This is a genomic window from Providencia manganoxydans (assembly GCF_016618195.1).
Lineage (GTDB): Bacteria > Pseudomonadota > Gammaproteobacteria > Enterobacterales > Enterobacteriaceae > Providencia > Providencia manganoxydans.
The window spans coordinates 3114257-3575629 of sequence record NZ_CP067099.1 but is presented as its reverse complement, the minus strand read 5'-3'; the positions used below and the strand labels follow the sequence as shown (position 1 = coordinate 3575629).

Here is a 461373-nt window from a genome sequence, read left to right as displayed (position 1 = left end):
GTTTTTTATCAAGGTGCTCGGTATATTGATGGTATCGCCCCTGTTCAATCACCAAAGACCGAGTATTACGTCAGTGCAGGGCTGAATTTAAAACATAAAAATACCACTTGGTCTTTAGGTTATAGCCAAAACTATGCACCACAAACGGCTGATTATAATTTTAGATTAACACCGTGGGCGAACTCCGATAAGCGTGACTACCAAGCCACGCTTTCACAATTGGAAGACTATAATGCATCAGGTACCCATGCGGTAAGACTCGGCGTTACCCATAATTTTGCAGATTATAACCTGCCTGAATTTACGATGGGCTTAGCAGGAACCTATGGTTGGCATGTGGTTTCTGATACCAGCAAAATAAATTCACAACGCGATTATGACGGCAAGATGCGCTCACTTGATTTATTAATGCGTTATAACGTCGAAAGCGGTGCCGCAAAAGGTTTGTCAGTCACCTTGTTACCTGCGTTATTAAGAACAACAGAGACAAATTATAAAACTTCACGTAATGACGTGAAATTTATCGTCGGCTATAGCGTCAATATTTTTTAAGAATAAGCGCTTAATAGCAAATTAAATTGGGGGAAATAATGAATATGGATTTATTCAGTTTAACCGGCAAAACCGCCATCGTCACTGGCTGTAATACAGGTTTAGGGCAGGCAATTGCCCTAGGACTCGCGAAGGCGGGATGCAATATTTTAGGGGTAAACCGTTCATTACCCGTTGAAACACAGCAACAAGTAGAAGCGGTCGGTCGAAAATTTGTCAATGTAGAAGCCGATCTGACAAAGACCGAATGTATTCCACATATTATTGAACGTGCTGTTAGTGAATTTAAGCATATTGATATTCTTGTAAATAATGCAGGCATTATTCGCCGTGAAGATGCAATTAATTTCACTGAAGAGGATTGGGATGATGTGATGAATGTGAATTTAAAGTCAGTATTCTTTTTATCACAAGCCGTCGCCAAACAATTTATTGCTCAAAACTCAGGCGGCAAAATTATTAATATTGCCTCTATGTTGTCATTTCAAGGTGGTATTCGTGTGCCATCTTATACGGCATCGAAAAGCGGTGTATTAGGGATCACTCGTTTATTAGCCAACGAATGGGCTAAATATAATATTAACGTTAATGCCATCGCTCCCGGTTATTTCGCAACGAATAATACAGCGGCTTTGCGTGCAGATGAAAAACGTAATCAAGAAATTGTTGATCGTATTCCAGCAGGGCGTTGGGGAACATCGGATGATTTAGCGGGGCCATGTGTATTTTTAGCTTCAGAAGCCGCCAATTACATTCACGGTTATACGATAGCGGTGGATGGTGGGTGGTTGGCTCGCTAATTCCCTCGTCATACTTCGAGTTATCTCGTTGTTGGCTGCATTCGGATATCCTCATTTGCCGCCTAGATATAACTCGAATTATTTAGAGGGAAGTGAGGTGAAGGATATTTAGTAAAACTATTGAGCGGTCGATTATTTTTAGATTTTTAATTTAACTAAAAATTGAATCAGTATGTAGCATTTGCCAGTAAATAAACTGGCACAATAAATGACGATAGGAGTCACAATGAAAATTGCATTAATGATGGAAAATAGCCAAGCGGCAAAAAACGCGGTTATTTTTAACGAGCTGAATACCGTTAGCTCCTCATTAGGCCACCAAGCATTCAACGTGGGCATGAAAGATGAACATGACCACCATTTGACTTATATCCATCTTGGGATCATGGCAAGTTTATTACTTAACTCGAAAGCGGTGGATTTTGTTGTTGCAGGTTGTGGAACAGGGCAGGGCGCTTTAATGTCGCTTAATTTACATCCAGGCGTGGTTTGTGGTTACTGTTTAGAGCCTTCAGATGCTTTTTTGTTTAATCAAATCAATAACGGTAATGCGATTTCAATGGCATTTGCGAAAGGCTATGGCTGGGGGGCAGAGCTTAATGTTCGCTATATTTTTGAGAAAGCATTCACGGGTGAACGTGGCCAAGGCTATCCTCTTGAGCGCGCAGAGCCACAACGCTGTAATGCCGCGATTTTAAATGAAGTGAAAGCGGCCATTGTCAAAGAAAACTATTTAGATACGCTGCGTGCTATGGATCAAAGTTTAGTGAAAACAGCAGTTATGGGCAGTCAGTTCCAAGAGTGCTTTTTTGCCCATTGCCAAAATGAAGAAATCGCAGCATATGTGCGTTCCCTTATCAACGCATAGTTATTTTTAGTATCAAATCACACAGTAAGGGAACCTATCAGGTTCCCTTTATTTATTCATACTATCGTTACTCAAGCACGATTATTATTTTATTAGCGAATGATATTCACTCTCATTTAATGTTGACCGTCGGTCGGTCGTAATTTATGATGCCTACATCATGGAACATGAAGGCAATAAAAATGAAACGTATTTTTTTGATTACCGCGGTCTGCCTAGGCACTTTTATGGCAACGTTGGATATCAGTATTGTTAATGTCGCATTACCTGCGATCCAAAAAGATCTCAATGCGGATATGGGGATGCTACAGTGGATTATTGACTCCTATGCATTGTGCTTATCCGCTCTGATCCTCTCTGTCGGACCTATTAGTGATCGCTATGGGCGTAAGAAAATTTGGTTATGTGGGATCGCTGTCTTTGTTGTTGGTTCAGCGATTTGTGCATTGGCAAATACCCCCCAAGTACTGATTTTAGGACGGATTATTCAAGGGATCGCTGCCGCGGCATTAATACCCGGAGCATTGTCGATCATCACACAAGCATTCAGTAATGATATTGAGCGAATAAAAATTATTGGTATATGGTCTGCGGTAAGTGCATTGTCGTTGATTATCGGTCCGATATTAGGTGGCTTTTTGGTTGATATATTGGATTGGCCAACTATTTTTCTGATCAATATTCCTTTAGGGATTGTGACATTAGTATTAGGTGGCTTGGGTATTTCTGAGAGTGCAGATCCTGATAAAGCGGCGTTTGACCCTTTAGGACAGATTTTGAGTATCATTATGCTAGGTAGCATCACCTTTGGCTTAATTGAGGCGGGCGAATTTGGCTGGACAAGCTTTATCACTCTTGGTGGGATGGGGCTTGGTTTATTGGCTCTTATTAGTTTTATTATTATAGAAACAAAGGTAGAGCGCCCATTATTTCCTATTTTTTTATTTAAAACTAATCGGTTTTTCTTTCAATACAACATGGCTTCTTTTGCGTTAGGTTTTGCGACCTATAGCAATGTGTTCTTTATTGCTTTATTTTTACAAAAGGGACAAGGGTGGGGCGCCTTTGAAGCTGGATTACGCATGGCGCCTGAGTTTGTGGCTATGGCTCTATTTTCATTTTCTTTTGGCCGTCTTTCAGGTTTTATCAGTGTTCGTCACTTAATGATGTTTGGTTTTGTGTTGATTGCAGCTGCTTCGATTGTTCTTGGTTATGTATCGACAGATACTGCTTATTTACCGATTGCAGTGACTTTATTTGTGCTTGGTACAGGAATGGGGATGGCCACCCCTGCAATAGGCGCTCTGATTATGGGGAGTGTTGATAAAGCGTACTCAGGGATTGCTTCCGCAGTAATGAATGCGCTCAGGCAAACAGGGATGACGTTAGGAATTGCGTTGCTAGGTACTTTAATGACACATCGTGCTGTGAGCCAATTAATTGACGATCAATCGCTTGTTTCAATATTACCAAATCAAGATTTTAGTCAATTAATTAACGATGCTTCGCTGATAACACAGCCTTATATAGAACACGCAGTACGCTGTGCATTTACATCTGGTTTTAATGTCGCGATGTTGGGAGGGGCAGTAGCGATTGGTTTAACGTTATTACTGATGGTAAAACGTGGGAAGGTGAGTCGAGCTTAAATACACAAACACCTGCCGAAGCAGGTGTTTTAGACTACTGACAAACGTATTTTGTTTGTCGACAGGCACTATGACTTACTCATCAAGGAAGCTGCGTAACACTTCTGAGCGGCTTGGGTGACGCAATTTACGTAATGCTTTAGCTTCGATCTGACGAATACGCTCACGCGTAACATCGAACTGTTTACCCACTTCCTCTAAGGTGTGGTCAGTGTTCATATCGATACCAAAACGCATACGCAGTACTTTTGCTTCACGCGCGGTTAGACCAGCTAAGACTTCATGAGTTGCTGAACGCAGGCTCTCTGAAGTGGCTGAGTCTAATGGTAGCTCTAAAGTGGTATCTTCAATGAAGTCGCCCAGATGTGAATCTTCATCATCACCGATTGGGGTTTCCATTGAGATTGGCTCTTTAGCGATTTTCAGTACCTTACGGATCTTATCTTCCGGCATTAGCATGCGTTCCGCTAACTCTTCAGGTGAAGGTTCACGGCCCATTTCTTGCAGCATTTGACGAGAGATACGGTTCAGTTTGTTGATAGTTTCAATCATGTGAACCGGTATACGGATAGTACGAGCCTGATCCGCAATCGAACGCGTAATTGCCTGACGGATCCACCAAGTTGCATAAGTTGAGAATTTGTAACCACGGCGATATTCAAACTTATCTACCGCTTTCATCAAACCAATGTTACCTTCTTGGATCAGGTCAAGGAACTGCAAGCCACGGTTGGTGTATTTCTTCGCAATCGAAATAACCAGACGTAAGTTTGCTTCAACCATCTCTTTCTTCGCACGGCGAGCTTTTGCTTCACCGATAGACATACGACGGTTGATATCTTTGACTTGCTCAATGGTTAAGCCAGTTTCTTCTTCGATTTGACGGAGCCTTTGTAGGCAACGCAGAATTTCTTCTTCAACATCTAACAGTTTTTCAGACCATGGCTTGTTCATCGCTTTAGCTGCGGTTAACCAAGTCTCGCTAGTTTCATTACCACTAAACAGGGTGATAAAGTTTTTCTTCGGCATTTTGCACTGTTCAACACACAGTTTCATGATGGTACGTTCTTGGAAACGAACTCTGTCCATCATTTCACGCATGTTATTGACCAGATAGTCAAACTGCTTAGGCACTAAACGGAACTGTTTGAAGACTTCTGAAAGTTCTTCAATAGCAACAGCTGTTTGGGCATTGCTGCGGCCAAACTGTTTAATGTGTTGACGAGTTTTTTCGTACTGCACACGCAGTTCGCTGAATTTTTCACGGGCTAATTCAGGATCGATGCTGTTATCGTCATCGCTATCGCTGTCATCGCCGTCTTCATCGTCTTCATCTTCATCATCGTCTTTATCTAACTCTTCTTGAGGAAGCTCTGAACCAACGTGAGTTGCAGTTGGTGCTAAATCTTCTTCAGCGTTAGGATCGACGAAACCAGTAATTAGGTCAGATAGGCGGCTTTCGCCAGCTTCTACGCGATCATACTGTTCAAGTAAGTAGGTAATGGCTTCAGGGTATTCTGCAACAGAACACTGGACTTGGTTGATGCCATCTTCGATACGTTTTGCAATGTCGATCTCACCTTCACGGGTTAAGAGTTCGACGGTGCCCATTTCACGCATATACATGCGCACAGGGTCAGTAGTACGACCAATTTCACTTTCAACACTGGATAGAACTTGTGCAGCGGCTTCTGCTGCGTCTTCGTCCGTATCGGAAGTAGTTTCAGCGAGTATCAAATCATCGGCGTCAGGTGCTTCTTCCATGACCTGGATGCCCATGTCATTAATCATTTGGATGATATCTTCAATCTGATCTGAATCGACGATATCTTCCGGCAGATGGTCGTTGACCTCAGCATAGGTTAAGTAACCTTGCTCTTTACCCTTGGTTACGAGTAGCTTAAGCTGCGACTGCGGGTTTTGCTCCATAAGACGGTATCCACACTTCTGAGTATTTAGATTGGTGTCGGTCGGCGAAACAATCGGCCAACAAGAACATTCAAAGGAGTTTTTTTATTTTGTTATGCTACGCTCCTTTAATTTCGTAGCAGTTTACAGGCATTTGCCTTTGGTAAATCGGCACTTAAGCCGTTTGGTATTCTTTATATTTTCACACGGGAAAGCGTGATCAAGCGGACTTCTGCGCGCTCTTCAGGGGTCAGCCCTTCCGTTCGTTCTTTCGCTATCAAATAGTCGAAACGCTCATCAAGCGCGCTATTAAACAGATGGTTTAACGCATCTTTAAATGTTTTTTCCGCGATCTCCTCTATCTCTATATCGTTCCAAGTTGCCAGTTTTTCAAGTTGATTAGCAAATTTATTGTCACGATACAGCTCAAGTAACTGCCCAGTTGTTAATCCAGGGTTGGAACGGCAAACATCTACCAGCTCCTGAAAAAGAGAAAGCCCCGGCATTTGGATATGGGCAATTCCCTCTAATGAGGGAACGAACTCAGAGAAGTTCGGATTTTGTACCAACAAAGCGATTAAAATACGCATTGTGGTTGGCTTTAATTTTGGCGCTTGGTAACTTACCGGTTCAGTACTCTCTCTATCAATCATAGCAAGAACCTGAGAAATATCCGGTATACCGATAAAATTTCCTAGTTCTTGAGCCATATAAAGGCGCAATGTTTCACCAGGTATTTGTTTTATCAAAGGGATCGCCAGCTTACTAAATTTTGCGCGTCCCTCCTGCGTTTTTAGATCAACCTGAGGCACGAGCGAGTCAAACAGAAATGAAGATAATGTTTGTGCATCATTCATTCTCAACTCAAATGCATCTTTGCCTTCTTTGCGGACTAAAGAATCAGGATCTTCGCCATCAGGTAAAAACATAAAACGCAATTGGCGACCATCAGTTAAATAAGGTAGGGCATGTTCAAGTGCCCGCCACGCAGCTTCTCTGCCTGCGCGGTCGCCATCATAACAACAAATAACGGTATCAGTTGAACGATAGAGCAACTGAATGTGTTCAGAAGTTGTTGAGGTACCCAGTGATGCCACCGCATAGCGAATGCCATATTGAGCCAATGCAACAACATCCATATAACCTTCAACAACCAACAATTTAGCAATTTCACTGCTATTTTGGGTTGCTTCATAAAGACCAAATAATTGGCGGCCTTTATGAAAAATATCCGTTTCTGGTGAGTTTAAGTATTTCGGTAACGCATCACCAAGAACACGGCCACCAAATGCGATAACACGACCACGGCGATCCCGAATAGGGAACATGACTCGCTCTCTAAAGCGGTCATAAGTACGGCCGTTATCATTAGTCACCAACATACCTGCATCATCAAGCTGTTTGCGACTCTCTGGGTTTACAGCAAATTTTTTGAGCAGATTATCCCACCCCGCAGGGGCAAAACCGATTGAAAAATGCTCAATAATTTCTGTGCTTAAACCACGTTGGCTTAAATAATCTTTGGCTTTATTCGCCGATGGATGACTTAAGGCAGCGTGGTAAAACAGGTTTATTTTCTCCATCAATTGGTACAAATTTTGCCGTTGATGAAGTTCGATTTGACTGGTACCAGTCCCTGTTTCATAAGGAACATCGAGACCATGTAAGGCGGACAGTTCTTCGATGGCTTCGACAAAATCTAATTTGTCGTAATTCATCAAAAAATCAATCGCATTGCCATGAGCACCACAGCCAAAGCAGTAATAAAACTGCCTTTCACTATTCACCGTGAAAGAAGGTGTTTTTTCGTTATGGAACGGACAGCACGCGTGATGGTTTTTACCCTGTTTTTTTAACGGGACTTTTGCATCAACTAAATCGATGATGTCGGTTCTCGCTAACAAATCATTGATAAATGAACGCGGGATTCGTCCAGCCATAAGCCTCTTTTTCGCCTGTTGATGAACGATAATAAGCCGCGCTTCCCTCAGGAAAGCACGGCCTTTAACTGCTTACTAGTACTGCCTGCTATGATTGCGGTAGGCACCGCGACCAATTAGTACAGACGAGTACGGCGTGCGTTTTCGCGAGCCAGTTTCTTAGCGTGACGCTTAACAGCAGATGCTTTAGCGCGTTTACGCTCAGTCGTTGGTTTTTCATAGAATTCACGACGACGAACTTCAGCTAAGACTCCTGCTTTTTCACAGGAACGTTTGAAACGACGCAGTGCAACGTCGAATGGCTCGTTTTCACGTACTTTAATTACCGGCATGTGCCTCTCACCTCAATAGAAATCGGGTTGTTGCTGGCTTTATTCAACCAGCCGTCATTTAAAATGGTGCGGAATTTTACTTCAATGAGTACGGGTTTGTAAAGTGCCGTATAAAATTGAAACACACAAGATTACCAATTGGTTGTTTTGTTTGAACAATCGTTTGTTCCCGCTTGCTCCAAAACACAACCAAATTTAAGTAATAATGAAATTAGCCACACGAAATTTATTACAGGGTGCTGATTATAGACTATACAACAGGAAAAGTCAGCCTTTTGGCATCATAAATTATACGATCAGCTGAATTTAATGGTAGACTTTGGCTTATGCAACAAACAAGGGTAGTGCAATGCGCGTTTTAGGTATCGAAACATCTTGCGATGAAACCGGGATCGCAATTTATGATGATAAGGCCGGTCTATTAGCCAATCAACTCTATAGCCAAATAAAAGTTCATGCAGATTACGGCGGTGTCGTACCTGAATTAGCTTCTCGCGACCATATTCGTAAAACAGTGCCCTTGATTCAAGCGGCGCTCAAAGAAGCGAATTTAACCAGTGCAGATATCGATGCGGTTGCGTATACCGCCGGACCGGGGCTGGTTGGCGCATTAATGGTTGGTGCGACTGTTGGGCGCTCATTAGCTTTTGCATGGGGAGTGCCAGCGGTTGCTGTCCATCACATGGAAGGGCATTTATTAGCACCGATGCTTGAGGAGAAAAGTCCTGAATTTCCGTTTGTTGCTTTATTAGTCTCAGGCGGCCATACCCAGCTGATCAGCGTCACAGGGATCGGTGAATATCAATTGCTTGGTGAGTCTATTGATGATGCAGCGGGTGAAGCTTTCGATAAAACTGCTAAATTATTAGGGCTAGACTACCCAGGGGGGCCTGTCTTATCTCGCATGGCGCAACAGGGTACCGCAGGGCGTTTTGTTTTTCCTCGCCCAATGACGGATCGTCCGGGGCTGGATTTCAGCTTTTCAGGTTTAAAAACCTTTGCTGCGAATACGATCCGTGAAAATGCCGATGATGATCAAACTCGTGCTGATATTGCACGTGCATTTGAAGATGCGGTTGTCGATACTTTGGCTATCAAATGCAAACGAGCCTTAGAGCAAACTGGTTTTAAACGTTTGGTAATGGCTGGCGGGGTGAGCGCTAATCGTACTCTGCGAGCTAAAATGGAAGACGTTTTAAAACAGCGTGGTGGTGAAGTGTTCTATGCACGCCCTGAGTTTTGTACCGATAATGGTGCAATGATCGCTTTGGCGGGGTTGATCCGTTTAAAAGGTGGCTCAACAACAGGGTTAGGCGTTACGGTACGCCCTCGTTGGCCGCTAGCTGAATTACCGCCATTAGTGGAAACTGTATAATTCGTTTTTTGTTAAATCAGTGGTTTTGTGACATGCCACGAAACCACTGATATTTTCTATTGCTTAGTGCAAGATAGTAATTGCATCATCAAGTTGCACAGAGTGCTTTTTTACGATTTCAGATGCGTTAGCACTTTGCTCTACTAATATTGTATTCTTTTGTGCGATGGACTCGAGTTCGAAAACGGCTTGGGTGATTTCAGCTAACCCCGCAGCTTGTTCAGATGTCGCATGGCTAATGTGATTAATCAATTGAGTCACATTCTGTACCTGTTCCACCACCTTTTGTAAGGTATCTCCTGTAGAATGTACGTGTAGCTTACCTGAATGAACTTTGCTCTCACAATCATCAATTAGATCTCTAATATCATTAACGGCGCTAGCACTGCGGCTGGCGAGACTACGTACCTCATCAGCGACGACCGCGAACCCTTTTCCTTGTTCGCCTGCTCGGGCGGCTTCAACGGCAGCATTAAGTGCTAATATATTGGTTTGAAAAGCAATATTTTTGATTACATCAGTAATTGCATTAATTTTGTTGGTGCTAAGAACGATTTCATCCATGGTGTGTACCACATTTTCCATTGCTTCAGCGGCATGTAGGGCTGTACCGCTGGTTTCACTGGACAGTTTATCTGCACGAAGGGTGTTTTCGGCGTTCATTTGCACCGAAACAGACATTTGGTTCATGGTGGCAACGGTTTGTTGGACATAACCAACCGTTTTTTGAGTATGTTGCTCTAATTCATCACAATCTTGCACTAGCAACTCGCTTTCTTTGTGGACATTACCGATTTGGCAAGACACATCGTTAGTGAGCCAACGACAAACTAATCCTAGCTGTCCGATAGAACGTAACATCAAGCCAACTTCATCGACACGGTTAAGATGTGAAATGCTATGGCACTGCCCTCTGGCAACATCCAGTGCTTGTTTAGCGACGCCTTCAAGCGGTTTAGCAATGATCCGTTCGAATAAGAAGTCACCGAAAGATAGGGTGATAAAGGCCGTTAGCGCTGAGCGCAGAAGTGTCATTCCTTGCAGGCCGGATAAAATTGCCATCCCTATCCAACCCATAAATAGCAGGATCACCAATAAGCGAATTCGCCAACGAATAGAGAGCGTGGGGTATTGGCCAAACCAATGTTTTGGTATGACTAAGCCCTTGTGTAACTTATAATGACTGCGATTTTCATTCAGTGATTGGTAAAGAGGCTCTGCGGCAGCAATTTCTTGGCGGGTGGCTTTAGTACGAATTGACATATAGCCTGTAATGACGCCTTGTCGCATCATCGGGCAAATGTTGGCTCTAACCCAGTAGTGATCGCCATTTTTACGCCGATTTTTGACGATCCCCGTCCATGGCTGGCCGTTTTTGAGGGTACTCCACATATCAGCAAAGGCGGCTTTTGGCATATCAGGGTGACGAATAATTTTATGTGGCTGATAAAGCAATTCTTCGAGTGAATAACCACTGACTTGGATAAAGGCGTCGTTAGCGTGAGTGATGTTGCCATCTAAATCACTGGTGGTCATTAAAGTTGTATCATTGTTTAATTGATATTCGTTTTGTGTGGTAAACGGAACTTGGTTCATGTGTACACCATTATTATCGTTGAGTTTCTCAATGGTATACTTCGACTTATTTTAAATTTTCATTAGCTATTATTTTGAATTATTTGATGATTATCTAATTTTTACGTAATAACGCGTAGTAATAGCGCAAAATTTAATTAAAAAAGAGAACAATTATGTAAGGGAAGTAAAAAGGCTGCTTTTGAAGTGACTTGAGAACGTTAGGAGCTTCAATCACAGCCTGTGAATTTTAATCGTTTTGTTCCTGATCTTTTGCTTCTTGTGCAATTTCTTTCGCGGTTTTCTTCTTCTTATTTTTCAGTTTTTGCCAAATACGGCTTTCTTGGCCGCGCCATAGACGTTGAATATTACCATGGTGGCGAACCAGTATCAGACAGGAGAGCATCGCGACAGGGAAGGTGAATTCAGGCTTAAACCACCAAACATAGAACGGCGCTAAGAGAGCACCCACAATTGCGCCTAACGATGAATAACCACTAAGTAGGACAGTGAGTAGCCATGTTCCTGCAATTAGCCCCGAAAGATCCCAACCAATGGCTGCAATTGAACCGAATGCGGTAGCAACGCCTTTTCCGCCTTTAAAGCGAAAGAAAATTGGGTAAATATGGCCAAGACAGGCTGCAATCGCAACAAAGCCAAGATAGAATGGCGGGACTTTTAAGTAATAGGCTAGCCAAACAGGGATCATCCCTTTTAGGACATCGCAAATCAGTACTGAGGCTGCGGCTAATTTACCGCCAACGCGCAATACATTTGTTGCTCCGGGGTTGCCTGAGCCGTGTTGACGGGGGTCGGGTAATCTTGCCAGCCGGCAGATCAGTATGGCACTTGAAACTGAGCCACAAAGGTAGGCAAAGATTATCATGCCAAGCGCGGTTGCACTCATAGCTAACTCCAAAACAGTTAGGGTATTTATTTCACTTCTTGGATAATACGCATATTTTCCAAAAAGTGGTATCAATTCAGCACACAAACGAGAAAATGACGTGATGGATATCGTATTTATTGAACAATTATCAGTCATCACCACCATAGGTGCATATGACTGGGAACAACAAATTGAGCAGAAATTGGTGTTCGATATCGAAATGGGTTGGGATAACAAACGAGCATCAAAGAGCGATAATGTCATCGATTGTCTCGATTACGCGCAAATTAGCCAAGCCATCGTTAGCCATGTTAGCAACAATAAGTTTGCTTTAGTAGAACGTGTCGCTGAGGAAGTGGCTCAAATTATATTAAATGATTTTAATTGCCCGTGGGTACGGATCAAATTGTCAAAGCCGGGGGCAGTAGCACAGGCGATAAGCGTTGGAGTGGTTATCGAAAGAGGTTGTAAAACAGAATAAGAACAATGGCGGTATCACGATAACACCGCCATTTATATTCACTCGTTATGTTCCACGTTGTGGCGTATTGCGTTGAACTATGGTCGCTAGTCTTGCGGTGAGCTAATACTTCTAACCATTCGTTAGCGGTACTTCGCATGAGTTAAAGTATCGATAATAGCGTTTGCAGCTGACGCCACTGTTCAATCTTTTCAATACGTTGGTATGTGAGTTGTTCACGGATTTGTGGTCCTTGAAAACCTTGCTCTATGATTGGTTTGACACTAACGGCTTGAGCCTCTTTGAATGCTTCACGTAAAAATTCACCTTGTGGATACGGTTGCTGTTCAAGTCCCGTTCGTCCACGTGCATCAGCCTCGCTGATGACGCTAAGTTGTTCAATGCGCTCAGGTTTACGCCAACTATCAAGTCCATCAAATAGCTGAATGATTTCTGTCGCACTTAAGCGGTTGATGACATGGATCTGGTCATGAAAACGTGCGGCTAGGCGTGCCAGTTCGCGTGTGCTATTGGGGATTCTGAATCGATCACACAGATTTTCAATTAAACCGATGCCCATTTCACCATGATTTGGATGACTCGGCCAAACTTCCTTGGGTGTTAGTGCTTTACCAACATCATGGCACAGTACGGCAAAACGAATATCAACATCTGTTGATAATTGCGCCGCCATTTGTAGTGCCATCATTGTATGAACCCCTGTATCTATTTCAGGGTGCCATTTTTCTGGGGCGGGTACACCAAATAAATTGTTTATTTCAGGAAATAGCAGTGCAAGTGCACCACATTGGCGTAAAACCTCGAAATAAACGTGTGGGCTGGTGGATTGTAAGGCTTTTTCCGTTTCGGCCCACACACGCTCCGCGGTAAGGTGATTTAACTCGCCTGATGCTGTCATTGATTGCATCAGCGATAGCGTCTCAGGCGCAATTTGGAACCCTTGTGCAGCAAAACGCGCAGCAAAGCGAGCTACTCGTAAAATCCGCAACGGATCTTCGGCAAATGCATCAGAAACATGGCGTAAAATGCGTGCGTTTAAATCATCCACACCATGATAGGGATCGGTGAGTTGCCCTTGTTGATCTTTCGCAATCGCATTAATGGTCAGATCACGACGTAATAGATCATCTTCTATGGTAACGTCAGGCGCAGCGTAGCAGCTAAACCCTGTATAACCCGAGCCAGTTTTACGTTCGGTTCTGGCTAATGCATATTCTTCATGGGTTTTTGGGTGTAGAAATACAGGGAAATCTTTCCCTACTTGCTGGTAGCCTTGTGCCAGCATCGCTTCAGGCGTAGAGCCGACAACGACATAATCGCGATCAGAAACAGGCAGGCCAAGCAGTTCGTCACGTACCGCTCCACCTACCAGATATATTTTCATCATTAATACTTAGCTCATCCAACGGTCATTACGTTTTTTGCGACGAGGAATGATATGCGGCAGGATCAAACCAAAGATCAAACCTGCACCAGCGACTCCACCACCATACATAAACCATTGTAGAATGAGCTCACGACGGCGATCGTCTAAGTTAACTTCCGCGATTTCCAGTTTTTTACCTGATTTAATTAATTCGTTTTTCAGCTTTTCATTTTCAGCTTTTAACTGTTTAACTACGTTGTCATTATCTGCGACACGTTGCTGCATATCTGCTGTACGCGTGTTCCACGTATTATCGATATTTTCCAGTTGCTGACGCAGCTTTTGGTTTTCGGCTTCTAGTTGAGGGATCCGCGTTTTCATACTCGGGATGTTGCTGAGTTGTTCGGTAGGTAGCCAAACGGTACGACCTCGCTCATCTTTTACTTGAGCAAAATTACCATCCGTTGAGAGTAGCTCTACACTTTCTCCTGCATTGAGTGTGCCAACAATGCGATATTTTGTTCCTGGACCACTATGCACATAAGTTGATAATTCATCAGAAACATAACGTTTCTCGGCGGCAGCAGTGCCAATTGACAGGCTGAGTCCTATGATGGAAATGAGGAATAATGGTATTTTTCGCATGGTATTATTTTCTATTCTTTATATGGTGAATGAATGCAGCATACATATGTAGACTTACTCTAAAGAGTTCAGTGTGCGTGTGCAAATGTAAAACGAAAATGGGAACTCTCCTAAGAGGGGCTGTTCCTTGCATTTCTTGACATATACTCGTACTCGTTATATTTCAAGTGGCAGTACAGTTGAACGGCTTCACTCACTGCTATCACATTTCGCGTTATTAACAGTATAAACGTCTGAAATTAATCGAGCGAATAGAATTTTTGCTTTCAGTATAGTTTGTTTTCTCAGTCTACCCTGATAGGGGAAAATTGGGGTAATATGAGTGCAGAGAAATTATTAAATAAAGGAAATGTATGAGCCACCTTGAAGTCGAGCTTAAATTATCTGCTCAAACGACTGCGATAGAGGCAGTGCGCCAATCATTATCGACTCTTTCCCATCAGCATACCGAAGCTAAAAAACTGACTAACATCTATTTTGATACCGAAGAGCGTCAATTACGTCAGTGGGATATGGGGTTACGTATTCGTGGCTGTGATGGCCATTATGAAATGACGATAAAAACAGCGGGGCAAGTGATTGGTGGGTTGCATCAACGCCCTGAATATAATGTGGAAATTGCAACGCCAGAGCTCGATTTGGCAGCATTTCCAGTTGATATTTGGCCTGAAGGTACGGATGTACAGCAATTACAGTCGCAATTGCAAATTCTGTTTAGCACTAATTTTATGCGCGAAACATGGTTAGCCACTTTTGAAGACAGCGAAATCGAGATAGTTTTCGATCAGGGCGAAATTTCCGCGGGATCGCGTGATTTACCGATTCAAGAATTTGAGTTGGAGCTGAAAAAAGGTTTTGTGGCGGATGTATTGAATTTAGCCAAAAAACTTGCCGATATTGATGGATTACGCCTTTCATCATTGAGTAAGGCGGCCCGTGGTTATTCATTGATGCAGTCGGATAAAACGTCAGTACAGCAGCCTGATGATATTTTTGATTATGAGCAACAACCTATCGATCAAGCCTTGGTGCATATGCAGAAATTGAGCCAGCAGCATGAAGCGTATTGGTTAGCGGATGGTGAAGGTGCACGCGAAGGGTTTGATGTCTTTTTGCGTTTTGTGCAGGCATTTTTAGTGCATTATCAAAACTCTGCACCACAATTTATTCAAGATATTCCATTAGAGCAGCTTCGTCATGATCTCGCAGATGAAACACGCACCGCGGAAACTTTTTGTTATAGCAGTTGTTGGTTGAAATGTAAGCTAGCTTTTACACAGTGGCTAATTGCTTTGAAATATACTGATATTCATTAAGGTGTCGATATGCATCCTTTCTCGGAACTGCTTGAAAACCAAAAACAACGTGTTATCGCGCGATTTTCTGATCAGCAAAGTGAATTACTACCTTTGTTTGATACAGAACTCGCTGTGCTCAGCTCAAGTGATTTTGTGCTTAAACAGGTTTTAGCTTACCCCCATTTTTTGCAGCGGATCCGTGAACAGCAGCCTCAACCGACTGAATATCAGCATTATAATCAATGGCTAGTAACAGAACTGGCTCAGATTATGGATGAAGACCATTTGATGCGTGTGTTGCGTATTTTTCGCCATCAGATGTTAGTCAGAATTGCTTGGATGCAAACCTTAACTATCAGTAATGAAAAAGAGACTCTTTTGCAATTAAGTGCTCTTGCGGAGGCACTCATTGTTGCGGCAAGAGATTGGTTATATCGCCAATATAGTCAATCATGGGGAACACCATGCGATAGCGAAGGTCGTCCTCAACCTCTGCTTGTGCTCGGTATGGGTAAGCTTGGCGGTAGAGAGCTGAATTTTTCTTCTGATATCGACCTCATTTTTGCCTATCCAGAAAATGGGTTGACTCGGGGTGGGCGAAAAGAGCTTGATAATGCACAGTTTTTTACGCGTTTGGGGCAAAAATTGATCCGAGTACTGGATCAACTCACCGTCGATGGTTTTGTCTACCGTGTTGACATGCGGTTGCGTCCCTTTGGGGATAGTGGTCCTTTGGTATTTAGTTTTTCTGCGTTAGAGGATTATTACCAAGAGCAAGGTAGAGATTGGGAACGTTATGCGATGGTTAAAGCACGTATTATGGGACCCGATAGCTTACACTATGCAGAAACATTACGGCAGTTATTGCGTCCTTTTGTATATCGTCGCTATATCGACTTCAGCGTAATTCAATCATTACGTAATATGAAAAACATGATTGAACGCGAAGTTAGGCGCCGTGGTTTGGTGAATAACATTAAACTTGGGGCTGGTGGTATTCGTGAAATTGAATTTATTACGCAAGTTTTCCAGTTGATCCGCGGGGGAAGAGAGCCTGCATTGCAATCACAGTCCTTACTACAGGCTATGCAAGGGATCATTGAGCTGGGGTTATTACCTGAATCGCAAGTTGAACAACTACAGAGCACTTACCTGTTTTTACGTCGTGTTGAAAATCTACTGCAAAGTATTGATGATCAACAAACGCAGACCCTTCCTGATGAGCCATTAGACCAAGCCCGATTAGCTTGGGGCATGGGGTTCACACATTGGCAGCCGTTTTATCAAGTTTTAAAACAAAACATGTCTGAGGTCCATCAAATTTTTACCGAGCAAATCGGTCAAGATGATGATGAAGAAACGAAAGATAGCTTTGATGAAATCTACATCACCTTATGGCAAGGTGAATTAGCAAAAGAAGAACTCGCATCCTATCTTCCCTCTCAGGATGAAGAGATCGCTCAGAAAATGATCCATGGCGTGTTAATGTTCCGCCATGATCTGAATAAGCGTACGATTGGGCCGCGTGGGCGTGATGTTCTTGATGACTTAATGCCAAAATTGTTGGCAAAAGTCGGCGAACGAGCCGATGCAGGGCAAGTGATTGAACGCTTAACGCCACTATTATTAAGTATTGTCAGCCGCACCACTTATTTAGAATTGATGCTTGAATTTGATGAAGTATTAACTCACGTCATTCGTTTGTGTGCGGCATCACCAATGATTGCAGAGCAGCTGGCTCGCCATCCACTGTTGCTGGATGAGTTATTAGATCCCAAATCGCTGTATCAACCTTTACCTTTAACCGCTTATCGAGATGAATTACGTCAATATTTAATGCGTGTGCCAGATGATGATGAAGAACAACAACTCGAAGCATTAAGACAGTTTAAGCAAGCTCAGTTGCTACGTATTGCGGCAGAAGATATCACAGGTGTGTTGCCTGTTATGAAAGTCAGCGATCACCTAACTTACCTTGCTGAAGCCATTATTGATGCGGTTGTTCATCAAGCATGGCAAAAAATGGTTAAGCGTTATGGAGAGCCCGCACATCTGGCTCAATCAGGTGAAAAGCAATACGGATTTGCGGTATTGGGTTATGGCAAACTCGGCGGTTGGGAACTTGGTTACAGCTCCGATTTAGATTTAGTATTTCTGTTTGATTGTCCGATTGGTGTGGTGACCAATGGTGAACGTTCGATCGATGCAAGGCAATTTTATTTACGCGTTGCTCAGCGCATTATTCACCTGTTTAGCACCCGTACGGCTTCTGGGGTTCTGTATGAAGTGGATGCACGCTTAAGGCCATCCGGTGAGTCAGGGATGCTAGTCAGCACCATTGAAGCGTTCGATGATTATCAAAAAAACGACGCTTGGACATGGGAACATCAGGCTCTGATCCGCGCACGTATGGTGTTTGGCGATGCAAAATTACAACACGAATTTAAACGTATACGTCATGAAACCTTATGTACACCACACGATGCAGAAACGCTTCGTCAGCAAGTTCGCGATATGCGTCTCAAAATGCATCAGCACTTAGGCAGTCATCAAGCAACGCAGTTCGACTTAAAAGCTGACCCCGGTGGCATTACCGATATTGAGTTTATCGCTCAATACCTCGTGCTACGCTATGCACCTGATAATCCCTCATTAACCCGTTGGTCAGATAATGTCCGTATTTTTGAGTTAATGGCTCAACATGATTTGATGTCTGAAGAGGAAGCGAATGCGTTAACTCAGGCTTATGTTTCTATGCGCGATGAGCTACATCACCTTGCCTTACAGTCATTGCCTAGTCGCGTTGATATCAGCCAGTTCACGGCTGAACGCGAACAAGTGCTAACAAGTTGGACAAAATGGTTAGGTGTAGCCTAAGAGGATCATTAACGTGTGTTATTTCTTTATGATAGTATCGCGTTAATTATTGACAGTTTCTTTTGGAAAATTGGAGTTTTGGGATGAAAGTAACACTCCCTGATTATAAGCAAGCAGGCGTACTGGTTGTGGGCGATGTCATGCTCGATCGTTATTGGCATGGTCCTGCAAGTCGTATTTCACCTGAAGCCCCTGTTCCGGTGGTCAAAGTCAGCATGGTTGAGGAGCGGCCAGGTGGCGCAGCAAACGTTGCTATGAATATTGCTTCGTTAGGCGCGAATTCACGTCTTGTTGGTTTAACAGGGATTGATGATGCTGCTAAAGCGCTCACAGAAAGCTTAAATGCGGTTAAGGTTCGGTGTGATTTTGTGGCTATCCCAACACATCCCACGATCACTAAATTGCGAGTCCTATCGCGTAACCAACAACTGATCCGCCTCGATTTTGAAGAAGGCTTCGAAAACGTTGATGTGCAACCGATGTTAGAGCGCATTGAGCAAGCATTGCCACATATTGGCGCATTAGTGCTTTCTGACTACGCCAAAGGGGCACTCTCGCAAGTACAAAAAATGATTGAATTGGCAAATAAAGCAGGCGTGCCTGTGCTGATCGATCCAAAAGGGAACGATTTCGAGCGTTACCGTGGTGCGACGTTGTTAACGCCAAATATGTCTGAGTTTGAGGCGATTGTTGGTCGTTGCCATAATAACCAAGATGTTGAAGAAAAAGGGATAAAATTATTAGAATCTCTTGATTTAACCGCGTTACTGATCACTCGTTCAGAACAAGGTATGAGCCTGATCCGCCGTAATGCACCGACACTGCATTTACCAACAGAAGCCCAAGAGGTTTATGATGTAACAGGGGCGGGGGATACCGTGATCGGTGTTTTAGCCGCATCGATTGCATCAGGTCGCCCACTACATGAAGCATGCGCACTTGCTAACGCTGCGGCAGGTGTAGTTGTTGGTAAATTGGGTACCTCTACCGTTTCGCCAATCGAATTAGAAAATGCGATCCGTGGGCGTGCTGATAACGGCTTTGGCGTGATGGATGAACAGCAGCTCAAACAAGCTGTAGCGAATGCAAGGCTGCGTGGTGAGCGAGTCGTAATGACTAATGGCTGCTTTGATATTCTGCATGCAGGCCATGTTTCTTACCTTGCCAATGCACGTAAGCTTGGTGATAGATTAATTGTTGCTGTTAATAGTGACGCATCAACTCGTCGATTGAAGGGGGAAACACGTCCAGTTAACCCGCTAGAGCAACGCATGATCGTACTCGGTGCATTAGAATCGGTTGATTGGGTGGTCCCCTTTGAAGAAGATACTCCTCAACGCTTGATCAGCGAAGTACTCCCTGATGTTTTAGTGAAAGGTGGCGACTACCGACCAGAAGAGATCGCGGGCAGTGAGGAAGTTTGGGCTGCGGGCGGTGAGGTCAAAGTGCTTAATTTTGAAGATGGCATCTCAACGACCAATATCATCAAAAATATTATCAAAACCAAAGAATAAATAATTTTAAAATTTTTATTTACGGCCTGTAATGATGCAATTGCAGGCCGTAATGAAACAAATATCACTGGTTTTGTTGTTGCTCTTCGACACCATTGTCGTCATTAAAACGTTCTTCTAATGCCTTCACACGCTGTTCCATCTGTACTAATTTTTCGCGAGTGCGTAGCAACACTTGAGTTTGGATATCAAACTCTTCTCGGCTGACTAGATCCAGTTTGCCAAGTTGTGATTGCAGTAATGAGCGTAATTTTTTATCGAAGTCCTCACCTAAATCACGAACGCCTTTTGGTAAAGCGCCTTGAATTTGGCGAGCGACTTGTTCAATTTTTTTCGGATCGAGCATTCGCGGGTCCTTAAGATTTTAAAGAGATATTGAGGGCTAGTGTAATACTTGAAGGGGGCTAACTCAACAAGACTCGCGCTGGATCGCTTAATTGACTAAGAAGATTGATAGATATTTGCCAATTTAAATCTAACTATGCGTTTTTTATTAACTTTTTTGACTATAAGTGTGAGTTGAGCATCAATTTTGGCTTTGCTGATTGCACGTTAAAATTATTAGCGCTATATTGAATACGTTTATCTCAGGGCGGGGTGAAAGTCCCCACCGGCGGTAACATGCTATGCATGAAGCCCGCGAGCGCTTTACTTGTCATGAGTAAAGGTCAGCAGATCCAGTGTGACTCTGGAGCCGACGGTTATAGTCCGGATGGGAGAGAATTAACTGTATCAGCATTTTGTGCTTTATAGCACAGTACTGCGTTGCATATCTGAGTCTGCAAAAGGCGCATTCGTGTTTTTTGTTTATTCAGTTCTCGTACTCCTAAGACTGCCCTGATTCTGGTAACTAATAAATTATTACTTAAGAGGTTTTTACCATGAATCAGACGCTACTTTCCGAATTCGGTAATCCAATCGAACGTGTTGAACGCGCCCTTGAAGCATTACGTCAAGGTAAAGGTGTACTCGTACTCGATGATGAAGACCGCGAAAACGAAGGCGACCTTATTTTTGCAGCAGAGACAATGACGCCAGAGCAAATGGCAATGACAATCCGCTATAGCAGCGGCATTGTTTGCTTATGCATCACTGAAGAACGTCGTAAGCAACTCGAATTACCTATGATGGTTGAAAAAAATACTAGCCAAAACCAAACTGCTTTTACGGTGACGATTGAAGCGGCTAAAGGTGTCACTACAGGGGTATCTGCGGCAGATCGTATTACCACTATCCGTGCAGCGATCGCGGATAACGCAGTACCCGCTGATATCCATCACCCTGGACACGTGTTCCCTTTGCGTGGTCGTGAAGGCGGAGTATTAGTACGTCGTGGTCACACAGAAGCAAGTATTGATTTAGCTACCCTTGCAGGTTTTAAACCCGCAGGTGTATTGTGTGAACTGACGAACGATGATGGCACCATGGCGCGTACGCCTGAAGTGGTTGAATTCGCAAGGCAGCATGGCATGACAGTGTTAACCATTGAAGATCTGGTTGCCTACCGTCTACAAACCGAAAAAAAAGCCAGCTAAGTTGAACTTAAACGTTTAGCACTGTATTTAAGAAGCCACAAATTTGCACACTTTGTGGCTTTTTCAATTTATTTGATAGACATGCTCAGAGTTACTCTACTGTGATCTAACACAAAATTGCGTATGCTGAAGGTAGAATTCGTAAGATGGAGCATGAAACATCATGTTAACCGACAAAATGCCCGCTCTGTTCATTGGCCATGGTAGCCCAATGAATGCGCTGTCTGACAATCGCTATACCAAGGCATGGGAAGCTCTCGGACAAACACTACCAAAGCCGCAAGCAATCTTAATGGTATCAGCACATTGGTATACACGAGGAACTGCTGTTACCGCAATGTCCCAACCTAAAACTATCCATGACTTTGGTGGTTTTCCCGATGCATTATATCAAGTGCAATACCCTGCACCAGGCTCACCTGAGTTAGCTCAACAAGTGGCTGAGTTATTAGCGCCATTAGATATTTATTTAGATAACCGTGAGTGGGGGCTTGATCATGGTACATGGGAAATACTGGTTCGTATGTATCCTCAAGCAGATATCCCAGTAGTTCAGTTAAGTATTGATGGCACAAAACCTGCGGCTTGGCACCTAGAAATGGGGCGTAGATTAGCTATCTTACGGCAGCAGGGCGTGATGATTATGGGCAGTGGTAATGTTGTTCATAACCTACGAGAAATGAACTGGCAAAATGCGGAAGCAGCAGCTTACCCATGGGCTCGTTCATTTGAACAGTTTGTGATAGAGCATTTACGGAGTGGTGAACAGCCGCACCCGTTGACACAAGCCCTTGAAAGAGAAGATGGACAACGTTCAAATCCATCGCCTGAACATTTTTTACCTTTATTGTATGTGCTGGGAAGTTGGGATGGCAGTGAAGTCATATCTACGCCAACAGAAGGGATTGTATCAGGTTCACTGAGTATGTTATCAGTACAAGTAGGTGAATAGATTATAAGAAAAACGGCATGTGAAAACATGCCGTGATATTAATTTAGTCAATAATGACGTGTGGATAGAAACGTGAGAGATCTTGAGTGATTAACTCTTTATCTTCACGAATACAGATCCCAGCAGGTTGATCATTCACTAACCAGCTTCCAACCAAGGTATAATTACCTTCGAATTGAGGTAGTGGATGGAATTGCTGAATGATCATTCCTTCTTCGCCGTACGGCCCATCAGCAGATGCAATCTCTTGACCATTTTCAATCACGCGAATGTTAGCCCCTTCACGAGAGAACAGTGGCTTGATCACATAGCTATCTAGCTCTGGTTTTGAGCCATCAGCAAAGTAAGCTGGCAATAAATTAGGGTGATCAGGAAACATTTCCCATAGCATAGGTAGCAATGCTTTATTGGAAATAATACTTTTCCACGCTGGTTCTAACCAACGCACACCTGCATCTTCTAATTTGGTAGAGAAAATCTCTCTGAGCATGAATTCCCATGGATACAACTTAAACAGGTTGCTAATAACCTGATCTTGGGTATCGGTGAATTCACCTCTTTCACCTAAGCCGATTTCGTCCATAAACAGAAATTCAGTCGCAACACCCGCTTCATTCGCGCAGTCTTGCAGATACTGAACGGTGCCGCGATCTTCATCGGTATCACGACAGCATGCCATATGCAGTAAACGGAAACCGTGTTGATCTTTAAGCTGCGTAAAGCGTTCAATTAACTGTTCTTGGATACTGTTAAATTGATCGGCATTTTCAGGTAACTTACCTGCTTCTACTTGATCTTCTAGCCAAATCCATTGGAAAAAAGCAGACTCATAAAGAGACGTTGGTGTATCCGCATTATTTTCCAGTAGCTTAGGAGGGTTAACGCCATCATAAGCGAGATCAAGGCGTGAATAGAGTGAAGGTTGGCTGGTTTTCCATGAGTGGCGTACAAAGCCCCAACAATGTTTAGGGATCTGAAAACGTGTCAGTAGCTCATCACTTTCAATAACGCGTTCTACAACTTTTAGACACATTTGATGCAACTGGGCAGTTGCATCTTCAATTTCTTCTATTTGTGCCATTGAGAACTGATAATAAGCATCTTCAGACCAGTACGGCTCGCCGTACATAGTGTGAAAACCGAAGCCAAACTCTGCTGCTTTTTCGCGCCAATCAGGGCGCTCAATAATAGGAACTCGTTTCATTACTTATCAACCACCCATTGAACGGGAAGAAGATTTAGATGAAGAAGACGATTTCTGTGCCATTGCTTGTTTATTCACTGTGTCACCAAAACCACCACGCGTTACTGTTGAGGTCGTTGCTGGCTTAGGCGCCATTGCTGTTTTAGGTACGCTGATTGAACGACCACCAGCAACTGCTGGGCCATAACTTTTACCTGCGGCATCCACAAATTTGCCATTTGCAGGACTGGCTGGGTTTTTAGAGCTAAATAATGGCTGTGATGGTGCGCCACCGCCCATCATACGACCCATCATATAACCCATCATCAGAGGCATCCACATGCTGCCTGAGCTGCTTTGTGCTTGTGCTGTTTGTTCGCCATTGCCTGTATTTGTACCCGCAAAGCTTGCTTGTGCAGGAGCCTGAGTACACATTGACTCACCGAACTCAGCAATACAGTCTGCTTGAGTGGCATACTTAGGCGCAGTTTTTGCAGCTTCTTGTAATGCGTTATTGTAAGCCAAAGTACATTGTTCAGCTTGCGATGGATTCGCTTGGCTACAGTCTTGAGCATTGGTGTAAAGAGAAACGGTTTCATCACTTTCTTCGCAAGCAGAAAGCATAAATACGGCACTAACAGCGATAGCTACAGGTGCTAAGCGGTATGAACGCCAAGACTTACGAAATGCGTCTTGATTGATATCTTTGGTGCGCTTCATGGTCATGGTAATTACCCTGAATTAAGAGTGAGATAAGATGTTAGTTGTTGACCCTAGGATAGGGCAATTACGATGAAAATTAAAGCAAAAACACCAGTGAAAAACGAATAAATAATAAATTTTGTGAATTTTCTACTAAAAGTGATGATGAGTAACTTATTTATTTGATAATAAATGATAATTTCTTTTTTATTTCAAATGGTTGTTGGTTGGTTGTTTTTTATGCATCAACCCGATATCTATAATCGGAATTAGCTGATTTTGCTAAGATAAACATCACTAAGACAAAGCTAATTAAATTTATAGAATAAAATAGTTATTTATAGGCGTCTTTTCTATTTAGTTATCAGTTTAAAGGGATTTAATGATATCAAAAACAGCGGTTTATTTAGATAAACTGACCTAGATATTTAGATATAAATAAGATGATTGGCAAAGAGAGTAAGTTTGCTACGCAAGAGAGCAATAAACATCTATTGCGTAGCAATTATGTATTATGGTCTTGGTGGTGTTTTTACTTTATGTTTTTTTGGCGCTTTCTTCTTTTTTGGTGGTGGAGTCGGTTTTTTATTTTTATGTACTTTAGCGGCGTGAGCCGATGGTTTTACCGCTTGATGATGTGCTGGTGGCGCAGCTTGCGCAGTTGCAGCAGGTAAAACAAGAGCAGTACATAATGCCAGCAGGATCATTTTTTTCATGAGAGTTCCATTTTTATACTCTAAATAATTTGAGGTGCAGCTAGGCGACAAGTGAATGAGTCGCTAAGAGCATAGAAAACTAGATGACTGGCGCAAGTGAGCGACGTCAACAGCGCTGCAATTTGAAGTATAACGAATATAGATCAATTACAGGCGCTAGCTTTATATCACCGGTAAATGAGTAAAGAAAAATGACTTTGCATTCACTGACGCAAACCTCATAATTTATTCTTAATCTTTGCATAACTATTTAATATTAAAGTGATTAATATATTTTGTTTATTAATTTGAATGTAGATAATAATGATATTATTGGTTTAAGATGATTTTACTGAGGAAAGGGTTTTAAATAAAAGAAAGGGGGCTTATTTATAAGCCCCTCCTTAAATTGCCAATTATTTAATTTTTGGCGCTTCGATATTACGGATGATGCTGCTAGAGGCTGTAGACACTTCTTTACCTAGGCTAGCATTTAAACGTGCGATATCTTCTTCGTTGAGGGTACCGCGAGCAAACTCAATATTGAGCTGATTAATCATATAATCATATCGAGCATTAGATAGGTTTTGTTTCGCCTGATATAACGCTGTTGTTGCCGTTAATACGTCAACGATAGTACGAGTTCCGACTTGATAGCCCGCTTCCATCGCATCTAATGAGCTTTGTGCAGAAACCACAACTTGTTTATAAGCATTGATACTGCTGATAGAAGAAGAGACGTTATTGTAAGAAGAACGTACTAATTGGATCACATTACGGTAGACGCTTTCAAGTTGCTCGCTTGCACCTTGAAAACCGTATTGCGCCTGTTCGACCTGTGAACTCACCGCACCGCCACTATACAGTGGTAAGCTTAATGTTAAGCCAACACTATTTTGACCAGTGTAACTATTACGATCAGTGGTTGGTGGAAGAGAGCTACCATGGTTGTGGCTATTAGTGACGCTCGTTGCAGCATCTAAGCTAACCGTCGGCATGTGGCCAGTTTCTGCTAAACGGATATTTTCGCGAGAAACATCTTGTGCTAAACGAGCACTCAGCAAGCTAAGATTACGCTCTTCAGCTTCTTTTAGGATCGCTTCAACCTGATCAGGATTGACAGTTTTAAAACGATCAATATTCAATGATGCTAATTGGTTATAGTAAACACCGCTGACTTGACGCAGCTTTTCAACCGCATTTTCTAAATCATTACGACCTGCAACTTCTTGCGCTAAAACACTATCATAGTTAGCACGGGCGTTTTGTACGTCAGTGATTGCCACTAAGCCAACATTAAAACGTTGAGTCGTTTGATCTAATTGACGATAAACAGCTTCTTTGTTTGCTTCGATATAAGACAGCGCATCAATCGCTTTCAATACATTGAAGTAAGCAGTAGCGGTATCCAAAATCAGTTGTTGCTGGCTAGTCTGATAAGTGACATCAGAGATACCTGCGGTTTTTTCTTGGACGTTCAATTGACGCCATTTTGACATGTCAAAGACCGTCTGAGTCAATTTCAACGAGGCATTTAGGCCATTACTTTCAGTATTACTTGCATCGCGGTAACCGCTACCATAAGTTACGCCAGCACCTAAACCTAATTGTGGTAACAATGGGCTACGGGCTTCGTTAATTTTTTCAAAAGCTTGGTTGCGCTCTGCCAGCGATTTTCTTAAATCAGGGTTGCTCTCTTTCGATTTTTGGTAAACCTGAAGGAGATCTTCTGCGTAGCTATTTGTACTGAGACCCACAAAACTCATCGCAATAAAAAGGGGAAGCAGTTTCTTCATTTGGATTCCTTGATTAAACAACAAATAGGTGGAGTCTGTTACCTATATGCTCATCATAATTCAAGTTACAGTGCTATTGCCTATGTTCACTTACGCGCGTCACATACTTTTGTACGCTCCTAGCGACTCGTTGACTTATTGCCTCGCTGTACCTTGAATTATTTAGAGCATAGCCCATCTGAGATTAAGACGGATAATAGGGCAATTACAGTAACCTATGTCAAAATAAATCATTAGCACTAAAAACAGTTATCAAAAATAGACTCTGTTGTTGCCCATCGATTTAAATAATGACGCGTATTGTAACAGAATATCGGTTGTGTTAACGGTAGCGTTTTGTGCCATTTCGTCTCAATTTGTTTAAACATTAACTCATCTCAGAGCAAAAAACCTTAAAAACTGTCTTATTCCACAATTTTTCCTTAATATGGAAATCATCAGTTTAGGAGACTGTTATGACAAATAACGCAAAACAACCATTTAAATACAATAAAAATGATGTTGAAATTATATCTAAGCGTAAATTATTTAACGGTTTTTTTCAAATGGTGGAATACCGTTTTCGCCATCGATTATTTGAAGGCGGTTGGAGCCAAGAAATTACTCGTGAAGTTTTTGAACGCGGGCACGCAGGGGTTATTTTGCCCTATGATCCCAGTAGCGATCAGGTCGTATTGATCGAGCAAATTAGATTACCGGCGATCGAAACCAGTGAAACACCATGGCTACTTGAAGCCATTGCCGGGATGATCGAGCCAAATGAAACGGTTGAAAATGTTATTCATCGTGAGGCTGATGAAGAGGCGGGTTTAAAAATAGGCCGTACAGAAAAAGCCTTGAGCTACCTCTCTAGCCCTGGGGGGACATCAGAACGTATGTATGTCTATGTCGGAGAAGTGGATAGCACTCAGGCATCAGGGATCCACGGTTTGAAATCAGAAAATGAGGATATCCGAGTTCATGTGGTCAGTCGTGATCAGGCTTATCAGTGGGTTGAGCAAGGGATCATTGATAATGCAGCTACCGTAATTGTGCTGCAATGGTTGCAACTAAATTATAAAAAACTGCAACAAAAATGGGTGAAACAGTCTTAAATAATCATTAATCTAATGAAGTGTGTGCTATTTAGCAGATATTGGCCAACGACTAACGTTAGAATAGCGGTGTTTTTTTCTTTAGTGCTATTCATCTTTAATTGGAACAAGGAAAACTTTTGGACAGCCAGCTCGAAGTGACTGCTCGGAACGCGAAGGTAGTCAGAATTTTACAAATTACTGATACGCATCTCTTTGCTGATACAGCGAATACCCTATTGGGGATTAACACGCACCAAAGCTATCACGCTGTCCTTGATGCTATCTTACAACAAAATTTGCCTATTGATTTAATTGTCGCTACAGGGGATTTAGTTCAAGATCAATCGCCACAAGCTTATCAACACTTTGCTCAGGGTATTGAATTAATACCAGCGCCTTGCGTTTGGCTGCCGGGCAACCACGATTACCAACCTGCGATGGTTAATTCTTTAAAACTTGCAGGCATTTCTTGCGCTAAAGAAATTCTTATTGGTAGCGAATGGCAAATTTTGATGCTAGATAGTCAGCTACAAGATGTCCCACATGGCGAACTGTCTGAGCAGCAACTTGAGTGGATGAAAAAATGCTTAGATAGTCAACCGCAGCGAACAACGCTGATCATGCTGCATCATCATCCCTTACCATCGGGTTGTACATGGCTCGATCAACATAGCTTACGTAACTCCCATATGCTGGCTGAATATTTAAAAGGCTATCCACAAGTTAAGGCTATGCTTTGTGGTCATATTCATCAAGAAATGGATGAATATTGGAATGGAATTCGGTTACTAGCCACGCCATCTACTTGTGTTCAGTTTAAACCGCACTGCACAAATTTTGAATTAGATACGGTTGCGCCGGGTTGGCGTTATCTTGAATTAACGGTTGATGAACACGGTGATCGGCAAGTGAGTACACAAGTTTATCGTTTGAATACTCAAAAGTTTAGCCCTGATCTGGATTCGGATGGTTATTAATGGCGACGCTGCTCTATATTCATGGTTTTAACAGTTCACCTTTATCTGCAAAAGCTAATGGATTAAAACAGTGGGTCAAAGAACACTATCCACATATTAATATGGTGGTGCCGCAGTTGCCTTGCTATCCACAGCAGGCCGCTGTAATGTTAGAAGACATTATTGTACAGCATCAAGACGAGCCGATAGGGTTGGTAGGATCATCACTTGGTGGCTATTTTTCTATTTGGTTTTCACAGCGTTTTCAGTTGCCTGCGGTGGTTGTTAACCCAGCCGTGCGCCCGTTTGATCTGTTGCAAGATTACTTGGGTGAAAACACCAATCCATATACTGATGAAAAATATTTTCTTGAACCAAAACATATGCATGAGCTGAAAGCTTTGCATCTACCACAAATAACATCCCCTGATTTGATTTGGCTGTTACAGCAGGAAGGTGATGAAGTTCTTGATTATCGTCAGGCCGTTTCTTATTTGGCAAAATGCAAACAAACGGTTGAACCGTATGGCAACCATGCATTCGTTGGTTTCGAAGCTTACTTTCCTCAGATAATCCATTTCCTGAGATTGGCAGAAGAAATGAAATAATGCCAAAACCCATGTACACTGTTATTATCAACAGTAAATCACGGATTGAACGATTCAATTTGTTCAATTAATCACCTATTACCGCAGAATGACAACATGACTCAATCTAGTTATAACGCAGAGGCCATTGAAGTCCTCAGTGGTTTGGAACCTGTTCGCCGCCGTCCTGGTATGTATACAGACACCAGTCGGCCGAACCATTTAGCACAAGAAGTTATTGATAACAGCGTCGATGAAGCACTCGCAGGCCATGCAGGGCATATTGAGGTTATTTTACACCCAGATCACTCCCTTGAGGTGGTTGATGATGGGCGAGGAATGCCTGTTGATATTCACCCTGAAATGAAAGTGTCTGCGGTGGAGCTGATATTAGGGCAATTGCACGCGGGTGGTAAGTTTTCCAATAAAAACTATCAATTCTCTGGTGGTTTACATGGTGTAGGTATTTCCGTTGTTAATGCTTTATCTAAACGTATTGAAGTTACTGTGCGCCGTGATGGGCAAATTTACCAAATAGCTTTTGAAAATGGCGATAAAGTCGAAGATCTCCATGTGATTGGTACCTGTGGTAAGCGCAATACGGGGACCAGTGTGCATTTTTGGCCCGATGAAAGCTATTTTGATAATCCACGCTTTTCGGTCTCTCGGTTGGCCCATAACTTAAAAGCGAAAGCGGTTTTATGTCCTGGCGTGAAAATCACGTTTAAGGATCAACTCAATAATACAGAGCAAAGCTGGTGTTACACTGATGGGTTAACCGATTATTTGATGGAAGCGGTTAACGGTTTAGAACTGTTACCAGAGCAACCTTTTACGGGGGAGTTTTCTGGCGATACCGAAGCAGCCGAGTGGGCGCTGTTATGGTTACCTGAAGGTGGAGAACTGCTCACTGAAAGCTATGTTAACTTGATCCCGACAGCACAGGGTGGTACCCATGTTAATGGTCTACGCCAAGGGTTACTTGATGCGATGCGTGAGTTCTGTGAATTCCGCAATATTTTGCCTCGAGGGGTAAAATTATCTGCTGATGATATCTGGGAGCGCTGTGCTTATGTGCTGTCAGTTAAAATGCAAGACCCACAATTTGCGGGTCAAACCAAAGAACGTCTATCTTCTCGGCAGTGTGCCGCTTTCGTTTCTGGTGTCATTAAAGATGCTTTCAGCCTATGGTTAAACCAAAACGTTCAAGTTGCTGAACAGCTTGCTGAGATGGCAATTGCCAGTGCCCAGCGTCGTATGCGTGCCGCTAAAAAAGTGGTGCGTAAAAAACTGACTAGCGGCCCAGCTTTACCCGGGAAATTAGCCGATTGTAGCTCGCAAGATCTGAGTATGACTGAGTTATTTTTGGTGGAAGGGGATTCTGCTGGTGGCTCTGCAAAGCAGGCTCGTGACCGTGAATATCAGGCAATCATGCCTCTGCGCGGTAAAATTCTTAATACTTGGGAGGTTTCTTCCGATGAGGTGCTAGCCTCACAGGAAGTACATGATATCTCTGTTGCAATTGGTATGGATCCGGATAGTGAAGATCTTAGCCAGCTGCGTTATGGGAAGATCTGTATCCTTGCCGATGCTGACTCTGATGGGTTGCATATTGCCACGTTATTATGTGCATTATTTGTGCGCCATTTCCCTGCATTAGTGAAGGCAGGACATGTTTATATGGCAATGCCACCACTCTATCGCATTGATTTAGGGAAAGAGACTTTCTATGCGTTGGATGAAGGCGAAAAGAATGCCGTACTTGAAAGGCTCAGCCGTAAAAGAGGCAAACCAAACGTGCAACGTTTTAAAGGGTTGGGTGAGATGAACCCAATTCAGTTACGTGAAACCACGTTGGATCCGAATACACGCCGTCTTGTGCAGTTAACTATTGATGATGAAAACTACCAAGAAACGTTAGCGGTTATGGATATGCTTTTAGCGAAGAAACGCTCAGAAGATCGCCGTAATTGGCTGCAAGAAAAAGGCGATATGGCTGAAATTGAAGTTTAGTCTTCATCACGCGATCAAAAAACAGTAAGGAATGTATTGAATGAGTGAAATTACTCATGACGGCGTAGAGCGCTTACCCCTCCACGCCTTTACTGAGAGTGCCTATCTTAACTATTCGATGTACGTCATCATGGATAGGGCGTTACCGTTTATTGGTGATGGGCTAAAGCCTGTCCAGCGTCGTATTGTTTATGCAATGTCCGAATTAGGCTTAAGCAATACCGCGAAGTATAAAAAATCGGCTAGAACTGTGGGTGATGTGCTAGGTAAATATCACCCACATGGTGATAGCGCATGTTATGAAGCTATGGTCTTGATGGCTCAGCCGTTTTCTTATCGTTATCCATTGGTTGACGGTCAAGGGAACTGGGGGGCACCTGATGATCCTAAATCCTTTGCTGCGATGCGTTATACCGAATCGCGGTTATCAAAGTATGCTGAAGTTTTATTGAGTGAGCTTGCTCATGGAACGGTGGATTGGATCCCTAACTTTGATGGCACATTAAATGAACCCAAAATGTTGCCAGCACGTTTGCCGAATATTTTGCTGAATGGAACAACAGGTATCGCTGTTGGGATGGCAACGGATATTCCTCCACACAATGCGCGTGAAGTGGCTCAAGCTCTCGTGGCTTTGTTGGAGAAACCGACGTTATCACTTGATGATATTATGGCATATGTACCGGGGCCTGATTACCCAACTGAAGCAGAAATTATTTCTTCGAAGGATGATATTCGTAAAATTTATCAAAATGGTCGCGGTTCTGTACGTATGCGTGCCGTTTGGGAAAAAGAAGACGGCAATGCGGTGATCACTGCACTGCCTCATCAAGTGTCTGGTGCAAAAGTGTTAGAGCAAATCGCCAGCCAGATGCGAGCGAAAAAATTGCCAATGGTTGATGATTTGCGCGATGAATCAGATCACGAAAATCCAACTCGTTTAGTGATTGTACCGCGTAGTAATCGTGTTGATCTCGAACAAGTGATGACGCATTTGTTTGCAACAACAGATCTTGAGAAAAGTTACCGTGTTAACTTAAACATGATTGGCCTTGATAACCGTCCGGCAGTGAAAGGGTTAGTTGAAATACTCAATGAATGGATCGTTTATCGTCGCCAAACTGTGCGTAATCGCCTTAATCACCGCTTAGAAAAAGTCTTAAGACGTTTGCATATTCTAGATGGTTTATTAATTGCTTATCTTAATATTGATGAAGTGATTGAAATCATCCGTACTGAAGATGAGCCTAAGCCTGTGTTGATGGAACGTTTTGCTATCACCGATACGCAAGCTGAAGCCATCTTAGAGCTAAAATTACGTCACTTAGCAAAACTCGAAGAAATGAAAATTCGTGGCGAGCAAGACGAATTAGCGAAAGAACGTGATGAGTTACAAGGTATTTTAGGCTCTGAGCGTAAACTGAATAACTTGATCAAAAAAGAAATTCAGGCAGATGCGAAAGCATATGGCGATGATCGTCGTTCACCACTGCATGAACGTGAAGAAGCTAAGGCATTGAGTGAACATGAAATTTTACCTTCAGAGCCTGTCACTGTTGTGTTGTCTGAAATGGGGTGGGTGCGCAGTGCTAAAGGTCATGATATCGAGCCATCGAATCTGAATTATAAGGCCGGTGATAATTTCAAAGGTGCTGCTCGTGGTAAGACAAACCAACCAGCGGTGTTCCTTGATACCACTGGGCGTAGCTACTCGGTTGATCCATTAGAATTACCTTCTGCACGTAGCCAAGGAGAGCCACTGACAGGTCGTCTGTCATTGCCACCGGGAGCGACTGTTGAGCATGTATTGATGGCTCAAGATGAGCAAAAATACTTGATGGCCTCAGATGCAGGTTATGGTTTTATTTGTACATTTAATGATTTAGTAACGAAAAATAAAACCGGTAAAGCTCTGATTAACTTGCCTGATAATGCCAAAATCTTAGCGCCGATAGAGCTTAATAATGAGCAGGAAGACATGTTACTAGCCATTACTAAGGCTGGGCGCATGTTAATGTTCCCTGTTGCTGATTTACCTCAGCTATCGAAAGGGAAAGGCAATAAAATTATCAATATCACCGGCGCACAAGCGGCTAGTGGTGAAGACTTATTGGTTTGGTTATTAGTGCTACCAGCTCAATCTTCAATCACGTTATATTTCGGTAAACGGAAGCTTAAATTTAAGGCTGAAGAGTTGCAGAAATACCGTGCAGAGCGCGGGCGTCGAGGTACCTCATTACCTCGAGGATTACATAATATTGAACGTATCGAAGTTGAACCTGCTGATACAGCACAGTAATTAATTGATAATAGCTAGAAACTACTTATTTTTAGACGGAACAGAGGTCACTATGTTAGCGCTTATTCGTACCATTATTGTGATTATTTATACGATATTGGTGTGTGTTGGTGGGGCGATTTATTGTTTATTTAGCCCACGTAATCCAAAACATGTGATGACATTTGGTCACATGTTTGGCCGCTTATCGGTCGTATTTGGTATTAAAATTGTTAATCGTGTTCCTGAGAAAGCGAAGAAATATGGACCGAGTATCTATATTGGGAACCATCAAAATAATTATGATATGGTAACAATGTCAAATGGTGTTGTACCAAGAACGGTAACTGTAGGTAAAAAGAGCCTAGTGTTAATCCCTTTTTTCGGTTTTCTGTATTGGATCACCGGAAATATTTTAATCGACAGGGCTAACCGTTCTAAAGCACATAACACGATTTCACAAGTTGCCGAACAAATTAAAAAACATCAAATTTCAGTGTGGATGTTCCCTGAAGGAACGCGTAGTCGTGGGCGTGGATTATTACCTTTCAAAACAGGGGCATTTCATGCAGCAATCGCCGCTGGTGTACCTATCGTACCTGTTTGTGTTTCGAGTACGCAAGGGCGAATTAAACTGAATCGTTGGAACAATGGTCACGTTATTATTGAGATGTTAGAGCCAATAGACACTAAAAATTATTCACGCGATCAAGTCAGGGAGCTCGCGCAACATTGCCATGATCTAATGGAAGCAAAGATCAAAGAACTTGATGCGGAAGTTGCTGAAATGGATAAGCAAAAGAATTAATATTTTTTACCTCTATTGATACTCTAAATAATTCGAGGTGCAGCGAGGCAACAAGCGAACGACGTCAACAACGCTGCAACTTGAAGTATGACGAGTGTATCCCCCATTTTTAGCGAAAGTGAATGAATGGGGGAGATCCTGCTATTTACCTGTCTAATATTGTTCAGCGCTGTCATTTTTGACTATTAAATTTTGTTTATCGGCATAGATATTTTTAGGGTTTACTCTGATTTCGCGATATTATTACACCTAAAATTTGCCATTTTGTACTCTAAATAATTCGAGGCGTTACGATTATCACTAGGTAACGTGCTGCGACTTAGAACATGACAAATATATTGGCTTTTATTAAGCAACTCTAATAATAACAAACGCTGCTGTTTTTAATGTAGTGGAGAATTTATGTCATTCAGTCGGTGCCGATCCCTGCTTATTGCTGGGTTGGCTTTATGTTTGGTAAATACACCGAACAGTGCTCTAGCAAGTGGTAACGGTAAAATACCACTCCCAGTTCCACCATTATTAGAATCCCGATCTGGCCAGCCGTTATTTTTGACGTTACAAAAAATACATTGGTCTTTTGATGGAAAATACTCTGCGGATGTTTGGGGGGTTAATGGCTCCTACCCAGGCCCGACAGTGAAAGTCAAGAATGGTGATGATATCAAGTTAATCTATAGTAATAGATTACCTGATCCTGTTTCTATGACGATTAGTGGCTTACAAGTACCGGGTACTCAGATGGGAGGAGCTGCAAGGCTTATTTCTTCAGGTGCGGACTGGTCACCGGTGATCCCCATTCGTCAGCCAGCAGCAACCCTTTGGTACCATGCCAATACTGAAGGAAAAATGGGCTCGCAAATCTACAATGGTTTATTAGGAATGTGGATCATTGAAGATGATTCGAACAAAAATCTCAGGTTGCCAAAACATTATGGTGTTGATGACTTCCCTGTCATTATCCAAGATAAACGTTTAGATAATTTTGGTGTGCCTGAATATCAAGCCAATGAAGACGGTTTTTTAGGGGATACGTTAATTGTAAATGGCGTTCAAGACCCATATGTTGAAGTCTCTCGTGGCTGGATCCGTCTGCGTTTATTGAATGCATCCAACTCCCGACGTTATGTGATGAAAATTAGTGATGGGCGACCATTTGCGATGATAGCGTCAGATCAAGGGTTATTAACTGCACCAGTGAGTATTCCTGAACTCTCATTGGCTCCGGGTGAACGTCGTGAAGTCTTGATTGATATGACGAAAACGGAAGAGGTCACCATTACGGCGGGCGAATCCGCTTCCTTCATAGATAGAATGAAGAGTTTATTCGAGCCATCATCAACTTTGATATCAACTAACGTGTTAACGATCAGAGCGACAGGACTTATGTCATTGGTGACCGATGACCTACCGACTCAGTTAGTGGAAGACAAAACGCAAATTACTTCCTCTATCCGTAATCGCGATATTCATTTGAATGAGCCGTATGGGATCAATAATGCGACGAAAGATACCCGTCGTATTGATTTATCTAGCCAGCAAGGAGCTTGGGAACGCTGGGCTGTAACCAGTAATGTGCCGCAATCTTTTCATATTGAAGGGGTACGTTTCAAGGTGATTAATCGTAATGGTCAGCAGACTCCAGCGGAGGATTTTGGTTGGAAAGATACTGTTTGGGTCGATGGAAAAACTGAATTGCTCGTGCAAATGATGCAGCCATCTTATGATCACTTCCCATTTTTGTTCTATAGCCACAATTTAGAGAAGGCGGATTTAGGATCGGTGGGGCAATTGGTTGTTGCGCCAGAAGATTAAGTTCATGGTATGACAGGTTCATTTATGAAGGTGGCTATCTATTAAGGATGATTAAAGATAGCCACCTAGAAGCATCGATTAGTTGAGAGAGCCAATCCGTATCTGAAAAAAATTTAGTTTGGAATGAAATCTATCAGACTACTCTCTTCAAACAAAGGGGCGTGTTCAAGGCTAGTAATAAAAATAGGAAATGAGTCATAATCTACAGGTAAGACACCCATTTTATAATTATATTCAGCCATAACTTTTTGTAATAAACTAAATTTATTAGCAAAATAGTCAGTTGAGCTATCAAATTGTTGGTTATCTAATTCACTGGTCTCAATGTATTTATTCATTCTAGCGTGTACTTCGTGAGTTTCAAATGAAGGACTCATTTTATTCAGACGTTGTGCTAAAAACGAACTTAGTTGATCATCATCCTCTTCTCCACGCCAGTCAATATCAATAACGACATTGTTTGCATAACAGAAAATATCAAAAAGTAATCGTAGTTTGTCTTCTTCTTCTTGATCCTCATCGAAAATATCTTCTAGTGCAGAATAGTTAGAGTATTTGTCATCTTCTAATAATTCATCTGGGTGGTTAATTGCTTTTTGTAACATGGATTGCCACTCAGCTTGTTCAGCTGTTGTTAACAAAATAGTAGAGAGCTTATTTATTTCATTTTCATCGCAAAAGGAAGTGTTTTCACTCATAATAAGTCCTATATTTGGATTTTAATCTTATTTTATTGTGATTATATAGTAATGGTAGTGTTTTATATAGTGTTAACAATGGTGCTAGTTTAAATGAAATCTTACATTTAATGAGCTGAACTATGGTGAATGATTAGGGTGAGGCAGTAACTTATAATAAGTGAAACACTGTATCTGTATAATGATCAAAATGTCCTTTTGGTTACTGGAGAAGAACGTAGAAGGTTACAATGTAGAGTGTGATGACGTTTATGACTTTAATCCGTATTGACTACCATGAGCGTTTAGGCAACACGGATTTCTGATTTATTGACTATGTATTCTCTCGTTGGGGAATAGAAATTAGCTTAATGCAACGCGGATCCCAAAAGCGACTAGGACGACCCCCAGTATTTTATCCACATATTTTTGCACTTTTGCTAAGCCTTTTCTAACGGGGGCACTTTGGATTAAGCAAACCAATAATGGCCAGTAAATAGCGGCTAATCCCCAAATAATAAAGGCAATCCACAGCTTTTCACCAAAAGTTGAATCAACACTCAATACTTGGGTAAATACGGCGAGAAAGAATAACGTCGCCTTTGGGTTAAGTACGTTGCATAAGAACCCTTGCATAAAGGCTTTTTTAAATGTGACGACTTCGTGCTGGGTGTGGTTTAAATCAATTTGTTGCCCTTTGTTTGGCATTAAGCTTTTTATACCTATCCAAATCAAATAGGCGGCACCTGCATATTTTAAAATATTAAATAGCCAAGGTGTTGTTGTGATAAGTACTGCTAATCCTGCAACACAGTAGGACATATGCAAGGCAACGGCACTAATTACTCCCATTGCTGTCATAAGAGCGGCGGAGCGCTGGTAACGAGCCGCATTTTTGATAATCAGAAAGAAATCAGGCCCTGGAGATAACATACCTAGTGTCGCAATGGTTGCGATAAGTATTGAGGTTTCGTACATTATTGTCCTTACTCGTTATACTTCAAGTTTGAAATAGGGTGGTTATATTTATGTGTTGTGCGCTCGTCAAAATTATTCACAACATAAAACTTTTTGTCTAGCGGGAAGAGCTAGTTAGTTAATGTATCTAAAGCTAATTGTTTTTAAATGTTATTTTTAGTCGGTTTGCTCACTACATGAGTATAAATTAATAATCGCTTTTTAAGGAAGATTAAATTTAGTCGACGAAGCTTTTCTCTTTACGTATAGTGAGCACAAAATTGTATATTAGCCTCTAAGGTGACTAGATGAATATTAGTTTAATCGCAGCGATGGCGATTGACCAAGTTATCGGTATGGAAAAATCGATGCCTTGGAATTTACCAGGTGATTTAGCATGGTTTAAACGTAATACGTTAAATAAACCAGTCATAATGGGACGAGTGACTTATGAGTCAATTGGACGTCCGCTTCCACAGCGAGTAAATATTGTTTTAAGTAGTAGACCTGGCACAGATAATGATGTTATCTGGGTTTCTTCTGTTGAAGAAGCTTTAGCAGCAGCGAAACAGGTACGGGATGACGCTGATGATCATGAAGTCATCGTGATTGGTGGCGGTAAGGTTTATCAACAGTTTTTACCTCTAGCAAGCAAGCTATATTTAACGCATGTTGATGCTGAAGTGATTGGTGATACTCATTTCCCAATCTATGAACCTGATGAATGGGATTCAGTATTTACAGAATATCACGAGGCAGATGAAAATAATTCCCATGGTTATTGTTTCGAAATATTAACCAAAAGAATTTAATCTTAATAAAAATTAAGAACGGAGCAACTTGCTCCGTTTTTTATTATCAGCCTAGGATGTTATCGCTTTAAATTGTAATTAAAAAAATGAACTTAATGGAGTTAATTATTTTTATTACTTTTAAATAAGACGTTTTAATATAAGTTTATCGACCTAAAAAACATAAATTAATCTTTATGGCGCTTTTGTCGTGATTTCTGATGATAATATTGCTTAGATTCCCAATGAAATAACGTTAGGTTTCCTCCCCAGCAGCAACCTGTATCTAATCCATAGACATTTTCAGGTGTATATTTTCCTTCTAGCGAAGCCCAGTGACCAAAAAAGATAGCATAGCCATCAGGTAATTGGTTAGGTAGGGCAAACCAAGGTTTTAACGGAGAAGGCGCTTTGGCTGGACTCTCTTTGCAAATCATATCGAGTTGACCATGAGGAAAGCAATAACGCATACGGGTTAATGCATTAGTGCTAAAGCGTAGTCTTGGCAGTCCCATTAAGCTCTCAGACCAATTATTGGGCATATCACCATACATGGCATCAATGAATAATGGGTAAGCATCACTAGAGAGAACTGATTCAACTTCTCGTGCACACATGCGAGCTGTATCCAGATCCCACTGTGGGGTCACTCCTGCATGGGCCATGATGATTTTCTTTTCTTCATCAACTTGCAGTAGTGGCTGGCGTCGCAGCCAATTAATTAATTCGTCTGCATCGGGAGCATTGAGTAACTCATCAAGATGATCTTTAGGTTTATTGCGACTGATTTTGCAGTAAATACCCAAAAGATGCAGATCGTGGTTACCGAGTACTAAACGTACAGATGAACCAAGGCTTTTAACATAACGAAGCACTTGTAATGATTCAGGGCCGCGGGCAACAAGATCACCCGTGAGCCATAATGTGTCTTTTTCAGGTTCAAAATTAACTTGTTCTAGCAACGCACGCAATTCGTAATAACAACCGTGCACATCACCAATAAGATATGTAGACATAATTAATTAATCAAAGTAGGTAAAGCAAGGCGGAATGCAGGGATATCAACATGAAAGTGTTCCCCTCGGCCGTTTAGCATGACGTAATAGCCTTCCATTGTTCCCATCGGGGTTTCTAAGATAGCGCCACTCGTATAACGATAGACGGATCCAGGCTGGATAATAGGCTGCTCGCCAACGACGCCTTCACCTTGCACTTCAGTTTTATGACCATCACTGTTAGTGATGAGCCAATAACGGCTCATTAACTGAATGGCTTCTCTACCTAAGTTTCGAATAGATATGGTATAAGCAAAAACATACCGATTTATCTCAGGTTGAGACTGGCTGACAATATAGACACTCTGTACTTGGATGCTCACATTCGGTTCGTTAAGCATAGTGCCTCCTTTTCAACTCTTATTTAGGCAAATTTGCTAAGAAGTTTGCCATTTTACAATAAGCTGCAACGGAAATATTTTCAGCGCGAGTGCCAGGATCGATACCAAGCTCTGTCAGCTGTTCAACACTAAGTAAATCACCAAGGCTATTGCGGATGGTTTTACGGCGTTGGTTAAATGCTTGCGTCGTAATACGGCTGAGCATTTTGATATCTTCTAGCTGATAAGGGTTCTCGCGGTGAGGGATAAGTCTAACAACGGCTGAATCAACTTTCGGTGGTGGAGCAAAAGCCGTTGGTGGGACTTCGAGAACAGGAACCACTTGGCAATAATATTGTGCCATAACACTTAAACGGCCATAAGCTTTACTGCCGGGCCCTGCGACTAAGCGATTGACGACTTCTTTTTGCAGCATGAAGTTCATATCTGCAATTGAATTAGTGAACGTAAACAGATGAAACATTAATGGCGTTGAAATGTTATAAGGCAAGTTGCCAAAAACACGCAAAGGTTGACCCGCCTGTTTAGCTAGTTCACCGAAATCCACCGTCATCGCATCTTGCTGGATAATAGTGAGCTTATCTTTCAACTGAGGATGAACATGCAGGCGTGCAGCGAGATCGCGGTCGAGCTCGACAACCGTCATTTTGTCCATTCTACTACCAACGGGTTCGGTTAATGCACCTAGGCCTGGGCCAATCTCTACGATGGCTTGGCCAGGCTGCGGATGCATTGCATCAACAATACTGTCGATAATAAATTGGTCAGTTAAAAAGTTCTGCCCGAAACGTTTGCGGGCAAGATGCCCTTGGTGGACTCGATTATTCATGAATTCTTATATGTCATTTGGATAGCTAACTTCAATGCGGTAATAAAGCTCCCCGCATCAGCACGACCCGTACCAGCTAACTCTAGCGCAGTGCCATGGTCAACAGAAGTACGGATGAAAGGCAGACCTAACGTAATGTTCACGGCTCTACCAAAACCTTGGTATTTTAACACAGGAAGACCCTGATCGTGATACATTGCAAGCACGGCATCTGCATCATCTAAATATTTGGGTTGAAATAGGGTATCGGCAGGCAATGGTCCAACCAAATTAATCCCTTCAGCACGCAGGTTTTCAAGAGCAGGGATGATAGTATCAATTTCTTCCATTCCCATATGACCACCTTCACCTGCATGTGGATTTAAGCCACATACATAGATATTGGGTGAATCAATGCCAAACTTAGTACGTAAATCATGATTTAAGATGGTAATGACTTCACGTAAGCTTTGTTGGGTGATCGCCGCAGAAACATCTTTCAATGGCAAATGGGTGGTTGCTAACGCAACGCGTAGTTCTTCAGTTGCCAACATCATGACGACGCGCTGGCAATGGCTTCTATCTGCAAAGAACTCAGTGTGTCCACTGAATGGAACACCTGCGTCATTAATGACACCTTTATGTACCGGTCCGGTCACAAGCGCAGAAAATTCACCGTTTAAACAGCCATCACATGCTCTTGCTAAGGTCTCAGTGACATAGCTGCCATTATCAACGTTTAAAACACCTGCCTTAACAGAAGCATTTAAGGTAACAGGGAGAATAGAGAGACTTCCAGGATCTTGAGCGTCGTGTCCGCTATCTGGCGCATAGGTTTTTAATGATAGAGGGAGGTTCAGCTGTTTAGCGCGTGTAAGGAGCAATTCAGGATCAGCACAAGCAACCAGCTCTACAGGCCAAAACTCTTGAGCGAGCTGGATTAGGAGGTCTGGACCTACCCCGGCAGGCTCGCCGGGGGTGATCACAATGGGTTTATTGAGATTTTTCGTCATTAGATTGGTTATCACGTCCATCGATGACATTTACGTATGCCGCAGCACGTTGTTCTTGGGTCCAACTTTGTGCTTCTTCGTTGAACTTACGGTTGAACAATAAACGATAAGCTTGATCTTTTTGTGCTGCATCAGTTTTATCGACATTACGCGTGTCTTCTAACTGAATTAAGTGCCAGCCGAAGTTGGAACGAACAGGCTGGCTGATTTCACCTTTATTCAATTTCATTAGTGCATCACGGAAAGCGGGATCATAAACATCAGGCATATTCCAACCTAGCTCTCCACCTTTGAGTGCGCTCCCCGGATCTTCAGAAAGCTCTTTCGCGGCATCTTCAAATGAGGTTTTGCCATTACGGATATCTTGTGAAACTTGAACCAATTTTTGTCTTGCTTGGTTATCATCCATAATGGGGGATGATTTCAACAGAATATGACGCGCTTTGACTTCAGTGACTGAAATGGTTTTATTGGCGCTATCGATGTCGTTAACACGTAGAATGTGGTAACCGACGCCAGAGCGGATTGGGCCAACAATGTCATCTTTTTTCGCATTTTTCAGTTGTTCAGCGAATACAACAGGAAGCTCTTGTAGACGAGACCAACCCATGTTGCCGCCTTTTAGCGCTTGTGGATCTGCTGAGTAGGCGATAGCCAGTTTGCCAAAGTTACCGCCTTTTTTCAGCTCATCCATAATTTTTGTAACAATAGCATCTGCTTGTTGTAGCTGCTCTTGCGTTGGATTTTCTGGCAATGGAATAAGTATATGGCTTAAGTTGACGTTTGCTTCGTAGTCAGCTTGACTGCTGATTTGTTTTGCCAGTGATTCAACTTCTTGCGGCAAAATCGTCACACGACGGCGAACTTCGTTATTACGTACTTCAGCGATCAGCATTTCTTTACGGATTTCGCTACGATATTTTGCCATATCGATGCCATCCGCTTTTAAACGCGCTTGCATTTGTTCATAGGTTAAACCATTTTGACGTGCAATATCCGCAATTGTTGAGTTAACAGCTTCTTCAGGGATATTGATTTGCATTTGGCTAGCCATCTGTAACATGATGTTATCAGTAATCAAACGCTCAAGGATCTGATGACGGAGTGTTTGGTCATCAGGCACTTGTTGCCCTGCATTGCGTGCATTCAATTTTACCGTGTTCAGCATATTCTGGACGTCACTTTCCAGCACAACTCCGTTATTGACAACAGCAGCAACTTTATCCATTTGCTGTGGTGCAGCCAATGCTGTGGAGCTTGCAAACATCAGTCCCAGAATAAGCGTTTTCCAATTCTTCATAATGGTCCTATTTATTGATTTAGGTTCCGCCCAAGGCAGGTTAATCGTCCTTTTGTACTGCTGCTCTTGCTGATGTGAGAGAGCTAGCAGTACAAATAATTATGTATACTCGTCATATTTCTAGATGCAGGGTTGTTGACTGCGCTATGCTTGCCGAGTCACATAGTTCATCTATGCTCCCCGTCTATCTTCGCTTGTCGCCTACCTGCATCTCGAATTATTTAGAGTAAATTTATCAGAAAGCACGCTGATAAGGCATGATACCTTGTTTCAGCATTTCCTGACTACCTAAACTATGATTGTTATTTAGGCCTCTAAGTTCCACATTGAATGACCATTTATTGTCATATTCGCTGTTGAATTTATCTTTTTCCCAGCCGACAATTTTGCGTTCGTAGCCAACATTAAACGCCCAACAGCAAGTATTGTATTGTAAACCAACCAGTTGGCTGGCGGATTGCTGCTGTTTCGTATCATAGTAGTAAGAGCCAACGAAGCCCCAACGTTCACTTAATGGCCAACTTAATACAGCGCCGACTTGTGATATACCTTGTTGGTATTCAGGTAGTGTATATGTGTAACCACCAGATTCATCACGGCGGAATGTGGCTTGAATATAGTCACGGTCAACAAAACGGTAGTTTAACTGTAACAAGCGATCGGCATCAATACGATACTCTGTAACCGCATTCCCCATGGTAACGTTACCTAAGCGACGATCGTATTGCAGACCTCCACGTATACCCCATTTATCATTGATGCGCCAGTAAGAATCTGTCGCCCACAGTAAGGAGCCAGTATTACTTTTATCATCAATTTGTAGGCTGGAGTTACCTGCGCGTGGACGCTCTAGATAATAAATTTGTCCTACGGAGAAGTTAAAGCGTTCAGTTAACGTTTCATCATAAACACGCGTTGTTACACCGGTGGTGAACTGGTTTGCTGAAGCAACACGGTCAAGACCACTGTAGATGCGGTCACGGAATAAACCGTTGTAGTCTGATTGCAGCAGTGCGGAGTCGTAGTTATTGATGTTGTCCTGATCTTTATAAGGAATATACAGATACTGAACACGCGGTTCTAATGTTTGAATAAAATCACTGCCTTCGAGTAGGTTACGTTCAAAGACAACTTTTGCGTCACTTTTGAACATAGGCAAAACTCGGGTGACATTTTTTTCTAAGCTAGTGTTTTTATTTGTTTTAGGGATATCCTGATCATAATGCGTTGCCAGCAACTTGAAACTGTTGTTCATATTCGCCCAGCCGTTTGAGAGCGGTAAGCTCAGTTCTGGCTCGATATGCAGACGGGTCGCATCAGGATTATTTTTGCCTACGCTAGTAAAGCGAGCAGCTTGAGCATAGGTATGTAAATCAAAGGCCCCTAAATTGTTTTTATAGTAGTTAAAATCTAACTGTGGCTCAGCTTTATAGGCACGGCGATTTGGATCATCGACAAAAATTTGGAATTGCTTATGCGTTAAAGTGGCATTCCAGTTTTCCGCAGAATAGCCAGTGCCAAATTTTTGCGTTGCATAGCCATCGGTGGTACTACCGTATTGGGAACTAAAGTCGGTAAAGTATTGGCGGTCACTGACCTTGGTGTAGTCAACATTAAAGTTCCAATGTTGGGCATAGGTGCCCGAATGACGCCAGTAGAATAACCAACGATCATCGCTCTCACGTGCATCACGTTTCTTACGATCTTTATCTTTAATATAGGCTCGGTCGTGGTTGATAAAGTCAAAGGCGAGTGTACCTGTGCCTGGTGCTATTAAGTAACGGAACTCGTTATTCAGTTTAACACCACGGTGAGTCATAAACTGTGGTGTGATCGTCGCATCGTAGTTTGGTGCGATATTCCAATAATAAGGTAGAGAGAACTCTAACCCATCGTTATTAGAATAGCTTCCTGTTGGAATTAAGAAACCTGAACGACGCTTACTGCCAATAGGCAGTTGCATATATGGGCTATAGAACACAGGGACATTGCCAAGACGGAATCGAGCATGCCAGATCTCAGCAACTTCTTCTTCTCGGTCAATGATAACTTCAGAGCCTGCAACACTCCAACTGTCGTTACCCGGTAAACAGGTGGTAAAGGTACCGTTTTCCATAATGGAATAGCGGTTTTCACCACGCATTTTCATTTTTTTCGCGTCACCACGTCCCTGACGACCTACCATCATGTAGTTACCATCATTAACATCAGTATTTTTATTATTCAAGTTAGACCAAGCTGAAGGGCCTTTGAGAATAATTTGTGGATCATCGTAATGTACGTTACCCGTCGCGGTGACCTCACGGATTGGATCAACACTATCAGGGTTGGTTTGCGTTAATTTTACATTGTCAGCAGTTAATGTTTGATTGCCTTGCTGAATGTCAACATCACCGCTGTATTCAACAAAGTTTGGATACTCGCCTTGAACATCCTCCGCAGTGATACGAATTGGCAAATCTTTGGGATCGCCCTTAACCAGCGGTTTATCATAAACCGGGACGCCCAGCATACATTGTGCTGCAAGATCAGCATGTGCTTGCTGACTATAAATTGCCGCCCATACCATGGTGGCAAGTAGTGTTGGATAGCTTTTTTTCATCATTAAATATGCGGTTCCGTCGTAATTGGCATAGCCGGCAACGCTCAAAGACTAACTTAGCCAACCACATTGCGCCAGTATAATGTAAGAAACTTTACGCGCTTGTAGTTATGCACCGAGCAGAATGGGTAGTATGATAATGCAAAATTGCATTCTGAGCATTGAAGAATTGAGGGATATATGCACTATTGGGGTAAAATTATCGGTGTTGTACTGGCAATTGTCTCTGGTTTGGGCTTTTGGGGCGCACTGATTGGTTTAATTTTAGGCCATGGATTTGATAAAGCATCGGCTCAACGCAAATTTGCCGGTGGGATGAATAAACGTGATCGTCAGGCGATATTTTTTGCTAGTACATTCCAAATTTTGGGGCATTTAACCAAGTCAAAAGGCCGTGTAACCGAGACAGATATTCAGTTAGCGTCGAATTTGATGGATAGAATGCAACTGCACGGAGAAACGCGTAAAGCTGCTCAACAAGCGTTTAGAGAGGGGAAGGCACCTGATTTCCCATTACGTGATGTCCTTAAACAATTACGTATGGCGTGTTATGGCCGTTTTGACCTGATTCAGATGTTTCTGGAAATTCAATTACAGGCAGCATTTGCAGATGGCAACTTACATCCAAATGAAAGAAAAGTCCTGTTTATCATTGCCGAAGAATTAGGAATATCAAAAAGCCAATTTGAGCAATTCTTGGATATGATCCAAGGTGGTCGCCAATTTGGACAAGGTTATTCTCAGCAACAATCGGGTGGCTATTACCAACAATCAAGTGGGCCAACCCTTGAAGATGCTTGCAAAGTACTTGGTGTTTCAATTAATGATGAACCCACTAAGATTAAACGGGCCTATCGCAAACTTATGAGTGAGCACCACCCGGATAAGTTGATCGCTAAAGGGCTACCGCCTGAAATGATGGAGATTGCGAAGCAAAAAGCCCAATCAATCCAAGCGGCTTATGACCTAGTTAAACGCGAGCGCGGCTTCAAATAATTTTTCCTCGTCATATTTCATGCCGTAGCGTTGTTGGCTTCACTTAGTTACCCGAATCACATACTTATGTATGCCCATCGAGATAACTTTCGTTTGCCGCCTAGCTACAGCATGAACTATTTAGAGGAAACTCGAGTGTGTATTTGAATAGAAAACAAAAAAATAACATAAGGTTATAGTTTGGCTGCGACATGCATTGTTTAGAGGAAACTCGAGTGATGCTTGGATAAAAAGCGAACAGCGAAAAGCAAAAAGCAAAAAGCGAAAAGCGAAAAGCAAAAAGCCTGACCATAGTATTGATGCTACTATGATCAGGCTTTTTTATTCAATTGAATGATTAAAAATCAGGCTGGCAAGTAAAATGCATTGGTGTGCCGTAGGCTGGGTGAGTGATGTATAGCTCTTGAGCATGTAGCTGTAAGCGAGGTGCGAGGGCTAGTGCTTGTTGGTGAGCGTAAAATCGATCTCCTAATATTGGATGGCCTATTGCTAACATATGCACGCGTAATTGATGTGAGCGGCCGGTGATTGGAGATAGCTTGACACGGGTAGCTTGCTCTTCATATTCCAAAACCAGATACTCTGTTTGTGCTGATTTACCCGTTTCGAAGCAGACCTTCTGTTTTGGGCGATTAGGCCAGTCGCAGATAAGTGGTAAGTCAACCAATCCTTCTGATTTTTCTAAATGACCCCAAACGCGGGCAATATAATGCTTCTTAGGCTCTCTATCACGAAATTGACGCTTTAATTCACGCTCTGCGGGTTTGTTAAGAGCGACGACCATTACGCCACTGGTGGCCATATCTAAGCGATGCACAGATTCAGCATTTGGATGATCGCGTTGTATGCGGCTCATAATGCTGTCATGGTGCTCAGGTGCTTTGCCGGGAACGGACAGTAACCCACTCGGTTTATTGACCGCGATGATGTGTTCATCTTGATATAGAATGTGTAACCATGGGTCAATTGGGGGATGGTAGGGTTCCATCATGAGAAATCGCGCTCCTGAAAAATAAATTCTCCCTCGATTGAGGGAGAAATAAACAACAATTTTAAGCCAATTAAAACAGTTTGACTATTGGTGAGTGACAACCACAAGGCGAATGGCATCAAGGCGCCATGTTGCTTGCTCAATATTAGTCAGTAATTGTTTGCGCTCTTCTTCGATCACATCCAGTTCTTCATCACGAATATTTGGGTTTACTGCTTTCAGTGCTTCTAATCGTGATAATTCAAGCGTGAGTGCCTTATCTGCCGCTTCTTTAGCGTTAGCAATCAAGATATCGGCTTCTTTCTGTACCATAGGTTCAGAAAGTTTTAGCACTGAGTGAACTTCGTTTTGTACTGCATTCACTAGCTTGCTCGCCATATGACGGTTGATCGCATTAAGCTGACGGTTAAAGCTTTCGAACTCAACTTGTGAAGAAAGATTATTACCTTTCAAATCGATTAATAAACGAATTGGGGTTGCAGGTAAGAAACGACTAATTTGTAAGTTCTTAGGTGCTTGAGCCTCAAGGACATAAACCAATTCAGTCAGTAAGGTACCAACGGGTAATGCTTTGTTTTTCAACAAGGAAACTGCACAGCTACCCGTATCACCTGATAACACTAAATCCAAACCATTACGTATGATAGGGTGTTCCCAACTAATGAATTGGGTGTCTTCACGGGATAACGCCTGCTCACGATCGAAAGTAATAGTGCAGCCATCTTGGGGGAGACCTGGAAAATCAGGAACTAACATGTGATCAGATGGTGTTAAAATAAGCAGGTTATCGCTCTTATCTTCCTGATTAATACCAACAATATCAAACAAGTTGAGTGCAAAATTGACCAGTTCTGTATCGTTGTCTTCAGCGCCAATCGTTTCAGCTAATTGAACGCCTGATTCACCACCATTAGAGTGCATTTCAAGCAGTCGGTCACGACCTTGTTCAAGCTGTGCTTTCAATGCTTCATGCTCTTCACGACAAGTTTTCAAAAACTCTTCAAAACCATCCGTTACCGTAGGCTCTGCCATATATTGCAGAAGCTGTTGGTAATATTTGTCATAAATGGTGCGTCCGGTTGGGCAAGTATGCTCAAAAGCATCTAGACCTTCATGATACCAACGCAATAGTACTGCTTGTGCGGTATGTTCTAAGTAAGGGACGCTCAGTACGATATCGCGTGTTTGACCAATACGGTCAAGTCGACCAATTCGTTGTTCTAGCAAGTCCGGATTGAACGGTAAATCAAACATAACTAGCTGGTTAGCAAACTGGAAGTTACGTCCTTCAGAACCAATTTCAGAGCAAAGTAGTACTTGTGCGCCATCTTCTTGAGATGCGAAGTAAGCTGCTGCACGGTCACGTTCTAAGAGTGATAAACCTTCATGGAATACTGCCGCACGGATCCCTTCACGTTCACGCAGTACTTGCTCTAGTTGTAGTGCAGTCGCAGCTTTTGCGCAGATCACCAGCACTTTTTCGTTACGATTGGCCATTAAGTAGCCCATAAGCCACTCAACACGAGGATCAAAGTTCCACCAAGTGGCGTTTTCACCTTCGAATTCTTGATAAATTTGCTCTGGATAAAGCAGTTCTTTCGCACGCGTTTCGAGATCTTTTTTCGTCCCCATAATACCCGCGACTTTAATTGCCGTTTGGTATTGGGTTGGCAAAGGCATTTTCAGTGAATGCAATTCACGATGTGGGAAGCCTTTAACGCCATTACGAGTATTCCTAAATAGTAGGCGGCTAGTACCGTGCCTATCCATTAGCATACTGATCAACTCTTGACGGGCAGCGATACCATCTTCACTTTCAACATTTGCAGCTTTCAGTAATGGTTCAATATCCTGCTCTTTAATCAAATCATTGAGTAAGTTTTGCTGGTCGTTAGTCAGTTTATTACCCGAGAGTAATAATGATACTGCATCGGCAATAGGGCGGTAGTTTGATTGCTCATCAAGAAATTCTTGATAATCGTGAAAACGATTAGGATCAAGTAGGCGTAAACGTGCAAAATGGCTTTCTTGTCCAAGTTGCTCAGGCGTTGCGGTTAACAATAGAACAGATGGTACACTTTCAGCCAAGGTTTCAATAACTTGATATTCACGGCTAGGGGCGGCTTCACTCCATTGTAAATGGTGAGCCTCATCGACAACCATCATGTCCCAACCCGCTTCGACGAGTTGGTCAAAACGTTGTTTGTTGCGGCGAACAAAATCTAAAGAGCACAGTACCAGTTGCTCAGTTTCAAATGGATTGTCGCTATCGTGTAGTGCTTCGCTGTAGCGACTATCGTCAAACAGTGAGAAACGCAAATTAAAGCGGCGTAGCATTTCAACGAGCCATTGATGCTGTAAGCTTTCAGGAACAATGATTAATACGCGCTCCGCACGACCCGCCATCAGTTGTTGATGGATAATCATACCTGCTTCGATAGTTTTTCCTAAACCGACCTCATCCGCCAGTAGCACCCGAGGGTGATGACGCTTGCCGACTTCGTTGGCAATGTGCAATTGGTGAGGAATTAAACTAGCACGAATGCCTCGTAAACCTGTTGCCTGATGCTTGACTTGTTCGCTTTGGAATTTACGTGCGCGATAACGTAGTGCAAAGCGATCCATGCGGTCAATTTGACCGGCAAATAAGCGATCTTGTGGCTTATTGAAGGTTAGTTTGCTATCGAGAAAGACCTCTCTCAGATTAACATCCTGCTCTTGTGTATCGAGGCGCGTACCACAATAAGTGAGTAATCCGTTATCTTCATTAACGCTCTCGACTTGTAGCTGCCAGCCTTCATGGCTTGTAATGGTATCACCTTCGTTAAACATCACACGGGTGATGGGGGCATCATTGCGTGAGTAAAGTCGGTTTTCACCACTGGCGGGAAAAAGTAAAGTCACCATTCGGGCATCAATAGCCACAACGGCGCCTAATCCGAGTTCGCTTTCTGTATCGCTGATCCAGCGCTGACCAAGAGTAAATGGCATAGGTTTAACTCAGTTCCATAATTTTGATAGTTTATTTTTAGACTGTTGCAGGCAAATCATTTCATTGCCTTCACCCTGTGTTGGAAAATAAGAGTGTTAATTTTTGTCGTTGCCGGAGTGACAACGATTACTCAGTATCCCGCAGATTTTGTGCAGTAAAGAAGTGCGAGATATCAAAGGGGCGATATATTAATTCAAGCGAGGCTTATCGTCACCTGTTAAAAAAACAACAACACATAAGGAATTCTATTATTTTTGTAGGATCATCGAATATGTTGTTTTCTTTGATATCAACAATAGATAAATCCAATCACTGTTTATTATAACACTTGACTCGTAACTCACTATTGTAGCAAAAAATCGCACAAAATTTAAGCCTAGTTGAGCATCATTATCAAAATAATAAAGTAATTTGCCCAGTTAACAGCGTATCAAAATCTTCTTGTAAAAAAGGTAAAATAGCATCAGCAATTGGCTTTATTTGTTTCAAAATATAATGTTCGTAATCCGGAGTTGCGGTAATAATCTCTAGTGGCTCTGGCCCTGCAAGTGTGATGATATAGCTTATCCAACCGCCATTTTGATACTGCTGAGGGCGCTGTTGCTTTAAATTGTACTCATCTGCTTGGCGAGCGGCTCTGACATGTGGGGGCACATTGCGTTGATAGTCCGATAGCTTACGGCGTAAGCGTTTACGATAAACAAGGCGGTCGTCATATTCACCATTACGAATGGATTGGACATATTCACGAATAAATTCACGGTATGGTTGACGATGAAAAATTCGTGTATACAGCTCTTTTTGAAAGTACTGTGCCAGTGGTGTCCAATCAGAGCGGATAGTTTCTAAGCCGCGAAATACCATTTTTTCACCGCTGAGCCCTGCATAGCGCTTTTTACTGCCAGATTCTGAACCACGGATTGTTGGCATTAAAAAACGCCGATAGTGGGTTTCAAATTCGAGTTCTAACACACCTTCTAGTTGCCATTCGTCTTGTAAATGCTGTTTCCACCAATTATTCACATAATCACGTAGTTCGAAGCCAATTTTTTGAGCTTGTTCCTCACTGTGAGCTTCTTTTAGCCACACAAATGTTGAATCGGTATCGCCATAAATCACTTGATAACCTTGGGACTCAATCAGCTCTTTAGTGATTTTCATGATTTCATGACCACGCATCGTAATTGATGTAGTAAGACGAGGATCAAAAAAGCGGCACCCTTCAGCCCCCAGTACACCAGCAAAAGCGTTCATAATAATTTTTAATGCCTGCGAGAGCGGGGCATTATTTTCTTTTTTGGCTTTATCACGGCCTTGCCAGATATGGCTGACAATATCTGGCAAGCAGTGCACTGTGCGCGAAAACCATGCATTGCGAAAACCTGAAACAGAATGCTGTTTTTCGGGGTGGGCTAGTCCTTCGATCATCCCTGCGGGATCAATTAAAAATGTGCGAATAATTGAGGGATACAAACTTTTATAGTCGAGCACCAGTACAGAGTCATATAAACCGGGTTGCGAATCCATTACAAAACCACCTGGGTTATGCTGTAATTTTTGCTCTGTAAGGTTTGGAGCGACAAAACCTAAACGATGTAACCGAGGTATATATAAGTGTGAAAACGCCGCGACTGAGCCTCCCATGCGATCGACAACTAGCCCCGTTACGGTAGCACGCTCTTGCAGGAAAGCCATCAAATCGGTTTTTTCAAAAATGCGATGGACTAAAATACAGTCCTGAATATTGTAATGAGCAAGTGCGGGTTTATCGTATTGAAAGCGGCGATTGATCTCATCCATGCGATCATAAGGGCTATCAATGGCTTTGCCTTCACCTAATAAAGTTTGGGCAACAGCTTCAAGGCTAAAAGAAGGGAAATTCCACGTGGCGGCTTTTAACGCATCAATGCCATCAATAATCAAACGACCTTCGGCAGATGCGAAAAATACCCCTTGTTTGAAGCCATGTTCACGCCATTCTAATTTTTTACCTTGGCGACCAAATAATAGCGGTATGCCATAACGCTCCGCATGTTTCTGTAGCACATTTAAGTCGAATTGGATCAAATTCCAACCAATAATTGCATCGGGATCATATTGCTGTATCCATTGATTAAGTTTATCCAGCAATTGTGGTCGACTACTGACATAAACTAAGCGATGCGCATCGGTGAGCGCTGGACCTTGCTCAGGCCCCAACATAAATACGACATCATCACCACAGCCAGATAAGCCTATTGAATATAATTCGCCATGTTGGCTGGTTTCGATATCTAAAGAGACCGCTTTAATCGTTGGACGATAATTTTCACATGGTTTGAGTAGATATTCCCCTTGTTGATTACGTGAAAACCAAACGGGCGCAGTAATAAAGCGCTCCATAAGATAACGTTCACATGGGCGAATATCGGTTTCAAGTAATGAGATACCCAACTCTAGGCAATTTTTATCTAAATTCTGGAGCTGTCGATATTGGGGGCTATAAATCGCATAAACTTTTTCACGTTGAAAATCTCTTAACTCAATAGGCCGATAAGCCATATTAGCTTGCCCATCAAGTAAATGTTTGACTTTTGGTAATAACGATTGAGGGATAAACGCAACGGCTTGTTGATAGGGAACAGTGACTTTACGTGGGCCATTATCTGTGATCAGCCAATAACTGACTTCAACGCCTTGGCGAGTATCTCTCCAATGGCGGCTAATAATGAAGCCTTTTTCAGCGGGGGACATAAATTGGGGCATAGCTGGCTCGCATAAAAATCAACGAACCTACTATACGACAGGGGTGGAAATTTATACAGTATTTTTTGTGATGCCAAGTAACTCAGCAGCGAGGCTATCTCCCCGTAATAATTCCTGAGTACTACCGTCGTAGGCTATAGTGCCATCAGCAATTACCAGTGTTCTCGGTGCTATTTGTAAGGCATCTTCAATGTTATGAGATACCATAACTAAGGTGATGTTTTTTGTTTGGCAAATGTCATCAAGCAGTAATAGCATTTCATTGCGTAAAGCCGGATCGAGAGCAGAAAAAGGCTCATCAAGTAGTAAAATAGGCTGCTGGCGGATCAAGCAGCGCGCTAAAGCTGCACGTTGTCGTTGTCCTCCTGAGAGCTGAGCTGGGAGCCTATCAAGAAATTCATAAAGGCTAACTTGAGCTGCGATCAATTCAACTTGCTGCATTTGTGAATTACTTAAGCGTAAGCCTGGATGCAAACCTAACCCAATATTTTGCCTAACGGTTAAATGAGTGAATAGGTTGTTTTCCTGAAATAGCATTGATACAGGGCGTTTCGCGGGAGGGGTAAAGGTATGATCAGTTTCATTTAAATAAATAGAGCCACTTCTGGCAAATTGGAAACCGCTGATCAAACTGAGCAAAGTACTTTTTCCTGCGCCGCTTGGTCCCATAACGGCAACGCGTTCACCTGCCTGGATAGCAAAATCAAATCGCATGTTTAGGTTGTCATACTGATAATCCAGTTTATTTAATTTAATCATGCTGTTTTCCTGATATGCGCTCAAGTAGGCTGAATAAGCCAAAACATAATAAAAGAAGCACCATCGCAGTGACGGCTCCATCATTGGTTCGATAGGCACCAATTTGCTGGTAAAGGTAATAAGGCAGCGTGCGGAAGTCGTCATTACCAAATAAAGCGACTACGCCAAAATCACCAATGGAAATCACACAAGCAAAAGCAAGAGCTTGGGCGAGTGGTTTCTTCAATGCTTTTAATTCAATGATCCGCAGCCGATTTAGCCCACTGATGGCGAGTGAGTGGCACAGTGGGTTATAGCGTTCTGCCAGATCTCTCATTGGGTTTTCGAGTACTTTTAATGCATAAGGAATCGCGAGTAATGCGTTGGTCATGATCACTAATGCATAAGGGGATTCTGGAATACCGATTGTTTCATTAAACAGAATAAAAAAGCCAGTCGCAAGCACGATACCGGGCATAGCTAAAATGAGCAATCCACTCAATTCCATCGCTTGCCCTAGTTTAATCGCTCTACGTAAGCGTAATTCACGGCTACTCCATAACAGCATCATCGTGAGGAATACACATAATGTACCTGCGCAAATAGCAATAAATAGCGAAGTGGAAGCGGCTTGCCACAATGCAGATTGACTGAGTACCTCAAATAAGCGTCCATTTAGGCCATCTAAAATAATAGCCAGTAAAGGTGGAATTAAGAGTAATACAGCTGCGCTGATAATGATGGCATCACGGATACGGCGAAAATAGTTATCAGCCGGATCGTACCAATGATTATGTTGGCTGTGACCAATTGAAAATAAGCTATTGATTTTTTGGCTGAAGAACATTAAACCGACACAGAAAAAGAGTTGGATCAAGGCTAAAATGGCGGCTCTACCGAGATCAAAATCATAGTTGAGAGCCTGATAAATGGCTAATTCTATCGTCGTAGCCGCTGGGCCACCGCCTAAAGCCAACACGGTTGCAAAGCTTGCAAAACACAACATAAAAATCAGTGATGCGGTTGGTAGCATTTGCCGACGTAAATAAGGCCACTCTAAAATGCGAAATTGCTGCCACTCATTAAATCCTAACTGAGCTGCAATTTGTCGTTGTTCAATAGAAATATTTTCTAGCGATTGTAAAAGCATACGTGTTGCTAATGGCATATTAAAAAATATGTGTGCAAGCAATATGCCTTTGAGACCATAGGGAGTGAACTGATATTCCAATCCAAGCAAATGATACAGCTGAGCCAGCCAACCCGTTTTACCATAAACAGATAAAATGCCAAATACCGCCACTAAAACGGGTAATACCAAGGTCATGGCGCAAAGACGTAATAATAATGTTCGTCCAACAAAACGCCGCCGAAATAGCGCCCGAGCCAGTAGAATAGCGGGTAAAACTGAGAATACAGCAGATAAAAAAGCCTGCCAAAAAGTAAAGCCAATGACATGCCATAAGTAGCTATCACTGATTACATCGCTAATGGATATTTCAGGTGAAAAAACATACAACGCACCAAAAGCAAGCAATGCAACTGTGATTAGCAAACCGGAGGCTAATGCCCCCGGGATCAGTGATTTATTCATTATCGACTGACAGCGGATTGCCATAGACGAACCCATGCCTGACGGTGTTCAGCAACTTCTTTCGCACTAAATTGTAACGATTTTTGAGGGATAGGTAGTGAGTTATACACCTCTGGAAGTGGTATATCGATCACAGGATACATCCAGTTAGTCGTTGGTAAGGTACTTTGGAAATCAGGGGTTAACATAAATTGTAAAAACTGTTTGGCGAGCTCAGGTTGATTGCTGTTTTTTAATCGTGCTGCAACTTCCACCTGCATATAATGTCCTTCCTCAAACAAAGCGGCTGCATAGTTATCTTTGTTATCGTTTAACATTTGATAGCCCGGAGAGGAGGTGTAGCTAAGAACAAAATCCCCTTCGCCTTTTAAAAATAAGCCATACGCTTCACTCCAACCTTTAGTCACAGTTAACGTTTTATTAGCCATTTTTTTCCAAGCATCCGCAGATTGGTCACCATAAAGTTTTTCAATCCACAATAGGAGGCCAAGCCCTGGAGTACTGGTTCTTGGGTCTTGATAAATGATTTTCCACGGTTGGTCGCTATTTAATAGCTCATTCATGCTTTTTGGGGGCGTTGTGATCTTACTTGTGTCGTAGATAAAAGCAAAATAGCCATAGTCATAAGGGATAAAAGTTGCATTATTCCATTCGATTGGCAGCTTCATGGCTTGCGTATTGATATCGGCAGGAGCGAATAGCCCCGTACTTTCAGCAGAATCAATGAGGTTATTATCGAGCCCTAGTACGACATCGGCCTTACTTTTTTTCCCTTCCATACGCAGACGGTTAAGTAAGGCAACACCATCACCCAGTGAAACCAATTTTAGTTCACAGTCACATTGCGCTTCGAAATTCTGTTTAATTTGTGGGCCTGGACCCCATTCAGCAGCAAAAGAATCATAAGTGTAAACAGTCAGTGTTGGCTTTTCTGCCCAAGCAAGATGAGTAAAGCTAACGGCCGTTAAGGTAATTAATGCGCTAAAGAATGATTTTTTAAACATTTTTATTCCTGCGTTAGAGTAAAAGCTACACAGGATTTGAGAGGGCACCATGGCGATAAACATGGATGATAGCTCAAATCCCTACGCCGGTATTGCCCGGATCAGGTTCTACGGGTGAGTTCTCAGCCTATACTCGTCATACTCTGAGCATAATAATTTCGGCACCCCGTTGAGACAGTCGCTATTGTAGTGTCTTTACGCATATCTGCAAACTCTATTGATATAGGTTTACCAGTTAGGGTATGTGTGAAACAATTAGCCATCTTTCAAATTTGGTTATTGAGGTAGTCTGGTGATCGATGATGATGGCTACCGCCCGAATGTAGGAATTGTAATTTGTAATCGGCAAGGGCAGGTTTTATGGGCTCGCCGCTATGGTCAACATTCATGGCAGTTTCCACAAGGGGGAATTAACCCCGGTGAATCGCCAGAACAGGCTATGTACCGAGAGTTGTACGAGGAAGTAGGCCTACAACGTAAAGATGTTAGGTTGTTAGCTTCAACGCGCAATTGGCTGCGTTACAAATTACCCAAGCGTTTGGTGCGTTGGGACACAAAACCTGTTTGTATCGGGCAGAAACAGCGTTGGTTTTTACTACAGCTGCAATGCAATGAAGCCGATATAAACGTTCAGCGCAGTAAATCGCCAGAGTTTGACGGCTGGCGATGGGTGAGTTATTGGTATCCCGTAAGGCAAGTGGTGTCTTTCAAACGAGAAGTATATCGCCGAGTAATGAAAGAGTTTGCACCTGTTGTGATGCCTCTACAGGAACAAAAAACGGCACAAAGACCTGCGTTTAATCACCGTAGGCGCGGGGCAAGGTAAGATCATGTTGACGCGTCTACGTGAGATTGTTGAAAAAGTCGCGATGGCGACAAGTTTAACTGAAGCGTTGGAAGTTTTAGTAAACGAAACATGTAATGCGATGCAAACTGATGTTTGTTCAATTTACTTAGCTGATCATTCACGTCAGTGTTACTACTTAATGGCAACCCGCGGGTTGAAAAAACCTAGCGGGATTGCTATTCGTCTTGGATTTGATGAAGGGGTTGTTGGTGCTGTTGGCCGTCAATCTGAAATGCTCAACCTCGCCGATATCCGCGAGCATCCTGAATTTAAATATCTCCCTCAACTCAAAGAAGACCGGTTAAAAGCCTTTCTCGGTGTGCCGATTGTTTACCGTCGTCAACTATTGGGTGTATTGGTGGTTCAACAACATGAACGTCGTTTCTTCAATGAAACCGAAGAATCGTTTATGGTGACATTGTCAATGCAACTGGCGGTTATATTGTCTCAAGCTCAAGCGAAGGGGATTTTTGGGCAGTATCGACAAAGTCGTCTGAAAGCACTTCCTGTTTCTCAAGGCATAGTGATGGCTTATGGCTGGCAGGATAGTTCACAGCCCTCCTTTGAAAGTATTTGTGAAGCGACGGCACTCGACCAAAACATAGAAAAACAGCGCCTTATCGCAGCGATTGAAAATGCTGCTTCAGAATGCCGACGTCTTAGTAAGCGTTTTATTGCTAACTCGCAGAAAGAAAGCGCAGCAATTTTCGACCTCTATAATCATTTGCTGCATGACCCACAATTAAAAAAACGATTATTTGATGCTATTGAACAAGGAGCTGTGGCTGAATGGGCCGTTAAAACGGTCATAGAGGATTATGTAGAACAATTTTCTCGTTTACATGATTTGTATTTGAGAGAGAGAGGTGCCGATCTCCGTGCTTTGGGACAACGTTTATTATTTCATTTAGATGATAGTTTGACATCGGTTGATCAGTGGCCTGAGCATTTTATTTTAGTTGCCGATGAGCTAAGTGCTAGCGTCTTGGCAGACATGCCTCTTGAGCAGCTTGTTGGCGTGATAGTACGTGATGGTGCAACACACTCACATTCAGCGATTTTAATTAGAGCGATGGGGATCCCCGCCATTATGGGGGCAGATATTGACCCTTCCTTGCTCCATAATCGTTTTTTGATCCTCGATGGTTATCGTGGTGAAGTATTCATTGAACCTGAAAACATAATCGCCCAAGAGTATAAGCAAATCATTGCTGAGGAAAATGTTCTCAGTCAGCTAGCTGAAGGAGCGTTAGAGCAAGACGTTACTTTGAAAAATGGTGAACCTGTTCACATTCATCTTAACGCAGGATTAAGTCCTCGCTATGAGCAACAAATTAATGTGGCTGTAGATGGTGTGGGACTATATCGCACAGAACTGCCTTTTATGTTACATAATGGCTTTCCATCGGAAGATGAACAAAAACAGTTATATCAAGAGATACTACAGCTATTTATTGATAAACCTGTCGTGCTGAGAACATTAGACATTGGTGCGGATAAGCAATTGCCTTATATGCCTATTAGTGAAGAAAATCCCTGCCTAGGTTGGCGCGGGATCCGTGTAATGTTAGACCAGCCTGAAATTTTCTTGATCCAACTTAGAGCCATGCTACATGCGAATATTGAGACGCAAAATCTACGCATCTTATTGCCGATGATCACCAGTATTAATGAGGTGGATGAAGCGCTCAGATTAATCAAGCGTGCAAATGAAGAGGTGAGTTTGGCTACAGGCAAAACGCTGATAATGCCGAAAATCGGGGTAATGTTTGAAGTTCCTTCTTTGCTGTTCCTCCTTCCTGAATTAAAAAAACGTATAGATTTTATTTCAATTGGTACCAATGATTTAACTCAGTACTTGTTAGCAGTTGATCGAAATAATACCCATGTTGCCGCTATTTACGATAATTTACACCCATCAATGCTGAGATTTTTGGCTAAAGTTAATGAAGAGTGTGATCGCCTCGGTTTACCTGTAAGCGTATGTGGTGAAATGGCAGGACAACCTCTAGGGGTAATGGCGCTAATAGCCCTTGGCTACCGGTCTTTAAGCATGAGTGGAAGAAGTGTTCCTCGAGTGAAATACCTGATCCGTGGCCTACATGCGGGTAAAGTTGAACAATTGGTTCCCGAAATCTTAGCGGCGGAAACGAGCAATAATATCCGGCAAATAATTAGCTTATTTTTGGAAAAAAATGGGCTTGGTGGCTTTGTTCGGGGTGGGATCTAATCAGTCTTACTTTCTCTTCGCATGAGCTATGTTATTATGCGCAATCTGACAGTTAATAAACTATCCTATTTGTTAACTGCGGTTAAGGTTTGTGTGATAAGCAAAGAAAATCCATTGCCTGATTTTCGGCTGATGATATGAAACGGGGAAACCACGCTTTTATCCCACTTCGTCAGTAACCTAAATGATTTTTGATTAACAAATAAAGTGGGGAACGATGAGTAACAGCTACTTAGCATTTCCGGAAATTGATCCCGTAATGTTCTCAATTGGGCCAGTATCACTGCACTGGTATGGCTTCATGTATCTTGTAGGGTTTGTTTTTGCTTTATGGCTAGCGGGCCGCCGCGCAAGCAAACCGAATAGTGGTTGGACAAAAAATGAAGTTGAGAATTTACTCTATATTGGCTTTGTAGGTGTTTTTGTAGGAGGACGATTGGGTTATGTTTTCTTCTATAACCTTCCAGTCTTTCTTGATGATCCACTTTATTTATTTAAGGTTTGGGATGGAGGAATGTCCTTCCATGGCGGCTTGATTGGCGTGATCTGTGCGATGGTATGGTTTGCTCATCGTACTCGCCGCCGCTTCTTACAAGTCTCTGATTTTGTTGCTCCGCTAATTCCTTTTGGCCTAGGTATGGGGCGCATTGGTAACTTTATTAATGGTGAGCTATGGGGGCGTGTAACATTAGATACACCTTGGGCATTTTTATTCCCTCATTCACGCAGTGAAGACATTCAACTTGCAGCACAAGATCCGTCGTTATTGCCTACGCTAGAGCAATATGGCGTACTTCCGCGTCATCCATCACAGCTCTATGAGATGTTTTTAGAAGGAATTGTACTGTTCCTGATCCTCAATTTATTTGTGCGTAAACCGCGCCCAATGGGCAGTGTTTCCGGCCTGTTCCTGATTGGTTATGGCGCATTCCGAATTATTGTTGAGTTCTTTAGACAACCTGATGCTCAACTAGGTTTATTTGGTGGTATTAGTATGGGGCAAATACTATCTATCCCTATGATTATTATTGGTATTTTAATGATTGTGTGGGCCTATAAGTATGGTAAAAATATCCCCGCTCATAAACCGGATAATAAAGCACAGCCAAGTAAGTAAATGAACATAATAAGGTGGCAGTGGTGAATATTTGATACCGCTGCCGCTTATAGCGCAAGAGAATGACTATGAAGCAGTATTTAGAATTATGCCAACGTATCATCAATAAAGGCCAATGGATTGAAAATAAGCGTACAGGCGTGCGCTGCTTAACCGTCATTAATGCAGATCTTGAATATGATGTGGCAAATAACCAATTTCCATTAATCACTACCCGAAAAAGTTTTTACAAAGCCGCAATAGCAGAGCTACTGGGTTACCTACGCGGTTATGATAATGCAGCTCAATTCCGTGAAATCGGCTGTAATACATGGAATGCAAATGCGAATGACAATCAAGCTTGGCTGAATAACCCACACCGTAAAGGTGAAGATGATATGGGGCGCGTTTATGGTGTCCAAGGGCGCTCATGGCAGCGGCCTGATGGTACGCATCTCGATCAGCTTAAAAAAGTGGTTAATAACTTAAAAAATGGTATTGATGACCGCGCTGAAATCATTACGTTTTATAATCCAGGTGAATTTGAAATGGGATGCTTACGGCCTTGTATGCATACTCATACTTTTTCACTGCTCGGTGATACTCTGCACTTAACCTCCTATCAACGTAGTTGCGATGTACCACTTGGATTGAATTTTAACCAAGTACAATGTTTCGTGTTACTCGCTTTGATGGCGCGGATTACGGGTCATCAACCAGGTAAGGCGTATCATAAAATTGTGAATGCACATATTTATGAGAACCAATTACCACTGATGCGCGATGTTCAGTTAAAACGCGAGCCTTTTGCTTTACCATCATTAACGATAAACCCTCAAATTAAAACGTTAGAAGATCTGGAAACATGGGTAACCACTGATGATTTTTCTCTTGAAGGTTATCAATGTCATGAAGCGATTAAATACCCATTTACGGTATAACGTTTAGTCTTCTCTTAGAAGGCCAAGGTCATACTGTACCTTGGCTTTTTTATCGTTTTTTTAACCACTACGTTATCTTTTTCCCCGCATATTTTAGCTTTTTGCGAGCCTACTCCGAAAACACGACTGATTATGTGTAAATCTTGCATCTGTTTGCAAAACGTTACGCAACACTCTTCTTATTTTCTATTTTTCTTCGATTTTGCTGACATTATCAGACGCATATTTTACGAACAGGCGGTGGTTATAGATGGGCAGACAAACTCAAGAACAGGAAAAAGGATTTACGCTGATCGAAATATTGGTTGTGATATTTATATGCTCATTGGTTTTATTACCTGCTTTATATGGTTGGCAGCAACAGCAACAACGCACCCGTTTAATTGACGCTGCAAGGCAAGTTGCCGTATTCATTTACAGTCATTTAATGGAAAGCATTTACTTAAATCAGCATCGTATCTTATTAATTAATAATGCACAGGGTAATTGGTCAATCACTATCAAAGACGCTGTGACTAATCAACAGATTGCAATGTTGTCATCGGCGCAATTTAACAATATCGAAATGAAATCAGCAACTCGTACATCCGTTAATCTTTATGGAAAACAAGGAACTAGTCATGCTTTTCGTATTGAACTGATCAACGATTTTGGGCAGATGACTGTATTTATGTCCGCAGCAGGCCGGATAAGAGGTTGCAGTAATAAAAAAATCATTGGCGTTCCCCGCTGCTAGGGGCTACAGATGAATTTAAGCCATCAAAAAGGGTTCTCGTTAATAGAAACGCTAGTCGCTATGTCGATCAGTAGTTTGGTATGTATTGCTGCAATCTCTGTTTTTCCAACACTAATTAAGCAAGTACATCAATCATATATTCAATATCAAATTGATAGAGATGCTCGTCAGGTGCTAATTAATATGGAGAAGGATCTCAGGCGTATAGGTTATTGTAGCCGTGTTTCTTGCCAAGGTGAGGCGATTAAAATTGATGCTAAATTTTTAAGTCGATACCCTAACTCATGCATTATTTTCGCTTATGACCAGAACTTGTCAGGAACATGGCGGTCGGTTCAAGGTAGAAATAAAGAATCTGATTTTTTTGGCTATCGCCTGAATGACAAAAAATTAGAGTCAAATCGAAATATTACGGATTGTGATGGTAACCGTTGGCAATCTTTATTTGATCCTCTAATGATTAAAGTCTCTTCATTAAAATTTGTATGGCATGAAGTTCAGTCGTTGCTGGAAATATATTTAGTCATTGAAACACCGTATTTGCCAAACAAAGCCTTTCATTATCGTAGCGCTGTTTTGCTAAGGAATTTACGATGAAGCATCGTATTTTTCAGCAGCAGGGAAACATTGCGTTAGTGATGGTCGTGGTATTGATGACAACAGCGCTACTGTTATTAAAAGCATTACATTTTTATCAAGAAAACGCTCGCAACGAATTTTTAAAGGAAAAAAAATATGTTGAAGCATTTAATCAAGCAGAGTCAGCGCTGTCATGGGGGCTTCAGCAATCTTGGGCTTTGCAGACGTTTAGCCGCCAAAAATGGCAATGTCAGAGAGCATCAGAGCACTCATGGGAAAGCTGCCTTAAACATTATAAAGGTTCTCAATTTATTCTCTCTGGTAAAGGAAACTATAGGGGGCAATATGATGTTACGCTCTATCGCTGGGTTTCTCCTATTTCAGGCACACAGAAAGTGCGAAGCCAAATAAAAGGTTGGCTTGATTACTGTCCAGTTGATAAAAAGGGATTTTGCCAATGAATGATGAGCTGGAAGATCAGCGTGGTTTTGCAATCATAGAGTCAATGCTTGCTGTAGTGATTTTTGCTATGCTGCTAGTCGCTCTGTTAAACTATACTCAACATATTACCTTGAATTTCAATTGGATATTTAGTAGCTCAGTTGCAGTAAGGGAGCTACAAAGTCGTTTAGAGCAGGAAGCGGCGAAGATGGCGTTAATACCAAATGACCCATCATTTATTTATCCTAATTGGCAGATAAACTTACAGTCACTTATGGTGTCTGATAGTTGCACAAGTACAACCGTCAGTTTATTAAGTACTCAGCAAGATTTTTCGCTAAACCGTTGGTTTTGCAGAACAGGAGATAGTCATGTTTCAGGTTTATCATTCTAATCAATTAGAGCTATTAAAGGAGTTAATTGCTCATTTAATGGAAAATGAACCACTTTCTCATCCGTTCGAGCAAGAAATCGTTTTAGTACAAAGTCCGGGTATGTCCCAATGGTTACAAATAGAGTTAGCAAAGCGCTTTGGGATAGCTGCGAATATTTATTATCCTCTACCAGCAACTTTTATTTGGGATATGTTTCGTCGTGTACTTCCCGATATACCGAAAGAGAGCGCTTATACCAAGCAAGCTATGGCTTGGAAACTGATGAAAATATTACCTGAAGTCATTGATGAAGAAGAATTTGAGCCGTTACGGCATTACTTACAGAATGATTCAGATAAGCGAAAGTTACACCAGCTAGCGGGACGAGTCGCAGATTTATTTGACCAATATTTAGTTTATCGACCTCAGTGGATAGAAAAATGGCAGCAGAATGAATTAGTCGAGGGGTTAAGCTCAAATCAATTATGGCAAAGACGATTATGGCTGAAGTTGGTTGATTATACTCAAACTCTTGAGCAGTCACCATGGCACCGAGCGAATCTTTATCAGCAGTTTATTGCCAAGCTACAAGGTGAGCAGGATTTAAAAAATGTATTACCAAAGCGTATTTTTATTTGCGGGATTTCATCTTTACCGCCTGTTTACCTGCAAGCCCTAAAAGCAATTGCAGAGCATACTGATATTCACCTGATGTTTACTAACCCATGTCGCTATTACTGGGGAGATATTTACAGCCACTCTTTTCTTGCCAAATTACAGAAAAGAAAATTGAAGCATTATATTGATAAGCATGAAATATCACGTTTTAGAATTGATGGGAATGTTGAAAGGTTATTCAACGATGAAGGTGAACAAGAACTCGCTAACCCATTGCTTGCGTCATGGGGAAAATTAGGGCGGGATAATCTGTATTTTATCTCACAGATTGATAATGCGAATGAAATATCAGCATTTGTTGATACAAATCGTCGCAACCTACTAGAGAATTTACAACAGGATATTTTAGATCTTGAAAATCATGCTCAATTCGGAACTACACTACAAGATTACCTCACGAGTAACAACAAACGTAGGTTAGCTTTATCCGATCAATCAGTGACTTTTCATTCGTGCCATAGTGCACAAAGGGAAGTCGAAGTTTTGCAAGATCAATTATTGTCATTGTTTGAGTATGACCCAACGCTTACACCTAGAGATGTTATTGTCATGGTGTCAGATATCGACAGTTATACACCATTCATTCAAGCCGTTTTTGGCAATACGGCATCTGGGCGCTATATCCCTTTTTCCATTTCAGATAGAAAGGCATTACAAGCCCATCCTATTTTACAAGCATTTATTTTATTACTTGACCTTCCGCAAAGCCGTTTTTCAACTGAACAAGTACTTACATTACTTGAGGTGTCTGCGTTTGCCGCTCATTTCAATATTGATGAAAGTGAATTAAGTTTATTACGTCGATGGGTTAATGAGTCAGGGATCCGTTGGGGGTTAGATGATGATAATGTGCGTGCTTTGGCACTGCCCGTAATTGGGCAAAATACATGGCAATTTGGGTTGAGCCGTATGCTATTAGGCTATGCAATGGATAGTCGATATGGCCCTTGGCATAATGTTTTACCTTATGATGAAAGTAGTGGGTTAGCTGCTCAGTTAGCAGGTAAGCTCGCATTATTAGTCAATACATTAAAAGAGTGGCGAACATTACTAGAAGTTGAGAGAAATCTTGAAGAGTGGAAAGCGATTTGCCAGCAGCTACTTCATAGCTTTTTTAAAATTGATGGCGATACAGAGTTAGTGCTTACTCTTGTTACAGAGCAATGGCATAGGATTATCGAAAATGCCTTAAGCTCTGGTTATGATGAAAAAGTCCCTTTACGTTTGATCCGTGATGAACTAGCTGTATGTTTTGACGATGAAAAGATAAGTCAGCGCTTTCTAGCTGGTGCTGTCAATTTTTGTACCTTAATGCCAATGCGTTCGGTACCTTTCAAAGTCGTCTGCTTATTAGGGATGAATGATGGTATATACCCCCGTAGTATTCCACCACTAGGCTTTGATTTAATGGCAGAGAAGCCTGCCAGAGGGGATCGAAAGCGCCGAGATGATGATCGTTACCTATTCTTAGAAGCATTGAATTCAGCAGCGAAGCAACTTTATGTTAGCTATATTGGTCTATCTATACAGGATAACCAAACCTGTAACCCATCTGTGCTAGTGACTGAGCTTTTGGATTATATTTGCCAAAGTTTTTGTTTACAGGGGGATGAGGAACTTAATATTGATGAGAGTGCGATGAGATTAAAAAAACATCTTGTCACACAGCACAACCGTGTGCCTTTTGCCAAAGAAAACTTCATTGCGGATTCTATAAATCAGAGTTTTGCAAGTGAGTGGTTACCAGCCGCGCAAACTGTATTTCAAGGGAACAAGCCTTTTGTATCTCAGCTTAATGAACGTGAAATCATCACTGAGCTTTCAGTTGAACAACTATTGCGTTTTTATCGTCATCCAATAAGAGCTTTTTTTCAACAACGTTTGAAAGTTCATTTCGCCATTGAAGAAACAGAACTGCCAGAGGATGAGCCCTTTATTTTAGATAGATTACAGCGCTATAAAATTAATGAGCGTGTATTAGCTTTATTAGTTAAAGATGAAGATCCAGCTCAGCTTTATCAATCACTGAGAGCCTCTGGGCAGTTACCTGCTAAGCAATTTGGGCAGCTGTTTTGGGAGCAACAAATGAATAATATTATGCCATTGGCTGAAAAGGTTAAGGAGCAAAATATTCAACCCTTTGACCATGTGATTGATACTGATATCAATGGCATCAAATTAACAGGAGTATTAAGAAATGTGCATGAAAACGGGGTATTACGTTATCGGCCTGCTTATTTGACAGCAAATGATGGTATTCAACTGTGGATAGAACATCTGTTGTTTAATTTTACGATCGGTGAAGGTGATAGTATTGCACTAGGTCGTGATAACAGTACGTGGCATTTTTCTAGTGTAAAGCAAGAAAATGCTAAGAATTATTTAGAACAGCTTATAACGGGTTACTGTAATGGCCTAAATAGCCCATTGTTATTGTTAAATCAAAGTGGTTGGAATTGGTTATCAGCTTGTTTTGATAAAAAAACGAAACAATATGATTTTGTTTCTGAAGATGTACAACAAAAAGCATTATCAGTACTAGTGCAAAGCCTCCAAGGTTCATCCATGAAAAGAGGGGAGATGGAGGATGATTATGTGTTACGAGTTTGTAGAAATATTGACCAAAACTTAATTCAGTCACTGTTGGAAAATTCTCAGCGTTATCTTCTGCCGATGGCAGAATATCTAAAATAAAAAAAGGGGTGCATTAAAGGATGCGACGTTTATCCAAAAGTATCGCTCAATTTTTCTTATTGGTAACCTTAATGGTTTGGGGGGCAGCAGCGATTGGCCAGCCCCTTTGGCAGGTGTTACCCGAAACTATCAATAAGAGCGAAAATGATCCACGAACCTATCAAGCCGTTAAGCTACATAACGGAATGATAGTGTTATTGGTTTCAGATCCAAAAGCGACTAAATCACTAGCCGCTGTTTCTATTCCTGTTGGTAGCTTAGAAAACCCAGATAGCCAATTAGGGCTTGCACACTATTTAGAACATATGGTGTTAATGGGCTCTAAAAAATATCCAGAACCCAGCAGTTTGTCTGAGTTTTTACAAAAGCATGGTGGGAGTCATAATGCCAGTACCGCGGCACATCGTACTGCTTACTATTTAGAAGTTGAAAATAGTGCCTTAAAGGATGCTACGGATAGATTAGCGGATGCTTTAGCTGAGCCGCTACTGGATCCGACTAATGCAGATAGAGAACGAAATGCCGTCAATGCGGAGCTGACTATGGCTCGTTCCCGTGATGGAATGCGTCTATGGCAAGTTCGCTCTGAAACATTAAATCCTAATCACCCCAACTCACGCTTTTCTGGTGGAAATTTAGAGACGTTGCAAGATAAACCCGGTAGTAAGTTACAAGATGAGCTAGTGGGTTTTTATAAGCAATATTATTCGGCGAATTTGATGAATGGTGTTCTGTATGGTGACCAATCTATTGAGTCGCTGGCAAAAATTGCAGCAGAAACCTTTGGGCGTATTCCAGACCATAATGTTAAAGCGCCAACAACGGATGTTCCCGCTGTCACAGACAATGAAAAAGGGATTGTGATCCACTATATCCCTGCTCAGCCACAAAAAGCCATTCAATTAGAGTTCAGTATTAAGAACAATATGGCTGATTTTCGCAGTAAAAGTGATGAATACATTGGTTATCTAATCGGGAATCGCAGTCCTGGCACATTAGCAGATTGGCTAGTTTCTGAAGGATTGGCTGAGGGGATTAGTGCCTCTGCAATGCCTAACGCAGATCGGAATTATGGGACTTTTTCTATCTACATTACTTTGACAGATAAAGGGCTGGCAGAACGTGATGAAATTATTGCGGCTGTATTTGCTTATATTGATCTGTTGAAAAAAGAAGGGGTAACCAAAAGTTACTTTGATGAAATCGCGAATGTACTGAATTTATCGTTCCGTTATGGCTCTATTGTCAGAGATATGAACTACATTGAATGGTTATCAGACCAAATGATTAATGTACCGGTCAACCATGTATTAGATTCTGATTATATTGCGGACAAATATGATCCTTCGGCAATAAAGGCAAGGCTCTCTGAGCTAACGGCTAAGGATGCACGGATTTGGTTTATTAGCCCAAATGAGCCACACAATAAGAAAGCCTACTTTGTTGATGCAGCTTATCAGGTCGATAAAATAACTCAGAAGCAGTTAACCCAATGGGAGCAGCTAGAATCTAAAATGAAATTTAGGTTACCTGAATTGAACCCATACATTCCGGATAACTTGTCATTAATTAAGACAGAAAAAACCTATAAACATCCTGAATTAGTTTATCAGGATGGCAATACACGTGTGCTGTATATGCCAAGCCAATATTTTGCAGATGAACCTAAAGCAACTATTAATTTATTACTGAAAACAAAAGTTGGTGATCAAGATGCTAAATCCCAAGTGACTGGAGCATTATTGCAATATATAGCATCATTAAAAATGGATGAGCTGCAATATCAAGCATCGGTAGCAGGTATGTCGGTGTCTGTTTCACAAGGCGTTGGATTGCAGTTTAATGCGAGTGGATATACTCAGCATTTACCTGAGCTATTTCTATCGATGACAAAGCTGTATTTAAGCTTTGAGCCAACAGAAAGAGAGCTTATTCAAGCTAAATCTTGGTATCAGGAACAAATAAAAGTAGCCAATAATGCTAAGGCTTATGAAATAGCTATGCAGCCACTACGACGTATCGATACTGTTCCTTATTTTGAACAAGAAGAGCGATTATCTACATTAGACAGTATTTCTCTAAAAGATATCACGAAATACCGTAGTAAAGTGATAGAGAGCGCGTCATTACAAGCTATGGTAATTGGTAATTTAACCGATAAACAAAGTATTAATGTTATTAAAGATGCTCGTGATTTACTGAAAAGCAAAGGAAAAGGCTGGTGGCGTGGTGACATTGTTGTGATTGATAAGCCTTATCTAGCCGATTTTCATAATCAAGCCAAAAGCACGGATAATGCGTTAGCAGAAATTTTTATTCCTGAAGGGTATAGCCGTATTGAGGGGGCTGTGCTATCTGGTTTACTGTCTAATATTATTCAACCATGGTTCTATGATCAGCTTAGAACTAACGAGCAACTTGGTTATGCTGTGTTTGCATTCAAAGTAGGTTTAGGTGATCAGTGGGGGGTTGGGTTCTTACTGCAAAGTAATGCAAAAACGCCTGATTACTTAAATACTCGTTATCAAGAGTTTTATAGTACGGCTCTTGAAAAGTTGAAAAAATTACCCGCTCAAGAGTTTGAACAGTATAAACAGTCGATCATTACAGAAATGAAGCAACCACCACAAACTTTCTATGAAGAGGTAGGACGCTATTCATCTGACTTTAGCCGCAATATCTTTACCTTTGATACTCGAGCTAAAGTTATTGAATTATTTGGTAAAACGACACAGCAGCAAGTTATTGATTATTACCAAAATGCAGTGATGCAACGTAAAGGTTTAGCGTTAACGTCTCAAGTTATTGGTCAGGATGTTGATGAAAAAACAGGATACGCACCACTGAAAGGCTGGGTGTTCTATCCAAATGCTTCAGAGTTCCAAAAGATGTTACCAATTAAGGAAGATGCAGAGTGAATAAAATGCAGATAAGTTCCCAATTGCTAGATGCTTTTTCATTGCCTTTACAAGGGCAGCGATTAATTGAGGCATCAGCGGGTACCGGTAAAACGTATACCATAGGGATCCTCTATCTGCGTTTACTGCTTGGGTTGGGGGAAGCAAATGCTTTCCCTCGGCCTCTTAGCGTTGAGGAAATTTTGGTTGTGACCTTTACTGAGGCAGCAACCAACGAATTGCGTGGTCGCATACGTGAGCGGATCCATAATATGCGACTCGCGTGTATTCGTGAGGGGGTAGGGTTTGAGGATCAGCCTGAATATTTGGAGCTACTTTCACAAATTGCAACTCCAGAACAACGAGAATTTGCAGCAAATTGGTTGTTAACGGCTGAACGGCAAATGGATGAAGCGGCTATTTATACTATTCATGGTTTTTGCCAAAGGATGTTAGTCAACAATGCTTTTGAATCGGGCGTTTTGTTTGAACAAAATATGATCCAAGATGAACAACCAATTCAAAAGCAAGCATGCGCTGATTTTTGGCGCCGCCACTTTTATCCTCTTGATTATTCGATGGCAAAAGTTATTTTGTCACAATGGAATAGCCCAGAAGCATTATTGGCTGAAATAAAACCGTTTTTACAAGGGGATATGCCATATATTGTTAATGGAGGAGAGGATACAGAGACCTTTGAAGAACGACATCAACGTTTTATTAGCTTAATTAATGATGTCAAAGCTGCATGGTTAGATGGGTGCAGTGAATTTGAAAAATTAATCACTAACTCAGATGTCGATAAACGCAGCTATAGCTCTCGTTATTTACCCAGTTGGTTAGAAAAAATAACCTGTTGGGCAGAGGAAGATACCCAAGATTATCAATTGCCTAAAGAGATTATTCGCTTCTCTCAAGCCACTTTACATGAAAAATCGAAAAGCGGTGTTGGTCCTGAACATCAAGCATTTATTCAAATCGACCAATTGCTTACACAATCATTGACGATTAAAGATTTAATTATCCCTCTCGCTATTACTGAAGTGAGGCAAAGTATTGCTCATGAAAAACATCGTCGTGGTGAAATGGGGTTTGATGACTTACTGACTCGCTTAGATAAAGCATTGAAAAATGAAGGTGGGCAGTTTCTGGCTGAGGCAATTAGCCAGCGTTTTCCTGTCGCAATGATTGATGAGTTTCAAGATACAGATCCACAACAATACCGTATATTTCAGCGTATATATCGTGGTGTCGAACACAGCGCTTTATTATTTATTGGTGATCCGAAACAAGCAATATATGCATTTCGCGGAGCAGATATTTTTACCTATATTGAGGCTAAGAAGCAGGTTAACGCCCATTATACGTTAGAAACGAACCATCGTTCATCTGAGCATATGGTAGAGGCAGTAAACCACATTTTTAGACATTGTGATAATCCGTTTATATTTGAACAAATTCCATTCAACCCTGTTAATTTCTCTGCAAAAAATGCAGGTAAAAAATTATTGGAAAATGGTCAGGCACTGACGGCATTGACATTTTGGCATCTAGATAGAGAAGCGGTATCCATTACTGATTATGAGCAAACCATGGCATCACAGTGTGCTGGGAAAATCAGTGAATGGTTACAGGGGGGATTAGCTGGTACTGCGGTTTTTCAAAATGGTGATGGGAAGCAATCACCAGTTTCTGCGGCAGATATTACGGTATTAGTTAGAAGCCGCCGAGAAGCTGTTTTGATCCGAGATGCTTTGAACCAATTAAATATCCCCTCGGTGTTCCAATCAAATCGTGAAAGTGTATTTGCCACCCAAGAAGCAAAGGATCTGTTATGGATCCTTCAAGCTGTATTGTCTCCAGAAAAAGAGCGAGTGTTGCGTTGTGCGCTAGCGACAGGTCTTATTGGGTTGGATGCTCAGCAAATAGATGCTTTGAATTATAATGAAAAAGCATGGGAAGCACTGGTCGATGAGTTTACCCGCTATGCCATAATTTGGCACAAGCGGGGAGTATTACCTATGTTACGGGTACTGATGGCAGAGCGGCATATTGCGGAAACATTACTTGCTGCGACAGATGGTGAGCGGCGCTTGATGGATATGATGCATATTGGTGAGCTACTTCAAGAAATGTCTTTACAACTTGAAGGGGAACATACGCTAGTTCGCTGGTTAACACAGCAAATAGCTCATCCAGACCATCAATCGAATGCCCAACAAATGCGTTTAGAAAGCGATAAACACTTAGTGCAAATCAGCACTATTCATAAATCGAAAGGGCTTGAATATAAAATTGTTTGGCTACCTTTTGTGAGCAATTTTTTACCACAATCAAAAGCCCTCTTTCATGATCGTGAAGATTACGGTACACGTTTAGATTTAGCGGATAGTGAAGAAAACGTAGCGCTTGCCGATCAAGAACGTTTAGCTGAGGATTTACGCTTACTCTATGTTGCACTCACTCGTGCTATTTATCATTGTAGTGTTGGTATTGCCCCTATCATTAAAGGTAACCGCAAGAAAAGCGGCGAAACAGATCTGCATTTATCTGCTCTAGGTTATTTAATACAAAAAGGTGAAGCAGGGGATTTTAATTTACTTAATGCAAGATTAGCTGAGCTAGTTAATAGCACGATTAGTGTCGAACAAATAGCACATATTAAATCCAATTCGTTATCTTTAAGTGAAGTCGATGATGAAGTGCTTTGTGCAAGGAATATTACCCGTTTTTTTGATGATCATTGGCGAGTTACGAGTTATTCAGGTTTAAGCTACAGTAGTGGGCATGTTGAAAGTGCACAAACAATTAGTGCTGAACAGTTGGCGAACTCACTCGCACCCACAATGGATATTGAAGTGAGTATTGATGCCTCTCTTCCTTCAAAAGATGAACAGACTTTAACGCCTCATCAATTCCCTAAAGGAGCAGCTCCAGGCACGTTCTTACATGAACTAATGGAAGAAATCGATTTTTCTCAAGAGGTTTCATTAGAGTGGCTGGTGGAGAAATTAGAGCTCTCGGGCTTTGAGAGTAAATGGGCCGATATGCTTCAGCTATGGCTGACTGCGATTGTTCAAGCGCCGCTTAACGATGATGGCTTATGTTTATCTGCATTAGCGGCCAGTGATATGCTAGATGAAATGCAGTTTTACCTACCTATTGATAGTTTATTAGAAGCTAAACAGCTTGATCAAATTACGCATCGTTATGACCCATTATCTAAAGTATGCCCGCCTCTTAACTTTGAAAAAGTTCAAGGTATTTTGAAGGGGTTTATTGATTTGACATTTTTATGGAAAGGTAAGTTTTATATTCTTGATTATAAATCAAATTACCTCGGTGAAAGTGCAGAGAGTTATACTCAAGCCGCCATGGCAGAAGCCATGGTAGATCATCGTTACGATTTACAATATCAGCTGTATTCATTGGCATTACATCGCTATCTAAAACAACGTTTACCAAATTATCAATATGATGTGCATTTTGGAGGAGTTTATTATCTCTTCTTACGAGGTATTGATCGGGCTGAGTCGAAAAATGGTATTTTCTATTATCGACCTGAATCTTCGTTTATCAATGAGCTTGATCAGCTATTTTGTAAGGCATTAGAGGAACAAGAAAAATGATGAAAGAGCTGTTTGATAAAGCGCTTGAAGAACATTTGTTCACGCCTCTTGATGTTCAGTTTGCTTACAATATCGCAGAAGGGCAGAGCCCATTATTACTCTTTACCGCAGCTTTATTAAGTTCGGAGACTATGGCTGGGCACGTGTGTTTAGCGTTGTCTGAAATTAGTGTTGAGACGTTATTTGCAGGTAGGCATCCTGAATTAGCTGAGGAATTTTGGCTAGCAATCGGGGAACCGAGTGCCGAAGCTATTTATCAAGATATCAAAGATGCGCCTTTTGTCTCTTTAGCTGATGAGAAAGAGCTATCACCGTTAATTTTATCTAATCATTTCTTGTATTTTCAGCGTTTGTGGCAATACGAACAAAGGGTATCTCGTTTTTTTTCGCATACTTCGTTGCCTCAGTATGATAACCAAGCGGTTAAACTCATATTAGATGGGCTATTTCCTTTAGCCAATGAAATCGATTGGCAAAAGATAGCTGCGGCAGTTGCAGTCACTAGTCAAGTATCTGTCATTTCAGGTGGTCCGGGAACAGGAAAAACAACCACAGTTGCACGGATCCTCGCCGCTTTAATTAAACTTGCAGTCAATAATAAGCAAATTATTAAAATTGAACTTGCAGCACCAACAGGAAAAGCGGCAGCAAGGCTAACAGAATCTTTAGGGACAGCATTAAATAGCTTGCCACTTAATGATGATGAGAGAGGCATGTTACCCAATCAGGCTAAAACACTGCATCGATTATTAGGTGCACAACCTGAAAGCCAGCAATTTCGCTACAATCAAGATAACCCATTGGTGCTAGATATATTGATTGTCGATGAAGCATCTATGGTTGATTTGCCGATGATGGGGAAGTTGATTGAGGCTTTACCCAAACAGGCAAAATTAATTTTTTTAGGTGATAAAGATCAGTTAGCATCGGTAGAAGCGGGAGCTGTACTTGGTGATATTTGTCAATTTGCTGATGTAGGCTACAGTCCTCAACGAGCCGCTGAGTTATCTCAATTGACCAATTATTCGCTTGAACATTTTACTTCTGAGCAAGGACCCCCAATTAGAAATAGCCTGTGCTTACTACGCAAAAGTTATCGTTTCTCTGCATCTTCAGGAATAGGGCAGTTAGCTTTAGCGGTCAATGAAGGTGATACAAAGCACGCTGAAAAATTATTAACTAAGGACTTAGCCGATGTGCATACATACTTACAACAAGATGAAGACGATTATGCACAAATGTTGATTGCAGCGGCAGGCTTTTATCAGGAATATCTGTTAGCAGTAAAAACTAGGCAGCTTGCTTCTGAGGTGTTACATAAGTTTAATCAATATCGGTTATTGACTGCTTTGAGAGATGGCCCTTATGGTGTTATGGGGATCAATGACAAGCTAGAAAAACTGCTTCATCGGCAAGGGTTGATCCACCGTCCATACAATCAGATGAACAAACATTATGCAGGAAGGCCTATTATGATCAGCCGTAATGATAGCCCACTAGGCTTATTTAATGGTGATATAGGTATCATACTTCCAGATGAAGATGGTGCATTAAGGGCATACTTTCAATACCCAGATGGAACAATTAAAGGTATTCAGCCTAATCGTTTACCATTGCATGAAACAGCTTATGCAATGACGGTTCATAAATCACAGGGTTCGGAGTTTACTCATACCGCTTTAGTTTTACCGAAGGTATATTCGCCTGTATTGACTCGTGAGCTCGTCTACACAGCAATTACTCGGGCAAAAAAAGAACTTTCATTGTATTGCGGTATGAAAATCATTCGTCGCGCTATTGAAACACCAACCAAACGGCGTAGTGGTTTGGCAATACAGCTTTTGAGTGCCAAAGAAAAGTAACACCCGTAGTTTTGGCAATATAATTGGATTTAAATGCAAAAAGGTAATGATATGGAAAACCAGCAAGAAATGACGGCGATGACGGTAACATTAAAAGCTAGGATTGAACCGGAAAGACGTGCTGATTTAGAGGATGCATTTACACAAGTCATGCAAGGAATGGGAAAAGAAATCCAAGTGACTGGTGGTGGAACTTTACTTTCTGATAATGGTGAAGCCGAAGAGTGCGATATTGAACTCGCGGTTGCAGATGCAAGCGATGAGAATATTAGCTTGATTATTCAATTGTTTTCATCAATGTTAGCTCCTAAAGGATCTCGCTTAGTCATTCATGGTGAAGACACCGTAATTGAGTTTGGTGATGAAGAAGGGCTGGCGCTATATTTCAATGGTACTGAATTACCTGATGAGGTTTATGAAAATAGCGATATTAATGAAATTTTCGATAAACTGGATGAGGCTGTTGAAGAGATAGGTGCAATCCATGGCGTTTGGGAAGGACCGACAGAAACTGCATTCTATTTCTATGGTACTTCATTTGCAGAGATGTCAGCACTCATCCAGCCTGTGATTGATAGCTTCCCACTCTGTGAAAAATCACGCATAGTGCAAATAGCGTAATAGCCTAAATCATAAGTGCATAACCAACGACTAACCTAAGAGTTAGGTTAGTCGTTTAGTGAGTTATTTATCTGCTTGCGTTTTTAAATCAAGCATCAAAATTTTAGAGCGTCGTTGGTAATTATAGAGAGCCTGTTTTTTTACAGGCAACATTTCAATTTCCGCAGGTACGAAGCCTCGCTCTTGGAACCAATGGATGCTACGTGTTGTAAGGACAAACAATTTATCTAGCCTTAATTGTTTTGCTTGTAATGCGACACGATGTAATAACTCTTCTCCTCGAGAGGAGCTGCGATAGTCAGGATGCACTGCAACACAGGCCATTTCACCTAATTTTTCATCGGGGTAGGGGTATAGCGCAGCACATGCGATAATTAAGCTATCGCGTTCAATGATGGTAAATTTATCAATTTCCATCTCAAGTTGTTCTCTCGATCGTCTAACTAGGATACCTTGTTGTTCAAGAGGGCGAATAAGCTCAAGGATCCCTCCGATATCATTAATATTGGCACGGCGGATTTGCTCTGCGCTTTCCATAACAATTTGCGTACCGATACCTTCACGGGAAAATAGTTCTTGGATCAATGCTCCATTTTCTTGATAGCTTAATAGGTGGCTACGACGCACTCCGCGGCGACAAGCCTTCGCAGCTCCGCGTAAGAAACGAACGGTTCCTGAGTAATAATCACCTTCAGATTCTAATTCTTGAATACGAATTTCTGCATCATTGGGGAACAGCTCAGATAAAATATTACCTTCTTTATCAGCAACACCTTGCGAAGAGCAAAAACCAATCAGCTTTTCCGCCTTCATTTTGACAGCGAGTTGAGTAGCAACTTCTTCGGAAGTGAGGTTGAAGCTTTCTCCTGTGACAGAAACAGCAACTGGGCCAATTAGCACGATAGAACCATTGTCGAGTTGCTTATTGATAGCATCTTCATCAATACGACGAATACGTCCGCTGTGACAATAATCAACACCATCATCAACACCAAGTGGTTGGGCAATAACAAAGTTTCCACTAACGACATTGATGTGGGCACCTTGTAATGGCGTATTGTTCAGGCTCATTGATAAACGTGCAGTAATATCAAGTAATAAAGCGCCTGAGGCTTGTTTAACATATTCAAGTGTATTCGAATCAGTAACCCGAGTATGTTTATGGTAAATAGCCTCATAATTATGTTCAGCTAAAATGCCTTCAATTTGTGGGCGAGCGCCATAAACAACAATAATACGGATCCCAAGGCTATGTAATAGCCCTATATCATTGACAATACTTGGAAAATTTTCGTGCGCAATTGCTTCGCCACCAAGCATAATAATAAACGTTTTGCCGCGGTGGGCATTGATATAAGGTACCGAATGGCGAAATTCATCAACCAATTCGGTGCTGCGCTCTTTCATAACCACCCTCTTAAGTGAATTTTTATTCGTTAATTATGTATTTTTATTCTTTTTAGCGATAAATATCAAGTAAAAGATAAGATAAGACTTGTAACATTTTTATTATTTGAGTTTACATATCTCTATATTTAAATGTGTATTCTTGATGACAGTATGCTAATGATTCGTTAGAGTTATCTTTCTGGCCTCTACTTGGCTTTTATTCTAAAATCACCTGATATTATGTTTTAGGTTCGGAATTATTGATGAGTCACCGAGATCACAGTTCATCGAAGCGCCGCTTTATCAAAGGGGCAGCGGCAGTTATGTTGCTCAGCGTTAGCCCATTCGGTTTTGCTGCGAGTAGTAACGTTATTGCCGTTCGTATTTGGCCGGCATCGTCTTATACACGAGTAACGTTAGAATCGACTGTCCCATTAAAATATCGTCAGTTGGTATTACACAATCCTGAGCGCATAGTTATTGATCTCGAAGGTGTGCAGCTGAATAATGTTCTGAAGCAAATGGGAACGCAAATTCAATCTCGAGATCCTCACTTAAAATTAGTTAGGGTCGGACAATTCGATCCAAAAACAGTACGTTTGGTTTTTGAAGTTAAAAATAAAGTTAGCCCACAGATTTTTACTATAGGCCCAGTTGCTGAATTTAAAAATCGTTTAGTGATGGATTTCTATCCGCAGGGTGTTAGTGCAAATGATGATCCATTATTGGCATTACTAGAAGATTACAATAAAGGTGATTTAGAAGAAAAAATGCCTGCTCAGGCCAAAAAACCAGGTCAAGCAGGTAGAGATCGCCCAATTATTATCATGATAGACCCAGGTCATGGCGGTGAAGATCCCGGGGCAATGGGTAAATATAAAACACGCGAAAAAGACGTGGTGCTGCAAATCGCACGGCGTTTAAAGGCGCTAATTGATAAAGATCCTGAAATGCGTGCTTATATGACACGTAATGAAGATGTGTTTATCCCATTAAAAGTTAGAGTTGCGAAGGCGCGGAAAATGCAAGCGGACTTGTTTGTCTCAATTCATGCTGATGCTTTCACTAATCGCTCTGCAAATGGTTCTTCTGTGTTCGCGTTATCAACTAAAGGGGCGACGAGTAACACAGCCCGCTACCTTGCTCAAACTCAAAACGAAGCTGACTTAATTGGTGGGGTGAGTAAAAGTGGAGACGCATACCTTGACCATACGATGCTTGATTTAGTGCAAACGGCGACCATCAATGATAGCTTGAAGTTTGGTGATGAAGTGTTAAAGCGTATGGGGAAAGTGAACCGCTTACATAAAAACAAAGTCGATCAAGCAGGCTTCGCGGTACTTAAAGCACCGGAGATCCCCTCTATTTTAGTTGAGACGGCGTTTATCAGTAACCTTGAGGAAGAGCGAAAACTAAAAACGGCTAAATTTCAGCAGCAAATGGCTGAATCAATCTTTCATGGAATTAAAGCTTATTTCCGCAATGGCGGTGAACTTGCCATAAGAAATTAATCAGATGATATTGCGTTTTTAAGAGGCGGCGAACAGAGATGTGAGTTGCCTTTTTTATTTGTGGATTCTATTGGAAATGACGAAAATTGGTTGCGGGGGCTGGATTTGAACCAACGACCTTCGGGTTATGAGCCCGACGAGCTACCAAGCTGCTCCACCCCGCGACAGAAGAGGGTATATTTCAGGGATATTGGTTGCGGGAGCCGGATTTGAACCGACGACCTTCGGGTTATGAGCCCGACGAGCTACCAGGCTGCTCCATCCCGCGCCTGAAATATATTTTGATACTAACTTATTATTGGTTGCGGGGGCTGGATTTGAACCAACGACCTTCGGGTTATGAGCCCGACGAGCTACCAAGCTGCTCCACCCCGCGTCCGATGCGGGCACTATACTCGGGATGAGATCTGATGCAAGTTTTTTCGTGTTTTTTTTCAAAATTTCGCATAAATAGAACAAAAATCACTCTCCATGCTCATTTATTAAACTCATGTATGAGTGAATGAATTAATTAACGTACTAAATAATTTTTGTCATTTCATTATTGATTTGGGTTTGCTATTGTGCGCTACATATTGGATTGGTGTGGGCATTATGATATGAAACTATGGCAAAAATGGTGTGTCGCAGGGGCATTTATTTCGTTGTTGGCGGGTTGTCAGTCTCATCCGACGGACAAAGGGCAGCAATATAAAGATGGACGTTTAAATCAAGATCTTAAACAAGTCAGCCAACTGAATGTTCAGGGGCGTCCTGTCAACTCGCAAGACTTCGAGCGCCAAATTACTGAAATCAAAAATGCATCACCAAGACTCTTTCAAAATAACAATGATACCTACCATGCAATTGAAAACTGGTTAGTTGCGGGTGGTGATCCTAAATTGTTGGCAAATTTCAATTTAACCGCTTTCCAGATGGAAGGGGTAGATAACTACGGTAACGTGCAATTTACGGGTTACTATACCCCAGTTATTGAAGCACGTCGTACTAAACAAGGCACTTTCCAACATCCACTTTATGCCATGCCGCCAAAAGGAAAGAAACGATTGCCTAGCCGTGCTGCCATCTATAATGGTGCTTTAAGCGATAATTTGATTTTGGCTTATAGCAACTCAGCTGTTGATAATTTTATGATGGAAGTACAAGGCAGTGGCTATGTTGATTTTGGTGATGGTAGCCCATTAAATTTCTTTGGTTACGCAGGCAAAAATGGTCATGGATATAAAAGCATCGGTAAGGTTCTTGTAGATCGTGGTGAAGTTCCTTTAGAAAAAATGTCTCTGCAAGCAATCCATGATTGGACAAATAGCCACAGTGAGCAAGAAGTTCGCCAGCTACTTGAAGAGAATGCTTCATTTGTTTTCTTTAAACCACAATCATTTGTACCAGTAAGAGGGGCAAGTGCAGTACCGCTGATTGCTAAAGCTTCTGTTGCTTCTGATAAAACATTGATACCACCTGGCACCGCATTATTGGCTGAAATCCCTGTTCTGGATAATACGGGTAAATTTACGGGGCGTTACGAAATGCGTATGATGGTTGCCCTTGATGTAGGTGGGGCTATCAAAGGCCATCATTTCGATATTTATCACGGGACAGGTCATGAAGCAGGTAAAATGGCCGGTTTTTATAATCATTATGGAAGAGTGTGGGTTTTGAAGAAAAGCCAACCACTTTTTGGAACTGTGCTCTAAATAATTCATGATGCAGCTAGGCGACAAGTGAATGAGTCGTCATACCTTAACGAAAAGTGCTGCGACTTGAAGTATGACGAGTATATGTAGTTATTAAGGTTGTTACTTATTATGCAAACTAAGCTTTCAGATGCTTGGATGCAGCGTTTTGCTGGAATCGGTCGTCTTTATGGGCAGCAGGCGCTGTCTCTTTTTGCTCGTTCTCACATTTGTGTGATTGGTATTGGTGGCGTAGGCGTTTGGGCTGCTGAAGCGTTGGCTCGTACTGGTATTGGTGCGATCACGTTGATCGATATGGATGATATTTGTATTACTAATACTAATCGTCAGCTGCATGCTCTCAAAACAACCGTTGGCCAGCCAAAAGTTGATGTTATGAAAGCCAGGATCCTTGAGATTAACCCTGAATGTACTGTTAATGTTGTGGATGATTTTATAACAGCTGATAACGTAGCAGAGTTGCTTGCTGTGGGATTTGATTATGTGATTGACGCCATTGATAGTGTTAGGCCGAAGGCTGCGCTTTTAGCTTATTGTCGACGTTATAAAATTCCTATTGTGACCACTGGTGGAGCAGGTGGCCAAATTGATCCAACCCAAATTCAAGTGGTTGATCTGGCAAAAACAGTTCAAGATCCTCTAGCGGCTAAGTTACGTGAGCGATTGAAGTCTGATTTTAATGTGGTGAAAAATAGCAAAGGGAAGTTAGGTATTGATTGTGTTTTTTCCACAGAGCAATTGGTTTATCCACAAAGTGATGGTTCTGTCTGTGCTGCTAAAAGCACGGCAGATGGCTCAAAACGGATGGATTGTGCGTCAGGCTTTGGTGCTGCAACTATGGTAACTGCCAGCTTTGGCTTTATTGCTGTATCACATGCACTTAAGAAGATGGTTGCTAAATACCAAAGAGAAAATGTGGCAAAAAATTAGAGGGGAAAACCCGTTGTTTTCCCTTCTAATAAACTATTCTGTTGGGGTCATTTCACTTGCAAAGTTCTGAATAGTGGTGATTAATGAGGCTATTCCATTTTGCCTTGACTCACTGAGCTGCCCTGTAAGACCAGTTTTATTCAAAATTTCTTTGAAATCAATAGCCAAAATTTCTTGGCTATTTTTTTGTTCAACAGCGGCGAGTAAAAGCGCAAATAAACCTTTTACAACGCGTCCTTCACTATCACCGTAGAAGTGAAAAGTTTGGTCGTCATTGAGCCTAGCACCAATCCATACTCGATTTTCGCATCCTTTAACTTCTTGGGTCTGCTGTTTTTGCTCTTCAGTCAAAACTGGAAGTTGGCGAGCGAGTTGGATGAGTAAACGATATTTATCTTCCCACGCTTTTTGTGTCGAAAACTGTTCTATCATTTCCTCGATTTTTAACTCCGTACCAAACGGGTGTGGAGCAAATGTCGGTGTTATTGAAGTCATTAGGCTTCCTTATTCATCTTCATCATTTAATATCGAGAGTGCAAATTTGACTGCATTAATAAATTTATCAATGTCTTGCTGATCATTATATGGCATAACCGAAATACGTAAACAACCACTAATTGCCATCGCATCCATTAACGGTTGTGCGCAGTGTTGACCATAGCGTAATGCAATTTTTTGTTCAGTCAACAATAGCCCTAAATCACTAAAGTGGATCCCTGCAAAATTGAAAGCAAGTAGAGGTGAGTTTGGCTGGCTGTAACAAATAAAACCGGGTAATTGCTTCAATTGCTGGTATGCATATTCAATTAAAGCGCAGCAGTATGTTTCAGATTGAGGCAAGTCAATTGTATCAAGCCATTCAAGAGCCGCAGAAAAAGCGATAACGCCCGCAATATTCGGTGTGCCTGCTTCAAAGCAGTATGGAACAGGAGCTGGAGTAAAATGTTCAAAATTAACCTCTGTGAGCATTTTCCCTCCTCCGTGCCATGGTGGCATTTTAGCGAGCAGCTCTGTTTTGCCATAGCACACACCTAATCCTGTTGGGCCATAGAGTTTGTGTGCAGAGAATGCATAGAAATCGATATCCATCTCACTGACATCAATAGGGCAGTGAACGACCCCTTGGGCACCATCAACGACAATTAGGGCGCCTACAGAATGGGCTAATAGCGTTATTTGTGCAATATCGGGTTGAAAGCCAGTTACATTTGACATTTGGGTAATCACAACGACTTTTGTTCGTGAGCTCAATCGAGGTTTAAGGCTCTCTATATCTAAAGTGTAATGTTTATTCACCGGCCATTTAATAATTTTAGCACCAGTTTGTTGAGCAAGAATAATCCAAGGTAATAAATTGGAGTGATGTTCTAATTCACTAACAATGATTTCATCATTAGGTGCTAAATTATTTCTAAAATAACTTTGGGTAATTAGGTTAATTGACTCAGTTGTTCCACGTGTCCAGATAATATTTTTATCGCTTTGCGCATTGATCAATTGTGCAGCCCGATTACGCCCTAGCTCATAATTTTTTGTTGTTGTTAATGCTTCAGGAGATTGACCACGATACACCGAGCTTCCTGAATAGCGATAATAATCATCAGAGGCTTGAGACATTAATGAAGGTTTTAGTGATGTGGCCGCGCTATCAAGGAAGATAGTTTGAGAATGAATAGCAGGAAACTGATCGCGAAATTGTTTTGCAGAAAAATAATGCATTTTATTTATTCTTTATCTGAGTGTGTTCTGTATCTGAAATTTGAGCGTTTTATTTGTAATCAATACTAATAATGATATTCTAGATCTACCATTGAAATATCTTGTTACATTTATTCGGTGTTAGGGTGATTAAGACTACACAGAAATGATTATGTGTTTTAGGTCATATTGCAATCACTTTTATTTATCACTCATCATACCTTAGTGTAGTGCTTTCTGTGGAGGAAGTGTGACTATTTTCATTTGTACTAGTCACTGAGTTGTACCTCGAATAGTTTAGAATATATTGAGTAGGCACTTAGATCTGTAACTGCATCAAATTCAAGATTTATCTTAAATATCTTACTAAGGATATTTTTTGTAAACTAATGAATGCTTGTCTTTTTTAGACTTTTTTGTGTTGTTAGAAAAAAAAGCACCGCATTTTAGCGGTGCATCACAAAAATCACTATGGACAGACAGGGTAAATGTACAGGAAGTGAAAAAAACAGTAGCTAACGCTACAAAGTCTGGTATATCCAGACAACTTGCAAACACAACATCACAACCACAAAGCCAAAAGTTCCAAAGTAACTAAACTCTGTAACTTTTCGTTCCGGCTTAGGAAGTGGGCATACTATAGGTATTTACTGGCGTATCCTCAATGGACAATTTATAATGCTTCGGATGAAAAAAACTAATGCATGTAACCATGTCGAGTAGAAGTGATTATGTCTAAAAGATTACCGCCACTTAATGCGTTAAGGGTATTTGATGCAGCCGCTCGTCATTTAAGTTTTACTAAAGCGGCAGAGGAATTATTCGTTACCCAAGCAGCTGTTAGCCATCAAATGAAAAGTTTGGAAGATTTTCTTGGCTTGAAACTATTTCGTCGTCGTAACCGTTCACTGCTATTAACGGAAGATGGGCAGAGTTACTACCTTGATATTAAAGAAATATTTTCCTCAATTAATGAGGCGACAAGAAAATTACAGGCGCGTAGCGCAAAAGGGGCGTTGACCGTTAGTTTATCCCCTAGTTTTGCTATTCAATGGCTTGTACCGCGTCTTTCAAGTTTTAATCAAGCCTACCCTGGTATTGATGTACGTATTCAAGCTGTTGATAGGGAAGAAGATAAATTAGCTGATGATGTTGATGTGGCTATTTTTTATGGGCGTGGCAATTGGTCGGGTCTTCGAACCGATAGGTTGTACGCCGAGTATTTAATGCCTGTTTGTTCTCCGGCATTACTAACTGGAGCACACCAGTTAAAGCAACCCGAAGATCTAGTGAATCATACTTTATTGCATGATTCTTCTCGTCGGGATTGGCAAGCTTACATTCGCCAATTAGAATTGCACAACGTTGTCAATGTACAACAAGGTCCAATTTTTAGTCATAGTGCTATGGTGATCCAAGCTGCGGTACACGGGCAAGGGGTGGCATTAACCAATAATGTAATGGCTAAAAATGAAATTGACGCAGGTCGTCTGGTTTGCCCATTTAGTGAGGTGCTTGTCAGTAAAAACGCGTTCTACCTTGTTTGTCAGGAAAACCAAGCGGATTTAGGAAAAATAGCCGCATTTCGTCAATGGATCCTGGCTCAGGCAGCGAGTGAACAAGAAAAATTGGGTTTTATTATGGGTGACCAGGATGTGGCGCTTATTCAGTAATCATACATGCCAATAATGCTTCAAATCATGATAAAAAGTAGTTATCTGTTAATAGATTCTGCAATCTATATGACTTGAAGTGTGACGCGTATAGTTAAAAGAAGGTGTTACTGTGAATAGTCGTTTGATGTTGATTTTTGCAGGGATTAGTGGCTTTTTTAGTGTCGCTTTTGGTGCGATTGGTTCCCATGCACTTTCATCAGTCATGAGTGCGCATCAGATGGAATGGATTGAAATTGGTTTACGTTATCAAATGTTACACACCGTTGCCTTAATGGTACTGGGAGCTATTTTATTGCGTAAAGTGATTTTGTGGTTCTACTGGTGTGGCGTTTTTTTTGCTGTAGGGATACTTCTTTTTAGTGGTAGCCTTTATTGTATGGCCTTGTTACAGGTAAAATACTTTTCCTATTTTACGCCAATAGGGGGAGTGTGTTTTCTTATTGGCTGGCTGTTGGTCGTTATCGGCGCTATGCGTCTAAGGAAACCGGCGTTACGCCATGAGTAATAAAATTGCATTATATTGTCGTCCAGGTTTTGAAAAAGAGTGTGCGGCAGAAATTACAGACAAAGCAGGGCAGAAAGAAGTTTATGGTTTTGCTCGCGTTAAAGAAAATAGCGGTTATGTTATTTTTGAATGTTATCAGGCTGAAGATGCCGATAAGCTTGCTCGTGAGTTACCTTTTCGTGAGCTAATTTTTGCACGTCAAATGATTGTGGTGGGTGAATTACTTAAGGATCTACCTCCAGAGGATCGCATTACACCAATAGTAAATGCACTTAAGGAGCAAGTCGAGCGTGCTGGTGATGTTCGGGTTGAAGTAGCAGATACTAATGAAAGCAAAGAGTTAATGAAATTTTGCCGTAAATTTACGGTGCCTCTACGTAATGCGTTAAGGCAGGAAAAAATCTTATTAGCGAAAGAAAACTTTAAACGTCCTGTTATCCATGTTTTCTTTATTGCATCAGGCTGCTGTTATACAGGTTATTCATATAGTACAAACAGCTCTCCATTTTATATGGGGATCCCTCGTCTGAAGTTTCCATCGGATGCACCAAGTCGTTCAACATTGAAACTTGAAGAGGCATTCCATGTGTTTATTCCTTATGATGAATGGGATGAGCGCTTAGGTAGCGGTATGAATGCCGTTGATTTAGGGGCATGCCCCGGAGGTTGGACTTACCAGTTAGTAAAACGCAGTATGATGGTACATGCGGTTGATAATGGTCCGATGGCTCAGAGTTTAATGGATACAGGGCAAGTTAAGCATCATCGAGTAGATGGTTTTAAATTCCAGCCTAGCACCAACAATATCACTTGGTTAGTGTGTGATATGGTTGAAAAGCCAGCTAAAGTTGCGGCACTTATGACGGAGTGGTTGCTACAGGGTTGGTGTCGTGAAGCCATTTTTAACTTAAAATTGCCAATGAAAAAACGCTATGAGGAAGTTGCTCACATCCTTGAAAAGATGCGTACTCAATTAACCGAACAGGGTATTAACGTGCGTATTCAAGCGAAGCAGCTCTATCACGATCGTGAAGAAATTACAGTACATGTTCAACGAATTTGGTCTGCATACGCACCAATTCGTGATTAGCGATTAGATAATCTTAATAACCTACCGAGCCATTTAAGGCTCGGTTTTTTATGGGGTATTCAATGTCCCCTGATAACGCAGTTGGTTTAAATTCCCTTGTAATTTAATATCCGTTTTTAGTGTCGCGATGTCGCGACAAATTTTGGCGATATCCAACTGCCCAGTGAGTTTTTTTCGCCATTTTTCATCAACTGTATCTAAATTGGCATACAAGTTTTCAATCGAATGATACTGCTGTAAAAGTTGAGTCGCGCTTTTGGCTCCGATCCCTGTTACCCCCGGAACTTTACTACTGCTGATCCCTGCAAGTCCCCAATAATCAGGCAATTGGTGAGGTTTTACGCCAAATTCTTTTTCAATAAAAGGGACATCTAGCCAGCGCTTTTGAAAATAATCACGGATGCGAATTGATGGTGATAACAGTTGGCAGTAGCCTTTATCCGTTGAAACAATAGTCACTGTTTGGCCTGCATCAGCGATTTTCTTTGCCAATGTTGCTGCTAGATCGTCAGCTTCATCACCACTTGATTGCCAGCAATGGATGCCTCTAGACTCAAATTGCTGTATCAGCTGAGGAAGCTCGGCTTGCAAATTTTCAGGCATGGGCTGCCTACCTGCTTTATAGTCAGGTAATTTTTCATGTCTCCAGCTATGGTGTCGACCTTCTTCATCAAAGACAGCAACAATATGTGTTGGTGAAGAGTGTGCGATTAGCTGTATAACGGCAGACATACAAGCATCGCCGCAAGGGCTACCTTGGACAGCATGTATGCGACGAATTAAGTTGAGTGCATCAATAATTAATAAGTGGATCATAAAATTTTTGCCATCCTTGGCCTGTTAGTGATTATTTTACTATTTCGTAGCAAGGCTCATAGGCGGTTCCACCCGGGAGCTTCATACGATGTTGGTTAACGAAGCCACGTAATAAGGTATCCATGCGTTGCATGATTTCTTTATCACCGTGGATCTTGAATGGTCCATGCTGCTCTATGGCTTTCATGCCAACTTCTTTCACGTTACCCGCCACAATACCGGAGAAAGCACGACGTAAGTCGGAAGCTAATTTCTCAGGGGATTGATTTGGATTTAAGTTAAGTGACGCCATGTTTTCATGGGTTGGTTCGAACGGATGCTGTAGCTCTGAATTGATCTTTATTGACCAGTTGAAGCTATAGGCATCACCTGTACTACGGCGATTGTCTTTGACCAGAGGCATATGCTTTTTCATGACACGAGCAACTTCTTGCGGGTCGTCGATAATGATTTGGTAATGTTTGCTAGCTTCATCACCCAGTGTATGGCGAATAAAATCATCCAATACCGCAAAATATTCAGCACTTTCTTTTGGACCGGTCAAAATCAGAGGCAATACTTGTTCACTATTTTCAGGATCCATCAAAATACCCAATAGATAGAGTAACTCTTCAGCTGTACCCACACCGCCCGGGAAGATAATAATACCATGAGCTAAGCGAACGAATGCTTCAAGGCGCTTTTCAATATCCGGCATGATGATCAGCTCATTAACCAGAGGGTTAGGTGGCTCAGCAGCAATAATAGAAGGCTCGGTCAGGCCAATAAAGCGGCTATTTTTATAGCGTTGCTGCGCATGACCTACTGCGGCACCTTTCATTGGTGCTTCCATTGCACCCGGTCCACATCCCGTACAAATGTTCAACTCACGTAAACCGAGCTCATTACCAACTTTACGTCCATAGAGGTACTCAACTTCATTGATTGAGTGCCCCCCCCAGCAAACGATCATGCTAGGATCTTCATCGAGGTGTAGCGTTCGTGCATTACGTAATATTGAGAAAATGATATTAGTAAGATGAGCGCTATTTTCTAAATCGAGATGCAGTTTTTGTTCTGCATAGATGATTTGGCCATGTACAAAGAGAATGTCACGCAATACAGCAAACAAGTTAGCTTGAATTGAACGAATAATTTTACCATCCACAAATGCTTCTTGCGGTGGATTAATTAGCTCAAGTTTAACACCTCGCTCACGGCGTAACACATTGATGTCAAAGTCAGTGTGTTTATCTAATAAATCTTTACTATTATCAGTTAAGCTGCCTGAATTTAACACTGCTAATGAGCAGTTCCTAAACAGCCGATAGAGATGGCTGCTGGCAGTGCGCTTTAACATATCAACTTCGAGTTGAGACAAGAGATCCATGGATCCTAATGGACTGATATGAGTAATCAAGTAACTCTCCTTTATCCCAAAGGGAAAAATTATTTCAATTAACTTAATTTGCTTATTGCCGTGCTAAACGTCCTATTTCAGGCGTAAATAGTGTATTGCTGCGCCATGGGTTGATATCAAGACCACCTCGGCGAGTATAACGTGCATAAACACTGAGTTTTCCAGGGTTGCACAGTTGTTTTATGTCATTAAAAATGCGTTCTACGCACTGTTCATGAAATTCATTATGATGACGAAAAGAAACCAAATAGCGTAGTAATGCTTCACGGTTAATTTTAGGGCCACGATAATGAATTTGTACTGAACCCCAATCAGGTTGATTAGTGATCAGGCAATTCGATTTCAATAAATGGCTGACTAGTGTTTCTTCAACTATGTCACTTTCGCTACTACCCGCTAGGAACTCACGATTGAATTCATAATCATTTATTTCAATATCCAAATCATCAATACAGATACCTTGGAACTGATTAATGGGCTGTTGTGAAAACTCATCAAGTTTATGGAGTGTAACGCTAACTTTTCCATTAGCACAGCCGCAGAGATCATTTTGCAAAACGCTTCGCACATTTTCCCAAGTTTCATAACGTGTTTGGTTGAAACTATTAAGGTAAAGCTTAAAACTTTTCGATTCGATTAGATTTTCGCTTTGGGCATCGACACTGACTAAGCCAATAGCGACTTGGGGAACCCCTTTGCTGTTTAGCCATGAAAGCTCATATAAAGTCCAAATATCGGCACCATGGAAAGGAAGATTGTCAGCGTGAATATCGAGTGGATCCCTATTTAGGCTACGAGGAACGGCTTGCAATAGGCTTGGATCATATTGGTCATAATATGCCGTTTTTTTGCCTAATGTAAGGTTATCCAAAGCAGGGTTATTCTGATAGTGTGACATGTTGATCCTTAAAACGTCATCGGTTGAGCTATGCTCTTTATGTTTCAAGGTGTGGCTCTTTTGTCGGGGAATGGTCACACTAGCCACTGTGCTTACAATGCCTTTAGCGACTCATTCACCTTTGCTTAGCTGCATCTCGAATTATTTAGAGCATAAATGCCGTTAACAATGAGGTGTGTTCATTCATTAGTTAATTTCTGCCATAATATCACTTATTAACGACATTGCCGCCATCTCTATTAATAACATTCTGAATAATTAAATAAACATGAATATGACTGTCTCTGAAGCACTAACTCATTTTACTCAACAATATGTCGCGATGTGGCTGGAGCATACGGGGTTACCTCCTGCCTCAACCGAACTTTATGGTATACCTTCCCCTTGTATTGTGCGCACAGGTGAAAACTGGGTGTATTGGGAACCGCAGGCATTTCCTGAGCAGAATAAAAACTTAGATAAAGTGGCGATTGCATTAGATATTGAGCTACAGCCCGCGATCCATGATTTTTATACCACACAGCTTGCGGGAGATATGAAAGCAAAATTCCAAGATCAAACGTTGAGTCTGGTTCAGGTGTGGAATGAAGATGATTTTATACGGTTACAAGAAAATTTAATTGGTCATTTAGTCACTCAGAAACGTTTGAAACTATCACCAACATTATTTATAGCTACATTAGAATCCGATTTAGAAATGATTTCTTTGTGTAACTTAACTGGGGAAATTATTTTAGAAAAATTTGGTAGTAAGGAACGAAAAGTATTAGCCCCTGATTTAGCCCAATTTATTGGCAAACTATCACCTATCTTAGAGCATGTCGAGTAAGCTATTGAGGATTTTACTTGTAGGAAATGACTTACAAATTAATGAAGAGATAAGCTCTAAATTTCTTAATTTATCTAAATGAGAATTATTTAAATTTTTAATTTCATGTGGTTACTATCAACCTACGTAAATCAAGTTTTATAGTTTTTTTTTAATTTGTTTTACTAGGTTGTTTCATTAATGTTTTTAATACATTCTTAAACGGCTGGGTGAGGGTGCACTTGCTCAGCAATTCTATCAGTAATACAGGGTCAAGGATGGCTAAGTGATGCATGTAGCTCACTAAACTGTTTACAGAGACAGGATGTCAACGGCAGGATGTCGTCATTGCAGGATGCAGTAACACCATTTAAAACATGAGATAAGCCAGTCAACCCCACTTGTTGGCTGGCTTTTTTTTATTAATTAAGCGTCTTGCTCTGCTTGTTTGGATCCACAGAATACTGCGATAGTGAGCTTAAAACACTTTGATACATCGCTTCTCTTAACGCTTCACGTTTACGAAATGCGGAACGGTGTTGGCTTTTAACCGATTCAATATCACGAACTGGCTCAGTTAATGGCAAGTAATACCAGCCATCACTGTTTGCTGTTGCATTGCATTCTTGCCAAAAATTATCATAACTCGATTTCAAATGTTGACGTTTGATATGGCTATTATTTGAAATACCTAAAATAGCGGTGCAATGGAAAAATGCAGCAACGGCATATATCGCTGACATTAAAAGGTTTTTAGGACGCATATTATGCATTTGCTTAGTAATAGATTTAACTTGCTCTGTACTTTGTTCTGTTGATGGCCCTTGCAGCGAGCATACATAGAGTTGGCCTTCTGTACCGAATGAAAAGCTCATTAAGTAGATATCATCACCAAATTCGTTGAACAAATGTAAGGTCAAGTCTCCCTCTCTTGGGAATGCAGAATACACAAGTTTTAATTGAGCAAAATCGCCTGATTTCAGTTCGATATTGGCTACATTTAAACCTTTACGTTCTGTAGAAAACATTGCTTGAATAGCGTCAGCAGTAAAGGTTTTTTCTATCAGCTCTAATGTATAACTTGCTGTTAGTAGTTTTTGCTTTCCATTCCATTTGCGGTGCAAATATTTATTTAGTGGGCGCTCAGCAAAATCAGGAGTATGGCTAAATTGCTTAGACATGCGAGCACTAGTGTAATTTTCACACATGATTTGGAATTGCTGATAAGGTTTTTTAGGAAGTTTGGCAATACGTGCTTGTCGTTTTAAATTATCATAACCCTTATTTATGGATTGCCAAATTTTATTCTGATTGCGCCACTGTTTTAATAATCCCATATATAACCATGCTTGATTGTTGAGTTATCTTTTATTTGGATGATATAAAAGCGAACAATAATGCGCCTCTGAACTACAACAAAAGTTAAATAAACCTTAAATAACTTTACAAAAATAACTTGCGGTAAAATGTTCTACGTGAAAGCACGAGTAATACTTGTGAGAGCTTAATTGTTTTTGATTGTTGCAAACCCCATATATACGACAGAGTTAATAAGGAATATGTCGTATAATTGAGTCAATTTTATCGAGTGAGTGAATTATGAATATTGAACTGCGGATCATCGAAAAGCTTCGTCATATTGAAGAAGAGATGAGAGCGAAATCGCTATGGAATGAATATCCGCCTAGCCCTGAAGCTTTTGAAAGCACGGAGCCTTTTTCGATTGATACTATGGAAGCCACCGAATGGTTGCAATGGGTGCTGATCCCGCGTTTATATGCACTTATTGAGCAAAATGCTGTTTTACCTGGCGCCTTTGCTATTACTCCTTATTTCGAAGAAGCGTATAAGCATGATGAAGAAGCGCAATATAGCTTATTACTTGAGCATTTGCGTGAGTTAGATAGCTTTTTTAGCACTGGATCATGCAGGTAATTTATTGATGTTAGAAATTATTTACCATGATGAATTCATGGTTGCAGTGAATAAACCTGCTGGCATGTTAGTTCATCGGAGCTGGCTCGATAGCAAAGAAACCGTATTTGTGATGCAAACATTACGTGACCAAATTGGTCAGTTTGTTTATCCAATTCATCGTCTCGATAGGCCAACTTCTGGGGTTCTGTTATTTGCGCTTTCAAGTGAAGTTGCACGGTTATTAGCAGCTCAATTTGAATCTCATCAAATTGAAAAAATTTATCATGCAGTGGTTAGAGGTTATGTTGAAGAAGCTCAAACCATTGATTATCCACTGCTGGAGCAGCTGGATAAAATAGCCGACAAATATGCAACTCGTGAGCCAGCACTGCAAGAGTGCGTGACTCATTGTTTGCCACTGGCTCAAGTCGAATGTCCCATTGCTATTGGTCGATATCCTACATCGCGTTTTAGCTTATTAGAATTAAAGCCGGAAACGGGTAGAAAACATCAATTAAGACGTCATATGTCGCACATTCGTCATCCTATTATTGGGGATAGTAAGCATGGCGATCTGCGGCAAAATCGTGGTATTAGCCAAAATTTCGCAGTTTCACGGCTCATGTTGCATGCAACTCAGTTAATATTAAGTCACCCTATTTCGGGGGAGCGGCTATCATTAGTGGCTAAATGGGATGGATCATGGCTATCGTTGATTAACCAGTTTGGTTGGCAACAGGTGGCTGATAGCTTAGGTATGATCAAATTGGATTGATATACTCGTCATACTTCAAGTTGCAGCGTTGTTGACTACGCTCAGCTAGCCGAGTCACATAGTTTATCTATGCTCCTCGCCTATCTTCGCTTGCTGCCTAGCTGCACTCTGAATTATTTAGAATATAAGCAGTAAATTTAATGGAGGTGTTCATGTCAAAGATTGGTATTTTTGTAGGAACAGTTTACGGTAACTCTTTAGCAGTGGCTGAATCTGCTAAGGAAATATTAGAGCAATTGGGTCATGAGATAACCATTTTTGATGAACCCATTCTTAATGACTGGCAACAATACAATGGTGGTGAAGGTATTGCGTTAATCATCACTTCATCAACGGGGCAAGGGGATTTGCCTGACACAATTGCTCCATTATTTTATGAAATCCAAGATGTGGTTGGATATCAACCTGAATTACGCTATGGCTTAATTGCGCTTGGTGACAGTAGTTATGAGAACTTCTGTGGTGCAGGGAAACGTTTTGATGAGTTACTTACTGAACAATCGGCAACAAGAATTGGCGATGTTCTGTTTATCGATGCGCTTGAAGAAGATATGCCTGAAGAGTATGCAAAATCGTGGTTACAATCTTGGGCTGAACTACTGTAAATATCAGCACCGCGAGTATATTTTACGGTGCTGTTAAGACAATAGCATTATTATTTGCGAGTTAGTTTTTCAAGATCAGCTTCAATTTCAGCGATTTTATTTGAAACAACGTGCTCAAGATGGCGTAAATCATCCAGAATCTTATGTTTCAAATCAATGTCTGTGCTGACGGTTTGACAAATTTGGTCTAGCTCTTCAATTGCATAGCGCAGGTTTGAGTTAATTTCATTAATTTCTTTGAAATTGTTGCTGCCATCTGCTGCGGCAACCGTTTTGCGCTGACGTGGATATTTAAATTTCACGCTTTTGGCGAAAAATTCACCTTTATCTTTGCGAAAATAGATTTTTAAAATATCGTTATTGGCTTCTTGGCGTAGTGTATAACGATCAATATCTTGCGGATTACTAATACCTAAACTTTTTAGATTATCGTACATAAAGTTCACCGAATTATAGAAAATCGAGAATGGTAGAAATACAGAGTCATTGTTTAAAACAATATTATGCGTGAAATATTTGATTTGACAAACCCCCCCTTGAAATAAAAGGGGGTTAATCATTTTTTGGATAGTGAAAGAGGTTGGCTCGATTTTTAGCCACTTAGGAGAGGGGCTTAATCAATACTTCTGAGTAATTCGTTAATCCCCACTTTACCGCGTGTTTTTTCGTCAACTTTTTTAACGATCACTGCGCAGTACAGGCTATAACTGCCATCTTTTGACGGTAAGTTACCCGATACAACGACTGAGCCGGCTGGTACGCGACCATAATGAATTTCGCCAGTTTCTCGGTCATAAATTTTGGTACTTTGGCCGATGTATACGCCCATTGAAATCACAGATCCTTCTTCAACAATTACACCTTCAACGATTTCAGAACGTGCCCCAATAAAGCAATTGTCTTCAATAATTGTTGGGTTTGCTTGTAAAGGTTCAAGTACACCACCAATACCAACACCACCAGATAAGTGAACGTTTTTACCAATTTGAGCACAAGAACCAACGGTAGCCCACGTATCAACCATCGTTCCTTCATCAACATAAGCACCGATATTGACATAAGAAGGCATCAGCACACTATTTTTAGCGATGTAAGCGCCTTGGCGAACTGCGGCTGGTGGCACAACGCGGAAACCTTCCCGTTCAAAACGAGCTTGGTCATAATCTGCAAATTTCATTGGCACTTTATCAAAGTAACGACTCTCTGCACCCTCTATTACCTGATTATCGTGAATACGGAATGAAAGCAATACGGCTTTTTTCAGCCATTGATGGGTAACCCAAACCCCATCAATTTTTTCTGCGACACGGAGTTTACCGCTATCGAGTAATGCAATTGTTTCTGTGACTGCTTGATGAATTGCTGGTGTCACTGTAGACGGCGTTATTGAGGCTCTGTCTTCAAATGCTTGTTCAATGATTGCTTGTAAATGCTGCATTGATTGTTTTTCCCCTTTAAGGACGAGTAATAATATTGCTTTAAGGTTATGTTTTATCCTTCGAATTGAGGGTTTCTGTCAACCTTTCTGATAACTCTTGTTGCATTTTTTTATTAAGTGCTTGGTGATTTTTATCTGCAAGCACGAAAAAGTCTTCGACTTTTTCACCAATAGTCGTGATCCGAGCGCCATACAAGGAGATTTCCATTTGTGCTAAAACATGACCCACTCTAGCAAGCAAGCCTGGCTGATCAAGTGCAAATAATTCCATAAAACTACGACGTTCGTTGGTCGAATGTAAAAAATTCACTCTAGTCGGTACAGTAAAGTGACGTAATTTAGAAGGTAATGTCCGTGGTTTAGGGAGTGGGATCGCAGGTTGTTGAACGGCATGCAATAATGTTTTACGGATTTGCTCATACCGGTCTTTTGATAATGGCATGCCATTAGGTTCGAGCACAACGAAGGTATCCATTGCCATATTATCTTTATTGGTGAAAATTTGGGCGCTGTGAATGCTTAGGTTACGCCTATCAAGTTCGCCCGCAACAGCGGCAAATAAGTGAGGTTTATCAGGACACCAAATAAAAATCTCTGTTCCGCCATGTTTGGGTTGTGTACTAATCAAAACTAAAGGTCGTTCGAGGTCGTGCTTGAGTAAATTACAAGCGTGCCAAGCGAGTTGTGATGGCGTATGTCTCAGGAAATAATCAGCATGGCAGCGAGACCATAATTTGTTGAGCTTTTCTTCATTAATAGGGGATTGTCGCAGTAGGACCAGCGCTTGATGGCGGTGATGGCGGATGCGCTCACGTAAGTCCGGTGTGTTCTGTATACCTTGATTGAGTTGATGCTCTGTTGAGAGGAATAGCTCACGGATCAAACTCTGCTTCCAACTATTCCACAGCGTGCTATTGGTGGCACAAATATCAGCAACAGTTAGGCACATTAAATAATTTAAGCGAGGAACGGTTTTCACTTCGAGGGCAAACTGTTTGATCACATCGGGATCTTGGATATCTCTGCGCTGTGCGGTGACTGACATGAGTAAATGACTTTTTACCAACCAAGAGGCCAGCTCAGCTTCTTTGATGGGATAATTATGTTGCATCGCAAATTCATAGACAAATTCAGAACCTAAATCAGAGTGATCTCCTGAGCGCCCTTTGGCAATATCGTGAAATAATGCAGCAAGCCTTAATGTTTCAGGATGCAGTAATTTGGGATAAACACTGACACATAATGGGTGATCGCGACGATTTTCTTCATGTGTAAAACTATCGATTTTTTGTAACACACGGATAGTATGCTCATCCACAGTATAGGCATGAAAAAGATCAAACTGCATTTGGCCAACAATATTGCTCCAATAGGGCGTATAAGCGCTTAATACACTATGTAAGTGCATTGGCACAAAGGCACCTTTAATTGCCCTTGGGTGACGTAATATTTTAAGGAATAGCTGTCTTGCTTCTGCTAATTCACATAATGGTGCTGACAAATTACGTCTTGCAAAACGTAGTTGGCGTAAAGTTGTTGAGTAGATCCCTGTAATATTCGGATAGCGGGCCATTAAATAGAACATTTTTAGAATGGCAGCCGGTTGTTTGATAAATAGCATGTCATCAATGACATCGATAAACGAACCGCGTAGTTGGAATTGTTCATCGAGTGGTCGTGGCTTTTCATCGGGATTGAGTGCAAGGATCGCGTCATCAAATAACTGCAATAGCATCTGATTGAGCTCACGCACGCGTCGAGTAACACGATAAAAATCTTTCATCATGCGTTCAACAGGCTGATTTTTCTCTCCTTCATAACCCAACAAACGGGCAACGCTAAACTGACGATCAAACAATAGGCGATTATCATAGCGTTTAACCACTAAATGTAATGCAAAACGAATTTTCCACAAAAAAGCCAAACATTCTTTAAGTTCTTGTCGCTCTTCTTCGGTTAAAAAGCCAAACCCGACCATTTCATCGACCGTGGTCGCGCCGAAATGACGTCTCCCAACCCACAGTAGCGTGTGTATATCACGTAAGCCACCTGGACTGCTTTTAATGTCCGGTTCTAAGTTATAGCTAGTGCTGTGGTAACGCTGATGACGCTCTTGCTGTTCAGTCAATTTTGCGGCAAAAAAGGCCTCTGAAGGCCAAAAGTTATCGCTAAATATGGTTTTTTGTAAGCGCAAAAATAAGGTGATGTCGCCGCAGATCAGTCTTGATTCAATTAGATTAGTGGCAACCGTTAAATCGGCGTTACCTGCATCAATACACTCCTGTAACGAGCGAACACTGTGGCCAATATCAAATTTTAAATCCCACAGTAAGGTAATAAATTGGCCTATTTTGGCGGCAATTTCGTCGCTCAAGGGCTGGGCGCTGAGCACTAAAATATCAATATCAGATAAAGGGTGCAGTTCGTGTCGGCCATAGCCTCCAACTGCGACTAATGACACTTGTGGTTGTTGATCAAACTGATACTCCTGCCATAGTCGAGTTAAAAGAGCATCAAGATAATCACTGCGTGCATGCACCAGATCGATGACCGACTGACCTTGCTTGAATGCTTCTTCTAGATAGTTGTTAAAAGATTCGACATGTTGTTTTAGAGAAAACAGTTCAATATCTGAAGATTGAAATAAAGAGGGCGATAAGAAGGTTACAGGAGATGGTGTCATCGTTATCTTTCCACATAGAGAGCTCAACTGGATAATTAACAGCTTACTGGGGATTATTGTGGATGAACAGCCAGAAGTTGAATTATTTTGAGTGAATGAGTGGACGGTAAAAATGAAAAATGTGACATGTCACGTTGGTATATAGAAACCTGAACGTGACATGACACAATGCATTAGCGTGTAAAGGTTAAGCGTTAACTAAAACCGCGGAGATAAACGGCTCTTCTTCTTTACGGAGTGTCATGATTTCACAACCATTGTCAGTAACGACTAACGTGTGTTCATATTGCGCTGACCAACTTCTATCTTTGGTTTTGACTGTCCAGCCGTCATTCATGGTACGGATACGATAATCGCCAACGTTGACCATCGGCTCGATGGTAAATGCCATGCCTTTTTGCAATACAACACCGCTGTCATCTGCATCATAGTGGAGAACTTGAGGCTCCTCATGGAATCCTTCGCCAATACCGTGGCCACAATATTCACGAACAACAGAGAAATCGTTTTTCTCTACGTATTCCTGAATAGCTTTACCCAGTGTGCGTAGGCGAATACCCGGTTTTACCATACGCAATGCTAAATAAAGGCTTTCTTGTGTAATGTGGCACAGACGTTCACCTTGGATCGTGGGTTTACCGACAATAAACATTTTAGAGGTATCACCATGGAAACCCTCTTTAATGACAGTCACATCAATGTTAACCACATCGCCATCTTTCAAAATTTTATCATCACTAGGAATGCCGTGACAGATAACATCATTGATGGAGATACATACAGATTTAGGAAAACCATGATAATTTAAGCATGCGGGGATCGCTTGTTGAACATCGACAATATGTTGATGGCAGAGGCGATCTAGCTCACCAGTGCTTACCCCAGGTTTGACGTGTGGTGCGATCATTTCTAACACTTCGGCAGCGAGCCTGCCAGCAACACGCATTTTCTGAATATCTTCTTCAGTTTTGATAATAATAGCCATGAATTCAGTCCATTTATGTCAGCAACGGCTGCGTGACACAATTTAAATGAAAAGGATTAATAAATAGGCAGCAGTGCCATCTATTCAAGATTAATGGGATTATGGTACCAGCCACCGCATTTTCTGCCAACTAGGCATCGATGTTTATTGGGTTGTAAAAATGGTTGTAGGATACGCTGAGCGGCTCGTGTGGCTTATCATTTTGAGCTTTGGGTAGCACAAATTGCCAAAAATAAGGTTCTAGTGAATAAACCAATAATCGAAAAAAATGTAAGAGCTCTGTAGGGCAGGTTGGATACATCTTATTATTCCATCGATATTATCCCCCTAAACCGGCTTTAATATGTATGTTGGCTGGTTTAATCGATATCAATTAATAATTATCTCGCTAAAATTATACTGATATTTGTCACTTAACGAAAGAAATGAGTATGTCAACTTTATGTTATATCTATAAAAAATACTTTATGAGTCGTTCTTGAGATATAGAATAGTATATATCAGTATTATTAAACATTCAGTTAAATGTATTTAATTTTATTTCCTTTCATTTAGAATGCGTATTTAACTTAAGGATGGGGGGTATATGCAGTGCGGTGATTTAGAATGGTTTTATTGTAAAAACGGTGAAATCATGGATGCTAATGAAGCCATGGAAAAAAGATTGGTTATTTATCGTCGAATTTTGAAAAACCTTAAAAGTGCACATAATCGATCCAATGAATGTTTACCCCCTAGCGGATTAGATGAGTCAATTTATTATAGGTGTGATGGTGATGAACCTTCGGTTAAAACGGCACTCAGTAATCCTTGGGTAAAAGGAACTGAGGATTTTGCTATCACCTCGGCAAAAGGTGTTAAACGTTCGATAAATACAGCTGCTGAACTTGGTGTGTTACCTCCTCCTTTGCAAGGTATGAATTTTCTTCTTAAATCTCGGGTGTCTCAAAATCCCCGTATCATGAAAGAGAATGTTGAAGCCATCTATTTATTGCGGTTTGTTTATGATCCCTATGAAAATTTTTCTGAGGTTATCAATATTATTATTGGCGCTATCGTTAGCCAAATGCCGCCACCAAGAAGGCGAAAGTTATCTGATTATATTCAAATGGCAAGTACCGTTTCTAATATAAATAAACCAATTAATTTTAATGATAGATTTGATATTGAACAGCGAGTGAATGTGTCGGTTAGACATTTTGCCGAAGGCGTGACGATTGATATTATGACGGAATCACAGATTCGGAAATTTATTGTGACTGCAATAATCACGCGTATTGTTGCGTTCATTGTCACAAAACATCCGTCTTTTTTTAAACCGTTAGGTGGCCCTCGTGCGGTGATCAGTCGCACGATCATTGCAGCTACTCTGATATACAGCTACGGTACCATTGAAAAAATGTCGGAAGCGGCAAGACGACTGAAGAATAAGAATCGCGTCGTTTATGACGCGATGAATAAAAGCCAAATCACCATGGCTTATTACTTTGTTGAAGAGGAATTAAGCCCATTAATTACGTTAGCTGCAAGTCCAAGTAATGCGGCGAGTGATGATGCTTTTGTTGCTGAAATTGTTAACTTAATCAGTAAATATAAAAATTAGAACACGCTATCATTGGATATACTGTAGCCTGATGTGCCAGCCATAATTTGAGCAGTAGTAATATCACGGTATTTAATGGTTAACCGTTCTTCCGGTTCGATATCATTACGTAAAATATTATTTGGACATTGATGGGTGTAATCAATAATGGATGCTTCGTTTAATTTCACTGTGAAATATTTTTCTATTCCGCCATTTTGAGCGGTACGATAATAATCGAAGACGAGATTGAGTGTTTCATTATTTGAAACGGCAATTAGCAATAATGGTGATGATTTATCAATCAGTTTGGTGAACTCGATAGGTTGGTGTGATAAGTTTTGGGCTCTGGATATGGAGAAGTTTAATTCTGTGACAAATATCGCGTCTTGCTTGCCCGATTGATAACGATTTCCGATGGAGTCCAATGTGCCGCAACCACGAGAAATCAGACCTTGCTGTTTCCCTTGTAACGTTAGATAGATTAAATTAGCCATTAATTGAGTCCGTTTTGAGTCCGTTTATAGGTAAATTTAAGTTATGTTAAACAATAAAATCGCCATCGTCACGTTATTGTTACTCTTAGGTAACCCAGTATCATCATATTCTGAATCAGTAAATAAATGCATTCCTGAAGAAAAAAATTTTGCTATCTGTGAAACTTTAGCTAAACAAGGGGATGATGAGGCTTTATTGGTGGTCGGGCGCTTTTATGAAACGGGTACTGGCGTCGAAAAAAATCTCGAAAAGGCAGAAGAAATTTATCAGAAACTGGCGGATAAAAATGATGCAAATGGGATGAATCGTTTAGCGATGCTAACAGAAGACCAAGGGAAAAAAGACGAAGCTATTTTACTTTATCAAAAAGCTGCTGAACTTGGGTCATCCTCCGCAGATTACAATTTAGGTATATTATACAAATATAATAATGACTACATCAAAGCGAGACAAATGTTTGAAATAGCAATCAAGAAACATCAATCAAGTAGCGCAATGATGAGTTTGGGAGATTTATATCGTGATGGCCGTGGAGGGGAGCAAAATACTGATTTAGCTGAAAAGTGGTATAAAGAATCAATACAATCTGGTAATTATTTTGCGATTACTCGATTAGGTGATTTGTACAGTGACTTAGAAAATTATGATGGCGCAATAAAATGCTATGAAATAGCCATTACAAAAGGGGATCCCGCTGCAATGAATTCAATGGGATTGCTTTTTCAGCATGGTTTTGGTGTTCAACGCGATATTAATAAAGCGGTAAAGCTCTATCAAGATGCTTCAAATAAAGAAGGGCTTGGTGGGTTGATTAACTTGGGATTGATGTATGAGGAAGGGCTAGGGGTACCTCAAAGCTACGAAAAAGCCATAGAATTATACGAAAGAGCCTATCAATTAGGTTATACGCAGATACAATCAAGGATCGATTTTTTAAATAAAAAATTAATAAAAAAATAATGAGGCTATAATTTAAATTACAGAGATTTTCGTTGAGGGTTGAGGCATGGTGACTAGGCTCATTCGCAACTCACTATCTATTTTATGTGGCAACCCAGCGACTCATTTACTTAGCTCCTAATTGCACCTTGAATTATTTGGAGTTTAATTTAACTCTAATACTGAGTGTAAAAACTAACTTCATCGATTGATTTTACGGCAATGTTAGGTTCGCTACTAACCACAGTACAATAGCGAATTTAGAACAGAATCTGGAATAGAGTTAAGCTCATTAAACCCTTTTTTCTCCCCGCAAAAAAACAACAAAAGTTGGCTTATTAATTCGATTTATGGTATAAAGCGCGCCGGCAATCCATATTCTCGATGAACAAATGTGACTTTAACCTTGGTTGATGGCACCACATAATTAGAATTATGGGTAAGCTTAAACTAAACTCAATTGTGTATAACACACACAGGTCGACACATGCACCGGGGTGCTCTTATGCGTCTAGACGCAGCTTTGGAGTCGGTGTTATGGGATCTGTGGAGGCATAACCCCAATTACTTAAATACAGAGGTATTAAATGGCAACTGTTTCCATGCGCGATATGCTACAAGCGGGCGTACACTTTGGTCACCAGACTCGTTACTGGAACCCTAAAATGAAACCTTTCATTTTCGGCGCTCGTAACAAAGTACATATCATCAACCTGGAAAAAACTGTTCCAATGTTCAACGAAGCTCTGGCTGAGTTGACTAAAATTGCTTCTCGTAAAGGCAAGATTCTGTTTGTTGGTACTAAGCGTGCAGCAAGCGAAGCCGTTCAAGAAGCTGCTAACAGCTGTGACCAGTATTTCGTTAACCATCGCTGGTTAGGCGGTATGCTGACTAACTGGAAAACAGTTCGTCAGTCAATCAAACGCCTGAAAGATCTGGAAGTTCAGTCTCAAGACGGTACTTTCGACAAACTGACCAAGAAAGAAGCGCTGATGCGTACTCGTGAACTTGGCAAGTTAGAAAACAGCTTAGGCGGTATCAAAGATATGGGCGGTTTACCTGACGCTCTGTTCGTTATCGATGCAGAACACGAACATATCGCTATCAAAGAAGCAAACAACCTGGGTATCCCAGTATTTGCTGTCGTTGATACTAACTCTGATCCAGACGGTATCGACTTTGTTATCCCTGGTAACGACGACGCAATCCGTGCAATCAAATTGTATCTGGGCGCTGTAGCAACTACTGTTCGTGAAGGTCGTTCTCAAGATCTGGCTGTACAAGCAGAAGAAAGCTTAGTAGAAGCTGAATAATAAGGCCTGCTCAGTAGAGCCCTTATTAACCAGGTATTGCTATATGGTTAGAAGGGGGCCTTTGTGGCCCCTTTTATCTATCTGAATCAGAATTATCCTTGGGGGGATCCTCCCGCAAGGTATATCGAGGAATAAATCACATGTCTGGAATTACCGCTGCATTGGTAAAAGAACTGCGCGAACGTACTGGCGCAGGTATGATGGAATGTAAAAAAGCACTCGTTGAAGCGAATGGTGATATCGAATTAGCCATCGACAACATGCGTAAATCAGGTCAGGCTAAAGCGGCTAAAAAAGCAGGCCGTGTTGCTGCTGAAGGTGTTATCCTTGCAGAAGTTTTTGCTGACGGCAAAACTGGCGCACTGATCGAACTGAACTGTGAAACTGACTTCGTTGCTAAAGATGCTGGATTCCTGGCATTCGGTAAAGAAGTGATGGCTTCCGTTGTTGCTGATAAAAATGCAGATATCGATGCACTGAAAGCAAAATTTGAAGACACTCGTACTGCTCTGGTTGCTAAAATCGGCGAAAACATCAACATCCGTCGCGTTGCAATCCTTGAAGGCGCACAAGTAGGTAGCTACCTGCACGGTGCACGTATCGGTGTTTTAGTTGCAGCTGAAGGCGCGGACGAAGAACTGCTGAAGCACATTGCTATGCACATCGCGGCAAGCAAGCCTGAATATGTTACTCCTGATGATGTACCTGCTGATGTTGTTGCTCACGAGCACCAAATCCAGCTAGACATCGCTATGCAATCTGGTAAACCACGCGAAATCGCAGAAAAAATGGTTATTGGTCGCATGAACAAATTCACTGGCGAAATCTCACTGACTGGCCAGCCTTTCGTTATGGATCCAAGCAAATCTGTTGGTGATCTGCTGAAAGAGAAAAATGCGAAAGTAACTAACTTTATCCGTTTTGAAGTGGGTGAAGGTATCGAGAAAGTTGAAACTGACTTCGCAGCAGAAGTTGCTGCAATGAGTAAGTAAGTAGTCAGCTTTACAAGGAGCCGCCGATTGGCGGCTCTGTTTTAATTAGCATATACCCGAAATCCTTCAAGTTACAGTTGTGTTGACTGTGTTCAGTTAGTCGAGTCATAGAGTTTATCTATGCTCCCCGTCTATCTTAACTCGTCGCTCACCTACAACTCGAATTATTTGGAGTATATCCCAAAAAATTAAGGTACGTAGAAATCGCCTTATGCATTCTGCGTGTGTTACCCCAATAAATTATCTGTGTAGGACAGAACACCATGGCAACCAATGCAAAACCCGTTTATCAGCGTATCCTGCTTAAGCTCAGTGGCGAAGCCTTACAAGGCGCAGAAGGTTTTGGAATCGATGCTAGCGTTTTAGATCGTATGGCTCAGGAAATCAAAGAACTCATAGAGCTGGGTATACAGGTCGGTGTGGTTATTGGCGGTGGTAACCTGTTTCGTGGTGCTGGTTTGGCACAAGCGGGTATGAACCGTGTGGTTGGTGACCATATGGGGATGCTGGCTACCGTGATGAACGGGCTAGCCATGCGTGATGCATTGCATCGTGCTTATGTGAATGCAAGACTAATGTCTGCAATTCCACTTAACGGCGTGTGTGATAACTATAGTTGGGCTGAGGCTATCAGTCTGTTACGTCATGGCCGCGTTGTGATTTTTTCTGCGGGAACAGGGAATCCATTCTTTACAACTGACTCTGCTGCGTGTTTACGTGGCATTGAGATCGAAGCAGATGTTGTATTGAAAGCAACAAAAGTTGATGGTGTGTATTCAGCGGATCCAGCAAAAGATCCAGATGCTGTACTTTATGAAACATTAACTTATCAAGACGTCCTTGAGCGCGAATTGAAAGTAATGGACTTGGCTGCATTTACGCTAGCGCGTGACCATAATTTGCCTATTCGTGTTTTCAATATGAATAAGCCAGGTGCTTTACGCCGTGTTGTTATGGGCGAAAATGAAGGAACTCTGATTTCTCACAATTAATACTCAGAGACATCGGCTGAGTTTAATTGTATTATCTAACGTAAATTCAGAAAGTTTAAGCGAGGCTGCATTGCGGCCTTTAATAACCAGTTTTTAAGGGTTGAAAACGTGATTAATGAAATCAAAAAAGATGCTCAAGACCGCATGGAAAAGAGCGTCGAAGCACTGAAAAATCAAATCAGTAAAGTTCGTACTGGTCGTGCATCTCCAAGCCTGCTTGATGGTATTATGGTAGATTACTACGGTTCAGCAACACCTTTACGTCAATTAGCGAACGTGACTGTTGAAGACGCACGCACATTAGCTATCTCTGTATTTGACCGTTCTATGTCACCTGCGATCGAAAAAGCAATCATGGCTTCAGATCTGGGCCTAAACCCATCATCAGCGGGTACAGTGATTCGTGTTCCACTTCCACCATTGACAGAAGAGCGTCGTAAAGACCTGATCAAAGTGGTTCGTGCTGAAGCTGAACAAGGTCGTATTGCTGTTCGTAACGTGCGTCGCGATGCTAACGATAAAGTAAAAGCATTGTTGAAAGACAAAGAAATCAGTGAAGATGATGAGCGTCGCTCACAAGATGACATTCAAAAATTGACTGATAACTTCATCAAAAAAGTTGATGATGCTTTAGCTCAAAAAGAAGCTGAGCTGATGGAGTTTTAATCCATCCAATAAAGCCATCAAAGGAGCAACTTTGGTGGTTTTATTCTCTCATATCAAATGATCTAATAATCATCCTTTCTTAGCGATCAAGCTGATATAATCTCAGTATTGAATAAATACAGAGTATCTGCATTATGAAACGTCTTACTATTCTAGGTTCTACAGGTTCAATTGGTACTAGCACACTTTCTGTCGTCAGAAACAACCCCGATAAATTTAAAATTGTTGCCTTAGTGGCTGGCAGAAATGTAGCTGAATTGGCAAAGCAATGTCTTGAATTCCAACCACAATATGCTTCGATGGCAGATGAGGTTTCAGCTCAAGAGCTACGTGTAATTTTGACAGATAATCACTGTAAAACGGAAGTTTTGTCTGGGCGTGAAGCGGCTATTCAACTTGCAGGCCTTGATGATGTCGACCAAGTCATGTCTGCAATTACAGGTGTTGCTGGCTTGCTCCCTACATTGGCAGCCATTCGCAAAGGAAAACGAATTTTATTAGCGAATAAAGAGTCACTGATCACCAGTGGTCGACTATTCTTTAATGCGATTCGTGAACATGGTGCTTCTGTTTTCCCAATTGATAGTGAACATAATGCCATTTTCCAAAGCTTGCCTGAAATTATTCAATTGAACCTCGGTTTTGCCGACCTATCTGCGTCTGGTATTTCGAGTATTATTTTGACTGGCTCAGGTGGTCCATTCAGAGAAACGCCATTATCTTATCTCGATAAGGTAACGCCTGATGAAGCCTGTAATCATCCAAATTGGTCGATGGGCCGTAAAATTTCTGTTGATTCAGCGACTATGATGAATAAAGGTCTTGAATATATTGAGGCTTGTTATTTCTTTAATGCCGATCAACAACAAATGGAAGTTATTGTTCATCCTCAATCGGTGATCCATTCAATGGTTCGCTACCGTGATGGTAGTGTGATTGCACAGCTCGGTACGCCTGATATGTGCACGCCTATCTCTTATAGCATGGCTTATCCACAACGTATTTCTTCAGGCGTTGAGCCACTGGATTTTGCAAAATTGTCGTCATTAACATTTGTTCAGCCTGATTATCAGCGCTACCCTTGTTTGAAACTTGCCATTGATGCTTGCCATCAAGGTCAAGCAGCAACCACGATTTTAAATGCTGCCAATGAAATATCCGTCGCAGCCTTCCTTGAAGGAAAGGTTCGTTTTACAGATATTGCGAAAATTAATCTTGCAACATTAGAAAAACTGCATTTATCTGAACCAGTTTCAATTGATGAGGTCTTAGACATCGATAATCAGGCTCGATGTGAAGCTGCACAATTAATCAAACAGACATTTTCGGTCTAGTATGTGATTTATTTAGTTGCTGATAAGCATGATAAGTCTTTAATATGTCACGCGCATATATACTCAAAAGAGTTCGAGTTGCGGGTAGGCGACAAGCGAAGATAGGCGGGGAGCATATATAGGTTATGTGGCTCGGCTAGTTGAGCGTAGTCAACCCCTCGGCAGCTTGAAGTATGACGAGTATAAAAACATAATATCGGTATTTAGCGCTGAATTAAGGATCTGTCTTATCAGCAAACTCAAAAATAACAGGTATGATTATGCTGAATTCTCAACGCTATGCATACAAGGATTAATATTTAATGAACTCTAGTGGTGAAAATCTCTCCAACTCAGGGCTACCAAAGCATGTTGCTATTATTATGGATGGCAATGGGCGCTGGGCAAAGCAGAGAGGGAAATTAAGAATAACTGGGCATAAGGCTGGCGTTGAGTCTGTGCGTAATGCGGTACGCTTCGCAGTTAAAAATAACATTAGTTCACTGACGTTATACGCCTTTAGCAGTGAAAACTGGAGAAGGCCTGAGAAAGAAGTCAGTTCCTTAATGGAGCTATTTGTATTTGCTCTCGATAATGAAGTAAAAAACCTACACAAGAATAATGTAAAACTACAAATTATCGGTGATATTGGTCGATTTAGCGAACGTCTTCAAAAACGTATTCAAAAAGCAGAAGAACTTACTGCAAACAATACAGGATTAAGGTTAAATATCGCAGCAAACTATGGTGGTCGTTGGGATATTGCTAATAGTGTGAAACAGGTTTTTGAGCGCGTACAAAACGGCGAATTGACTATTGATGATATCAATGAAGAGTCAATTAATGATTATGTTTGTATGCATGAGCAAGAAGACGTTGATTTGGTTATTAGAACGGGCGGTGAACACCGCATTAGTAACTTTTTATTATGGCAGGTTGCTTATGCCGAATTCTATTTCACCAATGTACTGTGGCCAGATTTTGATGAAATGGTGTTTCAGAATGCAATTGATGCTTTTAGTCAACGCGAGCGACGTTATGGTGGGGCTGAGTCAGATGATGAGCTCGTTAAGTAAAAGGGGTAAATTGTGCTGAAATATCGTTTAATTACAGCAATTATTTTAATTCCGCTGGTTATTGCCGCGCTTTTTTTGCTTTCACCTGCTGCATTTGGCTATGTTGTAATCGCAGTGTGTGCACTAGGGGCTTGGGAATGGGCACAATTTGCCGGATGGCAAACCCAAGCTAAACGCATCGTTCTTGCGGTCGTTTTTGCTGTTGCATTATTAGCAATGCAATTCTCTTTTGCTGATATGACCATGTTGGCGAATGAACCTTTGATTTTATATGGCTTGTGGGCAGGACTCATTTGGTGGGTCGTAGCGATAGTATTAGTTGTCACTTATCCTCAATCAGCCCAAGCTTGGGGACAATCAGCGATTGTTCGCGCTTTATTTGGTGTATTGACCATTATCCCTTTCTATTGTGGCATGATGGTATTGAGAACGATTGGCTATCATACTGATACTTTCTTTGGTGCATGGTGGTTGCTATATGTGATGTTGTTGGTATGGGGTGCAGATTCCGGAGCGTATGCTTTTGGCCGTACCATGGGACGTCATAAGATGGCACCAAAAGTTTCTCCTGGTAAAACATGGGAAGGGTTAGCTGGCGGCTTAATCACAGCAGGAATTATTTCTTGGCTATTTAGTTTATTTGCGCCAATCCCTGTTATGCCTGATTATTTGCTGGTTACATCAATTATTGTTGTTGTAGTATCTGTATTCGGTGATTTGACTGAAAGCATGTTTAAACGTCAATCAGGGATCAAGGACAGTAGTCATTTAATTCCAGGTCACGGTGGAATTCTTGATAGAATCGATAGTCTAACCGCTGCAATACCGGTATTTGCTGGCCTGAATTTATTAGTTTTTAATGGTTTCGGTCTTTAGGATAGGAAATGGGATTTTTTTGGAGTTTAGCGGCATTTATCATTGCTATTGGCGTGTTAATTACCGTACATGAATTTGGTCACTTTTGGGTCGCTCGTCGTTGTGGTGTTTATGTCGAACGTTTTTCTATCGGTTTTGGGAAAACGTTATGGCGTAAAGTTGACCGTCAGGGGACCGAATTTGTTATTGCCATGATCCCATTGGGCGGCTATGTCAAAATGTTGGATGAGCGTGTAGGGGATGTGACACCTGAACGTCGTCATCTAGCTTTTAATAATAAAACCATTGGGCAACGCGCCGCAATTATTAGTGCGGGACCAATTGCGAACTTTTTATTAGCAATTGTTGTCTACTGGTTGGTATTTATGATTGGAGTTCCATCCGTTCGCCCAATTATTGAAGATGTAAAAGTGGGTTCAGTAGCGGCTGAGGCAAATTTTTTGCCTGGAATGGAACTAAAATCAATTGATGGTATCGAAACGCCTGACTGGAATTCAATTCGTCTAGCGTTAGTGGGTAAAATTGGTGATCGTCAATTAACCGCAGAAGTGTTGCCTCAAGGTTTTAGTGAGCCTGTGACTAAAACAATTGATTTAACGACTTGGCAATTCGATCCTGAAAAGCAAGATCCTGTGCTTTCTCTTGGTATCATGCCTGTTTCGGCTAAAGTGTCATCTGTTATTTTAAAAGTTTCACCGGGGCTTGCTGGCGAACGCGCAGGTTTACAAGCAGGGGATAGAATTGTTAGCGTAGATGGGAATACCATTGATTTATGGAATCCTGTTACGCGGTTTATTCGTCAAAGTCCGAATCAACCAATGAAATTAGGCGTTGAAAGAGACAACCAGCTCATTTCGCTCATATTGACTCCAGATAGTCAGAAAGGGAAGGGTGGAGAGCAAATTGGAATTGCGGGAGTCGAACTTTCAGTGTTACCGTTAGCGGATGAATATAAAATGGTGCAGCAATATGGGCCATTTTCTGCAATTTACCAAGCTAGCGATAAAACATGGCAGTTGATGAAGCTGACCGTGAATATGATGGGTAAATTGGTTGTTGGGGATGTCAAACTTAACAACTTGAGTGGGCCGATCTCGATCGCTAAAGGCGCGGGGGTATCGGCAGAGTCAGGCTTGGTATATTATTTGATGTTCATCGCGCTGATAAGCGTGAACTTGGGCATTATCAATTTGTTTCCATTGCCTGTATTAGATGGGGGGCACTTGCTCTTCCTATTAATTGAGAAAATTAAAGGAAGTCCAGTGTCTGAGCGAGTACAAGACTTTAGTTATCGGATAGGTGCAATGGCATTGATTCTGTTAATGGGACTTGCACTTTTTAATGATTTCTCTCGCTTCTAACAAAGTAAGCCGGGGACCAGTAAGGAATACGCATAACAACGATGGCGATGAAAAAGTTGCTCATAGCGTCGCTGCTTTTCGGCAGCGCCACTGCATACGGTTCAGACGGATTCGTAGTTAAAGACATTCGTTTCGAAGGTCTACAACGCGTCGCCGTTGGTGCAGCATTATTGAACATGCCTGTAAGGGTAGGTGACTCGATTGATAACGATGATATTAGTCGTTCAATCCGTTCTCTATTCTCTACCGGTAACTTCGAAGATGTTAGGGTCCTGCGTGATGGAAACACGCTGATCGTTCAAGTTAAAGAGCGGCCAACCATCGCGAGTATCACTTTTACAGGTAACAAATCTGTTAAAGACGATATGCTCAAACAAAACTTGGAAGCATCAAATATTCGTGTTGGTGAAGCCCTTGACCGCACGACAATCGCGAACATAGAGAAAGGTCTAGAAGACTTTTACTATAGTGTTGGTAAATACAACGCGACAGTAAAAGCCGTTGCTACACCACTGCCTCGTAATCGTGTTGATTTAAAATTTGTATTCTCTGAAGGCGTTTCTGCAAAAATCCAGCAGATCAACGTGGTCGGAAATAAAAATTACACGACAGCGGAATTGGTCAATAAATTCCAATTACGCGATGATGTGCCATGGTGGAACTTAGCAGCAGACCAAAAATATCAGAAACAAAAACTGGCTGGTGATTTAGAAACCCTCCGCAGCTTCTATCTTGACCGAGGTTATGCTCGCTTCAATATTGATTCCACTCAGGTCAGTTTGACGCCAGATAAAAAAGATATCTACATTACGATTAATGTGACGGAAGGCGATCAATATAAGATCTCCGGCGTTGAGGTTAATGGTAATACGGCAGATCATCTCACAGAAATTCAAGAACTCATTACCATTACTCCGGGTGAACTGTATAACGGTACCCAAGTAACGGGTATGGAAAACAAAATTAAAGACCTTCTTGGTCGATATGGTTATGCCTACCCACGTGTAATGACTCAGCCTGAAATTAATGATGAAGATAAAACCGTAAAACTGCATGTCAATATTGACGCAGGTAACCGTTTCTATGTTCGTCAAATTCGTTTCCAAGGTAATGATACTAGTAAAGATACCGTCTTACGTCGCGAAATGCGCCAAATGGAAGGTGCTTGGCTGGGTAATGATTTGGTTGAGTTAGGTAAAGAACGTCTGAATCGTACTGGCTTCTTTGAAACTGTTGACGTCGAAACGCAACGTGTGCCAGGTAGTCCTGACCAAGTTGATGTAGTTTACAAGGTAAAAGAACGTAACACGGGTTCAATGAACTTTGGTGTTGGTTTTGGTACTGAAAGTGGCGTCAGTTTCCAAGTTGGTGTGACACAAGATAACTGGTTAGGTACAGGTAATGCGGTTGGTATTAACGCAAGTAAAAACGATTACTCAACCAACGTTGAGATGTCATTTACTGATCCATACTTTACCGTTAACGGTGTGAGCTTGGGTGGTCGTATTTTCTATAACGACTTCCGTGCAAAAGATGCTGATTTATCTGGCTATACTAACAAAACTTATGGTTTAGACAGCTTCTTAAGCTTCCCATTCAATGAAAATAACTCATTCCGCCTTGGTGCGGGTTATGTTCATAACTCACTTTCTGATATGCGCCCTCAAGCTGCGATGTGGGATTACCTCTATTCAATGGGGGATAAGCCACCAATTAATGACGACGGTCGCAATAAAGAGAAGTTTAATGCCGATGACTTCACGGTTAACGTAGGTTGGACCTATAATTCATTAAACCGTGGTTTCTTCCCAACATCAGGTAATAAAACTAACCTGTCTGGTAAAGTGACGGTTCCAGGTTCTGATAACGAATACTATAAATTGCGTTTTGATACGGCTCAGTACTACCCAATCAATGAAGATGAAACTTGGGTGATTTTAGGCCGAGCACAAGCTGGTTTTGGTGATGGTATTGGCGGTAAGCAAATGCCATTCTATGAAAACTTCTATGCAGGTGGTTCGAGTACCATTCGTGGTTTCCGCTCCAATAACATCGGTCCGAAAGCCGTTTATCTGAAAAATGTGAATGGGGTCGTTGGTCCAGAGCCAGGTAGTCCATCAAGTGATGCGGTTGGTGGTAATGCGATGTATGCAGCGTCATTTGAGCTGATTACCCCGACACCATTCATTGATGAGAAATACGCCAACGCAGTACGTACATCGTTGTTTGTTGATGCAGGTACTGTATGGGATACCAACTGGAACAGTATTGATCCAGCATGGCGTGCGGGCATGCCTGACTATGGTAAAGCAACCAATGTCCGTGCATCTGCGGGTGTTGCTTTACAATGGATGTCGCCACTTGGGCCTCTGGTCTTCTCCTATGCGCAGCCTATTAAGGACTACGAAGGCGATAAATCAGAACAGTTCCAATTCAATATTGGTAGAACATGGTAATCTAGATCGTGTCTATCTAAGGAAAACCCCCATATATAGCGTGGGGGTAACCAAAATTTCCAGCCATAAATATGGGTTAAGGAGTTTCGTGTGAAAAAATTGTTGTGTGCAGCGGGTGTGAGTCTGGCTTTAGCGATGTCTGCGGGAGCTTACGCAGATAAAATTGCTGTTGTGAACGTTGGTGAAATTTTCCAAAATATGCCAGCACGCGAAGCCGTTGCTAAACAGCTTGAGAACGAATTCAAGAGCCGTGCGACAGAGTTGCAGAACTTGGAAAAAGATCTCCAATCACGCGTAGAGAAACTGCGCCGTGATGGTGCAACAATGAAGCAAAGCGATCGTGAAAAGCAAGAAAAAGAGCTGATGACTAAACGTGATCAGTTTGCTGAAAAAGCGCAGAAATTTGAAGAAGACAATCGTCGTCGTCAAATGGAAGAGCGCAACAAAATTCTCAGCCGTATTCAAGATTCTATTAAATCTGTTGCAGCCAAAGAAGGCTATGATGTCGTTATCGACGCAAATGCAGTTGCTTATGCAAAAGATAGCATTGACATCACCAGTCAGGTTCAAAAACAGGTTAAATAATAGATGTCTTCAATTCGATTAGCTGATCTTGCTCAGCAGTTGAATGCACAGTTACACGGTGATGGCGATATTGTCATCACCGGTATTGCTCCGATGTATTCAGCAAACAATCAACAAATTACCTTCCTGTCTGATAGCCGTTACAGCGATAAATTAGCTGAATGTCAGGCGGCTGCTGTAGTCCTAACAGCGAAAGACCTAGAAGCTTGCAAAGTTGCAGCTTTGGTTGTTGATAATCCATATCTGGCTTATGCACGCATGGCTCAAATAATGGATACCACTCCAAGTCCCGCAGAAAATATTCATGCGTCAGCTGTGATTGCTGAGGATGCGATATTAGGTAGCAATGTTGCGGTTGGTGCAAATGCCGTCATTGAAAGCGGTGTGGTGCTTGGTGATAACGTTGTCATCGGTGCAGGTTGCTTTGTTGGTAAAAACACGCGTATTGGTGCGGGTAGCCGCTTATGGGCAAATGTTAGCATCTACCATCATATTGAAATTGGAGAGCAATGTTTGATCCAATCAGGTACTGTTATTGGTTCTGATGGTTTCGGCTACGCAAATGACCGTGGTAAATGGGTTAAAATCCCGCAACTTGGCACCGTCATTATTGGTGATCATGTCGAGATTGGTGCATGTACCACTATCGATCGCGGCGCATTAGATAATACGGTTATTGGTAGTAATGTTATTATTGATAATCAATGTCAGATAGCACATAACGTAACCATTGGTGAAGGTACTGCCGTCGCGGGTGGGGTCATCATGGCGGGAAGTTTGAAAATTGGCCGTTATTGTATGATTGGTGGTGCGAGTGTGATTAACGGTCATATGGAGATCTGCGATAAGGTGACCGTCACAGGTATGGGTATGGTCATGAGACCAATTACTGAGCCTGGCGTATACTCTTCGGGTATACCTTTACAGCCTAATAAAACATGGCGTAAAACAGCAGCTTTAGTGTTAAATATCAATGAAATGAATAAGCGCTTGAAAACAGTTGAGCGTGAATTAGATAGCCAAATTCAAAAAAATCAGTAATCATTTTGTAATTCAGGTTAAAATAACCGACTGAGTTACGTTTTTCCGGCCTGCCAGTTAACCTAACTTCATGGTTAAAGCAGGCCGATTCGTTAATTAAATTGAATTAATAGACAGGAAGAGTATTTCGATGAGTGATAATCATACTCTGAACATTGAAGAGATTTTAGAACTGCTTCCGCACCGTTACCCGTTCCTTTTGGTTGACCGTGTATTGGATTTCGAAAAAGGGAAATCCCTACGTGCAGTAAAAAATGTCTCATTCAACGAGCCATTTTTCCAAGGCCATTTTCCCGGCAAGCCAATTTTTCCAGGTGTTTTGATTCTGGAAGCAATGGCACAAGCAACGGGGATTCTTGCGTTTAAAAGCGTAGGGAAATTGGAACCTGGTGAGCTGTATTATTTTGCTGCGATCGATAACGCTCGCTTCAAGCGCCCTGTGTTACCGGGAGATCAGATGATCCTCGAAGTAGAGTTTATTAAAGAACGTCGAGGCGTTGCGCGTTTTAAAGGTGTTGCAAAAGTTGATGGAGAAGTGGCCTGCGAAGCAGAAATGATGTGCGCCCGTCGCCGTGAGGTCTGATATGATTGATAAAACAGCCTGTATTCATCCCTCATCCATTGTTGAAGATGGAGCTATTATCGGTGCCAATGTTCGTATTGGCCCTTTTTGTTATATTGGCGCTAACGTTGAAATAGGCGAAGGCACTGAGCTCAAATCTCACATTGTTATCAACGGCCATACAAAAATTGGTCGTGATAATGTGATTTATCAGTTTGCTTCAGTTGGCGAAGCAAACCAAGACTTGAAATATCAAGGTGAACCTACACGTGTCGAAGTCGGCGATAGAAACCGTATTCGAGAAAGTGTGACAATCCACCGCGGTACAACTCAAGGTGGTGGTTTGACCAAAGTGGGTGATGACAACTTATTAATGGTTAATGCACATATCGCTCATGACTGCATCATTGGTAATCGCTGCATTATTGCTAATAATGGCACCTTGGGCGGACACGTTACACTCGGTGATTTTGCCATTATTGGTGGAATGACGGCGGTTCACCAATTCTGTCAAATAGGTGCTCATGTTATGGTCGGCGGTTGCTCAGGTGTTGCACAAGATGTTCCACCTTATGTTATCGCTCAGGGTAACCATGCGACACCTTATGGCTTAAATATTGAAGGCCTGAAGCGTCGAGGTTTTGATAAAGAGTCACTCCATGCTATCCGTAATGCTTATAAAGTGCTTTATCGATCAGGTAAGTCACTGGAAGATGCACGTAGTGAAATTGCTCAGCTTGCACTAGCAAACCCGCATGTGAAGGTATTTAGTGATTTCTTAGAAGATTCAGCAGAATCTAACCGTGGTATTATTCGTTAAATAAAAATAGCGAAATCAGGGCCGATACTCTAAATAACACAAGGTGCAGTGAGGCGACAAACCAATGCGTCGCTAGAAGCATAGAAAATTATGTGACTGGCGCGAGTGAGTGTAGTCATCCTATCTTAATGCGAAACGCTGCAACTTAAAAAGTATGGCGAGTATATTAAGGAGAGAACTTTGGCGGATCATAATCGCCCACTGACTATTGGCCTTGTCGCTGGCGAAACATCCGGCGATATACTGGGTGCAGGGCTTATCAGAGCATTAAAAGAGCAGGTTCCTGATGCACGTTTTGTCGGTGTTGCGGGACCTTTAATGCAAGCTGAAGGCTGTGAAGCTTGGTATGAAATGGAAGAACTTGCAGTGATGGGGGTTGTTGAAGTTTTAGGGCGCCTCCCTCGGTTATTGTCTATACGTAAAGATTTAACTGAACGTTTTACACAACTGCAACCTGATATTTTTGTCGGTATTGATGCACCTGATTTTAATATCACGCTCGAAGGGCGATTAAAATCAAAAGGTATTAAAACTATTCATTACGTTAGCCCATCAGTATGGGCGTGGCGGCAAAAACGGGTATTTAAAATTGGTCGATCCACGAATTTGGTGCTAGCCTTTTTACCGTTTGAAAAAGCATTCTATGACCGTTTTAATGTGCCTTGTCGTTTTATTGGGCATACTATGGCGGACGCAATTCCACTTCAAGTGAACCAATTAGCAGCAAGGCAACGTCTTGGTATACCTGATAATGCAAAATGTTTAGCTATCTTACCCGGAAGCAGGCATTCAGAAGTGGAGATGTTGAGTGCGGATTTTTTAAAAACCGCGGCCATTCTCAATCAACATTTTACCGAATTACATATTGTTGTACCGTTGGTCAATCAAAAGCGGCGCGAACAATTTGAAACTATTCGTCAGCAGGTCGCTCCAGAGCTGAAAATTCATTTATTAGATGGTCAAGCTAGAGATGCGATGATAGCAGCGGATGCAGCATTATTAGCTTCTGGGACTGCGGCGTTAGAGTGTATGTTAGCAAAATGTCCGATGGTGGTTGGCTATCGAATGAAGCCCTTTACCTTTTGGTTAGCAAAACGTTTAGTGAAAACGCCTTATGTTTCACTGCCCAATTTGTTAGCAGGAAAAGAAATTATCAAAGAACTGCTGCAAGAAGAGTGTCAGCCTGAGAAATTAGCCCAGCAATTAATGCCGTTATTAGAAGGTGGCGAACAGGTTGAGCAGTTAAAAGCAACATTTTTACAGCTTCACCAGTTGATCCGCTGTGATGCGGATAGGCAAGCGGCTGATGCTGTTTTGGACTTGGTTAGAAATTAATGGATTTTATATACCCGGAAGCCAACTTAATTGCTGGCGTTGATGAAGTTGGGCGTGGCCCACTTGTAGGTGCGGTTGTTACTGCCGCGGTCATTTTGGATCCTAATAAACCCATTATCGGGTTAGCTGACTCAAAAAAACTCACAGAAAAAAAACGCGAGCAGTTATTTATTGAGATCCAAGAAAAGGCATTGTGCTGGTGTATAGGCCGAGCTGAGCCAGAAGAAATTGATGAGATCAATATCCTGCATGCCACTATGTTAGCGATGCAACGAGCCGTTGCAGGTTTAAGCATCACACCTGATTTTGTTTTAGTGGATGGAAATCGCTGCCCTAAATTATCAATGCCTTCACAGGCGGTGGTCAAAGGTGATAGCTTGGTCAAAGAAATCAGTGCTGCCTCGATTTTAGCTAAAGTCGTTAGGGACAGAGAAATGGTGGCGCTAGATAAAACTTATCCTGAATATGGCTTTGCGAAACATAAAGGCTATCCAACGGCTTATCATTTAGAAAAATTGGCTCAACATGGCGCAACAAAATTTCATCGTACGAGTTTTGCGCCAGTGCGCCGTGCATTAGCAGCGAAAGACTGAGTATAAATTAGATGGCTGAACCTCGTTTTATTCACTTACGCGTTCATAGCGACTATTCCATGATTGATGGATTAGCGAAAACTGGCCCATTAGTCAAAAAAGTGGCAGCAATGGGGATGCCTGCTTTCGCTATTACTGACTTTACTAACCTTTGCGGGTTAGTGAAGTTTTATGGTGCGACGCACAGTTCAGGGATCAAGCCTATTATTGGGGCTGATTTCTTTGTTGAAAGTGAACAATTGGGCGATGAGATAGCGCATCTAACCGTCTTAGCACGTAATAATGAAGGCTATCAAAACTTAACATTACTAATTTCAGAAGCTTACCAAAAAGGTTATGGTGCGATAGGCCCGACTATCCATCGCGATTGGTTAGTTAAACACAAAGCGGGTTTAATTCTACTGTCCGGTGGACGAAAAGGCGATGTTGGGCAATTTTTATTGCGAGGCAATCAGGCGCTTGTTGAGGAATGTTTAGCGTTCTATGAAACCCATTTCCCGAATAGTTATTATCTCGAACTAATACGAACGGGAAGGCCGGATGAAGAAAGCTATTTACATGCTGCGGTAGAGCTTGCGACTCAGCGTGGTTTGCCTGTCGTGGCGACTAACGATGTGCGTTTTATTGAGAGCAGTGATTTTGACGCTCATGAAATTCGCGTTGCCATTCATGATGGTTTTACTTTATCAGATCCTAAACGACCTAAAAATTATAGTCCTCAGCAATATTTACGCACTGAAGCAGAGATGTGTGAATTATTTGCTGATATTCCTGAAGCCTTAGAAAACAGTGTAGAGATTGCTAAGCGTTGTAATGTTACTATTCGCCTAGGTGAATACTTCTTACCTCAGTTCCCAACAGGGGATATGAAAACAGAAGACTTTTTAGTGATGCGCTCGAAAGAAGGGCTTGAAGAGCGCCTTGAATTTTTATTTCCTGATGAAAAAGTTCGAGCGGAAAGACGACCTGAATATGATGAACGTTTAGATGTCGAGCTAAACGTAATCAACCAAATGGGTTTTCCTGGTTACTTCCTGATCGTGATGGAATTTATCCAATGGTCAAAAGACAATGGTGTACCTGTAGGGCCAGGGCGAGGTTCGGGTGCAGGTTCTTTAGTTGCCTATGCACTGAAAATTACCGATCTGGATCCGTTAGAGTTTGATCTTCTCTTCGAACGCTTCTTAAACCCTGAACGTGTTTCGATGCCTGACTTTGACGTTGACTTCTGTATGGAGAAACGTGATCAGGTCATTGATCATGTCGCACAGATGTATGGTCGTGATGCGGTATCACAGATTATTACCTTCGGTACGATGGCAGCAAAAGCGGTTATCCGTGATGTTGGTCGAGTACTGGGTCATCCATATGGCTTTGTAGATCGGATTTCTAAATTAGTCCCACCTGATCCAGGGATGACGCTGGATAAAGCATTTGAAGCAGAACCTCAGCTTCCTGAAATCTATGAAGCAGATGAAGAAGTTAAAGCGCTCATTGATATGGCGCGTAAGCTTGAAGGGGTTACCCGTAATGCGGGGAAACACGCAGGTGGCGTAGTTATTGCGCCAACCAAGATCACGGATTTTGCTCCCCTATATTGCGATGCAGAAGGGAACAACCCTGTTACTCAATTTGACAAAAACGATGTCGAATATGCGGGTTTAGTTAAATTTGACTTTTTGGGATTGCGTACGCTGACGATCATTAACTGGGCGTTGGAAATGATCAACCCAAGGCGAGCAAAGAAAAATTTAGAGCCTATTGATATTGCTGCGATCCCTCTACATGATCAAAAAAGTTTTGACATGTTGCAACGTTCAGAAACGACAGCGGTATTCCAGTTGGAATCCCGTGGTATGAAAGATCTGATCAAGCGGTTACGCCCAGACTGTTTTGAAGACATGATCGCTTTGGTGGCACTATTTCGCCCAGGCCCATTACAATCAGGGATGGTAGATAACTTTATCGACCGTAAACATGGGCGTGAAGAGATTTCATACCCTGATGTACAATGGCAACATGAGTCATTAAAACCTGTTCTAGAGCCAACATACGGTATTATCTTATACCAAGAACAGGTTATGCAGATTGCTCAGGTTCTTGCAGGTTATACATTAGGCGGCGCCGATATGTTGCGTCGTGCAATGGGTAAAAAGAAACCTGAAGAGATGGCGAAGCAGCGTTCTGTATTTGAAGAAGGCGCCATCAAAAATGGTGTTGATGGCGAGCTGTCGATGAAAATCTTTGACTTGGTAGAGAAATTTGCCGGTTATGGATTTAACAAATCACACTCAGCAGCTTATGCACTGGTTTCATATCAAACATTATGGCTAAAAGCCCACTACCCAGCCGAATTTATGGCTGCGGTAATGACCGCCGATATGGATAACACTGAAAAAGTGGTTGGTCTTGTCGATGAATGTTGGCGGATGGGGTTAAAAGTGTTACCACCAGATATTAATTGTGGTCAGTATCATTTCCACGTTAATGATGAAGGTGAAATTGTTTACGGTATTGGTGCAATCAAAGGGGTTGGTGAAGGCCCAATCGAAGCTATTATAGAAGCCCGCCAAAAAGGAGGGATCTTTAAAGAGATTTTCGATCTTTGCGCTCGAGTTGATATCAAAAAAATTAACCGCCGTGTGATGGAAAAACTGATCATGGCAGGGGCGTTTGATAAATTGGGTCCACATCGCGCGGCGCTGATGTCTTCGCTTGAAGATGCATTAAAAGCCGCCGATCAACATGCGAAAGCAGAAGCTATTGGGCAAGCTGATATGTTCGGTGTGCTGGCTGAAGCACCTGAGCAAGTAGAAAGTTCGTATGCAAGTGTACCGAAATGGCCTGAACAAGTTGTACTTGATGGCGAACGTGAAACATTGGGGCTTTATTTAACTGGACATCCAATAACACGATACTTAAGTGAGATTGAGCGCTATACTAACGGTTTAAGATTAAAAGATGTGAACCCAACCCCTCGTGGTCAAGTGACAACTGTGGTAGGTTTAGTTCTTTCATCTAAAGTTATTACCACTAAGCGTGGCAATCGAATCGGTATTTGTACGCTTGATGATCGTTCCGGTCGTCTGGATATTATGCTATTTTCAGACGCACTAGATAAATACCAGCATTTGCTGGAAAAAGACAGTATCCTGATTGCCACTGGTCAGGTCAGCTTTGATGATTTCAACGGTGGTAATAAAATGACAGTGCGGGAGTTGATGGACATTAGTGAAGCAAGGGAAAAATATGCACGAGGGCTTGCTATTTCACTGTCAGACAAACAAATTAACGACCAGTTGCTGAACCGACTTCGCAGCACTCTTGAACCCCATCGTTCAGGAACGATTCCGGTTCATTTGTATTATCAGAAGGATGACGCCAGAGCCAAGCTTAAATTTGGTGTTGTTTGGCGTGTAACACCCGTTGATGCCCTTCTGAATTCTCTGCGAACTCTGCTGGGTAATGAGCAGGTAGAATTAGAATTTGACTAAAATAGGAATATTATGAGTCTGGATTTTCTTGATTTTGAACAGCCAATTGCTGAACTGGAAGCGAAAATTGATTCGCTGACCGCAGTTAGCCGTCAAGACAACAATTTAGAAGTCAACCTAGATGACGAGGTTGCTCGTTTACGTGAAAAAAGTCTTGAGCTGACACGTAAAATTTTCTCTGATCTGGGTGCTTGGCAAATTGCTAAACTCGCTCGTCACCCACGTCGCCCTTATACGTTAGATTATATATCTCGTATATTTACTGATTTTCAGGAATTAGCGGGCGATCGCGCTTATGCAGATGATAAAGCTATTGTCGGTGGTATTGCGCGTTTAAATGGTCTACCCGTTATGGTTATAGGCCATCAGAAAGGGCGTGAAACGAAAGAAAAAATTCGCCGCAATTTTGGTATGCCTGCACCTGAAGGCTATCGCAAAGCATTACGTTTAATGGAAATGGCTGAGCGCTTCAACTTGCCGATAATTACGTTTATCGACACCCCTGGCGCATACCCTGGTGTAGGTGCTGAAGAGCGTGGACAATCAGAGGCTATCGCTCGCAATTTACGTGAGATGTCTCGTTTATCTGTTCCTGTGATTTGTACCGTTATTGGTGAAGGCGGATCAGGTGGGGCATTAGCAATTGGTGTTGGTGATAAAGTAAACATGTTGCAATACAGCACTTACTCAGTGATTTCTCCAGAAGGTTGTGCTTCTATTCTCTGGAAAAGCGCTGATAAAGCACCATTAGCAGCAGAAGCTATGGGGATCACGGCTCCTCGCTTAAAAGAGCTGAAACTGATTGATAATGTTGTGACAGAGCCATTAGGTGGCGCACATCGTAACTATGATGAAATTGCGGCTTCTTTAAAAGCACGTATCGAGGAAGATCTAAATGAGCTGCTTGAATTAGATCAAGAAGCACTAAAGAATCGTCGTTACCAACGTTTGATGGAATATGGCTATTGCTAATCATTATTGATTAGTGCCGGAAAAACGGGAGTTAGGTAAAAGCCAGCTCCCGTTTTTATTGGTTGCAGAAAATATGAAGGGTGACCATGCGTCAGTATAACTATTTAATCTACGCATTTTTATGTGTGTTGATTTGGAGTTTTATTCCTATTGTTTCGCGCTTTGGGCAAAATGGGTTGGATAGTTTTCAATTTTTGTTTTGGTCTAACTTTATTTCTGCTATTTCAGTTATTTGTGTCGCTTTATGCGCTGGTTATCGGCCTGCTAACTTATTTATTCTACCTAAAAACATGTTGTGTAAAGTGTTTGTGCTTGGTTTTTTAGACTGTCTTTTTTATTTGTTACTGTATTACGGCTACTCGATTGAGAATGGCATTGCTGTTCTAGTCATTCAATATAGTTGGCCTTTAATTATTATTTTGCTATCTGTTATTTTACTGAAAGACAAGTTAGCGGGTAGACAAATTGTCGGTGTGATCATTGGTTTTATTGCTGTCATTATTACTTTTACAAAAGGCCATTTGACACAGCTACAAGTAGAAAATCCGATTGCGTTGTTACTTGTGTTTAGTGGTGCATTTTGCTTTGCACTAATGTCGGTATTCTCTAGACAGTACTCAATAGATCCTTATATTAGCACCGTCTGGTTATTTATATTTTCTACATTAACCTCATTAGTCTTGCTGCTTATGTTTAGCGAAATAAAATTACCCTCTAAAGCTGCATTCTGGCCAACTATCATTAATGGCGTATTGATTAATGGCGTCTCTTATATTTTGTGGTTTAAAGCTATGAATACTGGGCATTCCGCAAAAATTGCTTCAATTGTATTTTTATCACCGGTCTTGTCAGTACTGTGGTTAGTGATGATTTTAAGTGATCCATTTGAAATTGCGTATATCGTAGGAGTACTGCTAGTGATTATTTCTGGTGTGTTGTGTGTGGGTCGCGGTAAACAATAGAGAAGGTCTGAATAATGATGAAATCATCGCAAACCATCGTTGAACATGTATTCAACAAAATTGGTCATTTTAGAAAAATACTTGTTGGACTTAGTGGTGGTGTTGATTCAACGGTTCTACTTCACACGTTATATCAATTGAAACAGCAGCAACTTCCTGAACTAGAAATTAGAGCGATCCATATCCATCATGGCTTAAATAATAAAGCCGATGAGTGGGAAACGCATTGTTTGGAGTTATGTCATCAATGGGGAATTCCTTTTGTTTGTTATCGTGTTACGGTTGATCCCACTAAAAATGGTATTGAAGCTGCTGCTCGGGAAGCGCGTTACCAAGCCTATCGTGATGAACTTGCTGAAAATGAAATTATAGTGACAGCTCAACATTTAGATGATCAAGCTGAAACTTTCATATTAGCTTTGAAACGGGGGAGTGGACCCGCAGGGCTTTCCTCAATGCCCGAATCTTTAAATTTTAATGCAACAATTGGTCAAACGTGGCTATTGAGGCCTTTACTGGAAGTATCTCGCAATGATTTAGAAATATACGCGGCTAAAGAAAAACTTATTTGGGTTGAAGATGACAGTAATCAAGATGATCGCTATGACCGTAACTTTTTAAGATTGCGTGTTATGCCGACATTAGCACAGCGTTGGCCATATTTTGCAAAAGCAGTTTCACGTAGTGCGTCGTTATGTGCTGAGCAAGAAGCGTTACTTGATGAGCTATTACAAGATTCACTCGATGAAATGATGGACTATCGAGGCGGTTTATTTATTGATGGTCTACATGATTGCACGCAAGCAAAACGTAATGCGTTATTACGTCGCTGGATGGCACTGCATCAATTATCGATGCCACCTTTCAATCAATTACAGCGTATTTGGCTGGAAGTCGCATTGGCAAGGCAAGATGCGGAACCTATTTGTCAGCTCGGCAATGTCGATATTCGGCGGTATCAAGGAGCGTTGTGGATTGTACGTCGTATTAACAGCTTACTCGGGCAACAATTTACATGGCATTACCCGCAACCATTTATGTTACCTGAAGCGCTAGGCACTTTGAATGTTATGGTTGATGAAGGGCAAATTCGCCCGCCCATGCCAACGGAAAAGGTGACTGTACGCTTTGGTTTGCAGGGTACTTATAAAATTGTCGGTAGAATGCATTCCAGAAGCAGTAAGAAGATCTGGCAAGAATTAGGTATCTCTCCTTGGATGCGTGAGCGAACACCACTGATTTATTACAATGAACAATTGATTACTGCTGTTGGATGCTTTATTACCCCCGAAGGGTTGGTGGACAATGAGCAAGTGGGCGTTGCATTTCATTGGGACAAATTCGATGAATATCAACTTAAGTAGTCAATAAAATAAGAAGCCCCTTACGACAGGGATGTTCATAAGGGGCGCTGAAGGACTCAATAGTGTATGAGCTTTAGTGAGAGCTATCGACAACAATTGTGCCGATCTCAGGATGACTGAAGGTGTTGATGTGATCCAATCGAAGCTCTTTTGTGCCTTCTTGAGTCTCTAAAATGAGATACTCAACTTTTTTACGCAAGAGCAAATCGCTGGCTTTACCCTCGATGATTTCGCCGCCATGAAGTTTAATCTCAAGTTTTAACTGGCGCTGACAAGCGATTTCAAGATATTCGTAATCATCACAATTGATAGGTTGATATTCAGTATCTGTAGACATATTCCCTCACCACTGTGTTAGTGGCGGTTATTGCCGCCTTCGTCATACTTCGAGTTGTAGCATTATTGCTGGCGTTCACTCGCACTAGTCACCTATTGGTGTAGGCTCCTAGTGATTTGCTTACTTGCAGCCTAGCTATACCTCGAATTATTTAGAGTATATTTTCACTAAGCATCACATGCTTAATAGGATAATAGCACAGTAATTTTAAGAACAATAATCAGCGATGACTTAAATAAATAAATTCTTGTTCGCGAGTGACTCTATTTTGTTCAAGATGTCAGGAAAATCCGAAATATAGTCATGATAATATTTTTATTGGCGTAAAATGTTATCATTAATGTATAGACTAAAATTATAATAATGGAATGGTTAGGAGATAAAGGTAATGAAAAAATCACTATTATTAGCATTAATGGCGGCAGGTGTAGTAACACTCGCGGGTTGCCAAACAATAGCAAAACAACCTAACGTGACTTATATCGATAGAGCTTATACAGGAACATTGCCTTGTGCAGACTGCTCTGGAATTGAGGCAACATTACTCGTTAATCAAGATGGCACTTATGTAGAGCAATTGGTTTATTTAGATACCCGTGATGGTAACCAAACTTTTTATGAAACTGGCTCATGGGCAAAAGATGGTGAAAAATTGCGTATGACCAATGCGAATGGCGAACGCAGTTACTTCTTACCATCCGCAGATGATAAATCAATGATCCTTCTTGACCAAGAAGGTAACAAAATTGAATCGCAATTAAACTATACGTTAAACCAAGTAACCTCAACTAAAAAAGTGGGTGAATATCGTTATCTCGCAGATGCTGCGACTTTCACTGAATGTAAAACAGGTCGTACTTATAGCGCATCAGGTTTAGAGCTTGAAAAAGGTTATAGTGCGACAGGCGTAACAGGTGGAACACCTGTTTATGCTGAAATAGAAGGTTATTATACTATTCGTCCTTCGATGGAGGATGGTCAATTTGACCCAGCATTAGTGCAAACGGGGCAAATAATGTTTGATAAGTCGAGTTCTTGTAAATAAATTAATATTTTCTATATATTCTTATTTTAAAGCCGATTTCATATGAAATTGGCTTTTTTTGTTAAAAAACTACCAATTAATCCTTAAATAGAATATAAAATCAAATAATAACCATTAATGATACTCTCTAGTTGTTATTAATTGCTTGCTTATATTAATAAGTTATTTATAAGAAATGTGAAGAAGGTCATAGCTGTTGGTCAATGAGAAACAATTATAGATAGTGGTGAAATATTCATATTAAGGGGGATTACGTATACTCGATTCAACTAAAAGCAATCAAGGTTAAATTATAGAATATAAAAATATAATGATATATACGGCAGTTAATCGGTATTTAAAGCAGACGGATGAACGAGGGGTTTATTGTGGAAAAAAAGCTTATTTATTTGTTTTGCTCAGCTGGAATGTCAACATCTCTTCTTGTATCAAAAATGAGACAACAAGCTGAAAAATATGATGTTCCAGTTATTATAGAGGCATTTTCTGAAACACTTGTGACAGAAAAGGGAATTGATGCAGATCTTGTTTTACTTGGTCCTCAAATAGCATGGAAATGTTCTGAAATCCAGAAGCTCCTACCCACTAAGCCTGTAGAGGTTATTGATTCTGTACTCTATGGCAAAGTCGATGGATTGGGAGTACTAAAGTCAGCAGTAGCAGCAATAAAAAATAAATCTAGTCAATAAATATTAATTTTAAATAAATTAAATTCGTTATCTATTTGTTATGGTTGTCTTATTTCATACAAACAAGATATGTGATTAAAGTATCTAAGGATATTCTATGAATCATATGCTCACGTCACTTGAAAAGGTATTACTTCCAGTTGCTATAAAACTAGGAAATCAACCACATATAAATGCAATAAAAAATGGTTTTATTAAATTAATGCCTTTGGTATTAATTGGGGCATTATTCGTTTTGATAAATAACGTTTTTCTTAGCTTTGGTGAAGGTTCTTTTTTTTATTCTCTTGGCATTCATATTTCACCTGAAGCAATAGAATCTTTAAATAAATTTAAAGGGATTGGTGGTAATGTTTATAATGGTACATTAGGGATCATGTCTTTAATGACACCTTTCTTTATCAGTATGGCATTAGCAGAAGAACGCAAAGTTGATCCTATAGCCGCAGGGGTTATTGCTATTGCAGCATTTGTTACTGTTACTCCATTTGATGTGAATGGTAATTATGCAATAGGTGCAAATTGGTTAGGCGGTGCGAATATCATTTCGGGTATGATCATCGGCTTGGTTGTTGCTGAAGCATTTACGTTTATTGTTCGTCGTAACTGGGTTATTACATTACCTAGCACAGTACCTAGCGCAGTTAGTCGCTCATTCTCTGCATTAATTCCAGGTTTTATCATTTTATTGATTATGGGGGTTATTGCATGGAGCTTGGCAGGGATCACAACTAATTTCCATCAATTAATCATGGATGGTATATCAAAACCATTAGCTTCTCTTGGCGGCATTGTTGGATGGGCTTATACCATTTTTTGTACACTACTATGGTTCTTTGGTATTCATGGTGCTTTGGCGTTAACAGCGCTAGATTCAGGGATAATGACACCATGGGCGATAGAAAACGTGGCGTTATATCATGAATATGGCTCTGTTGAAGCTGCACTTGCAGCAGGGAAAACATTCCACTTATGGGCCAAACCCTTATTTGATTCTTATGTATTTCTTGGAGGATCAGGGGCTACTCTTGGATTAATTATTGCTATCTTCATTGCTTCACGCCGTGCTGATTATCGACAAGTTGCAAAACTAGGATTACCTGCATCAATATTTCAAATTAACGAGCCTATGGTATTTGGTATTCCTATCATAATGAATCCTATTATGTTTATCCCATTTGTTTTTGTTCAACCTATATTATTGGCGATCACTGTAATTGCCTATTATATGGGGATTATTCCGCCTATCACGAATATCGGACCATGGACAATGCCAACTGGATTAGGGGCTTTCTTTAATACAAATGGCAGTTTTGCAGCTTTACTTTTAGCTTTATTTAACCTTGGTATTGCAACGTTAGTTTATTTACCGTTTGTAATAATTGCTAATAAAGCCCAAGTGACGACGAATAAAGAAGAAAGCGAAGAAGAAACTAAAAAAGCATTACAGTTTTAATTGGCCGGTAATGTTTAATAATAAATGAGGAAGCTATGATTGATTTAGATAATAATGGAAATTTATCTTTTGATGATCTTGAAGAAATTGTTATGGGTCTCATTATTAATTCAGGTAAGGCAAGAAGTTTTGCTTATAAAGCGTTAGAGCAAGCGAAAAAAGGTCAATATCTTGAAGCTGCTGAGTTAATGGAACAATCAAAATTAGCATTGAGTGACGCACATAAAGTTCAAACTAAAATGATTGAAACTGATATGGGTGAAGGGAAAATTAAAGTGAGTTTGATTTTAGCTCACGCTCAAGATCACTTAATGAACACGATGCTAGCCAAAGAATTGGTAACGGAGTTCATTGAGCTCTATAAAAAAATAAACTCTTGATTAGGGGGTGTATGATGCAGCCAATAATAAGCACAAACAATTCTAATATGGATGTTAAAACTGTCTATGAAAATGATATTTTTAATGATAAGGATTTTCATGTGGTTATTTATAATAAAACAGAAAGTGCTACAGGGCTGCATCAACATGATTATTACGAGTATACGATTGTTCTTACAGGGCGTTATTACCAAAATGTTAACGGCAGAAAAGTGTTATTAGAAAGAGGGGAATTTGTTTTTTTACCTATTGGTTCAAATCACGAAAGTTTTTATGAGTTTGGCGCAACAAGAATTTTAAACGTTGGAATCAAAAAAACATTTTTTGAGGAGTATTTTTCACCTTTATTGCCTTCATTCTTTGTTGCTTCTCAATCTTATGCTTTGAAAAATGAATTTATGGCTTATATCGAATCAGTAATAGCTTCATTAAACTTTAGAGGAAATGAATTTAATGAATTTATTGAGATTGTTACTTTCAACGTTGTTAATCGTTTACGTCATTATAGAGAGAAAAAAGTGCAAGATGACACACCTCAATGGTTAAAAAATACAATTGAAGAAATGCATGAAATAGCGATGTTCAATGAAAATGCATTGGAAAACATGATTGCAATAACAGGGAAGTCTCAAGAGTATTTAACACGAGCAACAAAGCGTTATTACGGTAAAACGCCAATGCAAATTATCAATAGTATTCGAATAAATTTTGCAAAAAAACAACTAGAGATAACTAATTACTCTATAACTGATATTGCTTTTGAATCAGGTTATAGCAGTCCGAGTTTATTTGTGAAAAAATTTAAGGAAGCAACAACATTAACTCCGAGTGAGTATAGAAAGAGTTTACAAAGTGGCTAATATACTCGTCATATTTCAAGGTGCAGGGTTGTTGACTACGCTCAGCTAGCCGAGTCACATAGTTCATCTATGCTCCCCGTCTGTCACCTAGATGAATCTCGAATTATTTAGAGTATATAGATTAAATAAAGAAATTATATTATTTATTGTATTCCCTGTTTATATTTCAACTTAATTATAACTTACTATATCTAAATTTCATTAGTGAGGTCTGAACACACATGAGCAAAAAATTAAAAGTGGTGACTATTGGTGGTGGTAGTAGTTATACACCTGAATTAATTGAAGGCTTTATTAAACGTTATCATGATTTACCTATTAGTGAATTATGGTTAGTTGATATTGAAGAAGGACAGGAAAAGCTAGATATTATTTATGAATTAAGTTTACGGATGATAAAGAATGCGAATATACCACTTAAACTGTATAAAACATTAGATCGTCAGCAAGCATTAAAAGATGCAGACTTTGTGACGACACAATTTCGGGTTGGGTTATTAAAAGCACGAGAAAAAGATGAAGTGATCCCACTAAGTTATGGCTATTTAGGGCAAGAAACAAATGGTGCTGGTGGTTTATTTAAAGGACTACGCACAATCCCTGTCATTTTTGACATAATTAAGGATGTAGAAGAGCTATGTCCAGATGCGTGGATTATTAATTTTACCAATCCTGCTGGAATGTTGACAGAAGCTGTTTATCGGCACACTAATTTCAAACGTTTTATTGGTGTTTGTAATGTCCCGATTGGTATGAAAATGTTCATTACAGATGTATTAGGTTTAACAAAAGAAAACCAGCTATCGATAGATTTATTTGGTTTAAACCATATGGTATTCATTAAAAATATTACTGTTGATGGTGTTTCTCGATTTGATGAAGTATTGAATGGCATCATATCAAAGGCATATAGCACTAATTCAGTAAAAAATATTACAGGGTTACCTTTTGATAGTGGACTATTAAGTGCTTTGAAACTGATACCATGTTCATACTTACAGTATTATTTTAAACATAAAGAAATGTTAGTTATTGAAATGGCAGAGTTTTATAAAGAGGGCACACGAGCGCAAGTCGTACAAAAATTAGAAAAAGAACTTTTCGAGCTGTATAAAGATCCTGAATTAAAAGTAAAACCCAAGCAATTAGAGTCTCGTGGCGGTGCCTATTATTCAGATGCAGCCTGTGAAGTTATCAATGCTATTTATAATGATAAGCAAACGGAGCACTATGTTAATATTCCTCATTATGGCCATATAAATAATATTCCAGCCGATTGGGTGATTGAGGTAACCAGTAAATTAGGTCGTGATGGTGCAATACCGAGTGAAAGGATCACGTATTTTGACGAAAAAGTATTAGGATTGATTTATGCAATTAAAGAGTATGAAATAGCAACAACTCATGCAGCAATCAATGGGGATTTCAATGAAATTTTATTAGCCATGAATTTAAATCCTCTTATTAATTCCGATAATGATGCACGCCAGATGGCGAAAGATCTTCTCCTAGCGCATAAATATTATTTACCGAATTTTGCTGAAGCCATTAAATATATCGAACAGGAAAAAATTGTCTCTGGAGCTTAATAGGAATGGGATATGCCCTCTTTATTAATTATTAATGCTGATGATTTTGGATTATCTAAATCGGTTAATTATGGAATTGTTGATGCACACCGTTATGGTGTTGTGACATCAACGACAGCGATGATGAATATGCAAAATATTCAACACGCAGCGGAACTTGCCATCCAAGTACCCACCTTGGCGATAGGAATGCACTTTGTATTAACTACCGGTAAGCCTCTTACTGTAATGCCTACCTTAACCCGTGAAGGTAAATTAGGTAAATGGCTGTGGGAATTGGAAGCAGAGGGGCTATTACCTTTAGATGAAATAATGGCAGAGTTGAATGCTCAATATCAACGGTTTAATGATGTTTTTGGTCGCCCACCAAGTCATATAGATAGCCATCACCATATACATATGATTGCACAGCTTTTTCCATTAATTGCTGAATTTGCCAATCAAAAGGGAATACCCTTGCGGGTTTACCACGAACATAACAGTACTGAAAATATATTGAATATTCCTCGTAGTACTGATTATTTTTCACCTGATTTTTATGGTGAACCTAGTTCAGTTTCAGAGGCGCTGTTTTTGAGTATACTCGACAGATCAACAAAACAGGGATATCAATCTATAGAGATTATGTGCCATCCAGCATTTATTGATAACGATTTATTGATGAGTGGATATGCATATCAGAGATTGACAGAGTTAGAGGTTTTAACTGGAAAAGGGCTTAAGCAAGCAATTAGGGATAGAGGGTATCAGTTAGCAACTTATTTGGACTTATAATAAATAGCCCAACCTATTTGTCTTTAATATAAATAGGTTGGGCAAGTAAAAATAGCAGATTAAATTATTTGCCCAGTTTCTCTTTTAAGAAGCTGATAACATTATCTAAGCCAACAAGTGATTTTTCGTCACTACGGCGAGCTTTGTATTCCACTTGGTTATTGTCTAAATTACGATCGCCAATAACGATGGTATATGGCACCCCGATCAATTCCATATCAGCAAACATAACGCCTGGGCGTTCTTTACGATCGTCAAAAATGACATCAATACCCTGTGCTTTTAAGTCAGCGTATAATTTCTCTGCCACTTCTTTGACACGGTATGATTTGTGCATATTCATCGGCAAAATCGCAACGTGGAATGGCGCTATCGCATCAGGCCAAATAATACCGCGTTCATCATGGCTTTGCTCAATAGCGGCGGCAACAATACGGGTTACACCAATACCATAGCAGCCCATAGTCACGATTTGGTTATGGCCTTCTTCATTCTGAACAGAGGCTTTCATCGCTTCCGAATATTTAGTCCCTAATTGGAATATATGGCCAACTTCGATCCCGCGTTTAATGAGTAACGTGCCTTTACCATCAGGGCTTGGATCGCCTTCGACTACATTACGTAAATCGAATGTTTCTGGCTGCGCAAGATCACGTTCCCAGTTAATGCCAAAGTAGTGTTTGCCATCGATGTTAGCGCCAGCACCGAAATCACTCATCACAGCAACACTACGGTCAATGACCATTGGCAATGGCATATTCACAGGACCAAGAGAGCCTGGAGCAGCTTTAATTGCTGCTTTGATTTCTTCCTCTGAGGCAAATTCTAATGGGCTAGAAATCAGTGGGTGTTTTTCTGCTTTGACTTCGTTTAGCTCGTGATCACCACGGATCAGTAGAGCAACGAGTGTATGACCTGAATCCTTCTTAGCACGAACAATCAGTGTTTTAACTGTTTTTTCAATTGGTAAGTTAAACTGTTCAACTAATTCAGCAATAGTTTTCGCGTTGGGTGTATCAACTAAACGCATTTCTTCAGTTGGAGCCGCACGTGAAGTCAGTGGTGTAACGGCTTCTGCGAGTTCAATGTTGGCTGCAAAATCAGATTCAGTCGAGAAAACGATATCATCTTCACCACTTTGAGCTAACACTTGGAATTCATGGGAGGCACTACCGCCAATTGAACCTGTGTCAGCTTGAACAGGACGGAAATCAAAGCCAATACGGGTAAAGATTTTGCTATACGCTTCATACATTGCATCATACGTTTCTTGTAATGATTCTTGAGATGTATGGAAAGAGTAAGCGTCTTTCATGATAAATTCGCGTGAACGCATGATCCCAAAACGTGGGCGTACTTCGTCACGGAACTTAGTTTGAATTTGGAATAGATTCAATGGGAGTTGTTTGTATGAAGTGATTTCATTACGAATTAGATCAGTAATGACTTCTTCATGAGTTGGACCTAAAACAAATGGGCGCTCACCACGATCAGTAAAACGTAGTAATTCAGGGCCATATTGTTCCCAACGACCACTTTCTTGCCATAAATCTGCGGGTTGAACTACGGGTAAAGACACTTCAATTGAGCCCGCATTTTCCATTTCTTCACGGACGATATTCTCGACTTTACGTAGAACACGGACACCAGTCGGTAGCCAGTCATAAAGACCAGATGCAAGTTTACGGATCATTCCTGCACGAAGCATCAGCTGATGGCTGATAACTTCCGCATCAGCAGGAGTCTCTTTTAGTGTTGAGAGCAGATATTTGCTAGTACGCATTGTATAGGTTCCATTAGAACAACGGGTTATGGCGAATATATGTATTCGCCAAAATCAATCTAGGTTGCTAAGCAACATGATAAACGGTTAGTTTATCAGTGACCGAGCTTTGTCAAAAGGGGTTAAACGGTTTTTTCATAAGGTTCGATAGCGAATACTTCCGTCACACTATCAATAACTCGCCAACGAATATTAAAATCCAATAAGTGAACGGCGTAATCACGTTGTTCATTAGTACCATGCTTTTTATAGGCAGGTCGAGGATCTTGCATAAGAACTTGTTGAATAAATTCGCTAAGACCTGGATAGCTTTGCTGGTATTTGACTAAATCTTGCTGAACTTGAGGAAGAAAAATAACCTGCATATCATCTGATGGCGCATCTTGTGCAAAGCCGGCTTTTGCTGTTGCAATAGATTCAGCAAAAGGCAAATAAGGTTTGATATCAATAACAGGAGTACCATCTACCAAATCCAAGCTACCTAGCTCTAAAATAACTTGATTGTTTTTAACTATGACATTTTTTAATTCGATCAGCGACATACCAATAGGGTTAGGGCGAAAAGTAGAACGTGTCGCAAAAACCCCCATTTTTTCATTGCCACCAAGCCGAGGAGGGCGGACTAAAGGTTTCCAGCCTCCTTGCATTGTTTGATGAAAAATAAATAAAACCCAGATATGACTAAATTGAGTGAGTCCCCTCACTGAATTCGGATCATTATATGGTGAATGCAAATGTAGACGTCCCGAGCCACCTGGTACAAGCCCAGGTTGGCGTGGAATGGCAAACTTTTCTTTATAGGGTGATTCGATATGCCCTATAACATTACACTCGAATGATTGCATATAATTATTATTCAACAATTTGTATTGCGCTACCTTCACAAATTGTTGCTTGATAGCAACCGGGTGATGCTAAGGTCTGGCACTGATGTAGCAGTACAGCGTCAGCTGCAATATAAGCTGCTTGTGTTAACATGCTTTTTTTAGCCGTATTTAAGTTGGCGGGTGGGCTTTTGATACTTTCACGACACGATTCGCCAGAAACAACCCCTAAATCTTTAAATGGCATCCCTAATAACTCTTCAGGGCTATTCATTAATTTTACATTAGCGGTATTTGGTTCAGCGACTTTCTTTGGCACTGGTTTAGATAGCTTCATACTTGTGAAGCCTTTATTTTGGCCCTGATGAATGTATTGATTCATTCCACACCCAGCTAAAATAAAAGTAGCGAGGGTGAGCAATAACAATCTCATAAGTTTTTCCTTTCTTATAGTAGCTCTTGGGGAAATACAGTTGCTATGTGTTGTCTTTATACTGGTCGTATTTCAAGTCGTTGTCTGTGCTTAAAAACACGAATCGCCTAGACGCACCTTGAATTATTTATAGTATGTATAATGCAAAAAATACTAGGTGGCATTGCACCACCTAGTATATTAATCATTTTTTAACTAATAAAAAAGATTACCAACCTTTAACTGCACCACCATCAAAGACCTCATCAGCCTTCTTAGCTACTTCATCTGATTGATATGCTTGAACAAATTTCTTCACATTTTCATTATCTTTATTGTCATCACGAGCAACAATAATATTCACATATGGAGAATCTTTGTCTTCTACAAACAAACCATCTTTTGCAGGGGTTAATTTAGGCGTTGCACTACTTGCCCATGTCGTGTTGATGATAGCTAATGCAATTTTTTGATCATCAAGTGCACGTGGTAATTGAGGAGCTTCTAATTCAACAAATTTTAAGCCTTTTGGATTTTCAACAATATCCAAAATTGTTGGCATTAGGCCTGTACCATCTTTCAGTTTGATTAAGCCTTGTTTTTGTAACAGTAGCAGTGAACGGCCAAGGTTAGTTGGATCGTTAGGTAATGCCACTTGTGAGCCATCTGCCAGTTCATCGGCCGATTTAATTTGTTTAGAATAAGCTGCGATAGGGTAAATAAACGTATTACCTACAGGGGTCAGCTTATAGTTTCTGTCTTTAATTTGCTGATCAAGATAAGGCTTATGTTGGAATGCGTTTGCATCGATATCACCTTTACTTAATGCTTCATTTGGCAGTACAAAGTCATTGAAAGCAACTAATTCAACATTCAAGCCGTATTTTTCTTTTGCTACTTTCTGTGCAACTTCAGCAACTTCTAACTCTTTACCCATAATAACGCCAACTTTGATGCTATTTGGATCTTTTTCTTTTTGACCACAACCAGTAAGTGCTAATGTGCCTAATAGCGCGCCAACAACTGCGATAGATTTTAACTTAATAGACATAGATATACCCCTTAAACGCTTTCTTTATAGCACCTCAATGGCGCTGCTATTTTACGGACTATTTATGTGACACTTTTTTCATTAAATATTCACCGGTAAATTGTATGATGAATACTAAGATAATTAACAACACAAGTACGGTATTCATGACTAATGGGTTATAGGTGTAATAACCATATTGCATTGCTATCTGACCTAAACCACCTGAACCGACAGCACCACCCATCGCAGAATAACCAACTAACATAATGAGTGTGATAGTTGCTGCATTGATGATCCCCGGTAATGATTCAGGTAACAGAATTTTGCGAATAATTTGCAGTGGTGTTGCTCCCATCGCTCTTGAAGCTTCAATTAAACCGCTTGGAACTTCTAATAAGGTATTTTCAACCATACGAGCGATAAATGGGATCGCACCGACAGTTAGTGGAACAATCGCTCCTTCAATACCAATTGCAGAGCCAACTAAGAATTTAGTAAATGGGCTGATCCAAACTAAAAGAATAATAAATGGAATCGAACGGAAAATATTCACTATCGCTGAAATGACAGCATATAGCGCCTTATTTTCCATGACTTGCCCTTTACGAGTCACATACAGTAGAACGCCAGTTGGTACGCCCATGATAAAACCGAGGATTGCCGAAACGAAAGTCATAATAATAGTATCAATCGTTCCCGATATAAGCAGTGAAATCATTCCCTCAGACATAACCTAAAACCTCTACTTTGACATGATGCTCTTTCAAAAATTCAATTGTTGCTTCAACTCCACCATTAACACCATGCAATTCAGCTAACATAACACCAAATTTCACGCCGCCTGCATAGTCAATTTGAGAGCTCAATATGTTGATATCAATGTCAAATTTACGAACCGCCATAGAAATTAACGGGGCATCAACAGATTGACCTGTAAATTCTAATTTTAATAATGGCGATAAATCTGCACTAGGTTCGCTTTTTAATTGCGCTTTATAGTCGTCAGGAATATCAATAACCAACGTAGATTTGATAAATTCTTGAGCAACTGGTGTTTTAGGGTGAGAGAATACTTCACTCACTTTATCTTGTTCTATTAATTGACCACCGCTAATCACGGCGACCTGATCACAAATACGTTTCACTACATCCATTTCATGGGTGATCAATAAGATTGTTAATCCTAAACGACGGTTAATATCTTTCAATAATTCAAGAATAGAACGTGTTGTTGCTGGATCAAGTGCACTAGTTGCTTCATCACACAATAAAACTTTTGGTGAGTTTGCTAAAGCGCGTGCAATAGCGACACGTTGTTTTTGACCGCCGGATAAATTAGCAGGATAAGCATCCTTTTTATCGGTTAAGCCAACAAGCTCAAGTAATTCATCGACGCGAGTTTTAATTTTTTCTTTAGGTGTATTATCTAATTCAAGTGGAAGAGCCACGTTGTCAAATACATTTCGTGATGATAATAAGTTAAAGTGCTGGAAAATCATGCCAATACCACGGCGAGCTTTCGTCAACGCTTTTTCAGGTAAGGCACTTAAGTCTTGCCCATCAACAATGACTTGGCCTGATGTTGGGCGCTCAAGCATGTTTACACAACGAATCAGTGTACTTTTGCCTGCACCTGATGCGCCAATCACGCCATAAATTTGCCCAGCAGGAACGTGCAGGCTAATATTAGTGAGTGCCTGAATGTTACGGCTTCCTTGTTGGAAAACTTTATTAATATTTGAGAGCTTTATCATTTATTTCTTCTAAATATATAGGAATCAATTTTTAGATATCTAAATCTAATATGCTTGGATGTTAAGGCGTCTAGACGTCTAAGTCAATAAAGTTTGATTTATTTATTCTATTCTCATTTATTTTCTTTTCATGAGATACTAAAAGTACATTTAGTTTGAGGAGTGAATCGGTGAGCAAAGGTATACCTGCGATCTTTTTAGATAGAGATGGCACAATCAATATTGACCATGGCTATGTACATAAAATAGATGACTTTCAATTTATTGATGGTGCAATTGAAGCGATGGCTGAATTAAAAAACATGGGTTATGCATTAGTTGTTGTCACTAACCAGTCAGGTATCGGTAGAGGCATTTATTCTGAAGATAGCTTTATGCAGCTAACCGAGTGGATGGATTGGTCTCTGGCAGACCGTGGTGTTGATCTTGATGGTATCTATTTCTGCCCGCATCACCCAGATGCGAAAGAAGAGGAATATCGACAAGACTGTAATTGCCGTAAACCAAAACCAGGAATGTTATTAGACGCGCAAGCATTTCTGAATATTGATATGGCATCTTCTATTATGGTTGGCGATAAGCTCGCAGACATGCAAGCGGGTAAAGCGGCAAATGTTGGTACAACTATTCTCGTTAAAAGTGGTGAAACAGTAACTGATGAAGCTATCGCAGCTGCTGATTTAGTCATAGAAAGCATCGCAGAACTGCCTAAAGCGGTTAAAAATATCAAAAAATAGGCGTTTTGGGTGATATATCAGCAACTGAAAAATTTTTTTAAAAAAACACTTGCTAGAATTTTCTGACTCCCTATAATGCGCCTCCACTGACCGACGATGAGCTGACACGAAATGTGATGGCAAGCCCAAAGGGGATAACCCAAAAGGCATTACGAAGGCAGCGAGAGATTCTGAAAAGAATAAGCGAAAAAAAAGCTTGACTCTCGATGAGGAAAGCGTATTATACGCCACCTCGCGACAACGACCTAAACGGTTAATATCGAAAGATAAAGTCGCAACGCTCTTTAACAATTTATCAGACAATCTGTGTGGGCACTCACAAGACACTATCAAAAAATATTTGATTTTAAAGTCTTGAAGAGTGACTAACACGTTAATTCATATATATGAAATAAGGTAGTAACGCTTATTTTGGAAGGGTAACGCGAAAGCAAGCAGCGATGAGCCGAGACAGTACTTAGGTACGGCGAGGTGAAGCGATGTGCGGCTGACAAAGTTAGCCGAACAAAAGAACGTTACGGTCAGTAAGACATTCTTTGAGCATCAGACTACTTTTAATTGAAGAGTTTGATCATGGCTCAGATTGAACGCTGGCGGCAGGCCTAACACATGCAAGTCGAGCGGTAACAGGGGAAGCTTGCTTCTCGCTGACGAGCGGCGGACGGGTGAGTAATGTATGGGGATCTGCCCGATAGAGGGGGATAACTACTGGAAACGGTGGCTAATACCGCATAATCTCTTAGGAGCAAAGCAGGGGAACTTCGGTCCTTGCGCTATCGGATGAACCCATATGGGATTAGCTAGTAGGTGGGGTAATGGCTCACCTAGGCGACGATCCCTAGCTGGTCTGAGAGGATGATCAGCCACACTGGGACTGAGACACGGCCCAGACTCCTACGGGAGGCAGCAGTGGGGAATATTGCACAATGGGCGCAAGCCTGATGCAGCCATGCCGCGTGTATGAAGAAGGCCCTAGGGTTGTAAAGTACTTTCAGTCGGGAGGAAGGCGTTGATGCTAATATCATCAACGATTGACGTTACCGACAGAAGAAGCACCGGCTAACTCCGTGCCAGCAGCCGCGGTAATACGGAGGGTGCAAGCGTTAATCGGAATTACTGGGCGTAAAGCGCACGCAGGCGGTTGATTAAGTTAGATGTGAAATCCCCGGGCTTAACCTGGGAATGGCATCTAAGACTGGTCAGCTAGAGTCTTGTAGAGGGGGGTAGAATTCCATGTGTAGCGGTGAAATGCGTAGAGATGTGGAGGAATACCGGTGGCGAAGGCGGCCCCCTGGACAAAGACTGACGCTCAGGTGCGAAAGCGTGGGGAGCAAACAGGATTAGATACCCTGGTAGTCCACGCTGTAAACGATGTCGATTTGGAGGTTGTGCCCTTGAGGTGTGGCTTCCGGAGCTAACGCGTTAAATCGACCGCCTGGGGAGTACGGCCGCAAGGTTAAAACTCAAATGAATTGACGGGGGCCCGCACAAGCGGTGGAGCATGTGGTTTAATTCGATGCAACGCGAAGAACCTTACCTACTCTTGACATCCAGAGAATTTAGCAGAGATGCTTTAGTACCTTCGGGAACTCTGAGACAGGTGCTGCATGGCTGTCGTCAGCTCGTGTTGTGAAATGTTGGGTTAAGTCCCGCAACGAGCGCAACCCTTATCCTTTGTTGCCAGCGATTCGGTCGGGAACTCAAAGGAGACTGCCGGTGATAAACCGGAGGAAGGTGGGGATGACGTCAAGTCATCATGGCCCTTACGAGTAGGGCTACACACGTGCTACAATGGCGTATACAAAGAGAAGCGACCTCGCGAGAGCAAGCGGAACTCATAAAGTACGTCGTAGTCCGGATTGGAGTCTGCAACTCGACTCCATGAAGTCGGAATCGCTAGTAATCGTAGATCAGAATGCTACGGTGAATACGTTCCCGGGCCTTGTACACACCGCCCGTCACACCATGGGAGTGGGTTGCAAAAGAAGTAGGTAGCTTAACCTTCGGGAGGGCGCTTACCACTTTGTGATTCATGACTGGGGTGAAGTCGTAACAAGGTAACCGTAGGGGAACCTGCGGTTGGATCACCTCCTTACCATTGAAGTGTTTTTGTGAAGTGCTCACACAGATTGTCTGATGAAATAGAGTCAACGGTATCATATAGGCTTGTAGCTCAGGTGGTTAGAGCGCACCCCTGATAAGGGTGAGGTCGGTGGTTCAAGTCCACTCAGGCCTACCAAAATCGAATGAATGCTACGTTGTATCTCAGCTCGTTTACCTAGTGTAAACGTCGCTAAGCTACGCCTTGCCTTAATTCGATTTCGTTTTTAATCACACCGATTAAAGACGGCGATGATACTGTCAAACCTGTTATGGGGCTATAGCTCAGCTGGGAGAGCGCCTGCCTTGCACGCAGGAGGTCAGCGGTTCGATCCCGCTTAGCTCCACCATAATACTTTTGAATTATTCAGAATAGATTAGTTAATTAAATAGTCTATTGCGAATAATTATGCTCTTTAACAATCTGGAACAAGCTGAAAATTGAAAACAACGCACATTGTTTATCGCTTAAACAATGTGAGAGTCTCTCAAAAATCTCAACTTGAAGATGTCGTCAACAGACAGAAACCGTCGGGTTTCATGTCGACTGACAAAAAAGACACCTTCGGGTTGTGAGGTTAAGCGACTAAGCGTACACGGTGGATGCCTAGGCAATCAGAGGCGATGAAGGACGTGCTAATCTGCGATAAGCGTCGGTAAGGTGATATGAACCGTTATACCCGACGATTTCCGAATGGGGAAACCCAGTGCAATTCGTTGCACTATCGTTTGATGAATACATAGTCAAACGAAGCGAACCGGGGGAACTGAAACATCTCAGTACCCCGAGGAAAAGAAATCAACCGAGATTCCCCTAGTAGCGGCGAGCGAACGGGGAGCAGCCCAGAGTCTTAATCAGCATCAGCATCAGGAGAACGGTCTGGAAAGTCCGGCAGTAAAGGGTGATAGCCCCGTATCCGAAGGTGTTGGTGTTGTGAACTCGACGAGTAGGGCGGGACACGTGTTATCCTGTCTGAATATGGGGGGACCATCCTCCAAGGCTAAATACTCCTGATTGACCGATAGTGAACCAGTACCGTGAGGGAAAGGCGAAAAGAACCCCGGCGAGGGGAGTGAAATAGAACCTGAAACCGTGTACGTACAAGCAGTGGGAGCACCTTCGGGTGTGACTGCGTACCTTTTGTATAATGGGTCAGCGACTTATATTCTGTAGCAAGGTTAACCGTATAGGGGAGCCGTAGGGAAACCGAGTCTTAACTGGGCGAATGAGTTGCAGGGTATAGACCCGAAACCCGGTGATCTAGCCATGGGCAGGTTGAAGGTTGGGTAACACTAACTGGAGGACCGAACCGACTAATGTTGAAAAATTAGCGGATGACTTGTGGCTGGGGGTGAAAGGCCAATCAAACCGGGAGATAGCTGGTTCTCCCCGAAAGCTATTTAGGTAGCGCCTCGTGAACTCATCTTCGGGGGTAGAGCACTGTTTCGACTAGGGGGTCATCCCGACTTACCAACTCGATGCAAACTACGAATACCGAAGAATGTTATCACGGGAGACACACGGCGGGTGCTAACGTTCGTCGTGAAGAGGGAAACAACCCAGACCGCCAGCTAAGGTCCCAAAGTCATGGTTAAGTGGGAAACGAAGTGGGAAGGCTCAGACAGCCAGGATGTTGGCTTAGAAGCAGCCATCATTTAAAGAAAGCGTAATAGCTCACTGGTCGAGTCGGCCTGCGCGGAAGATGTAACGGGGCTAAACCATGCACCGAAGCTGCGGCAGCGACATTTAGATGTTGTTGGGTAGGGGAGCGTTCTGTAAGCCTGCGAAGGTGTGCTGTGAGGCATGCTGGAGGTATCAGAAGTGCGAATGCTGACATAAGTAACGATAATGCGGGTGAAAAACCCGCACGCCGGAAGACCAAGGGTTCCTGTCCAACGTTAATCGGGGCAGGGTGAGTCGACCCCTAAGGCGAGGCAGAAATGCGTAGTCGATGGGAAACAGGTTAATATTCCTGTACTGGTGATAATTGCGATGGGGGGACGGAGAAGGCTAGGCTATCCGGGCGACGGTTGTCCCGGTTTAAGGATGTAGGCAGGTGAATTAGGCAAATCCGGTTCACTACATGCTGAGGTCTGATGACGAGTCACTACGGTGATGAAGTAGCTCATGCCCCGCTTCCAGGAAAAGCCTCTAAGCTCTAGATTATCATTAATCGTACCCCAAACCGACACAGGTGGTCAGGTAGAGAATACTCAGGCGCTTGAGAGAACTCGGGTGAAGGAACTAGGCAAAATGGTGCCGTAACTTCGGGAGAAGGCACGCTGGCGCTAGGTGAAGTGGTTTACCCATGGAGCTGAAGCCAGTCGCAGATACCAGCTGGCTGCAACTGTTTATTAAAAACACAGCACTGTGCAAACACGAAAGTGGACGTATACGGTGTGACGCCTGCCCGGTGCTGGAAGGTTAATTGATGGGGTTATCCGTAAGGAGAAGCTCTTGATCGAAGCCCCAGTAAACGGCGGCCGTAACTATAACGGTCCTAAGGTAGCGAAATTCCTTGTCGGGTAAGTTCCGACCTGCACGAATGGCGTAATGATGGCCAGGCTGTCTCCACCCGAGACTCAGTGAAATTGAACTCGCTGTGAAGATGCAGTGTACCCGCGGCAAGACGGAAAGACCCCGTGAACCTTTACTATAGCTTGACACTGAACATTGAGCCTTGATGTGTAGGATAGGTGGGAGGCTTTGAAGTGTGGACGCCAGTCTGCATGGAGCCAACCTTGAAATACCACCCTTTAATGTTTGATGTTCTAACGTTGCCCCGTGATCCGGGGTGCGGACAGTGTCTGGTGGGTAGTTTGACTGGGGCGGTCTCCTCCCAAAGAGTAACGGAGGAGCACGAAGGTTGGCTAAGCATGGTCGGACATCATGCGGTTAGTGCAAAGGCATAAGCCAGCTTGACTGCGAGAGTGACGGCTCGAGCAGGTACGAAAGTAGGTCTTAGTGATCCGGTGGTTCTGAATGGAAGGGCCATCGCTCAACGGATAAAAGGTACTCCGGGGATAACAGGCTGATACCGCCCAAGAGTTCATATCGACGGCGGTGTTTGGCACCTCGATGTCGGCTCATCACATCCTGGGGCTGAAGTAGGTCCCAAGGGTATGGCTGTTCGCCATTTAAAGTGGTACGCGAGCTGGGTTTAGAACGTCGTGAGACAGTTCGGTCCCTATCTGCCGTGGGCGTTGGAAGATTGAAAGGGGCTGCTCCTAGTACGAGAGGACCGGAGTGGACGCACCACTGGTGTTCGGGTTGTCATGCCAATGGCATTGCCCGGTAGCTAAGTGCGGAAGAGATAACCGCTGAAAGCATCTAAGCGGGAAACTTGCCTTGAGATGAGTCTTCCCTGACTCTTTAAGGGTCCTAAAGGAACGTTTAAGACTAAGACGTTGATAGGCTGGGTGTGTAAGCGTAGCGATACGTTGAGCTAACCAGTACTAATGAACCGTGAGGCTTAACCTGACAACACCGAAGGTGTTTTAGAGAGATTGAGTTGTTTTTGGGCAGTGAGAAGCCGAAAGGTGAAGGACACGCAGCTTGTTTGAGATTGAGGTTCTGGTTTGCGTTGAGATAACTGCAAACGGGAACGAAACAGAATTTGTCTGGCGGCAATAGCGCGGTGGTCCCACCTGACCCCATGCCGAACTCAGCAGTGAAACGCCGTAGCGCCGATGGTAGTGTGGGGTCTCCCCATGTGAGAGTAGGGAACTGCCAGACATTAAATTAGTGAAGAAGCCACCCATTGGGTGGCTTTTTTGCGTTTGGGAAGAAATATTTTAGCGCTTTGTGAGAAGTGATTTGGTGAGATAAAGTGCGATAAAGCTATAAAGAGATAACTATTTCATTGTGTTATACAGACTATAACCCGCGACGGCACCGGCAACATCATAAGCAAAGTCATGCCAACTCCATCCAGTACCTTCTGGTCTACTATCATATAGCTCTTTGGCTGCACCTAAAGAAACTGACAATAAAATACCAAACTGCGCAGCTTCTCGGTGTTGCCAATTTTGTCTATCTGCATAGGCATTACCAGCCATAGCCATTGCAGCTGAAAATGCAAAATGTTGTGCTTTGTCTTGGCCTGTCCAATTATCGTTTGACCAATGGAAGCCTGTACAGCCAGTTGTTATGAGTGCTAATCCAATGAATGAATATGTGAATAGCTTTTTGGGTAGTTTCATATGTATTTTGTTGAATAAAGATAGATAAAAAAAACACCACATAAGTGGTGCTTTATAAATGCTCTATAAGATACGGCTGATTAACCGATCAACTCTGATTCGTCTTAGTCGGCGGATCAGTTTTTTCACTTTGACAGGATAGGTTTGAATGCTATCTAGCTCACGATAATGATTAACCACTTTAGTATGAGTACGAATACATTCGAGCTCATGTTGGCGTTGTTCCTGCATTTCCTGATTAGGATCGTGGATCAATACCGCATTTTCGAGGTCTAGCCCCCAAGCGCGTGGATTTAAATTATTACCAGTAATAAGCTGCCATTGGTTATCTACCCACATACCCTTTAGGTGATAGGTATTATCACCATCTTTCCACAAGCGAATGGTGAGCTGTTGACTATCAATAAATTTTTGTAGGCGACTAACAAATCTGCGTAAATTGATTTCATACAGATAAGGTAAGGCGCCAATAATTTTAAATGGCTCTTCAGGTGGAATATAGAAATCGTTGGCTGTTTTATCGCCAATAATAATTTCGATCTTTTTACCTTCACGCAGTAATCGACTAATCACCCTTACTAATACCGCAGGAAGGTTAAAATAAGGGGTGCAAATTGTGAGCTTACTTTGTGTCGATCCCATCAAATGGGTAATAGTTCGGTTTAAGTCATTCTTTTTACCTAAACCCACCAAAGGTGTGACTGCTAATTCATGATTTGATGCATTACCGACAAAGCGATATGAGCCGCCCCTAAGTGTGAGACGAAATTGTTTAATGATATTCTTGAATTCAGCCGTTTTAGGTCGATTAGCAATGTTGAGTAACTGTACTGCGTCTGCTTTTAATAACGTATCATCAATAAAAGCTTTCATTGACGCAGTTAGCTGCTCATTTTTAATCAGTTGATATCTATCGTAACGGTACTTTTCATGGCGCTGCAAGTACACATCATTAATACTTGCTCCACTGTATAATAAAGTATTATCAAAAAGAAAACCTTTGAGGTGCAATACCCCTAGCGCTTCTCGTGTATTGACTGGAATACCATAAACAGGGATATCGATTTCAGGGTACTGTTGTGCTACGTCGTAGTACCAATCTGCATTGGTAGAATTCGCAGCAGCACCGATTCTGCCACGTTGTGCACGGTGCCAATCAACCAGTATTTTTATCTCTAATGATGGATTTGCTTGCTTCGCCGCATAGAGGGCATGAAGTATGTCTTTACCTGCATCATCTTGCTCTAAATATAACGCAGTGATGTAGATGTAATGCTGAGCAACGGATATTTGCTTAAGCAAAGCATCACGAAAATCTTCTGTCTTATATAGCGTTTTAACATCAGCAATCGATTGTGTCAGCTTAGGCAAATTTGCCAAGTATTGTTGATGTTTTGCTTGTTTTAATTTTGACAACATCACAGTGTGAATTTCTCTTGTTAGGTCTAATCGCAACTCGCTTTAAGTATATATACTCATCATGCTTCAAGTTGCAGCGTTTGTTGAGCTTCGCTCATTCGCGCCAGTCACATCATTTTCTGTGTTCCTAGCGTCTCATTCATTTTTCGCCTAGCTGCACCTCGAATTATTTAGAGTATAAGTGAGCGAATGATCCGTCGATGATAGCATATTTAGCCAAACCATTTAGAATAAATTAAATTTCTGTTTAATTGTTGTACAAGGTTATTACACTGATTGCTCATAAGTGTAAGGTTAAGTTTACGACACCATCTTCAAACTGCACATCAATTTCGAATCCTAATTTTTTGGCTAGGCTGATCATATTACGGTTTTCTGGCATTGTAATCGCGCTCAGCTTTTTGATCCCGTGTGAGCGAGTATAGTTTAGTAGCTTGTTCATTAATTGGTAACCAAGTGTAAGTCCTTTCATATCTGAGCGAACAAGAACCGCAAATTCTGCCTCTTGATTATCAGGATCTGCCATTGCACGAGTGACACCGATAATTTCAGGCTCAGAGTCTTGATTCTTAACGGCGACAAAGGCCATTTCACGGTCATAGTCAATCTGCGTCATATTTGCGAGATCATCATGTGTAAACTCACTGATTTCACTAAAATAGCGATAATAAAGATCTTCTTTTGTGACCCGTTCGATAAATGATTTTAGGAGAGGTTCGTCTTCAGGCAAGATAGGGCGTAGTAGGCAAGTTAAGTCATCTTTTAAACTGATCGTTTCTTCTAATTCACTTGGATAGGGGCGGATCGCGAGTCTTGATTTTGGATCCTCTTGGTTTGGTGACAATGACATTGAGACATCAAGTAGAGTAAATTCGTCACCTGAAGCGAGTAGCGGATGGATATCAAGCCGAGAAATATTTGGGCAATCAATAATTAAATTGGAAACTCTCACTAATAAGCTTGCGAGTCCTGGGATATTTAAAAGCGCTAGCGCACTGCGTGATTTTATTTTATAGCCTTTAATAGCTTGAATAACTAAATAGCGAGCTAAGGCTAAATTTAATGGTGGTAAAGCAACAGCGGCTTGGCTTTCTTGTTGCCATTCGATACCGCCTTCACCAAGCATAATTAACGGTCCAAATATAGGATCCAGTTCAACGGCAATGCGCAGTTCTTGAGCACCAGCTCGGTTAGCCATACTTTGAACCAGTAAGCCCTCGACCCTTGCCTGAGGGAAATTCGTTGATACACGGTCAATAATCGCCTTAGCGGCTTCACCAACCTCTTTAGCATTACGTAAATAGAGCATAACCCCTTGTACTTCTGATTTATGCACGATATCAGGAGAACGTAACTTCAATGCGACGGGATAACCGATTTTTTCTGCTATCTCAATCGCTTCATCGCTAGAATAGGCGATCCAAGTTGGTAAACTGTTCAGCCCATAAGCTTGCAAAATTGGTTGAACTTCATGGGTATCTAAATGCAAATTGTTATTTTGCAATGCTTGTTGAATGTAATCATGTGCTTGTTGAGTATTCGCTGTAATACCGATAGGCAGAGCGGGGGTTTCTTTTAACTGTTTTTGGTTCCTACGATACTCAACCATATGCATATAAGCAGTTATAGCACCTTCTGGTGTACGGTAAGTTGGAATACCTGCTTCACTAAATAAACGGCGTGAGGTTTGTGATGAGTATTCGCCACACCAGTTAGTGAGTATTGTTAGCCATTTCCCTCTTGGGTGCTGTTTAATGGTTTTAATGATTTTTTCAGCCATGCCTTTACTTTCAGTGATGGCACTTGGCGTATAAATGAGTAATAGCGCATCATGATCATGGCTATCTAGCATTTTATTCAATACGCTAATGTAGCGATCAAGTGTTGCATCATCGCCTAAATCAATAGGATTTTGCGTTGATAGATCGAGGGGCAGAAGGGCGCTAAGTTCGGTTTGTGTTTCTTGGCCTAAAGTCGCTAGCTTACCATTGCGTTGTAATAATTCATCGAGTGCCATCGCAGCGGGTGCGGCACCATTACTGATGATTGATAAGCGTTCACCTCTTAAGGGGGTCATGTGGCTCAATGTTTCAACAGCTGAAAACATTTCATGAGTATCTTGAACTCGCAGAAGGCCGGCTCGCTGAATGGCAGCATCATAGGCAGCATCTAAGCTTGGTTTTTCGCCAAGTAACTGTTGTGCTTTACGGGTTCGACCACTTTTAACCACTAATATAGGTTTATTGCGCGATGCGCTGCGTGAAGCAGAAAGGAAGCGCCGTGCATCACTAATGCTTTCAAGATAGAGCAAAATAGCACTCGTTTTACTATCGCGCGCGAGGTAATCCAAAAGATCGTCGATATCAATATCGATACGATCACCAAGTGCAATAAAGTAGGAAAAACCGATTTCACGATGGCGAGCCCAATCTAAAACGGTATTAGACACTGCCGCTGATTGAGAAATAAAAGCCAATTTACCTTTTAAGATAGGGATTGGTGAGAAGCTCGCATTTAAGCCTTGCCATGGCGCTAAGATACCTAGGCTATTTGGGCCTAACAGCCTAATTTGATATTGATGAGCAATTTTTTTGAGTTCAGCAAATTGAATTGAGGGCGATGATAAAATAATCACCACTTTACAGCCATATTCGCCTAGTTGCCTTAAGCATTCTGGGTTTTTGGCATGGTGGGTACAAATTACAGCCAAGTCAGGTTTTAACGGTAATTTATCAATACTTGGATAAGCGAGTACCCCAAGAATAGAGCTACGGTTTGGGTTAACGGGGAGTATTGGTCCTTTGAAGCCACTGGTTAACAAATTTTTCATCATTACCGAGCCTGCTCGATTTGGATCTTCTGATGCACCAATGACCGCAATTGATTTTGGTCTAAATAAAGACTCTAACTGACTCACTAAACCCATGGTAGATCACCTTTTGCTTTGGTGAGCGAACATACCGCCCTATCAATATTGTGAGATATATCCTCTAATTTATTTCAGATGCAGGTGGATGAAGAGCATATATAGGTTATGTGACTCGGCTAGCTGAGCACAGTCAACACCGCTGCATCTTGAAGTATGACGAGTATACTATGCCGTATCTCTCTAGTTGTGCCAGTTTATCAGTGGAATTATCTAATGATGTTCACGTTTTCTATTGTTGATTATCTTAAAATTGCATATTTATCACGATAGTTATGGAAAATCGCATTGATACGCTACTCACAATGAGTTAACTGTTTTTCAGCTTGTCGCATTTGAGCCAACGGGTGGTGCGGTTTACCTTCTAGATACTTGTCTCTAAATAGATTGAAATGACTAAAGAGTTGTTGAGAGGCCAATGTATCGCCGGCAAGTTCTAAGAGGGTTGCGGCCACTTCGGCAGTACAGTGTTGTTCTTCCTTTGATGGAGTGCGCAGTAAGTAATCTGTTCTTGCTTTGGTGTTAATAGAAAGTACAGGGATATTATCGAGATAAGGGCTTTTACGAAACATTTTACGTGCCTCTGGCCATGTACCATCTAATAGAATAAATAATGGGGGTTTGTCAGAGATAGTCGGTTGATTAACCACTTTCCGTCCAGATTGGGCGTAACTTTCGGGAAAAATGAGATAAGGCTGTCGAGTTGGATCTTGTAAAACTGCAAGTAATCGCGAATCGGGTTCAGTTCTCGACCATTGAAAAGCTAAAGTGTCTGGCATGACATCTGCAATCAATTTACCAGTATTACTTGGTTTAAAGACTTCACCATCGAACATGATCAAGCAAAATTGGCTTTTCGCTTCGGTAGAGACTATATGCTGGCAAAGGCACTGTGGTGTAGGCAATAAACAGTACTGGCAGCGTTTAACTCGACAACCTCTTGCTTTAAAAGGTTTAGTTGATAGTAGTAGGCGTTGTTGGCGTAGAGCATAAACGGCGTTAGGGGTCATGATTGGCACAAGTTTTGGTGTTGATGAAAATAGAGCGCGTATTGTACGTAAATCCAATGAATGGTGATAGAGGTATATTCAGGATCTTTTCGGTGCAATAATGCGTGAATCAGTGGCGTAGCTCGGCAACATCATGTAATCTTCGCGCCATAGCTTTGTAGGGGATAACAATGAACGACTCAAATGATTTTAGTGGTAAGAACGGTAAAGTAAAAGTGATGTATGTCCGTAGTGAAGATCAAAATGACGGGCAACATAAAGGCAAACGTCAGCAAGATAATCGACGCGGTAACGATAAACGTGATGGTGGCCGCCGCAATGAGCGTTCAGGTCGCCCCGATGATAGAAGAAGCCAGCCACCACGTGAGCGTTCTGCTTGGCGTACGGTTTCAAAGCCAAATACTGATGAGTTGGTTAATGATCATGGCGGTATTTCAGGTAAAAGCCAAATTGACCCTGAGCAATTGCGTAAGCAACGTTTAGAAGAAACGCGTATTTATGGTGAAAATGCGTGTCTGGCCATGTTTAAAAATCGTCCTGATGCTATTGTGCGAGCGTGGTTTCTGCAATCAGTCACTCCACGTTTTCGTGATGCATTAAAATGGATGGCTGCAAATCGTAAAGCTTATCATGTTGTTGATGATGAAGAACTGACGAAGGCATCGGGAACCGAACATCATGGTGGTGTTTGTTTCTTGATTAAAAAACGCGGTGGCATGAGCGTTGAAACTTATTTGGAACAAGCTCCTGCAAAAGATTGTGTCTTGGCACTAGAAGATGTGGGTAACCCACATAATTTAGGTGGCATCATGCGTAGCTGCGCTCATTTTGGGATCCAAGGTGTGATTTTACAAGATGCAGGTATGCTGGAGTCTGGTGCAGCCATTCGTACAGCTGAAGGTGGTGCTGAGCATATCAAAGCTATTGATGCAGATGGGCTAAGCGCAACATTAAATCACTTCCGCCAAGCGGGCTATACTATTGTTACCACATCAAGTCATAAAGGCAGTCAAGACATTGCTAAAGCTCAATTACCTGAAAAAATGGTACTGGTGTTAGGTCAAGAGCGCGATGGGTTGAGTGATAGCGTGTGGGACGAGGGGGATATGAGCTTATATATTGGTGGGACAGGTAAGGTTGAGAGTCTCAATGTTTCTGTCGCTACAGGTATTATGTTAGCGCAATGGTGGCAACAGAATAAAGCCAAATAAATAAGGTATAATACTCCGTTCATCGTTTCAATATGATGTAGAGTAATGGATCGTAACGGCACATTAAAAGTAGAAAACCTACTGTTTAATGTGCCGTTTTTGTTATTAGGCGTTAGTGCGCGCCGCCGCCATCACTTTTGGCTCCCGCTCCAAATGGCGGTTTGGCAAACCAAATAATGACCATTAGTAAGATAAAGATCCCCGCCGACAACCAAAAAATTTCATTAGCTGAAATAATTAATCCTTGATCGGTAATGCTCTTAGCAAGGAAGGCTGCACTTTGAATATCATTCATCCCCATTTGTGCAAGGTCGCTGTACATGTGTTGTGAATTGACATTGTAAGGGTTGATGAATTCAGTCAACACTTCATGATGCATGGCTTCTCGTTGCGTCCACATGGTGGTGGTAATCGATGTACCAATAGCCCCAGCGAGCGTTCGCGTAAAATTAGATAAGCTGGAAGCAGAAGCCATTTTTTCTGGAGGAAGTCCCGACAAAGTAATGGTGGTTAACGGCATAAAGAAGCATGCGATCGCCAATCCTTGTACGAACTGAGGCCAAGCCGCTGCGGCAAAGCTCATACCTGGCTCAAAAGTATAGGCGCGCCAATAATAGCAGAGAGCATAAATAATAAAGCTGAATGTCACGAGGTAACGCATGTCGATACGGTTACCAAATCGACCGATTATTGGAGTAATCAGCAAAGGAAGCAAACCAACGGGGGCAGAGGCGAGTCCGGCCCATGTCGCGGTGTAACCATAGACAGATTGTAATAGCTGGGGGATCAGAACGATGGTGCCAAAATAGAGCATGTAAGCGAGGCTTAATGCAAGGCAGCCGATAGTAAAGTTACGTTCCTTAAAAAGTGATAGATCAATGACGGGATGATCATCGGTTAGCTCCCAGACCACTAAGAAGGCTATGGCGACAACCGCTATTACCGTAAGTACAATGATCTCGGTAGAATTAAACCAATCGAGTTCTTTGCCCTGATCTAACATAATCTGCAAAGCCCCAATACCGACCACGAGTAACACTAGGCCAACGGTATCAATAGGGTTAATCGAGATTTTGGTTTCACGGCCTTTGAGTGTCTGCATAATGGCAAAAATGATGGCAATACTAAAAGGTACGTTGATAAAGAATATCCAGCCCCAATGGTAGTTATCACTGATATAGCCGCCAAGAATTGGACCACAAATAGGTGCAACAACAATGGTCATTGACCACAGGGCTAACGCCATATTGCGTTTTTGTGGTGGATAGTTGTTTAGCAACAAACTTTGAGACAATGGGATCAGAGGCCCAGCCACCAAACCTTGCAGAACACGGAACAGGATCAGCATTTCTAAGCTGTTTGAAATACCACATAGCCATGAGGTTAGGGCAAACAGTCCTGTAGACCATAAAAATAGCCTAACTTCACCGATGCGGCGTGCAAGCCAACCCGTCACTGGAATTGAAATGGCATTTGCCACACCAAAGGAAGTGATCACCCAAGTTCCCTGAGTAATTGAAGAGCCTAGATTCCCTGCGATAGTTGGTATAGCAACGTTCGCAATGGTTGAATCTAAGACTTGCATAAATGTGGCGAGCGAAAGCGCGATAGTCATCCATGCAAGTTTAGAACCTGTTAAAGGTGCTTTAGTCACGTTCACCTCAGATTAATTGTTTCCAGAGTTACTATTAATAATCTCAGTAACTATTTTGTCCGCAGGAGACATATCAATAGCGAGTGCAGATGTGTGATAAGCGGGAGCTTCACGCATACCTTTTGCGAGTACTTTGCCATCTTTATTGAGGGTATCTACAGTGACTTCAGTGGATAAACCTAAGCGTAATGGATACTGTTCTAACTGAGTAGGCTCTAACGCGACACGAACCGGTAGACGTTGTACCACTTTGATCCAGTTACCTGTTGCATTTTGTGCTGGAAGTAAAGAGAACGCACTTCCCGTTCCCATATCCAAACCTACGACCGTGCCATTAAACACAATGTCTTTACCATAAAAATCGGTTGTTACTTTGGCTGGTTGGCCTATACGCATATCGGCAAGTTGAGTTTCTTTGAAATTTGCATCAATCCACATACCTTGCGAAGGAACGATAGCCATAAGGGGGGTTGCTGTGGTGATTTGTGAGCCGACTTGAACGCTACGCCGTGAAACATAACCATCGACAGGACTGACTATTTTTGTTCGTTGTAGTGCGAGCCATGCATTTCTAACTTCTGTTGCAGCTTGTTCAACGGCAGGTTGTTTAGATAATGGCGTATCCAGCACAATAGCATTGTTTGCATTTAATTGCTCAATAGCGACATCTAAAGCTGCTTTTGCACTGACAACGGCTTCGCGTGCGTGTTGTAGCTCTTCTTTACCAATTAAATTGCTGCTACCAAGGACTTCTCGGCGTTTTAAGTCATTTTGTAATCTCACCAGTTCAGAGCGTTTCATATTAATATTAGCTTGGTATTGACGGCTATTAACGATCTGCTGGTGGGATTGGCGTACGCTGTTAGCTAAAGTCGTTTTAGCTTTTTCTAAGGCGAGTTGAGCATCTCTAGGGTCTAATTCAACGAGAATGGTACCACTTTTTACAAAATCAGTATTATCTACATTGACGGTCATCACACTACCGGCGATTTGTGACTGTATTTGTACCTGATTACCTGCGACATAAGCATTATCTGTTGATTCGTAATGACGCAGAACAAAGAACCAATAAGCTGCCCAGCCAATGCCAATAGCGACAAATAATAGTGTGAGAAGTGCTAGGGCGCTTCTACGTTGTTTCTTTTTATTGCGCTGAGGCTGTTGTGTGGTTTGCATTTCCTCGTGGGCACTCATACTAGTGTTTCTCCGCTTATGGGCATTTTTAATCACGAATGTTCCCAGTAGTTAACGCTAACCACTGGAAACTGGGACGACAATTGATAGGTTTGCTTGTTGGAATATCGTAAGCACAAGGTAGAAAGGATAACGAAATCTTTTAGACAGAAAAGTCTTTTTTCGCCTTTCGGATTATAAATGACTCAAATACATTATCCACACTAATATAGAGGTTATTATGACTTAGTATAATCTCTTACTGTATCCAGCTTTATAAGTAACTTACGCATCAATTTATTTAGCTGTTGCTGTTCGTCAATATCAAGTACAGACCAGATATCTTTTAAAGCCGCATGTTGAGGTGGTAAGAGCCCACCTAAAAACTGCGAGCCTTTTTCTGTAAGGTGGAGATGTAAGCAACGGCGATCGTTATGGCTTTCTTTGCGTTCAATCCAACCATTTTTTTCAAGTTCATCGGCGATGCGAGTCGCATTTGTGCGTGAGGAACCCAAAGCAGCGCTCAGCTCAGAAGGTTGAATACTACGGCTATCTTTTGTATCAAGGATCATCAATGCCATAAAGAGGGTTTCGTTAATTCCTTGGGCCTTGAGCATATTGTTACGAGACTCAAGTAACTTGCCATGAACGTGCATACATAGGCGAGTCAGAAGGATCTCCTGATAGGGTATTGGGTTATTATGTGAATCTTGCTGTGCGACACGAGCATTTAGTAGCTCTTCTGTCGGAGTAAATGAACTTTCCATTATTTGGATACCTTATTAGTTTCAGTTGGTAAGATTACAACTGTCATCAACCATCTAAATGGTATATCAAAAGACAAAATTAGCAATTGTAGTTAATTGATACCATCAAATTTATTTTGATAATGATACATAATTCATAAATTTTATGAATGTAATTTACTTAGGTTAGTATAGCGTAATTAGGTGTTTTTGCTTTTTAATTTGTTTTATTTCAATAAAATCATAGCGTTGATTTATTTTGCTAATGGATAATTATGGAGTAAAACAAAATAAAATCATGTAATTAGAATGTATAACTACTTAAGTAGTTGCACTTTTTGGGTATTTGTAACGCTTTCATCTATTCAGTGAGTATAATCTCATCAGCGCTAAATCGCTGCTTACTATGTAACCTTATAATAGTAACTCATGTAAATGATATTGTAACTTTATGTTAAGGCATATCGTTTGTTTAACTGTGTCATTTGATGACTTTTGCCTATGCAACTATTACAAAATTAAACCATCTTGAAAAAATTGTGATTTGATGCTCAGAGGATGAGGGGGAATTAGACATTTTAGGGGGCGGCTAAGTTGAAATATATTACGTTATCTGATGATTTTTATATTAAATAATTGAAGGTGGCTAATAATAGCCACTCTCAATAATAGATTTGTTATTCATCTGATGAGTATATGGTGGGGTCAAAGCGGATGCCAATTGCCCAAATAATCAGACTAACTACAGACAAAATGGCACCAGAAGCAGCGACACCTTCCCATCCTGCTTTTTCGTAAGCATAGCCCGAAAGTAATGAGCCTAGTGCTCCGCCTATAAAATAGCTGGTCATATAACCTGCGGTTATGCGATTACGGGCTTCAGGTAAAATACGATATAAGGTGCTTTGGTTAGTAACGTGTACCGCTTGCACAGCAAGATCAAGTATTAATACACCAATAATGAAGGCAATCAGTGACTCTTTTGCAAAGCCGATTGGTGCCCATGAAAGTAATAATAAAATTAAACCAATGGTGGTGACTGGCTTACCTTTACCCTTATCAACCAAGTGACCTGCTTGAGATGCCATTAGAGCACCCGCCGCTCCCACTAATCCAAACAAGCCAATCGTGCCTTCAGAATAACTAAAAGGTGGGGTAGCAAGCAGGAATGCCATTGCAGTCCAAAGTAAGGCGAAGTTGGCAAAAACCAGCGCGCCAAGTAACGCTCGAACCGCAAGTGTTGGTGTCCCACAAAACAAACGTACAATTGAAAATAAAAGTTGGAAATAATTGAGGTTAGTTTTTTGATGATAACGTGGTAGCTTCAGGGCAAGCACGATAATCAATAAGAACAATAATCCAAAAGCAACCCAATAGATGGCTCGCCATCCGCCTACCATTGCAACAGCGCCCGAGACGGTTCTAGCGAGTAAAATCCCCAGTAATAGCCCGCTCATAATGATACCAACAGCTTTTCCTCTTTGATTAGGTTTGGCTAAAGTGGCTGCCATTGGGATCAGTACTTGTGCGACAACAGAGAATAATCCTGTCAGTGCTGTGCCTAATAAAATTTGCCATACATTGTTTGATAATGCGGTGATAAGTAAACCGATCGCAGACAGTGATGTCATGGTTAAAATAAGACGCTTACGTTCAAAAATATCGCCAAGGGGGACTAAAAAAAGTAATCCCGCTGCATAACCTAATTGTGCTGCGGTGACAATAAACCCTGCCATATTCGTGGTTAAATTAAATTGAGAGGCGATAGTTTCAAGGAGGGGTTGCGCATAGTAGTTACTGGCAACAACTAAACCTGTTGCGACAGCCATCAAAACGACTAGACCTGTCGTTAATTCTGCTTGTGGTGCCTTATTCATGTGTTATCTACTCATTATTGATTAGGCAGTCATTATAGGCTTTTTTTATCATTAAGATGGGGGATTTTATTGATAATGAATATCGAAATTAATGAATAAAGCCACCGGGTTAGGGTGGCTTTAGGTATAAAGAAAATAAATTTATTTTTCAGCAGCTTTGCGTGCTTCATCAACCCAGCCATCAAAAGTAGATTGATGCGCCTTGATCCATGCATCAGTATGACGGCGAATATCAGCTTGTGATGCTTCACCATTATGCATTCTCAAGTTCTGAGCATTGATATCTGCAATTGGCAATTTCATGATTTCAAACAATTTTGCTGCGGCAGGGTTATCCGCTGCCCATTTTTTGTTGGCTGCAATATGCATGGTATTCGGTGGGAAACCATAGTTTTTGCCATTAGGTAACGCTGTATCGGTTTTTTCACCATTAGGCATTGAAGAGAAAGGTACTTCTAGCCAAACAACATCACGACCTGGTTTTAGCACATCACTGATCCAATATGGTGTCCACGTATAATAAAGTATTGGTTTACCTTCTTTATAGCGTGTGATGGTATCTGCCATCATTGCCGCATAGTTTCCTTGATTATGCTCAACCGTTTTTTCTAAATCATAAGCTTTGAGATGATTGTTGATTGCGGCTTCGCATCCCCAACCAGGGTTACAACCAGTGAGGTCAGCCTTACCATTACCGTTGGTATCAAACAATTTGGCAATTTTGGGATCTTTTAATTGTTCAACATTGGTAATGTTATATTTGTCTGCGGTTTTTTTATCAATCAGATAACCTTGAGCCGCATTGACGACATAATTACCTTGGCGATAAAAAGCTTTGTCACCCCCAGCTGCGTTATATTGTGCATCATGCAGTGGTACCCAACTAACCGCTAAGTAAGTTGCATCGCCATTGGCAATTGATGCATAGGCGACGTTGTAATCAACTTCTTTGATGGGTTCGACTTCATAACCTAGTTTCTCAAGCGCTTTTGCGACGAGTAAGGTTTGAAAGGTTTCTTCGCTAATCGTACTTTGTACCGGAGTGACTTTGACTCCTTTGCCTGGCAGATCTTCGGCATTAGCGAGTGGAACGGCAAGTAAGGCTGTCAGGGCAGTTGCCAATAGTATTGGTTTTTTCATTATTGATACCTCTATTTGTCGCATTTGGCTTGCCTTGGCAAGCGAAGAGCCAATAAATGGCTCTATCGGATGAATTTATTTTTTAGAGAATGGGCGAGTGATCAGGCCAATCGGGCCTTGTTGATACCAACGCGTAGCGACTTTGCTGCGCGTATTTTTCCCAAGAGATTGAGTTAGTCGGTCAAGGACAATGGCGAGTACCACGATACCGACACCACCCACAGAGGCTAATCCCATATCAAGGCGACCTATACCTCGTAGTACCATTTGTCCTAGACCACCAACAGCGATCATGGATGCTATCACCACCATTGAAAGCGCTAGCATCAAGGTCTGGTTGACGCCGGCCATAATGGTTGGCATGGCTAATGGTAGCTGCACTTTGAACAGCAATTGACGCGGGCTAGCTCCGAATGACTCAGCCGCCTCAATCAAATCAGCAGGGACTTGTTTAATACCTAAAATGGTTAATCGAATAATAGGCGGTAAGGCAAAAATGATGGTGACGACAACCCCTGGCACGTTACCAATCCCAAATAGCATTACAATAGGTACTAAGTAAACAAACGCAGGCGTTGTTTGCATGGCATCGAGTAGTGGCCTAACGACGCTAGCAGCTTTGTCACTGCGTGCAAGCCATATTCCCAGTGGTAATCCTATTATCAAACAGAATAGTAGAGCTGTCAGTACTAATGCGAGTGTCACCATAGCCTCAGACCAAGCGCCAATTGCACCGATGATGATCATCGAAACAAAAGTTGCTACGCCCATCACTCGACCAGCGAGTTGCCACGCAATTAATGCAAATAAAATAATAGCAACAGGTGATGGAAGAGAGGTTAAAAACTGTTCAAATCCACTAAGGATAAAATCAATAGGTACGCGGATCCCCTGAAAAATAGGGCGAAAATGCAGTACGATCCAATCAATTGCATGGGTAACCCATGAATCAAGCGGGATCAACGTGTGCTGGAAGGGATCCATAATATTAAAATGTTCAGGCGTCACTGTTTCGGTTGGCGTGGCATTCAACCAATCACTACTTCCGGCATCACTCGGTGTTGTGGTATCCGTCGCACTACCCCAAGGATCGCTTGCGGTATCAGGGGTGTTTTGTTGTGGTGCATCATCGGTTTGAGTATCTGCCCACGGATCTTGTTGTTCAGTCTTATGTTCGCTTGTGTTATTGCTCATTTGGTGTCTCCTTATCCAGTGCCTGTAACAACATTCCTTTGGATATCACGCCAAGATAGCGATTTTTTTCATTGATGACAGGAACCGCGCAGGGGGCTTGTGCAATAGTCGAAATAACTTCGTTAAGTGGCGTATCCCCTTGAATTGGCTCTAAAGTAGATATAACGGCAGCTTCAATACCTTGTTTATCACGCAAGGCTTTTTCGAGGGATTCGACAGATACCACCCCCGCAAAAGTGTGTCCTCGAGAAATTAAGTAACCATGACTACGATCCTCATCATTCAGCACTTTCAGTGCCGAGCGAGGGCCAAAGCCTGGGGCTATATGCAGTAATGCATCTGGTCTTCTTCGTGCGATATCTTTAGCACTAAAGACTTGGCTAATATCGACACCGCGGAAAAAGGTTTTAACGTAATCATTGGCAGGGTTATTAAGTATTTCATCTGGTGTGCCAGTTTGTACCACAACTCCACCTTGCATGATGGCAATACGATCACCAATACGCATCGCTTCATCGAGATCATGTGAGATAAAGACAATCGTACGTTGCTTTTCACCTTGTAGCGATAATAGCTCATCTTGCATTTCAGTGCGGATCAGGGGGTCGAGAGCAGAAAATGCTTCATCCATTAACAAAATATCAGGATCATTAGCCAATGCGCGGGCGAGGCCGATGCGTTGTCTCATACCACCTGAAAGTTCATCGGGATAAGATGCAGCCCATTTTTCAAGATTGACTTGGCGAAGTGCATCCATGGCTTTTTCATGGCGTTGCTCTTTGGACATACCAGAAAGTTCCATGCCAAAGGCGGTATTATCGAGCACATTCATATGTGGCATTAACGCAAAGGATTGAAACACCATACTAATTTTAGTACGTCGGACTTGGCGTAGCGCCTTATCGGAGATATTCGAAATATCTTCCCCGTCAATGAGCACTTGGCCGCTGGTGGGCTCTATCAGGCGATTGAGAAGGCGTACCAACGTTGATTTTCCTGAGCCTGATAGCCCCATAACAACAAAGATTTCGCCTTCTTCAATGGCCAGATTGGCATCTTGAACACCGACAGTTAGGCCTGTTTTTTCAAAGATGTCATCTTTACTCATTCCTGATTCTAAAAGCTTAAAGGCTTGATCAGGGTGTTCCCCAAAAATTTTATATAAATTTTTAACTTCTAATTTTATTGGCATATAATAATTACCCGTTATTTCAATTAGCAAATCATTCAAGTATTTATCTATATCGCCTATTGATAGGCATGAATACTCACTTCGACTATTGGTTGAAAATGTTCAGGGTAGATATTCCTATTATGTTTACGGTGAATTTAATTAATTATGATTTAAATTAAATAACTCCATTTAAAATTATTAGAAAAACAAACAAGCAATATAACCTAGCATAATAAATGGAGCTGACAACCCTTGGTTAAGGACTATTAATCAAAAAAATGGAGTGAATAGCGATGAATTATTTTGAAGATAGGTGTTTTTAGCCACTTCAATATTGATGAGTAAATAATATTATTGAATGAACTAACGTTTTGTTGAAACTGAATTTATTCCAAAAATGAATATTGAATTATCACGACTAACAAAACTAGAAGAGTGCTGATTATAACGGTTAGCTAAATTTTAGGATAAAGTTGCTATAAAATTCAAAAAAAATCCATTCACATAAATAAGATTTATCTATTTTAATGGTAAAATAAAAAGTTTAGCGTTTGTTTGCCTGATGAATATGTTAAAAACAATCAATTTAACAGTAAAACTTGTAAGCAGATACGCTGATTAAGTCGCTTTTATTCATTAATAAACCCACTAAAAGGTTGGTTTTCATTTAGTGGGTTTATATCTAACCAGTTAATTAAATTGATTGATTAAAAATCCCAGTCATCATCTTCTGTACTGACTGCTTTCCCTATGACATAAGAAGAACCTGAGCCGGAAAAGAAATCATGGTTTTCATTTGCATCGGGTGAAAGTGCCGATAATATTGCAGGACTGACATCAGTCACCACATCTGGGAATAATGCCTCATAACCTAAATTCATTAATGCTTTATTAGCATTGTAATGAAGGAATTTTTTGACATCTTCGGTCCAACCTACGGAGTCATATAATTCTTGGGTATATTTCACTTCGTTTTCATATAAATCAAAAAGTAATGCGAAGGCAAAGTCTTTAATTTCTGCCTGAGTATTTTCATCATAATTTAATAATGATTTTTGAAATTTATAGCCAATATAGTAACCGTGGATCGCTTCATCGCGAATAATTAAGCGTATTAGATCGGCTGTGTTAGTTAATTTCCCTCTACTAGACCAATACATAGGTAAATAAAAACCTGAGTAGAAAAGAAAAGATTCTAAAAAGACACTCGCTATTTTTTTCTTTAATGGATGGGTGTCACAATAATAGGATAGAATGATTTTTGCTTTATTTTGTAACGCATGATTTTCTTCACTCCATCGATAAGCATCATCGACATCGCTAGTCGAGCAAAGCGTTGAAAAAATAGAGCTATAGGAGCGTGCATGCACAGCTTCCATAAAGCTGATATTTGATAATACTGCCTCTTCATGAGGGGTGAGGGCATCTTCCATTAAACAAGGCGCACCAACAGTATTTTGGATCGTATCAAGCAGTGTCAGCCCAGTAAAAACACGAATAGTTAGCTGTTGTTCTGCCTTGGTTAGTGTATTCCACGACGGTGTATCATTTGATAATGGGATCTTTTCAGGTAACCAAAAATTAGTGGTTAATCGGTTCCATACTTCAAGATCTTTATCATCTTCAATACGATTCCAATTGATCGCTTTAACGGGGGTTAATATTGTTTGGTTTGTCATACTCATTGTCCTTTTAAAGCGTACATGAAACACAGCCATCAACTTCAGTGCCTTCAAGTGCCGTTTGGCGAAGGCGAATGTAATACAGGGTTTTTATACCTTTACGCCATGCGTAAATTTGTGCTCGGTTGATATCACGAGTTGTTGCATCATCTTTAAAGAACAGTGTAAGAGATAGCCCCTGATCGACATGTTGCGTAGCAACAGCGTAGGTATCAATGATTTTTTCAGGTCCTATTTGATAAGCATCTTGATAATATTCAAGATTATCATTGGTCATAAAAGGTGCAGGATAGTAAACACGACCAATTTTCCCCTCTTTACGGATCTCAATACGAGAAACAATTGGATGAATGCTTGAGGTTGAATTATTAATATAGGAAATAGACCCTGTCGGCGGAATTGCCTGCAAGTTTTGATTATAAATACCATGCTCTATCACTGATTGTTTCAGTGATTGCCAATCCGCTTGAGTAGGTATTTCGATGCCCGAACGTCGGAATAATTCCTGAACGGTTTGGGTTTTTGGCAACCAATTTTCGTTGATATATTTATCAAAATAACGACCATTGGCATATTCTGAATGTTCAAAGCCTTTAAATGCAGCTTTACGCTCAATTGCTAATTGGTTGGACGTTCTTAGTGCGTGATAAGCCACGGTATAAAAGTAGATATTCGTAAAATCGAGCGCTTCTTCTGAACCATAGTAGATTTTTTCCCTCGCTAGATAGCCATGTAAGTTCATCTGCCCAAGGCCAATGGCATGGGATTGATGATTACCTTGTTCAATTGAAGGCACTGAACGTATATGACTCATATCAGAGACCGCGGTTAGTGCTCTGACGGCAATTGCTATAGATTGAGCAAAATCAGGCGAATCCATGGTTTTCGCTATATTCATGGAGCCTAAATTACAACTGATATCTTTCCCTATCTCTCGGTAGCTTAAGTCGTCTTCATACAGGCTAGGCTGGTTAACTTGTAAGATCTCTGAGCACAAGTTACTCATGTTAATACGTCCTGCAATCGGGTTAGCTCGATTGGCGGTATCTTCGAATAAAATGTAGGGATAGCCCGATTCAAATTGAATTTCAGCGAGAGTTTGGAAGAACTCCCTTGCGTTGATTTTGTATTTTTTGATCGCTTTGTTGTTGACCATCTCATGATATTTTTCAGTCACACTGATTTCTGACATGGGTACGCCATATTCACGTTCGATATCATAAGGGGAAAATAGGTACATCTCTTTGTTTTCTTTGGCGAGTTGGAACGTGATATCTGGGATCACAACGCCTAAAGAGAGTGTTTTGATACGGATTTTTTCATCTGCATTTTCTCGTTTTGTATCAAGAAAACGCATAATATCTGGATGATGGGCGTGTAAATACACGGCCCCCGCTCCCTGCCGCGCACCAAGCTGATTGGCATAGGAGAAGGCATCTTCTAGCATTTTCATGACGGGAACAACACCAGAAGATTGGTTCTCAATAAATTTTATGGGGGCGCCCTGTTCTCGCAGATTGGTCATCATGAAAGCAACACCGCCGCCGCGTTTAGATAGCTGTAATGCGGAGTTTACCGAGCGACCAATTGATTCCATATTATCTTCAATGCGCAGCAGGAAACAGGAAACTAATTCACCCCGTTGTTTTTTACCGCAATTTAAGAAGGTAGGGGTGGCAGGCTGAAAGCGGCCACTAATTATTTCTTCAACCAAATGGCTAGCAAGTGATTGATTACCTAGTGCAAGTGTTAACGCGACCATACATACGCGATCTTCATAACGCTCTAGATAGCGTTTACCATCAAATGTTTTTAGCGTATAACTTGTATAATATTTGAACGCCCCTAAAAAAGTTTGAAAACGAAATTTATGAGCATAGGCTTGTTTGAATAATTTTTTGATAAATGCAAAATCATATTGCTCAAGAACTTGTGCTTCGTAGTAGTTTTCATTAACTAAAAAATCGAGTTTTTCTTTTAAGTCGTGAAAGAAAACCGTGTTTTGATTCACATGTTGGCGAAAGTAGTGATGAGCGGCTTCTTTGTCTTTTTCGAATTGGATTTCGCCTGCACTATTGTATAAGTTCAGCATGGCATTTAGCGCATGGTAGTCAACATGCGGGGTATTTTTTGTCTTTTCCATTGAACTAGCTCTAATGATGTTTTTGTTGCCAAAAAGCGTTTAGCCCGTCACGGACACGTTGAACATCACGCTCCGTACCCAGTAATTCAAAACGATATAAATAGGGAACTTGGCATTTATGGGCGATGATATCGCCAGCAATGGCGAAAGCATCTCCAAAATTGGTGTTACCTGCGGCGATAACACCTCGTATGAGTTGTCGGTTCGACTCGATGTTAAGAAAACGGATCACTTCTTTTGGTACTGCGCCTTTGGAACCGCCACCACCATAAGTTGGCAGTAGTAGAACGAAAGGCTTAGTCGCAATAATGCTATTTTGTTGCTCACCTATCGGCAAACGTGTTGCTGGAAGCCCCACTTTTTCAATAAAGCGATGACAGTTACCAGAACGACTTGAAAAATAGACCAGTGACTCCGTTTGCATAGTAACCTCTTAAGCCAAAAGGCGGCTGATCATGTCAGGACGAAAGCCAGACCAATGCTCTTGATCAGCAACAACAACGGGGACTTGCTGGTAGCCGAGTTGGCGTACAAATTGTAATGCGTCATCGTCTTCGGTGAGATCAACGACTTGGTAGGGAATATTTTTGCGTTCTAGGGCTTGGTAGGTGGCATTGCATTGAACACAGTTGGGTTTACTGTAAATTGTGATAACGGCCATATTGAGTACCTATACCTGTACTGAATACTATCAGTAGTGTGATGATTAGTATTTAAAGACTATATATAGATTCTATTTTTTTCAACCACACAATATATAGTGGTTTTGAAATATTGAATGATAATTATTCTAATTATTGGCTAGGTCGTTATTTATGTTGGGAAATTAAATTTTGAGCATGTGAATGGTTCTGTTATCAAGACTAAGAAAAAATATCATTGCCAAGTAGAAATAATACAGTTTATAACTGTATATACGATCAGATAATTGCACGCTCTTAAGGGGATATTATGTATCATCAATATTTGGCTTCACCTGAGAAATTTCCAAAACCGTGGGTTGAGATCACGGCTGATGATGAGGGGGTGACGAGCATCTATTTTGTTGAACAAAAAAGTCATCCAGAACATAAGAATGAGCATTCTGAGTTATGTGCTAAAGAGCTAGAAGAATATTTTAATCATAAACGCGAAGAGTTCACCGTACCATTAAACCCTCATGGTACTGAGTTCCAAAAAAAAGTGTGGGCACACTTGTGCAGCATCCCTTTTGGTGAACGTTGGAGCTACAAAGATCTCGCTTTGAAATTAGGTTCAGTAAACTATTGTCGAGCTGTGGGAATGGCAAATTCACGTAACCCAATCTCTTTAATTGTGCCTTGTCATCGAGTTTTAGGTCATGATGGCAAACTTGTTGGCTACACTGGTGGATTAGACATAAAAGACTGGCTACTCGCACACGAAAAACAATCACCTAAATAATCATCTAATGTTAGTATTATTGTTCGGAATAATCGCTATTATTAAGAATAATTCATGTACGATAAGCAATTTATCCCAATAAATAATATTTTTTTATGCTTTTTGTCAATTTTCGTGATCTAGGTTGTAGACAAGTAACTTATATATCTGATGTACTGAGCTCGACACTGATGGTGTGTCTATTTTTATTTTAAAGGTAATAATTTGATGTCTAAAGTTAAAGGTAACGTTAAGTGGTTCAACGAGTCTAAAGGTTTCGGTTTTATCACTCCAGAAGATGGCAGCAAAGATGTGTTTGTTCACTTTTCTGCTATTGCGAGCGAAGGTTTCAAAACCCTAGCAGAAGGTCAGAAAGTTGAATTTGAAATCACTGAAGGTGCTAAAGGCCCATCTGCTGTAAACGTTGTCTCTCTGTAATTTAAACAAATAGAAACGAACAGCCTCTCAACTCGCTCCAGCCATCTGGAGCGAGTTTTATTTTATAGGGGGCTAAGAGAGTCACTTCTCTGTTAATGAGCCTTAATCGCGACTATATAGCAAAAAGCCCCTTTTAGGGGGCTTTGCCGAACTTAGTTGGAGCTTATTTAACTTCTTCGCCTTTTGCTTGAAGGTCAGCATGGTAAGAAGAACGAACAAATGGACCGCAAGCCGCATGTGTAAAGCCCATCGCCAGCGCTTCTTCTTTCATTTCGTCAAACTCGGCAGGACTGACATAACGTTTTACCGGTAGATGGTGGCGGCTAGGCTGTAGATATTGACCCAATGTGAGCATGGTGACCCCATGGCGGCGCAAATCACGCATCACTTCAATGATCTCTGCATTTGTCTCACCTAAACCCACCATTAAGCCCGATTTAGTTGGAATATCTGGATGTGCTTCTTTAAATCTTTCTAATAATTTTAGCGACCATTCGTAATTCGCTCCGGGGCGAACTTGGCGATAAATACGAGGTACGTTTTCTAGGTTATGGTTAAACACATCAGGTGGAGTTGCGGTTAAGATATCTAACGCGCGATCCATTCTTCCTCTAAAATCGGGAACCAACGTTTCAATTTTGATAGTCTGATTTTTTTCACGGATCGCACTAATACAATCTGCAAAATGTTGAGCACCACCATCACGTAGGTCATCACGGTCAACAGACGTGATAACGACATAGCGTAATGCCATATCCTTGATAGTTTGTGCTAATTTTACTGGCTCGTTAGCGTCAGGTGCATTTGGGCGACCATGAGCAACGTCACAGAAAGGGCAGCGGCGCGTACAGATCGCACCGAGGATCATAAAGGTCGCGGTACCATGGTTAAAGCATTCGGATAGGTTAGGGCAGGAGGCTTCTTCACAAACAGAATGCAGGCCATTTTTACGCATAGCCGCTTTGATCCCCTGAATACGGGTTGAATCTGCTGGTAACCTAATTTTCATCCAGTCAGGTTTACGTAGAATTTCTTCACGTTCGGTGACGACGTTTTTAACAGGGATCAGCGCCATTTTGTCGGCGTCACGATATTTTATTCCGCGTTCTATCTGAATTGGTTTACTCATAGCTATACCGGTTCCAGTTGTTGATCGGATTAGTTGGGTGTTGTATTTGGCGCAACGGAGCGGTTACTAATCCATTAAAATTTTTTTGAAAAATGTTAAAAAATTATAGCATCATTATTGAACAATATGAAATCCAAGTGTGTCACAGAACTGCTCAATTAGCACAGGCTGAACATCTTCAATCGTCACTTTAGGGATGAAATCACGAACCTGAGTCATTTTCAACTGTGCATAGCCGCAAGGGTTAATGCGATTAAACGGTTCGAGATCCATGTTAATATTTAATGCAAGGCCATGAAACGAACAGCCTTTACGGATCCGTAACCCGAGTGAACACACTTTATTGCCCTCTATATAGACGCCCGGTGCATCAGGGCGTGGGTATGCTTCAATCTGATAATGAGCAAGCGTCTTAACAACGGTGTCCTCTAGGGCGCTAACAAGCTCACGCACGCCAAGCTTATTGCGTTTAAGATCGAGCATCACATACATCACTTGTTGACCCGGCCCATGATAGGTTACTTGACCACCTCTATCACTTTGGATCACTGGGATATCACCCGGTGCAAGAACATGTTCTGCCTTACCCGCTTGCCCTTGTGTGAATACGCGTGGGTGCTCCACCAGCCATAATTCATCCGAGGTATCTTTATCACGGTTTTCGGTGAACTGATGCATTGCATCAGAAACAGTTTGATAGGGGGCTAGCCCTAATTGACGTACAATAATAGTTCGTGCTGACAATGTTTTAACATCCACATTCAAAATGTGTTGCTAGTATAACGCCGTAGCTGGGTTACTGCCAGTTCTGTTATGTTACTAAAATGTTAGGTGAGTGGTGTTTTTAATATTATCTGTGCGAAATTATTTAAGGTGCGGCTAGGCGACAAGTGAATGTATTGTTATCGCTAGGCGTATAGAAACTCTCTGATTAGTGTGAGCGATTAATGGTCGCGACACCTTAATGAAAGACAATTATAGGTAATAAAAAACCGCACTCGATAAGAGTACGGCCTTGTATATTAATGACTCAGTGGATTATAGAACCATTCTCACGCGCTCTAATGCACCAAGTTCTTCATATAAGGTTTCGACTTGTTCAATGTGTGTTGCATTGATGGTAATCGAAACTGAGTGGTAATTGCCTTTGCTGCTTGGCTTCACATCTGGAGAATAGTCGCCCGGCGCATGACGTTGAACCACTTCAACGACTTCATCAACCAGCTCTGGTTCCGCAATTCCCATCACTTTGTAAGTGAATGAGCATGGGAACTCAAGTAGTTCATTTAATTTCGTTTTCATGGGCGCTCCTAATAACAAAAATAGTGTTTAAATAGATATCGTCATCTTTTAAACATTCGGATATACACTATATGGGGACAGTGCATATCCGATTCAAGGGTTAACCAAACCAACGATGGAACAGTAATTTAATATAGTCGATTAAACGGCTAAAGAAACCACCTTCTTCGACATCTTTCAGTACCACCAATGGATGCTGCTCAATGGTTTTACCATCCAGTTGAAAGTTAATGGTACCAATTGCTTGGCCTTTTTTCAGTGGCGCTTCAAGCTCTTTATTGGTCACGTCATAGCTTGCTTTTAAATCTTTTAAGCGGCCACGGGGAATAGTTAAAAACAGATCTTCTGTAACCCCTAATTTAACATTATTTTCATCACCAAACCAAACGGGTTCAGATGCGAATTCAACCCCTGCTTGTAATGGCTTGACGGTTTCATAAAAGCGGAAGCCATAAGTGAGGAGTTTTTTGCTTTCTGCATCACGGCCTTTCATGCTTTTTCCACCCATAACCACTGAGATCAGACGCATATCGCCTTCAGTTGCAGAGGCAACTAGGTTATATCCTGCACCGCTTGTGTGACCTGTTTTAATTCCATCTACAGATAAACTTTTATCCCACAATAATCCGTTACGATTAGTTTGACGAATATTATTAAAGGTGAATTCTTTTTCTTTATAGATAGCATATTCTTCGGGAACATCACGGATCAGCGCTTGGCCAATTAATGCCATGTCACGGGCTGAACTGTATTGCCCATCAGCATCTAACCCATGAACAGTTTGGAAATGGGTATTTTGTAACCCAAGTTTGCTCACATAACCATTCATTAGCTGAACAAAATTGGTTTGATCACCTGCCACATAGTCGGCCATTGCAACGCAAGCATCGTTACCTGACTGTAAGTTAATACCGCGTGTTAACTGAGATACGCTGACTCGGTCGCCCGGTTTTAGGAACATCAGTGATGAACCTTTAAACACAGGATTACCTGTTGCCCATGCGTCTTCGTTCACCGTAACCATGTCATTTGCGCCGATTTTACCTGATTTGATGGCTTGACCGATAACATAGCTGGTCATCATTTTTGTTAAACTCGCAGGATCACGACGTTGATCCGCATTTTTCTCTGCCAAAACTTTACCTGAGTTATAGTCAATGAGAATATAAGCTTCAGCGTCAATATCAGGTACTGCGGGGATTGGACTGTTAGGGAATGGCTCATTTGCTTGTGCAAAATGACTGATAGTAAAAAGCAGTGCAGTACCCAGTAAGGTATTGCGAACAACACGTGATGGGGCAAAATTTTTCATGTTTTTATTGTTACATCCGGAATTCGGTTAACACAAGAAGGCGCAGTGTAGCAAAAGTCGATTCATTGATTAATGCATGCGCCAATTTTTTACAATATTTTATACTCGTGATACTTCAAGATGCAGGAGGACTGCATCTTAGGTTATTTAGAGCATAAATTTGCTGTTTTTATCACGGTGCAACAACCATCGAAGATTGATTTAATTCAGATTGAATGCGACCTTGTAAATCAACTGCTTGCTGCCTATCGGTAAATGGCCCTAATTGGACTCGATAAATATTATTGTATGGCTGTAAGCGGCCCGGAACGCCAAATTTATTTTTTAAATTATCCAGCATCGTTTTCGCATTACTTTGACTGCTAATTGCACCCACTTGAACTAAATAGCCCCTTTCAGGTACTGCTGCTGATGGCGCTGCTTGCGTTGGCTCAGGCTCAGGAGCCTTTAAACTACTTTCAGGTACAACAGGCTCCATTGGTGCGCTAGGCTGTTGAACGGGTAATGAATTTTCAGGGGCAGGGGCACTTTGCATAACTGGCGTACCCATTGGGCCTGCACCTAATTGAGGACGACCTGGAAGGGCATAGCTTTGTTTAACAAAATTCGAACCAATGGTCCCCGGACCTGACAGTGAGCCATCTTGAGCAACTTGAATGGCGTCAATTTTGATCTTGGTTGTTGGCATCAAATTCAAGCGGTCAGCAACGGCGCGTGAAACTGCAATGCTTTTACCTTGAGTATAGGGGCCACGATCATTCACACGAACTACCATCATGCGACCATTCATCATGTTAGTCACGCGTATATAGCTTGGGATCGGCAGTGTAGGGTGCGCAGCAGTTAACTCGATTGGGTTAACTCGCTCTCCAATCGCCGTCATATTGCCAGCGGATTCAGAACCAAAAATAGAGGCATAGCCAACTTGAGAGAATTGTGAAGGATCACGCACGATTTGATACTGCTGGCCATTACGTTGATAGTCACCGTTCGCTGTAGGATGTAATGGCTCATAATGAGGCTCTGCTCCAAGCACATCTTGCGCAGGTACAGCCGGTACATTAGTAGGCTGCTTGATATTCTCTTCAGTGACGCAGCCACTGAGCAACGCGGCAGTAATGCCAAGCATAATCCATTGAAAACGCATACTAAGCCTCTTTTATAAACTCTTGGAAAGAAATTTTCTGTGTGTATGGATAGACATGATAATACCGAATCCAGCCATTAACACAATGAGCGCAGAACCGCCATAACTGACGAGAGGGAGCGGTACGCCAACCACAGGCAATATACCACTCACCATCCCAATATTCACAAATACATAAACAAACAGGATCAGCATCAATCCCCCCGCCATGACACGGCCAAAGGTATTTTGTGCACTGGCGGCAATATACAGGCCTCGCATGATCAGTAGTAAGTACAGGCCAAGTAATACTAAGACGCCAATAAGCCCCAGCTCTTCAGATAAAACGGCAAAAATAAAGTCAGTATGGCGCTCAGGTAGGAATTCAAGTTGCGATTGTGTGCCATGCAGCCAGCCTTTACCCATTAAACCGCCAGAGCCAATAGCAATTTTAGATTGAATAATATGATAACCCGCGCCGAGTGGATCAGTTTCAGGATCGAGTAACATCATGACTCGCGTACGCTGATAATCATGCATTAAGAAAAACCACAATAAAGGTATAAAGGCGGCGAGGGCAGAGGCCGCAATAGTAATTAATCGCCAGCTCATACCGGCTAAAAACAGCACAAAAATACCCGATGTCGCCACTAAAATGGAGGTTCCTAAGTCAGGCTGAGCGGCAACTAACAATGTGGGGACAACAATTAAAACCAGTGCAATGGCGGTGTTCTTTAATGATGGAGGACATAGGTCACGGTTCATAAAACGAGCCACCATCAGAGGAACGGCGATTTTAGCGATTTCAGAGGGTTGAAAACGAATAATACCGAGATCAAGCCAGCGTTGTGCCCCTTTACTAATTTGACCAAAGACATCAACAAAAATCAGTAAGATAACGCAAAAAATATATAAATGAGGGGCAAGATTTTCATACAGGCGAGGGGGGATCTGCGCCATAATGATCATGACAATAAAACCTGTCGCGATCTGGCCTAACTTTCTTTCCATCATTTCAGGATCTTGACCGCTAGCACTCCACATAATGAACGCACTGTAAGCCAATAAAGCTAATATAATGAGCAGCATAGGCACATCAATGTGCAGACGCATTGAGAGTGATAATTTTTTCTTATCGTCTGTCATAATGTTATCGGTCTTCCTCTGAACTTGCCCCTACACTGTTAACTTGGGTTCTATTGTCACCTAACAGGACATGATCAAAAATTTGCCTAACAATATCACCTACAGCAGGCCCTACCCCACCATTTTCTAAAATAATGGCCACCGCAACGGTAGGTTTATCATAAGGGGCGTAGGCAATCATTAATTTATGATCGCGTAAATGCTCGGCAAGTTTACTTGCATTATAGGTTTCATAACTAAATACCTGAGCTGTTCCTGATTTCGCTGCGGCTTTATAAGGTGTACCAATAAAACTACGTCGCCCTGTACCGTTTGGTGCATTGGCGACACCATACATACCTTGTTTGGCAATTTCCCAGTATCCTGAATGGATATCACCAATTTGGCTGGTGCCTTTGTCTTCATAAGGCACCATAGCATTACCTAATTTTGTACCATACAGTAAATGTGGTGTTTTCACTTGGCCATCATTGATTAACGTCATTAAGGCTTTTGACATTTGAATTGGTGTGGCGGTCCAATAGCCTTGACCGATGCCGACTGGGATAGTATCCCCTTGGTACCAAGGTTTCTTATAGCGTTTTTGTTTCCATTCACGGGTTGGCATAATACCTGAACGTTCTTCAGCGAGATCAATACCGGTGTAGTCACCAAAACCGAATTTGCTCATCCAATCAGATAACCTATCAATACCCATATCATAGGCAACTTGATAGAAGAAGGTATCTGCGGATTCGATAATGGATTTAAGCACATTTAACTTGCCATGGCCCCAACGTTTCCAGTCACGGTAGCGTTTTTCAGAGCCGGGTAGTTGCCACCAACCGGGATCAAAGATTGTTGTTGCAGGCGTGATCACTTTTTCACTTAAAGCGGCCACTGAAATAAAAGGCTTTACGGTTGAAGCTGGCGGATAGAGACCTTGAGTGGTTCGATTAATTAATGGCCGGTCTGGGTTATTCAATAACGCTTGATAGTCTTTATTCGAGATACCGTTAACAAATAAATTCGAGTCATAACTTGGGTTTGAAACCAGAGCTAAAATTTCACCATTACGAGGATCGGTTACCACGACAGCAGCTCGGCTGGTGGTCAGTAATTTTTCAATATAGGTTTGTAGTTCAAGATCAATCGTCAGATAGATATCTCGACCTGCTTGCGGCGGCTGCTCATGTAGCTGACGGATCACTCGACCACGACTGTTGACTTCGACCTCTTCATAACCGGTCTTACCATGTAAGACATCTTCATAATAGCGTTCGATACCTAACTTACCTATATCATGACTGGCTGCGTAGTTAGGGAGTATTCCTTCTTTATCAAGGCGCTCAACATCTTTATCATTAATTTTAGCGACGTAACCAATAACATGGGTCAATGCAGAACCATAAGGGTATGAACGGCGCTGATAGCTTTTGACCTCAAGGCCTGGGAAGCGGTATTGGTTTACTGCAAAACGAGCAACCTGAACTTCATTTAGCTGGGTTTTTAAGGGAATAGAAGTAAAGCGGCGTGAGCGTTTACGCTCTTTTTCAAAATTAGCAATGTCTTCATCAGTTAATCCAATGACATCGCGTAATTTCTCAAGGGTGTCTTGCAGGTTTTCAACTTTTTCGGGAACGATTTCCAGCTGATAAAAGGTTTTGTTTAATGCCAGCTGAGTCCCATTACGATCATAAATAATTCCACGACTAGGAGGAATTGGCACCAGTTTAATGCGATTATCATTTGATCGGGTTTGATAATCTTCATGGCGAACAACTTGTAAGTGATAAAGGTTCGTTACAAGAAGCGCTGATAGCAATATGATAACGCCAAACGCAATAAGTGCTCGGCGTATAAATAACATTGATTCAGCTGTATGGTCGCGAAAAGGGGTGCGTTGATTTTTCATCCCACTGCCATGTTGTACATATTAAAAACTGACTATTCCCTATGATAAGGGTGGTTAGTCGTAATACTCCACGCTCGATAAAGACTTTCAGCAACCAGCACTCTTACTAGAGGGTGGGGCAGTGTCAATGGCGATAGAGACCAACTCTGCATGGCAGCCTCTTTACAAGCAGGGGCTAGCCCTTCAGGGCCACCTATCAGTAGGCTGACGTTGCGACCATCTTGTTTCCAGCTTTCAAGTTGGTTGGCAAGCTTGGGGGTATCCCACCGCTCACCGGGTATATCCAATGTGACGATACGATTGCCTTTGCCAACCGCAGCCAGCATTAACTCGCCTTCTTTTTCGAGAATGCGCTTTATATCTGCATTTTTTCCTCGCTTCCCTGCCGGAACTTCAATCAGTTCAAACGGCATATCTTTAGGGAAGCGGTGAAGGTAATCCATAAAGCCGGTCTGAACCCAGTCCGGCATTTTTGTTCCCACGGCGATGAGTTGTAATTTCAAACTCAGCTCCAGAGTTTTTCGAGTTCATACATGCGACGGCTTTCATCCTGCATGATATGGACAATGGCTTCACCAAGATCGACCACAATCCAATCTGAAACCCCTTGGCCTTCAACGCCGAGTGGATATAAGCCATTTTTACGGCAAGCTTCGATCAAGCGATCCGCAACTGACATTAAATGGCGGCTTGATGTCCCTGTACAGATGATCATTTGGTCAGTAATACTTGACTTACCATGAACATCTATCGAAATGATATCTTCAGCTTTTGCGTCATCAAGCTGATTGACAATAAATTGTTGGAGTTCAGTTCCTTGCAAAAGGTTCACCTTTATTCTAATTATACCCAGCCAATAAAAAACAAATATATTTTGAGGCGTAGCGGGTGTAACGTCGTTAAACACTAATTTGTAATATACCGATTAAGGTTAGGTCATTTTACCCTAGATTTTTAGAAAAATCGGCTAAATTATTTTATATACTCTAAATAATTCGAAGTGCAGCGAGTCGCTGCATGCCTACATAAGTAGGTGACTAGTGCAAATGAGCGAAGTTCACTATAGCTTAACCAAAAGCGCTGCAACTTGAAGTATGACGAGTATATTCCCCAAGGTGAGAGATTTATATGAATAACTGACGCTTAGGGCAAGAAATTTGTACAAACTTTACAAAGTGATAGAAAATTAATAACAGGTGTTAATCAGCGATAAATTAAGGTAAAAAATAATGGAACGTGCACAATTCAATATTGCTATCGTGGGGGATGTGAAATATCCCATGGATGATATTGTTCAAGTGACCTTACAGCATACAAATTTCATCTTACAGCCAGAAATAACGGGTTTAGCCTTTGAGTGTGATGGCGTGATTTGTGAAGACAGTTTGCGAGAGCAGTTAATAGAAAAATTTGATGTTAATACACCCTTTCTCACGACGAGTGAGTGGCAAGATATTGAGCATTTAGACCGTTTCTTTATTCAGTTGTATACCAAAAACCGATTTGATGTATTAGCTAACGATTTAACTTCCCATCGTATTATTACGTTCCATAGTAAGCTTAAATATTTATTAATGGCCTATTCACCTCAAGGCTATCAAGCAACGGGTAAGATGGTGGCTAGTATTAGTCAACATTATGATTTACGTGAGTTTTATGAACAATACCGAGAAAAAATACTCGCAATTTTAAGCCAAACACCAACACGTAAATTACACGTCAATGCGATCCAACATATTCAAGGTTACTTCAAACATAAAGCGACAAAAGATGAAAAGACCCGTTTGGGTTGGTTGATTAACGATTACTTGCTGGGGTATTTATCGATCAATAATCCACTTTCGATGATATTACAATTGCTCACTCAATATCCTGATAGCTATATTAGTGAGCAATATTATTTGTCGCCTTATCCTGAGTGCAGAAAAGTCAGAGCATTGTTTCAGCTGTGATAAAGCTGTTGTTGTTGAATATAGCTCATTACCGCTGGTGGTATAAGATTGGAATTTAATTGCCCTGAATTAAGGTTTTTACGGATCTCAGTCGCTGAAATATCGACTAGTGGTGTATCACCAAGAAATATATAACCGCTCGGGGTATAGCTAAGCTGGTTGGGATCGTCAGTTTTGTGTTCGGCTAGCCATGTTTGCATTTGTGGATCACTGAAATTAGTCGCATAACCCGGGCGTGAACAGACTAGCAAATGGCAGTTATTCAATAGTTGCTCCCACCCATGCCATGTATTAATCGAAAGTAGAGAGTCTTGACCAATAATAAAGGCTAAAGGCTGCTCTGAACCCATTTCTTTACGTAATGTCGTTAATGTTTCGATAGTGTAGGAAGGGCTGTTTCGTTCAAGTTCTCGGGTATCGATTGTGAATAAAGGGTTATCTTGAATAGCCAAACGTACCATCTCTAAGCGTTGTGCTGGGCTCGCCTCAGGCTGTGGCCTGTGAGGTGGAACATGGTTAGGTAATAGAATGACTTTTTCTAAGCCAACTTGTTTGGCTAGCGCTTCTACTGGGCGTAGATGGCCATAATGTATTGGGTCAAATGTCCCACCAAATAACGCTTGAAGTCCTTTGGGCTTAAAGGTCATGAATAAAACTCTCAGGTAAGGATTTGGTACATATTAACATAGATAGAGATTGCAAATCAGGCCATACCGAGTGGCTAAAATCTTGTTTAGCGTGTAATTCCGCTTGTGTTAGTAGGAGTAACGCTGACTGTAATTGATGTAGGCTGAGACGCTGTAATGCTTCGGTCAGAAGTGGTCGGCGGTTTTGCCAAACTTTGTGTTGATCAAACAGTGATTTTAATGATGTGGTTGCTGATTGGCGTTTTAAAGTTAGCAATAGCATTAATTCGCGTTGAATTGAACGCAGTAGAATAACTGTTTCAGTATCTTCATGTCGTAGCTGTTCTAAAATATGCCATGCACGACGAGATTTCCCCGCCAACATCGCATCAACCCAATGATAAGGGGTAAAATGCGCAGCATCATTTACCGCTGACTCAACCCTTGGATGGGTTAGTTTACCATCAGGGTAAAGTAGTGATAGTCGCTCAAGAGCCTGAGCTAGACCCAACAAGTTTCCTTCGTAACAGTAACACAGTAGCTGATTCGCTTCTGTTTCTAACGTCAAGTTCATGCTACGAGCGCGTTTAGCAACCCATTGTGGTAGACGTTGGTAATCAGGTGTTAGACAACTGATATATACACTGTCTGAACTGATTGCTTTAAACCAAGCACTGTTTTCTTGTGCTTTAGTCAGCTTGTGCCCACGCAGCAGTAACAAAATATCTGGGTGTAGCAAACCTGATAGCTGTGTGAGTTTTTCCGCCATTGCCGCATTTGGCCCGTTTTCTGGCAAAATCAAAGTGAGTGATTGGCGGTTAGCGAAAAGACTTAATGCCTGACAGAGACTAAAGATTTCATCCCAATCAGTATTTGCATCGATTGAAAAAGTATAGTGTTCTTCAAAGCCTTGGGTTTGCGCTATTTTTCGAATGGCGTCTTGGCTTTCTTGGATTAATAGGGGCTCATTGCCCCATATTAGGTAGCGACTTCTCAGAGACTCTTGTAACTGAGAAGTCAGCTGTTCGGGATAGATACGGGTCATTATTGCTCAACAGTAGGGACAACTGCCGCTGCATTTGCTTTTTCAAGCTCAGCAGTATGAACAATCAGTAATTTACGCACTAGTATACGTGCCGCTTGTTCACGCATTTCTTGTTTAACCAGTTCATTTTCGGCATCTTTTGCAAGTGCTTCCAATGGGTTATCAAAGAAGGTGCGTTCCACTTGGCTTTGTAGTGGGTAAATAGAACCATTAGGCATTAACACCTGTGCATTGAGCACAAAGGTCAATTGCTTCTCAGCCGCTTTACCATCTTGGTATATCGACACCGTTTCTGTCGTTTCTGACGAACCCGTAATTTTTAAGATTGGGATATCAGGTTTACCGTTTTCGAGTATAGTGACGTTATTCAGTCTGAGTTGCTCCCTAACGGCTCTAGTGAGAGCGCTATAAGGTGCATTAGAACTTAGCTGTAATGTTTTCAGTTCATCAGGAATTTGCGTCGTTCCTTGAAGGCGAAAACCACAGCCTGCGGTGACTAGCACCGACAGGCTCAGTAATAAAGTTATCAGATAGCGCACCTGGCCTCCTTATCAGCCAACAACTAAGTTCAGTAATTTACCCGGAACATAAATCACTTTACGGATCGTGACGTTTTCAAGGTATTTAGACACACTACCTTCTTTTGAAGCCATATCCAGAACATAATCTTGAACAGCATCAGCAGGTACTGTGATACGACCACGTACTTTACCATTGACTTGGATAACGACTAATTTGGTATCGTCAATCATCGCTTTTTCATCAGCGACCGGCCAGCTTGCAAAATCGATATCATCAGTGTGACCTAATGCTTTCCACATTTCAAAACAAGCATGTGGAATGATTGGTGATAGCATCAAGGTGATTGCTTCAAGTGATTCTTGCACTAATGCACGATCTTGTTCAGTTTCTTGTGGTGCACGAACTAACTTGTTCATGAACTCCATAATAGCTGCGATAGCTGTGTTAAAAGCATAACGGCGAGCAAAGTCATCAGTAACTTTAGCAATGGTTTTATGCAGATCACGACGTAAGTCTTTTTGCTCAGTTGTTAGTGCATTAATATCAAGCGGTTGTGTTGCACCTTTTTGGGTATGCTCATGCACAATACGCCATACACGACGAACAAAGCGGTTTGCACCTTCAACGCTTGATTCCTGCCATTCCAGTGTCAATTCAGGTGGTGCCGCAAACATCATGAACAGACGTACGGTATCAGCACCGTATTTTTCAACCATCAATTGCGGGTCGATACCGTTGTTTTTAGATTTAGACATTTTGCTCATACCGGTATAGACCAGTTCATGTCCTTCGTTATCAACGGCTTTGATTATACGGCTCTTCTCATCACGCTCAACGATAGCATCTGCCGGTGAAACCCAAACACGTTGGCCATCACTACCGGTGTAGTAGAAGGCATCAGCCAATACCATACCTTGGCACAGCAAGCGTTTAGCGGGTTCATCTGAATTCACTAAACCTGCATCACGCATCAGTTTATGGAAGAAACGGAAATACATTAAGTGCATGATGGCGTGTTCAATACCACCAATGTATTGGTCAACTGGCAGCCAGTAGTTTGCCGCAGCAGGATCTAACATGCCTTCATCATATTGTGGGCAAGTGTAGCGTGCATAATACCAAGAAGACTCCATAAAGGTGTCAAAGGTATCTGTTTCGCGCAGTGCTGGCTGGCCGTTAATTGTGGTTTTTGCCCACTCAGGATCGGCTTTAATTGGGCTAGTGATGCCATCCATTACAACGTCTTCAGGCAGAACCACTGGCAATTGATCTTCAGGAACAGGCACAACCGTACCATCTTCCAGTGTTGCCATAGGAATTGGTGCGCCCCAGTAACGTTGGCGAGATACACCCCAATCACGTAAGCGATAATTAACTTTGCGTTGACCTGCGCCAATAGCAACCAATTTATCAGCGATTGCGTTAAAGCCAGCAGCATTGTCTAATCCGCTAAATTCGCCTGAGTTAATCAGCGCAAATTTTTCTGTCATCGCTTCTTGAGAAATATCCGGTGTATTACCTTCAGCATCAGCAATAACCGCTTTTAGTGGCAAATTATATTTGTGGGCAAATTCCCAGTCACGTTGGTCGTGAGCAGGAACTGCCATAACAGCACCAGTACCGTATTCCATTAAGACAAAGTTAGCTACCCAAATTGGCAATTTTTCTTGTGTCAGTGGATGGATAACATAAAAGCCCGTTGCCATGCCTTTTTTATCCATCGTTGCCATATCAGCTTCTGCTGTTTTGGTACTACGGCATTCTTCAATAAAATCAGCTAAAGCCGCGTTTTTCTCTGCGGCCTCTTGGGCCAGAGGGTGACCGGCAGCAACTGCAACATAAGTTGCACCCATAAAGGTATCTGGGCGTGTAGTGTATACGGTTAATTTATCGTTACGATCAGCAACATCAAAGGTGATTTCAACCCCTTCAGAACGCCCAATCCAGTTACGTTGCATGGTTTTGACTTGTTCAGGCCAATCATCCAAAGTATCCAGATCGTTGAGCAATTCTTCTGCGTAAGCGGTGATTTTAATAAACCACTGAGGAATTTCTTTGCGCTCAACGGCTGTGTCACAGCGCCAGCAGCAACCATCAATGACTTGTTCGTTAGCCAGTACAGTTAAATCGTGTGGGCACCAGTTTACTGCGGAAGTTTTTTTGTAAACTAAACCTTTTTCATACAGTTTTGTGAAGAACCATTGCTCCCAACGATAGTATTCAGGAGTACAAGTTGTGACTTCACGATCCCAATCGTAACCAAAGCCCAACATTCTTAGTTGGCCTTTCATGTATTCAATATTGGCATAAGTCCATGGAGCCGGAGCCGTTTTGTTCTTAACCGCAGCCCCTTCAGCAGGTAGACCAAAAGCATCCCAACCTATTGGTTGCAGGACATTTTTACCTAACAAACGCTGATAACGGGAGATAACATCACCCATAGTGTAGTTACGTACGTGGCCCATGTGTAGTCGACCAGAAGGGTAAGGTAGCATGGACAGGCAGTAGTATTTCTCTTTGCTGTTGTCTTCAATCACTTTGAATGTGGACTTTTCATCCCAGTGACGCTGTACTTTAGGCTCTATATCTTCTGGACGATATTGTTCTTGCATGGCACCGATAATCCTATGGTGAATAAATGCTACTCAGTAGCGTTAATGACTTTCTCTAATTTAGATCCGCATAGCATAGCGGATCATGCCCTAAAACAACAATAGTTGATTAGCTGAACCGGAGGGGGAAGCTGGATATCGTTTCAGGGAACGGAGTCAGAATCTTTAGTCTGATAACCCCACAACTTAACCAAAAAACGCGAGGATTGATAGCATTTTACCGAAAAAAATGAAGATATTACTGGAATAGATGCATTGACAATCGGTGTTTAACAAAGAAGCCTCAGTTTTTGTTTAATTGAGGCTTCCTAATAGCACGATTTAATTATAATTTAGCCAGTATTAATGCAGGATCTTAGCAAGGAAATCTTTTGCTCTGTCTGATTGTGGGTTAGCGAAGAAATCTTCTTTTTTACTGTCCTCGACAATTCTCCCTTCATCCATAAAGATCACTCGATTGGCAACCTTTTTAGCAAAGCCCATTTCATGAGTCACGACCATCATCGTCATCCCTTCATTCGCTAGCTCTACCATAACATCAAGCACTTCATTGATCATCTCAGGGTCAAGTGCAGAGGTAGGTTCATCAAACAGCATCGCAACAGGATCCATACATAATGCACGCGCGATGGCAACACGCTGTTGTTGCCCACCTGAGAGTTGGGATGGAAACTTATTGGCATGGCTTGATAACCCAACGCGTTCAAGTAATTTTAACCCCTTTGCTTCAGCCTCTTTTTTGTTGCGATTTAACACCTTGATTTGTGCAAGGGTTAAATTTTCAATAATCGATAGGTGAGGGAACAACTCAAAGTGTTGGAACACCATACCTACTTTAGAGCGAAGTTTTGCCAAATCGGTTTTTTTATCATTGACTTGGATACCATTTACAAAAATTTCACCCTGTTGAACGGGCTCAAGACCATTCACTGTTTTTATTAGTGTGGATTTACCAGAGCCTGATGGCCCACAGACAACGACGACTTCGCCTTTTTTGACTTCAGTTGTGCAGTCAGTGAGTACCTGAAACTGGCCATACCATTTGGATATATTTTTCAGGGTAATCATGAAACAGTCCTTTTCTTAAGATAATTCACCAGCATGGAAGCGCCGAAACTGATAATAAAATACACGAAACCTGCAAACAATATCATTTCTACTTGTGTACCGTCACGTTCACCGATATTAGTCGCGGTGCGGAAGAAGTCGGTTAGACTCAGTACATAGACTAATGAGGAGTCCTGAAATAGCACGATACCTTGTGTCAATAACAGAGGAACCATGGCCTTAAAGGCTTGAGGTAGAATGACTAACCTCATTGTTTGCATTTGCGTCATACCGAGAGCTAGTGCAGCAGAGGCTTGACCCCTTGAGATACTTTGAATACCAGCTCGAATAATTTCAGAGTAATACGCCGCTTCAAAAAGTGAGAAGGCTACCATCGCTGAAATTAAACGGATATCACTTTTTGGTGATAAGCCTAGAACATTTTGGACTAAGTTAGGCACAATCAGATAGAACCACAACAACACCATGACTAATGGGATTGAGCGGAAGGTGTTGACGTATAGGGCGGCAAACCAGCTGATTGGCTTAAATGTTGATAAACGCATCACTGCGAGGACGGTCCCCCACAAGATCCCAACGACGATAGCGGTAATGGTAATTTTAGCGGTAACGACTAACCCATCAAGTAGAAATGGCCAACTTGGGGCAATCGAGCTCCAATCGAAATCATAGAACATATTATCGCCCTCCTAATGTGCCAGGTAAGCGAACTTTACGTTCAAGTAGGCTCATTAATAACATAATTACTAAGTTAATACCGACGTAGGCGATAGTGATGGCAGTGAATGATTCCCAAGCATGTGCTGAGTAATCGAGTAATTTACCGGCTTGTGCTGCCATATCAACCAACCCGATAGTTGATGCAATGGCGGAGTTCTTCACCAAGTTGAGCATTTCAGATGTCATGGGTGGCAAAATGACCCTGTAAGCATTAGGGAGCAGCACATAACGATAAGTTTGTGGCAGTGTTAACCCCATCGCTAAGCCTGCGTTCTTTTGCCCTCTAGGTAGTGATTGGATAGCTGCTCTAACTTGCTCTGTCATCCGAGCAGCGGTAAATAAACCAAGGCACAACATAGAAGAAATAAAGAATTGATAATTAGGATCCAAATCCATTTTAAACCAGTCGCCGATTGATTGAGGCAACAGCTCAGGGATCACTAAATACCATGTAAAGAATTGAACAATTAAAGGGACATTACGAAATAATTCCACATACACCGTGCCTATCATCGCCAGAAAGCGATTGGGAACCGTGCGTAGAATGCCAAAAAATGAGCCAACAAGAAAAGCAATGATCCAAGCGCAGATAGAGAGTGCGACAGTAACTTCTAAGCCAGATATTAGCCACCCTAAATAGGTGGTATTCCCAAACGGGGCTTCCTGTAGGAAAATCCCCCAATTCCAATCAATTGACATAATTCTACTTCCTGTGGGCAATTAGATTGACCCTACTACTGGTAAGAAAGTGCAAGGCGGGAACGATCGCCTTGCAATTCTCACTTCAGTAACACCCTGTTTGTCTTATTATTTGTTTAATTAATTAACTAGTTAAGCGCTTTGTCATTTGGTGATTTGAAGAGCGTTTTCATTTCATCTGACAAAGTAAATTTCAAGTTAAGATTTTTTGGTGGAATAGGTTGGTTGAACCAGCGATCAAAAGATTTCTCCGCAGCACCTGTTGTTTGTGTTTTTGCAATCGTTTCATCAACCAGTGCTTTGAATTCAGGGTCATCTTTACGTAGCATACAACCGTAAGCTTCTTCTGTTTGTGGCTTACCTACGATTTCCCAAATATCGGGTTTCTTCGCTTTTGCTCGTTCACCGGCTAACAGTGCATCATCCATCATAAAGGCAACAGCACGGCCTGATTCAAGGGTACGGAATGAATCACCATGATCTTTTGCACTGATGATGCGCATTTTCATATTTTTTTCATCGTTCAGTTTATTCAATAGAACTTCTGAAGTGGTACCAGAGGTAACGACGACGTTTTTACCTGCTAAATCAGGAAAGTCTTTAATACCTGAGTCGTTTTTAGTCAGAAGGCGTGTGCCCACAACGAAAATGGTATTGGAGAAAGCTGCTTGTTTTTGTCTTTCTAAGTTATTAGTGGTTGAGCCGCACTCAAAGTCATAAGTGCCGTTTTGCAGTAGAGGTATACGGTTTTGTGATGTAATAGGAATTAATTTAACTTCAAGGTTAGGTTTATTTAGTTTCTTTTTAACCGCATCGACGATTTCGTTGGAGTAATCTTGAGAGTAGCCAACAACCTTTTGGCTATTGTCGTAATAAGAAAATGGAACAGATGATTCTCGATGTCCAACAACGATCACGCCGTTGTCATTAATTTTTTTCAGTGTGCCTGTTAGCTCTTCAGCTTGAACAGCACAGGTTGCACCTAACACCATCATCGATAGTACAATCTTGCTCATACGCATAGTTACAACTCCTTTTTGAGATCGGGGATCTGTCTCGTTTTTGTTATGTTCGTGTGCTGGCGGATGTCTCAAAGATTCGGTTGAGCGCGCGATTATCCGCTATATGTTTTATTATTGTTAAAAATTAAAGAAAAATGTTAAACAATGAAAATGAATTGTTTCAAAATCGGGAGCTGTCTCGCATATTATTTGGGCAGATCCTAATTTGTTGCACTAATACGAGGAAAACACGTCTTTAAAAGGATATTCATGCACCTTAATAGTGAAAAACGATTCTATTTTCTGATATCTAGAAGGGATAAAGCATATTACGTGCCAAATTTTTCAGAAAAAGCTCAAAGAAATGCGATGAGGTTTTGTAAAGTTAGATGATGCTGCTTGTACCGTGTTATTTGCTGTGTAAGATGTAACCTTTAGCAAATTGGTTAATTTTTAGTGTTGTAGCTCTAAATAGTTCAAGATACAGTTAAGCGACTAATAAATTAAATGAATCGCTGGCAGCCTACGATAAGTCGGGGCTAGTGTGGGTAAGTGTAACCAACAAGCCGCCCACAACATGATGTAGCTTGGAGTATGATGAGTATAATAATCAATCATCACTTAGTCGTGTGTGTATTCAGGATGAATAAATAGAGACAAACATGAACAGGCAACTTAAATTAGGCAAAGGATTAGTGTTATTCGCCTGTCTGATGGTGTTACTTTGTATGAACCAAAGAGCCGTCGGAGAGCGCCTTGTCGCCCAGTTTTCGTCTCAAGCTACAGTGATACCCGTGCAAACGTATTCCCCATCTACTATTTTTCAGGCGGAACAGTCCGTTGAAAAAGGCTCTCATCTTTCTACTTGTGAGTTGAGCGCGAAGTCATTGCTGACCTTAAGCCCTGCGGTTATTGAGCCATTTTTCTTTCTATTTCTCTCAATTGCAGCATTGAGTGCCTTTTGCAGTCAGCTGTTCTCACGTCGAGCAAATCGTGAAGATAAACGCCCCCCGCCAAGAGTTAGGCTCCATTTACAATTTTGTAATCTTCGGGATTAGAACACCAGCGCGTTTAGCTTATTGGTGTATATTATTCTGGAGGAAACATGCGTTTTGTAATTAATTCTTTCATTATGTTAATTGCTTTGTTTGTGGGCAGTGTATTCGCTGCTGATACAGGCTGGTTAACTGATCAACATAATGATCACGCACAAGTGCGTTTATTAAGTGCTTCCCAAAAAGATGGGAAAGTTACTTTATTATTGGATGTTCAGCTGCAAGATGGGTGGAAAACCTATTGGCGTTCTCCAGGAGAAGGCGGAATAGCGCCTGAAATCGATTGGAAATCACCAATAAAGGACATGCAATGGCTTTGGCCAGCACCGGGTCGCTTTGATGTCGCAGGCATATCAACACAAGGATATATGGGGGATGTCGTTTTTCCTATCATTGTTGATGCAACGGAAAAATTGGATAAACTCACAGGTACCTTAACATTATCAACATGCAGCAATGTGTGTATTTTGACTGACTATCCTTTTGAACTTGATTTAACTGAACCTGCGCCAAGTAATTTTGAGTGGGCATTTAATCAAGCGATGGGGAGTGTTCCACCAACGACAGGGTTAACACAAAGTCAGAAGGTCGGTTTTACGGGAGATAGCTTAGTCGTCGAGCTGCAAAAGATAGCGGGCGAGCCTTGGGGCAAAGACGCCGCAGTTTTTACTGATACCCCTGAGGGTACAACACTTGGCGTTCCTGAGATCCAATCTTCAGGTGATATGCTAACGGCAACAGTCAAGGTTAGCGATGATTGGGGGGATAAAGCGCCTGATTTAACGGGCCAAAATTTCTCTTTTGTTGTGACAGATGGCGATTTATCACAACAAGTCACAGCTAAAATTGAACCGTTTACTGGAACCATTACTCAAAACGGAGCGAACGCGATCCCTCTATGGCAGATCCTCGCGTTTGCATTATTGGGTGGTTTAATTTTAAACCTAATGCCTTGTGTTCTTCCTGTGTTAGCCATGAAATTGGGTTCAATTTTGATGGTGCCACAAGGGGAACAAAAAACCATTCGTCGACAATTCCTCTTATCTTCTTCGGGGATCTTAGTTTCTTTCTGGCTACTTGCGTTATTAATGACGCTCTTACGTGCGGGGCAACAAGCTGTTGGTTGGGGGATCCAATTCCAAAATCCATGGTTTATTGGATTCATGGTTCTCATCACTGCTGCTTTTACGGCTAATCTATTTGGTTTGTTTGAAATTCATTTAGGTAGTAAAGCAAGCACTCGCTTAGCCACAACAGGTGGACAAGGGAATAGTGGGCATTTTTGGCAAGGCGTCTTTGCAACATTACTCGCGACACCATGCTCAGCACCTTTCTTGGGAACGGCAGTGGCATTTGCGCTCGCAGCACCTCTTGACGAATTATGGTTAGTCTTCACTGCTTTAGGGCTAGGAATGAGCTTGCCATGGCTACTTATTGCCGCTTTTCCTGCGATTTCACGTTTATTACCTAAGCCTGGTGCGTGGATGAATAAGCTGAGAATAGTATTAGGATTGATGATGCTATTATCATGTTTATGGTTGATGAGCCTGCTGATCCCACACTTTGGTGAAACCTATACACTAGCAATCTCAATTATCTTTTTATTATTGTTAGCTATATTTATTGGCAAAAAATATAGCTTACGCGCGGGAATATATTCGTTGTTGTTATTCATCTTGATTGGCGTAGGGTTTACTTGGGCGACGATGGATGAAACGACAGGAAGCCGTGCCATTGTTCAAGATACGGTGAACTGGCAACCACTGAGCGAAGAAGCAATCGAACAGGCTCTGTCAGAAAATAAGCGGGTATTTATTGATGTTACCGCAGATTGGTGTGTGACCTGTAAAGCAAATAAATATAATGTCTTATTGCGAGATGATATCCAACAGGCATTAAATGAACCTGATGTTGTGGCACTTAGAGGTGATTGGACTAAACCCTCACCCGAGATCACCGCATTTTTACAAAAACGCGGACAAGTCGCTGTTCCATTTAACCAAGTTTATGGCCCTAAGTTGGCGGAGGGTGAAATACTGTCAACAATACTTGATCGTGAAGTTTTATTATCAATTATGAATGAGGCCAAAGGAGCCGAAAAATGAAAAAAACAATTTTAGCCGTTCTATTTTCATCATTAATGTTAGGTGCAACTGCGCATGCGGCTCCGTTAACGGCAGACCAAGAAGCGCAAGTGCGTAAACTTGTACGTGATACCTTAGTTGAGAACCCTGAAATTTTAGAAGAAGCGATTGTTGCCTTACAGGCGAAGCAAGGTGAAAAACAGCAAGCTCAGGTAAAGTCCACGATTAAGGCTGAGCATGACAATCTATTTAATGATCCTGCAAGTCCACGCCTTGGCGCGAAAGATGCAAAACTAGTTTTAGTCAACTTTACGGATTATAACTGCCCATTCTGTAAGCGTTTTGATCCTCAACTTGAAGAGTTGATTAAAAAACACCCAGATGTTGCCGTAGTGATCAAGCCATTACCATTTAAAGGGCAAACATCTCTTGAGTCTTCACAATTGGCTCTAACTCTTTGGCAAAATGATCCAAAAGCATTCCAAGCATTGCACCAAAAATTCATGCAAAAGCAAGGTATGTTAACGGATGAAAATATCAAACAAGCTCTGAAGGCTACAGGCAATGAAAAGCTGGTAGCTAATGAGAAGAGTGCCGAGACTATTCGTACTAACATGATGTTAGCTGAAAAACTGGGGGTTAATGGAACGCCAGCCACATTAGTTGGTGACACTATTATTCCAGGTGCGATTGATTCGCAACAATTAGAAGCGATTGTGAAAGAGCAATTAGCGAAAGTGAAATAAGGGAATTATGGCTAGACTGAAAAAGTGGTCAAAAGAAATTATTGGTTTAGTGGTGATCATCTTCATCGTTTTTACTGTAATGGATTTTTGGCGCAAACCTGAAAGCCTAGCCCCTGTTTTACTTGAGCCTCAAGTGTTGGCGACAGGGGAAACCGTCTCGCTAGCTGAGTTAAGTAAAGAACAACCTGTTTTGGTCTATTTTTGGGCGACGTGGTGCGGAGTATGTAAAATGACCTCGCCCACGGTAGCTGATTTAGCGCAATCAGGGGTTCCTGTGATTTCTGTGGCTATCCGCTCTGGAGATAGCCAACGACTACTCACAGGAATGGCAAAGAAAGAGCTTAAATTCCCCGTTATCAATGATATTAATGGTGTGTTGGCAAATGCAGTCGGCATCAGTGCGACGCCATCATTTATGATTATTGATAATGGTGAAATGGTCAGTTTTACCAGTGGTTATACTAGCTATTGGGGACTTAAAGCACGTATGTGGATGGCTTCTTTTTAAGCTAACCGATAGCCCTCTTTGAGTTGGTGCTTAAAGAGGGCTTTGTTTTATTTGATTAAAATTCCAAATTACGAATAAAGCGATAATCAGCCGATTCTGGCTTTAGACGATATAAATTAGCAGGCCTACCTGTTTCTTGCCTTTTTTCACCCGTATCAATCAACAAATCCGCTTGCTCCAAACGGCGGCGGAATGATTTTTTCTGTAGTGTTTTACCAATCAAAACTTCATGGACATGCTGTAACTCAGTCAACGTGAAAACATCAGGCAAAGCGAAACCAGGAACAATGGAGTACAAGGATTTTTGTTTTAATCGTTCACGCGCTATCTGGTAAAGTTGGTGATGGTCAAAAGCGAGTTGCATACTTTCGATTTCTTGAATAGACACCCATCTTACTGAGCTAACGCTATTAATATAGTGTTGGCATGCTTGATAAGCGATGAGAGCGGTATAACAAACGGTGACAGACCAGCCTCGTTTATCACGATAATTATTGCCGATAGTATTCAATTGCTCAATATAGGGAGGGATCACGCCAGTTTTTTCTTTTAATTTACGTAGTATCGTTTGTTCAAGTGTATTGTCCTGCTGTTCATCAATAAATCCGCCCGGTAGCCCCCACATTCCTTTATCAGGATGGTTAGCTCTTTCTACTAATAACACTTTTAATGTTTCCTCATGATACGTAAACAGCACCGCATCTACGCTTATAAGAGGAGAAGGATAGGCTTTTCGATCATATTCAGACAAATACTGATGTTCATTCATGATGTTAGAACCACCACTTATTGATTAATTGATAAGTGAGATTATACGTTAAAAAATTATTTGTGTCATTAAGACACTTACTGCTTGACATGTTGGTGTCTATAAGACAATAATTTGTTATTGTCAAAAAGACACTAACGAGGTTGACTATGTTAAACATTAATTATTTTAAAGCAGATTCATCAACGTTTATTATCAAGTCCGTTAATGGAAAAGTGATTAAACAGGGGAAAGGGTTAAGCTTTTGGTACAATTCAGCGACCACATCTATTGCTGCATTACCATTGAATGCGTTAGAAGCCCCATTTATTTTTAATTTACAAACAGCAGACTTTCAAAGCCTACGTATTCAGGGGCAAATTTCGTTTCAGATTAGTGAGCCTGAGAAAACAGCTGAAGTGCTGAATTATAGCCTGACAAAAGATGGCAAATCTTATGCTTCTGAGGATCCATTAAAACTCAGTGATAGGGTCGTTCGCAGTGCTCAAACGCTGATCCAAGCTCAAATACAGTCAAGTTCAATGCGTAATGCACTATTAATGAGCCAAGCATTAGTGGCAAAAGTGACAGAGCAGTTAGCCATACATTCGGCATTACAAACATTAGGAATTGATATCCTTGATGTTTCAATCTCTGCGATTACACCTTCTCCAGAAACATTAAAAGCGCTTGAAGCCGAAGCCAGAGAATCAATATTAAAAGAAGCTGACGATGCCATCTATACGAGACGAAAATTCTCTGTGGAACAAGAGCGTATGATTAAAGAAGCTGAATTAGAAACCGATTTATCAGTACAAAATAAGCAACAACAAATAGAAGAAGCTCGTTTGGAAAATGAACGCACCCTATTGCGCGAACAGGCTGAAATAGAACAGGAAAGGCTTACGGCTCAAGTTAATGCGGAAGCAAAACGTCATGAACTAGTAACATTAAGCGTTGAAAACCAAAAAACGCAATCAGATGCTGATGCATATGCCATTGAAGCAAAAATGAAAGCTTACCGTGAGTTACCTGTTGAAAACTTAAAAGCGATGGCTTTAGCTAAAATGTCACCGGAGCAGTTAATGGCAATGGCGTTTGAATCACTGTCACAGAATGCAGGCAAAATAGGTGAATTGAATATTTCTCCTGATCTTTTTAGCCAAATGTTCAAAAAAGGGGCTAAAGCATGAAAGGGCTAGATGATATTCGCTTTGTATTAATTATGCGTAAAACTCGTTTACAAGAACTGATTGAACGCTTTAATACTTGGCCGCAAGCTAAATTTTATTTGGAACATAATAACGTAGAAGTGAATGATTATCTTCAGGAGCATGATCATTATCAAAAACAGTTAGTACAAGCGGAATCTATTCTTAAATCACTAGGAAGATTTCAATTATTAGAGCGTTCATTATTACCTAGTTATCAATTTTCACAGCGTGATATTGTGATCGTGATTGGACAAGATGGCTTGGTCGCAAATACGTTAAAGTATTTAAATGGGCAACCTGTGATTGCAATTAATCCAGATCCAGCTCGTTGGGACGGTAAGTTACTACCTTTTGAAATTGGGCAGTTACATGATGTCGTATTGAGCACACTTCAAGACAAAATGCCCAGTAAATCCGTGACTTTTGCTCAAGCAACAACGAATGATGGGCAATCATTGTTAGCGGTTAATGATTTATTTATTGGTCCTAAAAGTCATACATCAGCGCGTTATATTATGAAATGGAACGGTGAACAAGAGTTTCAATCTTCTTCAGGGATCATTGTTTCAACTGGACTAGGCTCTACAGGGTGGTTTCAATCGATTCTAGCAGGGGCTAAAGCAATTATGGGAACGAATGATCATCCATTAACAAAAGGATTTGCGTGGGGAGATAGACTATTACAATTTACCGTTCGTGAACCATTTCCGAGTAACACAACTGGCGTTAAATTAGTTTTTGGGACTATTGATGAACAATTGCCGTTACAACTTGAATCTTTAATGCCTGAAAATGGTGTGATTTTTTCTGATGGTATTGAAGATGATTTTATTCGCTTTAATGCGGGATGTATTGCATCAATAGGAATTGCAAAAACACAAGGACAGCTTATTGGCTAACTTACTTATCAGCTAAATAGCTCCCTAATTTTATAGGGAGCTTAGAATTAGCTAATTTTTTTACGGCGGCCAAAGAATAGCGCTAATAGCCCAAATAGCACAACGGTTCCCCACATTGGCCAATGACTCCAACGTGCATAGGGGGTTAAACCAGTCGTCGGAGTGATAGAGGCTGATAAAGTTGCCGCAGTGAATTGAGGTAATTCAGCTTGAACGGTTCCATCAGCACGAATAATAGCAGTAACGCCATTATTGGTAGCGCGGAGTAGCGGACGTCCGAGCTCTAGCGCCCTCATCCTAGCCATTTGGAAATGCTGCCATGGACCAATAGATTTACCAAACCATGCATCATTAGAAATGGTTAATAAATAATCACTATCAGGTTTGAAATTATCGCGAACCTGAGTGCCTAGAATAATTTCATAGCAAATTGCAGCGGTTAAATGAAGATTGCCAACAGCTAATTGAGCCTGTTGATAGTCACCACGGCTAAATCCTGACATTGGTAAATTAAAGAATGGCGCGATAGGACGTAAGATATCTTCTAGTGGAACGAATTCCCCAAAAGGAACTAAATGGTGCTTGTTATAACGATTTTTTGATGGATAGAGGTACGGTTTATCATCACCTAATACAATGATTGTATTGTAATACGTATAATTGCCATCAATAGGCTTAGCATCGACAATACCTGTAATTAGCTTAGTATTGGATTCTGCTAAGACTGTATCTAACGATTTCAGCCAAGCTTGGTTATCGAGTTCAACAGAAGGTACCGCTGACTCAGGCCAAACAATTAAAGACGCTTTACCAATGTAGGGACTCGATAATTTAATATAGGTATCTTTAATTTGCTGTAAATGGCGAGCTTCCCACTTCATTGATTGCGGGATGTTTCCTTGAACTAAGGCAACCTCTGTGGTTTTAGATCCTAGTGGGGTATACCATTGAAGACTTTTGAGTAATAAAGGTGCAAACAAAAGAATAGCGGCAGCAATAAAGGGTATAAAGCTGCGGCGTACAAGCGCTAAAACAATCAATCCACTAATACTGAATAAGATTAGTGTCATCATCTCGACGCCAAAAATTGGCGCTAGACCCTTTAATGGACCATCAATTTGGCTGTAGCCGAATTGCAGCCATGGGAATCCAGTGAGAATCCAACCACGTAAAAACTCAGTAATTTGCCATATCGCAGGTGCAGCAAATACTAAACGCCATACGGTGGCATTAGGGAAAAATTTGCTAAGTAAATAGCCAAATAAGCCTGTGTAAAGAGAGAGATAGGCTGCAAGTAATATGACTAATAACACATTAACGATTTCTGGCATGCCACCAAAATCAGCAATACTCACATAGACCCAATTGACACCACTACCAAACAGGCCAAAGCCCCATGCAAAAGCAATCGAGAAAGACTGCTTTGGTGGGCGCTGTAATGTGAGTAATTGTAGGAATAGAATGGAAAGAAGTGCGGCTGGCCAGAAGTCAAAAGGCGAAAAAGCCAGTGTACCACTGGCTCCAAAAATTAAAGCCAGTAGCAGCCTAAGCCACTGACTTTGATGAAATGACGTTAAGCTCATTAACTTTTTTCTTCGTCTAAGGTTGGTACCGGTGCGTCATCAGGGATTTTTACATGTAGTAAGATAATCCGACGACTATCAGCCATGGCAACTTTGAATTGATAGCCATCAATGGTGATAACCTCACCCCGTGAAGGTAAGTGACCGAAGGCTTGCATAACAAGGCCGCCAACGGTATCAACTTCTTCATCACTGAAACTGGTGCCAAATGCATCATTGAAGTCTTCAATTTGGGTTAACGCCCTCACTGAGTATGAATGTTGACTGAGTTGACGAATATCAACATCGTCCTCATCGTCGTATTCATCTTCAATTTCACCAACAATAAGCTCTAAAATATCTTCAATGGTAACTAAACCTGAAACACCACCAAATTCATCAATGACGATTGCCATATGATAACGCAGAGAACGGAACTCTTTTAAGAGCCGATCAACGCGCTTACTTTCAGGAACAACAACCGCTTGGCGCAACACCTTATCAATGCTGAATGGTTCTGCATCAGTACGCATAAATGGCAATAAATCTTTTGCCATCAGCAAACCTTCAATATGATCTTTGTCTTCACTGATAACAGGAAAACGAGAGTGTGCAGAATCAATAATAACATCAAGACACTCATCTAAGGTTTGGTTGCGTTTTAAGGTTACGATCTGAGAACGTGGGATCATGATGTCACGTACTCGCTGATCGGCAATATCCATAACACCTTCAAGCATATCGCGGGTGTCGGGATCGATCAGGTCGTTTTGTTGCGAATCACGGATCAGTTCGACCAAATCATCACGGTTTTTAGGTTCACCGTGAAAGAGGTGGTTTAAGAGTGCAAAGAACCCTTTCTTAGGACCAGGGTTGTCACTACTTGAAGAGTTATCGTCGCTCATGGCGTTTTATTAAAAATTCCTCAAATTATAGGTTAGTTAAGGTTGCGGCTATCGTATGGTGAATTACCAGTATTGGCTTTCATCACCATGCATATTCCAAAAATACACAACCCTTTTATTACTTAGATAATATTTAGCATAAAAATAGACTGTGGGTCATTATTTTTCTGCAAGGTAAGGATCAGCATAGCCCAATTCGGCTAAAATTTCTGTTTCTAATCCTTCCATTTCTTCGGCTTCATCATCTTCAATATGATCATAGCCAAGAAGATGTAGGCAACCATGTACAACCATGTGTGCCCAGTGCTCTTCTGCGGTTTTTTGCTGTTCCAGAGCTTCTTGCTCAACCACTTGACGACAGATTATTAAGTCACCCAGTAGTGGCAATTCAACTTCCGGAGGTGCTTCAAAGGGAAAAGATAACACATTTGTTGGTTTATCTTTTCCTCGATATGTCAGGTTTAAATGGTGGCTTTCTGCTTCATCAACCACACGGATAGTTACCTCGCTTTGTGGTTGAAATTTAGATAGCACCGCTTCTAACCAGCGCTGAAACAGCGCTTCGCTAGGCAAGCCTACAGTTTCTTCACTCGCAATTTGTAAATCGAGGATCACTTCACTCATTTAATTATGTTCCTGCTTTTCTAACTCTTTTTGTTGCTCGCGTTCTTCCCTAAGTTGCTGACGGCGTTTGTTGTCTTGTTCTTCCCATTTTTCATAGGCAATAACTACTTTAGCCACTACAGGGTGACGGACAACGTCTTCGCTGTGGAAGAAATTAAAGCTGAGGTCATCAACGTCGGAAAGGACTTCAATAGCATGACGTAATCCCGATTTATTACCGCGAGGTAAATCGACCTGTGTAATGTCCCCTGTAACAACGGCTTTTGAGTTAAAGCCTATACGGGTTAGGAACATTTTCATCTGTTCTATAGTGGTGTTTTGGCTTTCATCTAAGATGATAAAAGCATCATTGAGTGTACGACCACGCATATAAGCTAATGGCGCGACTTCAATAACATTACGTTCAATCAGTTTTTCGACTTTTTCAAAACCCAGCATTTCAAACAGTGCGTCATATAATGGACGCAGATAAGGGTCAACTTTCTGGCTGAGATCACCGGGTAAAAAACCGAGTTTTTCACCGGCTTCAACAGCTGGACGCGTTAACAGAATTCGGCGTACTTCTTGGCGTTCAAGTGCATCAACGGCAGCGGCAACCGCTAAGTAAGTTTTTCCTGTACCTGCTGGGCCGATACCAAACGTAATATCATGATCCAAGATATTCGCAATATATTGTGCCTGATTAGGTGTGCGAGGCTTGATGACACCGCGTTTGGTTTTAATATTAACGGCTTTGCCATAATCAGGAATACTGTCCGCTGCTTGTTCTAGCACACGACTTTCTGATATCGCTAAATGAATGTGTTCAGGGTCAACATCTGGGATAACGCCACGTATCGGTGCCGTTTCAACATACAGCTGACGTAAAATTTTACTGGCAGCTTGGATATTAAGAGGCTTACCTGAAAGCTTAAAGCGGTTATCACGGCGATTAATTTCAATCGCAAGGCGACGCTCAAGCTGCTTGATATTGTCATCGAATGGCCCGCAAAGGCTCATTAAGCGTTGGTTATCTGCGGGCTCTAGAAAGATCTCTTGTGTTGCGATTTGCAACGGTTTTTTATCGGTCACTGAGTATCCTATCGTTAAGGTTGGTAACGACCAACGCCAAGCTCATCTTCTTTACGTGTACGTGCAATGACGGAAGCTGGTGATTCGTTAACGCGTAAGCCCATTTGGTCTTCGGTGCGGATCACTTTACCGCGTAGAGAGTTGGCATAAACATCAACAATCTCAACGTCGACAAACTTACCAATCATATCTGGTGAACCTTCAAAGTTCACAACACGGTTATTTTCGGTACGTCCAGAAAGCTCCATAACGTTTTTACGTGAAGGGCCTTCAACTAAAATTCGTTGTACTGTACCTAACATAGCACGGCTAAAGCTCATTGCTTGTTGGTTAATGCGTTGCTGTAGCAGATAAAGGCGCTGTTTTTTCTCTTCTTCGCTAACATCATCAGGTAGATCAGCGGCTGGTGTACCTGGGCGAGCGGAATAGACAAAACTAAAGCTCATATCAAAATTAACATCGGCAATTAGCTTCATGGTATTTTCGAAATCTTCATTGGTTTCACCAGGGAAGCCAACGATGAAATCAGAGCTAATTAGAATTTCAGGGCGAGCCTTACGTAATTTACGAATAATCGCCTTGTATTCAAGTGCGGTATGAGCGCGTTTCATCAGTGTTAAAATACGGTCAGAGCCACTCTGTACAGGTAAATGTAAGTAGCTGACTAACTCAGGCGTATCTTCATACACTTCAATAATATCATCAGTAAACTCAATTGGATGACTTGTCGTGAAGCGCACTCTATCGATGCCATCGATAGCAGCGACGAGACGTATCAATTCTGCAAATGAGCAAATGTCGCCATCAAAGGTTGCACCACGGTAGGCATTTACGTTTTGCCCCAGTAGGTTAACTTCACGCACCCCTTGAGCTGCCAATTGGGCAATTTCAAAGAGGATGTCATCGCATGGACGGCTAACTTCTTCACCGCGAGTATAAGGAACAACGCAGAATGTACAGTATTTATTACAGCCTTCCATAATGGAAACGAAAGCGGTTGGGCCTTCAGCTCTTGGCTCTGGCAAGCGGTCAAACTTTTCAATTTCGGGAAAACTGATGTCAATGACTGGACTGCGTGTACCTTTTACCTGATTAATCATTTCAGGTAGACGATGCAAGGTTTGTGGGCCGAAGACAATATCGACACTTGGTGCACGTTGGCGAATAAAATCGCCTTCTTGAGACGCCACACAGCCACCAACACCGATAATAATATCGGGATTGTTATCTTTGAAAAATTTCCAACGGCCAAGTTGATGGAAAACTTTTTCCTGAGCCTTTTCACGGATTGAACAAGTATTCAGGAGGAGCACGTCAGCTTCTTCTGGAATTTCAGTGATCTGATAGCCATGGGTGCTTTCTAACAATGATGCCATTTTAGATGAGTCATACTCATTCATCTGGCAGCCCCAAGTTTTAATGTATAACTTTTTATTCGTCGACATGTCTATATCCGGTGTTTTCGAAGTGGCTTAGTATAATGGACTTCGAAACGCGTTGTATACTCGTCATACTTCAAATTGCAGCGTCGTTGACTACGTTCATTCGCACCAGTCACATACTGATGTATGCTCCTAGCGACTCATTCACTTGTCGCCTAGCTGCACTTCGAATTATTTAGAGTAGATACTCGTCATACTTCAAATTGCAGCGTCGTTGACTACGCTCATTCGCACCAGTCACATACTGATGTATGCTCCTAGCGACTCATTCACTTGTCGCCTAACTGTACATTGAATTATTTAAAGCATATACCCGCTATAATTCAAACTATTATATTGTGCGTAGCAGCTCGAAGTATGCTGTGCATAAATCCAAAGTCTTATCTTGTTTTGGGAAGGCGCACGCATTTTTGATCACAAACATCACTCTATGATATGAAAAATGTCAAAATAACCTAAATTAGAGATGAATAGGCTATGTGGTACGCGGCCTCAAAGACAGACTATCGCCCATTATTTTAAAGATTAACCTGTATTGTATTCAATTGAAGCATCAGTGACCAGAGTCTCAGGTTGAGATATTCCCTGCTAGCGTAACAATTTTTCGGTACACTACGTAAATCAAACAGTTAATAGTAGCTAATGTAATGAATAAACTAACAGAAAATTATGATGTTGTCGTGGTTGGGGCAGGAATGACTGGCGCAGCGGCAGCATTAGGGTTTGCTCAAGAAGGCATGCGAGTTGCATTGCTAGAAAAAGCAGAACCAACAGCATTTGATGCGAATAGTGCTCCTGATGTTCGTATTTCAGCCATTAGTCGTTCATCTGTAGACCTACTTAAACAATTAGGTGCTTGGCAGCATGTTGAAGCAATGCGCAGTGCGCCTTATCGGCAGCTTGAAACATGGGAAGAGCAGGGAAGTAACGTGCTGTTCGATGCAGATGATTTAGGTTTACCAGAACTCGGTTTTATGGTCGAAAACCGTGTCTTGCAGTTGGCATTATGGCAAGAGTGTCAAAAATACAAAAATCTAGAGCGTATTTGTCCTGCTCAGCTCACTCATCTTTATCAGTCAAATAGTCAAAAAGAGTGGATTGTTTCACTGGATGATGGTCGTGAACTACAAACTAAATTAGTGATAGGTGCCGATGGCGCAAATTCTCAAGTGCGTAAGTTAGCAGGCATTGGGAGCCGTGGTTGGCAATATCGGCAATCTTGTATGTTAATCACTATTCAAACAGATGAACCTCAACAAGATAAAACATGGCAGCAATTTTTTCCGTCAGGGCCTAGAGCATTTTTGCCTCTTTATGATAATTGGGCCTCATTGGTTTGGTATGACAGTCCAGCAAAAATTCGCCGTCTACAATCAATGTCAATGGAACAGTTGACTGAGGCGATTACAGAGGCTTTTCCTGAGCGTTTAGGGGCGGTCAACGCGGTCGCATGTGGTGCTTTCCCTCTAACTCGTCATCATGCTAATCGCTATGTGATTGACGGGCTAGCGCTAGTAGGGGATGCGGCGCACACCATTAATCCTTTAGCGGGGCAGGGAGTGAATTTAGGTTACAGAGATGTCGACAGCTTACTTAAAGTCGTTACCCATGCAAAGGAGTATCTGGGAGCTTGGCATTCACTAGAGGTACTTAAACGTTATCAGCGCCGACGTTTGCCTGATAATTTAGTCATGCAGGCGGGTATGGATGTATTTTATATGGCATTTAGTGAACAGTTACCGGGGTTGAAGATGTTAAGAAACTTAGGGTTAATGGCTGCTCAACGTGCTGGTGAAGCGAAGAAATTGGCTCTGAAATATGCTTTAGGGCTTTGATATTGGGTGATGCGATATCAATTAATGTTACGAGCGAACTCAAAATAACAAAAAACCTGATTCTGATTTAGTATCGAAATCAGGCCTTACTAGCCGCTTAACCAAAAGTGTTCAACTATTGGAGCTCACTTTAGATGGTCAGCGGCCTTTTATTAATTATAGCTATTTATCTTTTGCTACATCAGTAATTTCTGCATGATGAGCGGGCAGATCAAAATTTTCTTCAGTGATAATTGCATCTATGCTTTCACCTTTTTCGGCGAATGCTGCTGCGAGTTTTTCGGTATCTAATTCTTTTTCCCAACGAGCAACAACAATACAAGCACATGCGTTACCAACTAAGTTGGTTAAGGCGCGGCATTCAGACATAAAGCGGTCAATACCCAAGATCAGTGCCATACCAGCAACAGGGATACTTGGAACAACCATCAGTGTTGCAGCTAAAGTAATAAAGCCTGCACCAGTAACACCAGCAGCGCCTTTAGAACTGATCATGGCAACTAATAACAGCGATATTTGTTCCCAAATTGTTAGCTCGATATTGGTTGCTTGTGCAATAAACAGCGCAGCCATGGTCATATAAATATTGGTGCCATCGAGGTTAAATGAGTAACCCGTTGGGATAACTAGCCCTACGACAGATTTTTCACATCCAGCATGCTCCATTTTTCTCATTAAGCTAGGTAATGCAGCTTCTGATGACGATGTTCCGAGCACTAACCACAGTTCATCTTTAATGTATTTGATAAGTTGAATAATTGAGAAGCCATTATATTTAGCCACGGCGCCTAACACGAGTAAAACGAAAAGAAGGGCTGTGATATAGAATGTCAGTATCAGCATCATCAAGTTGCCGATTGATGAGATACCGTATTTACCAATAGTAAATGCCATTGCTCCGAATGCACCGATAGGGGCAAGTTTCATTAGCATGGCAACCATTTTAAATACAGGTTCAGAGAAATTTTGCAGTAGTTTGACGATAGGCTCGCCATGTTTGCCTGTCGCAGCTAATGCAAGGCCAAAAATAACCGCTATAAATAGCACCTGAAGGATATTACCGTTAACAAGAGGGCTAATTACTGTGTCAGGGATAATGTTCATTAGGAAGCCAACGATGGATGATTCGTGAGCTTTTGCGACATAACCTGCAACCTTACTGCTATCTAGAGTTGCAGGATCAATATTTAAACCATCTCCTGGACGAATCACATTGGCGACGATAAGACCAATAATCAGTGCAACCGTTGAGAACGTAATAAAGTAGAGCATTGCTTTTCCTGCAACACTGCCTACTGCCTTCATATTGCTCATACCTGAGATACCCGTTACAACAGTTAAGAAAATAACGGGGGCAATAATCATTTTGACGATTTTGATGAATGCATCACCTAGTGGTTTTAATGATTCACCTATATCAGGAAAAAAGTGGCCAAGTGCGATACCAAGCACGATAGCAACGATAACCTGTACGTATAGGATCTTATAAAGTGGTTGTTTAATTATGTTTTGCATAAGTTTTCTCTGTAAGAACATTGCATCACTGCAATTTATAATTATTAGGTTTGAGAACTTTTTTATTAGAGATGATGGGTTGGATAATGTTTGATTCATGGCGGAAGGCAGATGATCCCTGAAAGCCATGATCGGATATAACCAAAATCTAGGCGAAGATTACCACTATTGATCGTTATTAAAAAATGACTAAAGTCACATAATTGATACAGAAAATACTTAAAAGTAAAAATATTGTTCGACTTGTTTATTTTTAACACTTAAGTGTTTGTAAAATCCTGTTTAGTCAAGGTATTAGCTATCACAATGATAGGTAAAAATGATCCTAATCTAGGCATTATTTGATAGTTAGCTGATGAAAATTACAGAGGAACTTAATTATTAAAGTGAAATAAAGAAAAGTGCTGTTTTGGCTTGATTTTTCATTGAATCATAAACAAAAAAACCACCCTTTTTGAAGGATGGTTTTTTTGTTTATGGCTGTTATTGAAACAGGCATATAAGAATATGGCTGGGGTACCAGGATTCGAACCTGGGAATGCCAGGATCAAAACCTGGTGCCTTACCGCTTGGCGATACCCCAATTTACAAATTTTTCTACCCAGAAGGATAAATGGTGCGGGAGACAAGACTTGAACTTGCACACCTTGCGGCGCCAGAACCTAAATCTGGTGCGTCTACCAATTTCGCCACTCCCGCAAATACTATGGTGGCTATGACGGGATTCGAACCTGTGACCCCAACATTATGAGTGTTGTGCTCTAACCAGCTGAGCTACATAGCCTTATACAGTAAAACTGCTTTTTTGAAAATCACTGTATGGGATTTTTTTCGACAACCCTAGGAGAGGAAAGATGGCTGGGGTACCAGGATTCGAACCTGGGAATGCCAGGATCAAAACCTGGTGCCTTACCGCTTGGCGATACCCCATCCGAGGGTGTCTCTAAATTTGTTTAATTTAAGATGGCTGGGGTACCAGGATTCGAACCTGGGAATGCCAGGATCAAAACCTGGTGCCTTACCGCTTGGCGATACCCCAATCTTAAATTGTTAACCGAGAAGGAAAATGGTGCGGGAGACAAGACTTGAACTTGCACACCTTGCGGCGCCAGAACCTAAATCTGGTGCGTCTACCAATTTCGCCACTCCCGCAAATATGGTGGCTATGACGGGATTCGAACCTGTGACCCCAACATTATGAGTGTTGTGCTCTAACCAGCTGAGCTACATAGCCATCTTTTTGCATTACCTTCGTCGGCGTTGCGGGGCGCATTATGCTAATTACCGCTGAGACAGTCAACAGCTTTTTTCACTATTTTTGTGAAAATGCGTCCGTTTGTTTGATGAATAATCATTTTGTCGATAAAGTCAGCAAAAAACAAGTCGCTAATCCAAAAAACTGTGAGCTATTACCGCAGATTGATTGTTTTTATTGCTTGAAATGGTGATTTAGATTCGCGAAATAACAGCAAAAAACCGAGCTGAATAACTCGGTTTTTAAGCTCAAATTGGATTAATTATCGAACAATTTTTGTAATAACTCACCGTTAAGCATCGCTCGTTTTGTGAGCGCAAAAGCACCAATTGCTGAATTATGTACCAGCTGAGATGTCACTACGGGGAGATTTTCACGAAAGCCTTTCAATGCTTGGGTATCAATGCAGCTTTGAATGGCAGGGAGAAGTATTTGCGCTGCTTCTGTAATATCCCCTGCAATCACGACTTTTTCTGGATTAAATAAGTTGATGGAAATAGCGATTGCTTTACCAATTTGGCGACCCACATGCTGGATCACTTCAGTCGCGAGCGGGTCATTTTTATTGGCCGCTTGGCAAATATGTTGGATAGAACATTGTTCAAGGGTCAGTGAGCTACTAAAGCCTTGCTCTAAGCGTTGTTTAACGCGGTTTTCAATAGCTTGATTTGATGCAATGGTTTCTAGGCAACCGAAGTTACCACAATGGCATAAATCCCCAAGAGGATCGACTTGAATATGGCCAATTTCACCAAGATTACCCCGATGGTTTAATAGGATTTCATTATTGATAACTAATCCAGCCCCTGTCCCTCTGTGAATTCGCACTAGTAGTGAGTCTTCGCAATCCTTTGTCGCGCCAAAGTAGCTCTCTGCGAGTGCTAAACTGCGAATATCATGCCCTACATAGCAGGTAATTTTAAAATGGGCTTGTAGATTATCGATAAGGTGCCAATTATCCACTTTAATATGTGGCATATAGTGAACGATACCATTATGTGGATTGACTAGACCCGGTAAAATCACAGAAATGGCGATAAGTTCTTTTATGCGGCGCTGATTAAGGGCGATAAAATCTTCAATGGCTTCGATCAGCTTTTGTTCGACAGCTTGCTGGGATGGTTCTGAGATAGGATAGTGGGCATCAATGAGTTGTTTGCCACTGAGGTCATACAGTGCAACAGTGGCATCATAACGACCTAAACGAACACCTATGGTATGAAAGTTTTTATGTTCTGAAACTATCGATATTGCACGCCGGCCTCCAGTGGAGGCCTGCTGATCAACTTCTTTGATTAAGCCACGTTCGAGTAGCTGACGAGTTATTTTAGTCACACTTGCAGGCGCAAGTTGGCTCTGTTCTGCTATCTGAATACGAGATATTGGGCCTTGTTGGTCAATTAGGCTATATACCACCGCACTGTTGAGTTGTTTTACCAGATCAATATTACCAATTTGCTTTAATGAATGACTATGGTTCATCAGCTATATACTCATTTTTTGTAGACTTCCTCGCCGTTGACGTAAGTTGAGAGGATTTGGAAGTCGTGGTTAAACGCAGTCAAGTTTGCAACTTTACCCGGTGCGATCGAACCCAACTGAGATTCAACGCCGATTGCCCTTGCCGGATATAACGTCGCCATCCTTAATGTTTCATCTAGAGCGATACCGACATGCTCTACCGTATTTTTAACTGCTTCAATCATTGTTAGTGATGATCCGCTGAGCGTTCCGTTCTCATCAACACACAATCCATCACGGTAGTATATGGTTTTGCCTGCAAAGATAAAATGATCCATTTCACCAGTTTGAGGATCAATGCCAGCAGGCGCTGTAGCGTCCGTAACTAAAACTAATTTATCACCTTTCAAGTGTTTACTGTTACGAATATTTGCCCATTGAACATGAAGTCCGTCTGCGATGATACCGGCATACACTTCTGGAGTATCGTAAATAGCACCAACCAACCCAGGACCTCTGCCAGAGATATAAGGCATGGCATTAAATAAATGGGTAGAGAAGCGAATGCCTGCTTTAAAGCCAAGGCGTGCTTCTTCATAAGTGGAATTCGAGTGGCCAGCTGAAACCACAATACCTGCATTTGTTAACTGGCGGATATAGGATTCATCGACCATTTCTGGTGCTAATGTTACTTTAGTGATGGCATCCGCATGGGCAGCTAAATAATCGATCATTTCAGCTGAAGGTTTACGGATAAATTCAGGGTTATGAGTCCCTTTTTTAATGATGTTGATATAAGGGCCTTCTAAATGTAGGCCAAGCGCTTGGTTACGATGAGTTTTTAGGTATTCACTCATCACTTCAACACCATGCTTCATTAATTCATCTGAGCAGGTGATCAGTGTTGGTAGATAGCTAGTACAGCCAGTACGTTCGTTGGCTTTTTGCATTATCTCCAGATGTTCCAATGTCACGTTTTCTTTGTTGTCATTGAATTGGACGCCACCACAGCCATTGACTTGCAGATCAATAAAGCCGGGAGAAAGGATAGCCCCTTGTAAATCGTGCTGTTCGATATCAGCAGGAAGGTCTGCTAAAGGGCAGATATCTTTAATTAGTGTACCGTCAATAATGATTGCATGGTTATCTAATCTTTCATGGCCTGTATAAATAATACAATGAGTTAATGCATACATAGTCTTTGGCTCCTGACTTCTGGAGAGGTAAAACATTGGGTCACCGACTTGCTCTCACAAGTCGGGTGATCGAATGATTACTGGTTAAATTTTTCGATAATGTCAGATTCTAACTGAGTGAAATATTTAAGTGTTTTTACTTTTAATTCAAGTGTTGCAGGCTCATCACAGACAATCAGGGCTTTTTGGTGCATCTGCACACAGCTTATCGTCCATAAATGGTTAACAGAGCCTTCAACTGCTGCTTGAACTGCATTTGATTTATTTGCGCCAGTGGCTAATACCATTAACTCTTCAGCATCCATCAAGGTGGCAACGCCAACCGTCAGTGCAAACTTAGGCACTTGATTAACATCGTTATTGAAAAAGCGTGAGTTAGCGATACGAGTTTCTGGTGTTAGGGTTTTAATTCGAGTACGTGAACTTAATGATGAACCCGGTTCGTTAAACGCAATGTGTCCATCGTTGCCTACGCCACCCATGAACAGATTGATCTTGCCGTAAGACTTGATTTTGTCTTCATAGCGCTGGCATTCTGCATCAACATCTGGCGCGTTACCATTTAGTAGGTTGATGTTTTCTTTTTGAATATCCACATGATTGAAGAAATTATCATGCATAAAAGTGTGGTAGCTTTGCGGATGGTCTTCTGGGATGCCTACATATTCATCCATATTAAAAGTGACAACGTGTTTAAAGCTGACTTTACCTGCTTGATACAATGCAATCAGTGCCTTATAGGTTGCCAGCGGTGTGCCGCCTGTTGGTAAGCCTAAAACGAAAGGGCGTTCTGCTGTAGGGTTGAACGCATTGATTTTGTCTGCAATGTATTGAGCAGACCAGATCCCAACGTCTTGAGCATTTTTTAGCGGGAGGAGCCTCATGATACTTTACCTCTAGTGAAAGTCTGTTAATTCTGTGAAATATAAAATTTTTCTTCACTCAGCTAGCAAAGGTGACATGGCTTTATTACAAACAAGTGATCTTAGCCTGTGACTTTACTATTTCGAGAATGGCCCATGTTTCCTAATATTTTTCATTAACTATAGGTTATTTTAGGGCGTACCGATTCTCCATTAGTGGTACATCGAAATCCAGTAGATAAGTTATTTTTAATCATAAAATAAGTTTTCAATAATAGCCACTAATTTAGCCTCCTTACTAAAGTTATCATTGACATTTATCACAAATCACACCTATTTATTTTGTATCGCGAAAAAATTAATCTAGACTATGAAATTGCTATGCTCAATCACCTAAATTATTATTATGGTGTATGAACTATAAGATCCCGTAAATGGGGCAATAACTGGGCTATAAAGGGGGAGTTTGTGAATATTCTTAGCTACTTACAGCGGATCGGTAGGGCACTGATGGTGCCTGTGGCAGTACTGCCTGCCGCCGCAATCCTTATGGGGATTGGTTATTGGATAGATCCAGATGGTTGGGGCGCCAATAGTGCAATCGCGGCTTTACTGATCAAATCAGGTGCAGCAATTATTGATAATATGTCTGTGCTGTTTGCTATCGGTGTTGCCTATGGAATGTCAAAAGATAAAGATGGTGCTGCTGCGCTGACCGGTTTTGTCGGTTTTCTTGTTGTCACAACACTGTGTTCACCAGCGTCTTATTCGATGATCATGAATGTCCCGCTAGAAAGTGTTCCTGCGGCATTTAACAAAATTAATAACCAGTTTGTGGGTATCCTTGTTGGTGTACTCTCTGCTGAACTGTATAACCGTTATAGTGGTGTTGAACTACCTAAAGCACTGTCCTTCTTCAGTGGTCGTCGACTTGTGCCGATCCTAACCTCTTTCCTAATGATTTTCCTTGCATTCATCCTGATGTATGTATGGCCATTAGTTTATAATGGATTAGTTTCATTTGGTGAAAGTATTAAAGATTTAGGTTCAGTAGGGGCAGGTATTTATGCCTTCTTTAACCGTTTATTAATTCCTGTTGGCCTGCACCACGCTCTGAACTCTGTGTTCTGGTTTGACGTTGCAGGTATTAACGATATTCCTAACTTCCTTGGTGGTGCTAAATCAATTGAAGAAGGTTTGGCAATTCCTGGTATTACAGGTCGTTACCAAGCAGGCTTCTTCCCAATTATGATGTTTGGTTTACCGGGCGCGGCGTTAGCTATTTACCACTGTGCACGTCCTGAAAATAAAGCAAAAGTTGCAGGTATTATGCTTGCTGGTGCTTTCGCTGCATTCTTTACAGGTATTACTGAACCGCTTGAATTTTCATTCATGTTTGTGGCGCCTGTACTGTATGTTATGCATGCTCTGTTAACGGGTATTTCAGTATTTATTGCAGCGTCAATGGAATGGATTTCGGGCTTCGGCTTCAGTGCTGGTTTAGTCGATATGCTGTTGCAATCACGTAACCCACTGGCATTAAATTGGTGGATGCTGATTGTTCAAGGTTTAGTCTTCTTCTGTATTTACTATGTCATCTTCCGTTTCATGATCCGTAAATTCAACCTGTTAACCCCAGGCCGTGAAGTGAGTGCGGGCGATGAAACCATCGATGGCTATGATGAAAACTTGAGTCCTGTAGATAGCACAGACAGCGAAATTCAAAAAGAGGCTCGCCAATATGTTGCTGCGGTAGGTGGTAGCGATAATATTACTGGTATCGACGCATGTATCACTCGTTTACGCTTAGGTGTAAAAGATGCGGCGATTGTCAACGATGCGATGGCAAAACGCCTTGGTGCGTCAGGGGTTATTCGCCTGAACAAGCAAAGTGTCCAAGTTATTGTGGGTACACGTGCTGAACTAGTTGCAGCGGCAATGAAAGATGTTATTGCTAAAGGCCCTATTGCAGGCTCAGCACCAACAGCTGTACCTGAAACAGCGAAAGCGAGTGAATCTGCAAAAGCAAAAGGCGAAACTGTTCTATCGTTAGTTGCACCAGTTAGTGGTGAAGTTTTCTCGCTTGATGATGTGCCTGATGAAGCATTTTCCAGCCGTATTGTTGGTGATGGTATTGCTATCAAGCCAACCAGTGATGAGGTATTAGCACCTGCATCAGGAACGGTAGTGAAAATTTTCGAAACTAACCATGCATTTTGTTTAGAAACAGATAATGGCATTGAGCTAATCGTGCACATGGGTATTGACACTGTTGCATTGAAAGGTGAAGGCTGCGCACGTTTAGTGGAAGAAGGTAGCGAAGTGAAAGCGGGTACACCTATTCTGAAACTGGATCTGGCTTTCTTAGAAGCCAATGCAAAATCTATGATCAGCCCAGTCATTATCAGTAATATTGATGATTTTGCAGGAGTTGAAATTTTAGCTGAAGGTAATGTGACTGGCGGTGAAACGGTCATTTACAATGTGCTGAAATAGTCAATAGACTTATTATATTATTGACAGAGCGAAGGGAGGCGATTTATGCCTCCCTTTTTTTGATCTTCAGAAAAGTTGGCGAAATTTCAAAGTAACTTGTCAGGAATGCGTAAGTCAGCCGTTATTCTCCTCGGTAAGATAACATTACAATAACAAATGGAGATATACCTGTGACTGTATTACTGTGCCTTTTTGGTTTTCTATCTGGGATCACAACGGCTTTATTTGGTTTTGGTGGCGGTTTTATTACGGTTCCCTTGTTGTATGCCTTAATTAGCTTGGTGTGGGGGCCGCAAAGTGAGGCGAATGATGTTGCAATGCAAATCGCTGTTGCGACATCAACTTGTGTGATGATTTTTTCGGCATCGGTATCTAGCCAAGCTCACTACCGCAAAGGAAACTTAAATTGGTCAATCATTCGTCCTTTTATTATTCCAATTTCATTAGGTGGGATTGTTGGTGCGTTTGTTGCACTGTCAGTGGAAAGTGAATGGATCCGCTGGGTGTTTATTGTTTACTTGATTATCACTATCTTGGATTGTTTCATTCGCCCAGGTTTTATGAAAACCGATTCGAATGGCATTCAACCTTCTAAAGGTGGCATTTTTGCGGATACGCCTATTGGAGTCGTGATTGGCGCGGTTGCTGCGTTTCTTGGCGTGGGGGGGAGTGTGATGACAGTTCCTTTAATGCGTCGACGTGGTGCGAGTATGATCCAAGCGGCGGCGTTTGCGAATCCGTTAACATTACCGATGGCGATTACGGGGACGCTAACTTACCTCTACTTTGCATTGACGAAAGATATTGAATTGGGTAGTGGTTTTATTGGCATGATTTATATTAAAGGCGCATTAATTTTAATTGCGACCTCATGGTTAGGGATCCGTTTTGCTGGTTTATTGATGCCTTATTTAAGTGATAAACGTCATGCACAAAGCTATCCAATTTTATTGTTTGTCGTGTTATGTGTGATATTAGCTGCGTAATATAACGATTGTATACTCTAAATAATTCGTGTTACAGCTAGGCGGCCAGTGAAGATAGTCGAGGAGCATAGATAACTATGTGACTCGGCTAGCTAAACGCAGCCAACAACGCTGTGGCGCGAAGAATGAAGAGTATATGAGATCAAACGGTTGTTTCCTGACAGATTATGGTAGACTATAGCTTGCTATTACGCGCTTTTGGCATTGAGGAATGATGACAATGAATGAGGCAGAAACTCGCCCAACAAATTTTATCCGTCAGATCATTGATGAAGATCTGGCGAGTGGGAAACACACTTCGGTACAAACTCGTTTTCCACCTGAACCAAATGGCTATTTGCACATTGGCCATGCAAAATCAATTTGCTTGAATTTTGGGATCGCACAGGACTATCAAGGCAAGTGTAACTTACGTTTTGATGATACTAACCCTGTTAAAGAAGACGTTGAGTACGTTAATTCGATTCAAGAAGATGTGCAGTGGCTCGGGTTCCAATGGAGCGGTAAAGTTCATTACTCTTCTGATTATTTCGATACTTTGTATCAATATGCCATTGAGTTGATCAATAAAGGATTGGCTTATGTTGATGAGCTGAGCGCAGAACAGATCCGTGAATACCGCGGTACCTTGAAAGAGCCAGGTAAAAATAGCCCATATCGCGACCGTAGTATTGAAGAAAACTTAGCACTGTTTGAAAAAATGCGTGCTGGTGGCTTTGAAGAAGGTAAAGCTTGTTTGCGTGCAAAAATTGACATGGCGTCACCTTTTATTGTTATGCGTGACCCTGTTTTATATCGTATTAAATTTGCCGAGCACCATCAGTCTGGTAACAAATGGTGTATTTACCCAATGTATGATTTCACGCATTGCATTTCTGATGCGTTAGAAGGTATTACACATTCATTGTGTACATTGGAGTTCCAAGATAACCGTCGTTTATATGACTGGGTTCTTGATAATATCACGATTGATTGTCACCCTCGCCAGTACGAATTTTCACGCTTAAACCTTGAATATACCGTGATGTCTAAGCGTAAGCTGAACCAATTGGTCACTGATAAATTGGTTGAAGGTTGGGATGATCCGCGTATGCCTACTATTTCAGGTTTACGTCGTCGTGGTTATACCGCGGCATCTATCCGTGAATTCTGCCTACGTATTGGCGTGACTAAGCAAGATAACAACGTTGAAATGGCATCGTTAGAGTCTTGCATCCGTGACGACTTAAACGAAAATGCTCCTCGTGCAATGGCGGTTATTGATCCTGTTCGTTTAGTGATTGAAAACATGCCTGCTGGCGAAGAGATTTTAACTGCGCCAAATCACCCGAACAAGCCAGAGATGGGCACACGCAAAGTCCCATTCAGCAATGAATTATATATTGATCGTGCTGATTTCCGTGAAGAAGCTAACCGTCAATATAAGCGCTTGGTATTAGGTAAAGAAGTTCGCCTGCGTAATGCATACATTATTAAAGCAGAACGTGTGGAAAAAGATGCAGAAGGTAACATTACAACGATTTACTGCACCTATGACCCACAAACACTGAATAAAGACCCAGCAGACGGACGTAAAGTAAAAGGGGTTATTCATTGGGTTAGTGCTGCACATGCTCTACCTGCTGAAATTCGTCTTTACGATCGCTTGTTTACGGTAGCAAACCCTGCTGCGGAAGAGGATTTTGTCTCCGTTATCAACCCTGAGTCATTAGTTATTCGCCATGGTTTTGTTGAGCCAAGCTTACGTGAAGCTGCAACAGATAAACCCTATCAGTTTGAGCGTGAAGGCTATTTCTGTGCCGATAATCGTTTAAGCAGTGCTGATAAGTTGGTGTTTAACCGTACCGTAGGGTTGCGCGATACATGGGCTAAGATCGAAGCGCAATAATTTCCTCGTCATACTTCGCACCACATCGTTGTTGGCTGCGCTCAGCTAGTCGGGTCACATAGTTATCTATGCTCCCCGACTATCTTCACTGGCCGCCTAGATGTGGTACGAATTATTGAGAGGAAATGCTGTGATAGCTAATAGCTTCAAAGCGATAGATAAAATCTTAGTGTCTTAGTTGATGCTAAGATTTTTTTATGTCTGCTAATTTAATCGCGTTATCTATGCTCCCCGACTATCTTCACTGGCCGTCTAGATGTGGTACGAATTATTGAGAGGAAATGCTGTGATGGCTAATAGCTTCAAGGCGACAGATAAAATCTTAGGATCTTAGTTGATGCTAATATTTTTTTATGTCTGCTAATTTAATCGCGTTATCTATGCTTCTCGACTATCTTTGCTGGCCGCCTAAATGTGGTACGAGTTATTTAGAGGAAATACTGTGATGGCTAATGGCTTCAAGGCGACAGATAAAATCTTAGTGCCTTAGTTGATGCTAAGATTTTTTTATGTCTGCTAATTTAATCGCGTTATCTATGCTCCCCCGACTATCTTCACTGGCCGCCTAGATGTGGTACGAATTATTTAGAGGAAATGCTGTGATAGCTAATAGCTTCAAGGCGACAGATAAAATCTTAGGATCTTAGTGATGCTAAGATTTTTTTATGTCTGCTAATTTAATCGCGTTATCTATGCTCCCCGACTATCTTCACTGGCCGCCTAGATGTGGTACGAATTATTGAGAGGAAATGCTGTGATAGCTAATAGCTTCAAGGCGATAGATAAAATCTTAGTGTCTTAGTTGATGCTAAGATTTTTTTATGTCTGCTAATTTAATCGCGTTATCTATGCTCCCCGACTATCTTCACTGGCCGTCTAGATGTGGTACGAATTATTGAGAGGAAATGCTGTGATAGCTAATAGCTTCAAGGCGACAGATAAAATCTTAGTATCTTAGTGATGCTAAGATTTTTTTATGGCTATAAGATAATTGAGATGCTTATGAAATAGCTTTTAAGCATTGTGTAAATATTCACTAGGGCATAAAGCGATAGCCAATCCCAGTTTCGGTGAGTAAATGGATGGGGCGGGCAGGATCATTTTCCAGCTTTTGCCGTAAATGCCCCATATAAATACGTAGGTAATGATTATGCTCAACATAATTAGGCCCCCAAACTTGTAGTAGCAGGTGGCGTTGAGTGAGCACTTTGCCACTGTTGGCGACTAGCTCACTGAGTAAGCGAAACTCGATTGGTGTTAGGTGCAGTTCTTCATTTTGTTTGCTGACGATCCGATTAATAAAATCAATACTGATATCACCAAATTGAAATACTGAGCTTTCTTGAGTGACTTTACCAAAGCGCCGTAAGGCTACACGGACTCTAGCCAGTAATTCACTAATGCCAAAAGGTTTGGTCAGGTAGTCATCAGCTCCTGCATCTAATGCTGCAACTTTTTGTGATTCTTCTTCACGTGCGGATAATACGATAATTGGAATGCTGCTCCATTGGCGTAAATCACGGATCAGATCTAACCCATCACCGTCAGGTAAACCCAGATCCAGTATTAATAGATCAGGCTGGCGAGTTCCTGCTTCAATGAGGCCTCGATGACAAGTTTCAGCCTCAAAAACTTTCAAGCCTTCCCCCTCCAATGCTAATCGGACAAAACGACGAATTTCTTTTTCATCTTCAATGATCAGTATTTGATGGGGGTTCACAATAGTTAGTTATCTCTTCAATATCAGGTAATGATTTAAAAGGTAAAACAAAGTGGAAGCTGGCTCCACCTTTTTTATTATTTTCAGCCCAAATTTGCCCATCATGTAATTGAATAATAGCTCGACAGATGGCTAAGCCAAGGCCAACACCGGGGATGGCGGACTCTTTTTGTGCCCGTGAAAATTTATCAAAAATAATGTTTTCTTGTCCATCGGGGATCGCATTACTCGCATCCCAAACCTCAATATGTACTTGATTATCTTCTATTTTAGCACTAATTCCCATTGGAGTGTCAGTATCACTGTATTTGACCGCGTTCTCAAGTAGATTAATTAGTACTCTCTCAATTAAATTGCCATCACAGTAAAGTAATAGATCCGCAGGGATCTCAATAGACAAAGGGTGGCTATATAATGTGTAATCAAGTGTCCTTACTGCACTACCGGTAATTTCTTGTAATGATTGCCATTCAAAATTAGGTTGAATACTTCCTGATTGTAGGCGTGCCATATCCAATAAGTTATTCACTAAACGTGAAGTACTAAGTATTTGCTGACGCATTTGGTTAACTTGTTCAGTATAAGGCGAATTTTCAGCGCTAAGGTTTAAAGTTAAAATTTCAGCTTGGCCAAATAGTACAGTAAGTGGTGTTTTTAAATCATGGGATAGTGCAGCGAGTAATGAATTACGTAATTGCTCGCGTTCGATATCGAGTTTTGCCAATTCCGCCTGTTTTGCCAGTTTTAAACGTGCAAGTGCATTAGCGATTAATCCAGTGAAGGTTTGTAACATTCGTTGTTGCTCAGGGATCAGCAACTGACGTAAATTACTAGGCTCAATAGCCAGTACAGCAAGTGTCTGATCAGCTGTAGTAATTGGCTGTAATTGATAAGGAACACTTGGCAGTGTATCTGTACCTGCGCCAGCAGGTTGGCGTTTCTCGAAGCTCCATTTAGCAATGGCTTGGTCAATTTGCATGGGGCTGTAGCCTTCACAAGATAATGGTGCTAAATGGTTATCTTCATCTGGCAATAATAAGCAGGTTTTTGCTTGAAAGGCATTATTAATGAAATGATACCCTGTTTTGCCAATATCTTGTTCAGTAAGCGCTTGACCTAATTCTTTTGTCATTTCATATAAATGGCGTGTACGTTGTTCTCGATAGCGTGCTATCCGAGCCTGATAGCGCATGCCCGCAGTTAAGTTACCCACGACAACACCGACAATTAGCATCACAGTAAATGTCACTAAGTACTGCATATCCATGATGGCTAGAGAAAAGTGAGGTTGAACAAAAAATAAGTCAAAACTAATTACGTTAATTAGGGCTGCAAAAACAGAAGGGCGGCGGCCATAAAAGAGTGCGATTAAAACGACGCCAAGTAAATAAAGCGTGACTAGGTTGGCTTTATCGAAAGCGAGTAAAAAAGTTCGTGAGAAAAGGGTAATTGCGGCGCACATCGCAATCGCCATTAAAAAACCGTTAACATCTGTGCGCCATTTTTCCGTAAAAGGTTTGCGCTCAGGATCTTTTAGCCAATCATGTTTTTCTTCGAGTGCCACAATCACTAAATCAATATCAGGTCCTAATGCGCCTAACCGTTCGGCAAAACTTCTACGAGTCGTGAAATCAAACCACTTACGGCGCTTAATGCGCCGACCGATTAAAATTTTACCCAGATTATGCTCTCGGGCGTAACGTAACACGGCTTTTTCTTCGGATGGATCAGATAGGGTTGCTGTTTCAGCACCGAGATCTTGTGCTAAGCGCAATGCTTTAAGAATGGCTCTACGATGACCTTCAGGTAACTGATGTAAGGTGGGTGTTTCAACATAAACAGCATGCCAAACAGAGCCTAATTTGGCAGCCAGTCTTGCTGCTGCACGAACGAGTTTTTCATTACCACTGTTGTGACCGATGCAAAGCAGTAAGCCATCGCGAGTATGCCAAACAGGCGCTTGCCCTTTACCATCACGAAACTCACGCATTTGCCCATCAACGCGATCAGCGGTACGTCGTAAAGCAAGCTCGCGTAGTGCAATTAAATTACCTTTACGAAAAAAATGCTCAATAGCGCGTTCAGCTTGCCCTGGGATATAGACTTTGCCTTCTTTTAAGCGCTGACGCAGATCATCAGGCGGTAGATCCACTAAGACAATTTCATCAGCGGCATCGAAAATATGATCAGGGACGGTTTCACGAACGCGGATCCCCGTAATACTTCCCACTACATCATTCAAACTCTCAATATGTTGCACATTAATGGTGGTTAGAACATCAATACCCGCATCGAGTAACTCTTCGACATCTTGCCATCGCTTAGGGTGGCGGCTTCCCATTGGATTACTGAAGGCGAGTTCATCCATTAAAATAATCGCAGGGTGCCTTGCTATTGCAGCATCAATATCGAAGCTGTTCATACGGCGTCCGCGATGATTTAAACGACGAGGTGGCAGCAGAGATAGCCCTTCGAGTAGTGCGGCAGTTTCTTCTCTTTCATGTGTTTCCACGACCCCAACAAGTACATCTAACCCTTGTGCGCGCAATCGTTGCGCTTCTTGTAGCATGGCGTAGGTTTTTCCGACGCCTGCACAGGCGCCGAAAAATATTTTAAGTTTACCACGCCCACTTTCATTCGCTTTTATCAGTAGTTCGTCTGGGTTTGGGCGAATTGGGTCTTGATTATCCATAGCTAGCCTCAGTGAGCCGGTAGGTTAAGCTGTTGTTTTAGCTCATCCAGAGCCATATTGAGTTGCAATACATTGACGACAGGTTCGCCGATAAAACCAAATAATGGTTTTTGGGTTTGTATGGCAATCAATGATTCTACGTCTTTTAGTGACAGCTGTCTGTTTTTCGCAATACGTGGTGCTTGGTAGAGCGCTGCGGAGACTGAAATATCAGGATCTAAGCCACTCGCTGAGCTAGTTAATAGATCCACAGGTAATATCGATGTTGCATCTGGGTTTTGCGCTCTTAATTGTTGACTACGTTGAGAAAAAGCTTCATTTAGTTCAGGGTTACTGACCGCAAGGTTACTAGCACCGGATGCGAGAGCATTATAAGGGTGATCAGCAGTCGCGGAGGGGCGCCCTAAAAAGTAATTCTCAGATTGGTAGTTTTGACCAATTAAAACCGAGCCAACTACACGGTTATCTTGTTCGATTAAAGAGCCTTTAGCCTGCCAAGGGAATAGGACATTGGCGATCCCCGTGACAAATAAAGGATAGGCAACCCCAGTAATTATCGCCAGTAACGCTAATACTACGATAGATGAACGGAGCATATTCATAATTGATCCCTTATAAACCAAATAGACTGATGATCATGTCAATCAGTTTGATACCAACAAATGGCACGATCAGACCACCTAAACCGTAAATACCTAAGTTTCTTTGTAACAATGACTGTGAGCTCATTGGGCGATAGTTAACCCCTTTTAAGGCTAATGGGATCAAAAATACAATGATCAACGCATTAAAAATCACAGCAGATAACAAAGCGGACGCAGGTGAGTGTAGGTGCATAATGTTTAGCGCATTCAGTTGCGGCCAAGTGACAGCAAAAGCAGCTGGAATGATGGCAAAATATTTAGCGATATCATTAGCGATACTAAAAGTGGTCAGTGAACCACGTGTCATTAGCATCTGCTTACCGATATGAACGACTTCAATCAGTTTGGTTGGATTCGAATCTAAATCAACCATGTTACCTGCTTCTTTTGCTGCTTGGGTGCCTGAGTTCATCGCAACAGCAACATCTGCTTGAGCAAGGGCTGGGGCATCGTTTGTTCCATCACCGGTCATAGCAACGAGACGTCCTTCGGATTGATATTGGCGGATCAGCGCTAACTTGGCTTCTGGGGTTGCTTCAGCTAAAAAATCATCAACACCTGCCTCGGCAGCAATCGCCGCAGCTGTAAGATGGTTATCACCTGTGATCATTACGGTTTTGATCCCCATACTGCGCATTTGTGCAAAACGTTCTTTGATACCACCTTTCACAATATCTTTTAGCGCAACGACACCAAGTACGGTTTGGTTATCAACCACTACCAATGGTGTTCCACCTTGATGGGCAACTTGTTCCACTAATTTGTCAGCTTCGGGAGGGAATTTACTATGATTTGCTTCAACATACCGGCGAATCGCATCCGCTGAGCCTTTACGGATCATGCGTTCGCCGACGTTGACACCACTCATTCGTGTCATTGCTGAAAATGGTACAAAAGTGGCATTTAGAGCATGTATATCTCTTTCACGTAAATTAAATCTTTGCTTAGCCAGTACAACGATGCTACGACCTTCAGGAGTTTCATCGGCTAAAGAAGAAAGTTGTGCAGCATCCGCAAGTTGTTGCTCTGTTACCCCTGCAAGCGGTAAGAAGGCGGAGGCTTGGCGATTACCTAAGGTAATGGTGCCTGTTTTATCCAGCAATAACACATCAACGTCACCGGCAGCTTCGACTGCTCGACCGCTAGTCGCGATGACATTGGCGCCTAACATGCGGCTCATCCCAGCAACACCGATAGAGGAAAGTAGGCCGCCAATGGTGGTTGGAATTAAACAAATCAGTAAAGCAATTAGCACTAAAATCGAAACAGCGCTGCCTGCGCCCGCATATTCTGCGGAGAAGAAGGTGAATGGGTATAAGGTTGCACAAGCTAATAAAAAAATAATCGTCAGTGCAGTTAATAAAATAGTGAGTGCAATTTCATTTGGTGTTTTACGACGTTGTGCACCCTCGACCATCGAAATCATACGATCAAGGAATGTTTCACCTGGGTTTACAGTACATTCAACAATTAACCAGTCTGAAAGTACGCGTGTTCCGCCTGTAACGGATGAAAAGTCGCCCCCTGATTCACGTATGACTGGGGCAGATTCGCCAGTAATCGCACTTTCATCAACGGATGCGCCACCTTCAATGACTTCGCCATCACAAGGGATAGTTTCACCAGCGCGGATCAGCACAATATCCCCTTTGCGCAGTTGATCTGAATTGACGGTTTCCTGTGCAGCATCTAAAGAAGCAGCGGCAAGACGTATTGCACTGCTGAGCTTTTTAACGCCTTTAAGGCTAGCGGCTTGCGCTTTACTGCGTCCTTCAGCAAGGGCTTCAGCAAAATTGGCAAATAGCACAGTAAACCATAACCAGAGGGTGATCATGCCACTAAACCAAGCGTTACCTTCACTATGACCCGTTAACATTGTCAGCCAAAGTAGCGTCGTGATGATGCTGCCAATATACACGACAAACATCACTGGGTTACGCCATTGCGCTTGTGGGGTGCATTTTTTTATGGCATCGATTATAGATTGACGAACTAAAGCACTATCAAACAGTTGAGTTTTTTTCATTTTATTTCCCTCACTATGCTGCTAACCAAATTTGCACATGTTCTGCGATCGGACCTAGCGCAAGCGCAGGAACGAAAGTTAGAGCACCGATGAGTAAAACGGTTAAGATTAATAAACCAATAAACACAGGACCATGCGTTGGTAAGCTTGCCATCGTGGCGACTTGAGGTTTTTTCATTGCCAGTGAGCCTGCAATTGCCAGCACAGGAAGGATCACACCAAAGCGACCTAGCAACATAGCAATAGCCAGCGCGATATTATAGAAAGGTGTATTGGTACTTAATCCAGCAAAAGCACTACCATTATTGTTGGCAGCAGAAGAGAAGGCATAGAGGACTTCACTAAAACCATGTGCGCCTGGGTTAAAAATAGCAGCGCGTCCAGCTTCAGTCATCAATGCGAGAGTGGTACCACAAAGTACTAAGGTTGGGGTAACTAAAATGGCAATGGCGACCATTTTCATTTCACGAACTTCAATTTTTTTACCTAAATATTCAGGTGTACGGCCAATCATTAAACCTGCGATAAATACGGCTAGTAAAACAAATAACAACATGCCATATAAACCTGAGCCAACCCCACCAAAGACCACTTCACCAATTTGCATCAACCACATTGGTACCATGCCACCTAAAGCAGTAAAGGAATCATGCATCGCATTGACTGCACCACAAGAGGCAGCGGTTGTGACGACCGCATACAGTGCTGAACTGAGAATACCAAAGCGGCTCTCTTTTCCTTCCATGTTGGCTGTACTATTGGCAGAAAAATTATTTAAGAATGGATTACCAATATATTCAGCATAGATAACGGTTGCTGCGGCAATGACAAAAATGATTGCCATAGTCCACAGCAGCGCATTGCCTTGTTTGTTATCGCCAACAGTACGTCCAAAAGCAAAGCACAGTGCTGTTGGGATTAAGAAAATAGCTAACATCTGCACAAAATTGCTTAAGGCAGTTGGGTTTTCAAAAGGGTGAGACGAGTTAGCGCCAAAGAATCCACCGCCGTTGGTACCTAATAGCTTAATAGCTTCTTGGGAAGCAACTGGACCCATCGGGAGTAGTTGAGCTGAGCTATTTAAGTTATCACTTAAGATATAAGCGGAAAAATTTTGGATAACGCCTTGGCTAACGAAAAATAACGCAAATACGATCGCTAAGGGCAGTAATAGGTAAAGCGTAATGCGAGTTAAGTCTACCCATGCATTACCCAGTGTTTTGCTACTGTGGCGAGAAAAAGCACGAATTAAGGCAAAAACGACGGCAATACCTGTGGCAGCAGATAAAAAATTTTGTACCGTTAAACCGGTCATTTGGCTTAAATAGCTGAGGTTGCTTTCACCACTATAGGACTGCCAGTTGGTATTGGTAACAAAGCTGATGGCAGTATTAAACGCTAGATCCCAATTCATTCCTGAAAATTTTTGTGGGTTGAGCGGTAAGCTATCTTGAAAAACTAATAAGACAAATAACAGAATAAAACCTAAAAAATTGAATAATAAGATAGCTAATGCATAGCGTAACCAGTTCATTTCAGCCATTTCGCGGCCTGGCTGTTTTAAGCCACTACAACGCCAAATTACCGCTTCAGTTCTTAGCATAAAACGTGGCATATCACCTTCAATTAAGCTGGCAATGAATAGGCCTAATGGTTTAGCCAGTACCAGCAGAACTAATAGGAAGCTGGCAATAAGTAAAAATGCATTTATGGTCATCTTAAAAATCCTCCGCGTTTAGCAAGGCGTAGATCAGATAAACCAGCAGTAAAACAACAAACACTGCCCCAACAATGGAAAGTAGCGACACAGTAGTTTCTCCTTAATATTTCCATGGAGGTAGGATAGGGATTGCGTTGTAAAGAAGCTGATAAAAATAGAGATGGGCGCGTAAAAAAAGTATAAAAATGGTGATAAAACAATCAGCCACTGTCACTGTAGGGTTATAATCAAATGTTACTTTAATGTGCTAATTTTGTTTCTTTTATTCATTTGGATGTTAATTATTGTAGGAAAACTACAAATTGTGCGATTTTTTGGCTCTTTTTTAAGGGGTAAGTGGTCAGATCAGTAGTAAAGTTACCAATAAGGGCGTATCATTAAGTCAGTTAATTATCTTCATACTATCTGTGCGATTTTGGTCTCTCTTAAATGGGTGTTATGTGTGAGTTGAAGGGGCAAACTAAAATCGGCAAATAATGTGGCTACTGACAGGAGGATATCGATGTCCACATATCGCGAATATTCCCGTAATCAGGTTATTTTACGCCGCGCTGCTGCGATGTCTGCTGGCATACTTGCGTTTCCGGTTATGGTTTTTCATCCACAACGAGCAAAATTTTATAGTTACCTTTATAAGGTCTGGGCTAAAACAAGTGATAAACCTGTTTGGCTTGAGCGCTCAGAAATGACAATGGATACACATCATTAATCACGATTGTATTCATTAATAGATCCCCATAATAACCGTGTTATGGGGGTTGGTTCCCTTCTTAAATATTTATCATTTCTATTCGAACTCATTTCTTTGTCCAATTATTATTGGTAGCAGTAAATAAGCCAAAATTAGCCATTTCTTTTTATGCTCTGGGCTTATAAGCTAGAGAGATAATATCGATCATTATTACCTCTATGCGTCGATAAGTGATGCAGTAAAAAGGATAGATTATGCGTAATTTAGCGTTGGAAGAACTCATCAATAATGAGTTGAAAATCAATGAATACCAAGACTATGCGCCTAATGGCTTACAAGTTGAAGGCCGTTCTCATGTACAAAAAATTGTCACTGGTGTAACCGCTTGCCAAGCGCTTTTAGATAAAGCGGTAGAGATGGAAGCTGATGCTATTATTGTTCACCATGGCTATTTTTGGAAAAATGAGCCATCAGTGATTAAGGGAATGAAAAGAAAGCGTCTAAAAACCTTACTGGAAAATGACATCAACCTTTATGGTTATCATTTACCGTTAGATGCACATCATCAGCTGGGTAACAATACTCAGTTAGCTCATTTGATGGGGGTTAAAATTGATGGTCATATCGACCCATTGATGCCATTTGGGTATTTTGATCAGCCGATAACACCAGCTGAATTAAATGAGCGTTTAGAAAGCCGCCTTGGCCGCAAGCCATTACATTGTGGTGATACAGGTAAACAAGAGATACGCCAAATTGCATGGTGTACTGGGGGTGGGCAGGGCTTTATATTACAAGCTGCTGAATTTGGTGTGGATGCGTTTGTTACTGGTGAAGTGTCTGAGCAAACTATTCATATTGCAAGGGAAATGGGGATCCATTTTTATTCAGCAGGCCATCATGCAACAGAACGCTATGGCATTAAAGCTCTGACAAAATGGCTAGTGGATCATCATAATTTAGACGCAACATTCGTTGATATTGATAATCCAGCTTAATACCGTTAGTTAAAAAATAGAAAGGAGCAGCGTGTGCGACTACACTGCTCCTTATCATTATTGAGTGCGATAACGGAGGGCGAACAGAAATAATACAGCTCCTGACACCACTAAAACGCCACCTAAGTGCTGGCTCCAACCCGCAATCATTAGACCGACTGCCAATCCAATATAGTAAAGTAATCCTAAAATCGCGCCTGCGGTTCCTTTTCTATCTGCATAACGGTTTAGAGCGTGAGCAAGGACATTTGGAATGGCAATTCCGTAGCCGATCACAATCCCCATAACGGGCAAAATAAACCAAGCAGAGTGGATCAGTATATAAACCATACAGCCACTAACTAGAGAAATGACACTTGATAGTTTTACGAGTCTCTCTGGTGTCCATTTTTTAGCCAGTAAATAACGATTTAAGATTGAACCCACACCAACACCAATGGCTAATAAAACTCCAGTTAGGCCAAATTGTTGCTGAGAGAGCATTAATTGCTCAAAATGAAAGGGTGCCAGTTGGTAATAACTGAATAAATTAATGTTAAAAAATGCTATTAAGATCACATTTTTGAGAATTTCTTTATCCCTAATCATGGCCAATAAAGTGCTCAAAAATGGGTGATGTATCACATTTTCGGGTCGAGTTTCGGGTAACCGGTAACATGACCATAACAATAATACGATAGCTAAAATCGCTAAGCCCATGAACACGGCTTGATATCCACCATAACCAACTAATATTGCACCAGCTACCATCCCTAAAGCAGGGCTAATGGCGAGAGCGATCCCCATAATGGAGAAAACTTTTGCTAATTCATGGCCTTGGTAACTATCACGCATAGCAGTTTGAGTGCCAATAGAGCCTACTGCGGCACCAAAAGCAGATAGCATGCGTATTAATAACAGCAGATAAAAATGCGTAATAAACAATGCGCCAACAGAAGCAGCTGCATAGATCAGCAAGCCTGCAAGTATTGTTGGGCGTCGACCGATGATGTCACACATTCTTCCCCAAAATACGACGCCTAATGCAAATGCAAAGAAATAGAGCGAAAGCGTTTGAGAAGCTTGTTCTGCATTGACGCTGAATGCACTCGCAATATCGGTTAATGCTGGGCTGTATATGGTTTCAACAATTTGTGGAAACATCATTAGGGCTACAGCCAACCATAATGAAAGTGAATGTTTCATTGTGTATTTTCCTACTCTGGTAATGAATGGCGAGTAGTTTAGTTGCAATTTTGCTGTCTTATTACAATAATAAAGACAATAAATATCAAAAAACAGACATGATATGGCATGGCTTAATCAGCAAGATAAGTTTGAAACCCATTGGTATAGTGCCCCTATACTGGGTATTGCCGCTGAAATGGGTCAACACGATTCCGGTTTACATGCGCATGATATGGGGCAGTTATTGTTTACCCAGCAAGGTTGCATTCTCATTTCACTGGAAAATCGTTTGTCGCTATTGCCCCCAGGGCGTGTAGCATGGATCCCGCCGCATGTGATCCATAGAGCGCAAATGCGCTCTTCGGTTGGTTATCGGTCAGTGTATCTTAGCGCTCAATATGCCAATCAAATTGGCCATGAGGTGATGATTTTATCAGTGACGCCTTTACTCAGAGAGGTGCTGGAGCGTATTGCCATCGCACCTTTTGATAGTCAATGGCAACATGGACGATTGGCTAATTTATTACCTGTGTTTATTGATGAATTAAAATCAGCCAGTAAAGAGCCTACATTATTAGCCATTCCACAAGATCGTCGTATGAAAGGTCTCAATATGGAGCAATTACCTCCAACCTTGATAGAACTGGCAAAAACAATAGGTGCTAGTGAAAAAACGATCACACGTATTTTCTTACGTGAAACAGGAGTTAGTTATCAAACTTGGCGCCAACAATGGCGATTTATCAAGGCAATAGAGTTGTTAGCGCAAGGGAAACCCTACCATTTTATTACTCAAGAATTGGGGCTGACGAGTGATAGCGCATTGATTAGTTTCTTTCGAAAAATGAGTGGAGTTACACCAAGGGAATATCAACATTCTTATGAGACATAATGCAGAAAAGCCCCATTTTAGGGGCTTTGATAGTGTAGGGGATAGATTTAGTTAGAATATTATTTTTTTGATAAATTAGTATTAAATTCACGTTTGCCATAGCCAGTATAGAGCTGGCGAGGACGAGCAATTTTTAAACCATCATCATGCATTTCGTTCCAATGTGCGATCCAACCGATAGTACGGGCAATTGCAAAGATCACAGTGAACATAGATGAAGGAATACCCATAGCTTTCAGAATGATACCTGAGTAGAAGTCAACGTTCGGGTACAGTTTCTTCTCAATGAAGTACGGGTCGTTTAGGGCAATACGTTCTAGCTCCATTGCCACTTCTAATAGGCTGTCATTCAGGCCGAGTTCATTGAGAACTTCATGGCAGGTTTCACGCATTACAGTTGCACGTGGGTCATGGTTTTTATAAACGCGGTGACCGAAGCCCATCAGGCGGAAAGAGTCATTTTTGTCTTTCGCACGTTCGATAAAGGCTGGGATGTGTTCAACAGTTTGGATCTCTTCCAGCATACGTAGGCAAGCTTCGTTAGCACCACCATGAGCAGGTCCCCATAGCGATGCAATACCCGCTGCAATACAAGCAAATGGGTTAGCACCGGAAGAACCAGCAGTACGTACGGTTGAGGTTGATGCGTTTTGTTCGTGATCAGCATGGAGGATTAAGATGCGATCCATAGCGCGTTCAAGCACTGGGTTAACTTTGTACTCTTCACAAGGTGTTGAGAACATCATGTACAAGAAGTTGCCTGCATAGGACAGATCATTACGTGGGTAAACAAACGGTTGGCCGATTGAATATTTATAACACATTGCAGCGACTGTTGGCATTTTAGACAGCAGACGATAAGCGGTAATTTCGCGATGGCGTGGGTTATTAACATCCAGTGCATCGTGATAGAAAGCCGCTAGTGCACCTGTTACACCACATAGAACAGCCATTGGGTGTGAGTCACGGCGGAAACCATTAAGCATGCGAGTGATCTGCTCATGGATCATGGTATGGCGAGTTACTGTATTTTTGAATGTTTCATATTGTTCTTGAGTAGGTGCTTCGCCGTACAGCAGGATATAGCAGACTTCAAGGTAAGAGGCTTCGGTTGCCAACTGGTCAATTGGATAGCCGCGGTGTAGCAAAATGCCTTTATCGCCATCAATGTATGTGATTTTTGATTCACATGAGGCAGTAGAGGTAAATCCAGGATCGTATGTATAAAACCCTTTTGAACCTAAAGTTCGGACATCGATAACGTCTTGACCGAGTGTAGGGGATAGAATGTCTAGTTCAATTGTACTTGCACTCTCAGTCGTTAGCTTAGCTTTGTTATCAGCCATTTACGGTCTCCTTAGCGCTTGATAATCAACACCCAACAACCAGTGCACAGCGTTATACTCGTTATCCTTCAAGTTGCAGCGTTGTTGATTACGCTCGCTGGCGCGAGTCACATCATTTCCTATGTTTCTCGTACCTTATTCACTTTTCGCCTAACCGCAACTCGAGTGATTTAGAGTATATACTGTGTCTTTATGCATTGTTCTACCGGTGTGTTGTGGAAATCAGCTAGCAATCACATTAAATTCTGAAACCGGACGACCAATGACAATGTTTTTTAGGTTGTTTACAAGTGTGTAGATGTTATGTTCTTTTTGTCGTTTTCCCTACAATATCATTATTTTTAGTAAGGGAAACAACTTTCATAACTTTTGTTTTTTCTTTCACGCCGTTTGAGATATTGGCGACGTTCAGATAATTCTACCAGCCATATATGTAAGATAAATGTTGAATCATTGTCAAATAAGATAAGCACATTTATGCAAAATGTTTAAATCGTGATCCCTCTCACTGTTCGGGCTAAATGTCTCCAAACATTTTGTGTGGGAATTGTAATAGCTATGTGAAGACTTTATACTTGGCGGCAGGTCTCCGGATTACCCTGATGTAGGAGTTCCAGCGTAATCAGTATGCAACTCTATTTGAACATGATGGATTAACGTTTAGCTTAAGTTGCATTTTCTACCCCTGTCGCTGTCTGTTTCCGCCCCAGGTCCGGAGGAAGGAAAATAATAAAGAGCTGTGTGGGCAAAATTGTGAAAAAACAAAGACCTGTCAACCTTGATTTGCAGACGATCCACTTCCCGATCACTGCGATCTCTTCGATCTTGCACCGTGTCTCTGGCGTCATTACTTTCATCGCAGTCGGTATCCTGCTTTGGTTGTTAGGGACATCTCTCTCCTCTCCAGAAGGCTTTCAATACGCATCTGAAATAATGACTGGCTTTTTTGCTAAGTTCATTCTTTGGGGGATCCTCACTGCATTGGCATATCACATCTGTGGTGGTATTCGTCATATGTTAATGGATTTCGGCTGTATTGATGAAACGCTAGCAGCGGGTAATTCATCTGCAAAAATCACGTTTGTTATTACAATCGTTCTGGCGATCCTGGCGGGGGTATTAGTATGGTAAGTAATGCATCAGCTTTAGGCCGTACTGGTATTCAGGACTGGCTGTTAATCCGTGGCTCTGCGATCGTTATCGTACTCTACGTGTTGTACCTTGTTGGTTTTGTTGCCATCAATGATATTACCTATGAAACATGGCGTGGTTTCTTCGCATCCTCCGTGACCAAAGTCTTCACCATCCTGACGTTGTTCTCGATTTTAGTACATGCTTGGATTGGTTTATGGCAAGTACTAACAGACTATGTTAAGCCACTCGCACTACGTTTAGTGCTGCAACTGGTGATTGTTGTTGCTCTGCTGGCTTACTTAATTTACGGAACAATTGTGGTGTGGGGTGCATAAATGAATCTGCCAATAAGAGAATTTGACGCTATCGTTATCGGTGCGGGTGGCGCAGGTATGCGTGCTGCACTGCAAATTTCACAACTTGGTTTATCTTGTGCCTTGTTGTCAAAAGTTTTCCCAACGCGTTCTCATACAGTATCAGCGCAAGGTGGTATCACTGTTGCACTTGGTAACACACACCCAGATAACTGGGAGTGGCACATGTATGACACCGTAAAAGGATCTGACTATATCGGTGACCAAGACGCTATCGAGTACATGTGTAAAACGGGTCCAGAAGCTATCCTTGAATTAGAACACATGGGACTGCCATTCTCTCGTTTGGATAATGGCACGATCTATCAGCGTCCATTTGGTGGCCAATCGAAAAATTTTGGTGGTGAGCAAGCTGCACGTACAGCGGCGGCGGCTGACCGTACGGGTCATGCACTGTTACATACTTTGTATCAGCAAAACCTAAAAAACCATACTACCATTTTCTCTGAGTGGTATGCCCTTGATTTAGTGAAGAACCAAGATGGCGATATCGTAGGTTGTACTGCGATTTGTATGGAAACTGGCGAGCTCGTTTACTTCAAAGCTAAAGCAACTATTTTAGCGACAGGTGGTGCAGGCCGTATCTATCAATCGACCACAAACGCACACATCAACACCGGTGATGGTGTTGGTATGGCAGTACGTGCTGGTGTTCCATTGCAAGATATGGAAATGTGGCAATTCCACCCAACGGGTATTGCAGGTGCAGGTGTTCTGGTTACAGAAGGCTGTCGTGGTGAAGGTGGTTATTTATTGAACAAAGATGGCGAGCGTTTCATGGAACGTTATGCACCTAACGCGAAAGACCTTGCTGGTCGTGACGTGGTGGCTCGTTCAATTATGATCGAAATTCGTGAAGGTCGTGGTTGTGATGGTCCATGGGGCCCACATGCTAAGCTGAAACTGGATCACTTAGGTAAAGAAGTTCTTGAGTCTCGTTTACCGGGTATTCTTGAATTATCTCGTACCTTCGCACACGTTGACCCAGTTAAAGAGCCGATCCCAGTCATCCCAACTTGTCACTACATGATGGGCGGGATCCCGACTAAGGTAACAGGCCAAGCGATTCGCTATAACGAAAAAGGCGAAGACGAGGTGATCCCAGGTCTATTTGCTGTTGGTGAGATTGCTTGTGTATCTGTACATGGTGCTAACCGCCTTGGTGGTAACTCACTGCTTGACCTTGTGGTATTCGGCCGTTCTGCTGGTCTCCATCTGAAAGAATCTCTAATGGAACAAGGTTCAATGCGCGATGCTTCTGAATCTGACATCGATGCTGCTATGACTCGCTTTAATCGCTGGGAAAATGCACGCACTGGTGAAGATCCTGTTGAAATTCGTAAAGCGCTGCAAAGCTGTATGCAACACAACTTCTCTGTATTCCGTGAAGGTGATGCGATGGCGAAAGGCTTGGAAGAGTTGAAAGTGATCCGTGAGCGTTTGAAAAATGCTCGTCTTGATGACACTTCTACTGAGTTCAACACACAACGTATTGAATGTTTAGAACTGGATAACTTGATGGAAACCGCTTATGCGACAGCACAAGCAGCGAACTTCCGTACAGAAAGCCGCGGTGCGCATAGCCGTTTCGACTATCCAGATCGTGACGATGCTAACTGGCTGTGTCACTCATTATATTTACCGCAATCTGAAACGATGACTCGTCGTGAAGTTAACATGCAGCCTAAGTTGCGTGAGCCCTTCCCGCCGAAAGTACGTACTTATTAATGCGTGGTGTTAATCCAGTTGCGGAGAAATAAACTATGAAACTTGAATTTTCGATTTATCGCTATAATCCGGATGTTGATAACGCACCGCGTATGCAGGATTACACACTTGAAGTGCCTGAAGGGCGCGACATGATGCTGCTTGATGCGTTAATTCAATTGAAAGAGAAAGATCCTACGTTGTCATTCCGTCGTTCATGCCGTGAAGGTGTGTGTGGTTCTGATGGCGTTAATATGAATGGTAAAAACGGATTGGCGTGTATCACGCCACTGTCGGCTTTAACTCGTAGTGGGAAGAAAATTGTTATTCGTCCATTACCTGGTTTGCCGGTTGTGCGTGACCTGATCATTGACATGACTCAGTTCTACACCCAGTACGAAAAAATTCGTCCGTATCTTATTAATGATAATAAGAATCCACCTGCGCGTGAGAATTTACAGTCGCCGGCACAACGTGAAAAACTTGATGGTCTATATGAGTGTATTCTGTGTGCTTGTTGCTCAACGTCTTGCCCATCTTTCTGGTGGAATCCGGATAAATTTATTGGTCCGGCAGGTCTGTTAGCTGCATACCGATTCTTAATTGATAGTAGAGATACTGAAACAGACGCTCGATTAGATGATCTGAACGACGCTTTTAGTGTTTTCCGCTGTCATAGCATCATGAATTGTGTCAATGTATGCCCTAAAGGACTAAATCCAACGAAAGCTATCGGTCATATTAAATCTATGTTGCTAAAACATAGCGCGTAGAACCGGTTTTTACCTGCGGTACTTATGTGCCGCAGGCTGTTGAAAAGTAATAAATCCAAAAGTAAAAAAGTGAAAGTAAAAGCCAAACTGCAAAAAAAGATGAAGACGCGAGCTGACTCAAGGGACCTTTAAAAACCGCAGCCAGTTTTTAAAGGTTCCTTAGAAGGGGAGCCCGGAGTGATAAAGGGAAACCCAAAGTGAGAACATGCATAAAGCACGTCCAGAAGAACCTTTATCGAGGCCGCTTAAACGCGGCAATTAGTTAACCACGGCGAAAACTAAAGCTGTAAAAGCTTAAGGGATCACAATGCAGAACGGCGTAATGAAGGACTGGCTGGATTCGAGCTTTCTGGCAGGCGCGAACCAGACTTACATAGAACAGCTCTATGAAGATTATCTAACTGACCCCAATTCTGTTGATGCTGGCTGGAGAGAAATCTTTCAGCAACTGCCTGGTGCAGGCACCAACTCTGAGCAATTTCACTCGCAAGCACGCGATTATTTCCGTCGCTTAGCGAAAGACTCTACTCGTTATCATACCTCTGTTAGCGACCCTGCTATCGATGCAAAACAAGTGAAAGTTTTGCAATTGATTAACGCATTCCGCTTCCGCGGACATCAAAACGCAAATCTTGATCCATTAGGTTTATGGAAACGTGAATCTGTTCCAGATTTAGATCCAGTGTTCCATAACTTAACGAAAGAAGATTTCGACGAGACATTCAACGTGGGTTCTTTTGCCATCGGCAAAGAAACCATGAAACTTAGCGACCTATACGATGCCCTGAAGCGCATTTATTGCGGTTCAATTGGTGCTGAATATATGCATATCACGAATACAGAGGAAAAACGTTGGATCCAACAACGCCTTGAATCAGTGAATGTTGCTGAGCAATTTTCGAAAGAAGAAAAACGTCGCTTCTTAGCTGAATTAACCGCAGCAGAAGGGCTAGAGCGTTATTTAGGCGCAAAATTCCCGGGTGCAAAACGTTTCTCATTGGAAGGTGGTGACTCACTTATTCCAATGCTGAAAGATCTGATCCACCATGCGGGCAAACAAGATACACGTGAAGTCGTACTGGGTATGGCTCACCGTGGTCGTCTTAACGTTTTAATTAACATCTTAGGTAAAAAACCTGCTGAATTATTTGATGAGTTCGCAGGCAAACACAAAGACCACTCAAGTGCAGGTGACGTTAAATATCACCAAGGTTTCTCTTCGGATTTCGAAACCGCAGGTTCGCGTGTTCACTTAGCATTAGCATTTAACCCATCTCACCTTGAGATTGTCAGCCCAGTGGTTATTGGTTCAGTACGTGCTCGCCGCGATCGCCTTGATGAAGGTCGCAGCAACATGGTTCTACCAATCACTATTCACGGTGACTCAGCAGTAACGGGTCAAGGTGTTGTTCAAGAAACATTGAACATGTCTCAAGCTCGTGGTTATGAAGTTGGCGGCACCATGCGTATCGTCATTAACAACCAAATTGGTTTTACGACTTCAAACCCGAAAGATACACGTTCAACTGAGTACTGCACCGACATCGTGAAAATGGTTCAAGCACCTATTTTCCACGTTAATGCGGATGATCCAGAAGCCGTTGCTTTTGTAACTCGCTTAGCACTTGATTTCCGTAATACGTTTAAACGCGATGTGATGATTGACCTCGTGTGCTACCGTCGACATGGTCATAACGAAGCTGATGAGCCAAATGCAACTCAGCCAATTATGTATCAAAAAATCAAAAAACATCCGACACCACGTAAAATCTATGCGGATCGTTTAATTGAAGCAGGCGTTGTTACAGCGGATGAAGTGACTGAAATGGTTAACTTGTACCGTGACGCGTTAGACCGAGGTGATTGCGTCGTTGAAGAATGGCGTGAAATGGGTCTGCATTCCTATACATGGGAACCGTACCTAAATCATGATTGGAACGAAGAGTATAAATCCACCTTCGATCCAAAGCGTCTGCAAGAGCTAGCAGTTAAAACCAGTACTATCCCTGCTGAAGTCGTCACTCAGTCTCGTGTTGAGAAAATTTACTCAGACCGTGCTGAAATGGCGAAAGGTGAAAAACTACTGGATTGGGGCGCAGCAGAAACATTGGCGTACGCAACACTAGTTGATGAAGGTATTCCTGTTCGTCTATCTGGTGAAGATGCTGGCCGTGGTACTTTCTTCCATCGCCATGCGGTTGTACATAACCAAACCAATGGTTCCGTTTATGTTCCTCTGCAAAATATCCATAACGGTCAAGGCGTATTTAATGTTTGGGACTCTGTTCTGACTGAAAACGCGGTATTGGCATTTGAATATGGCTATGCAACCACAGAGCCACGTGCACTGACGATTTGGGAAGCTCAATTCGGTGACTTCGCAAACTGTGCACAAGTCGTTATCGACCAATTCATTAGCTCTGGTGAGCAAAAATGGGGTCGTATGTGTGGTCTAGTGATGCTGTTGCCACACGGTTATGAAGGACAAGGTCCAGAGCACTCCTCTGCACGTTTAGAGCGTTACCTACAACTGTGCGCAGATCAAAACATGCAAGTGTGTGTGCCATCCACGCCAGCACAGGTTTACCATATGCTGCGCCGTCAGGCTCTGCGTGGTATGCGTCGTCCTCTGATTGTAATGTCACCTAAATCATTACTGCGTCATCCATTAGCGGTCTCAAGTATGGATGAACTGGCAAATGGTAAGTTCCAGACAGTAATCAGTGAAATAGATGAAATCAATCCGAAAGATGTGAAACGCGTCATTATGTGTTCCGGTAAAGTTTATTACGATCTGTTAGAACAACGTCGTAAGAACGGACAAACTGATGTCGCTATCGTACGTATTGAGCAGCTATATCCGTTCCCACATGAAGATATTCAGCAAGCGTTCTTACCATATGCGCACGTTAAAGATTTCGTATGGTGTCAAGAAGAGCCATTGAATCAAGGCGCTTGGTATTGCAGCCAACACAATTTCCGTGAAGCGATCCCTACAGGAGCAACTTTACGTTATGCAGGTCGTGCTGCTTCTTCATCTCCAGCAGTTGGATACACGTCCGTTCACCAAGAGCAACAACAAGCTCTGGTAAATGACGCTTTGAACATTGAATAATTAAAGGATAGAAAATGAGTAGCGTAGAAATTCTTGTTCCCGATCTTCCTGAATCCGTTGCAGATGCTACGGTTGCCACATGGCATAAAAAACCAGGTGATAGCGTTGAACGTGACGAAGTGCTGGTTGAAATTGAAACAGATAAAGTCGTTTTAGAAGTGCCTGCAAGTGAAGCGGGTGTGTTAGAAGCTATCGTTGAAGATGAAGGTGCAACTGTGCTTTCTAAACAACTGCTTGGCCGCATTCGTTTAGGTGATAGCACGGGTATTCCTGTGGAAGTTAAAGCTTCACAAGAAGCAACTCCAGCGCAGCGCCAAACAGCCAGCTTGGAAGAAGAGAGCAATGATGCTCTGTCTCCAGCAATCCGCCGTTTAGTTGCTGAGCACGACTTGAACCCAGCTGACATCAAAGGAACGGGTGTTGGTGGTCGTTTGACTCGCGAAGATGTTGAAAAACATTTAGCTACTGGCAAAGCAGCTCCTGCTGCGAAAGCTGCAACACCTGCTGCTGAGCCACAAGCACCATTGGCACACCGCAGTGAAAAACGCGTACCAATGACGCGCTTACGTAAACGTATTGCTGAGCGTCTGCTGGAAGCGAAAAACAGCACTGCGATGTTAACCACATTTAATGAAGTTAACATGCAGCCAATTAAAGATCTGCGTAAGCAATACGGCGAAGTGTTTGAAAAACGCCATGGTGTACGTTTAGGCTTTATGTCTTTCTATGTAAAAGCTGCGGTTGAAGCGCTAAAACGTTACCCAGAAGTTAACGCATCAATTGATGGTACTGATGTTGTTTACCATAACTATTTCGACATCAGCATTGCAGTATCGACACCTCGTGGTCTGGTAACGCCAGTTCTGCGTGATGTTGATGCAATGAGCATGGCTGATATTGAGAAGAAAATTAAAGAACTGGCAGTCAAAGGTCGTGACGGTAAATTAACCGTTGAAGACTTAAGTGGCGGTAACTTCACTATCACTAACGGTGGTGTGTTCGGTTCTCTAATGTCTACCCCTATCATTAACCCACCACAAAGCGCAATCTTAGGTATGCATGCTATCAAAGATCGCCCAATGGCGGTTAACGGTAAGGTTGAAATTCTTCCAATGATGTACCTTGCATTATCTTATGACCACCGCCTGATCGATGGTAGTGAGTCAGTTGGCTTCTTAGTTGCCATTAAAGATATGCTGGAAGATCCAACTCGTTTACTGCTGGACGTATAGCTACATAACAGGGTAGGGGAACACCTACCCGGTCTGAAGTAACCGATGCAGTCGGTTTTGCCGGCTGCTAAATCAGTAACAATTGCAGGAGGCGAATAATCGCCTCTTCAGACTCAATTATGGATAGAACATCATGAATTTACACGAGTATCAGGCAAAACAGCTTTTTACACGCTATGGTTTGCCAGCACCAACGGGTTATGCCTGTACATCAGCAGCAGAAGCTGTAGAAGCAGCGAAAAAAATCGGTAACGGCCCATGGGTTGTTAAGTGCCAAGTTCACGCAGGTGGACGTGGTAAAGCTGGCGGCGTAAAAGTGACAAATGATATCAATGATATCAAAGCATTCGCAGAGAAATGGTTAGGCCACAACTTAGTGACTTACCAAACAGATGCGAATGGTCAGCCAGTCAACCAAATCTTAGTTGAAAATGCGACCGATATTGCTAAAGAACTGTATTTAGGCGCGGTTGTTGACCGTGGTACACGTCGTGTTGTATTTATGGCGTCAACAGAAGGTGGTGTTGAGATCGAGAAAGTTGCTGAGGAAACGCCAGAACTGATCCACAAAGCGGTTATCGATCCACTGACTGGTCCTATGCCTTATCAAGGCCGTGAGTTAGCGTTCAAATTAGGTCTATCAGGTAAACAAGTTAGCCAATTCGCGAAAATCTTTATGGGCTTAGCGACTATGTTCTTAGAGCGCGACCTTGCTCTGATCGAAGTTAACCCATTAGTGATCAATACTGAAGGCGACCTAGTGTGTTTAGATGGTAAATTAGGTGTTGATAGCAACGCTCTATACCGTCAAGCAGAAATGCGTGAAATGCATGATCCATCTCAAGAAGATGCGCGTGAAGCACAAGCTGCACAATGGGAACTGAACTATGTTGCACTTGATGGCAACATCGGTTGTATGGTTAACGGTGCAGGTCTGGCAATGGGAACCATGGACATTGTTAAACTGCATGGTGGTGCTCCAGCTAACTTCCTTGACGTAGGTGGCGGTGCAACTAAAGAGCGTGTAACTGAAGCATTTAAAATTATCCTGTCCGATAAGAGTGTTAAAGCCGTTTTTGTTAACATTTTTGGTGGTATCGTTCGCTGTGACCTGATTGCAGACGGCATCATTGGTGCAGTAGAAGAAGTAGGCGTAAATGTACCAGTAGTGGTTCGTTTAGAAGGTAACAATGCAGAGTTAGGTGCGAAAAAACTGGCAGATAGCGGCTTGAATATTATCGCGGCAAATAGCCTGACAGATGCAGCTAAGAAAGCAGTAGCAGCGGCGGAGGCTAAATAATGTCTATTTTAATCGATAAAAACACTAAAGTAATTTGCCAAGGTTTCACTGGTGGTCAAGGTACTTTCCACTCTGAACAAGCGATCGCTTATGGTACAAAAATGGTTGGTGGTGTGACACCGGGTAAAGGTGGTACAACTCACTTAGGTCTGCCAGTATTTAACACTGTTCGTGAAGCCGTAGAAGCGACTGGTGCAACAGCATCGGTTATCTATGTACCCGCGCCATTCTGTAAAGATTCGATTCTGGAAGCGATTGATGCAGGTATCAAGCTGATCATTACTATCACTGAAGGCATCCCAACACTGGATATGCTGACGGTTAAAGTTAAATTAGATGAAGCTGGCGTTCGCATGATCGGTCCAAACTGCCCGGGTGTTATCACTCCAGGCGAGTGCAAAATCGGTATCCAACCAGGCCATATCCATATGCCGGGTAAAGTTGGTATCGTTTCACGTTCAGGTACATTGACGTATGAAGCGGTTAAACAAACTACGGATGCAGGCCTTGGCCAATCAACCTGTGTTGGTATTGGTGGTGACCCAATCCCAGGATCAAACTTCATTGATATCCTGAAAATGTTCCAAGAAGATCCACAGACTGAAGCGATTGTTATGATCGGTGAAATCGGTGGTAATGCGGAAGAAGAAGCCGCAGCATATATCAAAGAACATGTGACTAAGCCTGTTGTTGGTTACATTGCGGGTGTTACTGCACCTAAAGGTAAGCGCATGGGGCACGCAGGTGCAATTATCGCGGGTGGTAAAGGTACCGCGGATGAGAAATTCGCTGCTTTAGAAGCTGCTGGTGTGAAAACAGTACGTAGCTTAGCAGACATCGGTGATGCGGTTAAATCACTGTTAGATAAATAATTTTAGTCATTTAAATTATTTTGTTATTGGGCTCGCAAACTAATTGGTTTGCGAGCCTTTTTAATGCTCATTTTTTATTAAGGGCTAGTGAGATAATCGTTCTTCAAGATAAATGACGAAGCCATTAGCGGGGGATTTTGATAGTTAGTCATCTGTATGTATTCAATTTCTCAGCTCGTTCGGCGGTAGGCAGTCACAGTGTTATTATCAATTACGGGGCGGTAAACCGCTTACTGATGTGTATCTATTAACAAATGCACTGGTGAAATGTTTTATTTTCAGGTTGATAAATAAAGCATTCAATATCAATAGCTAAAGGCATTAAGGCTGCGCATGCATTAGTGACATAAGCTCGTCTAGAGCCGCTGGTGACGGTGTTACGACTCTCCTTAAATCAAGGTCGATATTATCCATCGAAGAGAAGCAGCAATCTGTGTCTTTTATTGCTATCTATTTAGATTTAAATGGTGATTTTTTAACCATATAAATGACATTATGCTAGCCAATGTCTATTATCTAATAATAAGTTTGTTAGTTCTCATCAATTAATCATATATAACCACGTGTTGTAGCTTAATTGGAAAATTAATAAAATTCATAATAAAAATCAAATAGGCTAATATTAGAAATAAAATTATCTTTTTCTGAGTCTAAAAATCAAAAGTTAATTTTTTTAGGTAGTCGTTTAGAAAAATAAGAATATATGTACTATTATCAATAACAGCCATTTAACAATTAAATAACTATTAATTGATGATAAAGATAATCGCTTAACAATAGTCAAAAAATTGACTTAAATCAATTCATTAGTACTAGCATTATTTTTCTAAATTGCTTAAATTGGTGCCCGATCAAATACTCATTTTTCTATTATGAGGTATAATTATTGATATATATTCAGAATTCAAATCTGAATCACGCAAAAGAAGTTTATTGTATGTGAAGATAAGCGTACTATTATTATAGTGTCGTTAGAGTTTTTGATTTTGTTAATTATTTGTTGTTTTGAGGCATTTTTTGCTGGTAGTTAAGAGGCTTTCTTTAATTTTACTGGAAGCTGGGTTGCCGCAAGTCGGTGTCTTCCTGCTAGGAGCAAGGAGTCAAGATGTTTGATATTGTCGAACTGTCACGATTACAGTTTGCCTTAACTGCGATGTATCACTTCCTATTCGTACCATTAACGCTAGGTATGGCGTTTTTGCTTGCGATCATGGAAACGGTATATGTGCTGTCTGGTAAGCAAATTTATAAAGATATGACTAAGTTCTGGGGCAAGTTATTTGGTATTAACTTTGCTCTGGGTGTTGCTACAGGTTTGACCATGGAGTTCCAATTCGGTACTAACTGGTCTTACTATGCCCACTACGTTGGGGATATCTTCGGTGCGCCTCTTGCAATCGAAGGTCTGATGGCATTCTTCCTCGAATCTACCTTTGTTGGTTTATTCTTCTTTGGTTGGGATCGTTTAAGCAAAACTCAGCACCTTGCGGTGACTTGGTTAGTAGCTTTAGGTTCTAACTTCTCTGCATTGTGGATCCTCGTAGCAAACGGCTGGATGCAGAACCCAATTGCAGCAGATTTTAACTTTGAAACTATGCGTATGGAAATGGTTAGCTTCTCTGAGCTAGTCCTGAACCCAGTTGCACAAGTTAAATTCGTTCATACCGTTGCTGCGGGCTACTGTACTGGTGCAATGTTTGTATTGGGTATCAGTTCTTACTATATGCTTAAAGGTCGTGACCTTGCATTTGCTAAGCGCTCATTCGCGATCGCTGCAAGTTTTGGTATTGCCGCTGTACTGTCTGTTATCGTTCTTGGTGATGAATCAGGTTACGAAATGGGTGACGTGCAGAAAACTAAACTGGCTGCGGTAGAAGCTGAGTGGGAAACGCATGCACCACCTGCGGCGTTTAACTTGATTGCTTGGCCTGATACGGAAAAACAAGAAAATAAATTTGCGATTTCGATTCCGTGGGCAATGGGTATCATTGCAACACGTTCAGTCGATACACCTGTTCTTGGTTTGAAAGACCTGATGAAGCAACATGAAGTACGTATCCGTAATGGTATGATTGCTTACGGTGAGCTACAAGAGCTTCTGGCAGGTAATAAAGATCCTGAACTGCGTAAATCTTTTGAAATTAACAAAAAAGACTTGGGTTATGGCTTACTGCTGAAACAATATGCACCAAATGTTGTTGATGCAACAGAAGCACAAATCCAAAAAGCAGTTAAAGACAGTATCCCGAACGTGGGTCCATTGTTCTGGGCATTCCGTATCATGGTCGGTGTTGGTTTCTTACTGCTGCTGATTATTGGTCTATCCTTCCTGTCTGTTGTGCGTAATCGTATCGGTCAAAACAAATGGTTACTGCGTACTGCACTGTTTGGTATTCCATTACCATGGATTGCTATTGAATCAGGTTGGTTTGTTGCAGAATATGGTCGTCAGCCATGGGCAATCGGTGAGGTTCTCCCTGTCTCCGTTGCACACTCAAACTTGACAACCCATGATCTGATTTTCTCTTTAGTCTTGATCTGTGGTCTGTATACGCTGTTCTTAATTGCTGAATTGTTCTTGATGTTCAAATTTGCGCGCAAAGGGCCTAGTAGCCTGAAAACTGGCCGCTACCACTTTGAACAGAAAAACAGCTCTGCACAAGACGTTCAGTAAACAGGAGTCCACTTATGTTTGATTATGAAGTTCTTCGATTTGTGTGGTGGATCCTAATTGGCGTACTGCTGATTGGTTTTGCTGTCACAGATGGTTTTGACATGGGCGTCGGCTTCTTATTACCTATCTTAGGTAAAACAGATACTGATCGCCGTATCATGATTAACGCAGTTGCACCGCACTGGGATGGTAACCAAGTTTGGTTGATCACCGCAGGTGGTGCGATGTTTGCAGCATGGCCGCAAGTCTATGCCGCAGCTTTCTCAGGTTTCTATGTTGCAATGATTTTAGTGCTTGCAGCACTGTTCTTCCGCCCAGTCGGTTTTGACTACCGTTCTAAGCTGGAGAATCCAAAATGGCGTAACATGTGGGACTGGGGTTTGTTTATTGGTGGCTTCGTACCACCGCTAGTTATCGGTGTTGCGTTTGGTAACCTATTATTAGGCGTTCCATTCCAAATTGATAACCAACAATATCTGACTTATACAGGTAACCTGTTTGGTCTGCTAAACCCATACGGCTTATTAGCGGGTGTGGTTAGCTTGATGATGATTGTGACCCAAGGTGCAACTTACTTGCAAATGCGTACGACTGGTGAGCTACATCTGCGTGTCCGTAAAGCAACCTATGTTACGGCATTGCTGACGTTGATTGCATTCGCAGGGGCTGGTGCATGGTTAGTTATGGGCATTGATGGCTACGTTGTGACTTCAACTATCGATACATTAAGCGTATCAAATCCGTTGAACAAAACAGTCGAAATGGCTTCTGGTGCATGGTTAACTAACTTTAATAACTACCCTGCGTTGTGGGCTCTACCAGCTCTGGGTGTAGTTTTACCTCTGCTGACTATGCTATTTAGCAAGGCTGATAAAAATGCGCTGGCATTCGTTAGTTCATCGCTGACTATTGCTTGTATCATTTTAACTTGTGGTGTTGCAATGTTCCCATTCATCATGCCTTCAAGCATCATGCCAAACGCAAGTTTGACTATGTGGGATGCAACATCTAGCCTGTTTACTCTGCAAGTTATGACTGTTGTTGCTATCATTTTTGTTCCAATAGTACTGGCTTACACCGCGTGGTGTTACTACAAAATGTTCGGCCGTTTGGACAAAAACTTCATTGAAGGCAACAAGCATTCACTGTATTAAGGAGCATAACATATGTGGTATTTTGCCTGGATCCTCGGCACGCTGTTAGCTTGTAGTTTTGCAGTGATTGCAGCTCTTGCGTTAGAACATGCGGAAGATAAAGCCGCTGCGAAAGATGGCGAGTAATAAGTAATGCTGGTGGATAAATGCTATCAGCTATTGGATAAGGGACCGATTCGGTTCCTTATCCTTATATTAGCTTTGGTGATTGCAGGGAGCGTGATGTGGGATCCAACCCAATTCGCTGCAAAAACCAGTTCTTTCCTAATCTGGCAAGGGTTATTGCTGATTTGGGCGACGTGTAGTGCAATGATTTTTGGGGTCGGTTTTCGTCCTAATAAATTGATTTGGCGCACAGTTTTCCACCCATTACCCGCAGCCATCATTCTTATCTGGGGACTGGTAAAAGTCTTCAGTTAATCCAAAATGTCGATTATGGATCTACGGATCCATAATTTTTTTTTGATAACTTTACCCCCAAGTCATTCCAAAGCGGCATCGTCTTGAGTATAGTGGCACGGTTAATTAATTTAACCTAGGATTGGGGTGGTTGTTATGTTATTTCGTTGGCCTGTTCGCGTCTATTATGAAGATACTGATGCGGGCGGAGTGGTTTATCATGCACGTTATTTGGCATTTTTTGAACGAGCTAGGACCGAAATGCTACGGGATAAAGGTATCAATCAACAAAGCTTACTGGCTGAGAATATCGGATTTGTTGTACGAAGTATGACAACTGATTTTGTGAGAGCGGCTCGGCTGGATGATTTATTGGAAATTGAGACACAAATCGTTGATATGAAACGTGCCTCTTTAACCTTTCAACAAAGGTTGGTTGATTCACAAGGTAACCTGCTTTGTGGGGCTACGGCCCTGATAGCTTGTGTGGACACATCAAAAATGAAGCCAACAGCGCTTCCTAAGTCTATTGTCGCGGAGTTTAAACAGTGACTGACATGAATATCCTGGATTTATTCCTAAAAGCGAGCCTATTGGTTCAGATCATTATGTTCGTTTTGATCGGCTTTTCTATTGCTTCATGGGCCATCATTATTCAAAGAACCAAAATTCTCAATGCAGCCACTCGAGAAGCAGAAGCCTTTGAAGATAAGTTTTGGTCGGGTATTGAATTATCGCGTTTATATAAAGAGAGCCAAGCTCGCCGTGATTCATTAACGGGGGCTGAGCAAATTTTTCATTCAGGATTTAAAGAGTTTGTTCGTCTACATCAGGCTAATATTCATGCACCCGATGCAGTCGTAACTGGTGCTGCTCGTGCGATGCGTATTTCAATGAATCGTGAGTTAGAATCCGCTGAAGCACATATCCCATTTTTAGGTACAGTAGGGTCTATTAGCCCATATATTGGTTTGTTTGGTACTGTATGGGGGATTATGCATGCTTTTATCGCGTTAGGTGCGGTTAAGCAAGCAACATTGCAAATGGTGGCTCCTGGTATCGCTGAAGCATTGATTGCAACAGCGATTGGTTTGTTTGCAGCGATCCCTGCTGTTATGGCTTATAACCGCTTGAATTTGCGTGTTAACAAATTAGAGCAGAGCTATGACAACTTTATGGAAGAGTTTTTGGCTATTTTACATCGCCAAGCATTCTCAGCTGACAAGAAATAATACGGGGAGATAAGCGAATGGCGCGCAATAGTCGCAGACGTGAGCTGAAATCCGAAATCAATATCGTCCCATTGCTGGATGTGTTGCTGGTATTGTTGCTTATTTTTATGGCGACAGCACCGATTATCTCGCAAAGTGTGGAAGTTGATCTACCGGATGCCACCGATACACAAACAGTATCATCCAGCGATAATCCACCGATTATTTTAGAAGTTGCGGGTGTCGGCCAATACAATATGTTAATTGATGGCGAGCGTTTAGACTTGCTGCCACCAGAACAAATTGCTGCGGAGGCCAAATCCCAACTAGAGAAAAATCCTAAAGCAATTTTTCTCATCGGTGGTGCAAAAGAAGTTCCTTATGATGAAGTAATTAAGGCACTGAATATTTTGCATCAAGCAGGGATAAAATCTGTCGGCTTAATGACTCAACCCATGTAGTTTGAGTAAGTAACGATTCTTTTTTTGGAAACCAGTTGTGGGAAAGACAAAAGAGAAAAAAGATAATTTAAGGCGCTCTTTATTAACGTCAGTTGCACTGCACGTTTTATTGATTGGCCTAATTATAATTGGTTCCTTAGTATCCGTTGTCAAACTTGGCGGCGGAGGGGAAGAGGGGACTGTCATCGATGCGGTGATGGTCGACCCTGGTGCGGTTGTTGAGCAATATAACCAAATGCAACAACAAGAAACCAGCGCTAAACTAGCAGCTAAAGAACGTAAAGAGAAAGAACAAAAGCAGGAAGCTGAGTTAAGGGAAAAACAAGAGCAGGAGCAAAAACGGCTGCAACAACTTGAGCAAGAGCGTATCCAAAGCGAACGCGATGCTCAAGAGCAACAAAAGCAAGCTGAGCAGCAACAAAAACAAGCAGCAGAAGCCGCTAAGAAAGCCAAAGAAGAGCAAAAAATAGCGGAAGAAGCGGCTGCGAAAGCAAAAGCGGAAAAAGAAAAACTGATTAAAGAACAAGCAGCTGCAAAAGAAAAAGCAGAAGCAGAAGCGAAAAAACAAGCTGAGGCAGTAAAGGCTAAAGCAGCAGCTGAGGCAAAGGCGAAAGCTGAAGCAGATGCGAAAGCGAAAGCGGAAAAAGAAGCTAAAGAAAAAGCCGATAAAGCAGCCAAAGCGAAGGCTGAAAAAGAAGCTAAAGCAAAAGCGGAAAAAGAAGCAAAAGCCAAAGCAGCTAAAGAAAAAGCAGAAGCGGCGAAGAGTGCCTCCTCTGTTGATGATTTACTTGGCGATTTAACCGCATCAGGACCTAGCAAACAAGGTGGCGCCGCTGCCGCTGGTCAAGGTGGTGGTAAGAAGTCAGGTGCCTCGAATGCGGATGTGGATAACTATGCTGGAAAAGTGAAAGCGGCTGTCGAAAGTCGATTTTATGATTCAAGTACATACCGCGGAAGAACGTGCGAACTACAGTTCAAAATCGCATCAGATGGTTTCTTAATCAGTATTACACCTAATGGTAATCCGGCAAATGACCCTGCGCTCTGTGATGCAGCAATCCGCGCAGCTAAATTGTCTAAATTACCAAAGCCACCAGCTGATGTGTATGAAGCGTTTAAAAAACAAGGCAGTACGATTATATTTAACCCTAAATAGGATAAGTCAGAGCTGTCTGTATTGAAATTATGGCGGCTATAGCATAAATAGTTTCTGAGATATCTAGTTTTGTTAGTATACCTTTGTTAAAATTCAGCGAATTATTGTGGTGGTGAATACCACAGTAAGGGAGATCAGGATGAAGCAGGCTTTTAAAGTAGTTCTCGGGTTCCTAATGCTATGGGCAACTGTTGCTCAGGCTGAAATCCGTATTGAAATCACGGAAGGTGTGAATAGTGCTCAACCAATAGGCGTGGTGCCTTTTAAATGGTCTGGCTCTGGTACGCCTCCACAAGAAATCGGGCAGATTGTTGGTGCGGACTTACGCAATAGCGGTAAATTTAACCCTATTGAGCCAAGCCGTATGCCACAACAACCGGGTACCGCTTCTGAAGTCACTCCTGAAGCTTGGACTGCTCTCGGTATTAATGCCGTTGTTGTCGGTCAGGTTCAACCCGCAGCCGATGGTAGCTATATTGTTAGTTATCAATTGGTTGATGTTGCCGGTAGCCCAGGTACTGTTTTATCTCAAAACCAATTTAAAGTGACTAAAGAGTGGTTACGTTATGCAGCGCATACTGCCAGTGATGAAGTTTTTGAGAAGCTGACGGGTATTCGTGGCGCATTCCGTACACGTATCGCCTATGTTGTAACAAATAAAGGTGGTCAGTACCCTTATGAATTACGTGTCTCTGATTATGACGGTTATAACCAATTTACGGTTCACCGCTCACCAGAGCCTTTAATGTCGCCAACTTGGTCTCCTGATGGTGAGCGTTTGGCGTATGTTACGTTTGAAAGTGGCAGTTCAGCACTGGTGATCCAGACTCTATCAAGTGGAGCTGTTCGTCAGGTGGCATCATTCCCTCGTCACAATGGTGCCCCCGCGTTTTCTCCAGATGGCACTAAGCTTGCCTTTGCTCTGTCAAAAACAGGTAGTTTAAACCTCTATGTTATGGACTTAGCAAGTGGTCAAATCCGTCAAGTGACGGATGGCCGTAGCAATAATACAGAGCCTAGCTGGATGCCAGACAGTCAAACTTTGGTCTATACTTCGGACCAAGCGGGTCGCCCGCAAATTTATAAAATTAATATTAATGGTGGTAGCCCTGAACGTGTGACTTGGGAAGGTACACAAAATCAGGACGCTGATGTTAGCCCGGATGGATCTTTCATTGTAATGGTCAGCTCCGGTGGCGGTCAGCAGCATGTCGCCAAACAGGATCTGGCAACGGGTAACGTTGAATATTTAACGAAAACGTTTCTAGATGAAACGCCGAGTATCGCACCTAACGGCACTATGGTAATTTATAGCTCCTCTCAAGGCTTGGGGACTATATTGCAGCTAGTTTCGACCGACGGGCGTTTCAAAGCGCGTCTTCCGGCGACCGATGGACAGGTTAAATTTCCTGCATGGTCTCCGTATCTGTGATGCATAATAATAATGTGTGGCAAACTATTAAGGATCAAAACGATGCAACTGAATAAAGTGCTTAAAGGGCTGATGATCGCATTACCAATCATGGCTGTCGCAGCTTGTAGCTCTAACAAAAACAATGACCAAGATGGTACGGATTCTTCTATGAACCAAACTAACACAGGTCTGTCTGCGGAAGAGCTGGCACGTCAGCAAATGCAAGAACTGCAAAATAACAATATCGTATACTTCGGTTTCGATAAATACAGCGTTTCTCCAGAATACGCTGATATGTTAGATGCACACGCAGCGTTCCTGCGCAACAACCCATCTGTTAAAGTTGTTGTTGAAGGTCACGCGGATGAGCGCGGTACTCCAGAATATAACATCGCGCTGGGCGAGCGTCGTGCTAACGCAGTTAAAATGTATCTGCAAAGCAAAGGTGTAGCAGGTGATCAAGTTTCTCTGGTTTCTTACGGTAAAGAAAAACCAGCTGTGTTAGGTCACACAGAAGCTGATTACGCGAAAAACCGTCGTGCAGTCATTGCATACTAATAGATAAGCGAAATTATCTCTTATGAACAGTAACTTCAGACATCTACTTGTAGGTCTGTCGTTATTGGTTGGCGTAGCGGCTCCTTGGGCCGCTATTGCCCAAGCGCCAATCATTAATGTCGGATCCGGTTCATCCGGTGATCGCCTAAGTCAGCTTGAGACAGCGGTTAATTCTCAAGGCCAGATCTTATATCAAATCCAACAGCAGCTCGCAGATAACCAGCGTGATATTGATACATTACGTGGACAAATTCAGGAAAGTGAATACAAACTGAATCAAGTGGTTGAGCGTCAAAAAGATTTGTATATGCAGTTAGATCAGGTAAGTGGCGGTTCTACAGCATCACCAGACTCAGCAGCTGCGTCTAATTCATCCTCATCATCAGATACTCCAACAGCCCCAGCTGCTTCTGGCGGCGGTGAAAAGGAAGATTATAATGCAGCAGTTGCGCTTGCGATGAATAGTAAGTCGAAAGCGCAAATCGATGAGGCTATCGGTGCATTGCAAAGCTTTATTAAAAGCTATCCAAAATCCAGCTATCAATCCAATGCTAACTATTGGTTAGGGCAGCTTAACTACAACAAAGGTAGCAAAGACGATGCAGCATTCTACTTTGCGACAGTAGTTAAAGAGTATCCTAAATCCCAAAAAAGCAGTGAGGCTTTATATAAAGTTGGCCTTATCATGCAAGATAAAGGGCAAAAGGATAAAGCGAAAGCGGTCTACCAACAGGTATTGAAGCAATACCCTAATAGTTCAGGTGCAAAACTGGCTGAGAAAAAGCTAAGCTCACTTTAATTGTTAACCCCGAAGAAGTTATTGCCGGATATTTCGGGGTTAACCGTATGATTAGTGTGCATTCAGTCGTTTTTTTCAAAAAAATCATTGCACCATCGTCAGAAATCAGTATTATAAGCCGCCGTTGACGCGTGAATTGAATGTTTTATTTATCGTGTAAACAAATTAAGAAGTAAGTTTTAATTTTAAGACGTGTTGTTAGCTTTAAAATTTTAGGATGGGTCGTTAGCTCATTCGGTAGATTATTGAGTTTTACAAGATGGTTGCAGGTTCGACCCGTAAGGGTAAGTCCGAAGGACTTAAATCCTGCATGTACACCAAGCCGTTTTTAGCTTTAAAATTTTAAGATGGGTCGTTAGCTCAGTCGGTAGAGCAGTTGACTTTTAATCAATTGGTCGCAGGTTCGAATCCTGCACGACCCACCATCTAAAACACAAAATCAGTTATGCCAGATGGGGCATTAGCTCGGTTGGTAGATTATTGAGTTTTACAAGATGGTGCAGGTTCGACCTGTAAGGGTAAGTCCGAAGGGCTTAAATCCTGCATGTACACCAAGCCGTTTTTAGCTTTAAAATTTTAAGATGGGTCGTTAGCTCAGTCGGTAGAGCAGTTGACTTTTAATCAATTGGTCGCAGGTTCGAATCCTGCACGACCCACCATCTAAAACATAAAATCAGTTATATCAGATGGGTCGTTAGCTCAATCGGTAGATTATTGAGTTTTATAAGATGGTTGCAGGTTCGACCCGTAAGGGTAAGTCCGAAAGGCTTAAATCCTGCATGTACGCCAAGCTGTTTTTTAGTATTACAATTCTAAGATGGGTCGTTAGCTCAGTCGGTAGAGCAGTTGACTTTTAATCAATTGGTCGCAGGTTCGAATCCTGCACGACCCACCATCTAAAGTAATTCACTTCCCTTAACTCCAAAAAAGATCCTTGCATAGTGCACATAGAGTGCGGGTGAGAAGCTGCGTTCAGGTTCGAGCCGAGTGGAGCGAGACAGCGTTGCGCTTGCGCAACGACCCGTGTGCACGAATGATGTTTTTAATCCAACCCTAATCCTTCTTTTATACTAATTAATCACTATTCACCGCATCCCTTTAGCCACTCAAAAAAACCGTTCTATAAACGGATAATTCACGTATTTCCCCCTTGTTTTTGAGAGCTGACTCAAGGAATTGAATACTTATTTAGACTAGTCTAAATAAAGCATTAATAACCGATCACATTGTAAAATATAAGTTATTTTATTCTGCGGTAAAAATAACAAAGGATTAACGGATGAAAAAATTACTTGCGGTTTTATGTGCAGGGGCATTTATTTCGACTAGTACATTTGCAGCGATCCCCGCTGGAAACGATGTCACAACGAAACCTGACTTGTACTATTTAAAGAACTCACAAGCAATAGACAGCTTGGCGTTGCTACCACCACCGCCAGAAGTGGGTAGTATTTTATTTTTAAATGACCAAGCGATGTATGAAAAAGGTCGTATGCTCAGAAATACAGAAAGAGGTAAACAAGCTGCTGCGGATGCTGATCTTGCTGCTGGAGGGGTAGCTAATGCATTCTCTGAAGCATTTGGTTATCCAATTACTGAAAAAGACGCTCCCGAAATTCATAAACTGCTGACGAATATGATTGAGGATGCAGGTGACTTGGCGACTCGTTCCGCAAAAGAAAAATACATGCGTATCCGCCCATTCGCTTTTTATGGTGTGGCAACATGTAATACTAAAGATCAGGAAAAACTGTCTAAAAATGGTTCATACCCATCGGGCCATACTTCAATTGGTTGGGCGTCTGCATTAGTACTTGCAGAAATTAACCCTGAAAATCAAGATAATATATTAAAACGTGGTTATGAATTAGGTCAAAGTAGAGTAATTTGTGGTTACCATTGGCAAAGTGACGTTGATGCGGCGCGTATTGTCGCCTCTTCAGCGGTAGCTACCTTGCACTCGAACCCTGAATTCCAAAAGCAGTTACAAAAAGCTAAAGACGAATTTGCGAAACTGAAAAAATAGCCATTATAAAAAATCGCTCTGCTATTTAATTTTAACAGAGCGATTTTTATTGTTAATATTATGTTAATTCGCTACTATGGAAGGTCTATCAAATTCCTTCTGGCAATAGTTCCCTATCTTGCAACAAACCAATCACTAATTCTTGCATGCGAATATTCATTAAGGGATCGATAGGGTAATTAAGCTGTCGGGCTAGTTCTGAGGTTACTTTATCAAAACATGTCATGAGTGAATGTAAGGCTGTCGCTGCGGTTTGTGCATTACGATAATCAAATAAGGTTTCCATGGATTGTGTTATGGTTTCCGGCATCCATGTTTGATAGTTTTTTCCGTTATACCAGACATCTTGCTGCTTGCCTTGTTTAGTTGAAACTAAACATTCTGTCATGGTCAGCAGTGCTTTTTTCATATCTGCGTCTCTTGACCAAGCACTCCACATTTCATTACGTAATAACGCAATTGCAACTTGATGTGCTTCATACCAGAATTCTTTTGCAATAAAAGTGAATTGCTGTTCGCTGAGTTGTTTTAAAGAGGGCAGTATAAAACCGTTTGGTAGTTTTTCAGTAATACCTGTTTTATCAAGTAAAATGGTGTATCCCCGTGCATAGGTATCATCAAGCCCATATTGTTGCATTTTCTGTAGTCGACAAGGTTCCGCAAAGGTGAAATCGACTTTTCTTCCTTGCTCATAAATGACCAAACAGGTTGGCGATTCAGGCTCACCAATACCGCCATTAATAAGATGTAAGGCAACAAGGGGATGACCGAATTGATTGATCCATCGCTGATCGTGAAAAAGATCTGTTACACCTAAACCGATTAATTCAATATCAATATCAGAATAATGATCGATATGCCGTTCTCTTCCTCTTGAGCCGGTTAATATTACGGCCTCAATTCGAGGGTCGAGTAAAGAAATTGAAATTATTTTATTTATTAAAGCTGCGGGGGATTCCATAACTAACCTATCAGATATATGAGTATGGCTAAGATACCTGTAAAGTGAGAAAAATGCGAAGAAACACAATAATTATTATTCTTAGTATTTAAGTCGCAAAGTAGACAATTAAACAAAAATCGAGAAGACATCCTTAGAAATTTAGCGTATCTTGTTTAGTATATAAAACAAAAAACCGGTTATTGAGTCATTTTACACGTAATTTTTGCGGTAAAATTGCATTATGCTAAACAGAGGCTAATTATGAGTGAGTTTATTGATTTTAACCAGTCAGTTTATCCATTCCCCCCTAAACCTGCGTTATTAAGCTCTGATGAAAAAACGTTTTACCGTGAGCGCATCAAATCATTATTGGCCGAAAAAAATGCAGTGATCGTGGCACATTATTACACTGATCCTGAAATACAAGCATTGGCAGAAGAAACTGGGGGGTGTGTCGCAGATTCATTGGAAATGGCGCGTTTTGGCGCTCGACATCCCGCTTCGACGCTATTGGTTGCGGGAGTACGTTTTATGGGAGAAACAGCTAAAATTCTCAGTCCAGAAAAAAATGTATTAATGCCAACTTTAGCAGCAGAGTGTTCACTTGATTTAGGTTGTCCAGAAGAGGATTTTATTCGCTTTTGTGATCAACACCCCGACCGTACTGTTGTGGTGTATGCAAACACCTCTGCGGCAGTTAAAGCACGTGCAGATTGGGTAGTGACCTCAAGTATTGCTGTTGAGCTGATTGACCATTTAGACAGTTTAGGTGAGAAAATTATTTGGGCGCCAGATCGTCATCTAGGCCGTTATGTACAGCAAAAAACAGGTGCCGATATTTTATGTTGGCAGGGAGCCTGTATTGTTCATGATGAGTTTAAAACGCAATCTTTGATGAAAATGAAGGCATTATATCCGGAAGCGGCTATTCTTGTTCATCCTGAATCTCCTCAAGCTATTGTTGACCTTGCTGATGCAGTTGGTTCAACCAGTCAATTAATTAAAGCCGCGCAGACTTTACCTAACCCATCGATGATCGTTGCGACTGATAAAGGTATCTTTTATAAAATGCAGCAGGCATGTCCTGATAAATCATTATATATCGCACCTACTGCGGGTGAAGGTGCAACTTGCCGTACATGTGCTCATTGCCCTTGGATGGCAATGAATGGCCTACAAGCTATCGCACAGGCGCTAGAAAGCCATGGTGAACAGCACCAAATTCATGTGAGTGAAACGTTACGTGAAAAAGCAATGCAACCATTAAATAGAATGCTAGATTTTGCAGAGAGTCTAAAATAGAAGAAGGTTGGTTGTAGATCAGTATCAATATACGATGTATCACACATGATTAAATAAGGATCTTGGGATGGATTTCTTTAGCACAAGTAATATTTTAGTGAATATTCCTTTGTGGAATAGTATTTATGAGCTGTCATACATAGAAGCCGTTGGCACGGTAGCTGGTTTACTGTGTATTTTACTCGCGAGTTTTGAAAAAACGATTAACTATTTGTTTGGTTTAATCAACGTCACTTTATTTGGGGTGATTTTTTTCCAAATTCAGTTATATGCTAACTTACTTTTGCAAGTGTTCTTCTTTATTGCCAACATTTATGGTTGGTATGCATGGAGTCGCGTTGATAGCAGTCAACAGACTGAATTGAAGATCCGCTGGTTAAGTTTTCCAAAAGCGGCAATCACGTTAGTTATTTCTGTGTTAGTCATTACTTACTTAACTTTCAATATTGATATGGTATTTGGTGTGTTAGCGGCATGGGCAGTTGAAGTGTTAAATCTGTTTGGCGCCAATTTACAAATGCCAGTGTTGGAACCAGATGCATTTCCTTTCTGGGATTCCACTATGACGGTGTTGTCAGTTGTGGCGATGATTTTAATGACAAGAAAATACGTTGAAAATTGGCTGCTATGGGTCGTGATTAATGTCATTAGCATTGTGGTGTTCTATAAGCAGGGGGTCTATGCCATGTCGTTAGAATATTTAATTTTGCTGGGTATTGCATTAAATGGCTCAAGATTATGGATCAAATCAGCCAAACAAAACGGCTCTTCACCACTATCGAGTGCGTTGTGACAAAAATTAATCATAAAATGGTGAAAGTAACATTGTCGTAGTTTTGCCATTTTTGTTTATTTTTACTCTGAAATTTCTCTCTAATATGGGGCTATTGCGCAGCTTAATCGCCTTTAGCCTCATTTTATAATTCTAGCGCCTAAAAGTGATAATTTACTAGCTCGTTTAGCTGTTTACAGAAGAGAGCTGAACGGTTAGATTAAAATTTCGATACCTGCTGTCTTTCAAATCGCAGTATTGTCAGTGGTAAGAAGATCATTTCAACTCGCTCTTCACTTCAATGTAAGTGCTTACCATCGGCTGTTTATAAGGTATGTAAATCATCAATATAGAAAACAAAATAACCACTGGATTAAAAGAGTATGAACTATCAGAACGATGACGTCAGAATTAAACAAATAAAAGAATTATTGCCACCTATCGCATTATTAGAAAAATTTCCTGCGACAGACAAAGCGGCGTTTACCGTTCATGAAGCACGTCTTGCCATCCACAATATCTTGTCAGGTGAAGATGATCGCCTAGTGGTGGTAATTGGCCCCTGTTCTATCCATGATACTAAAGCGGCATTAGAATATGCTCAGCGCCTAAATAAACTGCGTGAAGAGCTAAAAGGTTCACTTGAAATTGTGATGCGTGTTTATTTTGAAAAACCACGTACCACAGTCGGTTGGAAAGGGTTAATTAACGATCCGCATATGGATAATAGTTTCAATATCAATGATGGTTTACGTATTGCTCGTGAGCTACTCGTGACCATCAATGATCAAGGTTTGCCAACAGCAGGTGAATTCCTTGATATGATCAGCCCTCAATATGTTGCCGATTTAATGAGTTGGGGAGCGATAGGGGCGCGTACCACAGAATCTCAGGTTCACCGTGAGCTAGCATCAGGTTTATCTTGCCCTGTTGGCTTCAAAAATGGTACGGATGGCACCATCAAGATTGCAATCGATGCAATTAATTCAGCTCGTTCGCCACACTGTTTTTTATCGGTGACTAAATGGGGGCATTCCGCAATAGTGAATACTGGCGGTAACCCTGATTGTCACATTATTTTACGTGGTGGTAAGGAACCAAACTACAGTGCCGAACATGTTAAAGCGGTGCGTGAAGGCTTAGTAAATGCAGGGCTGACTCCAAGTATTATGATCGATTTCAGCCACGCAAATAGCAGCAAAAAGTTTGAAAAGCAAATGATCGTTGCAGATGATGTGAGTGAGCAGTTACGCCAAGGTGATCGTTCTATCACAGGAGTGATGATTGAAAGTCATCTTGTTGAGGGCAATCAAAGTTTAGAATCTGGTGAGCCTTTGGTGTACGGAAAGAGTGTGACTGATGCATGCATTGGTTGGGACGACACCGAAAAAGTATTGCGTCAGTTATCTGATGCCGTGATTGCTCGTCGTCAAAAATAACGGGTATTTGAGTGAAGCCAGTATGATAGGCCATACTGGCTTTTTATCTTAATGAGGGACTCTTTCTAGTACAGCGGCTAGTTTAGTTTTATCCTCTTCAGCTAAATTCTGTAGTGATATTGAGAGGGGGATCAGCTGCTGATTTACTGGCGCGTTTTCAATTCTTGCTTGGAATAGCACATTATTTTTTTCATTTCTTAAATACGTCACATCTTTTAATGGGATGCGATAGCAAAAAGCAAACAGACTTGGCCTGATATAAACATGTTCTCCTTTGATGGCTAAATAAGGAGTACCATTAATGCGTTTTCCTAAAACAAATAAAATGATCGCCAACACTAATAAAAACATTCCCAAGCTTTGACTCAACACGATAAATATCACGCTGATTAAGCCAAGAGCAATCGCTCTGATACTGTTATGGCGATTATTAAAGGTTAATTTGGTTTCGAAATCGACATTGATAGTGGGATCAAAGGTTTCAAGTTGATGGAAACGCCAGCGAATTGCAGAAAAAATCATTCCGCATAAAAAGACGATCGTGATAGGCATTAATGCCAAGCTACTCATTAACGCGACAGCAATCGCGACCCTTGGTTTATAGCTCATGATCATCATGCTGATCAACTGAATAGGGAAACTCACGCAGGCGATAATCATTAGCACCTTCATCAGTTGCGCATTTTGTGCGCCATTAGAGCCATCAATAATTAATTCGCCCGTTTGTATCATATACAATAATGTTCCGAGTAGGGCGGTATTAAGTACTAAGCCCACCCAAACATAAAGATTGAATTTACTCATATATTTCTCGATTAGTCCGTTATTACAACGAATTGTGCCACAAAAATATAGGCTGTCGAGTGCTATCATGACAAATTAAAATGTTTCTAGTTAACAAAATATAAAAGTGGGGGAATGCTATTCGATTTGGGTTGTTTATTGAACATAAAATAAATTCAGATTTATCTTAGTTGTTTATATTCTGCATTTACTCGAATTTTTGGTTTGTTTGCCCTTTTTACCTAGAGTTTTAGTTCTACTTATTCAATAAAAATGAACGAATCATTCAAAAATAAGTACTTTCTTTAATTTGCTTTAAGTCAAATAATTGCGTTTCGTTACTATAACTAAATGGGATTATATGATGAAGAAATTACAACTTGCATCTCTGTCACTGGCCTTATTGGCTACATTAGGAACTGCTTCTGCATCAACGAGTAATGAAGGATATTATGGCTCTGCTCGCGTTGCTAAAGTTTGGCAAAAAGCAGATAGCATGGATACCAGTAGCCGCCCAGGTATTGGCCAATTTGTCTCAGGTGATGATAAGGATGATTTCTATAATGCATCCCTTGCGGCTGGTTATCAGTATGGTAACGGATGGCGAACTGAGGCTGAATATACTTTTAATAAGAAAGCAGAATATACTAGTGGTTCAACAGCTTTTCCAACCAGCTTTAATCATCACAAAACGGAAGCACAGCGCCTGATGTTAAATGCTTATCGCGATTATGAAATTTACCAAGGTATTTCCGTTTATGGTACTGTAGGTATTGGTATTGCAAAAGTGAAATCATCAGGATGGCAAGGAAATCGCTCTCGCCAATATGCAAGCAATACTGATACTAATTTGGCGTACTCTCTTGGTGCAGGTGTCAGTTATGAGCCTATTGATAAACTGAATTTTGATTTAGGTTACCGCTATGTCGATTTAGGTAAGATTGAGAGTGGTATGAATCGATTTGGTAATGCGAGAGGGTTGCAAGATGAGCAAATGAAAGCACATCTTAAATCACAAGAGCTAGTGCTCGGGGTGAGATATTTGTTTTAAGTTTTAGTCTGATTCATTGGTTATGTCGTAAAAAAGGGGAAGCCAAATGGTTTACCCCTTATATCTATTTGAAATAGATTAATCCGATCGCGATTTTTCCATTTAGTTACGAATAAAGTCAACAGGATAAGAGTTAAATAGATATCCATCAAAATTAGGATCGTCGACATCAGAAAGTTCTAACAATCTCTGTTTCACGTTTTCAAGGTGTTGCCACATTGCTGATTTTGCAGCAACGGGATCCTTTTTAATCATTGCCGCTAGAATGACTTCATGATCCGACATCCACTCTTTTCTGTAGTCTTTATCGATGATCCGCGAATGCAATTTAAGCCACATAGGGTTGTTTTCGCGCCATTCCCATGATTGCTTCAGAAGTTCGACTAACATACTGTTGTGTGTTGCTTGTGCTATAGCGAGGTGAAACTCACGATCACCCGTTTCATCTTCTCCCGTTTTTAGCTCATTTTTTTCTCTTTGCAGTGCTTTTCTCATATTCGCAATATCTACGGGTGTAACCTGTGTTGCTGCAAACTCTGCAATATTACTTTCTAATAGCTGTCTCGCTTGAAGTAATTCAAAAGGTCCTGCGGCGTTCAATGCCGAATCATCGGCTCTATCCTCCTCATCAGCTGTTCCCTTGCATTGAGGCAGTGCGATGACATAAACCCCTGAGCCTTTTCGTACCTCAATAAGATTTTCAATTTCCAACATAATTAATGCTTCGCGTACAACAGCTCGAGAAACATCTAGCATTTCAGCAATTTCTCGTTCTGGTGGAAGTTTGTCACCAATTGCGTAGCTCATATTGGCGATCATTTGGCGTAAAGCATGGCCGACTTGCTGATAGGGGCGTTTATATTCAGTAAACTGTGTCATTAGATTAATCATCAATTAATACTTAACTTTTATTGCTTTTAGTTTAACAGATATTGGTCGACCAAAAATAGCTCATATCAAATAATAGTAAAAAAAATAAATGAAAAGACGCGAGAAGCGAAATTTGGCGTCTTTTCAAATAATTTGAGCTAATTATGATGTTGCTAATAAACTATCTTCATCATGCTTAGTCTCTTCGGGGTCTTTGTTCTCTTTGATGAGGATCCACAAAACCGCTGCGCCAATCAAATCAAAGGCCGCTAAAGCGACAAAGAAGGGACCAAAACCGATAATGCCGACAAAAGCACCGATAAATAAATTAAAGATTAACTGACCCGTCCAAGCACATGCGCCTGCCATACCAACGGCTGTTGCAACTTCATTCTTTTTAAATAAATCAGCGCTTAATGTGGCTGCAACTGTTGATAATAACTGGTGGGAGAATCCACCAATACTAATCAGTAAAACGGCGATATAAGGGTTTTCAACAATACTGACTAAGCCAATTGTCGTCATTAAAATAGCGCCAATGGTGAAAGTAATACGACGTGAATTGATTAATGAAATACCACGATCATTTAAGAACTTGGCAACAAAGCCGCTTGCTAAGCAACCTAAATCTGCCATTAAGAACGGTAACCAAACAAACATAGCGATTTCTTTAAGGCTAAAATTTAGGGTTTCCACAAAGAAAATAGGGACCCAGAAGTTGATCGTTCCCCAAGCTGGATCAGCAAGAAAACGAGAGATACCAATTCCCCAGAAATTACGTTGTTTCAAAATATTTTTGATAGAAGTAGATTCTTTTTTAGATGATTGAAGGTGTTTTTCTTGTCCATCTTCGATATAGGCGCGTTCTTCATCTGATAATCTTTTGGCATCTTTTGGATCTTTATATAAGAAAAACCAAAAAAATGCGGCAATAATTGCTAATATGCCCGCGATGATGAATGCAAATTCCCAGCTATGAAATAAGATAGCCCAAGCAATTAATGGTGGTGCTAACATCGCACCAAACGACGTTCCCATATTAAAGACACCCGTAGCAATGCCTCGTTCTTTAGCTGGAAACCAAGTCGATGCTGTTTTAACACCAGCAGGAATGACGGACGCTTCACTGAATCCCATGATCCCGCGCATAAAAGCTAAACCTTGCCATGAACCTGTCAATGCGTGTCCCATGGTGGCTAAGCCCCAAATTAATGCACAAATAAAGAACCCTAATTTCAAACCGATAGTATCAATAAAGAAACCCATAATCGGTTGACCAATTGTGTAGGCGAACTGGAATGCACTCACAATCCATGAGTATTGTTCTTTTGTGATCCCTGTTGTTTCCATGATAGTAGGAGCGGCAACACCAAGTGCTGTTCTATCTAAGTAGTTAATTATGGTAATAAAGCAAACCAAAAGAATGATGTACCATCGATAATGTTTTAACTTTTTCATAATCAGCCTTTTACGTTTTATATTTTTCTAGTAATCCTGAATGAATAAATGGTTAATCCTGTTAAAATAAATATTGGTCAACCAATGAGGAAAATAGTTTAAAATCGGTAAATCTTCTATTTTGCTGTTCTGGATTCTGCATAAAATAAAGGCTTTATTTTGTGAGTTGTCTCTTACTTTTGTATTGGGCGACCAAAATTAGTATATATTTGTGATTTGGTTAACCAAAATAGCTAACCTTTATAGATCTTGAGCCAACATCGTGACACAATTTTTATTAAATAAGTTAAATGACGACCAGTTCTAAAATACGGCATAGCAAATCGGTAAAAAGAACTTATTAGTCGATTAGGCAGCATTAGTGACATATAAACGAGGTTAAGTATGAAACAAACTTGGCGTTGGTACGGACCAGATGATTCGGTTTCTCTATCTGATATTCGTCAGGCTGGTGCAACAGGGGTTGTCACGGCGCTTCATCATATTCCAAACGGAGAAGTCTGGAGTGTTGACGAAATACAAAAACGCAAAGATTTAATTGAAGCTAATCAATTAGAGTGGGCAGTTGTGGAAAGTATCCCTATTCATGAAGATATCAAAACACAAACAGGTGACTATGATAGATTGATAGCAAATTACCAACAATCGATGCGTAACCTTGCTAGCTGTGGGATCCGTACTGTCTGTTATAATTTTATGCCAATACTTGATTGGACTCGTACTGACTTAGAATATGAGCTTCCAGATGGCTCAAAAGCGTTGCGTTTTGATCAAATTGCTTTTGCTGTATTTGATATTTATTTATTACAGCGAGACAACGCACAACAAGATTATTCTGCTGAAGAACAAATTCAGGCAAAACAACGTTTTGAATTAATGAGCAATGAAGAGAAGCAAAAGCTTGTTAATAATATTATCGCTGGCTTACCCGGTGCAGAAGAAAAATATACCCTTGAACAATTTCGTCAGCACTTAAAACGTTACGCAAATATTGATAGAAATAAATTACGTGAACATTTTGCTTATTTCTTAAAGAAAATCATTCCAGTTGCAGAAGAGATAGGCATGAAAATGGCCGTTCACCCTGATGATCCACCTCGTCCAATTTTAGGTTTACCTCGTATCGTTTCAACGATTGAAGATATGCAGTGGATAGCAGACACTGTGGACAGTGATGCGAACGGCTACACAATGTGTACAGGTTCATATGGGGTAAGAGCTGATAACGATTTAGTGAATATGATCCGTGTATTTGGCTCGCGTATTTATTTTCTGCATTTGCGTTCAACATTACGAGAAGAAAATCCAAATACATTTCATGAAGCCGCGCATTTAGCCGGCGATGTTGATATGTATAAGGTCATTTGTGCAGTTGCAGAAGAAGAACATCGCCGCTTGCAAAACGATTCAGGCGAATTAATTCCGATGCGTCCAGATCATGGGCACCAAATTCTTGATGATTTAAAGAAAAAAACAAATCCGGGTTACTCTGCGATCGGTCGTCTAAAAGGACTTGCAGAACTAAGAGGATTAGAATTAGGGATTCATCGCGCATTCTATCCAAAAAAATAATCTCTTACAGTTGGCTTTGACAGGCGGTCAAAGACTATTAACTGCCTGTCAACAGGGGATCATCATGGACAAAAATATCGTTACTGCAACAATTAATGCACGCCGCCCAAACTGGACAACAGATCGTCTCACCACCCGCATCGTACATATTGGTTGTGGCGCTTTTCATCGTGCTCACCAAGCTCTCTATACTCATCACGTATTAGAAAAAACAGACAGTGATTGGGGCTACTGTGAAGTCAATTTAATGTCTAAACATGGTGCTGATTTGATAAAAAAGCTAAAACAACAATCCATGTTGTATACGGTAGCGGAAAAGGCTGAAACGCATACAGAATTAAAAATTATTGGCTCGATGAAAGAAGCCATGCACTCACTTATTGATGGTGTTGATGCCATTATTGAAAAAATGGCTTCGCCTTCTGTTAGCATTGTTTCTCTGACTATCACTGAAAAAGGTTATTGTGTCGATCCTGCAACAGGAAAATTAGATAAAAATAATCCACTTATTCAACAAGATTTAGCAACACCAAATCAGCCTACATCGGCAATTGGGTATATTACTGCGGCATTAAAACGAAGAGCGGAACGCAAGTTGCCGCCATTTACCGTTCTTTCTTGTGATAACGTTCGTGAAAACGGCCATGTAGCGCGGGAAGCGGTTTTAGGGTTAGCGAAATTACAACATGCTGAATTGGCTGAGTGGATAGAAGCTAATGTGACATTTCCCTGCGCAATGGTTGACCGCATCGCTCCTGCTGCAACAGCAGAAACTTTGGCTGAAATCGCGGAGCTTTTAGGCGTTAAGGATGATTGCGCTATTGCGTGCGAACCTTTTCGTCAATGGGTGATTGAAGATAACTTTGTGAATGGTCGGCCTGAATGGAATTGTGCAGGTGCGCAATTTGTTGAAGATGTTGTTCCATTCGAATTGATGAAATTAAGAATGCTAAATGGTAGTCACTCTTTCTTAGCCTACCTTGGTTACTTAGGTGGATATGCACATATTGCTGATACTATGGCTAACCCCGATTATCGCCGTGCTGCTCAGGCATTAATGTTGGATGAGCAAGCACCGACCCTCATTATGCCTGAAGAGGTTAACTTAAAAGCTTATGCTAATAGTTTAATTGATCGCTTTACGAATCCGTCGTTGAAACATCAAACATGGCAAATCGCGATGGACGGTAGTCAAAAACTTCCACAGCGTTTATTAGATCCCATAGCGTGGCATATCGAAAACCAATCGAGTTATCGCCATTTAGCATTGGGTATTGCAGGTTGGATGCGTTATGTCGCGGGTGTAGATGAGCAGGGGAAAAAAATTGATGTACGTGACCCTCTTGTTGATACTTTTGCCGCAATTTATGCAAAGCATGGTTTAGCAGTTTCTGTTGTCGATGATTTGCTTGCTATTGATGCCATTTTCGGTATTGAGCTCCCTCAAAATCCACATTTTGTGGCGACGATTAAATTAGCCTATCAACAAATACTCGATCTTGGCGTGCGCCAAGCCGTTGCGCAGCTTTAAATTGGATACTGATATGAAAACATTTCTTTGTGAAGATTTTTTGCTCAATAATGAAGTTGCCCGTCGTCTCTATCATGATTATGCCGCGGCAATGCCAATTTATGATTATCACTGCCACTTGAACCCTCGTGAGATTGCAGAAAACCGCCAGTTTGAGAATCTCGGGCAAATTTGGTTAGAAGGCGATCATTATAAATGGCGTGGCATGCGCTCAGCAGGGATCCCTGAGTCTCTCATTACTGGTCGTGAAACAAGCGATTACGAAAAATATCAAGCTTGGGCAAAAACGGTTCCTATGACGTTAGGCAATCCGTTATACCATTGGACGCATTTGGAGCTGCGCCGCCCGTTTGGCATTACTGGCACGCTTTTTTCCCCTGATACCTCGGAAGCTATTTGGCATATGGCGAACGAAAAATTGGCTCAACCCCAATGGTCAGCTCGTGGAATTATGCAGCAAATGAATGTTCATATGGTAGGTACAACCGATGATCCAATCGATTCATTAGAATATCATCAACAAATTGCGCAAGATGATACTTTCAATATTAAAGTTCGACCAAGTTGGCGCCCAGATAGAGCGTTTAAAATTGAGCTTGATGGTTTTGTGGATTATATCAATAAATTAGGACAAACAGCAGATATTGAAATTAGTCGTTTTAGTGATTTATTAGCAGCTTTAGGTGCACGCCTAAACCACTTTGATAAGCATGGTTGTATCGCCTCTGATCACGGTATAGAAGTGCTACGTTATGCACCAATTCCAGAGGAAAAGGTCTTAGACACAATTCTACAAAATAGGCTTAATGGAAAACCTCTTGATGAGTTATCTATTGCTCAATTTTCCACCGCTGTACTTGTTTGGTTAGGTAAACAATACGCAAAAAGAAATTGGGCAATGCAATTACATATTGGTGCACTACGAAATAATAATAGTCGCATGTTTGCATTATTAGGCGCAGACAGTGGCTTTGACTCAATTGGTGATAACCCTATTGCTTACCCGCTCTCTCGTTTACTCGATGAAATGGATAAAAGTAATGAGTTACCAAGAACGATCCTATATTGTTTAAATCCACGTGATAACGCGGTATTAGCCACGATGATCGGTAATTTCCAAGGTGGCGGTATCGCAGGCAAGATCCAGTTTGGTTCGGGCTGGTGGTTCAACGATCAAAAAGATGGCATGTTAGGTCAGCTTGAACAGCTTTCACAGCTGGGTTTATTAAGTCAATTTATTGGTATGTTGACTGACTCACGCAGCTTCCTGTCTTATACTCGTCATGAATATTTCCGTCGTATTTTATGCAATATGTTAGGTACATGGGCAGTAAATGGTGAAGTGCCTAATGATGAAGAGATGTTAGGTCAGCTTGTGCAAGATATCTGCTTTAATAATGCAGTTAATTATTTTTCAGATAAATGAATTTAAGAACACTTTGTTATTCAGCCTGATACGTATCTGTGTCAGGCTTTTTACTATCAGTCTGTAACCCTCTCTTTAAAAGAGGCTGATTGACTGTTTATTTCAAAAACCTTAACGACTGCCGCCAAACAGAATACGTTTGTCAGCAGTCTGGGCTAAAATTATTTAGCTTTACCTTGGTTCGCTACCGCCGCTTGTTTTGCAGCGATTTCGTCTTGGTTACCCAAATAGTAGTGTTTGATTGGTTTCATGTTTTCGTCGAACTCATAAACCAATGGCACTGCGGTTGGGATGTTCAGATTAAGAATTTCTTCTTCGCCCATGTTATCCAAATATTTAACCAAAGCACGCAGTGAGTTACCGTGAGCTGCGATAATGATTTTCTCGCCAGCTTCAACACGTGGCTTGATTTCTTGTTCCCAATAAGGAACAACACGCTCGATAGTGGTTGCTAAGCTTTCAGTCACTGGCAGTTCTGCGCTAGACAGTTTTGCATAGCGCGGATCATGGCCTGGGAAGCGTTCATCATCTTTAGTCAGCTCTGGTGGGGTGATAGCAAAACCACGACGCCACAGTTTAACTTGCTCATCACCATATTTTGCTGCTGTTTCTGATTTGTCTAGGCCCTGTAGTGCACCGTAGTGACGTTCATTCAGTTTCCAGCTTTTTTCAACAGGCAGCCATTGCTGATCGACCTGATCAAGGATGTTCCATAAGGTATGGATCGCACGCTTTAGCACTGAGGTATATGCGAAATCAAAGACAAAGCCTTCATCTTTCAGCAGCTGACCTGCAATTTTTGCTTCTTCGCGGCCTTTGTCTGACAGCTCAACATCAGTCCAGCCAGTGAAACGGTTCTCTTTGTTCCACTCACTTTCACCGTGTCTTACCAAAACCAGTTTAGTTACAGCCATAGCTTAAACTCCTATCAGTACATTCAAATTAAAATGAATCATTGCTGACTTACATTATAGGGATAGTGAATCCGAACGCTAGTCACAACTGATGTTTTACCCAAACCAAATCAAAAAAGTGATGATAAGTGAGCTAACTGGATAAAAATTTCGCTTATGAAGTGGAAAAACACCTTCTAATTTGCTTGTTTTTTATCCAGTAAACATTTTTACTGGGTAAGTGAAAAATAACAGATGTACTAGATTTAACCCGAAGTGAAACGATACAGCAAGCCATAATTTTCCACTCCACATCCATGCCAACCCATAAATGATACCTGCGAGGGTAGCAAACAGCATCAGTAAAGGACCTCCGGCAAAATGTGCGCCACCAAATAACAAGGCACTAATCATAAGTGCAAGGTAAGGGGAGTTGAGCCATTGGGTGAGTCTTTGCTGTAAATAACCACGGAAAAGCGCTTCTTCAGCAAGTGACACAAATAACAGGTTACAGATGATAAAAATGGGGAGCCAATTAGGAAAATGTTTTTCAAAACCTAGCCCACCAGCAAGGGTGGCAATAACGAGTAACACAGGCACTGCTACGATTAATAGCCACCATTGCCATGGTTGTGCTGTTTTGACGGCTTTTGTGGTGAAAAGACTTGGTAGGCAAAGTAACAGAATAAATGGCATCAATGCCTTATCAAAATTAAAATACATGGTAAAGGGTAAGCTTTGCTCACCTACGGTGACCCTATCAAGGTATTTTAAATTATTGAAACCAGAAAAAGCATGAATAAACAGGCCAATTGCGCAAGCGATAAGGATAATTTCACTGACAATTTTGATGGCTAAATGATGTTGAAAGCGCCAACGTATCACGCCAACTGCACTAATGGCGACTAATAGCCACATGGCTTGCCAACCTAAAACATGGGTATACAGTGCAATACCAGTAGCCAATAACAGTAAAAATATTGCTGTTAATCGATGAGTTGCGAGTGTAGCAAGCGAAGCTGCTAAAACAAACCAGCAGGTCATAGTGAACCTCAAAAAATTTTAAAATCTATTTGAATTATTGAAGGTGGCACATTCTAATGATTTAGTTACATTTTCCGAGATAAAAATAGAGAAAATAGTTATTATATGAAAATAAGATAATAATATTATACAGTTATATATTGTATCGATAGATAATCAATAGATTAACTATGGCCGAACTGTCTGCGGCCATAGCTGGTGGGGTCATCGGGTTTCTTCTATTTCGTAACGATATTGACCGTTATCAGGAACAAATTTTAAACGATGAGTAATGCAAGCTGGCGCATCTTCTTGGTGATGGGTGACGAATAATAGTTGCGTAGTGCCTTGACTGAGCATGATATCAATAAAGCGTAATACCAACAGGCGATTTAAACCATCAAGCCCTTGTAGTGGTTCATCTAAAATCAGCACAGCAGGGTGTTTAACCAGTGCACGCGCAATCAATACTAATCGCTGTTGTCCCCATGATAAGCTATGAAAAGGCAGTTGAGCCGTTTGTTTGCTAAAACCGAGCAGAGCAAGCCATTGATAAGCTAATTGTACTTGTCTATCTGACGGGGTTTGATATAAGCCAATAGAATCATGGAATCCTGAAATAATCACATTTAATACACTGGTTGCGACACGGTACTCTTGATGAATACTGTTGCTGACATAGCCAATGTGACGTTTGATATCCCAAATGGTTTCTCCGGTTCCTCGGCGACGGCCAAATAACGTCAAATCATTGCTGTAACCTTGAGGGTGGTCCCCTGTAATTAAACTGAGTAGCGTTGATTTTCCTGCACCATTTTCACCAATAATTTGCCAGTGCTCATGAGGGTTAACTTGCCAGTTCAAGCCGTGCAAGATGGGCTTATCATTATAACTGACTACACCATTATTTAAGATCACGCGGGGAATATCATCAGATAAAGTAACTTGCGCGGTGGGATCTTCCACTTCTGGAATAGTTAAATGTTTAAGGTTTTCACTATGCTGTAGCTGGCTAATTAGTGTGTTAGCAAGTACTGACTCACGGGTTCCAGATAATGTAAGTTTACAGTCAGCTACCACACCCATATTTTCAATAAAGTCAGGTAACTCATCGAATCGATTGAGTATAAGTACAATCGTGAGCCCTTTTTCAGACAAATTGGACAATAGCTCACTGAGGTTATTTCTGGAAAAAACATCAAGGCCATCAAAAGGCTCATCAAGGATCAATAAATCAGGTTGCCCCATTAGTGTCTGGCACAGTAAAACTTTACGCGTTTCTCCTGTGGATAGGTATTTAAAGCGTCGTGAAAGCAGGTCGCTGATGCCAAATTTACTGGCGAGCTCTAAACAATATTCATTGTCTTTATGGTTTAGTTGAATAATTTCAGCTGCGGTATATCCGGTATCTTCTTCGTTTTCACTGAGCAAATCGGTGTTATTACGTTGCCACTCATCATTAATAATTTTTTGCAGTTGCTCGAAAGATAGGCGTATAGGCGATAGAAAACTGTTTTCCACAATACCAGATAAGGGATTGAGTTCACCCGTTAATGCTTTCGCCAGTGAAGATTTTCCACTGCCATTGGCACCAATAAAAGCCCAGCTTTCATGTTGATTAATGAGCAAATCTGGAATGTCGAGAGTTTGTGAGTCACTTAGCCTAAAGCTACTATGATGCAGGGTGATTGATGCCATATTACTTCCTTTATTCTCTTTTTATCATTCGTTATTTACCTATCTGTCTTCTCCACAAATAATCAGGATTGCCGATAAAGTCAATAACTCAAGGGAGGAAAGGCACAAAAAAGAAGCAAGCACTTACCTATTTAAAGTAAATAAGTAAGTGTGAAAGGATTAACACAGCGTGGCGATGATCACTTGATCGGCATTAAATAGAGCTGTCACGCTATCATTAAGCTTAAGTTGTTGGTTATCGACTTCTTGGTTGTTGAGCGTTGAGCACAGTGTTTCTCCTCCTGAGAGCGTAATAAGTACCTCACTATTTTCTTTACCACGTTCAAGAGTCGTTATTTTACCGTTTAAGGCATTATCGAATTCATTAGCGAGAGTCGGCTGTTTGCTCAGTTTCACCCAAGGAGCTTTAATTAAAGCGAGTACTTCCTTACCTTCAGTCAACCCTAAACGGTTGGCACTTTGCTCGGTTAACGCGGCGTTGATTACGGTTTTATTATCCGCCAATAACACGCTGACATGCTGCTGGACTTGGTTATGATCACGCGCAATTAAACGACCAAAAAATTGGTTACGGGCACTCGTTTGTAATGAAAAACGTGAAATTGCAGCCAATAGGCTATCGAGAGGTAAACTGTCGTCTTTCAGCACATCAAACGCTTTTTGTTGAATTTGGGCAAGTAGGTCATAAAGTTGCAGTAGCCTTTCACCATAGTGGGTGAGTGTTGTACCACCACCACCTTTACCTCCGGTCGCTCTATCTACTAAAATATCGTCAGCAAGTTGATTCATTTCGTTGATAGCATCCCATGCACTTTTATAGCTGATCCCAGCAAGTTTTGCTCCTTGGCTAATCGAACCAGTCGCTTGGATTTGCTTTAGTAATGAAATTCGGCGAGGATCAGCAAATAAATTTCCTTGTAGTTTTAGTGTTAGTAAAATATCCATAAATAAACCTTTTAAATATCAACTTGTTATATGGAGCCTTTCCAAAATCACTCAATATTATTCCGAAATGTAATTCCAGTCATTTGAGCGCTCATCTTGGTAAACAGCGGTCATTTTCATGCTCTTGTGCCCTAGTAGCGCTTTCGCAAACTCACTGTTTTTTTCTTCAGAGTATATCCTAGCTGACAGACTTCTTATCTCATGAAAGGACGGAGGGGTCTTATCAGGCCATTTTAACCCTGAATTATCCCTTGCTGAGCTAAACCTCCTGAATAGTGTCATATAAGGGAGGTTGTTTTTCTTTTCGTTTATGAATAGATACTCAGTTTTATTGTCTAGCACTGGGGATATCAGTACATCATTGACAGATTTTCTTAATTTTAGCATGGATAAAGTAAGAGGAATTGCTATTTTTATCCCTGTTTTTTCTTGAGTAATAAACAATCTACCATCTTTTATATCACTTCGTTTAATTTTTAACACATCACCAGCTCTCTGACCAGTAAGAAGCGCCAAATCCATTAACAGCGGATAGAAATCACCAAAAGCAGATATTTCTTTTTTTATTGATTCATAGTCAGAAAATGACATCCTTGAGCGTGATACTTGCACTTTTGGAGGCTTTGTGTGCTCCGCTGGATTATCTTTTAAAATTCCTTTTATTATCGCTTCCCTAAATAGGTCAATCGAAGTTGTACGCACTTGAGCAGCCATGGATATTTTACCTGTTTTTGATATTTCATTTATCAATTGAGATATTAATTGAGGTGTAACTAGGGATATACTTATGTTCGGAATATATTCTTTTATTGAATTTAGCTTACTTATATATGATTTATATGTTTTAGGCTTCAAATCTCTATTTTTTAATATTTCTTGATACTCTGAAATCCACTGATACAACATAACTCCAGAGTCAGCCATTCTTTCTACTAAACTTGGCTTTATCTTTTCTGATAATATTTGATAATTAGCCGAGATAGCCTCATTAACTGCCTCGGCTTTATTTCTGCCTATGCCGTACTCAATTCCAGTTTCAGGATTCCTGTAACTATAATAACCTTTCCGGCAATATAAATTAGGTGGTAAGTGTGCGTTTTTGGGGCTTCTGTTTCTTGCCATCTGTCTCAATCCTTTTTAACAGTTTGCAGTTATTATTTAATAGAATGCTTGGGGTAAGCTTTTCGTAGTTTGTTATTTTTTCTGCGGATGGGTGTATTAAATATTGATACCCGTCAAATGTTGGTGCAGGGTATATTTTCCCTGAGTTTATCCATCGTCTAACTGTTTCATCACTTCTTCTGTGTTTTTTTGCGAATTCTCTGACTGTTTGCATTTATACACCTCCATTCTTTCTTTTATATTTTTCATAATCATCTCCACAATCTTTACTGCAATATGCGCTATTTGGTGCTGCTGGTATTTCTTCGCACCAGATGCACATTCCGTTATATGATTTGATTGCTACCTTGCGATTTGATAATGCGGCTTTAATATGTAATTGCTCTAGTTCGTTTGCTGAGTCGATAATATCCATTTTAAATTACCTTCTTCTTTAATCATTAAATAGCACTCTAGAACAGCTCTAGATATATCTGCACTTTCTGCTATTAACTTCTCATGAATAGCTAGCGGTGATAGATTTACTGAATCTCTCCATTGAATGTTAATTTTAAATTTTCTAATTATGTGAAATATTATTTTATCCTCAAAATAATCACGATCAATTTTAGTTATTGCTTCATTTCTTTTATATGTAATATCGTAATTATTATTTATCCATCTCACAGAGTGACGAGTGAACTCAAGATTAAACTCGCCATTGCAAACGTAATAGTTATGCACCAATTGATTAATCTGTCAATCATTTAGTTTGCTATATTCATTCATTTTCCATGTCCTATCCATGATTAATATTAAAAGGCATGCCTTCGGCTTTCATTGGTTGCAAATCTGCAAAGTCACATTTCACCAATCGACCTTCGAATTCGGTAGCCATCATCAATGCTTGCTTTGTTTGCAGTAAAACATATTGTTTTGGTAATGCTATTTGATAAGTAACACCATCAATTAATACTAGCGTTGTCATTGCTTGAACTTGTTTCATTGATTATTCTCCACATCCTTCATTAACAAGAATAAAATCATAGCAGCACGACAGTAATTTTTATCAGTACATTCAAGCTCACCATAATCTGTATTACTATCACGAGCAGCCCATTCGATATTATCACTAACAAAATACATGCTTATTCTGTAACCTATAATGATAGGCATTGCATCATTGTATTTATTGCACGGGTCGAACCTACAAGTTCCAAAGCACCCAACAGCATTTTCGGTTTTTTTATTAATAACATACCAATCCCCAGCAGGAAGTGTATATTCTGCAACTTTTTTATTAATCTCGAAGTCAGATAGTTCGGTGTATTTATTCATCTCTCAGCACCTCAACTAACTCATCTAAATCCATAGATATTCTCATGAATGTTTTATCGCATAGTGGATGTAGTTCATCTTCAAACCTTTGCAGGTCGAACGTTATCTTTCCTTTAATATGCTCGATGCTACTGTGGTGATAATAACAATAACGCACTCGAACGCTGATGCCAGCTACAATCATGCAGTCGTTCGGCTTTACATTCTCAGCCTTTACTGTGTATTTATTCATTGATTAACTCCAAATCTTCCTCATGCCACCATGATGTTTGACCGTCTTCCTCCTCGACCAAGTAGGGAATAGCGGAATCTTCGTCATCAACATAATAAATGGTTGCTATAATATGCCACGGTTTAATATAAACTTTATCGCCGACTTTAAATTTCATATCTCACCCATTTCTACTCTTGCCAATTTATTTAACACTCTATCTCTCCTATATTTAGGAACTTTAGGCTCATTCTTCTTATTTCCATGCCTACCGCTGAAATAGTAATTAACGATTATTCTGCAATGTTCGTTGTAACTAGCCTCTATTAGCTCATCCATCGTTGATAATTTTCTCACCGAATACCTCTCCACAAACTATCTCAACATCCCGCACCTGCATTATTTGCCACGCACGGCTCTCGCATTCTTGCTGTGTGTATATTTGCTCTGTAACAGGCACAGCAGAACCCTGTATTAGCATGAGTAATACATATCCGATTATTTGCATGGTTATTTAATCTAATTTATATAGAGGAATTACTTTATTATATTGCTGCTTGGAAGAGGTTATTGCATCGCTATTTTCTGATAATGAATTCAATCCATCTTCCGATATATAACCAACAGGCTCCAAACTATTAATTAAACTCTCGCGTGATGCTTGCCATGCCACCCATGCTTTTCTTGTTCCATCATAGAAATACCCTCCGCTTTCATCTTTGTGCAGCGGGTATTTCTGCTCATGACTATGATTATTGAAGTACCAATATTCAAATTTCTGCCTTGATTTATCCATGCTTACTCCTGAATTTTAGGTATAAAAAACCCTGCTAGTGCAGGGTTACTTATATATAATGTTAGTTGCTTTTCTTGAGGCTCTATCTATTACTCGACCATAGCAATACAATAGAAGAATAAGTAATAAAAATGACGCCATAGCTATATATTCATTAAAGTAAGATATCAGAAAAAGAACCCCTAGTGCTGGTGATAAAAATGAAATTAATTTCATGGCTGCAAAAAATCTATATTTAAAAACTATTAATAACTGTGTTTTATCATGCTCGCTATTTAATGCTAAGTACAAGTAAAATAATGAAAATGAATTTATTACGATAGATATCGAAAATGATAGCATCGATAAAAATAACTCTATAAAAGCTAGGTTATTAATTGATTTCAAATTTACGCTAAGCATTCCAATGAAAAATGTAACTGATATAAGCGTTAATGACGCTGAGGATATAAAGTGAAAGTTGTAATCTTTATTTCTATATTTATCATCTGACAGCGATGTAATATTTAATCCTTTATGAGTTGAACTTGAAGAGAATAACATTCGATAAAATTTTCTACATTTAATTTTCATAATCAAATAGATGCCAAGTTAAAATATGAGGCATTACTTTACTAACTTACAACTACAAACTCAATCACCCACGCCCATTCGTTATTAATCCAGCTATCAGTTCCGTATATTGCATTCCACATCAAAGCAAACTCAGATGAGTAAGCGCTTAGCTTCCCATCGAACCCTTCAGCTTTAGCATCGCTTTCACTGATATCATTTACTTGCTGCAACCAAACATCAGTAATCTCAATTTTCCCTTTGATATTACCGTTTTTATCCGCAACGTTGATGATGTCGCCAATCTCACCATACGGGCAATCAACATCAACAAACCCATGCCTCCACGCTGCACATACTTGCTCGGATAGTGAATAGCCTTCTTGCCATGCACCAAGAGTTCGTAACTCCTCTTATGTTACCCTTGGCTGTGGCTCAATTCGTCTGCGCGTCTGCGTTTTACTGCCATCCATGACAGCCGCTAACATTGCATCGTTAAACTTGATTCTGTCTTTCATATTCATTCCTCTTCATTGCATCCCTGCGATAAATTACTGTTAATAATAAACTCAGCATCCCTGATTGTTCTGAATAATCCCGCCTCGTAACCGCAATGAGGGCATTGAATAATGAAACCGTGATATCCCTCTGCTGATGTACCGGCTATTATTTTTGTTTCCTCTCCACAGTCATGGCATTTATACTCTTTATCTGTCATGCTTATTTCCTTATTGCATCCCTGCGAGTTAAATTATTACGTTGGGTTTACTAGCTCATACGCATCATTAACGTGGTCTTGCTCTATTGCATAATAAGTACCGCTTCCATCAAATTCACATTCTTCACAGTTGCGGTATATATCAGTGATGGCTTGTTTTAACTTTGTGTTTTCTTCTTGTAACTGTTCAATAGTCATATCTATCTCCTGTTTGCATCCTTGCAAATATTCCATGTAATTAAATTACATAATTAATAAGCCATTTCTTATGTGTATATCATCAGGGCTTACACCTAGCTCTTCTGAAATTTCATCTTTCAGGGTGCGAAATCTTAATTGGAAGTCGGGTTGAAGCATCTCATGAATAAAAAGCTCCTTCCCAATAAAACTAAATTCACCGCTTAAATATGATCCGTGCTGCGTATATTCATCATCTAGCAAATCATCTATTTCATCATCATCAATTGTTACGCTATCAATATCTGTTCCGATAATTATCTTTGGTACATAGTCAATACTCATGGTTATATCCTTTGGTTAAATAACATAGGGAAGGGTCAGAATGGTATATCTGAATCACTGAAGTCCATCGGTGGCTCATTCTGCGGCGCTTGTTGCTGCGGTTGTTGCGGCTGTCCCCATCCACTTTGTTGTTGTGTTGACTGTGGTTTCTTGTCTAGAAACTTCACGATTCCATCCATGCCTACAGTGACCTCAGTCGAATACTCGATTATTATCTGTTTGGCATGACATTCATTCAGTTGGCTAAAAAGCACAAATGTTCTGATGGACATATTGGGAAAAAGCTACAAAAAGCAGAGGGGCAAATCGACGGAATGTTGATGTGGCTAGATATAACTTTGGAGATGGATAAATACGTAGAAAAAATCCATTGAAATACTTTACGTACGTAAAATAGCTGATATTGTGATAAGAGTGACAACAACGTCAGCAGCTTATAGAGCCTCACTTCGGTGGGGTTTTTTGCTTTCTAGGCAATGAAAACTCTATTTGCTAGCTTCTATCTTGCACATAGCGGCATTAGAGTAAGTAGGGTTTTCATTGTGGAGAATGCCAAGGCTGATTGGCTAACTTGCATGGGTTATCTGTATTTATCAGAATAGAAGTACACACGCCATGGAGAACCTGAATGCATATACTCTCAGCGTATGCCTCCACAATACCATTTCGAACAACACAGTATTCCAAAAATTATTCCAAGGACTGGCCATTGAGTGTTTTTTGTCTAATTTATTATAATGTGTAGCGGTGATTTATAGGGCTAGTAATAAAGTTCAATGTTACTAATATGAGCTCAGTATTATTATATGTTAACTTAGTCGTATAAGTGATTTTATATAAAGGTGGCAATGATGGCTAATGTTTTTTCATCTAAAGATATGAGTAACGCTTCAGATAAAAAAATTGCTGTAGGTATTAGCTCATGTTTATTGGGTGATAGTGTCAGATTTGATGGTGGTCATAAACGTTTCCATTTTGCTGTAGACGAGTTATCCGATTATTTCGAATACAAACAAGCATGCCCTGAGATGGCGATTGGTTTACCGACACCTAGACCTGCATTAAGGTTAGTTAAATCTAAAGAAAATAACCTTAGACTCAAATTCAGTGATGGTCGCGATGGCGATTTAACTAACGAAATGGTACTATTTTCGACTGCTTACTTGAATGGTATTTTAAATTTAAGTGGTTATATTGTATGTAAGAACTCACCTAGCTGTGGCTTGGAAAGAGTTCGGGTATATGATCCTGTCGGTAATGGTAATAAAAAATCTGGAATGGGGCTTTTTACTGAACAATTAATAAAGAGAATGCCTTGGCTGCCTGTTGAGGAAGATGGCAGGTTAAGTGATCCTCATATTCGAGAAAATTTTATTATACGGGTATTTGCTCTTCATGAGCTAAATGAACTAAAGAAAAATTCATTTAATCGGCATTCTTTAATCGAGTTTCATGCTCGATATAAGCTCCTTTTACTAGCACATTCGCAACCTCTTTATCGTGAACTTGGTCGTTTTGTTGCTAGTAACAATAAATGGGAATCAATTGACTCTTATTTTGATGAGTACCGAAATAAGTTTATGAATTTATTAAAGCAACAAGCTACAAGGCGTAATCACACCAATGTGCTTATGCATATCCAAGGTTATTTTAAGCGCTATCTTACATCAAACCAAAGACAGGCATTGAGTAAGTTAATTCTTGAATATCGACAAGGAATACAGCCTTTATTAGCACCCTTAACATTAATAATGCACTATTTGTCTGAATATCCTGATGATTATTTAAATAATCAAAAGTATTTTCATCCTTATCCCCAGTCATTGAGATTGAGATATGGACTATGATACTAAAGTAATATTTCAGTATATCAAAGTTGTTCATATGATTAGTTCTTTCAGTCATATGAATGTTGGATCTAAAAGTTATGTTAGCGTATAACTGTTGACATGAAGTAAACCAACTCTATTTTAACAAGCCGCCTAAAGCGGCTTTTTTTCGTATACGCCGCCACAGAATTCTAATCACACACACTTAATTGACGCATAGAAATTGTGCGCGGCTATCTATTAACTTTAATCAGCCCCAAGCTAAGGGGGAGGTATGAAGAAAATGCCTTATAAAGACCCCTTCTGTTATAGCTGGGCGAGAGAGTTATTAATCGTAATCATGACGCTACTAGGCTCTATTGCCAGCTATGCATACAAAATCATCAATGGTGAAAAGTTTAGCCTCTGGATGTTCATTGCTCAGGCTTTGGTATCTGTATTTGCTGGCTCATTCGTTTTTCTTGCTGCGTCATATTTTCAATGGGCTCCTGAATATGCAGGCGGTATAGCTGGCATTGCTGGCTGGTCTGGTGCGGAGTTCGTAAAAACAATTGAGCGTAAATTTAAAAGGAAACTAGGCGATGAGTAATCAGCAGCGAAAAATAGCACGAGGCGAACGCAACAATAACCCCGGCAATATTGACTACAACCCCGCTAACAAATGGCAAGGGCAATTACCTCACGACCCAAGCATTGAATCTCGATTCTGTCGTTTTCAATCCGCTGAGTATGGCATTCGAGCTATCTATAAGTTACTGCAAACTTACCAGCGTAAATATGGGCTGAATTCTGTAGCGGCCATAATAAATAAGTACGCGCCGCCAGTTGAAAACAATACAACGGGTTATATCCGAAGGGCTGCTGATGATATCGGCGTAGCTGTTTTGGATAAAATCGATACCAGCGATAAAAAGACAGGGATTGCATTAGCAAAAGCCATTGTCAGCGTTGAGTTAGGTTATCAGCCATATGGTGAGGCTACATTCGAAAAAGCGTGGAGTTTACTGTGAGTTGGGCTGAAAAAGCGCTAATTGTTATCTTGGCTTCGATGGTAGGCGTTATTTACTTTTTAAGTGACTCGATAAATAGTAAAAACGAGAAAATTAAACAGCTTAATAATGACCTAATAGCACAAGTAGCTATCACGGAAGACTACGAAAAGCGCATCAACTCCCTTCACGAACTCGACACCAAACACACAACGGAACTCACAAATGCAAAAGCTGAAATTGACCAGTTGCGCAGTGATGTTAGTAATGGCACTAAGCGCGTGTACGTCAACGCCAAATGTCCAAAGCCCGAAGCGAATACCTCCGAAAGCGGAAGCAATGAAAGCTCCGCACGACTTAGTGAAGCAGCTGAACAAGATTATTGGCGTCTCAGAGAAATGATGGCTGAGAACGAAAAGCAAACATTGTATTTGCAGAATTACATAAACACGGAATGCCCTGCTAACTAACGGGGATTTTTAATGGCTTCTTCGCAATTAAGTGAGGTGGTATGAAGGCTCACTTACTACACAATAAGCAAGAAGCAGAAAACAAGTTGCAAATCGCACTGGATTACAAGTAGGTCGCTCAGCGGCCTTTTTTATGCGAAAGTATCTCATCAGTGAATTCTGAGTGAGGTTACAATGCAGATAAAGTCAACACTAATGTTTTTAAGTATGCTGCTACTTAACGGTTGCAGTGTTAAAGTGCCAAAAGATATATCACCCGTTAATGATTTTGATTTATCTCGTTATCTAGGGGAGTGGCATGAGGTAGCTAGAATCGATAATCGATTTGAGAAAGGGTTAAACAAGGTCTCCGCTAATTATTCTCTTCGTGATGATGGAGGCGTAAAAGTAGTGAACAGAGGATGGGATTCCAAAAATAAAAAATGGAAGGAAAGTATAGGAAAAGCTTACTTTGTTGAATCCTCGGATACTGGGGCTTTAAAGGTTTCATTCTTTGGGCCCTTTTACGGCGGCTATAATATTATTAAGCTAGATGATAACTATCAGTATTCATTAGTTGTTGGACCTAATAAAGATTATCTATGGATTCTCTCTCGCACGCCAACTATGCCGCCAGAGTTATTAAATGAATATATTAACTTTGCTAGCCATTATGGTTTTGATAGACAAAGAATATTGATATTTCAATAGAGTTAATTTCTTATTTAAAGCTTTAATTAATGAAAATCATATGACCCGCCTAGTGCGGGTTTTTTATTGGGTGGAATATGAGTAGCAAAAACAAGCCACATATCCGGCTAACCCGTCAAGGGTGGAGGGCTAAATTAAGAATGGATAATGCGATAGGTAGAACTCCGCAAGAAGCAGTCAGAAACTTAAATGAGTTTCTATCTCAGCAATAAGGAAGTAATCATGGCACTCACCGATAAACAAGAAATGTTCTGTCGTGAGTACCTCGTTGATTTGAACGCTACACAAGCGGCTATTCGTGCGGGGTACAGCGATAAAACTGCTAACGCACAAGCAAGCCGGCTGTTAGTAAATGTTAACATTCAAAACAAAATTAAAGAACTTAAATCAAATAGGAATGAGCGTGTTGAAATTGACGCTGATTATGTCCTTAAGCGGTTAGTTGAAATCGACCAAATGGATGTGCTGGATATTCTCACTGAGAATGGCGACTTAAAACCCGTCAAGGATTGGCCTAAATCTTGGCGAACCACACTAAGTGGTTTAGATATTATGTCCATTTCTTCGGGTGAAGAAGATACTGAAGCATTGCTTAAGAAATCAAATGGCCTGATAAAGTGAAAAACTTAGAACTATTAGGTAAGCATGTCAAAGTGCAAGCATTTAAAGAGCAAATCGAAGCTAAAGTTAAGAATGAGCATAACATCATGCTGGTTTCATCTTGTGACAATGTGGATGACTGGGAGAAATCGGCACAGCAGCAACAAGGCGAGGTACTCGGTGGATGAAATACAATGTAGTCTGGAAACCTTTGCCCGGCTCTCAATCGTTATCCCTGAGTTGCCCCTGTAATGAAATACTGTATGAAGGTACGCGAGGCCCCGGCAAAACAGCGGCACAACTTGCCCGTTTTAGGCGTAATGTTGGCGTGGGTTATGGCTCATTTTGGCGTGGTGTCATATTTGATACGGAATACAAAAACCTTGGTGACATCATCACGCAATCAAAACGTATGTATCGACTGTTTAAAGACGGCGCTCGCTTTTTAGCATCAGCCTCGGAATTACGTTGGGTATGGCCTACAGGTGAAGAGTTGCTATTTCGTTTTGGTAAAGAAGCGGATGATTATTGGGATTACCATGGGCTATAGCACGGAGAGAAAAACACTGTGACGAACTGTGCCGAAATTGTGATGCAAAAATGAGGGGGGTTCCCCCTCTTTTTCATTCGAAATGGAGGGGTAAGTTATTGATGTATTTAGAGTGAAATGTAGTATTTTGTTGTATAAATGTTAATCTATTTTATTTCTATCTTTTTGATATTTATTGATTTATGTGATTATTGAAATGTTAGTGTTAGTAAGATTTCTGCCTGCATAAATATAACCTTTCCTATTTCATGTTGAGAACGACGTTATCATCAACGAGATGTGATAAAAAAGCACGTTTAGTGTGTCGTTTGAAATGTAATTTGTCTATTATATACGTTATTATTTAACCATGACGTTATTTTCCCTAGCTGAGATAGTTCGGCTAGTAGGCTAGTAATAACTTAAGAGGCTATTAATGTTTGATATTTTAAAAAGCATGGGCTTCGCCCTGTTGATGGTTCCAGTCGTGATGTTTTTGATCATGGGGTTGATTTATGGCCTCGGCGCTTTCTTTAACCTGTTATCTAAAGCGCACGTTCCGCATCATCATACCGAGAACAATAAATAGTTCTTCCTCCATTTAAGCTCGCCTGTTTTTGTTAGAGAACAGGCTGCTCTTTTCTTTTATTGATGCTCTTTTATATTTGGTTGACTTGTGCTTTCCCGAATAAGTGTAAAAAGAGTTTGTAAACTCAACAATTCACTTCGAAACAAATCGCTATATTGAAGGTTGTAAGACCTAATGAAACGGTAGGGATTTATCGAGTATACCCGTCATCCTTCAAATTGCAGGGTTGTTGACTACACTCAGCTAGTCGCCTACCTGCATCTCGAATTATTTAGAGTATATACCTCAGTAAAATCTTATAAGTATCTTATTAGTTACAACAAACCACCTATTTAGAGCCAAAAAGAGAACTGGCGTTCCTCAAATATAAGTGGTTGTCCATCTTCGAGTAATTTACGTATACTCGGGCCAAGTAAGTCCTGCTCTCCATCCAGAGGAGTAAGCAAGGGGTCTGGAAAACGCAATTTATTGTGAGTAACCTTCTCTAGCATCAGGCGATCTTGGCGCAGGATCACGCGAAATAGCTTACTTAATATGTAACGTTTGATGATTGCTGGAAGCCAGCCACGCTTGGTGGCTATTCGAGCAAACAGTTGTAGCTGACCGTTTCCACATGGTACCAACCAAACACTGACTAGTAGATTAAGTGCATCATTGCCATCGCGGTACTCTATTTCTGCCAGACATGGCATACGGAAACGCCCCATACTGACGCCGCGCTCGCGTTCAAACAGCCGAGAAATAATCCCTGACTGTTTACCCTCTTCGCTGTACACGGCTTCGACGCCATCTGCGAGTGGGTGAACTTGAGCACTGATTTTTTGTCGTTGTTTATCATGACGGATCCAGCCTGAGTGAACGAAATGAGTATGAAATCCATCGAGAAAGTTCTCTGCCGCATCCTGCAATGAACATTGCACTCGATCAGTGATCCAGAACGTATCTAATATTTGATGCTGATGAGCAGGAGCAACAGGTGGGGTTAATAGGGTTTCCGTACTCAAGCTTACCCACACCAGCCCATAAGCTTCACAACAAGCCAAACTATCGAGCAGAGGCTTGCTTCCCGAGGCTTGATCACTACCGGGAATTCGAGTGCAACGTCCGTCGGCGGAAAACCGCCAACCATGATAAGGACATTCAATCTGCCCATCACAGACTTTGCCAGCGCTCAATGGTGCAAAACGGTGCGGACAACGATCTGGTAGCGCGGCGGCACGCCCCTCACGGGTACGAAATAGCACCAGCGGCGTGTCATGTAATTGGCTTGCCACAGGTTTGTTTCGCAATTGGGCGCTGAGAGCGACAGGCCACCATTGGTGAAAAATCGAATTCACAGTTTGAACCTCTTCATTATAGGTACGCCAATACGATGCAATAAATAGCTAAGCACCGTCCATACAAGGCGTCGCCCCCAAGACAGATGGGCGGTGTAGATCAGGCTATATTCGATTTGCGGCTGTCCTCCCCGCAAGCGTTTGAACTTGGCTGCGCCAGAGCTAAAGTTTAGCACTTGACGACGCTCAACGGCCTCTTGTAGGCACAGGCGGGTTAATTGTCGATATAATCCAATCTTTTGGGGTAACGTGGTGTCGTAACCGACGATTGGGGCGCTAAGTAGGGTAGAAGACGAGAACCAGCCCAACGCGCCGTCAATACGCCCTTCAGCGTTACGTAAGGCGCGAAATTCTAGCCATCCCTCGCGTTGTCCTTGCTGCATCCATCGTGCATTGTAGTGGGGGTTCAGAGTACTGTATTTATCTAAGTAAAGCTGATTATAAAGATGTTCGATTCTCTTGAAATCGGCATCATTTAAATCGTTACCAAGTACTACGGTATACGGGCTACGTCGTAATAAGGTGGCATCCAATTGGGTGTTATGATGCTTGAGAAACGGTGCGTGCTCCCCAGCCCGTCCGTCAAACAAATAGACTTGACGGCTAGGGACACTCAGATAACCGAGGGTTTTCAGTTTCTGGCGCAACTCACGATTGCTGAAATCATTAAGCGAACGAAAGCCGAGTGCATGCTCAGGAAATTCTCTTTGTAGCAGCGCCGTAACTGCTGGTAGCTCAGAGATATCCCAATCTGTGGGATAAAGATTTGTCGATAGCAACCAGTTATTCACTTGCACTAATTTGTTGATTTTTCCCGCACGTAGTAGACAAGCGACAGCTTGAATCAGCAGTTTCAAGGGCCAAGTTAGGTATGGTCTGTCGAGGCGTTTGAGCTCTTCAAGCGCATAACCGCTGTAGGCTGTTTGTGGGGATACCACATAGCAGTTGTCATCAGGTTCGTTACCTTCCGTGATACTGACAGGCAATTGCTGTGTTCCCGTATCGAGTAGCACCATTCTAGCGCTAACATTACTGATTAAACGGTCATTGGCACATGCGCGCACATAGCGTAAAGCAAGGCTATCATTAGGGCTGGTGTTCTCGCTGAGAAATTGTTCTTTAAACAATAATTTCATGGAGTGTGTTCCCTTAACGGCTGGCCGTTCCATTCGATATCAGCCGTAGACGCAGCTAATAGCCCACAGCGTCGAGATACAGCCCGAGTAATGATTTCTGTGAGACTACATGTTTGTGCTATTAGCGGCCACCAGTCACCTTTTTGAACAATGACATCGCGAGCTATGGTGTAATCACGCCAGTACTGAGGACTAAAAAGCCGTCGTGGTGCTGCAAATAGCAGCATAGCCAATGCGATCATTCGAGGCTCTAATGTCGGTTCAAGTATTTGTTCGCATGAATGACTCAAGCTATTTACTAATAATTGTCGCTGATTATCGAATAAGTGCACACCACTGGTTGCCCTTGGGTTACACTCCAGTACATGAAAACGACCGTTTCTATCCTTAATAAAATCGAACCCCACTTGCCCGTTGTAAGCGGTTTCTTGACCAAAATGTTCAAGGAACTGGCGTACTGGTTCCGGTGTGCTCGGCTGGAAATAGATCCCTGAGCCACGACCAACTCGATAGCGTGGGTGATAACAGCTATGGGCTCGTAGTTCACCATCAATCAAAATACTAAAACTGCAAAACTCCTGTCCTTCGATAAATCGCTGTGCTATCCATGGCTCAGCCTGAGTAGGTTGCACGTCGTTTAACTGTTGGGCTGACGGGCGGATCAAAGTTTGTGAGGCAAAGCGTGAGTACGCGGGTTTGAACACCCATCTCGCCGCTTCATCAGCGAATGTGAGTAACGATTGGCGGTCTGTCAGTAGATGTGTTTCGGGCGCAGTCACGGACCAACCATCCACCATGGCGGCAAAATGCCCTTTATGATGTAAACGGTGCAACAACGAAAAGTCACTGGTTAACACTCGACACAATGGTAATAGACGTTCGAGGCCATGAGCCAAATAAAACACCTCTTCACACGTTGGCAATAGCAGGTCAATACGTTGAGTTTTGATCGCCGCCGCCAGTGCTTCAATCCAAGCTACTGGATCCTTTCGTGGTTCAGGTAAACGGATATACTGCTGCACCGAGCGACTGAAACGGCTTAATGGCTGGCTCAACGAATCGCCGACGCTGACAGCCCATCCTGCCTCTTCAAAGGCTCGCGCCCATTCTAAGCAGGCAGGTGCACGTGCACCGAGAATCAGTACGTTCATAGCAATCTCTTAGGGAATTTCAGTAAATATGGAGATACACAAGCTTTTTATTGGAGAGCGAGATTTTGTCTGTCATAAGCTTGACCAGTATCGTTATTTTTGTTTTTTAGTAGATAGCTGTAAATTTTACCATCTTTTCACCTTGATCTTTAAGTAAATTAACTCAAATTATTTCAGGTGTATTTTGGTGTTTTACTCTCCATTTAACTGAGCTATCTTGCACCATAATTATAAGTAGGCTTTTAGTAACACACCTGACTCGCATCTTCCTGAACTTTAAAAAAGAATGATGGACAAATTTATTACTGGTGACAATCCTTAAAATATTGGTCAAATTGTTGCGCTAGCACACTTTTATGTAGCCTATGCCTTTAAGTTAACGTTATATCTTGGTATATATAGCGTAACTATTAATATTAGGATGGGGCATGAAATGAAAAAAAGTTTGATCAAGTTTTTAGCTGGCGCGACGATAACTTTATCTATGGCGAGTTATAGTAGTGCGGCAGAGAAAATAACTGTTTTTGCTGCGGCATCACTGACTAACGCAATGAATGAAATTTCTGAGCAGTATCAGAAAGAGCATAAAGTGGATGTTGTTTCTTCTTATGCATCTTCTTCAACGTTAGCGCGCCAAATCGAACAAGGTGCACCCGCGAATCTGTTTATTTCTGCTGACCAACAGTGGATGGATTATGCCATTGATAAGCATTTGATGGTGGATAACACACGTTATACCTTGTTAGGTAATGAATTAGTCTTGATCGCACCAAAAGATTCTAAAATTGAAAAAGTGGAAATCAACCAACAAACTGATTGGAAAAAGTTGCTTGATGGTGGTCGTTTAGCGGTTGGTGATCCGGATCATGTGCCGGTTGGTATTTATGCAAAAGAAGCGTTAGGCAATTTAGGTGCATGGGATACGGTGAACCCATTGTTAGCGCGTACGAATAACGTTCGTAGCGGCATGGCTTTGGTTGAGCGTGATGAAGCACCGTTAGGCATTGTGTATGGCTCTGATGCTGTTGCCAGCAAAAAAGTAAAAGTAGTGGGTATTTTCCCTGCTGATTCGCATAAACCTGTTGAATACCCAATGGCTATCGTCAAAGATCAAGATAATAAAGCCACTCGTGACTTTTATGAGTATCTGAAAACCCCAGCGGCTTCTGAGGTATTCAAACGTTACGGTTTCACCCCACGTTAAGGGATTATAGTATTGCCGATGTTAAGTGCTTATGAATGGGAAGCCATCTACCTAAGTTTAAAGGTATCGAGTGTGGCAGTAATGTTTAGCCTACCATTAGGGATATTAATGGCTTGGGTTCTGGTTCGCTGTAATTTCCCCGGTAAAACACTGCTTGATAGTATTATCCATTTACCACTGGTTTTGCCGCCAGTGGTAGTTGGCTATTTATTATTGATTAGTATGGGACGTCGCGGTTTTATTGGTGAATGGTTATATAATTGGTTTGGTTTCAGTTTCACTTTTAGTTGGCGAGGTGCGGCTTTAGCCTCTGCTGTGGTGGCTTTCCCTTTAATGGTACGGGCGATTCGATTAGCGCTCGAAGCGGTTGATCGTAAATTGGAACAAGCGGCTAGAACATTAGGTGCAACGCCATTACGGGTATTTTTTACGATCACCATCCCATTGTCACTTCCCGGTATTATCGTTGGCACTGTGCTGGCCTTTGCTCGCTCATTAGGTGAGTTTGGTGCCACAATTACCTTTGTCTCTAATATTCCCGGTGAAACACAAACGATCCCATTGGCAATGTATACGTTGATTGAAACGCCAGGGGCTGAAGTGGATGCCGCTCGTCTGTGTATTATCGCCATTGTATTGGCGCTCATTTCGTTGTTAATTTCAGAATGGCTGACCCGCTGGGGTAAAAAACGACTGGGGGTAGCCTAATATGTTAGAGCTGGATTTTTCACAACAGTTGGGTGACTTGCAACTTGAGGTCAAAACAGCGCTTCCTACTGAAAGTATTACCGCGGTATTTGGCCTTTCTGGCGCAGGGAAAACCTCATTGATCAATGTGATTGGCGGGTTAACCAAACCAAATCGAGGTCGTATTGTACTGAATGGGCGTACCTTGGTTGACGTCGAAAAACGTATTTGTTTACCGCCAGAAAAACGTCATATTGGGTATGTATTTCAAGATGCACGCCTTTTTCCACATTATCGAGTGAAAAGTAATTTACGCTACGGTATGGCGCCTGAAATGAAAGAGCGCTTTGGTGAAATCGTTGGGTTATTAGGAATTGAAAAATTACTGAATCGCTTTCCGATTACGCTCTCAGGGGGGGAAAAGCAACGTGTAGCAATTGGCCGTGCTTTACTGACGGCACCTGAAATATTGCTGATGGATGAGCCATTAGCTTCATTGGACTTACCGCGTAAACGTGAATTATTACCTTATCTCGAAAAGCTTTCTCAAGACGTTAAAATTCCTATTTTATATGTTAGCCATAGTCTTGATGAGATTTTACGTTTGGCTGATAAAGTGATCGTCATGGCGCAAGGGAAAGTAAAAGCGTTCGGTGCATTAGAAGAGGTATGGGCCAGTAGTGCGTTACGTCCTTGGTTACAGCAAGATACACTGAGTAGTGTATTAAATGTGACATGCCACAGTAATCACCCTGACTATAATATGACAGCAGTGACTGTCGGCAATCAAAAGCTATGGATCCCTCGTGTTGATACTGAAAAAGGGGCTGAATTACGTTTACGTATTGATGCATCCGATGTGTCATTAGTATTAGAGAAGCCACAGGTGAGCAGCATCCGCAATATTTTATCCGCTGAAGTCGTGGAGTGGATGGAAGATGGCGAGCAAGTGGATGTTAAATTGGATTTAGGCGAACAGCACTATTTATGGGCACGTATTACTCGCTGGGCGCGCGATGAGCTGTCGATCCGTAAAGGGCGTCGTGTGTATGCGCAAGTGAAGAGTGTATCCCTTAGCCGAAACTTTTCATCATAGTTATCTATGTAATTAGAGGGCTAATGGTTAGCCCTCTATGATCACCATGCTTCAAGTTGTCGCTCTCACACTTATCAGCGTGATCTTATACACTTAGCGATTTGTTCACTTGTGAGCCTAACGACAACTTAAATCATTGAGCGTATAAATACGCGGTTACAAAACGTATTTGCGGATCACTTCCGCAATTCCCGGCTGGGTATTATCTTTAGTGACCAGTTTTGCTTGTTGCTTGATTTCATCGACCGCTTGGCCCATAGCAACACCGAGTCCAGCGGTGGTTAGCATGCTTAAATCGTTAAAGTTATCACCAAAAGCAACCACATCATTCATGGTCATCCCCTGTGATTCAACCCATTGTTTTAGGCGCTGGCCTTTGCTGTTACCTTTACGACCCACGTCGACTTGATCGGCCCATGACCATTCACATTCCAAGCCGAAATCGTTTTCAATACCACGCACAACCTCTTTCAGCTGATCAACATCTTCGGAACTGACAGCAAATTTCCAAATAGATTGATAGTCGTGCATAACGTCGGCATAGTTTTCAACAAACTGAATATTTGGGCGCTGTGCTTCTGGCAGGGTTTGAGCCCAGCTCAAGGTACGTTTGATCCCTTCTGTTGGCGCGTTATACAGCATCGCATTATCAACATACATTAAATGCTGAATATCCGTTCCTTGTAATCTATCAATCATTTGGATGGCTGATTCGGTGGTCATTGGATCGGATGCAAGTACCTTTTTACCTAAATAATCATAAAGGTAAGTTCCGTTACAGCATATTGCTGGTGTATCAAGATCCAGTTCTTGATAGAAAGGGTGGATAGCAACATGGTGGCGGCCAGTTACGATGAGAACTTTAACACCTTGTCTGCGGGCTTCATTTAAGGCTGCTAGGGATTCGGGTAAAATTTTCTTTTGAGGATCAAGCAATGTTCCATCAAGATCGAGCGCAATAACGCGGTATGACATAAACGGCTCCACGTGATTTGAGGTTGCATATGCCTTAATGAGTGGCTATATGATAGTTTTTGTCGTTGTTGGCTAAACAGAAAGGGATCTGTTAGCCTGAAAATAATCCAATACTAAAATAATTTAGTCATCTTAGCGGATATTGCCGATTAACTAAAGTGGCGCAGAATGAATCGAGTCAAGTTATTGGTAATCTGCTGTTTTGATCATTTTGAGATAATTTAGTGGAAGATGTGTTGAAAAAGAGGGGATTGCTTGTTACTCGCTAGTGTATCCTGAAATTAACCGTCATATACTCGTTATACTTCAAATTGCAGGGTTGTTGACTACACTTAGCTAGCCGAGTCACATAGTTTATCTATGCTCCCCGTCTATCTTCGCTTGTCGCCTACCTGCATCTCGAATTATTTAGAGTATAATGAAAAAAGCTATTTTATCATGAATCATAAGGAGACAGGATGAATCAGGTTGTCTATATTGCTAGCCCCGAAAGCCATCAAATCCACGTTTGGTCTATGAACGAAGCCGGTGAGCTCACGTTACTACAAACGGTGACAACACCAGGCCAAGTACAGCCAATGGTATTAAGCCATGATAAAAAACACCTTTATATTGGTGTCCGGCCCAATTTTCGAGTGATCACTTATCAAATTGAAGATAAGGGAACACTTAGCTTAAAAGCTGAGACGGTCATTCCAAGTACGCCGGTACATTTATCATTAGATAACACCGGCAAGTATTTGTTTGTTCCTTCATACCATCAACATAATTTGGCGGTCTTACCGATTGACGAAGAAGGTGTGCCACAAAGCGCTATCCAAGTAATAGAAGGGTTGCGTAATCCACATTCATCCCATGTTGACGCCGATAATCAACAGCTATGGGTACCTTGCTTAGGTGAAGATCATATCCGCCTATTTGATTTGCATGATAATGGTTATTTAACTGAAGCATCTGCTGATCAAATTAGCTCAGCTCAAGGTGCTGGTCCACGTCATCTGGCATTCCATCCGCAGCATAAAGTTATTTACTGTGTAAATGAATTAGATTCCACTATTAATGTTTACCATAAATTCACCCGTTATCGCCAAATACAGCATGTTAATGTTTATCCAGAAGGCAGCGAGAGCCAACGTTGGGCGGCAGATATCCACATCACTCCTGATGGTCGTCACTTATATGCTAGTGAGCGCTCAGACAGCTATATTAGCCATTTCCTCGTTTCCGATGAGGGGCGTGAACTCACGTTTGCGGGCACTTATCCGACCGAGGAACAACCGCGTGGTTTCAATATTGATGCAACAGGGCGTTTCTTGATTTCAAGTGGGCAAAAATCAAATAGCATTTCAGTTTCAGAAATCGATCCAATTACCGGTAAATTATCGCAAATTGGTCGTTACCCAGTCGGCAAAGGGCCTATGTGGGTAACGGTGTTGGCGCGCTAATTACGTTGCGCTTGTCATGTTTGTTAAGATATGGCGATAGAACCCTGCTAGTCGAGTCACTGAGTTTACCTAGGTGACTCGACTGTATTTACGGCTATGTAGCTGCGCTTTAAATTATTTAGCTCCCTTTGTTATTTAAAGGGAATTTATTGCTCGATTACTTCTCTAATCGCATTCGTCACTTTACTGAGCTGCTCAGGTAAAATGATATAAGGCGGCATCACATAAATTAATCGTCCAAAAGGCCTGACCCATACACCTTTGGCGACAAATTTTTTCTGTAATTGCGCTGTGTTTACGGGCTCTTTCATCTCAACGACACCAATAGCACCCAGTACACGGACTTGCTGCACATTTGCATGATCCTCAAGAGGAGTGAGTTCTCGGATCAGTTGTTGCTCGATATGAGCGACGGTTTGCTGCCATGGGCTTTCGCGCAATAATTGCAGACTTGCATTGGCAACAGCACAAGCTAGTGGGTTACCCATAAAGGTTGGACCATGCATAAAACAGCCTGCTTCACCATTGCTAATGGTTTCTGCAACATGTCGGGTGGTTAACGTCGCCGAGAGCGTCATATATCCCCCAGTTAGGGCTTTTCCTAAGCACATAATATCAGGAGAAATATTGGCATGATCACAGGCAAACAATTTTCCTGTTCGCCCAAAACCTGTCGCTATCTCATCGGCAATCAATAATATGCCATAACGATCACAAAGCTCACGCACCCCTTTTAAGTATTGAGGGTGATAGATGCGCATTCCACCTGCTCCTTGAACGATAGGTTCAAGGATGATCGCAGCAATTTCTTGATGATTTACCTCAAGTTGTTGTGTGATCGACTGTAAATCTAGGGGATCCCACTCGTCATAAAAACCACATTGAGGAGCATCAACAAAAATATGTGGAGGGAGATAGCCTTTGTACAGCCCATGCATTGAATTATCAGGATCACACACAGCCATTGCACCGAAAGTATCACCATGATAACCATGGCGTAGCGTCAAAATACGTTGGCGTTTTTCGCCTTTTGCTTGCCAATATTGCAATGCCATTTTCAAAGACACTTCAACGGCAACCGAGCCTGAATCAGCGAGAAAAACACATTCAAGAGGCTTGGGGGTAATTTCAATAAGTTGACGGCATAAATTCACCGCAGAGGGATGAGTGATCCCACCAAACATCACATGCGACATTTTTTGTAGTTGCTCAATCGCTGCTTGGTTGAGCACTGGGTGATTATAGCCATGAATTGCAGCCCACCATGAAGACATACCGTCAATGAGTCGCTCACCATTCGCCATTATCAGCTCTGTGCCTTCTGCCGCGACGATGGGATACGCAGGTATCGGGTGGCTCATCGAAGTGTAGGGATGCCAAATATGTTTAGCATCGAAAGCAATATCTGAACTGTCCATTTGTTTTACCGTCAACTTATTTTATTAAATCTGGTTGACATGATAACCACAATATTTAAACTGGCAACGACTTTTTACGATGGAGACCTGCCGTGAGCGAATTAAAAAAGTGGACAACTAAACAGGCTAATGAATTGTTTTCAATGCCTTTCTTTGAACTGCTATTCCAAGCTCAGCAAATTCACCGACAGCATTTTGACCCACAGCAAGTACAAGTCAGTACTTTGTTATCGATCAAAACAGGGGCTTGCCCTGAAGACTGTAAATACTGTGCGCAGAGCGCTCGTTACAAAACAGGGTTAGAAACTGAACGACTCATGGAAGTTCAGCAAGTATTAGAATCTGCGAAAAAGGCAAAGCAGGCAGGCTCAACGCGTTTCTGCATGGGAGCTGCGTGGCGTAATCCACGTGAGCGGGATATGCCTTACCTTGAAATGATGGTGAAAGAAGTCAAATCCCTTGGCATGGAAACCTGTATGACACTGGGTATGATCGATGATAATCAGGCGCAGCGTCTTGCAGAGGCAGGGCTTGATTACTACAACCATAATCTTGATACCTCACCTGAGTACTACGGCAATATTATTACTACTCGAACTTATCAAGACCGTCTCGACACGTTAGATAATGTGCGTAACGCGGGGATCAAAGTGTGTTCAGGAGGCATTTTAGGTTTAGGCGAAAAAGTGAGTGATCGTGCTGCATTATTGGTCCAACTCGCTAATTTACCCAAGCCACCTGAAAGTGTGCCAATCAACATGTTGATGAAGGTTGAGGGAACGCCAATGGCAGATAATGAAGACGTTGATGCATTTGATTTTATTCGTACTATCGCGGTTGCACGGATCATGATGCCAACCTCTTATGTACGTTTATCGGCGGGGCGCGAATATATGAATGAGCAAACCCAAGCGCTGTGTTTTATGGCGGGTGCTAACTCTGTATTTTATGGTTGTAAACTGCTGACAACACCAAACCCAGATGAAAACAAAGATCTGGCATTATTCAAAAAACTCAATATCAATCCTGAACGTATTGAGGTGAGTGATGGTGATAACCAGCAAGCAGCCCATTTAGCTGAAAAAATACTGACTGCCGATAATCAACAGTTCTATAACGCGGCTATCTAATGAGCTGGCAATCTTTTATGCAGGCGCAACTAGCACAGCGGCGACAAAATTCTGTTTGGCGCCAGCGGATCTGTGTTGAACATAACTCAGGACGTAAATTACAGGTTGATGGGCAACATTATCTAAACTTTTCAGGCAATGATTATCTAGGGTTAAGTCGTCATCCAAAGGTGATTGAAGCTTGGCAGCAAGGTGCAGCGCAATATGGTACAGGTAGTGGGGGATCTGGGCATGTAACCGGTTTTTCGCTTGCCCATCAACAGCTAGAAAATACCCTGTCGGAGTGGTTAGGTTACCCTAGAGCGCTACTGTTTATTTCGGGTTTTGCGGCAAATCAAGCGGTGATCACTGCCTTGATGAGTCAAGGGGATCGTATTTTAGCCGACAAGCTCAGTCATGCTTCGATCCTTGAAGCATCAATGTTATCGAATGCTAACTTGCGACGCTTCACCCACAATAGCCCATCATCATTAGAAAAGTTGCTAGCTCATCCAACAGAAGGAAAAACGCTGATTATTACTGAAGGCGTTTTTAGTATGGATGGCGATTGCGCTCCACTGATTGAATTACAACAACTTGCTGGACAACATAATGTATGGTTAATGGTTGATGATGCTCATGGTATTGGTGTGCGAGGGCGAGAAGGGCGTGGTAGCTGTGATGTACATGGTATCAAACCTGAATTATTGATTGTGACCTTTGGTAAAGCATTTGGTTTGAGTGGCGCAGCTGTTTTGTGTGATGAAACAACCGCAGATTATTTTATTCAAACCGCTCGTCACCTGATTTATAGCACTTCAATGCCACCGGCTCAGGCAGTTGCGTTGTCTGCGGCATTGCAACAGATCCGTGCAGCGGATGAGTCGAGGGAACAGCTCAAGCAACATATTGAGTATTTTAGAAAAAATAGTCAATTTCGGGATATGCAATTAGCGGACTCACAGATGGCAATTCAGCCTGTCATCGTGGGAGATAATGAGATCAGTTTACAACTTTCTGATTATCTACGACAAAAAGGGCTATGGGTACAAGCGATACGGCCACCAACTGTCCCACCCGGAAGTGCACGACTACGCATTACTTTGAGTGCCGCTCATTACCAACAAGATATTGATCAACTGTTGGAGGCGTTAAATGGTTTTACCATTAAGTGATGAAAAACAAAAAATCGCTTCGGCCTTTGGTAAAGCAGCAAAACGCTATGATTCGATAGCGTATTATCAACAAAATAGCGGTCATCAACTGCTGGATTTATTAGCCTCAGCACAGGTGAATTTAGCGGCTAAAAAAGTGATTGATGTTGGCTGTGGTACTGGTTTTTTCAGCCAAATAATCAAAGCACAAGGGGCTGAAGTGACCGCATTAGATTTATCGTCCGGCATGTTGGATGTTGCACGTCAAAAAAATGCGGCGAAGCAGTATATCTGTGCGGATATGGAAGCACTGCCTTTTGCCGACCAAACTTTTAATGTGGTTTTTTCTAATTTAGCGATCCAATGGTGCTCTGACTTATCACTGGCGCTGACTGAATTGCATCGAGTGACTAAAAGTGGTGGTGTGATTGTGTTTACCACGCTTGCTGAAGGCTCTCTATCGGAGCTATCGCAAGCTTGGGCTAGGTTAGATGGCTATTCGCATGTAAATGCGTTTTTAAGTTTTGAACAGATCACCGCGAGTTGCCAACCATGGCAGCATCAATTGTTGCTTCAGACCGATAAACTGCATTTTCCGGATTTAGCTCGATTATTGAATTCATTGAAAGGTATTGGCGCGACCCATCTCACCGCAGGGCGGCGTGGTGGATTGATGACAAGGCAGCGATTACATCGACTTGAGAGCGCTTATCCCATGTCTGAAAAGGGTCTTGAGCTTACTTATCAAACTGTATTTGGAATAATTTATCGTGACTAAAACTTATTTTGTGACCGGCACTGATACTGAGGTCGGTAAAACCGTGGTTAGTTGTGCATTACTGCAAGCGGCTAAACAATTGGGTTATCGAACTGCGGGTTATAAACCTGTTGCATCAGGCAGTGAACAAACAGCGCAGGGGCTACGCAATAGTGACGCACTATTTTTACAAGCGAACAGCACATTGCCATTAACTTACCAAGAAGTGAACCCGATTGTATTTGAAGCTCCGACATCGCCACATATTATTAGCGAAAAAGTTGGCCAGCCGATTGATTTTTCGGTTATGACCGATGGATTAATACATTTGCAGTCAAAGGCTCAGTGGGTGTTGGTTGAGGGAGCTGGTGGTTGGTACACGCCATTATCTGCGCAAGAAAGTTATGCAGATTGGGTGGTTGAGCAACAATTACCAGTAATTATGGTGGTTGGCATCAAACTGGGTTGTATTAATCATGCATTATTAACCGCACAAGCAATTAAACAATCAGGGCTAAAATTGGTGGGGTGGGTGGCGAATGAAGTCGAGCCAGCAGGAGACTATCAGGCCGAATATTTAGCGACATTACACCGTTCACTCAATGCACCTTGTCTTGGTATTATTCCTCATAAAAATATCGAACTGTTAGCAAATGTTGGGTCGTATATTGATGTGAGGTGTTTGCTAACCGTCTAGTGATGAAATTAAAGTGAAGGCCAAATAAAAAATAGGATATAAGAATCGACTGCCAAAAGTTTGTGATGGTATTGATTTTTATTGATTTTTTTTTGCATCGGCCTCACTGTATTTTTACATCTCAGGGCGAACTTCATTTTTACTTTATCAGGTATTTTACAATCTAATGTAGTGTTGTGATAACTATTATCATTATTTTTAACAATAATATGGTTATTTTAGGGGACTAAATAGGTTTGATTAATATTATCACCTCTTTCATATTAGAATATGTATTTTATCAATGACAAATTATACTCACCAAGGAGTATTATGATGAGTCATTTCTATTTATCAAATATACATATTTTATAATGAAATAAATCTAGCGAAAGATACTGAAATTTTCAATTTACGACTTCTATTTAAATGATAAAACAGTATTAATGAAGCAATTGAATATCATTAATGAATAGTGCTCAGCTGCTTTCAGATATATAAAATATAGCTTATATTTCTTTTTCAGGAGGTTGTTATGAGTAAATTAATATTGCCGTTAATATTGTTTAGTTTATTAAGCACTGTACTTTGCTCCATATCATTCCAGTCAAGTGCTCATGGTTATGTTATTACTCCACCAAGTCGTTCATATATGTGCTTTGTTCGTGATTACAGTGGAAATCAGAAAACACCAGGCAATTTGAATTGTGGAGATGGGCCTACTTACTATCCACAAAGTTTGGAAGCGTTGAAAAACTTCCCTGCATCAGGTCCTGTTGATGGAAATATTGCCAGTGTAGGTGATATAGCATTCGCCCCTCTTGACGAGCAAACCCCTGATCGTTGGAAGAAAACTGAGTTAAAAACAGGATCAAATAAGTTTACATGGTTTTTAACCGCGGCACATAAAACGACTAACTGGAGATACTTTATAACTAAAACGGGATGGGATCAGTCAAGCCCTTTAACTAGAGCATCTTTTGATTTAACACCATTCTGTCAACGTGATGACAATGGAGCGGCGCCTCCATTGGCAACTCCGATTGATTTCCAATGTACTATACCTGCTGATCGTACAGGCTATCATGTTATTTTAGCTGTATGGGATGTATATGATACTACAAATGCTTTTTATCAGGTTATCGATGTAAATCTCACTAAGTAAGCTTTAGTGTGATATATATAAAATAAATATGTCAATGGATACATAATCGTTTAATGATTAAGTTGTATTTAAATGATAAACTGTATAATTAAAAAATAACTTATTATATATTATAGCCTTTTTTTATATTGTAATTTGAAGTAACCCCCAATAGTTAATTGACTAATTATCTGGGGGTTTTATGTTAAAAATAGCCTGAAAGTGAAAGTGAATTGTTTATAATCAATGTTTTTAGGTTAAATTCCTAGTGGTAATGGGCTAATTTCAAAGCTATATTAAAATAAAGCATTACCAGAAAAGTAGTAACTATATAATTTCTTGTTATTAATTAATGATTACTAAAAATAATATTATTTTATTTACTCTAAAATATAGAGAGTGCTAGTGTACTAAATACTAACCAGCACTCTCTTATATTAAATTAAAACTCTTTTGTTGTGCAACGGCTCAATGCTAATCGTAACCCTGCACCTATCTCTTCCGTTGAATGATCAAGCGATAAAATGACATGTTTTGATTCACCAAGTCCTTCCCACCCCTCCCATTTTGAATGGTTGGTAGGAGAGATGTTAAGTTGATTGTTTAACAGAAAAACAGAGCAACTTAGCATATTAGCGAGTAAATGACGTTTAGAACGATATTGATAATCCAGTTTTAGTTGATTTAGCCATCTATTCCATTTTTCTTTCATATTTTCTGGGTTAAAAAGAATATTATAATCTTCATCGTTTATTTGAGTATTACTTCGCTTAAGAGCACACAGCAATTTTTCACCAAGAACCTGCTCCGTACTGTCCAATGGCAATATAATAGAAGGAAAGTCAGGGTCAATAGTCACTAGTCCATATCCAGATTCGGTATTTATGCAAATAAATTTATCTGTCATAACGATACCAGCACAATATGCTTGATTTTGAATGAAATTCATTGTTTTACCTGTGTTGTTTTTACTTCAATGCCCATATTTTTCCCATAGGCTACAGCTCGATTGATTTCTATCCATTGAGTTCGAGTAGTAGATTTTGGAATAGCTAGCCATATCTCTCTTTTTGCTATCATGCCTGATTTTAGATTAAAGCCTGAAATTGAATATTGATCAAATTTTGCCGCACTATCAATATTTCTTTTAAGGGTACTATAAATTTGCTTTGGTTGAGACAGTTTACTTAATGTTTGTGTATCCATACTTTTGGCGCTTATCGCCAATTTCTCTTCGTGATAGAAAAAATCGAATGTTTTAAATTTTTTGGGTAATCTAGCTCGTTGAGGGAGGGTTGCCGCAATGGCATCTTCCCAAGCAATCCCCTGTTGATTTATTGAACCACCTTGTCCTACCCATTTCATACCAATTTCAGAGGCTGAAATGGTTTTTATGGCTGAATTTCGGCTAAAGTAGTTGATAGCAAAATTGCTCAGATCTCTCGCTAATAATCCACCACTGACCAGCAAGGCTTGATTGTCTGGCTCAGCAATAAAGGAAGCAAATTTCACCCAAGTTGGGGATTGTATATCGATCAGAGCTAAATCTTGAGCGTTCCAATATTGAAGATAGTGTTTTGCGAGATCATTGCGCATGACATCTGCGCCGAGATAGCTTGCCCAATAAGGGCGATCGGCTAAAGCAAAGGCATTTTCAATTTGTTGTCTTGTTACGCCTTGGGCGACTAATGGACGGTCAGCTATTTCACTCTCTAAGTTACTCGTGTTTTGATTACTGAATGCGGCATATTTATTGATGATAGTATTTTGGCAGGTTAGGTTATCACCACATCTTTGCATCTCACTGTCAAAGTCCATCGCTAATTCATGAAGCAAATGATTGAAGCGAAATGTATTTTCAGCCGCATTAGCGCCACTATAGGCACCACCTGCATCTCCAGTGAAAATAGCACCAGCAAATCCGCCTAAAACGCGAGATAATTGAGCATGTCTTTCAGTAGTTTGTTTCCACTCCTTTTCATTAATTAGATTATTATCTAAAGTTATGCCTGCTAATTGCGCTGCTAAGCTGCCAACTACCGCGCCTTTCACGTTTCCACCGGCAACTTCAGCACTAATACCAGAAACAACCGAGTGACTTAATACTTTCCCTGTATGGCCTAAAATTTCGCCATTATCGCCAATCAGTTTGGCTCCTTCGGCATGAATTTGATTGCCGATATTACTTAACAGTGCATTTTTAAAGTTATCGCTAAAATTTCCACCTTGGATAGCGGTATTGATTGTCGAGCTGATCGTTGATTGAGCGGCAACACGTTGTGCAACCTTACCCCAGTCACCATTACTTAATAACGGTAAACTGCTATTGCTAGCTGCGCCGTCGGTAAAACCCATTTTGACATCTAAGCCATTGAGGGCGCCGGAGACTACCATCTGGGCAATAATGGATTTAACGGTGTCGCTTTGTCCTAACGTTTTTAGTGTTTTTGATAAGTTGCCTTTATTTTCAGCGAGTGCAACAGCGGCTTGCGTGCTTAGTGCTGTCATTCCTGAATATGCGGCACCAGATATCATGGCTCCTGTTGTTCCCGTACTCCCTGATGCTGCCCAAGCAGAAAACTGTGTTGCTGTACCGGACGTCATTGCAGCTACCGAGATCATGATCAAAGCAGACGCAACAGGGTTTAAATGCTGGCTTTGATAATCCCAACTGTCATAGGCATCTTGAACTAAATTCCATTGCACATCTGTGCGATCTTTTAGTCCTACAAGCCATTTTGTTCCTTCAGTTTTTCCTAATGCATTTAACGCATTTTGCAGACTCAGTGCGTTTTGGGCTTTAATATCTGCGGTTATACCTTCTGTGGCTTCGACTGTTAGCTGACCACCAATATGTAATGCAGGTAGTACCCATTTATCTGCGGTATAGCCTTTATTACGCTGAGTAATATAAAAGCCATTCGACTTAGAAATTTCTTGTGCAAAGGTTGAGTTTTTGACGGTTTTAAAATTAACACTGCCTGTTTGACTGGTGATTTGAGCATTATTTTGCGTACTAATTTTTGACGCTTCTAAGGTGACATCATCTTTTGCTAATAGATTAATATTGCCACCGGCAGTAAATTCAGTGACTTTATTGGTGGTTTCATGATGAGTGTTTGTCACTTCTCGTCTAGTGATGCAAAGCGTCCAGCGGTTGCATTTTTTGTGTCGTTCTTCGTAATGGCTGGTTTCTTCCATGGCTTGTGCATAGAGATAGCCACCGTTTGCTGCGATATCGAGAAGCCCATTGGCCACTAAACGGGAAGCTTGAAATAAAATGCTGCCTTCAGAAACGATGGAAAGGTTTTTGCCACTGCTAATTGTGGTGCCTATTTGGCCATATAAATCTTCTAAACGCTTTCCTTCTTGTTTACGGTAATGAGTCTGTACTGACTCAAGGCGGGTATTTCCACCACTAGAAATAAGTATGTCATTTGATGATTGAATCGAGCTGCCTTGTGACGTAATTGCGCCATTAGAGGCAAGTGTGACACCGTTATTTCCAGTTATTGACGTGGTAAGGTGCTGAACATCTTGCCAATCTTCATTTGGTGTTGCGAGGGCGGAATAAGGTGTTGTCGTGAGTTTCATATCACGACCTGATAATGACGTGATACGAGCTGTAGATTGTAATAATGCCGATTTTAAATCGATATCACGCGCAGCATTGAGTGTGATATCACCATTAGCAATTAGTTTAGAACGAAGTTCTGGATAGCGATTGGTTTTGAATAAATGATGAACATTATCGATGGCTTTTGATGCCAATTGAATATCTTGACCTGCATTGAAGGTGAGAGAACGACCACTTGTGAAGGTTATTCCCTGTGCTTCAATATTTTTTCCAGCAGTAAACAGCATGCCATGATCGCTTTCCCATAGACCTATTTTAGGCATTAACTCCGTTGTCACTGTCGTGATATTTACTGGGTCTAAATTGATAAGATCCAATTCATTGCGATTAATAATGATATTTTCATTGGCGATTAGGTTAAATTTATTACTTTTATTTATTTGAGTATTATCAAAGGTAATATTTTTCCCTGCTTGAAACATAAGACTATTCGAGGCATTGATGGATGGGAGAACCAATTGATTATCGTTAAATGCGGATATTGGATTTAATGCATACTGAATATCACCATTTTTAGCGATAATAGTGCTATCTCTTGCGGCTAAATTGGTTTGGTTAAGATTAATATTATTATGAGCGATTAGGCTTTGTGAATTAGCTGAATTTAGGTTTGCATTATCAATATTGATATTTTGATTTGCAATGATAGAAAGGTCATTGGTTGATTGTAAATGGGTTGAAATATTGACATTATTAGCATTGAATACCATATTTTTGGCTGTAATCGCTGCTAGAGCCGTTCCTATTTGTGTTATTTTGGTTATTGGCTTTTCGGCGTTAGGTAGTTTGCTCTCAATGTTAATTGTATTTTTAAAATCAAGAACAATATTGTTTCCGGCAGATATGGATTGATAATTTAAGGCGTCAGGAGCCCAAGAATAGAATTTATCTATTAATTTGAAGTCTAAGGGTTCACTCACATAAAATATATCGTAAGTTCCATTATCATCATTTTCATCTGCAAACTTCCCTAAATCTTTATAAGAGGTATCATATTTATACCAAAGGTCTAATTTACCTGAGTTAAACGCGGAAATAGATGCATTTTGCCCCGTCAATATCACATTATTTTTTACGGTAATTTTTCCAAAATCATTCACTAAATCATTTGCATTAATATAGGCGTTTTTCCCTGATGCTATAACGCCAATACTCCCTTGGTTTATATATTGTTTTCGCTCAACATTAATGCTGTCACTGTTGATTAAATCGATTTTCCCGAACCATTTTTTATAAGGGAAACTCTCTAATCGAGGATAGAGTGAAATAATCGATACAACACCTTGCCTTTTTCCAAAGTGAGAAGAGACAAAATCTTCACTATCGTTAGTTGTTGCATTGATGTTGGAAATTTTTATGGTGGATGTATTCGCCGTATTTGCCAGTTTTTTTGTCCGAACTACCAAATCCCCCGCATTGGTCTTTATCGTCCCAGATTTATTTTCAATTAAGGTAGCTAAATCACCACTGGCATTTTTTTGCACCCACAAATTATTTTGCGCTTGAATAAGAGTATCTTTGCCTGTATTGCTCATCGTATCAGCAAAGACTCGCACATCTTTGCCTGAAATAATTTGGCCATGATTAGTTAAGGTATTTGTCGCTAGGGTTATATCTTTTTGTGCGTTGAGTTTTGTGTTTGTATTAATATGTAAGTTTTTAGCACTAACGTTTATTTCATTTTGAGATTGAAGATCACCTGCAATCGTAATTTTTCCATCAACCGTCATGGTTAGGTTATTTTGATTGGCTTGGATATGGCTAAGGTTTACACCAACTCCAGCTTCAGTACTCACTAGGCGCACTTGGTTTGCATACATACCACCAAGCGCTCTGGTATCTATAGATATATTAGGTTTAGCACCTTCACTTGTTAAAGGGGTAATCGAACCATTTTGAAAATCGATTCGGTTAGCACCTTGCATTAAAGTGAGATTTTTTGCTTTTATTTGGCCATTGAGTTCTGTCGCTCGGCTCATAATATCTGCGTAGTCTTGTGCCTCTGCATTCATGCCTTGGGGGCCAATAATCACGCTACCTTTTTTTACTTCAATAGCAAAGAGACCGCCATCGCTATTAATGATAGGGTTACCTGTGGTTAATGTAATGGCTGGGGTATTGGTAAAACTGCAACCATTACATGTAATTCCATTAGGATTGGCTATTAAAACATTGGCTTGTTTCCCAACCACTTCAAGCTTTCCTTGCAATTGGGAATGTGCATTTCCAGTGACTTCATTGATAATGAGATCAGCAGCTTTGCCATTTAAATTAGTATTTTTTGTTATCTGTCCAGCTAATTGAGAGTTAACATTATTGATAGTGTTATTAAGAACAGCACCTTGTTGATTGACGTTGAATGTTTGGAATTTATTATGAGAAATACCAATATTATTTGGTGTTGCAATATCAATAATCGGAATATTATTTTGTTGCCTAACTTGGGTATTATTATCTGCTAATGACAAAGCAGTACCCCAAGCAGGATGAAGAGGATATATAGCGGTGAGATAGATAATACTATAGCCTAACCATCGTTGTGACCGAGAGATATTTTTTTTAGGCATGAAGACTCCTATAAAATAAGATGTTAAATAGCAAACGAAATAGACCAATACATGGCCCAGTTATCAGGCTTAAGAAATGAGGGATACGACAGTGGTTTGCTGATTAAAAATCGTGAAGCAAAATGTGAATCGCCAATGAAAGAAACGCCAGTAGCCCCACCGATTAACGCGTTAGGTTCAATTTGATATGCATCAGAAGCAATCAAGCCATAATCTAGTGCGGCAAGAAGATGCCATTGACCTATAGAAGTATTTGCAATTTTGCTATTGAGTTCATTACGCCAATAAAATCCGCAATTACCACTGAGCGATTGCTCTTGATAGCCTCGAACAGAATATTGACCACCAATATTTATCCGCTCGGCACTATAGAGGTTATCTGTGGTGTATTGGCCATAAAATGAGGTCAAATAGAAGATATTTTGATTTAAATATATTTGATAACTTGAACTTAAACTGGCTTTTCGATAATGGCTACGAGGGGAATCCTTTGCGATAGTATCTGGTGAAGCACCCAAAATTGATATTCCCCACTCAAAAATAGGATTAAATGTAAAATAACCATTGCCAAGTATTGTGCTGTATTGAGGGCTTAAATTAATAGATGAAAGCGTAGGACTACTGATTTCTAATGTTTGTTGTGCTAATTGCGTATTGACGTTTTTATGTTTAAGTGAACCTTGAAGGGTGAGCCTTTGTTTGCTATCTCTATAGACTAAGCGGCTAATATCTAATTGTTGGTTAGTATTTTTTCCTTCATAAGGGTAAGACGTATTGGCGATGTAAAATGGTTGTCGTGTTTTATTTTGATATAGTTGGTAATGATAAGACCAATAGCCATAAGGGACATAAAGGCTTGCGGCATAGTAACGACTGTAATGAGAGTGGGTGATATCACGATCTGTATTAATTGAAAATGCCCATTGTTCGCCAAGCCCAAGCAATGAGTCTACAATTATGCTTCCTGTGATTAATTGTTTTCCTGTTGCTCTGATACCTGAATTATCGATGTTTAATTGCCCACTTAAAGGGACTTTTGCTGATTTCTTATAAACAAATATTCGTGAATATCCATTTTTATGGCTTGGTTGAATATCAATAGTATATTTTGCTGATGAAGAACGATTTAATTGTTCAAGTCCTTGCTCTATATCCCGTAAATTTAATATTGCACCCACATAATTTGGAAAAATCATTTTGGCTAAGCGGGGAGGCGAGTTTTCTATATCGATGGATCTTATCTTTCCTTCAATGACAGTTATGATGAGTTTTTGTTTAGTTAGATCTTGTTCTGGAATAAAGGCTTGAGAAGTGACATAACCCTGTTTAATATAATAATTAGTAATAGTGTTAGCTAAGCTTTTTATTTTACTTAAAGATAAGCAGCGGGACTGATAGGAAGAAGTTAGTTTTGATTTTATTGAGGGGGATAATAATGTGGCTCCTAATATATTTGTGTTTTCAATATAAAAACAAACATCATTAGTTTTTTCATTAACAATTTTATTATCAAGATTTAAGTTTTGCTGATTTTTAAGTTGATGACGCTGATTGAATTCGGATTCTAAACGTTGTTTTTGCTCAAACTGTACACTATCACGACTGATAGGTTTCGGTTCATTTATTGCGTGACTATGACTATATTGGCTAAATGATAATGTCAGCAATATTATTAAAAATATAACTTTTTGTTGGTGCATTTTTAGGCTCGTTAATTAATAAGAAATCAAATGAGGGTGTTATTCTTATATTGAAGGTTTGCTGTCTAACTGTTTTTTATTTTTATGTTATGTCTTTAACTATGGTTATATCAACATTAAAATGTCTGTAATTTATCTTATAATTACATGTAATTTTATTTATTGTGTTTTTATTTAATTGTTAGTTTGGATAAATCTCATAATTAGATTTTTTCTGTTATAGCTTGAGAACTTGTTAAGTAACAAAAAGTATCATTGAACATATACTCAAAATAATTCGAGTTACAGGTAGGGACAAGCGAAGATAGTCGGGGAGTACAGATAAACTATGTGGCTAGACACTTTAAAGGCTATGTTTAGCTAATCAGGTCGGGTTAGTATGTCTATCTAGTGGATCTTACTGACTAATTTGTTATGTTCCTGTTTATTCTGTGTAAAAGGCAATTTTGGATCGTTATCCCGTCATTCTTGTCAACTCGGATCGATTAAAACAGAGTAAATATTGTTTTTGGCATAAATGCTACGTAAAAATATTTTCATTAAAACATCATTTTTATGTCATATAGTCGCTAATTGTCACTTTTGTAATGGAGCGGGAACGCTCTAGGCTAAAGGGATTGCAGAGTTATCCACTATTTCTGTGGATAACCTTGTGAATTAGATCTAAAAAAGTAACCGTATCCAAGGTGACAAGCGGCTTCGCCTTTATTTGCTGTGATTTCAGGCTTATAAATAATAATCATAAAATACAATTAGTTATATAAAAGCAATACAGAAATCGAGATTTGAGATAGGATCAAAAATGGCCTCAGCATAAAATATATAAATCAATTCAGGTCAAGTAAAATTTTGGGGATAACCTTACTTTGTCGTGAGATAAATATATTAGGAGAGAATATTTAAAATAGGGGCTTGAAGCTGGTTTTTTATCCAGTATTATAGGAAGGGTAATCGGCTAAGAGGCATTATTGATGAGTAAAGAATTCAAGTTGTATTCTGATTTCCAACCCGGAGGGGATCAACCCGAAGCTATTCGTCGGCTTTCTGAAGGGTTGGAAGATGGCCTCGCACATCAAACCTTACTTGGTGTAACGGGTTCAGGTAAAACCTTTACTATTGCTAATGTAATTGCTAAAGAAAATCGACCAACGATGTTAATGGCACATAACAAAACGTTGGCTGCGCAGCTGTATAGTGAAATGAAGGCTTTTTTCCCTGATAATGCAGTGGAGTATTTTGTTTCCTACTATGATTATTATCAGCCTGAAGCATACGTGCCTAGTTCTGATACCTTTATCGAAAAAGATGCGTCTGTCAACGAACATATCGAGCAGATGCGTTTGTCAGCAACAAAAGCCTTACTGGAACGCCGTGACGTGATTGTGGTCGCTTCAGTTTCTGCTATTTATGGTCTTGGTGATCCTGACAGCTATTTAAAAATGATGCTGCACTTAACTGATGGGATGATTATCGATCAGCGCTCCATTTTACGCCGTTTAGCTGATTTACAATACACGCGTAATGACCAAGCGTTCACGCGTGGTACTTTTCGTGTCCGTGGTGAAGTGATTGATATTTTCCCCGCAGAGTCTGATGAATATGCACTTCGTGTCGAGTTATTTGATGAAGAAGTGGAGCGCCTGTCGCTGTTTGATCCGCTAACAGGGCAAATTCAGCATCGTGTACCACGCTTTACGGTTTACCCGAAAACACACTATGTGACACCAAGAGAGCGGATCCTTGAGGCGATGGAGCAGATCAAAATTGAGCTGGCTGATAGGCGCAAAGTGTTGCTAGAGAATCATAAGCTACTTGAAGAACAGCGGATAACGCAACGGACTCAGTTCGATCTGGAAATGATGAATGAGTTAGGTTATTGCTCTGGTATTGAAAACTATTCACGTTATCTATCTGGCCGTGCACCGGGCGAGCCGCCACCAACATTATTTGATTACCTACCTGCTGATGGTTTATTAGTTGTGGATGAATCTCACGTTACCATCCCACAAATTGGTGCTATGTATAAAGGCGACCGCTCACGTAAAGAAACTCTAGTTGAGTATGGGTTCCGCCTGCCTTCTGCTCTGGATAACCGCCCAATGCGTTTTGAAGAGTTTGAAGCCCTTGCGCCACAAACGATTTATGTATCAGCAACGCCGGGTAACTATGAAATTGAGAAATCAGGTTCTGAAGTTATAGAGCAAGTGGTAAGGCCGACAGGTCTATTAGATCCTGTTATTGAGGTTCGCCCTGTTACGACTCAAGTTGATGACTTGCTGTCAGAAATCCGTATTCGAGCGCAAAAAAATGAACGGGTATTGGTCACAACACTGACAAAACGCATGGCAGAAGATTTAACGGAATACCTTGAAGAGCATGGTGAGCGTGTGCGTTATCTCCATTCTGATATTGATACGGTTGAGAGGGTCGAAATCATTCGTGATTTGCGCTTGGGAGAGTTTGATGTGTTGGTGGGTATCAACCTACTCAGAGAAGGGCTTGATATGCCAGAAGTATCACTGGTAGCGATTTTGGACGCTGATAAAGAAGGTTTCTTGCGCTCAGAACGTTCACTCATCCAGACAATCGGTCGTGCTGCACGTAACTTGAATGGTAAAGCGATTTTGTATGGAGACAAAATCACGAATTCAATGGATAAAGCGATTAAAGAAACAGAGCGTCGCCGTGCAAAGCAAATGGCCTTTAATGAGGAACATGGCATTGTTCCACAAGGTTTGAATAAGAAAATTGGGGATATCTTACAGATTGGCCATAAAGTAGGTGGCAAATCCAAAGGCCGTGGTAAAGAAAGTGTCAAAACAGATAAACGTGATGATATTCAATTACTATCCACCAAAGAGCTGGAGCAACGCATTTCACAACTTGAAGCACAAATGTATCAACATGCACAAGATTTGGAGTTTGAGGCCGCAGCGAATGTTAGGGATCAGTTGCAGGAACTAAGAGAACGCTTTATTGCAAATTCATGATCAACCTGTTTTGCCGTAAAGTTATAACGATGTTAGAGGCTAATTGGGCGGCTTGTAGCAATTAGCCTTTTTACTGATGAGTTAAAACAAGCGTACAGTTTCTTCTATAGCCTGCAAAAGTAATTTACGATCATGGCGATAAGGAATATCATCGGCTTCAAGTACTCGTTGAGTTACTAAGCGATCATGGCGAATAGGTTCAATATTCGTTCTTGGACCCACGATCACCGCATTAATTTTTTTGCAGCCAATATGTTGTTCCATCATTACCAATTTTTCTTTTAAGGTTAGGCTGGCGGCTGATGTACTGAGTTCTTTACCAAGGTTGCCGATATAAATCATTGGGGCTTTACATTCACGTAATGCATTGGTGATCTCATCAAGTAACAGTAATGGCATCAGACTAGTAAAGAAGCTTCCAGGACCAATTAAAATTAAATCAGATTGATGGATTGCCTCAATCGCTTCTGCGGTGGCTTTGACTCTAGGGTATAAACGCAGTTCTTGAGGTAATTCAACGAGAGCATCGACATTCACTTCGCCATAGACTTCATTACCCATATCATCAATAGCCATTAAATCAACAGGAGATTCTGACATTGGGATCAGTTTTGCTTCCACTTTTAGCATATTGCGGATCAAATTAATGGCTTCAAGAGGTCGTACACTTAGGTGATCTAATGATTTTAACATTAGGTTACCTAAGTTGTGGCCTGAGAGCTCACCATTACCACTAAAACGGTATTCAAACATTGCTGAGGCGATAGACGGTTCTGTTATCAATTGATTTAGACAATTGCGCATATCTCCCCACGCAATTCCCCCCTCTGCACGGCGGATACGACCCGTTGAGCCGCCATTATCTGTAGTGGTTACAATACCTGTTAATCGAGAACCTAAAGAGGAGAGAGAAGACATTACACGACCAAGCCCATGTCCGCCCCCAAGAGCGACAACATGCCTAAAATCCGTCAGACTGCTATTTGGCATAGTGTTCCTATATTCGTTATTTTTCCAAAGCCACGGTCATTATACCGTGTTATTACATTATTCGGTCTAATCTAAGCGAAAATTCGTGCTATTAACCACGTTAACGATAAAGTCGCGCTAATCTATCATAAAATATTTCATTAAACGTATATACTCGTCATACTTCAAGCTGCCGAGGTGTTGACCACGCCATACCCCTTATCTATCTTCACGTGTTATCCACTTACAACTCACATTATTTGGAGTATTCATCGTCATAATTAGCGATAAAATTGAAAATTATTACTTAGAATAAATTAATTATCTGTGTTTTCTTTTTTTTGACTATTTAAAGGTGATCAAAAATTAATGTAAATATCCGCTAAGATTGTTCTTAATTAGTTACATCATTTTATTTGGCGAAACTTACTATACTATTTTCATTCTATTGATTCATCGCAAAGCTAATATATATGGCACATGTATAATATCGAATACATTGAATTTATGTTGGATTAACAAAGGGGTAACTTGTTGGTAAGTCGTTGTATAATATATTATATATCGATATTCAAATTCGCTTTTTCCTTTTTTTTACGCTAAAATCCCTACATAAAATAAGTATAACTCCTAGCCTTTGTGTCTAAGTTCGTTATGGCGAATATGATCCTCTGGCCGTGGCCTTTGAGCCACCAGGGTGCAAGATAGAAATGTCCGCATCTCCCGTATTTGGAAAGGTGTCATTATGCAGCAGCTTGTCGATCAATTTGCTCGGAAATTTTACTATCTCCGTCTATCTATCACTGACGTATGCAACTTTCGTTGCACATATTGTCTCCCTAATGGCTATAAACCGAGTGGCCGCCACGAATTTTTATCGCTGAGTGAAATTCAGCGTGTTAGCCGTGCTTTTGCCGAATTAGGTACCGAAAAAGTGCGCATTACCGGTGGTGAACCCACCATGCGTAAAGATTTTACCGATATCATTGCTGCAATAAACGAAAACCAATCAATCAATAAAATTGCCGTTACCACTAATGGTTACCGTATGGCACGTGATGTACAGCAATGGAAAGATGCGGGACTTGGTGCGATTAATGTGAGTGTTGATAGTTTAGATCCACGTCAATTCGCCGCAATCACAGGTCAAGACAAGTTCTATCAAGTCATGAAAGGGATCGATGCCGCCTTTGAAGCAGGATTTGATAAAGTTAAAGTCAATGCCGTGCTGATGAAAAATGTTAATGATATTGCGCTTAAATCTTTTTTAAATTGGATTAAACATCGTCCTATTCAATTACGTTTTATCGAGTTAATGGAAACAGGGGAAGGAAGCGAGCTCTTTAACCGCTACCATGTATCGGGTGAAACCATCCGTGAGCGCCTTGTTCAAGAAGGCTGGTACAGTATGCCTCGCGCTCGCAGTGATGGTCCCGCACAAGTGTTTAGTCACCCTGACTATCAAGGGGAAATTGGCTTGATCATGCCTTATGAGAAAGATTTTTGCCAAAGCTGCAACCGCCTACGCGTTTCCTCCCTTGGAAATCTTCATTTATGCCTATTTGGTGAAAATGGCATCCCATTACGCGATTTACTTGGTGACGATAACCAAAACGAAGCCTTAAAAGCGCGTATTCAAGGTGGATTGAAATTTAAACGTGAAACCCATTTCTTACACATGGGTGACAGCGGTATTACCCCGAATTTATCCGTTATCGGCGGCTAACTGATTTTGATTTTTCAGGAGAAACTATGTCACAGCTGACTCACATCAATGCGTCGGGTGAAGCGCATATGGTGGATGTGTCTGCAAAAGCAGAAACCGTCCGCGAAGCAAGAGCTGAAGCCTTTATCACCATGAACCAAGAAACCTTAGCGATGATCGTTGAAGGGAGCCATCATAAAGGTGATGTGTTTGCAACTGCCCGTATCGCGGGGATCCAAGCGGCGAAAAAAACATGGGAGCTGATCCCGCTTTGCCATCCATTATTGCTGACAAAGGTCGAAGTAACCTTACAAGCACTGCCAGAACAAAATCAGGTACGTATTGAATCTTGCTGCCGTTTAACCGGTAAAACAGGTGTGGAAATGGAAGCGTTGACTGCCGCATCCGTGGCCGCACTGACAATTTATGATATGTGTAAAGCGGTTCAAAAAGATATGGTGATTGGACCGGTTCGTTTACTTGAAAAGACGGGCGGTAAATCAGGTCATTTTAAGGTGGATGCATGATCACAGTTCTGTTTTTTGCGCAAGTGCGTGAGTTGGTGGGAACCGATCGTTTAGACGTCTCAGAGCACTATCCAACAGTGGAAACATTACGTCAAGCTCTGGCTGCTAAAGGGGAGCGTTGGGCACTGGCCTTAGAGGATGGCAAGTTATTAGCCGCAGTGAACCAATCTTTCGTCGCTACGGATCATCCATTATCTGATGGTGATGAAGTGGCTTTTTTCCCTCCTGTTACAGGAGGCTAGTGATGGAAAATACCCATATTGCGGTTCAAACAGAAAATTTTAGTGTAGGTGAGCAATACCATTGGTTAGCACAATGTGATAGTGACGGCGCGGTAGTGACATTTATAGGTAAAGTGAGAAATCACAATTTGGGGGATAATGTTGCCGCATTAACTCTTGAACATTATCCAGGAATGACTGAAAAAGCGTTATCTAATATTGTGACAGAAGCGCGTCAACGCTGGGCATTACAGCGAGTCAGTGTGATCCATAGAATCGGTACCTTGCAACCCGGCGAAGAAATTGTTTTTGTTGGGGTAACCAGTGCTCACCGCGGCGCTGCATTTCAAGCAGCTGAATTCATAATGGATTATTTAAAGACTAAAGCTCCTTTTTGGAAGAAAGAAACGCTACCTGATAATGAACGTTGGGTTGAAGCAAAAGACAGTGATGAGGCTTCCGCAGAGCGTTGGTAATCCTCTGAATTCTCCATTTAGTTTTGATTTTGTTGCATGTTAATGTCAATAAATTGTGATAAACTTTATAGGATATTGTCTGGCTACGGCACATTTACATTGCTGTGGTCGCTTCCTATTAATGTATGAAGGGTAACCATCATGGATCGATTCGATCAACGTAATGATTCTCTTGTTCAGCGCAGCAGTGCCGGCATTCAGACATTTATGTCTCAGGTTTATGGTTGGATGACCGTTGGTCTGTTGCTGACTGCTTTTGTTGCGTGGTATTCGCTGGAAAGTAGCTTATTTTATACCATAGCAACTAATAACATTTTATTCTTTGGCTTAATTATTGTTGAGCTTGGACTGGTTATGGGGTTGTCATTTTTGCTGCCAAAAATGAGTGGCATGATGGCAACAGGAATGTTTATGCTCTATTCAGTACTGACTGGGCTAACCATTTCTGTGGTTTTAGCAGCTTATACAATGGTGTCGGTAGCAAGTACATTTTTTATTACCGCGGCAATGTTTGGTGCTCTAAGTGTTTACGGTTACACCACAAAACGTAGCTTAAGTGGTATGGGTAACTTCTTGTTTATGGCACTTATTGGCTTAATTATCGCCTCTATTGTCAATATTTTCATGAAAAGCTCCGCACTATATTGGGTGATCACTTATGCAGGCGTTCTGATTTTTGCAGGTCTAACTGCATACGACACTCAGAAACTAAAAGAAATAGGTGCTAATGTTGATGAAAATGATAAAGAAACTATGCGTAAAACGTCTATTTTAGGTGCATTAACCTTATATCTGGACTTTATCAACCTGTTCCTGATGTTGCTGCGTATTTTTGGCGATCGTCGCTAATAAATAGCCAATATCAGTAAAACGAATACAGACCCTTGCTAGTAATTAGCAAGGGTTTTTTTATGCGGTTTTTTTGCGAAATAGATAATAAGCAAATGAACTCGTTATGATGGCGATGACTAACAGTGGCCATAAACTATGCCACACAACATCAAAATGAGCATCTTTCAAGTAAATCTGTTTAGTTATTTCAGTAAAGTGGCGGATAGGGTTTATCCATGTTATGTCTTGCAACCAAACCGGCATATTTTCAACGGGTGAAATATAACCAGATAATAAAACGGCTGGCATCATAAAGACAAATACACCAATAAAAGCTTGTTGCTGAGTAGAGCACAAGGCTGAAATTAATAAACCAAATCCAACCAGTGATAAGCCATAAAAAAGCATAGTGGCATAAAATAGTAACAAGGAGCCCGCAAAAGGAATTTGATAACAGAAGATACCTATCACAAGCACTAAGGTTGCTTGAGCTGTTGCAATGATCAAGGCAGGAACCGCTTTACCAATAAAAATTTGCCAAGTGGTTAATGGTGATACCAGTAGTTGGTCTAAAGTGCCTTGCTCAGCCTCACGAGCAATGGAAAGAGAGGTTACAATCAACACACCAATAGTAGTAATCAACGCGACCAGTGATGGCACGATAAACCATTTATAATCGAGGTTTGGGTTGTACCAATTGCGTACCACCAATTCACTATTATTTGCCAATGGTTTACCTGCGGTAAGCTCGCTTTGATATTGTAAAACGATCTGCTCAATATAATTAGCTGCAATTTGCGCACTATTAGAATTACGTCCATCCAATAGCAACATCATGTTAGCGGTGTGCTGACTATCAATATTGGCGCTAAAATTTTGTCCAAATCTTACCACCAGTAAGCTTTTTCGGTTATCCAGCGTCTCACGAATTTCATGTTCATTGTTAAGCAATAAGACGGTAGAGAAGGCTTCTGCTTTAGCAAGTCGTTGCGTTAATTCAATCGAGTGCTGCCCGCCATCTTGATCAAAAATCGCGATAGTGGTATTTGTCACTTCAAGTGTTGCTGCTAGAGGAAATAAGATCATTTGGAAAATAACAGGCATGATTAAAATGATCCGCGTTTGCTTCTCTTGCAGTAAGGACTGCAACTCTTTCATGATCAAGGTGTATAAGCGATAAAACATATCGAGTCCTTATCAATCGAGCCGACGACGGGTTTTCCATGCCGTTAAACCAATAAACAGTATGGCTGATGCAATGAGTAACAATAGGTCGGTCAGTAGAACAACATAGATATCACCAGCTAGAAAGAGCGTTTGCAAGCTGCTAACAAAATAGCGTGCTGGAATAAAATAAGTCACTATTTGAATAAAAATGGGCATGCTAGATATTTCAAAAATAAATCCTGAAAGCATGATAGCAGGTAAGAATGCCGCATTCAGTGCCACCATCGCCGCATTAAATTGGTTACGTGTAATAGTTGAAATTAATAATCCCATTCCAAGAGCGGTTGCTAAATAGAGGCTGGTGATCAAAAAAAGTACTAATAGTGAACCTCTGTAAGGCACACCTAGCACACCAGTGGTAACCGCCATACATAAGATCATCACAAAAGTCCCCAGTATTTGATAGGGCAGTAGTTTAGATAGTAATAATTCAGTTCTGGTAATTTGTGTAGAGAGTAGCGCTTCCATTGTGCCACGCTCCCATTCGCGGGCAACCACCAGCGATGTCAAAATGGCACCAACAACCGTCATAATGATACTTATTGCACCTGGAATAATAAAATGCTGACTAATTGCAGCCTCATTGAACCAATAGCGCATGTTCAATTCAATTAAAGGAGCGGTTGGATAACCTTTATTTTCCCCTTGTTGTATCAGCCAAGTATGCCAAACACCTTTGGTATAGGCCTGTACGAAATTAGCGGTATTTGGTTCGCTGCCATCAGTGATCACTTGTATAGCGGCATGACCTTCGGGGCGCAACAGTTGTTCTGAAAAATTAACAGGGATGACGACAATACCTCGCAGCTCACCAGCCTGCATTTTATCAATCAATTCTTGACGGTTATCACTAACGGTTGCATCAATAAATGGAGAGCCTGTAAAAGTATCGACTAGCTCTCTGGCCTCATGGCTTTGTTGATCCATAAGTATGCCAACGCGCAATTGACTGGAGTCTAGATTGATCCCGTAACCAAAAATAAATAACAGCATTAATGGGATCACTACTGCAATGAGGGCACTACTTGGATCACGTACAATTTGTTTACTCTCTTTAATACACAGGGCTTTCAACCTACGCCAAGAAAAGTGAGATGCGGTAGAGGTGCTCATTGTTCCTCCTGCTGCTTATCGTAGTTAAGGATCAACTCGATGAAAGCATCTTCCATTGATGGGTTAGGGTTATGTTCAGTCGCGATTTGCTGTTTGAGATCATCCGGTGTGCCAGCAGCAATGATCTTACCGTGATACACCAGCCCGATCCTATCGCAATACTCGGCTTCATCCATAAAATGGGTGGTGACCATAACGGTTACCCCTCTATCCACCATTCCATTTATATGCAACCAAAACTCACGACGAGTTAAGGGATCAACGCCGGATGTGGGTTCATCTAGAAATAAAATATCAGGTTCGTGCATCAATGAGCAGGCGAGAGCAAGACGCTGTTTGAAACCCAGTGGCAGCGATTCCGTTTCTTGATGAATGATTGGCGTAAAATTAAAGGCTTCCACCATTTCAGCAATTTTTTGGTTTTGATGTTTACCGTGAAGACCATAGACGCCGGAGAAGAACTTGAGATTTTGCCCAACTTTCAAATTACTATATAGCGAAAACTTTTGCGCCATATAACCAAGGTGTTGTCGAGCCTTGTCTGAGCTGGTTTTTAAATCCATTCCTAGTACTAAGGCTTGTCCTTCTGTAGGTTTCATTAAACCACACATCATTTTAAAGGTGGTGGATTTACCCGCGCCATTTGGCCCAAGTAAACCAAAAATTTCACCGCGTTTTACTTGGAAATTGACGGTATCGGTTGCTGCAAAATCCCCAAACTTTTTGGTTAGGTTACGTGCTTCAATAACTGTTTCGCTGGGATTGGCGGGGATCTGCGGCATAATGGCCGCGAGCTCAGAGCGATGCGAAGGCCCTCCACCGAGTAGGTCGATGAAAGCATCTTCAAAACGAGGCTCTGCCTCTATCAGTTTTCCATCTGGCATATTTAAGCCACGTAATAGTGAATCTTGGGATGCATTAGGCTTTAAAATAAGCCGTACATAGCGGCCCTGTATGACACCGTCTGTTGTTTCAGGTAGTACCAAGGCATTTTGTAGTGTAGTGCGTTTATGGGCAGCAGGAACTTCCAATAAAAATGAGCGTCCTACCATTTTTTTTGTGAGATCTTGTGGCTGTCCTGAGTAGAGAAGTTTTCCTTGATTGAGTAATAATACCTCTTTGCATTGCTGAGCTTCATCCAGATAAGAAGTACTCCAAAGGATCAGCATGCCTTCATCAGCCAAAGTATGCACCATTTGCCACAATTCACGACGCGCAATAGGGTCAACACCCACTCCGGGTTCATCTAAAAGTAAGACTTTGGGTTTTCCAAGCAGGGTACAGGCCAACCCTAATTTTTGTTTCATACCACCTGATAATTTACCCGCCAACCGTTGTGTGAAATGTGTTAGATCGGTAAATGTGAGCAGTTGTTGGTAGGTTTTTTTTCTGTCTTCACCCACAACGCCGCGCAAATCAGCATACAGGTCGAGGTTTTCTTGAACGGTCAAATCTTCATATAAACCAAATTTTTGCGGCATATAGCCTAAATTAGCATGCACCTGAACACTGTCTTTGATCGGGTCTAACCCCATTAAACTGATTGTGCCCGAATTTGGTTTTAATAGACCTGCCAACATACGCATTAACGTGGTTTTACCGGCGCCATCGGGTCCAACTAGGCCTGTCACAGAGCCACCGCAGATCTCTGTGGTTAAGCTTTCGACGGCAGGGATGTCTAAGCCGCTAAATGTTTTTTCAACACCTTGTAGGTGAATACGATAATCAAATGCATCCATGATGAACTCTATTACTCAGTATGAGTAAAGCGGACAGTGACTGGCATACCTTGACGCAATGCATCATCTGGGTCGTTAACGATAATGCGTAATCGATAAACTAAATCGGTACGGAGTTCAGGTGTTTGGACACTTTTAGGTGTAAATTCAGCGGTTGGTGAGACAAAACCAATTGTCCCGTGATAAGGCGTATTTGGGCGGCTATCGGTATACAGTAAAACCTCTTTACCGGGTACCGCTAAGCCTAAATTAGGTTCATTGACATAAGCCCGCACCCAGACTGGATTAGTTAATGTGACACTGAATACGGTATTCCCTGCGCCAATAATGGTACCTGGTTCGATTGCTCGTGTGAGGATTGTGCCATCAGAAGGGGCGATTAACTGTGTGTCAGCTAAATCTAATTCAGCTTGTGCAACAGCGGCTTCCGCTTGCAGCCATTCGCCTCGTGCTGCCGCTATTTCTTCTTGGCGAAACCCGCTTTGATACTGATTGAGTTTGTCTTGTGCTGCTTTTAAGGCAGCAAGTGCTTGGTTACGATTTGTTTTGGCATTATCTAATTCATTTGCTGAAATCACGCGTGAAGCCGCTAACCCTTGTTGACGTTTATAAAAGCTTTCTGCGTATTGCCATGCAGCTTGTTTTTGTGCAACTTCGGATTCTACTTGAGCAACTTCTTGAGTTCGATAGCCTTTTTCTTTCATCGTTAGTTGGGCTTTAGCGCTATCTCTAACTCCTTTGGCTTTATTTAAGGCATTAATATATGGTGCATCATCAAGTTGCCCTAATGATTGCCCTTGGCTAATTTTAGCACCTTCATCAACGGCTAAAGCCGTAAGTTTCCCTCCAACTCGAAAGCCAAGGTTTACTGTTCGAACATCAACATTGCCATATAAGGTTAATGTTTTATCTTGTTGTGATTGATACCAATAATAACCACCTATAATGAGACCGATGACTATGACAATAAAAATGATAAAAATAGAACGACGTTTATTGTTCATAATTAGCCTTATTCGAGTCAGTGATACCTACTTCAGTCGCAATATTGATAGTGACATCTGTCTGCTATCAATACTGCGACCATAATCTATAATCATTTTTTATAGATTAATCATATCACTTTTCAGCTTCTTTGCGATGACGCAATCCTTCTAATAAAATATTGGTGTGCTCGATAAGTACTTGATTAATGATTTTGTATTCATCCTCATTAATGTGTTTCCAACCAGTTTGTCGTAGAAGGGTTTCTCTCGCAATGCGAAAAGATAGGGTTTCCCCCAAAATAGCATGAGTTTGTATTAATGTGGTTAAGTTATTAGGATCAGACCCTATATAAATAGCGATAAGCCTATTGAGTTTTGTATAAATAGGGCCAAGGGCTTGTTCATGAATAATGGTATAAGCTTCAGTAGGATTGAGTTGTTCCCTTGAAAGGATCCGTGTGAAACTCAGGTTTTTTTTCTCCAGTTGAAAATAGTTATATCCGACTAGGGTTTTTTGTAGCAGCTTGATTGCTTCATCGGGATCAGGGGAGGTCAGTTCAAGATAGGCATCAATCTCCGTTAATGTTTGGCAAAAATTCTCTTTTACCGTGTCAGCAATTAATTGGGCTACCGCTAAATACAGCCCTTCTTTTGACCCAAAGTAATAGGAAATGGCAGCGATGTTTTGACCCGATACTTGAGCAATTTTTCTGGTGGTTGCTCCGTCTAAACCTAATTCACCATAGACATCAGCAGCTGCGTATAACAACTGCTCTCTGGCGTGTTCTCCTCGATTTGTTGATGGTGTGTTTATGATCATGCAGGTTCCTTAACAGTCAAAATTAAATGTCACCTTAACTAGCTCTACACGGCTTTTAACGTAAATCGGTGACAGAAAACGATAGCTTCTAGCGTCTAATAGTTATATATACTATATTGAGGTGATTTTATATTAATTTATTTTCTAAACTAAATTAATATACTTATTAGGCTTAAATAATGTTAGAATTTTTAGCAATAGCACGGCAGTTTGCACTTTTTCTTCTCTGATATGATCCTTCCCCTCGAACTGCCTCTGATTATTCAGAGGGGTGAAGTCTGGAGCAATTTAATTTGACTACTTTTTCTGACCTCGCGTTAAACGAGGAAATCCTGCTTGCAATAAACGAGCTAGGTTATGAAGCCCCTACGCCAATTCAGCAGCAGGCAATCCCTGCCGTGCTTGCAGGTAATGACCTTTTAGCGAGTGCACAAACAGGAACGGGTAAAACAGCGGGTTTTACTTTACCTATTTTACAAAAATTAATTTCTACTCCACGAGTAGGGAAAGACAGAAAACCTATTCGCGCATTAATTTTAACACCAACCCGTGAACTTGCTGCACAGGTTGCTGAAAATGTTAAAGAATATAGCCGCCACTTAAGAGTACGTTCATTTGTGGTATTTGGTGGTGTGAGTATTAACCCACAAATGATGAAACTGCGTGGTGGGGTAGATATCCTGATCGCAACACCGGGCCGTTTACTCGATTTAGAACATCAAAATGCGGTGGATTTATCGCAAGTTGAAGTGTTTGTCCTTGATGAAGCAGACCGTATGTTGGATATGGGTTTTATTCATGATATTCGTCGAGTGATTAATAAATTACCAAAAAAACGTCAAAATTTACTATTTTCTGCCACTTTTTCAGATGACATTAAACAGTTGGCTAACAAATTATTGAATAACCCAGTAACGATTGAAGTTGCTCCACGTAATTCAGCCTCTGAGCAAGTGACTCAATATGTACATCATGTTGATAAAAAACGTAAAGCTGAATTATTGTCGCATATGATTGGTCGTGAAAACTGGCAGCAAGTGCTCGTCTTTACCAGAACCAAACATGGCGCGAATCGCCTTGCTGAGCACTTAAATAAAGATGGCGTCAAAGCAGCAGCTATTCATGGTAATAAAAGCCAAGGTGCGCGAACTCGTGCATTAGCTGATTTCAAATCAGGTGATATTCGTGTGTTAGTTGCAACGGATATTGCCGCTCGCGGTCTGGATATTGAACAATTGCCTTATGTCGTCAATTTTGAGCTACCCAATGTGGCAGAAGATTATGTTCATCGTATCGGTCGTACCGGGCGAGCAGAGGCGACAGGTAAAGCGATTTCTCTGGTTTGTGTGGATGAACTTAAACTGTTAAAAGATATTGAAAAGTTATTGAAGAAATCAATTCCCGTTATGGCAATTGATGGTTATGAACCTGACCCATCAATTAAGCCTGAGCCAATTCAAAAAGGGCCTCAACGAAATAATGATCGACGTGGTAGTGGGGAGAAACGTAGTTCCCGCTCAAATCAAGAAAAAGGTACAGGAAAGCCACGCCGTGAACGAGCTAATGCAGCAAAAGGCAAACCAGCCGCGGCGTCTCCATGGAAAAGCGCACAAAAGAAAGTGCGTCAGAGTCACGGTGAAGGTTAATGCGTGTTTTGCTTGCCCCCATGGAAGGGGTTCTTGATTCATTAGTTCGAACTCTACTCAGTGAGGTCAATAACTATGACCTCTGTATTACGGAGTTTGTACGGGTTGTTGATACGTTACTACCAGCTAAAACGTTCTATCGACTTTGCCCTGAATTGCGCCATGGTAGCAGGACGCCATCGGGTACTTTAGTACGGGTACAGCTGCTAGGGCAGCATCCGCAATGGTTGGCTGAAAATGCCAATCGTGCGGTTGAGTTAGGCTCTTGGGGCGTTGATCTCAATTGTGGGTGCCCTTCTAAAACAGTGAATGGCCATGGTGGTGGTGCGACCCTCTTAAAGCAGCCCGACCTTATCTATCGAGCAGCAAAAGCTATGCGAGAAGCTGTCCCAAAAGAGTTACCGGTTTCGGTGAAAATTAGGTTAGGTTGGGATGATAGCCAATTTTGCCATGAAATTGCCGATGCCGTACAGCAAGCAGGCGCTAGCGAGTTGACGGTACATGGGCGAACTAAAGAAGATGGTTATCGAGCAGAAAGAATTAACTGGCAGGCGATTGGTGATATTCGTCGCCGCCTTTCAATCCCTGTGATCGCTAATGGTGAAATTTGGGATCACGAAAGTGCACAACGTTGTCTAGATATCACTGGCTGTGATGCAATTATGATCGGACGTGGCGCTCTCAATACACCAAACCTTAGCTATGTCGTAAAAGAAAATCAGCCTAAAATGGCTTGGGAGCAAGTTGGTCAGTTGCTTTTAAAATATACAGAGCTTGAAAAACTAGGTGATACAGGGCACTACCATGCTGCACGTATTAAGCAGTGGTTAGGTTATTTACGTAAAGAATATAGACAGGCTGATGAGCTATTTTCGCATATTCGCGCTTTAAAGCGTGCCAGTGAGATAGCTGAGATCATCGAAAAAGAAGTAAATAATTAAGTGAGATGATTGTTTTTTAGGCAAACAATGGATTTTTAGTTGCCAAAATAGCGTATTAGATCTTTACTTAAACTGTTAATTTACTTTTAAGTGATTAAAATTGGGTTTAAGTCGAATGTCATCGTATGGCAATTTAATTGAGTTAAGCTCTATTTTACCTGATTCAATTACGTATGGAGGTCTATGATGGGGGTTATTTCTTGGATTATATTTGGTCTTATTGCAGGTATATTGGCTAAATGGATCATGCCCGGAACCTACCAGATCGGTTTTGTGATGACAACTGTCCTTGGGATTGTCGGTGCTGTTGTAGGTGGTTACATCAGTACATTCTTTGGTAAAGGTAGGGTAGATGGCTTCAACTTTGGTAGTTTTGTTGTTGCAGTAATCGGTGCCATTGTGGTGTTATTTTTAGCTGGTATTTTTGCTAAATAATAGAGTTGTCATTGTCAGACAAAATAAATTCCCTTATAAACCACAGTTATGCTGTGGTTTATTTTTTAGGAGAATTTAATATGTTCTTATATACAAGGCTGTAATATTGTTCAAAGTGAATGATGTTGTATTAATGACGGTATCTTTTGTATGTCTATCAATTAAGTCGGTTTTAATAATATTAAAAAAAATATCGCCGCAGCGTTTATGCAAATTAAATAGCGATATCATTAGTTTTTATTTCGAATCGAAACTGAATCTGAAATAACTTGCTCTATTAATATCATCCCTTTTGTTGAACCTGTTATACACGTTATATTTGAAGATGCAGGGTTATTGACTACGCTTAGCGAATTACAGAGTTTATCTATGCTCCTCGTCTATCCTCGCTTGTCGCTTAGCTGCATCCTGAATATATAAAGGGATGATTAATTATTTTGCTTACGCTTCGATAGGCAACCCGTTATCTTGACCCCATTCAGCCCATGAACCGTCATATAACCTAACATGTGTATTACCAAGTAATGTTAATGCCATAAGAACGACCGCCGCTGTCATTCCAGAACCACATGTTGTGACTGAAGGGGCATGAATATCAATACCTTGTTCAGTAAATAGGGCTTTCAGTTGCTCAGGGGATTTAAATTCGCCATTTTCAACTAAGAGATCCCAAGGCATGTTTTTACTGTTTGGGATATGTCCCATTCGTAAGCCTGGACGTGGTTCAGGTGCTTGTGCCAAGAAACGTGCGGCAGCGCGTGCATCAATAATTTGCACTTGTCCTTGTTTAACTAACTCAAGTACTTGGGTTTGATTCAATACATTTGCATCGTGGCGGTTAGCTGTATAATTTTGTGCTGGTGGAGGTGTAACTTCCCCTGATTCAGTGGCAAAACCAGCAGCCTTCCATGCCTCAATACCACCTGCAAGAATTTTCACATTTTTATGACCCATCGTGGTAAATGTCCACCATGCTCGCGGTGCAGAAAATAAATTGTTTTGAGCGTAGATGATGACTTGGCTATTGTTGCCAATGCCCATATTGCTGACTGCATGGTTAAAGGTGTCTGCATCAGGCAGCATATGCGGTAAATCAATACTTGTGTCAGCGACTTCGTCTTGATTGAAGAACTGGGCTGTTGGAATGTGCTCTTCTCGCCAACGCTGCCGGCAATCATATGGTGCAGTGGGTGGAGGAGATGAAGCATCTAGTACGATAAGGTTAGGATCTGATAAATGGTCATGTAACCATTTAGGGGTAACGAAGTGAGCGTCATACATAAATAGTCTTCATCCTGATTTAATATTATTGGGCCTGCCCCACTGATGGCAAAATTGAGGGTTGCTGTGACTGGTTTTGCTCAATAGGTGTGGTTGAGCGTGTATAAATATTCATACCCGCTAAGACAATTCCGCCAACAGAACCGAATGCACAGAGCGCAAAAAGTGCGATAACAACCATTTTCATTTTTCTAGCCTATCTATAGCTTAAGTAAAAAACAGAGTTAAAGTATAACCTGATGTTTGTTGCAGACAAGTTAAATACTCTTTTTTGTGCACAACAGTTGCTAATTTGCCAACCTGTTCCCAATTTTGTGGCATAATGGTTTTTTAAACAGTAGTTTTTGCGAAACGCTTTGCAATGACATCATTGTAAATTGCTACCTATTGGCCTACTTGGCTTATGCTATATGTGAAAACCATTTGAAAAGTAAATCATTAAAACGCTGAATGACGCGTACACGTGAGTGGTATCAGTTGTTTTTCCACATCGAGTCGTAGCTTGATAGATAGCATGCCTGCATTTTTTATTTAAATAACAGCGAGTCCTATGTCCCTGTCAAACAAAATCAAAGAACACATAACTCAATGGTACAAAGGGTTATCATTACAAATTGACGGGTTCGTTTCCCGCGCTCCTCAGCGCCAGATGATAGCAGAAGTTGCAAAAAACTTAGCGGATGAAGAGGGGCGCCATCTAGTTATTGAAGCGCCTACTGGCGTAGGAAAAACGTTGTCTTATTTGATCCCAGGGATTGCCGTTGCCCGTGAAGAAGGCAAAACATTAGTTGTGAGTACGGCTAACGTTGCGTTACAAGATCAAATTTTTAGTAAGGATTTGCCACTACTCAGTAAAATTATTCCGGATCTTAAATTTACAGGGGCATTTGGCCGTGCACGCTATGTGTGCCCTAGAAATCTTGAAGCTATTTGTGCAGCTGAAGGTGAGCAAATAGACTTAATGCTATTGGTTGAAGATAAAGCTGAGATTGCGAATAGTGAGGAAAGGGCACAATGCCAACAGCTGCGTAATGATTTTCATAGCTTTGCGTGGGATGGTTTACGAGATCATCATAAACGTTCTTTCAGTGATAGTTTATGGCGCAAAGTAAGCACAGATAAAATGAATTGCTTAGGGCGCAATTGCCAATTTTATCAGCGTTGTCCATTTTTTATTGCCCGCCGTGAAATTGAAGATGCTGATGTGGTTGTCGCTAACCATGCTTTAGTGATGGCGGCAATGGAAAGTGAGTCGGTATTGCCTGAACCCAAAAAACTGCTTTTAGTGCTTGATGAAGGTCATCATGTCCCTGATGTTGCGAGGGATGCGTTAGAGGTGGAGGGGGAAATTACTTTAGTTCAACTCACTGCACAAGTGGATAACTTTATCCATCATGTTGGGCAATATGTTGCTCAGTTTAGGCCAGCTAAGCCGCCAAAATTGGCAAATCCAGAACGACTACAACAACATGCAGAAAAATTAAGAGCTGCATTTCGTGACTTCTCATTACTTACCCAAGCATTGTTGCCAGAAACATCGAAAGAAAGTGAGTACTTATTTCCGATGGGGCAATTACCTGAAGCCATGCAGCTATGTTGTCAGGATCTGTTTAAATTAACTGATGCACTCAAGGGACTCGCTGAGTCTATTTTAAATGATTTAACAGAACAGACAGCGAAACAGGATATTGTGCGTTTACATCGTTCTATTTTGTTGACCAGCAGGGCAATGGGGTATTTTGAAAATATGGCTAAGCTGTGGCGTTTAGCAGCTCTAGATCAAACATCAGGAGCGCCTGTTTCTAAATGGCTTAGCCGCCGTTATGAAAAAAATCAGTCGCGTTTATTTATGCATTGCGCAGGGATCCGAGTTAGTGAGCAGTTACAGCAGCTTTTATGGCGTAATGTACCGCATATCGTGATCACTTCGGCGACATTGCGTTCGCTCAATAGTTATTCACGTTTCCAAGAATTGAGTGGCTTGTCAGAGAAAAGTGATGACAGGTTTGTCACTTTATCATCCCCTTTTAATCACATTGAGCAAGGGAAGCTGATTATTCCACAAATGGTCAATGAGCCAACAATGGCCAATGAAGCGGAACATTTAGCTGAAATGGCAACTTATTTTCGCAATGAATTGGAAAAAGAGACTCATCGTGGAATGTTGGTGTTATTCAGCAGCCAGAGAGCGATGGAGGGCTTTTTAGAACATGTGAAAGATTTGCGTTTGCAACTATTAGTGCAAGGCGATCAACCACGGTATCGTTTGGTAGAAACCCATTGTGAGCGGATTAATAAAGGCTTAGTCAGCGCATTAATCGGTTTGCAGTCTTTTGCTGAAGGGCTTGATTTAAAAGGTGAATATCTAACTCAGGTACATATTCATAAAATTGCTTTTCCACCTGTGACCAATCCTGTGATTATTACGGAGGGAGAGTGGTTGAAGTCACTAAAACGTTATCCATTTGAGGTACAAAGCTTACCTAGTGCATCTTTTAATCTTATTCAGCAAGCAGGGCGTTTGATCCGCAGCCATGAGTGTTATGGCGAAATTATTATTTATGACAAACGCTTAATCACTAAAAATTATGGTAAGCGATTACTTAACTCATTACCTGTTTTTCCTATTGAAAGGCCTGTAATGCCAAATAGTAGCGATAAAAAATAAGGGCTCCTTTTTATGGAGCCCTCAGACTGCTGACAAACGTATTCTGTTTGGCGGCAGTCGTTAAGGTTTTTGAAATCAACGAGGAAAATCAATTTATTGATTTTCAGCTAATAACACGAAGCGGGGAAAAACCACGCTTTTGCCCCGCTTCGTCAACAACCTAGGGCTCCTTTTTATGGAGCCCTAAAGGGTCAATCGAGGTTGACTATTTTTAACGACATTACTCAATATTTGCTTCTAAGAACCATAAGAACTTATCGAGATCACGAGATGCGGCAGTAAACATATCTGCACTGTCTTCATCTTCCACTTCATCAATTGCCTTACGAATATCATTCGCAACAACGGCATAGCGATCAGCTAACGCTTTGAGGTGATCCTGAACATCATGTATATCAATTGGGTAAGCTTCCAGTGAAGTAAACTTATTGACTTGCTGAGTAGTACCAATTGCAACACCGCCTAGTTGAACTGCGCGTTCAGCAAATTCATCAAGATGCTCTACTAAGCTGCTACGAAAGCCATCAAGCATTTCATGAACAGCGATAAAGTTACGGCCACGCATGTTCCAGTGAGCTTGTTTGGTCATCAACGATAGGTCGGTAAAATGCACGACCATCACGTTTAACATATCAATAGTTTCTAATTTAACGCTATCTTCAACGTCATTACGTGTATATAAAAGGTTTGTTTGAGGTGCGGTAACTAGTTTAGCTGTACTCATAATTTATCCTCTTATAATTAAATTATTTAGTTAATCTCTGTTTCTGTTAACTAATATAACGAAATGAATTTAAATTGTCATAATGGAATATTCTATTACTTTAATAGGCATATTCGATATTAAGAAAAAATTAATTAAATGTTATTTAAATATAGGATAGTTTTAATGAGCTAATATTTCAACAATATGAAATAAACTTTACAAGAAATTAAGGTTAATGAAAATATTAACCTTAATTCTATATTTTTTTATTTTGCTGATTTAAGAAACTTTTTCTATTTTTGTTTTAGGTCGTGCTGTAGATGTTGAACCAATTGAAGCACAAACAATACATAATAATGCTAACCATTGAGTTGCAGTTAAATGTTCTTGAAGGAAAATAATTCCCATAAATGCTCCCATACAAGGTTCAAGGCTCATTAATGTACCGAATGTTTTTGCTGGAAGGCGTGTTAAGGCGATCATTTCCAGTGTATAGGGGAATGCAGTAGAAAGAATAGCAACTGCGAGCGCTAAAGGGAGTATGGCAGGGTCAAACATGGCTTCAACACCGGTTTGCATTAACCCTATAGGGAAAAATATCATGGCCGAAATAAAAGAGCCTATTGCCACGGTTGCGGCACCATAGCCGGCGCCAGCACGTTGGCCGAAAATAATATAAATTCCCCAACACACACCCGCGCCGAGAGCATAGAGTGCACCCACAAGATCTAATTCACCGATATCACCTCTAATAGGCAATAAAAATAATAATCCAACAATAACTAAAGCGATCCACAGAAAGTCAATTGGTCTGCGTGATGAAAACATCGCGACGGCTAAGGGGCCAGTAAATTCCAATGCTACGGCTATTCCTAGAGGGATCCGTTCAAGTGACAAATAGAACAGATAATTCATGGTGCCTAATGAGATACCATAAGTTAATAGAGGAACAAGGGAGCTACGTCTAAATTTTAAACGCCAAGGCTTAAAAATAATAAACAAAATAATGGTAGCAAGTAATAGGCGCAGTCCAGTTACACCGGGAGCTCCGATAACGGGAAAAAGTGTTTTTGCCAGAGAGGCACCACCCTGAATTGACGTCATTGCGAGTAACAGCAACCCTACAGGTAATAAGGGAAACGCGCTCTTTTTGGTGTCGGCAGACATGATATAATTAAACCCCAGAAATACGTAATATACTTGTCACATATCAAATGCAGTAGTCGAATTATTTAGAGTATAGACCAGTAAAAAGACTCGTCACTTTTGAATAAATAATCTACTAAGAAATAAAATGCATAATATTTGGTGAATACCGAAAGTTGGCACGGCATTACTATGATTATCGCATAAATTAGCTCTAGTTAATATGTGTTTACAAAATATAGAGCACAATAAAACATGATTTTTTCTAAGACTCATATTGAATGTCATTGACTAGAAAGGAGGCTATATGGAATGGCCTCAATTTCGAATGTTGAGCTTATCAGGATGTGACGTATAATTATTTTCCGTTAAAAAAACACTATAACAACGAGGAAAAAATGAGAAAAATTAATAGTATTGCAGTGTATTGTGGTTCAAGCATGGGAGCGAGTGAAATATATAAGCAGCAGGCCATCCAATTTGCTGAAGAAATGGTCAGACGTGATATCACATTAGTTTATGGTGGTGCGAGTGTTGGCATTATGGGGACAGTTGCAGACACAATTTTATCACTTGGAGGCAAAGCTATTGGGGTGATCCCATCGCTTTTGGAAGAACGTGAAATTTCCCATAAAAATTTAACTGAATTGTATAAAGTAGAAACAATGCATCAACGTAAAAGCAAAATGATTGAATTAGCTGATGGTTTTGTTGCTTTACCTGGTGGCTATGGCACGCTTGAAGAGTTCAGTGAGGTGTTTACATGGAGCCAAATTGGTCTACATACCAAACCTTGCGGACTATTTAATATTAATGATTATTGGCAGCCCCTGATCGATATGACGAATAAAATGGCTGATGAAGCTTTTTTACAGGAAAAATATCGTCATATGGCGATTGTTGAAACTTCACCAGCAGCATTGATAGAGCGTTTTGAATCTTATGTTGCACCATCAGTAAAAACTTATGATAAATGAGGTTTGCATGATCCGATGTGCAGTTAAACAAGATCTAGAAGCCGTGCTTTCTTTGTATGAATTGTTATTTTCAGAAATGGCAGCACTTGATCCGGAAAGATTACAGCCAGCTAAGCAAGCGACTGAATTCGTAGAAAATGCGATTACAGATGACAAGTTTAATTTGTTAGTTGCTGAATATAAGGGAGAAGTTAAAGGCTTTTGTTTTGCACAAAGACAATCGGCAGATCCATATAATTGTATGGTTGCTCGTGATTTTGCTTATATTTTTGATCTCGTCGTTTCACCTGAATTAAGAGGACAAAAAATAGGGCACCAATTTATTGAGCAAATGAAGATTTGGGCTAAAGATAATAATTTGAGCCATTTAGAACTTTCTGTGCTAGCGCAAAACCATCAAGCCATAAAATTTTATGAAAGAGAAGGTCTTACAGAAATTACGCGTACAATGGGTATTAAATTAGATTAACAAATCGGAGTGTGGCTTAATATCGATTAAGCCACCATTGTAAAAATATTCATCATTTCAATCTCCATACAATAGCCATTTACATGGCATCTATACTCTAAATAATGCATGGTGTAGGTAGACGACAAATGTAGATAGGTGGAGCAGCAGAGATAAACTGTATGGCCTGCCAACCTCCTACAATTTGAAGCATGACGAGTATATACCGCAAAGTGCCGAGGTTATTACTAGGGGCTGCATAAACAGCACAAGATCTCATCGTCTGATTGTGGCATAATGCGCCGCTATTTGGTGGGGTATCTCGACATCGTAAACTTAAAGGCATAGAAGTGTTACAGACAAACAATATCACTATGCAGTTTGGCAGTAAGCCACTGTTTGAAAATATTTCAGTTAAATTCGGGACAGGGAACCGTTACGGATTGATCGGTGCAAATGGCGCCGGTAAATCAACATTTATGAAGATTTTAGGCGGAGATCTCACGCCAACTTCGGGTAATGTCAATACTACTGATCCTAATGAACGCCTTGGTAAGTTGCGTCAGGATCAGTTTGCTTTCGAAGAATACACCGTATTGGATACTGTGATCATGGGGCATACCGAGCTATGGAATGTGAAGCAAGAGCGCGACCGCATATACGCACTTCCTGAAATGAGTGAAGAAGATGGTTACCGTGTCGCCGATCTTGAAGTCGCTTATGGTGAAATGGATGGCTACAGTGCCGAAGCTCGTGCCGGTGAATTACTATTAGGTGTTGGGATCCCTGTTGAGCAACATTATGGCCCGATGAGCGAAGTCGCTCCGGGTTGGAAATTGCGTGTTCTATTGGCGCAAGCACTGTTCTCTGATCCAGATATTTTGTTGCTTGATGAGCCAACGAACAACCTTGATATTGATACGATCCGTTGGTTAGAGCAAGTTCTCAATGAACGTAACTGCACCATGATCATTATTTCCCATGATAGGCACTTCCTCAATACCGTGTGTACGCACATGGCCGATTTAGATTACGGTGAATTGCGCCTGTTCCCGGGTAATTATGATGAGTATATGATTGCGGCGACGCAAGCAAGAGAGCGTCTGCTCGCAGATAACGCGAAGAAGAAAGCGCAAATTGCTGAATTACAGTCATTTGTTAGCCGTTTCAGTGCAAACGCATCAAAATCAAAACAAGCGACTTCTCGTGCGCGTCAAATTGATAAAATTCAGCTTGATGAAGTGAAAGCTTCAAGCCGTCAAAACCCATTTATTCGTTTTGAACAAGAGAAAAAACTGTTCCGTAATGCATTGGAACTAGAGGGAGTTACGAATGGTTATGATCAAGCGCCGCTGTTTAAAGATCTTAACCTACTGCTAGAAGTTGGCGAAAAAATGGCGGTGATCGGTGCTAACGGTATCGGTAAAACGACATTTTTGAAAACGCTGGTGGGTGAATTACCACTAAAAAGCGGCACAGTGAAATGGTCTGAAAACAGCACTATTGGGTATTATGCGCAAGATCATGCAGAAGATTTTGAAACCGATCTGAATGTCTTCGACTGGATGAGCCAGTGGAAAAATGAAGGTGATGATGAGCAAGCCGTTCGTAGTATTTTAGGGCGTTTGTTATTCTCTCAAGATGATATTAAGAAAAAAGTTTCCGTACTGTCTGGTGGTGAGCAAGGGCGCATGTTATTTGGTAAGCTGATGATGCAGCAACCAAATATTTTGATTATGGATGAACCTACTAACCACTTGGATATGGAATCAATTGAGTCTCTTAACTTAGCGCTTGAGCTATATAAAGGGACTTTGATTTTCGTTTCACATGACCGTGAATTCGTCAGCTCATTAGCAAGTCGTATCTTAGAAATCAAAGAAGATAAAGTGATTGATTTTAAAGGTACTTATGATGAGTACCTGAAGAGTCAAGGTGTTGTAGAATAATACGTTAGTCAACAATCTAAGACCTAGCCATCGGCTAGGTCTTTTTGTTTTAACGGGTTGTTAATTAGTTCTTTTTAACAAACTCAGATTTCAGTTTCATTTGACCGAAACCATCAATTTTACAATCGATATTGTGATCGCCTTCGACCAAGCGAATGCCTTTCACTCGAGTACCAATCTTCAACATTGATGAACTGCCTTTTACTTTGAGATCTTTGATGACAGTGACAGTATCGCCATCTACCAGCAAGTTGCCATTGGCATCTTTAACGATCAATTCATCACTTTCTACAACGGGTTCGGCATCATTCCATTCATGCGCACACTCAGGGCAAATATACATATCGTTATCAGTATAGGTGTATTCAGACTGACATTTTGGGCAAGGAGGGAATTGCATATTAAATACTCTCAGTTACTTATCTAAAAAGGGTGACTGAAGGTTGTTGAGCCACCACGAAAGGGGATAGTATAAGGTTAAAGCAAAAACAATCCAGTTTTTAGGATTATTCTTAACTTTGATCAGCGAGCACACACTTCGCAATCGACATCTTTCATCAGTTTGAATTGGCGAAATTCCATCGTCATGGCATCAAAGAATAGCACTTTACCTACATTCACTCTGCCATACTGAGTTAATAATTTTATGGTTTCCATCGCCTCTAAGGTACCAATGGTACCAACCAGTGGTGCCATTACCCCTGCTTCTACACAAGTTAAGCTATTTTCGCCGAACAAGCGGCTTAAACAGTGGTAGCAAGGCTCATCATCGCGATAGGTAAAAACGGATAATTGCCCTTCCATACGGATGGCCGCGCCTGAAACTAATGGAATTTTACGTCTAAAACACAAACGATTAAGTTGTTCACGTATTGCGACATTATCAGTACAATCTAAAATTACCTGATGATTTTTAATCAGTTCATCAAGCTGCTGATCATCGAGTTGGGCATAAATCGTGGTAATATTAATATGAGGATTGATCGCAGCAAGCTGTGTTTTAGCCGAATCGACTTTAGGTTGTCCAATCGTTGCATCTCGATGCAACGTTTGTCGCTGTAAATTAGATAAAGAGACCGTATCAAAGTCTACGAGGGTCAGCTGACCCACCCCCGCAGCGGCAAGATATTGAGTTGCTGCACAGCCTAAGCCACCCAAACCAATCACCAGCACTTTACTGTCTTTGAGTTTTTCTTGCCCGTCAAAATCAAATCCACGCAAAATAATTTGGCGGTTATAGCGCAGCATTTCTGTATCAGTTAACTCTTGCACAATAGCTATTCACTTTTCAGTAAGTAATTGAACATTTCTACATCAACGGTCTCACCGGCAGCGACTCGACCTCGCTCTCTTTCCAACACAATAAAGCAGTTGGCTTGACTAAATGAGCTAAAAACATGAGAGCCTTGGTGGCCAGTTGTTGCGACTTGTAGCTGGCCATGATTATCAACACTAAGCACGCCGCGTTGGAAATCAAGACGGCCAGGGCTTTTCTTTAAAGGTGTTGTGACAGGAACTTTAAATCGCGCAGGGGCTTTCCACTGACTATGTCCTGCTAGGCGAGCAATCAATGGTTGCACTAATTGGTAGAAAGTTAATGCGGCTGAGACAGGATTTCCCGGTAGCCCGCAGAACCACGCTGAACTCAGTTTACCAAATGCGAATGGTTTTCCCGGTTTAATCGCTAGCTTCCAGAAACCAATTTGGCCGAGTTCATCTAAGATTTGTTTTGTGTAATCGGCTTCACCAACAGAGACGCCACCACTGCTGATCACCAAATCGGCTTGCTTATCAGCTTCAATAAACGTTTGCTTCAGTTTTTCAGGAGAGTCAGGGATCACACCAAGATCGATAATTTCACAGTTCAGTTTTTCAAGCATCAAGCGAACCGTAAAACGGTTGGTATCATAAATTTGACCTTCAGCTAGTGGCAAACCAACAGCTTGCAGCTCATCGCCCGTTGAAAATACGGCAACTTTTAAGCGGCGATAAACATTCACAGTGGACACCCCTAATGAGGCAATCAGCGGTAATTGTGCGGTAGAAAGTAAGGTTCCTGCTGGGATCACACTGCTACCTTTAGCAATATCTTCGCCCGCACGGCGTATGTTGCTGCCTTTTTTTACGGTCCCTGTAAACAGGATCCCTTGTGCTGTTTCTTCGGCCTCTTCTTGCATGATCACGGTATCAACCCCATGAGGAATGGGGGCACCGGTCATGATACGAACACAGCTACCTTGAGGAAGTTCACCTTGCATAGGCTGCCCAGCGAAGGATTTACCTGCTATTGGCATCGGCGTTTTGCCATCCCATTCACTAAAACGCAGTCCATAGCCATCCATTGCAGAGTTATCAAATGGCGGAACATTGATCGGAGAGATAATATCGGTTGCAGCTATGCGCTGTGTCGCGTCAGTGAGTGGAATAGTTTCTGAGCAGGTGATGGTTTGTGTTTGTGAAAAAAGTTTTTCTAATGCCTGCTCCAGTGAAATTAGCCCTGCGGTATGACACATATCCATTATTATATTACCCCTATAATTTTACTTTGCCATTGAGGCTTAAATCGTGTTGTGCTGCTTATTATGTCAGAGATAACGCATTGGGTGAATGAGTAGATATTGACGAATAATAACGTTTAGTCGGATTGTGCGATTTTGAACTATTGCTGCACTGAATAAACGAGATGACTGCAATTATGTTATTAATTATAGTTAAATAATGATATATCCATAGTGATAGCAAAAATGGTCGTGAAGAAATGAACATTTTTGCATGCAAATATTTCATATGATCGACAGATGTAACGCTGGATTATCTAGACTTGCTGTTTTAGAGTACGCGCACACCTGCAATTTTATATTTATAAAAATCGTTATGCTTTAAATAATTCAAGTTACAGTTAGGCGACCAGTGAGTCGCTAGGAGCCCATAGCAGTGGGTGGCTAGTGCGAGTGAACGAAGTCAACAACACTGTAACTTGAAGTATGACGAGTATATACCGTTTGTGGAGAATCGAATGTCATCTCTGAGTAAAGAAGCCGAGCTGGTTCATGCTGCGTTGGAAGCTAGAGGGTTAGAAACCCCATTACGCATTCAGCCTAAATCAGGCGCAGAGCGTAAGCAACTGATTGAAGGGCACATGACAGAGATCATGAAGTTACTGAATTTAGATTTAACGGACGACAGTTTAGCGGATACACCAAAACGTATTGCTAAAATGTATGTTGATGAAATTTTTTCAGGTTTAGATTACGCCAACTTCCCTAAAATTACCGTCATTGAAAATAAAATGAAGGTTGATGAAATGGTTACGGTGCGTGATATTACCCTGACTAGCACTTGTGAGCATCATTTTGTCACTATTGACGGTAAAGCGACAGTTGCATATATTCCAAAAGATAAAGTGATCGGCCTGTCAAAGATTAATCGTATCGTGCAGTTTTTCTCACAGCGCCCACAGGTACAAGAGCGTCTGACGCAGCAAATTTTAGTCGCATTACAAACCTTATTGGATACCAATAATGTCGCGGTATGTATTGATGCAGTGCATTATTGTGTGAAAGCGCGTGGTATTCGTGATGCAACCAGTGCAACAACCACGACTTCCTTAGGTGGATTATTTAAATCGAGCCAAAATACCCGCCAAGAGTTTTTGCGTGCGGTACGTCATCAATAACTTATGATGGCAGCAACAGTATCGCCTGAGTCTCAAGGGCGTATTTATTGTCTTGATGCAGTTCGCGGCATAGCAATTCTTGGTATTCTATTAATGAATATTTTTGGATTTGCGTTGCCGCAAATGGCATATATGAATCCCGTTTACACCTCATCTGTAGAGACACCTGATATCACTATTTGGGTGATTTTCAACCTGTTGGTTCAAGGTAAATTCCTAGCCATTTTCTCAATTTTATTTGGTGCCACATTAGCGTTATTGCATCAGCGAGGGCAACGATGGAATGCCTGTCGTCTCGTGATATTAGCTATTTTCGGTATTATTCATGGTGTTGGATTTTGGGAAGGTGATATTTTGCTGGCCTATGCATTAACAGGGCTGGTTGCAGTATTATTGTTTTATCAAAAAAGTGAATACAGTTTACTTAAGATTGCCTGTGCTATTTATGTCATTGGCCTGATGATTTTGTTTGTATTGGGTAGCTTAATCGATGCCAATGATTTTTGGATTGTTTCTGATGAACAAGCCCTCTTCGAGTTATTACAAAAAACAACGGGGGGGATGGTAGGGCTAACCTATAGAGCGCAATCTGTTTGGAATATGATTGAAATGTTATTCATTCAGTATGGTTGGCAATTATTGGGGCTGATGATCGTAGGATTTCTACTATTGCGTAATGGTTGGCTACAAGGGCGATTTAGTACTCAGCATTATCGACGCATGGCATTAATATTCATTTTTCCCGCCTTATTGGTACAGCTAGTGTCTCTGTATTTGCAGAGTCGATTTGGATGGAGTTATTTTTCAACATCAATCGTGGGCTATATCATTAATGAATTGATGATACCGTTACAATCCCTCGGTTATATCGCCTTAGTTTATGGTTTTTGGCAGACGATTGAAGGTCGTTTAATGGCAAAAATCTTACAATCTATTGGTCGCATGGCTCTCACGAATTACTTATTGCAAACACTGATTTGTACTACCATTTTTTATCATTTAGGCTATTTTAATTCTTTTTCACGGAGTGAATTACTGGGATTTATTGTGCCGATTTGGTTAGTTAACATGCTATTTTCTTATTGCTGGTTACGGTTTTTTAACCAAGGGCCGATAGAATGGCTATGGCGTAAGTTAACCGATCGCTTATATGTTGTTTTGCGTTAAAGTTAATCAGGTAACCAAATGATATTGGTTACCTTGAAACAAATTAAAAGTTTTTGCTTATTTCATCTGGTGAGACCGCTGGGTAGCCTTTAATCCCCTCGGGCATTTTTATCGGGGCGGGGATCGACTCTTGTTCCCCTAAAAATTTAGGTTCTCGATTTAAAATATAGAGATCTGCTAACGCACCTAAACGAGCAAATACCTCGCGCACTCTCACTTTAAACATCGCTTTTGGTGTTGGAACCGCAAGACATTGAGCATCGATCCCTTTATGTTTTGCAATAAACAATGCCCGCTCACAATGGAAACGCTGAGTGATAATAGTAAAGTTATCAGTATCAAAGACTTTTTTGGTACGTACCACTGAATCCAGTGTTCTAAACCCAGCGAAATCAAGCACAATTTTTGATGCAGGAACACCTGCGTTAATTAGGTCTTTACGCATATTGATGGGTTCATTGTAGCTATGAGCGCCATTGTCACCACTGAGTAGCAAATATTTCACTTTGCCACTGTGGTAGGCATCAGCAGCGCCTTGGATCCGATAGCTGTAATATAAGTTTTTTGCGCCAGATGCATAATATTTAGAGGTACCTAATACCATCCCAACATCACGCGCGGGAAGCTCTTCGACATTTTCATAAATATACGGAGCGGTGTCCCAAGCTATCCAACGGTCAAGTAAAATAATCGTTGCTAACGCTATCCCTAAAATGATGATCAGACCATAAAGCAGACGTTTCCGCATTGTCCTAGCCTAAATTTTTAATAGTCGTAATAGTAAGGCTACTTGACTTAAATTGGTGACGCAAGTCGAGCAACGTAAAATCCTGTCAATGGATTAACAATATTCGAGATGACTGAGGGCTTGTGCTGATTTTTGCATCACGGGCACGAATTCTAGTAGTGATTCGAGCGGTGTGCGAATTGCCGGAGCATGGGTATAAATACAAGCAATTAATCGATTTTTTTCATCTTTAACGGGAACTGCACAAGCCACCATGCCATCAATAAACTCTTCATTATCTGTACTGATTTCCATGTGTGCAATCTTATCAATTTGCGCATTCAGTTCAAACATATCAACTAATGTATTGCGGGTCATTTGATGAATAGGAAGTGCTTTTAGTAAGCTTTGCCGTTTAGATTCGCTGAGACTAGCAAGATACAATTTGCCGCTGGCGGTGCACCATAAAGGTGTACGGCTACCTTCAGGTAGATTAATTTGTAAAGGCCAATTGGCTTGAATTCTTTCGTAATACAGCATTTCTAACCCATTGGGTACGGATATCCCACAGGTTTCATTGATTTCATTGGCAAGTGTTCTGAGAATGACTTGGCGTGCGGATTTAAAGCGAACACTATTCCAAACGCCTTGTGATATTTGAAAAAAGCGGTTACCAGGTTCCCAGAGCCCACGCAAATTCATTTGCAAATAGCCATCTTGTTTCAATTGAGCAAGTAGGCGGTGAACAGTTGGTTTGGGGATCGCCAAATCATGGGCAATGTCAGCAGGTGAAAGAGGATTATCTGATTTGGCAATATGTTCAAGGATCGCCAAAACTCGTGTTACGGCTGAACTTTTATCATGCTGCGTATTCAATATGCGGTTTCTCTTAACATAAATTTTTGGTTATGTTGGCATTATCGCAGGCGCGAATCAAGAAATCTATTGGGGAAATGAGCGCGCTTCCCTTGATCAGAGAGAAGCGCAGGTAAGTTACTTCATGGTTGGCATGGAGAATTCAGCGCCTTCACGCAGGTTAGCTGATGGCCAACGTTGTGTGATCGTTTTGCGGCGAGTATAGAAACGTACACCATCAGGGCCATAGGCATGTAAATCACCAAATAGCGAATTTTTCCATCCACCAAAGCTGTGGTAAGACACCGGAACGGGGAGTGGAATATTGATCCCGACCATTCCTACCTGAATGTAATCAGCAAAGTAGTTTGCCGCTTCACCATCGCGCGTATAAATACAAGTCCCGTTGCCGTATTCGTGTTCATCAATCATATCCATCGCTTCTTGCATGGATTTAGCACGGATCACTTGTAGCACAGGGCCAAAAATCTCAGCCTGATAGCTATCCATTTGTGTCGTCACATTATCGATGAGTGTTGCGCCAACAAAGAAGCCGTTTTCATAACCACTGACTTGTGTTTTACGGCCATCGACAACGATAGTCGCACCTTGTTGCTCTGCGCTAGTGATATGTCCGAATACTTTTTGTTGATGTTCACGGGTGATCACAGGGCCAAAATCGTTATTTTTATCACTGTAAACGCCCATTTTTAGTGATGACATTCTATCTTTCAGTTGGCTAACCAACTCATCAGCAATGTCATCACCGATAGCGACAGCCACCGATAGCGCCATACAACGTTCACCAGAAGAGCCAAAAGCGGCACCTAACAGTGAATTAACCACGTTTTCCATATCCGCATCTGGCATAACAATCGCGTGGTTTTTAGCTCCACCAAGCGCTTGGCAGCGTTTGCCATTAGCGGTTGCAGTTGCATAAATGTATTGAGCAACAGGTGTAGAGCCAACAAAACTCACCGCTTTAACACGTTTATCCGTTAATAAGGTATCTACGGCTTCTTTATCACCATTAACAATATTAAATACGCCGTCAGGTAGCCCTGCTTCTTTTAATAGCTGACCGATATATAGGGTTGCACTAGGGTCGCGCTCTGAGGGTTTAAGCACAAATGTGTTACCACAAACTAAGGCGAGTGGATACATCCAAAGCGGTACCATGGCAGGAAAGTTAAAAGGTGTGATCCCCGCAACTACGCCTAGAGGTTGGAAATCACTCCATGAATTAATGCCAGGGCCGACGTTTTTACTGAATTCGCCTTTTAAGATCTCTGGTGCACCACAGGCATATTCAACGTTTTCAATACCACGTTGCAATTCACCGGCTGCATCATGAACGATTTTGCCGTGCTCTTGGCCGATTAAACGGCAAATTTCATCGGCTCTTTCTTCCAGCAATTGCTTATAGCGAAACATAATGCGTGCACGTTTCATCGGAGGCGTATCACGCCATTGAGGAAATGCGGCATGGGCTGCACTGATAGCGTCTTCTACGGTTGTTTTGGGGGCAATGGCAACTTGGCGACTGACTTCACCCGTCGCTGGGTTATAAATATCTTGCAAGCGTGAATGGGTTTCATTGCTTGCGCCATTAATAAAGTGTCCAACGATACTCATAGTATTTCTCCTGCTTAATTCCAAAGTTGGGTATAGATAGCAACCATCTCTTCAATAGTCGGGATCCGGGGGTTATTGTTAGGAGAGCCAGACGCTTCTGCTTGTTTTGCCATGGTCTCGACTACCGAGAAAAATTGCTGTTTATCAATGCCGAACTCGGCTGGTGTTGGCACGGAGAGTTCGCGATTGAGTTCGACAAGGGTGTTGATCAGTTTTTCACAAGCCACATCATCACTGTCTGTTTCTTGTGCAAATGTTAAGGTACGTGCGCAGACGGCATAACGTTGCTTGGCTGACTCTAATGAAAAACGGGTTACAGCAGGGAGCAACATGGCATTCGATAAACCATGTGGAACATGGAAAAATGCACCAATAGGGCGGCTCATGCCATGAACTAATGCAACCGAAGCGTTAGAAAATGCAATGCCAGCGAGCGTAGAGCCTAGCATCATCGCCTCTCGTGCCACTTTGTCATTACCATCATGGTAGACTTTTCGTAGGTTTGGCCCGATCAGTTTCATGGCACATAGCGCTTGGCTATCTGAATAGAGATTGGCTTTACGACTGACATAGGCTTCGATAGCGTGTGTCATTGCATCAATACCAGTGTCTGCGGTGGTTCTTGCTGGTACGCTGAGGGTTAAGTTGTAATCAACGATTGCGGCAGTAGGCATAAAACCTGTGCCCATACACATTAATTTTTCATCCGTTTTTTCATCAGTAATAATAGTCACTCGAGTACATTCAGAGCCTGTTCCTGCTGTGGTTGGAATGGCAATAATCGGCAACCCCTGTTCTTCAACTTGACGTGGAAAACGGTATTCATTGATGACACCGCCGAGTTTGCCAATAACGGCAATTGCTTTGGCACTGTCAATTGGGCTACCACCCCCTAATGCGATGACTGAATCAAAATCAGCACTTCTGACTTTTTCTATACCTGCTTGGATAGACGCCGCAGTTGGTTCAGGAACCGTATCTGAATAAACGTCACTTTCAATACCTGCTTGAGACAAAATAGTTTGTAAGTTATTGAGATAACCTAGTTTTACCATCATATTGTCGGTGACAATTAGGGGTTTTTTACTCTTTAGACCTTGTAAAACATTTGGTAAACGTTTGATTGAATCATGACCAATTTCCAGTGTTCGGGGTAGCACAATCGTAGACATAATGATTTCCTTTTAGAATGAGCCAAATAGTGATCCGAGGCTGATGACGACAATGAGCCCCAGCACACTGCCAACAACGGTCACCATAAAAATATCGAAATAAGATCGTTTGTGGGTCAGGCCACAAATCGCCAATAATGAAATAACAGCACCATTGTGCGGTAGGGTATCTAAACCACCTGATGCCATTGCAGCGACGCGATGTAATAATTCAGGTGAGATACCCGCAGCATCAGCCATTTGTAAGAAATGTTCGCCCATCATGCTCAGTGCGATACTTAAACCGCCAGAAGCCGATCCTGTTGTACCCACTAGCATGCTGATCACAATGGATTCTGAAATCAGTACGTTACCTGCGGAAATGCTCAATAAGTAATTACTGATCACGGCAAAGGCAGCAAGAGAAGCGATAACGGCGCCATAACCCACTTCCGATGCGGTATTAAAGATAGGCAGTAAAGAACCCATAACCCCTTTGTTCATGGTTTCTTTGAGATTTTTCCAACGTGACCAATTTAAAATAATGATGGTGACGCAGGACAGAACTAATGCACCAATGATCGCCCATAATCCTAAAACGCTGTTGAGAGCCGTGTTACCGTATTTGTCTTCTGAAAGATATGCGGTATCCATTAAAGGGATCACCTTACTAAGCAAGTAGTTACAAGAAACGACTAATATGATGGGTAATAGAGCCTTCCAAAGTGCGGGTAGATGGCGATGTTCATCATCGGTAGGCTTTTCAGGAGCATGATAGGTATCACCGTATCCCTCTGCGGCATGTTTCGCCTTACGCACTCGATAGCTTAGCCAACCATAACCTGCGGCAAACATGACCGCTGAGCCAATCAACCCTAAACCTGGGGCGGCGAAGGCATCAGTTCCAAAGAAAGGCATTGGGATGGTATTTTGAATGGCTGGTGTGCCCGGTAATGCTGTCATGGTAAAACTGAGTGAGCCGAGAGCAATAGCGCCGGGGATCAAGCGTTTGGGTATAGCAGCAGCATGGAAAATAGCGGCGGCAATAGGGAAAATGGCAAAACCAACGACAAATAGTGAGACGCCACCGTAAGTTAAAATACTACAGGTGATCACAACCGCTAGCAGGGCGCGATGTCCCCCCAACTTTCTCACCAGCGAATAAGCGATGGATTGCGCTGAACCTGAGTCATCCATCAATTTTCCGAATACGGCACCCAGTAAAAATAATGGAAAATATTTTACGACGTAGCCGCCTAGCCCCGTCATAAAGACTTGTGTGTAGACACCAAATAGCTGAGAAACCTCACCGCTCATCATAACGGCAAACAGAGCCAGTATTGGCGCTAAAATCAATACACTCACGCCCCGATATGCAAAATACATCAACATCAGTAGGGAAAGAACAATGCCTAGGATACTCAACATAACTGTTTCTCCAGTGTTATTAATCTCAGCCTGATTGTCTAAATTTAATTTTTTAGGCTGCGAAATAATCTTGTTATTAATTTGTATCGTTAGTTGATATGAATTGTATTAATAGATGAGATCATTTGGTTAAGCAAATCCGTTGTGACAAAAAAGAAAAGAAAAAGCGCTTAGATCACAAAAAAATTAACAATTCATTAATAACTCGTGACTGAGATCTCAAACATTCTTAAATGAAAATTTCGGATAAGTAATAAAAGGAAGGGAGGGACAGCGTGCTTTTTCACAGCCTAATCGTTTTCCCGATATCAGGTAATGATGTGAAATTGATCACGTAAACCAATACAAATGATAACGTTGCTATGATTTTAATTGAAATAAAAATTCATTAGTAGTAATTTTTTGTGAAATTTAATTTCATTTGAGGTGATGTCATGTCAGTAACCGAAAATACACTCAGTGATTGCTTGCAAAATGAGCTCAATCAAGACACGTTGCAGTTTTCGCGTTTAGACACCTTATCCATGCTAACAGAGATTAATCAAGCTGATAGCACGGTCGCTGCCTCTCTACAGGCAGTGTTACCTGAAATCGCCAATGTGGTTGATATGATTGCAGAGCGCTTAAAGCAAGGAGGGAGGATATTTTATGTCGGAGCTGGAACTAGCGGACGACTTGCTGTCCTCGATAGCGCTGAATGCCCCCCAACATTTGGTACATCGCCTGAATTAGTGCAATCGATTATTGCGGGTGGACAGGCCGCGATGTTAAAAGCGGTTGAAAATATTGAGGATTCTGTTGAAGCCTCAGTTGAAGAGCTTAAACAGCGTGGTGCAAGCGAAAAAGATGTGATTATTGGTATTGCAGCGAGTGGACGAACGCCTTTTACCTTATCAGCGATTGAGTATGGCAATCAATTAGGTGCACTGACGGTGGCTATCACCACACGAGGTCATAGTGTGCTAAGTGAGCTTGCACAATATGCGATTGCTCCTGATGTGGGAGCTGAAGTGCTTTCTGGCTCGACACGAATGAAAAGTGGTACGGCACAAAAAATGATTTTAGGTATGCTCAGCACTTGTGTGATGGCGCGTTTAGGGCGAATTCACACTAATTTAATGATTGATGTGGTGGCAAATAATATCAAATTGCTGCGCCGTGCCGAAAGAATTGTTGGGGAAGTGTGCCAGATCGATACGCAAACAGCCGCAGAGTTGTTAAAGCAAGTGGATTATCATCCACGACGCGCAATTTTAATGTATGAACTTAATATTAATGCACAGCAAGCGACTGATATTGTTCAGAAAAATCCAAATAGTAGTTTGGATCTGATGCTGAATAGCTACCGCGAGTAACGTCAATACTGGGGAAATTATATGGCTAACAAGATAGAACATCTGGAAGTACTCGCCAAAGAAATAGAAAAACAGGCGGGTGGATTCGAAAACGTGGTGACGTTGACTCATTGTATGACACGTATTCGTTTAGTTTTAAAAGACAATAGCAAATTCAATGCAGAGGCTCTGAAACAAGTCGAAGGTGTGAAAGGCGTTGTCTTTAATGGTGAACAACAACAAGTCATTGTGGGGATGGGAACCGCGGCTAAAGTTTTTTCGGTAATGAATAAAAGAATGCAGGGTAGTGACCTGACGAATGAAAGTAGCATTGCTGCTAGTTCCGAGAAAAAACCGTTTTCAATTCGTCGCATGTTAAACACACTTGCTGCTATTTTTGTACCAACTATTCCTGCGTTGATTGGTTGTGGTCTCATTATGGGGCTGATTAATATTGTGCGTCTAGTCGCACCGGGTGTGGTGGAGCAGTTCCCTGAACTGTTTAAATTATTGAAATTGATCGGTAGCGCCGTTTTTACCTATCTCTCTATCATGATTGGTGTGAATACCGCGAAAGAATTAGGGGCATCAACCTCAATTGGTGCGGTTATGGCAGGGCTGCTAGCGATGCCTGGCTTGGCCGATATCACATTATTTGGTGAGAAATTACAGCCAAACAGTGGCGGGATCTTTGCTGTACTGATGGTGGTGGTATTCTCTTCTAAATTTGAAGTGTGGTTTAGAAGTATCATTAAAGAGAGCCTCGATCTTATCGTAACGCCATTTGTGACCATTTTAGTGTCAGCTATGGTGGCTTTGATTGTGTTCCAACCTGCGGGGCATTATCTCAACCAAATCTTGTCTCAAGGCGTTTCTGTTGCATTGCTAAACAGTGGAGGTGGCGCAGTGGTGACAGGGGGCATTTTAGGTGGCAGCTTCCTATTTTTATTACTTACAGGTTTGCATCAAGGCTTGATCCCCATTCATGCTGAAATTTTGCAAACTTTTGGCTTAAATTACCTATTCCCAATCTTAGCGATGGGAGGAATGGGGCAAGTCGGTTCTTGTTTCTGGGTATTCCTGAAAACTAAAAATCAACGCCTGAAAAAAACCTTAGTTGGTGCTTTACCTGTGGGGATCTTTGGGGTTGGCGAACCATTATTGTTCGGTGTGTCATTACCGCTAGGTAAACCTTTTATTGCTGGCTGTATTGGTGGTGCCGCTGGTGGGGCATTAATGGCCTTCTTCCATGTGGGGATTATTATTCCGTTTGGAACGGCTGGCTTATCATTAATACCGTTAGTTGGAGATGGGCAAATTCTTGATTTTCTGATTGCGGTAGCTGGCGCATGGATTGTCGGTTTCATTGCCAGTATGATAATAGGCTTCAACGATCCAGAAAAATAATAATAAGGAATAGCCATGTCAACACTGACGGTAAAATTGGAAAGTTTATTGACCAGAGGCAAAGGCACCGAGCAACGTATCGCCCATTTTTTGCTCGAAAGTCGTGATAGCATTGTTTCGATGAATGCAGCTGAACTTGCTCAAGCTGCTGGGGTAAGCAGCGCTTCAGTTATCCGTTTTGCGCGCCAAATGGGTTACCGTGGCTATCCTGAATTTAAAGTTGATTACTTATCCGATGAAAAGCAGCACAAAGCCGAGAGTTTGTATGGCAATCTGAGCCGTAATGATGATACGGCTCAGATTATCGCTAAATCAGGGCAAATGTTTATTACGGCAATTGAAAAATCAGTGGGATTACTAGAGCCGTTGACGGTGGATGCAATCGCACAAAAAATTGTTGAAGCAAAACGGGTTGTAGTATTTGGGATCGGATCTTCAGCGATTGTGGCTAATGATATTTTTCTTAAATTGATCCGTGTGAATAAACATGCGTTGTTTAGTCCTGACCTGCATGTTCAACTCGGTTATTCGGCAAACTTGAATGCAAGTGATTTAGCAATCGCTGTCACTGCAAGGGGCAATACCCCTGATATCAATTATATGCTGAAATCAGCTCATGAAAGTGGTTGTACGACTGTCGCATTAACCCGTTTTGGGCAAGATGAAGCAGCGCGCCTTGCTGATTATACTTTGCCTTATTTCTATGATGAACAGCACTCCCAGCTTGGTGTGATCACGCCACAAGTATTGCAAATGGTCATATTTGATACACTATTTTTTAAGTATTTAACCCTCGCCAATGAAGATGCAGATATTGCATTACACAAAGCACGGCAAGCCGTAACCCGGGCAGGATAAAACCTAATGATTTTAACTGAGTTAGCCATCGGAGCATTGATTGGCTTGATTATTAGCACCACAGGTGTCGGTGGTGGTGTGATTGTTTTACCGATACTGACCTATTTTTTTGGACTCAATGCATTAGCCGCGGTGGCCACAGCAAACTTCTTATCCATGTTGATGAAAGTCTCTTCGTCATATATGCATTTTCGATTAGGCAATATTCCATTAAAAGGCGCATTTATTGTATTGGCAATTATGTTGCCAAGTACATTTTTATCGAGTTTATTGGTGACTTGGTTGGGAAGCATTCCGCAATATGAAAAACAGGTTGAATGGGGGATTAATTTGTTGGTTGCGGTGGCAATTATTTTTTCTCTGTACTTATTTATTCATCGTATGTTTTTTGCCAATCCAATTAAAAAAATAGCCATTAAAGAGAGCCAATTACGTGCAATGGCAGTGCCTGCGGTTATTGCGGGTATTGTATTAGGTGCGACAGGTGTGGGGGGCGGTGTTGTGGTATTGCCGATGCTGTTACGTTATATGCAGTTAAATATTAAGCAAGCTATTGGTACGTCAATTGTTGTTACCACGGTTTTATCAGGATCTTCTGCGTTAGCTTATGCGCAGGACGGTCACACTGATTTAAAATTGGCACTCATTTTATGTGCAGGGGCATTACTCGTAATGCCATTGGCGAAACATTTGCTGGTGACATTATCTGAACGCACTTTCCAATATATTACACTGTTACTTATTGTATGCAGTGCCATCATGATGACGCTAAAAGTGTTTATGCTTTAAATATTCGAGCGAAAACGCTGCAATCTGAATGATAATGAAGAAATGCCATTAATGATCCCCTTGGTTATACCAAGGGGATATTCATTACTGATTTGCATCAGTCACTTCTTTTTGGATTTCTTGATAAATAAATTCACGTTCAAACAATAAATCTTCATCGGTTGAGAAAGAGATACTGTAGATAGCAAATATCAGCAAAGCAGCAGCTATTGCGGTAATCAACAGGTCAATAAGGTAGGATTTCTTTGCTGAAATTACATAGCCTAAGCTAACCAATGCACCAATCACGGCACCCCCCACATGCGCTGCATTATCCACTCCAGACTGCATACCATTAACTAAAGTTAACGCAATCATGGCAATAATATTGTATAGCTGGCGTTTTAGTTTGGCATTTTCGATATCAGGGACATCTGGTGAATTAATCGTTTTGAACAAATAGATCACTGATGCAGCCGCTAGCCCCATAATGGCGCCTGATGCACCTACACCGATAGTAATATACACCGTATTATTTATTGGCATATATAAACTAAATGAATCAACTGCCTTGAGTGATTCTTGGTATTGCCAGTAGGCACTAAATAAGGCTGCACCGACGCCAGAAATAATATAAATAGATAATAATTTAAATTTGCCATAAACCCGTTCGCATTCAATACCAATGACTAATAAGGCAAGACTATTAAAACCAATATGCATTGCATCTGAATGCAAAATCATACTGATGGGATAACGCCACCAATCACCTGTTAGTGAGAGTTGGTAGATATTTGCACCAAATAACAATAAGTTGCTTTCTCGCGATTCTAGCGGTGATGCAAAGGCGATTTGATAAAAATAAACAGCGATATTGAATAGCACAAGGATCAGCGTTAATGCCATGGCTTTCAATGAAATACGCGGTTTGGATGCAGGTGGTGTGTAGTTTGGTTGTTCAGACATATTAAGTCCTTATAATAATATTTATACTTGCCATACTTTAAGCTACAAGAGTTTTGACTCAATTCATTAGTTAGTGGTGCTGGATCTTTAGAGTATAAAATGTGCCAAAATTTTAGTTTATATCCAATATCTGAAAAATGAGGTCAAAAACTAAAAAGGGCGCTAAATAGCGCCCTGAGGTTGCTGACGAAGCGAGATAAAGCGTGGTTTTCCCGCTCAGTGCTATCAGCCGAAAATCAATAAATTGATTTTCCTCGTTTATTTCAGAACCCTAACGACTACCGCCAAACATGATAGGTTTGTCAACAGTCTAAGAGCGCTAAATAGCGCCTTTAACCTATTCGGAAATTAGAATGATGTCCGTTTATAAGTACGATATTCAGGTTTCCAGAAATTGCGTTCAATTGCCTCTTCCAATGCACTGTCTGAGGTCACGGTAGCGACACCCTGTACCTGCGCTTCTTTCGCAACTTGTTTCGCAATAAAACGCGAAACTTGTTGGATATCAGACAATGGTGGCAATAGTGAACCATCACCCGCTTTAGCGAGTGGAGAGCACTCAGCTAACGCGCGGCTGGCTGCCATTAGCATATTTTCAGTGACGCGTTTAGCGCCTGAAGCAATCACTCCTAAGCCGATACCTGGGAAGATATAAGAGTTATTACACTGAGCGATAGGGTAGACCTTATCTTTATAGGATACTGGTGCAAATGGGCTACCTGTTGCGACTAACGCTTTGCCATCAGTCCAGTTAATAATATCTTCTGGACGAGCCTCAACACGTGATGTTGGGTTAGACAGTGGCATGACGATTGGGCGCTCACAGTGTTTGTGCATCTCTTTGATGATTTCTTCGGTGAACAAACCTGCTTGACCTGAAACACCAATCAAGATAGTTGGCTTAGCATTGCGGACCACATCTAATAACGAAATTGAATCGCTGTTCACATCCCAGTCAGCTAAATTGCCACTGTTTTGAGTCAATTTACTTTGGAAATCTAGCAAGTTAGGGAGTTTATCGGTTAACAAGCCAAAACGGTCAACCATATAAATGCGTGAGCGTGCTTGCTCATCGCTCAAACCTTCAGATTTCATTTGCGCAACAATTTGTTCAGCAATACCACAACCTGCGGAACCTGCACCTAAGAAAGTCACTCGTTGGTCGCTCAGTTTACTGCCAGCAGCATGGCTAGCCGCGATCAAGCTACCTAAGGTTACCGATGCGGTACCTTGAATATCATCGTTAAAGCAGCAAAGCTCATCGCGATAACGGTTTAACAATGGCATTGCATTCTTTTGCGCAAAGTCTTCAAATTGCAACAGCACATTTGGCCAACGGCGTTTTACGGCTTGAATAAATTCGTCAATAAATTGGTCATATTCTTCGCCAGTAATACGTGGATGACGCCATCCCATATACAGCGGATCATTTAGACGCTGTGGGTTATTGGTTCCCACGTCAATCACGATCGGCAAAGTATAAGCTGGGCTGATGCCACCGCAAGCGGTATACAAAGAAAGCTTACCGATAGGAATCCCCATACCGCCGATACCTTGGTCACCGAGACCTAAGATACGCTCACCATCAGTGACTACAATCACTTTCACGTTTTGTTTAGTGGCATTTTGCAGCATATCATCGATGTATTCACGGTTTGGATAAGAAATGAATAAACCACGAGCACGACGATAGATATCAGAGAAGTGTTCACACGCTTCACCAACCGTCGGGGTATAAATAATTGGCATCACCTCAGTGAGGTGCGCATCAATTAGACGGTAGAATAGGGTTTCGTTGGTGTCTTGAATGTTTCTTAAATAAATGTGTTTATCGATATCTGTTTTGAAGTCGATTAACTGGCGATAAGCGCGTTCTACTTGTTCTTCGATAGTTTCAACTTGCTCAGGCAGTAAACCATACAGGTTAAAACTCGCACGTTCTTCTTCGCTAAAGGCACTGCCTTTATTCAATAAAGGAAATTCTAGCAGGATAGGGCCCGCATAAGGTATGTACAGAGGGCGTTTTGTTTCGTATTCATGTTCCATGAAATATCACTCTTTGGACGATTAAAAAACAACAGTCGGGATAGATCCTAAGGCAAACAAAAAATATGTACAGTGATTATTGATACAAAGAGTTAAAATAAATGTTAAATAATATTATTTGTATAATAAACAGCATAATAGCTAATTTAAATCAACAGAGAAACTGTACTACCTAAGAGATTGTTATCGTAAGTAAGACTATCTTCAGTATGCTGAGTCTAAGGGCGATGTGGTGGATACTTGCCATAATCCCGATTATCAGATTGATATAATTTAAAAAATAACCTAACGAATTTATTATTTAATTCCATACCTTATTATATATTGACCAGTGTTTTTATTTTTAATATTTTTATAGTATTGTTTTTTATATGTTGATAGTTTCTGATTTAATGTGTTTAATATTCCAATCGCAATTCGAAACTATTTGAAAGTTGATGAAGACAACTTTTCTTTGCTTTATCATTAATACGAATATTCTATCCTAATAATGCCTATGAGGGGGGAGAATGAGCTTTTTTCTTTATGATAAAAAAGTTATGAGGTTAATACTTATTTTTATAATAAATATATTGTTCAGTTTTATTTGTTTGGCAAAATCACGGGGTGAATTTAAAAAAACAATAAGTATTGTTGATGATTATCTCTATACACAAGAGCTAAAAAAAGAAAAGGAGGCACAATTAAATTATATGTCACCTTTTAGTATTATAATGATTGATTATTTTAAACAAGTAATGAAGGAACATAGTTTACCGGTTAGTGATAATTTAATTAATTCTATTATTTGTGCACATAAATTTGAATATATAGATTTGACTAATAAAAAAATAGATGATGATAAAGGCCTTGAGTATCATATTGATGATATCAACTATAAAAAAGCCAATGTAATATATAATAAAATAATAAATGATTATAATTTGCCTAACGATGTATGGATCTTAACTGTTCCTTTTGATTTATTAAATGATCACCAAAAAGAAGCTTATTGGAAAATCATGTTAAGTGCAAAAACAGAAAGTAAAAAATACATATTTATCGCGAATATTATTCGTATGGTTGAAGAAAAAGTAAAGTATGCATCTAAAGAAGAAAAATCCAGAATATGTAAATGGTTAAAAAGGATAAAAAGAACAACGGTATACTCAGAACATATCCTTCCTAAGAAATATTAAAATAGCAATATACTCGTCATACTTCAAGTTGCAGTGTTGTTGACTACGCTCACTCGCACTAGTCACCTACTTATGTAGGCTCCTAGCGACTCATTCACTTGTCGCCTAACTGCAGCTCGAATTATTTAGAGTATATTCTCCTTGCCTATCTTCACTTGTCGCACTTTTCGTTAGGGGATAGTGACTGCGCTACGTTTACTGAATTATAGCGTTTGTATATGCTCTCCATTTATCTTTGTTTATCGCTGACCTGCAATTCGAATTATTTAAAGTATAGGTTATGACATAGTTAGTATTTTTATCATATATTGCTACAAGATTTTATTTTATGTCATTCTATAAAAGATGTATGTTCATTTTCGATAAATAATCATTGTATGGTTATTTTCAATAAAAGGAATTTTAATGAGACGACTTACTGGAATAGCCGATTTTTTTCATTTTAAAAAACTATCATTATCCGCTGTTTTATTTCTTATATCGTTATCAGTATCTGCGAATACAATTAATAGCAATAACAATAATTACCTCAATAATCAAAATACATCAAAATATCATTTAATTAATCACCGTGAATTAGATAACCAACAGCTAACAGGATACACGGGACGTTATCCTATATTAGCCAAAAGTATGTTGGCAGAAGACAGTATCTTTTCAATGGTTGCAATGCAGTACTTTCGTGCGGTTCTTTTTGAGCATCAGATAATATTCACAGCAAAGCAACTTAAACAGATGCAGATGGACATGGCAGAAGGTTATCTTGAATTCCTTGAAGGAAAATTTAAACAAGGAAATAGTACTATTGATGGTGATATTAATTTTAAAGAAATTAGTCAGTTACATAAAAAGGTATATGCAAAATACATTAAATAATTGCCACCAAATAAATGGCGGCAATTAAATGTTTAACAAATTAATCTAAATAATTCACTTCTTTTTGCTGGCAGCCGAGTGCTTGCAAAGTGTTCTCCGTAATACACCATTGCTTAACAATTGCATCTTGCTTTTCAACTAATACCGCTTGCTCGATAGAATGCATATCTTTGCCCGCTAAATTAATCATAATTAATGCGGCTTGGAGTGGTGGCAAGCTTGGATTAAAGGCGGCGTTTTCAGCGTAGCGACCAGTAAATAATGAACCATCTTTTAACTGTAGTGCAATACCTGAATGCGATTGGCTATAAGGTGCATGTGACTGGTTTGCTGCCTCAATAGCCGCACATAACAAGCGATTACGGCTCGGTGTGCTGTAACCATGATCGACAGTATCCATTAGCAGAGTTGTGATCTCTAAATCGGATGGGCCAAATGAATCAGGTAAGTAATCATGTAATGTTGCTGGCTGACGCTCAGGGAGGTGTACTTCAATTTTACCACCACCACGTAATTCATTCATAAACTGTCGGCAGTGACCGCATGGCGTATAGTTGACCGTGATCGAAGCCAACTGTTTTTCACCTTTTAACCATGCATGGGTCACGGCACATTGCTCTGCGTGGATAGTTTGCGCGATAGCGACGCCACTGAATTCCATATTAGCGCCGAAGTAGATGTTACCACTTACACCACGGGCAATAGCCCCGACATTAAAGTGCGAAATTGGGGTAACAGCATAGGCCGCCGCGAAAGGTAATAATAAAAATGCCAGCTCGCTGTCACTATAACCGCAATCAGCCTTAATCTGATTAACTTGTTCGGCACTCAGCATCGCTTGAAAATCAGGTGTATCAATAATGGGTCTGAGCGCAACTTGTAACTTTTCTGGGAGTTGAGACCAAGCGGACTTAAATCTTGAATGCATGAGTAGTTCTCCTAGTGACTTACTTACATTTTTTATACTCAATTGCAGCGTTTTGCATTGGGGGATACTTTCTACGCTCTTCGTGAGTTATGGGGTTCCCGTTCAGCTGCATCTCAAGTGTTTAGAGTATATGTAATAAATTATCACTTAATATGTGATTAATATCTCTTTTTCTATGAAATTAATGAAACAAATTGTGTAATTGAGAGATGTATCTCAAGTTTTTGGCGGTAAGCCTCTGACTGACTGCTGACAAACGTATTTTGTTTGGCGGTAGTCGTTGAGGTTATTTGACCTAAATTAGGAAAATCAAATTATTGATTTTCGGCTGATAACACGAAGCGGAAAAAAACTGATTTCATTCCACTTCGTCAATAAGTTGAGAGAGGCGATAAGCCTCTCTCATATTGTATTGAGTTTAGCCGAAAAGATGGAGTATGACTGGGAAGATAAACGGAGCGAGTAAAGAGGTAATGATCCCACAAGTCATTAATGCTAATGAGCTATAAGCGCCTTCAATATAGTTGATTTCTGCACAACGGGCAGTACCTAATGCGTGAGACGCAGTCCCCATTGCTAACCCTCTTGAAGCATGTGTACGAATACGTAGGGCATCAAATAAGGAATGGCCAAACATCGCTCCCAACATACCCACAAAAATCACGCAAGCAGCACTAATTGCGGGAACTCCGCCGATTGAATCAGCGACAGCCATGGCGATTGGGGTCGTAACGGATTTTGGTAAGATAGAGGCGGCAATGTCGGGTGTTGCACCTAACCATAAGGCAATCGATGTACCAGTAAACATAGCCACTAAGCTGCCGGCTAAGCAGATACTAAACAGTGATTTCCATTGGGCACGAATTTGATGCATTTGCTCATAAAGAGGAAAGGCGAGTGCGACAACCGCCGGTTGTAGCAGGTCATTAAGGATTTTACTGCCTGCAAAGTAGTGTTCATAAGGGGTATTGGTAAAAATGAGTAACGGAACAATAATCGCGATCGCCACTAATAATGGGTTTAATAGTGGTAGTTTTAATTTAATCGACAAAATCCGTGCCAGATAAAAAACGGCAATAGTTAACGGTAGTGACCACCAAATATGTTCTAACATTTTCCATCCCCCTTATCTTGCTGATTATCCGGTGATATATGAGTTGGCTCTTCAGGGGGAAGAGGAACCTCGTCTGGTTTTACACCAACAATTTGACGTTCTTTATGGATATAGTTAGAGCTGAAAGCAACCACAACCATCACTACTAACGTACTAATAAAGCAGGCAACAAGGATTGGAACCAGTTGTTCGCTTAATTGGCTATAATAATTCATGATGCCGATACCAATAGGTACAAACAATAACGTCATATTCTTTAGCAATATTGAACAACCAGGTTGCGCCCAGTGCGCAGGCACAATTTGAAGAGCGAGTAGCACAAACAGTATTAGCATACCGATGATACTACCGGGAACAGAAAATGGCAGAAGTGTTGATAACAGGTTCCCAATGATCAGGCAGAGATAAAGAATCGCAAAAGCGCGTAAATACTGCCATCCGGTTATCAGCACATGTTTTAATGACATGAGACTCGTCCTATTACGCTAAGTGCATTCATCATACAATTAACTTTATTATTGTGCTAGAGATCACAGTTAAAAGATGAAAAAAAAGCAGAGGATCAAGGATCCTCTGCTTCTCATTTAATTATTCGCTCTTTCCTAGGTAGGATCCGCTATTTTATTTTACTTGCATACCTGGTTGAGCACCGCTGTCAGGACTCAGTAGGAAAATATCTTTTCCGCCGGGGCCAGCAGCCATTACCATACCTTCTGACAGCCCAAAACGCATTTTACGCGGAGCTAAGTTTGCGACCATGATAGTCAAACGGCCTTCAAGTGCTTTTGGATCAGGGTAAGCACTACGAATACCAGAGAAAACTTGGCGAGTTTCACCACCAATATCCAGTTGCAGTTTTAGTAACTTATCAGAGCCTTCAACAAAATCAGCTTGTTTGATCAACGCGATACGCAGATCAACCTTAGCAAAATCATCAAAGCTGATGGTTTCTTGAAGAGGATCATCTGCAAGTGGGCCAGTCAGAACTTTAGCGGGTTTGATGCTTTCTTTAGACGCTTCAACCATTGCTTCAACTTTTGCCATTTCAATACGTGAGAACAGCGCTTTAAATGGCGCGACTTCATGATGAGTTAATGGCGTAGCGATTGAGTCCCATGTTAGTTCGACATTCAAAAATGCTTCGGTACGTTTTGCAAGGCCTGGCAAAATAGGTTTCAAGTAAGTCATTAACACACGGAACAAATTGATACCCATTGAGCAGATATCTTGCAGTTCTTGGTCTTTGCCTTCTTGTTTTGCAACAACCCATGGCGCCTTTTCGTCCACATAACGGTTAGCAATATCGGCGAGTGCCATAATTTCACGCACAGCTTTACCGTATTCACGGCTAGTATAGGCTTCACCAATTGACTGTGCTGCATCAATAAATTGCTGATACAGCTCAGGATCAGCTAATGTTGCTGATAATTTACCGCCAAAACGTTTAGCGATAAAACCGGCGTTACGGGATGCTAAGTTAACCACTTTATTGACGATGTCACTGTTTACGCGTTGCACAAAGTCTTCTAAGTTCAGGTCGATATCATCGATACGAGATGAAAGCTTAGCGGCATAATAATAACGCAAGCAATCTGCATCAAGGTGATCTAAATAGGCGCGAGCAGTAATAAAAGTCCCGCGTGATTTAGACATTTTTGCACCATTAACGGTGACATAACCATGAACAAATAGATTGGTTGGTTTGCGGTATTCACTGCCTTCAAGCATTGCTGGCCAGAACAAGCTATGGAAATAAACGATGTCTTTACCGATAAAATGATACAGATCGGTTTTTGAATCTTTATTCCAAAACTCATCAAAATTGAGGTCGCCACGCTTATCACAGAGGTTTTTAAATGACCCCATGTAACCAATTGGTGCGTCTAGCCAAACATAGAAGTATTTACCCGGTGCATCAGGGATCTCGAAACCGAAATACGGCGCATCGCGGGTAATATCCCATTGTTGTAAACCTGATTCGAACCACTCTTGCATCTTATTGGCGACTTGTTCTTGTAGCGCACCTGAGCGAGTCCAAGCTTGTAGCATGTCGCTAAATGCAGGTAGGTCAAAGAAAAAGTGTTCTGTTTCACGCATTACTGGCGTAGCGCCAGACACCACAGAACGCGGGTTAATCAGTTCTGTTGGGCTGTAAGTTGCGCCACACACTTCACAGTTATCGCCATACTGATCTTCTGCTTTACAGGTAGGGCAAGTACCTTTTACGAAGCGATCTGGTAGGAACATGCCTTTTTCAGGATCGTACAGTTGTGAAATAGTACGGTTTTTAATAAAACCGTTATTTTTTAATTTGCTGTAGATAAGTTCTGATAGCTGCTTGTTTTCTTCACTGTGGGTCGAGTGATAGTTATCATAACTGATAGCAAAACCAGCAAAATCTTCCTGATGCTCTTGGTTCATTGCTGCAATCATTTCTTCCGGTGAAATTCCCAGCTGTTGGGCTTTCAACATGATTGGCGTGCCGTGTGCGTCATCTGCACAGATAAAATGAACCTCTTTGTCGCGCATTCGCTGATAACGGACCCAAATATCAGCCTGAATGTGCTCCAGAATATGACCGAGATGGATTGAACCGTTAGCATACGGTAACGCACAGGTTACCAATAGTTTATTTGCGACTTGAGACATAGTAATGATCTTACTTCCATTAATAAAAAGGGACTTTGATGTTACCCGATCACAACTTTCGCTGCTAGGGTAATAGGATATTAATTGCCAAATCAGACAAAAAAGGGTTTTTTTGCTGTTGAGTGTCTTTTAGTTGGTAAGGCGCTCACTATTTTGATGGTTTCTGGTATGATGAATAGTAGTCAAAGTATCATATACCCTAAATCCTTCAAGCCGCAGCGTTGTTGACTACGTTTAGCTAGCCGAGTCACATAGTTTATCTATGCTCCCCGACTATCTTCACTTGTCGCCTAACTGCAGCTCGAATTATTTGGAGTATAGTGTTAAAAATATAACATAAAGGAGCCGGGATGAACGATAAATCCCCCGAGCAGAACAATCCAGAACTGCTGACTGAAAAAGTCTCCACTGTTTTGGCTTCATTTACACACCCAACACTGAAACGTAATCTGATATCTATCAAAGCATTACATCATTGTGCACTGTTGGATAATGTGTTGCATGTCGAATTAGTGATGCCGTTTGTGTGGAAAGGGCCATTTCAGGCTCTGATCAGCGAAAAAACGGCAGAATTGAAAAAAGTAACCGGTGCTCATGCGGTTGAGTGGAAACTGCGTCATGATATCACGACACTAAAACGTGCTAATGATTTAGCGGGTATTAATGGTGTTCGTAATATTTTGGCGGTGAGCTCAGGTAAAGGTGGGGTGGGTAAATCCAGTACCTCTGTCAACTTAGCACTGGCTTTGGCACAAGAAGGAGCGAAAGTCGGTATTCTTGATGCTGATATTTATGGCCCATCGATTCCAAACATGTTAGGAACCACCATGGAGCGACCAACCTCTCCAGATGGTCAACACATGGCGCCTATTATGGCATATGGTCTGGCCACCAACTCTATCGGTTATTTAGTTACTGATGACAATGCGATGGTATGGCGTGGTCCTATGGCAAGTAAAGCACTGATGCAGATGTTGCAAGATACTTTATGGCCTGACTTAGATTATCTGGTTATCGATATGCCGCCGGGAACGGGGGATATTCAGTTAACACTTTCACAAAATATCCCAGTAACAGGTGCTGTTGTAGTAACAACGCCACAAGATATTGCATTGGTTGATGCAATGAAAGGGATCGTTATGTTTAAGAAAGTTAACGTTCCTGTACTTGGTGTGGTTGAAAATATGAGTGCGCACATTTGTAGCAACTGTGGTCATGTTGAACCTATTTTTGGTACCGGTGGTGCTGAAAAACTGGCTGAAAAATATAATACCCAGCTGTTAGGACAAATCCCTCTACATATTTCATTGCGTGAAGACTTAGACCGTGGCCAGCCTACAGTGATGCGTGATCCTGAAGGCGAGTTTGCTGATATTTATCGCGAAATTGCTTCTAATATCTCTTCATTGATGTATTGGGAAGGTGATAAAATCCCAACAGAGATTTCATTCCGCGCAGTATAAAATCCAGTAAGCTTAAAGGATCTACTCTTTAATTATGTAGATCCTTTAATATTTATTCCTTCCAAATTATTTTTCCCTCAACTTATTCTTATTTATCGTTTACTTGTTTCGCTATTTTATTGTGATAGCGTAGAATAGTTTAATTATACTTGTCATACTTCAAGTTGCAGCGCTTTTCGTTAAGCTGCCAGTGACTGTGTTTACTGACGACAGTCACATACTGATGTATGTTCCTAGCGACTTATTTAATTGTCGCCTAGCCGCATCTCGAATTATATAGAGTATATTTGTGTTGCGTATTCGATTTTATTTATGGCGGAAGCCTAAAAGGTGACTATGAAATTTTTAATTTTGATTGTCGTATTAGTACTGATTGTTATTTACTTTTATAACCGTATTGTCGCAATGCGTGAGGCTGTTATTTCAAGCGAAACGGAGATTTCAGTGCAATTAGACCGCCGCGGAAAAGTATTTGATAGTTTGTTGGCAACGGTCAAAAAGTATTTAAGCCATGAATCTGAAGTTTTTAGTAAGATAACTGAGCTAAGAACGCAGGCACAGAATGCGACAGGAGCACAAGCACGTGAAGCGGAAGATGCGTTGTCAAAAATGGTGAGCAGCGGGGCAATTAATGTTGCTGTAGAAGCATATCCTGAGTTGAAATCGGATGCGATTATGGCGAATTTGCAAGAAGAGATAGTTTCAACAGAAAACAAACTTTCATTTGCAAAACGTGGCTACAATCGTGCATTAGAAGCATATAAAGCCTATATTGCATCAATGCCTGCGGTATTTATTGTTGGTATTATTCCTAGCCTAAAAATCGATAAAGACTATTGGCGTCTTGATGAAGAAACAATTAAAAGCGAAGAGTCTCGCCGTATTAATTTTGATTAAAAATGGCTGTTATTGATCTGTTTGCTCAAAGTGCAATGCTTTGAGCAAATTAGTCATATAGGGAATGCTATGGATTTTAGAGACATCATACGTAAAAATAATATTCGTACCCGTTTAGTGGTGATTAGTTATATTTTTATCATGCTGATTGTGGGATTATTAGCGGACACTGCCACCCATCCTGATGAACGAATTGGTTTTTTTGAAAATTTACTGGCGTTTGTCACTTTTCAACAGTTACCAGTGGCAACTTTAATTATTTTAGGGCTCACTTTTTTAGGGCTGATTTATATTCATTATCGCGGTCATAAAATGATGTTGGCGGGGATGGATGCAAAAGAAATTACGGCTGAAAATGCCAGTACACCCGAAGAAAGGCAGTTGTGTAATATATTAGAAGAGTTAAGTTTAAGTGCGACTCTGCGTTATGTTCCCCGTTTATATATTTTAGAAAGTGATGAACCAAATGCTTTTGCTGCTGGTTGGACATCAAAAAATGCCCTAGTAGGGGTGACTCGAGGTTTATTAGAGACGCTAAATAGGCAAGAAGTACAAGCCGTGATGGCTCATGAGATCGGTCATATTATTCATGGTGACTCTAAATTAACCTTATATGTCGGTATTTTAGCGAATGTGATCCTCACTATTACCAATATCTTTAGTCAGTTATTTATTCGTACAGCGGGTCGTAGCCGTAATAGTGCTTCGAACAAAGCGCAAATTATTTTATTAGTACTCAATTTTGTCTTGCCTTGGATCACGCAAATTCTTTATTTTTATCTTTCACGAACCCGCGAATATATGGCTGATGCCGCAGCCGTTGATTTAACAACAGATAATCAAGCGATGATCAGCGCATTGAGAAAAATTTCAGGGAAACATGAAAAAACAGAGTATGATCATTCGAGTACTGGTGATGCCTACCGCAGTGCCGCTTATATCTTTAATAAAGGTGATTCGGTATTTTCAACGCATCCTTCGATTGAAAATCGTATAGCGGCGTTAGAAGGGCGTAAAAAATTTTAAATATATCCATATGCTTCAAGTTGTAGCGTTGTGACTTGGTGCCGCGCTACACTCTAAACGCTTTAAAATATACACTTCTTATGATGGTTTTTATTGATATTTGGCGTTTTTTTAGCTTGTTTGCTTTGCGGTGCTGGAACCTCACGTCATTAGCCTCTATAATTTCGCCAACCATAATTTTTACTTGTCATACTTCAAGTTGTAGCGCCTTGCGTTGAGGCATGGTGATTGCGCTCATTGGTCGCTTAGTTGCACTTCGAATTATTTCGGGTATATGAAGTTATGCATTTCATTTCAGATTTATTTAACCAGGTTACCATTTTATGACTGACATAGCGCATCACTGTACCATTGTAGGTATATCGGGAGCTTCTGCATCCGGAAAAAGCCTTATCGCGAGTACTCTCTATCGGGAACTCAGGGAAAAGGTCGGTGATCATAATATCGGTGTTATACCAGAAGATTGTTATTATAAAGACCAAGCTGATATCCCTATGGAAGAGCGGTTAAAAGTGAATTATGACCACCCAAATTCTATGGATCACAGTCTGCTCTACCAACATCTCAAAGCTCTAAAAAACGGCCAATCCGTTGAAATTCCTCAATATGACTATGTTGCTCATACCCGCAAAGACACCACTATCCATTTCAGACCTAAAAAAGTCATCATTCTTGAAGGGATCTTGTTGCTAACGGATAAACGTTTACGGGAAGAGATGGATTTTTCAATTTTTGTGGATACTCCTCTTGATATTTGCTTGATGCGTCGGATAAAACGTGATGTAAATGAGAGAGGTAGAACACTGGACTCGGTTATTGAACAATATAATAAAACTGTTCGTCCTATGTTCTTACAATTTATTGAGCCGTCGAAGCAGTACGCCGATATTATTGTTCCTCGTGGTGGTAAGAACCGCGTAGCCATTGATATCTTGAAAGCGAAAATCGGCGAATTTTGCCAAGACTAGCCCAAGGGGCTTTAAGGCGACAAAATGATGAAGGGGGATTCTGTCATGCGTCTTTGTGACCGCGATATTATTCAATGGTTGGATGAAGGAAAGTTAGTTATTAACCCTCGTCCACCAATTGAGAGGATCAATGGAGCTACTGCTGATGTCCGTTTAGGAAATCAGTTTCGTGTTTTCCGAGGCCATACCGCCGCTTTTATTGACCTAAGTGGCCCGAAAGATGAAGTTAACGCGGCACTCGATCGCGTGATGAGTGATGAAATCATTCTTAAAGATGATGAGCCTTTTTTCCTTCACCCAGGCGAATTGGCACTTGCAGTCACACTTGAGTCTGTTACCCTGCCTGATAACGTTGTTGGGTGGCTGGATGGACGTTCATCATTAGCACGATTAGGGCTAATGGTGCATGTGACAGCGCATCGAATTGATCCCGGTTGGTGTGGGCAAATTGTGTTAGAGTTTTATAATTCAGGCAAATTGCCACTAGCCCTGCGTCCGGGAATGGTAATTGGTGCATTAAGTTTTGAACCATTATCAGGTAGTGCTGATCGCCCTTATAATAGTCGGCAAGATGCGAAATATAAAAATCAGCAAGGGGCGGTAGGTAGTCGCATTAGCGAAGACTGAGAAGTATAACGGAATTACTATTATGTAACTTTAAGTCATTCAAGATGCAGATAGGCGGCAAGTGAAGCTAGCCGATGAACATGGGTAAATAAAGTGATTCGAGTCGCTGGTACCTTAGTGAAAAATCTGCAACTTGAAGTATGATGAGTATAGGGTAATTCCGTAAATTGCAGGGATAGGTGTAGTGTGAGCCTTTTGTGTGGCGTAGCAGACATAATTTAAGTGAGGGAAGAATGAAACGGTTTCTGACGACACTGGTCATTTTGTTGGTTGTGGTTGTTGTAGGGTTAACCGCATTAGTGATGCTCGTTAATCCAAATGACTTCAGGCAATATTTGGTCGAAAAAGTGGAGAAAAAGAGCGGCTATCAGCTCGATTTCAAAGGTGATATGCGTTGGCATGTTTGGCCGACATTAAGCATTATTACAGGTCCTGTCTCGGTAACCGCTCCAAATGCGAGCCAGCCCGTATTGAGCGCGGAAAATATGCGTCTCGATGTGGAATTATGGCCCTTGCTTTCTCACCGCCTATCTGTAGAGCAAATTGTTTTAGATGGCGCAGTTATTCGTCAAACGCCTGAAAGCGAACCACAAATTAGTACCAATTCACCTATCGCACCTGAAGGTCATCAGCGCACTCCAAGCTCTACAGAAAAAAGCCAATGGTTGCTCGATATTAATCAAGTTGAAGTATCGAATAGTTTGGTGATCTGGAAAACCAAAAACGATGAATACAATTTACGCAATATTGATCTTTCACTGAAAAAAAGTGATGAGCGTAAAATCAAAGCTAAATTTAGCGGTAATTTAAATAAAAATCAGCAAGAGCTCCGCTTTGATGCACAAGCTGAGTTAGATCTTTCTCAATTATCGCATCAAATTAGTGGGCAATTAAGCCAATTTGACTATACCTTTACTGGCGTTGACTTGCCTGAAGGGGGTGTCACGGGGCAATTTACTGCTGATTTTGCTTATCTTAAAGATGATATTGCAACAGCAAACTTAACTAATATTATTATTAAAGCCAATGATAGCGAACTAACGGGTAAGATTAATGCCAAGTTAGGGAATATCCCTGATGTGAATGTACAGCTTTCTTCAACTATGCTGAACCTTGATAAGCTATTAGGTACGCCGCATTCCAATGAAAATACCAGTAATAATAGCGCCAATGAAACAGAGAATTCAGTTAGGGTTGGTGTGAAACCAGTTATATCTGGTAAGCAAACGCAAAAATATGATTTGTCGAATTTAAAATCCTTTACTGCCAATATTAATTTGAATATTGATAATTTGGTATATCGTGGTATGGCAGTCAATGCCGTCAAATTTGTAGCGCAAAATCAAGCGCCTCAATTGGTGATTTCGCAGTTTGAAGGTAAGGCATTTAGCGGGCAGTTTTCACTGCCAGTCACTATTGATTATACCAATGTGCCAGCACAACTCACCGCAAAACCTAATATTCAAAATATCGATCTTACGCCATTATTAAAAGCCTTTAATATGCCTGAGAAGCTCAGCGGTATTGTTACCATTAACGCAGATTTGTCTGGACCCGGTTATGATGATTATGCCGTGAAAAATTTATGGCAAGGGCCGATTAATTTTAGTCTACGCAATGCGCGATTGGCTGGGCTTAATATTCCGTTACTGATCCAGCAGTCTATTTCACGAGTGACCAATAAAATTAATGCGCCAGTGAATACCGGTAATTATACAGAAGTTGAATTGTTCACGGTTAATGGCCGTTTAAATAAAGGCATTATTAATATTGCTTCGATGCAAGCCACCTCACCGTTGATTTCAATTACTGGGCAAGGTTGGGCTAATGTGCCGGCTGAAAGTCTAGATGTTAATTTAGGTGTACAGATTACTCAAGGGTGGGGCGGTGATTCTCGTTTTATCCAGCAATTACAAGCGATGACTATTCCGTTACGTATTTACGGCGGGTGGAATAATCTGCAATATCAACTCAATGTTGAAAAGCTATTGCGTAATGAGTTAAGAAGCCAAGCTAAAGAGGCGATTGGTAACTTTTTGAAGAAAGAAGAAAAGCAAGGGCTAAGTGATTTGTTGAATGCGCTTTGATGATTGTATCCACACTCTGATATGTGAACAGAGTGTGGATTAAGCTAATATTATTGAGTACGCCCTAATAATTTTTGGAGTTGTTTACTCTCATACTGTTCTGTCCGAGATTTTTGCTCATTATTCGAAATTTGTTGACCCAATTTTGCTTTACTGTCTATCTCGCCTATTGAGCTGAGTAACGTCTTTGTAGTACTTATGTCACTGCTAAGTTGTTTTGCTTTACGAGCTTGTGCTTTTGTTTCATTTCCTGCAATCCGAAGCGCATAATTATCTATATCTTTTAATATATTACTTATGTTTTTTTGTATTTTTTCTAAGCGGCCTTTTTTTTCAGTACCCCAGCCTAATGGCAATGACTTATCATTGCTTTGATATTCGCTCACTAAATTTTTTAATGTTTTGATATTATCATTTAATTGTTTAAGATCACCTGTATGAGCCTTTCCTTGTTTAGCTGCTTCTACTTGAGGTTTTTCTATTGGTGAATTACTAGCATTATTTATTGAATTTACAATTGATGCTTTAGTTTCTTCTGTATTTTTTTTTGATATTTGGCCTAACTGGCTGCTATAAATTGCTAATTTATTGTGATCTGAAATAGAAGTAGTCATTCTAACCTCGAGTAATATTATTAAGTTGCTCAAATTATTGAACATCTCAATAGTAAACTCTTGCAAAAAACGCCTTAAGATTATCAATGTTAGCTGGGTATTTTATCGACAAATATTGATTGACGAAAAAACAACAAAAAAATACCGGCCAATCGGCCGGTATTGTGTTTGGCATGAACATACTATCAACAATGATTACTCTTCATCATCGGCATGTCTTTTCGGTGGAATAATCAGTACTTTACTAATACGGTGACTATTAACTTCCAACGCTTGGAAAATGCAGCCATTGATTTCAATTTTTTCACCTTCTTCAGGGATACGCTGAAGGTGTTCCATCAATAGGCCCGCAATCGTTTCATATTCACGTTTATCTTCTAAGTGAATGGGCACAAACAAAATAAGGTCTTCTAACGGCATAAAGCCATTGGCAACCCAATTGCCATCTTCCAATTTTTGAATATCGTGGCGTGAGTCATTGTCTTCCGCCCCTTCAGGCAGGTTACCTGCGATGGTTTCCATTACGTCGGTTAGCGTTACTACGCCCTCAACTGTACCAAACTCATCAACCACAAATGCGAAGTGAGTTTGTGCCTTACGGAACTGTTCAAGCGCTTTTAACAGTGATAACCCTTCAGGGAAGATAAGCGGCTGAGAAATCAGCGCACGTAAATTCAATGGCTGTCCGCTTAACTGTTGTTTCACTAAATCAAGAACATGAACAACACCTACTGGCTCATCATTAATGGTTTCATCAATGACCACAAAGCGCGAATGCGGATTTTTTTCCATCAACTGTAATAAATCACTGGCAGATTTATTGATGTCTAAATACTCCACATCGTGACGAGAAGTCATGATGCTTTCCACGTTACGTTGTGCCATCCCCAAAACACGTGCAATCATTTGGCGTTCTTGTGGGTCAAATACAGATTGATTATCAGCAATTAAGTCTGATGTGCGCGCATCTAACTCAGCGGTTTCATGTTTACCACTTAAAATACGTAATACAGCTTCAGCAGTGCGTTCACGTAGCGGACGACTGCCTTTTAAGAATTTACGGCGATTGAACTGAGCAAATTGGTTCAAAACCTCAATCATGATAGAGAAACCAATCGCTGCGTACAGGTAGCCTTTCGGTATAGCGTAACCAAAGCCTTCTGCCACTAAACTAAAGCCTATCATCAGTAAGAAGCTAAGGCACAAAATAACGATAGTTGGGTGATTATTAACAAAGCTTGTTAATGGTTTACTTGCCCATATCATCAATGCCATTGCAATGGTGACGGCTGCTACCATGACGCCAATATGGTCAACCATACCGACGGCAGTAATCACTGAATCCAGTGAGAATACCGCATCTAGGACGATAATTTGTGCAACCACAGCCCAGAAATTCGATGTTTTTCGTTGGCTATTGGTGTGTTCATCAGCCCCCTCTAGCCGCTCATTTAGCTCCATTGTGGCTTTAAACAGCAAAAATAACCCCCCGATTAGCATGATGAGATCTCGGGCGCTAAATGGGTGATCAAAGAGTGTAATTAATGGCTTGGTGAGTGTAATGAGCCAAGACAAGCTAAAGAGTAAAACAACGCGCATAACCAGTGCGAGCATTAGACCCGTTACGCGGGCGCGGTCACGCAGCTTTTGCGGTAGCTTATCGGCCAAAATGGCGATAAAAACGAGGTTATCAATACCAAGAACGATTTCTAGAACGATTAGGGTGGCAAGCCCCGCCCAAATCGAAGGATCTGCGATCCATTCCATACAGTTTGTTTTACCTTCTAATATGACGGCTTATGCCGACTGATGAATAATGCGGTTTGTTGTCGCAAATATCAATAAGAATTCACGCTTATGAGACGATAATCTATAAATTATGTTCCGTTTGCGCCAACGATTGCATCAATAACTACCCAGCGGAACAAACCTGAGTTAACATGTGATCCTGTTAACAGAATTGTCAGCAATCAGATTGCTGGCGTAGGTCTTAATCAGACAGGAGTTTTTCATGTCAAAGCAACAGATTGGCGTTGTCGGTATGGCTGTCATGGGGCGTAACCTAGCGCTTAATATTGAAAGCCGTGGTTATTCAGTCTCTATTTTCAACCGTTCAAAAGATAAAACGGATGAAGTTATTGCCGAAAATCCAGGGAAAAAATTAGTTCCCAGCTACACGATTGAAGAGTTTGTCGACTCTCTGGAAAAACCACGCCGTATCCTGCTGATGGTGAAAGCGGGTGAAGCAACGGATAAGACGATTGCTGCATTAACTCCGCATCTCGATAAAGGTGATATCCTGATTGATGGCGGTAACACCCTGTATAAAGACACTATCCGTCGTAACCGTGAATTGTCTGAGCAAGGCTTCAACTTTATCGGTACAGGTGTTTCAGGTGGTGAAGAAGGCGCTCTAAAAGGCCCATCTATTATGCCAGGTGGTCAAAAAGAAGCTTACGAATTAGTTGCGCCAATTTTGAAAGAAATTGCCGCTAAAGCCGAAGGCGAACCTTGCGTAACGTATATCGGTCCAGATGGAGCTGGTCACTATGTGAAAATGGTTCACAATGGTATCGAATACGGTGACATGCAGTTGATCGCTGAAGCGTATTCATTACTGAAAGGCTCATTAAATCTAAGTAATGAAGAATTAGCAGAGATTTTTGCTGATTGGAACCAAGGTGAACTTAGCAGCTACCTGATCGAAATCACCGCTGATATCTTCAAGAAAAAAGATGAAGATGGAAAATATTTGGTTGATGTGATTTTAGATGAAGCAGCGAACAAAGGTACCGGTAAGTGGACCAGCCAAAGTTCATTGGATCTAGGTATTCCTGTTACGTTAATCACTGAATCTGTATTTGCACGTTATATCTCTTTCCTGAAAGACCAACGTGTTGCAGCATCTAAAGTTCTAACGGGGCCAGTCCTAAAACCAGTTGAAGGTGATAAAAAACAATTTATTGAGAAGGTTCGTCGTGCTCTGTATTTAGGTAAAATTGTTTCTTACGCACAAGGCTTCCAACAGTTGAAAGCGGCTTCAGATGAATACAATTGGGATCTGAACTATGGTGAGATTGCTAAAATCTTCCGTGCGGGTTGTATTATTCGTGCGCAGTTCCTGCAAAAAATCACTGATGCATACAACGATAACGCGCAAATTGCTAACCTATTGTTAGCGCCATACTTTAAGCAAATCGCTGATGAATATCAGCAAGCTCTGCGTGATGTTGTGTGTTATGGCGTACAAAACGGCATTCCTACACCAACCTTCTCTGCAGCGATTTCTTATTATGATAGCTATCGTGCGGCGGTATTGCCTGCCAACTTGATCCAAGCGCAGCGTGACTATTTTGGAGCTCACACTTATAAGCGTACCGATAAAGAAGGCGTATTCCACACTGAATGGATGGAATAATCGCGAGTATTGATGATTAATTAAATATTGATAAGAGCCTTAGTTTTCTAAGGCTCTTATTTATTTAAGGTATTCATTTTTTTATTAAACATTATTTACTCAAGTTAACATCAATCACTTGATAAAATGCATTTTGTGTATCTGCTATATCCCATGTGGCTAAGATGACATGGTAGCCCTCATGATCCTCAGGTATCTTACAACTAAACGGTATATCAGTTTTTAAAGGTGGTATGGCACCATAGTCATTCCGTTGACAAAATGGGGTTAGATCAAAGGTCGCGCGAGTTAATGGTGCAGATTGATCCCAACCATTTTTAGTAATAAAGAAGCGCCAATTAGTGGTTGAGTGCTGCATAGTCAGAAACCAAGTAAAAGTATTATTACCTGTTTTCATATCAATTTTGTTCCAACGTGTGGGGCTTTGTTCATCTAAGGGAAGAAAACGTTCTATCCCTCCACTGGCTATTTTTCCATCGGGAGGACCAAATTCAGGAAAACCGTTATGGACTTCAATACTTTGTGGTTCATATTCAGCACCGAGTCCACAGTTAAAATTGGTGGGGGTTTTTTGACCTTTATTAAAATCATCATTATAACTACATTGATATGAGCGGCTTTGCGGTACTCTGACATAGCCATGAGCGTTAACCTGAAATGAAGAGACGGCGAATAGTACTCCTAACACACTAGCGTATATTGATGATGCAATTAGATATCTCATAATAACCTCGAATGAAAAGATAAAAAGAAGATTACTTACTGGCGATTAACAAATGTGATGTCATAGCAATGATCTATAACGCCAGTAATCATATTTTTATCATTTTGGGTGACAAAGATATTGAATAGAACTATGCAATATTAATTAAATCTTTATTCAATAATACTTGTATATGAATTGTGCTCATTCAATAGAGGAAATATTTATCTTGTTGTGGCTTTGATTGATAATCTTGATAGAATCATCAGTCGGCTTTTTATTGCAGTAGGGCATCAGCTGCGCTGCTTCCTAACTTATTCTTTGATGCTTATTAATCTAATACTTTATTTTATGCGGAAATTTCTTGTTCTCTTACTGTTGTTGGTACTCCTTAGCCCATTAGCGATCGATTTGTACTTACCGACGATCCCTGCAATTGCCATTGCATTAGGGTCTCCTGAGTCACTGATCCAGTCAACCATTGCGCTGTTTATTCTCATTTTTGGGTTAGGGCAGCTAATCTCAGGACCATTGATTGATCGCTATGGTCGTAAGCCTATCGCCATTATTGGTATTTTTATTTATATCATAGGCTCCTCTGTGGCTGCGTTATCAACGACGGCAGAAATTTTTATTGCGGCAAGAGTGCTGCAAGGGATTGCTGTTTGCTGTACTGGCGTGGTGGCTTTTAGTGGCGTACGAGACCGATTAAATGGCACTGAAGCGGCTCGTGCATTTGGTTTTTTAAACGGCACGTTGAACATTGTCCCTGCACTAGCGCCGCTTTTGGGGGGCTTTCTGGCGGAATATTGGGGGTGGCGAGCACCTTTTTGGTTCTTAGCCCTGTATGCGTTAGTGATTTTAGTGCTAGTGATCGCGTTTTTACCCGAAACACGTCCTGAAAGTTTAAAGGGCGTTAAAAAGCTACAACTGAATCATTATCTGCATATTTTACGCCATAAAAACTTCATGATATTTGCATTGGTTAATGCAGGCAGTATGGGAATGGTATTGACGTATGTTTCTTTCTCTCCAGTTGTGTTAATGGGGGATTCAGGTCTCTCGCCGTTACAGTTTTCTTTAGCATTTGGGGCAAATGGCTTTTGGATCATGTTCGCAAGCTATGTTGCGAATTATTATATTCCGAAGATTGGTCGTCCGAACTGCTTAAAAGCAGGTAGTATTTTTATGGCTGTGGGGTGCTTAGGGCTATTATTCGGTTTAACCTTATTGCCTGCTTCATTGCAAAATCACTGGTTAGCTTATATGTTGCCTGTCGCCTGCGCCTGTACTGGCTTAGCATTTATGATGGGAACAGCGACGAGTTATGCTTTAGAGCCTTTTGAAAAGGAAGCGGGAACGGCTTCTGCGTTAGTTGGCTTTATTCAAATGGCGGTAGGTGCTGCATTGAGTTTGTTAGCAATTTACTCGATGTTGCCTGCGAAATGGGCATTGGCGGCTTTGATGCTATTAGGCTGTGTGATTGCACTCAAAGCAAGAAATACTAGCTTAAAACTAGCAACACAGACTGAGGTTAATAAATGATAAACCCGTTATTAAAGCAGCCTCGAGTGGCTAAAGGTGATGTGTTGTTGAGCGCGAATACATCACCATAGACAGCGTTCTATGGTAATAACTTATCTAATCAGGATTGTTACCATGAATCAAAAACATTGGTCAAAATACCAATTACTTCATGAAGTTGTACAGAACCCAAATATCCATATTAAAGGGCAGCATAGCTATTACAGCGACTGTTGGGATAATGGATTTGAGCAGTCGGTTGTGCGTTATTTGGTTGGAGATGAAGGCAGCCGCGATTGGCAGTTAGCTTGGGATGTCGATCAACTGTATATTGGCGATTATGTGTGCATTGCAGGTGAAACCGTGATTTTGATGGGGGGAAACCACACTCATCGAATAGATTGGTTTTGTTTATATCCTTTTCTTGAACATATTGAAGACGCTTATATCGGTAAAGGCGATACAGTGATTAGCGATGGCGTTTGGATTGGTATGCGAGCGATGATCATGCCAGGTATCCATATTGGTGAGGGAGCCGTGATCGCGGCCAATAGTGTGGTGGTTAAAGATGTAGAGCCATATACTATTGTAGGCGGTAATCCTGCAAAACCAATTGGTCAACGTTTCTCGACGGGTATTATTACTGATCTGCTTGAGATGAAAATCTATGATTGGCCAGAAGAGCAGTTCACTGCCTTAAAACCTTATTTGTGTGGTTCAGATATCGCAGCATTAAAAGCGGCACTCATTAAATATCAAACTCAATAATACGATGACTCATAGGGAATGATTATGCATCATTCCCTTTTGCGTATTTAAAATTATTTTTTACCGACTAAGTAGCCAAACACAAAACCTATACCTGCGGCAACGGTAGCAGCGGCGAGGGGGTTATTTTTTACTGTATCTACTGCACTATTTAATGTGTCACAGCCTTGAGCTGCACATTGGCGTATTGAACCTTTAATTTGATGTTCTGTGGAGCCTGTTGCTTCACCGTAGGTTTGTTCTGCTGCACCTGCGGCTTCTCTTGCTTTATTTTCTGCTTTATCGAATAAGCTCATTATATTCTCCTTAATAGTCAATAGTCGCTATTATTAAGTGTAGCAGCCTCATAATATCTTGTGTGCTTTTTACTTAAACTGAGTCAGCTTTACATTCATTCTTCAATACGGATAAATTCAACTAGCGTTGGATTTGCGACTTTTTGATAATCTTCAGTATTTAGAATAATTGAACGTTCAAGTGTTCCCGCATTAAAAGCGAGTTCATCGAAACGTACAAACAATAGAGGATCAGCAATCAATTTAAGTGATGGATGAAAGCTAAAAGGGGGGATGGCACCGAAAACGCATTGGGTCAGTTCATCGACTTCTTTTGGGCTAGCAAGTGATGCACGTGTCCCACCAATTGCATGGGCTATTTTACTTAAATCTGCTTGTTTATCAGCGGGTAAAATGGCGAGTACATGTTGGCGAATACCATTGCCTTTGACGTGGCACACGAGACCTTTCGCCCCTTGGCCCAATTGGGTTCCGCGAATTTTAGCGACTTCTTCTGATTTTCCTGCCGTTGAATGCTCCATAACACGGTATCTCGCATTATGTTGATCAAGCAATTGTGTTAATTGATTAAAAATAATGTTTTCTGACATGATGCCTCTTTTCTTTTAAATCAGACTGATAGAATGATAGCAAGTCAGAGGTTATATACAACTTGGTTTGATGAGCAGCCCGTAAAAACGAGCTGCCTTGGCGCTTATTGGTGGCGTTCTTTCAAACGGTTAATAATAGTGGATAAATCAAGCTCTTGATCTTGCAGTAGTACTAGCAAGTGATACATCAAATCTGCGGCTTCATTGGTCAGTTCGGCGCGATCGTTGACCGTTGCAGCCAGTGCTGTTTCAACGCCTTCTTCGCCGACTTTCTGAGCAATGCGTTTGGTTCCACTTGCATATAAACGGGCGGTGTACGAACTTTCAGGATCCGCTGTTTTACGTGATTTTAATAATGTTTCTAGCTCAAATAAGAAACCCCAATCTGTTTGTGCAGGTGCAAAACAGCTTTCGGTACCATTATGACAAGTAGGGCCAATTGGCTGCACTAAAGCTAATAGAGTATCACTGTCACAATCAGGGTAAATATCCACTAAATTGAGGAAGTTCCCCGAGGTTTCGCCTTTCGTCCATAAGCGTTGTTTGGTTCTTGAGTAAAAGGTGACTTTGCCACTGTTTAGGGTTGTTTGCAACGCTTCAGGGTTCATGTAGCCTAGCATCAGTACATCACCTGATGTTGCATGCTGTACCACGACAGGCATTAGCCCATCGACTTTTTGCCAAGCGAGTTGGTCACATTGTTGTTTAGTTAACATACTCTAATTTGAACTCCATTTTCTGCAAGGTACTGCTTTAATTCACCAATATTAATAATTTGCTTATGAAAAACTGATGCAGCGAGTGCGCCATCAACGCCAGCGTCGGCAAAGGCATCAAGGAAGTGCACCATTTCTCCAGCACCGCCGGAAGCAATTAATGGAACTTGGCAAACTTCACGAACTTTTTTCAGTTGTACCAAGTCGTAACCTTGGCGTACACCGTCTTGGTTCATCATGTTTAAAACGATTTCACCTGCACCGCGTTGTTGTACTTCAGTAACCCAATCTAACGTTTTCCAACGCGTTTGGGTGGTACGTTTTTCATCGCCAGTAAATTGATAGACCAAATAATCATTGGTTTCTTGATCGAACCAAGTGTCGATACCGACAACAATGCATTGTACTCCAAAGCGATCGGCTAGGCGGCTAATGAGTGTTGGATCGGACAGCGCAGGGGAGTTAATGGAGATTTTGTCGGCCCCAAAAGATAATATTTGAGCTGCATCTTCAACACTTTTTATGCCACCTGCAACACAAAATGGAATATCAATCACTTCAGCGACTTTTGATACCCAGCTTTTATCAACCACCCGACCATCAGATGACGCGGTGATATCGTAAAAAACCAGTTCATCTGCACCTTCTTGGGCGTAGCGCTGAGCTAGAGGGACGATATCTCCAATAATTTCATGGTTACGGAATTGTACACCTTTTACGACCTGCCCATCACGAACGTCCAAACAAGGAATTATGCGTTTTGCCAACATTCGATTGCCTCCGCAACGGTAAATTTGCCTTCAAGTAGTGCGCGACCGACGATCACCCCAGCAGCCCCTGATGAAGGGATCTTCGCGATATCTGCTAAACAGCCAATACCACCGGAGGCTTGTAAAGCAATATCAGGGTATTGTTGGCTGATTTCTTGATATAGGTTGACATTAGAGCCAGTCAAAGTGCCATCTTTAGAAATATCGGTACATAGCACATGTTTTAAGCCATAGGGCTGATACATTTCAATCGCTTGCTCTAGAGATAAATTGGAGTTTTCTTGCCAACCACTGATCGCAATCTCTTTTACACCTTGCTGATTGATACGGACATCCAGTGCCAATACAATCGCTTCACCGCCATAACGCTCGAACCATGTTTTCACAAGCTCAGGTTGTGTGACAGCGGTTGAGCCGATCACCACACGGGTTGCACCGGCTTCCAATAGGGCTTTGACGTCTTCTTCACTGCGAATACCCCCCCCCACTTGTACTGGGACAGAAACCCCTGCGAGTAATTTTTTTAATAGCGTTATTTGGCGCTTTTGTGGATCTTTAGCACCTGTTAGGTCAACAAGGTGTAATAACTTAGCGCCTTGCTGTTCATATTGTTGTAAACGTGGGAGCGGGTCGTTGCCATAATCGGTTTGCTTGGCATAATCACCTTGATGTAAGCGAACAACGTTGCCATCAATTAAGTCTAAAGCTGGAATGATCATCTCAATTACATCTCCAAAAAGTTTTGGATCAGGCGTGAGCCTGCGACTCCAGAGCGTTCTGGGTGAAATTGAACGCCATAAAAATTATCTTGATTTACCGCACTACTAAATGGGTTACCGTATTGGGTTTGCGCGATAGTTTGGTTAGAAATTGGCATTGAATAGCTGTGCACAAAGTAAAAATAAGCATTATCGTTGATGCCTTTAAAGAGTGGATGGCCAGCCTGCGGTTTCACTTGGTTCCAACCACTGTGTGGGACAGGTAAACCGTTTGCATCCATTTTTTGCACAGGGCTATCAATCAAGCCTAATAATGGGATCGGTTCTTTGCCTTCTTCACTGACACTACCCATTAATTGCATGCCTAAACAGATACCTAAAACAGGTTGAGTCAGTGCTTTAATTAAAGGGACCAGCTCGCGTTGATGGAGTTGGTCCATCGCTGCACTTGCTGTGCCAACTCCGGGAAGAAAGACTTTATCCGCCTGTAAGATAGTATTGGTATCACGGCTAATTTGTGGGTTGTAACCTAAACGTTTTACCGCATAAGCCACTGATGATAAGTTGGCACAACCGGTATCTAAAATCACCACGTTCATCACAGAACCCCTTTCGAACTCGGTAATGTATCGCCTTCGACGCGGATAGCTTGGCGCAATGTGCGTCCAAATACTTTAAATAAGCTTTCTGCTTTGTGGTGATCGTTTTTACCTTTGGTTTTCAAGTGGAGAGTACAGCCCATGGCGTAGGAAAGAGAGCTGAAAAAGTGCTCGATCATTTCTGTGCTTAAATCGCCGACACGTTGGTATTTGAATTCAGCTTTATATTCAAGGTGAGGGCGGCCTGAGATATCTAGCGCACAACGTGCTTGGCACTCATCCATTGGCAAAACGAATCCAAAGCGGGCGATACCACGTTTATCACCTAATGCGAGACGCAGTGCTTCTCCAAGTGCTAAACCGGTATCTTCTACAGTGTGGTGATCATCGATAAATAAGTCGCCTTTGACTTCGACATTGAGTCGGAAGCCACCATGGGTGGCGATTTGATCTAGCATATGGTCAAAGAAGCCAACGCCAGTGTTGATTTTGCTTTCACCTTCTCTGTCTAACCAAACTTCCACATTGATATTGGTTTCTTTGGTGACTCGCTCTACCTGTGCATGGCGGTCACGTTGGGTTAATTGTTTGGTAATAGCCTGCCAATTAAGTGATTCAGGGTGATAACGCAAACCTTTAATCCCCATATTTTCGGCCAGTTGGAGATCCGTTTCACGATCACCAATCACATAACTATTCGCAGGATCGAGTTGGCCTTCCGTCAGGTACTCTTTAACTAATCCAAGTTTGGGTTTACGGCATTCGCAGTTATCAGCAGGTTTATGAGGGCAAATTAACACTTCATCAAATGTGATACCTTGCGATTCGAAAACTTGCATCATTAAGTTGTGTGGTGGTTCAAAATCAGCGGTAGGGAAGCTATCCGTACCAAGTCCGTCTTGGTTGGTAACCATGACTAAGCGGTAATTGGCTTTTTGTAATGCCAGTAAACTTGGGATCACGGCTTTTTCAAATGCTAATTTGCTGAGGCTATCAACCTGAAAATCGCTAGGTGGCTCAGTGATCAATGTTCCATCACGGTCAATAAAAAGTATTTTTTGGCTCATGAGTATTTCCTATTTTCAGATTTAGCAAAGTGCTTCGATAGCTTCAATGACACGAACATTTTCAGTTTCTGTGCCGATCGTGATGCGTAAACAGTTAGTTAATCCCAATTGTTTGCTTTGGTCACGTAAAATAATGCCTTGCTCCCAGAGGGCTTTAAATACCTTATTAGCCTCAGTAAAACGCACTAAAATATAATTGGTTTCACTTGGATAAACCTTTTCGACGATAGGTAACTCACTGAGAGCCTCTGATAGCGCAATTCGATTATCCGTGATAGTGGCAACGCGATGTTTCATGGTTGCAATACCTTCGATGCTGAGTGCTTGTGCGGCGATCGTGGCAACTGGGGTTGATAATGGATAGGGCGCAATCACTTTTAGGAGGATTTCAATCACATCAGCAGATGCTAACGTGAAACCGCAACGTAGCCCTGCTAGCGCGAAAGCTTTTGATAATGTTCTGAGTACCACAAGATTCGGGTAATTAGCTATCCAGCTAGCCACACTGTATTGTGGACAAAATTCAATATAAGCTTCATCGACGACAACTAATGCACGCTCAGCCGCCATTTCGAGCACCTGAACAAGATCTTTATTATCGATAATGTTGCCGGTTGGGTTATTTGGACTGCAAATATAAATCAGTTTTGTATTTTGTAAATTGTCGCGAATAGCATCGATATTCAGTGACCAATCAGGCATCGAAGGAATTTTTTTCTGCTCGACACCAAATGTCTCTGCGCTCACGCTGTACATGCCGTAGGTTGGCGGGCAGAACATCACCGCATCTTTGCCTGGTTCGCAAAATGCGCGGATCAGCAGTTCGATTGATTCATCAGCACCACGGCAAACTAACACTTCTTCGGGTGAAACGCCTGCATAAGCGGCATAATTAAGAATAACATTGGCTGGCTGACATTCAGGATAACGATTTAGGTTACGTTCATTAAACTGAAAGTCTGGCGCAGTAGGGTACTCGTTAGCATTAAGCCAAACATCACCGTTACCACCTAAACGACGAGCAGACATATAGGGTGTCATTTCTTTAACATTGCTGCGCGCAAGACTGGCTGCTTTAAACAGTTCGCTCATGACTTACTCCTGATTTTGTTTTTTTAGTTCGGTGACGCGTAAGGTCACAGCATTTTTGTGGGCAGTTAAACTTTCTGCCTGCGCTAAAGTTTCAATGGTGGTTGCTAGCCCTAATAGTCCTTGTGGTGACAGCTTTTGGATGGTCATGCGTTTCATAAAATCTGCCAACCCAAGGCTTGAGTATGTCGATGTATAACCGTATGTTGGTAACACATGATTAGTACCTGAAGCATAGTCACCGGCTGATTCAGGTGACCAATCTCCCACAAATACTGAGCCGGCACTGCTTATGTTATCGACTAAATCATCTGCATTACGCGTTTGTAAAATCAAGTGTTCAGGACCATAGCGATTACTAATAGCAACACATTGTTCAATTGAATCAGCGATGATGACACGGCTGGCGTTTAATGCTGCTCTAGCGATATCTGCACGCGATAGTTCCGCGAGCTGTTTTTCAGTTTCATCAATAACGCGTTGTGCAAATTCTGCGCTATCGGTTAATAAAATAACTTGTGAATCAGGGCCATGTTCGGCTTGTGATAACAAGTCAGATGCGGTGAATGCAGGGTTTGCTTGGCTGTCTGCGATGACTAAGACTTCAGATGGACCCGCAGGCATATCAATCGCAGCACCTTCATGGCTCTGGCTGACTTGGCGTTTGGCTTCTGTGACATAGGCATTACCGGGGCCAAAAATTTTATCAACCGGAGGAATACTGTCAGTACCAAAAGCCATTGCGGCGATGGCTTGCGCACCACCGACTTGATAAATATCACTGATCCCACATAATTTTGCCGCATATAATATTTCATCAGCAATCGGCGGTGGAGAGCACAAAATAATTTGTCGACAGCCTGCAATATTTGCAGGGGTACCAAGCATCATCACGGTTGAAAGTAATGGTGCTGAACCACCAGGAATGTATAAACCAACCGCATCAATGGGTCGTGTGACTTGTTGGCAAACGACACCTGATTGTGTTTCAACACGGATCACTTCAGGTTTTTGCGCTTCATGAAAGCGACGGATATTACCAATTGCAGTTTTCATCGCGACTTTTATGTCATCGCTAAGACGCGCTTCGGCTTGTTCAACGGCATCGCTTGAAACACGGATAGTTGAAATTGTCGTTTTATCAAAACGTTGGCTTAACTCAATTAAAGCGTTATCACCATCAGCTTTGACTTGTTCAATAATTTGCCTGACCGCATTTTCAATATTATCTGATGCAGCAATTGCGGGGCGGGTGAGTAAGGCTTTTTGTTCATCAGCGTTACAGTCAGACCAGCGAATTGGTTGGTTAAATCCCATTTTCATGCCGATTACTCCATCATTTTTTCAATTGGCAGAACCAAAATGGAGCTTGCTCCTAATGCTTTGAGTTTTTCCATGGTTTCCCAGAACAAGGTTTCGCTACTGACCATGTGCATTGCAACACGATTTTGATCACCGGCTAATGGCAGTAGTGTTGGACGTTCCGCACCCGGTAGCAAGGCAATGATTTCGTCTAAACGTTCACTTGGCGCGTGCAACATAATATATTTTGATTCACGCGCTTGGATAACACCTTGAATACGCGTCATCATCCGGTTAATTAATTGCTGCTTATCAGCGGACATTTCGCCATCACGTTGGATTAAGCAGGCTTTTGAACGGTAGATCACTTCCACTTCTTTTAAGCCATTGGCTTCTAATGTTGCACCTGTTGAGACGAGATCGCAGATAGCGTCTGCAAGGCCGGCACGTGGGGCGACTTCAACAGAGCCATTGAGTAAGCAGGACTTAAATTGAATGCCTTTTTCATCGAAGTAACGTTTTAGTAAGTGCGGATAGGATGTTGCAATACGTGCTCCATTTAAACATTCAGCGCCTGTATAATTGAAATCGAGAGGCGCAGCTAACGAGAGGCGACATGCACCGAAATCAAGGCGACGCAGTGTTTTATAGGAAGGGGTATTGCCCTGTGCAAGGCGGCTTAATAGTTCTTCTTCTAATACGTTTTCACCGATGATCCCCAAGTCAACTACGCCATCCATTACCAGTCCTGGAATATCATCATCTCGCACTCGAAGTAAATCAATAGGCATATTTTCTGCATAAGCAATCAGTCGTTGTTGTTGTAAATTAATTTTAATACCACAACGTGCCAACAGTTCTCTTGAATCATCGCTCAAACGACCTGATTTTTGGATGGCAATTCTTAATCGTGATTTGTCTAACATAATTTTACCCTGCTTATCTTGTAATAATTTTTTGATTAATAATAAAAAAACCCTCGGAAGTTTATCTTCCGAGGGTTTTCTCTATTTCGCATTTCAGCCACCGGAAGAGTCGTTGATCGTCTTCCAGCACACATCGCCCGAAAGACTAATCAGGATGATGGTGATGATGATGGTTGCGAGAAATACGATTCATAATAGCTTCCGTTACCTAGATTGTTAGTTTTTGTCAGTTGCTTAAACATTCACTAGGTAACAACCTATCCGATTTAGTGATCACAATGCAACCCTTTTTTTCAAAATAATCAATAATTGTTGGTAGTGAGTAGTTTCGTAGTGAATAATTGCAAAAATAATAGGTTCGGAAGTTAAAAGATTTTTCGTTATGCTAATAGCAAATAAATGCCTATGAGTGGGGAGTGGTTATAGATGAAAAAGGTCACAATTATTGGATTAGGTTGGTTAGGGTTACCGCTTGCAAGAGCCTTAATAGAAGATGGAATTGAAGTATCTGCAACCAAGACCACTTCTGACGGGGTTGCTGCGGCACGTGCGATTGGCATTGATTGCTACCCTTTGCAGTTAACCGCTGAATTAGAGTGTGAGCCTGATGATTTACAGCAATTAATGGAGGATTCAAATGCGTTAGTGATCTTACTTCCTCCGTCAAAAGTCAATGTAGAACGTTACGTTGAAGCCATTAGTTTATTGGTTGATACCGCAATCACGTTTCACATTCCTCGCGTCATTTTTACGTCATCGACATCAGTTTATGGGCAAGCCGTTGGTGAAATAGATGAATCAAGTGAAAGGCAAGCGGAAACCGCATCTGCTCAAGCACTTATCGACGTGGAAGATTGGTTACATGGGTTGCCTAATATTGCTGTCGATATTTTACGTTTAGCGGGCTTAGTTGGGGAAAATCGCCATGCTGGACGTTTCCTTGCAGGTAAAAAATCCCTCAAAGGAGCAGCCCAACCCGTTAATATTGTTCATCAAGATGATGTAATCGCGGCGATCCAATTATTGCTTCAGCAGCCTCAAGGTGGCCATATTTATAATCTTTGCGCTCCAGAGCATCCACAACGCGATCAATTTTACCATCAAGCATCGCAATTATTGAATTTAGAGCTTCCTGAATTTATTGAAGAGACTGAGGTTGATAAAGGTAAGGTGGTAAACGGCAATCTTATCTGTGAGGAGCTTGGGTTTGAATATCAATATCCAAACCCAATGCAAATGCCTATGAGTCTTTAATTACTTCAAAGGGATCAAAACAATTTTTTGAAACGCCGGACGCGTTTTTAATTGGTTAAACCAGCGCTCTAAATGAGGAAACTCAGGGCGCTCGGTAACAATTTCATGCCATGGGTAGAAAAGGGGGGCAATTGCGATATCCGCAATACCAAAATTTTGTCCATTAAAGTAAGGTTGAGTGGCGAGTGCATCATCAGCAATCGTCAGTAGCTTTTCAATATTGTGATAGATGACCCGAGCTGTTTCTGGATCGCGCTCATCAACTGGAACACGGACAATTTTATTCATCATTTGTTTGATATTATCGAATAAACTACCACAACCCCAGTCCATCCACTTATCTGCCGCTGCTTTCGCTTGAATACCTTGTGCGACTAATAAGTGAGATTGATCAAACTTTTCCGTAAGATAACGTAAAATGGCATTGGATTCCCACAGGGTAAAGTCATCATCCTGTAGAGTTGGGATGGTGCTATTGGGATTCATTTTCTTATATTCAGGTGTGTCAAGTCCGCCAAATGGGCCACCGACATCTTTTTGGTTATAAGCAACATTGAGTTCTTCAAGGCACCAAAGGACTTTTTTGACATTTGAAGAGTTTTTACGACCCCATACAGTTAACATAATTTGCTCCATGATTTTATGTTTTGTTGTTTATACTCGTCATACTTCAAGTTGCAGCTTTGTTGACTACGTTCACTCACGCCGGTCACATAGTTATCTATGCTCCTAGCGACTCGTTCGCTTGTCGCCTAGCTGCCCCTCGAATTATTTAGAGTATATGTTCAAATCATTTGTACCTTAAATAAGATAGATGAGATCGTATCATAGCAACAATCTCTATTTACCCTCAGTGGCTAAATTGGGTAAAAAGTCCTACATTAATAATGAATTAACCGTTTTCGTATTTGTAAAGGAGTAACCGATGGACAGAAAAATATTCACGCTAAAGGCGCGTTATCTAGGAAGTGGATTGGGCCTTTTGCTTGCGATAAGTAGTTATACTTACGCAGCGGAAGCGCCGGTTGCTCCACAGATTGATGCAAAAGCTTATGTACTGATGGATTACGATAGCGGCAAAATATTGGCATCAGGGAACCCTGATGAACGTTTAGATCCTGCTAGTTTGACAAAAATGATGACTAGCTATGTTGTGGGACAAGCGATTAAAGCAGGAAAGATCACACCACAAGATATGGTCACGGTTGGCATTGATGCATGGGCTACAGGGAACCCTGTGTTGAAAGGCTCTTCTTTGATGTTTTTAAAGCCAAAAGATCGTGTTTCGGTATTAGATTTAAATAAAGGTATCGTGATCCAATCCGGTAATGATGCCAGCATTGCGCTTGCCGATTATGTAGCAGGTAGCCAAGACACATTTGTCAGTTTGATGAATCAATATGTTAAGCAATTAGGGCTGACAAATACCCACTTTAAAACGGTGCATGGCCTAGATTCTGAGGGGCAATATAGTACCGCGCGTGATATGGCCGTTCTTGCACAAGCGATGATCCGTGATGTGCCTGAAGAATACGCATTGCATAAAGAGAAAGAATTTACTTTTAATAAGATCCGTCAGCCCAATCGCAACCGTTTATTGTGGAGCCAAAACCTAAATGTTGATGGGGTAAAAACGGGGCATACCAGTGGAGCAGGGCATAATTTAGTGGCGTCTGCGACTGATGGGCCAATGCGTTTGATCTCAGTGGTACTTGGGGCGCCAAGTGATAGAGTGCGTTTTTCTGAAAGTGAGAAACTACTTACGTGGGGATTCCGATTCTTTGAAACGGTTACGCCAATTAAAGCAGATCAGACATTACAGACGCAACGTGTGTGGTTTGGTGATAAATCCGAGGTAGCACTTGGTGTTGAAAAAGATGCAGCGATCACCATTCCAAAAGGGCAGTTACAGAACCTGAAAGTCAGCTATACATTAACGGATCCATCGATTGAAGCACCATTAGCGAAAAACCAAGCGGTGGGCACGGTGAACTTTATCTTAAATGATCAAGTTGTTGAGCAACGTCCTTTAGTGGTTAAAGAGGCAGTTGAAGAAGCCGGGTTCTTTGGCCGAGTATGGGATTATATCGTTAAAACACTGAGCGGCTGGTGGAATGCAATATTTGGTTAATTTTAAATAATTAATAATTAATATTGACTAGTCCTGATATAGGTTGACAACTTTTCAGGTATAAAATGCTCGATGAACCTCATCGGGCGTTTTATAGTTTAATGATAAATGAGGTCGCCTTTCATTATAAATCTGTATTGATTCTTCAACCAACCTCCTAGCCTGTTCTAAATTTCTCGGCTTTATTAACAAATATTCCATTTTTAATATCCCATTGACTCGCTCTGCTAATGCATTTTGATAACAGTCATAGCCATCCGTCATAGAACATTGAATATTATGTTTTTTATGGATTTCCTGATATTCCGACGAACAGTATTGTAAGCCTCGATCTGAATGATGGATCAAGGTCGTGGTTGAACTTCGTTTTTTTAATGCTTGTACAAATGATTTCTTGACGGCTTTTGTTTTCATATTGTCATCAAGATGATAACCCACTATTTTTCGCGAATAAGCATCGGTGATCAGACTTAAATAAGTATCTCCTTCGTGTGTGGATAAATACGTAATATCAGCAACCCACAGTTGCTCCGGTTGTGAAGGGATAAACCCTGATTTAATTAAATTTGGATGTCGATGAAATCGATGATGACTCAATGTTGTTCGATGATATGACCGCTTATTAGGCACTAATAAGCGATGTTCTCTCAACAAAGAAAATAATCGGTCACGACCAATAATTAATTGTTTTTGTTTCAAAAGAAAGTGTAATTTTCTCACCCCAAGCCTAGGGTGAACTGTTCGCTCAGATTTCACAGCACAAACAATAATTGCATCTAATTTTTTCCGCTTATCAGACGTATCTTGACGTTTGTAATAGGCTTGCCGAGTGATTTTCATAAAACGACAAGCTTTGGTTACGGTGAGTTTTTCAACCGTTTTTTCCTTAATAACTCGGCTTTGCGCTTTTTTGAGAGGCGAACTCCAAAATCCCTATCCATCACTTTGACAACCGCCTCAAAAAAATCAGCTTTGAGCTGCATCTCCTCAAGCTCTTTTTCAAGGGCTTTAATGCGTTGTTCAGGTGTTTGTTGCTCCGAGGTTTGGTTCATAGCAGCACCTTTATAAAGAGTATTGGGCGTACCTTCCGACCAATCTAATCTACCATGCTTACGTAACCAAACCAAAACAGTTGAACGCCCCTGTATGCCATATCGATATTGAGCTTGTTTATAGGTGAGCTCGCCTTTTTCTACTTGGTCAACAACCGCCAGTTTAAAGGCAAGAGAATAATCACGTTGAGTTCGTTTACCTATTGGTTTCATTACACTCTCCAATTTTAGATTGGAAAAGTGTCAACTTTATTTAGGACCGGTCATATTTAATATATAAGGCGCCTACATGACGCCTTTTCTATATACTAGTCATACTTCAAGTTGCAGTGCTTTTCGTTAATATATGTTGACTACGCTCATTCGCACTAGTCACCTACTTATGTAGGTTCCCAGCGACTCATTCACTTGTCGCCTAACTGCATCTCGAATTATTTAGAGTATATATTAATTAAAAAACCAGTTGAAAAAGAGTTATATTTAACAGACAAACTTCAATTGAAATGTTTTTAAATTAACTCATAATCTAGTTATTCATTCGATAGTGAATTATTGTATTTTTCATATTCAATGATTTAAATAAATTATAGCGAATGGATTCACTTTAATTATATTAAAAAGGAATAATAATTATGGCTAAGCTAGATATAAACTCAGCTTTTGGTAGAAATAAAGTTCAAGGTGGAAATGCAGCTAATAGCGGTGCTAATTACAACCGTATTAAAGGGGGCAATGCATTTGACTCCGGTATTGGCGATGGAACAGTGAGTGGTGGGAATGCTAATAATAATAATATTAATCAAGGTAATATTTTTGGGGGGGGAGCTGATAATAAAGGAGATAATAGAGGGTATGTTCAAGGAGGCGGAGGGATTAACAATGGTTTGAATCAAGATGATGTTTTAGGAGGAAGTGCATCTAATGGCGAGGGTTATTTCAACCAATGTTATATCACTGGTGGTGTTGCGATTAGGGGGCTTCAAAAAGGCATGGCAGAATATGTAAAAAACGAAGCGATATTTGAGTTATCAATGTCAGAATTTGTTGAATTACAGTCTGAATATGAGAGCCTGAAACAAGAGAATGAACGCTTAATTCAAGAAGAAGAAAAAAACAGAGCAACAATAGAAAATAATAAAAAAACGATAGCAGAGCTTAGTGTTCAACTCGATAAGAAGCACAAAGAGATTACTGAGTTAAATGAAATAATCTTAAAGCAAAGGGATGTGATTGCTGAAAATAATGCTATTTCAGATTCAAATAAAAAAGCGATTAAAGAGCTAAAATCATTGGTAGGAACACAGAAAAAAGAAATTGATGGTTTAAAGGATAGTTTAACTAAATCAACAGAATCGTATAATTTAAAAAATAAAGAGCTTAAAGATGCTAAGGTTGAGTTGACATTCTATAAAAATAAATTAAGTAAAGCGGAAAAAGAAAGCTCAGAAAAAATTAATGAATTTAAAAAAATGATTGCTGATGCACAGAAGGTAGTCAAAACGCTTAGAAAAGAGTGTGATGAAGCCAAAGAATCAAATACTAATTTAACTGCTGATATTAATGCGAAACAAAAAGAATTGAATGAGAAAACATCAACTCTGAATGGTTTGAGAAAAATAAACAAAGAATTAAATGTAAAAATTGATACGCTAAATGTTAAGTATGATTCTCTCAGTGTTAAATTTGACAGTTATAAAGCTAAATATGATTCATTATTTATGAATATAACAAGAGTGGTTAATGAGGCCGATGATAGAAGTGATTCTACTCTATCTAACTTAGCTGAAAGTATGAGCAGCATGCTCAGCGTATCTCCTGGAATTTCATACATGGAAATTGTAAAAGAGGGCATTAACCATATTGCTAATTTCACTCTAATTGATAAAAATATTGTTTAATTTTACGCTAAGTAAAAAGCCAGAATTATTCTGGCTTTTTACTATGTTAGATTATTAGGTTTTTAATTACAAGGGTAATGAACCATTATGAGTAATAATATGGAATATAAAGATTATGGTCACAATCGTGTTTTAGGTGGTAATGCAGTTAATCAAGGATATAATTACGGTAATATTATTTCTGGAAATGCAATAGATTCAGGAACCGGCTATGGAACAGTTATTGCCGGTGATGCGATTAATCAAGGTATAAATTATCATATGATAAAAGGTACAGATATTCGTAATGAAGGGGATAATCTGAGAGAAATAATGTGTCTTGCTGTTATAAATAAAGATTATCAGAATAATTTACTAACAATGAAAAATGGATTAAATACAAAAGGTACATTGGATTTTAATAGGAAGTATTTAATGATAGAGAGAGGGTAAATTATGAAATAGAGGCATTATTCTATTACTTAACTGAAAATAAAAAACAAATCATTTAATTTAACTTTTTAATAAATAGAAATGAAAGTTAGCAAGGAAGTAAATGAAATATATTTAGGATTTATACATGACATTATCTCAATGACTAATGAATCTATTATAAATAATAAAAAAGAAATGGAAAAGATAAAAATGAAAGATTCTATACAAGGTGAGAATGCTATTGATATGGATAGTGGTTTTTCTGAAATTAAAATTAAATATAAAAGGCTTGATGAAGAGTATAAAAAACTATTAAGCGATGAAAAAAATAAAATAAAATTAGTTGAAAAAAACTTTCATGAAGATGGGATGGGAACAAACGAACTAAAAAAATATTCATTTGATTATCAAAAAATTGGTAATCATGAAAATAATATGCTAATTAATCTTGCGGGAATACACGCTGACTTTATTGAATCAAGCCCTATCTATAATAAAATAACCAGAATAGAAAGCCATGGTGGAAAAGCACAAAATAGTGGCATGAATTATGGTATAATACAAGGTGGAAATGCATATAAAATCATAAAGAATATTATTAATATAAATGTATTTATCAGTTGTTTTGATTTTTCTATTTCAATGTTTGATGGATTGGTATCGATGATCAGCGGTATGATTGGGCAACGTGAAACGGCTTTTGGTGATCAAACGGCTAACAGTGTTTACGAATTAAATAAGATGTTTATCATTGGGCAAAATCATTCGGAACATCTATTAAAGTAGCAGAAAGAGGCCAATAACAGTCATTGGCCTCTTTAGGTTTACTCGCAGTGTGCTAATTTAATCGCTAAGCCACCTTGTGAAGTTTCACGGTATTTTGCATTAATATCTTTACCGGTTTCATACATGGTTTCGATCACTTTATCTAAGCAAACACGTGGATCACTGACACGACGTAGCGCCATTCTTGCGGCATTAACCGCTTTAACCGAAGCGATTGCATTACGTTCAATACAAGGAACTTGTACTTGACCACCTACAGGGTCACACGTTAAACCGAGGTTATGTTCCATTGCGATTTCAGCTGCCACACAAACTTGCTCAGGGCTACCACCCATCAATTCAGCTAGGCCCGCAGCAGCCATTGAACAAGCGACACCGACTTCACCTTGGCAGCCAACTTCAGCCCCCGAAATCGATGCATTCATTTTATATAATGAACCAATCACACCAGAAACTAAGAAATAGCGAGTGTAAGAGTTTTCATTAACAGGGCGAATAAATTTGTCATAATAAGCGAGTACCGCTGGAATAATGCCACAGGCGCCATTAGTTGGGGCTGTGACGACACGACCTCCCGCAGCATTTTCTTCATTCACTGCTAATGCGAACATATTGATCCAATCAATTACTGCCATTGGGTCGGTATTGGTGTTATCGCTAGTAACGAGTTGACGACGTAGCGCAGCTGCACGACGTGGTACACGTAGTGGGCCGGGTAATAGCCCTTCTGTCGTGACGCCACGCTCAATACCTGCTTTCATTACATTCCATATATCGGAAAGGTATTGATGAATTTCTTCTTTACTGTGTAGCGCTAACTCATTTTGCATCACCAGAGCTGAAAGTGATAACCCTGTTTCCTTGCAATGCTTTTGTAAGTCGGCTGCGTATTTATATGGATAAGGGACTTGTACAGATTGCTCATCAGATTGGCCAAAATGCTCTTCATCGACAATGAAGCCACCACCAATAGAATAATAGGTTTTTTTATAAATGCTTTTGTCTGCATTATAAGCAGTAATGGTCATACCATTTTCATGTAAAGGCAAATTGGTGGAATGAAAATTCATACCGCCTTCAGCTGGGAAATCAACTTCATGTTGGCCTTGAGCGAGTAGTAATTTACCACTTAGTTCAACATGACGAATAAAGTTGGGAATAGCATCAATATCAACAGTATCCGGCAAGTTACCTGCAAGACCCATAATAATTGCGATATCCGTCGCATGTCCTTTACCAGTCAATGATAAAGAACCATACACATCGACAGTAACACGGGTGGTTGAGGTGAGTAGGTCTTGTTGGATCAAGTCTTCAACGAATTGCTTACCTGCTTTCATTGGTCCTACGGTGTGGGAACTTGATGGGCCGATACCGATTTTGAAGATATCAAATACGCTAATCATATTCAGCGCTTCCTATATAGTAACAGTGTCTTAATTTTTAAGGCATGCTATGCCGTGTGCTCCGGCATCGTTTTTGAGGAGGGGAGGTATGACCGCCGGAGTGGTCACACCTTCCTATAAGGCTGATTAGAAGAACAGCTTGTATATTGCAGCAGAGATAGCGACTAATCCCATGATAACAATAAACACATTGCTGATTTTACCTGAGTACTTACGCATTGCCGGGACTTTACTGATAGCATACATTGGCATCAAGAACAGTAAGATAGCAATGACTGGGCCACCGAGGCTTTCAATGATATCCAGTACACCAGGGTTCAATGTAGCAACTAACCAAGTAGTCACTAACATAAAGATAGCAGTACCACGATTTAATTTGCGAACATCAATAGTTTTACCTTTTGCGCGATAAGCACGTTCAACTAAGCCATTGAAACCTTCACGAGCACCTAAATAGTGGCCAAGGAATGATTTAATTATAGCAACGAAAGCAATAATTGCGGCTGCAAACTTAATAAATGGCTGGTCAAAGTAACCAGATAGATAGTCAAGGATACTGATATTTTGTGCTTTTGCTTGAGCAAGATCAGCTGAAGACAGTGTAAATACACAGCTGAACACAAAGAACATGACAGTGAACACCATGAGGATATGTGCAGATGCTAAGATACGAGAACATTTTTGCTCGGCTTGATCGCCATATTCTTCACGTTTAGCAACAGAAAAAGCTGAAATAATAGGTGAGTGGTTAAATGCAAAAACCATTACTGGAATTGTTAGCCAAATGGTGACCCAAATGCTTTGACCGCCGCTGTGCTTAGCTGCTTCAGCGATGCCTTCCATGGTTAAGGTATCGAGTACCGCGCCATTCCAATGAGGGATCATATACAGAGAGAAAGCGAGTAGTACTGCAATGAATGGGAACACCAACATACTCATCACTTTGACAATATATTTTTCACCAAAAGAAACAATTGTCATGATCCCGCCAACCAGCACCAATGCTAATAACCAGCGTGGTGGAGCAGTAAAGCCCATCAGTTCAGTTAGGAATTTATGCACGTTATTGGTGATAGATACACCATAAACTAACAGAATTGGATAGATAGCGAAGAAATAAAGTAGGGTGATCCAGTTACCTGCGGTACGGCCAAAATGTTCTTCTACGACTTCAGTGATATCACCTTCTGGTTTTGAGCCAGAAAGCACGAATCGAGTCAGCCCACGGTGGGCAAAAAAGGTCATCGGGAACGCTAAGACCAACATCAGTAGAACTGGCAGTAATCCACTCATACCTGCGTTGATAGGTAAAAACAGTACACCAGCGCCGATAGCTGTACCGTATAAGCCCAGCATCCATACTGTGTCAGTTTTACGCCAAGCGCGAGCATCCCTAGTTTGCGAGGCTGTTTTATCGATGGAACCAACTCGAGTTGTATCCATAATAGTCTCCGAAATAAAAGTCAAAAAATAGGCACCCCGTGAAGGTAAAAACCTCACTGGTGTTTTAATCTTTTGGTACGAACAAATAATCGCCAAATATAATGTGCAGTCTTTTGTATCTACGTAACAATCTGATTGGAAATAAATATAAAATTGAGAGTAGATTTATTTTCAATCAGTTTTGCTAATTTTATATGTAAATTTGATAAACCGATTTTGAGGGTGCAAATGTACATATTTTTAGTAGAAATCACCGTGATCATACTCTCAAAAGAGAAAAATGTCCTAAATATTGCTATTTATCGATTTTTATAAAAATGTTAAAAAATTTACCTTAAGGTAAATGGAAATAGTGTTATTTATCCTGATAGAAAATAGACAGTCATAAGGAGTTATATGTTTATCTATATTTAAAGAGGGCAATGTTACTATGTTAATGAAGTGATGCTATTAAAAATAAATATAGTTAAAATAAATTAATTTTAAAAAGAATTACTGAATAAAAATGCAGGGCATAGTTTTATTGTTTGTTTTATGTTGTTGATTTTTAATTATATTTTTTCGTTTTTGGCAGTGATTCATCGGGTGATTAGTTATCATTTTTTTAGTTTTTTTATTGGAAATACATTAATGAATAATAAAGTTCATTAAACTAAAAACTAATACTTATTTCGCGAAGAAAAAAATAATTAAAAAACGTTACAAAAAATTTGTTAATTTACTGTTATTTATTTTTCGGAAAAAGTTCTTTTTTGTTCATTTTACGAATAAAAAAATAAAACAAAATGTTGATTCAACGCAAAGTTCAGAGCTGGATTAAAAATCACCAGCTCTGAATTATTGAATAATTACGCTTGAAGCCAACCTTTACGTATAAGGGAGGAGAATATGAGGTGATATAAGCGAGTCAAAGGTGCTTGGATTTTATAACCTACAATTGCCCAAAGGATTTGGCTTAATCCGCAAGCAATCATACCTAAAATAAATGCACCAGCCATGTCGAGTGGCCAGTGAACACCCAGATAAATACGGGACCAAGCAATAGCAATTGCGGGAACTAACATTAGCAAACCAACCCAAGTTCTTAGCCAGAACAAGAATGCAAATACAAAGGTGAAGACGATGGTGCCATGATTGCTTGGGAAAGAAGAAGTTGCATTATGATCAAGGAAATTAGTGCCAATACCGACCACAAAAGGGCGATCATGAGGTGCAATTAAACCGACTAGCCATGAAATAGCAAGGCCGATCACTAACGCATAAGCCGTTTTACAGACAAATGCTCTTTGGCGCTCCATATCTGGTTTTGCGCCCCAAAACCAGCAGGCAACAGTAAATAGTGGAAAGAGTAAGATCAGGCGTTTAGCTATGATTGTGGCAAATGCAATGGTGCCACTTGCAGACTCAGGGGTTGCATTGATCAGGTTAAACAAATCCAGATTGAATTGTTCCAGCACGGTAATGTACCTCGGAAAATGGGTGAAAATTAAGACTTAAAGCGAGAGAGTAGAGTTTCTCACATAACAGGTAAAGTCCCTTTGTCCTAAATACTCGTTATACTTCAAGTTACAACGTTTTACAGTGAGTGATAGTGACCGCGTCTGTTCGCAGCAGCCCTGTACTCATGTATGTGCTTGCTGCCTGAACTTTAGGCTGTCTAGCTGCACCCTGAAGTATTTAGAGTATAAAGGGGCGAATTTACTTTTTGTTAATGATTTACTCAATAGATAATTAACAAAAATATTTAGGTTTTTTAAGGAGTGCTTATGTGGATCCAAAAAGAAATAAGGTTAACAGCAAAAGAAAGAGGCTTCCATTTGATTACTGATGAAATCTTACATCACTTACCTGAGCTCAAGCAGATCAAGATAGGGCTATTGAATCTATTTATTCAACACACATCAGCCTCACTTACCATCAATGAAAATGCGGACTATACGGTGAGGCAAGATTTTGAAAGTTTTTTTAATCATGCGATCCCTGAGAACGAACTTTATTACCAACACAATTATGAAGGGAGTGACGACATGCCTGCACATTTGAAAAGCAGTATTTTAGGCGCGAGTTTAGTACTTCCTATAACAAACGGTCGATTAAATTTGGGGACTTGGCAGGGAATTTACCTTTGTGAGCATCGTAATTATGGTGGTGAGCGTAGGTTAGTCATCACTTTGCAAGGTGAGTGATACTCAGTTGAGTTTGTATAGGCAACAAAAAACCCGATAGCGATAAAACATATAGTTGGCTATCGGGCTCCTCAATATGGGGACATCAAAGAAAAGCAGTGGCATAAATTAAGACCCCTCTTATATAAGAAAGTTCGCAAGTAGGAAAAAAAAGTTGCATTATTTTTTACTTTAGGTAGGAAGTAGCACGAATTGAACAAATTAAGCGGCTCAACATGAAAAGATGAGCCGCGATGTATTGCTTATTTATACAGATCGAGGTGCTCTTTCGCGTAAGCTTCGAAATCAGTACAGCCACCGATATGTTTTTCATCAATGAAAATTTGTGGAACGGTTTGGACTTCTTTGCCAACGGTCTTTGACAGATCTTCTTTGGTTAAGCCTTCAGCGTGGATATCTACATAACGATAGTCGAAATCATCACGTTCATTTTTGAGTTTTTCAGCGAGTTCTTTAGCGCGAACACAGTATGGGCAGCCAGGGCGACCAAAAATTACAGTGTACATAGTATCTCCTATATAACAAATTCTCGTATTTTATTCACAATGCCCACTACTATGCCTATAACGGCTCAGAAATAAAAGATGATTTTTCCTTTTGTTGGTATCGGTCTGGTTTATAATCTTAAAAAAGATTATCCGATCTAAATAATTCGAGGTGCATCTAGGCGACCTGCGGAGCAAACAGTAAGCACATACATGAGTACAGGGCTGCTGCGAACAGACGCGGTCGCTATCGCTCACTGTAAAAGGTTGCAATTTGAAGTATCGTGAGTAAATGTTGAATAAAAGGATATACCATGAGTAACAAGCCTCAGCGGCAAATGCGTTCACTATCAGACTTACCGAAGCCTATTTTGATTTTAGAAGGGATTGGTATTGCGCTGTTGATTGTGGTGCTTTTAGCCATGAATAGTTATCTAGAGCTACCAGAACCTTTGATGCAAAAAGGGGCTCTGATTGCGATTGTGATGGTTGGTATTGGCTGTTTGATCCCAGCCACAATTAATATTGTTTGGCGAGCGATCCATGGATTAAGTTTTTTAGGTATCGACAATGAAAAAACAGCTAGGCCGGGTAGAAAGCAAAAACCTAGTGATAATGATAAAAAGGATGAAAAGGGGGAGTGAACATGGTTTTACTGGTGTTTTCACAGTCAATGTGTGAAAATTGCCCACTTTTCTAACTCATCTTAAAAGTGTTAGTTAGAACAGGTTCATTTTTACTGGTTATCATTTTGAGTTGAAGAAGGTTATAACCCATGGATACTATTTGTTACCCTGACATTTCACAATTACGTGAATGGCTAGATCAACTCAAAACATCCTATTTCGAGTGTGATTCTTGTGCTGCACTGCATTTACCTCATATGCAAAATATTGATGGTATCTTTGATGCAAAACTAGACATCATCAATAATGTGTTAGTCCTTTCTGCATTAGCAGAGCTAAAACCGACAGCGATCATCACCTTAGTTGCTAACATTAGCCAAATTAACGCGAGTTCATTGACTGCAAAAGTTTTCCTTGAGATCAATAATGAAAATTTGCCTAAATTAATTGTTAGCCAATCATTTTCACTTGAAGCAGGGATGACCTATCGCCAATTTAGTCATTTTTTACAGCAAGCTGAAGAACAAATATCCTCAATAGTGTTTGAAATCTATAGTAATAATTTACTTTATTCAAACCAAGATGAGTTTGAGGAAGAAATGACCGATCCTGAAGTTGATGATAATCCTTCTATAATTATTCATTAGTTTTTAAATTATGTATTGTGAAAAATATCAGGTGGGAGAATGCCATTCTTGCCAGTGGCTTGAGTTTTCGGTAGAACAACAACTTCAACTAAAACAAGAAAATTTGTCTGCGTTATTGCCTTCGTTATCTGCTTCAGTGTTTCACCCTGCGGTTGCTAGCCCACAGCAAGGGTTTCGTAACAAAGCCAAAATGGTGGTAAGTGGTAGTGTTGAGAAGCCTATATTCGGGATCATAAATTCTTCTGGCCAACCAGTTAGTTTGACTGAATGTCCGTTATACACATCGGGCTTTTTAGCTGTATTTGATGTATTGAAACCGTTTATTGCTCGCGCAGGTTTAACACCCTATAACATTGAACGTCAGCGCGGCGAATTAAAATACTTGTTATTGACTCAAAGCCAGCACACAGGGCAATTTATGCTGCGCTTTGTATTGCGTTCAGAAAAGAAAGTTGAACAGTTGAAAAACGCGTTGCCTTGGCTACAACAGCAACTTCCACAGTTAGTTGTTGTCACCGCTAATATACAACCCGTTCATATGGCTATTTTAGAGGGTGAGCAAGAGATCTTTTTCACTGCACAGCAAACGTTGCGTGAAGAATTTAACCAAGTTCCGTTATTTATACGGCCTAAGAGCTTTTTCCAAACCAATCCGATAGTAGCTGCAAAGCTTTATCAAACGGCTCGAGAATGGGTAAGGGCTTTAAATATTACCAGTCTATGGGATTTATTCTGTGGCGTTGGGGGGTTTGGCCTACATTGTGCGGAGACACATACTAAACTGACAGGGATTGAAATTAGTGCTCCTGCGATTGCCAGTGCGACACAGTCGGCTAGCGAGCTGGGACTACAGAATGTGGAGTTCCAAGCTTTAGATTCTACAAAGTTTGCAACCAATAAAGGCGATATCCCTCAGTTAGTGTTAGTCAATCCACCACGACGTGGTATTGGTGAAAGTTTATGTGAATATCTTTCAACGATGCAGCCTGACTATATTTTATATTCGAGCTGTAATGCACAAACGATGGCGAAAGATATTGAGCGATTAGCGGGATATCAGGTTGTGAAGGTACAATTGTTTGATATGTTTCCGCATACTGCTCATTATGAAGTATTAACTCTACTAATGAGAGATGGTTAGTAAAAATAAAGTCACTAATTAAATCTAAGTGACTTTATTTAATAATGATCAAATCAGATAATTTTATTTTTGGGGTTTTTATCAATAATAAATTTTCTTGTTATTTCTATTTTTCTTACGCCGTCTTTATCTATTAAGAAATTACTGTTTTTCTTATTGATGATTTTCTTTAATAACTCAAAAAAATCAGATTTATTTTTTGTGATAAATACACCTTTATTGGGGTCGAAAAGTTCAAATGTCGTTTTATTACAGTTGGTTAATGGTTTTACTGTAATGGCCATAGCATGATTTTTATCACATAGGTCACATGCAAATACTTGATTTTTTAAAATGTATTTCTCTATCATTTTTTTTAATGTATCCAATGAAACTATATCATTATTAGGCATTGAAACATAAAGATTAATAGGACTATTATCATAGGATACACCTTCCAAATTATTATTGAATTCAGTTTTTCTGATTATTTCATGAGAAAAATATTGTCCTATAAAATAAAAGAAAAGTTCTATTTTGCTTACTAATAAATATTTCTTTTTAGAGCTAAAACAATGAGAACTTATTTTTTCGGATAGTATTGAAAAGTTATCGTGGTAATTTTTTGTTGTAGATATATTGCTAATATTAGATTTAATGTATCTGTTGACTTTTTTAATCAATATTTTTATTTCATGAAAGTAAGGTGTTAATATTTTTTTTGATTTAGAGAGGTTTTTGATATTTTCATCAATAATTCTATCGATATAGTTATTGATACCTTCATTTTTATTGATAGGAGGGTATTTGAATTGATGTATAGCATTCCTTATATCAATCGAAATATCTTGATTAAATTGTGCCCTAAATATTTTATGAAATAATTGGTTAAGATGTGCATTATGATAAGAGATGAATTTTTTCTGCTGATAACTAGCGGGGTAAGAGAATCTACAGGAGGGAGCAACAAGGTTTAATATACTTATAATCTCTTGAATAAAATGAATTTCTTTGTTCTTATAAACATTAACAAGGAATCGATCAGTTAGCCCATAACATAGCCCTCCATCGGTATAATTAATATTTTCTATACCAATAATTTTTTTTGTAAATTCATTGGAGGGGGTTTTATGAAAGTATTCTATTAATTGATATTGATTAAATTTTATTGAGTAGTTTATTTTTTTGTTTGGCATAATTAAACCTTATTTGTTAAAGATATATAGGCTTAACTATAAAGCAGAATCCTTCTTCATCTTGTAGATTTCACGTAACTTATGTACATGAATTATTTAATGATATATGTTTGGATCTATAATAAAAAGACTTGTTAATACAAGCCGCAGACTGTTGACAAACATATCATGTTTGTCAACAGTCGTTCGGGGTTTTGAAATAAACAAGGAAAATCAATTTATTGATTTTTGGCTGATAACACGGAGCGGGAAAAACCACGTTTTTATCCCGCTTCGTCAGCAACCTCAGGCTTGTTAATACAAGCCTTTTAAATGATGCAGGTTCAAATTTAATTTCTATGCTCAAAAGCCAGTGCTTTGCGTTCGATAAGTCGCATAATAATGGTTAAGATTGCGTTGACCACAAGGTAAATGATACCTGCGGCAACAAACGCCATTACATCCCAAGTTTGGCCAAAGACTTGGCTGCTGTAACCCATAATATCCATCATGGTTATCGTACTGGCGAGCGAAGTACTTTTGAAAATTAATACGACTTCATTTGAGTAAGATGACAAAGAGCGCTTAAATGCGTAAGGCAAAATAATTCGCATTGTTTGTGCTTTAGACATCCCTAGTGCTTGGCATGATTGCCATTGTCCTGAAGGGATCGCTTTTACTGCCCCATGGAAGAGTAACGTTGAGTAAGCAGCACTATTAAGCGCTAGAGCGATCATCGCGCACACCCAAGGCGTTGAGATAAAGTCCCACAGCATGGGGTAATTCTGCAAAGATTTAAACTGGCTTGGTCCATTATAAATTAAGAAGAATTGAACCAGTAGTGGGGTGCCTGTGAACAACGTGATATACACTTTGACCGCTTGTGAAATAACCGGTGTTTTGAGTGACAATATTAGTGTAAACAAGATGGCTAATATAAAAGCGACAAGCAATGCACTAAAGGTCAAAGACAGGCTAGTTGGTAAACCAGGTAGTACCTTTAAAATCAAATCAATCATTGCGATCCACCTCGCTCAAAACGGGTTGTACGCAATTCAATTCGTTTCAGAATAACTTGGCTTAATAAAGTAATGGCAAGATAGATTAGCCCAACGATGGCATACCATGTAAAAGGCTCATGAGTACGATTAACAATGGTTTTTGTTTGTAACATCAAATCATTTACGCTAATTAAAGAAACCAGTGCGGTATCTTTTAATAGTACCAGCCATTGGTTCCCTAAACCGGGTAGGGCATGGCGCCACATTTGCGGCATAATAAAACGAAAGAAAATCGTTCGTTTAGTTAGACCAAGTGCGAAACCGGCTTCCCATTGACCATAAGGAACGGCTTTCAATGCACCGCGTAATGTTTGTGAGGCATACGATGCATACAGCAGGGCTAATGCCACTACACCACAGGCAAATGGGGTAAAATCAAACTGTCCACTTTCTGCAAAGAAAATACTGGGATCAATTTGTAAGGTGGTTTGCCAAAAACCTAAATTAATATCGATGCCATCGCCTAATAGATTGATCAGCTGTAATGTCCCAAAGTAGACAAATAAGACAACCAGCAGTTCTGGCAACCCGCGAATTAATGTCACCCAACAAGTACCTAAGAAGGCGATGGGTTTAAAACGAACGGATTCCCATGCGGTAAATAGCATCGCGAGGAGCAGGCCCAATATTAGAGCAGAAACAGCAAGGCCGACGGTTAAACCGGCGGCACTTGTTAGAAAAAGAAAATTGTTCATTAACTATATCGATTATTGTTCAAACCATTTTTTGTAGATAACGTCGTAAGTGCCATCAGCTTTAACTTCAGCTAATGCTTTATTCATTTTATCTAACAACTCTTTATTGCCTTTACGAACAGCAATACCTAAACCGATGCCAAAGTATTGTGGGTCAGTCACTTTCTCACCAACAGGTGCTAGGTTTTCGTTGCCTTTCGCTTTTAACCACTCATCAGCAACTGCGGTATCACCAAAAACAGCGTCGATACGGCCATTTTGCAGATCTAAGATTGCTGATTGGTAGTTATCATAAGGTACGGTTGTCATACCTTTGTGCTGTTCCATGATGTATTTTTGGTGAGTAGTCCCATTTTGCACGCCAATTTTTTTATCTTTTAGCTGATCGACTGAAGAGATTTTTTCTTTAATGGCAATAAATTCAGCTGAATTAGGATAATAAGTATCAGTAAAATCCACTTGTTTTTGACGATCTGGCGTAATATCAATACCTGCCATCAACGCTTCAAAGCGGCGGAATTTTAGACTAGGGATCAAACTATCGAACGATTGATGAGTGAATGTGCAAGTTGCATCCATTTTTGCACAAATTGCATTTGCAAGATCGACATCAAAACCAACGATTTGGTTGTTTTTATCAAACATCTCAAATGGGGCATAAGTTGCTTCTGTTGCAAAACGAATGGTTTCTTTTTCCGCGGCAGATGCAGATAGGGTTACAGCGCCAAGTAGTGCAGCTAATATAATTTTTTTCATTGCTTAATCCTATATCTATTAGTGTGACAGATAGTTTGCAAATGCTTCAGTTTGAGGTGCTGTGAAATGGCTAGCATCCCCTTGTTCTACGATATGACCGTTTTCCATGTACACCACACGGCTAGCGGCTTTACGAGCTATCTCTACTTCGTGGGTTACAATCACTTGTGTAATACCCGTCGCGGATAGTTCACGAATAATATCAACAACTTGTGCAGTAATTTCAGGGTCTAATGCGGCTGTAGGCTCGTCAAACAGTAGCACTTGTGGCTCCATCATTAATGCACGAGCGATTGCGACACGCTGTTGCTGACCACCCGATAAATGCAAAGGGAAACGCGTGGCAAACTGAGTTAGCCGTAAACGCTCTAACAACTTTTCCGCCTTTGCTTTTGCTTCTTGACGTGACAATTTTAAGACGCGACATGGTGCTTCAATCAAATTATCGATGACCGTTAAATGTGGCCATAGATTGTATTGTTGAAAAACCATTCCTACGTTTTGACGTAATGCTCGGATTGCCTTGGCATCTGGGGTAGAGGCAAAATCAAATTGCTGACCCGCAATGTTAAGTAATCCTGAACGTGGCATTTCTAGCAGATTCAGTACACGAAGCAATGAACTTTTTCCTGCTCCGCTAGGCCCAAGTAATACCATGGTTTCACCAGCAGGACAGGTTAGATTAATATCAAAAAGTGCCTGATGGGAGCCATAGAAACAGTTTATATTTTTTAATTGAATGCTCATGCTTACCAATAATACCTTGTTAAACTGACTCCGATATTAATCCCGTAAGCATATTTATGCAATAATAGATGCATAAAAATTTGTTTTTTCGCCTACTGTATCTTGAATGATCCAGAGTATAAAACCTGACTATTCAGCAGGTAATTGTTCTGCCTTTGTCTGGCTAGCGAGTTGCTTATCTCGTTCAAAAGCCAGTTCGCTAATACGTCTCGCCATCCCTTTAAAAATAAATAAGTGCGCAGGCATCATAGCGAACCAATAAAGCAAACCACTGAAACCAGCAGGATGCCACCACGCTCGCACATCAATTGAACGTCGGCTACCACTATCATGGATGGTAAAAGTAAGGCGGCCTAATCCAGGTGCCTTCATACCAAATAATAAACTAAGTTGTTTATTTGGTTCGATATTAATGACCCGCCAACCATCAATCTCATCGCCGAGTTGTAATTCTTCGCGGTTGGGTCGGCCATATTTGACCTTATTTAGCATCATGTCATCCATGATAGCGCGTGTTTTCCAAAGTGCATTCGCATAAAAATAACCATCTTTACCGCCAATTTGCTGAACAGTGTGCCATAAAGATGCTGTGCTTGCTGATGTCCCTAACGTAAAACCAGCTTGCTTCGGATAGAAGCCATACCCTGGGCGCCAGCGCTTTCTTACTTCAGGATCATAGCCCCAATCGGCATTATCAATGGCATCGGCTTCTTGAGCTAATGTGGTTTTAACAGCATCATCGAATGAAATCAGGGTTTGAGGGATCAATTCGCGCAGCGCTTTATCATCAGCAGGGAGGTCATGCTGTAAGCCTTGGATCAGCTCTTTGGCGATTGACGGCGGAACGGAGGTGATCAAACTGATAAAATGCACTGAGATCATACTGATTGGAATAGGAATTGGTATCAGTAATCGACGCTTGCCACTGACTTTAATAAAACGTTTAAATAACTCTTGGTAGCTCATGTATTCAGGGCCACCCGCATCAAAAATGCGACTTTCAGTGACAGGGAGCTTGGCGAGCTCAGTCAGGTAAAACAGGATATTACTCAGAGCAATAGGGGATGATTTTGAACGAACCCAACGTGGCGGTGTTAAGATAGCCAAGTTGTATACCATGTCACGCATAATTTCAAAGGCAGCAGAACCTGAACCAACAATGATTGCTGAACGAATTTCCGTAACAGGGGCTTTGCTTTCACGCAAAATCTCACCTGTTAATCGACGTGAAATCAGATGTTGTGAATAACTGTGGCCATGCTGAAGTGAACTTAGATAAATAACATGTTTAACATTGGAATTGTCGATAGCTTGTTGAACATGACGAGCCGCTGTACGTTCACGCTCAATCAAGTTTGCTTGATCGGCCATGCTATGAACAAGGAAGTAGACAATATCAATGTCTTCCATGGTATCTTTTAGCGTTTCTGGATCTTGTAAGTCAACATAAATACACCGCGTATCTTGCCAACCTTGTGACAGCATCCAATCTACCCGTCTGGCTGCTGCGGTCACTTGATGACCCTGCTTGATTAATTCAGGGATTAAGTTTTGTCCAATATAGCCGCTAGCACCTAATACTAAGATACGCTGTTGTTCATTCATGTCTATTTCCTGTTTTTACGCTCACCTATCGCTATTGTGACTGAAATTCTACTTATGTAAAGCGCTGTTAAATATCATCATTTTAAGACTTATTATCGATTTATCGCGATTGTGAATAACTACGTAAAGAAGGCCATCAAAATTGGTGTGATTAAACTAAGCACGAAGCCATGAACAATTGCCGCGGGTACGATGGAAACGCCGCCACTGCGTTGTAATACAGGCAACGTGAAATCCATAGAGGTAGATCCGCAAATCCCTAATGCCGTAGAACGATAACGGTTAATAATTAAAGGGATCAACATAATGGCCGCTAATTCACGTGCGAGATCATTAAAAAATGCTGCACTGCCCATCACTGGCCCATAAGCATCGGTTAATACAATACCGGTTAAGGAGTACCAACCAAAACCCGAAGCAAGCGCTAACCCCATTTTTACGGGGATCCCTAACAGGAAAGCGGCGATTGCTCCCCCAACTAGTGCGCTAGCTCCCATCACTAATGCAATCGTAGTACCTCGTCGGTTAACTAAAATTTGCTTAAGGCTCATGCCGCTGTTGCGTAACTGAATGCCAACCAACAATAGCAACAACATCAAGGCTATTTGGCTACCTTTATCCGCATAATGAAGGAATTTAAACCCAGTCAAACCCACGAAGAAGCCAATAAGGAGCACCCCACAAAGTTGTAATGATTCGAGAACCATTTTAATGCGTGAAGGGGGTTTTTCTTGTTTATGTTTTGGAATTTTCCAAGGATCGAACTTATCCAAGAGCAACAATGAAATAAGATTAAGTGAAAATATGCATACAAAGAATGTTAATGCATAAATTAAAATTGAAAATAAATGTGCACTTAAGTTTTCAAGTAATGCGAGGGTGATCCCCATTAAAAATAGAATGATATACACCATTGAGTTTAAGGCGCGATGTACAACATCTAGGATCTTTTTATTTTTGATGGAGATAAGATAACCTAGCGTTAACGGTAGTAAAATAATGAGTAATCCTGAATACATTTTGCATCCTTTAACTTATCCCATTAACAAGGGGTTATTACACTCACTACATTTCAAGTTGTAGTACCGCTAATGTCGTGCGCTAGCTACAGCTCGAATGATTTGGAGTATAAATTATTAGAATAATTTCTTTCGTTACTATTTTGATATCAATTATTGTTTGACATCAATTATTGAATCGCATTAATTACGATGTCGTTTTTTTCGCTGTCTATCGATAAAAAATAGGATAAAAAAACTAAAAAATAAAGTTTAACTATTTTATAACACTAAGAATGGATGCTCAATATGGTTGGCTATGTTGAGGTAAATATATTTAATTTTTGTTCGCTCTTATAGTCATGTAAGCAGTTAATAAGGTAAGCTTTCAAAATAGATCATAGCAAGGAGAGGGTGTATGTATCTGGAACGTGTGGAAATATACGGTTTTAGAGGGATTAACCGGCTCTCATTAGCGCTAAATAAGAACACGGTTTTAGTGGGAGAAAATTCATGGGGAAAGTCGAGCCTTTTGGATGCACTGACTATTCTACTTTCGCCTGAGCAAGAAAATTATCAATTTAATCAACATGATTTTCATCATCCAATGGGGGATGATGCTTCTCGATTTCGCTCATTACAAATCGTGCTTAAATTTTGTGAGGATCGTCCCGGTCGCCATCGCTCGTATCGTTTTCGTAACCTCACTTCTGTTTGGGTCGACAATGATGACGATTTAAAGCATATTTTTTATCGTGTGAGTGCCGAAATGAAAGAAGATGGCACGATCAGCGTGGATCGCAACTTTTTGAATGCAGGTGGTAATAAGTTATCGCTAGATAATGTGGGGAAATATATTAAAGAAATTATCCGCCTTTACCCCGTTATTCGACTGCGCGATGCACGTTTTCTTAATACCTTAAACCCTGAAACCTTGGTTGCTGGCGACAAAGAGATCCGCGATGTATTTAATTCACGTATGGAAGATTTGACGCGTGCACTGATCAATAACCCACAGCGATTGAGTGATGATGAACTGGTTGAAGGGATTGATGCGATGCAACAATTGCTTAGCCATTATTTTGCGGGGCAAAGCACTCATATATTTCAAGAACATCGCTCTACAATTAAGCAGGAACCACGGCGAAGAGGCTGGCAGGCACTCGATAATATTAGTCGCATTGTCGCTAAACCGAATGAACGTAATATCCGTTTAATTATATTAGGTATGTTTTCTTCTTTGTTACAATCAAAAGGTAACATACAACTGGATAAATATGCTCGCCCATTAGTGATCGTTGAAGATCCTGAGACACGTTTGCACCCGATTATGTTGTCAATTGCATGGGGGCTATTGAATTTGTTTTCTTTACAACGCCTCACAACCACAAACTCAGGTGAATTGCTATCTCAGGTTCCTATTGAAAATCTATGCCGTTTAGTTCGAGACTCAGGAAAGGTATCAGCTTATCGATTAGGCAAAAATGATTTATCGCCAGAAGAAGTGCGCAAAATTTCTTTTCATATACGTTTTAATCGGCCCTCAGCGCTGTTTGCTCGTTGTTGGTTACTGGTTGAAGGTGAAACAGAGATTTGGTTGATGAATGAGTTAGCTCGTCAATGTAATTATTACTTTGAGACTGAAGGAATTAAAGTCATTGAGTTTGCTCAAAGTGGTCTTAAGCCTTTATTAAAGTTCGCTAACAAAATGGGGATAGAATGGCATACGCTGGTTGATGGCGACGAAGCGGGTAAAAAATATGCAGCAACGGCACTCAGTTATGCAGAAAAAATGCATGATACAGAAAGAGACCGCTTAACGCGTTTGCCCGCACCTGATATGGAGCACTTTTTGTATCGAGAAGGCTTTAGCCATCTTTATCATGAAATCGCAGGGATCCCTGACAATGCAAAGGTTTCGACGCGTAGAGTGATTATTAAAGCGATTTCTAAAACATCAAAACCTGATCTTGCTATTGCCACCGTCAATCGAGCGGCGGAATTAGGGCCTGATTCTATACCATCACAGTTAAAAAGTATGTTCTCACGAGTGGCGTGGTTAGCGAGAGGAAAAGCTTATTAAGAGGATATATCCAGTTGTTAGAATATCAATATTTTAGAGAGAGGGCAGCCTCTCTCTTTGATCATATAGGTACAAAATGAAAACACATTCACGAAAAAAGTGGCTAGTCTCTATACTGGTTATTTTTCTGGCGCTTGGTGCTGCGTTGTTTTTTTTCGGTGGTGAAAAAAAAGAGGTTTACCAAACAGTTGCTGTAACACGTGGTGACTTAGACAAGCAAGTACAAGCGACAGGTAAACTGGATGCAGTACGTAAGGTTGATGTAGGGGCACAAGTTAGCGGTCAATTGCAGACTCTATATGTGAAAGAAGGTGACAAAGTTAAAAGAGGTGATTTGTTGGCAGTGATTGATCCTCAGAAGGCACAAAACGACGTCACTGAAGCCCAAGAAACCATCCATGAATTAGAATCAAATTTGGCATTATCCAAATCAGAGTTACGTCTGGCTGAAGTGACCTACCAGCGCCAATTAAGCTTATCCAAATTACAAGCTGTTTCTAAACAGGAGTTGGATCAAGCGCAAACAGATGTGGAAGTTAAAAAAGCGCGGGTTGCAACGTACCAAGCGCAAATTAAACGTAATCAAGCGACATTAGATACGGCGAAAACCAATCTAAAGTATACACAGATTACAGCGCCGATGGACGGTATTGTCACCTTTATTAAAACATTACAGGGGCAAACTGTGATTGCAGCTCAGGAAGCGCCAACGATTTTAACCTTAGCTGATATGAATACTATGTTAGTTAAAGCGGAGGTTTCAGAGGCGGATGTGATCTATTTAGAACCAGGGCAAGCGGCATCATTCACGGTTTTAGGTGCGCCTGATAAACGGTTTACCGGCGTTCTTAAAGATATATTGCCTACTCCCGAAAAAATTAATGATGCCATTTTTTACTATGCTAGCTTTGAAGTACCGAACCCACAGCATTTGCTGAAATTACAAATGACAGCACAAATCAAGATTGATCTAGAATCGCATAAAAATGTCCTTCTTTTACCACTGTCTGCATTGGGGGATGAAGTCTCTCCACAAGTTTATGAGGTGGAGGTACTTAATGGTGAAAAAGTTGAAAAACGCCAAGTTAAGATAAATAGCCGTAATGACGTTCAAGTCGAAGTGGTTGAAGGGCTTAAAGAGGGTGAGCAGGTCGTCACCGGTCGTATTACGGAGAGCTAATATGTCCGCTTTACTAGAGCTTAAAGGTATTACTCGACGTTATCCTGCGGGTGAAAGCGAAATCACCGTTCTGAAAGAGGTATCGCTTACCATAAATGCAGGGGAAATGGTGGCGATTATCGGTGCATCCGGTTCAGGTAAATCCACGTTGATGAACATCATTGGGTGTTTAGATAAGCCGAGTGAGGGAGAGTATTTTGTTGCACAACAAAATATTTCACAGCTGGATGATGATCAACTTGCTGAATTACGTCGCGAACACTTTGGCTTTATTTTTCAACGTTATCATCTGTTGAGTCATTTAACCGCTGAGCAAAATGTGGAAGTACCTGCTGTTTACGCAGGTGCTGGTAAAGCACAACGTCGTCAAAGAGCAATTGAACTACTTAGTCAACTTGGCTTAGGTGAACGTGTTGAATATCGGCCAAGTCAACTATCAGGTGGTCAGCAACAGCGGGTGAGTATCGCACGTGCTTTGATGAATGGTGGGCAAGTGATCCTTGCCGATGAGCCGACGGGGGCACTGGATAGCCACTCGGGTGAAGAAGTGATGAAAATCCTTAAAGACCTGTGCGCTCAAGGTCATACCGTGATTATCGTGACACATGACCCTAAAGTTGCCCAACAGGCGGAGCGTATTATTGAAATCAAAGACGGCGAAATACTCAGTGATTCAGGTACGGTTGCAGCTATTAAACCAACGCCTATACAAAAAAATACCCCTCGACGGATTTCGCTAGGCCAAGTTTATGGGCGGTTTAGTGAAGCTTTATTAATGGCATGGCGGGCGATGGTTGTAAATAAAATGCGCACGTTACTCACCATGTTAGGCATTATTATTGGTATTGCTTCTGTTGTTTCGATCATGGTTATTGGTGATGCAGCGCAAGGAATGGTGCTCAACAATATTAAAGCTATCGGCACAAATACCATTTCTGTTTACCCCGGTGAAGATTTTGGCAGTGATGACGCACAAAATCGGCAATCATTAAAAAGTGAGGATGTGGAGGCGCTTGCCCAACAACCTTATGTTGAGGCAGTTTCAGGCCAACTCTCTAAATCCACACGATTACGTCGCGGGAATTTAGACGCTTCTGCGCAATTATTAGGTGTTGGACGCGACTATTTTAAGGTATATGCAGAAAATTTCTCCGAAGGAATGAGTTTCACACCAGATATGGTCGAACGTCGGGCTCAAGTCGTGGTAATTGATGCAAATACGAAGCGGCGTTTTTTCCCTCATCAAAAAAATGTGGTTGGTGAAACATTATTGATAGGCAATATGCCAGCAACCGTCATTGGGGTACTGGCTGAGCAGAAATCTATTTTTGGCTCAACGAATTCTTTATCTGTTTGGTTACCTGATACGACGGTGAACAGCAAAATTTTAAACCGCCCTTATCTTGATAACATTATTGTGAGAGTCAAAGAGGGAGTGGATGCCAAAATTGCGGAACAGCAAATTACCCGTTTATTAACATTACGTCATGGTAAGAAAGATATTTTTACCTATAACATCGATACATTAGTCAAAACAGCAGAAAAAACGACGAGCACTATGCAGCTTTTTTTGACGCTAGTGGCGGTGATTTCATTGGTTGTAGGGGGAATTGGTGTGATGAATATCATGTTAGTCTCTGTGACGGAAAGGACACGCGAAATTGGTATTCGTATGGCAGTTGGTGCCCGCACTAGCGATGTTATGCAGCAATTTTTAATCGAAGCGATATTAGTTTGTCTGATTGGTGGATTAATGGGAATTGCGCTGTCTTATGGTATCAGTGTGATAGCTCAAATGGCGCTGCCTGGTTGGACATTTGCTTTTCAGCCAATTGCATTGATTAGTGCATTTATTTGTTCAACAGCAATTGGCGTGATCTTTGGGTTTTTACCTGCTCGCAGCGCTGCGAGATTGAACCCCATTGATGCGCTAGCAAGAGAATAATAAATTGACATCACTCCTTAACAAATTTCTGTCGAGGAGTGATTTCATTACAGCTCCTCACCCCTAAATTCTGATCAAATTGATAACCTATATACTCATTTCATGTTGAATTAATTGGATTATTTCTATGGTAAAAATTGTGGTTTCAGAGTAAATGCAACAAAAATAGGCCTTGATTAACGCTATAATGAAGGGTTTATAGTTTGTCCTGTGTTAAATGTTAATATTATTAGTAATGCAATGATTGACATGGTAAATAATGGTAATAGTACCGTTAATTTAGACCTTCCCAATCGCTTCAGAACAGAATATTAATAAAAAAATTTCCATTTTGTGAAGTATCACTAATCATTAGCTGATTAATCCAACTCACTTATTTTTATATAAATTTCACTCTTCAACAGCTAATTTTCTCGTTCTAGTATAATTTAGACATAAAAAAATGTCTGAAAATATAAATTCTACTTGCGATTTGGTATCGATCATGGATATCATTTGCCTTGTAGAATAAATGAAACCGAGTTCCATAAAATGGAACTTTAAAAAATATTAAAGCCAATATAAACTCAACAGCAAAGATCCACACAGCAGGAATACTAAATGGCGAATAAAACGGGTGAAGATTATTCTCTGGCTCGAGTACCTTTCAGTGCTCGTCGGCCGTTCTATGAAGTACTAATAATCCGAATTGGCTCACTTGCCTGTGTTTCACAGGTGATGTTAGGTGCAGCTCTCGGTTATGGGCTGACTTTTTGGCAAGCGTTTTGGGCCACAATGCTAGGTTCAGTGATTTTACAAGTTGTTAGCTGGGCACTAGGTGCGGCCGCGTGTCGTGAAGGAATGTCAATCAGTCTACTGTCACGGTGGTCTGGGTTTGGTAAGTTGGGCTCTGCTTTAATTGGTGGCGCAATCGCGATTTCACTGATGGGCTGGTTTGGCGTACAAAACGGTTTCTTTGCGGATGGAATGTATAAAGCGACGAATGTGCTAACACCAGGGACTTGGTCGCTTATTACAGGCATTGCGGTGACTGTTATTACAGTATATGGATATCGATTTTTATCTATTACTGCGAATATCTCAACGCCGCTATTTTTACTTGCATTAGTTTGGGCCACCTATAATTTGCTTTCAGGGCAGGATATTGGTGCGCTTATTAGTAGTACTGAACCATCAGGGCCTCTTATGACCATGCCCGCAGCGATTACCATGGTTGCAGGTGGGTTTATTATTTCCGCTGTTACAACGCCCGATATTAGTCGTTTTATGAAAAGCCCAAAAGAGGTTTTCTGGATGACTCTTATCGGGACTTTTTTTGGTGAGTTGTTAGTCAATATGATTTCTGTATTGATGGCACTTGCGTTGCATACTTACCAAGTATTTGATTTGATGATGACTTTAACAGGTTTGATTGGCGCATCAATTGTTATCTTTTCAACCATCAAAATGAATGATATCAACCTTTATTCATCATCATTAGGGTTTTCCACATTACTTAACGCTGTATTTAATAAGAAGTTTGATCGTCGTTATCTGACTTGGATTATTGGTATCTTGGGTACTATTGCTTCAATGTTAGGTATTTTAGATAACTTTATCGGTTTCCTAATCTATTTAGGCATCGCTATTCCACCGGTTGCTGGCATTATGGTGGTTGATTACTACTTATTGAAACGTGACCGTAAAGAGTTAGATATCACTAGAGCTAAAGGTGAACTCCCCTCAATGTGCGAAGCGTTTAATCCAATAACATTAGTTGTTTGGGGAATTGCTGTTGTAGTGGGGTGGCTAAGCTCTGCGTTAGGTCCTTTTAATACCGATTTTGGTGTGCCTGCACTTAATTCACTGTTGGTCAGCGCTGTTCTTTATTGGATTGCGATGCGTTGGCAAGCTCGAATTAAAGGCGTCGATACGGTGCAATTCCGTAAAGTTAATCATTCAGATTAAGGGTGAGGGCAATGAACCAAAACAGTGTGAAAGTTGCGCTTGCGCAGTTTAATTCAATGCTTGGTGACAAGTCAGGAAACTTACAACGGATGGCAGATTTTTGCCATCAGGCGGCAGAGCAAGGCGCTAAGCTAATTTGTTTCCCTGAATTGGCGACGACCGGCTATCGTGGTGATCTGTTGTCCACAAAACTCTGGGATCTTAGCGACAGCGTAGGTAGCGAAACCTATCAATTATTGAGTTCTCTTGCGACAAAATTAGATCTCACCATAGTGAGTGGTTTTGCTGAGCGGGGAACATACCTCGGGGAAGTTTACAATTCAGTGGGCGTTTGGACTCCCGGTTGCCATGAAATTAGTGGAGTCTTCCGTAAAGTTCATGCATTTGGTATTGAAAAACAGTGGTTTAATAGCGGAAATAGCTACCCTGTATTTGATACTCCCATTGGCAAAATTGGTGTCATGATTTGCTATGACATGGGATTCCCTGAAGTTGCACGTATTTTGACCTTGCAGGGAGCAGAAATACTGATTGCTCCTTCAGCATGGTGTATTCAGGATAGAGACATGTGGGATATTAATACCGCTTGCCGTGCGTTAGAAAATGGTTGTCATCTTCTTGCGGTTAATCGCTGGGGGAACGAAGGCGACCTACACCTGTTTGGTGGGAGTAAAGTACTTGGCCCTCGGGGACAAGTGCTGCATGAGGCAGGCTACGATAGCGAACAGCTATTGATAGGCGAAGTAGACTTTCAGGTTCAAGCACATACTCGCTTGAACATACCTTATTTGAGAGACCGAAAACCACATAGCTATCAGCAATTAGTACAAGCTCCTCAGTCTATGGGTGAACCATGAGTATTCTCTCAAGCGTTGTAGATGTCTATCGTTTATTTCTTCGTTCAGGCGATGAACTGACGGTAACGACTTTAGTCAATGAGTTAGGTATGCCTAAAAGCTCGGCCTCACGTTTATTAAAGCAAATGGCAGAGTACGGCTTACTCGAAAAGAAAAGTGATGCGCCTGTATATCGCCCAGGTTTAATTATTATGGAATTGGCTCATCGTGCTAGAGGAATGAATCCACTCATAGATATGGCACTTGAATCACTTGATCAATTAACCAAAGAAACAGGATTTACCACCTATGTTTCTTTAAGGGATAAAGACAAAGTTAGAGTGGTCCATGCACGTATTGGCAATAGTTTACTTCAAGTGATCACTCAACCGGGTACTAAATTACCTATAGCGGGTACCTCAACAGGAAAAGCATTATTAGCGCGCAACTCATTGAGTGAGCGTGAAATGATTATTTGCCAAGAGCCTCAAGATAAACAAGATAAGTTACGTCAAGAGTTAAATCAAATTGAAGAACGAGGTTGGGCTTATTCAATTAATGAATCTGTGGCGGGGGTTGCTTCTGTTTCGAGCACCGTTTATGACCCTTCACAAGGCACATTGTATGCATTGTGTTTGAGTTTGCCAGCGTCACAAATTACACCTGAATTATTAGAGCAGTTAGCTTCTAAAATATGTCATAAAGCATCCTACCTTGGCAGTATGGTGGGGGATCCTTATTGGCTGAAACGCAGTACCGAATTATAAGCCGTATCGAGTCATAAAAAATTATCAAATATAAATATTTGTAGTATGCAAATAGACTTTAAATAATTCGAGATGCAGGTAGGCGACAAGCGAAATTGTCGTAGGTGCATAGATAAACTATGTAACTCGGTTAGTTAAGCATAGTCACCGTACCTTAATAAATAGCTTTGTATCTTGAAATATGGCAGGTCTAGGCGCCTTCACCAGGAAAATAGTCAGTTCAATATCTGTCATCACTCTTTTATTAGGGTGATGGCTGGTATTGTTCTGAAAGTAGTAAAACCAAGGGAAAAATATGAGTTTAAAACAGACCCTGTGCGCTTACGAATTGATCGACAGCGCCGCTGTTAGTGGGGATGATATCGTTGCCTTGTTTAAGAATTTCACCGCAATTGAAGTATCTTCAACCACTGTACAAGATGAGAAAGGCCAAAGTGATTTTGTTCGCATTGTCATTCCAGGTTCCCAAGGGAAACGACAAGGCAAAAATGCGCCGACATTGGGTATTATTGGCCGTTTAGGCGGCATTGGTGCAAGACCCTCTCGGATAGGTCTTGTGTCAGATGCAGATGGTGCGATTGCAGCAATTGCAACAGCATTGAAACTTGCGAATATGAGAGAAAAAGGGGATATCTTGCTAGGAGATGTGGTTATTACGACCCACATTTGCCCAACAGCACCGACACGTCCTCACTCGCCAGTTGATTTTATGGATTCGCCGCTTAACGACGAGACCATGAATAAGTATGAAGCAATCCCTGAAGCAGATGCTATTTTGTCGGTTGATACAACAAAAGGTAATCGACTAATTAATCATAAAGGCTACGCGTTATCACCAACGGTCAAAGAGGGCTACATTCTGCCTGTTTCAGAAGACTTAATTCGTTTAATGGAATGGAGCAGTGGACAATATGCGGTGACTTTTCCACTGGCGGTACAAGATATTACGCCTTATGGGAATGGATTACACCACATCAATAGCATCATGCAGCCGTCTGTATCAACTCAAGTGCCAGTTGTTGGTGTCGCAATTTGCGCTCAAACAGTGGTACCTGGCTGCTCAACAGGGGCAAGCCATGAAGTCGATATTGCTGCATCCGTGAAATTTATGATTGAAGTGGCAAAAGAGTTTGGGAATGGTGATTGTCAATTCTATGATGAGGAGCAATTCGCCTTGCTTAAATCACTTTATGGCGATGTCTCTTTCTTGCAAACTCATGGACTTTAACAATTTGACGGTAAGTTATTTGAAGTACAGTTAAGTGATAAACGAGTGAACGTAGTCACTGTACTTTAATAACAACTCCCAACGACAATTACCTTCATTTGAAGTGTCATCATTAAATTAAAAATAGTCACAGCTAGTCGCCCAAGTCATACAAATGTATGATTATTAAATTGAAAAGCAATTAGCTGTGCTCTATTAAACTGAGTTATTCTTGAGATGCTATCTCTGCACTTGTATTATTTACCGTACTGCTTTCAATCGGAATGATGAGATTGGCATGGTTCCCTTTAGGGCCAATATTAATACTAAAATTAACTCTCTGACCAGCCTTAAGCGTCCTGTAGCCATCCATTTGTATACAGGAGTAATGAGCAAAGATATCCTCTCCCCCATTTTCAGGGCAGATGAAACCAAAGCCTTTGGCATTGTTGAACCATTTAACTGTACCTGTCTCCATACATCGTCCTTCGTATTTACAAGTTGTGTTTGACATAAATGCGTAATTGCTACGCATCGACTAAGTATAATTACTCATGTTGACTGTCTGCAAATCATACTGTAGTGAATTGACTTAGTTCGTCAAGAGGTCAGTTTACGGATTTACAGTGAAGTGATAAAAATTTGATATGGCTAACGCTCTCTCTTTTGTAACTTTTGAAGTTGATCACAAAATATTGGGCATATGGGTTATTTTAAATTGCGTGTTACACTGTCAATATGGTGAATCAACAATTGATAGAATAAATGATTCTTACCGTGTTTTAGTGTTATCGTGATTAATAGAAATCATTGATAATAAAGACTATGCTTAATTGAACTTTAACTCTGAGCACGACAAGTAATGAGCGATTTTTTTGGTACATTTAAAACAGACATCATTTTTAAAGATGAAGTGGAGCAAGTTTTACAGCCTCCCTCAATGTATAAGGTTCTATTAAATAATGATGATTACACTCCAATGGATTTTGTTGTTGAAGTGTTACAAAAATACTTTTCTTTTGATGAAGAACGCGCTACACAGATAATGTTAGATGTCCATTTTCAGGGGAAAGGGGTTTGCGGTATTTTTACAGCAGAGGTTGCAGAAACAAAAGCAGCACAGGTGAATACCTACGCACGCGAACATGAATATCCTCTGCTTTGCACGATAGAAAAAGTGTAATTGGCTTAATATCAATTTTGGGAGGTGCTTATGCTCAATCAAGAACTGGAGCTTAGTCTAAACGTCGCATTTGCAAAAGCGAAAGACAATCGACATGAATTTATGACCGTGGAGCACCTATTGCTGGCGTTATTAAGTAATACGTCTGCTCGTGAAGCACTAGATGCTTGTAAAGTTGATCTTGTTGTCCTTCGACAAGAGCTTGAGCACTTTATTGCGCAAACCACGCCCTTATTACCAGAAAATGATAATCGTGATACTCAACCGACGTTGAGCTTTCAACGTGTTTTGCAGCGCGCGGTATTCCATGTGCAATCATCGGGTCGTAGCGAAGTGAACGGGGCGAACGTGCTGATTGCGATATTTAGTGAGCAAGAATCACAAGCTGCTTATTTATTGCGTAAACATGATGTCAGCCGCTTAGATGTGGTGAATTTTATCTCCCACGGCACGATTAAAGGTGAGGATAGCTCATCTCCAGAGCAAGATGCATCTAGCAATCAGGCTAATAATGAAGAGCAGCCTGTCTCTGATGATCATATGGATAATTTTACGACCAACCTTAATCAACTGGCTAAACAAGGGAAGATTGATCCATTAGTTGGGCGTCAAGCTGAGTTAGAAAGAACCATTCAAGTTTTATGCCGTCGCCGTAAAAATAATCCATTATTAGTGGGTGAGTCAGGGGTAGGTAAAACCGCTATTGCAGAAGGACTAGCATGGCGTATTGAGCAAGATGATGTCCCTGAAGTGATGAAAGGTTGTACGCTCTATTCATTAGATATTGGCTCATTACTGGCAGGAACAAAATATCGCGGTGATTTTGAAAAACGTTTTAAATCACTGCTAAAAATGCTGGAAAAAGACAGCAAAAGTATCCTGTTTATTGATGAAATTCATACTATTATCGGTGCTGGCGCGGCTTCCGGTGGGCAAGTTGATGCGGCGAATTTGATTAAACCATTATTATCTGGTGGGCGTATTCGAGTTATTGGTTCAACCACTTATCAAGAATTTAGTAATATTTTTGAAAAAGACAGAGCACTTGCTCGTCGCTTCCAAAAAATTGATATTGTGGAGCCTACCGCAGAAGAAACAGTTCGTATTATTAATGGTTTGAAACCGAAATATGAGTCTCATCATGATGTACGTTATACCGCTAAAGCCATTCAGGCTGCGGTAGATTTATCGGTTAAATATATTACAGATAGGCACTTACCTGATAAAGCGATCGATGTGATTGATGAAGCTGGTGCTAGAACGCGTCTAATTGCTCCTAGCAAACGTAAGAAAACGATCGGGGTTCCTGAAATTGAGTCAGTGGTTGCACGTATTGCAAGGATCCCAGAAAAAACGGTCTCTTCTAGCGACAAAGATCGTCTGAAAACGCTTGATTCTCGCCTGAAAATGTTGGTATTTGGGCAAGATAATGCCATTGCTGCATTAACTGAAGCGATTAAAATGAGTCGAGCAGGTTTAGGGCAAGAGCATAAGCCAGTAGGTTCGTTCTTGTTTGCAGGTCCAACAGGGGTTGGTAAAACAGAGGTTACCGTTCAGTTATCGAAAGCTCTTGATATTAAGTTATTGCGCTTTGATATGTCTGAATATATGGAGCGACATACGGTAAGTCGCTTAATTGGTGCACCTCCAGGCTATGTTGGCTTTGATCAAGGTGGTTTATTAACGGATGCGGTGATTAAGCATCCGCACTCTGTTGTACTGCTTGATGAAATCGAGAAAGCACATCCAGACGTATTTAATATCTTATTGCAAGTGATGGATCACGGCACACTGACAGATAATAATGGCCGTAAAGCGGATTTTCGTAATGTGATCTTGGTGATGACAACCAACGCAGGGGTGCAAGAAACACAGCGCCGCTCGATTGGTTTTGCCGAACAAGATAATAGCACTGATGCGATGTCTGAAATTAAGAAAACGTTCTCACCAGAGTTTCGTAACCGCCTGGATGGCATTATTTGGTTCAATTCGTTATCAATCGAGATCATCACGCAAGTCGTCGATAAGTTTATCGTTGAATTACAAGCTCAATTAGATGAAAAAGGTGTTTCAATTGAAGTGAGCCAAGCAGCACGCCGTTGGTTATGTGAAAAAGGTTATGATAAAGCGATGGGAGCCCGACCTATGGCTCGTGTGATCCAAGATAACTTGAAAAAACCACTCGCAAATGAATTGCTATTTGGTTCGTTAACGAATGGTGGTTCGGTCAGTATCGGGCTTGATGAAAAAAGTAATACACTGACGTATAACTTCAGTAGCGTACACAAGGCCTCTCCGGAGGATGCGGTATTCTAAACAATTCGAGGTGCAGCTAGGCGACAAGCGAGTGGAACGCTAGAAGCAAAGAAAACTAAGTGACTGGCGTGAGTCAACGTAGTCACTCTACCTTAACGAAAGCGCTGCCGCTGCAACTTGATATATGCCGAATATAGACCACAGGTGTGTTGTGCGTGCACACCACCTGTGGCTGTATCAGGCCCTGCCTGAAGTGATAGGATCAGCGGCTACGGAAAATGATACGGCCTTTGCTCAGGTCGTATGGGGTTAACTCTACAGTTACCTTGTCGCCTGTTAGGATGCGGATATAGTTTTTACGCATTTTGCCAGAAATATGAGCAGTCACCACGTGACCGTTTTCCAGTTCAACACGGAACATTGTGTTTGGCAGGGTATCCAATACAGTGCCCTGCATTTCAATATTATCTTCTTTGGCCATCTAATCCTCTAAGTCTAATAACCATGATTTTTAACGGGCAAGATAATGCCCAAAAACCCTCACTAAGTAAAGAAATGTCGCATTTTAAAGCGATTTTTCTTGAGTAGTAAGTGCATAAAATAACTAAAAACCAAAATTCATCACGTGAATAGTGGTGATATTTCAATCGATTGCGGTAACCAGCAGGCGGGATCAATCGCTTTGTTACGCCACCGATAAAGAATATGTAAAAAATCCCGACGGGATATTTCTTTTGCGCCTAATGAGGCGGTGTGGTGGTTAAGTACCTGACAATCAAAAAGCTGCCCATTATAGCGCAAAAAATGAAAATAGAATGTAATAAAAGCAACTTTAGATGCATCATCCATTCTACTGAACATAGATTCCCCACAAAATAGGAGCCCCATGTTCACGCCATATAGGCCGCCAACCAGCTCTTCACCATACCAAGCTTCTACAGAATGTGCGATACCTTGTTGGTGTAGACCCTGATATCCCGCGCGTACTTCAGGTAAAATCCATGTCCCTTCTTGGCGTATTGAGCAAGCTTCTATCACATCATTGAACGCGTGGTTAATGGTGACGCGATATTTTTGCTTTTTCAATATTTTTTTCATGGTACGGCTGATGTGTAATTCTCCGACCATTAAAACGGCTCGTGGATCAGGTGACCACCATAACGGCATTTCACCAGGGTTAAACCATGGGAAAATACCATCGTAATAGGCTGCCTTAAGACGTTCAGGCGATAAATCACCACCAATAGCTAATAAGCCATTAGGCTCCCGCATTGCCTCATGGACAGGCGGGAACAAGATAGAATCATCATCAAGTTGGTACATGATGAACCTCAAACAGCCTGTTGTTGCAAGTGACGTTGGCGAAATTGGAAATAGCGGCCTTTTGCCTCTAAAAGAGCTTGATGTGAGCCTTGCTCAACAATTTCACCGTTATCCATTACACAAATCATATCCATATTTTCTAGGCCTTGCATGCGATGAGTGATCACAACTAAGGTTTTATCCGCACATTTCTCTTTCAGTAATGTGAGGATCTGTTGTTCAGTTTGTGCATCAAGCCCTTCAGTTGGTTCATCCATTAAAATTAATGGCGCATCATGCAATAAGGCTCTGGCAATCCCTAAACGGCGCTGTTCTCCACCGGAGAGCTGTCTACCGCCTTCACCCATCCAAGCATTTAGCTTTTGTTCATTTTCCAGTAGATTACCAAGACCAACTTGTTCTAACACTTCATGAAGTTGTTTATCTGTCGCTTTATCATTTGCAAGCAACAGATTATTGCGCAATGTATCACTAAACACGTGCACCCGTTGAGGTACAACAGACATGATAGAACGCAGCGCTTGCTCGCTGTAGTCGCTGATATTGTGCCCATTAAGCTTTATTGAGCCACTGTTAACATCCCATGCACGGGTGAGTAACTGTAATAAGGTTGATTTACCGCAGCCCGTTTTTCCTAACAATGCAAGGTGTTGGCCTTGTTGTAGTGTAAGAGAAACATGATTTAACACAGCGAATGGCTGTTCAGGGTAGGTAAACGAAATATTGTCCACAACGAGGCTATCTAACTGAGTTAGCGAAAGCCCTTCGGCTGCAAAGGTCACTTCAGGTTTAGCGTCGATCAGCTGCGAAACACGCTCTGCGGAAGCAATCACTTGGCCCATATGTTGGAATGCTACGGCGACAGGCCCCAGTGTTTCGAAGGCTGCTAAGGCACAAAAAACAAATAAAGCAATAAGTGCGCCGGGGTTGGTATTACCACCGACGTGATCTGCCGCCATCCATAAAAGCAATGTTGCCGTGAAGCCTGAAGCAAACAAAATGATCGCTTGAGACAAGCCTGTAAGATCTGCTTGCTGTTGCTGGCGGACTTGCCATTGGCTCTCAATATTTGACAATGTTTGACGAAAGCGAGGTAGGGCGCCAAATAAAGTGAGTTCTGCTTGGCCCTGTAGTGCGGATGTCAGTACTGTTCGGTAGTGAGCACGTAATGCGGTTAATTCTTGACCAATAGGCTTACCTGCACGGTAAAACACAAAAGGTAGAGTAAACAAGAGAAACAGCATGACACAACCAAGTGTCCACGCTAAGCGAGGATCAAGAAAACTTAGCCCAAAAATAAGCACGAAAATAACCACAAATGCGGCAAAAATCGGCGATAAAACGCGTAAGTATAGGTGGTCTAACGTCTCAACATCGGCAACAAGGCGATTAAGAATTTCTCCTTGGCGGAACCGGCTAATCCCTCCGGGAGACAGAGGAAGAATTTTACTAAAGGCGAATACGCGTAAATGCGCCAGTACCCGAAATGTGGCATCGTGGCTGACTAGGCGTTCTGCATAGCGGCCAGCAGTACGGAAAATCGCAGCTCCACGTACGCCAGCGGCCGGTAGCATATAGTTAAAATAATACAGCCCCGGAAAGCCTGCGATTGCTGCACCCGCAAGGAACCAACCTGATAAGGTTAATAAACCAATACTTGCGAGCAAAGTTACAATGGCTAAGATCATACCTAATAAGATCAAAAACCAATGGCGGCGATAAAGTGCTAAAAAAGGTAATAGAACTCGCATTATCAAAGCTCCTCACTACGGTGAGCCAATAAACGGGCAAATGGCCCTTCACATTGACTCAATTCTGCATAATGACCACGCTGTATTATTTGCCCATTGGACATGACCCAAATTTGATCATAATTAACGGTTTCTTCAAGTAAATGGGTCACCATGATTGTGGTTTGTTGCTGGGCTAGCTGGTTGAGAGTATGCATAACACGTTGCTCACTATGAGCATCAAGACTGGCTGCGGGTTCATCTAAGAGCAGAATACGCGAAGGTTTTAATAGCGTTCGTGCAACGGCCACTCGTTGTGCCTGACCTACGGACAGCCTCGCTGCATAGTCACCTAAACGGGTGTTTAAGCCATCAGGTAACATAGGCAAAAATTCAGCAACATAGGCATCTCTTATTACTTGTGCTATTTCGGCCTCAGTTGCATCAGGTTTACCTAAACTGATATTTTCAATCAGTGTTTGCTCTGGTAAATGTGGGTTTTGACCAACCCAGCCAATTAGCTCACGCCATTTTTCGCTACAGAGCTGGTTAAGTTCATCACCGTTAATTTTAATCGAGCCTTGATAAGGTAAAAAACCTAACAATAAATTCAGTAAGGTGCTTTTGCCTGCACCACTTTGACCAACGAGTGCGATACGTTGTTGAGGTTCGATGGTGAAATCTAGAGGGCCAACCAACCGCTGCCCATCGTGAGAGAAAATCTCTAATCCCTCAGCTTGAATACGGATAGGAGCATTTTGCGGTGTTTTGTTGCCCATTTCCGTTTTTTGTTCGCTATCACTTTCCAGCAAAGTCACTAAGCTTTCAGCGGCACCAACAGCTTGTGCTTTGGCATGGTAATAGGTACCTAAATCGCGTAATGGCTGGAAAAATTCAGGGGATAAAATCAAGGCAAGGAAGCCAGCAAATAAGGTTACGGGTAAACCATAACTACCAAAGCTTAATTCACCGAGGTAGGAAAAACCAAAATAGACAGCAACAATTGCAATTGAAATCGATGCGAAAAATTCTAAAACCCCAGATGAAAGGAATGCCATACGCAGGACTTCCATAGTTCTTGAACGGAAGTCTTCAGTAGATTCACGAATTTGGGCAACTTCTGCTTTTTCCCGAAAGAATAGACGTAAGGTATCTAACCCACGTAGCCTATCTAAAAAGCTACCGCTGAGGCGACCTAAGGCGATAAAGTTGCGACGGTTAGCGTCAGCAGCGCCTAGCCCAACTAACGCCATAAAAATAGGGATAAGAGGGGCGGTAGCAAATAAGATCAATGCCGCAGCCCAGTTAAATGGGAAGATGGCAATTAAGATCATAATTGGAATGATACCAGCAAGGTACATTTGGGGCAGGTAGCGAGAGTAGTACTCCTGCATATCTTCTATTTGTTCTAGAACAATGGTTGCCCAGCTCCCCGCCGGTTTTCCTTTTACCCAGACAGGGCCTAAGTCTTGTAGCTTATTTAACACCTGTGTACGTACTTCTTGGCGTACCACTTGACCACAGCGAAAACCAACTCGCTCTCTTATCAAGGTCACCAGAGCGCGTAGCACAAACACCACTAACAGTAATATAAACGATGTTACTAACTGTTCTCGGGGAATATGTTCCATAATCAGTGCTTGTAGTATGACCGCTAAGAACCAAGCTTGCGCGATTATCAGTAAGCCACTCACAACGCCTAATAGCATAGAAATGCGTAACCAGCGTTTTGCTGACGTACTATGCTGCTTCAACCAACGTACCAATTCAGTCTGTCTTGTTTTATCCATAATGATTAGTGTGCAGGTGTAGTTTTATTGAGAATGTACCGCGCGCTAAACGTACGGCAACTTGAAGATCAACGAGCACGACGAGTATAGCAGCTTCTTTCTCATTTGTTACATAATAAAAGTCTGTTATTAAATTAGTACAGTGAGTTGTTAGTGAATTGTTTTTTAAAGGTAAAAATATGGTTGTGAGATAGGTGAAATGCATTTCTGCAAAAGGATAGATTATTTTTTAGTATGATTTCATCTTATTTAGAAATATCAAATTTCTTGAATATTATTTAAATAATAACCCATATAGATTATTTTATATTTTAGTAAAACAGGTGACCTTAATTAATAATAAGGTCACCTGAAAACGCATATTTATTGTGGAATAATTTGTCGCCACTCTTTAGGTTTTAAATTAAATTGCCCATCTAATAATTTTTGCCAAGCTTGATCGCGTTCTTCTACTGATTGATAGTGATTAGCTTGTCTATCGACAATGGACCACGTGTCATGCTTTTCTTGCCAGATAATGCAATCAAAGCTACCACTGTCCTCTGATGCGTAGCACATAACCACATCATCTTGCCCGTCTTGGTTAGCATCAGCCATAAAACCCAGACAGTTGTATGAGTGATAAAGAGAGATACAGTAATATTCATGCTCTTTGTCTTCCATATCCCACCAACTCTTCGGTAGCTCTGCACTATTTTTAGCTAGAACCAAAACGTCTTCGAGTGATTTTTTAGGCTCATCACCATAGGAACTGTGCTCAAGTAATTTTTTGTATTCAGGATTTGATTTGAGTTTTTTAAGTGCTTGCTGACCATTAGGACCTAGCTCATCTAAATCATAGGCTAGCATCGAATCAACTTTGATTTTGCCATTGTCGATACCGGATAAAATACTGTTTAAAGTGATGCGTTTAAAATCAGCGATAGGGCTATTGATCACAAGTATTGTGCCAATTAACCCCAGTAAACCAAATTTGTTTATGGTGCCGAGTGAAAATATCCAATGCGTTCTTTTACGTAGTACGGCAATACTGTAAGCAAAGATAATAATGGCTAAAAATAGTGCAATTGTGAATGCATAGAGTCGCTCTATACTCCAGCTGTATTGGTTAACGCGAATAAGAATGCCGTAAATCGACAGTAGAGAGAAAAAATTAAGTAGCAGAACGCTAAACAGCACAAATGGATTTAACCATGCAGAGAATTGGTATGGCTGTGTTCCATTACCATACACTAAGTTAATTAAAATGATATTCAGGATCAAAAACCATAGCATAGCCGCAGAACCAAGGCCGGTGGCATTCATTCCTGTGAAATAGGAAAATATAAATCCAATCACAAAGACAATCGCGATAATATGTAAAATGATCAGGAAAAAACGAGCGATATAACTAATAAATTTACCAAATTGAAGCTCAAAGGTAGAACGTAAAAAAATCAGACCAATGTTAAAGCCAAGCGTAAACCCAGCCCATAATGTTAAATCATTACTGAGTAGCTGACTCAGTGATGACAAATTAACAATTTTGAATAAAAAATTGGCCAGTAAAATTAAGGTAACGAGTAAGCCCCCAATGGCTGAAGCAAAGATACCGAGTAGGGTGTTTTTAATGTAAAAGCCCATTAAACATGCATAATCAATTTTCCATGTTTTTTCGAGCTGACGCATTTGCATCCAAGGTAATAAAAAAAACAATAGGACAATCAAAGTCGTAAAGGCAATAAAGGGGCTCGCATCAGTACTGGACTCACTGTGTCTTGCGTGCCAAAGACTAATCCAGATTGTCAGTAAAATAATAATTAAGATATTAAGATAGAAAATCGCTGATTTAGCATTGGTAATGAGATAACTAATAGCGGAAGGAACAAATACAGCGAGCAATAATGGCAGATAAATAAATTGACCACTAAGGCCGCTTTCTTGCCTAACAGTGTAATCGGTAGAGTACAAAATAATTACGGATTGTAAAATGGCAAATAGAGCAACAACAATATAGGCATAACGGCTGATAGGCTCTTGCTGTCCCATGTGGGGTCCTTTCAAAATTGAATTGTGATAATCCCAAAATTATAGCGGGTGCAATAATAAAGCCTATAAAGTTACTCTGAAAAAGTGGAATAATTAGGAAAAGAAAAAGGCACCGTGGATGACGGTGCCTTCAGACTGCGGATAAACGTATTATGTTTGATACCTGACTGAATTAAATAGCGATAGAGCTATTTAGTATCACTTAAGCCATCAAGGTAGCGTTCTGCGTCCAGTGCAGCCATACAGCCTGTACCCGCAGAGGTAATTGCTTGACGATAAATATGATCCATAACATCGCCTGCTGCGAATACGCCTGAAACCGAAGTTTGTGTCGCATTGCCATGAGTTCCTGACTGCACAGTAATGTAACCATTTTCCAGATTTAGCTGACCTTCAAAGATGCCTGTATTTGGGCTGTGGCCAATAGCAATAAACGCCCCCATCACTTGCAGCTCTTCAGTTTCATCTGTTTTGGTGCTACGCAAACGTACACCAGTAACGCCCATATCATCGCCTAGCACTTCATCAAGGGTACGATCAGTATGCAGGACAATATTACCGTTTTTCACTTTATCCATTAAACGATCAACGAGGATTTTTTCGGCGCGGAAACTATCACGGCGGTGAATTAAATGAACTTCTGATGCGATATTCGACAGATACAGTGCTTCTTCAACTGCGGTATTACCACCGCCAACCACTGCGACTTTTTGGTTACGATAGAAAAAGCCATCACAAGTTGCACAAGCAGAAACGCCACGTCCTTTAAACGCTTCTTCTGATGGTAAACCAATATAACGTGCAGATGCACCTGTTGCGATAATTAAAGCATCACAAGTATATTCAGTTTCATCGCCAAACAAACGGAAAGGGCGCTGTTTAAGATCCACTTTATTGATATGATCTGAAATGATTTCAGTTTGGAATTTAGTCGCATGCTCATACATACGATCCATCAAGCTCGGCCCTGTAAGACCTTCAGGATCCCCCGGCCAGTTTTCAACTTCAGTGGTTGTTGTTAACTGACCACCTTTTTCCACCCCAGTAATCAGCGCTGGACTCAAATTTGCACGTGCAGCATAAACCGCCGCTGTGTATCCTGCTGGCCCTGAACCCAAAATGATTAACTTGCGATGTGTGGCTGTGCTCATGAATACCTCGTTTTTAATCCAAAAAATAGCAATAATGGGATTGTAGGAGAATTGGCTAGTTAAAAAAAGGGATTTAACGGCTAACTCGATTGTGATTAGCCTATTTTTGCGATAGACGATAGTCATTAAAGTGAAAATTTACTGTGGCAAGCATGTCCACATCACATGGCATAATTTTTAGGAATATTCTTGAAACCTGCCGGCGAAACGTTTGAATAGAAAAAAAAGCGAAATCTTGTACTGATTTTTATTCATTTGCTTTGACAATCGGCTGTGCATTTGCGAAAACATCTATGTAAGAGTTAATTATCTAGCAGGCCAATGTAAACGGTGCATTTTTGTTCTTGCCGGAAAGTTAACTTTACAACACTTATAACTTAACAAACAGGTAATCATTGTGGACAGGTTTTCTGTTCACGCCGATTTCAGCATTGCGCATAAAATTTGCTCCTGAACACGAATACCTAAATAAATAAAGTATGAGCGAGGATGGTGCTGTTTTATAGGTGTGGAAAATAACAATTAGAGAAAGAGAGATAAAGAGATGATTGACAATAAAAAGCGTCCAGGAAAAGACCTTGACCGTATTGATAGGAATATACTTAACGAACTTCAGAAAGATGGACGTATTTCGAACGTAGAATTGTCTAAACGTGTTGGTCTATCACCAACGCCATGTTTGGAACGTGTTCGTCGTCTGGAGAGACAAGGGTTTATTTCTGGTTATACCGCATTACTGAACCCTCACTACTTAGATGCATCACTATTGGTTTTCGTTGAAATTACCTTAAACCGCGGTGCGCCAGACGTATTTGAACAGTTCAATACTGCGGTTCAAAAACTGGAAGAAATTCAAGAGTGTCACCTTGTTTCTGGTGATTTCGATTATCTGTTGAAAACGCGTGTGCCAGATATGTCCGCTTACCGTAAATTACTTGGAGAGACTCTACTGCGTCTGCCGGGTGTAAACGATACTCGTACATATGTAGTTATGGAAGAAGTTAAGCAAAGTAACCGTCTGGTTATTAAAACACGCTAACAGCCTTCGATAGTCTCATTCTGCACAACATTATTTTTTGTTGTCGCACTGCAGTTTCAACGCTGAGTTTACTCAGCGTTGTTCCGTTTTAGGGGCAAACCCGATATCGACAGTGATTTTCTCTAACTAAGTTTCTACAAGACAGTGGCAAATCGCGATGACTTTTTCTGAAAACATCTCAAATAAGCTGAACTTTTGATTTCAATATATTGATATTAAAGGTATAAATAATTAAGATTTTTAACGTTAAATAGAAATTGAATCCTCTACTGTAAGATGAAATACTGCATCTTACAGTGTCTACAGTCGTTTAGTTTGCCATAGAGGCAACAAGTCACGCATAACAAGGTGATTGGTGTTAGAATGACTTTGACTATTCCGCTAATCATCATTGCGAAATTGCGAGTTTTTGTTAATTCATCTCGATATTGGTGACACCATCGGTCAGAAAGTAAAGAAACAGTAATGAGCCAAGAATATACAGAAGACAAACACATTCGGTTTAAAAAACTCAGTAGCGGAAGACGGCTACTTGAGGTCATTTTGCTTGCTATTTGCTTAAGTGCCATTTTCTTAATGGTGGCATTGGTCAGCTTTAGCCCTTCTGATCCTAGCTGGTCACAAACCACATGGAATGCGCCAGTCAAAAATTTAGGGGGAAGTGTTGGTTCATGGAGTGCAGATATCCTCTTTTCTGCATTTGGAATATTAGCTTTTGCTATCCCTATTTTATTGCTATTAGGCTGTTGGACAATTTACCATTATGAGAGCCAACGTCGTTATATCGATTTCTTTTCGCTTTCATTACGGTTGATTGGTGGTTTAGCGCTGATTTTATCCTCATGTGGGCTTGCCGCACTGAACTTTGATGATTTACCAAACTTCTCTTCAGGAGGGGTGATAGGCAGTGTCTTCAGTAATGCAATCATGCCATGGTTTAATTCATTAGGGGCTACGCTGGCGTTGCTATTTTTATGGGCGATCAGTTTCACACTATTTACGGGATGGTCATGGCTCACCATTGCCGAAAAAATTGGGGCTGCGGTATTAATCCCATTAACATTAGTGACCAATCGCGCACGCGGCGACGATAATGACGATTATGAAGTCGAAGAGGCTGAAGATGCCTTACAGCGAGCTCAAGAAGCTGAACGTCAAGCGCTGGATGACATGCAGGCTGATGATGATGTGCTCTTTTCAGCACCCACAATTAGTGAGTTAGCATCGTCACAACAAATAGAGACTGAAGAACTTCCGACAGAAACTGCCCCCGTTGAAATTGTCACACCAACAGCATCTGCAACACCAGCAAGCACCGCAGAGCCAGAAGAGGAACTACCTTCGTTCTCTGCTATTGAGCAGCAAGAGGCTTATCATTTTGAAGTGCCTGATGACTATCAGCCTGTTTTATATGACAGAGATTATCAATTTAAAAATGTTGAGCCTGAGCAACCGGTAGCTCAAGCCCAAACTGAGACTTATACTCATCAGCCAACTGCAAATGAGAGGGTAAACGAAAATGTTCGTCACCCAGTCAATGATAGTCGAGACCAAACAACGCATTGGGAGACCCCGAGCCACCAGCCATCGGCATCAATAAATAGCCAAGGTAGTGAAACTGCAACGCCTTCAATGCCAACTTCATCTGTTAGCGATGCAGTGGTACAAGCAAGTGGTCAATCGGTAGCTGATAGGTTAGCGAATCCAGCAGCATTAGCTGCCGCAGGTATCTCAGTTGCTGCACTCGAACGCCATGCACAGGTGAAACAAAACCTTGAGCCTGAATTACCTCGGCCAAATCCTGTGCGTTTACCAACGCGTAGAGAGTTGTATGGGATCCGTATTCCATCTCAGCGCGATGCGGAACTACAGCGTCGTAAAGAAGAAGCAGAACAACGTGAACAAGTTTATCAGCAATGGTCTGCGACTGATGACAAAACTCACCAACAACAACAGGATGATGCTGAGCAAGAAAATATGCTTAGGGAGCAGTTCTTGCAACAACAGCGCGAACGTTATGGGGTAGAGGAAGATGGAGCAGAGGAAGATATACATAATGAGCTCGTTGAGCCTACATCTTCCTTTAGTGCGCAGGTTCAGCCACAATCTGAAACTATTGATCCTGTGATCCCTAGCTATACACAACCAGAAATTGAGCATCGTTGGCCTTCTGCTGCATCACCGACCGAGCAGGTAGAACCGCAAACTCATCAGTTTAAACATGTTGCACATGACTTTTCTGCACATGATGAGAACGAAGAAGCTGATTATCGCGTTGAGCCTAAGTTTGATTTTAGTGAACATATCTCTGTTTTAGATAGCTTTTCACCTGTTGATGATTTGGTTAATGATGAGCCCGCAGATCCTTTATTTATGCCATCATTTAGTGCAACGGCGGTATCTAATCCACCAAGCCATCCTCAAGGAGAAGATTTTAATAGAAATGTGACGTCTGCACTGGATACTTCAGCTAGCCAAGGTCACACTTTTACGCCGCAACAGCCGCAACAGCCGCAACAGCCGCAACAGCCGCAACAGCCGCAACAGGATAGCTTATTCCACCCATTCTTAGTGCGTAACGACCAACCGTTGCCTAAGCCAACGACCCCGATGCCATCGCTCGATCTATTGACTAGTCCTCCTGCACAAGAAGAACCTGTCGATATGTTCAAATTAGAGCAAACGGCTCGGTTAATTGAGGCTCGTTTAAATGATTATCGCGTTAAGGCTGAAGTGGTTGGTTTCTCTCCGGGGCCAGTTATCACGCGCTTTGAGCTTGATTTAGCCCCAGGGGTAAAAGCGGCTCGTATTTCAACGCTATCTCGCGATCTCGCGCGTTCACTTTCAACCACCGCAGTAAGGGTAGTTGAGGTGATCCCCGGCAAGCCTTATGTAGGGCTTGAATTACCTAATGAAAAACGTCAAACCGTTTATTTAAGAGAAGTATTAGATTGTGAGCAATTTAGGCACAATCCATCGCCATTGACGATGGTATTAGGTAAAGATATTGAAGGTGATCCGGTTATTGCTGATTTGGCTAAAATGCCTCACTTATTAGTCGCAGGGACAACGGGGTCAGGTAAATCCGTCGGGGTCAACGCGATGATCCTGAGTATATTGTATAAATCTAAACCTGAAGACGTACGTTTTATCATGATCGACCCGAAAATGTTGGAGCTTTCAATTTATGAAGGGATCCCGCATTTGCTCACTGAAGTTGTGACGGATATGAAAGACGCGGCTAATGCATTGCGTTGGTGTGTCAATGAAATGGAACGTCGTTATAAACTGATGTCAGCGTTGGGTGTACGTAACCTTGCGGGTTACAACGATAAAATTAAAGCAGCCGAAGAAATGGGACGTCCAATTCCGGATCCACACTGGAAACCAAGTGACAGTATGGAAATGGAACATCCAATGCTGAAAAAAGAGCCCTATATTGTGGTCATGGTGGATGAGTTTGCGGATCTGATGATGACTGCGGGTAAAAAAGTGGAAGAACTGATCGCTCGACTGGCACAAAAAGCACGTGCGGCGGGGATCCACTTAGTATTAGCCACTCAACGTCCATCGGTTGATATCATTACAGGTTTAATTAAAGCGAACATACCAACACGTATTGCATTTACTGTTTCAAGTAAAATTGACTCACGTACCATTCTTGACCAAGGTGGCGCTGAATCATTATTAGGTATGGGGGATATGTTATATCTGCCACCTAACTCATCGATTCCTGTGCGTGTGCACGGTGCCTTTGTGCGTGACCAAGAAGTTCACGCGGTGGTAAATGATTGGAAAGCACGTGGTCGCCCACAATATATCGACAGCATTACAAAATGCAGTGAAGAAAGTGAAGGTGGCGGGTATGATAGCGCTGATGAAGAACTGGATCCCTTATTCGACCAAGCGGTAGAATTTGTGGTTGATAAACAGCGCGTGTCAATTTCAGGCGTTCAGCGCCAGTTCCGTATTGGTTATAACCGTGCTGCACGTATTGTTGAGCAAATGGAAGCACAAGGTATTGTTAGTGAGCCGGGGCATAATGGTAACCGAGAGGTACTTTCTCCGCGGCAAGCTGATTACTAGTCAAGGGCGTAATATCTATTAGGTACCAACAGAAGGTCTTTGTTCGATGAAAAAAATGATGTTATTGGGCGCTTTAGCCTTGAGTTTACATATCGGCTCAGTACTCGCAGATGCAAGTCAAGATCTTCAGGAACGACTGAATAAGGTCAATAGTTTCCACGCGAGCTTTTCGCAAAAAGTGACCAGCCCTGAAGGTGATTTAATACAGGAAGGCGTTGGTGAGCTTTGGTTGCAGCGACCTAATTTATTCAATTGGAATATGACCTCACCTGATGAAAGTGTATTAGTTTCAGATGGTAAAAACTTATGGTTTTATAATCCTTTTGTCGATCAAGTCACGGTGACTAATTTAGCTGATGCGACACAAGACACGCCATTTTTATTAATTACTCGTAACAATCCATTAGATTGGAAACAGTATTCAATCATTCAACAGGGTAATACGTTTGATTTGAAGCCTAAGCTGACCAATGGCACATTAAAACGTTTCTCAATTACCGTTTCCCCTGAAGGGACCATTGAGAAATTTGCGGCTGTTGAGCAAGATGGACAAACCAGTGCCTATCAGTTGAAAGAACAGAAAAATGGTAGCGTCGATAAAAGTAAATTTACTTTTACAGTACCGAAAGGCGTGACATTGGATGATCAACGCTCAGGTGGTAAATAAGAGGAAATAGTGGGTAACCTGTCTCTCGATTTTTCACAAAATGAATTTCAACCTTTGGCCGCACGTATGCGTCCAGAGGTACTTGAACAGTATATAGGCCAAAAACATTTATTGGCTGAGGGTAAACCGTTGCCGCGTGCGATAAAAGCGGGCCATTTACACTCAATGATTTTGTGGGGGCCTCCGGGGACAGGTAAGACGACATTGGCTGAAATTATTGGCCATTACGCCCAAGCGGATATTGAACGTATCTCTGCGGTCACTTCCGGTATTAAAGAGATACGCGAATCCATCGAAAAAGCACGCCAAAACCGCAGTGCAGGTCGTCGAACTATTTTATTTGTCGATGAAGTTCATCGCTTTAACAAAAGCCAGCAAGATGCTTTTTTGCCTCATATTGAGGATGGTACGATCACTTTCATTGGTGCTACGACAGAAAACCCCTCTTTTGAACTCAATTCTGCACTATTGTCACGTGCGCGAGTGTATCTACTCAAATCTCTCGATGTTAGTGATATCGAAGAGGTGCTATTACAAGCAATGGGTGATGCACAGCGTGGCCTTGGTGGACAAAATATCATCCTACCTGACAGTACTCGTAAACTTATCGCTGAATTGGTTAATGGCGATGCTAGGCGCTCGCTTAATCTACTCGAAATGATGGCTGATATGGCGGAAAGTGATAGCCACGGTCAACGGGTGCTTACTGCTGAATTGTTAAAAGAGGTGAGTGGTGAACGAACAGCGCGTTTTGATAACAAAGGCGACCGTTATTACGATTTAATTTCGGCGCTACATAAATCAGTGCGTGGCTCAGCACCTGACGCTGCTTTGTATTGGTATGCACGTATTATTACCGCCGGTGGTGATCCTCTGTATGTTGCTCGTCGCTTGTTAGCGATTGCCTCTGAAGATGTGGGCAATGCAGATCCACGAGCGATGCAAGTGGCTATTTCAGCATGGGATTGTTTTACTCGAGTGGGTCCTGCTGAAGGTGAAAGAGCGATTGCTCAAGCAATTGTTTATTTAGCTTGCGCACCTAAAAGTAATGCAGTTTATACCGCCTATAAAGCTGCATTATCAGATGCACAGATGCAGCCTGATTATGATGTACCGGCTCATTTGCGTAATGCCCCAACTAAACTGATGAAAGAGTTGGGTGCAGGCAAAGGGTATCGCTATGCACATGATGAAGACAATGCCTACGCTGCGGGTGAAGTGTATTTCCCTCCTGAAATGCAGCAAACTCAGTATTACCACCCAACAAATCGTGGTTTAGAAGGCAAAATAGCCGAAAAATTAAACTGGTTAGCGCAGCAGGATCAAAATAGCTCAACAAAACGCTATCGCTAATGTGGGCAATGCGGTAAGGTTATAAAGCAATATTTTTTTATAAATTTTAAGCCGCTGAAATACTATACTCTAAATAATTCGAGGTACAGTTAGGTGACAGCTAAATGAGCCGCTAGGCGCATACATAAGTATGTAACTAGCGCGAATGAGCCTAGTCAACGACATGAAGTATGACGAGTATAAACGGTTTGAAATGGTGTGAAGAGAATAACGCCGGAGTGCGTTGTATCTCATTTGGATATTTACTAACAATAATCACAGGATAAGCATGCTCGATCCCAATTTACTGCGTACGGAGCTAGACGCGGTTGCTGAAAAACTGGCTCGCAGGGGTTTTACCCTTGATGTGGAAAAGCTGCGTGAATTAGAAGAACGCCGCAAAGTTTTACAAGTTGAAACTGAATCCCTGCAAGCAGACCGTAACTCGCGATCGAAAACCATTGGTGCCGCTAAGGCACGTGGTGAGGATATTGAGCCTCTGCGTCAGGAAGTTAACCTGTTAGGCGAAAAATTGGATGCTGCTAAGCTCGCATTAGATAAGCTGCAACAAGAAATCCGTGATATTGCACTAAGTATCCCGAATATGCCTGATGATGCTGTTCCTGATGGCAAAGATGATTCAGATAACGTCGAAGTTGCTCGTTGGGGTGAGCCTCGTCAATATGACTTCGAAGTTAAAGATCACGTCAGCCTTGGTGAGTTAGCGGGTGGGTTAGATTTCCCTGCTGCGGTAAAACTGACTGGTGCACGTTTTGTGGTGATGAAAGGGCAAATTGCTCGTTTACACCGTGCATTGGCACAATTCATGTTGGATTTACATACTGAGCAGCATGGTTACCAAGAGCTGTATGTTCCTTATTTGGTTAATCATGACACCCTGTATGGTACCGGCCAATTACCAAAATTTGGGGAAGATCTATTCCATACTAAGCCACTGGAAGAAGAAGCTGAAAGTACTTATGCATTGATTCCAACAGCAGAAGTACCAGTGACTAACTTAGTGCGTGACGAAATTTTAGATGAAGATGTTCTACCATTAAAAATGACGGCACATACGCCATGCTTCCGTTCAGAGGCTGGTTCTTATGGTCGTGATACGCGTGGTCTGATCCGTATGCACCAATTTGATAAAGTTGAATTGGTTCAAGTCGTTCATCCAGAAAAATCGATGGAAGCATTAGAAGAGTTGACTGGCCATGCGGAAAAAGTGCTGCAATTACTGAAGCTACCTTATCGTAAAGTCATTTTATGTACAGGTGATATAGGTTTTGGATCTCGTAAAACCTACGACTTAGAAGTCTGGTTACCGGCTCAAAATACTTATCGTGAGATTTCATCATGTTCTAACATGTGGGATTTCCAAGCTCGCCGTATGCAAGCTCGCTTCCGTAGCAAAGGTGATAAGAAAACTCAGCTGGTTCACACTTTGAATGGTTCAGGCCTTGCTGTAGGTCGTACTTTAGTTGCGGTACTGGAAAATTACCAGTTAGCAGATGGCCGTATTGAAGTGCCAGAAGTATTACGTCCGTATATGAAAGGGCTAGAGTATATTGGTTAATTAATTCATATTGGATTAATTACAAATAAAATCGCCACTAAAAAGTGGCGATTTTTTTATATATTAAAACTCAATTAGCTAATAATTGAATTTTGTTGTGATGCTTGGTTATTGCTATGTGTTTGAGCAAAGAACAGACTGCGATAGCTAGTGTAGTAACCGACATACATAATAGGGAATGTGATTAACAGACCTAGCCCTAATGGAATTGCGGAAATGAACATAATAATTGCCAAGACAACAAAGAATAGGATACCCGGCAGAATGTTTTTGCTAACCGCTTTTAGGCTCGCAGAGATAGCTGCACCTACTTTAAAATCATGATTCATGATTAATGCAGGAGCAAACCAAGTCATTGCAGCGCCAACTAAACCAGCAACTGCCATAATAACAAAAATATAGAAGAATGAACCACTTAGAGCCATAATTGTTTCAGGAGAAACTTGGCCACCTTGACTCATTTCTAACATGATGCTAAGTAATGCTGTGCCACCAATCATAATAGCAATAATGCCACCGATTAATGAAATACCGAAATTAATCGCACCTACAGCAAATAGAGCGCCGAATTTTTGTTGGAACCCAGCAAATAATAATCCGATTTCAACTTCACCTGTTTTGCGTTGTTTTTCACTAATCGCAATAATGCCACCAATTAAAATTGGGGTGATAAATGAAACGAAAAAGTTGATAAATGGGATCATCGATACAACCAGTATAACGGCAAAGAAAATAATGTTGATAAGAACCCACATACCTAATTTTTCTTTCACCATTGCCCAAGCTTGGCTGATCCAATTAATCCCTTCGCCAGCATCTACAGCACGCGGCTCAGTAAGAAAAATTGAAGTATCAACTTGATTCGGTTGGTTTTGAGAAGGAACCGGTGCATTTTGTGAATCGAAATTTTCACTATTCATGATCTAGTATTAACCCGTAATTTATAGAGAATTAGCAATATATTATTATTGAAACTAGTTTAGTTAAAAAAACAAAAAATCAAAATATAGATAACAATTTATTATGCAAATAAATTCATATCATTCAAAGCAGACTATTCTGGTAACTGCTTTATTGTATGTATCTTCTTGTCAGACAAAAATAAATTAGGTTATCTTTTGAGAATAGGATATTGAAAAGAAGGAAATAACTATTATTTTTGAATAGATAAAATATATTATCTGGATTGATTTGTACGATGAGAAGTAGGAAGGTCAGATAAAGGAATGACTTGTTATGGAAAATCACGGCTCTATACCTTAATAGAGCCGTAATACTTAACTAATAGAGGACTTTGTGACCATAGCTCTCAAGGATGTTTTTAACGCGTTCCATCACCTCTTTTGATGGTGGTTTAACACCATCTAACTTGTACTCTTCACCCATAGTTTCCCATTTGTGTTTGCCTAATTCATGGTATGGGAGTAGCTCAATTTTTTCGATATTTTTCATGTCTTTGGTAAATTCACCAAGTAAATGCACAGAGTGATCATCATCGCTCCAACCCGGAACGACAACATAACGAACCCATGTTTTTTGATTGCGTTTAGCAAGGTAGCGGGCGAACTCAAGTGTACGATGGTTAGACACACCGACTAATGTTTGGTGGATTTCATCATTGAGTTGTTTTAAGTCGAGCATGACTAAATCAGTGACTTCCATTAGCTCATCGATAACCGGATCATAGCGGCGAACAAAGCCATTCGTATCGAGGCAAGTATGGATATTTTGTGCTTTACAAGCTCGGAACCAGTCGCGAACAAATTCAGCTTGTAGAATAGCTTCTCCGCCAGATGCGGTGACGCCACCACCTGTTGCATTCATAAAGTGGCGATAGGTCACCGCTTCTTTCATTAATTCATCAACGGTAACGATTTGGCCTGTATGGGTATCCCATGTATCGCGGTTATGGCAATACATACAACGCATTAGACAGCCTTGAAAGAAGACGATAAAACGGATCCCCGGTCCATCGACGGTTCCACATGATTCAAACGAGTGGATACGACCAAGCGTCGCTGGTGGTGAGGTTGTTGAAATATCAAGAGTTGGGATGGTTGTTGTAGTTGTCGACATAGCAGGAACTCCAAAAATATCCGTCATACTTCAAACCGCAGAAGGCTGGTTATATTCAACTATCCGAATCAATACTCACGTAGACTCATGGGATAACTTTACTTGTTTTTAGTTTAGAAGAATGGCTTAAAGTATTCAGGTTTAATTCTAAAAAAGCCCCATGAGGTGGGGCTTTTTAGTTATTTTAATTGATTTACTAATCTAATTATTACATTGAACTGGTGAAAGTACGAGTAATAACGTCTTGCTGTTGCTCTTTAGTCAATGAGTTAAAGCGTACTGCATAGCCTGAAACACGGATAGTGAGCTGTGGATATTTCTCTGGGTTTTCCATTGCATCTAACAGCATTTCACGGTTCATGACGTTAACGTTCAGGTGTTGGCCACCTTCGATAGAGGCTTCATGGTGGAAATAACCATCCATTAGACCCGCTAAGTTCGCTTTACGTACATCATCATCTTTACCTAATGCATTTGGTACGATGGAGAAGGTATAAGAAATACCATCTTTCGCGTAAGCAAATGGCAGTTTAGCAACTGAAGTCAGTGAAGCAACCGCACCTTTTTGGTCACGACCGTGCATTGGGTTAGCACCTGGTCCGAATGGCGCGCCAGCACGACGACCATCTGGGGTGTTACCTGTTTTCTTACCATACACAACGTTAGAGGTGATGGTTAAGATAGACTGAGTTGGTACTGCGTTACGGTAAGTGTGCAGTTTCTGAATTTTCTTCATGAAACGTTCAACTAGGTCGCAAGCAATATCATCAACACGAGAGTCGTTGTTACCAAATTGTGGATATTCACCTTCGATTTCAAAGTCAACAGCAATGCCGTCTTCATCACGAATTGGTTTAACTTTTGCGTATTTGATAGCAGACAGTGAGTCAGCTGCAACTGACAGACCCGCGATACCACATGCCATTGTACGATACACATCACGGTCATGCAGAGCCATCAATGCAGCTTCATAGCTATATTTGTCATGCATATAGTGAATAATATTCAGTGCGGTGACATATTGAGTCGCTAACCAATCCATGAAGTGATCCATACGATCCATCACAGTATCGAAGTCAAGAACTTCATCCATGATTGGTGCATGTTTAGGACCAACTTGCATTTTCAGTTTTTCATCGATACCACCGTTGATGGTATACAGCATAGTTTTCGCTAAGTTAGCACGAGCACCGAAGAACTGCATTTGTTTACCAACAATCATTGGGCTCACGCAACATGCGATAGCGTAGTCATCGTTGTTAAAGTCAGGGCGCATCAAATCATCGTTTTCATACTGAACTGATGAAGTATCGATTGACACTTTAGCTGCAAATTTTTTGAAGCTTAGAGGCAGTTTTTCTGACCACAGGATAGTCATATTAGGCTCTGGTGAAGGGCCCATGGTATAGAGTGTGTTCAGGAAACGGAAGGTGTTTTTGGTCACCAATGTACGACCATCAAGACCCATACCTGCGAGTGATTCTGTCGCCCAAATTGGGTCACCAGAGAACAACTCATCATATTCAGGAGTACGTAGGAAACGTACCATACGCAGTTTCATCACCAAGTGGTCAATCAGCTCTTGCGCTTCTTGTTCAGTCAGTTTGCCTGCTTCAAGATCACGTTGGATATAAACGTCTAAGAAGGTTGAAACACGACCGAATGACATTGCTGCACCGTTTTGTGATTTAACGGCAGCTAAGTAACCGAAGTAAGTCCATTGAACGGCTTCTTGGGCATTGGTTGCAGGGCCAGAGATGTCATAGCCATATTTTGCAGCCATCTCTTTGATTTGACCAAGTGCGCGATGCTGTTCAGCAATTTCTTCGCGCAGTTGGATGGTCATTTGCAGATCGTCACCTTTCTCTAATTTTTCTTGCAGAGAGGTGAATTGATTAAATTTGTCTTTCATCAGGAAATCAATACCGTACAGAGCAACACGACGGTAGTCACCGATGATACGACCACGACCATAGGCATCAGGCAGACCGGTTAAGATACCTGATTTACGGCATTTTAGGATGTCTGGGGTATAGACATCGAAAACACCTTGGTTGTGAGTTTTACGGTATTCTGTAAAGATTTTTTTCAGGCTTGGATCTAAAGTACGATCGTAAGCTTTGCATGAGCCTTCAACCATTTTGATCCCACCGAATGGGATAAGACCACGTTTCAGAGGTGCATCAGTTTGCAGACCAACGATTTGCTCTAAATCTTTAGCGATATAGCCCGCATCATGGGAAATGATCGTTGATGCAACATCAGTGTCAAAATCAACGGGTGCATGAGTACGGTTTTCAATTTTGATACCTTCCATGACTTTTTCCCACAACTTATCAGTTGCTGGAGTAGAGCCTGCTAAGAAAGATTCATCACCTTCATATGGAGTATAGTTTTTCTGGATGAAGTCACGTACATCGACGTTATCCTGCCAGTTACCTTGGTTAAAACCTTGCCATGCTAAAGCGAATTTTTCATTTAATTCTGACATGATACTTTTACCTTTTAACAATGGATCTTTTAAGGATCTTAATAAATCTTTTCGTGTGTATTAGTGGCTATTAATGTTTTTGACCACTACGTAAATGCATGAACCAATAAATCAGACCAACTAACAGTGCTCCGCCAATGATATTACCGATAGTGACGGGGATCAGGTTGTCTGTAATAAAATTGCTAACGGTCAGTTGAGAAAATTGCTCTGGAGAGACGCCAATTTGAGCCCAATACTCGATAGGTGCAAATTCTTTGATCATAATACCTAACGGGATCATAAACATGTTAGCGATGCTATGCTCAAAACCGCTAGCAACGAACATGGCGACAGGGAGCACGAGTACCAATAGTTTATCGGCAAGGCTACGACCTGAATAACTCATCCAAACAGCTAAACAAACCATTAAGTTAGCTAAAATACCCAAGCAAACGCCTTCAATAAAGGTATGGTGTAATTTGTGGTCTGCGGTTTGCAGTACATTTAGACCCCATTGCCCATTTGCTGCGGTATATTGGCCGGCAAACCAAATCAGGGCAACAAAAAACAGTGCGCCAATCAAGTTACCAATATAAACATTGAACCAGTTTAGGAACATCTGTCCCCAAGTGATCCTGCCTGTTGCTTTTGAGACTATCGTCAGTACCGTGGAAGTAAATAAATCTGCACCACAAACGACGACAAGCATTAATCCAAGAGAGAAGCACACGCCACCAATTAATTTAGTAAAACCAAATGGGGCTGTTTGCGCACCGGTAGTCGCAGTAATATAAAAAACAAATGCAATGGATATAAAGATACCGGCAGTGAATGCTGACAAGTAAGTAATTGCGGGATGTTTGTTGGCTTTGTAGACACCAGAGTCATCCGCTACTTGAGCCATTACAGCAGGAGGCAAAAGATTAAAAGGGTTGTCAGCTTTCATACTAACACTCTCTTACAAAGTTGATTAATTATAGCACGCAATCATAGTAACAAACGGTATAACTGAGAAATTTGATATGGATCATGAACTCTTGCAAGTTACCGCTATTGTTTGTTAATAAAACGTAAAAAATAGGATTATCTTTTTGATTTTATTGGTTTAAATAAATTTTAAAATTTATAAAAAATTTTTATATTGTAGAGCTGAACTCAAAAAGAAAGTAAATAAATGGGATGAATTGTTATCCAAATATTAAAAAATATCGTTTACTTTTAATTAATTTAATTTATGAAAAGATAATGGCCCACAGGCCATTATCGAAAAAAGATTAAATATACGAAAAACTAAGCGTTTTCACGTTTTGCTTTTTGTAATTTTTCATAAGCAGCCAATAGGGCTTGGTGAGCTGGCAACGCTTTTAACTCATCATCAATTGACCACAAACCATAGAAACTGGCTTCTCCTACCAATGCAGCTGATGCGGCATCAACGGCCGCTTGGCCATACATACGCACAAATGCAGTGTAGTATTGTGATATGTCACGCTGTTCTTCTTGGCTTAATAACAGCAATGTTTGTAAGCAACGATAATAATTAGCACGTTCAGCCGTAAACACTGAACTATTAAAGTCTTGTGTCCATTCAACCCAAGCAAGTGCTTGGTCAAGATCACCACCAGCAAGTGCTAGCATTGATTTCAATTCACCAATACGTAGGTTGCTCCAACCGTTATCTTTACCGACTGCGAGGCCGAGTAACTCACGCACACGCGTGAAATCATCAAGACCTTCGTCATCGAGTTGCTCAATCAAAGCAAGGTAATCTTGTTTTTCCCATTGGCTGTCAGGAAGATTGATGATAGTTTCACGTAGATGTGCTCCCATCGCATTGTTTGCAATATGCAGATCCTCAACAGGGTAAATATCTGACATACCTGGTACTAATATACGGCATGCATACACACCGAGATGGTTGTAATCAGCAATATAAACTTCCGCATCTAATTGCTTGAAGATAGCCATTAATGTGGAAAACTCTTCTTGGGTAGTGCCTTTGAAGCTCCAATCAGCAAATTCATAATCGGCATCATCTTTAAATAGATCCCAACTGATAAGGCCACTTGAATCGATAAAGTGCGTTTCTAAGTTAGTATGTTCAGCCACTTCTTCGTCATCAAAAGTTGGGGCATTGAACACATCCAGATCTTTTAATCCACGGCCTTGCAGCAATTCAGTGACTGTACGCTCTAATGCAACACCAAAATCAGGGTGAGCACCAAAAGAAGCAAAGCAGGTACCATTCTGAGGATTAAATAAAACCACACAAATGACAGGGAATTGACCACCAAGTGATGCGTCATAGCAGAAAATTGGGAAACCTTCATTTTCTAATGTCTCGACCGCTTCAACAACTGATGGGTAACGTGCCATCACTTCAGCTGGGATCGCCGGTAAACTGATACTTTCTGCAATAATACGATTTTTAACAAATCGTTCGAAAACTTCAGATAGACCTTGAACTCGGGCTTCATTTGGCGTGTTACCTGCGGACATTCCGTTAGAAACATATAAATTGCCAATGATATTCATCGGAATATAGACAGTTTGATTATCAGACTGACGAGTAAAAGGTAGTGCACAAATGCCTCGTTCTTCATTACCTGATTGCAAATCAATTAATTGGCTACCTGCTAACGCATTGTCTGGATCATAAAATTTACGTAAACGTGAGTCCAAAATACCTTCAGGTAATGCGTCATCTTCAGTTAAAGGGAACCATTTTTCATTTGGATAGTGGACGAAATCACCTTCAGCGATCGATTTACCTAAATAGAAATCAGCAAAGAAGTAGTTAGTTGATAAACGCTCAAAATATTCACCAAGCGCTGAAGCCAAAGCCGCTTTTTTACTAGCTCCCTTACCGTTGGTAAAGCAAAGAGGACACTCTTTGTCACGGATATGCACTGACCAAACATTGGGTACAGGGTTCAGCCATGAGGCTTCTTCAATATCGAATCCTAGCTTTTTCAATTTAGTTTGAAATGCATCGATGGAGACTTCAAGGGCGGCATCTTTGCCAGGAATAAATGTTTGGCTCATAGGTCTATGACTTATTTAGTTTGAGGGAGGAATAAGCAACTATGATACGGATTTTTGTATTATATCTCACGCAAAATTATCTGATTGTCAGCAATTTCATCTAAAATAATAAGCGTCATCACGGAAATACTGTTCTAATTCCACATAATAACTGTAGTTTATATAAATGGGAGTTATATGATGAAACTTAACAACAAAGTATTACTGGCAACAGCTATCTCTCTTTCACTATGCACAGGAGCGGCATTTGCACTACCCAATATCACAGTGTTAGCCACAGGGGGAACCATTGCTGGTGGGGGGGATTCGTCAACATCATCGAGCTATCAAGCAGGAAAAGTGGGGATCGATGCGCTGATTAATGCAGTTCCAGAGATGAAAAAGCTAGCTAACCTTAGTGGTGAACAAGTAGTTAATATCGGTTCCCAAGATATGAATGACCAAGTTTGGTTAACGTTAGCAAAAAAAATTAACCAAGAGTGCGATAAAACAGATGGTTTTGTGATCACTCATGGTACTGACACACTTGAGGAAACGGCTTTTTTTCTTGATCTCACGATATCTTGCCAGAAACCTATTGTACTCGTTGGTGCGATGAGACCATCAACGGCACTTGGGGCTGATGGCCCGTTAAATCTTTACAACGCAGTTGTACTGGCCACAGATCAATCTGCGGGGGAGCGAGGCGTGCTGATGGTGATGAATGACAAAGTCGTTCAAGGGCGTGATGTGGTTAAAATGAGTACAACTGAAGTGCAAGCCTTTGACGCAGTTAACGCTGGGGCACAAGGTTTTATTCATGATGGCAAAGTGACATTTTATAAACCTGCAATACCAAGAACCAGCAAAGCCGCTTTTGATGTGAGCAAATTAGATAAACTGCCTAAAGTTGATATCATTTACAACTATTCTAATGCATCAGCTGCACCCATTAAAGCATTACGAGAAGAGGGGGTTGAAGGCATTGTCAGTGCAGGGGTTGGTAATGGCAACATGTATAAAACTGTTTTCGATGCTTTAGCTAATGCAGCGAAAGAGGGAATTGTCGTCGTTCGTTCAAGCCGCGTACCAACAGGGTATACCACGCGTAATGCTGAAGTTGATGATAATTTATACGGTTTTGTGGCATCAGAACGGCTAAATCCACAAAAAGCACGCGTTTTATTACAATTAGCGCTAACTGAAACTAAAAATCCTCAGCAAATCCAAGCACTATTTGAAAAATATTAATCTGTAATTATTTGAGCATAAATAAGGGATATCCCTTATTTATGCAGTTTAAATTTTTAAAGGTGAGGTTCCGTGATCCGATTCGCCACAATATTTGCCGTGATGAATGCAAATAATGGTACAAATGAAAATATTACAAATAACCATATTGCCGCAGACTGTGTGCCTTCAATGCCTCCCGGAGAAGAAAGGCCAGCAAGGTTTGCTATCATTCCTGCTAAAGAAGCGCCAAAAGCAGTTGAAAATAGTTGTAATGTGGTGATTGCTGAGGAGGCTTTTTGAGACTCAGAACCAGAAGAAACTTGTAGTACTCTAGCTAATAAATGCGGCCATGCGGCACCAATACTAGCCCCTGTTATAAATAACATTGAGCAAATTACCCAAATTTGAGCGGATGCGATATAAATTGTTTTTGTCATAAATAGAGTCAGGATGACTAGGCTGCCCAAGGTGATTAACGGTGTAAAACGAATAATTTTAGTTGTGACAGTCGGTTTAAGCGATGAAGAAATAATTGCAGCACTTGACCATCCTGCCCCCACTAAAGCGGCTAGGTAACCAGATATCAACGGAGCAATATCATGTAACATTTGCAGAAAATAAGGGACGAATACTTCGGTTTGTACACTTAAACCTAATAATGCCATGGTGAGATAAATGGGGGCTAATTGAGCCGATAAATGGAATGTTCCACTGGGAAATAACGTATTAATACCACGGCGTTCAATAACCGCTAGCCTTACACATAAGAGTATTGCTAGAAGCATGCCACCAATAGGAATAAGTTTGTCTTGGCTCAAACTACCGACGGAAATAGCCAGCACGGCGGTAGAAAGAAGCAATAATGCTTGTAAGGGGATGGGCTGCTGTGGGCCACTCTCATTCGGATTTTTGGCTGGTAATACTTTTAGTGTTAGCCACAAATAAGGGATCCCAACCAATACTAGGCACCAAAAAGCCCCTCGCCAAATATCATACTCAGCAAAAATCCCCCCTAAAGCAGGGCCTAATAATGTTGCCATTCCCCACATACTCGACATCATCCCTAATACGCGAGACCACAGGTGCTGAGCAAAAACAATGTGCACCATTGAATAAGAGAGTGTGAGTAAAATACCACCACCAGCACCTTGGATAATTCGCCCAAGTAGCATGATTGGCATAGATGGTGTCATAGCACAAATCACGGAGCCAATTAAAAAAATGAGAGTGGCAAGCCCATAGCTTTTTTTAGGTCCTAACCGATTAAGTATTCGAGAAGTGAGTGCTGATAAAATAATTGAAGATAGGATAAATAGAGTGGTATTCCATGCATAGAAATCAATGCCACCAATATCGCGAACAACGGATGGTAGTGTTGTAATTGTAATATAGACATTAATTGCATGAAGACAAATACCACCCGATAGAGCGAGTGTTAAGCTAAGATTTTTGCCAGTAAGTAAACTACGCCAACCTTCTTGCTGATGTTTATCCATATCTACTCAATATAAATAATCTTGATTTATTTCCTTCAAGCGGCCGCTGTTGTATTTTTTATGTCCGTCATGAGGCTGTGTTTTTACTAATGGTGATATCAAGCTGTGCTAAGAGATTTGTTAAGAGTCACTCACTAAGATTAAAGCTATTTTATTGAAAGACAAAATATTTACTTAGCTTATTTTAAAATAAATAACTATTTACCCACTAAAGCAGTTTTGTTGCAACTTATCAAGTTTGACTGAAACGATTACATCCAAAGAATGTTATTTTTTATATTGAAATAAGTCTGTGTGGGCTTATTTCATGGCGTGTTTTATCTAAATTTAACCATTAGTTTGGGATATTAATACTATTTATATAATGATTAATAACAATTAATGCTAGTAATGAACAAAAAAATTAATGTGTCTTAGCTCATGTTTTAGGAATAAATACACTTTTCACCTTGATAATTCGCGTCGCGAAAAATAGGCTAAGTAGGAATGCGTATTTTGTTTTGGCATTAATCATTACCTAATGAGCTACTACTAAGATAATAATTTAATAATAATATAAAAATTAGAGGAAATACCGAATGGTTAATAAAAATGTCAATTATGGCAGGGGGTTGCTCGTACTAAAAATAGCCATAGCCTTGGCGCCTATCAGTTATCCATCAATCAGTTTTGCTGAGCAATTCCTTGATGATTCAACACTTAAAGGAGGGCTTTATTATTGGCAACGTGATCGTTCAAGAAAAGAACTGTCCCCCGATAGTGATAAATATAAAAAGTATGTCGATAACCTTAAACATTCTACTGTAAACGCTAGCCTCGATTTTTCTTCTGGCTATTTTCAAGATGTGATTGGGTTAGATTTAGCTGCGTTTACTGCCATTGAGTTATCAAATAGTGGTCCCGCAGCTCCCAATGAGATCGGCTTTAGTGACGCGAAAACGCGATGGGATGAAAAATGGACTGGCGACCGCAGTGGCGTGAGTGTTTATAAAGCCGCAGCGAAAATGAAATATGGGCCCTTTTGGGGGCGAGGAGGGTATATCCAACCAACGGGGCAAACACTACTTGCATCTCATTGGAGCTATATGCCAGGTACTTACCGTGGCTTTGAGGTCGGTGCAGCATTTGATTTCGAACAAAATGGTGCGCTGAGCATGTCATATATGTGGACAGACCGCTATAAAGCACCTTGGTATCGCGACATGTATAATTTCCGTGAGGCTGATGGGCAAACAGGGATTAGCTACCTCCAGTCTATTGGTTTTAAATACGATTTCAAAAACTCATTCGTTCTTGAAGGTGCTTATGGCCAAGCAAAGGATTACATGGATCAATATTTTGCTAAGGCCTCTTATGCGCTTCCTATTGCATCCCGCGATCTTCGTATGTCATATCAATTCTATGGTGCCAAAGACAAAGTGTCCGATGGTGGTGTGAATGATGTTTACGATGGTTTAGCTTTTTTACAAGCAGTGACGTTAGGGTATACCTATGACCAATTTGATTTTCGTTTAGAAGGTACTTATTCCAAAGCAAAAGGAAATCAAGGTTATTTTTTACAGCGGATGACCCCCGGCTATGCAACGTCGAATGGGCGTTTAGATATTTGGTGGGATGGACGTTCAGATTATAACGCGAATAATGAAAAAGCGGTTTATGCGGGTGTTATGTATGATTTAGCTAATTGGGATCTTGCTGGCTGGAAAATCGGAACATCTTATATTTATGGATGGGATGCTAAACCAAGTACTAATTCTCAATATGCCCAAGATGTAAAATTAAGAGAAAGCGCTTGGAACTTTGATATTTTATATACCGTGCAAACGGGTAGAGCTAAAGACACTTTATTTAAATTACATTTTACTAAATATGATAACCATACAGATATTCCAAGTTATGGTGGCGGGTTTGGTAATATATTCCAAGATGAAAAAGATATTAAGTTTATGGTTATGATGCCATTTACTATTTTTTGATAGCAGGGTCACTGCTATCAAAAAATAATATGGCAGTGGCTGAATTTGAATTTAATATTGAGGTCACAATGAAAAAAAATTATTTAAGTCCTTTGGCATTATTAATTTCGGCAACTTTATTTTCAACGATTGTCAGTGCTGAACAATCAGCAACTCAAGTTGTCGATGCACTCGCGAATATGGATGTAAAAATTAATGTTATTGATAACCAAGCTGGAGAGCATGGTATTGATTGCGCTGCACTAGGTGCAGACTGGGCTGCTTGTAACCGTGTTGATATCACGCTGACGAATGGTTCTGATGCGATAGAGTCTGATGATTGGGCGCTCTACTTTCACAGTATTCGACAAATATTAAAGCAAGATAATCCACAATTTAAAATTACTCATGTTACAGGGGACTTACATAAAATAACGCCGACAAGTCAGTTCAAAGGAATTAAAGCCAATGAAAAAGTGGTATTACCAATAACAGGTGAATATTGGCAGGTCAATTATTCAGATTTTATGCCTCGCTGGTATGCAACTTCAGGTGATGCGTTACCACGCAACCTCAAGAGTACCGATACTCAGGATCCTACTCAGTTTGTAGCGCCATTTGAACTCAAGAATTGGAAAAGGGTAGGTGCAGATAACAATGTACTGATGACTGCTGAAAATCGTTACAAAAAAAATACCGCTTTAAATGCCCTATCTGAACAGCAAATGCGAGGGCAAATTTTACCTACGCCACTCGATATTACGTTACAGCAAGGAGACGTTGATTTATCTAAAGGTATAAATTTACATTTAGAAGGTTTAACAAAAGAGGAACTTGCAGTCATTGATGAGCATTTACAACAAGTTAAGCTTAAACAAAATAATCAAGGTTTCCTTGTTGAAGGTAAGATTATCCCTAATCAATTTGCTATTGATAATCAAATCAGCGGTGCTTATGAATTAGTGATCACTCCCCAAAAAGCACTGATTGTTGGTTATGATCGTGTAGGGCTATTCTATGGTATGGAGTCATTACTTTCAGCAGTCAGTGAATCCGAGAAGCCAACAATTGCAACGATGACAGTTAAAGATAAGCCTCGTATGGAATATCGAGGTGTTTTCTTGGATGTAGGACGTAATTTTCATAGTAAGCAAGTTGTCATGCGTTTAATTGACCAGATGTCACGTTATAAGCTCAATAAATTCCATTTTCATCTTACTGATGATGAAGGTTGGCGGATTGAGATCCCAGATTTGCCTGAACTCACAGAAGTTGGTAGTCAACGCTGTCACGATCTTGACGAGCAAACATGTTTATTACCTCAGTTAGGCTCAGGTGCTGAAAACAATAATATGGGGAGCGGTTATTTTACTCGTGATGACTATATTGATATTTTACGTTACGCCAAAGCACGTCATATTGAAGTGATCCCTGAAATTGATATGCCTGCACATGCCCGCGCTGCGGTGGTATCAATGGAAGCTCGCTATAATAAATTGAAAGCCGCTGGAGATGAAAAAGGGGCCGAGCAATACCGCTTAGTTGATCCATCAGATACATCAGTGACAACGTCGGTACAATTTTATGATAAGCGTAGTTACTTGAATCCGTGTTTAGAGTCATCTAAAAACTTTGTTAATAAAGTTGTTAGTGAAGTCATGCAAATGCATGAAGAGGCGGGTGTACCCCTGAAGACATGGCATTTTGGTGGTGATGAAGCGAAAAATATTCGCTTGGGGGCAGGATTCCAAGATAAAAATGGTGCTATTGAATTAGGTAAAGGGATAATTGATAAACAAATTGAAGATAAACCGTGGGCGAAATCGAAAGCCTGTCAGCTGCTGATTAAAAATGGTGATGTCAGTGATTTTGATCACCTATCGAGCCATTTTGCCAAACAAGTTAGTGAAGGTTTACAGCAAGAAGGGGTTACTACCATGCAAGCATGGCAAGATGGCCTAAAAGATGCTGTGAATGCTAAAGATTTTGCAACCAAAAATGTGAGAGTTAATTTTTGGGATACCCTCTATTGGGGAGGTTTTGATTCGGCAAATGACTGGGCAAACAAAGGCTATCAGGTCGTTATTTCAAATCCTGATTATGTTTATTTCGATATGCCATATGAAGTTAATCCAAGCGAAAGTGGCTATTATTGGGCGACTCGCGCGAGTGATGAACAAAAAGTTTTCTCATTTGCACCTGATAACTTGCCTCAGAATGCAGAAACATCGGTTGATAGAGATGGAAATCAGTTTACTGCAAAAAGTGATAAGCCTTGGCCGGGGATCTATGGCTTGTCTGGCCAATTATGGAGTGAAGCAGTTAGAACAGACGACCAAGTAGAATATATGCTGTTCCCAAGGATCCTACCACTTGCAGAGAGAGCTTGGCATAAGGCGGAATGGGAGAATGATTACCAAGCTGGCCGTGAATATGTTGGAGGTAAAACACAGCATGTTTCACAGCAAAATTTAGCTAATGACTGGGATCGTTTTGCAACAATCGTCGGAGTAAAGGAACTGCCGCGATTAGATAGAGCGGGTGTTGCTTACCGGATCCCTGTTCCTGGCGCTAAAATTGAAAATGGCGTGTTACTGGCAAATCTTAGCTATCCAGGTTTAGTGATTGAGTACTCATTAGGAGAGAGTGATCACTGGCAAACGTATTCAGCACAACATCCACCAAAAGTGAATGGCAGCGTGAAGGTGAGAGCGAAAAATGCACTGGGCACACGAACAAGCCGTGTCGAAATAGTGACGCAAAAATAAGGTATCAGTATTGGTGGTATTCGTTAGATACCACCAATTACAATTAGCAGTTGCACTATTGCAGAGAAATTAATTCTTCTCTAGTTAAGTTTGTGCATTCCATTAAATCTTTAAAAATTTTTTATAATAGTTGGCGGTTATTGCTCTGCATCTAATGCTTTTTTATATGTCTTTGCTGCGAAGCTGTACGCAAAATGATGACTATGACGATGTCATAGCTAAGTCTATTTGGGAGTCGTTATACATAATGTATGAAAATGACTTTCGTTGGCAGCTGATATCACAATCATAGCAACGGATCATAGGATGATGATTAATCAGAAAAGATATGATGCAAGGAGAATATCTGTGTGTAGATAAAAGAAAACCCCATGTAAAACATGAGGTTATTTGGTAATTAAGAGACTGTATGAGTGCCTTATTACAATAGCTATGAGTCGTTAAAAAACAACTCAATCACTCTTTTGCTTCGTGTGCATTTGCATTTTCACGGCAATCGCCATCAGCGCAGTGGCCATAAAGATATAAGCTGTGGTTAGATAGCTTAATACCATGACGAGCAGCAATATTCGTTTGGCGTTCTTCAATTGATTTATCAGAAAATTCGATTACTTTACCGCAATCTAAGCAAATCAAGTGGTCATGATGGTGCTGTTGAGTCAGTTCAAAAACGGATTTACCACCTTCGAAGTTGTGACGGGTCACAATGCCAGCATCGTCAAATTGGTTTAATACGCGGTATACTGTGGCCAGACCGATCTCTTCACCCATATCAATCAATTTTTTGTAGAGATCTTCCGCACTGACGTGATGGCACTCAGGCTCCTGAAGTACTTCCAATATTTTTAATCTTGGAAGAGTGACTTTGAGTCCAGCATTTTTCAATGCTTTATTGTTGTCTGTCATGCGGGTTTGTCCTGTATCTTAAATCAGAAATTTAACAATAATGAGACATTTTTAACATATATTCAGTTGTCTTCGAAACTGATTTACAATTATAGGCATGGAAACAAAAAATAGAAACCATGCATTGTCTCATTATTATAATAATATCAGCAATCCTACGCTGATTTGTTCGTTAGCCGAGGATCTCAGATAGAGACATCTCTGTTGAAATTTGTTGTACCCATGCATCAACACGCTCTTCGGTTAGCTCAGGCTGGCGATCTTCATCGATGGCTAATCCAATAAAATGGTTGTCATCATACATGCCTTTAGAGGCTTCGAAATGATAGCCTTCAGTAGGCCAAGCCCCGACAATTACTGCACCACGCGGTTCAATAATATCACGGATAGTTCCCATCGCATCACAGAAGTACTCTGCATAGTCTTCTTGATCACCACAACCAAATAAAGCAACAAGTTTGCCTTCAAAATCAATTTCTTCGAGAGTTGGGAAAAAATCATCCCAATCACACTGGGCCTCACCATAATACCAAGTTGGGATGCCAAGAAGTAAAATATCAAACGCTTCAATATCTTCTTTACTGCATTTAGCGATATCATGAACTTCAGCGTTATCGTTGCCTAATCTCTTTTGGATCATTTTGGCAATATTTTCTGTATTACCAGTGTCACTACCGAAGAAAATGCCTATGACTGCCATAAAGTGAATAACCTCTTGTTTTTCCAATCTGGTTTGAAAAGAGCCAGATAGGGCTAAATTTGAATAAATAAAACTTTGGCCTTATTTTGGCGAAAAACCCTGAATAAATCTGTCGAATTTGTGTGGTTTACTAAGACGAAACTATCTGTTTGAAGGCTCGTAAACCTGCGCGAGCTGTGACATTAGCATTTCTTCTATTAGCTCGCTACGGCTCATATTTTTTTCATCAGCCAGCTGATTCAATATGGCGACAGCATCTTCATTGAGCTTTAGTTCAACGCGGCGTAACCCGTTGACTTTATCTCTTTTAAGTTGATTACGTTTATTAATTCTTAATTGTTCATCCCGCGAAAGCGGACTTGTTTTAGGTCGCCCAGGCCTGCGTTCCTCAGCGAACAAATCAAGTGTGGTGCGATCAGTTTGTTCTTTTGCCATATTTCTTTAATACTAATGGGCGTGTACCAATAATCCAGCGCGCAATCATACCTTAGCTGTCGTCCTTGTGCCAGAGCGCATATTCAGTGAAAGTCTTTGATAGTAAAAAAAAGAACTGTTTGTTGGAAAAAGCACCAAATAATATTTAATTAGTGCTTTTTTCTGATTCACTAGCGAGTTTGCTGATGCCATAGACTGGCGTAAATTCCATTTTGTTGCAGTAAATCTTGATGAGTACCTACTTCAGCAACTGCACCTTCACGGATCACACAAATTTTGTCAGCATGCATAATGGTATTTAAACGGTGAGCGATACTAATAACGGTTCTTCCTTTAGTGATCAAATGCATATTAGCCATAATGGCTGCCTCAGATTCATAATCTAAAGTTGAAGTGATTTTGAATTCTGGATGTTTGAAATTAATCCTTATATGTCAGCCAGTTAAAAGTGTTAAGTGTGGCTTTTGACTGGCTTCATTCTTCGGCTGTGTCGAAATTGTGACATGCTCACTATATTTGGTTAAATGTTGACCGCTAAAGTGAGCGTATTTCTGAACCATTTCTAATGTTTCCCATCCTCCCATTTCTTTTAACACCATGAGTGGAGTTCCACTTTGTGCGTGCCAACTTGCCCACGTGTGTCTGAGGTCGTGAAAAGTGAAATCAGTTATACCGGAATCAATCAATGCCTGATCATAACACTCTCGATAATGACAACTCCTTCGTTTTCCATTATTGGAAAATACGTAATCACCATCTTTTTCAATTCCATTTAGAATTTCAATGGCCACATCATTAAGTGGCACTGGCCTAGCTCTCCCTGACTTTGCATTATCTGCTGTAACGTGTGCAACTCTTCGCAGCAAATCAACACTCTTCCATTTTAGTGACAATATCTCGCTTTTTCTCATGCCTGTTAAAATAGCAATGGAAACAAAATCCTTCATCCACTTAACTTTGATGTTAGATAGGAGCAGTTCAGCTTCCCACTTTTCCAGCCACCTAACCCTGACGGTTGGTTCTTTCATTCGTGGTATGTATGTTGGCCGAACAAGCCATCCCATCTTGTGAGCTAGTGAAAATGCACGCATAATGAATGAGCGATATCTATTCTGTGTTGCATTGGATAGCTTTCTCTTTGTTTTTGGATTGTAAACGGGCAAAGAGTTGGCTATTTCATCACTGGTTATTGTAGATATTTTCCTTCCTTTAAATACACGCTGGAAATATTCAGCGTAGGCAAGTTTTGTAGGAAATGACGCTTGTCCTTCGGCATCTTTTAAAGCCAGTAACATCATTTCCTCAAACGACCTATCCGGCATCCTGTCCAGTTTTTCCATTTGCCATAGGTCATGTTTTAACTTGTCATGATACTCTTGGGCTTTGACTTTATCCTCCGTGCCAGCAGGTTTTCTAATTCTTTCTCCGCTTGGTGCTGTAACGTCAACCCAGTATTTCTTACCTCTTTTGTAGATCGGCATGTTTTCCTCCCACTACCGACTACAGCCAGCCGATAGACATTATTATCGTTAAACTGTGCCTGTTCAAACTTTTTCAGGCTTTCCTTGTTTGCTCTCCATGAGCTACCGACCCTGAACATGTAATATCTGGCAGGGTTTCGGTATACCGTTGAAGATGACAGTCGGATCATCGATGCGTATTCTTTTATTGTATAAAGAGAGTCATCCACTATTAATCTCCTTATCGATAGAGTTGATATACCAAATCAACCACATAATCGGTGGGAATTTCTTGTGTTTTTCGCTGAGTGTTAATTGAAATTTAGGAAGGTATGATTTAAGTATTGCTGTGCTTTGTTTATCGCTGAGTTTTTTGAGTTGCTTTAATTTGTCTCTGCATTCGCGGGCTATCTTTCGTCGTCCGTTCTCAAGCATCACATCATCCATTTTTCCGCTTATATTGCTCATAATCATCTCCGCAATCTTTACTGCAATATGCGCTATTTGGTGCTGCTGGCATTTCTTCGCACCAGATGCACATTCCGTTTATTGATTTAATTACTGGCTGGCGATTTGATAATGCGGCTTGAATGTGTAATTGTTCTAGTTCATTTGCTGAGTCAATAATATCCATAATTCACCTATGCTATTTTCCATTCATTAATAAATAAACTTCCATGGCAATTCGATAATAATTATCACCGTTAATTTCTATGCAATGATTGTTAAATTGACGAGCTGACCAAGTATTATTAACTCTTACCATGCTAATACCATTCTCAATAATAATCGGCATTGCATCGGCAGGGTTGTTGCATGGGTCGTAGTCTCTATACAAACCTTTGCCACTACCACTTCTAAAGTACATGACCTCATGTCGGTATGAGTCAATCTCGTAATACCCTACATCTAAAAATAAATATGCAACTTTTTTATTAATCTCGAAGTCAGATAGTTCGGTGTATTTATTCATTTACTAACTCCCAATATTCACAAGTATTTTTCTTAATAATCCCACCCGCTTCCAAGTGACCAATCACACAACTAACCTGACTCCTTGAATAATCAGGACTGCATAAGTGATATAGTTCGTCTGTGGTAAGCTGATTACACTGAAGAAATTCTATTATTTTCTCTCTTAATTTATTCATTCTCTCATCACCTCCCTGCAAACTATCTCAACCTCTCGCACCTGCATTATTTGCCACGCACGACTCTCGCATTCTTGCTGTGTGTATATTTGCTCTGTAACAGGCACAGCAGAACCCTGTATTAGCATGAGTAATACATATCCGATTATTTGCATTAATTGTTACTCTGAATTCTGTGTATAAAAAAACCTGCACTAGCAGGCTTTAATAATTAATTATATCGCGACATCTTTCATTTGTTTCATTCTTGGCGTAATTACAGCACGCTATAGAACCATCGTAATAATCAGGGTTTTTATTTGATCCGTTTGTTATCCTTTTTTCTATAAAATCTTTATGTTCGTTAATGGCATCAAGTAAGTTAGATATCATATAAAACATATTAAAGTCAATGTCCTTTGAGTCTATCAAGCATCTTTCAAGATGTTTGTTGTTTATTTTATTTAATTGATTGATTGCTTCGGTGATATCTCCTGTTAATAAGCCTGACTCAACTTTATTTATGCAATAACAAAAATCAGATACGCATCTTTTTATTAAGTGCTTTATCGATTCCTTTTTTTTGTTATTTTCATCTTTATCTCTTCTTTTTTGGTCATTCCGTTGCCAAAGATAGACAATTATAGTAGCTATGATTCCAAATGAAGATACAAAACTAAATACGTTAGATAACTTTCCCGATACCTCTGGTGTAGCATTGTATATTTCAGAGCAAGTGTAATACAGAATAGAAAATATTATGGTCACAACAAAGCCGTACTTTAATATCTTAGCAATGGAATCTTCTTTCTTATCAGGCATAATTCCTCCTTATTTAATGCAGGAATCATACTCACATCCATGTGACTAATCCACTGTCAAAATGCCTCCTTAATTCACGGTTACTTGCTTTAATGCTTCACGAACGGCATTTAAGCGCGATTCCATTCTTAGATATTTAGGGTTTGGAGTAGAAGGCCATTCGTTATACCAAGCATCATCACCAAACAAATTAAGCAACTTACTTCCTATATAACAATTGCAACAATCACTCTTAACATCATCGGATGATTCGATTAAATCCCAATACTCCCTTGCTTCGTATTGGTCTATTTCATCATCTTTGCGCAGCTCGATAACTTGCTTTTTAGCATATTCAGCATTTGCATCGTTATCATCATCTATCTCAGAGTTTAAATTAGAATCTAGCTTACCTATCCAGTAGTGATTATTAATCCTATGAATAAACTCAACTAGTGAGCTGCCCATAGAACCCCAAAAACAAGACCATGAATCGCCACTTTCGCTAATAGTAACTCTGCCATTTTTGTTATCACCATAATCCTCAAGGTAAACATGAATGGGGTCGTGACGCTCTATGCCTGTTATCACCAGTTTGGTCACTTGAGATTGTTCAACCTTCATATTCATTCCTCTTATTGCATCCCTGCGAGTTAAAATAGCGCTCATGTCCGTTTTTGCGCAGCATTCTATCTATTAGCCGAATATGTTTACTCCATATTCTATCGGCTTCCTCACAACCGCCACCAATCATTCCCGCGCAATCATCAGTAAGAGACTTGATAGCTTCAAGTTGCGCTTTAGTTACCTCCAGCTTCATATATCTATCTCCTGTTTGCATCCTTGCAAATATATCCTGAGTTAATTGATGTTTTTCTTTATTAAGTAAGAAAGAAGTCGTAATGCTCGTTGATAGAATTCTGGTCTATCATCCCAAATGTTGTAGCCAGCATATCCAGTGTCGGATTCATACGGCTCAGATGGGTACTTCTTGAATATTCGCGCCTTGGCTTCGGCTTTTATTGCAGCTTCCTTGCTGAAATATCGCCTATTCCTAGTTGGCGAGTAATAGACTTGTGCAGTTATCTCTTGAATACACATATACACTCCTTATACTTAATATATATTTTAAATAAGAGGTCATGACGTGGAGTTTATTAAAGACGCTATTGAAGTGGCGGTCCCTCTAGCTGGAGTAGTAGTCTCTCTAGTTGGTACTTACGTTGCGCTTTCTGGATTAAAAACGTGGAAAAAACAACTAAAATGGAAAGAGGATCATCAGTTAGCTAAAGATATTTTGATTAATCTAACTAAATATCATAATGCTATAAATCAAGTTAGAAGCCCTGCCATTTTTTCATATGAAAAAACAGATCCGCCTGAAGATATCAAAGGTTCACTATCTGAGGAGCAAATTGAATACCTAAAATATAAGAGCGTGTACACAGAAAGATTGAAATTGTCTAGTCAATATCATAATGAACTGCTAGCACTCGGAATAGAAGCTGACGCGATTTGGCAAAATGATACGACTAAATTGTTAAAGAAATTATTCGAATTAGAGTACTCGCTAGTTATAGCTATCAGATCTCACTTATTAACTATGAACCCCAATATCGATAAGTCGATGAGGGATTATTATGTTGGTATTTCGCCAGAAACAGATAAGATAGTGTATTCAGGGGTTGATGCAGATGATACATTTCATGATGATTTCGAAACATATAAGAGTGAAATCATCAATATGATAAAGAATAAACTCTAGAACGGAATATTGTCATCCCAATCCATCGGTGGCTCATTCTGCGGTGCTTGCTGCTGTAGCTGTTGAGACTGTCGCGCTGGCTGCTGGCTTCCTGCCTGATTATTGCCACCGTTGCTACCTAACATCTGCATAGTTCCGTTAATTCCAACCACAATCTCAGTGATATATTTATCCTGTCCATCGTTGCCTTGGTATTTGCGCGTTTTAATTTTCCCCTCAATGTAAACTTGACTCCCTTTTCTCAGGTACTCGCCTGCGACTTCTGCCAACTTTCCTTGAATAACAATATTATGCCACTCAGTTTTCTCGCGCTTTTCGCCAGTATTCTTGTCATTCCATGACTCACTTGTTGCTAAAGAAAACTTGGTAAATGCTGTTCCTGATGGTGAATATCTAACTTCAGGATCCTTTCCTAGGTGACCAAGTATTGTTGCTTTGTTTACGCCTTTATCTGCCATTTATGCAGCCTCCAATTCTGATTTTCTAATGTCATAAACTTCTTTAGCCTTCGCTTGCTCTGGCGTGTTATCGAGTAACTTCCATGTTTTACCAAATTCAGCTTTTAATGTTTTTATATTACTGATATTCATTGCATTACCAGTAAACTCAGATAGGACAACATCAGGTTTAAAGTTTTTCTCTTGTTGCTTATGTTCATTGCTATCTGCATCTTTTGAATCATCAATAGCGAACAATCCATTTAAGCAATACTTACGAGCATATGAGCTTGTAGCTCCTGTCACCTGAGCGTCATCCATTCCTTTTTTTGACATAGGCTCTCTTGCTAAAGCTGATACGCTATGTGAATTCTCTCCATCCGTGAGAGTTGCAGTTGATTTGACGTAAATTCGGTCGCCTACAGCAATAACATCATCTGTGATACTTAACACCAAACCATCAAGTAATGGCTTAACTGATTCTAAAATCCCTTCGCAACTCCTGTATGCGTAGTTCCCGAATGAGTTGTTGAGGTTTTTTGGTGCCTTTAGGTTCTGTTGTATGGCTGCTATTTTTTGGAAGAATTCTTTACTCATATTTCTTCTCCATCCAATAATTAATACTAAACTTAACATCAGGGTCTAAATCAGGTTGGCCTAGCAGCCAAGTTAAATACCCTGCGTTCTCTTTCTTTACTTCGGTAAATGTCATCCCTTTGTATTTACCGAAACGTAACTTGCTTAATAGTGATGGCTGATTAGTTATTTCTAACATTTCCGTATCTGACCACCCCGAATCATCCTTGATCCGCTTAAATAATGATGCTGTAACAACGCAGTCATATAGCGCTCTGTGAGCGTGTAATCCTTCTGGCACATGAACATCCAGTTCCAGTGCGTAGCGTAGATATTGATTGCTGTGGCTTTCTAACTCTGGCCATAAACGCCTCGCTAGTTTTAAAGTGCAGATAAAAGGCGCGTTCATTTCTGGCATCATTCGTTTATCGAACTCGGCATTATGTGCAACCAGATAATCAGCACCTTTATAAGCATCAATTACATCTTCAATAAGCGGGGATAGTTCAACCATTTCATTGGTGATGTGGTGAATAGCCATTGCGTTTATTGAGATTGGTTTCTGAGGGTTTACAAAGTGGGATTGCTGCGAGTTATAATTAATTTCTGTGTCGTTTAAATCGATACTTGCTATTTCAACAATTCCGCTGTCAAAATCGCAAGTTTCAGTGTCGATAATTCTGTATTTCATTTAGTCTCCCATGTTTCTACCTTCGCCATACCCATACCCACTAGAGCTAATTCCTTTAGCTAAATGTTTCGCATATCGAAGTTGTTCTTCGGTGATCCGTTGCTGTTCTATGTGAGCGGGCAGGGGGGGGTAGTACTTGGACATAGTTAAATTTGAGTGCCATGTATTTATGGCTTCGCGTTGCTTCCCTGATGCATTGATATTCTGAGGCGTTCCTTGCCTAGATAGCCTTATCTGTTCTATTGCTGATTTTAGCGCTTGTTCTTTGGTTGAATGAGATGGGAAGCACTTAACCAGATACTCACCCATAATCACCCCTCATCCAGCGTGTAGGTGTTGATTGCTGCTGAATACCTAAGCCTTCCATGCGATAGTATTCAGCCTCTTCATCGCGCTCCTTGCGCTTCTTCTCGGCATCCTGCCGTTGCTGGAATTCATACTCTGAAATTCTCATGCTGCGTCCTTAATGAATAATATCCAGTGAGTTTTGTCGTTCTTGCCAACTCGCTGAACTATTGTTGGTTTATAGTCAGTAAGGGCTAATACTTGCTTTGTAGGAATTTGAGTTTCGTTCCATTTGAAAGCCAATGTTCCGTTTGGCCGCAGCACTCGAAATGCTTCACTAAATCCTTTCGCTAAATCCTCTTTCCAAGATTCTTTATTTAATCGACCGTACTTTTTAAACATCCAACCGTTGTGTCCAGCGCGAATTAAGTGAGGCGGGTCGAATAGAACTTGATGGAATGAGTTATCAGGGAAGGGTAGGTTTTTAAAATCAGCGATAATATCTGGTGTTATGTTTAGCTTCCTGCCATCACATAGAATGTGTTTTTCTACCCTTATATCACTGTAAATTGCTCTATTGTCTTGTCTGTCAAACCAAAACATGCGACTTCCGCAGCACATATCCAGAATAGGGCGCATGACTATCTCCTTACGTGAATGCGTACGCTCCACGAGCATTAACTTGATGTAAGATGCGATTTGTCTTTTCGCATTGCTGCTTAAATTTCCAATCAGCAAACAATAATTCGACTTGTTTCTCGGTCATTTCAGACTCGCGAAGTAGGGTGAATATCTGTTGCTTTACGTGTTTCTGCTTTGCGTTCATGTTGTACTCCGTATGCTGTTTTTAATGTTTCGTTTGCTTCGCTCCATTCGTTCTCATCCTTGAGATAACGTGCAATCCCAGCTTGCTGTTGAGCTATGCAAAGTTTGTGTTTATCAATATTCATGCTTACCTCTGGATGTGCGACCAATAAATAAAGCCATGCTATTGACGGCTTCATATTTATTGTGTAAGATTAATTTGTGGATTTTTTTATCCAAAATAATTCTTTGTGATGTTGGCTTTGCTGTATTCGAGCAAAAAACTTGTAAAAGTACTTGGAATAATCTCAGACCTGATTACTATCTACCCACTAGTAGAAGCATCGCTAAAAGGAGCATTAATCATGGGATTTGTTTTAGGTATATCTGTAGAAGTAGTTGTTGGTAGCTGGTGTGCGCTGCAGGTCGCGATTTAACCCTTCACTTACTTTGAGTTTTTAACATCACATATTAGAGTAGCCATACCTGCACCAATTCCTAGCCCATGCAATAGCGTGGGCTTTTTATTACCTATCCGTTATTAACTAAACGCGATGCTAGTTATAGTGAATGCCTAGCTTTTTCATTTCTTCGTTTAAATCTTTGATTTGATTTTCAGGTAAGCTCGCTATCATATAAAGAACACAAGCAACTGTATCGCCGTCCATCTCAACTACTTTGGTATCAGTCCAACATTTGACTTTCTCTTTCCATTCCTTTTTTGTTCTCGGCATCTCTATCTCCTATCTATTAATCAACTCACCACAGCCCACCGCAATGGACTCTGGTTAGTTGCCTAGATATCGCTCTAGGCTGCGGGTCTCACAGACCATGGCACCGCACTCTTTGATTTATTTAGATACGTTAAATTTAATCACTACATAAATCCTCCGATTCAAACGGTACTTACATCTATGACGCCACCGCTTTAACGCCAATCAAAATTTATCTATCTCTAATTAATGAATTTATTAATAAGCATCTAAACATCTACCATTGCTCAGCAACCACAGTCTTGCTGTGTTCTTTGTGTTACTGCCTATATAGGATTTATTTATCTACCTATAGTCTAAGGTGCTAGCAATGCGCCGTGGTGTTCAGCCATGACGGATATGTATTTCTCCTTGTGAAGTTACCTCACCACAGCCCACCTTGATGGACTGTAATTAGTTAACTGTGCCTGCTTTTAAGCTCTCAATTCTACTCTTAACTTTAGAGCCATAGAGATATACATCATGCGAACACTCATACTTTTCGCGGATTTAGCTCTTTTCTTGTATTCAGCATAGTCGCGTCGTAATTCTGCTTTTGTTTCCATATCTATCCCCGTGCCGTAACACTTCCATCACTCATAATCGGCTTGCGTAGCCGTGGTTGCTTGCGTTGTACATCGGGTATGTCTTTTATCCCGATAAGCAGGTTGGCAAGCACATCGGTTTCGTCTACTGGTTTAATGATTGAATCCCATATTTCCTCAGTAGTGCGCCCGCGATTTGCTACCTCTACTGCTTTACGTGCCATTAATTCACCTCTGGCTGCATAACGACGCATCTTTGAATTTGTCTTACCAGTGCGCGGTAAGTAAGTGATCTGTTGCATGGTTTACCCTCGTTTAGTAAGTATTGGTGATTAGTGGTAGGTGCTGATCTCCTACTTAGACTATTTCCAGTGTTAGCTGCCACTCCATCAGGAGGATACACGTCATGATTTTCACTGGATTTATTGGGTAACTGTGCTTTCCGGCTATTTACGCAGCTTGTCTTACAATGCACACTTCTGCTTTACCCATCTGAACCCGCTAAGTTCCGCTAATCAGCCTTAGCATTCACCAATCCCAATACTCACTTGGAGTTTTGAAACTTTCCCACAATGGCGGGAGTTAATTTGTAAAAGAGCGAACATCCTGTTTATCTATGGCTCCTTGCCTTCGATGGATAGTATATTCACAAATTGTGATTATAATGTCAACCACAAAATGTGTTTATTTTCTTGTGATTGAATTAACGTGATGATTTGAAATGGAAAAATTTTTATTTATAGACACGATTTGTGTCAGAGATCACACTGGCGGGGAATTGCAGGCACAAAAAAGCCCTCGCGGGGAGGGCTGGATGTGTATTAATGTTTTTTTGGTAGCTCGGGTTTTCTAACGGCTAATAATATTTGCTCTGCTTGTTTTTCAGGGAGAGCTTTAGCTCGAACCTTGTTGCTCAAATAAGTTGCTAAATGGTTGTTAACATAGGTTGTATCTAACCAAACTCTAAAATCTCCTAATGCAGAGCTCGGGTATATGTAAGCTTCTTTTTGAGTTCCTCGACTCTGAGGAAAATCCTCTGGGTAGTTGTGAGGGTGCAGCATCCTACTACCATGTAATTTTTCTAAATTAGCGTCTTTCCAATGCTTAGCCCAGCGTTGCCCAACACTGATATCTGGTATAGAGAATGGGTCTAACTTGAATTCACTATTTATTAGTTTTACTGTCAAATCTGCCATTTCTCTAAATATGGAAAAGTACCCTACAGGTATTTCATCATTGGCTATAATTCTTTGCTTGAATACATCCCACGATTTATTTATGACATCTTGATTTGGCTTGTAATTTGCCTTCTCATATATCATTCTTTTCAATGTGTATTCAGCTAGTATGTCATAATTCTCTCTAGCAATTGTATTGTCAAATCTTGCAGCATCAAATACATAATACCGCAATATAGCCATGCAAATATAATCAGGGTATGCATGAGTTTCGACACCATGTTTATTGATGACTTTTGTGTATAAATTAATTACGTTCCGGTGACCTTTTTTTTCTAGATCTTTTAATACAATACTGCCTCTTTTTTTGTATTTTTCGGTTTCCCAGTTTGAAGTAAACATGAGTAATGGAGCAGGGTCTATCCCGCATAATTTAGCTAGGCCATATAATGTTAGATATGGAGTTCCATCACTTAGCACCCCCATTTGAATTCCGTTATCTTCTACTTCAACTACAGGACGTAGGTCTAGTTTACCCTGTGATCCAAATACCGATAATTTATCCATATATATATGATTCCATTTGCTAAATTATGTTTATCGTAATTTATCTAGTGGTTCAATCAACCACACCCTAAAACGTGTCGTCACCCAAAGAAGCAGCCTTGTACATCATCTTCAACGAGCTTAATAGCGTCAGAGAAACTACCTAACATTTTTTCATCGTAGTTGTGCCAGTTATTATCTTTATCCATCCAAAATAGAGACCAAGAGCTGTTAGATTTGTTATGTGTAATTTTAGCAATTGGCTCTTGAGCTTGACCATCACTCCAAGTAAGGCGTCTTACTTCAAATATGACAACGGAGTCATCTTCAATGTTGTAGCTTAAATCTAGCTCATCTCTAAGGTGTTCAGCAGGCCTACGTTTCTCCATGAAAAATTCCATGCATCTCTTAATGTTCGCTACTTCAATATCGTTAAATGCCATACATCCCTCTAAAACGTATATTTACTCTACTCTGTGTTGAAAATTGAAATCCAAGTAAAAGGTTCTTCTGCAAACTGCAATACCGCTCCAACTGCTAGTGCTATTATCAACATAACAATCAGCAGCTTATTTTTACTGATTAACCTAATTACTTTCTTCATATTAAAACGTGTCGTCAGGCCACTGAGATTTAACCACTTTGCCTATAATCTGGCAGTTGCCATTAATCGGTATCATCTCGAACCGTGGATTTAATGGCTCAAGGTATTCTGTTTCACCTTCTCGAATTAGACGCTTAAATGTGAACTCATTGTTCATCATGCGAGCTATACAGAAGTCACCAAAGCTAACCTCTTGCTCAGGATCAACAAGTATCAGCATTCCTTCTGGGAAGCTCGGTCGCCCGCCTTGAGGTGCTGTCATTGAGTGACCTTCAACTTCCAACCAAAATGCACTATCGCTTGCCTTCTTGGCTGTTGGTATCCATGCGATGGCGTCACTTCTAGTGTATGCATTGCTATTTTCAGTAAACGCACCTGCTTGCACCTTGGAAAATAGAGGGTACTCATAGTTACTAACAACCTGATCGCTTCTATCACCAAACATCAATTCCGCAGGTGAAACACCTAAAGCCTCGCTGATAACTAAAGCATCATCAGCACTTATTTTTCTTTCCCCAAGTTCATAATTTCCAATTCTAGAAGCCGCGGAATATCCGCACAGCTTTGCAAGTTGCGCTTGGCTTAATCCTCTAGATTCACGAATAGACTTCAGTCTTTCGCCGATAATTTCATTTATTTTTTTCATGCTTATCTTTTAACACAAAACGTGATGTAAGTATTTAAACGATTCGTGATTGACAGTTAATCACATATTGTGTGTAATAGGGGTTGTAGACATGGAGGATACACACAATGAATAACATCGCAGAACAGCGAAAAAAATTAGGAATTTCTCAGGCTGTTTTGGCTTCATCAATCGGATGGGGTCAATCTCGTATTGCAAACTACGAGCTAAGTATTAGAACGCCTAGCCTTAATGATTGTCGAGTAATCGTTGAGGCATTACAGAAACTTGGTGCGAAATGCTCACTAGACGACGTTTTCCCACCTCAAGCTGCATAACTTTACCGCTCTTTCAAAACTTAGGCTCTGCCATTGTAGAGCACTGCAATACACACTCACAGGATCGTGAGTAACGGACTAACTGTATTTAAAAAAGGACTATATACAATGGAACCTGCAAAAAATATCAAAGTGGAATGTACATCTAACGAATTGATGACGTTCTATCTCAAAGAAATGTATTTAATCGGTAATAACGGTCTAGCTAAAGAGCTGGGCATACACCCCTCTAAATCCAGTCGAGATAAAGCACGAATATTCGATTTAGCTTGCCAGTTGGTGAGTAAATTCGGATTACCCCCTGACTCTGTAAACATCAGCGATAAGCCAACAAAGATTGTGCTTGAAGGTGATTACGCAGAAAGGGTGATACAGGCTCTTGAAGGGAAAGGGAAGATTAAAAGAAAAGTCCCAACGGTGGCACCCGATGAGACTCAATTAGATTTGAAACTTTAATTGTTGTTACTATCAAAACAACTGTATCAATAACCAGTGTTTATAACAAGGGAAATTTATGGTTTCCCTTTTTTGATACAGCAAATCAATAAAGGAATTATATCATGAAAAATAAGCGAAATCATGACTTTAATTATCATGCTGTGCATAAAAACATCATGCGGGAGCGGGAGTTAAGGAAAGTAACACCACTAGGTATAAAGCGACTTAGAGAAGCTTTTGAAGATGCAAAACTTAGGAATGCTCACAGGGAAGAGCTATTGGGAGGGAAACAGCATGAGTAATGTGTCATATGCGCTGCAAAAACGCTTTGAGCAGCCTGTTAAGTCAGGCAAGGGGTTTGCCTTCATGCACAGGAAAATTCAAGACTGTGACTTTTACAAGAAGGATTCTGAGGCTGTCCATCTCTGGCTACACTTCATTATAACTGCAAGCCATCAACCAGATGTTGTTGATACTGATGTTGGTCAAATTGCTATTGGTCGAGGTCAGATGATGAGAAGCCGACCACAGTTAACGGAAGAAACTGGAATATCAGATAATAAAATCAGGTCTCTTTTGAGAAGTTTTACCAACAGGGGAATGATTTCGGTAGAAGTTAAAAGCAAGAAAATTAGCATCATTACAGTGCTGAAATACGACGAATATCAAGGTAAAAATTGTCCGGAAATCGTCCGAGAGTTGTCCGATGCAAATCAAGTGATGCCAACGCCTAACAGCGGTACGTGTCCGGAAGATGTCCGAGAAATCACCTTATACAATAATATTAAAAACAATAATACATCTAAAGATGTATTTGGTGGACTTTCTGACGAAAGCCACGATGACCAACCAATCAAAATTAAATCTAAAAAATCTCAACCAGTACCCTATCAAGCGATGATTGATGCCTATCATGAAATACTCCCTGAGATGGCAAAAATTCAAGTTGTTCGTGGTACCCGAAAAAACAAGCTAAGACTGTTCTGGCAAAAATGTAATTCAGAATACATGCAACAGCATAACCGACCATTCACACTGGACAACTGGCGCGGCTATCTTAGCTACATTGCTAAAAATTGCCGATGGATGATGGAGCAGAGGCCAAACGGTAGTGGGGGTTTTTGGGCGGCTAAAAACCTAGATTATTTAATCACTGACAAATGTTACGTATCAGTCAAGGAGGATAGAGCTAATGATCGCAAGTAATTACCAAGTACCACACAGCCTAGAGACCGAACAGAGCGTTATCGGATCCCTACTAATTGACCCAAACAGCGACAATGCTCAACGAGTATTTTCCGTGTTGAAGCCAGAGGATTTCTACGGAACTCACCACAAGATTATCTTTGAAAAAATGCGGTCAATGGCTAGCAAGCATCAACCGATTGATATTTTAACCGTGTCTGACGGCTTGAAAGCAACTGGCAGCGAAGGCGCTACTGGCGGATTGGGTTATCTGGCTGAAATTGCAAAGAACACACCAAGTGCTGCAAACGTGATCCACTACTCGAAGAAAATCAAGGAGTATGCCAGTGAACGTTATGCGATTGAGAAAATCAACGAAGCAACGCGATTACTGATTGAGCCAAGCACTCTAAGCTTTGGTGAAAAAATGGAGTTCGTGCAGAAGCTGGTAACTGACGCAAGCGAAAACGGTGTCACTGGTCGAAAGTCAGGCTTGAAAAACATGGCTGAGCTATTGCCTGAATGGTTCGAAGGCGTAGAAAACATGTTTAACAATCCCGATCAATTTATAGGTCTCAAGACAGGAATTAAGCCACTTGATGACATGCTGGCACCTAAATTTGTCGTACGCGGATCCCTATTCGTTATCGGCGCTCGTCCAAAGATGGGTAAAACAACTGTTCTAACTGAAATGGCGAAGAATGTTTCTGATGATGGAATGACAGTGGCTCTGTTCAGCATGGAAATGTCCAATCAGCAATTGGTTGAGCGGATGGTAAGCCAGAAGTCAGGCTTAAACTCTGACATGTTCTACGGCGGTACTGAGGATGATTTCGAATGGGCGCTACTTGGCAAGGCCATTAGTGACTTGAGCGAGAAACCTAATATTTGGGTCGATGACACAGCAGGAATGACACTTGAACACATTCAGTCAGAATGCCGAAAGTTGAAACGCAAGGTTGGGAAAATAGGGTTTATCGGTGTGGATTATTTAACGCTGATGAAAGCTGGAAAAGCAGACCGTAACGATATCGCCTACGGTGAAATTACCAAAGGTCTCAAGCAGCTAGCAAAAGAGCTTGATACTACCGTGGTATTACTCACACAGCTAAACCGTAAATTGGAAGATAGAACCAACAAGCGACCTATGCCAAGTGATAGCCGTGACACTGGTCAAATCGAGCAGGATTGCGATTACTGGATGGGAATATACAAAGACTCAGTTTACAACGACAAAGCTGACAAGACGCTTACAGAGCTTATTGTAAGACTTAACCGTCACGGGAAAGCAGGAACAGCGTTTGTAGACCAGAAAGGGCTTTGCTTATTCGATACCGACAAAACTCACGCAATGGCTCGCGCGGATATGGCAACCGCCAACCGTAACACACCAAATCATAAGGACTTCTAAAATGAAAAAATGCGAATCAAATGGAACAAAATACGCAAGCTATCTGTGTGACTTTATGCGCAAAGCAGCAAAGATAAAATCACCACATGGCAAGACAAAGGGGATATTTAAATACTCAGCTGTCGATACATGGACAGGAGATAGCCTTGGCGAGGCAGTTTATTACGATGAGGGTAACGGTAATCGAACACATTTAAACTTCTGCCCGTTTTGTAGCGGTAAGTTACATAGTGTAGATATCGGCAATTAAGCGAGGTGTTGAGTGATGAAAGGAACAACGTTAACGGAGGGAGGCATCTAATGCAGGGAACTAATTGGGTTAAGGTGAGTGAGATATTGCCTGAGCTGGACACACCGGTATTTGCAGGATGGTTTTGGAATGGCAAGTTTGTATGGCATGTATTCATGCGCTCAGATTCAAGTTTTGAAGGCTGGGTATGGTCGCGCTCTTATAGCCATTTCATCAGTGATAATGATGAGTTTATTGAAGATGACGATTATCCAATAACTCACTGGATGCCTTTGCCACCAATACCAGAGGGTGAATGATGAAGATAAAACGCAAAGTTCACAATAAGCTATTTCCAACTCGTAAATTGTCATTCTATCAGCATTCAAAAGTTGACGAATGGAACTCGTTAGAGTGCTACATGGACAAGTGGTTATTAGTTATTTTATTTATCCCGATTGTTGTCATTGGAACGCTAGTAGCTGGATTTCCTACTGCATTCAAAGAGGCGACGATTTATTTCAATAAACCATATTCAGTCGATAGTCTGACGCTTGCAGAAATTGAAGTCATTAGGCTGGAACAGGAGAGCCAACAGTGAGTGATAAGAAAAGAAGCCCACTCGCAGAATTCATTGAGAGTTACAGGGGAAATCCTATAGCTACAGTCGTTGTATTTATCCTCTTGCCCGTACTGTTTCTGCTATCAATGATTAGAAAATTGCTGATATTGAACATGAAATTAGCAAACTTCATGTTTGATAGATATGACACAGGAATAAAATTAATCGGAGTTACATTGTTGAAAATGAGGAAGTTCGACAGGAAAAAAATAGGAGGCTAACTTGGAAATAGAAATGGTCAAATGCGCCAATGGCATATTTGCACCAGCATTCGAACACGACCTACCACGTTTAACAAAATTCAAAAATGGCGAGATGTACACCTTCAGCGCCAAGCTCACAAGAAACCCCGCATTTCATAAAAAGATGTTCGCATTCTTCAAGTTCTGTTTTGACCACTGGTGCGCAAATAAGGCAGAACTCGACTGCATGGACGAGCATAGCCAATTTGAGCGCTTCAGGAAGGACTTGACGATACTTGCAGGATTTTATGAGCAAACGGTAAGGCTAAACGGTGAAGTGCGTACAGAGGCTAAGAGCTTGTCATTTGCCAACATGGAACCAGATGAATTCGAACGCTGTTACAAAGCCATGATTAACGCAGCAATAAAACACATTTTCAGGGGATGCAATGAAATCACTGAGAATAGGTTACTGACATTCTTTTGAGGATAGAGAGATGAATATTCAACATATGATTGAGTGCGGAAAGATTTTTAAAGTAGGCGACATTATTTCATCGGTAAGGGTATCGAAAGAAGTTGGCAAGAGTGTGAATGTGTCAGGCCAAACGGTTAGGCAACTGGCAAAGATTGGAGCGGCTCAAAAGAAAGAAAAAGTTGGCATCGTTACTTATTACGAAGTTATAAGAAATATTCAGGATGCTATTAACGATGAGTTAGCCAGAAGAAGAAAAGGTGTCACAGCTAGAGAGTATCATCGCAACAACAAACAAGAGCCTTTTAATTATTCACTAGTGCAGAAATTCAATGAATCAATAGCGAGGGTTAGGTCATGAAGAAACAATTATTCTTCGGTATTGTTGTTGGCTTAATAGTTACCGCTGTTTGTATTTTCGTGGAGGCTGTTAAATATGGCTAACTTACGCAAAGAAGCAAAAGGCAGAGAGTGCCAAGTAAGAATACCAGGAGTGTGCAATGGCAATTCTGAAACTGTGGTAGGCGCTCATTATCGAATGGCTGGATTATGCGGCACAGGATGCAAGCCTAGCGATTTATTTATAGCTTGGGCTTGTAGTGCTTGCCATGAAGAAATAGACCGCAGGACGCGAATCACGGACGCTGAATACGCAAAGCAATGTCACCTAGAGGGAGTTATTCGAACTCAGGCCATATTGCAAAGCGAGGGGAAGATTAAGGCATGAATGAATATCACCTTAAATTACCGTGGCCACCGAGTAATAATACCTACTGGCGACACTGTAGAGGCAGGCACTACATATCACCTAAAGGCACAAATTACCGAAAGCAAGTAACAGATTACATAGAGCAGCAAAACCTAGATATTAAAACCACTTCCCGCATCAAAATAGTCATCACAGCAAATCCCCCAGACAAACGAAAAAGAGACCTCGATAACTTGCCTAAAGCTGTTTTCGATTCGCTTACTCACGCCAATTTTTGGGATGACGACGAGCAGATAGATGATTTCCGCATTAAGCGTGGCGAGGGGGTTAAAGGCGGCTCACTGGATATCACGATATGGGAGATAAGTGATGCAGACTGAAATAACAACTATTCCAGCGTTGCTTGTTAAGACGCACGGAAACATGAGTGAAGTAGCAAGGCGACTCAATTGCAATAGGGCAACAGTCAAGAAATATTCTGGTGATGTATTTAGTTTTGACCACGCGATTATAAATGGTCGACTGATGACTAAGTATAAACATGCGAAGGGGGCTAAATGAGCTACATCGGAGAGAAAGAGTTAACGAAAGATCAATTCGACTGGCTTAATGGATGGCTTGAATTGTGGGGCGCTTGGGTTCATTCGGGGAGAGCGAATGTACGGATGATAAATATGATTTATAAATTCATGCGAACAGTAGAGCCAAGCGGTACACCATCAAGACCTATGTGCAGTGACGATGAAGGAATGTTGATTTCTCAGGTCGTAGATTCAATCATCGCCACTGACGAACAGGCTTATAAAATATTGCTCAGCTATTACGCTCATGGAGCATCCAAACTTTCGATAGCATCTTACTACCATAAGGTTGCAAATCCCCGCAAAATGAACACGAGGTCAGGAGGGAAAATAAAGGTTCCATCATTGCGAACCTGTCGACGTGAAGTAGACGAAAAACTGAAAGCTTGCCAGTGGTTATTGTACGAACCTCTTCGAAATGCAATTAACAATCGTAAACGTGTAGCTAAAGTTAGGAAAATAACTGAACTTTGCTATTGACAGTAATGACCAACTGGACCATACTTATCAGGTAAGCTGCCTTAACTGTTCTTAGGTTGGCTTAACCAGATTCTGGAGCCTCACTTCGGTGGGGCTTTATTATACCTAAAATAAACATAAGACTTGCTGTTACGTTTGGTCAGAGTTACATGTGTAGTTATGCACAATAACTGAACAAGCAGAGACTTGAAAAAGCAAATACCATCCCTATATAGGAGATACACCGTATTTCACTCAATTGTGGCGTCCCATACTAGGTAAACTTGGATTGCGGTGTAGACCCGTCAGCAATGGCGGGTTTTTATTACTCTTGATATTGGTAATTGCAATCATTTATACTGTGCTCGCAGTGCGTTACTGAATGTCCTGTTTTGATGAAAAAAAGCCAACCTAAAGAGATTGGCGTGAAAGCAATACAAAATGTTTATGAGTTTTTATCTTAAATAATTCATTAGAAATTAAATTATTATAAAGTGCTACAACCTTGATTATTTAAGTTACATTGAGTTAGTTAATGTAACTGTTTGTTACTTTTAATCTAGCCTCGTTATTAGAGGTTTTTTTATAGGTAAAAAAATGCTACCACCTAGGGATGGCAGCAAAACACTATCAGCAATAAAACTCCAATAACTACTCTGGACTTACTTTGGAAATTTGAATATAACCCATTAATTTAAAAAATAAAATAGTCTATATCTAATGATTGCTATTCGATTAATTTCATTTGCACAATGAAAACTCTATTTACTAGCTTCTATCTTGCACATAGCGGCATTAAAGCGAGTAGGGTTTTCATTGTGGAGAATGCCAAGGCTGATTGGCTAACTCGCATGGGCTACTGTACTTATCAGGATAGAAGCACACACGCCATGGGGAACCTGAATGCATACATTCTCAGTGTATGCCTCCACAACACCATTTCGAACAACAAAATATTCCAAAAATTATTTCAGTTGAACAGTCTGGAAATTTCAATCTCAGAAGGTTCAGTTGCTCGGCGGTTACCTCGAACAACTGAGATTTATTTTTAATTATTCGGCTGCTGGGCT

General features: G+C 41.1%; 415 protein-coding genes, 15 tRNA genes, 3 rRNA genes, 1 other RNA gene, 5 pseudogenes, 3 riboswitches and 1 other annotated feature (2 of these 443 only partly in view). Of the genes and pseudogenes, 216 read left to right on the top strand and 223 right to left on the bottom strand.

Going from position 1 to position 461373, the window contains the following annotated elements; all coding sequences use genetic code 11:
- The 4 genes from JI723_RS16215 to JI723_RS16200 all read left to right on the top strand — a co-directional run.
- Positions 1-552, top strand: partial view of an OprD family outer membrane porin gene (locus JI723_RS16215; protein ID WP_319067402.1) — the final stretch only. 885 nt of this gene lie to the left of the window's left edge; only the last 552 of its 1437 coding nucleotides appear in the window; its start codon lies beyond the left edge, outside the window; the stop codon is at positions 550-552.
- Between the two features lie 38 nt (positions 553-590).
- Positions 591-1352, top strand: a complete 762-nt coding sequence (gene kduD / locus JI723_RS16210) for a 2-dehydro-3-deoxy-D-gluconate 5-dehydrogenase KduD (RefSeq protein WP_337979557.1) — start codon at positions 591-593, stop codon at positions 1350-1352.
- 226 nt (positions 1353-1578) lie between these two features.
- On the top strand, positions 1579-2220 hold the full coding sequence (locus JI723_RS16205; RefSeq protein WP_070928872.1) for an RpiB/LacA/LacB family sugar-phosphate isomerase: 642 nt from the start codon (positions 1579-1581) through the stop codon (positions 2218-2220).
- Positions 2221-2402: 182 nt separating this feature from the next.
- Positions 2403-3869 (top strand): MFS transporter, encoded by a 1467-nt coding sequence (locus JI723_RS16200; protein ID WP_319067400.1) that lies wholly within the window; start codon positions 2403-2405, stop codon positions 3867-3869.
- 75 nt (positions 3870-3944) lie between these two features.
- On the opposite strand, the gene rpoD is transcribed toward JI723_RS16200, so the two are convergent.
- The 3 genes from rpoD to rpsU all read right to left on the bottom strand — a co-directional run bounded on the left by rpoD (position 3945) and on the right by rpsU (position 8049).
- Positions 3945-5798 carry an RNA polymerase sigma factor RpoD gene (rpoD, locus tag JI723_RS16195; protein WP_070928870.1) on the bottom strand — a complete coding sequence of 618 codons (1854 nt, stop codon included), beginning with the start codon at positions 5796-5798 and terminating at the stop codon, positions 3945-3947.
- 173 nt (positions 5799-5971) lie between these two features.
- Entirely contained in the window at positions 5972-7717 is a 1746-nt protein-coding gene (gene dnaG / locus JI723_RS16190) for a DNA primase (RefSeq protein ID WP_272580686.1), read from the bottom strand.
- A gap of 116 nt (positions 7718-7833) precedes the next feature.
- Entirely contained in the window at positions 7834-8049 is a 216-nt protein-coding gene (rpsU, locus tag JI723_RS16185; protein WP_001144069.1) for a 30S ribosomal protein S21, read from the bottom strand.
- A gap of 349 nt (positions 8050-8398) precedes the next feature.
- On the opposite strand from rpsU, the gene tsaD reads away from it, so the two are divergent.
- Entirely contained in the window at positions 8399-9424 is a 1026-nt protein-coding gene (tsaD, locus tag JI723_RS16180; protein WP_070928868.1) for a tRNA (adenosine(37)-N6)-threonylcarbamoyltransferase complex transferase subunit TsaD, read from the top strand.
- A gap of 63 nt (positions 9425-9487) precedes the next feature.
- Here tsaD and JI723_RS16175 read toward each other — a convergent pair whose 3' ends face one another.
- Positions 9488-11020, bottom strand: coding sequence for a methyl-accepting chemotaxis protein (locus JI723_RS16175; RefSeq protein WP_272580685.1), 1533 nt, complete (start codon positions 11018-11020; stop codon positions 9488-9490).
- 229 nt (positions 11021-11249) lie between these two features.
- On the bottom strand, positions 11250-11906 hold the full coding sequence (gene plsY, locus JI723_RS16170) for a glycerol-3-phosphate 1-O-acyltransferase PlsY (protein ID WP_070928866.1): 657 nt from the start codon (positions 11904-11906) through the stop codon (positions 11250-11252).
- A 103-nt stretch (positions 11907-12009) separates the two neighbouring features.
- On the opposite strand from plsY, the gene folB reads away from it, so the two are divergent.
- Positions 12010-12369 carry a bifunctional dihydroneopterin aldolase/7,8-dihydroneopterin epimerase gene (gene folB / locus JI723_RS16165; RefSeq protein WP_070928865.1) on the top strand — a complete coding sequence of 120 codons (360 nt, stop codon included), beginning with the start codon at positions 12010-12012 and terminating at the stop codon, positions 12367-12369.
- 142 nt (positions 12370-12511) lie between these two features.
- Here folB and JI723_RS16160 read toward each other — a convergent pair whose 3' ends face one another.
- Complete coding sequence (locus tag JI723_RS16160; RefSeq protein ID WP_070929014.1) at positions 12512-13753, bottom strand: multifunctional CCA addition/repair protein; 1242 nt, start codon at positions 13751-13753, stop codon at positions 12512-12514.
- A gap of 9 nt (positions 13754-13762) precedes the next feature.
- Positions 13763-14380 (bottom strand): TIGR04211 family SH3 domain-containing protein, encoded by a 618-nt coding sequence (locus JI723_RS16155; protein ID WP_070928864.1) that lies wholly within the window; start codon positions 14378-14380, stop codon positions 13763-13765.
- A 353-nt stretch (positions 14381-14733) separates the two neighbouring features.
- Here JI723_RS16155 and JI723_RS16150 point away from each other — a divergent pair, with 353 nt between their 5' ends.
- The 3 genes from JI723_RS16150 to hldE all read left to right on the top strand — a co-directional run bounded on the left by JI723_RS16150 (position 14734) and on the right by hldE (position 20069).
- A complete protein-coding gene (locus tag JI723_RS16150) occupies positions 14734-15696 on the top strand; it encodes a CYTH domain-containing protein (RefSeq protein ID WP_272580684.1) in 963 nt (320 codons plus the stop codon).
- Positions 15697-15705: 9 nt separating this feature from the next.
- Positions 15706-18555, top strand: coding sequence for a bifunctional [glutamate--ammonia ligase]-adenylyl-L-tyrosine phosphorylase/[glutamate--ammonia-ligase] adenylyltransferase (gene glnE, locus JI723_RS16145; RefSeq protein ID WP_337979556.1), 2850 nt, complete (start codon positions 15706-15708; stop codon positions 18553-18555).
- Positions 18556-18638: 83 nt separating this feature from the next.
- Positions 18639-20069 (top strand): bifunctional D-glycero-beta-D-manno-heptose-7-phosphate kinase/D-glycero-beta-D-manno-heptose 1-phosphate adenylyltransferase HldE, encoded by a 1431-nt coding sequence (gene hldE / locus JI723_RS16140; RefSeq protein ID WP_272580682.1) that lies wholly within the window; start codon positions 18639-18641, stop codon positions 20067-20069.
- Positions 20070-20133: 64 nt separating this feature from the next.
- Here hldE and ubiK read toward each other — a convergent pair whose 3' ends face one another.
- Positions 20134-20415, bottom strand: coding sequence for a ubiquinone biosynthesis accessory factor UbiK (gene ubiK, locus JI723_RS16135; RefSeq protein ID WP_140180397.1), 282 nt, complete (start codon positions 20413-20415; stop codon positions 20134-20136).
- A 233-nt stretch (positions 20416-20648) separates the two neighbouring features.
- Positions 20649-20797, top strand: a riboswitch (FMN riboswitch).
- A 153-nt stretch (positions 20798-20950) separates the two neighbouring features.
- Between ubiK and ribB the strand changes: the two genes are divergently transcribed.
- Positions 20951-21604: a 3,4-dihydroxy-2-butanone-4-phosphate synthase gene (ribB, locus tag JI723_RS16130; RefSeq protein ID WP_140180399.1), complete on the top strand. Its 654-nt coding sequence runs from the start codon at positions 20951-20953 to the stop codon at positions 21602-21604.
- A 163-nt stretch (positions 21605-21767) separates the two neighbouring features.
- Positions 21768-22556, top strand: a complete 789-nt coding sequence (gene ygiD, locus JI723_RS16125; protein ID WP_337979555.1) for a 4,5-DOPA-extradiol-dioxygenase — start codon at positions 21768-21770, stop codon at positions 22554-22556.
- 43 nt (positions 22557-22599) lie between these two features.
- Here the strand turns inward: ygiD and JI723_RS16120 are convergent, their stop codons facing one another.
- From JI723_RS16120 to tolC, 4 genes are all read right to left on the bottom strand, one after another.
- A complete protein-coding gene (locus JI723_RS16120) occupies positions 22600-23760 on the bottom strand; it encodes a glutathionylspermidine synthase family protein (RefSeq protein ID WP_070928860.1) in 1161 nt (386 codons plus the stop codon).
- Positions 23761-23766: 6 nt separating this feature from the next.
- On the bottom strand, positions 23767-24465 hold the full coding sequence (locus JI723_RS16115) for a DUF1190 family protein (protein ID WP_070928859.1): 699 nt from the start codon (positions 24463-24465) through the stop codon (positions 23767-23769).
- A 488-nt stretch (positions 24466-24953) separates the two neighbouring features.
- Positions 24954-25157, bottom strand: a complete 204-nt coding sequence (locus JI723_RS16110; protein ID WP_337979554.1) for a hypothetical protein — start codon at positions 25155-25157, stop codon at positions 24954-24956.
- A 395-nt stretch (positions 25158-25552) separates the two neighbouring features.
- The gene (gene tolC / locus JI723_RS16105) at positions 25553-26932 is read right to left on the bottom strand and encodes an outer membrane channel protein TolC (RefSeq protein WP_070928857.1); all 1380 of its coding nucleotides are present in this window, start codon (positions 26930-26932) and stop codon (positions 25553-25555) included.
- Between the two features lie 455 nt (positions 26933-27387).
- Here tolC and nudF point away from each other — a divergent pair, with 455 nt between their 5' ends.
- The 7 genes from nudF to ftsP all read left to right on the top strand — a co-directional run bounded on the left by nudF (position 27388) and on the right by ftsP (position 36465).
- On the top strand, positions 27388-28026 hold the full coding sequence (gene nudF, locus JI723_RS16100) for an ADP-ribose diphosphatase (protein WP_272580679.1): 639 nt from the start codon (positions 27388-27390) through the stop codon (positions 28024-28026).
- A gap of 119 nt (positions 28027-28145) precedes the next feature.
- Positions 28146-28985, top strand: coding sequence for a 3',5'-cyclic-AMP phosphodiesterase (cpdA, locus tag JI723_RS16095; RefSeq protein WP_070928856.1), 840 nt, complete (start codon positions 28146-28148; stop codon positions 28983-28985).
- On the top strand, positions 28985-29572 hold the full coding sequence (yqiA, locus tag JI723_RS16090; protein ID WP_272580678.1) for an esterase YqiA: 588 nt from the start codon (positions 28985-28987) through the stop codon (positions 29570-29572). Before cpdA ends, yqiA begins: the two co-directional genes overlap by 1 nt.
- Positions 29573-29668: 96 nt before the next feature.
- Positions 29669-31564 (top strand): DNA topoisomerase IV subunit B, encoded by a 1896-nt coding sequence (parE, locus tag JI723_RS16085; RefSeq protein WP_070928855.1) that lies wholly within the window; start codon positions 29669-29671, stop codon positions 31562-31564.
- A 40-nt stretch (positions 31565-31604) separates the two neighbouring features.
- Positions 31605-33863, top strand: coding sequence for a DNA topoisomerase IV subunit A (gene parC / locus JI723_RS16080; protein ID WP_272580677.1), 2259 nt, complete (start codon positions 31605-31607; stop codon positions 33861-33863).
- 52 nt (positions 33864-33915) lie between these two features.
- Entirely contained in the window at positions 33916-34650 is a 735-nt protein-coding gene (locus JI723_RS16075; RefSeq protein WP_272580676.1) for a 1-acylglycerol-3-phosphate O-acyltransferase, read from the top strand.
- A 402-nt stretch (positions 34651-35052) separates the two neighbouring features.
- Positions 35053-36465 (top strand): cell division protein FtsP, encoded by a 1413-nt coding sequence (gene ftsP, locus JI723_RS16070; protein WP_272580675.1) that lies wholly within the window; start codon positions 35053-35055, stop codon positions 36463-36465.
- A 113-nt stretch (positions 36466-36578) separates the two neighbouring features.
- Here the strand turns inward: ftsP and JI723_RS16065 are convergent, their stop codons facing one another.
- Both JI723_RS16065 and JI723_RS16060 read right to left on the bottom strand, forming a co-directional pair.
- On the bottom strand, positions 36579-37163 hold the full coding sequence (locus tag JI723_RS16065; protein ID WP_272580674.1) for a DUF6630 family protein: 585 nt from the start codon (positions 37161-37163) through the stop codon (positions 36579-36581).
- A gap of 342 nt (positions 37164-37505) precedes the next feature.
- Positions 37506-38120, bottom strand: coding sequence for a LysE family translocator (locus JI723_RS16060; protein ID WP_272580673.1), 615 nt, complete (start codon positions 38118-38120; stop codon positions 37506-37508).
- Positions 38121-38407: 287 nt separating this feature from the next.
- On the opposite strand from JI723_RS16060, the gene folA reads away from it, so the two are divergent.
- Positions 38408-38911, top strand: coding sequence for a type 3 dihydrofolate reductase (gene folA, locus JI723_RS16055; protein WP_070928850.1), 504 nt, complete (start codon positions 38408-38410; stop codon positions 38909-38911).
- Between the two features lie 167 nt (positions 38912-39078).
- Here folA and apaH read toward each other — a convergent pair whose 3' ends face one another.
- From apaH to lptD, 6 genes are all read right to left on the bottom strand, one after another.
- The gene (apaH, locus tag JI723_RS16050; protein ID WP_272580672.1) at positions 39079-39906 is read right to left on the bottom strand and encodes a bis(5'-nucleosyl)-tetraphosphatase (symmetrical) ApaH; all 828 of its coding nucleotides are present in this window, start codon (positions 39904-39906) and stop codon (positions 39079-39081) included.
- Positions 39907-39908: 2 nt separating this feature from the next.
- Positions 39909-40286, bottom strand: coding sequence for a Co2+/Mg2+ efflux protein ApaG (gene apaG, locus JI723_RS16045; RefSeq protein ID WP_070928848.1), 378 nt, complete (start codon positions 40284-40286; stop codon positions 39909-39911).
- A 19-nt stretch (positions 40287-40305) separates the two neighbouring features.
- Complete coding sequence (gene rsmA / locus JI723_RS16040) at positions 40306-41115, bottom strand: 16S rRNA (adenine(1518)-N(6)/adenine(1519)-N(6))-dimethyltransferase RsmA (RefSeq protein ID WP_070928847.1); 810 nt, start codon at positions 41113-41115, stop codon at positions 40306-40308.
- Positions 41112-42107: a 4-hydroxythreonine-4-phosphate dehydrogenase PdxA gene (pdxA, locus tag JI723_RS16035; protein WP_272580671.1), complete on the bottom strand. Its 996-nt coding sequence runs from the start codon at positions 42105-42107 to the stop codon at positions 41112-41114. Before pdxA ends, rsmA begins: the two co-directional genes overlap by 4 nt.
- Positions 42088-43407, bottom strand: a complete 1320-nt coding sequence (gene surA / locus JI723_RS16030; protein ID WP_070928845.1) for a peptidylprolyl isomerase SurA — start codon at positions 43405-43407, stop codon at positions 42088-42090. The genes pdxA and surA overlap by 20 nt, the downstream gene beginning before the upstream one ends.
- 235 nt (positions 43408-43642) lie before the next feature.
- Positions 43643-46009, bottom strand: coding sequence for an LPS assembly protein LptD (gene lptD / locus JI723_RS16025; protein ID WP_272580741.1), 2367 nt, complete (start codon positions 46007-46009; stop codon positions 43643-43645).
- A 180-nt stretch (positions 46010-46189) separates the two neighbouring features.
- On the opposite strand from lptD, the gene djlA reads away from it, so the two are divergent.
- Positions 46190-47005, top strand: a complete 816-nt coding sequence (gene djlA, locus JI723_RS16020) for a co-chaperone DjlA (protein WP_070928844.1) — start codon at positions 46190-46192, stop codon at positions 47003-47005.
- A 337-nt stretch (positions 47006-47342) separates the two neighbouring features.
- Here djlA and rluA read toward each other — a convergent pair whose 3' ends face one another.
- The 6 genes from rluA to thiB all read right to left on the bottom strand — a co-directional run bounded on the left by rluA (position 47343) and on the right by thiB (position 57069).
- Entirely contained in the window at positions 47343-47996 is a 654-nt protein-coding gene (gene rluA, locus JI723_RS16015; RefSeq protein ID WP_070928843.1) for a bifunctional tRNA pseudouridine(32) synthase/23S rRNA pseudouridine(746) synthase RluA, read from the bottom strand.
- An 84-nt stretch (positions 47997-48080) separates the two neighbouring features.
- Positions 48081-50987 carry an RNA polymerase-associated protein RapA gene (gene rapA, locus JI723_RS16010; RefSeq protein ID WP_070928842.1) on the bottom strand — a complete coding sequence of 969 codons (2907 nt, stop codon included), beginning with the start codon at positions 50985-50987 and terminating at the stop codon, positions 48081-48083.
- A gap of 394 nt (positions 50988-51381) precedes the next feature.
- Positions 51382-53733, bottom strand: coding sequence for a DNA polymerase II (locus JI723_RS16005; RefSeq protein WP_337979553.1), 2352 nt, complete (start codon positions 53731-53733; stop codon positions 51382-51384).
- 51 nt (positions 53734-53784) lie between these two features.
- Positions 53785-54492 carry a thiamine ABC transporter ATP-binding protein ThiQ gene (thiQ, locus tag JI723_RS16000; protein WP_140180423.1) on the bottom strand — a complete coding sequence of 236 codons (708 nt, stop codon included), beginning with the start codon at positions 54490-54492 and terminating at the stop codon, positions 53785-53787.
- A complete protein-coding gene (gene thiP / locus JI723_RS15995; RefSeq protein WP_272580669.1) occupies positions 54485-56089 on the bottom strand; it encodes a thiamine/thiamine pyrophosphate ABC transporter permease ThiP in 1605 nt (534 codons plus the stop codon). Before thiP ends, thiQ begins: the two co-directional genes overlap by 8 nt.
- Positions 56065-57069, bottom strand: coding sequence for a thiamine ABC transporter substrate binding subunit (gene thiB, locus JI723_RS15990; protein WP_272580668.1), 1005 nt, complete (start codon positions 57067-57069; stop codon positions 56065-56067). Before thiB ends, thiP begins: the two co-directional genes overlap by 25 nt.
- 60 nt (positions 57070-57129) lie before the next feature.
- A riboswitch (TPP riboswitch) is annotated at positions 57130-57248 on the bottom strand.
- Positions 57249-57361: 113 nt separating this feature from the next.
- Here thiB and rppH point away from each other — a divergent pair.
- The 13 genes from rppH (at position 57362) to JI723_RS15925 (ending at position 76694) form a co-directional block, all read left to right on the top strand.
- On the top strand, positions 57362-57895 hold the full coding sequence (rppH, locus tag JI723_RS15985) for an RNA pyrophosphohydrolase (protein WP_140180429.1): 534 nt from the start codon (positions 57362-57364) through the stop codon (positions 57893-57895).
- A gap of 4 nt (positions 57896-57899) precedes the next feature.
- Positions 57900-60146 carry a phosphoenolpyruvate--protein phosphotransferase gene (gene ptsP, locus JI723_RS15980; RefSeq protein WP_140180431.1) on the top strand — a complete coding sequence of 749 codons (2247 nt, stop codon included), beginning with the start codon at positions 57900-57902 and terminating at the stop codon, positions 60144-60146.
- Between the two features lie 217 nt (positions 60147-60363).
- Positions 60364-61263: a prolipoprotein diacylglyceryl transferase gene (gene lgt / locus JI723_RS15975; protein WP_272580666.1), complete on the top strand. Its 900-nt coding sequence runs from the start codon at positions 60364-60366 to the stop codon at positions 61261-61263.
- 68 nt (positions 61264-61331) lie between these two features.
- Positions 61332-62183 (top strand): thymidylate synthase, encoded by an 852-nt coding sequence (locus JI723_RS15970; protein ID WP_272580665.1) that lies wholly within the window; start codon positions 61332-61334, stop codon positions 62181-62183.
- A gap of 250 nt (positions 62184-62433) precedes the next feature.
- Positions 62434-62919, top strand: coding sequence for a prepilin-type N-terminal cleavage/methylation domain-containing protein (locus JI723_RS15965; RefSeq protein WP_272580664.1), 486 nt, complete (start codon positions 62434-62436; stop codon positions 62917-62919).
- 9 nt (positions 62920-62928) lie between these two features.
- A complete protein-coding gene (locus JI723_RS15960) occupies positions 62929-63516 on the top strand; it encodes a prepilin peptidase-dependent protein (RefSeq protein WP_272580663.1) in 588 nt (195 codons plus the stop codon).
- On the top strand, positions 63513-63959 hold the full coding sequence (locus tag JI723_RS15955; protein ID WP_272580662.1) for a DUF2509 family protein: 447 nt from the start codon (positions 63513-63515) through the stop codon (positions 63957-63959). Before JI723_RS15960 ends, JI723_RS15955 begins: the two co-directional genes overlap by 4 nt.
- Positions 63956-64333, top strand: coding sequence for a prepilin-type N-terminal cleavage/methylation domain-containing protein (locus tag JI723_RS15950; protein ID WP_272580661.1), 378 nt, complete (start codon positions 63956-63958; stop codon positions 64331-64333). The genes JI723_RS15955 and JI723_RS15950 overlap by 4 nt, the downstream gene beginning before the upstream one ends.
- Positions 64311-67685 carry an exodeoxyribonuclease V subunit gamma gene (gene recC / locus JI723_RS15945; protein ID WP_319067394.1) on the top strand — a complete coding sequence of 1125 codons (3375 nt, stop codon included), beginning with the start codon at positions 64311-64313 and terminating at the stop codon, positions 67683-67685. Before JI723_RS15950 ends, recC begins: the two co-directional genes overlap by 23 nt.
- Positions 67686-67705: 20 nt before the next feature.
- The gene (ptrA, locus tag JI723_RS15940; protein ID WP_319067393.1) at positions 67706-70603 is read left to right on the top strand and encodes a pitrilysin; all 2898 of its coding nucleotides are present in this window, start codon (positions 67706-67708) and stop codon (positions 70601-70603) included.
- A 5-nt stretch (positions 70604-70608) separates the two neighbouring features.
- On the top strand, positions 70609-74211 hold the full coding sequence (recB, locus tag JI723_RS15935; RefSeq protein ID WP_319067392.1) for an exodeoxyribonuclease V subunit beta: 3603 nt from the start codon (positions 70609-70611) through the stop codon (positions 74209-74211).
- On the top strand, positions 74211-76073 hold the full coding sequence (recD, locus tag JI723_RS15930) for an exodeoxyribonuclease V subunit alpha (protein ID WP_272580740.1): 1863 nt from the start codon (positions 74211-74213) through the stop codon (positions 76071-76073). Before recB ends, recD begins: the two co-directional genes overlap by 1 nt.
- Before the next feature lie 51 nt (positions 76074-76124).
- Entirely contained in the window at positions 76125-76694 is a 570-nt protein-coding gene (locus tag JI723_RS15925; RefSeq protein ID WP_140180515.1) for a hypothetical protein, read from the top strand.
- Between the two features lie 63 nt (positions 76695-76757).
- Here the strand turns inward: JI723_RS15925 and argA are convergent, their stop codons facing one another.
- The gene (argA, locus tag JI723_RS15920) at positions 76758-78101 is read right to left on the bottom strand and encodes an amino-acid N-acetyltransferase (RefSeq protein ID WP_337979552.1); all 1344 of its coding nucleotides are present in this window, start codon (positions 78099-78101) and stop codon (positions 76758-76760) included.
- A 245-nt stretch (positions 78102-78346) separates the two neighbouring features.
- On the opposite strand from argA, the gene amiC reads away from it, so the two are divergent.
- Positions 78347-79594, top strand: a complete 1248-nt coding sequence (gene amiC / locus JI723_RS15915) for an N-acetylmuramoyl-L-alanine amidase AmiC (protein ID WP_272580657.1) — start codon at positions 78347-78349, stop codon at positions 79592-79594.
- A gap of 87 nt (positions 79595-79681) precedes the next feature.
- On the opposite strand, the gene JI723_RS15910 is transcribed toward amiC, so the two are convergent.
- The 3 genes from JI723_RS15910 to JI723_RS15900 form a co-directional block, all read right to left on the bottom strand.
- Positions 79682-79758 (bottom strand) — tRNA-Met (locus JI723_RS15910).
- Positions 79759-79785: 27 nt separating this feature from the next.
- Positions 79786-79862 (bottom strand) — tRNA-Met (locus JI723_RS15905).
- Between the two features lie 31 nt (positions 79863-79893).
- Positions 79894-79970: transfer RNA gene (locus JI723_RS15900), tRNA-Met, on the bottom strand.
- Between the two features lie 223 nt (positions 79971-80193).
- Between JI723_RS15900 and mltA the strand changes: the two genes are divergently transcribed.
- Together mltA and tcdA are read left to right on the top strand one after the other, a co-directional pair.
- Positions 80194-81288, top strand: a complete 1095-nt coding sequence (mltA, locus tag JI723_RS15895; protein WP_070927308.1) for a murein transglycosylase A — start codon at positions 80194-80196, stop codon at positions 81286-81288.
- 111 nt (positions 81289-81399) lie between these two features.
- Positions 81400-82218, top strand: a complete 819-nt coding sequence (gene tcdA, locus JI723_RS15890) for a tRNA cyclic N6-threonylcarbamoyladenosine(37) synthase TcdA (protein ID WP_272580656.1) — start codon at positions 81400-81402, stop codon at positions 82216-82218.
- A 33-nt stretch (positions 82219-82251) separates the two neighbouring features.
- Here tcdA and csdE read toward each other — a convergent pair whose 3' ends face one another.
- Both csdE and csdA read right to left on the bottom strand, forming a co-directional pair.
- Complete coding sequence (gene csdE, locus JI723_RS15885) at positions 82252-82713, bottom strand: cysteine desulfurase sulfur acceptor subunit CsdE (RefSeq protein ID WP_070927312.1); 462 nt, start codon at positions 82711-82713, stop codon at positions 82252-82254.
- Positions 82714-82722: 9 nt separating this feature from the next.
- Positions 82723-83937, bottom strand: a complete 1215-nt coding sequence (csdA, locus tag JI723_RS15880; RefSeq protein ID WP_272580655.1) for a cysteine desulfurase CsdA — start codon at positions 83935-83937, stop codon at positions 82723-82725.
- Between the two features lie 710 nt (positions 83938-84647).
- On the opposite strand from csdA, the gene JI723_RS15875 reads away from it, so the two are divergent.
- The 3 genes from JI723_RS15875 to rlmM all read left to right on the top strand — a co-directional run bounded on the left by JI723_RS15875 (position 84648) and on the right by rlmM (position 87187).
- Positions 84648-85589, top strand: coding sequence for a transcriptional regulator GcvA (locus JI723_RS15875; protein ID WP_140180458.1), 942 nt, complete (start codon positions 84648-84650; stop codon positions 85587-85589).
- Between the two features lie 112 nt (positions 85590-85701).
- Entirely contained in the window at positions 85702-86097 is a 396-nt protein-coding gene (locus tag JI723_RS15870; protein WP_070927317.1) for a DUF423 domain-containing protein, read from the top strand.
- Complete coding sequence (rlmM, locus tag JI723_RS15865; protein WP_070927319.1) at positions 86090-87187, top strand: 23S rRNA (cytidine(2498)-2'-O)-methyltransferase RlmM; 1098 nt, start codon at positions 86090-86092, stop codon at positions 87185-87187. Before JI723_RS15870 ends, rlmM begins: the two co-directional genes overlap by 8 nt.
- Before the next feature lie 48 nt (positions 87188-87235).
- Here rlmM and xni read toward each other — a convergent pair whose 3' ends face one another.
- The 3 genes from xni to queF are packed head-to-tail and all read right to left on the bottom strand — an operon-like array spanning position 87236 to position 90300.
- Positions 87236-88003 (bottom strand): flap endonuclease Xni, encoded by a 768-nt coding sequence (xni, locus tag JI723_RS15860; RefSeq protein WP_272580654.1) that lies wholly within the window; start codon positions 88001-88003, stop codon positions 87236-87238.
- Positions 88004-88034: 31 nt separating this feature from the next.
- Positions 88035-89402, bottom strand: a complete 1368-nt coding sequence (ppnN, locus tag JI723_RS15855; protein ID WP_140180462.1) for a nucleotide 5'-monophosphate nucleosidase PpnN — start codon at positions 89400-89402, stop codon at positions 88035-88037.
- A gap of 52 nt (positions 89403-89454) precedes the next feature.
- Positions 89455-90300: an NADPH-dependent 7-cyano-7-deazaguanine reductase QueF gene (queF, locus tag JI723_RS15850; RefSeq protein WP_272580653.1), complete on the bottom strand. Its 846-nt coding sequence runs from the start codon at positions 90298-90300 to the stop codon at positions 89455-89457.
- A gap of 268 nt (positions 90301-90568) precedes the next feature.
- On the opposite strand from queF, the gene syd reads away from it, so the two are divergent.
- On the top strand, positions 90569-91129 hold the full coding sequence (syd, locus tag JI723_RS15845; RefSeq protein WP_272580652.1) for a SecY-interacting protein: 561 nt from the start codon (positions 90569-90571) through the stop codon (positions 91127-91129).
- Positions 91130-91530: 401 nt separating this feature from the next.
- Here the strand turns inward: syd and JI723_RS15840 are convergent, their stop codons facing one another.
- Complete coding sequence (locus JI723_RS15840) at positions 91531-92445, bottom strand: VirK/YbjX family protein (RefSeq protein WP_070927327.1); 915 nt, start codon at positions 92443-92445, stop codon at positions 91531-91533.
- Positions 92446-92707: 262 nt separating this feature from the next.
- Here JI723_RS15840 and JI723_RS15835 point away from each other — a divergent pair, with 262 nt between their 5' ends.
- From JI723_RS15835 to JI723_RS15825, 3 genes are all read left to right on the top strand, one after another.
- Complete coding sequence (locus tag JI723_RS15835; RefSeq protein ID WP_140185886.1) at positions 92708-93043, top strand: YqcC family protein; 336 nt, start codon at positions 92708-92710, stop codon at positions 93041-93043.
- Positions 93044-93050: 7 nt separating this feature from the next.
- The gene (truC, locus tag JI723_RS15830; RefSeq protein WP_272580651.1) at positions 93051-93800 is read left to right on the top strand and encodes a tRNA pseudouridine(65) synthase TruC; all 750 of its coding nucleotides are present in this window, start codon (positions 93051-93053) and stop codon (positions 93798-93800) included.
- Between the two features lie 152 nt (positions 93801-93952).
- Positions 93953-94405, top strand: a complete 453-nt coding sequence (locus JI723_RS15825) for a flavodoxin (RefSeq protein ID WP_070927331.1) — start codon at positions 93953-93955, stop codon at positions 94403-94405.
- A 50-nt stretch (positions 94406-94455) separates the two neighbouring features.
- Here the strand turns inward: JI723_RS15825 and JI723_RS15820 are convergent, their stop codons facing one another.
- The 4 genes from JI723_RS15820 to map all read right to left on the bottom strand — a co-directional run bounded on the left by JI723_RS15820 (position 94456) and on the right by map (position 99511).
- A complete protein-coding gene (locus JI723_RS15820; protein WP_070927333.1) occupies positions 94456-94842 on the bottom strand; it encodes a DUF3461 family protein in 387 nt (128 codons plus the stop codon).
- 176 nt (positions 94843-95018) lie between these two features.
- Positions 95019-95843 carry a 2,3,4,5-tetrahydropyridine-2,6-dicarboxylate N-succinyltransferase gene (gene dapD / locus JI723_RS15815; protein WP_140180474.1) on the bottom strand — a complete coding sequence of 275 codons (825 nt, stop codon included), beginning with the start codon at positions 95841-95843 and terminating at the stop codon, positions 95019-95021.
- 46 nt (positions 95844-95889) lie between these two features.
- Positions 95890-98526, bottom strand: coding sequence for a bifunctional uridylyltransferase/uridylyl-removing protein GlnD (gene glnD / locus JI723_RS15810; protein ID WP_272580650.1), 2637 nt, complete (start codon positions 98524-98526; stop codon positions 95890-95892).
- 187 nt (positions 98527-98713) lie between these two features.
- Complete coding sequence (map, locus tag JI723_RS15805) at positions 98714-99511, bottom strand: type I methionyl aminopeptidase (RefSeq protein ID WP_070927339.1); 798 nt, start codon at positions 99509-99511, stop codon at positions 98714-98716.
- 586 nt (positions 99512-100097) lie between these two features.
- On the opposite strand from map, the gene JI723_RS15800 reads away from it, so the two are divergent.
- Positions 100098-101114 carry a hypothetical protein gene (locus JI723_RS15800; protein ID WP_272580649.1) on the top strand — a complete coding sequence of 339 codons (1017 nt, stop codon included), beginning with the start codon at positions 100098-100100 and terminating at the stop codon, positions 101112-101114.
- On the opposite strand, the gene JI723_RS15795 is transcribed toward JI723_RS15800, so the two are convergent.
- Positions 101111-101590: an Hcp family type VI secretion system effector gene (locus tag JI723_RS15795; RefSeq protein WP_140180482.1), complete on the bottom strand. Its 480-nt coding sequence runs from the start codon at positions 101588-101590 to the stop codon at positions 101111-101113. The two genes, JI723_RS15800 and JI723_RS15795, sit on opposite strands and share 4 nt — an antisense overlap.
- Before the next feature lie 43 nt (positions 101591-101633).
- Between JI723_RS15795 and JI723_RS15790 the strand changes: the two genes are divergently transcribed.
- The 20 genes from JI723_RS15790 to tilS all read left to right on the top strand — a co-directional run bounded on the left by JI723_RS15790 (position 101634) and on the right by tilS (position 125303).
- Complete coding sequence (locus JI723_RS15790; RefSeq protein WP_140180484.1) at positions 101634-102551, top strand: SEL1-like repeat protein; 918 nt, start codon at positions 101634-101636, stop codon at positions 102549-102551.
- 566 nt (positions 102552-103117) lie between these two features.
- On the top strand, positions 103118-103843 hold the full coding sequence (gene rpsB / locus JI723_RS15785; protein WP_070927341.1) for a 30S ribosomal protein S2: 726 nt from the start codon (positions 103118-103120) through the stop codon (positions 103841-103843).
- 140 nt (positions 103844-103983) lie between these two features.
- Positions 103984-104835 (top strand): translation elongation factor Ts, encoded by an 852-nt coding sequence (tsf, locus tag JI723_RS15780; RefSeq protein ID WP_070927343.1) that lies wholly within the window; start codon positions 103984-103986, stop codon positions 104833-104835.
- Positions 104836-105098: 263 nt separating this feature from the next.
- Positions 105099-105827 (top strand): UMP kinase, encoded by a 729-nt coding sequence (gene pyrH, locus JI723_RS15775; RefSeq protein ID WP_070927344.1) that lies wholly within the window; start codon positions 105099-105101, stop codon positions 105825-105827.
- A 108-nt stretch (positions 105828-105935) separates the two neighbouring features.
- Positions 105936-106493 carry a ribosome recycling factor gene (frr, locus tag JI723_RS15770; protein ID WP_070927346.1) on the top strand — a complete coding sequence of 186 codons (558 nt, stop codon included), beginning with the start codon at positions 105936-105938 and terminating at the stop codon, positions 106491-106493.
- Positions 106494-106627: 134 nt separating this feature from the next.
- Positions 106628-107827 (top strand): 1-deoxy-D-xylulose-5-phosphate reductoisomerase, encoded by a 1200-nt coding sequence (ispC, locus tag JI723_RS15765; protein ID WP_070927348.1) that lies wholly within the window; start codon positions 106628-106630, stop codon positions 107825-107827.
- Between the two features lie 302 nt (positions 107828-108129).
- Complete coding sequence (gene uppS / locus JI723_RS15760) at positions 108130-108882, top strand: polyprenyl diphosphate synthase (protein WP_070927350.1); 753 nt, start codon at positions 108130-108132, stop codon at positions 108880-108882.
- A 12-nt stretch (positions 108883-108894) separates the two neighbouring features.
- Positions 108895-109758, top strand: coding sequence for a phosphatidate cytidylyltransferase (cdsA, locus tag JI723_RS15755; protein ID WP_337979551.1), 864 nt, complete (start codon positions 108895-108897; stop codon positions 109756-109758).
- 8 nt (positions 109759-109766) lie between these two features.
- Entirely contained in the window at positions 109767-111119 is a 1353-nt protein-coding gene (gene rseP, locus JI723_RS15750) for a sigma E protease regulator RseP (protein ID WP_337979550.1), read from the top strand.
- Positions 111120-111160: 41 nt separating this feature from the next.
- Positions 111161-113575, top strand: a complete 2415-nt coding sequence (gene bamA / locus JI723_RS15745; RefSeq protein ID WP_140180486.1) for an outer membrane protein assembly factor BamA — start codon at positions 111161-111163, stop codon at positions 113573-113575.
- A 90-nt stretch (positions 113576-113665) separates the two neighbouring features.
- Positions 113666-114160 (top strand): molecular chaperone Skp, encoded by a 495-nt coding sequence (gene skp, locus JI723_RS15740; protein WP_140180488.1) that lies wholly within the window; start codon positions 113666-113668, stop codon positions 114158-114160.
- A gap of 3 nt (positions 114161-114163) precedes the next feature.
- A complete protein-coding gene (lpxD, locus tag JI723_RS15735; protein WP_070927358.1) occupies positions 114164-115201 on the top strand; it encodes a UDP-3-O-(3-hydroxymyristoyl)glucosamine N-acyltransferase in 1038 nt (345 codons plus the stop codon).
- A 130-nt stretch (positions 115202-115331) separates the two neighbouring features.
- Positions 115332-115784, top strand: a complete 453-nt coding sequence (fabZ, locus tag JI723_RS15730) for a 3-hydroxyacyl-ACP dehydratase FabZ (RefSeq protein WP_004916757.1) — start codon at positions 115332-115334, stop codon at positions 115782-115784.
- A 1-nt stretch (position 115785) separates the two neighbouring features.
- Complete coding sequence (gene lpxA / locus JI723_RS15725; RefSeq protein WP_070927360.1) at positions 115786-116583, top strand: acyl-ACP--UDP-N-acetylglucosamine O-acyltransferase; 798 nt, start codon at positions 115786-115788, stop codon at positions 116581-116583.
- A 180-nt stretch (positions 116584-116763) separates the two neighbouring features.
- A complete protein-coding gene (lpxB, locus tag JI723_RS15720; RefSeq protein ID WP_070927362.1) occupies positions 116764-117918 on the top strand; it encodes a lipid-A-disaccharide synthase in 1155 nt (384 codons plus the stop codon).
- The gene (gene rnhB / locus JI723_RS15715) at positions 117918-118511 is read left to right on the top strand and encodes a ribonuclease HII (protein ID WP_070927364.1); all 594 of its coding nucleotides are present in this window, start codon (positions 117918-117920) and stop codon (positions 118509-118511) included. The genes lpxB and rnhB overlap by 1 nt, the downstream gene beginning before the upstream one ends.
- Positions 118512-118522: 11 nt before the next feature.
- Positions 118523-122005, top strand: a complete 3483-nt coding sequence (gene dnaE, locus JI723_RS15710; RefSeq protein ID WP_140180490.1) for a DNA polymerase III subunit alpha — start codon at positions 118523-118525, stop codon at positions 122003-122005.
- Positions 122006-122017: 12 nt separating this feature from the next.
- Positions 122018-122977: an acetyl-CoA carboxylase carboxyl transferase subunit alpha gene (accA, locus tag JI723_RS15705; RefSeq protein ID WP_070927366.1), complete on the top strand. Its 960-nt coding sequence runs from the start codon at positions 122018-122020 to the stop codon at positions 122975-122977.
- Between the two features lie 86 nt (positions 122978-123063).
- Positions 123064-123939, top strand: a complete 876-nt coding sequence (locus tag JI723_RS15700; RefSeq protein WP_272580646.1) for a DMT family transporter — start codon at positions 123064-123066, stop codon at positions 123937-123939.
- A 14-nt stretch (positions 123940-123953) separates the two neighbouring features.
- On the top strand, positions 123954-125303 hold the full coding sequence (tilS, locus tag JI723_RS15695; protein ID WP_070927369.1) for a tRNA lysidine(34) synthetase TilS: 1350 nt from the start codon (positions 123954-123956) through the stop codon (positions 125301-125303).
- Positions 125304-125376: 73 nt separating this feature from the next.
- Here tilS and rof read toward each other — a convergent pair whose 3' ends face one another.
- Positions 125377-125640, bottom strand: a complete 264-nt coding sequence (gene rof, locus JI723_RS15690; RefSeq protein WP_070927372.1) for a Rho-binding antiterminator — start codon at positions 125638-125640, stop codon at positions 125377-125379.
- Positions 125641-126028: 388 nt separating this feature from the next.
- Between rof and nlpE the strand changes: the two genes are divergently transcribed.
- The 7 genes from nlpE (at position 126029) to chbG (ending at position 132433) form a co-directional block, all read left to right on the top strand.
- On the top strand, positions 126029-126685 hold the full coding sequence (gene nlpE, locus JI723_RS15685) for an envelope stress response activation lipoprotein NlpE (RefSeq protein WP_140180492.1): 657 nt from the start codon (positions 126029-126031) through the stop codon (positions 126683-126685).
- A 368-nt stretch (positions 126686-127053) separates the two neighbouring features.
- Positions 127054-127374 carry a PTS sugar transporter subunit IIB gene (locus JI723_RS15680; RefSeq protein ID WP_070927402.1) on the top strand — a complete coding sequence of 107 codons (321 nt, stop codon included), beginning with the start codon at positions 127054-127056 and terminating at the stop codon, positions 127372-127374.
- A gap of 97 nt (positions 127375-127471) precedes the next feature.
- Entirely contained in the window at positions 127472-128830 is a 1359-nt protein-coding gene (gene chbC, locus JI723_RS15675; RefSeq protein WP_140180494.1) for a PTS N,N'-diacetylchitobiose transporter subunit IIC, read from the top strand.
- Positions 128831-128865: 35 nt separating this feature from the next.
- On the top strand, positions 128866-129210 hold the full coding sequence (gene chbA / locus JI723_RS15670; RefSeq protein WP_070927378.1) for a PTS N,N'-diacetylchitobiose transporter subunit IIA: 345 nt from the start codon (positions 128866-128868) through the stop codon (positions 129208-129210).
- Positions 129211-129224: 14 nt separating this feature from the next.
- Positions 129225-130070, top strand: a complete 846-nt coding sequence (gene chbR, locus JI723_RS15665) for a transcriptional regulator ChbR (RefSeq protein ID WP_404826938.1) — start codon at positions 129225-129227, stop codon at positions 130068-130070.
- 221 nt (positions 130071-130291) lie between these two features.
- A complete protein-coding gene (locus JI723_RS15660) occupies positions 130292-131659 on the top strand; it encodes a 6-phospho-beta-glucosidase (protein ID WP_272580644.1) in 1368 nt (455 codons plus the stop codon).
- A gap of 12 nt (positions 131660-131671) precedes the next feature.
- Positions 131672-132433 (top strand): chitin disaccharide deacetylase, encoded by a 762-nt coding sequence (gene chbG / locus JI723_RS15655; RefSeq protein ID WP_272580643.1) that lies wholly within the window; start codon positions 131672-131674, stop codon positions 132431-132433.
- Between the two features lie 64 nt (positions 132434-132497).
- Here the strand turns inward: chbG and proS are convergent, their stop codons facing one another.
- The 6 genes from proS to metN form a co-directional block, all read right to left on the bottom strand.
- Positions 132498-134216, bottom strand: coding sequence for a proline--tRNA ligase (proS, locus tag JI723_RS15650; RefSeq protein ID WP_070927387.1), 1719 nt, complete (start codon positions 134214-134216; stop codon positions 132498-132500).
- 122 nt (positions 134217-134338) lie between these two features.
- Complete coding sequence (tsaA, locus tag JI723_RS15645) at positions 134339-135061, bottom strand: tRNA (N6-threonylcarbamoyladenosine(37)-N6)-methyltransferase TrmO (RefSeq protein WP_319067371.1); 723 nt, start codon at positions 135059-135061, stop codon at positions 134339-134341.
- 7 nt (positions 135062-135068) lie between these two features.
- Positions 135069-135473 carry an Rcs stress response system protein RcsF gene (rcsF, locus tag JI723_RS15640; RefSeq protein ID WP_070927390.1) on the bottom strand — a complete coding sequence of 135 codons (405 nt, stop codon included), beginning with the start codon at positions 135471-135473 and terminating at the stop codon, positions 135069-135071.
- 208 nt (positions 135474-135681) lie between these two features.
- Complete coding sequence (locus JI723_RS15635) at positions 135682-136503, bottom strand: MetQ/NlpA family lipoprotein (RefSeq protein ID WP_070927392.1); 822 nt, start codon at positions 136501-136503, stop codon at positions 135682-135684.
- A gap of 58 nt (positions 136504-136561) precedes the next feature.
- Positions 136562-137215, bottom strand: a complete 654-nt coding sequence (metI, locus tag JI723_RS15630) for a methionine ABC transporter permease MetI (RefSeq protein WP_070927394.1) — start codon at positions 137213-137215, stop codon at positions 136562-136564.
- A complete protein-coding gene (gene metN, locus JI723_RS15625; RefSeq protein ID WP_272580641.1) occupies positions 137208-138239 on the bottom strand; it encodes a methionine ABC transporter ATP-binding protein MetN in 1032 nt (343 codons plus the stop codon). Before metN ends, metI begins: the two co-directional genes overlap by 8 nt.
- A 170-nt stretch (positions 138240-138409) precedes the next feature.
- Between metN and gmhB the strand changes: the two genes are divergently transcribed.
- The 6 genes from gmhB (at position 138410) to rrf (ending at position 144812) form a co-directional block, all read left to right on the top strand.
- Positions 138410-138976, top strand: a complete 567-nt coding sequence (gene gmhB, locus JI723_RS15620) for a D-glycero-beta-D-manno-heptose 1,7-bisphosphate 7-phosphatase (RefSeq protein ID WP_070927399.1) — start codon at positions 138410-138412, stop codon at positions 138974-138976.
- A 555-nt stretch (positions 138977-139531) separates the two neighbouring features.
- Positions 139532-141071: ribosomal RNA gene (locus JI723_RS15615) — 16S ribosomal RNA — on the top strand.
- Positions 141072-141138: 67 nt separating this feature from the next.
- Positions 141139-141215 (top strand) — tRNA-Ile (locus tag JI723_RS15610).
- A gap of 135 nt (positions 141216-141350) precedes the next feature.
- A tRNA-Ala gene (locus tag JI723_RS15605) sits at positions 141351-141426 on the top strand.
- 226 nt (positions 141427-141652) lie between these two features.
- Positions 141653-144557 (top strand): 23S ribosomal RNA (locus tag JI723_RS15600).
- Positions 144558-144696: 139 nt separating this feature from the next.
- Positions 144697-144812, top strand: a 5S ribosomal RNA gene (rrf, locus tag JI723_RS15595).
- Together the 16S, 23S and 5S rRNA genes with 2 tRNA genes alongside form the textbook arrangement of a ribosomal RNA operon.
- A 119-nt stretch (positions 144813-144931) precedes the next feature.
- Here rrf and JI723_RS15590 read toward each other — a convergent pair.
- The 4 genes from JI723_RS15590 to JI723_RS15575 form a co-directional block, all read right to left on the bottom strand.
- On the bottom strand, positions 144932-145279 hold the full coding sequence (locus JI723_RS15590) for a YfiM family lipoprotein (protein WP_070925092.1): 348 nt from the start codon (positions 145277-145279) through the stop codon (positions 144932-144934).
- A 63-nt stretch (positions 145280-145342) separates the two neighbouring features.
- Positions 145343-146698 (bottom strand): CDP-diacylglycerol--serine O-phosphatidyltransferase, encoded by a 1356-nt coding sequence (gene pssA, locus JI723_RS15585; RefSeq protein ID WP_272581396.1) that lies wholly within the window; start codon positions 146696-146698, stop codon positions 145343-145345.
- Positions 146699-146978: 280 nt separating this feature from the next.
- Positions 146979-149624, bottom strand: coding sequence for a bifunctional acetate--CoA ligase family protein/GNAT family N-acetyltransferase (locus tag JI723_RS15580; RefSeq protein ID WP_337979549.1), 2646 nt, complete (start codon positions 149622-149624; stop codon positions 146979-146981).
- A 296-nt stretch (positions 149625-149920) separates the two neighbouring features.
- Positions 149921-150634: a tRNA-uridine aminocarboxypropyltransferase gene (locus tag JI723_RS15575; protein ID WP_272581394.1), complete on the bottom strand. Its 714-nt coding sequence runs from the start codon at positions 150632-150634 to the stop codon at positions 149921-149923.
- A gap of 170 nt (positions 150635-150804) precedes the next feature.
- Here JI723_RS15575 and JI723_RS15570 point away from each other — a divergent pair, with 170 nt between their 5' ends.
- Positions 150805-151845 carry a tRNA/rRNA methyltransferase gene (locus tag JI723_RS15570; RefSeq protein WP_272581393.1) on the top strand — a complete coding sequence of 347 codons (1041 nt, stop codon included), beginning with the start codon at positions 150805-150807 and terminating at the stop codon, positions 151843-151845.
- A gap of 112 nt (positions 151846-151957) precedes the next feature.
- On the opposite strand, the gene emrB is transcribed toward JI723_RS15570, so the two are convergent.
- From emrB to nrdH, 11 genes are all read right to left on the bottom strand, one after another.
- On the bottom strand, positions 151958-153460 hold the full coding sequence (emrB, locus tag JI723_RS15565) for a multidrug efflux MFS transporter permease subunit EmrB (RefSeq protein WP_420704858.1): 1503 nt from the start codon (positions 153458-153460) through the stop codon (positions 151958-151960).
- 51 nt (positions 153461-153511) lie between these two features.
- Positions 153512-154693 carry a multidrug efflux MFS transporter periplasmic adaptor subunit EmrA gene (gene emrA, locus JI723_RS15560; RefSeq protein ID WP_070925087.1) on the bottom strand — a complete coding sequence of 394 codons (1182 nt, stop codon included), beginning with the start codon at positions 154691-154693 and terminating at the stop codon, positions 153512-153514.
- Positions 154694-154911: 218 nt separating this feature from the next.
- Positions 154912-155439 (bottom strand): transcriptional repressor MprA, encoded by a 528-nt coding sequence (mprA, locus tag JI723_RS15555; protein WP_070925086.1) that lies wholly within the window; start codon positions 155437-155439, stop codon positions 154912-154914.
- Positions 155440-156095: 656 nt separating this feature from the next.
- A complete protein-coding gene (locus JI723_RS15550) occupies positions 156096-157295 on the bottom strand; it encodes an MFS transporter (RefSeq protein WP_337979548.1) in 1200 nt (399 codons plus the stop codon).
- A 141-nt stretch (positions 157296-157436) separates the two neighbouring features.
- Positions 157437-158435 (bottom strand): glycine betaine/L-proline ABC transporter substrate-binding protein ProX, encoded by a 999-nt coding sequence (proX, locus tag JI723_RS15545; protein ID WP_070925084.1) that lies wholly within the window; start codon positions 158433-158435, stop codon positions 157437-157439.
- A 75-nt stretch (positions 158436-158510) separates the two neighbouring features.
- The gene (gene proW / locus JI723_RS15540) at positions 158511-159629 is read right to left on the bottom strand and encodes a glycine betaine/L-proline ABC transporter permease ProW (RefSeq protein WP_070925083.1); all 1119 of its coding nucleotides are present in this window, start codon (positions 159627-159629) and stop codon (positions 158511-158513) included.
- Positions 159619-160821: a glycine betaine/L-proline ABC transporter ATP-binding protein ProV gene (proV, locus tag JI723_RS15535; RefSeq protein WP_070925082.1), complete on the bottom strand. Its 1203-nt coding sequence runs from the start codon at positions 160819-160821 to the stop codon at positions 159619-159621. Before proV ends, proW begins: the two co-directional genes overlap by 11 nt.
- Positions 160822-161510: 689 nt before the next feature.
- Entirely contained in the window at positions 161511-162482 is a 972-nt protein-coding gene (nrdF, locus tag JI723_RS15530; RefSeq protein WP_140182800.1) for a class 1b ribonucleoside-diphosphate reductase subunit beta, read from the bottom strand.
- 13 nt (positions 162483-162495) lie between these two features.
- On the bottom strand, positions 162496-164628 hold the full coding sequence (gene nrdE / locus JI723_RS15525; RefSeq protein ID WP_140186816.1) for a class 1b ribonucleoside-diphosphate reductase subunit alpha: 2133 nt from the start codon (positions 164626-164628) through the stop codon (positions 162496-162498).
- 10 nt (positions 164629-164638) lie between these two features.
- A complete protein-coding gene (nrdI, locus tag JI723_RS15520; RefSeq protein ID WP_140182798.1) occupies positions 164639-165052 on the bottom strand; it encodes a class Ib ribonucleoside-diphosphate reductase assembly flavoprotein NrdI in 414 nt (137 codons plus the stop codon).
- Positions 165053-165061: 9 nt separating this feature from the next.
- Positions 165062-165289 carry a glutaredoxin-like protein NrdH gene (gene nrdH, locus JI723_RS15515; protein ID WP_070925079.1) on the bottom strand — a complete coding sequence of 76 codons (228 nt, stop codon included), beginning with the start codon at positions 165287-165289 and terminating at the stop codon, positions 165062-165064.
- Positions 165290-165579: 290 nt separating this feature from the next.
- On the opposite strand from nrdH, the gene JI723_RS15510 reads away from it, so the two are divergent.
- Positions 165580-166050, top strand: a complete 471-nt coding sequence (locus JI723_RS15510) for a methylated-DNA--[protein]-cysteine S-methyltransferase (RefSeq protein WP_070925078.1) — start codon at positions 165580-165582, stop codon at positions 166048-166050.
- Between the two features lie 207 nt (positions 166051-166257).
- On the top strand, positions 166258-166467 hold the full coding sequence (gene cspE, locus JI723_RS15505; RefSeq protein WP_014657708.1) for a transcription antiterminator/RNA stability regulator CspE: 210 nt from the start codon (positions 166258-166260) through the stop codon (positions 166465-166467).
- A 163-nt stretch (positions 166468-166630) separates the two neighbouring features.
- Here cspE and lipA read toward each other — a convergent pair whose 3' ends face one another.
- The 9 genes from lipA to rsfS form a co-directional block, all read right to left on the bottom strand.
- On the bottom strand, positions 166631-167596 hold the full coding sequence (gene lipA / locus JI723_RS15500; RefSeq protein WP_140182797.1) for a lipoyl synthase: 966 nt from the start codon (positions 167594-167596) through the stop codon (positions 166631-166633).
- Between the two features lie 114 nt (positions 167597-167710).
- Positions 167711-168340 (bottom strand): lipoyl(octanoyl) transferase LipB, encoded by a 630-nt coding sequence (gene lipB / locus JI723_RS15495; protein ID WP_306803500.1) that lies wholly within the window; start codon positions 168338-168340, stop codon positions 167711-167713.
- Between the two features lie 294 nt (positions 168341-168634).
- Positions 168635-168898, bottom strand: coding sequence for a DUF493 family protein YbeD (gene ybeD, locus JI723_RS15490; RefSeq protein WP_070925076.1), 264 nt, complete (start codon positions 168896-168898; stop codon positions 168635-168637).
- A gap of 100 nt (positions 168899-168998) precedes the next feature.
- Positions 168999-170210 (bottom strand): D-alanyl-D-alanine carboxypeptidase DacA, encoded by a 1212-nt coding sequence (gene dacA / locus JI723_RS15485; RefSeq protein ID WP_070925075.1) that lies wholly within the window; start codon positions 170208-170210, stop codon positions 168999-169001.
- Positions 170211-170382: 172 nt separating this feature from the next.
- A complete protein-coding gene (gene rlpA / locus JI723_RS15480) occupies positions 170383-171357 on the bottom strand; it encodes an endolytic peptidoglycan transglycosylase RlpA (protein WP_070925074.1) in 975 nt (324 codons plus the stop codon).
- Between the two features lie 12 nt (positions 171358-171369).
- A complete protein-coding gene (gene mrdB / locus JI723_RS15475; RefSeq protein WP_070925073.1) occupies positions 171370-172482 on the bottom strand; it encodes a peptidoglycan glycosyltransferase MrdB in 1113 nt (370 codons plus the stop codon).
- 4 nt (positions 172483-172486) lie between these two features.
- A complete protein-coding gene (gene mrdA / locus JI723_RS15470; protein WP_140186730.1) occupies positions 172487-174376 on the bottom strand; it encodes a peptidoglycan DD-transpeptidase MrdA in 1890 nt (629 codons plus the stop codon).
- A 32-nt stretch (positions 174377-174408) separates the two neighbouring features.
- The gene (gene rlmH / locus JI723_RS15465; RefSeq protein WP_070925072.1) at positions 174409-174879 is read right to left on the bottom strand and encodes a 23S rRNA (pseudouridine(1915)-N(3))-methyltransferase RlmH; all 471 of its coding nucleotides are present in this window, start codon (positions 174877-174879) and stop codon (positions 174409-174411) included.
- Positions 174880-174881: 2 nt separating this feature from the next.
- On the bottom strand, positions 174882-175208 hold the full coding sequence (gene rsfS, locus JI723_RS15460) for a ribosome silencing factor (protein ID WP_081335828.1): 327 nt from the start codon (positions 175206-175208) through the stop codon (positions 174882-174884).
- Positions 175209-175605: 397 nt separating this feature from the next.
- Between rsfS and JI723_RS15455 the strand changes: the two genes are divergently transcribed.
- Positions 175606-176328, top strand: a complete 723-nt coding sequence (locus JI723_RS15455) for a YbgA family protein (protein WP_319068939.1) — start codon at positions 175606-175608, stop codon at positions 176326-176328.
- Here the strand turns inward: JI723_RS15455 and nadD are convergent.
- The 8 genes from nadD to JI723_RS15415 all read right to left on the bottom strand — a co-directional run bounded on the left by nadD (position 176319) and on the right by JI723_RS15415 (position 184642).
- Positions 176319-176975, bottom strand: a complete 657-nt coding sequence (nadD, locus tag JI723_RS15450) for a nicotinate-nucleotide adenylyltransferase (RefSeq protein ID WP_272581314.1) — start codon at positions 176973-176975, stop codon at positions 176319-176321. The genes JI723_RS15455 and nadD overlap by 10 nt on opposite strands.
- Positions 176965-177999, bottom strand: coding sequence for a DNA polymerase III subunit delta (holA, locus tag JI723_RS15445; protein ID WP_070925068.1), 1035 nt, complete (start codon positions 177997-177999; stop codon positions 176965-176967). The genes nadD and holA overlap by 11 nt, the downstream gene beginning before the upstream one ends.
- Positions 177999-178538, bottom strand: coding sequence for an LPS assembly lipoprotein LptE (lptE, locus tag JI723_RS15440; protein WP_070925067.1), 540 nt, complete (start codon positions 178536-178538; stop codon positions 177999-178001). Before lptE ends, holA begins: the two co-directional genes overlap by 1 nt.
- A gap of 12 nt (positions 178539-178550) precedes the next feature.
- Complete coding sequence (gene leuS / locus JI723_RS15435) at positions 178551-181133, bottom strand: leucine--tRNA ligase (protein WP_337979547.1); 2583 nt, start codon at positions 181131-181133, stop codon at positions 178551-178553.
- A 342-nt stretch (positions 181134-181475) separates the two neighbouring features.
- The gene (locus tag JI723_RS15430; protein WP_070925065.1) at positions 181476-182201 is read right to left on the bottom strand and encodes an amino acid ABC transporter ATP-binding protein; all 726 of its coding nucleotides are present in this window, start codon (positions 182199-182201) and stop codon (positions 181476-181478) included.
- A complete protein-coding gene (gltK, locus tag JI723_RS15425; protein WP_070925064.1) occupies positions 182198-182878 on the bottom strand; it encodes a glutamate/aspartate ABC transporter permease GltK in 681 nt (226 codons plus the stop codon). The genes JI723_RS15430 and gltK overlap by 4 nt, the downstream gene beginning before the upstream one ends.
- Before the next feature lies 1 nt (position 182879).
- A complete protein-coding gene (locus JI723_RS15420; RefSeq protein ID WP_140182792.1) occupies positions 182880-183620 on the bottom strand; it encodes an amino acid ABC transporter permease in 741 nt (246 codons plus the stop codon).
- Positions 183621-183748: 128 nt separating this feature from the next.
- Positions 183749-184642, bottom strand: coding sequence for an amino acid ABC transporter substrate-binding protein (locus tag JI723_RS15415; RefSeq protein WP_070925062.1), 894 nt, complete (start codon positions 184640-184642; stop codon positions 183749-183751).
- A gap of 641 nt (positions 184643-185283) precedes the next feature.
- Here JI723_RS15415 and JI723_RS15410 point away from each other — a divergent pair.
- The 4 genes from JI723_RS15410 to JI723_RS15395 are packed head-to-tail and all read left to right on the top strand — an operon-like array spanning position 185284 to position 189014.
- Positions 185284-185679 carry a metal resistance protein gene (locus JI723_RS15410; protein WP_070925061.1) on the top strand — a complete coding sequence of 132 codons (396 nt, stop codon included), beginning with the start codon at positions 185284-185286 and terminating at the stop codon, positions 185677-185679.
- 47 nt (positions 185680-185726) lie between these two features.
- Positions 185727-187781: a protein-disulfide reductase DsbD family protein gene (locus tag JI723_RS15405; RefSeq protein ID WP_272581312.1), complete on the top strand. Its 2055-nt coding sequence runs from the start codon at positions 185727-185729 to the stop codon at positions 187779-187781.
- Positions 187778-188506, top strand: a complete 729-nt coding sequence (locus JI723_RS15400) for a DsbA family protein (protein ID WP_337979546.1) — start codon at positions 187778-187780, stop codon at positions 188504-188506. The genes JI723_RS15405 and JI723_RS15400 overlap by 4 nt, the downstream gene beginning before the upstream one ends.
- A gap of 7 nt (positions 188507-188513) precedes the next feature.
- Positions 188514-189014: a protein disulfide oxidoreductase gene (locus JI723_RS15395; protein ID WP_070925058.1), complete on the top strand. Its 501-nt coding sequence runs from the start codon at positions 188514-188516 to the stop codon at positions 189012-189014.
- Between the two features lie 55 nt (positions 189015-189069).
- Here JI723_RS15395 and JI723_RS15390 read toward each other — a convergent pair whose 3' ends face one another.
- Complete coding sequence (locus tag JI723_RS15390) at positions 189070-189783, bottom strand: NUDIX hydrolase (RefSeq protein ID WP_272581311.1); 714 nt, start codon at positions 189781-189783, stop codon at positions 189070-189072.
- Between the two features lie 149 nt (positions 189784-189932).
- On the opposite strand from JI723_RS15390, the gene JI723_RS15385 reads away from it, so the two are divergent.
- Positions 189933-190955, top strand: a complete 1023-nt coding sequence (locus JI723_RS15385) for an SPFH domain-containing protein (protein ID WP_319068931.1) — start codon at positions 189933-189935, stop codon at positions 190953-190955.
- Complete coding sequence (locus JI723_RS15380) at positions 190952-191875, top strand: diacylglycerol kinase catalytic domain-containing protein (RefSeq protein ID WP_070925055.1); 924 nt, start codon at positions 190952-190954, stop codon at positions 191873-191875. The genes JI723_RS15385 and JI723_RS15380 overlap by 4 nt, the downstream gene beginning before the upstream one ends.
- A gap of 47 nt (positions 191876-191922) precedes the next feature.
- Here the strand turns inward: JI723_RS15380 and lnt are convergent, their stop codons facing one another.
- The 5 genes from lnt to miaB form a co-directional block, all read right to left on the bottom strand.
- The gene (gene lnt, locus JI723_RS15375; protein ID WP_272581310.1) at positions 191923-193458 is read right to left on the bottom strand and encodes an apolipoprotein N-acyltransferase; all 1536 of its coding nucleotides are present in this window, start codon (positions 193456-193458) and stop codon (positions 191923-191925) included.
- On the bottom strand, positions 193458-194342 hold the full coding sequence (gene corC, locus JI723_RS15370; protein WP_070925053.1) for a CNNM family magnesium/cobalt transport protein CorC: 885 nt from the start codon (positions 194340-194342) through the stop codon (positions 193458-193460). The genes lnt and corC overlap by 1 nt, the downstream gene beginning before the upstream one ends.
- Positions 194343-194501: 159 nt before the next feature.
- A complete protein-coding gene (ybeY, locus tag JI723_RS15365; protein WP_272581309.1) occupies positions 194502-194966 on the bottom strand; it encodes an rRNA maturation RNase YbeY in 465 nt (154 codons plus the stop codon).
- Positions 194967-195965 (bottom strand): PhoH family protein, encoded by a 999-nt coding sequence (locus JI723_RS15360; protein WP_272581317.1) that lies wholly within the window; start codon positions 195963-195965, stop codon positions 194967-194969.
- A gap of 86 nt (positions 195966-196051) precedes the next feature.
- Complete coding sequence (miaB, locus tag JI723_RS15355) at positions 196052-197482, bottom strand: tRNA (N6-isopentenyl adenosine(37)-C2)-methylthiotransferase MiaB (protein WP_140182786.1); 1431 nt, start codon at positions 197480-197482, stop codon at positions 196052-196054.
- A 644-nt stretch (positions 197483-198126) separates the two neighbouring features.
- Here miaB and ubiF point away from each other — a divergent pair.
- A complete protein-coding gene (gene ubiF, locus JI723_RS15350) occupies positions 198127-199314 on the top strand; it encodes a 3-demethoxyubiquinol 3-hydroxylase (protein WP_070925052.1) in 1188 nt (395 codons plus the stop codon).
- 162 nt (positions 199315-199476) lie between these two features.
- Here the strand turns inward: ubiF and JI723_RS15345 are convergent, their stop codons facing one another.
- From JI723_RS15345 to nagB, 11 genes are all read right to left on the bottom strand, one after another.
- A complete protein-coding gene (locus tag JI723_RS15345; RefSeq protein ID WP_233445796.1) occupies positions 199477-200817 on the bottom strand; it encodes a dicarboxylate/amino acid:cation symporter in 1341 nt (446 codons plus the stop codon).
- Between the two features lie 520 nt (positions 200818-201337).
- Positions 201338-201412: transfer RNA gene (locus JI723_RS15340), tRNA-Gln, on the bottom strand.
- 31 nt (positions 201413-201443) lie between these two features.
- Positions 201444-201528, bottom strand: a tRNA-Leu gene (locus JI723_RS15335).
- Positions 201529-201536: 8 nt separating this feature from the next.
- Positions 201537-201613 (bottom strand) — tRNA-Met (locus tag JI723_RS15330).
- A gap of 71 nt (positions 201614-201684) precedes the next feature.
- Positions 201685-201759: transfer RNA gene (locus JI723_RS15325), tRNA-Gln, on the bottom strand.
- Positions 201760-201793: 34 nt separating this feature from the next.
- Positions 201794-201868: transfer RNA gene (locus tag JI723_RS15320), tRNA-Gln, on the bottom strand.
- Positions 201869-201896: 28 nt separating this feature from the next.
- Positions 201897-201981: transfer RNA gene (locus JI723_RS15315), tRNA-Leu, on the bottom strand.
- Positions 201982-201986: 5 nt separating this feature from the next.
- Positions 201987-202063: transfer RNA gene (locus tag JI723_RS15310), tRNA-Met, on the bottom strand.
- Between the two features lie 279 nt (positions 202064-202342).
- A complete protein-coding gene (gene nagC, locus JI723_RS15305) occupies positions 202343-203566 on the bottom strand; it encodes a DNA-binding transcriptional regulator NagC (RefSeq protein ID WP_070925050.1) in 1224 nt (407 codons plus the stop codon).
- Between the two features lie 11 nt (positions 203567-203577).
- Positions 203578-204741, bottom strand: a complete 1164-nt coding sequence (gene nagA / locus JI723_RS15300; protein ID WP_070925049.1) for an N-acetylglucosamine-6-phosphate deacetylase — start codon at positions 204739-204741, stop codon at positions 203578-203580.
- 77 nt (positions 204742-204818) lie between these two features.
- Positions 204819-205625 (bottom strand): glucosamine-6-phosphate deaminase, encoded by an 807-nt coding sequence (gene nagB, locus JI723_RS15295; protein ID WP_070925048.1) that lies wholly within the window; start codon positions 205623-205625, stop codon positions 204819-204821.
- 447 nt (positions 205626-206072) lie between these two features.
- Between nagB and nagE the strand changes: the two genes are divergently transcribed.
- The 3 genes from nagE to glnS all read left to right on the top strand — a co-directional run bounded on the left by nagE (position 206073) and on the right by glnS (position 210974).
- A complete protein-coding gene (nagE, locus tag JI723_RS15290; protein ID WP_319068926.1) occupies positions 206073-208100 on the top strand; it encodes an N-acetylglucosamine-specific PTS transporter subunit IIBC in 2028 nt (675 codons plus the stop codon).
- A 170-nt stretch (positions 208101-208270) separates the two neighbouring features.
- A complete protein-coding gene (locus tag JI723_RS15285; protein WP_070925046.1) occupies positions 208271-209086 on the top strand; it encodes a sulfite exporter TauE/SafE family protein in 816 nt (271 codons plus the stop codon).
- 220 nt (positions 209087-209306) lie between these two features.
- Positions 209307-210974: a glutamine--tRNA ligase gene (gene glnS, locus JI723_RS15280; RefSeq protein WP_272581305.1), complete on the top strand. Its 1668-nt coding sequence runs from the start codon at positions 209307-209309 to the stop codon at positions 210972-210974.
- 1036 nt (positions 210975-212010) lie between these two features.
- On the opposite strand, the gene kdpE is transcribed toward glnS, so the two are convergent.
- The 6 genes from kdpE to kdpF are packed head-to-tail and all read right to left on the bottom strand — an operon-like array spanning position 212011 to position 219837.
- Positions 212011-212694: a two-component system response regulator KdpE gene (kdpE, locus tag JI723_RS15275; RefSeq protein WP_283126785.1), complete on the bottom strand. Its 684-nt coding sequence runs from the start codon at positions 212692-212694 to the stop codon at positions 212011-212013.
- Positions 212666-215386, bottom strand: coding sequence for a two-component system sensor histidine kinase KdpD (gene kdpD / locus JI723_RS15270; RefSeq protein WP_319068921.1), 2721 nt, complete (start codon positions 215384-215386; stop codon positions 212666-212668). Before kdpD ends, kdpE begins: the two co-directional genes overlap by 29 nt.
- A gap of 8 nt (positions 215387-215394) precedes the next feature.
- Positions 215395-215988 carry a potassium-transporting ATPase subunit KdpC gene (gene kdpC / locus JI723_RS15265; RefSeq protein WP_272581334.1) on the bottom strand — a complete coding sequence of 198 codons (594 nt, stop codon included), beginning with the start codon at positions 215986-215988 and terminating at the stop codon, positions 215395-215397.
- Positions 215989-215998: 10 nt separating this feature from the next.
- Positions 215999-218056, bottom strand: a complete 2058-nt coding sequence (kdpB, locus tag JI723_RS15260) for a potassium-transporting ATPase subunit KdpB (RefSeq protein ID WP_272581333.1) — start codon at positions 218054-218056, stop codon at positions 215999-216001.
- Between the two features lie 13 nt (positions 218057-218069).
- Positions 218070-219773 (bottom strand): potassium-transporting ATPase subunit KdpA, encoded by a 1704-nt coding sequence (gene kdpA, locus JI723_RS15255; protein WP_272581332.1) that lies wholly within the window; start codon positions 219771-219773, stop codon positions 218070-218072.
- 1 nt (position 219774) lies between these two features.
- Positions 219775-219837: a K(+)-transporting ATPase subunit F gene (gene kdpF, locus JI723_RS19955; RefSeq protein WP_369113979.1), complete on the bottom strand. Its 63-nt coding sequence runs from the start codon at positions 219835-219837 to the stop codon at positions 219775-219777.
- Positions 219838-220278: 441 nt separating this feature from the next.
- Here kdpF and JI723_RS15250 point away from each other — a divergent pair, with 441 nt between their 5' ends.
- Together JI723_RS15250 and JI723_RS15245 are read left to right on the top strand one after the other, a co-directional pair.
- Positions 220279-220485 (top strand): YbfA family protein, encoded by a 207-nt coding sequence (locus tag JI723_RS15250; protein ID WP_070925041.1) that lies wholly within the window; start codon positions 220279-220281, stop codon positions 220483-220485.
- Positions 220486-220721: 236 nt separating this feature from the next.
- Complete coding sequence (locus tag JI723_RS15245) at positions 220722-221465, top strand: type 2 GTP cyclohydrolase I (RefSeq protein WP_272581331.1); 744 nt, start codon at positions 220722-220724, stop codon at positions 221463-221465.
- Between the two features lie 57 nt (positions 221466-221522).
- Here the strand turns inward: JI723_RS15245 and JI723_RS15240 are convergent, their stop codons facing one another.
- Positions 221523-222650 carry a multidrug effflux MFS transporter gene (locus tag JI723_RS15240; RefSeq protein WP_140187562.1) on the bottom strand — a complete coding sequence of 376 codons (1128 nt, stop codon included), beginning with the start codon at positions 222648-222650 and terminating at the stop codon, positions 221523-221525.
- A 103-nt stretch (positions 222651-222753) separates the two neighbouring features.
- Here JI723_RS15240 and JI723_RS15235 point away from each other — a divergent pair, with 103 nt between their 5' ends.
- A complete protein-coding gene (locus tag JI723_RS15235; protein WP_140182900.1) occupies positions 222754-223524 on the top strand; it encodes an AraC family transcriptional regulator in 771 nt (256 codons plus the stop codon).
- A 59-nt stretch (positions 223525-223583) separates the two neighbouring features.
- Here JI723_RS15235 and JI723_RS15230 read toward each other — a convergent pair whose 3' ends face one another.
- Positions 223584-224870: a citrate synthase gene (locus JI723_RS15230; RefSeq protein ID WP_070925038.1), complete on the bottom strand. Its 1287-nt coding sequence runs from the start codon at positions 224868-224870 to the stop codon at positions 223584-223586.
- Between the two features lie 741 nt (positions 224871-225611).
- On the opposite strand from JI723_RS15230, the gene sdhC reads away from it, so the two are divergent.
- The 24 genes from sdhC (at position 225612) to phoC (ending at position 247229) form a co-directional block, all read left to right on the top strand.
- A complete protein-coding gene (sdhC, locus tag JI723_RS15225; protein ID WP_140182901.1) occupies positions 225612-226001 on the top strand; it encodes a succinate dehydrogenase cytochrome b556 subunit in 390 nt (129 codons plus the stop codon).
- Positions 225995-226339 (top strand): succinate dehydrogenase membrane anchor subunit, encoded by a 345-nt coding sequence (gene sdhD / locus JI723_RS15220; RefSeq protein ID WP_070925036.1) that lies wholly within the window; start codon positions 225995-225997, stop codon positions 226337-226339. The genes sdhC and sdhD overlap by 7 nt, the downstream gene beginning before the upstream one ends.
- Positions 226340-228106 (top strand): succinate dehydrogenase flavoprotein subunit, encoded by a 1767-nt coding sequence (sdhA, locus tag JI723_RS15215; RefSeq protein WP_140182902.1) that lies wholly within the window; start codon positions 226340-226342, stop codon positions 228104-228106.
- Between the two features lie 35 nt (positions 228107-228141).
- Positions 228142-228858 carry a succinate dehydrogenase iron-sulfur subunit gene (locus JI723_RS15210; RefSeq protein ID WP_070925035.1) on the top strand — a complete coding sequence of 239 codons (717 nt, stop codon included), beginning with the start codon at positions 228142-228144 and terminating at the stop codon, positions 228856-228858.
- 307 nt (positions 228859-229165) lie between these two features.
- The gene (gene sucA, locus JI723_RS15205) at positions 229166-231973 is read left to right on the top strand and encodes a 2-oxoglutarate dehydrogenase E1 component (RefSeq protein ID WP_337979545.1); all 2808 of its coding nucleotides are present in this window, start codon (positions 229166-229168) and stop codon (positions 231971-231973) included.
- A 14-nt stretch (positions 231974-231987) separates the two neighbouring features.
- On the top strand, positions 231988-233205 hold the full coding sequence (odhB, locus tag JI723_RS15200) for a 2-oxoglutarate dehydrogenase complex dihydrolipoyllysine-residue succinyltransferase (protein WP_272581330.1): 1218 nt from the start codon (positions 231988-231990) through the stop codon (positions 233203-233205).
- A gap of 133 nt (positions 233206-233338) precedes the next feature.
- Positions 233339-234505: an ADP-forming succinate--CoA ligase subunit beta gene (gene sucC / locus JI723_RS15195; protein ID WP_070925033.1), complete on the top strand. Its 1167-nt coding sequence runs from the start codon at positions 233339-233341 to the stop codon at positions 234503-234505.
- The gene (gene sucD / locus JI723_RS15190) at positions 234505-235377 is read left to right on the top strand and encodes a succinate--CoA ligase subunit alpha (protein ID WP_337979544.1); all 873 of its coding nucleotides are present in this window, start codon (positions 234505-234507) and stop codon (positions 235375-235377) included. The genes sucC and sucD overlap by 1 nt, the downstream gene beginning before the upstream one ends.
- A 1105-nt stretch (positions 235378-236482) precedes the next feature.
- Positions 236483-238051: a cytochrome ubiquinol oxidase subunit I gene (gene cydA, locus JI723_RS15185; protein ID WP_070925031.1), complete on the top strand. Its 1569-nt coding sequence runs from the start codon at positions 236483-236485 to the stop codon at positions 238049-238051.
- A 14-nt stretch (positions 238052-238065) separates the two neighbouring features.
- The gene (gene cydB / locus JI723_RS15180; protein ID WP_070925030.1) at positions 238066-239205 is read left to right on the top strand and encodes a cytochrome d ubiquinol oxidase subunit II; all 1140 of its coding nucleotides are present in this window, start codon (positions 238066-238068) and stop codon (positions 239203-239205) included.
- A gap of 12 nt (positions 239206-239217) precedes the next feature.
- On the top strand, positions 239218-239331 hold the full coding sequence (gene cydX / locus JI723_RS15175) for a cytochrome bd-I oxidase subunit CydX (protein ID WP_008912071.1): 114 nt from the start codon (positions 239218-239220) through the stop codon (positions 239329-239331).
- 6 nt (positions 239332-239337) lie between these two features.
- The gene (ybgE, locus tag JI723_RS15170; RefSeq protein ID WP_070925029.1) at positions 239338-239625 is read left to right on the top strand and encodes a cyd operon protein YbgE; all 288 of its coding nucleotides are present in this window, start codon (positions 239338-239340) and stop codon (positions 239623-239625) included.
- Positions 239626-239760: 135 nt separating this feature from the next.
- The gene (ybgC, locus tag JI723_RS15165) at positions 239761-240156 is read left to right on the top strand and encodes a tol-pal system-associated acyl-CoA thioesterase (protein WP_070925028.1); all 396 of its coding nucleotides are present in this window, start codon (positions 239761-239763) and stop codon (positions 240154-240156) included.
- The gene (gene tolQ / locus JI723_RS15160) at positions 240153-240836 is read left to right on the top strand and encodes a Tol-Pal system protein TolQ (protein ID WP_070925027.1); all 684 of its coding nucleotides are present in this window, start codon (positions 240153-240155) and stop codon (positions 240834-240836) included. Before ybgC ends, tolQ begins: the two co-directional genes overlap by 4 nt.
- 17 nt (positions 240837-240853) lie before the next feature.
- Positions 240854-241276 (top strand): colicin uptake protein TolR, encoded by a 423-nt coding sequence (gene tolR, locus JI723_RS15155; RefSeq protein WP_070925026.1) that lies wholly within the window; start codon positions 240854-240856, stop codon positions 241274-241276.
- Positions 241277-241313: 37 nt separating this feature from the next.
- On the top strand, positions 241314-242432 hold the full coding sequence (gene tolA / locus JI723_RS15150) for a cell envelope integrity protein TolA (protein ID WP_337979543.1): 1119 nt from the start codon (positions 241314-241316) through the stop codon (positions 242430-242432).
- Positions 242433-242571: 139 nt separating this feature from the next.
- Entirely contained in the window at positions 242572-243864 is a 1293-nt protein-coding gene (gene tolB / locus JI723_RS15145; RefSeq protein WP_070925024.1) for a Tol-Pal system beta propeller repeat protein TolB, read from the top strand.
- 42 nt (positions 243865-243906) lie between these two features.
- Complete coding sequence (gene pal, locus JI723_RS15140; protein WP_070925023.1) at positions 243907-244404, top strand: peptidoglycan-associated lipoprotein Pal; 498 nt, start codon at positions 243907-243909, stop codon at positions 244402-244404.
- A gap of 22 nt (positions 244405-244426) precedes the next feature.
- Entirely contained in the window at positions 244427-245203 is a 777-nt protein-coding gene (gene cpoB, locus JI723_RS15135; RefSeq protein WP_070925022.1) for a cell division protein CpoB, read from the top strand.
- A gap of 349 nt (positions 245204-245552) precedes the next feature.
- Positions 245553-245628: transfer RNA gene (locus JI723_RS15130), tRNA-Lys, on the top strand.
- A gap of 158 nt (positions 245629-245786) precedes the next feature.
- A tRNA-Lys gene (locus JI723_RS15125) sits at positions 245787-245862 on the top strand.
- 160 nt (positions 245863-246022) lie between these two features.
- Positions 246023-246098 (top strand) — tRNA-Lys (locus tag JI723_RS15120).
- A 43-nt stretch (positions 246099-246141) separates the two neighbouring features.
- Positions 246142-246266: non-coding RNA, RtT sRNA (locus tag JI723_RS15115), on the top strand.
- A gap of 216 nt (positions 246267-246482) precedes the next feature.
- Positions 246483-247229, top strand: coding sequence for an acid phosphatase PhoC (phoC, locus tag JI723_RS15110; protein WP_070925021.1), 747 nt, complete (start codon positions 246483-246485; stop codon positions 247227-247229).
- Positions 247230-247317: 88 nt separating this feature from the next.
- Here phoC and JI723_RS15105 read toward each other — a convergent pair whose 3' ends face one another.
- A complete protein-coding gene (locus JI723_RS15105; protein ID WP_337979542.1) occupies positions 247318-248190 on the bottom strand; it encodes an aminoglycoside 6-adenylyltransferase in 873 nt (290 codons plus the stop codon).
- 243 nt (positions 248191-248433) lie between these two features.
- Here JI723_RS15105 and nadA point away from each other — a divergent pair, with 243 nt between their 5' ends.
- The 3 genes from nadA to aroG all read left to right on the top strand — a co-directional run bounded on the left by nadA (position 248434) and on the right by aroG (position 251685).
- Positions 248434-249474 (top strand): quinolinate synthase NadA, encoded by a 1041-nt coding sequence (nadA, locus tag JI723_RS15100; RefSeq protein ID WP_070925019.1) that lies wholly within the window; start codon positions 248434-248436, stop codon positions 249472-249474.
- A 67-nt stretch (positions 249475-249541) separates the two neighbouring features.
- The gene (pnuC, locus tag JI723_RS15095) at positions 249542-250267 is read left to right on the top strand and encodes a nicotinamide riboside transporter PnuC (RefSeq protein WP_070925018.1); all 726 of its coding nucleotides are present in this window, start codon (positions 249542-249544) and stop codon (positions 250265-250267) included.
- A 362-nt stretch (positions 250268-250629) separates the two neighbouring features.
- Complete coding sequence (gene aroG / locus JI723_RS15090) at positions 250630-251685, top strand: 3-deoxy-7-phosphoheptulonate synthase AroG (protein ID WP_140180671.1); 1056 nt, start codon at positions 250630-250632, stop codon at positions 251683-251685.
- Between the two features lie 48 nt (positions 251686-251733).
- Here aroG and JI723_RS15085 read toward each other — a convergent pair whose 3' ends face one another.
- On the bottom strand, positions 251734-252489 hold the full coding sequence (locus JI723_RS15085) for a hypothetical protein (RefSeq protein WP_070925016.1): 756 nt from the start codon (positions 252487-252489) through the stop codon (positions 251734-251736).
- Between the two features lie 343 nt (positions 252490-252832).
- Here JI723_RS15085 and JI723_RS15080 point away from each other — a divergent pair, with 343 nt between their 5' ends.
- Positions 252833-253519, top strand: coding sequence for an outer membrane protein (locus tag JI723_RS15080; protein ID WP_070925105.1), 687 nt, complete (start codon positions 252833-252835; stop codon positions 253517-253519).
- Positions 253520-253621: 102 nt separating this feature from the next.
- On the opposite strand, the gene JI723_RS15075 is transcribed toward JI723_RS15080, so the two are convergent.
- Together JI723_RS15075 and JI723_RS15070 are read right to left on the bottom strand one after the other, a co-directional pair.
- Positions 253622-254398: an FCD domain-containing protein gene (locus tag JI723_RS15075; RefSeq protein WP_410003655.1), complete on the bottom strand. Its 777-nt coding sequence runs from the start codon at positions 254396-254398 to the stop codon at positions 253622-253624.
- 153 nt (positions 254399-254551) lie between these two features.
- The gene (locus tag JI723_RS15070) at positions 254552-255847 is read right to left on the bottom strand and encodes an MFS transporter (protein WP_272581352.1); all 1296 of its coding nucleotides are present in this window, start codon (positions 255845-255847) and stop codon (positions 254552-254554) included.
- A 384-nt stretch (positions 255848-256231) separates the two neighbouring features.
- Between JI723_RS15070 and uxuA the strand changes: the two genes are divergently transcribed.
- The 3 genes from uxuA to uxaC all read left to right on the top strand — a co-directional run bounded on the left by uxuA (position 256232) and on the right by uxaC (position 260376).
- A complete protein-coding gene (gene uxuA, locus JI723_RS15065) occupies positions 256232-257419 on the top strand; it encodes a mannonate dehydratase (protein WP_272581353.1) in 1188 nt (395 codons plus the stop codon).
- A 64-nt stretch (positions 257420-257483) separates the two neighbouring features.
- Positions 257484-258950 carry a fructuronate reductase gene (locus tag JI723_RS15060; protein ID WP_272581354.1) on the top strand — a complete coding sequence of 489 codons (1467 nt, stop codon included), beginning with the start codon at positions 257484-257486 and terminating at the stop codon, positions 258948-258950.
- A gap of 13 nt (positions 258951-258963) precedes the next feature.
- Positions 258964-260376: a glucuronate isomerase gene (uxaC, locus tag JI723_RS15055; RefSeq protein WP_337979541.1), complete on the top strand. Its 1413-nt coding sequence runs from the start codon at positions 258964-258966 to the stop codon at positions 260374-260376.
- A gap of 161 nt (positions 260377-260537) precedes the next feature.
- Here uxaC and gpmA read toward each other — a convergent pair whose 3' ends face one another.
- From gpmA to JI723_RS14970, 18 genes and pseudogenes are all read right to left on the bottom strand, one after another.
- Entirely contained in the window at positions 260538-261290 is a 753-nt protein-coding gene (gpmA, locus tag JI723_RS15050; RefSeq protein ID WP_272581356.1) for a 2,3-diphosphoglycerate-dependent phosphoglycerate mutase, read from the bottom strand.
- A gap of 192 nt (positions 261291-261482) precedes the next feature.
- Positions 261483-262313 (bottom strand): CPBP family intramembrane glutamic endopeptidase, encoded by an 831-nt coding sequence (locus tag JI723_RS15045; RefSeq protein ID WP_319068692.1) that lies wholly within the window; start codon positions 262311-262313, stop codon positions 261483-261485.
- A gap of 204 nt (positions 262314-262517) precedes the next feature.
- On the bottom strand, positions 262518-263990 hold the full coding sequence (gene modF, locus JI723_RS15040; RefSeq protein ID WP_319068693.1) for a molybdate ABC transporter ATP-binding protein ModF: 1473 nt from the start codon (positions 263988-263990) through the stop codon (positions 262518-262520).
- 159 nt (positions 263991-264149) lie between these two features.
- Positions 264150-264935 (bottom strand): molybdenum-dependent transcriptional regulator, encoded by a 786-nt coding sequence (modE, locus tag JI723_RS15035; protein ID WP_272581359.1) that lies wholly within the window; start codon positions 264933-264935, stop codon positions 264150-264152.
- Between the two features lie 57 nt (positions 264936-264992).
- The gene (locus tag JI723_RS15030) at positions 264993-266057 is read right to left on the bottom strand and encodes a tyrosine-type recombinase/integrase (RefSeq protein WP_272581360.1); all 1065 of its coding nucleotides are present in this window, start codon (positions 266055-266057) and stop codon (positions 264993-264995) included.
- Positions 266014-266271 carry an excisionase gene (locus tag JI723_RS15025; protein ID WP_337979540.1) on the bottom strand — a complete coding sequence of 86 codons (258 nt, stop codon included), beginning with the start codon at positions 266269-266271 and terminating at the stop codon, positions 266014-266016. The genes JI723_RS15030 and JI723_RS15025 overlap by 44 nt, the downstream gene beginning before the upstream one ends.
- Positions 266272-266472 carry a TraR/DksA C4-type zinc finger protein gene (locus JI723_RS15020; protein ID WP_272581362.1) on the bottom strand — a complete coding sequence of 67 codons (201 nt, stop codon included), beginning with the start codon at positions 266470-266472 and terminating at the stop codon, positions 266272-266274.
- A 363-nt stretch (positions 266473-266835) separates the two neighbouring features.
- Positions 266836-267042, bottom strand: coding sequence for a hypothetical protein (locus JI723_RS15015; protein WP_272581364.1), 207 nt, complete (start codon positions 267040-267042; stop codon positions 266836-266838).
- Positions 267039-267374, bottom strand: a complete 336-nt coding sequence (locus tag JI723_RS15010) for a phage protein NinX family protein (RefSeq protein WP_272581365.1) — start codon at positions 267372-267374, stop codon at positions 267039-267041. The genes JI723_RS15015 and JI723_RS15010 overlap by 4 nt, the downstream gene beginning before the upstream one ends.
- Complete coding sequence (locus JI723_RS15005; protein ID WP_272581366.1) at positions 267367-267606, bottom strand: hypothetical protein; 240 nt, start codon at positions 267604-267606, stop codon at positions 267367-267369. Before JI723_RS15005 ends, JI723_RS15010 begins: the two co-directional genes overlap by 8 nt.
- Complete coding sequence (locus JI723_RS15000) at positions 267599-267763, bottom strand: hypothetical protein (RefSeq protein ID WP_272581367.1); 165 nt, start codon at positions 267761-267763, stop codon at positions 267599-267601. Before JI723_RS15000 ends, JI723_RS15005 begins: the two co-directional genes overlap by 8 nt.
- Complete coding sequence (locus JI723_RS19950) at positions 267760-267924, bottom strand: DUF7301 family protein (protein ID WP_420704857.1); 165 nt, start codon at positions 267922-267924, stop codon at positions 267760-267762. Before JI723_RS19950 ends, JI723_RS15000 begins: the two co-directional genes overlap by 4 nt.
- A gap of 175 nt (positions 267925-268099) precedes the next feature.
- Positions 268100-268381, bottom strand: a complete 282-nt coding sequence (locus JI723_RS14995; protein WP_272581368.1) for a phiTE_015 family protein — start codon at positions 268379-268381, stop codon at positions 268100-268102.
- A gap of 614 nt (positions 268382-268995) precedes the next feature.
- A pseudogene (locus JI723_RS19945) lies at positions 268996-269451 on the bottom strand (ASCH domain-containing protein).
- A gap of 2 nt (positions 269452-269453) precedes the next feature.
- On the bottom strand, positions 269454-269651 hold the full coding sequence (locus JI723_RS14985) for a hypothetical protein (protein WP_272581369.1): 198 nt from the start codon (positions 269649-269651) through the stop codon (positions 269454-269456).
- 36 nt (positions 269652-269687) lie between these two features.
- Positions 269688-269849: a hook protein gene (locus tag JI723_RS14980; RefSeq protein WP_154622819.1), complete on the bottom strand. Its 162-nt coding sequence runs from the start codon at positions 269847-269849 to the stop codon at positions 269688-269690.
- A gap of 45 nt (positions 269850-269894) precedes the next feature.
- A complete protein-coding gene (locus tag JI723_RS14975) occupies positions 269895-270173 on the bottom strand; it encodes a hypothetical protein (RefSeq protein ID WP_337979539.1) in 279 nt (92 codons plus the stop codon).
- Between the two features lie 35 nt (positions 270174-270208).
- Entirely contained in the window at positions 270209-270340 is a 132-nt protein-coding gene (locus tag JI723_RS14970) for a hypothetical protein (RefSeq protein WP_404826961.1), read from the bottom strand.
- A gap of 33 nt (positions 270341-270373) precedes the next feature.
- Between JI723_RS14970 and JI723_RS14965 the strand changes: the two are divergent.
- The 10 genes and pseudogenes from JI723_RS14965 to JI723_RS14920 all read left to right on the top strand — a co-directional run.
- Positions 270374-270547: pseudogene (locus tag JI723_RS14965) on the top strand (antiterminator Q family protein); the annotation flags it as partial.
- A 477-nt stretch (positions 270548-271024) separates the two neighbouring features.
- On the top strand, positions 271025-272020 hold the full coding sequence (locus JI723_RS14960; protein WP_272581373.1) for a YbgA family protein: 996 nt from the start codon (positions 271025-271027) through the stop codon (positions 272018-272020).
- 256 nt (positions 272021-272276) lie between these two features.
- Positions 272277-272591, top strand: a complete 315-nt coding sequence (locus JI723_RS14955) for a phage holin family protein (RefSeq protein ID WP_272581371.1) — start codon at positions 272277-272279, stop codon at positions 272589-272591.
- Positions 272584-273012 carry a structural protein gene (locus tag JI723_RS14950; protein WP_070929129.1) on the top strand — a complete coding sequence of 143 codons (429 nt, stop codon included), beginning with the start codon at positions 272584-272586 and terminating at the stop codon, positions 273010-273012. Before JI723_RS14955 ends, JI723_RS14950 begins: the two co-directional genes overlap by 8 nt.
- Positions 273009-273461, top strand: coding sequence for a lysis protein (locus JI723_RS14945; protein WP_319068706.1), 453 nt, complete (start codon positions 273009-273011; stop codon positions 273459-273461). The genes JI723_RS14950 and JI723_RS14945 overlap by 4 nt, the downstream gene beginning before the upstream one ends.
- A gap of 174 nt (positions 273462-273635) precedes the next feature.
- Positions 273636-274151 carry a lipocalin family protein gene (locus tag JI723_RS14940; RefSeq protein ID WP_140180788.1) on the top strand — a complete coding sequence of 172 codons (516 nt, stop codon included), beginning with the start codon at positions 273636-273638 and terminating at the stop codon, positions 274149-274151.
- A gap of 77 nt (positions 274152-274228) precedes the next feature.
- Entirely contained in the window at positions 274229-274363 is a 135-nt protein-coding gene (locus JI723_RS14935; protein ID WP_319068709.1) for a hypothetical protein, read from the top strand.
- 10 nt (positions 274364-274373) lie between these two features.
- Positions 274374-274939, top strand: a pseudogene (locus tag JI723_RS14930) (terminase small subunit).
- A pseudogene (locus JI723_RS14925) lies at positions 274936-275295 on the top strand (terminase); the annotation flags it as partial. The pseudogenes JI723_RS14930 and JI723_RS14925, both read left to right, overlap by 4 nt.
- 421 nt (positions 275296-275716) lie before the next feature.
- On the top strand, positions 275717-275869 hold the full coding sequence (locus JI723_RS14920; RefSeq protein ID WP_081335825.1) for an AcrZ family multidrug efflux pump-associated protein: 153 nt from the start codon (positions 275717-275719) through the stop codon (positions 275867-275869).
- A gap of 332 nt (positions 275870-276201) precedes the next feature.
- Here the strand turns inward: JI723_RS14920 and JI723_RS14915 are convergent, their stop codons facing one another.
- The 3 genes from JI723_RS14915 to JI723_RS14905 all read right to left on the bottom strand — a co-directional run bounded on the left by JI723_RS14915 (position 276202) and on the right by JI723_RS14905 (position 279493).
- Entirely contained in the window at positions 276202-277206 is a 1005-nt protein-coding gene (locus JI723_RS14915) for an aromatic ring-hydroxylating oxygenase subunit alpha (protein WP_272581074.1), read from the bottom strand.
- Positions 277203-278270, bottom strand: coding sequence for a hypothetical protein (locus tag JI723_RS14910; RefSeq protein ID WP_337979538.1), 1068 nt, complete (start codon positions 278268-278270; stop codon positions 277203-277205). The genes JI723_RS14915 and JI723_RS14910 overlap by 4 nt, the downstream gene beginning before the upstream one ends.
- A gap of 68 nt (positions 278271-278338) precedes the next feature.
- On the bottom strand, positions 278339-279493 hold the full coding sequence (locus JI723_RS14905; RefSeq protein ID WP_272581072.1) for an ATP-grasp domain-containing protein: 1155 nt from the start codon (positions 279491-279493) through the stop codon (positions 278339-278341).
- A 433-nt stretch (positions 279494-279926) separates the two neighbouring features.
- Here JI723_RS14905 and modA point away from each other — a divergent pair, with 433 nt between their 5' ends.
- Genes modA through modC form a run of 3 tightly spaced genes read left to right on the top strand, consistent with a single transcriptional unit; the run spans position 279927 to position 282480 of the window.
- Complete coding sequence (gene modA / locus JI723_RS14900) at positions 279927-280697, top strand: molybdate ABC transporter substrate-binding protein (RefSeq protein WP_272581071.1); 771 nt, start codon at positions 279927-279929, stop codon at positions 280695-280697.
- 18 nt (positions 280698-280715) lie between these two features.
- Positions 280716-281405 carry a molybdate ABC transporter permease subunit gene (gene modB, locus JI723_RS14895; protein WP_070925004.1) on the top strand — a complete coding sequence of 230 codons (690 nt, stop codon included), beginning with the start codon at positions 280716-280718 and terminating at the stop codon, positions 281403-281405.
- A 1-nt stretch (position 281406) separates the two neighbouring features.
- Positions 281407-282480, top strand: a complete 1074-nt coding sequence (gene modC / locus JI723_RS14890) for a molybdenum ABC transporter ATP-binding protein ModC (protein ID WP_272581070.1) — start codon at positions 281407-281409, stop codon at positions 282478-282480.
- Positions 282481-282636: 156 nt separating this feature from the next.
- On the opposite strand, the gene JI723_RS14885 is transcribed toward modC, so the two are convergent.
- Positions 282637-283455, bottom strand: coding sequence for a pyridoxal phosphatase (locus tag JI723_RS14885; protein ID WP_070925003.1), 819 nt, complete (start codon positions 283453-283455; stop codon positions 282637-282639).
- A gap of 458 nt (positions 283456-283913) precedes the next feature.
- On the opposite strand from JI723_RS14885, the gene pgl reads away from it, so the two are divergent.
- The gene (gene pgl / locus JI723_RS14880; RefSeq protein ID WP_140186340.1) at positions 283914-284900 is read left to right on the top strand and encodes a 6-phosphogluconolactonase; all 987 of its coding nucleotides are present in this window, start codon (positions 283914-283916) and stop codon (positions 284898-284900) included.
- Between the two features lie 146 nt (positions 284901-285046).
- Here pgl and bioA read toward each other — a convergent pair whose 3' ends face one another.
- Entirely contained in the window at positions 285047-286318 is a 1272-nt protein-coding gene (gene bioA, locus JI723_RS14875; protein WP_272581068.1) for an adenosylmethionine--8-amino-7-oxononanoate transaminase, read from the bottom strand.
- A gap of 92 nt (positions 286319-286410) precedes the next feature.
- Here bioA and bioB point away from each other — a divergent pair, with 92 nt between their 5' ends.
- The 5 genes from bioB (at position 286411) to JI723_RS14850 (ending at position 291179) form a co-directional block, all read left to right on the top strand.
- The gene (gene bioB, locus JI723_RS14870) at positions 286411-287448 is read left to right on the top strand and encodes a biotin synthase BioB (protein WP_140180645.1); all 1038 of its coding nucleotides are present in this window, start codon (positions 286411-286413) and stop codon (positions 287446-287448) included.
- Complete coding sequence (gene bioF / locus JI723_RS14865; RefSeq protein ID WP_272581067.1) at positions 287448-288602, top strand: 8-amino-7-oxononanoate synthase; 1155 nt, start codon at positions 287448-287450, stop codon at positions 288600-288602. Before bioB ends, bioF begins: the two co-directional genes overlap by 1 nt.
- Entirely contained in the window at positions 288583-289359 is a 777-nt protein-coding gene (gene bioC / locus JI723_RS14860; RefSeq protein WP_140180642.1) for a malonyl-ACP O-methyltransferase BioC, read from the top strand. The genes bioF and bioC overlap by 20 nt, the downstream gene beginning before the upstream one ends.
- A complete protein-coding gene (bioD, locus tag JI723_RS14855; RefSeq protein WP_319068720.1) occupies positions 289352-290035 on the top strand; it encodes a dethiobiotin synthase in 684 nt (227 codons plus the stop codon). Before bioC ends, bioD begins: the two co-directional genes overlap by 8 nt.
- Positions 290036-290549: 514 nt before the next feature.
- A complete protein-coding gene (locus JI723_RS14850) occupies positions 290550-291179 on the top strand; it encodes a lytic polysaccharide monooxygenase (RefSeq protein ID WP_319068723.1) in 630 nt (209 codons plus the stop codon).
- A 421-nt stretch (positions 291180-291600) separates the two neighbouring features.
- Here the strand turns inward: JI723_RS14850 and JI723_RS14845 are convergent, their stop codons facing one another.
- The 3 genes from JI723_RS14845 to JI723_RS14835 are packed head-to-tail and all read right to left on the bottom strand — an operon-like array spanning position 291601 to position 299062.
- Positions 291601-292107: a contact-dependent growth inhibition system immunity protein gene (locus JI723_RS14845; protein WP_272581065.1), complete on the bottom strand. Its 507-nt coding sequence runs from the start codon at positions 292105-292107 to the stop codon at positions 291601-291603.
- Positions 292104-297362, bottom strand: a complete 5259-nt coding sequence (locus JI723_RS14840) for a DUF637 domain-containing protein (RefSeq protein WP_272581064.1) — start codon at positions 297360-297362, stop codon at positions 292104-292106. The genes JI723_RS14845 and JI723_RS14840 overlap by 4 nt, the downstream gene beginning before the upstream one ends.
- A gap of 23 nt (positions 297363-297385) precedes the next feature.
- Positions 297386-299062 carry a ShlB/FhaC/HecB family hemolysin secretion/activation protein gene (locus JI723_RS14835; protein WP_337979537.1) on the bottom strand — a complete coding sequence of 559 codons (1677 nt, stop codon included), beginning with the start codon at positions 299060-299062 and terminating at the stop codon, positions 297386-297388.
- Positions 299063-300033: 971 nt separating this feature from the next.
- Here JI723_RS14835 and uvrB point away from each other — a divergent pair.
- Positions 300034-302052, top strand: a complete 2019-nt coding sequence (uvrB, locus tag JI723_RS14830) for an excinuclease ABC subunit UvrB (protein ID WP_272581062.1) — start codon at positions 300034-300036, stop codon at positions 302050-302052.
- 81 nt (positions 302053-302133) lie between these two features.
- Here the strand turns inward: uvrB and yvcK are convergent, their stop codons facing one another.
- Positions 302134-303042, bottom strand: a complete 909-nt coding sequence (yvcK, locus tag JI723_RS14825) for a uridine diphosphate-N-acetylglucosamine-binding protein YvcK (protein ID WP_070924995.1) — start codon at positions 303040-303042, stop codon at positions 302134-302136.
- Positions 303043-303636: 594 nt separating this feature from the next.
- Positions 303637-303777, top strand: a riboswitch (molybdenum cofactor riboswitch).
- On the opposite strand from yvcK, the gene moaA reads away from it, so the two are divergent.
- The 5 genes from moaA (at position 303767) to JI723_RS14800 (ending at position 306799) form a co-directional block, all read left to right on the top strand.
- Positions 303767-304747: a GTP 3',8-cyclase MoaA gene (gene moaA, locus JI723_RS14820; RefSeq protein ID WP_272581061.1), complete on the top strand. Its 981-nt coding sequence runs from the start codon at positions 303767-303769 to the stop codon at positions 304745-304747. Its footprint overlaps the riboswitch before it by 11 nt.
- 26 nt (positions 304748-304773) lie before the next feature.
- Entirely contained in the window at positions 304774-305253 is a 480-nt protein-coding gene (gene moaC, locus JI723_RS14815; RefSeq protein WP_070924993.1) for a cyclic pyranopterin monophosphate synthase MoaC, read from the top strand.
- Complete coding sequence (gene moaD, locus JI723_RS14810; protein ID WP_070924992.1) at positions 305250-305495, top strand: molybdopterin synthase sulfur carrier subunit; 246 nt, start codon at positions 305250-305252, stop codon at positions 305493-305495. Before moaC ends, moaD begins: the two co-directional genes overlap by 4 nt.
- 2 nt (positions 305496-305497) lie before the next feature.
- Positions 305498-305950: a molybdopterin synthase catalytic subunit MoaE gene (gene moaE / locus JI723_RS14805; protein WP_319068735.1), complete on the top strand. Its 453-nt coding sequence runs from the start codon at positions 305498-305500 to the stop codon at positions 305948-305950.
- A 141-nt stretch (positions 305951-306091) separates the two neighbouring features.
- The gene (locus tag JI723_RS14800; RefSeq protein WP_070924990.1) at positions 306092-306799 is read left to right on the top strand and encodes a Bax inhibitor-1/YccA family protein; all 708 of its coding nucleotides are present in this window, start codon (positions 306092-306094) and stop codon (positions 306797-306799) included.
- 60 nt (positions 306800-306859) lie between these two features.
- Here the strand turns inward: JI723_RS14800 and JI723_RS14795 are convergent, their stop codons facing one another.
- The 5 genes from JI723_RS14795 to JI723_RS14775 all read right to left on the bottom strand — a co-directional run bounded on the left by JI723_RS14795 (position 306860) and on the right by JI723_RS14775 (position 312666).
- A complete protein-coding gene (locus JI723_RS14795) occupies positions 306860-307966 on the bottom strand; it encodes an ABC transporter permease (protein WP_070924989.1) in 1107 nt (368 codons plus the stop codon).
- A gap of 12 nt (positions 307967-307978) precedes the next feature.
- Positions 307979-309121 carry an ABC transporter permease gene (locus JI723_RS14790; protein ID WP_070924988.1) on the bottom strand — a complete coding sequence of 381 codons (1143 nt, stop codon included), beginning with the start codon at positions 309119-309121 and terminating at the stop codon, positions 307979-307981.
- Positions 309118-310860, bottom strand: a complete 1743-nt coding sequence (locus JI723_RS14785) for an ATP-binding cassette domain-containing protein (protein WP_272581060.1) — start codon at positions 310858-310860, stop codon at positions 309118-309120. The genes JI723_RS14790 and JI723_RS14785 overlap by 4 nt, the downstream gene beginning before the upstream one ends.
- An 11-nt stretch (positions 310861-310871) precedes the next feature.
- Positions 310872-311864: a secretion protein HlyD gene (gene hlyD, locus JI723_RS14780; RefSeq protein WP_319068739.1), complete on the bottom strand. Its 993-nt coding sequence runs from the start codon at positions 311862-311864 to the stop codon at positions 310872-310874.
- Positions 311865-311979: 115 nt separating this feature from the next.
- Complete coding sequence (locus JI723_RS14775; protein ID WP_140180628.1) at positions 311980-312666, bottom strand: CerR family C-terminal domain-containing protein; 687 nt, start codon at positions 312664-312666, stop codon at positions 311980-311982.
- A gap of 293 nt (positions 312667-312959) precedes the next feature.
- On the opposite strand from JI723_RS14775, the gene rhlE reads away from it, so the two are divergent.
- From rhlE to JI723_RS14760, 3 genes are all read left to right on the top strand, one after another.
- A complete protein-coding gene (gene rhlE, locus JI723_RS14770) occupies positions 312960-314312 on the top strand; it encodes an ATP-dependent RNA helicase RhlE (protein WP_140186352.1) in 1353 nt (450 codons plus the stop codon).
- Positions 314312-315253, top strand: a complete 942-nt coding sequence (gene dusC / locus JI723_RS14765; protein ID WP_070924985.1) for a tRNA dihydrouridine(16) synthase DusC — start codon at positions 314312-314314, stop codon at positions 315251-315253. The genes rhlE and dusC overlap by 1 nt, the downstream gene beginning before the upstream one ends.
- Positions 315254-315439: 186 nt before the next feature.
- The gene (locus JI723_RS14760; protein WP_070924984.1) at positions 315440-315688 is read left to right on the top strand and encodes a GlsB/YeaQ/YmgE family stress response membrane protein; all 249 of its coding nucleotides are present in this window, start codon (positions 315440-315442) and stop codon (positions 315686-315688) included.
- Positions 315689-316129: 441 nt separating this feature from the next.
- Here JI723_RS14760 and sseA read toward each other — a convergent pair whose 3' ends face one another.
- Positions 316130-316969 (bottom strand): 3-mercaptopyruvate sulfurtransferase, encoded by an 840-nt coding sequence (sseA, locus tag JI723_RS14755; protein WP_272581059.1) that lies wholly within the window; start codon positions 316967-316969, stop codon positions 316130-316132.
- Positions 316970-316994: 25 nt separating this feature from the next.
- Positions 316995-317156, bottom strand: coding sequence for a hypothetical protein (locus tag JI723_RS14750; RefSeq protein WP_175442435.1), 162 nt, complete (start codon positions 317154-317156; stop codon positions 316995-316997).
- 363 nt (positions 317157-317519) lie between these two features.
- On the opposite strand from JI723_RS14750, the gene dinG reads away from it, so the two are divergent.
- Positions 317520-319637 (top strand): ATP-dependent DNA helicase DinG, encoded by a 2118-nt coding sequence (gene dinG / locus JI723_RS14745; RefSeq protein ID WP_319068743.1) that lies wholly within the window; start codon positions 317520-317522, stop codon positions 319635-319637.
- Between the two features lie 220 nt (positions 319638-319857).
- On the opposite strand, the gene dps is transcribed toward dinG, so the two are convergent.
- Entirely contained in the window at positions 319858-320361 is a 504-nt protein-coding gene (gene dps, locus JI723_RS14740) for a DNA starvation/stationary phase protection protein Dps (RefSeq protein WP_070924982.1), read from the bottom strand.
- A gap of 261 nt (positions 320362-320622) precedes the next feature.
- The gene (rhtA, locus tag JI723_RS14735; RefSeq protein WP_070924981.1) at positions 320623-321510 is read right to left on the bottom strand and encodes a threonine/homoserine exporter RhtA; all 888 of its coding nucleotides are present in this window, start codon (positions 321508-321510) and stop codon (positions 320623-320625) included.
- Between the two features lie 377 nt (positions 321511-321887).
- On the opposite strand from rhtA, the gene JI723_RS14730 reads away from it, so the two are divergent.
- The 3 genes from JI723_RS14730 to JI723_RS14720 all read left to right on the top strand — a co-directional run bounded on the left by JI723_RS14730 (position 321888) and on the right by JI723_RS14720 (position 324863).
- On the top strand, positions 321888-322466 hold the full coding sequence (locus JI723_RS14730) for an LOG family protein (RefSeq protein ID WP_272581057.1): 579 nt from the start codon (positions 321888-321890) through the stop codon (positions 322464-322466).
- Between the two features lie 7 nt (positions 322467-322473).
- Positions 322474-322935, top strand: coding sequence for a GNAT family N-acetyltransferase (locus JI723_RS14725; protein WP_272581056.1), 462 nt, complete (start codon positions 322474-322476; stop codon positions 322933-322935).
- Between the two features lie 353 nt (positions 322936-323288).
- The gene (locus JI723_RS14720) at positions 323289-324863 is read left to right on the top strand and encodes an ABC-F family ATPase (RefSeq protein ID WP_420704856.1); all 1575 of its coding nucleotides are present in this window, start codon (positions 323289-323291) and stop codon (positions 324861-324863) included.
- A gap of 64 nt (positions 324864-324927) precedes the next feature.
- Here JI723_RS14720 and JI723_RS14715 read toward each other — a convergent pair whose 3' ends face one another.
- From JI723_RS14715 to moeA, 3 genes are all read right to left on the bottom strand, one after another.
- Complete coding sequence (locus JI723_RS14715; protein WP_070924978.1) at positions 324928-325263, bottom strand: zinc ribbon domain-containing protein YjdM; 336 nt, start codon at positions 325261-325263, stop codon at positions 324928-324930.
- Between the two features lie 122 nt (positions 325264-325385).
- Positions 325386-326111 (bottom strand): molybdopterin-synthase adenylyltransferase MoeB, encoded by a 726-nt coding sequence (gene moeB, locus JI723_RS14710; RefSeq protein ID WP_337979971.1) that lies wholly within the window; start codon positions 326109-326111, stop codon positions 325386-325388.
- A gap of 29 nt (positions 326112-326140) precedes the next feature.
- Complete coding sequence (moeA, locus tag JI723_RS14705) at positions 326141-327382, bottom strand: molybdopterin molybdotransferase MoeA (RefSeq protein ID WP_272581054.1); 1242 nt, start codon at positions 327380-327382, stop codon at positions 326141-326143.
- Between the two features lie 497 nt (positions 327383-327879).
- On the opposite strand from moeA, the gene folE reads away from it, so the two are divergent.
- Together folE and yeiB are read left to right on the top strand one after the other, a co-directional pair.
- Positions 327880-328539, top strand: a complete 660-nt coding sequence (gene folE, locus JI723_RS14700) for a GTP cyclohydrolase I FolE (protein WP_070924976.1) — start codon at positions 327880-327882, stop codon at positions 328537-328539.
- 6 nt (positions 328540-328545) lie between these two features.
- Complete coding sequence (gene yeiB / locus JI723_RS14695) at positions 328546-329706, top strand: DUF418 domain-containing protein YeiB (protein ID WP_319068798.1); 1161 nt, start codon at positions 328546-328548, stop codon at positions 329704-329706.
- A 43-nt stretch (positions 329707-329749) separates the two neighbouring features.
- Here yeiB and sanA read toward each other — a convergent pair whose 3' ends face one another.
- The 5 genes from sanA to JI723_RS14670 form a co-directional block, all read right to left on the bottom strand.
- Complete coding sequence (sanA, locus tag JI723_RS14690) at positions 329750-330454, bottom strand: outer membrane permeability protein SanA (protein ID WP_070924975.1); 705 nt, start codon at positions 330452-330454, stop codon at positions 329750-329752.
- 93 nt (positions 330455-330547) lie between these two features.
- Positions 330548-331309: an IclR family transcriptional regulator gene (locus JI723_RS14685; RefSeq protein WP_081335822.1), complete on the bottom strand. Its 762-nt coding sequence runs from the start codon at positions 331307-331309 to the stop codon at positions 330548-330550.
- Positions 331310-331426: 117 nt separating this feature from the next.
- The gene (locus JI723_RS14680; protein WP_272581053.1) at positions 331427-332923 is read right to left on the bottom strand and encodes a CoA-acylating methylmalonate-semialdehyde dehydrogenase; all 1497 of its coding nucleotides are present in this window, start codon (positions 332921-332923) and stop codon (positions 331427-331429) included.
- 14 nt (positions 332924-332937) lie between these two features.
- On the bottom strand, positions 332938-334095 hold the full coding sequence (locus tag JI723_RS14675; protein WP_180355045.1) for an iron-containing alcohol dehydrogenase: 1158 nt from the start codon (positions 334093-334095) through the stop codon (positions 332938-332940).
- 12 nt (positions 334096-334107) lie between these two features.
- Positions 334108-335502: a GntP family permease gene (locus tag JI723_RS14670; protein ID WP_140180608.1), complete on the bottom strand. Its 1395-nt coding sequence runs from the start codon at positions 335500-335502 to the stop codon at positions 334108-334110.
- Positions 335503-335936: 434 nt separating this feature from the next.
- Between JI723_RS14670 and murQ the strand changes: the two genes are divergently transcribed.
- From murQ to JI723_RS14650, 4 genes are read left to right on the top strand one after another with little or no spacing between them, the layout of a single operon-like run.
- Entirely contained in the window at positions 335937-336857 is a 921-nt protein-coding gene (gene murQ / locus JI723_RS14665) for an N-acetylmuramic acid 6-phosphate etherase (RefSeq protein ID WP_319068756.1), read from the top strand.
- Between the two features lie 21 nt (positions 336858-336878).
- Positions 336879-338243 (top strand): PTS transporter subunit EIIC, encoded by a 1365-nt coding sequence (locus JI723_RS14660; protein WP_319068758.1) that lies wholly within the window; start codon positions 336879-336881, stop codon positions 338241-338243.
- Positions 338244-338258: 15 nt separating this feature from the next.
- On the top strand, positions 338259-339101 hold the full coding sequence (locus JI723_RS14655; RefSeq protein ID WP_140180604.1) for a MurR/RpiR family transcriptional regulator: 843 nt from the start codon (positions 338259-338261) through the stop codon (positions 339099-339101).
- Between the two features lie 6 nt (positions 339102-339107).
- Positions 339108-339890: a sulfite exporter TauE/SafE family protein gene (locus tag JI723_RS14650; protein WP_272581050.1), complete on the top strand. Its 783-nt coding sequence runs from the start codon at positions 339108-339110 to the stop codon at positions 339888-339890.
- Positions 339891-339974: 84 nt separating this feature from the next.
- Here the strand turns inward: JI723_RS14650 and JI723_RS14645 are convergent, their stop codons facing one another.
- On the bottom strand, positions 339975-340835 hold the full coding sequence (locus tag JI723_RS14645; RefSeq protein ID WP_272581049.1) for a rhomboid family intramembrane serine protease: 861 nt from the start codon (positions 340833-340835) through the stop codon (positions 339975-339977).
- 348 nt (positions 340836-341183) lie between these two features.
- Positions 341184-342881 (bottom strand): NAD-dependent malic enzyme, encoded by a 1698-nt coding sequence (locus tag JI723_RS14640; RefSeq protein ID WP_070924968.1) that lies wholly within the window; start codon positions 342879-342881, stop codon positions 341184-341186.
- A 509-nt stretch (positions 342882-343390) separates the two neighbouring features.
- Here JI723_RS14640 and JI723_RS14635 point away from each other — a divergent pair.
- A complete protein-coding gene (locus tag JI723_RS14635) occupies positions 343391-344059 on the top strand; it encodes a hypothetical protein (protein ID WP_272581048.1) in 669 nt (222 codons plus the stop codon).
- A 405-nt stretch (positions 344060-344464) separates the two neighbouring features.
- Complete coding sequence (locus JI723_RS14630; RefSeq protein ID WP_319068766.1) at positions 344465-344935, top strand: hypothetical protein; 471 nt, start codon at positions 344465-344467, stop codon at positions 344933-344935.
- A 40-nt stretch (positions 344936-344975) separates the two neighbouring features.
- Here the strand turns inward: JI723_RS14630 and cdd are convergent, their stop codons facing one another.
- The 4 genes from cdd to metG form a co-directional block, all read right to left on the bottom strand.
- Positions 344976-345863, bottom strand: coding sequence for a cytidine deaminase (gene cdd, locus JI723_RS14625; protein WP_272581042.1), 888 nt, complete (start codon positions 345861-345863; stop codon positions 344976-344978).
- 418 nt (positions 345864-346281) lie between these two features.
- A complete protein-coding gene (locus tag JI723_RS14620; protein ID WP_070924963.1) occupies positions 346282-346977 on the bottom strand; it encodes a CidB/LrgB family autolysis modulator in 696 nt (231 codons plus the stop codon).
- Positions 346971-347444, bottom strand: a complete 474-nt coding sequence (locus JI723_RS14615; protein WP_070924962.1) for a CidA/LrgA family protein — start codon at positions 347442-347444, stop codon at positions 346971-346973. Before JI723_RS14615 ends, JI723_RS14620 begins: the two co-directional genes overlap by 7 nt.
- Before the next feature lie 154 nt (positions 347445-347598).
- Positions 347599-349626: a methionine--tRNA ligase gene (gene metG, locus JI723_RS14610; protein ID WP_070924961.1), complete on the bottom strand. Its 2028-nt coding sequence runs from the start codon at positions 349624-349626 to the stop codon at positions 347599-347601.
- Positions 349627-349976: 350 nt separating this feature from the next.
- On the opposite strand from metG, the gene apbC reads away from it, so the two are divergent.
- The 6 genes from apbC to asmA all read left to right on the top strand — a co-directional run bounded on the left by apbC (position 349977) and on the right by asmA (position 356694).
- Positions 349977-351089 (top strand): iron-sulfur cluster carrier protein ApbC, encoded by a 1113-nt coding sequence (gene apbC / locus JI723_RS14605; RefSeq protein WP_070924960.1) that lies wholly within the window; start codon positions 349977-349979, stop codon positions 351087-351089.
- A gap of 336 nt (positions 351090-351425) precedes the next feature.
- On the top strand, positions 351426-351986 hold the full coding sequence (locus tag JI723_RS14600) for a LemA family protein (RefSeq protein ID WP_070924959.1): 561 nt from the start codon (positions 351426-351428) through the stop codon (positions 351984-351986).
- A gap of 69 nt (positions 351987-352055) precedes the next feature.
- Positions 352056-353012 (top strand): zinc metalloprotease HtpX, encoded by a 957-nt coding sequence (htpX, locus tag JI723_RS14595; protein ID WP_272581041.1) that lies wholly within the window; start codon positions 352056-352058, stop codon positions 353010-353012.
- 323 nt (positions 353013-353335) lie between these two features.
- Positions 353336-353980 (top strand): uridine kinase, encoded by a 645-nt coding sequence (gene udk / locus JI723_RS14590; protein WP_272581040.1) that lies wholly within the window; start codon positions 353336-353338, stop codon positions 353978-353980.
- Between the two features lie 45 nt (positions 353981-354025).
- Positions 354026-354607, top strand: coding sequence for a dCTP deaminase (dcd, locus tag JI723_RS14585; RefSeq protein ID WP_070924956.1), 582 nt, complete (start codon positions 354026-354028; stop codon positions 354605-354607).
- A gap of 233 nt (positions 354608-354840) precedes the next feature.
- Entirely contained in the window at positions 354841-356694 is a 1854-nt protein-coding gene (asmA, locus tag JI723_RS14580) for an outer membrane assembly protein AsmA (RefSeq protein WP_272581039.1), read from the top strand.
- A gap of 50 nt (positions 356695-356744) precedes the next feature.
- On the opposite strand, the gene JI723_RS14575 is transcribed toward asmA, so the two are convergent.
- Both JI723_RS14575 and JI723_RS14570 read right to left on the bottom strand, forming a co-directional pair.
- A complete protein-coding gene (locus JI723_RS14575) occupies positions 356745-357308 on the bottom strand; it encodes a hypothetical protein (RefSeq protein ID WP_337979535.1) in 564 nt (187 codons plus the stop codon).
- 195 nt (positions 357309-357503) lie between these two features.
- Entirely contained in the window at positions 357504-359075 is a 1572-nt protein-coding gene (locus tag JI723_RS14570; protein ID WP_070924954.1) for a TerC family protein, read from the bottom strand.
- 244 nt (positions 359076-359319) lie between these two features.
- On the opposite strand from JI723_RS14570, the gene gndA reads away from it, so the two are divergent.
- A complete protein-coding gene (gndA, locus tag JI723_RS14565) occupies positions 359320-360726 on the top strand; it encodes an NADP-dependent phosphogluconate dehydrogenase (RefSeq protein ID WP_070924953.1) in 1407 nt (468 codons plus the stop codon).
- Between the two features lie 91 nt (positions 360727-360817).
- Here the strand turns inward: gndA and JI723_RS14560 are convergent, their stop codons facing one another.
- On the bottom strand, positions 360818-361450 hold the full coding sequence (locus tag JI723_RS14560; protein ID WP_140180580.1) for a lytic polysaccharide monooxygenase: 633 nt from the start codon (positions 361448-361450) through the stop codon (positions 360818-360820).
- A 330-nt stretch (positions 361451-361780) separates the two neighbouring features.
- Between JI723_RS14560 and JI723_RS14555 the strand changes: the two genes are divergently transcribed.
- Together JI723_RS14555 and JI723_RS14550 are read left to right on the top strand one after the other, a co-directional pair.
- Positions 361781-362974, top strand: coding sequence for a multidrug effflux MFS transporter (locus JI723_RS14555; protein WP_319068781.1), 1194 nt, complete (start codon positions 361781-361783; stop codon positions 362972-362974).
- 114 nt (positions 362975-363088) lie between these two features.
- The gene (locus JI723_RS14550) at positions 363089-363721 is read left to right on the top strand and encodes a CatB-related O-acetyltransferase (RefSeq protein ID WP_272581036.1); all 633 of its coding nucleotides are present in this window, start codon (positions 363089-363091) and stop codon (positions 363719-363721) included.
- Positions 363722-363774: 53 nt separating this feature from the next.
- Here the strand turns inward: JI723_RS14550 and JI723_RS14545 are convergent, their stop codons facing one another.
- The 10 genes from JI723_RS14545 to hisG form a co-directional block, all read right to left on the bottom strand.
- A complete protein-coding gene (locus JI723_RS14545; protein WP_070924949.1) occupies positions 363775-364017 on the bottom strand; it encodes a glycine zipper domain-containing protein in 243 nt (80 codons plus the stop codon).
- A gap of 95 nt (positions 364018-364112) precedes the next feature.
- Positions 364113-364607 (bottom strand): YbaK/prolyl-tRNA synthetase associated domain-containing protein, encoded by a 495-nt coding sequence (locus tag JI723_RS14540; RefSeq protein WP_070924948.1) that lies wholly within the window; start codon positions 364605-364607, stop codon positions 364113-364115.
- Positions 364608-364711: 104 nt separating this feature from the next.
- On the bottom strand, positions 364712-365323 hold the full coding sequence (hisIE, locus tag JI723_RS14535; RefSeq protein ID WP_272581035.1) for a bifunctional phosphoribosyl-AMP cyclohydrolase/phosphoribosyl-ATP diphosphatase HisIE: 612 nt from the start codon (positions 365321-365323) through the stop codon (positions 364712-364714).
- Positions 365317-366093, bottom strand: coding sequence for an imidazole glycerol phosphate synthase subunit HisF (gene hisF / locus JI723_RS14530; protein WP_070924946.1), 777 nt, complete (start codon positions 366091-366093; stop codon positions 365317-365319). Before hisF ends, hisIE begins: the two co-directional genes overlap by 7 nt.
- Positions 366075-366812, bottom strand: coding sequence for a 1-(5-phosphoribosyl)-5-[(5-phosphoribosylamino)methylideneamino]imidazole-4-carboxamide isomerase (gene hisA, locus JI723_RS14525; RefSeq protein ID WP_140180559.1), 738 nt, complete (start codon positions 366810-366812; stop codon positions 366075-366077). Before hisA ends, hisF begins: the two co-directional genes overlap by 19 nt.
- Positions 366813-366817: 5 nt before the next feature.
- Positions 366818-367411: an imidazole glycerol phosphate synthase subunit HisH gene (gene hisH / locus JI723_RS14520; RefSeq protein ID WP_337979534.1), complete on the bottom strand. Its 594-nt coding sequence runs from the start codon at positions 367409-367411 to the stop codon at positions 366818-366820.
- Positions 367411-368478: a bifunctional histidinol-phosphatase/imidazoleglycerol-phosphate dehydratase HisB gene (gene hisB / locus JI723_RS14515; protein ID WP_272581034.1), complete on the bottom strand. Its 1068-nt coding sequence runs from the start codon at positions 368476-368478 to the stop codon at positions 367411-367413. Before hisB ends, hisH begins: the two co-directional genes overlap by 1 nt.
- 21 nt (positions 368479-368499) lie before the next feature.
- Positions 368500-369570: a histidinol-phosphate transaminase gene (gene hisC / locus JI723_RS14510; RefSeq protein ID WP_319068791.1), complete on the bottom strand. Its 1071-nt coding sequence runs from the start codon at positions 369568-369570 to the stop codon at positions 368500-368502.
- A 3-nt stretch (positions 369571-369573) separates the two neighbouring features.
- Entirely contained in the window at positions 369574-370890 is a 1317-nt protein-coding gene (hisD, locus tag JI723_RS14505) for a histidinol dehydrogenase (RefSeq protein WP_272581032.1), read from the bottom strand.
- A 5-nt stretch (positions 370891-370895) separates the two neighbouring features.
- Positions 370896-371795 (bottom strand): ATP phosphoribosyltransferase, encoded by a 900-nt coding sequence (gene hisG, locus JI723_RS14500; protein ID WP_272581031.1) that lies wholly within the window; start codon positions 371793-371795, stop codon positions 370896-370898.
- A 41-nt stretch (positions 371796-371836) separates the two neighbouring features.
- Positions 371837-371965 (bottom strand) — a sequence feature (His leader region).
- A gap of 256 nt (positions 371966-372221) precedes the next feature.
- Here hisG and JI723_RS14495 point away from each other — a divergent pair.
- Positions 372222-373049 carry an SDR family oxidoreductase gene (locus JI723_RS14495; protein ID WP_337979533.1) on the top strand — a complete coding sequence of 276 codons (828 nt, stop codon included), beginning with the start codon at positions 372222-372224 and terminating at the stop codon, positions 373047-373049.
- Here JI723_RS14495 and JI723_RS14490 read toward each other — a convergent pair whose 3' ends face one another.
- On the bottom strand, positions 373050-373673 hold the full coding sequence (locus JI723_RS14490; RefSeq protein WP_272581029.1) for a glutathione S-transferase family protein: 624 nt from the start codon (positions 373671-373673) through the stop codon (positions 373050-373052).
- 301 nt (positions 373674-373974) lie between these two features.
- Here JI723_RS14490 and JI723_RS14485 point away from each other — a divergent pair, with 301 nt between their 5' ends.
- Positions 373975-375180 carry a serine hydrolase gene (locus tag JI723_RS14485; protein WP_337979532.1) on the top strand — a complete coding sequence of 402 codons (1206 nt, stop codon included), beginning with the start codon at positions 373975-373977 and terminating at the stop codon, positions 375178-375180.
- 54 nt (positions 375181-375234) lie between these two features.
- On the opposite strand, the gene JI723_RS14480 is transcribed toward JI723_RS14485, so the two are convergent.
- Positions 375235-376445, bottom strand: a protein-coding gene (locus tag JI723_RS14480; protein ID WP_319069321.1) for an IS3 family transposase whose coding sequence is annotated in 2 segments (ribosomal slippage) — positions 375235-376097 and positions 376097-376445 — 1212 coding nt in all. Because the reading frame shifts where the segments join, the coding sequence is not laid out codon by codon here.
- A gap of 419 nt (positions 376446-376864) precedes the next feature.
- Here JI723_RS14480 and JI723_RS14475 point away from each other — a divergent pair.
- From JI723_RS14475 to JI723_RS14465, 3 genes are all read left to right on the top strand, one after another.
- Positions 376865-378130 (top strand): hypothetical protein, encoded by a 1266-nt coding sequence (locus JI723_RS14475; RefSeq protein WP_272581027.1) that lies wholly within the window; start codon positions 376865-376867, stop codon positions 378128-378130.
- 99 nt (positions 378131-378229) lie between these two features.
- Positions 378230-378562: a hypothetical protein gene (locus JI723_RS14470; RefSeq protein WP_319067771.1), complete on the top strand. Its 333-nt coding sequence runs from the start codon at positions 378230-378232 to the stop codon at positions 378560-378562.
- An 81-nt stretch (positions 378563-378643) separates the two neighbouring features.
- Positions 378644-379330 (top strand): hypothetical protein, encoded by a 687-nt coding sequence (locus JI723_RS14465; RefSeq protein ID WP_272581025.1) that lies wholly within the window; start codon positions 378644-378646, stop codon positions 379328-379330.
- 38 nt (positions 379331-379368) lie between these two features.
- Here JI723_RS14465 and JI723_RS14460 read toward each other — a convergent pair whose 3' ends face one another.
- The 3 genes from JI723_RS14460 to ybjG form a co-directional block, all read right to left on the bottom strand.
- Entirely contained in the window at positions 379369-380736 is a 1368-nt protein-coding gene (locus JI723_RS14460; protein ID WP_272581024.1) for an L-serine ammonia-lyase, read from the bottom strand.
- A gap of 126 nt (positions 380737-380862) precedes the next feature.
- On the bottom strand, positions 380863-382179 hold the full coding sequence (locus tag JI723_RS14455) for a serine/threonine transporter (protein ID WP_070924935.1): 1317 nt from the start codon (positions 382177-382179) through the stop codon (positions 380863-380865).
- An 848-nt stretch (positions 382180-383027) separates the two neighbouring features.
- The gene (gene ybjG / locus JI723_RS14450; RefSeq protein ID WP_070924934.1) at positions 383028-383636 is read right to left on the bottom strand and encodes an undecaprenyl-diphosphate phosphatase; all 609 of its coding nucleotides are present in this window, start codon (positions 383634-383636) and stop codon (positions 383028-383030) included.
- Positions 383637-383945: 309 nt separating this feature from the next.
- On the opposite strand from ybjG, the gene JI723_RS14445 reads away from it, so the two are divergent.
- Entirely contained in the window at positions 383946-384365 is a 420-nt protein-coding gene (locus tag JI723_RS14445) for a secondary thiamine-phosphate synthase enzyme YjbQ (protein WP_272581023.1), read from the top strand.
- A 242-nt stretch (positions 384366-384607) separates the two neighbouring features.
- Here the strand turns inward: JI723_RS14445 and JI723_RS14440 are convergent, their stop codons facing one another.
- The gene (locus JI723_RS14440) at positions 384608-384871 is read right to left on the bottom strand and encodes a GrxA family glutaredoxin (RefSeq protein ID WP_070924932.1); all 264 of its coding nucleotides are present in this window, start codon (positions 384869-384871) and stop codon (positions 384608-384610) included.
- Positions 384872-385164: 293 nt separating this feature from the next.
- Between JI723_RS14440 and JI723_RS14435 the strand changes: the two genes are divergently transcribed.
- The 3 genes from JI723_RS14435 (at position 385165) to rlmC (ending at position 387264) form a co-directional block, all read left to right on the top strand.
- Positions 385165-385494, top strand: coding sequence for a YbjC family protein (locus JI723_RS14435; protein ID WP_272581022.1), 330 nt, complete (start codon positions 385165-385167; stop codon positions 385492-385494).
- Between the two features lie 131 nt (positions 385495-385625).
- Positions 385626-386123 carry a YbjN domain-containing protein gene (locus JI723_RS14430; protein ID WP_070924930.1) on the top strand — a complete coding sequence of 166 codons (498 nt, stop codon included), beginning with the start codon at positions 385626-385628 and terminating at the stop codon, positions 386121-386123.
- A 10-nt stretch (positions 386124-386133) separates the two neighbouring features.
- A complete protein-coding gene (gene rlmC / locus JI723_RS14425; protein ID WP_140180535.1) occupies positions 386134-387264 on the top strand; it encodes a 23S rRNA (uracil(747)-C(5))-methyltransferase RlmC in 1131 nt (376 codons plus the stop codon).
- A 53-nt stretch (positions 387265-387317) separates the two neighbouring features.
- Here the strand turns inward: rlmC and JI723_RS14420 are convergent, their stop codons facing one another.
- The 7 genes from JI723_RS14420 to JI723_RS14390 all read right to left on the bottom strand — a co-directional run bounded on the left by JI723_RS14420 (position 387318) and on the right by JI723_RS14390 (position 394301).
- Positions 387318-388439, bottom strand: coding sequence for a hypothetical protein (locus JI723_RS14420; RefSeq protein WP_272581021.1), 1122 nt, complete (start codon positions 388437-388439; stop codon positions 387318-387320).
- Positions 388440-388768: 329 nt separating this feature from the next.
- Positions 388769-389437, bottom strand: coding sequence for an arginine ABC transporter permease ArtM (gene artM, locus JI723_RS14415; protein ID WP_337979531.1), 669 nt, complete (start codon positions 389435-389437; stop codon positions 388769-388771).
- Positions 389434-390174 carry an arginine ABC transporter permease ArtQ gene (gene artQ / locus JI723_RS14410; RefSeq protein ID WP_272581019.1) on the bottom strand — a complete coding sequence of 247 codons (741 nt, stop codon included), beginning with the start codon at positions 390172-390174 and terminating at the stop codon, positions 389434-389436. Before artQ ends, artM begins: the two co-directional genes overlap by 4 nt.
- 12 nt (positions 390175-390186) lie before the next feature.
- Positions 390187-390930, bottom strand: coding sequence for an arginine ABC transporter substrate-binding protein (gene artJ, locus JI723_RS14405; protein ID WP_070924926.1), 744 nt, complete (start codon positions 390928-390930; stop codon positions 390187-390189).
- Between the two features lie 18 nt (positions 390931-390948).
- A complete protein-coding gene (gene artP, locus JI723_RS14400; RefSeq protein ID WP_070924925.1) occupies positions 390949-391677 on the bottom strand; it encodes an arginine ABC transporter ATP-binding protein ArtP in 729 nt (242 codons plus the stop codon).
- Between the two features lie 129 nt (positions 391678-391806).
- A complete protein-coding gene (locus JI723_RS14395; protein ID WP_140180530.1) occupies positions 391807-393282 on the bottom strand; it encodes a DUF2867 domain-containing protein in 1476 nt (491 codons plus the stop codon).
- 119 nt (positions 393283-393401) lie between these two features.
- A complete protein-coding gene (locus JI723_RS14390; RefSeq protein WP_070924924.1) occupies positions 393402-394301 on the bottom strand; it encodes a LysO family transporter in 900 nt (299 codons plus the stop codon).
- A gap of 397 nt (positions 394302-394698) precedes the next feature.
- Here JI723_RS14390 and JI723_RS14385 point away from each other — a divergent pair, with 397 nt between their 5' ends.
- From JI723_RS14385 to JI723_RS14355, 7 genes are all read left to right on the top strand, one after another.
- On the top strand, positions 394699-396363 hold the full coding sequence (locus JI723_RS14385; RefSeq protein WP_272581018.1) for a DUF2813 domain-containing protein: 1665 nt from the start codon (positions 394699-394701) through the stop codon (positions 396361-396363).
- A 76-nt stretch (positions 396364-396439) separates the two neighbouring features.
- On the top strand, positions 396440-397543 hold the full coding sequence (macA, locus tag JI723_RS14380) for a macrolide transporter subunit MacA (protein ID WP_070924922.1): 1104 nt from the start codon (positions 396440-396442) through the stop codon (positions 397541-397543).
- 1 nt (position 397544) lies between these two features.
- Positions 397545-399488 carry a macrolide ABC transporter ATP-binding protein/permease MacB gene (macB, locus tag JI723_RS14375; protein ID WP_140180528.1) on the top strand — a complete coding sequence of 648 codons (1944 nt, stop codon included), beginning with the start codon at positions 397545-397547 and terminating at the stop codon, positions 399486-399488.
- 600 nt (positions 399489-400088) lie between these two features.
- Positions 400089-401435: a purine-cytosine permease family protein gene (locus tag JI723_RS14370; RefSeq protein WP_070924921.1), complete on the top strand. Its 1347-nt coding sequence runs from the start codon at positions 400089-400091 to the stop codon at positions 401433-401435.
- Positions 401436-401446: 11 nt separating this feature from the next.
- On the top strand, positions 401447-402292 hold the full coding sequence (locus JI723_RS14365; protein WP_070924920.1) for a nitrilase-related carbon-nitrogen hydrolase: 846 nt from the start codon (positions 401447-401449) through the stop codon (positions 402290-402292).
- Complete coding sequence (locus tag JI723_RS14360; RefSeq protein ID WP_070924919.1) at positions 402289-403038, top strand: IclR family transcriptional regulator; 750 nt, start codon at positions 402289-402291, stop codon at positions 403036-403038. The genes JI723_RS14365 and JI723_RS14360 overlap by 4 nt, the downstream gene beginning before the upstream one ends.
- A 295-nt stretch (positions 403039-403333) precedes the next feature.
- A complete protein-coding gene (locus tag JI723_RS14355) occupies positions 403334-404266 on the top strand; it encodes a DUF1177 domain-containing protein (RefSeq protein WP_070924918.1) in 933 nt (310 codons plus the stop codon).
- A 205-nt stretch (positions 404267-404471) separates the two neighbouring features.
- Here the strand turns inward: JI723_RS14355 and cspD are convergent, their stop codons facing one another.
- Positions 404472-404723 carry a cold shock-like protein CspD gene (gene cspD, locus JI723_RS14350; protein ID WP_140180524.1) on the bottom strand — a complete coding sequence of 84 codons (252 nt, stop codon included), beginning with the start codon at positions 404721-404723 and terminating at the stop codon, positions 404472-404474.
- A 384-nt stretch (positions 404724-405107) separates the two neighbouring features.
- Between cspD and clpS the strand changes: the two genes are divergently transcribed.
- Together clpS and clpA are read left to right on the top strand one after the other, a co-directional pair.
- Positions 405108-405428 carry an ATP-dependent Clp protease adapter ClpS gene (clpS, locus tag JI723_RS14345; RefSeq protein WP_070924917.1) on the top strand — a complete coding sequence of 107 codons (321 nt, stop codon included), beginning with the start codon at positions 405108-405110 and terminating at the stop codon, positions 405426-405428.
- A 30-nt stretch (positions 405429-405458) separates the two neighbouring features.
- A complete protein-coding gene (gene clpA, locus JI723_RS14340) occupies positions 405459-407744 on the top strand; it encodes an ATP-dependent Clp protease ATP-binding subunit ClpA (protein WP_272581017.1) in 2286 nt (761 codons plus the stop codon).
- A gap of 202 nt (positions 407745-407946) precedes the next feature.
- On the opposite strand, the gene infA is transcribed toward clpA, so the two are convergent.
- From infA to trxB, 6 genes are all read right to left on the bottom strand, one after another.
- Positions 407947-408165, bottom strand: a complete 219-nt coding sequence (gene infA, locus JI723_RS14335) for a translation initiation factor IF-1 (RefSeq protein WP_004244560.1) — start codon at positions 408163-408165, stop codon at positions 407947-407949.
- 140 nt (positions 408166-408305) lie between these two features.
- Entirely contained in the window at positions 408306-409007 is a 702-nt protein-coding gene (gene aat / locus JI723_RS14330; RefSeq protein ID WP_272581016.1) for a leucyl/phenylalanyl-tRNA--protein transferase, read from the bottom strand.
- Between the two features lie 8 nt (positions 409008-409015).
- Complete coding sequence (gene cydC, locus JI723_RS14325; protein ID WP_140180522.1) at positions 409016-410758, bottom strand: heme ABC transporter ATP-binding protein/permease CydC; 1743 nt, start codon at positions 410756-410758, stop codon at positions 409016-409018.
- Positions 410759-410760: 2 nt separating this feature from the next.
- On the bottom strand, positions 410761-412527 hold the full coding sequence (gene cydD / locus JI723_RS14320) for a heme ABC transporter permease/ATP-binding protein CydD (protein ID WP_272581014.1): 1767 nt from the start codon (positions 412525-412527) through the stop codon (positions 410761-410763).
- 363 nt (positions 412528-412890) lie between these two features.
- The gene (locus tag JI723_RS14315) at positions 412891-414555 is read right to left on the bottom strand and encodes a DUF7057 domain-containing protein (RefSeq protein ID WP_272581013.1); all 1665 of its coding nucleotides are present in this window, start codon (positions 414553-414555) and stop codon (positions 412891-412893) included.
- Between the two features lie 188 nt (positions 414556-414743).
- Entirely contained in the window at positions 414744-415706 is a 963-nt protein-coding gene (gene trxB, locus JI723_RS14310; RefSeq protein WP_337979530.1) for a thioredoxin-disulfide reductase, read from the bottom strand.
- 544 nt (positions 415707-416250) lie between these two features.
- Between trxB and lrp the strand changes: the two genes are divergently transcribed.
- The 5 genes from lrp (at position 416251) to serS (ending at position 424409) form a co-directional block, all read left to right on the top strand.
- On the top strand, positions 416251-416745 hold the full coding sequence (gene lrp, locus JI723_RS14305; RefSeq protein ID WP_004918089.1) for a leucine-responsive transcriptional regulator Lrp: 495 nt from the start codon (positions 416251-416253) through the stop codon (positions 416743-416745).
- A gap of 465 nt (positions 416746-417210) precedes the next feature.
- A complete protein-coding gene (locus JI723_RS14300) occupies positions 417211-420831 on the top strand; it encodes a DNA translocase FtsK 4TM domain-containing protein (RefSeq protein WP_337979529.1) in 3621 nt (1206 codons plus the stop codon).
- A gap of 46 nt (positions 420832-420877) precedes the next feature.
- Positions 420878-421498 carry an outer membrane lipoprotein periplasmic chaperone LolA gene (gene lolA, locus JI723_RS14295; protein ID WP_337979528.1) on the top strand — a complete coding sequence of 207 codons (621 nt, stop codon included), beginning with the start codon at positions 420878-420880 and terminating at the stop codon, positions 421496-421498.
- Between the two features lie 9 nt (positions 421499-421507).
- Positions 421508-422851: a replication-associated recombination protein A gene (locus tag JI723_RS14290; protein WP_070924910.1), complete on the top strand. Its 1344-nt coding sequence runs from the start codon at positions 421508-421510 to the stop codon at positions 422849-422851.
- 268 nt (positions 422852-423119) lie between these two features.
- Positions 423120-424409 carry a serine--tRNA ligase gene (gene serS, locus JI723_RS14285; RefSeq protein ID WP_272581008.1) on the top strand — a complete coding sequence of 430 codons (1290 nt, stop codon included), beginning with the start codon at positions 423120-423122 and terminating at the stop codon, positions 424407-424409.
- Positions 424410-424483: 74 nt separating this feature from the next.
- Here serS and JI723_RS14280 read toward each other — a convergent pair whose 3' ends face one another.
- The 5 genes from JI723_RS14280 to ycaO all read right to left on the bottom strand — a co-directional run bounded on the left by JI723_RS14280 (position 424484) and on the right by ycaO (position 432003).
- Positions 424484-425329: a BPSS1780 family membrane protein gene (locus JI723_RS14280; RefSeq protein ID WP_070924909.1), complete on the bottom strand. Its 846-nt coding sequence runs from the start codon at positions 425327-425329 to the stop codon at positions 424484-424486.
- A gap of 361 nt (positions 425330-425690) precedes the next feature.
- Positions 425691-426485, bottom strand: coding sequence for a pyruvate formate lyase 1-activating protein (gene pflA / locus JI723_RS14275; RefSeq protein ID WP_070924908.1), 795 nt, complete (start codon positions 426483-426485; stop codon positions 425691-425693).
- Positions 426486-426693: 208 nt separating this feature from the next.
- On the bottom strand, positions 426694-428976 hold the full coding sequence (gene pflB, locus JI723_RS14270; RefSeq protein ID WP_070924907.1) for a formate C-acetyltransferase: 2283 nt from the start codon (positions 428974-428976) through the stop codon (positions 426694-426696).
- 70 nt (positions 428977-429046) lie between these two features.
- On the bottom strand, positions 429047-429904 hold the full coding sequence (gene focA, locus JI723_RS14265; RefSeq protein ID WP_070924906.1) for a formate transporter FocA: 858 nt from the start codon (positions 429902-429904) through the stop codon (positions 429047-429049).
- Between the two features lie 344 nt (positions 429905-430248).
- Positions 430249-432003: a 30S ribosomal protein S12 methylthiotransferase accessory factor YcaO gene (gene ycaO, locus JI723_RS14260; protein WP_272581007.1), complete on the bottom strand. Its 1755-nt coding sequence runs from the start codon at positions 432001-432003 to the stop codon at positions 430249-430251.
- A gap of 180 nt (positions 432004-432183) precedes the next feature.
- On the opposite strand from ycaO, the gene ansB reads away from it, so the two are divergent.
- Positions 432184-433233, top strand: a complete 1050-nt coding sequence (ansB, locus tag JI723_RS14255) for an L-asparaginase 2 (RefSeq protein WP_272581010.1) — start codon at positions 432184-432186, stop codon at positions 433231-433233.
- 56 nt (positions 433234-433289) lie between these two features.
- Here ansB and JI723_RS14250 read toward each other — a convergent pair whose 3' ends face one another.
- A complete protein-coding gene (locus JI723_RS14250) occupies positions 433290-434711 on the bottom strand; it encodes an MFS transporter (protein ID WP_337979527.1) in 1422 nt (473 codons plus the stop codon).
- Positions 434712-435289: 578 nt separating this feature from the next.
- On the opposite strand from JI723_RS14250, the gene chiP reads away from it, so the two are divergent.
- Positions 435290-436687: a chitoporin ChiP gene (gene chiP / locus JI723_RS14245; protein WP_140180863.1), complete on the top strand. Its 1398-nt coding sequence runs from the start codon at positions 435290-435292 to the stop codon at positions 436685-436687.
- 68 nt (positions 436688-436755) lie between these two features.
- The gene (locus JI723_RS14240; protein WP_319067635.1) at positions 436756-439434 is read left to right on the top strand and encodes a beta-N-acetylhexosaminidase; all 2679 of its coding nucleotides are present in this window, start codon (positions 436756-436758) and stop codon (positions 439432-439434) included.
- Positions 439435-439890: 456 nt separating this feature from the next.
- Here the strand turns inward: JI723_RS14240 and fur are convergent, their stop codons facing one another.
- The 11 genes and pseudogenes from fur to JI723_RS14185 all read right to left on the bottom strand — a co-directional run bounded on the left by fur (position 439891) and on the right by JI723_RS14185 (position 445686).
- Complete coding sequence (gene fur / locus JI723_RS14235; RefSeq protein WP_070924902.1) at positions 439891-440340, bottom strand: ferric iron uptake transcriptional regulator; 450 nt, start codon at positions 440338-440340, stop codon at positions 439891-439893.
- Between the two features lie 172 nt (positions 440341-440512).
- Positions 440513-441040 carry a flavodoxin FldA gene (gene fldA / locus JI723_RS14230; protein ID WP_070924901.1) on the bottom strand — a complete coding sequence of 176 codons (528 nt, stop codon included), beginning with the start codon at positions 441038-441040 and terminating at the stop codon, positions 440513-440515.
- Positions 441041-441181: 141 nt separating this feature from the next.
- Positions 441182-441475, bottom strand: coding sequence for a LexA regulated protein (gene ybfE / locus JI723_RS14225; protein ID WP_140180859.1), 294 nt, complete (start codon positions 441473-441475; stop codon positions 441182-441184).
- Positions 441476-441645: 170 nt separating this feature from the next.
- Positions 441646-441870 (bottom strand): annotated as a pseudogene (locus JI723_RS14220) (type I secretion system permease/ATPase); the annotation flags it as partial.
- 39 nt (positions 441871-441909) lie between these two features.
- A complete protein-coding gene (locus JI723_RS14215; RefSeq protein ID WP_337979526.1) occupies positions 441910-442956 on the bottom strand; it encodes a tyrosine-type recombinase/integrase in 1047 nt (348 codons plus the stop codon).
- 201 nt (positions 442957-443157) lie between these two features.
- Positions 443158-443403 (bottom strand): hypothetical protein, encoded by a 246-nt coding sequence (locus JI723_RS14210; RefSeq protein ID WP_272581003.1) that lies wholly within the window; start codon positions 443401-443403, stop codon positions 443158-443160.
- Positions 443375-443569, bottom strand: a complete 195-nt coding sequence (locus JI723_RS14205) for a TraR/DksA C4-type zinc finger protein (protein ID WP_238564063.1) — start codon at positions 443567-443569, stop codon at positions 443375-443377. The genes JI723_RS14210 and JI723_RS14205 overlap by 29 nt, the downstream gene beginning before the upstream one ends.
- 12 nt (positions 443570-443581) lie before the next feature.
- A complete protein-coding gene (locus JI723_RS14200) occupies positions 443582-443908 on the bottom strand; it encodes a phage protein NinX family protein (protein WP_337979525.1) in 327 nt (108 codons plus the stop codon).
- Positions 443909-444290: 382 nt separating this feature from the next.
- Positions 444291-444887 carry a hypothetical protein gene (locus JI723_RS14195; RefSeq protein WP_337979524.1) on the bottom strand — a complete coding sequence of 199 codons (597 nt, stop codon included), beginning with the start codon at positions 444885-444887 and terminating at the stop codon, positions 444291-444293.
- Between the two features lie 69 nt (positions 444888-444956).
- Positions 444957-445490, bottom strand: a complete 534-nt coding sequence (locus tag JI723_RS14190; protein WP_337979523.1) for a phiTE_072 family protein — start codon at positions 445488-445490, stop codon at positions 444957-444959.
- A complete protein-coding gene (locus JI723_RS14185) occupies positions 445480-445686 on the bottom strand; it encodes a hypothetical protein (protein ID WP_337979522.1) in 207 nt (68 codons plus the stop codon). The genes JI723_RS14190 and JI723_RS14185 overlap by 11 nt, the downstream gene beginning before the upstream one ends.
- A gap of 327 nt (positions 445687-446013) precedes the next feature.
- Here JI723_RS14185 and JI723_RS14180 point away from each other — a divergent pair, with 327 nt between their 5' ends.
- On the top strand, positions 446014-446631 hold the full coding sequence (locus JI723_RS14180) for a hypothetical protein (protein WP_337979521.1): 618 nt from the start codon (positions 446014-446016) through the stop codon (positions 446629-446631).
- Here the strand turns inward: JI723_RS14180 and ssb are convergent.
- The 13 genes from ssb to JI723_RS14115 form a co-directional block, all read right to left on the bottom strand.
- A complete protein-coding gene (ssb, locus tag JI723_RS14175) occupies positions 446628-447089 on the bottom strand; it encodes a single-stranded DNA-binding protein (RefSeq protein WP_337979520.1) in 462 nt (153 codons plus the stop codon). The genes JI723_RS14180 and ssb overlap by 4 nt on opposite strands.
- Positions 447090-447665, bottom strand: a complete 576-nt coding sequence (locus JI723_RS14170) for an ERF family protein (RefSeq protein ID WP_136134465.1) — start codon at positions 447663-447665, stop codon at positions 447090-447092. It lies immediately after the preceding gene.
- Positions 447658-448335 (bottom strand): exodeoxyribonuclease X, encoded by a 678-nt coding sequence (gene exoX / locus JI723_RS14165; RefSeq protein WP_337979519.1) that lies wholly within the window; start codon positions 448333-448335, stop codon positions 447658-447660. The genes JI723_RS14170 and exoX overlap by 8 nt, the downstream gene beginning before the upstream one ends.
- Positions 448336-448644, bottom strand: a complete 309-nt coding sequence (locus tag JI723_RS14160; RefSeq protein ID WP_337979518.1) for a hypothetical protein — start codon at positions 448642-448644, stop codon at positions 448336-448338. It abuts the gene before it with no gap.
- The gene (locus tag JI723_RS14155) at positions 448637-448789 is read right to left on the bottom strand and encodes a hypothetical protein (RefSeq protein WP_337979517.1); all 153 of its coding nucleotides are present in this window, start codon (positions 448787-448789) and stop codon (positions 448637-448639) included. Before JI723_RS14155 ends, JI723_RS14160 begins: the two co-directional genes overlap by 8 nt.
- The gene (locus JI723_RS14150) at positions 448786-449259 is read right to left on the bottom strand and encodes a class I SAM-dependent methyltransferase (protein ID WP_337979516.1); all 474 of its coding nucleotides are present in this window, start codon (positions 449257-449259) and stop codon (positions 448786-448788) included. The genes JI723_RS14155 and JI723_RS14150 overlap by 4 nt, the downstream gene beginning before the upstream one ends.
- A gap of 128 nt (positions 449260-449387) precedes the next feature.
- On the bottom strand, positions 449388-449624 hold the full coding sequence (locus tag JI723_RS14145) for a hypothetical protein (RefSeq protein WP_337979515.1): 237 nt from the start codon (positions 449622-449624) through the stop codon (positions 449388-449390).
- Positions 449625-449981: 357 nt separating this feature from the next.
- A complete protein-coding gene (locus JI723_RS14140; RefSeq protein ID WP_337979514.1) occupies positions 449982-450158 on the bottom strand; it encodes a hypothetical protein in 177 nt (58 codons plus the stop codon).
- Between the two features lie 452 nt (positions 450159-450610).
- The gene (locus tag JI723_RS14135) at positions 450611-450742 is read right to left on the bottom strand and encodes a hypothetical protein (protein ID WP_337979513.1); all 132 of its coding nucleotides are present in this window, start codon (positions 450740-450742) and stop codon (positions 450611-450613) included.
- A 2-nt stretch (positions 450743-450744) separates the two neighbouring features.
- Positions 450745-451023, bottom strand: coding sequence for a hypothetical protein (locus JI723_RS14130; protein WP_337979512.1), 279 nt, complete (start codon positions 451021-451023; stop codon positions 450745-450747).
- A 519-nt stretch (positions 451024-451542) separates the two neighbouring features.
- Positions 451543-452466, bottom strand: coding sequence for a BstA C-terminal domain-containing protein (locus tag JI723_RS14125; RefSeq protein ID WP_211889550.1), 924 nt, complete (start codon positions 452464-452466; stop codon positions 451543-451545).
- An 80-nt stretch (positions 452467-452546) separates the two neighbouring features.
- Positions 452547-452834, bottom strand: coding sequence for a DUF3024 domain-containing protein (locus tag JI723_RS14120; protein WP_272580985.1), 288 nt, complete (start codon positions 452832-452834; stop codon positions 452547-452549).
- A gap of 216 nt (positions 452835-453050) precedes the next feature.
- Positions 453051-453695 carry a LexA family protein gene (locus JI723_RS14115; RefSeq protein ID WP_337979511.1) on the bottom strand — a complete coding sequence of 215 codons (645 nt, stop codon included), beginning with the start codon at positions 453693-453695 and terminating at the stop codon, positions 453051-453053.
- A gap of 107 nt (positions 453696-453802) precedes the next feature.
- Here JI723_RS14115 and JI723_RS14110 point away from each other — a divergent pair, with 107 nt between their 5' ends.
- The 15 genes from JI723_RS14110 (at position 453803) to JI723_RS14040 (ending at position 460324) form a co-directional block, all read left to right on the top strand.
- Positions 453803-454012, top strand: a complete 210-nt coding sequence (locus JI723_RS14110; protein ID WP_006657610.1) for a helix-turn-helix transcriptional regulator — start codon at positions 453803-453805, stop codon at positions 454010-454012.
- Positions 454013-454120: 108 nt separating this feature from the next.
- Positions 454121-454468, top strand: coding sequence for a hypothetical protein (locus tag JI723_RS14105; protein ID WP_337979510.1), 348 nt, complete (start codon positions 454121-454123; stop codon positions 454466-454468).
- Positions 454469-454572: 104 nt separating this feature from the next.
- Positions 454573-454752: a hypothetical protein gene (locus JI723_RS14100; RefSeq protein ID WP_337979509.1), complete on the top strand. Its 180-nt coding sequence runs from the start codon at positions 454573-454575 to the stop codon at positions 454750-454752.
- Entirely contained in the window at positions 454745-455656 is a 912-nt protein-coding gene (locus JI723_RS14095) for a DNA replication protein (RefSeq protein WP_337979508.1), read from the top strand. Before JI723_RS14100 ends, JI723_RS14095 begins: the two co-directional genes overlap by 8 nt.
- Entirely contained in the window at positions 455643-457046 is a 1404-nt protein-coding gene (locus JI723_RS14090) for a replicative DNA helicase (RefSeq protein ID WP_337979507.1), read from the top strand. The genes JI723_RS14095 and JI723_RS14090 overlap by 14 nt, the downstream gene beginning before the upstream one ends.
- A 1-nt stretch (position 457047) precedes the next feature.
- Positions 457048-457296: a hypothetical protein gene (locus JI723_RS14085; protein WP_337979506.1), complete on the top strand. Its 249-nt coding sequence runs from the start codon at positions 457048-457050 to the stop codon at positions 457294-457296.
- Between the two features lie 50 nt (positions 457297-457346).
- Positions 457347-457595, top strand: a complete 249-nt coding sequence (locus JI723_RS14080) for a DUF551 domain-containing protein (RefSeq protein ID WP_337979505.1) — start codon at positions 457347-457349, stop codon at positions 457593-457595.
- Positions 457595-457876: a hypothetical protein gene (locus JI723_RS14075; RefSeq protein WP_337979504.1), complete on the top strand. Its 282-nt coding sequence runs from the start codon at positions 457595-457597 to the stop codon at positions 457874-457876. Before JI723_RS14080 ends, JI723_RS14075 begins: the two co-directional genes overlap by 1 nt.
- A complete protein-coding gene (locus JI723_RS14070) occupies positions 457873-458118 on the top strand; it encodes a hypothetical protein (RefSeq protein ID WP_337979503.1) in 246 nt (81 codons plus the stop codon). Before JI723_RS14075 ends, JI723_RS14070 begins: the two co-directional genes overlap by 4 nt.
- A gap of 1 nt (position 458119) precedes the next feature.
- Positions 458120-458566 carry a DUF1367 family protein gene (locus JI723_RS14065; RefSeq protein ID WP_337979502.1) on the top strand — a complete coding sequence of 149 codons (447 nt, stop codon included), beginning with the start codon at positions 458120-458122 and terminating at the stop codon, positions 458564-458566.
- Positions 458567-458576: 10 nt separating this feature from the next.
- On the top strand, positions 458577-458915 hold the full coding sequence (locus JI723_RS14060; RefSeq protein ID WP_337979501.1) for a hypothetical protein: 339 nt from the start codon (positions 458577-458579) through the stop codon (positions 458913-458915).
- A gap of 75 nt (positions 458916-458990) precedes the next feature.
- On the top strand, positions 458991-459281 hold the full coding sequence (locus tag JI723_RS14055) for a DUF1364 domain-containing protein (RefSeq protein WP_337979500.1): 291 nt from the start codon (positions 458991-458993) through the stop codon (positions 459279-459281).
- Positions 459278-459643, top strand: a complete 366-nt coding sequence (locus JI723_RS14050) for a RusA family crossover junction endodeoxyribonuclease (protein ID WP_337979499.1) — start codon at positions 459278-459280, stop codon at positions 459641-459643. The genes JI723_RS14055 and JI723_RS14050 overlap by 4 nt, the downstream gene beginning before the upstream one ends.
- Entirely contained in the window at positions 459633-459824 is a 192-nt protein-coding gene (locus tag JI723_RS14045; RefSeq protein WP_198861224.1) for a protein ninH, read from the top strand. Before JI723_RS14050 ends, JI723_RS14045 begins: the two co-directional genes overlap by 11 nt.
- Positions 459821-460324 (top strand): antiterminator Q family protein, encoded by a 504-nt coding sequence (locus tag JI723_RS14040; protein ID WP_272580974.1) that lies wholly within the window; start codon positions 459821-459823, stop codon positions 460322-460324. The genes JI723_RS14045 and JI723_RS14040 overlap by 4 nt, the downstream gene beginning before the upstream one ends.
- Before the next feature lie 1031 nt (positions 460325-461355).
- Here JI723_RS14040 and JI723_RS14035 read toward each other — a convergent pair.
- Positions 461356-461373: the 3' portion of a hypothetical protein gene (locus JI723_RS14035; protein WP_272580973.1), read on the bottom strand. 537 nt of this gene lie beyond the right edge of the window; only the last 18 of its 555 coding nucleotides appear in the window; its start codon lies off the right edge, out of view — the gene reads right to left on this strand; the stop codon is at positions 461356-461358.

Bases quoted from the DNA above. Each gene is read 5' to 3' on its own strand.
- rhtA (WP_070924981.1), bottom strand. From the start codon at position 321,510: ATGTCTGCCGACACCAAAAAGAGCGCGTTTCCCTTATTACCTGTAGGG.
- JI723_RS16075 (WP_272580676.1), top strand. From the start codon at position 33,916: ATGTTAGCGCTTATTCGTACCATTATTGTGATTATTTATACGATATTG.
- corC (WP_070925053.1), bottom strand. From the start codon at position 194,342: ATGAGCGACGATAACTCTTCAAGTAGTGACAACCCTGGTCCTAAGAAA.
- JI723_RS15400 (WP_337979546.1), top strand. From the start codon at position 187,778: ATGAAAAAAACAATTTTAGCCGTTCTATTTTCATCATTAATGTTAGGT.
- JI723_RS16115 (WP_070928859.1), bottom strand. From the start codon at position 24,465: ATGACCATGAAGCGCACCAAAGATATCAATCAAGACGCATTTCGTAAG.
- JI723_RS19950 (WP_420704857.1), bottom strand. From the start codon at position 267,924: ATGGATGAGCTAATAGAGGCTAGTTACAACGAACATTGCAGAATAATC.
- JI723_RS14545 (WP_070924949.1), bottom strand. From the start codon at position 364,017: ATGAGCTTATTCGATAAAGCAGAAAATAAAGCAAGAGAAGCCGCAGGT.
- moaA (WP_272581061.1), top strand. From the start codon at position 303,767: ATGCAGCAGCTTGTCGATCAATTTGCTCGGAAATTTTACTATCTCCGT.
- lpxA (WP_070927360.1), top strand. From the start codon at position 115,786: ATGATTGATAAAACAGCCTGTATTCATCCCTCATCCATTGTTGAAGAT.
- JI723_RS15660 (WP_272580644.1), top strand. From the start codon at position 130,292: ATGAGCAAAAAATTAAAAGTGGTGACTATTGGTGGTGGTAGTAGTTAT.
- JI723_RS14975 (WP_337979539.1), bottom strand. From the start codon at position 270,173: ATGAGTATTGACTATGTACCAAAGATAATTATCGGAACAGATATTGAT.
- ybeY (WP_272581309.1), bottom strand. From the start codon at position 194,966: ATGAGTGAAGTGATCCTCGATTTACAAATTGCGAGTGAAGAAACTGTA.
- fldA (WP_070924901.1), bottom strand. From the start codon at position 441,040: ATGGCAGTCATAGGCATTTTCTTCGGTAGTGACACTGGTAATACAGAA.
- JI723_RS14155 (WP_337979517.1), bottom strand. From the start codon at position 448,789: ATGAGAATTTCAGAGTATGAATTCCAGCAACGGCAGGATGCCGAGAAG.
- glnS (WP_272581305.1), top strand. From the start codon at position 209,307: ATGAATGAGGCAGAAACTCGCCCAACAAATTTTATCCGTCAGATCATT.
- nadA (WP_070925019.1), top strand. From the start codon at position 248,434: ATGAGTGAGTTTATTGATTTTAACCAGTCAGTTTATCCATTCCCCCCT.
- JI723_RS14050 (WP_337979499.1), top strand. From the start codon at position 459,278: ATGAATGAATATCACCTTAAATTACCGTGGCCACCGAGTAATAATACC.
- dcd (WP_070924956.1), top strand. From the start codon at position 354,026: ATGCGTCTTTGTGACCGCGATATTATTCAATGGTTGGATGAAGGAAAG.
- tolB (WP_070925024.1), top strand. From the start codon at position 242,572: ATGAAGCAGGCTTTTAAAGTAGTTCTCGGGTTCCTAATGCTATGGGCA.
- JI723_RS14920 (WP_081335825.1), top strand. From the start codon at position 275,717: ATGTTTGATATTTTAAAAAGCATGGGCTTCGCCCTGTTGATGGTTCCA.
- cdd (WP_272581042.1), bottom strand. From the start codon at position 345,863: ATGCATTCAAGATTTAAGTCCGCTTGGTCTCAACTCCCAGAAAAGTTA.
- JI723_RS14150 (WP_337979516.1), bottom strand. From the start codon at position 449,259: ATGCGCCCTATTCTGGATATGTGCTGCGGAAGTCGCATGTTTTGGTTT.
- JI723_RS14490 (WP_272581029.1), bottom strand. From the start codon at position 373,673: ATGTTAACTGTATGGGGTCGTAAAAACTCTTCAAATGTCAAAAAAGTC.
- uxuA (WP_272581353.1), top strand. From the start codon at position 256,232: ATGAAACAAACTTGGCGTTGGTACGGACCAGATGATTCGGTTTCTCTA.
- csdA (WP_272580655.1), bottom strand. From the start codon at position 83,937: ATGCATTATTTTTCTGCAAAACAATTTCGCGATCAGTTTCCTGCTATT.
- JI723_RS14420 (WP_272581021.1), bottom strand. From the start codon at position 388,439: ATGCCAAACAAAAAAATAAACTACTCAATAAAATTTAATCAATATCAA.
- glnE (WP_337979556.1), top strand. From the start codon at position 15,706: ATGCATCCTTTCTCGGAACTGCTTGAAAACCAAAAACAACGTGTTATC.
- JI723_RS14555 (WP_319068781.1), top strand. From the start codon at position 361,781: ATGCGGAAATTTCTTGTTCTCTTACTGTTGTTGGTACTCCTTAGCCCA.
- apaH (WP_272580672.1), bottom strand. From the start codon at position 39,906: ATGTCTACATATCTTATTGGTGATGTGCACGGTTGTTATTACGAATTG.
- ispC (WP_070927348.1), top strand. From the start codon at position 106,628: ATGAAACGTCTTACTATTCTAGGTTCTACAGGTTCAATTGGTACTAGC.
- ptsP (WP_140180431.1), top strand. From the start codon at position 57,900: ATGTTGACGCGTCTACGTGAGATTGTTGAAAAAGTCGCGATGGCGACA.
- JI723_RS15510 (WP_070925078.1), top strand. From the start codon at position 165,580: ATGTATCATCAATATTTGGCTTCACCTGAGAAATTTCCAAAACCGTGG.
- htpX (WP_272581041.1), top strand. From the start codon at position 352,056: ATGGATTTTAGAGACATCATACGTAAAAATAATATTCGTACCCGTTTA.
- pnuC (WP_070925018.1), top strand. From the start codon at position 249,542: ATGGATTTCTTTAGCACAAGTAATATTTTAGTGAATATTCCTTTGTGG.
- djlA (WP_070928844.1), top strand. From the start codon at position 46,190: ATGCACTATTGGGGTAAAATTATCGGTGTTGTACTGGCAATTGTCTCT.
- JI723_RS14560 (WP_140180580.1), bottom strand. From the start codon at position 361,450: ATGAGATATCTAATTGCATCATCAATATACGCTAGTGTGTTAGGAGTA.
- JI723_RS16110 (WP_337979554.1), bottom strand. From the start codon at position 25,157: ATGAAAAAAATGATCCTGCTGGCATTATGTACTGCTCTTGTTTTACCT.
- pflB (WP_070924907.1), bottom strand. From the start codon at position 428,976: ATGTCAGAATTAAATGAAAAATTCGCTTTAGCATGGCAAGGTTTTAAC.
- asmA (WP_272581039.1), top strand. From the start codon at position 354,841: ATGAAACGGTTTCTGACGACACTGGTCATTTTGTTGGTTGTGGTTGTT.
- ycaO (WP_272581007.1), bottom strand. From the start codon at position 432,003: ATGAGCCAAACATTTATTCCTGGCAAAGATGCCGCCCTTGAAGTCTCC.
- rpsU (WP_001144069.1), bottom strand. From the start codon at position 8,049: ATGCCGGTAATTAAAGTACGTGAAAACGAGCCATTCGACGTTGCACTG.
- JI723_RS14385 (WP_272581018.1), top strand. From the start codon at position 394,699: ATGTATCTGGAACGTGTGGAAATATACGGTTTTAGAGGGATTAACCGG.
- JI723_RS14095 (WP_337979508.1), top strand. From the start codon at position 454,745: ATGAGTAATGTGTCATATGCGCTGCAAAAACGCTTTGAGCAGCCTGTT.
- JI723_RS15080 (WP_070925105.1), top strand. From the start codon at position 252,833: ATGAAGAAATTACAACTTGCATCTCTGTCACTGGCCTTATTGGCTACA.
- JI723_RS16155 (WP_070928864.1), bottom strand. From the start codon at position 14,380: ATGCGAAAAATACCATTATTCCTCATTTCCATCATAGGACTCAGCCTG.
- apbC (WP_070924960.1), top strand. From the start codon at position 349,977: ATGAACGATAAATCCCCCGAGCAGAACAATCCAGAACTGCTGACTGAA.
- gpmA (WP_272581356.1), bottom strand. From the start codon at position 261,290: ATGGCTGTAACTAAACTGGTTTTGGTAAGACACGGTGAAAGTGAGTGG.
- JI723_RS14550 (WP_272581036.1), top strand. From the start codon at position 363,089: ATGAATCAAAAACATTGGTCAAAATACCAATTACTTCATGAAGTTGTA.
- JI723_RS15010 (WP_272581365.1), bottom strand. From the start codon at position 267,374: ATGAATAAATACACCGAACTATCTGACTTCGAGATTAATAAAAAAGTT.
- JI723_RS14885 (WP_070925003.1), bottom strand. From the start codon at position 283,455: ATGTCATACCGCGTTATTGCGCTCGATCTTGATGGAACATTGCTTGAT.
- kdpB (WP_272581333.1), bottom strand. From the start codon at position 218,056: ATGAAAAAAACTCAACTGTTTGATAGTGCTTTAGTTCGTCAATCTATA.
- nrdE (WP_140186816.1), bottom strand. From the start codon at position 164,628: ATGGAAAAGACAAAAAATACCCCGCATGTTGACTACCATGCGCTAAAT.
- JI723_RS15360 (WP_272581317.1), bottom strand. From the start codon at position 195,965: ATGAGCCTTTGCGGGCCATTCGATGACAATATCAAGCAGCTTGAGCGT.
- JI723_RS15085 (WP_070925016.1), bottom strand. From the start codon at position 252,489: ATGAGTAAATTCAATCTTTATGTTTGGGTGGGCTTAGTACTTAATACC.
- JI723_RS14650 (WP_272581050.1), top strand. From the start codon at position 339,108: ATGATTTTAACTGAGTTAGCCATCGGAGCATTGATTGGCTTGATTATT.
- queF (WP_272580653.1), bottom strand. From the start codon at position 90,300: ATGTCACACTATCAGAATAACCCTGCTTTGGATAACCTTACATTAGGC.
- nrdH (WP_070925079.1), bottom strand. From the start codon at position 165,289: ATGGCCGTTATCACAATTTACAGTAAACCCAACTGTGTTCAATGCAAT.
- rpoD (WP_070928870.1), bottom strand. From the start codon at position 5,798: ATGGAGCAAAACCCGCAGTCGCAGCTTAAGCTACTCGTAACCAAGGGT.
- JI723_RS15025 (WP_337979540.1), bottom strand. From the start codon at position 266,271: ATGCAAACAGTCAGAGAATTCGCAAAAAAACACAGAAGAAGTGATGAA.
- JI723_RS14600 (WP_070924959.1), top strand. From the start codon at position 351,426: ATGAAATTTTTAATTTTGATTGTCGTATTAGTACTGATTGTTATTTAC.
- JI723_RS14215 (WP_337979526.1), bottom strand. From the start codon at position 442,956: ATGCCGATCTACAAAAGAGGTAAGAAATACTGGGTTGACGTTACAGCA.
- JI723_RS14465 (WP_272581025.1), top strand. From the start codon at position 378,644: ATGAAAGTTAGCAAGGAAGTAAATGAAATATATTTAGGATTTATACAT.
- JI723_RS14435 (WP_272581022.1), top strand. From the start codon at position 385,165: ATGAGTAACAAGCCTCAGCGGCAAATGCGTTCACTATCAGACTTACCG.
- tsf (WP_070927343.1), top strand. From the start codon at position 103,984: ATGTCTGGAATTACCGCTGCATTGGTAAAAGAACTGCGCGAACGTACT.
- rluA (WP_070928843.1), bottom strand. From the start codon at position 47,996: ATGATGGAACCCTACCATCCCCCAATTGACCCATGGTTACACATTCTA.
- JI723_RS15020 (WP_272581362.1), bottom strand. From the start codon at position 266,472: ATGGATATTATCGACTCAGCAAACGAACTAGAGCAATTACATATTAAA.
- proX (WP_070925084.1), bottom strand. From the start codon at position 158,435: ATGAAAAAACCAATACTATTGGCAACTGCCCTGACAGCCTTACTTGCC.
- JI723_RS14390 (WP_070924924.1), bottom strand. From the start codon at position 394,301: ATGTATTCAGGATTACTCATTATTTTACTACCGTTAACGCTAGGTTAT.
- cspE (WP_014657708.1), top strand. From the start codon at position 166,258: ATGTCTAAAGTTAAAGGTAACGTTAAGTGGTTCAACGAGTCTAAAGGT.
- JI723_RS15395 (WP_070925058.1), top strand. From the start codon at position 188,514: ATGGCTAGACTGAAAAAGTGGTCAAAAGAAATTATTGGTTTAGTGGTG.
- JI723_RS14160 (WP_337979518.1), bottom strand. From the start codon at position 448,644: ATGGGTGAGTATCTGGTTAAGTGCTTCCCATCTCATTCAACCAAAGAA.
- parE (WP_070928855.1), top strand. From the start codon at position 29,669: ATGACTCAATCTAGTTATAACGCAGAGGCCATTGAAGTCCTCAGTGGT.
- cspD (WP_140180524.1), bottom strand. From the start codon at position 404,723: ATGGAGACAGGTACAGTTAAATGGTTCAACAATGCCAAAGGCTTTGGT.
- uppS (WP_070927350.1), top strand. From the start codon at position 108,130: ATGAACTCTAGTGGTGAAAATCTCTCCAACTCAGGGCTACCAAAGCAT.
- hisD (WP_272581032.1), bottom strand. From the start codon at position 370,890: ATGAAAATGGGATTTAACCAACCAATTCGCTGGTCTGACTGTAACGCT.
- JI723_RS14395 (WP_140180530.1), bottom strand. From the start codon at position 393,282: ATGAATGAACAACAGCGTATCTTAGTATTAGGTGCTAGCGGCTATATT.
- JI723_RS15415 (WP_070925062.1), bottom strand. From the start codon at position 184,642: ATGCGTATGAGCAAGATTGTACTATCGATGATGGTGTTAGGTGCAACC.
- ybeD (WP_070925076.1), bottom strand. From the start codon at position 168,898: ATGAAAACGAAATTAAATGAACTACTTGAGTTCCCATGCTCATTCACT.
- JI723_RS14980 (WP_154622819.1), bottom strand. From the start codon at position 269,849: ATGACTATTGAACAGTTACAAGAAGAAAACACAAAGTTAAAACAAGCC.
- JI723_RS14675 (WP_180355045.1), bottom strand. From the start codon at position 334,095: ATGTCTACGATTGTGCTACCCCGAACACTGGAAATTGGTCATGATTCA.
- moaC (WP_070924993.1), top strand. From the start codon at position 304,774: ATGTCACAGCTGACTCACATCAATGCGTCGGGTGAAGCGCATATGGTG.
- JI723_RS14615 (WP_070924962.1), bottom strand. From the start codon at position 347,444: ATGTCATTAAAACATGTGCTGATAACCGGATGGCAGTATTTACGCGCT.
- cpoB (WP_070925022.1), top strand. From the start codon at position 244,427: ATGAACAGTAACTTCAGACATCTACTTGTAGGTCTGTCGTTATTGGTT.
- mrdB (WP_070925073.1), bottom strand. From the start codon at position 172,482: ATGACAGACGATAAGAAAAAATTATCACTCTCAATGCGTCTGCACATT.
- hisH (WP_337979534.1), bottom strand. From the start codon at position 367,411: ATGAACGTGGTGATTTTAGATACCGGTTGTGCCAACTTATCATCAGTG.
- pyrH (WP_070927344.1), top strand. From the start codon at position 105,099: ATGGCAACCAATGCAAAACCCGTTTATCAGCGTATCCTGCTTAAGCTC.
- sucC (WP_070925033.1), top strand. From the start codon at position 233,339: ATGAATTTACACGAGTATCAGGCAAAACAGCTTTTTACACGCTATGGT.
- JI723_RS14055 (WP_337979500.1), top strand. From the start codon at position 458,991: ATGGCTAACTTACGCAAAGAAGCAAAAGGCAGAGAGTGCCAAGTAAGA.
- cydD (WP_272581014.1), bottom strand. From the start codon at position 412,527: ATGGATAAAACAAGACAGACTGAATTGGTACGTTGGTTGAAGCAGCAT.
- JI723_RS14575 (WP_337979535.1), bottom strand. From the start codon at position 357,308: ATGACTACTTCTATTTCAGATCACAATAAATTAGCAATTTATAGCAGC.
- JI723_RS16060 (WP_272580673.1), bottom strand. From the start codon at position 38,120: ATGTACGAAACCTCAATACTTATCGCAACCATTGCGACACTAGGTATG.
- JI723_RS15000 (WP_272581367.1), bottom strand. From the start codon at position 267,763: ATGAAATTTAAAGTCGGCGATAAAGTTTATATTAAACCGTGGCATATT.
- dnaG (WP_272580686.1), bottom strand. From the start codon at position 7,717: ATGGCTGGACGAATCCCGCGTTCATTTATCAATGATTTGTTAGCGAGA.
- accA (WP_070927366.1), top strand. From the start codon at position 122,018: ATGAGTCTGGATTTTCTTGATTTTGAACAGCCAATTGCTGAACTGGAA.
- kdpA (WP_272581332.1), bottom strand. From the start codon at position 219,773: ATGACCATAAATGCATTTTTACTTATTGCCAGCTTCCTATTAGTTCTG.
- pgl (WP_140186340.1), top strand. From the start codon at position 283,914: ATGAATCAGGTTGTCTATATTGCTAGCCCCGAAAGCCATCAAATCCAC.
- nlpE (WP_140180492.1), top strand. From the start codon at position 126,029: ATGAAAAAATCACTATTATTAGCATTAATGGCGGCAGGTGTAGTAACA.
- emrB (WP_420704858.1), bottom strand. From the start codon at position 153,460: ATGACTATCGCGCTTTCGCTCGCCACATTTATGCAAGTCTTAGATTCA.
- JI723_RS15230 (WP_070925038.1), bottom strand. From the start codon at position 224,870: ATGGCTGATAACAAAGCTAAGCTAACGACTGAGAGTGCAAGTACAATT.
- JI723_RS15045 (WP_319068692.1), bottom strand. From the start codon at position 262,313: ATGACCTGCTGGTTTGTTTTAGCAGCTTCGCTTGCTACACTCGCAACT.
- JI723_RS14995 (WP_272581368.1), bottom strand. From the start codon at position 268,381: ATGGATAAATCAAGGCAGAAATTTGAATATTGGTACTTCAATAATCAT.
- dnaE (WP_140180490.1), top strand. From the start codon at position 118,523: ATGGCTGAACCTCGTTTTATTCACTTACGCGTTCATAGCGACTATTCC.
- sanA (WP_070924975.1), bottom strand. From the start codon at position 330,454: ATGCGGAAACGTCTGCTTTATGGTCTGATCATCATTTTAGGGATAGCG.
- hisIE (WP_272581035.1), bottom strand. From the start codon at position 365,323: ATGTTAACTAAACAACAATGTGACCAACTCGCTTGGCAAAAAGTCGAT.
- JI723_RS14800 (WP_070924990.1), top strand. From the start codon at position 306,092: ATGGATCGATTCGATCAACGTAATGATTCTCTTGTTCAGCGCAGCAGT.
- nudF (WP_272580679.1), top strand. From the start codon at position 27,388: ATGACAAATAACGCAAAACAACCATTTAAATACAATAAAAATGATGTT.
- JI723_RS16205 (WP_070928872.1), top strand. From the start codon at position 1,579: ATGAAAATTGCATTAATGATGGAAAATAGCCAAGCGGCAAAAAACGCG.
- uxaC (WP_337979541.1), top strand. From the start codon at position 258,964: ATGAAAACATTTCTTTGTGAAGATTTTTTGCTCAATAATGAAGTTGCC.
- JI723_RS15570 (WP_272581393.1), top strand. From the start codon at position 150,805: ATGAACGACTCAAATGATTTTAGTGGTAAGAACGGTAAAGTAAAAGTG.
- JI723_RS14100 (WP_337979509.1), top strand. From the start codon at position 454,573: ATGAAAAATAAGCGAAATCATGACTTTAATTATCATGCTGTGCATAAA.
- moeB (WP_337979971.1), bottom strand. From the start codon at position 326,111: ATGCTGCGCTATAACCGCCAAATTATTTTGCGTGGATTTGATTTTGAC.
- fur (WP_070924902.1), bottom strand. From the start codon at position 440,340: ATGACAGACAACAATAAAGCATTGAAAAATGCTGGACTCAAAGTCACT.
- JI723_RS14850 (WP_319068723.1), top strand. From the start codon at position 290,550: ATGAGTAAATTAATATTGCCGTTAATATTGTTTAGTTTATTAAGCACT.
- artQ (WP_272581019.1), bottom strand. From the start codon at position 390,174: ATGAACAATTTTCTTTTTCTAACAAGTGCCGCCGGTTTAACCGTCGGC.
- JI723_RS14645 (WP_272581049.1), bottom strand. From the start codon at position 340,835: ATGTCTGAACAACCAAACTACACACCACCTGCATCCAAACCGCGTATT.
- JI723_RS14365 (WP_070924920.1), top strand. From the start codon at position 401,447: ATGAACCAAAACAGTGTGAAAGTTGCGCTTGCGCAGTTTAATTCAATG.
- cydB (WP_070925030.1), top strand. From the start codon at position 238,066: ATGTTTGATTATGAAGTTCTTCGATTTGTGTGGTGGATCCTAATTGGC.
- rnhB (WP_070927364.1), top strand. From the start codon at position 117,918: ATGGATTTTATATACCCGGAAGCCAACTTAATTGCTGGCGTTGATGAA.
- parC (WP_272580677.1), top strand. From the start codon at position 31,605: ATGAGTGAAATTACTCATGACGGCGTAGAGCGCTTACCCCTCCACGCC.
- JI723_RS14570 (WP_070924954.1), bottom strand. From the start codon at position 359,075: ATGGAATGGATCGCAGATCCTTCGATTTGGGCGGGGCTTGCCACCCTA.
- rlpA (WP_070925074.1), bottom strand. From the start codon at position 171,357: ATGCGTTTTCAATGGATTATGCTTGGCATTACTGCCGCGTTGCTCAGT.
- rseP (WP_337979550.1), top strand. From the start codon at position 109,767: ATGGGATTTTTTTGGAGTTTAGCGGCATTTATCATTGCTATTGGCGTG.
- JI723_RS15105 (WP_337979542.1), bottom strand. From the start codon at position 248,190: ATGGAATCCCCCGCAGCTTTAATAAATAAAATAATTTCAATTTCTTTA.
- JI723_RS14905 (WP_272581072.1), bottom strand. From the start codon at position 279,493: ATGAACGTACTGATTCTCGGTGCACGTGCACCTGCCTGCTTAGAATGG.
- argA (WP_337979552.1), bottom strand. From the start codon at position 78,101: ATGAAAGAGCGCAGCACCGAATTGGTTGATGAATTTCGCCATTCGGTA.
- JI723_RS14430 (WP_070924930.1), top strand. From the start codon at position 385,626: ATGGATACTATTTGTTACCCTGACATTTCACAATTACGTGAATGGCTA.
- ribB (WP_140180399.1), top strand. From the start codon at position 20,951: ATGAATCAGACGCTACTTTCCGAATTCGGTAATCCAATCGAACGTGTT.
- JI723_RS15210 (WP_070925035.1), top strand. From the start codon at position 228,142: ATGAAACTTGAATTTTCGATTTATCGCTATAATCCGGATGTTGATAAC.
- JI723_RS15410 (WP_070925061.1), top strand. From the start codon at position 185,284: ATGAACAGGCAACTTAAATTAGGCAAAGGATTAGTGTTATTCGCCTGT.
- JI723_RS14960 (WP_272581373.1), top strand. From the start codon at position 271,025: ATGGCTAATGTTTTTTCATCTAAAGATATGAGTAACGCTTCAGATAAA.
- kdpC (WP_272581334.1), bottom strand. From the start codon at position 215,988: ATGAATATGCTCCGTTCATCTATCGTAGTATTAGCGTTACTGGCGATA.
- modB (WP_070925004.1), top strand. From the start codon at position 280,716: ATGTTAAGTGCTTATGAATGGGAAGCCATCTACCTAAGTTTAAAGGTA.
- recB (WP_319067392.1), top strand. From the start codon at position 70,609: ATGCAGATAAGTTCCCAATTGCTAGATGCTTTTTCATTGCCTTTACAA.
- JI723_RS15820 (WP_070927333.1), bottom strand. From the start codon at position 94,842: ATGTACGATAATCTAAAAAGTTTAGGTATTAGTAATCCGCAAGATATT.
- pdxA (WP_272580671.1), bottom strand. From the start codon at position 42,107: ATGACGAAAAATCTCAATAAACCCATTGTGATCACCCCCGGCGAGCCT.
- folA (WP_070928850.1), top strand. From the start codon at position 38,408: ATGAATATTAGTTTAATCGCAGCGATGGCGATTGACCAAGTTATCGGT.
- exoX (WP_337979519.1), bottom strand. From the start codon at position 448,335: ATGAAATACAGAATTATCGACACTGAAACTTGCGATTTTGACAGCGGA.
- JI723_RS14130 (WP_337979512.1), bottom strand. From the start codon at position 451,023: ATGCAACAGATCACTTACTTACCGCGCACTGGTAAGACAAATTCAAAG.
- uvrB (WP_272581062.1), top strand. From the start codon at position 300,034: ATGAGTAAAGAATTCAAGTTGTATTCTGATTTCCAACCCGGAGGGGAT.
- JI723_RS14110 (WP_006657610.1), top strand. From the start codon at position 453,803: ATGAATAACATCGCAGAACAGCGAAAAAAATTAGGAATTTCTCAGGCT.
- JI723_RS14725 (WP_272581056.1), top strand. From the start codon at position 322,474: ATGATCCGATGTGCAGTTAAACAAGATCTAGAAGCCGTGCTTTCTTTG.
- bamA (WP_140180486.1), top strand. From the start codon at position 111,161: ATGGCGATGAAAAAGTTGCTCATAGCGTCGCTGCTTTTCGGCAGCGCC.
- modE (WP_272581359.1), bottom strand. From the start codon at position 264,935: ATGGATATTTTACTAACACTAAAACTACAAGGAAATTTATTTGCTGAT.
- cydC (WP_140180522.1), bottom strand. From the start codon at position 410,758: ATGCGAGTTCTATTACCTTTTTTAGCACTTTATCGCCGCCATTGGTTT.
- JI723_RS14840 (WP_272581064.1), bottom strand. From the start codon at position 297,362: ATGCCTAAAAAAAATATCTCTCGGTCACAACGATGGTTAGGCTATAGT.
- mltA (WP_070927308.1), top strand. From the start codon at position 80,194: ATGAAACTATGGCAAAAATGGTGTGTCGCAGGGGCATTTATTTCGTTG.
- tsaD (WP_070928868.1), top strand. From the start codon at position 8,399: ATGCGCGTTTTAGGTATCGAAACATCTTGCGATGAAACCGGGATCGCA.
- JI723_RS14200 (WP_337979525.1), bottom strand. From the start codon at position 443,908: ATGAATAAATACACCGAACTATCTGACTTCGAGATTAATAAAAAAGTT.
- kduD (WP_337979557.1), top strand. From the start codon at position 591: ATGAATATGGATTTATTCAGTTTAACCGGCAAAACCGCCATCGTCACT.
- JI723_RS15795 (WP_140180482.1), bottom strand. From the start codon at position 101,590: ATGGCTAATTTAATCTATCTAACGTTACAAGGGAAACAGCAAGGTCTG.
- tcdA (WP_272580656.1), top strand. From the start codon at position 81,400: ATGCAAACTAAGCTTTCAGATGCTTGGATGCAGCGTTTTGCTGGAATC.
- folB (WP_070928865.1), top strand. From the start codon at position 12,010: ATGGATATCGTATTTATTGAACAATTATCAGTCATCACCACCATAGGT.
- pssA (WP_272581396.1), bottom strand. From the start codon at position 146,698: ATGTTGTCAAAATTAAAACAAGCAAAACATCAACAATACTTGGCAAAT.
- lolA (WP_337979528.1), top strand. From the start codon at position 420,878: ATGAAAAAAATGATGTTATTGGGCGCTTTAGCCTTGAGTTTACATATC.
- chbG (WP_272580643.1), top strand. From the start codon at position 131,672: ATGCCCTCTTTATTAATTATTAATGCTGATGATTTTGGATTATCTAAA.
- emrA (WP_070925087.1), bottom strand. From the start codon at position 154,693: ATGAGTGCCCACGAGGAAATGCAAACCACACAACAGCCTCAGCGCAAT.
- dinG (WP_319068743.1), top strand. From the start codon at position 317,520: ATGTCCCTGTCAAACAAAATCAAAGAACACATAACTCAATGGTACAAA.
- thiQ (WP_140180423.1), bottom strand. From the start codon at position 54,492: ATGATTAAATTAAATAAACTGGATTATCAGTATGACAACCTAAACATG.
- kdpD (WP_319068921.1), bottom strand. From the start codon at position 215,386: ATGGATAATCAAGACCCAATTCGCCCAAACCCAGACGAACTACTGATA.
- rcsF (WP_070927390.1), bottom strand. From the start codon at position 135,473: ATGAGATTGTTATTGCTCACCCTCGCTACTTTTATTTTAGCTGGGTGT.
- mprA (WP_070925086.1), bottom strand. From the start codon at position 155,439: ATGGAAAGTTCATTTACTCCGACAGAAGAGCTACTAAATGCTCGTGTC.
- JI723_RS14250 (WP_337979527.1), bottom strand. From the start codon at position 434,711: ATGGATAAACATCAGCAAGAAGGTTGGCGTAGTTTACTTACTGGCAAA.
- rpsB (WP_070927341.1), top strand. From the start codon at position 103,118: ATGGCAACTGTTTCCATGCGCGATATGCTACAAGCGGGCGTACACTTT.
- JI723_RS15965 (WP_272580664.1), top strand. From the start codon at position 62,434: ATGGGCAGACAAACTCAAGAACAGGAAAAAGGATTTACGCTGATCGAA.
- JI723_RS16200 (WP_319067400.1), top strand. From the start codon at position 2,403: ATGAAACGTATTTTTTTGATTACCGCGGTCTGCCTAGGCACTTTTATG.
- JI723_RS15245 (WP_272581331.1), top strand. From the start codon at position 220,722: ATGCGTAATTTAGCGTTGGAAGAACTCATCAATAATGAGTTGAAAATC.
- JI723_RS15875 (WP_140180458.1), top strand. From the start codon at position 84,648: ATGTCTAAAAGATTACCGCCACTTAATGCGTTAAGGGTATTTGATGCA.
- hlyD (WP_319068739.1), bottom strand. From the start codon at position 311,864: ATGAACAATAAACGTCGTTCTATTTTTATCATTTTTATTGTCATAGTC.
- apaG (WP_070928848.1), bottom strand. From the start codon at position 40,286: ATGCTTAACGAACCGAATGTGAGCATCCAAGTACAGAGTGTCTATATT.
- ybfE (WP_140180859.1), bottom strand. From the start codon at position 441,475: ATGGCAAAAGAACAAACTGATCGCACCACACTTGATTTGTTCGCTGAG.
- JI723_RS14440 (WP_070924932.1), bottom strand. From the start codon at position 384,871: ATGTACACTGTAATTTTTGGTCGCCCTGGCTGCCCATACTGTGTTCGC.
- JI723_RS14140 (WP_337979514.1), bottom strand. From the start codon at position 450,158: ATGCCGAGAACAAAAAAGGAATGGAAAGAGAAAGTCAAATGTTGGACT.
- JI723_RS14845 (WP_272581065.1), bottom strand. From the start codon at position 292,107: ATGAATTTCATTCAAAATCAAGCATATTGTGCTGGTATCGTTATGACA.
- leuS (WP_337979547.1), bottom strand. From the start codon at position 181,133: ATGCAAGAACAATATCGTCCAGAAGATATAGAGCCTAAAGTACAGCGT.
- JI723_RS14300 (WP_337979529.1), top strand. From the start codon at position 417,211: ATGAGCCAAGAATATACAGAAGACAAACACATTCGGTTTAAAAAACTC.
- ptrA (WP_319067393.1), top strand. From the start codon at position 67,706: ATGCGACGTTTATCCAAAAGTATCGCTCAATTTTTCTTATTGGTAACC.
- JI723_RS14120 (WP_272580985.1), bottom strand. From the start codon at position 452,834: ATGGAGAAACGTAGGCCTGCTGAACACCTTAGAGATGAGCTAGATTTA.
- cydA (WP_070925031.1), top strand. From the start codon at position 236,483: ATGTTTGATATTGTCGAACTGTCACGATTACAGTTTGCCTTAACTGCG.
- ftsP (WP_272580675.1), top strand. From the start codon at position 35,053: ATGTCATTCAGTCGGTGCCGATCCCTGCTTATTGCTGGGTTGGCTTTA.
- folE (WP_070924976.1), top strand. From the start codon at position 327,880: ATGTCATCTCTGAGTAAAGAAGCCGAGCTGGTTCATGCTGCGTTGGAA.
- JI723_RS14620 (WP_070924963.1), bottom strand. From the start codon at position 346,977: ATGTTAGAACATATTTGGTGGTCACTACCGTTAACTATTGCCGTTTTT.
- JI723_RS15960 (WP_272580663.1), top strand. From the start codon at position 62,929: ATGAATTTAAGCCATCAAAAAGGGTTCTCGTTAATAGAAACGCTAGTC.
- JI723_RS14355 (WP_070924918.1), top strand. From the start codon at position 403,334: ATGAGTTTAAAACAGACCCTGTGCGCTTACGAATTGATCGACAGCGCC.
- sucD (WP_337979544.1), top strand. From the start codon at position 234,505: ATGTCTATTTTAATCGATAAAAACACTAAAGTAATTTGCCAAGGTTTC.
- JI723_RS14795 (WP_070924989.1), bottom strand. From the start codon at position 307,966: ATGTTTTATCGCTTATACACCTTGATCATGAAAGAGTTGCAGTCCTTA.
- murQ (WP_319068756.1), top strand. From the start codon at position 335,937: ATGTCAGTAACCGAAAATACACTCAGTGATTGCTTGCAAAATGAGCTC.
- JI723_RS15455 (WP_319068939.1), top strand. From the start codon at position 175,606: ATGGAACGTGCACAATTCAATATTGCTATCGTGGGGGATGTGAAATAT.
- trxB (WP_337979530.1), bottom strand. From the start codon at position 415,706: ATGAGCACAGCCACACATCGCAAGTTAATCATTTTGGGTTCAGGGCCA.
- JI723_RS14185 (WP_337979522.1), bottom strand. From the start codon at position 445,686: ATGAAGCTGGAGGTAACTAAAGCGCAACTTGAAGCTATCAAGTCTCTT.
- JI723_RS14090 (WP_337979507.1), top strand. From the start codon at position 455,643: ATGATCGCAAGTAATTACCAAGTACCACACAGCCTAGAGACCGAACAG.
- lgt (WP_272580666.1), top strand. From the start codon at position 60,364: ATGAGTAACAGCTACTTAGCATTTCCGGAAATTGATCCCGTAATGTTC.
- JI723_RS14750 (WP_175442435.1), bottom strand. From the start codon at position 317,156: ATGAAAATGGTTGTTATCGCACTTTTTGCGCTCTGTGCATTCGGTTCT.
- JI723_RS14040 (WP_272580974.1), top strand. From the start codon at position 459,821: ATGAGCTACATCGGAGAGAAAGAGTTAACGAAAGATCAATTCGACTGG.
- serS (WP_272581008.1), top strand. From the start codon at position 423,120: ATGCTCGATCCCAATTTACTGCGTACGGAGCTAGACGCGGTTGCTGAA.
- chiP (WP_140180863.1), top strand. From the start codon at position 435,290: ATGGTTAATAAAAATGTCAATTATGGCAGGGGGTTGCTCGTACTAAAA.
- JI723_RS15070 (WP_272581352.1), bottom strand. From the start codon at position 255,847: ATGAAAAAGTTAAAACATTATCGATGGTACATCATTCTTTTGGTTTGC.
- hisA (WP_140180559.1), bottom strand. From the start codon at position 366,812: ATGATCATTCCAGCTTTAGACTTAATTGATGGCAACGTTGTTCGCTTA.
- clpA (WP_272581017.1), top strand. From the start codon at position 405,459: ATGCTCAATCAAGAACTGGAGCTTAGTCTAAACGTCGCATTTGCAAAA.
- rapA (WP_070928842.1), bottom strand. From the start codon at position 50,987: ATGCCATTTACTCTTGGTCAGCGCTGGATCAGCGATACAGAAAGCGAA.
- recC (WP_319067394.1), top strand. From the start codon at position 64,311: ATGTTTCAGGTTTATCATTCTAATCAATTAGAGCTATTAAAGGAGTTA.
- pflA (WP_070924908.1), bottom strand. From the start codon at position 426,485: ATGTCGACAACTACAACAACCATCCCAACTCTTGATATTTCAACAACC.
- JI723_RS14935 (WP_319068709.1), top strand. From the start codon at position 274,229: ATGAGTAGCAAAAACAAGCCACATATCCGGCTAACCCGTCAAGGGTGG.
- rsmA (WP_070928847.1), bottom strand. From the start codon at position 41,115: ATGAATAATCGAGTCCACCAAGGGCATCTTGCCCGCAAACGTTTCGGG.
- modF (WP_319068693.1), bottom strand. From the start codon at position 263,990: ATGGCATCAATCACCCTGCATCATAGTAGCTTTAGGCTAAGTGACTCA.
- moeA (WP_272581054.1), bottom strand. From the start codon at position 327,382: ATGGATATGTGTCATACCGCAGGGCTAATTTCACTGGAGCAGGCATTA.
- JI723_RS15060 (WP_272581354.1), top strand. From the start codon at position 257,484: ATGGACAAAAATATCGTTACTGCAACAATTAATGCACGCCGCCCAAAC.
- hisG (WP_272581031.1), bottom strand. From the start codon at position 371,795: ATGTTAGACAAATCACGATTAAGAATTGCCATCCAAAAATCAGGTCGT.
- thiB (WP_272580668.1), bottom strand. From the start codon at position 57,069: ATGTTTAAAAAATCATTCTTTAGCGCATTAATTACCTTAACGGCCGTT.
- JI723_RS14775 (WP_140180628.1), bottom strand. From the start codon at position 312,666: ATGATCATAAACACACCATCAACAAATCGAGGAGAACACGCCAGAGAG.
- JI723_RS14640 (WP_070924968.1), bottom strand. From the start codon at position 342,881: ATGGAACATGAATACGAAACAAAACGCCCTCTGTACATACCTTATGCG.
- ygiD (WP_337979555.1), top strand. From the start codon at position 21,768: ATGTTAACCGACAAAATGCCCGCTCTGTTCATTGGCCATGGTAGCCCA.
- syd (WP_272580652.1), top strand. From the start codon at position 90,569: ATGAATATGACTGTCTCTGAAGCACTAACTCATTTTACTCAACAATAT.
- JI723_RS15430 (WP_070925065.1), bottom strand. From the start codon at position 182,201: ATGATTACCCTGAAAAATATATCCAAATGGTATGGCCAGTTTCAGGTA.
- fabZ (WP_004916757.1), top strand. From the start codon at position 115,332: ATGAGTGATAATCATACTCTGAACATTGAAGAGATTTTAGAACTGCTT.
- JI723_RS15925 (WP_140180515.1), top strand. From the start codon at position 76,125: ATGGAAAACCAGCAAGAAATGACGGCGATGACGGTAACATTAAAAGCT.
- JI723_RS14115 (WP_337979511.1), bottom strand. From the start codon at position 453,695: ATGAAAAAAATAAATGAAATTATCGGCGAAAGACTGAAGTCTATTCGT.
- JI723_RS15380 (WP_070925055.1), top strand. From the start codon at position 190,952: ATGAAAGGGCTAGATGATATTCGCTTTGTATTAATTATGCGTAAAACT.
- ybgC (WP_070925028.1), top strand. From the start codon at position 239,761: ATGTTATTTCGTTGGCCTGTTCGCGTCTATTATGAAGATACTGATGCG.
- JI723_RS14370 (WP_070924921.1), top strand. From the start codon at position 400,089: ATGGCGAATAAAACGGGTGAAGATTATTCTCTGGCTCGAGTACCTTTC.
- JI723_RS14190 (WP_337979523.1), bottom strand. From the start codon at position 445,490: ATGAAGGTTGAACAATCTCAAGTGACCAAACTGGTGATAACAGGCATA.
- JI723_RS14785 (WP_272581060.1), bottom strand. From the start codon at position 310,860: ATGGATGCATTTGATTATCGTATTCACCTACAAGGTGTTGAAAAAACA.
- JI723_RS14955 (WP_272581371.1), top strand. From the start codon at position 272,277: ATGAAGAAAATGCCTTATAAAGACCCCTTCTGTTATAGCTGGGCGAGA.
- JI723_RS14085 (WP_337979506.1), top strand. From the start codon at position 457,048: ATGAAAAAATGCGAATCAAATGGAACAAAATACGCAAGCTATCTGTGT.
- holA (WP_070925068.1), bottom strand. From the start codon at position 177,999: ATGACCCGTATCTATCCCGAACAGCTGACTTCTCAGTTACAAGAGTCT.
- JI723_RS14280 (WP_070924909.1), bottom strand. From the start codon at position 425,329: ATGAATAGTGAAAATTTCGATTCACAAAATGCACCGGTTCCTTCTCAA.
- JI723_RS14790 (WP_070924988.1), bottom strand. From the start codon at position 309,121: ATGAGCACCTCTACCGCATCTCACTTTTCTTGGCGTAGGTTGAAAGCC.
- phoC (WP_070925021.1), top strand. From the start codon at position 246,483: ATGAAAAAATTACTTGCGGTTTTATGTGCAGGGGCATTTATTTCGACT.
- dusC (WP_070924985.1), top strand. From the start codon at position 314,312: ATGCGTGTTTTGCTTGCCCCCATGGAAGGGGTTCTTGATTCATTAGTT.
- JI723_RS14475 (WP_272581027.1), top strand. From the start codon at position 376,865: ATGGCTAAGCTAGATATAAACTCAGCTTTTGGTAGAAATAAAGTTCAA.
- JI723_RS15405 (WP_272581312.1), top strand. From the start codon at position 185,727: ATGCGTTTTGTAATTAATTCTTTCATTATGTTAATTGCTTTGTTTGTG.
- chbC (WP_140180494.1), top strand. From the start codon at position 127,472: ATGAATCATATGCTCACGTCACTTGAAAAGGTATTACTTCCAGTTGCT.
- chbR (WP_404826938.1), top strand. From the start codon at position 129,225: ATGCAGCCAATAATAAGCACAAACAATTCTAATATGGATGTTAAAACT.
- pal (WP_070925023.1), top strand. From the start codon at position 243,907: ATGCAACTGAATAAAGTGCTTAAAGGGCTGATGATCGCATTACCAATC.
- tsaA (WP_319067371.1), bottom strand. From the start codon at position 135,061: ATGCAATCATTCGAGTGTAATGTTATAGGGCATATCGAATCACCCTAT.
- JI723_RS14080 (WP_337979505.1), top strand. From the start codon at position 457,347: ATGCAGGGAACTAATTGGGTTAAGGTGAGTGAGATATTGCCTGAGCTG.
- JI723_RS14485 (WP_337979532.1), top strand. From the start codon at position 373,975: ATGGACAGAAAAATATTCACGCTAAAGGCGCGTTATCTAGGAAGTGGA.
- ansB (WP_272581010.1), top strand. From the start codon at position 432,184: ATGAAACTTAACAACAAAGTATTACTGGCAACAGCTATCTCTCTTTCA.
- JI723_RS15075 (WP_410003655.1), bottom strand. From the start codon at position 254,398: ATGACACAGTTTACTGAATATAAACGCCCCTATCAGCAAGTCGGCCAT.
- JI723_RS15825 (WP_070927331.1), top strand. From the start codon at position 93,953: ATGTCAAAGATTGGTATTTTTGTAGGAACAGTTTACGGTAACTCTTTA.
- odhB (WP_272581330.1), top strand. From the start codon at position 231,988: ATGAGTAGCGTAGAAATTCTTGTTCCCGATCTTCCTGAATCCGTTGCA.
- rof (WP_070927372.1), bottom strand. From the start codon at position 125,640: ATGTCTACAGATACTGAATATCAACCTATCAATTGTGATGATTACGAA.
- JI723_RS15015 (WP_272581364.1), bottom strand. From the start codon at position 267,042: ATGAAACAAGTTCAAGCAATGACAACGCTAGTATTAATTGATGGTGTT.
- JI723_RS16175 (WP_272580685.1), bottom strand. From the start codon at position 11,020: ATGAACCAAGTTCCGTTTACCACACAAAACGAATATCAATTAAACAAT.
- JI723_RS14460 (WP_272581024.1), bottom strand. From the start codon at position 380,736: ATGATTAGCGTATTTGATATCTTCAAAATCGGTATCGGCCCATCAAGT.
- modA (WP_272581071.1), top strand. From the start codon at position 279,927: ATGAAAAAAAGTTTGATCAAGTTTTTAGCTGGCGCGACGATAACTTTA.
- rlmC (WP_140180535.1), top strand. From the start codon at position 386,134: ATGTATTGTGAAAAATATCAGGTGGGAGAATGCCATTCTTGCCAGTGG.
- JI723_RS14670 (WP_140180608.1), bottom strand. From the start codon at position 335,502: ATGTTGAGTATCCTAGGCATTGTTCTTTCCCTACTGATGTTGATGTAT.
- csdE (WP_070927312.1), bottom strand. From the start codon at position 82,713: ATGACTTCAATAACACCGACATTTGCTCCACACCCGTTTGGTACGGAG.
- truC (WP_272580651.1), top strand. From the start codon at position 93,051: ATGTTAGAAATTATTTACCATGATGAATTCATGGTTGCAGTGAATAAA.
- JI723_RS14205 (WP_238564063.1), bottom strand. From the start codon at position 443,569: ATGGATATTATTGACTCAGCAAATGAACTAGAACAATTACACATTCAA.
- hisC (WP_319068791.1), bottom strand. From the start codon at position 369,570: ATGAGCGAACTGTTTAAAGCAGCCAGTCTTGCGCGCAGCAATGTTAAA.
- hldE (WP_272580682.1), top strand. From the start codon at position 18,639: ATGAAAGTAACACTCCCTGATTATAAGCAAGCAGGCGTACTGGTTGTG.
- JI723_RS15970 (WP_272580665.1), top strand. From the start codon at position 61,332: ATGAAGCAGTATTTAGAATTATGCCAACGTATCATCAATAAAGGCCAA.
- proS (WP_070927387.1), bottom strand. From the start codon at position 134,216: ATGCGTACTAGCAAATATCTGCTCTCAACACTAAAAGAGACTCCTGCT.
- JI723_RS15950 (WP_272580661.1), top strand. From the start codon at position 63,956: ATGAATGATGAGCTGGAAGATCAGCGTGGTTTTGCAATCATAGAGTCA.
- JI723_RS15800 (WP_272580649.1), top strand. From the start codon at position 100,098: ATGCAGTGCGGTGATTTAGAATGGTTTTATTGTAAAAACGGTGAAATC.
- nagA (WP_070925049.1), bottom strand. From the start codon at position 204,741: ATGTATGCATTAACTCATTGTATTATTTATACAGGCCATGAAAGATTA.
- JI723_RS14145 (WP_337979515.1), bottom strand. From the start codon at position 449,624: ATGAAGCCGTCAATAGCATGGCTTTATTTATTGGTCGCACATCCAGAG.
- proV (WP_070925082.1), bottom strand. From the start codon at position 160,821: ATGCCAATAAAATTAGAAGTTAAAAATTTATATAAAATTTTTGGGGAA.
- JI723_RS14075 (WP_337979504.1), top strand. From the start codon at position 457,595: ATGAAGATAAAACGCAAAGTTCACAATAAGCTATTTCCAACTCGTAAA.
- JI723_RS14170 (WP_136134465.1), bottom strand. From the start codon at position 447,665: ATGAGTAAAGAATTCTTCCAAAAAATAGCAGCCATACAACAGAACCTA.
- JI723_RS14940 (WP_140180788.1), top strand. From the start codon at position 273,636: ATGCAGATAAAGTCAACACTAATGTTTTTAAGTATGCTGCTACTTAAC.
- yqiA (WP_272580678.1), top strand. From the start codon at position 28,985: ATGGCGACGCTGCTCTATATTCATGGTTTTAACAGTTCACCTTTATCT.
- JI723_RS15580 (WP_337979549.1), bottom strand. From the start codon at position 149,624: ATGGGTTTAGTGAGTCAGTTAGAGTCTTTATTTAGACCAAAATCAATT.
- metN (WP_272580641.1), bottom strand. From the start codon at position 138,239: ATGATAAAGCTCTCAAATATTAATAAAGTTTTCCAACAAGGAAGCCGT.
- yvcK (WP_070924995.1), bottom strand. From the start codon at position 303,042: ATGCCAAATAGCAGTCTGACGGATTTTAGGCATGTTGTCGCTCTTGGG.
- proW (WP_070925083.1), bottom strand. From the start codon at position 159,629: ATGAGCAATAACACAAGCGAACATAAGACTGAACAACAAGATCCGTGG.
- JI723_RS15240 (WP_140187562.1), bottom strand. From the start codon at position 222,650: ATGAAACATTCACTTTCATTATGGTTGGCTGTAGCCCTAATGATGTTT.
- artP (WP_070924925.1), bottom strand. From the start codon at position 391,677: ATGAGCATTCAATTAAAAAATATAAACTGTTTCTATGGCTCCCATCAG.
- sdhA (WP_140182902.1), top strand. From the start codon at position 226,340: ATGAATCTGCCAATAAGAGAATTTGACGCTATCGTTATCGGTGCGGGT.
- nagB (WP_070925048.1), bottom strand. From the start codon at position 205,625: ATGAGGCTCCTCCCGCTAAAAAATGCTCAAGACGTTGGGATCTGGTCT.
- JI723_RS14125 (WP_211889550.1), bottom strand. From the start codon at position 452,466: ATGGATAAATTATCGGTATTTGGATCACAGGGTAAACTAGACCTACGT.
- JI723_RS15005 (WP_272581366.1), bottom strand. From the start codon at position 267,606: ATGAATAAATACACAGTAAAGGCTGAGAATGTAAAGCCGAACGACTGC.
- JI723_RS15635 (WP_070927392.1), bottom strand. From the start codon at position 136,503: ATGTCTATTAAGTTAAAATCTATCGCAGTTGTTGGCGCGCTATTAGGC.
- JI723_RS14540 (WP_070924948.1), bottom strand. From the start codon at position 364,607: ATGTCAGAAAACATTATTTTTAATCAATTAACACAATTGCTTGATCAA.
- JI723_RS14445 (WP_272581023.1), top strand. From the start codon at position 383,946: ATGTGGATCCAAAAAGAAATAAGGTTAACAGCAAAAGAAAGAGGCTTC.
- tilS (WP_070927369.1), top strand. From the start codon at position 123,954: ATGATGAAATCATCGCAAACCATCGTTGAACATGTATTCAACAAAATT.
- JI723_RS14660 (WP_319068758.1), top strand. From the start codon at position 336,879: ATGGCTAACAAGATAGAACATCTGGAAGTACTCGCCAAAGAAATAGAA.
- JI723_RS14495 (WP_337979533.1), top strand. From the start codon at position 372,222: ATGAAAAAGGTCACAATTATTGGATTAGGTTGGTTAGGGTTACCGCTT.
- plsY (WP_070928866.1), bottom strand. From the start codon at position 11,906: ATGAGTGCAACCGCGCTTGGCATGATAATCTTTGCCTACCTTTGTGGC.
- cydX (WP_008912071.1), top strand. From the start codon at position 239,218: ATGTGGTATTTTGCCTGGATCCTCGGCACGCTGTTAGCTTGTAGTTTT.
- JI723_RS14730 (WP_272581057.1), top strand. From the start codon at position 321,888: ATGAGAAAAATTAATAGTATTGCAGTGTATTGTGGTTCAAGCATGGGA.
- dacA (WP_070925075.1), bottom strand. From the start codon at position 170,210: ATGAAAAATTTTGCCCCATCACGTGTTGTTCGCAATACCTTACTGGGT.
- dps (WP_070924982.1), bottom strand. From the start codon at position 320,361: ATGAGTACAGCTAAACTAGTTACCGCACCTCAAACAAACCTTTTATAT.
- JI723_RS14195 (WP_337979524.1), bottom strand. From the start codon at position 444,887: ATGCCTGATAAGAAAGAAGATTCCATTGCTAAGATATTAAAGTACGGC.
- tolR (WP_070925026.1), top strand. From the start codon at position 240,854: ATGGCGCGCAATAGTCGCAGACGTGAGCTGAAATCCGAAATCAATATC.
- bioA (WP_272581068.1), bottom strand. From the start codon at position 286,318: ATGGACAGTTCAGATATTGCTTTCGATGCTAAACATATTTGGCATCCC.
- lpxD (WP_070927358.1), top strand. From the start codon at position 114,164: ATGTCTTCAATTCGATTAGCTGATCTTGCTCAGCAGTTGAATGCACAG.
- moaD (WP_070924992.1), top strand. From the start codon at position 305,250: ATGATCACAGTTCTGTTTTTTGCGCAAGTGCGTGAGTTGGTGGGAACC.
- JI723_RS15700 (WP_272580646.1), top strand. From the start codon at position 123,064: ATGCGTCAGTATAACTATTTAATCTACGCATTTTTATGTGTGTTGATT.
- metI (WP_070927394.1), bottom strand. From the start codon at position 137,215: ATGTCTGAGGGAATGATTTCACTGCTTATATCGGGAACGATTGATACT.
- nadD (WP_272581314.1), bottom strand. From the start codon at position 176,975: ATGACCTTTAAGCCCAAAGGACTTCAAGCGTTATTTGGTGGGACATTT.
- JI723_RS14470 (WP_319067771.1), top strand. From the start codon at position 378,230: ATGGAATATAAAGATTATGGTCACAATCGTGTTTTAGGTGGTAATGCA.
- ubiK (WP_140180397.1), bottom strand. From the start codon at position 20,415: ATGCTCGATCCGAAAAAAATTGAACAAGTCGCTCGCCAAATTCAAGGC.
- tolC (WP_070928857.1), bottom strand. From the start codon at position 26,932: ATGAAGAAACTGCTTCCCCTTTTTATTGCGATGAGTTTTGTGGGTCTC.
- JI723_RS14715 (WP_070924978.1), bottom strand. From the start codon at position 325,263: ATGCAATTCCCTCCTTGCCCAAAATGTCAGTCTGAATACACCTATACT.
- JI723_RS15235 (WP_140182900.1), top strand. From the start codon at position 222,754: ATGGCATGGCTTAATCAGCAAGATAAGTTTGAAACCCATTGGTATAGT.
- JI723_RS15390 (WP_272581311.1), bottom strand. From the start codon at position 189,783: ATGAATGAACATCAGTATTTGTCTGAATATGATCGAAAAGCCTATCCT.
- JI723_RS14135 (WP_337979513.1), bottom strand. From the start codon at position 450,742: ATGGAAACAAAAGCAGAATTACGACGCGACTATGCTGAATACAAGAAA.
- yeiB (WP_319068798.1), top strand. From the start codon at position 328,546: ATGGCAGCAACAGTATCGCCTGAGTCTCAAGGGCGTATTTATTGTCTT.
- JI723_RS14720 (WP_420704856.1), top strand. From the start codon at position 323,289: ATGCAGTTTGGCAGTAAGCCACTGTTTGAAAATATTTCAGTTAAATTC.
- JI723_RS16160 (WP_070929014.1), bottom strand. From the start codon at position 13,753: ATGAAAATATATCTGGTAGGTGGAGCGGTACGTGACGAACTGCTTGGC.
- chbA (WP_070927378.1), top strand. From the start codon at position 128,866: ATGATTGATTTAGATAATAATGGAAATTTATCTTTTGATGATCTTGAA.
- JI723_RS14240 (WP_319067635.1), top strand. From the start codon at position 436,756: ATGAAAAAAAATTATTTAAGTCCTTTGGCATTATTAATTTCGGCAACT.
- JI723_RS15955 (WP_272580662.1), top strand. From the start codon at position 63,513: ATGAAGCATCGTATTTTTCAGCAGCAGGGAAACATTGCGTTAGTGATG.
- lrp (WP_004918089.1), top strand. From the start codon at position 416,251: ATGATTGACAATAAAAAGCGTCCAGGAAAAGACCTTGACCGTATTGAT.
- artM (WP_337979531.1), bottom strand. From the start codon at position 389,437: ATGATTGATTTGATTTTAAAGGTACTACCTGGTTTACCAACTAGCCTG.
- metG (WP_070924961.1), bottom strand. From the start codon at position 349,626: ATGTCTCAAGTCGCAAATAAACTATTGGTAACCTGTGCGTTACCGTAT.
- JI723_RS14360 (WP_070924919.1), top strand. From the start codon at position 402,289: ATGAGTATTCTCTCAAGCGTTGTAGATGTCTATCGTTTATTTCTTCGT.
- dapD (WP_140180474.1), bottom strand. From the start codon at position 95,843: ATGCAGCATTTACAAGCAATCATTGAACAAGCATTTGAAGACAGAGCC.
- gndA (WP_070924953.1), top strand. From the start codon at position 359,320: ATGTCAAAGCAACAGATTGGCGTTGTCGGTATGGCTGTCATGGGGCGT.
- thiP (WP_272580669.1), bottom strand. From the start codon at position 56,089: ATGGCAATCCGCTGTCAGTCGATAATGAATAAATCACTGATCCCGGGG.
- JI723_RS14455 (WP_070924935.1), bottom strand. From the start codon at position 382,179: ATGGATACAACTCGAGTTGGTTCCATCGATAAAACAGCCTCGCAAACT.
- JI723_RS15385 (WP_319068931.1), top strand. From the start codon at position 189,933: ATGTTAAACATTAATTATTTTAAAGCAGATTCATCAACGTTTATTATC.
- xni (WP_272580654.1), bottom strand. From the start codon at position 88,003: ATGATCCACTTATTAATTATTGATGCACTCAACTTAATTCGTCGCATA.
- udk (WP_272581040.1), top strand. From the start codon at position 353,336: ATGACTGACATAGCGCATCACTGTACCATTGTAGGTATATCGGGAGCT.
- JI723_RS16005 (WP_337979553.1), bottom strand. From the start codon at position 53,733: ATGCCCCAATTTATGTCCCCCGCTGAAAAAGGCTTCATTATTAGCCGC.
- JI723_RS15590 (WP_070925092.1), bottom strand. From the start codon at position 145,279: ATGAAACTACCCAAAAAGCTATTCACATATTCATTCATTGGATTAGCA.
- JI723_RS14655 (WP_140180604.1), top strand. From the start codon at position 338,259: ATGTCAACACTGACGGTAAAATTGGAAAGTTTATTGACCAGAGGCAAA.
- rlmM (WP_070927319.1), top strand. From the start codon at position 86,090: ATGAGTAATAAAATTGCATTATATTGTCGTCCAGGTTTTGAAAAAGAG.
- sseA (WP_272581059.1), bottom strand. From the start codon at position 316,969: ATGTATGACGCTCACTTCGTTACCCCTAAATGGTTACATGACCATTTA.
- JI723_RS15575 (WP_272581394.1), bottom strand. From the start codon at position 150,634: ATGACCCCTAACGCCGTTTATGCTCTACGCCAACAACGCCTACTACTA.
- ssb (WP_337979520.1), bottom strand. From the start codon at position 447,089: ATGGCAGATAAAGGCGTAAACAAAGCAACAATACTTGGTCACCTAGGA.
- JI723_RS14635 (WP_272581048.1), top strand. From the start codon at position 343,391: ATGAGCTTTTTTCTTTATGATAAAAAAGTTATGAGGTTAATACTTATT.
- ubiF (WP_070925052.1), top strand. From the start codon at position 198,127: ATGAATAAACTAACAGAAAATTATGATGTTGTCGTGGTTGGGGCAGGA.
- glnD (WP_272580650.1), bottom strand. From the start codon at position 98,526: ATGACACCATCTCCTGTAACCTTCTTATCGCCCTCTTTATTTCAATCT.
- amiC (WP_272580657.1), top strand. From the start codon at position 78,347: ATGAGTCACCGAGATCACAGTTCATCGAAGCGCCGCTTTATCAAAGGG.
- JI723_RS16120 (WP_070928860.1), bottom strand. From the start codon at position 23,760: ATGAAACGAGTTCCTATTATTGAGCGCCCTGATTGGCGCGAAAAAGCA.
- JI723_RS14985 (WP_272581369.1), bottom strand. From the start codon at position 269,651: ATGACAGATAAAGAGTATAAATGCCATGACTGTGGAGAGGAAACAAAA.
- macA (WP_070924922.1), top strand. From the start codon at position 396,440: ATGAAAACACATTCACGAAAAAAGTGGCTAGTCTCTATACTGGTTATT.
- moaE (WP_319068735.1), top strand. From the start codon at position 305,498: ATGGAAAATACCCATATTGCGGTTCAAACAGAAAATTTTAGTGTAGGT.
- JI723_RS14680 (WP_272581053.1), bottom strand. From the start codon at position 332,923: ATGAGTATCGTTGGACACTTTATTAATGGCGCAAGCAATGAAACCCAT.
- JI723_RS16065 (WP_272580674.1), bottom strand. From the start codon at position 37,163: ATGAGTGAAAACACTTCCTTTTGCGATGAAAATGAAATAAATAAGCTC.
- JI723_RS14105 (WP_337979510.1), top strand. From the start codon at position 454,121: ATGGAACCTGCAAAAAATATCAAAGTGGAATGTACATCTAACGAATTG.
- infA (WP_004244560.1), bottom strand. From the start codon at position 408,165: ATGGCCAAAGAAGATAATATTGAAATGCAGGGCACTGTATTGGATACC.
- JI723_RS15790 (WP_140180484.1), top strand. From the start codon at position 101,634: ATGTTAAACAATAAAATCGCCATCGTCACGTTATTGTTACTCTTAGGT.
- JI723_RS15420 (WP_140182792.1), bottom strand. From the start codon at position 183,620: ATGTCAATTGATTGGAATTGGGGGATTTTCCTACAGGAAGCCCCGTTT.
- hisB (WP_272581034.1), bottom strand. From the start codon at position 368,478: ATGAGCCAAAAAATACTTTTTATTGACCGTGATGGAACATTGATCACT.
- lipA (WP_140182797.1), bottom strand. From the start codon at position 167,596: ATGAGTAAACCAATTCAGATAGAACGCGGAATAAAATATCGTGACGCC.
- JI723_RS14045 (WP_198861224.1), top strand. From the start codon at position 459,633: ATGCAGACTGAAATAACAACTATTCCAGCGTTGCTTGTTAAGACGCAC.
- JI723_RS15840 (WP_070927327.1), bottom strand. From the start codon at position 92,445: ATGGGATTATTAAAACAGTGGCGCAATCAGAATAAAATTTGGCAATCC.
- JI723_RS15835 (WP_140185886.1), top strand. From the start codon at position 92,708: ATGAATATTGAACTGCGGATCATCGAAAAGCTTCGTCATATTGAAGAA.
- nagC (WP_070925050.1), bottom strand. From the start codon at position 203,566: ATGAACCATAGTCATTCATTAAAGCAAATTGGTAATATTGATCTGGTA.
- JI723_RS15250 (WP_070925041.1), top strand. From the start codon at position 220,279: ATGTCCACATATCGCGAATATTCCCGTAATCAGGTTATTTTACGCCGC.
- JI723_RS14835 (WP_337979537.1), bottom strand. From the start codon at position 299,062: ATGCACCAACAAAAAGTTATATTTTTAATAATATTGCTGACATTATCA.
- JI723_RS14630 (WP_319068766.1), top strand. From the start codon at position 344,465: ATGAGACGACTTACTGGAATAGCCGATTTTTTTCATTTTAAAAAACTA.
- mrdA (WP_140186730.1), bottom strand. From the start codon at position 174,376: ATGAAAAATCAACGCACCCCTTTTCGCGACCATACAGCTGAATCAATG.
- JI723_RS16150 (WP_272580684.1), top strand. From the start codon at position 14,734: ATGAGCCACCTTGAAGTCGAGCTTAAATTATCTGCTCAAACGACTGCG.
- hisF (WP_070924946.1), bottom strand. From the start codon at position 366,093: ATGTTGGCAAAACGCATAATTCCTTGTTTGGACGTTCGTGATGGGCAG.
- modC (WP_272581070.1), top strand. From the start codon at position 281,407: ATGTTAGAGCTGGATTTTTCACAACAGTTGGGTGACTTGCAACTTGAG.
- artJ (WP_070924926.1), bottom strand. From the start codon at position 390,930: ATGAAAAAAATTATATTAGCTGCACTACTTGGCGCTGTAACCCTATCT.
- nrdF (WP_140182800.1), bottom strand. From the start codon at position 162,482: ATGACAAACCAAACAATATTAACCCCCGTTAAAGCGATCAATTGGAAT.
- miaB (WP_140182786.1), bottom strand. From the start codon at position 197,482: ATGTCGACGAATAAAAAGTTATACATTAAAACTTGGGGCTGCCAGATG.
- JI723_RS14760 (WP_070924984.1), top strand. From the start codon at position 315,440: ATGGGGGTTATTTCTTGGATTATATTTGGTCTTATTGCAGGTATATTG.
- nrdI (WP_140182798.1), bottom strand. From the start codon at position 165,052: ATGCAAACGGAGTCACTGGTCTATTTTTCAAGTCGTTCTGGTAACTGT.
- ybgE (WP_070925029.1), top strand. From the start codon at position 239,338: ATGCTGGTGGATAAATGCTATCAGCTATTGGATAAGGGACCGATTCGG.
- gltK (WP_070925064.1), bottom strand. From the start codon at position 182,878: ATGTTCTATGATTTCGATTGGAGCTCGATTGCCCCAAGTTGGCCATTT.
- aat (WP_272581016.1), bottom strand. From the start codon at position 409,007: ATGTACCAACTTGATGATGATTCTATCTTGTTCCCGCCTGTCCATGAG.
- recD (WP_272580740.1), top strand. From the start codon at position 74,211: ATGAAAGAGCTGTTTGATAAAGCGCTTGAAGAACATTTGTTCACGCCT.
- JI723_RS15030 (WP_272581360.1), bottom strand. From the start codon at position 266,057: ATGGCAAGAAACAGAAGCCCCAAAAACGCACACTTACCACCTAATTTA.
- clpS (WP_070924917.1), top strand. From the start codon at position 405,108: ATGAGCGATTTTTTTGGTACATTTAAAACAGACATCATTTTTAAAGAT.
- JI723_RS14210 (WP_272581003.1), bottom strand. From the start codon at position 443,403: ATGAGCAATATAAGCGGAAAAATGGATGATGTGATGCTTGAGAACGGA.
- JI723_RS14060 (WP_337979501.1), top strand. From the start codon at position 458,577: ATGAATATTCAACATATGATTGAGTGCGGAAAGATTTTTAAAGTAGGC.
- macB (WP_140180528.1), top strand. From the start codon at position 397,545: ATGTCCGCTTTACTAGAGCTTAAAGGTATTACTCGACGTTATCCTGCG.
- sucA (WP_337979545.1), top strand. From the start codon at position 229,166: ATGCAGAACGGCGTAATGAAGGACTGGCTGGATTCGAGCTTTCTGGCA.
- map (WP_070927339.1), bottom strand. From the start codon at position 99,511: ATGGCTATTATTATCAAAACTGAAGAAGATATTCAGAAAATGCGTGTT.
- JI723_RS15550 (WP_337979548.1), bottom strand. From the start codon at position 157,295: ATGAATAAGGCACCACAAGCAGAATTAACGACAGGTCTAGTCGTTTTG.
- sdhD (WP_070925036.1), top strand. From the start codon at position 225,995: ATGGTAAGTAATGCATCAGCTTTAGGCCGTACTGGTATTCAGGACTGG.
- JI723_RS14950 (WP_070929129.1), top strand. From the start codon at position 272,584: ATGAGTAATCAGCAGCGAAAAATAGCACGAGGCGAACGCAACAATAAC.
- bioC (WP_140180642.1), top strand. From the start codon at position 288,583: ATGGTTTTACCATTAAGTGATGAAAAACAAAAAATCGCTTCGGCCTTT.
- JI723_RS14315 (WP_272581013.1), bottom strand. From the start codon at position 414,555: ATGGGACAGCAAGAGCCTATCAGCCGTTATGCCTATATTGTTGTTGCT.
- bioF (WP_272581067.1), top strand. From the start codon at position 287,448: ATGAGCTGGCAATCTTTTATGCAGGCGCAACTAGCACAGCGGCGACAA.
- lnt (WP_272581310.1), bottom strand. From the start codon at position 193,458: ATGAGCTTAACGTCATTTCATCAAAGTCAGTGGCTTAGGCTGCTACTG.
- focA (WP_070924906.1), bottom strand. From the start codon at position 429,904: ATGAAAGCTGACAACCCTTTTAATCTTTTGCCTCCTGCTGTAATGGCT.
- surA (WP_070928845.1), bottom strand. From the start codon at position 43,407: ATGAAGAATTGGAAAACGCTTATTCTGGGACTGATGTTTGCAAGCTCC.
- lptD (WP_272580741.1), bottom strand. From the start codon at position 46,009: ATGAAAAAAAGCTATCCAACACTACTTGCCACCATGGTATGGGCGGCA.
- aroG (WP_140180671.1), top strand. From the start codon at position 250,630: ATGAACTATCAGAACGATGACGTCAGAATTAAACAAATAAAAGAATTA.